This is a genomic window from Dactylosporangium sp. NBC_01737, assembly GCF_035963215.1.
Classification (GTDB): Bacteria; Actinomycetota; Actinomycetes; order Mycobacteriales; family Micromonosporaceae; genus Dactylosporangium.
The window spans coordinates 4,796,236-5,257,608 of record NZ_CP109153.1; the positions used below are offsets into that span (position 1 = coordinate 4,796,236).

The window sequence follows — 461,373 nt, forward strand, 5'->3', positions numbered from 1 at the left end:
GGTGCCCCCATGGGCGCGCGTCCAGCCCCCCGCTCCCGCCGAGGAGCCCGCCACCGACGCCGCCACCGACGCCGACGACCAGGAACCGGACACCGAGACGCCTGTCGCTGAGGCGCTGGATGCTGAGACGCCGGTCGCTGAGACGTCGGACGCCGAGACGCCGGACCCCGGGTCGGCCACCGACGAGCCCGCTCTCATCGTGGAGTCCGAGCCCGACGCCGAGGCCGTGCTGATCGTCGAAGCCGAGCCCGGGTCCTTCGCCGTGGCCGAGGTCGAAGCCGAAGCCGAGGCCCCTGCCGCGGATGACGTCGAAGTCGAACCCGAACCCGCGCCGGTCGTCGAGCCCGAGCCCGCGGCTGAGGCCGAGGCTGAGGTCGAGCCCGAACCCGATGCCGAGCCCGCGGCTGACGCCGAGCCCGAAGCGGAGTCCGAGCCTACGGCTCAAGCCGAGCCCGAAGCGGAGTCCGGGCCCGCGGCTGACGCCGAGCCCGAGCCCGGACCTGAAGCCAAGCCCGAAGCGGAGTCCGGGCCCGCGGCTGACGCCGAGCCCGAGCCCGGACCTGAAGCCGAGCCCGAAGCCGGGTCCGAGCCCGCGGCTGACGCCGAGCCCGAGCCCGAGCCCGGAGCTGAAGCCGAGCCCGAAGCCGGGTCCGAGCCCGCGGCTGACGCCGAGCCCGAGCCCGGAGCTGAAGCCGCGCCCGAAGCCGGGTCCGAGCCCGCGGCTGAAGTCGAGCCCGAGGCCGAGCCCGAGCCCGAGCAGGTCGTCGCGGACGACGCCGCGCCGGTCGCCGACGTGGATGCCGGGACCGGCGGCAGCGCGCTGTTCGACCTGCCCGCGGAGGCTCCCGCGGCGGCCGTCGAGGCGGCACCCGCCGAGCCGGCCGCGGTGGAGATGTCGGACGCCGAGCTGCGCGGTGCCGTGGAGGCGATCCTGCTCATCGTCGACGAGCCGGCGACGGAGATCACCCTCGCGCAGGTCCTCGACCAGCCCGTCGACCGGATCCGCGGGGTCCTGGAGGACATCGCGAGCCAGTACACCTCGCTCGGGCTCGGGTTCGACCTGCGGCGGGTCGCCGGGGGATGGCGGCTGTACACGAGGGCGGAGTTCGCGCCGTACGTGGAGAAGTTCGTGCTCGACGGGCAGCAGATCCGGCTGACCCAGGCGGCACTGGAAACACTCGCCGTGGTCGCTTACAAGCAGCCGGTCACCAGATCGCGCATCTCGGCCATCCGCGGTGTCAACTGTGACGGGGTTGTCCGTACGCTGGTGACGCGGGGTCTGATCGAAGAGACCGGCAGTGAGCCCGAAAGCGGGGCGTTCCTGTACCGGACGACGTCGCTGTTCCTGGAGAAACTCGGCCTGGACAGCGTGGACCAGCTGCCGCCGCTCGCCCCGTTCCTTCCCGACGACATTGATGAGATCGCCGATGCCCAGCGTTGACCCGTCCACCAGTCCAGCTACTTTCGAGGGATCCGCGTTCGACGCGCCGCCGGACGCGGAGCCGCCGCGCAACGAGGAGCGGTTGCAGAAGATCCTGGCCGCCGCGGGCCTCGGGTCCCGGCGCAACTGTGAGCGGATGATCGACGAGGGGAAGGTCACCGTCAACGGCAAGGAGGCCACCCTCGGCGACAAGGCCGACGCGGTCCGGGACGTCATTCACGTCAACGGGTCGCGGCTGGTCACCGACACCCGGATGGTCTACCTGGCGCTGAACAAGCCCGCCGGGGTGGTGTCCACGATGGACGACGACAAGGGCCGCGAGGCGCTCGCCGACTACGTGCCGAACATCAGCACCCGGGTCTTCCACGTCGGCCGGCTCGACCTGGAGAGCGAGGGCCTGTTGCTGCTCATGAACGACGGCGGGCTCGCGCACAAGCTGATGCACCCCTCGTACGAGGTGGCGAAGACCTACCAGGTCGAGATCAGCGGGCCGGTGCCGCGCTCGATGGGCCGCGAGCTCAAGGCCGGCATCACGCTGGAGGACGGGCCGGCGAAGGTCGACTCGTTCAAGGTCGTCACCGCGTACGGGAAGGTCGCGCTGGTCGAGGTCGTCCTGCACGAGGGGCGCAACCACATCGTGCGGCGGATGTTCGACGCGGTCGGGTTCCCGGTGCAGCGACTGATCCGCACGCAGATCGGCCCGATCCGGCTCGGCGATCTCCGCCCGGGCAGGACGCGACACCTGTCCCAGGCGGAGATCGGCGCATTGTTCAAAGCGGTGGGCGAGTAGCCCGTCAGGTGCTGCGGCGCATCGCCCGGATGCCGACGACCAGCCCGACGGCTGCCGTCGCCACCGCGGCGATCGCGCCCCAGAGCACGGCGCGGTCGCTGAGCGTACCGGCGAAGAGGAGACGCTCCGCGGTCACCATGTGTGCGAGCGGGTTGAAGTGGGCCACGGCCCGCATCCAGCCCGGCCCCGTTTCCAGCGGCAGCAGCATGCCGGACAGGATCATCAGCGGGAACAGCAGCGTCTGGTGCACGACCCAGAACATCCAGTCGTTGCGGCGCACGGCGACGGCGAGGGCGTAGCTCAGTGAGCCGAGGCCGACGCCGAAGACGGTCAGCAGCACCAGCCCGAGCAGCGCGCCGGCGGGGTGCAGTTCGAAGCCGAACGGCAGCATGACCAGCACGATGACCAGGGCCTGCCCGGCGAGGGGCACCATTTCCTTGAGGGCCCGCCCGACGAGCAGCGCGTGCCGGGCCAGGGGTGTGACGAGCATCCGCTCGTGAGCGCCGGTGACGAACTCCGACAGCAGGTTCGCCCCGACGGTCGACGTGCCGAACAGGGTGGTCATGACGAGGATCGCCGGCACGAACCACTGCCACACGTCGCTGCCGAGCCCGCCCTCCTGGCCCCGTAGCGAGCCGACGAGCAGCGGTCCGAACAGCGCCAGGAACACCAGGGGCTGGATCATCCCGAAGATCAGCGAGAACGGCGAGCGCAGCAGCGGGCGCAGTTCCCGGGTCGCGACGATGCCGACGTCGCGCAGGGCGAAAGTGCTCATGAGTTCTCCCGGAGGTTGCGGCCGGTCAGGGACAGGAAGACGTCGTCGAGGGTGGGTCGCTGCACCTCGGCGGTGCGCACGGCACCCGGTACCGCGGCGATCAGCTCCGGCAGCGCGGCCGGGCCGTCATTGACGCGGAGCTGCACAGCGTCCGACATTTCGGAAACATCGCGTGCGCCGGGCAGCTGCGCCGCGGCCTTGGCGATCAACGGCAGGTCGCCGGTCAGGATCAGCTTGTCGCCGGCGAGCTTCGCCTTCAGCGCGGAGGCGGTGTCGTCGGCGATCACCTCGCCGTTGTCGACGACCACGACCCGTTCGGCCATGGTGTCGGCCTCGTCGAGGTAGTGCGTGGTGAGCACGATCGTCATCCGGTGCTCCTCGCGCATGCGCAGGATGTGCTGCCACAGGTTCGCGCGGTTCTGCGGGTCGAGCCCGGTCGACGGCTCGTCCAGGAAGAGCAGCCGCGGCGCGTGGACCAGGCCGATCGCGACGTCGAGGCGGCGCCGCTGGCCGCCGGACAGGTCGGACACCTTGCGGTCGCGCAGCTCGGTGAGGTCGAGCGCCTCGAGCAGCTCGTCCGTGCGCCGCGCGGCCGCCTTGCGGTCCAGGCCGTAGATGCGGCCCTGGGTGCGCAGCTCGTCGCCGACGCGGTGGATGTGACCGGCACCGTTGCCCTGCCCCACGTAGCCGATCTGCCGGCGTACCGCTGCCGCCTGCGTCGCCACGTCGTGCCCGGCGACCACGGCCGAGCCGCTGGTCGGCGCGATGAGCGTGGTGAGCATCCGCAGTGTGGTGGTCTTGCCGGCGCCGTTGGGGCCGAGCACCGCGACGAGCTCGCCCGGGGCGATGTCCAGGCTGATGCCGCGCACGGCGTGCACCGTGGTCCTGCGGTTGACGACGAAGTCCTTCGTCAGTGCTCTCGTCTGAATCATGTCCATCACGTTGCCAGCAGATGCGGACAGCCTCTGTCCTGAACTGCGGGCGATACTGGATGCATGTTGGAGACCTCGGCCCGCCTTCTGGCACTGCTGTCCCTGTTGCAGGCCCGCCGCGACTGGCCGGGCCAGACCCTCGCCGACCGCCTCGAGGTCAGCCCGCGCACGGTGCGGCGCGACGTGGACCGGCTGCGGGACCTCGGCTACCCGGTGCAGGCAACCCGCGGCCCCGACGGCGGGTACCGGCTCGACGCCGGCTCGGAGCTGCCGCCGCTGCTGTTCGACGACGACCAGGCGGTCGCGGTGGCGGTGGCGCTGCAGACGGCGACGATGTCGGTCGAGGGGGTGGAGGAAGCGGCCCTGCGGGCCCTCGCCACGGTGCGGCAGGTGATGCCGGCCCGGCTGCGCCAGCGGGTCGACGCGCTGCAGGTGACCAGGGTGGCGAAGGCCGGGTGGCAGCCGTCCCGGGTCGACACCGGGGTGCTCCTGGCGATGGGCCAGGCGGTGCGGTCGCGGGAGGTGCTGCGCTTCGACTATGCGGGCGTGCGGGAGATCGCGGCCGGGCTCACCGGTGACCGGCGCCGGGTCGAGCCGCACCATGTCGTGACGTGGGGCGGCCGGTGGTACCTCATCGGCTTCGACCTGGACCGGGTGGACTGGCGCACGTACCGGGTGGACCGGATGACGCTGCGGACGCCGAACGGTCCCCGCTTCACGCCCCGGCCGCTGCCGGCGGCGGACGTGGCGGCGTTCGTGGCGGAGCGGTTCGAGGGCCACGATCCGCTGCCGTGCCGCGGGGAGGCGATCCTGCACGCACCGGCGGCGGCGATCACGGAGTGGACCAGGGGGCAGGCGCTCGTCGAGGTCGTGGGCCCGGACCGGTGCCGGGTGAGTGCCGGGTCGTGGTCGTGGACCGGCCTCGCCGCGTGGTTCGGGATGTTCGACGTGGAGGTGGAGCTGATCGGGCCGCCGCAGCTGCGGGAGGCGACCGCGGCGCTGGCCGGCCGGATGGCTCGGGCGGCGGCGGTCTGACGGGCCGCCTGCGACCGGCCCCGGCGCGCCTGCCGGGGCCGGTCACGTCCGGCGGTTACGCCTTGCGAACCGTCTCGAGGGCCTTCGTCCAGCTGACCGTCTGGTCGAGCACCGTGGTGAGGGTGCCCTCGTGCTGCGGGCCCGGCTTGAACGACGAGAAGTTCTCGAAGTCGGTGAACAGCGACAGCGCCACCTGCGCGCGCACGTCCGCCACCTGGAGCTCGCCCATGATCAGCCGCAGGTGCTCGACGGCGCGGGTGCCGCCCGCGGCGCCGTAGCTGACGAAGCCGGCGGCCTTGTTGTTCCACTCGCCGTAGACGAAGTCGATCGCGTTCTTCAGCGCGCCGCTGGTGGAGTGGTTGTACTCCGGCGTCACGAACACGAAGCCGTCCAGCTCGGCGATCTTCGCGGCCCACTGCTTGGTGTGCTCGTTGGCGTACTGCCCCATGGACGGCGGGACCGCCTCGTCCAGGTGCGGCAGGTTGTAGTCGAGCAGGTCGACCAGCTCGAACTCCGCGTCGGTGCGGCGGCTCGCGAGGTCGTAGACCCACTTGGCCACGGCCTCGCCGTTCCGGCCGGGACGGGTGCTGCCGAGGATGATTCCGATCTTGGTCATTGCACAACCTTCTCGTCGTCATGGGTGACGTGTCACCGACACCGTAGCTCACGACCACGGTGATGTGTCACCCATGCCGGTAGACTTCCGGGTGTGACGGATCCGGCCTGGCTCGACGACCGCGAGCAGCGCGCATGGCGCGGCTTCCTTGCGGTCAACGCCGCCGTCCGGGGGCGCATCGCCCGCCAGCTCCAGCAGGAGACGGGCCTGTCCAGCGCGGACTACGCCGTGCTGGTCAGCCTCTCAGAGGCGCCCGGCGGCCGGTTGCGCGTCTTCCAGCTGCGCGTCGCCGCCGACTGGGAGAAGACCCGGCTGACCCACCAGATCACCCGCATGACCAGCCGCGGCCTCGTCGCCCGCGAGCCGTGCGCGGACGACCCGCGCGGCGCGTTCGTCGTGCTCACCGAGGCCGGCTGGGAGGCGATCACCGCCGCCGCCCCGCGGCACGTCGGGCACGTGCGGCACTGGTTCTTCGACGCGCTGCGCCCCGAGCAGGTCGAGGCGCTGCTCGACATCAACGACACCGTCCTGGGTCACCTGCGCGAGGCCGACCGCACCATGGGTGTGCCATGTTCGCCGTGCGACGTGCCACCCTGTGACGACGTCCTCCCGTGAGGTAGGGCCATTGGCGGGTCAAGTACTGTCGAACAGCAGTGGTCATCGGGGTGAAGGAGCCGGCGTGTCAGGGACTAGCGGCCAGTTGGTGGTTGCCGTCGACGGGCCGTCCGGCTCGGGCAAGTCCACGATCTCCCGCCGGGTGGCACAGGCCCTCGACGCCCGCTACCTGGACACCGGCGCCATGTACCGGGCGGTGACCTGGGCCGTCCTGCGCGACAACGTCGACCTCGGCGACGCGGAGAAGATCCACGCCGTCGCGGCCGCCGCCACCCTCGCGATCGGCACCGACCCGGCCGCGCCGCACATCAGCGTCGACGGCGTCGGCGTCGACACCGAGATCCGCGGTGCCGAGGTCACCCAGGCGGTGTCCGCGGTGTCCGCGGTCCCCGCCGTCCGGGCGCTGCTGGTCGCCCTCCAGCGCGACATCATCGCCGGCGCGGCGCGCATCGTGGTCGAGGGCCGCGACATCGGCACCGTCGTCGCCCCCGACGCCGACCTGAAGGTCTATCTCACCGCCTCCGCGGACGAGCGGGCCCGGCGCCGGAGCACCGAGAATGCCGCCAACCAGGCCGCGACCGCAGCCGACCTGGCCCGGCGTGACAGACTTGACTCGACGCGCGCCGCCGATCCGCTTCGCCAAGCCGACGACGCCGTTGTGCTCGACACCACCGCGCTCGGCATCGACGAGGTGGTCGAGCGCCTCCAGCGGATGCTGGACAAGGTCACCGCATAGGCGAGCGCCGGCCCCCCGGCAGTTGAACAAAGGATCCCCGTGAGCGCTGAGGCATCCACAGGTGCCGAGGTCGACGTCGACGTTGTCGATGACGTCGAGCTGAGTGTGCCGATCGTCGCCGTCGTCGGCCGACCCAACGTCGGCAAGTCGACCCTCGTCAACCGGATCCTGGGCCGCCGTCAGGCGGTCGTCGAGGACGTCGCGGGCGTCACCCGCGACCGGGTCGCCTATGACGCCGAGTGGACCGGGCGGCACTTCACCGTCGTGGACACCGGCGGCTGGCTGCCCGACGCCAAGGAACGCGCCAAGGCCATCGCCACCCAGGCCGAGATCGCGACCCAGACGGCGGACGTCGTGCTGTTCGTGGTCGACGCCACGATCCCGCCGACCGCCGACGACGAGGCCGCCGTCCGGATGCTGCGCCGCAGCGGCCGGCCCGTGATCCTCGTCGCCAACAAGGTCGACAACACCCGCATCGAGGGCGAGATCTCCAGCCTCTGGGGCCTCGGCCTCGGCGAGCCGTTCCCGGTGTCGGCCCTGCACGGCCGCGGCTCCGGCGACCTGCTCGACAAGATCCTCGCCGCGCTGCCCGCCGCGAAGCCCGCCGTCCCGCGCGAGGCCGGCCCGCGCCGCATCGCGCTCGTCGGCCGGCCCAACGTCGGCAAGTCCAGCCTGCTCAACAAGCTGGCCAAGGAGGAGCGCGCGGTCGTCGACTCCGTCGCCGGCACCACCGTCGACCCCGTCGACAGTTACGTCGACTTCGGTGGCGAGACCTGGCACCTCGTGGACACCGCCGGCCTGCGCAAGCGCGTGGCGCACGCCAGCGGCACCGAGTACTACGCCTCCCTGCGGACCAACGCGGCGATCGAGGCGGCAGAGGTCGCGATCGTGCTCCTCGACGCGAGCGAGGTCATCTCCGAGCAGGACCAGCGCATCATCACCATGGTCATCGAGTCCGGCCGGGCCCTGGTCGTCGCGTTCAACAAGTGGGACCTCGTCGACGAGGACCGGCGGCACCTGCTCGGCAAGGAGATCGAGCGCGAGCTGCGCCGCATCCCGTGGGCGATCAAGGTCAACGTCTCCGCGCTGACGGGCCGGGCGGTCGACAAGCTCGCCCCGGCACTGAACACGGCACTGGAGAACTGGGAGCGTCGCGTACCGACGGGACAGCTCAACCAGTGGCTCACCGCGCTCGTGCAGCAGACCCCGCACCCGATCCGCGGCGGGCGGGCCCCACGCGTGCTGTTCTCCACGCAGGCCGGCGTGTCACCGCCGAAGTTCGTCCTCTTCACCACGGGCGTGCTCGACCCCGGCTACGTCCGGTTCGTCGAGCGCAAGCTCCGCGAGGAGTTCGACTTCCTCGGCACCCCGATCCACATCACCGTGAAGCCCCGCAAGAAGAACAGCCCTCGCGGGAAGAAGTAACCCTGGCCGCCGCCCGGCGCGGCAGCAACGCTTCCGTGGCGACGGCCACGACGACCAGCACGGCGAACACGGTCAGTCCCATGCCGGCGAGTTCGGCCGGTGCGCGCCCCAGTTGAGGCGCGCACCGGTGCCGCACCTAGGCTGCTGCCGTCTCCTCCGTCGTGCCCGCCTCGATCTGGTCCTTGGCCGCCGACGCGCTGCCCAGGATGTCGATCTCGAGGCCCTTCGCCAGCCACGACGCACCGAAGCACAGCACCGCCGCCGTCTCGCCGATGATCAGGGTGTACGCGTCGGGCCAGCCGAACGCCTCGGTCAGCGCGATGTACGCCACGGCCGCGGCGATCCCGGCCGCGCACGCGTAGTGGAACGACCGCCAGAACCCGGGGGAGAACCGCGCCCGGTGCCCGTCGCGGCGCTGCGACCTGGCCCCCTCACGGCGGCCGAAGAAGTAGCTGATCACCCCCAGGCAGAGGATGAACGTCGCGGCGCAGACGTAGTGCACCTGCTGGACGAGGGCCTCGCCGAGCTTGTCCTGCAACGGCGACGTCGGGACCATCCCGCCGCCGGGCCGCCCCGTCGCGAACAGCGCCACCCCCACCGCCGCGACGCCGGCGACGGCGCTCAGCGTGTTCTCCAGGTTCCGCTCGAAGAACTTGTAGAAGATCAGGAAGAACGCGGTGACGCACAGGCAGCTGACGAAGATGTCCCGCATGCCGGAGTAGTAGTACGCGCTGAGCGACCCCCGGGGCCTGCCGCCCTCGAACAGGAAGCCGTCGCCGAGCAGCAGCGTCACCGGCAACAGGATGCCCATGACGCCGATCAGGGTGCGCATCAGCAGGAACGAGCGCAGGTAGAGGATCCGGGACTTCAGGTTCTCGTCGGCCTGGTCCTGGGTGGAGTCGGGACGCTGCGGAGCGTCCACCGGTGGGGTGAGGTAGCCCATGGTGCCCTCCAAGTGATGTCACTGGAAAGAGCACGCTGTGACGCATCTGATACGTCCCGTCAGAGCCGCTTTGCGGACACGACCGAGACGCCGCCCTGGGACTCGCCGAACTCCCACCCGGCGATCAGGTCGTACCCCTCGTCCAGGGCAACCGCGCCCGGCGGCCAGTATCCGGCGGCGACGTAGCACGCCCCGGTGCTGCGCGCGTAGTCGTCGTCCAGGGCGTGCAGCCGCAGGTGGTCGCGCAGCCGCTCGTCGCCGACCCCGGCGAGCACCTCCTCCCACCGCGCCGCGGCCCGCTCCCCGCCCGCCGTGAGCAGCCCCTCCGGCCCGTGCGCGGTGAACGTCGCCTGCCGCATCGCGTCGAACAGCGTTCCGTCCGTGGCGATGCGCAGCGACGCGTACACCTGATGCCGCAGCGACTTCGCCTGCCTGCCGGCGAGGTCGACGCCGAGTGCGGTGAGCTGCGCCCCGCTCACGCCGGTCGGGGCGAAGCACGCCTCCGGCAGCCGGTCGCGCAGCTCGTCGTCGAACGCGAACCGCGAACCGGCCAGGTCATACCGCCAGGCGAGCGGTTCGTGCTCCTCGTCGGCCCACGTCGCGTCGACGTCCGGCACGCGCACCGGCGCGCTGCTGGCAAGGGCCTGCGGAGTCAGCCACCGCGCCGGCAGCAGGAACTCGTCCAGGGTGTCACCGCCGTAGTAGACCTCGGCGGGCTCGCCGGCCCCGATGCGCCGGCCGAGCAGCAGCTCGAACGCCGCCCGCAGCGTCGCGTCCCAGTCCCCGCTCACGCGCCCTCCCTCGGTTCCGCTCACGTGCCCTCCCTCGGTTCCGCTCACGCGCCCCCCTCGGCTCCGCGCATCGCCAGCACGACCACGCCCGTCTGGCCCTCCCCGATCTCGAACCCGGCGAGCAGCGTCGCGCCGCGGTACGGCACCGGCGGCCCGACCGGCCAGTGCCTGCCCAGGTACTGCGCCCCGTACGCCCGAACGCCCTGCGCCGTCAGGCAATGCATCCGTAGATGATCGCGCAGCACGCCGTCGCCGACCGTCTCCTCGTACACTCCCTGCGGCAGCGGATGATTCAGGTCCAGCGCCGCGTGCATCGCGCCGGCGAGCGTCCCGTCGCTCGGCAACCGCAGCGCTGCCGTCACCGTGAACTCCAGCGCCTCGCGGGTGCCCGGCGAGCGCAGGTCCACGCCGTGCCGCTCGAGCACCACCGCCAGGTCCCGCCCGTGGACCATCAGCTCCGCGTCGAGGTCCTCGCCGACGGCGCGCAGGTCCCGCACGAACGCCTCGCCGTACACGTCCCTGAGCACATCGGCCTCGAACCCGAACCGCGACGCGTCCAGCACCACCGTGCGCGTCATTTCCGCGATCTGTACGGGTTCCGCCCGCCGCAACGCCTCCGGCGTCAGCCACGCCGCGTCGAGCAGCACCTCGTCGGGCCACGGACCGCCGACGTACGCGGCGTAGACCACCCCTGGATCGAAGCTGTCCAGGGGCCTGCCCAGCAGGATCTCGAACCCGCTCGTCATCACGCGCAGCATGCTGCCACGCCACCCCGCGCCGGGCCGCCCTCGTTGGACACCGTTGGTCACGCCCGCCGGGCGGCTACCTGCGCGGTCTCGGGCTCGGCCTGTGCGCTTCCAAGGCCACGTGGTTGCCGTCCGGTTGTGTGGCCCCAGTCACAGCTTCTGTCTACTATGCCGGTCCCAGCAGGTCCCACCGGTTGCCTGCGATGTCGAGGAAGACGGCCACCTGGCCGTACACCTCGGAGCGCGGCGGCCGCACGAACTCGACGCCGGCCGCCTCCATCCGCGCGAACGTCGCCGCGAAGTCGTCGACCTGCAGGAAGAAGCCGACCCTGCCCTTCACCTGCTCGCCGACCGCCTCCCGCTGCCGCTCACCGTCAGCCCTGGCCAGCAGCAACCCGGTGCCCCCACCGGGCGGCCGCACCACGACCCACCGCTTCGGCTGCCCGTCGGTCGTGGTCGCGGGGGAGTCCTCGACCAGCTCGAACCCCAGCACCTCGGTGAAGAACACGATCGCCGGCCCGTACTCCTCCACCACGATCGTCACGAGATCAAGTCGCATCCAGGCACCCTAGCCCGGGACGGGGATACTCCCGCGCAACGTGACTCGGGCATGCGCTAGTCTGTAGCGGCTGCTCCGGACGGCGTCCGGGTGCACGGGACGTAGCGCAGCTTGGTAGCGCACTTGACTGGGGGTCAAGGGGTCGTGGGTTCGAATCCCGCCGTCCCGACGCAGGTCAGAGGGCAAAGTCCATTGATGGACATGCCCTCTTTTGCGTCCTGAGTAACCAACTGAGTGTCTATCCCTCCTCGGTGCGGTCCGTCTCAGCGGCGAAGATCCGATCCATGGCCACCGCGCCGTGCAGCAGCACCGGCCTCAGTTGGTGGCGGTAGACCGTGCTCGTCACGGTCGTGCCCGAGTGGCCGCACAGGTCGGCGATGTCCTCCAGCCGCACTCCCTCGTCGGACAGCAGCGACACGAAGCTGTGCCGCAGCTCCCGGGGCGCCCACTCGTCGGCATCCAGCCCGGCGAGCTTGGCGACACGCCGGAACGCCCGCCGCACGTTCGCCGCATCGAGCGCCCGGCCCGTGGTCGAGGTGAAGACGAGCCCGGTCTGCTCCCACTTCTTCCCCGCAGCCTCGCGGTCCTCGTTCTGCTGCTGGCGCTGGACACTGAGCGCGTCCACGCACCGTCTCGGTAGGGCAAGAGTCCGCCGTGACTTGACCGTCTTCGTGTCGCCGCCCGCCCTCACCGAGTGCCATACCTCGATCGAGGGGGGCAGCGGCGGGTTCACCTCGGCGCGGCCCTTCAGGTCCACGTGCTCCCATCGCAGCTCGCGCAACTCCTCCGTACGGGCACCCGTCAACAGCGACACCACGAGGTAGGCGTACAGGCGACTTTCCTCACCTGCCGCCAACACCGCCCAGGCCTGATCCAGGGTCAGAGACTTCGACGGCCGGCCGTCCACGCCAGCGGGCACCTCGCAGAGCATGACGACGTTGCGCTTCACCTTGTCCCGAGCCATCGCCCGCACGGCCGCCCGCTCCAACAACGAGTGCAGCAGTCGCAGTGTGCGCGTGCTGAGGTGCTTCGCCTTTGCCGCCAGCCACCGATCGACATCGGATGCGCTGAGATCACGGAGCTTGCGAGCACCGAGGGCACTCACGATGTGGTTCTGCGCAAGGTTTGTGTAGTTGGCCCGCGTCTCGGCCGACCGTCCACTTAGGCCGTACGTGAGCCAGTCAGTCATCGCGTCGGCGACGGTGAACCCTTGCGGCGCTATGGCGAGCCCGTCCTCATGGTCGCGCAAGACCTCCTTCAGCTTCGCGTTGGCCTCAGTCTTGGTCTTGCCGCTTCCGCGTCGCACGATGCGCTTACCCGCCGGGGTGTACCCGATGGTCACGGATGCGATCCAACGCTGCCGCCGCTCGTCCCAGTACAGACCGCCGTCGCCACGACCTCGACGCTTGGTCATCAGGCTGCCCTCCCGGTGCTTTCTCGCTCAAGAAGCGCCACGTAGTCCGCAATGGCCGACGCGGGCACGAGGCGTGCGCGGCCCTGGTGAACCGTCCGCAGGCGGCCAGCGCGGATCTGCTCATAGATCACAGTTCGGCTCATGCTGAGCAGCTCCATCGCCTCTGGTACCCGGTACAACACCCTGCGCATGCCGCCCGTGGCGGGCGCCTCGACTGATCTGTCCACCACCACACCCCGTTCAGGCCGCACGGCCGGTCCCTTCCTCTGACGCAGTTGCCGAAAGTTTTGAGCGCGCCCGGTTGATGCGCTGCCGCCAGCGATCCCGGGCGGTAATCGCAGCCAGGAGCCGGTGCTGGTACGGGCGGACGTCGGGGTCGTCGGGTCGTGCCAGCTCGTAGAGGTACCGGCCGTCCGAGCCGCCCGCAGGCGCGGCGCCGGGGTCGGGTTCGGGCGCGTCGGCCTGGTCGTCGGCCTCGGGGTCGATGGCGAGGACGGCGCGGACCCACGCGGCGTTGTCGGCCCGGATATCCGCGACGGTGCGGGCCGACCACTGGCGGGAGACCAGGACGCGGCGGCCGGTGAAGCCGAGCGAGGCGGGTTGGTGAACGCGGCCTTTGCAGCGGCCGGGGACGAGGCCGGGTTTGGCGTTCTTCGGCTGGACGCCGTAGAGCAGCCAGTTGGCGCAGGTCGGTGCGCACGGCAGTGTCGACAGCTCTTCGCGGAGGCGTTCGAAGTGCGCCTGTTGTGGGTCGGAGGTCGCGCGGGCGGTGCCGGCGACGTCCTTGGTGATGTACTTCGTGACGTAGCGGATCGAGCGTTCCGCGTCCTTGTCGCCGTGGTTGATGCCGCGCGGGTCGATCCGGCCCAGGCGGACCGTGTGCGCCGGGGTCGCGTCCGGGTCCTCGCCGATGGCGTCAAGGCTGCTGTCCCAGTCGGGCAACGGTTCCCGCGTCTTGGGGTCCACGTAGGACGATCGTTCGGCTTCCCAGTCCGGGGTGCGGTCGAGGCGGTACACAGGCTTGTCGAAGTGCGGCCACCACACCTGGTGGTAGGTCGCTTCGGCGACCTGACGCCACAGCTTGCGCGGCAGCGTCCCGCGCACGGCGAAGTGGGCGTGCGGGGCGAGGCGCCGTTGCAGCTCGACGGCCCCGGCGTACTGGACGCGCCACCCGGCGGCGCGGCGCAGGTTCTGCCACCACCGGTCCAGCAGCCCGGCGAAGTGGATCGCATCCAGTGCGGCGCGGCGGTAGTCGTAGCCGTCCGGGTCCAGCGGGGTGCCGAGGACGGGGTCACGTTCGCCGTGGCGGTTCCCGCACTCGCACGGCACGAGGTAGGCGCCGCGCCGCACCGCCGTGTGCACGCTGCCGTAGCCGGGCAGGGTCACGGTCAGCAGCGTGGAGGGGCGCCGGGTCTGCCCGTCGGCGTCGAGGTAGACGCGGCCGACGGTGCGGGCCGCGACCGGCAGCCGGGGCAGGTCCGCGCTGTCCTGCCGCCTGCGGGTCGAGCGGCGCCGGCGGGGCTTGACCCGACGCTCAGCCGGGGCGAGCGTGCCCCGGATCGGTGCGTCGGCGAGCGCGGCGTCCGTCTCGCCGATCTGTTCATCGAGGGCAGCGACCTGCTCCAGCTCGGCGAGCATCAGCGCGCGTTGCCGCTCGAACTCCAGATCGGCGCGTCGGTGGACGAGGTCCACGACGTCGGTGCCGGGTGGTTCGACGGGTGGGACCGGTTCGGTGTCGAGGTGCCAGCCCTCGCGGATCTGCTGGATGCGCAGCCGCCGGTTGCGTTCCGCGCATGGCTTGCACTTCGCGGCCAGCCTCGCGCCGCACGGCACCTCGATGATTTCGGTGCGGCCGGTGTCCTGATCGGTGCGGCGTAGCAGCACCGGGCGGATACACACGCCGTGGTGCTCCGCAGCGGCCCGCAGGACGTCCCGCGCGGCCGGTCGGCGCATCCGGTCAGCCCGGGAACCGGGGCGGGGATCGGTGTCAAGCTCGCCTTGACGCTCGACCGTCGACACAGGCGGAGGGCCTACCAGGGGCGGGGCACCGGGTGGCGGTGCTGTGGGCGGTCGTACAGCGATGGCGGTCACTGCCGCCTGCCCGTTGTCGTGCTGGTGTTGAAGACCTCGGCGAGCAGGCCCGCGTACTCGGCCGGTACCGGCTCGCGGTGGTTCTCCCACAGGAACACCAGCCGCAGCAGTAGCCAGACCTGCGGGAGGTTGACGCCGTTGCGGTCGGCGAGGATCTTCATCCGGCCGACCATCTGCACCGGCTCCCAGCCGCGCGCGAGCCGCATCCGGCGGAACGTCGGCGCCGTCGACTGGTTCACCGGCCCGCCCCCTGCGCGGCGAGCCCGGCAGCGAGCAGGACGTCACCCGGCGGCACCGCGATGCGCTCCCACGCGTCGACCGTGTGCGGCGACGGCGCCCAACCCAGCAGCGGCGCCAGGGTGGCGGCGAACTCTTCGCAGGTCTGCCCGAGCGTCGCACGCGCCGCCGCGACCTGACCGCGAGCCGTGACCGCGAGATCCGGCCGGTCCGCCATGCGCGGCAGGCCCACGCCGGTGCCCGTTCGGGCATGCAGGCGGCTGTTCCCAAGCCGCGCGCCCGACGACGGCCCGCGCGTCGGGTCCTGAACCAGCGTCAGCACCGTCACGCCGCCACCGCCGTTCCCCGCGCCGCCGACGGGACCGGCTCGCCGTTGGCGATTTCGGCCAGCGTCTGAGTCGCCAACGTCGGGGTGAACCCCACGCCGTCGCACCACTCGCACTCGCCGCCGGTAGCGAGGACCCGAAGTCCCGCACACTCAGGGCACGGCTCCCAGAACACGTCGATCGGCTTGCACCGCAGGTGCCGCACCGCGGTTCGCTGCCCACAGCCCAGGCACCGCGCCAGTAGCGTCATGCCGCCACCTCCGCGTGCCACGCGGACCGCGCGGCCGTAGCGCCCTGTTGGCGCCGCATCTTGTTGCGGAAGAGCGTGGCCCATCCCCGGGCCGCGTCCTGCCCATCTATGGAGGGCATCAGGCCCTGCCACGTCGCCCAGTCACAGGCAGCACCGGCCTCCTCGAACTGCCGAGCCACCTCACGCACCAACTCGATCCCGAGCCGGTTCACCTGCTCCACCACGATCGGGACCAGCCGCTCCAGGCACTGGTAGTCGCCCATGCCGATCCACGGCAGTCGAGCGGCGTAGAACACCACCTGCAGCTCAGTGACTGACAGAGTCGACAGGTCAACCGGTGTCGGCGCTCCCGCAGGACGGACCGGCAGGTCCGTCACCGACGCCCAGGCCGTCACCGGCCGACCTCGACCACACCGGACGTGCACACGCACGGCCAGCCGTTGGCCCAGCCGGCGCCGTCGCACACGTCGCAGACCGCCCAGAGGCACACCGCGTGGTAGTCGACGCAGGCCTGCGTCTGGCAGTCCCGCTCGCCGCACACCACACACCGGCCCGCGCAGTTCACCCGAGGCGGACCCGCCACCAGCTCTGCACCCGGGCCAGCCACCAACCCTGCGGGGGACTGGCCTCGGTCGCGGGGCGACCCGTGATACACCGGGCCGTCCGCAGGCGCGAAGGCGAGCCAGCTACCCGAGCCTTCTTCCATGCCGGTCGCGAACAAGGGCCGGGAGTACGTGATTTGCGTGGACGTAACGGGGATACGCTGATCCAGCATCGCGAAGTCCTTCCTAGGGAGCCGATGCACCGGCCTCGACGGGTTGCCGCCCGTCGGGGCCATCTTTTGCTTCAACTGGTGCGCACCAGTTGACTCCATTCTGTGACTGGTGCGCACCAGTGTCAACCTTTGAGCCATGCGCGACGTTCGATCTAAGGATCGTCACCCAAGGAAAGCGTGCGGCTACGCTAGGCGGGAGGGTTGCGCGTTGCCTAAGGGCCACCGGGCAACCAGGCAACGCAGATGATGGAGGCATGGCGCTGTTCGGAGAGATGCTGCGGCACCTTCGGCTCCAGCGAGGGATGTCACTCGCTGAGTTGGGCCGAGCCGTGCACTACAACAAGGGGTACCTGTCCCGTATCGAGACCAGTCAGCGAGTGGTCTCTGAACCCCTTGCTCGGCTCTGCGACGAGGTCTTGGGCGCGCGAGGAGACCTCATCGCGGCCGCCAACCTCGACATCACGGCCGCGCAGGACACTAAGCCGTCGCACACTAGCGAGCTGCTGCGCCGGATTCAGGCGAGTGACATCACCGGCGCCTCGCTTACATCGCTTCATGCCATGGTCTACGAGTTGTGCTGCCAGTACCCGTACCGCAATGCGACCGACCTCCGCGACGAAGCTCACGACTGGCTGCGCGAGGTGGCCAGAACGCTGAGGCAGCCCGTTGGCCTCAGTCAGCACCGAGAGTTGCTCGTAGCCGCCGGCTGGCTGGCACTCCTCGTCGGCTGCCTTGAGTATGACCTTGGCTTGCGTGCCAGCGCCGAAGCAACCCGGGTCGCCGCCCTCCAGCTCGGAAACGAGGCGGGAGCGACAGAGATCGTCGGATGGACCTACGAGATGGCCGCGTGGTTCGCGCTTACGCAAGGCCGGTATCAAAACGCGATCGACGCTGTAGCCGCCGGGCAGTTGGCGGACAAAGGGCACAGCGTCACAGCGCAACTTGCCGGGCAAGAGGCCAAGTCGCTTGCTCGTGTGGGCAGGGTGCACGAGATGCACCAGGCGTTGGACCGTGGCCGCGCCATCCTGGACGGTTTGCCGTACCCGCAGCGAACCGAGCACCACTTCGTCGTGGACCCCGAGAAGTGGGACTTCTACGCGATGGACGCGTGCCGTATGGCTGGTGACGACCAGGCCGCCGCCGAGTACGCACGCGCGGTCCTCAGTAGAGGCACCGGCGTCGACGGCGTCGACCGTTGGCCGATGCGTATGGCCGAGGCGCGGTTGACTCTGGCGGTCGTTGCTGCTCGATCAGGAAACCTCGAACAGGCGCGGGACCTCGGAGTAGCCGCCCTGGGCGGAGACCGGCAGTCTCTGCCATCTCTGCTGATGGTGGCTGGCGAGCTTGACGGTGAGCTAGAGCGCCGTTACCCGAACGAGGGCGCTACCGAGGAGTTTCGAGCGGCTATCAGGGCTTTGCGTTAGCCGGCGCCTGGGGCGGCGCCAGCGGCTCGTCGCGCAGGCAGACGAAGTAAGCCCGCCCATGTTCCGCCCGGACCAACCCCTCGGCGGCCAGCTTTACGAGCACCAGTCGAATTGTCGTACGCCCCGCGCCTAGTTCGGTCGCCAGCGTTCGCTCAGAGGGTAGCCGCTCGCCGGGACGCAGCGATTCTGTGACCATCGAACGGAGTGCGTTCTCCACTCGCGTGGTTACCTCTCCCACCCTCGACCCCCTTTGGGCTACTAATTTACAGTCACTGGTGCGCACCAGGGTAGCCCCACCCGCGAGGTCGAACGACTGCCGATTTGGTCTCTACTTAGATCAAGGCGCCGCTGGCGCGGCGCAGGGTCGGGTGGCATCAGCGTTGCGTCGGGGTGCTCTTGCTGCTTTGAGCTACCGCGATCTCCGTCATGGCTTGGACCGTTGCTCCCGCAGCCTTGTTCTTCGTGGATAGTCGCGCTCTTTGCCTCCGGCGGGACGCTCTGACACCGGGGAGGTCGCTCCGCTCCCGTATGCCATCGACCAGGCCGAGCCCAGCAGACCGGCACCGGGCTGGCCAGACCGAGCCGCTACGCGGTCGCCTCCGGCGAGCCTGGCCAGCCCGGCACCGATCCGCTTCCCCAAGGGGTGTCCGACGGCATACGGGGAGACTCCGCTCAGGTGGGGGAGGGGCGCACTTGGCGGTTCGAGGGCATGGGAAGCCCTCTCGCAGGAACGCGGCCCCGGCGCATAGCGCCGGGGCCGTAAGCCGCGCGAGCGGCACGCCGTGCCCGTAGCGATGACGGCCCAGCCCGATCCGCCGGCATCGGCCCCGACTGTGGGCTGTCCACGCTTACCGTGGGGCGGGTTGCACGCCCGCTCGGGGCACGCCGCGCCTTGCCGCTTCGCTCCCGGCGCGGCGACCCCGGCAGCGTGCTGGCTCCAGCGGTAGCTCATCCGTACGGCCGAAACGGCACCGTCGGGCAGACGAACCTACGCAGTGCGGGCGACCGCGAGAGCCCTGTCAAGGCGAGCTTGACGCCTTACCGCGCAGCCGAGGTGACGCCCTCACCGGGCGGCAACCGGCGACCAACTGGTTTTGTTCGCGAGTATGGGCACCAGATCTCGCTGAGTTTCGGCCCCAGCGAGATCTCACCGATCTCGATGTTCGCGAGTTTAGGCGCCACCGTCGGCGGCAAAGGCTGGGCCTGTCGCCGAATCGGCGTTCCGCTCACGCACCGTGATGAGTGCCGGGCCTCGACGCGCGCTGTCTGCGGATGAGGACTCCCGAGCCAGTGCGATGCGTGGCGGGTGTGGGCGGACTCCGTGGTTGTCAGGTCTCGAACAGCCTTCCCTGGGCGTTGGAGACGCCGAGCGGCTGGAGTCCGTCCGCGAGTCGACTGGCGATGTCTAGATCGGGGAGGGAACGGCCTGCTAACCGGCCTTCGCGTACTTCGACGGTTCCGCGGAACCCACCGCCTCGGAACGTCTCGCGCAGATACTCGACGAAGTGTTCACCGAAGGGGCTCTGGTCGGACATGACCATTCCGTAGATGCGAAAGTCAGCGCTGTCGTCCGGCAGCAGAACTTCGTAGTGATCGCCGCCGCTGTAGTTGGCCTTATGACATTCGTCGGGTGCCAGAAACCATGACCGCTTTCCGAAGTCGGCCTGCCACGCCGCGCGCTTGCAGTTCAACGGCTCCACCATCAGCGGGTCGTACTCGCCCAGGTACTCGATGGGCTCGGTTGGCACCGCGCGCCGCTTGCGCTCATTCCAGCCGACCAACTGCTCCCACGACTGCCGAAAGTCGACCGTACCGACAACCTCGTAGAACGCACGCAACGACAGCGGCAGCGGGCCGTGACGCTGCTCGAAGTTGTCCAGCTGGTCACCCGCATCCGCCGGTGGCGGAACGTGTACCCGGTCGGGTTCCTTGAATCGGTAGCCAGCGTCGTCCAGACGCCGGCGTACTGCCTCAACATTGGAGCGCACCCGGCGCATTGTCTCCACGGCAACACCGTGGGCGTCTTCGAATACCTCTTCACCACGCACCGATGGGCCCAACTCGCGAAGGTCGGCCCAGACCTGCTCATGCTCGCCGCGAAGATAGCGCTGGAGAAAGCTCACCGAGCGATCTTCACGGTCACCTCCGCACAAAGCAAGGTCCAGGCCCGCATCACACAAGAACGTCCGCTCATCGGCAGAAGTGCGCGCGGGAGCCATGGTTCGTCATGACGGACGGCATCTACGGAGAGTAGCTTGGCGTCCGAGCGCCGGCTCGGCCTGTGCCTCAATGGTCAACAAGTGGCGCTCGTTCTCACGGACACTGGCACCGCACGAGCCGGCGAGGTGGAGCCGGAACGGACGAACATGTGGCTCCCGTTCTCGCGAACGAAGTCAACCAGCAGTGCTTCAGCGACCGCTGAGTGTCCAACTGAGTGTCAATCGCGGCACACACCAGCGGACACTCACACACACCGACGGACGCGGATTCCTTACGCCGCAAGGCATCTGGCCAGCTACATAGACCATGATCGTTGCCTGGGGGTCAAGGGGTCGTGGGTTCGAATCCCGCCGTCCCGACCATGGCTGACCAGGCAAGATTCAAGATCTTGCCTGGTTTCCGCTAACGGTTCCGCTAACGGAGATCGCGCACAGTCGGTCGAGTTCTCACCCCGTTAGCGGAGGGGATCGACCCGTGTCTATCTTTAGCTATCAGCTGTCCCGTGGCCAGACGCGCTGGCAGTTCACCATCGACTTGCCCCCGGCGAGCGACGGCAAGCGCCGTCAGATGAACCGGAAGGGCTTCCTCCGTCAGGAGGACGCCCAGGCGGCGGAGACCGAAGCCCGCAAGACCTACGCCCGCGCCGACTTGGCCGCCGACGGCAGCTTCGCCGCGGAGTTGGAGCAGTGGCTCGGCGAGCGGGAGCTGGACGTCCAGGAAACGACCCTCGGCAACTACCGCGACATCGTGCGGTGCTACATCTCGCCCCACCTGGGCAGCCGGCAGGTGTACACCCTCGACAAGCGCGCCATCCACGACCTCTACAAGACGCTGCTGGCACGGGGTAGCAAGCGCGGCGGGCCGCTGTCGCGCACGACGGTAGGCAACGTGCACCGGGTGCTGATGAAGGCACTGTCGGATCTGCACATCGAGATCGAGGGCGTTCGCAAGCCGCGTCGGGAACAGCGGGAGACCGCCGGTCGTAAGGGCGTGTGGACTGCCGAGCAGGCGGGCCGGTTCCTGGCCCACCATGCCGAGCACCGGTTGTATGCGGCGTGGGTGCTCGCCATTGTGGGTGGACTGCGCCGAGGCGAGCTCCTCGGGCTCAAGTGGGACCGCGTCGACCTCGAGGGCGGCGTACTGCAGGTGTACTGGCAACGCACCACCACCTCACGCGATGGCGCCATCGAGAAGGCACCCAAGGGCAAGAGCAAGCGCTCAGTCGCGATCGGACCCGCCGCGGTGGCCGTGCTGCGGGCCCACCTTGTGCGCCAAGATGCGGAGAAGGAAGCCGCTGACGATCTGTACGAGGACGGCCGTTACCTGTTCTGCCGCGAGGACGGTCAGCCGTACTACCCGCGGTACCTGACTCAGCAGTGGGAGCGGGCTTGTCTTGCCGCCGGTGTGCCGGTGATCGCCCTGCACGACGCTCGGCACACCTCGGCTACGGCTGGCGCCGATGCCGGTGTGCCACAGCACATCATGCAGGGTCGACTCGGCCACGCCAGCGGGCGCACAACCGATGAGGTCTACACGCACGTCCTCGACCTCAGTGCGCGCAAGGCCGCGGAACTGATGGAGACGGCCATTTTCGGCCCCGCCCAGCCGCCGGTTGAGAACCGCCAAGCTGGCACGACCCCGCATCCCACCCGGAGCCTGGCTGCCGCCCGCCGCCGTATTCGCCGCGCAGCGTAGGGAAGGAAGGACCGTGGCCGCCGCCTGGTCCGCGGCGGCCACGTCTGACCCGGACCACGCATCACGCACCATCGAGATAGAAGCCGCAGCGGCCTCTCGATCCGTCGGCGTCTGGCGTACGCAAGCGCATGTGCCCTAGCCATCATGGCCGCGCCGGAACGTTGAGCTCCACATCGCCGAACGGCACCCAACGCGTCAGGCTGGCTACTAAATGTGCCGGCCGCGTTGCGCGTTCCGGTGGAGTCCGCAAATGCCCGTTCACCTATTCCGTGTCTACGAGCGGCAGCGAGATGGTCAGTGTCGGCGGTTCGCTATTGACATCGACGGCGAGGTCGATCGCCAGCCCGGTGTCGAGAATCGCGGACACATCAGCGTGATCCTGAGAAGCGATCGTGGCGAGGTGAGTTTGTCCGGCATAAACGGCAAGCGGAGCCGGCTCCGCTGCGTTGCGCGCCGGCTGCAGCCGCAGTCGGCGCCTTGGCCGGGTGATCGTGGCCTCTGGAAGGTCGACGCTAACCGTGCCGTCCTCCAGCAGGGTTCTAAGCAAGCTACGCCGCCGCAGCCGCGTGAAGCCGAGCAGGTCAAGGATTTCCGAAGCGGTGGCGTCGTACCGGTCCCGCCATTCGGCGATCCCCATGCCGGCCAGCCAATGCCGCAGGTTGTTCTGACTGGTCTCGAAGTCGTCGGGGAGGTCGGCTGCGATCGCGTGTACTAGACGGCGGGAGCGGATGCCGCCGGTCATCAGGATCAGCGTGTCGGCGTTGTCGACACCGAAGCGGATGTAGCCGCCGAGATCTGGGCAAAGTCGGTCTGCGAAATCGACGTCGGCTAGACGCATGTTGATCAGCTCGACAAGTGCGCCGACGGTCCACGATAGGTAGTGCTCAAAGTGGCTGGTGACTGCGTCGACCATTTGCTCAATCCGCCAGGACGGCACCGGCACCTGCGCCAGATGCGTCTCTGCCAGCTGCGCCAGCGACGCGCCGCTGAGCCAGTCACGCAGAACGCGGGCGGCCCGCACCTCGATGTCGGCTCCCTGTTTGCTGACCCGAAATCGCCACGTCGGCGCTTCTGGCAGACCCAACAGGGTTCGTAGGACTCCTGGGAACCGGAACAGGAAGCCAGGGGCGGTGATGTCGCCGAGGTCTCCGTCCCGGCTCCGTGTGACGATCGTGCGGGCAAGCCGCTGTGCGAGGTCGTCGATGGATTGTGCCGAGCCGATGCTGGTACCCGTGCGGGGCCACCGGCGGCGCGCTGATTGGTCCGCGGAGATGTATCGAGCCTGCACTGCTCGAGCGACCCGTAGACAGATGGCGCGGACTGGCCCCGACAGCGTTGCGGCCAACGTCGAGTCCACGATGTCGGCGACGTCGATGTCTTCGGGCTCGGTGCCGGAATCCTCCTCGATTGCCAGCATCAACCATACGAAGCCGATAAAATCTGTCGCGGCTCGTCCCTCTGCCGTAAAGATGGCATCCTGATCGTCGCGCAGAGCGGTCTCCAGCGCGGCGAAGGACTCCAACGCCTGCTCGGTGAGCAGTGATGAAGTGACCGCTAGCGCATCGGGATCAGGGTCGAGGTCGGCGAAGTCGTTGCTGGTGGGCTGCGCCGCACGGGTCAGCACGATCCAGCCCTCGGTTTCCTTGCCTGCTCGGCCTGCACGACCCATTGCATTCACGAGCCGCGCACCGCGCATCAGAGTGTCTTCAGGCTGGCCGGCATAGGTCTGGTCGTAGATCACGACAGTTCGTACGGGCAGATTGACGCCGTCGGTCAGGGTAGAGGTGCAGGTTAGGTACCGCAGCTCGTCGTTGCGGACCGCTTGCTCCAGTGCCTCCTGCACCTCGGTCGGCAGGCCCGCATGGTGGAAGCCCACACCGCGACGCAACGGCTCGACCAGCGGATGGGCGTCTCCGAGCTGACCGCGGACAAAGTCGACCAGCGTCGCGAGCGCCGGATTCTCCTCCCCAGACTCGGCCAGACTTCGTGCGATCAGCTGGGCCTGTGAGCGGGTACCGGTGACCACCAGGACAGATCCAGCGTGGCTAAGCATCTCCATCATGTCGCTGGCAATCTTGTACTGGCGGGTGGATTTGCCGCTGTCGGTCTCGATCTTGGGTGGGAACTTGTCGGCAGTGGTCGCGTTACGGATCAAGCGCCAGCCGGTGTCGCCTTGAGTGGTCAGACGGGTGGTCTCGCCATCTGCCAGCCGAAGCCGGACCAACCCACCGATCGGGGTGATGTGGCGGAAGAACCACTTGGTGCGCTTCGTGACCTTGATCGGCTCGATCTCGGTGGCCGCGAAGTCCGCCTGTGTCGTGAATACGGCGTGCAACCGGCGGGGGCCACGCCAGGCCGATTCGTGTAGCAGCGTCTCACCGTCGGGGTTGAGCCATTGCGCGATCGCGCCGGCGTTACCCATCGCCGCGGAGATCAGCACGATCCGGTGGTCGGTGTCATGGGTCAGGTAGTCGAGGATGGCAATCGTCGACTCGAACACGAAGCCCCGGCCGGCCTCCTTGATGTGCTGGGCCTCGTCAAAAATGAACATGCCGAAGCGGTCTAGGACCGCCTGCGCATCGTGGCGGAACATGTGGGCCAGCCGCTCCTGTGTCATGACTTCGACGTCAGGCGGGGGTCCGGCATCAATGACGCCGGGCTGGGCGAACAGTGACCACGGCGAGGTCGGGAAGTCAGGTTGGTCGGTTCCGGTCTCCTTCTGCAGGATCCGGACCCGCTCACTCATTGCCTGGCGGACCTCACGGCACAGGCTCCGGGTCGGAGCGACGTAGCAGACCGCCTGACCGGTACGGTCGAGCTGCTCCACGGCAAGCAGTTGCGCGAGCAACGTCTTGCCACCGCTTGTCGGCACTGCGAGGACCATGCGTCGGACCTGCGGATCAAACGGCGACCGGGGACCCGTGAGCAGGTCCCGCTGCGGCTCCCAGAGGGTCAACACTGCCGGTGCGCCAACGGTAAACGCCTGCCGGACGAGTCGCGGCACAGTCGGCGGTATGACCCCAGGGTTCCACAACGAGCCTGCCTGCGCCTCGCCCGAGAGCGCTAGAAGGTGCGCGGCGACCCACCGTGCATCAACGTCGTCCGGACCTGCCTCGCCGTTGATGACCTGCAGAAGCCGGGTCTGGCCCCGTTCGAGGCGACCGACTGTCCCGGCAGTGAAGTAGGCGAGGAGGTCGTCGGCGCCCAGGACGACCATGTGCGCCGGGCCGAAAATGGTGCTGGTTAGATCAGCCAATCCAGATGCACCCGCCAGCGTTGCCAGCTGCCGGCGCCACGCATTGAACCAGGCGAACAGCGACCGGGTTTGGAACCCGAGAAACGCCAGGCCGGCTTCCAATGCCAGGGTGTCGGCATGGTCGGCCACGGGTTGGTCGACGATGATGAGCTCTCGCAGCTGGTTCATGATTGCCGTGGCGTTCGGCTCCCGCCCACCGCGGCGGTAGCCGATCGCCGCCGCGAACCCTAAGGACAGTTGCTCCGCTGGCGGCCAACCGTCCTGCTGTAACGCAAGGTCGAAGATGTGGGCGCTGACGACGAACGCCTGCCGTTGACGCTGCGGGGTATACCGCTCCCGGGCTTGGTCAACGGAAGCGACGCCGTGCAGGTACCACGCCGCGTCGAGCAACTGTGGGTCGAACTCCGGGCGATGGAGGAAAAGTTGCACCTCCATTTGCCCCATAAGCTGCTGCAACTCCTCAGGCGACGGGATGCCGCTCCGGCCGCCCAGCGCCGCAGTGAGCGTCGTGAGGTCTAGAGCCCGGTCCACACGATCTCCCTGACCCGAACGGCGAAGCCCGGAAAGTCCGGCACCGCGACGATCACGCTCTCGGTCTGCTCAACGGACGTGAAACTCGGAAATGCAGTCCGGATCGATCCAAACGCCCGCGGCGTGCTGGGTGCGTGAGCGTCCGAAGTCCCGACCGACACGCCCACGCCGGCACGGTCACTGCTGTCCAGCCACAATTCGACGACTTCGGCGTAGAAATCGCCGATCGGACCGCGCTGCTGGACCGTGTCCGGACCAGCGAGCTTGGCCAGGTATTCGTTGCCGCGGCGGGCCAGCTGCTTGCTGGCCCGCCCGATTGTGGCCGAGATCGGTTTGGTGGCCTCGTGTTTCTTGATCTCCCACAAGCGGAACACGTAGGCGCCGTTCACTTCGTAGACCACCAGACCATCGCCGCCGGGTTCGAGCGGATCGGGTTTCACCGAATGCGCCTTGACGAGATGACGACCGCCACTACAGTTTTTCCGCTCTTGGATCAGGCGGTTCCACAGCAGCTCAGCAACTAGCCCTTGCAGGTGATCGGCGTTGGCAGGGCTCGTGGGTAGACCGAAGCCGAGCTTGGCGTACGTGGCCACAGTAGCCGCACTCACTACGTCGCCTGGGTCGCGGCCGTCGCGGACGGAACGCCACCGATCGAGCGTCGGCGACTTCCCACACCGCAGTTGCATCGCGTCGTCAGCGAGGAACTGGGCTGCGGTCTCACGGTCGGCGGCGCTCAGGGCCTGCCCGCCGATCACGTACTCGACCTTCGATGAGGTCGGTCCGGCGGTCAGTGCCAACAGCGATGTCAGCGTCCTCCTCTTCGATGGCACCTGCTCTGGACCTCCATCGCGCCGTCGTCACCTCCATGTGGTGCGCTCATTATCGCGTGCTTGACCGCCGTCGGTTGACGATCATTACGAGCGTGGTCCGGGGTTCTCGGCCACTGGGCTCGGCGGTTGACCGATGGCCCGGCGCACGACACCCGGCCGGGCCTTCTCGCAGACTTCTGTCGGCGGCGTTCCGGCGTGCGCGGCGTGACCTACGAGATCACGCTGCGCCGGTGCCGATTCACACGACCCGTCGCCAGGCCGCCGAAACAACCACAACAGGTTCCTGGGCAGTGTGAAGGCGGTTCGGGTTCTGCCACATCGGGTCCCACACCAGCAGCCGAAAGCGGCAGCCCTCATCGCGCTAGAGCTCGATCACCCGTCCGCTCTGCAGGAACTCCTGGACAACGAGCGAGGGACTCTTCAGATCCTTGAACGGGCTCGTCTTGGCGAGGTCCGTGATCGCGCCGAGGAGGTCCGACACCTGGGCGGCCGCGTCGACTCGATCTGAGGTCAGAGCTGTATCCAGATCGTCGAAGAGCCTCCGGAAGTTCTCACGGCGCTCGTCGAAGGTCTTGTCCAGAGCGGTCAGGAGGAAGTCCCTCTGGACCTGGATGATTTCGAGCTGGGTCTTCTCCCACGCTCGGATCTCCTCGCGCCGAGACGCTTCCTGCGCCACGACCGTGTACCACTCATTGGCCGAGGCCACGACTAGCCTAAAGGTATCGACGACCATGGCCGGGCTCGGCTTGGGGATCAACGCTGCGACTCTGCTGGATGTGCTCATGCGTACTTCCTCAGGATCTCGATCGACGCCTCAGTGAGTTCCCCCGACTTAGGGTCGAGGACCGGGGTGTTCAGGACCTCCCTAACTGCGGTAACCAACTGGAGCGCGCGCAAGAACTCGCGCGCATGGAGTTCTGGATCGAACTCCAATGCTTCGAGCACATCGAGAGCGTGAGTCGCTCGCTGGGTCAGGCGACCGAGCAGAACTCGAAGCTCCTCGATACGTCGGTCGGCGGCGCCGAGCATGTCGTGAGCGAGGCCGATTCGCTCGATTTCGACTTCCACCGTCGCAACGAAGTCACGAGCCTTGGTCTTCGTACGAGCGCCTACAACGCCTATGGTCATGCCGCTAATGAGCAGGGCGGGAACGATCGTTACGAGGCCAAGGACGGCCTCTCCAACTGCCACCCCGCCACCGCCCGCTGCCACCGGGCCGCCTCCGAGCCAGGCCAGCGTCGCACGCTGAGCTGCGGCGCCGCTCAGTGATGAGATCGCCGTGCCGGTGCTTGCAGACGCAAGCGTCGAAACGCCCCACAGAGCTGCCGCCTGTGCTGAGACGCCAGCACCGACCGCGCTTGCCAACCCGGTGACTCCCGTGGTGACGTTCTCAACGCTGGCAACGTACTTCGGAATGCTCGGAACCTGGATACGCACGCCGTCGACCGTCTTGAAGTCGAGGCGTTTGACGAGGTACTCGTTCCGTTCGAGCCAGTCCGCTAACCGGCCGACTGCCTCTTGGTGAACACGTATCTGGAAATAGCCGTACTCGTTGACCGCTCGTTCTGTACTTACCCGAGCGGCCTCGCATTCGGCGACCGCCCCCTCGAAACGCTTCTGGGCCTCTTTCCGCATGGTGCGTCCCTTTGCGGTGTCCACACCGCCCTTCACACCAACCCCGACAGCAGCAGCGGCGCCCACGCCGAGTGGAACCAGGAGTTTCCACCCTGCCTTCCCGATCATGGGGATGGCTCTCAACGCAGTCTGGATGACCACCTGTGCACTGACCTCCTCGGCGCGCCTCTGAGGCCGCCCTCACTTCTCCCGCGAGGCCCGAGCTGTGGCCGTCACCATGGCTCTCACGCCGGGTCCGAACCACAGACGTACCGTATCAACCCTGCTCGCGAACACGACGCTACGCCGCCTGAACCTCCGCGTAACTCCGTTGGATCGCGTTGGGACGGGAGCGCTACCGTACGTCGATGAGTTCTTTGCCGGCCCTCCGCGGCTACCTTCTGGAGGAGGCGCTCGCCTGGCTGGTTCGGGCGAGTGGATACCGGCTGCTGACGAACGTTGCCGACGATCCGGATGGTGCGTTGACCTCGGCCGGTAACGGGTTGCTCGTCAAGGGCCGGGGAGCGAACCATCAGGCGGACACGCTCGGCGAGTTCGTGTACGTTCCGCCGTTTTCGCTGCCGATCCGGTTGTTCGTGGAAGCCAAGTTCCGAGATGGCACGACCGGGATCGAGGCGGTGCGCAACGCGTTTGGCGTTGTGAGCGACGTCAACGAGAACTACATCCAGACGGAGCCCGGTCGGCGGCCTCGGCGGCGTTACCGGTACGTCTATACCCTATTTTCGACCTCGGGGTTCTCTGCACCGGCGCAGGAGTACGCGATCGCGCACCAGATCTCGCTGGTGGACCTGTCCGGAGATGCTTTCGACTGGCTGAGGTCTACGGTGCGTCAGGCCGCGGCAGAGGTGTTCGCGCTGGAGCAGTCCGCGAAGGCTCAGGACCCGAAGGCGTCGATCCCTCAGGCTAAAATTCGCGAGGCGATCAGGAGGCAGCTGGAGACCACCGGGCCAGCCCTGACGTCGATCATTGTCCCGAACTGGTGGTCGGAGCGCATCGAGCACAGCTTGACGGAGATCGCGACGGCCATGCACATGGGGCTCCAAGCGGCTGACGGTCAGGAGCTGCTACTCGGCTTTCCACCTGCGCCATTCGTGCTGACGTTGGCGGCACAGCCTCCGTACACGATGAAGCACTTCCTCACCTTTGCCCGGCATCGGCAGCGTCATGCGGTGGGGCTTCGCCGGCAGCGGGTGGACGCTCACGTGACGCAGTGGGAGGTGTTCGCGAGGGAAAGCCCGGATGCGTACCGGTTGTCGTTCACGGTGCCCGATCGGGTCGAGGAGTGGATCGGGCAGAGTGAGAGCATGCGCAAGCGGGTTCTGGTTATCAAGGAGAGCCTGCTGGCGACGATCGTCATGTACCGCGTACGCAACGGCCACGTCACGGTCTACCAACTGGAGTACCAGCCAGCCGAGCTGAGCACCCCCGAACGGCCTACAGCGACGTGACCCACCGGAACGGTGAGGCAAGCACGGTCTGTGCTGCAGGCCCGTCGGCTGCCCGTTCGGCGAGTGTTGTGGTGGCGAGGTCGGCCGGGAGTACTTCGCCGAACTTGAGCCCGGTGACTGCTTCGTCGTCGATCTCCGGTGCCGGCAGCCGGTGGGTGTCGACGGTGTCGATGAGCTGCCGAAGCGCGGGTGCGGTGAGGTCGCCTCGGAGCCGGATCATGTGATCGTCGAGGCGGCCGCCGTCGACCGCGGCTTTCGGTAGCGAGGCGGCGAGAGTGGCGTTGGCGCGTCGCCCGGCCCAGGTCCACCAGCGATGCTCGTCGTCGAGGATCTGGACGACCGTCCCGCCGTCCCAGACTTGGGATGCGCGGTCCTCACGCAACGTCGCGAGGGTCTGCTCGGCGCGGTGGGAGTGGTTGACATCGGGCTGTGTGCCGAGCAGGACGCGACGTTGAGCCTGGGCCAGCTCGTAGGACTGGGGTGGCAGGAAGCCGTGCCACAGGCTCCGGCCTGGCAGGTCGGTGCCTTCGACGTAGCAGCGTTGGCGGTTCCAGTCGACATGGGTGACTTTCCAGGTCCGGCCGCCGAGGACGATGACGCGAGGTCCGTCGACCTTGATGGTGAGGGCGAGCGCGTCGGTGCTGCCGATCTGTTGTCGGCCGTGCAGGACGGTGAACTCGGGCGGGGCTGCGAAGACGGTGAGCAGTTCCATGAAGTGGCGGCGGCCGTAGCGGCGTTCGGTCTCGGGTCCGATGGCGAGCATGCCGGTGTCGAGGTCGAGGTGGCCGGTTGCGACGAGCCAGTCCACGATGCGGGGAGTGGTGTCGTCGAAAAGGGAGAGGTCGCCGTACCAGGCGGGCCAGATGTCGGCGCCGACGCGGCCCTCCTGCAGGCATAGCGCCAGGAGTTGCTGCGCGACGATGTGCCGTGGCGTCGGGGGTGGCGTGACCGGCTCGACGTATCCGTCACGCCACAGTGTCAGCAGGCCAGCTGCTTTCAGGAGCGTGTCCTGTTTGGTGGTGAGGAACAGGGTGTTGCGTGCGGTGCCGGGCCGGCGGCCGGTCCGGCCGAGACGTTGCAGGAACGACGCCACGGTGCGGGGAGCGTCGAGCTGGATCACGCGGTCGAGGTCGCCGACGTCGACGCCGAGTTCGAGGGTCGAGGTGGCGACGATGACGCAGTCGCGGGCCTCGGCGAACGCTTCCTCGGCCTGCCGGCGTTCGTCGGCGGCGAGGGAGGAGTGCGAGACGAACGTCTGGACGCCTCTGCCGCGTAGCGCGAACGCGAGCTGTTCGACCTGGCTGCGGCTGTCGCAGAACGCGAGGCGTTTCTCCCCGTGGTGTAGGGCGGCGATGATGGTCGCGGCGTTGTCCACGCTGCCGACGTAGTCGAGGGTCACGTCCACCCGCGGTGCGGGGCCGGTCGGTGTGTCGGGTGCGACGACGGTACCGGTGCGGTGTCCGACGTTGGCGCCTTGCAGCCAGTGCAGGAGTTGGTCGGGGTTGCCGACGGTGGCGGAGAGCCCGATGCGCTGGAGACGTCGGCCAGCGAGCCGTGAGAGGCGTTCCAGGACGGCGAGAAGGTGCCAACCGCGGTCGTCGCTGGCGAAGGCGTGGACCTCGTCGACGATGACCAGACGCAGGTCGGCGAAGAGTTGCCGTGGGTCGGTGAGGGTCGACACGAGCATCGCTTCGAGGGACTCGGGCGTGGTGAGCAGAAGGTCCGGCCGGGCGATGCGGAGGCGTCGGCGTTGGGTGGCACCTGTGTCGCCGTGCCAGAGTCCGGCGGTGCGGCCGATCCAGCTCGCGTAGCCGGCGATGCGAGGGTGCAGGTTGTTCAGCAGCGCCCGGAGCGGGCACAGGTACAGCACGGAGATGCCGGACCAGTCCCGGTCCGCCATCGCGCTGAGGGTGGGGAAGACGGCGGCTTCGGTCTTGCCGCCGGCGGTGGGCGCCAGGAGCAGCGCGTCGTGTCCGCCGAGGATCGGTTCGATGGCTGCGGACTGCAGCGGCCGTAGGTCAGGCCAGCCGAGGGTGTTGACGATGTGATGGACCAGGCCGGGGTGGAGGTGGTCGACGCCGGTCATGACGGCAGGTGCAGGTCGATGTCGTCGACGCTTTCGATGGCCAGGCCGGCGGCGTTGCGTTCGACGTCGGTGAGTTCGGCGGCGGTGAGGGTGACCGGGTAGTGGCGGCGGGGGTCGAAGTCGGGGAACTGTTCGACGCGGTCGAGGACGTCGGCGACCAGTTTCTTCAGGTACACCCGTGGTGCCACCCCGACCTTGCCGCCGAGTTGGCCGGTGACGGTGTCGGCGAGCAACGCGACGTAGGCGTCGTCGACCGTGGCTGCGACCCGGTCGCGGTCGGGTAGGCCGCTCACGAACAGGTTCCGGACGCGTCCGCCGAGGTCGCGCAGCCCGTCGGTGGTGAACCCGGGCAGTCGCAGTTGGATCGCCCGCGGGTTGTCGAACCGGACGTCCGCGGTGAAGTCGGTGGCCAGCCGCTGCGCCAGCGGGGGTAGCCGCTGCGCGCCCTGCACACCGTCGAAGAACGCCGGGGTGCCGGTGATGACGAGGTAGAGGCCGGGGAACCGGCCGCCGTCGACCTCGTCGATGAGTTGCCGCAACGCGTTGAGCGCTTTGTCCCGGACGTCGGAGCGCATCCGTTGCAGGGTCTCCACCTCGTCGAGGACGATCAGCAGGCCGGGGTGCCCGCAGCCGCGCAGGACGGTGAGCAGCCCTTGCAGGAACGCCAGCGCGCCGAAGTGGTCCAGTTCGCCCTTCAGTCCGGCGGCGCGGCGCACGACCGATGCGACGTTGGGCTGCCCTCCGAGCCAGGCTGCCAGCCCTTCAGCGGTTGCCTGGTCCCCGGCGCCGGTGGCCGTACGGTAGCCGCGCAGCGCGGATGCGAAGGCGGGTGCGTTGCGGGCGATGTCACCGAGCCGCCGGTCGAGCAGTTGGTCGACACCGGCGCTGAGCGCGTCGGTGTCGGTCTCGGCGATGTCGCTGGTGGCGAGGACGTCCTCTTCGAGGGCGTAGATCCAGGCGTCGAGTACCGGGCGCAGCGCCGACGGGGGGAACTCGGCGGTGGCGAGGTTGTCGCAGACGCGGCGGTAGACAGTTTCCAGCCGGTGCAGCGGCGTCTCGGTCTCCGAGATCTGCACCTCCGCGACGGCCAGACCGCGGTGCTTGGCCCGCTCGGCCAGCCAACGGGTGAAGAACGTCTTGCCGGCGCCGTACTCGCCACGTACCGCCTTGAAGACGGCTCCTCCGTTGGCGGCGACCTCGAGTTCGGCGTCGATCGCCGCCTCGAACCGGCCGAGCCCGACCGCCAGCAGATCCAGGCCGTTGCGGGGAACCGTGCCGCGGCGCAACGCGTCGATGACCTCGCGGCGTCGCCGCTCGCTGACGTCCACGCTCACGCCGACGTCCCGAGCTCGAACTGGTCCCGCAGCATTTTCTCGTCGAGCGTGACGATCTGGCCGTCGACCTCCACCGCCTGGTAGCCCTCGACGGCCAGGACGCGCCGCAGGATGGTCACCACGTTTGCGATGCGTTGCGCGGGTACGTCCGCGCGTGCGGCGAGGGTCTCCAGCGGCAACCGGCCCCCGGCCTCGTGCAGCGCGGTCAGCAACGCGGACACCCGCTCGTCGGGCAGCACCGGACGACCGGCCAACCGCAAGGCGCGGTTGCGTTTGTACCGGGTACTGGCCAACAGCGCTGCGACGAACGTGGGCGCGGTACCGATCGTCTCCGCGTGCGGTGCTGCGGGTGCGATGTCGAACAGGGTTGCTTCCTCGATCGGTGTCACGATGCTCGACACGCTGACCGGTCCTCGCCACCACGCCGGGGACGCGACGGGAGCCGCGGACCATCCGGCTGGCGCCGGTTCGCCGGCGGCGGTCAGGATCGTCAGTGGGATCACCACTTCGGCGGCGCTGGCGCCGCCGTGGTAGCAGGCCTTGCGGGCGCTGTAGCGCACCGTCTCCCGCCACGGCAGGATCACGTCGCCGTCGGCGAGGACGACTCGCCGACCCGCGACGCGGATCTCGCCGTCTCCGGCCGGCGGCCCGGCGGCGGTGGGCCGCCACCGGGCGGACAGCACACCGGTACCTCCGCGCAGTTCACCGTCCGGGCCCCGGTCTACCACGTGCCCGTGGTCGGAGAGCATGACGACGACCCGTCCTCTGGCGGCGTCGAGCAGGTGCCGCACCATGCGTACGGCGTCGAGGGTCCACGCGGTGGCCGCCGGGTCGCTGCGGTCCAACGCGTCGTCGATGGTGTTCACCACAGCGGCGACCGTCCGGATCGATGGGTCCCGCAACGCGGCGACGACCGGCGAGGCGAGGCTCTGCCCCGCACCGGAGAGCAGATCAGCCTTGTGAAACAGCACCGCTTCCGACCCCAGTTGCTGCCGCAGCCCGGCCCGCTCCTCGACCTGTCCTCCCCGGCGCAGCTCACCGGCGAACAGACTGGTGCGGCTAACCTCGGTCACCGTCGGCAGCGCCGCGACTACACCGGCCCGGCGACCGCCGGCCGCGGTGAGTTCCCACCAGTCGGCGACCACGGCGGACTCGACAAGTTCGGTGCTGGCTGCGGCCCCCATCCCGTCCACGACGAGCAGGAACACCGGCCGGTCCGCGTCGACGAGGGGTTTCACCACCCGGCGTACCACGTCTTCGACGAAGTACATGCCACCGGCTGGGCTGTCTGCTCTGGTGGTCGCTGCGAGCAGGGCCGCGAACTGCTCGTCGTGGTGGGTGCGGCGAGCGTCCACAGCAGCGTGCAGCTCACGGTAGACGGCGGCGAGCGCCGGGTCACTGACCCCGACCCAGAGCCGCAGCCTGGCCCGGTCGAGCCAACCGTCGGTGGTGACCTGCCGGTCCACCGCGTCGGCGAGAGTCGCCGGTGGCTCGTCGGGCATGGCCAGCCACCGCAGCGCCCGCATCGCCATCAACGCGGTCAGGTGCTGGTCACCAACGGGGGCAAGCCGGTGCTGGGCAACCATCCGCAGCGCGGCCTCGGCCGCTTCCAGCGTCGGCGTACTCATCCGGCGTAGCGCTGCCCGCACTTCCTCGGCGAAGGTCTTGAGCCGGGCGTCGAGGCCGCCGGGCAGCAGGTCGGAGCGGCCGACGAGGCTCGCTGCCTGCAGCTGGCGAACTAGGTCCTCGGCCCGGCCGAGGATGCGTTGGACCTCGTGCTTGTCCTCACCGCCGAGGGCGCGCACGACCCAGGCGAGCACGGTCCGGTTCCACTCCGCCGCCTCGTGCTCGCGTGGTGTGGCGCCGCCGAGGAACTGCTCGAACCGCACCCGCGCGGCGGCCACCGCCGCGGTTGGAGCCCGGCCGTCCCACAGCAGCCCGGCGATCAGACCGAGCGGGATCGCGTCGGTGCCGTGCCCTGCGTCGACCGCGGCGAGCGTCCACCGCGCGGTCGGCCCCGCGGTCTCCGCCAACCAGCCAGCCACGATCGCGCGTAGCCGCGCGTCGACCGCCGTGTATCGCACCACATCGCTGCCCCGTAGTGTCCACTGCACCACACCGGTGGCGTCAAGGTCGTCCGGGCCGATCCCGAGCAGGCGTGCCGACAGCAGCCGCATGGCACCGTCGCGGGTGACCACCCCACCGCGCACCGGCGGCCAGCCACCGGCCGGCGCGTACTCCAACAGTGCTTCGGCCAGGTGTCGGCGCTGCCGCACCAACGCCGGGTCGAGAGCGGCGGCCTCGAAATGGGCCCGCACGATCTCCCACGGGTCGATGTTGAGGACCGTCTGGTTGGAGCAATGGGCGAGCACCCCGGCCCCGAGGTCGTCATCGTCCCGGTCGGTGAGCACTACCAGCCGTTCGCCGGGTGTCAGCTCCACCAGCGCTGCGCGGACCGCCAGCGACGAGCGGGCCGGCTTGATCCGCACCACGGTGTCACCGATCCGCAGTACCGGCTCACCGGTCCACTGTGGACGAGCGAACAGCGCGAGGACCGGTTCGCGCCGCCCGCTGCGCAGCCAGTCGACCACCATGGCCCGCACCTGGGCCTCGGTGGCCACCGGCGCGGCGATCGCAGCCGCGGCGCTGGTCACTCGACCGACCATTCCAGCCGGATCCGCCGACCCGGATGCTCGTCACGGAACCGTCGCAGCGAGGCGACCGCCTTGTCGAAGGACGCGTCGTCGGAGACGTCGGCCTCGCCGCCGGTACGCACCAGCGGCGGCACCACCGGCGGATCTACCACCGGCGGATCTACCGCTGGAGGTGTGACGACAGGCGGTGTCACGACCGGCGGAAGCGGCGGGGGCGGTGGGAGCGCCCGTGCCAGCAGATCGGTCGCCTCCCGCACCGCGGTCCGCAGCGCGTCCGCAAGGTCGGCATGCAGCTGCTCCCGCCTGGCCGAGTCGGCCAGCTTGTCCAGCAGGACCCGTGCCTCCTCCGCCCGAGCGTCCTGCAGGCCTGCCACCGTGCTCAGCAGATGCCACGACGTGCGGACCAATTCCTCGGTCTGCGTCTTCCCCTCAACCAGGTACTTGCTGGCCGTGACCGCATCGACGTCGCCCAGGTCCGGATCGGCCAGTACCTCGACGAGCACCACATCGTCGTGTTCGTTGACAATCTCGTCGAGCAGCGCGGCGACCCGCTTCGCGGTGGCCAGCCGGCTGACCGGGGCGGCCGGGTCGATGCCCAGCTGATCAGCGTGCGACTCCAGACCCTTGACCAGCTCCCGAACATCGGGTGCCGCCTGGCGGGCGTACTCGCGGACCGTGGCGCCGAACCGGGCGAGGTTCGCCGCGGAGAGCCGGCTCGCGGGCCGCAGCGGCGTCAACCCGTTGACGGTCGCCAGGGCGGCCTTCCACTTCGCGCCGTCGGGGCGGCGGTCGATCCGCAGTTCCATGTCGTCGGTGATGTTGTCCAGCCCCGGCGACTGGATTTTCGTCTCGTCCCGGTACCAGGACAGATCCTGGTCGAGTGCGAACACCGCGATCAGCAGGTGCTGCACCACCCGGTCCAAACCGCGTGGCTGCGGCAAGTCGGTCAGCCGACGCAGCAGCGTCACCGGGAACCGGTCACTGGCCCCCTCGGCGGCCTTGGCCTCCTTCAGAAAATGGGCGCTCCACCACAGGTACGTCGGGTTCACCGTGTAGATGCCCTCGTCGGTGCATTCCCCGAGTCGCAGCGGGTTGACGACCCTGCGCACGTTGCGCCGATCGGCCTGCTCGATCGTGACCCGGCGGGCCGGGTCGGCGACCGCCCGCTGCACGTACTCCAAAATCTTGCGCAGCAGCACGACGGGGACGAGCGCCTCGTCCTCGGGCAGGTTCGGGGTTCCCGGGTACACCCAGGCGAGCATCTGCCCGGTCAGGTGGTCGAACGCTGCTCGCAGCGTCCCGCCGATCGGCTTCGCCGGGGTGAAGCCCCGCGCGATGGTCTGCAACACCGGATCCGGGTCGTCGACCACATCCGCCGGCTGTGCCCGGACCACACCGTAAGCCTGCTTGAGACAGTCCACGACGCGGACCCGGGTCGCGCGCAACTGCTGTTCCAGCATCGCCTTCGCCTGCGCCCGCTCCGCCGGGGAAAAGTCCGACGCGAGCGTGTACAGCCGGTCGTCGCCACCGCCAGCGAGCAGGTAGTTCAGCTTCACCAGCGTGCCGACCAGACCCAACCGGTCGTCGGTCAGAAAATACGGCAACCAGAACAATGTCTGACTGTCGAGGTGACCGCCGATCGACCGGATCCGGGCCGTGTCGCTGCGCCGGGTGTGGATCTCGTCGTCGAACGGATAGTCCACCACGATCCGCCATCGACCGCCGACCGCTGTGGCCTCAGCCTCGGGTAGTTCGTTGGCGTCGCGGATGTTGGCGAACACCACGTCGACGTGATGACGCCGGCCACGCCACTCCCGCGGCTGCTGCTGCGCGGCGAACATCCCGTCCGGTGCGGTGATCCCCAACTCGGCGCAGACCAGCTCCCTGATCAGTCGCCGCCGCGCACCCGGCGTGTCCTCCGTCGTCGGGACCCGCTCGATCAGGACCGTGTAGTCCACTTCGGACAACTCAAGGCGGATCACCGGATCGGTGCCCTCACCGATCTGGATCTCCGGAATGTGCACGGCCAGCTCACGCAACCGCTGCAGCACCATCGGCGGCTCCGACCCGATGATCGGGCTGACCATGCTGCCGTAGTTGAGCGCGTTGAGCCGCGCCGCCGTCAAGTTCGTCAACGCCGGCACGTCCGGCACCAACGCCGCTAGCAGCAGCGTCTTCACGAGTTTGTCATCGGCATGGACCTGATGACTGGCCGGCAGCGCACCCACCGTCGCCTCGGTCTGCTTGCTGTACGTCAGCACCAGCGGACGCAACCGCCGGTACAACGTCCGGGCCGTCTCGAAGTGCTTCTTCAACTGCGGGTTGTCCGGCAGCTCACCCTTCGCGACCAACTCGTCGAACAGCTCCGCGACCCCGATGACGTCGTTGACCCGCAACCGGTCCCGCCCCGCGACCAGCAGCCGCGCCATCACCTTCAACGCGGTCCGTTCCCGCTGCAACGCCTGCGACAACGACACCAACGTCGCCACCAACGCCGGGCTGAACGGGTACAGCCGCCGGAACACCGCCGCGTCCGACCCAACCCCCGCGTCGCCGTACTGGTTGCCGGCCACGAGGGTGTCCCACACGTCCCGACGCCGCTGCACCGCCGCGAACGCCTCGTCGATGATCCGCTTGCCGTCCCCGATCGGGCGCAGCAAACGCCGCTCGGCGATCAGCGGCAGGTTCCGGTCCGGCAGCACGATCTCCGCGAACCGTCCCCGCCCGTGCCGGAACACATCGGAGAACGCCTGCCGCTCCGCACCCGGCACGTGCGGGCCGAGGAACTCAACCAGATCCCGCTGCCGCGCCACGAACGACACGATCGGCACCGCGCGGTGCTTGTCCGCCGACTCCACGAACTTCGCGAGCTTGCCGCCCTCCTGGTTGACGAACTCCAGGTTCGACAGGTGTTGCGACAACCAGAGGATCAACTCGTCCAGGAACAGCACGATCACGTCGTAGCCGAGCGACTTCGCGTGCTGCGTGACAACGGCGAGGCCCTCGTCGATGTCCAGGTACTCACCGCTATGGACGGCACCGGTGAACACCGTCGCGGTCAGATCCGAGACCAGCCGGTCACGATCCGGCGTGCCTGGCGGCTGCACCGCCGCCGCCGCGTAGCGGGCAGCGTCCCAACCACCGCGGTAGTTGCCCCACCCGGCCGACCCGCCACCGGACGCGCCGTTCAGCCGCGCGAAGAACCGCTCATCACCCACATCGGCCCGATACTCAGTCGCGTTCACCAGCAGCGTGTCCGAGCGGTGCACCGCCGGCGGCGGTGCACTGGGCTCGAGCTCGACAATCTGCCGACGGTATCCACTGAACACCGCCTCCTCCAGCGACCGCGCGCCGAGCAGATGGAACGTCAGAGGCAGCACCTTGCGGCCCTTGAGCCACCGATCCGCGTCCGCGACCGGACCCGCCAGCTCCGCGATCGCGCGGGCATCCGGGTTACCCCGCAGCAACTCGTGCAGCACCACCATGAAATGGCTCTTGCCCGCACCGAACGACCCGTGCAGGAACGCCGCCTGCGACCGTCCGGTCTCGACCGCCTGACCAACCAGCCCCAACGCACTGACGAAGTCGTCGCGCAGGTTGTCGGTGACCACATATTCCCGCAGCGTCTCCTCGGCGCGGCTCACCCCCTCGGACAGCCGCATCACAAAGTCGGAGTCGGTCACCCGCTCCGGGATCTTGATAACGTCACGCAACAGCGTCACACCAACACCCCCAACGCGATCTCAGCCCGGTCGGCCTCCCAGGACGCCAACTCCGCGTCGACGAACGCTGTGTAGAACTCCGCCGGGCTCCCCGGATAGCCCAGCACCGGCCCAGCGTGCCATTGGTGCAACCAGGGCTCCAGTTCCGCCACACCGGCCAGCAACGGCAGCAACTGCTGCTTCGTCCACCCGTCGTACTGCTTGCGCTCCATGTAGAGGTTCGCCAGCGCCTGTGCCTGCTCCAGATGATCCCAACCGGCCCAACCCAGGATCGGCAACGCGTCCCGGCCGGCGTTCGGGTACACCACGAACCGCTCCTTCGGCACGTCCAGCTTTCCCCGGTTACGCCAGTAGGACGTCCGCGCGAAGTCCGCCTGGGCGTACTTCGGCGGCACCGGGATCGGCGACGACAGGCGCTCGCCGCTGTCCTCCTGGCGCTGCAGGTCCCAGACGTCTTCCCACTGCTTCCGCTTGGCCAGACCCGACGGCTTGTAGCGGTACGCGGCCAGGAACGGCACCGTCTCGTCCGCCACCAGCTTCGTCAGCTCAGCGGCCAGGTCGTAGTCGTCCCGGCCGCAGAACAGCGCCAACACCGACCGGAAATCCGGGTCGACCCCGATCCGGTCGGCGAGGACACCCACCGGCAATGCCCGGCCCGCATCCGGACCCCGCCACAGCACCTCGGCCTCAAGCCGGTCCAGCAGCCAATCGCGCAGCGCCTGGTGCTCCTGCACATCCCAGGGCGTCGACGACCACCGGCGCTTGCACTCCGGACGCTCGATCAACGCAAGATCCGTACGAGACTCGATCACCGCGATCCGCTTCAAAACCATTTCCTTGTACTCCTGCGGCCAGCCCTCCGGCACCAAGGGCGTTGGCTGCGATCGGTGTCGGACGAACCACTCAGGGATCGGCTCGCCCTCACCGATCTCGCGGGCCATGAGAATCTCGAACGCCCGCTGCCCCAACCGAAGTTCCGGCAGCATAGCCTCCGGCACGGTCAGATCCTCATTGAGAAGGCCGTAGACCTGGTAGGCCTCCCAGTCCAGCTCCTCCTGCAACGCGACCATCCGCCCATGGATATGGTCATACTCCACGTGTGCGGCATCAAGCGTCTGACGATTCGGGATAGGGTCGGCGCAAACAGCGGATGGCCGAACCCTGGCAAGCTCGTGTGCTAGCCGATCGAGCAAACCTGCCCGCTCAGATGATGTGATAGCTGGCACTGGGAAGTTTTCAAGCTTGGTCGCGTTAAACTGATATCGCTCCATCCATGGCTCGGGTTGTATGCCGCGCCCAACTCCGCTGCCACCCTTACGATGGCTAACCTGCTTGAGCCAGAAGCACGCAGTCGATGAGTTGAGCAGACCAAGCAATGCAAGGTGCGCATCCTCTGTAGCGGGCGTCGGCAGTTTGATCATCGGCGCAGTCTGCTTAAGTACCTTTCCATCCCGATCTAAGCCGAAGTGGTTGTGCGTCGCCACCTCGCCCCACGTGATCGAAAGTTTAACGCCTGATTTGTCGGCGGTGAGCTGATGCCATTCGTACCACGGCCGACCTTCCTGGAAGTATGTGAGCTTGGCGAATGTCGCTCTGTTGCCCAGAGTAGTTCTAGCTCCCCAAAGGCGCCTCATGATTCGAGGAAAGCTGTCCACCGGTTCGAGGGTTAATGAGTCGCTGTAAGGAAAGAAGACCCGAGAGTGGTTGAGAAATGAGAAGTCACGGATCTCGTCGCCCGATACGGCGATCGCAAATCCCCTGTTTTCCAGCGAATATCGACGTATGACCGCGGACGAGGTGTTCATGATGTCATCAGCATTTGTCATTCCAAAAACGCCGATTCTTGATGCGGCATAGCCCAACGGTTCAGTGGACTCCTCAATTGCCGCACGCATCTCCGATGCGCCTCCGCCGCCAAGGCTCCAAGGATGCTGAGCAAAGCCAGCGGCCGAAACATCTGCAACTGTGACGTATGGGTTGGCCTCACCCGGTTGATCGATGTTTCCTTCAATTGCCGACCAAACCAATCCCCTGGATGGGTCTTCCGGCTCGCCGGGCTCGCCTTGGATGCCGAGCACTGCCCGCAGCGTCGGCCGCTTAGGACGACGCCGCACCCCTATCAGGATAATCGTAGGGGTGCCATGCCCCGGGATGTATGCGCCTGAGGTGTCAATGACGTGACTCAGTTCCACCTTCTTAGCGAAGAAGTCGGTGATGAGCTTCTTGCCGAATTCCCGCTTCATGAAGGAGTTAGACGTGATCTGGCCGACAATCCCAGCACGTCCCGAGGCGTCGCTTCCTCGTACAAGTTCGAAGAAGCGCTCCGCGAATGGCACCGAAAGTGCGTACTTTCCGGAACAGGAGTCGTACATGTCTCGGTACAGGTCGTTGAGGTACTTGTCCTTGACGGTGATGTAGGGCGGATTGCCGACTGCGACGGTGTACTGCGCCGGTTTCAGGAGTTTCTTGAGGGTCGGAGCGTCTTCGGTGTAGTAGGCGTACGCCTCGCCGGTTTCCAGCAGGTGCAGCATGTCGCCCTGGTGGGAGGAGTCCTCGTCCCCCCAACGCAGCAGGGAGTCGCCCACGGCAAGCCGCATCGAGAAGCCCGGCGATTCGGCAAGACTCTTCTCGTCGCAGTACCGCAGGGCCTCGACGAGGAGTCGGAAGCGGGCGATCGCGACGGCGAACGGGTTGATGTCCACGCCGGCGATCTGGTCCAGGACCTTCTGCGCTCGTTCCCGCCGGTTGAGGTCTGGGTGGCGGTGTTCCCACAGTGGCAGCAGGCGGTGGAACGCGCCGAGCAGGAAGTGACCGGAGCCGCAGGTCGGGTCGATGAGCGAGGTTTCCTCGAGGCCGTAGTCCTTGATGGACTCGTCCAGCGTGAGCTTGAGAATGAACTCCTCGACGAACTCCGGCGTCTGCAGCAGCGCATAGCGTTTGCGGGCGTCCAGCGACAGCTTCTCGTAGAGGTCACCGAGAAATCGGGTGCTCAGGTCCGAGTCGGTGTAGTCGTGCACCCCGGCGCCGCGTCGCCAGAAGTCCAGTAGGTCGGTGGCGGCGTCGGCGGAGAGGTCCCAGCGCCAGATCGGGTTGTGTTCGTCGAAGAGTGCCGTGGTGGCACGCAGCGAGGCGAGGTGCGTGAACGCCTGCCGGATCCAGTGCCGGTCGTTGTCGGTGGGGTGCTCCAGGAAGTACTCGGTGGCAGCCTCGACGGCCTCGTCGGTGCGTTGGCCGGGTCCGGCGATGTAGGGCCGGTCGATGAGGTCGTTGTCCTCGCAGAAGCGGACGAACACGGTGCCGAGCACCCAGGCGACCGCGGCCTGGTCGAGCTGTTCCTCGCGCCATGCCTCGTAGGTGGCGCCGGTACGCCTGCCGTACGCCTCCTTGTATTGGGCCTCCAGCCAGCTCTTGAGTGCCGGCACCGCCTCGGACTGATCGCGCAGGTCGGCCGAGACGGTCTTGAGCTGGCGTTGCAAGGCGGCGAGCTGGGTCACGCGTTGGCCTTTCCGGTTGCCGGAACGGGTCGCCACCAGACGTCCGGGAGCCAGGTGAGCTGGCTGCCGGAGGTGACAGGGATGGGCTGGTCGTCGAGAAGTTGTTTGCTGCCGGGCGCTGGCACGAGCAGCAACCGGGCCGCGGGCCGGGGCACGCCGTTGTCCGCCAGCGTGGCGATGAGGTCCATGCAGCCGTACCGGGCCAGCGGCGCCGCCTCGGTCAGTAGCACCGCGTGGCCGGTCGCGAGCGACGACTGAAGACGCGGTACCACCTCGGCTCGGACGGCGCTCTCAAGGTTGCGGCGGTCCGGGTGGGCTGGCTCCCGCGCGTCGGATTCGAGAATGAGCTCCCACGGGACGCCCAGTGACCGCAGCGTCTCGACCAGGACCGCAGTGACGTTCAACTCGGTGAGCCCGAACCGCTCCAGCAGCGCCCGGCGCGCACCGTCGAGGGCGGACGGTTTCACGAGCACGGCCAGGAAGCCGTCCCGGTCGAGGACGGCGGCGAGTCGGGCGTCGGCCTCGGCGGCGGCGTCTGGGCCGGCGGGCAGCAGCGGGCCGGTGGTGGCGCGGGTCCTGCTGGCGAACAGGTCGCTGCCCGGACTGGTCGGTGTGGTGTACCGGTCGTGGCGCCATTCCAGGGCGACACCGTTGGCGGCGAGCAGCCGGTCGAGGGCTGGCCGGCCGGGAAGCTCGGCGGCGCGCGGGAATCGGGCTCGGACCCGTTTGCGGACCTCGTCGATGGACAGCGACCGGCCGGGCGGGACCGCGAGGCTTCCCGCGGCCAGCCGCAGCGCGGTCTCGGCCGCGAGACCAATCGGGTAGAGCTGTTCCTGGGCGTTGACCGCCACCGCCCCCGCCGCAGCGGCGAGGGACAGCAACCGGCTGTCGGACATCTGCGGCAGGCCCACCGGTGGAGGGAGCTCGCGGAGCCGTTCCAGAACCCGGGTGCGGGTGGGTAGCGACGGAGTGGCCGCCAGCCGCTGTGCGATCTTGCCGAGCCGCGAGGCGTACTGCAGGAACTCTTCGGCGGTGTGCTCAGAGTCCGGATCGTCGGGCTCGCGTCCGATGAGGACGGTCGCGCCGATGCGGAGCTGGTCCAGCCGTGCGTCGCCGCCGCGGGCCAACTCCGTCTCCACCGCGGCCCGGACCAGCCCTATCGCCTGTGTGGTGCGTTTCGGTTCGGGGCTGAACGAGCCGTGCGCGGCAATCAGTTCGTCGCCCAGTTCGTCGACGGACATCACGCCACCATTGCCGTCGAGCAGGGCGACGATCTCGTTACGGACCTGGTCGAGCGCGGTGACGTCCAACCAGCGGTCGGTCAGCCGTTCCATGATCTGGCTGACACGCTGCGAGGTGACTCCGCAGTGGCGGGCCAGATCGACCTGGGACGGCCAGCGCAGCGGCTCATGGCCACCGGGCGGCACCGCCGTGCCGAGCAGCAGCGGGACGACCGTCGTGTCGGCCGACCGGCGCCGCGACGACGGCGGCGTCGCCAGCAGTTCGATCAGCGTCTCGACACCCGCCACCGGCAACAGACCAGGGTCGCCGGTCGGCTCGCTGGTTTCGGTCTGCGACACCGAGAACACCGCGCGGAGTTCCTTGGCGCGGCGACGGATCTCGGTCTTCGTCGCCTGGGAGACGCCGGCCAGCCGAGACAATGCCATCTGGTCCTGGTGGACCAGATCGGCGACGGTGTGCACACCGATGCGTTCCAGTGCCGACCGGGCCTTGGGGGTGAGCCCCACCCGTTCCAGCGGCGTGTCCAGCCCGAGTGCCGCCGGGCCGCCGTCGATGACGGTGCCATGATCGGTACCCGGGGCGGGCAGCGCGACGAAGACCCGGCGCCAGGCGTCGGCCATGTCCTCGAAGGTGTCGAACCGCCGGCGAGCATCCCGCGCGAGTGCCTTGGCGAAGAAGGCGACCATGCCTTCGGCAATTGACGGGTCGAACAGCTCCGGCGGGAGGGAGACCTCGTCGGTCAGGTGCGCCGGATAAGTCACGCCATCACCCCAGCGGGGGAGGGTGCCGGTGGCCATCTCGTACAGCGTGACACCGATCGCGAAGCGCTCCGCGGCTGCGTCGTAGCGTGCGCGGCGGGGCGGCCCGAGGAATGGGTCGAGATAGGGCGGGGTCCCGGCGGTCAGCTGGTCGGCGGGTGCGGCGGCGAGAGAGAAGTCGAAGACGCAGAGGTGCAGTTCGCCGTCCTTGGACCTGGGTCGCGCCGCCAGGTTGGCCGGTTTGATGTCCCGGTGGGTGATTCCTTCGGCGTCCAGCGCCCGGATCACGTCGAGGAGGTCCTTGCCATAGCGTTCTAGCTGTTCAAGGTTGAGCCGTCCGCCCGAGGCGAGCTGGTCGGCGAGAGTCTTCGGGCCGGCGTAGTCCAATAGCAGCCCGATCTGGCCACCGACCTCGATCGGTCCCTTGATCAGGCGGATGATCTGCCAGTGCGGCACGCGGTCGAGGACGGCCGCCTCGTCGAGCAGACGCTGGTTCTTCTCCGGGTCGCGAGCGACCTTCAACACGATTTCGGTGCCGTGTTCGTCGCGGACCAGGAACGCGATCGACGTCGCGCCGGCACCGAGCCGGTCGACGACGGTCAGCCCACCTTCGAGGACGTCGCCGCTGCGGGCCTGGAGCGGGTTGATCTGTGGTACCGGGTCCGGGGCGGTGAGGTCCTCCTCGACCTGGTCGAGACCTGCCAGGAACAGCGCAACCGTCTTGGTGCGGCTCGGCACGACGGCGCAGGTGGCGTCGAACACGAGGTTCACCAGGCTGCTCGGCGCGGCATCGAACGATGCGGTGATGTCCAGCCCGCCGAGGAGATCCAACACCGCCTTGCGCTCCGCGACACTCGTGGCCGGCGGACGGCCCGTCAGGATGTGGTACGAGACCGCACCGAGCGCAAAGACATCCAGCAGCACGCCAGGTGCCTCGGGGTTGGTGACCTCCGGGGCCTGGTAGACACGTGACTGCTCATCGACGAGCTGCTCGACGTGTTGCGTGCCCACGATCGCGCCCTGTGACGTCGTGGTGGTGCCGGGGATACGGCCGCCGGTTTGCCAGTCGATGATCACCAGGCCCGGTCGCGACGATGCCGGCTTGCGCACGAAGATCGATCGCGGGTTGAGGTTGCGGTGGACCAGATGGCGGGAGTGGGCGTACCGCATCGTGTCAGCCAGCTCGCGAACCAGGTCCAGGCGTTTGTCGATGGTCAGCTCGGCGTCGTGCTCGGCGAGCCACTGATCGAGGCGTACCCATTCCTCGCCGTGATCGAAGATCACAGCTGGCCCGTGAGCATGCTCGACAAGATCATGGGCCTGCACGATGCCGTCGTGACGGATGCCCTGCAGCAGCCGGAACTCCCGCTCCGCCGCGCGCCGGATCATGTCCTGGTCGGCGTCGGCACGCCCGGTCAGGTAGAACCGCACCCGGCGCACTAGGTCGGTCTGCTGGTGTCCGGCGAGGAAGTCCTGCCAGCCGACACCCTCCGCGAACGGGCGCGGCGCCAGCAGCAACTGGCCCACCATCCGTTTGGACACCGACGGACGCAGCCCACACGCTTCGATCAACGCCACGATGTCCCGCGCCGTCGTGCGGTCGATCCCGCCGCTGGCCGGCCGGTGTATCAACAGCCGCTCCACGTCCTCCAGGCCGGCGGCAGCCGACCCGTGGGGACCATAGACTCGCTGCCGGCCGATCGGATCCAGCGTCGACCGCACGTTCGCGGCATGCAGGAACACGGCTGCGTCGACGTACGGCACTCGAGCACGCCGACCCGGGGTCCGGGTGGCGTACTGCTCCAGCAGCGAGCGCAGCCTGCGCGCCTTGCGGTTCGCCAGGATCACCGGGTTGTCGACGATGCGGACGCGACCATTCGGCATGGTCCGCCGCCACTGGAAGCCGTCCCCACCGATCTCGCCCTGCCAGTGCTTGAGCTCCAGCACGTAGAGCCCCTGCGGCAACAGGATCAGCAGGTCAACCTCGTTGACCGAACCGTCCGTGCCCTGGAACTCGACATTGGCCCACGCGTGGTAAGGATCGCCGTCCGGCAGCAGCGACTGAATCTGCTGCAGGCCCTCACGCTCGTGCGGCCAGTCGCTGGCGTTGATCTCCCGCCAACGTGGTGAATCCGGCCGGATCGTGATCACCCCTCAGTGCCGCACCGTAGTCAAAATCGTCGCAAACAGCGATCTTCACAGTACAGACTGCCGAATGAACGCCCGGGGCGGACTACTCCGCTCGTACGGTGATCGCGCTCGATCAGGTGAACAACCCAACCAGATGTACTGCCCTGCGACGTTCGCCTGCTTGGGCGACTCCGACACTTCCGGCTGCGCGGCCAACTCGGGAGCGTCAGCCTCCGAGTGTGATCGTGGCGTACGGCTCCCAGACATACATGCCTTCGTCCCTGTTCAGGACGATGAGTTGGCACGAGGCAACAAGTGCGTCGGCCGTGATCTGCGGCGCGTCGTCAAGCATCTGCACGAGCGGCGCCCCCGGCCCAGGCGCGTTGATGTACGCCAGACTCATGTGCGGGTTGTACGGCTCGGCCGCTTCCGGTACCCGGTCGTCGCCCCAGACATCCGCGATCGCGGCACGAATCGCTGACCGCAGCTGCCGGACCGGCTCCGCCGGCTGGACGGCGATCTGGATGGACTCCGAGTCGACATGCGGCATCCCGATACTGAGCTTCATCGGGCTGAGGGCCGCGCATCGAACACGTGCGGCTTCGACGATCGCGTCGACCTCCGGCTGTGGGACCTGGTCGACGAACCCGATGCCCTGCATGGTCAGGTGCAGCCACTCGATCGGGATGATGTCGAGGGAGGACTGCGGGGAGAGGACGTCACGGTATTCGTCGGCGAGCAACGCGACCGAAGGCTGGTCGCTGAAGGTGATGTGCCACGTGTAGAACCGGGAGCCGACTCCCCATCCTGGGCGCCAGTACCAGTGGTCGCGAACTTCGGCTGCGTGTGCGGTGGACATCGGGTTTTCTCCAGTTCCTATGCGGGCAACTGGCGGCTGACGCTGCCAGTGCAGAAGTCTCGGATAGCCGCCTGCAGGGTGCGGGCCTCCGGGCTGGTGCGAACCGTCGGTCTGGAGCCGATCAGTCGGTCCACTTCCCGAAGGCGACGGGCGACCGTGTCGAGGCGCTGTTCGGTCGGCAACGCGAGCACGGGGCTCAGCACCTCAATGGCGCCGTCGATGCTGTCGGCTGCGATGTGCGCTGATGCCGCCCAGATGCGTATCTGCGAGAGCGTGCCGTACGCGACGGTCGAGTCTCCCGCGGCGGTGGTCAGGGCCTGCTCCGCGTGCCGGATGGCTGCGACCGGCTGGCCGATGCGCAGTAGGACGGCGCCGGCGTAGTTGTGGTGGCGGATTTCGCCGCAGGCGAGCAAGCCACCGACCGCGTCGGAGCCCGCTCGTTGACGGGCGTCCTCGGCTCGATCGAGTGCTTCGCGGGCTGGATCGACTGCACCGATCTCGGCCCACGCGTCCGCCTCCTGGCAGGCGAGCATGACGCCCGCAGTGCCGTTCGGTGCTTGAGCGAGTCCCCTCGCCGCCACCGCCGCAGCGTCTTCGTACCGCTGATCCCACAGATGGACCTTGCTCATCGTCGACAGGACCCACGCGCGCAACGTGTCGTCGCCGACCATCTCCGCGCACATCCAGCTCGTGCGGGCCTGAGACTCCGCCGCCGCATGATGACCCAGATCTCCTGCCATCCAGGCCAGCAATGTGCACAGGTAACCGGCCCAGGTGTACAGCTCGCGGGTCTGATCGGGGTGCTGGTGGCCGGTCTGCAGCAGGCGGAAGACACGGTCTACCAGCAGACCTGCCCGGGCGTAGATGGGCACCGGCGACTGCGTCAGATAGTCAACGGCGATCCTGCGCGTCGAGGCGGCGACGTCGTCAAGCGTCAGGGGCCCGACGTTCGATGACTCGGCCCAGGCTCCGAACTCCGAAGTCCGTTCCGTCACGGCGATGATCAGCTCCGTCTCGTCGAGTAGGTCTCCAACATTCCACCGCACAGCGCGGCCCTGATTGCCCGAGATGCCCAAAGACGGGGCGGTCCAGGGCTCGACAGCAGCGGTGTTTGGTGCAGCGTTGTGCAGGAGCAGTGAACGCTCCGCTTCTGGCATCGCCGCGAGGTCGTCGAGGTCAACGAGCGCCGTCGGTGTGGTGCCGTACGCCGTCGCGAGGGCGATCAGGGCATGCAGAGTCGGCCGCCGGCCTCCGACCGGCCAGCGTTCGTAGTCGCTGATGCGGGCACCTGTGTAGGCGGCGGATCCGGTGCTGGCGGCGTTGAGCTGGGCCGCTACGGCGTCTTGTGTCCAGCCGTGCGCCTGTCGGTACGCCTCTCGCGGGCGCAGGCCGAATCGGCGCTGCAACTCCGCTGCCACCGCGGCCGGCGTGGCACCGAATCTCGCCAGAGTATGGCGGACCTCGTCGCGCTCAACCTTCGTCCCGGTTGTCCGAGGCATCGCTACGCACCTCCTGACGGCTGCTGTCTGGACGTTATCGCCGTCAGCAGCGTTGCCGATACATGCGGTGGTAGCTCGGGGTGTCTCGCCGTGGGTACCTGGCGCCGTTTTGATCTTCGAATGGCCAGATCAGCGACTTGCGGCTGTGGGGGAAATTCTCACCAATCCTGGTAATCCGCGCAGGTCTATCTATGGGCCAAGCTACCTCCACACCGCACTGAACGTGATGTGTGGATCTACGGAGGGCCAACGCAGTGTGGTCCGCGAGACGAGGAGCCTGCAATGGGCGGTGCAACGCCGGCACGGGTTGGCGTACCACCCGAGCATGCGGCGGCAGCGCGCCGGCTCCGGTCGAGGGCAGGAGACCGCTTCGAGCTCTGCAGGCTCCTCACGTGTGACAACTGCGACCAGCTCTTGCAGCCGTCGTGGGGACCAAATGGCGAACGACAGTACGTGTTCCTCTGCGGCTGCCGTCGAGACAGTATCGACGCCGACCTGGTTGAACGACTCGTCCGCCATCGGGTGGAGGCCGAGTCGGTGCTCCTGGTCGCGGATGTTGCCGACGATGCGCTCGGTCAGGTCGTGCAACGGCTGTTCGTTGCCGTCCGGGTCGCGGCCGCAGCCGACGATCTGGCGTTTGTCTGGCGGTTCTGAAGCTTCTGGTCGCCGTCGCTGCGCTGGCTGACGGCGGCGACCAGATCCCAGCGTTCCAATTTCAACGAACAGAAGCACCGGCGCGTCAGGCGGTGACGCGCGGATGCGCCATGCCCACCGGCGGCCGGTCGGGGGTTCACGAAGTCGATTGGGAGGACGAGCAACGTGAGTACGACACAGCGGCTACCGGTCCCGGCGGGCGGAGGACCAGCGCAGGCGGGCGGTTACCGGCCTGAACTGCGGCGGACCCTCGGGTTCCGGGACCTGGTGGTGTACGGGCTGGTGTTCATGGTGCCGATCGCGCCCTTCGGCATCTTCGGCTCGGTGTACACGGCCTCCGGTGGCATGGTCGCTCTTGCCTACGTCATCGGCATGGTCGCGATGCTGTTCACCGCCGCGTCCTACGCGCAGATGGTGAACGCGTTTCCCCTGGCCGGATCGGTGTACAACTACGCCGGCCGTGGGATCGGCGCCCCGGTCGGGTTCCTGGCCGGTTGGGCGATCCTCCTCGATTATCTGCTCGTCCCGAGCTTGTTGTATCTGATCGCGTCGGTGGCGATGCATGCCACCGTCCCGGCGGTCCCGGTGTGGTTGTGGTTGATCGGGTTCGTGCTGTTCAACACGGTCGTCAACGTGTTCGGTATCCGGATGACCGCCCGGATCACGCTGGTCATGCTGGCCGGTGAGGCGATCGTGTTGGTCGTCTTCCTCGTCGCTGCCGGGCTCGCGTTGCTGGAGGGCAAGGGTCATGGTTCGGTGTGGTCGCCGGTGTTCAACTCGGCGACGTTCACCTCGTCGGTGGTGTTCGGGGCGGTGTCGGTGGCGGTGCTGTCGTTCCTCGGTTTCGACGGCATCTCCATGCTGGCTGAGGAGAACCGTGGCGGCGCCGGGCAGATCGGCAAGGCGATGCTTGCCGCGCTGGGCCTGGCCGGGCTGTTGTTCATCGCGCAGACGTGGGTGGCGGCGTTGCTGGTCCCTGACCCGGCTGGGCTGCTGGCGAACGGCGACCCGGACGGGGTGGCGTTCTACGACGCGGCCAGAGTCGCGGGTGGCTCCTGGCTGGCGACGCTGACCGCGGTCGCGACGGCGATCGCGTGGGGTGTCGCGAACTCGATGGTGGCGCAGGTGGCCACGTCGCGGCTGCTGTTCGCGATGGCCAGGGACCGGCAGTTGCCCAGGTTCCTGCGCAAGGTGTCGATCAAGCATGGTGTGCCGGCGAACGCGATCGTCCTGACTGCCGTGCTGTCGGTGGCGATCGGTCTGTACATGGCGTGGCGGTCGGACGGCATCGCGCTGCTGTCCAGCCTGATCAACTTCGGGGCGCTGTCCGCGTTCCTGGTCCTGCACGTCGCGGTCGTCTGGCACTACGTGATCCGCAACAAGTCCCGGAACCTGTGGTCGCATCTGCTACTCCCGGCGGCCGGGTTCACGATCCTCATGTACGTCGTGATCAACGCCAACGTCGCCGCGCAGCGCCTCGCGCTGATCTGGCTCGGCATCGGCGTCGTCGTCCTGATCGGCCTCTACGCCGCCGGTCGCCGCCCAACCCTGTCCGGGATGACCACCCCGACGGCCAAGGACGCCGCATGACCATCGGAGTGAGTGGCCTGCCGAAGGTCGTCGAGCACACGATGACCGAGTCCGACCTGACGTACCAGTTCGGCGGCCGGTACCCGATCGCGGACGTGTTGCCCGGTCAGGTGCTGCACACGAGCACCGAGGACTGCTTCGGCGGCGCGGTCCTCACCGTCGATGACCTGCCCTCGAAGGTGTGCCAGCGGTTCAACCCGGTCACCGGACCGTTCCGGGTCCCCGGCGCTGAACCCGGCGACACCCTCGCCCTGCACTTCATCGAGATCCGCCCAGCCCGGGACTGGGGGATGTCCGCGACGTTCCCGCACTTCGGCGCGCTGACCGGCACGCACACCACGGCGATGCTGGGGCTGCCGTTGCCGGAAGTCGTGTGGCAGTACGACATCGACACGACCGCCGGGGTGGTCCGCTACCGGGCACGGCGCTCCGATTACATGACCGAGCTCCCGCTGGATCCGATGCTCGGCACGGTCGGTGTCGCGCCGGCGAATGACGAGGTCCGCTCCAGCATCGTCCCGGACGTGCACGGCGGGAACCTCGACACCCCGGAACTGCGAGCCGGCACGACCCTGTACCTGGGGGTGAACGTGCCAGGGGCGATGTTCTCCCTCGGTGACGGCCACGCCCGGCAGGGCCAAGGCGAGGTGTGCGGGGTCGGGGTCGAGTGCGCGATGCACGTCACCGTCGCCGTCGATCTGATCAAAGGCGTCCGGACGGTGTGGCCGCGGATCGAAACCGACCACCAGCTCATCAGCGTCGGCGCGGCCCGGCCCCTAGAAGACGCGTTCCGGATCAGCCAGCACGACCTCACCACCTGGACGAGCCGGCTGACCGGCCTCGACGACCTGGACGCCTACCAGCTCGTCTCCCAGGCGGGCAAGGCCGCGCCGGGCAACGTGTGCGATCCGAACTACACGATGCACGCCGCGATCGACACCGCCGTCCTGCGCGGGGCGACCGGGTACGACGGGGTTCATCAGCGGCTGCGGGTGCTGGCGCGTGGTCTGCCGGCCGAGCTGCTCGGGTCGGCGCGGTGAGCGGCGATGAGTCACGCCTTCGGAGAACCACCCACGACGATCCGGCAGCCGCTACGGGTGGAGCTGTACTTCCTGGCCCACAACGAGGCCGGCGAACCTCTCGCCCACCAGCGGGCGCTGTCCGTGGCGCTCGCCGGGACGATCCTGGCCGATCTGCTCGCCCCGGTGGAACACATCAGCGTCGCCGACGGTCTCGTCTTCGTCCGCAGCCGGGAGCTGACCGGCGACCCGGTCGCGGACTGGGCGCTGCGGCTGCTGCAAGCGCACCGGCAACGCCGCGCCGCCCGCAACTCAGACGGGCTGCCGACGCTTGCGGCGCTGCCTATGCGGGAGGCGCTGCGGCAGCTCGCCGTGGCCGCGCACGAGCGGACCACCGCCGGGCTCGTCGCCGGGGACCTGGTCCGTGAGGTGTCCCGCCGGCGGCTCATCGGCACGAAGGCGGTCACCTTTCCGCCGACGGACGAGATGGTCATTCCCCGGGTGCGGGGGCGGCTGCGCAGCGTGCTGACCGGGTTCACGCAACCGGACTGGCAGACCGACGCGCTCGGCGGGATGGTCCGGGCCCTGGACCTGGTCTCCGAGCTGTACCTCGACGAGGCCGGCCTGGACATCTGGGGCCTGCTCGCGGAGACGGTGCGCCGGATCGGTGAGACCTACCCGGCGGTGCGGGAGGTCATCGACACCACCGAAGCGCTCATCGCCGAGACCGCAGTGTCGGTCTACGGATAGGTGCAACACGCCTGCGCACGGACCAGCACCGAGCCACCGTCAGGCCACGATCCGCGGCGAAGCAGTCGGTCCGACCGCGGCGGCCACCGCGGCGCGGATCGGTTCTATAGGCGCCCGGCCGACCCGCCTACCGGCGGCGGCCGGGCACCGGACGGGCGGCGGTGCACCTCCACCGCCGAGGGTTCGCCCGCCGTCCACGCGGGGTGGTTCGGCCTCGGACCTCCCAGGGTGCCGGACCACCCCGCACCCACCGTCGTACCCGACAACCAGACGGCAACCCCAACTGGGCGCCGGAGTCGACGCAAGACACCACCCCGGTGAGCCGGAGCACCTTTGCCGGACCACCGTCCACACCGATCCACCCCTTTACCTGACAAGGATTTGATGAAGCTCCGCAGACTCTCTGCCCTCGTCGCGGTCGTCCTCGCCGGTCTCACCGGCATCGCCGTGACGGCTGTCGGTGTCGCCATCCCGGCCGCCGCGATCGTCGGCGGGCAGCAGGCCACCCAGCTCTACCGCGCCGTGACCGCAGTGCAGATCCTCTTCCCAGAAGTGGGCACCGCCCTGTGCGGCGGCACCCTGCTCGCCCCGACCTGGGTCCTCACCGCCGCGCACTGCGTCAGCGACGACGCGGCAGCACCCGCCCCGGTCGCAGTCCCCGGCAGCAATGTCACGGTCCGGGTCGACAGCGCCAACCGGACCACCGGCGGCACCGTCGTCACCGGCACCAAGGTCTACCTGTCACCGGCTGGAACTGGGCTGCCAACATCCCGGCCCCGGTTGACGACTACGCCCTCGTCGAACTCGCCCAACCGGTCCCGGTGCCGGGCATGGCGCTCAGCACGTTGCAGGTCCGCGACGGCGACCCCGTCCGGCTGGTCGGGTGGGGCCTCACCGCCTACCCGCCCACCTCCGGAGCCCCGGCGATGCTGCAACAGCTCGACACCCGCCGCCTGCCGAACACGGCCTGCGCGGGCGGGTTCGCCGGTGACGGCGACATCTGCATGGGACCCGGCGCCTGCTACGGCGACTCCGGCAGCCCGGCCCTGCACCAGGCCGGCTCCACCACCGACGGCAACTGGCCGGCATGGGCGGTCGTGGGGATCGGCAGCCGCGAGACCAGCGCCGACACTCCGTGCGGTGCGCCCACCGTCTACACCGACGTCACCACGATGCGGACCCGGATCTGGATCTGGACCACCATCCGCACCCGCCAGCAGCAGCCATGCACGTGCCCACCGGCACACACCCTCGACGCCACCACCCAGGACCGCATCCAGAAACTGCGACCCCACCGCACCCGATGACCGCGACACCGCAGCAGCCGTAAGGACTCCGGCCCGTCTTTCCGGATCGCGGGAAGACGGGCCGGGCCCGCAACCACCACGCCGACCACAGAAGACGCCGGAGGACGCCATGGCCGAACACAGCGGACGCCAGCACAACCGGGCCAGCCGGTGGAGCAGTCCGAAGGTCCGCGACGACATGGTCCGCCGTTACGTCGAGGACCGGCAGTCGCTGCGCCAGATCGCCGCCGCACCAGGTGCAGCTACGGCACGGCGCACCTGGTGCTCACCACAGCCGGAGTGAAGTTGCGCCCCCGCGGCGGTTCACCTCGCCGCACCACCGAACCAGTCACTCCATCTCCAGAACCTCCAACTGTGACCAAGGCCGTCACGGCGCACGACACAACCGTGTCCCACCGTTCTTGGAGCCGATCGTGACCAGCACGATGACCAGCACCCCGTTCGCGGCGGCGGCAACCTCGACGACCGCCCTGGAGCTTCCCGCGCACGACAACGGCCCGGCCGGCAGCGCCTACCGGAATTTCCTGGCCGCCCTTGTCGTGCCGGCACGTCAGGAAGCGGCCCAGACATGAGCTCGCGGATGGACATGTCCCGCCTGTCGCGCCGCGCGACCGTGAAACGCGCCGTGACGCTGCTCGATGAGGGCCGCGACGATGAGGCAGAAGCGCTGCTGGCCCGGACCCTGCGCCACCGTGACCCGGCGACCGCGAAGCCGAACGGGCCCCTGTTCGACGCCGCCGTGGTCTACGTCAGAGCTGTCGACGGGGATCCCGCCGCCAGCCCGCCGGCCCTCGACTGGGCCCGCTACGCGCACCGGGCCGCGCAGCAGCTGCACGGCGGCGACCTGGAAATCCTCCAGGACGGCGCCGAAGTCCTCGCCAAAGCCCTGGAACAACACCAAGCGCCAGCGGACGAGACCGCCGCCGCCTGCCGGGAGGTCGTGCACTACGCCCGCGAACGCGGCGACCTGGCCACGGCCGCGGGCTGGCAGAACGGCCTGGCTACCCTCCTGCACACGGATGGCCAGTGCGCGGCGGCAGCGGCCGACGCCGTCGCCAGCGTGCACGCGTGCCCGCAGCACCCGGCGACGGACGCCTTCATCGTAGTGGCGCAGGCGTTCCTGCTCCTGGACGTCTGCCACCGCCACGAGGAAGCGTCCGCGGTCGCTGCCCAGCTGCGCGTCACCGACTTGCCCGCCGAGGTGCCGCTCACCGACTACCTGGACGTCATTGAACGGCACAGCCCAGCGCTGCACTCGCATACCGCGCAGTTCCACAGCGGCGAACCCTGCGAGCTCACCGGTTGCGGAGCACCGGCGGACGATGGCACCGACGCTGATGCTGTGCCCGTTGCGGTGCCCCGGACCAGCGCAGTGGGCGTCGCCGACAGCGGGGCCGGCGAGGGCGGCGAGGCGGCTGGAACCCGCTCTCCGTCGATCGCGTGCCGGCTGTACGAGGGCCTTCTGACCGGTTTCGACCCGGCACACGTGCCACCACATGGTCCGCTCGCCGAGATCGCCGAGCGGTACGCGAAGTTCGCCGGTCCGCAGGCAGGAGCTACAGCGCTGGCGTGGGCCCGGTATGCGCACCGTACCTGGCTGGCCATGCTCGACCAGGACGCCGTCGTGGCCGTGACGGACACCCACGCGGAGGCCCTGCGCCGGCACGGCCACCCCGACGCGGCGGTGACCGCGTGGCGTGCCGCCGTCCAGCACGCCGCCGACCGCGACGACCAGGACGCCGTCGACATCCGCCGGGCCAAACTCGCCGAGGTCCTCTACACCGACGGCCGGTGCGCTGAGGGCCTCGACGAGATCCACGCCGTGTTCAGCACGTGGCAGCGGCGGCACCCGGAGCCGAGCACCGTCAGCATCGGGTTGGCGGTGCAGGCCGCGTACATGCACGGCGGCTGCCACCGCCATGACGAGGTCGCCCGGTATGGCGGTCAGATCCGCATCGACGGACTCCCGGACCGCCCGGAGCAGGTGCAGGTGCTCGGGCTGGTCGGCTACTTCGCCGACCAAGCGCAGCAGCACACCCGCGCCTACCACGCCGACGACTCGTGCGATGACCCGACGTGCCTGACCGCGCTGGCTGCTGCGGAAGCTGATGCGGCTGCCGGCGCGGCGGGACCACTGGCCGGTGTCCGGGAGGCCGGGGAGGCGGCGCTCGCGTTGCTCGCCGAACAGCGGTTCGCTGACGCGTCGCAGCCGCTCGCCGTGTGCGTCGCCGGCTTCGACCCGGCGGCCGTGACGCCGGACGGTGATCTGGTCGCTGTCGCGGCCATGTATGCCTTCACCACGATCTCGGAGCCTGGCGTTGCACCGTCACAGCTGGCCTGGGCGCGCTATGCCTACCGCGCCGGCCGCGAGCTGTGGCCCGATCAGCCGGAGAAGTGGGTCAGCGCGGGGAGGACTGCTGCCTGCCGGGCAGACGAGGACGGCGAACACGACGAAGCGATCCAGATCGTCACCGAACTGCTCAGCCACGCCTTGGACCACGGCACCCCGACAGAGCAGGCCAGTATCCGGCTCGACCTCGCCGACTACCTGCTCAACGTTGGCCGCTGCGCCGCCGGCATCTCCCACGCCCGCATCGCGTGGACGACGATCCAGCATGGGGAGCCCCCGAGCGGGGACCGGGAACGCTTCGACCGGCTCCTCATCGGCATGCGTGCCACCCTGCTGCTTGGTGGCTGCCACCAGCATGAGGACGCTGTGTCGATCATGTTCGACGCGCTCGAACGCTACACCGGCCCGGACCCAGCCGACCCGGATCCCCTCGATCCGGCAATCCGCGAGCAACGGTGGCAGACCGCTCTGGCCATCTACGGCGAGCGACGGCAAGCGCATCGCGCCGCGCACCGCCACAGCCCCTGCGACGACGAACACCACGGCGAAAACGGGGCCGGCTCCGATGAACACCTCGACCAGATCCTCGCCCTGATCAACGCCCGCCACCACCGCGAGGAGCGACCATGACCGTCACTTCCACCCAAACCCGTCCTGGGTCCGTCGCAGCGACGCTCACACTCGCCGGGTTGCTCGTGCCGCTGGCCGTGCTCACCAGCCCCCTAACCGTCGACGAAGAACAGCGGTCCGGCCACGCCGACCTCAGCGACCGTGCCGCTGTGTCGTTCGTGACAGCCCCACCTGCCGTGGCCTCCGCGCAGAGCCTGCTCCTCGCCATCGCCCAACGGGCGCGACCCAACGCCAGCGATCAGCAACCCGGCACTGGCAGCTGCCTGCACCTGACGCGCCGGGATCGCAACCCCGGCCGACGCTCCATCGAGACGACGTCGATCCGGCAGATCAACGCAGACGGATCGGGGCTGCTGTGGCAGCAGCGCACATCCCACGGGGACCCTGTCCCGCCGCTGACGCTGTATGGGCCCGGTGAACTGCGCAGCCCCATCAGCGAGCCGATACCGACCGACCCGGCCCGCCTCGCCGACGCCGTCACCGCGGTCACGCCGCCCGGCAGCGGCTCGACCGCCGTCGTCGCCGTCCTGCTCGACCTGATCAGCGTCCGCATCCTCGGCCTTGCGCAACGTGCCGCCGCCGTGCGGCTCCTGGCGATGCTGCCCGGCGTCGAACTGGTCGGGTGGTACGAGTTCCGGTTCTCCGACGGCAGCAGTGACCCGATCGACGTGTACCTCGACCCGGACACCGCCGAGATCCTCGGCTACCGGCTTGGCGGATTCACCGACCTGCAACCGAGCACGACCACGCGGATCCTGCGCCGAACCCGCTGCGAATGCCCGCCACCGCCGAGGACCACCTTCGTCGGAGCGGCGCTGCGAACCAACCTCCCACGGTCGGCGAGCTGCACCATCCCGCCCGGTGGCCCCGCTTTCTACCCTGCCGACACATCACAAGGACCACGCCGATGACAACGCCACCGCCTGCTCTCCAGCCGCCTGTCGGCGGCGCCGCCGCCGCGAGGATGCCGATCGACACCAGCGTCGCGCACCCGGCCCGCCGCTACGACTACCTCCTCGGCGGCAAGGACAACTTCGCGTCCGACCGTGACTCTGCCGAACGGCTCATCACGGTGTTCCCGCCCGTGCAGACAGCTGCGGTCGAGAACCGGCGATTCCTCAGACGCCTCGTGCGGTACCTCGCAGCTGAGGCCGGGGTAACGCAGTTCCTCGACATCGGCACCGGCATCCCCACCTCGCCAAACGTCCACGAAATCGCTCAAGGCGTCACCCCGGACGCCCGCGTGGTCTACGTCGACAACGACCCCATCGTCATGACCCACGCCCGTGCCCTCCTCACCAGCTATATACCCGGCACCACTGCCTACATCGAAGCCGACCTCCGCGACCCCGGCGCCATCCTCGGCAGCCCGGACCTTCGCCGGACCCTCGACTTCACGCAGCCGATCGCGTTGCTGTTCGTCGCCGTCCTGCATTTCCTGCCCGACGATGACCATCCATACGAGGCCGTCTCCGAACTGGCCGACGCGATGCCGCCCGGCAGTTTCCTCACGGTCTCCCACGCCACGTTCGACCCGCTGCCCGACGACGTCCGTCAACGGTTGACCGCCATGGCCGACCCAGCCGCCGGGCACGGCCCGTTCCGCCCCCGCTCCCACCCCGAGGTGGCCCGATTCTTCGACGGTGCCGACCTCCTCGAACCGGGCCTCGTGTCGATCGTGGAATGGCACCCCGACGAACACCCCCGGCCAGAAGCCACCGCTGCCGAGGCCATCGGCTACGCAGCGGTCGCCCGACTGCCGTAACCCCGCTTTACCCCGGCCGGCAAGACAGCGTTCGTACAGCGAGACGAGGTCTACCTATCTGGCCACTTCGTCCGTCCGCCACAGCAGCCAAGGACAGCCGTGACCACTGAAACCCGTGCACCCCGCTCGCAGCCCTGGCTCGTCGCCGGTGCTGCGGCGGCCACCCTGCTCGCCCCCACTGGTGTGCCGGTCCTCGCAGCCTGCCAGCCGGCGACCCCTGCCAGTGGTCCAGCCGCGGCGCAGTGAGGCCGCATGCAGTGCCACGCGCTCAGCCATCGCGATGACCGCCCTAACGCAGCGGTCCCGAACCGTGTGCACAGCACGCCCCGGATGTGAACCCACGTTGGACTCCGTACGCGCGACAGCGCACGGACCTTCACGAAGGAGCACCGCAATGACCGCAACCCAGACACGAGCGCCAGCACCGCCTACCGCAGGCGGCGTGGACATCGCCGCTGCCGTGCAGGCCGCGGCAGTGATGCTGGCCGCGTTGGGCGTCGACACCAGCGGAGCGCACGCGCGGCGCACCGCCGAGCGCATGGTCGACTCCTACACCGAGCTGCTGACGCCGGCAGCGGCGCCGTTTGAGGCCACCGACTTCGACAACGCCGGCAAACACCACGGGTTCGTCATCGTGCGGGACGTGCCGTTCGGAGCGGTCTGCGCCCATCATCTGCTGCCGTTCGTCGGCACGGCCACGGTCGGGTATCTGCCTGGTGCGCGGCTGCTGGGGTTGTCGAAGCTGGCGCGGCTGGTCGAGCGCACCGCCCGGGGGTTGCAGGTCCAGGAGGACGTGACGCAGCAGGTCGCCGACACCCTCGGCCAAGTGGTGCCGGACCATGGCGGCATCGGCGTGATCATCGACGCCGAACACCTGTGTATGACGCTGCGCGGGGTCAAGGCGCGCGGCGCCGCAACCGTGACCACGGCATGGCGGGGCGGCCTGGAGCACGACGCTACGCTCCGCGCCGAGTTCCTCGGCCTGACCGGCCGGCGGTGACCGCCGTGACCAAGACTCTCGCACTGCATCCGATCTCGGTCGTGCCGGCGCATGCCGTCGTCATCATCTCGGGCGGCATGGACAGTACCGTCCTGGCTTACGCGCTGCACCGCGCCGGGGCGCGCCTGACGCTGCTGTCGTGTGACTACGGGCAGCGGCACCGCCGCGAGCTCGACTTCGCCGCCCGCACCGCCGATGCGCTGCAGGTGCCCCATGTCGTGGTGGACCTGACCGGCCTGACCGGCGTGCTGACCGGCTCGGCGCTCACCGACGCTCGGGTCGATGTCCCGGACGGGCACTACACGGACGCGTCGATGCGGGCCACGGTGGTCCCGAACCGCAACGCCATCATGCTCGACGTTGCTGTGGCGCGGGCCGTGTCGGTCGGTGCGGACGCGGTGGCGTTCGGCGCGCACGCCGGTGACCACCCGATCTACCCCGACTGCCGCCCTGCGTTCCTCACCGCCTACGAGCAGACCGTCCGGTTGGGCAACGAGGGGTTCATCGATCCCGGCTTCCGGGTGTTAGCGCCGTTCATCGACTTGACGAAGGCGGACATCGCCCAGCTCGGCGACCTGGCGGCGGTGCCGTTCACCGACACGTGGTCGTGTTACAAGGGCGGCGAGGTGCACTGCGGGACCTGCGGCACGTGCGTCGAGCGGCGGGAGGCGTTCACGCTCGCCGGCCTGACCGACCCGACCGAGTACGCCGCCGCGCCGGGGGTGGCCTGAATGTTCCGCATCGCCAAGACGTTCAAATTCGAGGCGGCGCACTCGCTGCCCGGCCTGCCGGAAGGACATCAGTGCGCCCGGGTGCACGGGCACAGCTACACCGTCAAAGTCATCCTCATGTCGCCGGTGCTGACCGGCCCAGGGTTCGTGGTCGACTTCGCCGAACTCCACCCGCTCGGCGCGTACATCGACAACCACTTCGACCACCGCGACCTGACCACCGTGCTGGACGTGCCAGCGACGAGCGAGCACCTCGCGACCCACTTCTACCACTGGTGCAGCAAACATCTGCAGCTGCCAGCAGCGGCGCGGGTGGTCAAGGTGCGAGTGTGCGAGACGACGTCGACCTACGCCGAGTACGAGCCGGAACTGCCATGAGCGCAGTGACCGGGCGAGCCCGCGCGGCCGTGCAGCCGTTGCTGGTCGCGGAGACATTCGGGCCGACGTTCCAAGGTGAAGGCCCGAGCAGCGGGCAGCGCGCGGTGTTCGTGCGGCTGTCCCGGTGCAACCTGTCCTGCCCACGCTGCGACACCCCGTACACGTGGGACACCTCCCGGTTCGACCTCCGCGCGCACACCACCCGGCGGACCGCGGACGACATCGTCGCGTGGGTGCTGCAACAACCGGCAGCGTTGCTCGTCATCACCGGCGGCGAGCCACTGTTGCAGCAGGACCGGCTACTGCCGATGGTGGAGGCGGTCCTCGCGGCGGGGCGTCGGGTCGAAGTGGAGACCAACGGCACGGTCGTACCCGTAGAGGGCCTACTGACGTCCGGGGTGACGTTCAATGTGTCGCCGAAGCTAGCCGGGTTCGCCGGCGCCCGGGACCAGCTGCGGCGGATCAACCCGCAAGCCCTATCCGTGCTGCGGGCCTCCGGCCGCGCCGTGTTCAAGTTCGTTGCCGGCAGCGTCGCCGATCTGGACGAGATCGAGCAGCTGCAGCACCGGTTCGGGCTGGACCCGGTCTGGGTCATGCCCGAAGGCACATCCAGCGGCGAGGTGATGACCCGAGCGCAACTGCTCGCGGATGAGGTGCTGGAGCGGGGCTGGCACCTCAGTAGCCGGCTGCACGTCCTGCTTTGGGGAGATGCCCGTGGACGCTGAACGGCAACCACAACGGGAGGCGAGGGCGTCCGGGCTTGGACGGGGCCGTCGTTCCCGCCGACACGGGCCGCGCGTGTGGAGTAGCGGCCCTGCGATCGTCAGCGGCGGGATCGTTCCTGCCGTCCAAGCGACTCCAACCGTACCCGAGGCGGCCCTTCCGGCGCACTCCCTCATGCCCTATCTGCTCGACATGCCGCACCTGGTGACCGCGGCGCGGCTCTGCATGCGCCGTGCTGGCGCCCCGGGCGCGGACGGGCTCACCTGGGCCGGCTACCGGCAGGGGCTACGCGACCGGCTCACCGACCTGGCACAACGGCTGCGCAACGGAGTGTGGCAGCCCGGCCCGCTGCGCATCGTGGAGATCACCTCATACGCGGGCAAGGTGTTCGAGGCGGCGATTCCGACGGTCGAGGACCGCATCGTGCACCGGGCGATGCGCCGCGCGGTCGAGCCGATCCTCGAGAACCGGGTGTTGGCGGACTGGGTGTCGGCGTATCGGCCGCGCCGCAACCGGATCACCGCGTTGCGGCAAGCCGACGCATACCTGACCAGCGGGCTCCAGTGGGTCGCCGACGTTGACGTGGCAGGCGCCTCCACGGGCGGCGCCACGGAGCAGTTCGTGGACTGGCTCGCCGTGCACGTGGCGGACGGGACGTTTCTGCGGCTGTTCGGCCGTGCCGTCGCGGTGCTGCCGACGCCGCTGATCCCCGGCAGTGGCCTGTGGCCGACGCTGTTCCACCTGCGGCTGTCCCAGGTCGACGCCCTGCTCAACGGCTGGCCGATCGTCCGGTTCGCCGACAACTACCTGATCTTCACCGCGGATCAGTCCACGGCGGTTGCCGCGTTCGACGCCATCACCGCGGCCCTGGCCACGGTGCAGCTGCGACCGCACCCGCGCAAGAGCCGGGTCAGGCCGCCGCATCAGGCCAACACCGAAGACCTGTTCCTCATCGACGGATGAAAGACGCACCCATGACCACCACAGACACCCTGTCCCCGCGCCTCGGCGCCGTCCGTTGGCTGCTGGTCCCTGGCGGCACCTGCCTGTACGGCGACGCCCGCAAACCGCGTACCGTCCCGGATCTGCTCGTCGCGGCGACCCCGCTCACCCTCAGCCAATGCGGCGCGGGCGACGTGGACCTGCCGGTGACCGGCATCAGCTACGACGACGCGGTCCGGCTCGCCGCCGAAGCCGGCGGCCGGCTGCCGTCGTCGGTGGAATGGGAGTGGATCGCCGCCGGGCCGGACCGGCGCGACTACCCCTGGGGCGGCGAACCGTGGACGCCGGACCGGGCATTGCTCACCGGTCCCGGGCGTGCGCCGCGTGGTCCACAGCCGGTCGGGCAGCACCCGGCCGGTGCCACCCCGCACGGGGTACTGGACCTGGCCGGCAACGTCTGGGAATGGACGAGCAGTAGTTCCATGGGCTGCGGAAAGATCATCCGCGGCGGGTCGTACGTGTCACCGCCGCTGTACGCGCGGACCACGTTCCTCAATGCCGCCCCTGCCGAGCGGCGCAGCTGCGGCATCTCCGTCCGGCCGGTCCGCACGCCATGACCACCCGACACCTGGAACTCGTGCACGCCGACCCGCCGCCGCCCGAACTGGTGATCGTCGGCTGCTCAGCGGAGAAGACCGCCACGCGGATCCCGCTGCCCGCGCTCGACCTCTACGACGGCGGCTGTGTCCCGCCGCTGCGCGCCAGGATCGGGCACTCGCCGCAGCACCGCAGCCGGGTCCGGTTCCTGTCCGCCGAACACGGCCTCATCACCGCTGACACCCGCCTGCACCCATACGACCGGCCGCTGGACCCGGACCGCGCCGGCGAACTGCGACCGCAGGTGTGGGCGCAGCTGCAACCCGACCTGCGCCACGACGGCGGACCCGACGACATCCTGATCCTCGCCGAGCCGCTGTACCTGGTCCTGCTCGCCGACCTGCTCGCCATCCCGGGACGCCCGCGGCTGCACTGGATCCCCGATCATGCCCACGGCTGGCCCGACGCCGCGGTCCTGCTCGACGCGTGGGGGTGGTGACCGTGCCCGTCACCCTCGCCGAGGCCCTCACCGCCAACAGCAACGACCACCGGCGCATCACCGCGGCGTTCACCGCCCGCACCGGCCTGGCCTGGCACACCGTCACCCCGGCCGAATACGGACGCGGCACCCGGCTCAGCGTCGTCATCCCTGCCCGCAATACCGCCTACAGCCTCCCCGCGGTGCTCGAAGCGCTCACCAGGCAGCACACCGCCGCGACCATCGAGGTGATCGCGGTCGACGACGCATCCACCGACGCCACCCCGGACCTGCTCACCACCCACCCGCGTATCGACCAGGCGGTGCGACTGGAAACGCCGTGCGGCGCGGCGGCGGCCCGCAACGTCGGCGTCCACCTCGCCACCGGGGACACGATCGTGTTCCTCGACGCCGACATGGTCCTGCCCCCGCACGTCCTGGCCGACATCGCCGCCCGCGCCCGGCACAACACCATCCTGACCGGGTTCCGGCACAACGTCCCGTACCAGGCCGGTCCGGATGGCCACCCGGTGGTGCCAGCCGGTGAGCCGGCCCTGGAGGCGGACCACCGAGTCCGGTGGACGCCACCAGCCGGAGTACCGATGTTCTACACCGGCCAGGTCTACCCGCAGCCGTTCGTCGGCCGGCCCCTGCACGACACACAGGACTTCTTGCACCTCGGCCACGGCCGGATGTATCACGACTGGGACCTGCCCCGCATGGTCGTCACCGCGCTCGTCGCCGTGCCCCGCCGAGTCTTCCTGGATATCGGCGGGTTCGACGACTCCTTCGGCGCGGGCTGGGGGGCCGAGGACACCCACCTCGGCGCCGCGTTGATCGCCCACGGCTGCAACGTCATCCCGCTGCGGCAGGCCCGCGGCTGGCACCTCGACCCCCCGAACGCCGACGCCGTCTGGAAGGTCAAACTCGCCGGCGCCGTCTCCCGCGTCGCGCTCTACCGGCAACTGTGCGAACAGCCCGCCCCGACCGGCCGCGCCGCCGACCTGGCCGAACGCGCCGAATCCCTGCTCCGGAAGGCAGCGACCCTGCGATGATCCGTATCTTCGCCGCACACGGCGACCTTGTCCACGACCCCGCATCCGGGCTGACCCACCGGGCACCCACACCCATCGGCACCGGCCGGGTCACGCTCGCAGGCGGCATGGTGACCGGCTGGCCGGTCGTCGCACCCAGCGACCTCGGCCGCAGCACCCCGAGCAGCGTCTGCTGGTCTCCGATCGTGCGGTGCAACCTGCACTGCCCGCAGTGCCTCGACGACACCACCGTCCCCGAAGCCGACACCGCCGAACGCCACCGAATCGCCCACCTCCTGGCCGGAGCCGACGTCCTCGGCGTCGACGTCTCCGGCGGTGAACCCCTGCTCCTGCGCGACCTGCCCGACGTCCTGGACATCCTGCGCGCCGGCGGGCGCAGCGCCATCTCCGTCACCACCAACGGATGGCACCTGGCCCGCCGCGCAGCCGAGCTGGTGCAGCGCACCGACGCGATCCGGATCAGCCTCGACGGGCCCGACGCCGCCCGCCACGACGCCATCCGCGGCCCGCTCAGCTTCGCCCGCGCCGTCGACGGCATCCAGACCGCCGTCGAACTGCGCATCCCCGTGCAGATCCAGACCGTCGTGATGCGACGCACCGCCGGATACCTGCAGGACATGGTCGACCTCGCCGCCGGACTCGGCGCCTGCGGCCTCAGCGCCCTGCAGATGCTCCCGATCGGCGCCGGCTCCACCCTGCCCGACGAACTGCTCACCGACGAGGAAGCCACCACCGTGTTCGCCGCGCTCACCATCCCGCGCCGGCTGCGGGTCCGGCTCCGCACCCGTGACGTCGCTGGGAACTTCACCGTCATCCGCGCGGACGGCCGGGTCTGGCGCAACAGCGACACCGCGCTGCAGATCGGGGGCCTGCACCCACTGCGGGGTGCCGCAGACCTCATCCTCACCACCCGGGACGGCGCCGCATGAGCACCCACCCCACCACCCACCCGGCCGGCGAACCCGTACGCCCGGCAGTGCCCGCGGCACGGCTGTTCGCCCATCGGCGCATCCTGCGCGTCCAGCTGGACGCGTACGAGCGCGCCATCGAGCTGCTCACCGACGCGGCACGCCGACGATACGGACCGGTCACCGCCACCATCGGCATCGCCAACGGCGGCCTCGCCCCCGCCCGCGGCATCAGCCAGCTGCTGCGCACCCCGACCTACCAGGTCACGGCCAAACACAACCCCACCGACGCCATCTACACCGAAGCGACCGGGACCGTCAGCTACGACCTCGGCCCCCTCACCAGCGCCGTCGACGGCCAGCAGCTCGCCGGCACCGTGCTGTTGGTCGATGACATCTGCGGCACCGGCGCGACCCTCACCGCTCTGCGACCCGACCTCACCACCTACCTCGGCCCCACCGTGACCGTGCGCACAGTGGCGCTGTGCCGCAACGCCGGCAGCACCCTCGACCCAGACCTATGGGCATGGACTGTCGACGACTGGGTTTCCTTCCCCTGGGAACCGGTACCACCCGACGGCACGGCAACCGAGGACCTACCCATCCCGAACCAGGTGCACCCAGCATGACCGTCGCGTTCGTCCTCGCCTCCTGGCGACCCGACGTCCCAGCCGGGATGGAACGCGCCGTCATCGCCCACGCCGTCGGCCTCCGCGAGATGTCCCACGGTTCCCTCATCGTCACGGCAGACCCGACCGCACCGTCCAGCTACCGCAACATCCCCGTACATCGCCTCCGCAGCCTCAACGTCCGGTTCCCGTGCGACGACGCCACCCTCCGCGATGCCATCGACGGGTCGGCTGCCGCGATCGGAGAAGAACTGGGCCGGCTGTCCCTGCTGCACAACGTCTACGCCGTCGTCTACATCGACGCCCTGTGGGGGCTCGGCCGGGTCATGCCCACCCGCTCAGGTGTCCGCAACGTCCTCGCCGCGCACGTCGTCGGCCACGACGGAGACCTGCGCGTGGCACTGTCCCATAACCCGTCCGCGGTTATCGCACCGTCGGCGGCAGTCCTGACCGAAGCCGCAGCCCGCGGCTACGACAGCAGCACCTGGACCGTGGTGCCGAACACGCTGCTCACCGTGCCCGACCCGCAAACCCGCACCGTCCGCGAACACCTCCGCACAACGGCGCCGGCCCGGATCCTCGCGCGGCTCGGGCCGGAGAAAGGCGTCGCCGATCTCCTCGAACCGTTCGCGGTACTCGGCCGACCCGTTGAGATCGCGCTCGCCGACGCACCGTTCGAGCTCACCGACGGCAGCCAAGGCGAGGTACGTCGCCGATGCCAAGCCCTCGCCGACCAGACACCCCACGTGCACCTCCGGCCCGGCCTGGCGTGGCACGAGGTGTCGGACTGGCTCGGCGGAGCGAGCGTCGTCATCGTGCCGTCCCACGCCGAAACGTTCGGCCTGGTCGCCCTGGAAGCCATGGCCACCGGCACACCCGTCGTCGCCTACGACATCGGCAACCTGCCACACCTGATCGGCGACGGCGGCGTCATCGTGCCGTACAGCTCCGGCGCCCGGGGACTGTGGCGCGCCGCCTGTCAGGTGCTTCAAGACCCGGTAAGCTACGCCGCAACATCACGGGCCGCGTACTACCGTTCGCGGGACTATTGGCCCGCCCTTGTCGCTAACCAACTCTTGAAGGTGGTGAGCTGATGGGCGGCTCCGTCCTGCCATCCGCACCCGTAGAAGTCTTCGACGCCTGCCCGCTCCTGCTCGTCGACGGGCACAACCTGCTTTGGGGCGCCACGTTCGGCTTTCCTGCCGAAATCCGCTCCCGCGACAAAACCCGCCTCCTCACCGGCGTGTTCGCGTTCTTTGCCCTCCTGCGCGTCGCCATCCGAGAAGACCTCACCACACCACCCGAGGTCATCGTCGTCTTCGACGGCCAGTACGGCGGCAGCGACCGCAAAGAGATCGACCCCGCCTACAAAGCTCAGCGGCCCACCGACGAAGCCGCGCTCGCCCCGATCCAGTTCCTGCCCGATGTCAAACGCGGCCTCGACCAGCACCGCATCATCTGGACCGAACTCGATCATGCCGAAGCCGACGACGTCATCGCCGCACTCGTCCACATCACCCCGGCACCCCGTGAGGTGGTGGTCATGTCCCGCGACCGTGACTTCTACCAGCTCGTCACCGATCGCGTGCGGGTCCTCAACACCAAAATGCACCCCGGCAAACGCTACATCGGTCCTGCCGAAGTCTTCGCCCGCCACCAGGTCACACCAGTTCAGTGGGCCGACTACCGCGCCCTCACCGGCGACCCCGCAGACAACCTCCCCGGCATCCACGGCGTCGGCGCCAAGACCGCCGCCACTCTCCTTGCCGACGGTCTCACCCTCGATGACCTACTCGCCTCAGGGCGCCTCGACACCGGCCGAGGCCGCATCGTCCGGGACCAACTCGACCTCGCCCGAAAATGGCGCGACATGATCCGGCTCAACCACGAACTTGAGATCCCGGTGACGCCCACCGGTCAACCAAGCCAACTCCTGCCGACCCCGGCGGACGTGATCGAGGCGCTGGGCCTGTGGTGACATCTGCGTCCACCCTCCTCACCGTGATGGCACACCCAGACGACGCTGAACTCTGGGCCGGCGGCACCATTGCCCGGCACGTCCACGACGGCGGAACCGCGGTCATCGCCGTCGCCCGACACGACGCCGTCCGCGACGCCGAAGCAGCAGCCGGCGCCCGAATCCTCGGCGCCGACCTCTACCTTGTCGACCGACTCTCAGCCCACGCCATCACCACAGCCCTCACCGAGATCCGACCCGACATCCTCATCACCCACCCCACCAACGACATCCACCCGCACCACCGACACTGCGCCAACGAGGTCCTCACCGCGCTCCCCGACGTCGTCATCGCCACCGGCCACCCCAAACGCGCCTACCACAGCGACGGCTACAACAACCTCGACCAACACGGCCGACCACTCGAACTGCCCAACATCATCGACGTCAGCGAGCACTGGCAGACTAAGCTCACCGCGCTAGGAGGCCACGCATCCCAGCCGATCACCGACCACTTCGGCCCCATGGCCGACGCCCTCGGAACTCTGCACGGCCAACGGATCGGGACAACCCGCGCTGAAGCATTCCGAGCCATACCTATCCTGGGCCGACTGCCAGCCACAGCCCGGCTCTAGCAACCCATAACGGACGCTACCGATCACTCCTCCAGCGACCGACCTCTGCACGTGCGGCGCGTACCGCAGGCAGCCTATGCATGGTCAAGTGGCGCAGCGCCTCGACTGCCTCCGCCAACGATGCGGCTGGCTCCCGACCACTTAACCAATATGGATTGATGATCGGTTCGGCCAGCGCTGCGAGCTGCTCTGTGGTTGCGGCAGGACCGGCCAGCACAAGCTCAAGGCGCAAAGCCCCGAGCAGTTCGACGCGAGGGCGGTCATAGCGTTCAACTTCACGCGGCAGCGTCGCGAACCACGCATCGCCGCAGAAAGCGACGGCGACGAGCGCGTCGCGAAGCTCCGCAATGAGCTGAACGTCGCTCGTCGCCGCCAGCGCCTGTGTAGCTTCGCTGGGGCCCTGAACGCCGGACGGGTCTGGCACGATTCGAGGTTAGCTGGACCTGCTTGGCGGCGGGTCAAGATGAAACGCTACGCGGACAAGGATCCCGGAAGCGCTCAGCGCCAATTCGGAGCGAGTCGACCATCGATAGCTACCTAGATGCGCCCCAGTCGACGCTCGCAGACGATCTTCGTCACGATGCAACGATGTCGAGCCTTCCGAGCTGCGCCAGAGCCCCCTGACCCGGCCGGTCTCCAGGGCAGGACGAGTCTGTCGGCGGGCGGCGGCGTTCAACGGAGGGTGTGGTGCACCGTGACGATGCAACGGATCTTGTACGGCGCCTTCAGTCGCTGGGACGAACATTGAGGTGACGACATCTGTCCCGACAACGCGGACACCCTGGCCGAACGGCGGCTCACGCAGCGTATTCGGCCCTGTCTAAACTGTGCCCTGGCGCTGGCCGACGCATCAAGGAGTCCGACGTGACCGAGGTGTTTGAGGTGCACTGCCCGGAGCGGGCAGCGTTGGACGTGGTGTTCCTGCACGGCCTTGACGGCGACGCCCGCAAGTCGTGGACATCTGGTAGCGACGATTTATTCTGGCCGCAGTGGCTGGCGGAGGAAGTCCCGGACACCGCAGTGTGGACCGTCGGCTACGACGCCTGGTCAAGCGGGTGGCGCGGCCAGTCGATGAGCCTCCCGGACCGGGCGATCAACCTCCTCGCCCTCCTGCAGAACCATGCAATCGGTGAACGGCCGCTTTGCTTCATTACTCACAGCATGGGTGGCCTGCTGGTCAAGGAGATGCTGCTGCACGCCTCGGAGGGACGCGATGACTACGCCGTCTTCGCCGAAGCCATCGAAGGCGTCGCCTTCCTCGCGACACCGCACACCGGTTCAGGTGTTACCAAAGCCGTCGACAGCCTCGGCCACCTCTACCGCGGTACCGCCGCCGTCGAGGACCTCAAGCGCAACGGTCCACACCTGCGGCAGCTGAACGACCGCTACAGGGACTGGGTCAACGAAGTCAAGATTCGCAACCTGGTGTTCTTCGAGACCCGTTTGACGAACGGAGTCCGGGTCGTCGACGAAGCCTCGGCCAACCCCGGAATCGCCGGTGTGCGGCCGATCCCGGTCGACGCCGACCACGTCACCATCTGCAAACCCTCAACCCGTAGAGATCTGGTGTACGGCCAGGTCAAACGCTTCATCGCCAATGTCAATTCGGCTGAGGCTCCCGGTGTCGAAGTGGCGGCGCGGGAAGCGGGGGAGCATCTGCAGGCGGGAGGGGTGAGCATCGTGGCGGCCGGGGAGCGGTCCGTGGCCGTGGGCACCAATGCCGGGATCATCTCGGCCGGCGACGACGCGACCAACAACCTGTGAGCGAGCCGGCTGCTGCAGGGCCGCGCGCCGTGGGCGAAGGGTCGAGCGCGGCGGGCTCCAACTACGGGATCATGTCGACCGGGGCGCACACGAACAACACTCTCGTGCAGTTGTCCGAGGTGCCCGAACCTTCTGAGGTGCAGGTGTTGCCGGGGACGCACAATCTGCCGGCACCGGCGGCGGGGATGTTTGTTGGCCGCGACGACGCTCTGATTGACCTCCGTGACAAGTTGACGGCCGGTAGTGGGGTGATCGGGCAGGCGTTGCACGGTCTGGGTGGGGTGGGCAAGACCGAGTTGGCGTTGCGGTACGCCCACCGGTACCTGTCGCAGTATCAGCTGGTGTGGTGGGTCACCGCCGAGACCAGCCACCAGCTGACGGACGGCGTGGCGGCCCTGGCGCGGCGGCTGACGTCGGTTCCCGCCCTGGTTGACGGGTACCACTGGGCGGTGGGCTGGTTGCAGTGCCACGACGGGTGGCTGCTGGTGCTGGACAACGTGGAGGACCCGGCGATCCTGCGGGATCTGTTCGGCGTGGTCCAGGGCCACGGCCGGGTGCTGGTGACCACCCGCCGGGATTTGGCCGCGCCGGTGTGGGGGCGGCTGGGGCTGGCGCCGCTGCGGCTTGGGGTGTTGGACCGGCCCGCGAGCGTTGAGCTGCTGGTGGGGCTGACCGGCCTGGTCGACGAGGGGGCCGAGGCAGGGCTACTGGCCGAGGAGTTGGGGGATCTGCCGCTGGCGTTGGAGCAGGCGGGCGCGTTCATCGCTCAGGAAGGCTGGACCATCGCGGCCTACCGGCGGGAGTTGGCGGGCCGGCCGGGGCGGACGTATGCGGCGACGGCGGTGGGGTTCGACACGCAACGGGCCGTCGACCGGGTATGGGCACTGACGATGGAGCGCGCTGCGGCGCGGGCGCCGCAGGCCAGATGGGTGATGGCGATGCTGGCGTGCCTGGCCCCCAAACCGCTGCCGACCATGGTGCTGACCGCAGTTGTCGAGGCGTCGGAGGCGGTCGAGGACGCGATCCGGGTGCTGGCGTCGTACAGCATGCTTACCCGCAACCGCGGGATGATCGAGGTGCACCGGCTCGTGCAGGCCGTCGCCCGCGCCAACGACATATACCAGGCACAGCACGAGCAGGAAGCGGTTCTGGTGCTCAATCGTGCAGCGCCAACCGACCCGCTGGGCAACGTGTCCGGATGGCCACTGTGGGCCATGCTGGTGCCGCACATCGACGCCATCAACTGCGCGATTCCTGCCGATCAACGCTCACAAGCAATGCTCTACGTCCTTAACCAGGCCGCGACCTACCTGCAGGGACAGGGCCAGGTCGATCGCGCGATCGGCCTGTTCGAACAGGTGCTTGACGACCGGTTGCGGACGCTGGGGGACGACCACCCGCAAACGCTCGTCGCACGTAACAACCTGGCCTACGCCTACAAATTGGTGGGGCGGCTGGACGAGTCGGTCGGCCTGCTCGAGCAACTGGTGGTCGATTCACGGCGGGTGCGGGGAGCAGACGACCCGGGCACGCTGAACTCACTCATCAACCTGGCGGGCGCCTACGAGTCGGCGGGGCGGCTGGATGAGGCGATCGACCTGCTCAAGCAACTGGTCGCCGACACACCGCGGGTGCTGGGCGCCGATCACCCGGACACGCTGACCGCACACCACAACCTGGCCAACGTCTACGGGTTGGCGGGGCGGCTGGACGAGGCGATCGACCTGTACAAGCAGGTGGTCGCCGACTCGCTGCGGGTGCTGGGCGCCGATCATCCGGACACGCTGACCTCGCGCCACAACCTGGCCGGCTTCTACGGGTCGGCGGGGCGGCTGGACGAGGCGATCGATCTGAACGAGCAGGTGGTCGCCGATCGGCTGCGGGTGCTGGGGGCCGATCATCCGGACACGCTGACCTCGCGCCAGATCCTTGCCAGCATGTACCGAGCAGCGGGGCGGCTGGACGAGGCGACCGACCTGTTTGAGCAGGTGGTCGCCGATCGGCTGCGGGTGCTGGGGGCCGACGACCCGGACACGCTGACCTCGCGCCACAGCCTGGCAGGCGTCTACCGGGCGGCGGGGCGGCTGGACGAGGCGACCGACCTGTTTGAGCAGGTGGTCGCCGATCGGCTGCGGGTGCTGGGGGCCGACGACCCGGACACGCTGACCTCGCGCCACAGCCTGGCAGGCGTCTACCGGGCGGCGGGGCGGCTGGACGAGGCGACCGACCTGTTTGAGCAGGTGGTCGCCGATCGGCTGCGGGTGCTGGGGGCCGATCATCCGGACACGCTGACCTCGCGCCAGATCCTTGCCAGCATGTACCGAGCAGCGGGGCGGCTGGACGAGGCGACCGACCTGTTTGAGCAGGTGGTCGCCGATCGGCTGCGGGTGCTGGGCGCCGATCATCCGGACACGCTGACCTCGCGCCACAGCCTGGCAGGCGTCTACCGGGCGGCGGGGCGGCTGGACGAGGCGACCGACCTGTTTGAGCAGGTGGTCGCCGATCGGCTGCGGGTCCTTGGTGCCGACGACCGGGGCACGCTGCGCTCACGCCGGAACCTGGTGGACGCCTACCAGGCGGCGGGGCGGCTGCGCGAGGCGATTGACCTGTTTGAGCAGTTGGTTGTCGACTCGCTACGGGCGCTGGGGGCGGACGACCGAGACACGCTGAATTCACGCCACCTCCTGGCCAACGTTTACAAATCGGCGGGGCGGCTGGATGAGGCGATCGACCTGTTCGAGCAGGTGGTCGCCGACCGGCTGCGGGTGCTGGGAGCCGACGACCCGGACACACTGGACTCACGCCACAACCTGGCCATCGCCTACGAGTCAGCGGGGCGGCTGGCCGAGGCGATCGACCTGTTCGAGCGGGTGGCCGCCGACCGGCTGCAGGTGCTGGGGGCCGATCACCGGGCCACGCTGACGGCACGCCACAACCTGGCCTATGTCTACCGAGAGGCGGGGCGGCTGGATGAGGCGATCGACCTGTTCGAGCAGGTGTCCGCCGACCGGCCGCAGGTGCTGGGAGCCGACCACCCGGACACACTGACCTCACGCCACTGCCTGGCCGTCGCCTACAAATCGGCGGGGCGGCTGGATGAGGCGATCGACCTGCTCGAGCATGTGTCCGCCGACCGGCTGCGTGCGCTGGGCGCCGACCACCCGGACACGCTGCTTGCACGTCAAAGCCTGGCCAGCGCCTACCGAGCGGTGGGGCGGCTGGCCGAGACGATCGAACTGCTCGAGCAGGTGTCCGCCGACTCGCTGCGGGTGCTAGGGGCTGAGGACTCGGACACGCTGACCGCGCGCCTCAACCTGGCCGACGCCTACAAATTGGCGGGGCGAGTGGATGAGGCGATCGACCTGCTCGAGCAGGTGGTCGCCGACCAAATGCGTGTGCTGGGAGCTGACGACCCGGCGACGCTGAACGCGCGCCTCAACCTGGCCGACGCCTACAAATTGGCGGGGCGGCTGGATGAGGCGATCGACCTGTTCGAGCAAGTGGTTGTCGAGTCGCTGCGGGTGCATGGGCCCGATCACCCGGACACGCTGACCGCGCGCAACAACCTGGCCAGCGCCTACGAATCAGCGGGGCGGCTGACCGAGGCGATCGACCTGTTTGAGCAATTGGTCGCCGACCAAATGCGGGTGCGGGGGGCCGACGACCCGGACACGCTGAACGTGCGCCACAACCTGGCCTGCGTCTACCGGGCGGCAGCGCGACTGGATGAGGCAGTCGACTTGTTTGAGCAAGTGGTTGTCGACTCACTGCGGATGCGGGGGGCCGATCACCCGGGCACGTTGACCGCGCGCAACAACTTGGCCTACGCCTACCGGGTGGCGGGGCGGCTGGCCGACGCAATCGACTTGTTTGAGCAAGTGGCCGCCGACTCGCTGCGGATACTGGGAGCTGACCACCCGGACACGCTGACCGCGCGCGACCACCTGGCCGAGGCCTACCAGCTGGTAGGGCGGCTGGAGGTGGCGATCGAACTGCTCGAGCAGGTGGTCGCCGACCAGCTGCGGGTGCTGGGGGCCGACCATCCGGACACGCTCTCCTCACGCCACGACCTGGCCGCCTACTACGGATTGGCGGGGCGGCTGGGCGAGGCGATCGACCAGTTCGAGCAGGTGATCGCCGACCAAACGCGGGCGCTGGGCGCCGATGACCCGCACACGCTGCTCTCACGGCACAACCTGGCCTACGTCTACCGGTCGGCGGGGCGGCTGGACGAGGCGATCGACCTGTACGAGCAGGTGGTCGCCGACCGGCTGCGCGTACGGGGGGCCGATCACCCGGACACCCTGGCCTCCTGCCGCGACCTAGCCAAGGCCTACCAATTGGCGGGTCGGCTGGGCGAGGCGATCGAACTGTACGAGCAGGTGGTCGCCGACCGGCTCCGGGTGCGGGGGACCGACCATCCACACACGCTCAGCGCACGCCAGACCCTGGCGGACGCCTACAGGGAGGCGGGGCGGCTAGGCGAGGCGATCGAACTGTACGAGCAGGTGGCGACCGACCGGCTGCGCGTGCTGGGCACCGATCACCCGGACACGCTGAGATCACGCCACATCCTGGCCTACGCCTACCGGGCGGCGGGTCGGCTGGGCGAGGCGATTGACCTGCTCAAGCAGGTGGCCGCCGACCGGCTGCGCGTACGGGGGGCCGATCATCCGGTCACCCTGGCCGCACGCCACGACCTAGCGGACGCCTACCGAGCGGCGGGACAGTTGGACGAGGCGATCGACCTGCTCAAGCAGGTGGCTGCTGACTTCCTACGGGTGCTGGGCGCTGACCACCCGGACACGCTGGCCGCACACAGCAATCTGGCCTACGCCTACCAGGCGGCGGGGCGGCTGGGCGAGGCGGTCGACCTGTTCGAGCAGGTGGCCGCCGACTCGCTGCGGGTGCTGGGGGCCCACCATCAGCACACGCTGCGCTCACACAAGAATCTGGCGGACGCCTACCATGCGGCGGGGCAGCCGGATAAGGCGATCGACGTGCTGATCGACCTGCTCAAGCAGGTGGCTACCGACTCGCTGCGGGTGCTGGGCGCTGACCACCCGGACACGCTGGCCGCACACAACAACCTGGCCATCGCCTACGAGTCAGCGGGGCGGCTGGCCGAGGCGATCGACCTGCTCAAGCAGGTGGCTGCTGACTTTCTGCGGGTGCTGGGCGCTGACCACCCGGACACGCTGGCCGCACACAGCAATCTGGCCTACGCCTACCAGGCGGCGGGGCGGCAGAGCGAAGTGGTCGACCTGTTCGAGCAGGTGGCCGCCGACTCGCTGCGGATGCTGGGGGCCGACCACCCGGACACGCTGCGCTCACGCAACAACCTGGCCGGCGCCTTCCTGTCGGCGGGGCGGCTGGATGAGGCGATCGACCTGTTCGAGCAGGTGGCCGCCGACCGGCTGCGGGTGCTGGGGCCTGATCACCCGGAGACACTGACCGTACGCCACAACCTGGCCAGCGCCTACGGGAGGGCGGGGCGGCGTGTCGAGGCGGTCGACCTGTTCGAGCAGGTGGTCGCCGATTCGCTGCGGGTGCTGGGGGCTGATCACCCGGACACGCTAAGTTCACGCCGCGCCCTGGCGGACGCCTACCGGGCGGTGGAGCGGCCCGACTGAGCTTCCCCCGCGTTGATGCAGCGGCGGTTGTCCGGCCGCCGGTGGGCGTTGGAGTGACGATAGTTGGTTCGGGTGGGTCGGTGTGCTAAGCCGATTCGTAATCGTCCGGGGCTGTGGTAGCCGAGTCCTTCTGGATACGGCGGGCGTTGGGACTGCCGTGATAGGCAATGACCGCATTCGCGGCTTCGTCACAGGCCTGGCCTGAATTTCGGTAGGCGAGTTCGGATCTTCACATGAAGGATAGATCGACGCCTACCCCGGACGGCATACTTTGTCCATGACCAAGAACTGGGCCCAATGGCACGAGGACTACGACAACCCCAACTCATGGTTGGCGCAGCGATTGGAGATTGTCCAACGCGACCTGCGTCGAGCCTTGGTTCATGCCCCTTGTGACCCTGATGGCACGCGTCGCCTGATCAGCATCTGCGCTGGCGAAGGACGGGACGTGTTGCCTGTGTTGGCCGATGACGACCACGGCTACGCCGTCCGAGCGCTGCTGGTTGAACTCGACCAGAACCTGTCGCAGCGGGCCCGCACAACGGCCGCCACCCTGGGCCTGTCCAATGTCGAAGTGGCAACGGCCGACGCCGGCGAGGTCGAGGTGTACCGCAGCGTCACGCCAGCGCACGTGATCATGGCGTGCGGTGTCTTCGGTAACATCTCATCCGACGACATCCAGCGGACAATCGCGACCTTGCCGGTACTCCTGACCGTAGGCGGCATCGTGATCTGGACGCGCGGCCTGCTCGACAACGGCTACGACCCAAGCCTCGAGGTCCGGAGGTGCCTGGAGAAACACGGCTTTGCGGAATTGTCCTTTAGCAGCCCAGCCGGCTCGAGGAACAGGGTCGGCATGCATCAACTATCTGCTCATCCAGCGTACGCAGCTCCAGTTCACTCTTGCACCCGCATTTTCGATTTCCTCTGAACCGGCAGCCGATCTGAGCTTAGATCACCCTTTGCATGAGGCGGTGGGGTACGACGGCGATACAGCGGCACGTGTCCTTTAACGACGGCCGTCGGACCGACTGTCCCGAAGAGACGATGCGTGCCTGCCAATCGTAGAAGGCAAACGATCCGCACTCGATGTATGGGCAGCAGACCAGACTGCATACCGCGTTATGGGCCGTACCAGCCAGGCCGTCGAGGAATCCTTTCAGCGCAACAGGACGGCCGCCGACCGGAGCCCGGGAGGCGGCCGGTTCGGGTTACCGGAAGACGTCGGTGAAGCTGTACGCCAGCGCCTCGGCCAGCGGGCTGCCGAACACAGCCACGAGGCGACACCGTAGCCGGTGGGTACGACAGAAATGTGTCGGGCGAGGACTTGCGTCACCCCTGCGGTGGGCGAGCGACCCTGGCGACCACGATCACTCGTCATTTGGCTCATGCCAGTTCAGCCGCCGCGTCGTCGAGATAGTACGCAACGCGGGACCATAGCAGCCTCCGGTGCATGGAATCGACCGTCCCGGCGGCTGCCGTCGCGTAGAGCTCGGCGAGACGTTTGACAAGCTCGGTGGCCGCGACACGAAGTTCGGGACCGTCAGGTCCGGCCGGAGCGGTGCTGCGCGCGAGAGCCCCAATGTCGCCGAGGTCAGTTTGCAGTGCTTGGACCGCATGCTGAATGGCCTCGGCGTAGCACGCCCAGTCTTCGGCGGCTGAACCGCTGGCAGCAGCTGTCGCTGCGCGGACAGCCAGCACCAGCGCCTGAAGTACCGACGGGTCGTCCGGGCTGGCTGTCGAGGGCAAGTTGTCCGCCATGCTCTTGAGCAGATCGCAGAGGGTGGTGCTCGCGTTAGGCACTTCTGGTGACCTTCCAGGTGACGTTGACATCCGTGGGCTTCCGCAGATTCGAGGCGGGAGGCTGTGTTGCCGGGGGTGCTAGCTCTAGTCCCACCAGTCCGTTGGTGCGGAGGAGACATCGGGGACGGCGAGCGGCTCGTGCTTGCCGGCCCTGCTGCCTTCGGGCTGGCGGCAGTTGCGAAACGGGCCGTCGATGGCAAGCAGGATCTGCAGGTGGTGGTCGAAGTCGAGCCACCAGCCGGCCTTGGCTTCGGGTTGCCAGCGAGCCGCTTCCCAGCCGGTCCACAGGAGGGTGAGCCGGGCGATGGCTTCGGCGTGGTCCCACCACTCGGCGCACCAGCGCAGTCGGGGGTTGCCGGGGATGCGGTGCAGGAACATCGGGGTGAAGTAGCCGATCACCCAGGCTTCGAGGCTGGGGTACAGCGGCGGGTGCTGCTCCTGCTCGCTCGCGTCGACGCTGGCCGGGGCGGTCATCGGCCCAACCCCGCTGTGCGGCCCGCGGTGTTCGCGGGGGCAGTGGTGGCCGGCGTGCGGCGGGCGACGTCGCGAGGCATGCCATGGGGATGGTTCAACCCATCGGGGTACCACTCGCCAGCGAGCTGCGCCGCGCTGCGCTGCGCGGTGGCGGTGTCGCGGTTGGCGGCGCCGATGTGGGTCGCGTTGTCGGGCATGCCGTCGACGGTGTGTTCGTCGACGCCCTTCGTGGCCGGGTTGTCGGGTGTCGCTGCGTCGGCGAGTCCGTGCGCGGTCTCTCGGCCGGCGCGCTCGAGGAGCGCGGCCCGGAGTGCTTCTGCGGCGGCGTCGCCGCCTGGCCCGAGTCGGCGCAGTTCGGCGAGGTAGTCGGCCGGGTCGATGCCGGTGGCGAGGTGGATCTGTTCGTCGGCGACTGCGGTATCAAACGCCGCCCGACCGACAACGGGTTCGTCTGCGGGGCCGAGGGCGCCGGCTCGGGTTCCCGGGCCGTACGGCCGCATGACGGGGGTATGGGCCATCTCCTCGGCGGCGGCGCGCATCGCGTCGCCGTGTGGCGTGCCGTTGCGGACGGCCTCGTCGTACAGGTGCATCGGCCGCGGGTACATGTCCCGGAGCCGGTCTTCGACCGTTTCCGCGGCGGCGCGCGCTTCGGGGAACTGCTCTTCGCGGAGCCGGGCGGTCCGCCACACGGTGGCAAGGTCATATAGGTCGGCGGTGGCGACCCAGTTCGGGTCGAGCGTCTGATTGATGAGGCGCCGGTCATGCGTCGCGCGTTGCCGGGAGGCGTACTCGGCGAGCCGGTCGCTGTGCTCGCGGAGCTTCCCGGCCTGTTCCTGCCGGCGGCGTTGCGCTTGCGCCTGGGCTTCCTCCCGGCCCTGCTTGCGGCGGCGTTGTTCGGCGGCGAGTCGGGCCGTGGCCTCCCCGAGGGTTCCGAGGACTGCCAGGGCCTGGCCGGCGCGTTGGGTGAGCTCCGCAGCGATGTCTGGATGCTGTTCCTGTCCGAAGTCCATCGGCCTTTCTCCTATCTGCCGTGTCCGACGCCCGGCCCGGGTTGACGCCGAGCGTCGTTGGGGCGCGTTGGCGGCATGGTTGATGGCCGCGTTGACGGCGGCGCTGCGGTCACGTCCGGGATGTGACCGCCGGGCATGCTGTTGCGAGTTCCGGCTGAGCGCAGGAGCCGCGCGGCGGTACGGGCGGCGCGTGCCTGGTGCAGGCGACGTTGGGCGTCGCGTAGCTCGGCGAGGGAGTCGGCGAGCATCGACATCGTGCGGATCAGCCGGAGCATGGCGACCACCGCGTTGCCGTCGGTGAGTTGGCCGGCTAGCCGCATGCGTCGTGACATCGATCGCAGCTCTCCCCGGCGGCTGGTTGGCGGCAGCGGTCGCCGGTACGGCTCCCGGGCGGCCCGGTCGAGGGCCTCGGCCGCGCGGTGCAGCGGACCGCGTCGATCGCCCTCCAGCAGGCGGGCAGCGACGGTGAGCGTGTCGGCTGCGGCGTAGGCGGCGGCGCTCGCCGTGGCCGGGTCCCCGCCTGCCTGTCCGATCTGCTCGGCAGCGGCGCGAACCTCGCTGGCGGCGTGGTCGTACAGGTCGGCCTGAACCAGCCGTGGAGGCGGCGCGTCCGAGGTGGTGGGCTGGCCCCAGCGGCGGTGCAGCTGCGGCAGCGTGAGGTCGGGTGCGAGCCGGCCGCCGCCGTACCAGACTGGTTGGCCCGCAGCTGTGGTGTGGCTCGCCAACGCAACGGCGTACCCGGTGACCCGCCCGGGGTGCACTGAACTTGTTCGGGTCCGAACGAGTAGCCCGGCGTCTCGCAGCAGAGCGAAGAACTGCTCCTGGCTGTCGGCGACGGCGGCAGCGTGGCGGACCTGGCGGCGCAGCTGGTCGCGGGGGCGTTCGCGCCGACCGGTGCGGGCGGCCTTGTGCACCTCGCGGGTGGTCGGACGGGTGTGTGCGGTGCGGTCGGCCGGGCCGACCCGGTGCAGCCCGTAGCGTTCTTCAAGGTCTCGACATGCCGCCTGGGCGAGCCATCTGTCGTTGCGCGCCCACGCGGTGCGCCGGTCCTGCCGCACGAGGGTCGCGACGATGTGGATGTGGTCTGGGGCGTGCCGCACCGCGACCCACCGAACCGCGCGGGAGTCGTCGTGCGGTGCGAGTCCGACCTTGGCCATGACCTCGGCGCCGATCCGGGCCCACTGCTCGTCGGTGAGCCACCGGTCTTCCGGGTGGGTGCGGATCGAGCAGTGCCAGACCGGCTGGCGCGGCGGGTTGATCCCACGCCGCACCGGCTGCTCCAGCAGGTCGACGAGCTTGCGTAGGTCCGGTTTGCCGTCCGGGCCGATCAGCGGCTCCAGGCTCGACAGCGACCCGGCGCCGTCCCACGCGGCGACCAGGTGCGGATCGACGTGCTCCTCGCGTCGCCCCGGCCCGTACAGGTAGCGCAGCAGCCCGTACACCCGACGACCGCGGCCGATCTTGGGGATCATCGCAGGGCCCGGTCGATCCGGGCGATGACATCATCGACGCGCCGCATCCGCTGCTCGCACAGCGCCGCAGCCCGCACCAGCCAGGCCGGTACGTCGCCGGTGGCGTTCAACGCCGCGATGCCCTGATTGAGGTTGGTGCCGATCCGCCCGACCGCGACCCGGGCGTCGAACAACTCGACCTGAAGCTGCGCGAGGGTCTCACGGCTCAACGTTGTCGGCTGTTCACCGCGGGCGGCGGCCAGGCCGGCTTCGCCGACGAACCCCGTAGGGGTCAGCCCAGCGGCGGTGGCTGCCGCCGCGATGGCGGCGATCTCCTGCTCGGTGTACCGCGGAGCGATCCGTGCGGGACGCCCGGGGTACAGGTGGCGGCGGTCGCGGCCCCGACTGGAACGCGGCGACGCGTCGGCATTCTTCGGCGAGTGCTGCTCGATCACCAGGCCACGGTCGCCGACCGCCATTGCCGACACCGTTAGCGCCCACGACCGGCCCCACCCAGCGACGACGCATCGTCGCTGCTCAACGGCTGACCGCGCCCGGTCGGCCGTCGCTCCGGTAACCGGAGCCTATAACTTGCTCCCGCAACCGAGCGGGAGTCCATCCACTGCTGTTCGAGGGCGCTTTTGTCCTGTATCGCCGAAGGTTGCGAATGTCAGACTTAGGTTGCGAGTGATCTTGCGGAGGTCAGAATTACTCTGCGAGTCGCTGGCGGAGTTTGTGTCCGGTCTCCGTGAGGTTGGCGGATTCTCGGACAGCTGGCGGGTTTCCCGACGGATTCTCGTGCATGGTGGCGACAGTGCCAGATATATACACGTATGCCGGGAAGGCGTCTCAGGCAATCTGACGGGTCTCAATGGATCAGTGTTGTCCGGACGGGCTTGACGTTTCCTGCGGGCGCCGCCCGAGGCTGCCGGGGAATGCCTCCCGCGTCCTTGGTAACGCTGCGTAGCGTCGATCGTGGCGGTTCGCTGGTGCCGCGCTTCGCACCGGTAGGTCGCTGGCGAGGTTTCCGTTGTTCGCGGTTCCTTTTCCAGCGACCCCCGGCCCGAACCCGCCGTGCCGGTTGTCCCGGCAACGGGCTCTCCAGTGACTGCTACGTGAGCGTGTTGGCAGGTTGCCGGTGGTGGATGCTGTTGTGGCAGGGTGGGCAGACGATCAGTGTCTTGCGCCGCATCCTGGCCATCTGTTGCGCCCATACCGGTTGTGTTCGTCCCGGGGTCGCGAGTTGGGCGAGTTTGGCGACCTGGTGGACTTGCACCTGGGCGCGTTGCTCGCATAGTTCGCACCAGCCTCGGCGCAGGCGGGCGAGTAGTTCGCTGCCGTTGCGTCGGCCGGCCAGTGGGGCGGGTTGACGGTCGTCGAGGACCGCTTTCCTCTGCCGTTTGAGGGGGATACCGCCGAACCGTGTGGCCCGCGGTTTCCTGTCGGCGCGTTCGACCGTGGCTTGGAAGCACACCCGTCGCCCTGCGGGGGTGTCGATGGTGGCCTGGTACTTGTCGGCCATCTTCGACACGGTCGAGCGGTGCTTGCCGGCCAGGGTCTTGAGCATGGAGGTCAACATGACCCATTGCAGCCGGTTGAGCCTCCACACATCCTGCGCGGGCAGGTAGTACTGCAGATAGCCGCGCCACTGTGCCCCGTACCTGCCGATGATCTCGTGATCGGGGTGGTTCAGCAGTTCGGGGCGCAACTCGGGTTTGCCGAGTTTCATGAACGCGGCGCTCTTGGCAGTGATCACGTCCCGGGGGACGCGCAAGGCGACCTTCCCGTTGGCCGACCGGTGACCACGGGTGGTCTTGTGGTCGGCGTGTTGGACGGTGATCTCGTAGCCGAGGAACCTCGCCGCGCCGGTACGCCCATGAGTGATGAGCGTCTTGTCCTGGTTGAGTTCCAGCTTGAGGTCATCGCGCAGGAACTGCGCCAGCCGGGCCTTGATGTACTCGGCTTCCTGTCGTGGTCCGGTAAATCCCAGCAGGTGATCGTCGGCGTATCTGGTGTACCGGAGCCGCCGGAAGTCGGGATCGCGGGGGTTGCCCCGCGGCAGGGTCCGCAGCTGCTGCCGCAGCTGGCGGACTGCTTCGACGTCGCGGCGACGCCGGGCGCGCTCGATCGCGGCTCTCACCCGCCCGTAGGCCGGGTTGTGTGCCCGGCTCACGCCTCGGGTGTACTCGGGGATGAGCTGTGTTTCGACAAACTGGTCCAGTCGGTCAAGATAGATGTTACTCAATACCGGCGAAGCCACCCCGCCCTGCGGAACACCGGAGAGGGTGGCGTTGAACTCCCAGTCCTCAAGGTACCCGGCGTGCAGCATGTTACGCAGCAGCCGCAGGAACCGGTTGTCGTGGATGTGCTCGGCCAGGATCGACAGCATGACCTCGTGGTCGAAGCTGCCGAAACAGTCGGCGAGATCACCCTCGATGAACCAGGTTGTCCCGGACCAGCAGGTCGCCACCTCGGTCAACGCCGTGTGACACCCCCGACCGGGACGGAAACCGTGTGACCGGGCGGAGAACCTCGGTTCGTAGTACGCCTCCAACAGCAGCCGCACCACCTCACCGACGAGCTTGTCCGCCCATGATGGCAGACCCAACGGCCGCAACTTCTTCCCGTCCTTCTTGGGAATGTAGACACGGCGCGCGGGCATGAACCGGTAACGTTCGTGGCGCAACGCATCGATGATGCGCCCGATCCGGCCCAGGGTCATGCCATCGGCGGTCTCCCCGTCGACCCCGGGCGTCATCGCGCCGTGGTTGGCGTAGATGCGCCCGTAGGCCATCAGGTACAGGTCCGGGTTGAACAGTTGTCGATACAGCTCGGTACACGGCAGGCCACGCCTACCGCGCTCACGCAGGACATCCAGTACCGTTTCGGCGTTCTGCATTACGCATACCTCCCGGAATCGTGGTGTCCGATCACCTGGCCCCCTTCGCCCTGTGTCCGGCTCTCCCGGACCCCCTGGCAGGTCGTGACTCCTGGTAGGGTGGGCTGCCCGACGAGGTCCCAGCGAATCTGGGCCTTTTCCGGGCAGCCTCCCTCCGAACCCGGCGTGCCCGCTTTCCAGGCACCGGGCTCTCCAGCGATTACGCCGCGTTCGCGACCGGGTTTGCGTGGATCCAGCCATGGCAGGGTGCGCAGACGATGAGCGTCTTGCGTCGCATCCTGGCCATGACGGTGGCCCACGCGGGCTGGTCCGGTCCTGGTTTCCCGAGCTGTCGCAGAGCGGCGATCTGGTGGACAACCACCGTGGCGCCGGTCTCACACAGCTCACACACCCGCTGGTGGAGCCGAGCGAGTAGTTCCTTACGAGGAACACGGACCGGGACCGGGGCAGGGTCGTTGATGACCGCCCGCCGGTCTTGCCGCAGGATGATCCCGCCGAATCGTGCAACCAGGTCCGGCTTGCCCAGCCGTTTCCGTCTGGCCTCGAAGCAGGTCCGCAGCCCGTCGCTGGTGGTGGCCTTCGCCCGGAAACGGGCGGCCATCTTCGTGACGGTGGACTTGTGCTTGGCAGCCAGGGTTTTCAGCATGGACGTCTCGGCGTGCCAGCGCAGCGTGCCGAGCCGCCAGACGTCCTGGGCGAGTAGGTAGTAGTTGACGACGCCACGGTATTCGGCTGCGTAGACCCGGACGATGTCGTAGTCGTCCTGGTTTTGCAGCCGGGTCCGGCGCGACGGTTTGCCGTGCTGCCGGTAGCGGGCGCACTGGGCCTTGACCACGTCCGGCGGCACCCGCAGCGCGATCCTGCCATTGACCGATCTCCGGTTTCTGGTGATCTTCGTGCTGGAGTGCTGGACGATGATGTCGTAGCCGAGGAACCGCGCCGGCTGGGTGCGGGCGTGGCTGATCAGGGTCTTGCTGTCGTTGAGTTCGAGTCCGAGGGTCTCCCGGAGGAACTCCGCCAGCCTGGCCTTGATCTGCTCGGCTTCGGCCCTCGGCCCGGTGAACCCCAGCAGATGATCATCCGCGTACCTCGCATAGCGCAGGCGGCGGTAGCCCGGGTCCATCGGGTCGGTGGAGGGGAGCATGCGCATCTGCTTCATCAGGTGCCGGGCCTGTGCCCGGTCCCCGCGTCGCCGTGCCCTCCTGAGCAGAGCGTCTATCTGCCGGTAGGCGGGATTGGCGGCCCGAAGCGCTCCCCGCGTGTACTGCGGGATCAGTTTCTGCTCAACAAATGTGTCGAACTTGTCCAGGTAAACGTTCGAAAGGATTGGTGAAACCACGCCGCCCTGCGGGCATCCGCTGAGCGTGTCGTGGTATTCCCAGTCTTGCAGGTACCCGGCTTTGAGCATGTTTCGAATAAGCCGCAGGAACCGTTGGTCCTGGATCTTCTCCGCCAGTATTCCGAGAAGAATATCATGATCAAAGCTCCCGAAACAGTCGGAGATGTCACCCTCGATGAACCACGTTATCCCGCTCCAGGTGTTGTTTATCTCCCGCAGTGCGGTATGACACCCTCGCCCTTTCCGGAACCCGTGGGACCGGTCGGAGAACCGTGGCTCGTACATCGCCTCAAGGAGCAGGCGAACCACTTCACCAACCAGCTTGTCGGACCATGACGGCATGCCCAGAGGCCGTAGCTTCCCATTCTTTTTCGGGATATAGACGCGGCGGGCCGGGGAGAACCGGTACCGTTCGTGCCGCATCGCCTCGACGATCTGGTCGATCTTGTCCTCGGACATGCCATCAGCGGTTTCCGCGCTGGCCCCGGGTGTCATCGCCCCCTGGTTGGAGTAGATGTTCCCGTACGCCAACAGGTACAACTCCTTGTTGAACATCTGCCGGTACAGTTGCGTGAACGGCAGGCCCTTCCTGCCGCGCTCGCGGAGAACGTCAAGTACCACTACGGCTTCCTGCATTACGCATCCCTCATGGTTGCTTCCCGTTCATCGCCTGTGCCCCTTCGCCCTGTGGACCGTCATTAGCGGTCTCCAGATTGGGCGGACGTTACCCCGCCGACTACTGTGGGCACTCCGTCGCCATAGGACTCGCGTCCCGTAGGCGATCCCATGTTCATCACTGCTGTACGTGTCGAGCGCGATTTAGGCGTCCCGTCCGTCTCCTTGAATGCCCTGACAGGGCATCGCTCCAGCACCCCAAGAGGATTGCAGCGAGTTAGTCGCCAACTCGCCGCAGGGGCCGGTACCGGTTTCAGGCGTCTTTCCGGTAGGTTCCGTATTGCACCTTCTGGAGACTAGGCTTCAGGCAGTATGGCTTTCACCATGTCGCGCGGATCCCCCGGCACGCCACCCCATACGCCTGGGCATGAACTGCCGGTTTCCTGGCATGCTGTTGTCCCCGACTACCCTTTCAGGGCCGGGTCAGCCATCAGATCCAGAGACATCTCCTCCCGTCTCTGCCCGCTGCACGGGCGATACACCAGTGCACCTCATGGCGCACCGACTACTACGAGGCCTCCGTCGCCATAGGACTCGCGTCCCGTAGGCGATCCCGCGTTCGTCCCTGGTGTACGTGACAGCGGAACGTAGGCGGCCCACTCATCTCCTTGAATGCCCTCACTGGGCATCGCCCTGTGCCCCGAAGGTTGCGCCGGCGAATCCGGAACACCAGCGCAGGGCACGGCACCGGCTTCGGGCGTCTTGCCGGTGGATGTCGGCTTGCATCGTCTGGAGATTGGGCTTCGGGCAATCCAGCTCTCGCCATATTCCGCGGGTCCCGCAGCGCACCGCCCCTGACGCCTGGGCGCGACCACTGCTTTCCTGGCATGCTCTTGTCCCCTTCACCTTTCGGATCCAGGTCAGCCATCAGACCCAGGAACCTCCCTCCGAGTTCCTCCCAGCTGCGCTGGGGATACAACAGGACGCCTCGCGGCGCAGCGGATTTGCCGATGAATGCGCACCCGATCTTGTTGTTGAGTCGGTCCTCGGCTGTCGCGAATGTGTTGGTGTCGGACGTGGTGGGTGTTGTGGGTTGCTGTGGTCCGTCAGGATGTGGTTGTTCGGATGCTGTCCGTTGCTGGAGGTGGTGGTCCGGTGGTGATTGAGGCTGGGTTGGTGGCTGGGTATGTGATTGCGTGGGCGGTGCGGAAGGCGCGGCGTGCTGCTGGTCGGCTAGATGCCGAGACGGACGCGGTGATTGATTCGAGTTTGGATCGGTTGCATGCGGTGGTGGTGGACAAGTTGGGTGGTCATCCGGTCTTGGAGGACCTGGCTGACGAGGCCTCGGCCGATGAGGGGCAGGTCAGTGAGTTGACCCGCCAGCAGGTGGAGTTGGCGATCACGGCTGGTGCGCGTAGGGACGACGCGTTCGGGCAGGCGGTCACTGACCTGGTCGCGCAGTTGCGGGTGGCGGAGCAGGCTGCTGGGGTGTCGGTGGTATTCCATGGCGACGCCTACACGCAGGCGACGGGGAACGGGATCGCGTTTGGGCAGGTTGCCGGGGATGTAACCGTGGGGCGTGAGGGACGAGAGCCGCCGGACCCTCGGTAGCCGGACCGGTCCAGTCGCCGACCGCGTCCGGCATTCCCAGCCTTCCCGTATCTGCGGACGCCCGAACCCGCATCGCAGTCGCAGTCACCGATGGGGTTCGGTCGGTGGCGCACGCCGAGGCTGGCGGCACAGCGATTCACCGGGCCGAACACGTCTCGATTCACCACGCGCTGGGCGGCGTGCTGCCGCCGGTTCGGTTGGTTCGGTCGGCGTATCTGGAGCAGGTCCGGCGGATCGCTCCGCCGCAGTTGCTCGGGCGGGATGCGGAGTTGGCGGAGTTGACCGGATTCTGCACGGACGGGCAGCGTGGTCCGTATGTGTGGTGGCGGGCCGGGCCGTGGGCGGGGAAGTCCGCGTTGTTGTCGACGTTCGTGTTGCATCCCCCGGCCGGGCTGTTGGGGCGGGTTCGGGTCGTGTCGTTCTTCATCACCGCCCGGCTCGCCGGGCAGGACACTCGGGACGCGTTCACGACGGTGCTGCTGGAGCAGTTGTGTGAGCTGATCGGCCAGGAACTGCCGGCGGCCGGGAGTGAGGCGGCCCGGGAGGCGTGCCTGCTGGACCTGCTAGCCCAGGCCGCCGCCACCTGCACGGCAGCCGGCGAACGGTTGGTGCTGCTCGTCGACGGTTTGGACGAGGACCGGGGTGAAATCCTCGGCCCGTACGCGCACAGCATCGCCGGGCTCCTGCCCGCGGACCCGCCAGCGGGAATGCGGGTCATCGTGGCAGGCCGGCCGAACCCACCGATCCCCGACGACGTCCCAGACTGGCATCCCTTGCGTGACCCCGGGATCATCCGTCTCCTGAGCGGCTCGACCCACGCCCTCGATTTGCAACGCCTCGGCGGCGCCGAACTGAGGCGGCTACTCAAGGGCAGCACGATCGAGCAAGATCTTCTGGGGTTGCTGACCGCCGCTCGTGGTGGACTGTCCGGTCCGGACCTCCACGAACTGACCGGCGCCGACCTGGTCCACATCGAGGACGTCCTGCACACTGTCACCGGGCGCACGTTCACCCGCCGCGCCGAGACCTGGAGCCCTGATCCCGGGCCAGAGATGTATCTCCTCGGCCACGAGGAACTCCACAACGCCGCCGAACGGTACCTCGGCCGCACCCGGCTGGATGTGTACCGGGAGCGGCTGCACACCTGGGCAAACGGCTACCGGCACTGCGGCTGGCCGACCGGCACTCCGGCGTACCTGCTGCGCGGCTATCCCCGCATGCTCGCCGGCCTCGGAGATGCCGACCGGCTCGTCAACCTAGCCAGTGATGCGACCCGTCACCACCGGTTGTTGAACAGCACCGGCGGCGACGCCGCTGCTCTCGCTGAGATCGCCGCCGCGCATGTCCTCATTGTCGCGCAGCCATCTCAGGATCTGCTTGCCGCGCTGCGCCTGGCATGGTATAGAGACCAACTCGCTGACCGCAATACCCATATCCCCGCCCAACTCCCCGCCGTTTGGGCCAGCCTCGGACAGCCCATCCGCGCCGAAGCACTCGCCCGGTCTATTGCCTACCCTGCCGTGCAGGCGCAAGCGTTGGCCGGCATGGTCGGGCCGTTTACGGCGGCCGGCGACCACGACCACGCCGCGACGTTGACCACCGACGCCGAGCAGATCGCCCGGTCCATCACTAACCCGTACCTTCAGGCAGAGGCGCTGGCTAGTCTGGTTGGGCCGTTGGCGGCGGCCGGTGACCACGACCATGCCGAGCAGATCGCTCGGTCTATCACCGACCCGTCCTTGCAGGCGCGAGGGCTGGCTGACCTGGTCGGGGCAGTGGCGAGGGCCGGTGACCATGACCACGCCGAGCAGATCGCCCGGTCCATCCTCGACCCGTACTGGCAGGCGCAGGCGCTGGTCGGTTTGATTGAGGCGTTAGCGGCGGCTGGCAACCATCTCCACGCGGCGACATTGGCCAGCAGTGCCGAGCAGATCGCCCGATCCATCACCGATCCGGACTCGCGGGGGCGGACGTTGGCTGACCTGGTCGGGGCGATGGCGGCGGCTGGTGGCCACGAGCGCGCCGAACAGATCGCCGAGTCCATCACCGCCCCATGCTGGCTGGCGTTGGTCGGTCTGGTTAGGGCGTTGTCGGCGGTCGGTGATCATGACCGCGCCGAGCAGACCGCCCGGTCCATTGCCGCCCCGTACTGGCGGGCGCAGGCGCTGGTCGGTCTGGTTGGGGCGTTGGCGGCGGTCGGTGATCATGACCGCGCCGAGCAGACCGCCCGGTCCATTGCCGCCCCGTACTGGCAGGCGCAGGCGCTGGCTAGTCTGGTTGGGGCGTTGGCGGCGGTCGGTGATCATGACCGCGCCGAGCAAACCGCCGAGTCCATCACCGCCCCGTACTGGCAGGCGCAGGCCCTGGCGAGCCTGGCAGGGGCGCTGGCGGCTGGTGATCAGGACCGCGCCGCGAAGTTGGCCGGTAGCGCCGAGCGAATCGCCCGGTCCATCACCGACCCGGACTCGCGGGCACGAGGGCTGGCTGACCTGGTCGGGGCGTTGGCGGCAGCCGGTGACCACGACCGCGCCGAACAGATCGCACGGTCCATCACCAACTCGGGCTCGCAGGCACAGGCACTAGCCAGCCTGGTCGAGGCGTTGGCGGCGGCCGGTGATCATGACCGCGCCGAGCAGATCGCCCGGTCAATCACCGCGCCGTACTCGCGGGCGCGGGCGTTGGCTGACCTGGTCAGGGCGTTGGCGGCGGCCGGCAACCATGACCACGCCGCAACGGTGGCCGATTGCGCCGAGCAAGCTGCCCGATCCATCAGCAACCCGTACCCGCAGAACCAGGCGCAGGCGCAGGCGCGGGCGTTGGCCTACCTGGTCGGGGCGTTGGCGGCTGGTGATCAGGACCGCGCCGCGAAGTTGGCCGGTAGCGCTGAGCAGATCGCCCGGTCCATCACTGAGCCGGACTCGGGGGGGTGGGCGTTGGCTGACCTGGTCCGGGCGTTGGCGGCAGCCAGCGACCATGACCGCGCTGAGCAAATCGCCTGGTCAATCACCAACCCGCATTGGCGGGCGCAGGCATTGGCCCGATTGGTTGGGGCGTTGGCGGCTGGTGATCAGGACCGCGCCGCGACGGTGGCCGATAGCGCTGAGCAGATCGCCCGGTCCATCACCAACCCGGACTCGCGGGCGCGAGCGTTGGCTGGGCTGGTCGGGCCGTTGGCGGTAGCCGGTGACCACGACCGCGCCGAGCAGGTCGCGCGGTCGATCACCAACCCGTCCTGGCAGGCGCAGGCGTTGGCGGACCTGGTCGGGCCGTTGGCGGCAGCCGGTGACGACGACCGCGCCGAGCGGATCGCCCGGTCCATCACCGCCCCGGAGTCGCAGGCGCAAGCGCTGAGCAGGATAGCCAGTTTCGTTGAACCGGCAAAAGCCCAATCATTGATCGCTGACGCACTGGCTATCGGCTATTGGACGACTCCACTTCGGGCGCTTGCCCGTAGTGACTCAGCCTCAATGTGTACTTTCGTCATCGAATGCCAACCACACCGAACACAACAATGACATACACCCAGACCGAACATGCGTGTGGATCCGGTGGCGCCTTCTCTCCCGCTGGACTCGCCCGGCTCGCCGGCATTCCGGCCGGTGCCTATATCGCCGCTCTGGACACCTCGGCCGCCCGTCCGCCTCGCCGCGGTGTTTACCGCAGCGTTCGGCACCACTGCCCCGGCCCCCGGCTGCGGCGCTTGTCCACCCTGCGCTCGGCGTGTCGCGGCCATTGACATTCCCTGTCGCCGACCCCTCACATTCAGCGGATCTGGCCCATTTTCCGGGGAGTGGCAACGGAGGGTGAGGTTCGGGGTCAGTTCGGCAGGAGGATGCGGTGACGAAGGAGATCTAGATTCGCTCGGCCGAACATCGACCTCTTCAACGCCTTCACCCTGTTCACTCCGCCCTCGCAGGTCCCCGAACTCCACGTCCGGGTGAGACCGTTAGGGGGTGTCTCAGTTGGTGAGGTTGCGGCCTCAGGCATCATCTTCTGTTTATGGCGGATGTTGTCGAGGACATGATCCAGACCTGGGCGCCGGACGACCTGTGGACGGTGGCGCAACCGTTGATTCCTGTTGCTGCGAAACGACCTCAGGGCGGTGGGAAGCGTCGAGCGGACGACCGGGCTGTCCTGGCGGCGATCGTGTACATGGTGCAGGCGGGGTGTTCGTGGCGGAAACTGCCCGCGGTGTTCTTCGGGGTGTCCCGGCCGACGGTGCACCGCAGGTTCACCGAGTGGACCGAGTACGGGCTGTGGGAACAGATCCACCACGAGTTGCTGCACCGGCTGCAGGTGGCCGGTGGGATCGACTGGTCGCGGGCGATCGTCGACTCGATCAGTGTCCGGGCCTTGAAAAGGGGGACCTGACCGGGCCAAACCCGGTCGACCGCGGCAAACCGGGCTCGAAGATCCACGTCCTGTGCGACCGGCGCGGGATCCCGTTGCAGGTGCTGATCTCCGCCGCGAACACCCCCGATGCGCAACTGCTGTTCCCGCTGCTGGACGCGTTCACCCCTGTGCGTGGGCGGCGTGGCCGCCCCCGCCACCGTCCGGAGAAGCTGCACGCGGACAAGGCCTACGACCACAAGGCGATCCGGGCCGAGGTGCAGCGCCGCGGCATCCGGGTCCGCATCGCCCGCAAGGGCGTGGAGTCCTCCGAGCGGCTGGGCCGGCACCGGTGGATTGTCGAGTCATGCCTGTCCTGGTTCACCAACAACCGCAGACTCGCCCGCCGCTACGAACGCAAAGCCGAGCATTTCCAAGCCTTCGCCGACCTCGCAGCCATCCTCATCTGCCACCGGCGACTCACCAAAATCACCAACTGAGACACCCCCTTAGTGACAGCGTCAAGATCGCGGTTCAGTCACGCAGATCGCATCGGAGTATCCGCTTCTGGCGTACAGCGTGTTTTCATGCCGGTCTTGGATGTCGGCGGATTGACGCGCGGTTGCTAAAAGGCCTTGTGGAGCGTGTCAGGCGGGCTCAGGTCGATCGGGTTGGGGCCGGTCAGCACGCCGCCCTCTACGGGCAGGGTGTGCCCGGTGATCCAGGCGGCGTCGTCGGAGCCGAGGAACGCGACCGCTGCCGCGATGTCCTCCGGCTCGCCGACGCGGCCGAGTGGGTACATCGCCGTGAGCCTCTCGAGCGCGTCCGGCTGGGAGTCCCAGTTCGGCGTCCGGACGGTGCCGGGGGCGACCACGTTGAAGCGCACGCCGAGCGGACCGTACCGGGCGGCGTAGTTCTGCGACATCGCGATCTGGCCGGCTTTCGCCGCGGCGTACTCGATGTTGCCGAAGGCCGCGATGCCGTTCACCGAGCTGATCGTGACGACGTTGCCGCGGGTCTTCACCAGGTGCGGGATGGCCGCCTGGATGCAGCGTGCGGCGCCGACCAGGGTGAGGTCGAGCTGGCGGTGCCAGTCCTCGGCTGAGGTGTCCTCGGGCATCGAGGTGACGATGCAGCCGCCCGCGTTGTTCACCAGCAGGTCGAGCCGGCCGAACCGCTCGACTGTCGCGGCGACCGCGGCGTCGACGTCGGCGCGTGAGGTGACATCGACCTTGACCCCGAGCGCGTGCTCCGCACCGAGCTCCGCGGCCGCGGCCACGGCCGCGTCCTCCCGCAGGTCCGTGACGACCACCGCACCGCCCTCAGCGGCGACCCGCCGGACAACAGCCTGCCCGATGCCCTGTGCCGCCGCCGTGACAATCGCAACCTTGCCATCGAATCGCCGCATCACCACTCCTCCAGAATCTTTGTCGCCATCCTCCGCCGCGATCCAGCCCCGGCTTGGCGGCACAAGACCGCGGCAGAGCACGATCAAACCACCGCCCGCGATCGCCCCGTCCACCGCACCCAGACCAGCCGGCCACACCCGGACCGACCTTCGTGAGCAGCCGATCGGTGAACACCATCGCCTCGGCATCGCACCGGTAGGCCGCTGGCGAGGTTCCTGTGGTGCAGGTCCTTTTCCAGCGGCCCCCGGTCCGAACCCGCCGTGCCAGTTTCCCGGTTATGCCGAGTTCGGCATAACCGGGACTATGCCGAGTCGCGGATTATGCCGAGTTCGTGGGGTCAGGGTGGGTGTTGTGCCTGGCCAGGGTTGCTGCGCATGATCGGCTGCTCGGCATTATTTAGAGGGCTTCGAGGAACGCGAGCAGTTTGTCGGGCGGGCGGTAGCGGCCGGGGGTGGTTCCCGGTGGTGTGGTGCGGGCCAGCGCCCGTTCTTTGAGCGCGAGGTCGGCGTGTAGGTAGATCTGTGTGGTCTGAACGCTTTCGTGGCCCAGCCAGAGCGCGATCACTGAGGTGTCCACGCCGGCTTGGAGCAACCGCATCGCGGCGGTGTGACGCAGGACGTGGGGAGTTACGTTCTTGCTGGCGAGGGTTGGGCAGTGTGGGGTTGCGGTGGTGACGTGTTTGGCCAGCAGCCAGGCGACCGCGTCGGTGGTCAGCGGTCGACCGCGCCGGCCGGGGAAGAGCGGATCGGCTGGGTCACCGGCTCGTTCGCGGAGCCAGACCTTCATCACCGCCACGGTCTGGCGGGTCAGTGGAGTGACGCGCTGCTTTCTGCCCTTGCCCACGCAGTGGACGCAGGCGCCGGTGCCCAGGTGCAGGTCGTTGCTGGTGAGGCTGGTCAGCTCGGACACCCGCAGTCCTGTTTGGACGGTCAGGGCGAGCAGCGCATGGTCTCGGCGGCCGTGCCAGCTGGCGCGGTCGGGCGCGGCGAGTAGCGCGTCGACCTCCTGCGGGGTGAGGAAACAGACCATGGCCTGTTCGTGCCGTTTGGACGGGATGGCGAGCACTCGCTGGATCAGTCCGGCGTGTTCGGGATGACGCAGGGCTGCGTAGCGAAACAGCGACCGGATGGCGGTCAGTCTGGCGTTGCGGGTGGTCACACTGTTACCGCGCTCGGTCTCCAGGCAGGTGAGGAACGTGGTGATCAGCCTGGCGTCCAGGTCGGCGAGGTCCAGTTGGGAGGGCGCCTTTGCGGTGTGGTCCTGCGCGAAGAGCAGCAGCAGCCGCCAGGTGTCGCGGTAGGCGCCGATCGTGTGGGCGCTGGCGTCTCGCTCGGTTGCCAGCCGCTGGGTGAAGAACGCTTCGAGGGTGGGTGCCAGCGTACTCATGCCGGACCCCCACCGCTGGAAGATTCGAGCCGCTCGGCGGCCGGGGTCAGCAGTTCAGGGACGGCCTGCAGGTACCAGTAGGTCGATGATGGGCGGGCGTGTCCGAGGTAGGCCGACAGCAGCGGCAGCCGGGCCTGCACGTCGCCGCCGTCGCGGTACCAGTCCAGCAGGGTACGAACCGCGAAAGCATGCCTGAGGTCGTGCACCCTTGGCCGGCGTGACCCGTTGCGGGGGCCGAGCCCGGCTTGGTCGACCAGCCTGGTGAAGACCGCTCGAAGCCGCCGTCCGGTCAGTCTGCGGCCCTGCACGGAGATGAAGAAGCTGGACGTGGCCGGTCTGGGGCAGAGCCGATCTCGCTGCGCGGCGTAGTCGCGCAGGACCGCGACGGTGGAGGCATGCAGCGGCAGCCGTCTGGACTTGTTGAACTTGCTGTCGCGGATGCTCAGCCCTCCGGTCGCGAGGTCGACATCGTCGCGGTTGAGGCCGATCGCTTCACCTTCCCGCATCCCGGTCACGGCCAGCAGCCCGAACACGGTGCGGTGGGTCGCCACGCGCAGCGGATGCCTGAGCACCGCGGCGACCGCCGCCAGCAGCACGTCGATGTCGGCCTCGGAGAACAGGAACGGGACCGGACGTGTCCGGCGGTAGGCCAGCAGATCGGCGGGCGGTACCTGTGTGGCAGGGTCGATCGCCTGCAGCCAGCGGGCGAACCCGCGCACCACCGACAGCCGCTGCCTCCAGCGGAACCGGTCCACCCCCTGCGGCCCGGTGGCCCAGTCCAACGCGGCCTCGACGGTCGGCGTCGCAGCACCGCGCTGGTCCAGATAGGTCACGAACTGCGGCAGCAGCCGGCTGTGGTCTTCCAGTTTGAACCCCAACGACCGGCGGATCGACAGATACTGCTCGACCCGCTCGTGCAGCGTGTTCATGCCGCACCTCCCGGCCAGGGCCGGGCGACCGCATGCAGCGCCGCCTGGTCGTCTCGGGCGTAGTGCGCCGTGACCGACACATCCCGATGCCGCAGCGCCTGCCCGATCTCCAGCAGCGGCGCACCGGCGGCCCGCATAGCGCAGGCGGCGCTATGACGTAGCCGATGGGCGCCGACGCGCGAAAGTCCTGCACGTTCACACGCCCGGGCGACCACCTGGTTGACCCCGGTGTGTGACAGCCCGACATAGGGCGCGTGGGCGTGCAGGAACAGGCTGCGGCACGCGCCACGGCGCCGGCCCCGCCGGCAGTACTCGGCGATGGCCCGCCCCACATCGACCGGCAGCGGCAGCCGCTCCCGCCGGTTGCCCTTACCGCGCACCTCGATCTCACCGGCGCGCCAGTCCAGGTCATCCACGTTCAGCGCGGCAACCTCACCGGCCCGCAGACCCAGCCGCGCCAGCACGGTCAGCATGGCAAGATCCCGGCGGCCGACGTTGGTACGCCGGTCACAGCTTGCCAGCAACCGACCGATCTGATCGGCGGCCACCGCCCGCGGCAGCCCATCATCCCGCCAGCCCGGAGCAGCCGGCACCGCGCCGACCAGCGACATCGGCGTGTGACCCTCCACATGCAGCCACCGCAGCAGCGCCCGTAGCCCGGTCGTCACGTTGTTCAACGACCCGGCACTGCATCGGGCCGCCTCCGCCAGCACGAACGCGCTCACCTGCTCCGCGCACAGCCCGGCGATCCCGTCCAGCCAGTCGCTCCCGGTAACCAGGAACCGGGCAGCGACGCTGCGGTAGTTGCCGATAGTGGAGTCGGCCAACCCGCGCTCGGCCGCCAGATAGGCAACGAACGCGTCCAGCAACTGCTCCCGCGGAGTCAAGGCAACCACGGGCACCGGCCGCGGCACGACGCCCAGCCCTCGCAGATACTCCAGCAGCGGAGTCATTGCCCGCGCCGTCAGCTGACGATCGTCCCGACTGACCACACGACGATGGGACACGAACTGTTCCAGGTCCACATCGGACAGTTCCCCGGCCTCTCGGCCACGCTCGGCCAGCCACCGGCTCAGACGCGCCATCAACAGCAGCAGCCCAGTCGCCCGACTTCGCGAGTAACCCCGCCCGGCCAACTCCCGCCGGAACCCGACGGCAAACGCCGCCAGCGGCCCGGCCACCTCCACACGCGACGGCTTGTGCATGATCGCCTCCTCCCACCCGAAGCACGACGCTCCGAGTAGAGGAAGCCTCACTCAACCAGCACGATTATGCCGAGCAGCCGATCATGCGCAGCAACCCTGGCCAGGAACAACACCCACCCTGACCCCCCGAACTCGGCATAATCCGCGACTCGGCATAGTCCCGGCAACGGGCTCTCCAGCGACCATTACGTAAGACGCATCAACGACCGCGTCCACGCAGGGCATCGCGTTCCGTTTCGGCGCTCGGCATTCCGCCTACCTCCCGGCTTGCGATGCCCGGTCACCTGGCCCCCTTCGCCCTGATTCCGGCTCTCCCGGACCCCTTGGCAGGTCGCTACTCCTGGTAGGGTGGGCTGCCCGACGAGGTCCCAGCGAATCTGGGCCTTTTCCGGGCAGCCTCCCTCCGAACCCGGCGTGCCCGCTTTCCAGGCACCGGGCTCTCCAGCGATTACGCCGCGTTCGCGACCGGGTTTGCGTGGATCCAGCCATGGCAGGGTGCGCAGACGATGAGCGTCTTGCGTCGCATCCTGGCCATGACGGTGGCCCACGCGGGCTGGTCCGGTCCTGGTTTCCCGAGCTGTCGCAGAGCGGCGATCTGGTGGACAACCACCGTGGCGCCGGTCTCACACAGCTCACACACCCGCTGGTGGAGCCGAGCGAGTAGTTCCTTACGAGGAACACGGACCGGGACCGGGGCAGGGTCGTTGATGACCGCCCGCCGGTCTTGCCGCAGGATGATCCCGCCGAATCGTGCAACCAGGTCCGGCTTGCCCAGCCGTTTCCGTCTGGCCTCGAAGCAGGTCCGCAGCCCGTCGCTGGTGGTGGCCTTCGCCCGGAAACGGGCGGCCATCTTCGTGACGGTGGACTTGTGCTTGGCAGCCAGGGTTTTCAGCATGGACGTCTCGGCGTGCCAGCGCAGCGTGCCGAGCCGCCAGACGTCCTGGGCGAGTAGGTAGTAGTTGACGACGCCACGGTATTCGGCTGCGTAGACCCGGACGATGTCGTAGTCGTCCTGGTTTTGCAGCCGGGTCCGGCGCGACGGTTTGCCGTGCTGCCGGTAGCGGGCGCACTGGGCCTTGACCACGTCCGGCGGCACCCGCAGCGCGATCCTGCCATTGACCGATCTCCGGTTTCTGGTGATCTTCGTGCTGGAGTGCTGGACGATGATGTCGTAGCCGAGGAACCGCGCCGGCTGGGTGCGGGCGTGGCTGATCAGGGTCTTGCTGTCGTTGAGTTCGAGTCCGAGGGTCTCCCGGAGGAACTCCGCCAGCCTGGCCTTGATCTGCTCGGCTTCGGCCCTCGGCCCGGTGAACCCCAGCAGATGATCATCCGCGTACCTCGCATAGCGCAGGCGGCGGTAGCCCGGGTCCATCGGGTCGGTGGAGGGGAGCATGCGCATCTGCTTCATCAGGTGCCGGGCCTGTGCCCGGTCCCCGCGTCGCCGTGCCCTCCTGAGCAGAGCGTCTATCTGCCGGTAGGCGGGATTGGCGGCCCGAAGCGCTCCCCGCGTGTACTGCGGGATCAGTTTCTGCTCAACAAATGTGTCGAACTTGTCCAGGTAAACGTTCGAAAGGATTGGTGAAACCACGCCGCCCTGCGGGCATCCGCTGAGCGTGTCGTGGTATTCCCAGTCTTGCAGGTACCCGGCTTTGAGCATGTTTCGAATAAGCCGCAGGAACCGTTGGTCCTGGATCTTCTCCGCCAGTATTCCGAGAAGAATATCATGATCAAAGCTCCCGAAACAGTCGGAGATGTCACCCTCGATGAACCACGTTATCCCGCTCCAGGTGTTGTTTATCTCCCGCAGTGCGGTATGACACCCTCGCCCTTTCCGGAACCCGTGGGACCGGTCGGAGAACCGTGGCTCGTACATCGCCTCAAGGAGCAGGCGAACCACTTCACCAACCAGCTTGTCGGACCATGACGGCATGCCCAGAGGCCGTAGCTTCCCATTCTTTTTCGGGATATAGACGCGGCGGGCCGGGGAGAACCGGTACCGTTCGTGCCGCATCGCCTCGACGATCTGGTCGATCTTGTCCTCGGACATGCCATCAGCGGTTTCCGCGCTGGCCCCGGGTGTCATCGCCCCCTGGTTGGAGTAGATGTTCCCGTACGCCAACAGGTACAACTCCTTGTTGAACATCTGCCGGTACAGTTGCGTGAACGGCAGGCCCTTCCTGCCGCGCTCGCGGAGAACGTCAAGTACCACTACGGCTTCCTGCATTACGCATCCCTCATGGTTGCTTCCCGTTCATCGCCTGTGCCCCTTCGCCCTGTGGACCGTCATTAGCGGTCTCCAGATTGGGCGGACGTTACCCCGCCGACTACTGTGGGCACTCCGTCGCCATAGGACTCGCGTCCCGTAGGCGATCCCATGTTCATCACTGCTGTACGTGTCGAGCGCGATTTAGGCGTCCCGTCCGTCTCCTTGAATGCCCTGACAGGGCATCGCTCCAGCACCCCAAGAGGATTGCAGCGAGTTAGTCGCCAACTCGCCGCAGGGGCCGGTACCGGTTTCAGGCGTCTTTCCGGTAGGTTCCGTATTGCACCTTCTGGAGACTAGGCTTCAGGCAGTATGGCTTTCACCATGTCGCGCGGATCCCCCGGCACGCCACCCCATACGCCTGGGCATGAACTGCCGGTTTCCTGGCATGCTGTTGTCCCCGACTACCCTTTCAGGGCCGGGTCAGCCATCAGATCCAGAGACATCTCCTCCCGTCTCTGCCCGCTGCACGGGCGATACACCAGTGCACCTCATGGCGCACCGACTACTACGAGGCCTCCGTCGCCATAGGACTCGCGTCCCGTAGGCGATCCCGCGTTCGTCCCTGTTGTACGTATCGAGCGGAACGTAGGTGGCCCACTCATCTCCTTGAATACCCTCACTGGGCATCGCTCCGCGCTCCGGAGGTTGCGTCGGCTGAGCGGAACACCGACGCAGGGCACGGCACCGGTTCAGACGTCTTTCCGGTGGATGGCGGCTTGCATCCGCTGGAGATTGGGCTTCAGGCAATTCAGCTTTCACCATATTCCGCGGGTCCCGCGGCACCCCGCACCCGTACGCCTGGGCACGGCCACCGCTTTCCTGGCATGCTCTGGTCCCCTTCACCTTTCGGATCCAGGTAAGCCATCAGACCCAGGAACCTCCCTCCGAGTTCCTCCCGGCTGCGCCGGGGATACAACAAGGCGCCTCGCGGCGCAACGCTCATGCCGCTGACCAGGCGCGTGTGGGTCGGCGACATCCATCACTCCGGATGCCTCTTCCAGGCCGGAACGGTGCGCAGGGTGTGGTGGGTTACTCGGCATGGTCGATCTGAGGCTGCTTGAGGTTTGTTTCCCCAGTTGGCGTTGGTGCGGGTGGATGAGGTCGCCCGCGATGGTGATCGGGTTTGTGTCCGGGCCCGGGTGAGGCAGGCGACGGGGCGGTGTCCGGCATGCGGGATCCCGGCCAGTCGGGTCCATGACCGCTACGAACGGCAGATCGCGGATACCGCCGTGGCCGGTCAGCGGGTGTTGATCCGATTGCAGGTCCGCCGGTTCATCTGTGACGTCGCCGCCTGCACGCGGCGAACGTTCGTCGAGCAGGCGGACGGGTTGACGTTCCGGTACGGGCGCGTCACCAGGCATCTGCACGAAACGTTGCAGGTGATCGCGGCCGCTCTGGCGGGTCGCCCGGGTGCGCGGCTGGCGGCTAGGACGGCGATCGCCACAAGCAGGTCCACGCTGCTGCGTGTCCTGCGGGCGATACCGCTGCCAACACTGACCGCGGGCCCGCGGGTGCTGGGAGTCGACGAGTTCGCCATCCGCCGCGGCGCGACATACGCGACGCTGCTATTGGATATGGAAACCCACCGGCCGATCGACGTCTTCGACGGCCGGACCGCTGACAGCTTCGCCGCGTGGCTGCGCGCGCATCCCGGAGTGGAGACAATCTGCCGGGACCGGGGCGGGAACTATGCCGAGGGCGCCCGGTCAGGTGCACCCGGCGCGGTACAGGTCGCCGACCGGTTCCACCTTTGGGCCAACCTCGGCGAGGCCGTGGAGAAGACCGTGATCGCCCACCGATCCTGCCTGCCCGAACCCGTCCCCACCGATGAGGAGACCCAGACCGCACCCGCGTTGGTGATGCCCGATCAGGGACGAGATGGCGACGGTGACGAGCGTCGGCTGACCGTGCGCAAACGTGAACGGTACGCCGCTGTTCAAGCGCTGATGATCGCCGGGAACTCACTCAACTCGATCAGCAGACAGACGGGCTTGTGCTTCCGGACGGTCCAGTGCTACGCCCAGGCCGACAGCTTGGACGAACTGCTGGCCACCGCCGAGCGGTCCAGCACACTCGACCGGTTCAAGCAGTACCTCCTCACCCGGTGGAACGACGGCTGCACCGACGTCGGCCGGCTGCATCATGAACTGCAGGGCATGGGATGGCGCGGTAGTGCGAGAACGGTGCAGCGCTACGCTCACCAACTTCGCGGGTTGACCAGTGCGCCGGCACCGGGACCGGTCACGCCCAAGCCGCGCAAGGTCGCCAAATGGCTCATGACCAACCCGGCCAACCTGACAGCCGGCGACCAGGTCCGCCTGAAAGCAGTGATCGCCCGCTGCCCGGAGCTGGAGGCCACCCGCCGGCACGTCGCTGAGTTCGCCTTCATGATGCGCGAGCTGCGCGGCGACCAACTCCCCAACTGGATGGCCGCGGTTGCAGCGGATGAACTCCCGGCGCTGCACTCCTTCGTCAAAGGACTGAACCGAGATCTTGACGCTGTCAAGAACGGTCTCACCCTGACGTGGAGTTCGGGCGCCTGCGAGGGCGCAGTCAACAGAGTGAAGGCGTTGAAGAGGTCGATGTTCGGCCGAGCGAATCTAGATCTCCTTCGTCACCGCATCCTCCTGCCGAACTGACCTCGAACCTCACCCTCCGTTGCCACTCCCCGGAAAGTGGGCCAGATCCCGAAAAGGTCAGTGGTCGGCGACAGGGAATGTCAGTGGCCGCGACAACGCCGAGCGCAGGGTGGACATGTGCCGCAGCCAGGTGGCCGGGGCGGTGGTGCCGAACGCTGCGGTAAACACCTCAGCGAGGCTGGCGGGGCGGCCGGGGTGTCCAGCGCGGCGATGTCGGCACCGGCCGGAATGCCGGCGAGCCGGGCGGCGAGCGCGGTCAGGGTCTGCCGGTACTTGGTGGCGATGCCGGTGGACCAGGCGCTGGTGAGGGTGTACCCCAACACAACACACGGGGATTCAGCCGGTCGCATGAGGGCATGCCCGCGAACCGGAGTCGGTTGATGGCAGGTACATCGCGCGTTCGTCGGGGGTGAGGTTACGGTCGACATTGCCGCAGATGCGGTCGATCGCCTCGGCCGGTGTCGAGCTGGTGTCCGGCCATACCCGTACCGTCTGGTCCGAGCTGGCGCTGGCGAGGTGGTGGCCGTCCGGGCTGTACGCCACCGCGTACACCTTGTCGGTGTGGCCGGTGAGGGTGCGGGATTGGCTGGTGTCCAGGTCCCACACCCGTACCGCCTGGTCGTCGCCGGCGCTGGCAAGGTGGTGCCCGTCCGGGCTGTACGCCACCGCGAGCACCGCGCCGGTGTGGCCGGTGAGGGTGCGGGATTGGCTGGTGTCCAGGTCCCACACTCGCACCGTCCGGTCGTTGCTGGCGCTGGCGAGGTGGCGGCCGTCCGGGCTGTACGCCACCGCGAGCACCGGGCCGGTGTGGCCGGTGAGGGTGCGGTACTGGCCGGTGTCCAGGTCCCACACCCGCACCGTCCCGTCCGAGCTGGCGCTGGCGAGGTGGTGACCGTCCGGGCTGTACCCCGCCGCGGACACCGGGCCGGTGTGGCCGGTGAGGGTGCGGTACTGGCCGGTGTCCAGGTCCCACACCCGCACCGTCCCGTCCAAGCTGGCGCTGGCGAGGTGGTGACCGTCCGGGCTGTACCCCACCGCGAGCACCCCGCCGGTGTGGCCGGTGAGGGTGCGGGACTGGCCGGTGTCCAGGTCCCACACCCGCACCGTCCCGTCCGAGCCGGCGCTGGCGAGGTGGTGCCCGTCCGGGCCGTACACCACCGCGAACACCGTGCCGGTGAGGGTGCGGTACTGGCCGGTGCCCAGGTCCCACACTCGCACCGTCCGGTCGTTGCTGGCGCTGGCGAGGTGGCGGCCGTCCGGGCTGTACGCCACCGCGAGCACCGCGCCGGTGTGGCCGGTGAGGGTGCGGGACTGGCCGGTGTCCAGGTCCCACACTCGCACCGTCCGGTCGTTGCTGGCGCTGGCGAGGTGGCGGCCGTCCGGGCTGTACCCCACCGCGGACACCCCGTCGGTGTGGCCGGTGAGGGTGCGGGACTGGCCGGTGTCCAGGTCCCACACCCGCACCGTCCCGTCCGAGCTGGCGCTGGCGAGGTGGCGGCCGTCCGGGCTGTACCCCGCCGCGGACACCCCGTCGGTGTGGCCGGTGAGGGTGCGGGACTGGCCGGTGTCCAGGTCCCACACTCGCACCGTCCGGTCGTTGCTGGCGCTGGCGAGGTGGCGGCCGTCCGGGCTGTACCCCGCCGCGGACACCCCGTCGGTGTGGCCGGTGAGGGTGCGGGACTGGCCGGTGTCCAGGTCCCACACTCGCACCGTCCCGTCGTAGCTGGCGCTGGCGAGGTGGTGACCGTCCGGGCTGTACCCCGCCGCGAGCACCCCGTCGGTGTGGCCGGTGAGGGTGCGGGACTGGCCGGTGTCCAGGTCCCACACTCGCACCGTCCGGTCGTTGCTGGCGCTGGCGAGGTGGCGGCCGTCCGGGCTGTACCCCGCCGCGGACACCCCGTCGGTGTGGCCGGTGAGGGTGCGGTACTGGCCGGTGTCCAGGTCCCACACCCGCACCGTCCCGTCCAAGCTGGCGCTGGCGAGGTGGTGACCGTCCGGGCTGTACCCCACCGCGGACACCGGGCCGGTGTGGCCGGTGAGGGTGCGGTACTGGCCGGTGTCCAGGTCCCACACCCGCACCGTCCCGTCCGAGCTGGCGCTGGCGAGGTGGCGGCCGTCCGGGCTGTACCCCACCGCGAGCACCCCGTCGGTGTGGCCGGTGAGGTGGCGTGCTGCAGGTTGAGCAGCGGCGGGGTACAGGCTGGCGACGGCTTCGTCGGTCGGGCTGACGCGGTAGGCGTGCACGGCGAGCAGCCCGGCCAGGTCGGGGTCACTGGACAGCAGGGCGGTCGACTGTGCGGCGAGCTGCCGGGACAGCGCTACCTGTTGGGCGGTGACCGCGGTACGCCATTGCCACACCGCGACCGCGGCGGCGACAGCGACGACAGCGAGCAGGCCGGCCAGGACAGTGTTCAGTCGTCGAGCACGTCGGGTGCGGGCCTGCTGGTGGTGCTGGCTGGCCGTCAGGAACGCGGTGATATCGCGGGGGAGCGGCCGGTGGGTGGCCCAGTCGAGGCCTTCGGCCAGGTCGGTGCCGTGGAGCAGGTCGTCGGCGGTGGGATGCCGTGCCCAGTGGCGGCGGCGTTCGTCGGTGCGGCGTAGCCAGTCCTGGAAGCGGTGATCGTTGTCGACCCATCCGCGGAGGAGCGCCCAGTCGCGGATGACCGCGTCGTGGACCAGTTCCGCTACCGGCACCCTGCCCTCATCCGGGCCGGCTGGATCCGATGTGGCGGTGTCGGCCTGGGGCAGCGTTCGGGTGGTGACGATGCGATGCCGGGTCAGAGTGGCCAGGACCCGGTCGACCAGCAGCCCGCCAGCTGCATCAGCGGGAGCGGCGCCGCCGGGCACGGTGGTGGGGTCGATCAGTTCGCGGAGGGTGTCGACCCGAACCTGCTGCCGGACGGCGGGCACGTTACGGTCAGCATCCGCCGGGCGCACCAGCGCGGTCAACACCCGTTCGGCGCAGGACTTCTCGGCGGGGGTGAGCTGGTCGATGGCGGCGGTGCACCAGGCTGTCAACGCGCCGCGGACCCCGCCGACGCTCTGGTAGGCGGTACGGGTCAGCCGGGTACCGGTGCGTCGATCCCACACCTGGTACAACGTCAACTCCAGCAGCGGTAACACGGTGACCGGCACACGCCGGGTCGCGTCCGTGTCGTTGTCGGCCAGCAGATCCGTCACGATCTGCTCTGGCAGTCCCGGGTCCCAGGTCAACCCGGCCGTGGTCGCGGGTTCGGTGATGATGTCCCGCAACTGCTCGACATCGAGGGTGGCGGGCAGGTTCACCTGCGGGACCCGGCCGAGCAGGTCCGGGGCCTGGGCTGCCAGCTGCGGGTAGAAGTCGTCGCGCATGACCAGCAGGAGCGTCACCCCGGTCGTGCCGACCACGGCGCTCAGCTGTCCGAGGATCTGCCGGCGTACCCGCTCGAGCTCAGGATCGGTCAGCGGGGTGAGCAACTCTTCGAACTGATCGATGACCAGCAGCAGGCGGCGCCCTGTCGGTTGCCCGGCCAGCTGCTGTGCCACCGCCGCCGGCAGCGAGACACCGGCACCGGGCAGGCCGGCCCGGCCCAGCTCGGCTGGCAGGTCTTGCCTCGGCCGGGCGGACACCCGAAGCCACCGGTCACTGCCCGGCAGCCTACCGGCACCCACTGCGGGTAACACTCCGGCGTGTACCAGTGACGACTTACCCGCCCCGGACGGGCCCAACAGCAACACCGCCGCCCGAGGGTTGTTCAATGCGGCCAGTACCTGTTCGACCGCGCTGTGCCGGCCGTGAAACCAGACCGCGTCCTGTTCGGTGAACGCCTCCAACCCCCGGTACGGATCCCCCGCGGCCGCCGGCAATGACCCCTGCTTGGCGATCGCGGCCAGCATCCGGGTATGCCGGTCACGCCACTGCTGTAGGTCCGGGTCCCGGTCGGTGCCGGCATTCTGGATGCACGCCTGGACGAACGTCTCCACGAACGGCCAGTCCGGGACCGTCTTGCCGGTCACCTTCTGCTGAATCGTGCTGTATGCCTCCGGCCGTTTGAGCTCGCGGAAAAGCCGCTCCAGTGTCCGGAACGGCGGGTTGCCGCAGTCGACTCGGAACTGCTGCAACAGCGTTTTGAAATCCGCGACCGGGTCAGAGTCCTCACCCGGCTCGGCGATCGGGGGTTCCGCCACGCAGGCACCCTACTCGGCGTCACCGTCTCCAGCGCTGTCCGTAATCCGTCCGGACACCTCGACGGACACCCAATAGACAGCTGACATCAGGCTCTACCAGCCACAACACCACCTGGGGAGCCCGCCATGACCAACCAGCTGACCACCCTGATCAACCACGGCGGCCTCATCCTCGCCGCCAGCGGCCTGCTCTACACCGTCAGCACCACCGCCGCCGCCCTCACCGCGCTGGTCGCCCCTACCCCCACACGCCGCCGCGACGCCCGCAAAGTCCTCGCCCTCCTGCTGCGCCGCACGACCATCGACGACAAACCCGGCACGTCGGCCAACGATCGGTGAGGAGATGTAGGTTGTGAGTGATCTTGCGGAGTTCGGACCTGCCTTGCGGATGAACGGCGTGTCTCTGCCGACACGTCGAGCGCTCGGCTGGTCAACTCGATACCCGTAGCCGGCCGCGGCAAGAATCCGCAAGGTAAGTTTGACCAGATCCCTGCCGCGCCGGTCGGAACTACCTTGCGAGCTGCTGGTCAGGGCATCGGGATTCGCAAGGCTCGACTGGAACAGACAGCTACTTGTCCTTTCCGCGCTTAGATTGCGGAGTTCGGACTTAGATTGCGGATGATCTTTCCGTGCTGCTACCGGGTTCGATGAGGTCGACGTCGGCGTGAGCCGGACTGAGCTGGCGCAGGTGCAGCGCGATCTGTTCGCTACGCGGACGCCCGTGGCCGCGGCGGCGGTTGCGCTGGGCGGCGCTACCAGGGCGGGCGCCCAATGCTCGACGCCGAACGCCGACTCACCGGAAGCAAGAAGGCCGCAGCAATAGCCCAGCTCGCTGTCAGCGGTGCTGACAGGTCACGAGGGCCACCTCATCTACGTACTCTCTGACAACCCATCCTGCGGTCTTTGAGTCATCCGTCAAGCACGACGCAGGCACCCATGCATAAGCGTCGCGCCGGCTCGGTGACTTTGCCGTCGCAGTGACGACGGTGTCCGGGCCGTTGCCCTGTTTGGCGGCCTCCAGCGCAAACCATCCGCCGACACCGGTCGATGCAACCAGGCACGAGCCGCCAATACACGCTGCGAGGACAGCCGCGACGGCCGTCAGTTCAGCCGCCTTGCGAGTGGCGTCGCCAGCAACGCGAGCTGCTGTGACTACACCGCTCCTTTCGATCTTGGCCGCACGCACAGCGCCGCGACTTTCGATCCCTGCGGCACGTTCCTCGGGGCTCGGGTTACCTTGCGTCATGTGGCACAAGGTACGACACCGACTCGACTGGGAAGCGGGGCTTCCACGCCTGCCTGCGGCAACTCGGGCCGGATAACCGCAAGGTAGGTCCGGACACTTCTAGTCGCCAGCGTCCGGGCCTACCTTGCGAATTGCTGGTAAACGTCTTGATCATCCGCAACCTTCAGCCGGACGCGGCAACGGCTGTCTGCCCTGTATCGCCGAAGGTTGCGAGTGTCAGACTTACCTTGCAAGTGGTCTTGCGAAGGTCAGAACTAGTCTGCGAGTCGCTCTCGGGGTTCGGGTGGTCGATGTCAAAAATGCTTGTGTGGTGGCGATGTTGAGCGCAGTGGACGAGACGGCTGACGTGGAGCTGGACGGGTTCCGAGCCATGTGCGGGCCATCATGGGCGAAGCTCCCGCACGAGTTTCGCGATAGCGCGCAGGATGTCGGCGCGGTCCTGCGAAGCGGTGTCCCTCAGCGCCGTGCCGGTGATGATCACGGTGGTGATCGCGATGATCATGAGTCCGGCCAGGAGCACCGCTGCCTCCCAGATGTTCATGTGTCTGTCCTTCCGCCAAGCGGCCTCAACCGCCCCGGAGGAGGCGGCCACGAGCACCTTGGCCAGGCTCCCCGCTCGTCGCCTATGGATGCCGGATCGCCGGATTTCTGGCGGCATGCCCCCTGGTCAGGCTGTCGTTCGGCCTTGGGTCGCCGGATCGCGCCGAATTCGATCAGCTCCCGGATGGAAGGTGGGACGTGAGCGGGGCGGAAGAGCCCGTCTCGGGACGTGCCGCTCTGGCGGCGCAGCTCGGGTTGCTTCAGGCCGGGCTGCGCCAGCGGGGGAAGACGCAGAAGGCCGCGGTCGAAGAGGTCAACCGGCGCCGGCGCAGAGCCGCAGGCCGTCCGGAAGACCTGGCCTGGCCGCGTAAGGACGGCGGCGTGGACCTGTCCCTCCAAGCGGTCAATGATTGGTTCCCCAAGCAGAAGGGCTCGAAGGAGCCCAGCGTGCCAGCGGACTTCGAGGATCTGTGGTCCCTAGTTGCCGTGATGCTGGAATGGACCACGCAGCTCACCGACAAACGATCCGTGGGCAGCCTCCGGTACGACTGGAACAAGCTCTACGAGGATGCCCAGCGCGGAACCGGCCTGGATGAGAAGGTGCGCACCTACCTCCAAGCCGTCCGCAAGGTCGCCGAGCAGCACCCGCATCCGGGGATCCCCAGCTGGGCGGCTCCTCCTCTGGCCGAGGTATACGTACGCCAGCGCACCACTCTGCTGGCCCGGGACGGGCGTGACGCATCCCGCGGCGACGACGATTCTGCTGCCGCGGGTAGCGGACCCCGCGTTAACGTTGAGGTCGAGCCTGCGGAGGCGGTCTTCCGGAAGGCCGACCGCGTGTGCGTACTCATCGCCGGCCCGGGATGCGGCAAGTCCACGCTGCTGCGCACCCGGCTGGGCGAGGCGGCCGGTGAGTGGCTCGACGGCGCCGGGAGTGCCGGAAAATCCGGTGCGGCAGTCCCGGTCTGGGTGAGCGCACGCTCCCTCGTCGGGGAGGAGACACAGGTACCGGATGCGCTCGCCGCCGCCACCCGAAACCTCAGCCGGTACGGGCGCCACCCGGAATTGGACGCAGCCCGCTTCCTTGAGCGGCCGTGCACCGGGGCGCACTGGCAGCTGCTCGTCGACGGCCTCGACGAACTCCCCAACGCCTCCGATCGTCGAGCCGTACTGGAGAAGCTGGCTAACGCCGTCGCGGAAGACCCGCCGCTGTACCGGTGCGTGGTGGCAACCCGTCCCCTGGCCGGGAACGAGCTCAACGTGCTCGACTGCGTCCTCGGCCGTCAAGCGCCGCACTACGACCTGCAGCCCTTCACCCCGGGCGACCTTCGCACCTACACCGAAAAGTACTTTGGCACCCGGTGGCAGCAGGAGGAGGCCACCCGCCGCGCCCAGCAGTTCACCGCCGCCCTGCTCAGCGCGTCCCTGGCCGAGTTGGCCCGCACCCCGCTTATGTCCTTCATGCTGTGCCAGCTCTACCTCACCGACCCCGAACGCCCCCCGCCCAATGGCCGCACCGCGGTCTACGAGGCATTCACCGACCTGATCTACGAGGGTAACGAGAGCAAGCGCGTTGCCGACAGCCACGAAAAAGCGATCAAGAACTTCGTGGAAGGCCTCCAGACCGTGAGGGCGCGCCGGGAGGCTGACAAGGCCGCGCGAGAAGTCCACGAACAGCTGCCCGAGCTGATCGACTACCTCGCCCACCAATGGCGGCGCCGCCCCGGTCATCGGGGTTCAGCAGTTGCGACGCTGGCCTCACACAAGACCCTCCGCCGGCCCGGCAAGGTACACCCGCAGCTCTGGGACGCGTTCTTGGAGGACCTCCTGCGGCACACCGGCTTGCTGGTTCACCACGAGGACGGCCTCAGCTTTCCCCACCAGACCCTCCTCGAATACCACGCCGCCCGCCACGCCGCCCGCCACCTGCACGCCCGCCGCCACACCCTCAACTACCTCTTCCTGTCGTTGTGGAGGAATAAGGATCCGTCGTACCTTGGGTTCCTCCTCGACCAACTCCTTACCCCCCGCGACGACCAAATCAGCGAGGAAACCAAAGCCCGCTTGGAAGACCCCACCACCAGCGGAGAACGAAGGTTCGATTTCCTCGTGCAGCAGGTACGGCTCAGAACTAACCTCCCCGCCGAATCAACCGCCCAACAACTCGCCCAATACGCCGCCGACTCCACCATCGCGCCCTACCGTCGCAGCGCAGCGGCCGAAACGCTGGTCATAGTGGACGTGGAGCGGGGCGCGGCGCTGCTCGAAACCCTCGCCGCCGACACCGATTTCTACTATGCCGGCCGCGTGTCAGCGGCCCGGGCGCTGACCGGGGTGGACTTGGAGCGGGGCGTGCGGCTCCTCGAAAAGATCGCCACCAACCCAAACCCCTACCTCCCCTACCTCCACGTCGAGTTACGAATACCGGCGGCTGAGGCGCTGGCCGAGGTGGACTTGGAGCGGGGCGCGGCGCTGCTCGAAACCCTCGCCACCGACACCGACTTCTATGCCGGTCGGTTGTCGACGGCCCGGGCGCTGGCCAGGGTGGACGCAGACCGGGGCGTGGCGCTGCTCGAAACCCTCGCCACCGACCCCACCTTCCATATCGAAGACCGGATATCGGTGGCCACCGAGGTGGCCAGAGTGGACCTGGAGCGGGGTGTGCGGCTATTCGAAACCCTCGCCACCGACCCCACTCAGATCCTCCACTACCAGATGGCGGCGGTCCGGGCGCTGGCCGGGTTGGACCTGGAGCGGGGTGTGCGGCTATTCGAAACTCTTGCCACTGACACCACCGACGACTTTATTCGCTGGGTGGTGACCAAAAACAAGATGAAAGTGAAGCGGGCCGCGCGGGTGCCCGAAACCCGCACCACCGAACCCATCCTCAACGACCCCACCCTCAACCCTTTGGATCGTGTGACGGCGGGCGAAGCGCTGGCCAAGGTGGACGCAGAGCGGGCGGTGCGGATACTCGAAACCCTCGCCACCGACCCCACCCTGGACATCACGATCCGCATGGACGCAGCCAAGGCGCTGGCCAGGGTGGACTTCGTGCAGGGAGACCCCCTGATCAGTGACATCACGCTCGAAATGGCGGGCGGCCACTACTGAGGTGAAGGGGTTACCGCCGGTGGATCATTCGGGCCGGCCCGCTCATCGAATCCGAGGAGTTCGTGACCGAGAACGATACCGGCCACCACCTGTTCTGGCCCGTCGTCCTCGCTGATGCCCGACGCTGCGGCAAGCCATGATCAACCGAATCCGCAAGGTAAGTCTGACCCCATCCCAGCCCACCTCGGTCAGATTCACCTTGCGACCCACAGGCCAGCGCACTGGCCGCTCGCAACTTGAAACTGGATCGGACAGCTTTGTCCCGTCCGCGCCAACGTTGCACCGTTCGGTCCTAGATTGCACATGATCTTGCATGGTCCGGACTTACTTTGCGCATTGTCCGCCGGTCGAGCAGCGCGGCGGCGAAGCGGCGGAGGGCCGTCGTAGCCCGCTCCTCTGCGGCTGTGTCATCCGTCGCCGGCCGGCATGACGACGATGAAGCGGCCCTCCCGGATCGTGCGGTCGACATCGACCGTCAGGTACTCGGGTGGGGCGTACCAACTGGCCGGCTCATTGAAGAACGACTCGAAGTGCGCCTGGTCGATCCCCGGAGCGGGCACACCGTACTCGCGGAAGGCATCGAAGGCCGGGTCTTCGCGGGGTGGCACGCCGCGGTAGACAGTGCCGAGCCCGGCTCGACGGGCCAGCTCGACCAGGTTGTGCCTGGCCACGGGAAGGCCGCCGGTCTCGGCCGGCGTCGTGTAGACGGTGACCTTGACGGTTGGCTGGCCGAAGCGGCGGGCCACGATGACCTCGTTGCAGCCAGCTAGGGCCGGACATACACAGTAGTCGCCACGTCGTCCTTGGAACGGGATAGGGCAGTGGGCCGGGTAGAACGAGCACACACCCCGGTCGAGGTCCACTTGGGCGGGCCGCCCGACCCGGGCCTGCACGCAAAACGGGTGCACGACCGCCCCCCACAGGTGGCTCACCCGGAACGTGTCGCCCTGCTCGATCACCGTTGCGCAGATCGGGCACGGTGGTCGGCCCGCCTCCTCCCAGGCCCGTACGATCGCCCGCCGCGCGCGGCGCTCGTCGGCCGTCTGTCCCATGGGTTCCACCTCTGCCCGGTGTCGACCGGCGCTGGGTGCGGTGAGGTTGCCTGGCTGCGCTCCAACACTCAGTCGCCGCTCCGCTGCTACCGCCACGATAGGCGCCGACCAGGGACAGCAGTACGGCATGCCGTGCCCCACGCGCCTTCGATCCATGATCCGCGGAATGTGCAGGGTAAAGCTGAACAGGTCCCCACGCCACCATCCCGACCTACCTTGCAGCATCCACGTCAGCGCGCATCGCCGCTGCAATCTCTACTCGGACAGGACAGGCGCTACGGGTCGGCTGTGCCGGCGCCAGTGGGCAACGGCGCCGCCTAGCTACGCCTCGTCGGCGCGCTCTTGGTCGAAGCGAGTGAGTACGTACTGGGCGCTGCTCTTCGTCCATTGCCCGCGTCCGGATGGCGTCGCGATCTGTTCGGCGTTGAGGGCGGCGGCGATCTGTGCCAGCGAGTTGCCGGCGGCGCGGAGTTCGGCCGCTCGCGGTGCGCCTTCGGGCAGTGCCGCGGGTGGTCGTCCGAGACGCACACCGCGGTCCCGGGCGGCAGCCATTCCTTCAGCGACCTCGGGTCGGGACGGGCGCGGCTCGTTCTTCGACATCCCCGCAGCGTACAGAAAAAGGTCTAAGAAAAGACACCCGGCTCTATGTTTTTCTATACCTTTTATTATACGCTTGTGGTGAGGCGCCCGGCGGGTGCGGGAACACCAGCCGGGCTGCGGAAACAACCTCTGTGAAAGGCGTTTCCAATGACCAACCCTACGTCCTCCGACTCCGGTCGGGACCGTCAGACGGCGCCGCCGATCGAAGACCTGATTCGCCTGGCGGCGTGCTACTCCAACCGCGACCAGGTGAAGGCCGCCGGATTCACCTTCGGCGCCGACCTCAAGATCGGCGACGTCGCGGCGATCGACTCGCGTGGACGTTGGCGCGTCGGTGTCATCGTGCGGATCGGTCGGCTCAACGCCGCAGTGGAGTACACGACCGAAGGTGCCATCCGCGACGCGGCTGACCCGCGCACCTCCTGGACGGAGCCGTTCCGGTCGATGAAGACCGCCCGCTTCGCGGACATCGCGGTCCGTCCCGACGCGGAGTACGCCCCGTCCGACACGGCCGACCATGAGATCGAGCGGGCCAACGGGCGGACCACCACACCCGTTGCCGAGTACGACCACAACGGCAACTGCGTCGGCTGCGGCACGCACCGCAACGCCCCGTGCCGCCCGGCATGCCCGTTCCAGACCGGTGTCTTCGACGAGTCCACCATCCTGCGGGCGACGGTACGACGCCTGCCAGACCACCGAGTCACCGGCGGCCAGGCCCGAGCTCTCGTCCTGCGTGAGCTGGGCTGCGCCGACTGGACCGTCCGCCGCGGCCAGCGTCACGGTGGTTACCATCTTCGATCCGCCATGGTCGCCACCGCGGTCGAACTCGTCGGCGAAACACACGCCACGTCGCTGGTCGAGCGGGCACGCGAGTTCTTCACCGACTTCCTCGTCGTGGAATGGGGCGCTGCACCCCAGCCGATGCGGGTCCTGGTCGTCTACCTGCACGGGATGACCACCGACCTGCAGGACATCGGCCTCTCGCTGTACGCCGCTGCCGCACGCCTCGACCGTGCCGACTTCAACGCCGAGGACTTCGGCGAAATCGACGGCTGAGCCCCGCCGAATCCACCAACTCTTCGTCACCCGAGCCGAACCCGCCAACCACTGACTGATGGGTCCTCCCATGACCCCGTCAGCGGCCGGTACCACGACGGATTCGTGAAGGCTCGGGCCCACTCTGCCACCACAGTGAAGGAGCTCAAGATGACCAGCACTGACGTATATGGGCTACGGCCCGGGGACCGCATCACGGTATCCCCCGGCGCGGCCATGAGCGGCCACACGTACCGCACCCTCGCCGCCGGCTTCGCCCTCGACGTCACCTCGGTCCGGACCGATCACCGCGGCGACATCGAGGTCAGCGGCATCGAGTTGACCACCCGCGGTGCGTGGCGCCGCGGCGTCCCGAGCCGCTCCGTGATCCTCCCGCGTGGCGCGTACAGCATCCCCGTCCGCGTCGGCGACAGCGTGGCCGCATCGGGCATCAGCACCGCTGCGGCGGTGACCGCGCTCCACGTGCGCGCTGACGGAACCGCGGTCGCGGACCTGCTGCTCCCCGAGGGCGAAACGAGGTGTGGGTACAACCTCGTCGACTTGCAGCACCGCGCTCGGGCCGCGCAGGAGCCCGTGCGTCAACCGTGCCTGCGCACGCACGCTGCCGAGGCACGGTGCCAGCGCTGCCTGGAGGCAGACGAACCGGCCACGATGCCGTGTGACGCGGAGCGATGCTCGGTCACGGCCGTCAACGTCTTGCTCACCCGCCGCGGACACACGCTCGGTGCCTGCGGCTCGCACACCGAGCAGGTCCGCCACATCCTGCAAGACGGCGCTGCCGCGACGATCGTGCTGCGTGCGGGCACGCGTGAGTGCTACGCCGATGGAACCCAGGTGGCCATCTGCCGGCACTGCGGGCACCAGATCTACGCCTACCCGGCCCTGGCCGGCGCCCGGCGCCCGTGGCGTGGCAACCAGTGGGACGAGACCGGGCGGTGCGGTGCGGCGGAAGACCGGACCCGGATTCGCACCCTGCACGCGCCGGCCGAGACCTGCGCCGAGCTGGACCTGGCGATCGCCGGTGCCGTCTGCGGCCCGACTGCCGATCGGCACAACGAGCTGGACTGCCCCGCCCGGAACCTCCGGTAACCGTCCCGCTGTCGGCCGGCCCCGCTGCCGGGGCCGGCCCCGGAGATCTGGAGCGCCAACCGTGACCAGCAATCACCTCGAGTCTGCCGAGCCCGCAGTCCTGGCCGAGGAGCGGCTCGCCCACCCGAACCCGTACGCGTGCGCGGCATGCTCGAACCGGGCGACGCTGCGGCTCCACCTGGCCGGCGAGCTGCAGGTCACCGTGTGCCGGCCACACGCCGCCGCCTACCGCAACGGCACCGTCAACCGTCACGCCACCGTCACGCCCAGCTGGCAGCCCAGGACCCCGCTCGCGATGCCGACCGAGACGTGCACGGAGGTGCCGCTGCCGACCGGGCCGGGCACGGTCGCGCCCGGCCAACGGGTCCGCTGCATGCCCGGCTCGCTCCCGGCGCGGGACGGTGGTCAAGGCGGCGGCATCCTCCGCTCGATCGGGCCCAAGACCTCCCTGGTCGACGTCGACGGCGGCGGACCGCGGCGGATCCGCAACGAACTGCTGCATCCCTCGGCCGGACCGGCGGTCGCGGCCTGGCGACACGGCCAGGGATACCGCACCACCTTCCCCGACGGCCGCACCTGGCTGCCGAGCTGGGCATGGCTGGGCTGGACCGTCGCCGAGCACCAGCAATACGCCGCCGGCCAGCGGCATCTCCCGGAACCCGCTACCGCGCCGCAACGCTTGATCATCGTCGTCTGCGGTGCCCGCAAAGCGGACCGCATCGAAGCACCCGCCGGTGAGCTGTACGTCGGCAGCTACCACCGGGCGGCTCGCCGCGCCGCCGAGGCGATCCGCACGCCGGGCACCAGGGTGATGATCCTGTCCGCCTGGTACGGCCTGGTGGACCTGTCCGACCTGCTGCTGCGGTACGACGCGCGGCTCGGCCAGCGGTACACCATCAGCCGTGACGGGCTGCGCGAACAGGCCGAACAGCTCGGCCTGCTGGATGTCACCGACGTCGTCGTCCTCGCTCCGGCGCCGTACGCACGCCTCGCCCGGTTCGTCTGGCCGCACGCGACCTGCCCGCTGGACGGCACCCGCGGCATGGGCGAACAGCTGCGCCGCTTCGTGGCCCTCGCCTCCGCAGCGGCCACGATCGCGCCCGCTCCCCAAGCCAAAGCCCGGCCCACCCGGTGGGACCGCAGCGTGGCGGGCGAGCGGCACGTCATCGGCGCCCAGGGCGGCGACATCCACCTCGACCTCGCCCGCCTCGCGCCTCCGCGCACGCCGATCCCGGCCTGCCGGGCTCGGCGGCGGCAGACCGGCTGGGTGACGACCCAGGAGCCGTTGAACTGCCCGCGGTGCGCGGTGATCCAGGCCCGTCGCCGGGAACTGCGCCGTTGGTGCGTGATGGTCGAACGGCTTGCCCGCCGCAGCACACCAGGCTCCGCCTGCCGCGGCGCCAGCGCCTCCAGCGCCGATCGACCCCGACCAAGCCGGGGCGTAACGACCGGACCAGGCACGCGACGGAGGGGAGGGCAGCCGCCGCAGTCCTGCGGGCCGGGCCGCTCGCGCAGCCGTGTCGTTCTGGTTCCAGGCGGCGATCCGGTCGCGGCGAGGCGGTCCGGGTCGGCGTACCCGCGGCCACCTGTTGGACGAGCTCCACCTGTCAGCCGAGCCGAAGACCGCCACCGCCAGCGGCGCCCGGACCGCGGCAGCACGTGGCCGGACGCGACGACCTCGGCCACCACCAGGGCAAATGCCCTGACCCGTAACGGGTCCGCTAACGGTTCGCCGACACGATCACTGTGCACCACCAGGTCCGTAGCGCAGCCAACGTTGACGGAAGCGCTACGGCCAGCCGAACCAGAACCTCGGCACCTCCGCAGCACCCCAGAGCACCGCAGCCCGGACACAGCGCCGAACCGGAAGGACCACGCCGTGACCACCCTGACCAGCAACCCCGCCGATGCCGAGCCGAGCGACGCGCTCCAGGCCGCGAGGACGGTGCGAGCGGAGGTCACCGACGCGCGGACGATACGCCAGATCAGCCGAGCGGAACAGGACCGCCTCAACGCCGACGCCGAGGTCGAGCGGCGCGCTCGCGCGGCCAAGCTGGACCTGGAACTCCAGGACGCCCGCCGGGCAGCGGCCCGCCGGGAGCGCGACGCCGCCGAGCGCGAGAAGCGCGAGCGCCGCAAACGCCGGCAAGTCCGCCGAGCCGCCCGCTGGGCGAGGCTGACCACCGTGGCACCCCAGGTGGCGGAGTGGGCGTTGTTCACCCTGCCGATCATGTTTCCGATGGCCGTCGCCTGGGTCGGGCAGATCCGCTTCGCGATGGAGGTCATGCATTGGCCGCTCCCGGCTGCGGTTGTCTTCGCCGCCGGGTTCGAGCTGTCCACCGCCTACGTGGCCCGACTGGACTGGCGCGCCCGCGCGGCCGGCGACTCGTCGCTGCTGTTCCGCGCTGCCACCTGGGGCTTCGCCGCGGGGGCCGCAGTCATGAACTACTGGCACGCAGCCGGCCCGAACTTCGCCCCCACCGGCGAGGCCGTCTCCTACGGGCTGATGTCGCTGACCGGCGTCATCCTCTGGGAGCTCCTGTCGACCTACCGGCACCGCACCCGGCTACGCGCCGAAGGCAAGCTCCCGGCCGCCCGGCCCCGATTCGGGTTGGCCCGATGGCTGTACATGCGCCCGATCACCCGCATCGCCTGGCTCTTGACGGTCCGCGACGGCTACACCACCACCGACCTTGCCTGGCGCGACGCTGTCGACGCGATCGAGCAGTACGGCTCAGCCAAGCTGGCCCGCCAAGCGATCCGCCGTGGACGTCCGGCGTCGCGCCCAGTTGCGGCCGGCCTCGACGGCCCGGAGCAGGCTGCCGACGACCATCCCACGCGCGACACCCGCTCCACGGGTCGGGCCTCGCACGACGACGCCTCGCGAACCGTCGCACCGCCGCGAGACAGCACAGGCGAGCCGACCGAGACGACCGCGAGCCGCGAGACGGAGCCGGAAGACGAGACGACCGTCAGTAGCGAGACGGGTCAGGAAGACGAGACGACCGTCGACGACGAGACGGAGCCGGAAGACGAAGTGCCTGTCGGCCCCGAGACGGAGGGAGACGGAACGCCTGCTGGCCGCAAGACGAACGGCCGAGACGGGAGCGGCAAGCTCAGCAGCGCTACCGCCCGTCGCGGGACTCGTAGCCGCAGCAACGGTCAGCGCGGTAGTGCTGCTGTTAAAGGCAATGCCGCTGGTCTAAAGGGTCGGCGGGGTGGGTCAGGTGCGTCCCTGCGGGCCCAGATGCTCGCCTACGCCCAGGTCCGGATCGCGCAGGGTATGCCCGTTACCGGCAAGGAGCTCGACGTCGCGTTCAGCACCAACAACTACGGCGCCCGAATCTTGCGAGAACTTGCTCGCACGCGAGTCGACGGCACCTGAACGCGTCGCCCGTCGGCGGCAAGACCACGCAACAGAGTCAAGGGCTCACCGGGTCGCCACGCACGAGAGCGAGACATCCGTGGGTATGATCTTCTATCCGGCCGGCTTCGAGCTGTACGTCGACAACCCTGGCCACGGCGAACTGTTCGTCGTCGCTGCGACCGCACCGTGGAGCGGTGAGCCCTTGGTCCATGAGGACTGGCAGCTCGATCTCTATGGGCCGCAACTGGGCGAGTTCCTGGCCCGAGTCACCAACCGGGCACTCGATACCGACCAAGCCCGGACAGGCCGGGTTCGGCTGCCGGCATTCATCACCAGTGCGGTAGCCGCCACGCTGCTGCCCGCGCTACACCGGGCGATCATGTTGGCGATTGGTGGCTCCGACCGGTACGAGCGGACCTTCCCCGAAACCGACGAGGCACCCGCCGGGCCGCTGTGCGTCCGGTGCAACCTTGGCACTCCCTACTCGCCGGGGTGCGCTTCCCTCGACCTGGTGCGAGCAGCACGGCCACCGCGCGTACGGCGTCCGGACCGGCCGGTGGGACCTTGCCCAGGAGCTCCACGGTCACGACCTCGCGATGTGGAAACGGGAACAAGCCCGCGAGCATGAGGGATGGGCCTTGGAATCGCGGGGTTGACGGAGACGCTACCCGTCACGACCTCAGCGTTACGCGGCACCGCTGCATCAACGCTCGCCGAGCACGCTCGGAGCGACATCGAGCGGTGCCGGCCGACAGCCGGCGGCAGGAGGAGCGACCACCATGACCGTCACGACGACGCAGGACCTCGCCGGGGTATGGACGATCGATGCTGTCCGCAAGCTGCCCGCCACGGTGGACATCGAGACCGCCGGTGCTGTGCTTGGCATCGGCCGTTCCAAGTCCTACGAGCTGGCCAAGGCCGGAGAGTTCCCGGTCCGGGTGCTGCGCATCGGCCGACGCTATCTCGTGCCCACGAACCTGCTCCTCAAGCTGCTCGGCGTCGACGATGACACCGAGAGCGGCCGGCAGCCAGCGACGGCGTGAAGGCGGTAGCAGAACCCGAGCGAGATCGAACGCCACGGATGACCACTGCGCCCGGATGGTTCGCCCATCCGGGCGCAGCGCGCTACGAGGTCGCAGCCGGTGACAGCTTGCCGCGTTGCCGCGTGTCGGCCACTGCGCACGCGCCTACCGTGCGGCATCAGGTCAGCGACTCATGGCGTGCTCGCCGGTCTCCGCGGCAGTGTCAGACGCGCACCGGCTTGACGAGATTCGGGTAGCGCGCAGCAATCTGGTTGCCGCATGGCCGAGAATTGATCTGTGCAGGACGACGGCCGATTCGGCCCAGACTTCGTTGCAGCGCACCTCGCGGCGCACGGCAAACGCATGCCGGAGCAGCGGCAGCTGACCTATGACATCGCGGTTGAGCCTGCCTTCGCTCACTGGCGGCGCTGGTACGGCGAACAGCTGGCGTTGCTGCCGCAGGCCCAGGGCGACGCGCTCGCTGGACGTCTGTGGCTGGACGAGCACTTCTGGCCGGTCACCTTCGAACTCGCGGCCGGCGCCGTGATCCGCTCCGCCGGATACACCGCACTCTACGAACACGACCACGACGGTCTCACTCCCGACTGGACCGCCCTCACTTCCAGCGGCGAACTGGCGTTCCTCCTTGAGGTCCATACCGATCAGCCGACGAAGGAGACGTTCGGTCAGATCCGCGGGTGGAAGGGACTCGAGCGCCGCATCGCGCAGATCCCGGTCGGGGTCGTCCTGAAGCTGCAAGGCCCCCGGCACGTGGCATTGCGCCCTCCGGACGGCGGGACCGCCAAGAAGGTCGCCCGAGAACTCCGCAGCCGGCTGCTCGGCTCACCTCACACCACGCGCATCCACACGCACGGCTATACCTTCGTCGTGCTCGCCAACATGTTCGGGCCGCTGAAGTCGGCGAATGGGCTCTTCGCGCAGTTCGCTGCACCCAGCGGCGTGGCCGGCCCGGTCAACGCCAGTCGACTCGTCCTTGCCGTAGACGAGAAGGTCAGCAAGTACGCCGCCCGGGCCAACGGGAACCACGTGCCGCTTGTCGTGGCCGTCGGGTCGCACCGCTTCACCAGTGTCGACCTTGACGATCTCGACGCGCTCCTCGACGGTTCCCCCACGATGAACTTCCACTTCAACGTCGGCGACAGCTTCATCGGTACCAAGTCGGTCAACCCGGCGAGCCCGGCACGGTGGACGATGCCGACCAACCTCGCCGGCCTGCTCTGGCTGCACAACCAGCCGCCGTTCGGCGCCACCGCCCGCCCCAACTCAAACGGGCACCAGCTCATGCCCCCGCCCCTCGCCCAGATGACCCAAACCCCGCCACCCGCCCGCAGCGTGGCCTGAGCACCCCGTATCCCCGCATCGAGTAGGCGACTGGCGCGCACGGATCCGCGGCGTCACCGCTGTACGCGTACGGCCAGCTGATGTCCCCCACCGCTGTGCGGTGGGCCAGACTCGCCGGCAGCGACTGGTCCGTCTATCTCGCCGCACCCTCGAATGCCGGAGACCAATGATCTCCAGCGGTACTGGCGAGGTGCACGCGACGGCTGTCGGGCATGGCGGTGACAGTCCATGATGGTTCGGTGACCAGTAGGTGGAGAACTGCGGCCTGGGCTGTCGTGCTAGCTGCCGGGATCGTGCTGATCGGGGTCGGTGTGTTGCTGGGCATGACCCGCCTGGATGACGCGGACAAGTGGGGCAGCGTGATCGGCGGGATCGTCGCCCTGGTGGGCCTGCCGATGACGGCGTACGGGCTAGTGCTGGCCCGCCGCCAGAGGACATCCGCTGGCGGGCAGTCGGTCACCGACTCAGCCATCGGGGGCGGTGTGGCGCAGGTGCGTGGGGTGCGTGGCAATGTGCGGATCGGGGGCTCTGCCGCGCCGGGGGCCGGTGCGCCCGGCCAGCCGTCGGCAGCCCGCCGGCGCCCGTCGTCTGCTAGCCCGTCCGGTCCGGACGGTCAGTCGGTGGCTGGGTCGTGGACGGCCGGGCCGGTGCGGCAGATCGACGATGTCGGCGGCGACGCGGATATCGACCGGTGATCTGGCGGCCCCCGGCCAGCGCCGGGCAAACGGTCACGGACAGTGTTGTCTTGGGCCCGGTAATCCAGATTCGCGGTGTCGACGGTGACGTCACCATCGTGGCCGACCGACCCCGCTACCAGGTCAGCGACCTGTTGCCGGGTGCGGTGCCGTTGCCAGTGCGCACGGCGCAGCAGCAGCCGAGCCGGCTGCTGCTGGCCCGGCACCAGGTGGTGCCGTTTACCGGCCGGGACGCTGAGCTCGAGGCGGTCGGCTCGTGGATGGGCGACGACGGCTCGGTGTCGGTGCGGCTGATACACGCCGCCGGCGGTCAGGGCAAGACCCGCCTGGCCCGACACGTCGCAACCCAGGCCCACGGGGCGGGCTGGTCGACGTGGCGGGTGGTGCACAGTCCGGAACAGCACTCCAGTCCTCAGCTGAACGTCCCCGCCGGCGGCGGAGCGCTGGTCGTAGTCGACTACGCCGATCGGTGGCCCGCCTCCGACCTGCGCACGTTGATCACCGATCTGCACACCGTGTCGCTGCGCACCGGCCTGGTGCTGCGGGTGCTGCTGCTGGCCCGCTCAGCTGGCTTCTGGTGGTCCGCCCTGCGTGACCGGCTCGACAGCGATCACGCCATCGCCGCCGACGCCCATCAGCTGCTTCCGCTCGACGAGCGCACGGATCGTACGGCGCTGTTCGACCAGGCACGGGAACGGTTCAGCGCCGCCCTTGACATCGCCGGCACGGAGACTCTGGATGTGCCGGATCTAACTGGCCCGGGGTTCCGGCAGATCCTGGCCGTGCACATGGCCGCGCTCGTCGCCGTCGACGCGCACGGCCGCGGGCACGCACCGCCGACCCAGCCTCATGCGCTGTCGGCCTATCTGCTCGGACGGGAACGGGCCCACTGGTATCAGCTGCACGCCCGCACTGAGGACCGTCGTGCGACCAGCCCCGAGGTTATGGCCCGCGCTGTCTATCTGGCCAGCCTCACCGGGCCGGTCACCCGTGACGACGCCGCGGGAATCCTGAACGCGACGGGGCTCACCGAGCCCGGCGCCGGCACGATCATCGACGACCACCGGTTCTGCTATCCGCCGGACGACCCCGCCACCGTCCTGCAAGCCCTACGACCGGACCGCCTCGGCGAAGATCTCATCGCGCTGTCCATCCCAGGACACCCCTACACCAGCGGCGACGACTGGACACCCGACGACTGGGCAGCCGCCGCCGTGCCCGACCTGCTCGGTACCGCAGAACCTGGCGCGTGGACCGCCGCAGTGGTCACCGTCCTGGTCGAGACCGCCCGTCGCTGGCCTCACGTCGCCACGAATGTGCTCTATCCCGTCGTCCGGCAGCACCCGAACCTAGTCCTTGCGGCTGGCGGCGCTACGCTCACCCGCCTCGCCGAGTTGCCCGACGCTGATCCCGCCGCGCTGGAAGCTATCGAAGCGCATCTGCCTCAAGACCGGCACGTCGATCTCGACACCGCCGCGGCTGCCATCATCACCGCCCTCACCACCCACCGCCTCGCCACCACCTCGGACTCCGCGTATCGCGCCCAACTCCACACCACCCACTCACGGCGCCTATTTAACGCTGGCCGCCGGGATGAGGCCCTCACCCCGGCCGAGGAAGCCGTTGCGATCCATCGTCAGCTGGCCAAGACAAACCCAGCCGCTTACTTGCCCGACCTGGCCATGTCGTTGAGTAACCTTGGTGGCCACCTGTCCGGACTGGGACGGCACGACGAGGCATTGGCGCCGGCTGCGGAAGCGGAAGCAATGTACCGTCGGCTGGCAGAGAGCAATCCCGTTGCCTCCCTGCCCGGGCTGGCAAGGTCGTTGAGCAACCTGGGAGTACTGCTGTCGGAACTAGGACAGCATGACGAGGCCTTGCCTCCCGCGGCCGACGCCGTCGCGAAATATCGGCAGCTAGCGGAGATAAACCCGACCGCCTACCAGCCCGACCTCGCCATGTCGTTGAGTAATCTCAGCACGTTGCTGTCCCGGCTAGGGCGGCGGAACGAGGCGTTGGTCGCGGCCGGGGAAGCCGTCGCGACGTATCGTCGGCTGGCCGAGACCGACCCGGGTGCCTACCTGCCCCAACTCGCCATGTCATTAAACAATCTGGGCACATCATTGTCGGCACTGGGCAAACGCGACTATGCCCTTGCCGCGTCCGAGGAAGCCGTCACGATCCGTCGTTGGCTGGCCGAGATCAACCCTGCCGCCTACCTGCCCGACCTCGCCACTTCCTTGACCAACCTCGGCAATCGTCTGTCCGGGCTCGGCCGCCGTGACGAGGCCCTCGCCCCAGCGGAGGAAGCCGTTGCGATCCGTCGTCGGCTGGCCGAGATCAACCCCGCCGCCTACCTGCCCGACCTCGCCACTTCAGTCCACAACCTCGGCACGTTTTTGTTCGACTTGGGGTACCGGAACGATGGCTTGGCCTCGACTGAGGAGGCGGCCACCATCCGTCGTCGGCTGGCCAAAGCCAATCCGGCCGCGTACCTGCCCGACTTGGCGATGTCGTTAAGCAACGTCGGTGGCCAGATGTCGGGACTCGGGCGGCGCGACGAGGCCTTGGCGCCGGCAGCGGAAGCGGTGGCAACCTACCGTCGGCTGGCAGAGAGCAATCCCGCCGCCTTCCTGGCCGACTTGGCGATGTCGTTGGCCAACCTCGGAGCTGCGCTGTCAGGACTAGGACGGCGTGTCGAGGCCTTCGCATTGACCGAGGAAGCCGTCGTGATCCGTCGTCGGCTGGTTGAGATCAACCCGGCCGCTAACCTGCCCGATCTTGCTACAGCGGTAAACAACCTCACGGCGCTTCTATGCGAATTGGGGCGACTGGAGGACGCGCTGGTTCCAGCTGAGGAAGCCGTCACGCTTTACCGCCAGCTCACCAAGGCCAACCCAACCGCATACCTGCCCGACCTCGCCATGGCGTTGGCCAACCGCGGCATCACCCTGGGTGCCCTGGGCCAGCGCGACGAGGCCTTGGCCTCGACCGAGGAAGCCGTTGTCATCCGTCGTCGGCTGGCCGAAATCAACCCCGCCGCCTACCTACCCGACCTCGCCACCTCCTTGAACAACCTCGGCGCCGAACTCTCGGAGCAGGGGAGGTGGACCGAAGCGCTGGTCCCGGCCGAGGAAGCCGCTACGCTCCACCGCCGACTGGCTGAAACTAACCCGACCGCCTACCTGGCTGACCACGCTGCGTCGGCAAACAACCTCGGCACGTTGCTGTTAAAATCGGGACGGAGAGACGAGGCATTCGTTCGGAATCACGAGGCCGCTCGCATTTACCGCCAGCTGGCCGGGGTCAACCCGACCGCTTACCTACCTGATTTCGCTATGTCGTTAGTCAACCTCGGCACTTCCCTGGCCGTGCTGGGCCGGCGGGACGATGCCTTGGCGTCGGCCGAGGAGTCCATCGAGATCCGTCGCCGCCTAGTCGAAACCGACCCGACCGCCTACCTACCCGATCTCGCCATGTCGTTGGTGGCCTATGCCTGGATTTGCGTAAAGCTGCGAGCCGATCTGGCCGCAGCGCTAGCCGCAATTACCGAGGCGATTGAGCTCTACAAACCGTTGACCGAGCGGCTTCCGCACGTGTTCACCGAGCAGCTGTCGTCGGCGTACCGGACCCTTGACGACGTGCTATCCGGCCTTGGACGTCTGACCGAGGTAAGGGATCTCCGCCGACAAACCGGTAGTCGTTCCCGCGAGTCTCTGGAGTGAAGATCGCGCTCGTTCTAAAGACCTTTCGGTATTTGGGTGATGCTCAGACGTAGGCCGGTGTGGTCGAGGAAGTTGAAGCAGAGTTGGTAGCTGCTGCCGATGCGGTGCAGGCCGGTGTGGGCGGCGGTGTTGTCGGCGTCGTCGAGGATGTCGGGGCAGAGGTTGGCCAGTTCGGTGTTCTTGAGGTTGCCCAGACCAGTTCGGTCGGGTTGTCACAGTGCGGGGATTGTTGGACAACCGGGTGTGAGCGCGCCGATTATCGGTAGTGAGGGCCTGCTTCGGCTGGCCAGGTTGGTCGAGCGGCTGCGGTTGCGCGACCTGGACGAAGGCGGCGTGTCATGGACCGCGCACGCACGGACGATTTCTCTCTCTCCGGCTGTCCCCGCTGACGGGGAGCCCGACGGCGGGGCTGTGGGCGTCGTTGCCGGAGACGAGACGGCAGGAGGCTGTCAGGACGCTGAGTATGCTGCTGGAGCGGTCGGTGACTGCGCCCGGGCCGGTGACGGTGGTCGGCGGGAGCGGCGGTGAGCACGATGTTGCTGGCTGAGCGCGGCGGGGAGAAGATCGAGGGCCGGCACCGTGATCGTCGGTCGCGTGGGTCAGCGGGCGGCTGGTTTGGGTGATGGTCCTGCCGGGAGTGCCAAGCGGGGGTTGTCGGGGCGGGTCCCAGTGCGCGGCGAGGGACGGGTGACGTTGGGAACGGCCTGGCCTTGTCGAGCGAGCCGGGCCGCGGTCATGACGTCGTTGAGCTGCGCTGGGTCTGGCCGGATCGCCATGGCTACGGCCTGCGGTCCAGCGAGCTGGCGGAGTCCGGCCACGGTGACCTCTGGACGGCGCGGTTGGATCGCGGTGCGCAGTTGCTCGATGCCGATCGCGGCAACGCGCCGTCCGGCAAGCAGGATGGTGGTGGGCGGCAAATCGAGCCGATTGACGCCGATCGTGCCGCCGCGGACCGAGGCGGTGAGCAACTGGTCGCCCACATGTGGGCTCCGACCACCGGCCTGAGGGACGGGGGTAGAGCTCGAACCCGTTGCTGACCGCTGCGCGGTTGAGGCGTAGGTGTGCCGAGCGCCGACGGTGTGGTCGACGGTCACGGCAGCGAACCAGCTGCGGATCTTGGCGGCGTCGGTGACCACCTGGGCGTGTAGCGGGCTGGCGGTGGCGTAGGCGCGGGCGTTGCCGGCCCAGGCCACGGTGAACTGTCCGGTGCCCTGCTGTGGCCGGTCTCCGTCGAACGAGCAGAGCACGACGATGCTGGCGTTGCCCTGCCGGCTGCCGGGTTCGGCGAATGCGGCGTTGACGGCGACCCGGGCGATCTCGACGGCCTTGTGGGCGCCGACGAGGATCGCTGCGCGTCCAGCGACTTCCGCAGCAAGGCGGGCGGCGTCGCGGTCGGCGGGGTCTGCGCCGGTGCCTTCGCTGAGGACCCAGGCCGTGTGACCGGTCTGTGGGTCGTGCTGGACCCAGGTGGCGGCTGGAGCATCGGGAGGGCAGGTTCGTGCGTAGCCGTGCCCGACGATGCTGGGGTCTGGGAACCCGCGAGTGCCCAATGCGACGGCGGCCCTGCGCGGTAGGTCAGGCACGCCGACCGGGACGCCGCCGCCCTCCTCCTGCGGCGGGTAGATGGTCTCCAGCACCGTCAACGGTTCGACCTGCAGTCGCACGGCCAGGTCGACCGATAGCCGAGCCGCGAGGTCGGGATTGTCCTGGGCAACCTCGCCGATGAACGGCGCTACTGCACGGACGGCGTTGAGGCGGATCAGCAGCGACTCCGACGACGGGTCGCGACCGATCCGCGCAAGCTCCTCCAGCCGGGTGTCGAGCCGGGCCAGGTGCGGCCTCAGGCGGTGATCAAGGACTACGTCGACCAGCGGCCGGCGCAGGTGGGCGAAGGTTCCGACCGCGGTGGCAGGCCCGGCCGCTACCAGCGACGCAGGGTCGGCGCGACCCTGAAGCACGATCGCGTCGACTGGTCCCGGCCAGGCCCGCAGCAGCTGGTAGGACTTGTCAATGGCGGCTTGTCCGGCGTCGTCGGCGTCGAAGGCAGCCACGATCGGTGTTCCCGGGCGCACGGCGGCGGCCAGGAGCGCGACCTGTTCGGCGGTTAGGGCGGTGCCGCAAGGAGCGACGGCGTAGTACGGGTCCGGGTAGAGGGTGTCGGGCAGCGTGTGGCGCAGCCGAGCCACGGCCACGACGTCGGCCGGGCCTTCCACGAGCATCACCGCCGCGGGCTGGGTGGTGCCGTCGAGCTGCTCGGCGAGCCCGTAGAGCAGTTCGCTCTTGTGGTAGATGGCGGTGGTGGTGGTGTTGCGGTATTTGGGTGTGCCGTCGCGGCCGGACAGGTCCCGTCCGGTGAACGCCACGATGTTTCCGTCGGCGTTGCGGATCGGGAACATCACCCGGTCGCGGAATACGTCGATGCGGTTGCCGTTGCGGGCGGTGGTGATCAGACCGGCGTGGAGGAGTTCGTCGTCGGTGAAGCCGTTGGCGCGGAGGTGATCGCGGAGGATGGTCCAGCCGTGGGGTGCGTAGCCGATGGTCCACGGCGGGTTTGATGCGTTCGCTGCGATGATGCTGCGGCTGCGCAGGTACGCCAGGGCGCGGGGCTCGTCGAGCAGGTGGCTGCGGTAGAACTCGTTGGCGACCTGGTGCGCGGCGATGAGCCGGCCTGCGTCAGGCGGGCGGGCGGCGGTCACGGTTGCCTCGTCGGACCGCGGAACTGCGGTACGGCCGGCTTCACGGTGCGCCGAGCCGCCCCCGGGCCGCCCTCATCCTCGTCGGACCCTTGAACGCGCGCGAACCCTGGTCCTGTACCGGGGCGCTGGGGTGCCGGGGGCATCGTTGCGTTCGGTGCACCCAGCACCGGCACGGCCGGCAGCTGCACCCCGTCCTGCGCGAGATCGGCGATCAACCGTTCGCGTTCTGCGGCGTCGCTGATCTGCGTGATCGCCTTCGCGGTCGCCAACTCCAGGGCTGGCGCACCAGGCTGGCGGAACCACGGGTCGAGGCGCAGCAGCGCTGGCCGGGCACCGGAGGCGAGCAGGATGGCGGTGCCGCGCTTGAGGGCGCGGACGTCCTCGGGTCCCATGATCCGCTGCCGGCGGACGCTGACCTGCCGGGACACGGTGCCGGTGCCGTCGCGAGTGAGCGACATGGTGGCCACGTCGTGTTCGCCGATGAGCGAGGACACGTCGGCGGCGAACCGGGGATCGTCACCACCGGCGCCAATGAGCTTCACCGTGGCGGCACCCCACAGCGTGCCCATGCCCTTGTCGCCCCAGACGGTGCTGCCCTGCTGGTAGGTCTGCAAGATCGTGACGAGCACGATGGAGCGACTGCCGTAGTGGCTGTAGAGCAGCGGCAGATCCGCCAGCGGGCAGATGTTGGCGGCCTCGTCGAGCATGGCCAGCATCGGTGGGTCGAGCCGGCCGCCGCGGGCCTCGGCCCGGCGTACGCCGTGGCGCATGACCTGGTCGGTCAACGCCGCGACCAGCGGCCCGGACGAGCCGGCGCCGTCCTTGGAGAGCAGATACAGCGTGTCGCTGCTGACCGGGAACGCGTCCGGGTCGAACCGCTCGAGTTCGGTGTCGGCGGGTTCGTTGACCCAGGCCATGATGCGGGGATCCTGCAGACACCTCGCTGCGGTACGGGCGGTCTCGTAGATACCGTCGCGGGTCTCTGGCGCCCCGTTCTGTCGCCCACGCAGGGCCCGCGCAACCTCGGGGTAGCCGTGCGCGAAGAGGATCCCGACGGGCTGGTCTTCGCTCGCGTCGGCCAGCCATGCCTGCACGTCGCTCATCGCGCCGTGGCTGACCGCGGCGGCCAGGAAGAACGAGGTGAGGAGGTCTTCGGCGGCGAGCAGCCAGAAGTCCTCGCCGCGGTCGCGGCGCAACGGCTGCACGAAGTGGCTGGCCACCCGGACGGCGTCCTCGACAGAGCTCACCGCGGTCAGCGGGTCCCACCACCAGCGCTGCCCGACGCGGGTGATGCCCTGCGGATCGAACGCCCACACCCGCCCGACCCGGGCTCGGGCGGCGCTGGTGGTGGCCCACAGGTCCGCTTTGTTCGAGGTGGCGACGACGGGGCCGGGCGCGTCGAGGATGAGCGGGACCGCGATGGCGGTGGTCTTCTGGGCGCGGGGGCCCATGATGGCGACGATGCCGTCTTCCCATGAGGCGCGCAGCTGTGGACCGAACCGGCGGTGCGGTCGCTGCATAGTTCCCAGCGCCAGCCCGGTCTGCGCGGCGGGCAGTTCGTTGGCCGGGGTGCCGGCCAGGCTCGGCCGCAGTTGCAACGCCCGTTTGGTGACACCGGCGGGGGTGAGGTCGGCGACCTCGTGTGGGCGCGCCAGTGACGGCAGCGGGTCGTCGGCCTCGGTGCGGCGCCGTTCCCACCACACCCACCCGGCGATCACCGGCGCGACAGCCACGACCAGGAACAGCCCGAACACCACGCCGACCACCGGGTGGTTGACGTCCGGGTACAGCAGGCGCCATCGGCCGTGCAACATCCCGGTGACGAACTCCGAGCCGTAGCCAGGTCCGGGGTGTCCGCCGGTCACCACGGCGGTCAGTGCTCCGGCGGCCCAGGCCAGCCACGTCAGCGCGATGGCGCCCCACGCGGCACCGAGCACCACGAACGGCGTCAACGGCATGGTGCCCGCGCTGGCGCGGGGCTGCACCGGCTGCTGGGACATACTCATCGCACACCACCCCGTGCAAACAGTCGACGGTGCCGGCCGAGCGGACGGCGGTGCACGACGGCGAGGGCAATCAGCGCTACGGCAGCGCCGCCGTCAACGGGTGACGGCGGTGCCGAGACGAGACCGCATCCCACGGCGACCGCCAACGTCCCGGCGGCGACACGCACCGTGAGCCGCCGCAGCACCTGCCGGGCCGCCCGCCCGGCCCGGTCAACGCGCCCACGAACCGTGAGCCGCGTCATGTGAAACACGCCCCGTTGTCGCAGGACCCGTCGTCGCCCTCGGACTCGAAGCCGAGCAGCGGGTCCTGCGCCGCGTCGAGGGTCCGCAACGGTCGGTTCCGGGCGGTCAACCAGACCGGATCCCTACCGAGTCGGGCGCGCCGTTCATTGAGCAGTTCCTCCAGCTGGCAGGACCGCTCGAACATGTCGGGCCGGTCCCGGCGCAGCTCGGACCAGTACATTCGCCGATGCAGCGGGCAGAACCAGCAGGCGCTCTTGCCCGGCACCGGCAGTCCGGCTGCGGCAGTGATCCGTTCGCAGTCGAGGCGCCGTAGCGGTGGCTGATGATCCAGCAGTGGATACACCGGCCGCTCGTACGGCAGGGCACGGCGGTTGGCGACATATGGCGTGGCCTTGACCGCCTCCGGTAGAAACAGGCGATGAGCTGGCCGGTGTTGGTCCCCCTGATGCTCGGAAGCGGCTTGGCTGGAGCCGTGATCCAGCGGGTCCTCGATCACTTTCTCAGCGAGCGTGCCCGCCGGCGTTCCGAACGGAGCGGGTTGGGAACTGCGGCCGCCAAGACGGTCGGGGAGGTCCTTGAGTCGATCGTGCTGCTGGCACGGGAGTACACATCGCGCACTGGTAGCGCGGACTTCGACTCTGAGACCTGGGCCAAATTGATCGGCGACCTCGGCAACAAGCTGGTCCGGCATGTCCAGTTGATCCCCGATGCGGGTGTCAGGGAGGAGCTCCGAATAGCCGACATCTGCATCGGTAGCGCGCGGATCATCGCTGCCGGATTGCCGGATGCCTCGACACGCGGCGGCTATCTTCGCCACGACGCCAACGTCTGCGTGACGGCGGCTCTCGAAGGGCTGACGGTGGTTGGGGCCTTCTTGCGTGGAGAGCGGGTCAAGCCTTCCGAGCAGCTCCAAATTCTTTGGGCAGCGGTAGTTGCCGACTGGGAACAGTGATCTGTCCGCGTCAAGGCTTTGGGTGCGGGTGGGGACCAGCCAGGCGACATGGACGAGTCTTGACGACGCCTGGCTGCATCCATGGGGTGTTGTCAGGAGGGGTGGTTCCAGCATCAGTCGCCGTCTCCCCTCGCCCGGGGAACGCCGAGTTGGATGAGTGGACGGCTGTTGAGGCGTTCGGTTTATTCGCGCTTGGCGCGCAGGTATATGAGGGTCAAGTCGATTCCGTTCCTCCGAGTCGGCGCCGACGTTGGCGAACAGGAACACTGGGTAGTCGATGTGACCGGTCGCGGCCAGCACCAACAGGGCGGTGGACTGGACGCCGCCGTACGCGATCACGCTCAGCGGGCTCGTCGGCGTGTTCATGCGGCCATGCCCCGGACGGCCCGGTCGGTGTCGTACAGCCGCGCCTCGTCGCCAACAAGGCGCATCGCGACCGGCAGGCCGGGCCGCTCGCCCGTCTTGATCAGATACTTGCCGCGTCCGGGGTGGACGCTGCCGGGGAACAGCGCTTCGGGTGCGGCCCACGAGCTGACCAGGTCGCGTTCCGGGCCGGAGAGCCGGGTGATGCGACTGATGCGATCCAGCTCCCGGCCCGGCAGCGCACCGAGGATCTTGATGGCGGCCCGCTCGAAGAAGCCTCGCGCCTTGGCGCGGTCCTCCTCGGTGGGCAAGGCCTCCAGGTCGTCGAGACTGTGGGTGATCATGAGGCTGGCCATGCCGCGTTGCCGGTTGAGGCGGGTCAGCGCGTCGGCGTGATCGACCAGGCCGGGGGCGCCCCGCAACGCCCGCCACAGCTCGTCCATCACGCCGATGAACTGCCGTGGCGGCGCCAACCCCTGTTCGGCGAGGACGGCGGCGGCGTCGACCGTGCCGAAGGCGTAGCTCCAGGTGCACAGCATCGCGGCGGCGACGAGCTGGTCGCCGGCTGCCGACACGTGGGAGATGTCCACCGACACGGCGGGCGCGTCGAGGTCGATCGGTGTGGTGGTCGCCTGGTCGAACACGCCACGCAGCGACCCTTCGCACAGCAGGGCCAGGGTGGGGACCAGTTCGTCGACGCGGCGGCGGTAGTCGGCGTCGGTGCCGGCGCGAGCCGCTGTACGGACTTCGTCCGGGCCTTCCTCCAGCAGGGCGAGGACGTCCGGGACGGTGGGTTCGCGGTCGAGCCGGTCGGTGAGGATGTCGACGGCCCGGCCGAGGATGACTTCTTCGGGGTTGGTGACTCGCCCGGCCCGGACCAGCGTGCACAGGGCCAGCAGCAGCGACAGTCGGCGCCCGCGGATCTCCAGCCGGAGCCGCAACGCGTCCGGGCCGCTCATCCGGGCCAGCGCGGAGCCCAGCGGTCCGGCGTCCAGTGGGTTGATCCGGTCCATGCCGCGTCCGACGGTGATGACCTGCCCGCCGAGCTCGCGGACCAGGGGCGTGTAGTCCGGTTTGGTGTCGCCGAGCACCAGGCCGTGTACGCCGTAGCCGACCATCCCGGTGAGCAGCCGTTTGGCCAGGCTGGACTTGCCGATCCCGGGCTGCCCCAGCTGGAACATGCCCGGGTTGGTGACCAGGCCGCTGGTCAGCCATTGCAGGGGGTCGAGGCAGACGACCTCGCCCCACAGCATGTGCCGGCCGATCGGCACCCCGAGCATCGGGGAGCCGGACCCGGCGACGAACGGGTACAGGCCGCAGAACTGCACGGTCGTGGCTTGGTACTCCGTGCCTGGCGCGAGGTGACTGACCCGGCCGGCACCAGGGTCACGCCATCCCCACGACGGAGCGACCGGTCCGGTACTCAACCGCGGATCACGATCCTGTATGGACTGTCGTTTCACGAGAGGCTCCTGTCCGCGCATCGTTAGCGGGGCCACTGGATGGCCAGTTGGGGAGGGCAGATGCCGCACGGCAGCGTGACGGCGAACCCTGCGGCCTGGCTGGCGCGCAGCCGCCGGAGCCGGATTTTCGCCACCTCGGCGCGGCTTTCCGCGTCGGCGACGGCGCGGCCGAGGTCGTCCTCGTCGGTCACGGTGACCGTGACGAACATCGACATCAGGCCGACGCCCGCGCCTGCGGCTTCTTCGCGGGCGGCGCGCAGTGCTCGTTCCTTGTCGGCGCGGTCCCGGGCGTTCTCGTCGCGTTTCTGCGCCGCCCGCAGTGCGTCGCGGAAGCTGGCCGCGTTGACCTCGCGCTCGACGATGCGGGAGGCGTCGGCGGCCGAGGCCGGGCGGTAGAGCAGCGTGACGCGCTTGGGGTGGCCGCCCGGTGCCAGGAGTCGGCTCAGGACGTCGGCGTGGACGTTCGCCCTTGGCGCCTCGTGCCAGGCCCAGGACACCGACCAGCCGGAGTCGTGCTGGTAGCGGTCGTAGAACTCGGTCGCGGCGATCGGCCCGGCGGTGTCCCAGTCCAGGAAGCGACGCAGCCCGTTGCCGTTGTCGAGCGCGTTGGCGACGTCGCCGCGGGCGGCCGGGTCGTAGGCGGCACGGACGACGGCCAGCAGGTCCGACGCGGTGGCGCGGCCGAGGACGGTCAGCCCGCAGGAGCCCAACGCGTCGGCCAGTCCGGGCAGCGCGCGGCTCACTTCGGCCAGCGACTCGTCGAGGTTCCGCGGGCGGGTGGGGGACAGTGCCGGGTCGAAGGTGATACTGACCCGGGTTTCCACGTCCGCTGCGGCGGCGGGGGAGACTTCGACGAGCTGTGCCAGGACGCGGCGGGCTGCGGCTGGGGCGTGCGGCGCGACCCGCCCGGCCACGTAGTGCGCGAGCCGCGAGCCGGATGCCGGGGCGGTGTCGACGGTGACCGCGACCCACCGCACCGTCGGCAGGTAGCCGAGGCCGGCCAGCCAGGAGCCCCAGTTCGCCACCCATCGCTCGGCCTGGCCGGGGTCGACGAGCCAGGTGGAAGTGGCGGCCACGCGCAGGGTGACGGTCATGGTGCCGAGCCGGCGGTGCCACACGACGCCGTAGTCGCCAGCCGGGTCCGCCACCGACAGCAACGTGGTCGGTGCCAGCACGCCCGGCAGCTGCCAGCCGTGCGGGTGTGCCGCGGTCACCCCGGACCGGTACGCGGTATAGCCGCGGGCGGATCCCCAGCCCCACCGGATGCGTTGCAGGAGCCCGTGCAGCAACGGCACACCGTCCCAGCGCAGCACGGTCCCGCCGATGAGGAGCAGTGCGGGTCCGGCGACGATCATGCCGATCGTCCGGTCGACGGACACCGAGATGATCAGGACCGTCAACGCGATCACGACCATGAGCGTCTGCGCCGACCCCAGGCCCATCAGCCCGATGCCGCGACTTCGGCGCCATCCGCCGTACGTTCGTACCTGGCCTTCGGATGCGGTCATGACGGTCACGCCTCCTTCGTCGGGTCGTCGAGGGCGTTAGCGGCAGCGTTAGCAGCAGCGCTGGCGGTCTCGGTGACCGCGCCGACCACTTCTCCGGCGCCGACGACTGCCAGCCCGGCCGGTCCCGCTGCGGAGGCGGCACCCGTCGCTGCCGTGGGGGCAGTGGCGGTGCTGGAGGCAGCAGCGCCCGCCGGGTCCCCGGCCGAGGTGATGTTGGCGACCTTGCCTGGGCCTGCTTCGCCGACGAACGTCGGCGGCTTGAGCCCTCCGCCGGGGCCTGGTGCGCCGCCCGAGCCGGGGCCTTGCCCGGGTGTCGGGCCGCTGCCGGGTTTGGGTGGGTCGCGGTCGTCCGGACCGGAGCCAGGACCGGACGGTCCGGGACCGGGGTCGGCGCCGCCGGGCCGGTTCGCCGGGCCGGCCCGGTCGAACGTGTCGGCGAGGTAGCGGGCGTGCATGCCAGCGTCGAAACCGCCCAGCATCGACGATGCCGCGTGCATGCCGGCGGCTCCAGCCGTGGCGAACATGCCGAGACCGCCGTTGCCGGACTGGAGCGAGCCGATGGTCCAGTTGAAGAACTTCATCAGCACGGGTAGCGCGACCAGGGCGATCGCCATCATGGCGAGGCCCACAAACAGGATCCGTGGATCCTTCGAGGTGTTCTCGCCGGTGACCCAGATCGCGGTGGCGTACACCATGGCCGCTATCGGCTTGTAGAAGATCAACGCGAGCTGCCAGGCGAGCAGCTTCTTCATCCAGCCGTTGGTGGCGTTGGTGAAGCTGCCCGCTGCGGCCAGCGGCGTGAGCGCGGCGAGGACGACGACGGAGCCGTCGCGGAACAGCATCAGGAACGCCTGGGTCAGCGACGCGATCATGGCGAGGGTGGCGGCCAGGATCACGACGATCTGCGGGAAGCCGCCGCCCGAGGCTGGCACGGCGAGGGCACCCAGCCGTTTGCCGAGGCTGGGGTCGCCGACCGACTGCAACGCGGCGTTCAAGACTGCGGTGCTGAACTGGTCGCAGCCGGTCAGCAGCAGTTGGGTGCCGAAGGTCCCGACGGCCGCCCACAGCGACGTGTTCCACAGTCCCCGGAGCACGTTCACCAGTGGGGCGGGCTTGCGGGTCAGCACCATCAGGATGGCCTGCCAGAGGATGCCTCCGACGGCGACCGCCGCGGTGATCGGCATGATGAGGGAGCGCAGGTGCGTGACGGCGTCGATCGGTGTTGACGATGCGGTGATCTGCTGCGGGTCGGGGTACAGGCTGAGTGACGGCACCGCCACCCACCAGGTGGCGCAAATGTCGATCGTCCACAACGCCGCAGCGATCATCATCTGTTCGAGCTGACCGAAGAAACTGTTGGCGACCGCCGTCGAGACGGCCTCGGCCACACACTTTGTGTCCCACGGGGCGCACACGACGATCAGCCCCCCACCGGGAAGCCGGTGTAGCCGGCGGTGGTCGAGACGAGGACCACTGCGGTGTTCCAATCCCCGCCGTGCGGCGCCTGCAGCGCCCAGTCGTCATCGACCCACCGCATCTGGGCGGACAGGGCCACCCGGGCTGGGCCGGACTGCCCCGGCCCTTCGATGAGCAGGCCAACCTCGATGGCGTCCGGCGAGGTGGACCCGATCCGGTAGCCGGTGACAGTCGAGTACAGCTGGCCGACCGGACCGCCCGGCGCGACGCCGAACTGCGCCCGAAGCTCCTGGTACTCCTCCTCCAGGGCCGCGAGCAGCCGGTTGGCGTCAGGGCCGACGACCTGCTCGCGCAGGGTGGGCTCGAACACAGCCGGACCGGCCTGCGGCGACAGCCGCACGCTGATGTGCGCGGCGGCGAAGACCGCCCCCATCGGCGTGTGCGCGAATCCGCGGGCACGGCCGGCACTCGTGTCGCGTGGCCCGTCCGCGCCCGCGGGCAGGTGCGCCCCGACGACGGTGACCCAATGCAGGGCGACCGGTGGGGTCGGCCCAGGTTGCTGTGCTGACTGAGCGGCGGTCGCGGTGATGGCCGATGGCGGCGCGGGCGCCGGGTTGCCCCGGCGCCCTACCGTCGCGACGAGTACGCCGACGACGGCAACCACGATCAGTACAACGGCCGCCACCATGGCCACCAGGGCGCGGGTGCGCCGTCTGGCCGCCAGGGCGATGTCGTCCGTCATGGCCTACAGCACCGCCCCGACGACCGTGGCCGCGACCGCGCCGAGCGTCAGACCGCCCAGCACCCAGGGAATGCCGGTGGCGCCGTCGACCGCGGTGGAACTGCGGTTACGACGACCCATGATCATCATGCCGGCGCAGATGAACATGCCGAGAACGCCGGCCACGAGCAGCGCCCACTTCGCCCAGCCGAGCAACTGGGTGACCAGGAACCCGAGGCCGGGGATCTCGATGGCGCCCGGGTCCAGGTCCGCCGGCGTCGCGCCCGGCGTCGGCGGGGCGGCCAGCACGTTCAATGCGACGTCTGCCAGATGTGTGAGCACGGATGCGCTCCTTCGTCCAGGTGACCCACCCGAGTGGTGGGCCGTGACCTGGACGATCAGCCGGCGGTGTGGACGAAAGCGTTGACGCACAAAGTGATGCGGGCGCTACGGGCGCTACGGGTAGCGCCACCACCCACCGTTGACGGGTTCGGTGGAGCGGTCACCGATGCCGAGGAGCGGCCATGTCTGTCACATCACCATCGTCCGCCGAAAGGCTGGGCACCTCCACAGTGGACCGTGCCCGGGTCGGCGTCGGCGCCTCCCTCCGGCATCCCGATGCGGACCGTCGGCCCGTCGCGGACGCCAGCGCAGGCCGGCGCGGCGAGGGCCATGACCGCGCGCTCGGCGGCGGCCGGGGTGTTTCGCGGTGAGCGGCCAGGACCAGACGGGAGGGGCCGGGACGCGATGGGTTGTCATCGCTGGCCTGATCGTGGCGTTGGTCGTCGGTGGCTGTTGCTGCGGCGGGTTCGTGCTGGCGGCCTCGGCAGGGTCGGTCGGGTCGATCCAGGCCGCCCAGGCAGGTGGCGGTGGCGGCAACCAGCTTCGCCCCGATGCGCCGGTACCCGCGCAGTACCTCCCCTACGTTCGGGCGGCCGGCGCGTTGTGCCCGTCGATCGGGCCGGCTGACATCGCCGCCCAGCTCGACCTGGAGTCGAGCTGGAACCCCAACGCCTACACCGACATCGGCGAGGTACCGGCGAAGGGCATCGCGCAGTTCACCGACGCCACCTGGCAGAGCTGGGGGTACGACTACGACCGCAACGGCGTCAGCTCGCCGTACGACGCCGGTGACGCGATCCTCGCCCAAGGGCACCTCATGTGTGACCTGGTCGCCTGGGCCGAGACCAACCTCGCCAACGGTCGCCTCGTCGGCAACCCGCTCGACCTGGCGTGGGCGGCGTACTTCGCCGGCCGCGGCGGCGTCCTCGCCGCGGGCGGGGTGCCGGCCTCCGGTCTCGCGCACGACTATCCGCAGCAGATTCGTAGCCGGCTGCCCAAGTACGCCGTCGACACCGGCGGTGACGGTTTGCCCGACGGCGGTGGCGGCATTCCACCCGGCTACACCCTGCCGACCGACGCGCAGCAGGCCGCCGCCGTGTCCTTCGCCCTCGCCCAGCTCGGCAAACCCTACGTGTTCGGGGCGGAAGGCCCGGACAGCTACGACTGCTCGGGCCTGATGATGCAGGCGTGGGCGCATGCCGGGGTGCGCATCCCACGCGTCACCGGCGATCAGGTCCACACCGGCGTCGCGGTGGCGGGGCTTGACGCGATGCAGCCCGGCGACCTGATCCTCATCCCCGGGTCCAACGGCTCGATGAAGCGCCCGGGTCATGTGGGCATGTACATCGGCCGCGGCGGTGACGGGCGGCAGTACCTCGTCCAGGCGCCGCACACCGGCAGCTACGTCAAGATCACGCCCGTCGTGAACTTCAAGCCGGTCGCGGCGATCCGCCGCCCGCTCACCCGATGACTGCATCATCCGTCGCGCCTTCTCCCGACCGCGCGGCGAATGAGCCAGGAAGGACGAAGCCATGACCCCGCACCAGCCGGACGCGCGCCCGTCCCTCGCCGCGCTGTCGGTCCCGGAGACCGTCCTCGAGGACGGGTATCGGCAGTGGCACACGCCCGGGGACACGGTGAACGACGCCGTTCGAGCCGACCGCGTCGTCCTCGCGACGTGGGAGCACGGCTACCCCCACTTCTACCGCGACGCCTACGTCGACGCGGCGACCCGGATCGGCGATGCGGCCGGGCGAGCCGACGCTGAGCCGGCCGCGTGGGTGCTCATCTACCCGCTCGCCATCGTGGCGAGCGAGCTCATCGGCCGCTCCGCGCAGCTGCCGACCGCTGTGCCCAGCCTGAGCGAGGCCGGTTCGCAGGAAGCCCGGCAAGCTGCGGCGGGATCCCGGGAGCCGTGGCGTGCCGTGGCGCAGACGGTCTGGCGCAGGGCCCTGGTCGAGGCGACAGTCGCCGGCGCGTACGCCGCAGGCGCAGACCTCACCGCCGCCCGCACTGTGCGCAGTGGCCGGGGCGTCGCCCAGGCACGTGGCTTCCTGATCGACGGGCAACCGGCCGACGCCTGGTTCAAGGCCACGCTGCTCGCCGTCAACCGGGCCATCATCGTGCCCGGCGGCGTGCCGATCACCGCGGCCCAACTCGCGCACCAGGATCACGCGCCCGGCGCACCTGCCGCGTCCGGAATCCAGACCGACCGGAGCCGACCGGAGGGCGTACCTCCCGCCGCGTCCCGCGAGCCGCGCCGATGAACGCCCCGATGCCTGCGGCACCCCACCGCACCCAGCGTGCGTGCGTCACCGCCGGCCGCTGCGGTGGCTCGTACCACTGCGTGACGAAAGCAGGACAGCGAGGTCCCCACCAGCGCAGGACCACGGCCGGGGCACGGCCGTAGCAGAATAGGAGGACAGCAGATGGCCCGGCGGCGCCGCGAAGAAAACGCAGACCAACTCTCGTTCGACTTCCTGTTCGGCGCGCCCGGCACGCATGCGCCAGAACAGGAGCAGACGCTCGCACCCGAGGGAGACGACCGTGAACCGGTACGGCCAGCAGGCGATGGAGCACTGGCAGACCACGATGCCGCAGCGGGTTCGGGACCTGCCGGACCCGGTGCAGTTCTTCACCCAGCTGGGGGAGGAACTGGAGACGGCGGTCGAGGAGCTGTCCAGGACGCTGGCGGGTCAAGCACCGAGCGGGGAGGGGTACCTGCAGCGGGTGCAGCGGTTGACGACCGCCCGGTTCGAGGCGGAAGGCCAGGTGCTGCGCGAGATGCTGTTGACGGTGCGCTAGCCGATCCTGCGACGGGAGCGACGGCACCCCCCTCCGCCCCGTCTAACCCGGCTGCCCCGGCTGCATCCGGTTCGTCGGCGGCATCAGTCGGTGAGTTGGTCGGTCCGCCGACTGGCGAGGCAGAGCGGATCCGGGCCAACTTGGCGGCGGTGCGGGCCGCTCTGCGCCCCGACCCCCAGCCGGCAACCGCCGACGAGCGTGACCTCTACGCCCGCTGGTCCGGCTGGGGTGCCACACCCGCACTGTTCGACGAACGAGCCCGATTCGCGGCCCGGTTCGCCGGCGAACGGGCCGAACTCCAACAGCTGCTCGGCGAGGACGGCTACCGCGCCGCCCGCGCCACCACCCTCAACGCGCATTACACCGATCCCCAGTTCGTCACCGCGATCTGGGCGGCGGTTACTCAGCTCGGCTTTGCCGGCGGCACGGTCTTGGAGCCCGGCTGCGGCAGCGGAAACCTCTTCGTCGGGGCACCCGTCGGTAGCACCCTGGTCGGCGTCGAGATCGACCCGACCACCGCGCGGATCGCGCAGGCCCGGTTCCCGCACGCCGAGATCCGCGCCGAGTCCTTCGCCGACACCTCACTGCCCGACACCGGGTTCGACCTGGTGATCGGTAACGTGCCGTTCGGCAGCCACAAACTGCACGACCCCCGCCATAACCCGGGCCGACAGCACTCGATCCACAACCACTTCATCCTCAAGGCGCTGCACGCGACGCGCCCCGACGGGCTGGTTGCGGTGATCACCTCCCGGTACACCATGGACGGACGCGACGACGCCCACCACGCCGCCCGCACCCAGATGGCCGCCCTCGCCGACCTCGTCGGTGCAGTCCGCCTGCCCAGCGAGGCGCACGCCGCCGCCGCGGGCACCGACGTCGTCACCGACCTGCTCATCCTGCGGCGCCGCGCCGACGGTCAGCCCCCGGCCGACACCGCGTGGATGCAGACGCAGGCGGTGCAGCTGCCCGCCGCCGAAGCCACGGGGCCCACTGACACGTTCGACGTGAACGAATACTTCCTGGACCGCCCGGCGATGGTGCTCGGCCAGCAGCTGACGCACAGCGGCCGGCACCGGCCCGTCCTCGTCGTGCAGGCGGACACGGACACGGTGGGTGCCGCGTTGACCGCCGCCCTGGACCGCATCGTCGCTGCCGCGACCGAGCCGCCGGAGCCGCCCGCGCCGCCGCGGGCACCGACCCCGGACCAGGAAGGTCTGTTCATCGACGCCGGCGACGGCCGGTTCTTCCAGGTCCGTGACGGCCGCCGGGCACGGCACGAGCCGGCCAGCACCCAGGTCGCGGAACTGCGGGCGCTGATCGGCCTGCGGGAGACGATCCTCGCGCTGCTCGACGAGGAGGCCACCCACCGCACCGACACCCCGCAGACCCGGCAGCTGCGCGCCGACCTGAACCGCCGCTACGACGCCTACGTCGCCGCGCACGGTGCGATCAACCGGTTCCAGCGCGCCACCGGCACCCGCGTGGACAAGAAGACCGGCGACGTCGTGGAGAGCGAACGCCGAACGTACCCGCGGATGGGCGGTTTCCGCGACGACCCGTTCTTCCCGTACGTCTCGGCGCTGGAACGCTTCGACGACGACAGTGGCACCGCCGACAGGGCCGAGGTGTTCACGCAGCGGGTCATCACCGTCCCGAGCCCGGTCGACCACGTCGACACCGCAGACGACGCGCTCGTCGTCTGCTGGGACCGGCACAACGAGGTCCGGTTGGACGTCATTGCGGCACTGCTCGGGTTGGACACCGAGGCGCAGGCCCGCGACGCGCTGGCGGGTCTCGTGTTCGAGGAGCCCGGAACCGGGCGGCTGATCCGCAAGGCCGAGTATCTGTCCGGCAACGTGCGCCGCAAACTCGACGCCGCCCAGCACGCCGCCGCTACCGACGCGCAGTTCCAGGCGAACGTCACCGCGTTGCAGGAGGTGATTCCGCGGGACCTGACGGCCGGCGAGATCAGCGCCCGGCTCGGCGCGCCATGGATCTCCGCCGGTTACGTACAGCAGTTCCTCCAGGAGATCCTCGAAGACCCGGGCGTGCGGGTCGCGAACATCGGCGCGAGTTGGTCGGTGACCGGCGGGGCCAAGAGTGGGGTGCTGGCCACCACCGTGTGGGGTACCAGGAACCGGCCCGCCACAGACCTGGCCGCGAGCCTGCTCAACAGCCAAACCATTGAGATCACCAAGACCGTCGGTACCGGCAAGGAAGCCCGGACCGTCCGCGACAGTGAAGCGACCGCGTTCGCGCAGGCCAAGTCGCAGCAGCTCGACGACCGGTTCCGGGCCTGGCTGTGGGAGGACCCCGAGCGGGCCGCTGCGTTGGGCCGCACGTACAACGACCGGTTCAACGCCCGGGTCGTGCGCAGCTACGACGGCGAGCACATCACGGCACCGGGCATGTCCGCAGCGTTCACCCTGCGTCCGCACCAGATGGCGGCGGTGGCCCGCATCCGCAACACCCGGGGGACCGGCCTGTTCCACGGCACCGGCGCCGGCAAGACCCTGGAGATGATCGTCGGCGGGATGGAACTGGTCCGGCTCGGGCTGGTGTCCAAACCCGCCTACGTCGTACCGAAGGGGGTGCTGGGCCAGTTCCGCCGCGAGTTCCTCCAGGCGTACCCGCGGGCCAAGGTTCTGGCCGCGGACTCCGAAGACCTCGAAGGCGACAAGCGGCGCCAGTTCGTCGCCCGCTGCTCCACCGGCACCTGGGACGCGATCATCATCAGCCACAACGCGTTCAAGAAGATCCCGGTCAGCCGCGAGGTGAAGGTCGCCTACCTCAACAAGCAACTCGACCGGCTCAAGAAGCACCTGGAGAACACCGAAGGCGCCGACCGGTACACCGTCAAGGACGTCGAAAAGCAGGTCGCGACCCTGCAGGAGCAGATCAAAGAGCAACTGGCCACACCGTCCGATCCGGGGGTCGAGTTCGAGCGGACCGGTATCGGCTACCTGTTCATCGACGAGGCGCACGTCTACAAGAACCTGCGGGTGATCTCGGCGATCCCGGAGCTCGCGCACCCCGGCAACCAGATCACCGCCGACCTGGAGATGAAGCTGGAGTACCTGCGCCGCACCAGCGCGCGGGTCGTCACCCTTGCTACCGCCACCCCGATCGACAACTCGCCGTCAGAAATCCTGACGATGACCAAGTACGCCGCGCCAGAGCTCCTCGCGGAGATGGGCATCGAGGAGGACGACCAGTACCACGCGGCGTTCATCCAGCCCCGCCGGCGCATCGAGATGCGCGCGGACGGCTCCGGGTTCGTGTCGAAGACCCGGCACAGCCGATTCGTCAACCTGCCCGAGCAGAAGCAGCTGATGTACTCCTGGGCCGACGTCAAGCTCAAGGAGCACCTAGACCTGGGCGAGCCCGCGATCATCGGCGGTCAACCCGAGATCCTGTCGGTGCCCGCGTCGTCGGAACTGCGCCAGCACCTGGTCAGCCTCGCGGCCCGCGCCAGGGCGGTCACCTCGGGCAGCCCCGAACCACGGCTGACGACCAAAGGTGTGCTCCGCGACGACAACATCCTGTGGATCTCCACCGATGGCCGGACCGCATCGCTGGACCTGCGCCTGATGGGCGCAGCCACCACCGAGCCGCAGAAACTCGACGTCGCCGCCGACTGGCTCGCCGCGTCGTGGAACGAGCACAAGGACGACCTCTACTACCGGCCGGACGGCACCCCCGACCCGGAGCGCGGCAGCCTCCACCTGGTCTTCTGCGACCTTGGTGTGCCACGCGACGACCGCTGGAACATCTACGACGGACTGCGCGACGCGCTCGTCGCCCGGGGGATGCCCGCCGAGAAGATCCGCTTCGCGCAGGACGCCACCAACCGCAGGCAGAAAGACCAGCTCGACCAGGACGCCCGCGACGGCAAGATCGCCGTGCTGATCGGCAGCCGCGCCGGACTCGGCACCGGCCGCAACATCCAACGCCGAGTCATCAGCATCATGCAGTTGGACCCCACCTGGAAACTCAGCCCAGTCGTGCAGAGCCTGGGCCGCGGACAACGCCAAGGCAACGCCAACCCGGCCATCCACCACGTGTTCGTGGTCACCGAGAACTCCTACGACCCGTTCCTGTGGCAGAAGGTCGACGACAAAGCCCGCTTCACCAAGCAGATGCTCGACCCGAACGACACCACCCGCATCATCGACGCCCAAGAAGACGACACCGACGGCCAGATCGACCCGGCGGTCATGTTCGCCGTCGCCGCCGGCCGCCCAGAACTCCTCGAACTGCACCGCATCGAGGAGACCGTCGGCGCGCTGCGGCTCGAACAGCGCATCTGGGGTGACGAGCAGGTCACCCTCAAGGCCACCGTCGAGCAGAACCGCCGCACCACCGCCAGCCTGCACCGCACGATCGGCGAACTGGACGAGGTCCTCGCCCGCCGCGTCGACACCCGCGGCGACGCCTTCCGGATGACCCTGGACGGCGCCACCTTCGACACCCGTGCCGCCGCCGGCGCCGCGCTGATCAGCCGGCTCCACCCGGCAGTGCACACCGCCTACGGCCGGACCCAGCTGCACCTCGGTCAGCTGGGCGGCATCGCGCTGCACGCCACCATCGAACCCGACCTGCTCGGCCACCGGGCACTGCTGGACCTGGACGGCATCTCCGACAGCACCATCGCGCTGACCCAACGGGAACTGGACACCCTCGCCGCCGACGACGGTCAGGAACGCGTCGGACTGATCCGCAAACTCGAGAACCGGCTCACCGGAGCCGACGACCTACGGACCCGCCAACTGGAAGCCATCGACCGGCTCCAGGCCAACATCGACCGCGCCACCGACCGCATCGGGCTGCCCTTCCCGCGCCGTGCCGAACTCGACGAACACACCGCCAAGCTGGCCACACTGCACAAGCAGCTCCGCATCATCGACGTCGCTGTCTCCGATGCCACCGCCACGCCGGACACCGTGACACCCGACCCCGCCGGCCCGGACGGCGCGCCAACTCCGTACGCGGCCGAGGATCAACTCCCGCCTCGGCGGACGGACGCCAACGATGTCGCTGCGGTCGACGAGCCCGCCCGCGCCGTAGCGGCCACAACGACACGGCCCAATGACAGCGATGCCGCGTCGGCAGGAAGCCGCGGCCCGGTCGCCGTTGCATCGGACACCCGAAACGGCGGGGCAGAGACTCAGTCCCGCCACGACACGCCACCGAGTCAGCAACTGCCAGCCGCTGCCGGTCTTCCCGAACTGCACCGGCGTCGCCGCGGACACCCGTTCTACCCGCCTGCCGACATCACCGCCACCGTGCCGGAACTGTATGCCACCGACGCGCAACCGGCCGAGGACAAGCTCCTGCATCTGCACTACTTCGGCGGCTCCTTCGACGCGTGGCTCGCCGAGTACGACCCAGCGACCGGCACCGGATACGGGTTCGTCAATCACGGTGATCCCAGCGACGCCGAATGGGGCTACGTCGACTTGCCGGAGGTGGAAGCCATCAACCGCGGGTTGCTCATCATCGAACGAGACCTGTACTGGACGCCGGTGCGGGCCGGCGACGCGAATCTTCCCGGCCCACGTGCACCGCGTCCGACTGCCTCACCGACCGCCGAGCCGGCGCCGGCCACTACCCCCGCCGACTCGACCGCCACCGATCCTGACCAGCGCTCCACCGCAGTAGCCGGCCCCGACATAGCCCAGGCGACGACCACGCCCAGCCGCCCAGTGACGGCCCCGTCGGCACTGCCTCCAGCGATGACGCCGAGCCAACGGGCGGCGATCGACGAACTCGGCAACGATCGGGGCGAGCCGTGGACGATCCGGCGGGAGTGGCGGATGCGCACTTTCGCTGAGGTGTCCGCCGACGACCTGGCTGGGCTGACTGCCGATGACCGTCGGGCACTGACCGCCGACGTCCAGGAAAGCCTCACCTCACCCGCATGGCGCGAACGCGCCACCGCCCGGCGACTGCTCGACCGCTGGTCGGGCCACCCCACAACCCACACCGAAGCCCAAGCCGCGGCCATTGACGTGCTGTGCCTGCCAGCCAGCAGCTATGACATCCCCGACGCCGGCCGACTGAGCCACTACGGCCGGCTGACCGTCGAGGAATACCTCACCCTCGATCCCGCATACCAGGACGACATCAAGGCCGACCTGAAGGCCATCGCCGCCAGCGGCGCCACCAAGACCATCCCGCGCAACCGCACCAGCACTGGGACGACCATCCGCGGCGTCCCAGCCGACCACGTGGTCGCAGCTGACAACCTGCTGCGTCGGATGGCGTCTGGCCTTGAGATCGCGCCGTACCACAGCAACGACGGCAACGTTGGGCGCACCGTGGTTGGCCTGCGACTCAACCCCGGCGATCAGGTGCAGCTGCGAAGCGGCACCGTCACCGTCGACCGAGTCGGGATCAACCTGACGGTCTACCTCGTCGGAGGCAGCACACTCCCGGACAGCACTCGCCGCTACCGCCTGGTAGCGGTAGGCCCCGCCCCGGTCATCGGCGACGCCGTCGCCGACCGCGGAGCTCCACCCACGGTCACCCAGGACCCGTCGCCGGTCGCCGCGCCGCCAGCACCCGAAAGCTCGCGCCCTGCAGCACCGTCGGACCCAACTACTACCACGGCGCCAGCCCTGCACGACGGGCAGCGCAGCGGGGGGCGGACGGCAGCAGCAGCCGACACCGACCAGCCAACACCAGCCACAGTGCAACCGGTGCAGACGTCGCCCGCGCCGCGGCCGGCCTGGCTGAACGGGGTGGCGATCAGCGAGGAAACGCCGACCGCAGACGGGCAGCACCACGTGTGGCGACGGACCAACCGCCACGGCACAGCGGTGTACGTTGACGCGCGCCACCCGCAGGTCGGGATGCTGCCACGCGGCCGGATCACCGTGGCGCCGGATCACGTCCACGACGACGGTCCGGTGACCACCTGGCAGCTCGTCGACCACGACGGCACCGAGATCGGCGAGCACACCGGCCCGTACTCGGAGGCAGAGGCGAGATTGCTGGCCGCCACCGCCGAGCTCGACGAACCCCTCGGCGACCAGGACCTGGCCGAACTTGCCGAGGAAGCCGACGCCCAGCAACCGGAACAGGACAGCGAGCCCGGCGAGGCCCATCACGCCGACAGCACCGCAGCGGCAGCGCCGGCAGCCACAGTCGAGGCCGCAGCCGACCCTCCGACGGAGCCACCAGCCCTGACCGGTGTCGCCTCGGCACCGCCGCTTCCCGCGCCCAACATCGGCACGACCGCCGCGGGGAACGACAGCCTGCCCGAGACGCCAACGTCCTGGAGTAGCCGGATCCAGGTGATCGACGGCACGGCCCTGATCGTTCGCGGCACCGACGGCTCCCGCCGTGAGGACGGTCTCCGCGGACTGCTCAAACAGCACCGCTTCCGCTGGCAAGGAAGCAACCGCGAATGGCGCTACACCGGCCGGCCAACCGACCGGCCCGCCGCGCTCGGCGACATCCAGCGCTGGCTGGCCGCGCAAGACCGCGCCGACGCCAACCGCGCCCACCAGCCCGCCCCCGCAATGGCACCGACCGGCCAGCAGCAACACATCATCGACGCCTACCAAGCCGGTCGGACGATCGCGGTGCAGGCTCTCGCCGGCACGGGCAAGACCTCCACACTGCTCATGCTGGCCAACGCCCGGCCGCAGGCACGCATCGCCTACATCGCGTTCAACGCCGCCATCGCCGCCGAGGCCGCCCGCAAGTTCCCCCGACACGTGCGGGCAGGCACCGCGCACTCCTTCGCGCGGGAAGCGCTCGGCAACAGCCCACTACGGGACAAGGTCGGTCGCGTGCGCACGGGCGCTCGATGGCCCGACGAGTGGGCCGCTCACCTCAACATTGAGGGTCACGTCGGTCCCGACGTCGTGGAGCCCGAACGGGTGGCCCGCATGGTGATGGCCACCATCCGCGTGTTCCGCGAGAGCGCCGCGGACACGATCGGACCTCGGCATCTGCCGACCGGCATGGCGGAGGAGACACCCGAGCTTGCCCGAGTCGTGCTCGACCACGCTCGCACCGCCTGGGCCGACATCATCCACCCGGACGGCAAGCTGTTCTTCGACCACGACGACTACCTCAAGGCGTGGGCGCTGACCCACCCCGCCATGCCGTACGACACCATCTTTTTCGACGAGGCGCAGGACATCAACGACGTCCTGCGTCAGGTCATCCAGGAACAGCCGGCGCAGACCATCGTCGTGGGCGACTCCAACCAGTCCATCTACGGGTTCCGGGGCGCGATCGACGCGCTCAAACGTTGGCCGGCCGACACCACGCTGCCGTTGACGCAAAGCTGGCGGTTCGGTCCCGCCGTTGCCGACGTCGGCAATCAATTCCTGTCGCTGCTCGACTCGCGCTGGCGACTGACCGGCAACCCCTCCTTGGACAGCAGCATCGGCGTCGTCGAGGAGCCGGACGCGGTCCTGGCCCGGACCAACGCTGGCGCCGTCGCGGCGGTCGTCGACGCCGTCGACGCCGGCCGTCGCGTCGCCCTGCTCGGCGGCGGCAAGATGATCGAGGACATTGCCAAGGCTGCCCAAGACCTCCAAGCCGGACGAGCCACGAAACATCCCGACCTGAACCGGTTCGCCACCTGGGACGAGGTCCGCACCTACGTCGAGGACGGCGAGGCAGACGCCCAGTCGCTGCGCGCGTTCGTCAACCTCGTCGACCGCCGAGGCGCCGACGCACTCCTGCAGATGGTCCGAGAACTGGTCAACGACAGCGAGACCACACCAGACGGCGAACCGGCGTACGACGTCATCGTCTCCACCGTCCACAAGTCGAAGGGACGCGAGTGGGACCGCGTGCGCATCGCCAGCGACTTTCCCCAGCCGCAAACCAACCAGCAGACCGGACAGACCCTACTGCCCAACGACGAGCAGCTACGCCTGGCCTACGTGGCGGTCACCCGGGCCAAGCAGCGTCTGGAACTGGGCTCCCTCGCCTGGATCGACGACGTAGCTGGGCAGCAGCCGACCGCTGCGGCAACAGCGCTCGCCGCCACCCGGGTGACGCAGCCACAGTCGGCGACCGTCGCCACGGCGCCAGACCCGGCTGATGCCGCCCAGACAGGGGAACCGCTCGCTGATCCGCCTGCGACGCTGACAAGCGCCGCACAGCGGCCCGCGCCAAGCCGCGACGCCACCATGACTCCGGACACCGCCGGTGCCGAACCGGATCGGAGTGACCCGCCGGTCGCGTCGCACCGCACTGCCCCCTCCGAGGGTCGAGACGACACGGAGCTCGACGATCCGATGCGACGGTTCACCTCGCTCGAACAGGCAGACATCCGTACTGCGGTCGCCGACCACGCCGGGTTCTACTTCCTTGGACCGCTCAACCCCGGACGCGAGTCAGCTGCGCGGTACGTCAGCGAGGGGCATCTGCGTGACCTGGCCGACCGCTACGGGCTCGCGGCCGTCTGGGACGCCGTCACAGCCGTCATCGACGCCGATCCGAGCGTCCTGGAGCTCACCGAGACTCAGCGAGCTGACCTACGCGCGCACCGGCAGGACCGAGCCGAGCAAATCGCCGCCGCCGCGCTCGCGGCGTTCAAGGCCGGCGACTACCACCTGGCCCAGGAACTGGTGACCCGGGGCGAGCTGTTGGACCCGCAGTATCGACCTGGGCGTACAGAGCACAGGCCGTACGGTATTGGCTGGCACCAGATGACCGAAGCCATCACCCACCGCCGCAACGACGCAGCACCGGCCGAGCCGTCGCAACAAGGTGACCACGATGGTTTAGACCAGCCGCGGCACCGCACCGCAGCGCAACTCGCGCGGCTCGACACCGCGGTCGCGCTCGGTACGGCGGCGAGCAGGCACAGCGATCCTCGCGCCGCACACGCCCGCACGGAGACAGCGAACGGCAACCGCGCCGCAGCAGGACTATGACGGGAATCGACAGGGCTTCGACCCGGCAGCGCGGACGCCGGGCTGGGGTTTGGCACGGTGCGCTGCGTGGAGTTCAATGGCGGCATCGTCGGAAGGCGGGTTCAGCGAGTGACCGGGTGCGGGTATCGCGGTTCACCGGAACCCTTAGCCCTGATCCACCGATAAGGTTTTCGACGTTCGGCTGGTCCGAGTTCATGATCTTGGGTGTTGGTCGGGGCGTGCTGGGGTGACCGGCCGAGTTGCCGGTGTGCTCAATGGCTCGATGGGGTCTGGCGTTGTGGGTGGCCGGCGTCGGCTGCGTGTGACTGTCCTGTGTGGATGGTCAGGCGGGTGGGGCGTGCGTGGTGGTGAACAGGCGTAGCCAGTTGTGTTGCCAGAGCCAGTGTTGCGGCAGGTGGATGGTGACGGTGCGGGCGTGTCGACTGATCCGCCCGGCAACGTTGATCAGGTGCCGGCGGATGGTGGCGGCGCGGGCTGTGGCGTGGGGTCGTCCGGCCAGGGTGGCGGCGGTGCGGGTGAGGTTGTGCGCGATGGCGATGCAGGCCAGCCAGGCGTTGTTGGCGTTGAACCGGCCGGAGGGCAGATGGGCGAGGGGCCCGTCGATGAGTTCAGCGAAGACCTGTTCGATGATGGCGTGGCCGCGGTGCTGGGCTTCGGCCTGGACGAGAACGTACGGGCTGTCGGTGAACGCGGCGTGGTAACGCCACACGGTGAACAGCACACCCTGTTCGTCCACTGTGGATTTGTTCAGGTCGGGGACGCGGCGCGCGATGAGCCGGGCGGTGACTTCGTGGCGGGTGTCTTCGAACGCGGTGTAGGTGGTCTCGGCGATCTGCGCGCGGGAGATGAACCGCTGCTGGTCTTCGTCCCAGACCGGTTGCGGGTAGCGGATTTCGGTCCAGGCGTCCTCGCCGATCGCGTCGATCGCCCTACGGACCTTGGCGTCGATGCGGACGGTGACCGAGAACCGTACCCTGGCCCGCCGGCAGGCGGTGATCACCGCGCGGGAGTAGAACGCCGAGTCCGCACGGACCATGATCTCAGCCGCCACGGTGGCGGCTGTCGTCGTTGCAGTGGTGGCGGGTTGGGCTGCGAGGACCGCTCTGGTGGTGGCGACGGCTTCGGCGACCAGTGCCGCCGCGCCGCGGGCTGAACCGGCGTTGCCGGCGCGGAGCTGGGTCGCGGCGATCACCGGCGCCGCGTCCGGGGTGCTGATCGTGGCGACGAGGGGGTTCAGGCCGCGCAGCAGGACCTGGTAGCCGCCGACCTTGGCGTGACCGAACCCTGCGCCTTGTTTCTGCTTGCCGTAGACCCGCCGCAGCAGCGAGTCGACGTCGACGAACGTGACCGCGCCGGCGCTGGGCAGCAACGGCACCTGTCCGGCCAGCCGGACCAGGAACTGCCGTCCGGCGGCCTGCAACTGCCGGACATGGCCGTGGGCGAACGCCCGCAGGAACGAGCCCAGCGTCGAGGGCGCATACACGCTGCTGAACAGGATCGGCATCCCACCGTGACGCAGCACGTCCAGGTCGTCGATCGAGTCGGCACCGGTCAGCATGCCCGCCACGATCGCGGCGACCTTCCCCGACGCGTTGGACCCCTTGTCTGTTGGCAGATGCAGCCGAGCAGCCACGATGCCGTGCAGGTCACACCGTTGGGCGAGGGCCATGACCGGCTCCAGTCCGGCACACGACACCAGACTCGGATCATCAAACGATGCGCGCACCCGCGTCGCGCCGTGCGATATTCTCACCCCGACGGTGCCCTCTCGAACCGGACGATAGAAGCCTCAAGAACCTCTATCTTTCCAGCTCGCGGGGGCATCGTCGCGTCCGGCCTGCCACAGCCACATCAATTTCATCGGTGGATCAGGGCTTAGGGCGCGTTCTGACTCCGGTCCTGGCCATAGCGTCGGCCTCTGGCGCTGCGGCGGCTTCCTTCCCGCACACGGCGATTCGCGCCGCGCTGTCGCTGCTCATCCTCCTTCACGTGGCGCTTGATGTCGTCCCTCATGTCGGCATGCTGGCCGACTTCCCTAAACGCGTCATCGAGGCTCACATGACCGAGGTCGGCCCTCGATCAGACAGACCCAGCGCGCGAGATACCCGAAGCAGGTGGGCGACACGACCATCCTGGTGGAGCGAACTCCGTTAGGGCAGCTTGGCTCGCGCGTGCTCTTCCAGGACCACCAAGACGGCGCGCCGCATGACTCGCTCGGCATCGTCGAGCATCTTGGGCAACGAGTCGGTCGCAGCGCCGGAGAGCAGGTAGAGAGGCGCGTACGGCTGGTCGTCGCCATGTACTTCGGCATTGCGGGCCTCATACATCGTCTTCATCAGGATCCGGAGTTCATCGGCTCCTACCTGGAGCTGCGGATCTCCCGCCAGCAGAGTGGCCGCCCCCGCCATGATCTTTACCTTCTTCGCCATGTCCCGGGCAAGGTTCGATCGCTTGATGAACAGGGCCTCAGCCGAGATCATGAGATCGACCAGCCGGTCGCTGTCCTCGCTGCGTGATCCGGCAAGAACCAGCCGACGGATGGCGACCTGAAGTGACCGGTCCGCCTGGACCTCCGGCAAGCCGAGCGCGCTGTATGTGGCCAGGAAGACGCCGAGCGCATCCGGCATGAGGTAGGTCGGACGGTCGTTGTCCGCGCTGTTGAACGCGGTCAACATCGCAGAAGAACTGGGGAGAAACGGGAACTCGCTCTCATCCTGGGCGAGCATGCTGCGGGTGGACACCACGGAACCGCCGCAGACGATGCGTAGCGCGGTTACCAACGTTGCCGCCGGGCCGTAGAGCGTCGGAAACACTGGCGCTCGGGGAACGACGTCGCTGTAGCCGGCCTCGACACGGTATGCGCGCGTCGTGGTCAGCGCCCACTGGTCGAATCGCGAAATGCGTGCGCCGTTCACGCCGCCGCCGGACATGCGCGGTACGGCGAGGTGGTTGATGGCGTGGCTCACCTGGAGGTCACCCATGTGCTTGAGGACGAGCCCATCGGGAAGGGTGACAACCTCTTCCGTCGATGCGAAGCCGTTGAGCGGAACGAACTCGACCATGTGAATCTCTTCGGCACCGAAGCCGCGCTCGAACGCGCTGTAGACCCGGTCGAAGACAGACTCGTCGAGGTTGTAGGTGCGGGTGGCCAGAACGATCGGCTCGATCACGTGCTGTGCCAAGATCCAGTAGAAATTCGTTCCTTGTCGGCCGCCTTCGATGCCCAGAAGTGCGTCGACTCGGGCGCCGAGTACCGGGTCCGCGTCGTACGCCTCGCGTACGGCGGCCATCTCGGGAAACTTGTCCAACCAGCCGTACATCGGCAGGTCGTCTGGCATGTTCCATGCCTCGCGCCGGAGACCTACAAACTCTTCCTGGCCGTGACGCCACCACCGCTGGTTGTCGATCATCCGACCGATGCGCGGCCGACTTTCCAGCTCCGCGAAACCCTCGAACACTGCTCGGACCAGTGCCAGGACAGCTACCCGCCGTCGTTCGAACTGCACGTCCATGCACGCCTCGATTCAAGCCTCTGTTCAGGGCATGGCGCGGTGCCAGCCCTACAGAATTCCAGACCCCAGGCGGCGACGCGAACGAGTTTCGACCGACACGCCGGGCAGACAGAACCGCAGTGACGCCTCCGCTAGGCCGATCCCTGCCAGCGCTCGCACGCGTTCGCCTCGCTGGCGGTGTGCACGTCCGGTGCTGAGGCGGCACGCATGTTCCGCGCCGCCGTCCTTGCTGCACGTGCCCGCCACCACCACCCGGACCACACCGCACACCGCATCGAAAACTGCCCTCGATGTGATCGCCGCCGCCCGCGTACCGCTCGCCGACCGCCTTCCGCTGAACGCCGACCTCCAGATGCCACCACCGAGCACGGGGACGACTGGGACCGGCCGGAACGGCAGGCCGCGTGCCTGGCGGCATACTGTGAGCGACAGCGACCCCTGCCAGTGCTGGGGCACCACCGCGCGCAGGCCCGTCCTCAGCCTGCCGCCGCGAAACGGCGCGTCGGCGGCGACGATCCGCGAGGCCGCGCCGCCAGCGCCCGGCGGCCTCATCATCGAGGCGATCGGTGGGCTTTCACTTGTGGCAGTCGCGGCACGGATCGGCGTCCTCCAGCAACAGGCCCGGCCTGACGCCCCGGCTCAGCACCCACCCGGGCTGCTCCTGTGCCATGTCCCGGACCGCCAGCACGTGGTCGCCGGCCGGCAGGCTGAGCTTGCTGGCGGAGACGTCCACGACTGCCAACAGATGCGCGTAGCCGGCCAGCACCGCAGCGCCGAGGTCGGCAGGAACAGCTGGCCGCCGCCCTGCGTCGGCACCGTGGTCACGGACGGCAGGCCCCCGCGGCGGATGCCGCCGTATGTGCTGGATCCGCTCCATGAGGTCCGGGCAGTAGACCGACGGGTTGTCGAAGCCGCGGTCCGCGCTGTACCGGTGGGCGAACAGCCCGCCCCCGCACTGGGACACGTCCGGGCACGCGCGACACGTCTCGGAGAGGTCGGCGAGTCCGCCCTGCCGGCGGACGACGCCGGGCGCGCCGGCGACTGGGTCTGGGAGGGGGTCTACTGATGGCCGGCCACGATGCGGACATACGTGGCTTGAGCTGCTACAACAACAAAGGCACGAAGCACTCGCCGGCAGCCCGAAACCCCGTCCGGCAGCCCGGAATATGTCACTGAATCATGGGAACCTACACCCCTTGTAGGGTCTCGCGGAGGATGTCACCTGGTCGACTGTGACCTGCAGTAATCCGCCTCGTCTCACCGGTGTCATCCCGCGCCGGAGTCTCACGATCGTGGCATTTTCCCGTGCTGGACGTCAGCAACGCAGGAGGAGGGCGACGCATGCAGCGGCACGCGTCCCACGCATCCTCTTCTGGCCGACGAGAGCGCTTTTGATCTTGCTTTGTTGGGATCGGATGGATCGTGGTTTGGGTGGTCGGTTGCCTGTCCAGACCGTCTGGTTGTGTGCGGTCGCTGCTGGCGATGGCAGGCACCGGTGGTGCCCTGGAGCCGTCACCGGGCTGCAGGGTAGTGTCACCGTTCCTGCCTGCTAATGCTTTCCGTCACTGGCTCGCCGGCTCTCCCTATCGGGCCATGTGTTCGCCACAGACTGGGGTGTCCTTGCCGGTGTGAATTGAGTGTCTTACCGACGTTGTTATGGGCAGACCTCGATGAACGGTTCACCTGAAGCGTAGGTGGCCCACTCATTGCGGGTGATGCCACCAGCTTGGGCGCACAGGGTCCGAACTGGGTCAGCGTAGAACGCCGGTTCCCACAGCCGCACCATGCCGTCGATGGTGTCGGCGGGGCCGCCACCGCCGCCGCCGTCGACGGTGGCCAGCAGCCGACCGTCCGGGCTGAACGCCACCGCGTACACCGGGCCGGTGTGGCCGGTCAGCGGCGCGCCGACCGGCTTGCCGGTGGCCGGTTCCCACAGTCGCACCGTGCCGTCGCGGCCGAAGTCGCCGTCGCCGGTGGCCAGCAGCCGACCGTCTGGGCTGAACGCCACCGCCCACACCGAGCGGGTGTGGCCGGTCAGTGGCGCGCCGACCGGCTTGCCGGTGGCCGGATCCCACAGTCGCACCGTCTTGTCGTCGGCGCCGGTGGCCAGCAGCCGACCGTCTGGGCTGAACGCCACCGCCCGCACCGAGCGGGTGTGGCCGGTCAGTGGCGTGCCGACTGGTTTGCCGGTGGCCGGTTCCCACAGTCGCACCGTGCCGTCGACGCTGTCGCGGCCGAAGCCGCCGTCGCCGGTGGCCAGCAGCCGACCGTCCGGGCTGAACGCCACCGCCCACACCGGGCCGGTGTGGCCGGTCAGTGGCGCGCCGACCGGCTTGCCGGTGGCCGGATCCCACAGTCGCACCGTCTTGTCGTCGGCGCCGGTGGCCAGCAGCCGACCGTCTGGGCTGAACGCCACCGCCCGCACCGAGCGGGTGTGGCCGGTCAGTGGCGTGCCGACTGGTTTGCCGGTGGCCGGATCCCACAGTCGCACCGTGCCGTCGACGCTGTCGCCGCCGAAGTCGGTGCCGCCGAAGCCGCCGTCGCCGGTGGCCAGCAGCCGACCGTCCGGGCTGAACGCCACCGCGTACACCGGGCCGGTGTGGCCGGTCAGCGGCGCGCCGACCGGCTTGCCGGTGGCCGGATCCCACAGTCGCACCGTGCCGTCGACGCGGTCGACGTCGAAGCCGTCGCCGCCGTCGCCGGTGGCCAGCAGCCGACCGTCCGGGCTGAACGCCACCGCCCACACCGAGCCGGTGTGGCCGGTCACCGGCGGGCCGACCGGCTTGCCGGTCGCCCGATCCCACAGTCGCACCGTGCCGTCGCCGTCGCCGGTGGCCAGCAGCCGACCGTCTGGGCTGAACGCCACCGCGAGTACCGAGCCGGTGTGGCTGGTCACCGGCGCGCCGACCGGTTTGCCGGTCGCCGGATCCCACAGCCGCACCATGCCGCCGTCGTCGCCGTCGCCGGTGGCCAGCAGCCGACCGTCTGGGCTGAACGCCACCGCGAGTACCGAGCGGGTGTGGTCGGTCACCGGCGCGCCGACTGGCTTGCCGGTGGCCGGATCCCACAGCCGCACCGTGCCGTCGACGCGGTCGACGTCGAAGCCGTCACCGCCGTCGCCGCCGTCGCCGGTGGCCAGCAGCCGACCGTCTGGGCTGAACGCCACCGCCCGCACCGAGCCGGTGTGGCCGGTCAGTGGCGTGCCGACTGGTTTGCCGGTGGCCGGATCCCACAGTCGCACCGTGCCGTCGACGCCGATGTCGCCGCCGTCGCCGGTGGCCAGCAGCCGACCGTCCGGGCTGAACGCCACCGCCCGCACCGAGCCGGTGTGGCCGGTCAGTGGCGCGCCGACTGGCTTGCCGGTGGCCGGATCCCACAGCCGCACCGTCTTGTCGTCGGCGCCGGTGGCCAGCAGCCGACCGTCTGGGCTGAACGCCACCGCGTACACCGAGCCGGTGTGGCCGGTCAGTGGCGCGCCGACTGGCTTGCCGGTGGCCGGATCCCACAGCCGCACCGTGCCGTCGACGCCGATGTCGCCGCCGTCGCCGGTGGCCAGCAGCCGACCGTCCGGGCTGAACGCCACCGCGAGTACCGAGCCGGTGTGGCCGGTCAGGGGCGCGCCGACCGGCTTGCCGGTCGCCGGATCCCACAGCCGCACCGTGCCGTCGCCGTCGCCGGTGGCCAGCAGCCGACCGTCCGGGCTGAACGCCACCGCCCGCACCGGACCGGTGTGGCCGATAATGTTGCGGTAGTTGGCGAGGAGGGCGCTTGCCGCGTCAACTGCTTCGCGTGTCGGCGCGAGGTGGAGGGCTGCTGCTGCCAGCCGCTGAGATGTTGGCCAGTTCGTGGTACGTGTGGCAAGGCTCTGTGCGGCGAGTTGGCGGGACAGGGCGAGGGCGTGCTGCTCGTCGGCACGGGCCGCGTTCTTTTCGGCGGCGACCCTGTTGGTGTTGGCGATGACCGCAGCGCCGGCTGTGAGGAGCAGCAGCACGGTCATGACGGTCGCGATGGCCTGGGAGATGCGTCGGCGGCGTCGGTCCCGGTGTTGGCTGGTGGTGAGGAACTCGGCGGCGACCTGGTCGACGGTGAGGTGTCCGGCCGGGTCGGTGGCCCAGCGGTGGGCGGCGTGCTGGACGGCGAGGAGTTGCCCGCCCCGGTACAGGTAGGACTGTTCCCGCTGGTGGTCCAGCCAGGCATGGACGTCGTCGACGAGCGCGCGGTGCAACGCCTGGTCGGTGAGGCTGGGTTGGAGCCAGTCACGCAGTCTGGTCCAGCAGTGCAGCAACTCCTCGTGGCCGATGGTCACGAGGTCGTTGTCGGTGCGGGTGACCAGCCGTTGGGCGGTGAACGCCTCCAGCACGGCGTCGAGGTCGGCGGTGTCGCAGGCCGCGGCGACGCGCAGCGCCGCGTGGGTGGCGGGGCGGCGGGTGAGTCTGCCGTCGGCGGCGGCGGTGAGGTGCACGAAGATGCGGCGGGCGAGGTCCCGCTGGTGTTCGGTCAGCGCGTGGTAGACGGCTTCGGCGCTGGTGTGCACGATGTCGGCAACCCCGCCGGTGCGCCGGTAGCCCGCCACGGTCAGGCCGTCGGGCCGCTCGGGTTGCCACATGACGAACATGACCTGCGACAGCAGCGGCAGGGCGCCGCTGTCGAAGCCGATCGGCAGGCTGCGGTCACGCAGGTCGTCGAGGATCACCGTGGTGAGATCGTCGGGTACCTGCCGGCCGGCTTCGGTTGCCGGGCCGGTGATCGCCTCCCGTAGTTCGGCCTCGCTCATCGCACCGACCGTGAACGGGCCGGCCTCGACCGCCTCCCGCAGCGGGGCGAAGACCGTGGCGTGATCGAGGAAGTCGCCGCGGAGCCCGGCGACCACCAGCGCGGCGGGTTGACCGTTCGGCAGGGCCGGGATGGTGGCCATGGCATGCAGAGCGGTCAGGAACGTCGCCTGCTGGGCATGGTCGACGTCGAGGGTGAACAACTCTTCCAGCTGGTCGATCACCAGGACCAGCCTGGGCGGCTCGCCGGCACGGTCGGCTACCGGCCACGTCGGGAGGGTCGACAGGGCCTGGTAGGCGAGCAGGTGGGCTTGATCGGGATGCTCGGTCAGGCTGTGATGGGTGGCGATGGCGTCGGTGCCGGTGAGGTCGGCCAGATGGGTGGCCAACTGCCGCACCGGGTCGGCGGTCGGGGTGGTGACCCGCCGAGGCCAGGCCCGACACCCAGGAACCAGACGATCATCGGCGAGGGCCGCGAGGAGACCCGCCCGCAGCAGCGAGGACTTCCCCGCCCCCGACGGGCCGAGGACCAGCATCACCCCCGCACCCGCCACAGGCCCGGCCAGGTGTTCGGCCAGGCGTGCCAGCAGCCGAGAGGTCATCGCCCGACGGCCGTAGAAGACGGCGGCGTGGCGCTCCTCGAACGGCAACAGGCCACGGTACGGGCAGCCGTCCCAGGACGGGCGGTCTGGCGGGCCGGTGGCACCTGTCGAGGAGGTGGGGCGGGCCTGCAGGTCGCGGACGGCGTCGAGGATCCGGCCGATGTCGGCCTCGGCGCGGCGAGCACGTTCCCGGTCGGCGCTTTGCCGCGCCACCTCCCGGCGCACGTCCTGATGCAGGCTCTCCAGGCTCAGCCTCGCGGTCACCAGCACGAACGCGAACTCGCCGAACAGCGCGGTCAGCTCGCTGAACGCGTGAAGCATGGACGGCACCAGATGCTGCTCGTCGACTGTCGCTGCGGTCTGCAACGCCGTTCCGGCGATGTCGACGGCCTGGAACAGGTCGATGACCTCGGCACGCAGGTCCCGGTCCGCCGGGTCGGTGGATCGAAACGCCGCCTCGATCCGGTCGGCGACCGCCTGACGAACCTGCGGCAAGGACGGCTCGGCGCCGCCGCCGCGCAGCCGTGCGACGGCGTCGCTTACAACCTCGGTGAGGATACCGGCCCCGACCGAGCCCAGCACACCCGCACCGGCCGCGAGCAGTACCCCCGCACCCCCGGCCACTGCGATCACCGGAGCCAACGCCGACGCGGACAACAACCCCACCAGCGCCGGGGCAGACACCACCCGCAACCGCGCCGCCCCGTTCGTGACCGCCTCGGCGACCGCCGCCCGCATCCTGACAGCCAGGACATCGTCGCGGTCGTTGCTGCTCACCACTTACGGCCCGCCCACCGGGGCATACGTCATCCTCCAACCGCCCGACAAGGCCAGCCCGCACACCGAACAGGATCCAGATCCCGTCACGTGTCCGCGCGTGGACACGGCGGCTACTACCAGTACGGCACAGACCCACACGCGGAAGCACTCCCTCAAACGGACAACCGACCGGTCAGATTGCTGACGGCCTCGCGATCTCAGGCGGGCAGGGTCCCCCTCGACCAATCCTGGTCCGGCTACGGGGCCGTGCCTACAGGCTTTGTAGCCTCGCGACGCGGCGTGCCAGCAGGCGAACGCGCCGCGCGTTCTCACATCAACGGCATTTGTGCCACTCAGATGCCATTGAGGCCGGGAATATGTCATTGATCATGGGAACCTACACCCCTATCAATGCGACGGCTACCAGCGCAGCGGCATACCAGAACGGTCCTTGCGGCAGGTGGGTTTTGATGGTGGCCCGCCGCGCCGCGACGAGTCCGAGACCTACCACTGCCGCCGCGAGCGTGGCCAGCACGGCCGTGGTGTACAACGCCAGCCAGCCGGCCCACGCTGTAGCCCCGCCGATGGCCAACGCAAACCGCACATCGCCCCACCGCACAGTCGCAGGAACCGCCAGAGCGCAAGCAGCAACGACTGCTGCGGAACCGAGCGCGCCGAGTACCAGCCGGAGCCAAGGCTCCCACACGTGCGTGGCTATGGCGTGGCCAACCAGCAGTAGCCCCAGGCCGCCCACTGCTAGGTAGCAAAGCCTGGTCGGCAGCCGCTGTGCGGCTACGTCCACAAACATCAGCACTGTTCCGATCGCGGCCCACCAACCGAACGCCACCAACGCCACGTCTCGCACTCCCGCCACGACGAGCAGCGCCATCGCAGCGGCGAAAACGACTTCAACGGCCCACGGCGGCGGTCCAAGTCGTTGGCCGCAGCTGCCGCATCGTGCGCGCGGTGTGAGCGATACCACGTCCCCCACTGGACCAAGGCAGATCGAGCACCGAGGGCATGTTCGTCGCCACGACCGTCGAGCTGACACCGAATGGCTGACGATCGCCCACCGCAGGAGCGGCGTCACGAGGACGGCGCAGCACACGGCGCGCGCCACCACACCCACACGACCGCGGCTGCCCACGGCCGAAGCTGAGGATCCGTGCAGCCGAACCGTGTTCGTCGGGACTTGTAGCTGGCCGTCAACCTTCGGATCGCGCGGGCGTTGGGTTGTCGATGCATCGAATCTGTTCCCCCGTGCAGACACCCGCACCTCCAGTCAAACAAACGGAGCGACACGACAGCTTTGTCGTACCTCGCGAAGCGCCTGCCTCGCTACGGTCCGTGGCGGACGTACCCCCAGATGCGTACCACGCGATGCGGATCTGTCGACCCGTGTAGACCTGTCCGGCGACATCGACGTTGGGCCAACGAGTAACTCCTCAACGTCCTCGGGGGCTCAAATCGCCGTAGAAAGACCTCGTAGGGCTGTTGGAGATCAGGAACGTCCTCCTGGTGTGGTTGACAGGATCATGAAAGATCTGGGCCGGAGGAAGGCGAGTGCCTCCCGCGTACCCAACTGTTCGAACGCTGTGGATGGTTGAGGTCGAACCCGGGCTGTCGTACTAGGCTCCACAGACCCCTGTCTGGTACGCGGCGACGGTGCAGTAGCGGCTGCCGCCGAATTCGAGCACGCCGGGCTGATTGCTCATCCGGACAGTGAACTTCTGGCCTTGCTGGTACCAGCCGGTGGGCCAGGGGCCGTTCGGGTCGCTGTTCGGGTTGGCGGCTGCCGTGACCGTCGCCGTGATGCCGCTGGGCGTGACGGTGAGCGTGAAGCTGGCCCGTTCGCGGTAGTCCGGGGGTCCTGGGGTGCCGTTGGAGCTGTCGAAGTTGATGCCGACGACGTTGGCGGTCAGGTTCTTGGCGATAGTCAGGGTGTAGCCGTGCTGGCCCCAGGTACCGACGTACGGGGCCAACGCGGCAGCGGCGTCGAAGGGGACGACTATCCGGATGTCGTATTGTGGATCGCTCTTGCCGCCGAAGCTGGCGATGTCGTCCCAGATTTCCCGTACCCCGGTGACGAGTAGATTCACTGCGGTAAGGATCGCGCCGACGGCGGTGCCGACCATGCTGATCAGCACTCCGGCGGCGAATACCTGGACGTCCTGGAGCTGAGACTTCATGATGGCCGGTACGCAGTCCCAGGCGAATTTCAGCACGTCCTTGGCGTTGGTCTCGTTCGTCTCGGTAAGGTCGGCGGCCGCCTTGGTGCAGTCCTTAAGCGCTTCCAACGGCTTCGCCCCGGCCGTCGCGCCGAGCAGGAGCGCGAACCGGTCTGTGGCGCTCTTGGCGGCGGTGGCCAGAGCGTTGCCGGCAGCCTTCGTCACCAGTCCGTACACGGTGAATCCGAAGAAGATGGCCGACACGGCCCAGGCGATGATGGACATCTCCGCTGTCACCTGGCCTGACGCACCGGAGGGCACAGCCAGCGTCAGCGTGTCCCCACCGTCAACGATCCGCGATGCCGTCCCCTTTGGGGTAACGGCGGTCATACCGAGCACTCGAGCGACGGTGTCGGTACTGAAGCTCAGCGACTGGCCGTCAACGACCTGCCAGCTGGCCGGGTAGGAAATCTGTACGTACGTGCGCAGGTTGTTAGCGACCCGCAAGACCCTTCGGCCACCATCCACGCCGAAGCACCATTTGACGTAGTCACCGCCGTCGCTGGTGATCTGCACCCCACCGGCCCGCGCCGCGGCCTCATCCCCACAACGCGGCTGGGCGATGCCCTGCCGCCCGGAGATGTAGTTCGTGAAGCTGGTCAACTGATCCTTGGCCCATTTCTTCACGTCGATGCCGCCGAGGAAGCCCAGGGAGAAATGGTCAACAGCCGCGCTGACGGTGGCGTCACCAGTGTTGTACGTGGTCGGGACCCACCGCCAAGCCCCGGAGGCGTCTTTCCACACCACCACCGGGATCAGCGTCCCATCCTTCACGCCGGCGGGGGTCTGGAACGTGACTGTTGCCGGCTTGGCCAAGCCGCCCGGCAGGTCCACCGCCGCCACCGGCCCGGCAACCTGAACACCGTCCGGCGGCGCCAGGTCGTTGCCGGCGCCAGTGACAGTCAGCGCCGCAGTGATGCCATCAGCCGCGGCGCCCGCTGGCAGCACGACCGTGACCTGAGCTGCGGTCAGCGTGGTCGCCGATCCGGCCCGTACCAGTGCGGTGGCCTGCCCTAGCGCCGACGCCGGCGCGTGATGCCGCGTACACCCGGCAACCAGGCCGGTCACGACCGCCATACCAATGAACCCAGCCAGTAAGCGCCTCATGACCCGAAAATACGGCGCCGTCGATCCCACGCGGACCACACAACTGCGTGAAGGAGTCGACCGGGTCGGCGGCTTCGCATGTCCTCCCGGCTCGCGCGACGGTCCTTCCGGCCTGGCAGGAGTCCCACTTCGTCGTCCGAAGCCCTCTAGATGTGGGCCTCGTAGGCGTCGGCCCGATGCCCATGTGCAGCAGTCGCGCCTCTGAACTGACTTTGAAACCTGTGGGCTCCCGGCAGTGGAAGCGGCACAGCATCAGCAGGTAGCGCAGTTCACTGTCTTCAAGGATGTGAATCCAACCGCTGGTGAACAGTCCGCCCGGGACCGGGAAGTGCGGCTCCGACTTGAGCGGCCCCTCGTAGAGGTCATTGGGCCCGCTGGTGCGCTTACCGATCTCGTTCTGGAGGAGGATGCCCGCGTATTTGTTGCGGGCTTCTTGCTGTTAGCTATAGCTAAGCGGGTCGTCCACGCCGGCCTCTGGGGGAGACATGGGTGGCTGGCGACGGTTCTCGTAGATTGCGCTGATCTGGGCGAGGACGCTGACGATAGCGCGGCCTTCTGTGGTGAGGTCGTGTGCTCGACGGGACTTGCCGAACGCGACCTTGTGCACCATTCTGTCGTCGGTCAAGCGTCGTAGGGTCTTGCTCAGGACGCCCTCGGTGAGTTCGGGATAATCCTTACGGATGGCTTGCGCAAGTTGCGTATATCGCATGGGTCCGTCGGTCAGATGTGTCAGAATGACCAGGTCCCACTTGCGAGCAAGGATCTCTGTCACGTTCCGCAGGTGCGATGCCTCCACGCAGCTCCCCCCAGCCCCCCGCCGCTCATCGCCGCGCAACTATGCGCGGCGTGAGATTAGGTAATGCGCAACCTTCAAGGTCACAAGGCGCGGCGGTGCTGTCAAGGAAAATATTCTGTGACAAGTGCTACGTCAGGCGATATGTACGCTTTGCGATGTCATTGCAACTGTAGTCATAGTCGGCGAATCTGCACGAAACGGTCGTTAAGCCATCACACGGGTGAGTAGTTGCCCGTCGCGGTGCAGGTAATTGCCGCTGCCAGGTTCCCAAGCAGGTTCGTCAGTGCCTGTCCATCGGCTGTCAGCGTGTGACGACCTAGCGGAGATCCGTCGGTTGAGTCAACCATCCGCAGGGCTCGAAGCGCCTTTAGTTCGTCGATGAATAACCCGGCATCCACACCACTTGGCACTGCGTCTCGCAGTGTCCTGCCGTCAGCCACGGCCGCGAGCGCCTCCAGCATCAACGGTCGTCCGATCAGGTCGAGCGCTGATCCCAGATCCGCAGCAGTGATGGGCTCGGCCACGGAGCGCCCCCTAATTGATATCGGACTGTCCATGCGCGGCGGTGAATCCCTGCGGTGCCGCGTTTGGCCAGTGTGAACCCCCCTAGCGCGGATGGGCAAGACCCGAAAAGGTGAGTGAATCCGCAGGTTGCGCACCGATGAGTACGCGCCTGTGGGTGCGTATTTGGCGGTACGGCGATTGCGGACCGTGGCGGATTGATTGCGCTGCGAGGTATGACCGTTGTGGTCGATGTTGCAACTTACAGCTGGAGGTGGATGGATGCTCGCGCGGGGGGAGCCGTCCGGCCGGGTAGGGATGTACAGGCATTGGCGAATCGGAATGAGGGGTCCGGCTCCGGCTGGGTGCTATCCCGGACGCATCGAACGGGCACGATGGCGGAGTGGCTCGACATCGCGACGTACAACTGCGGTCCGCGCACAGAGCTGGCCGCGAGCGCAGGAGCGCTGCGTTCACCGTCTTGTCTGGGAGGTTCCCATGGTTCGCCGCCGACGCCGTCTGTCCAAGTTGGTCGCAGTCACGATGGTGGGGTGCACCTTGGCTGCGTGCACCAGCAAGAGTCCGTCCTCGACGGCTACGCCAAGTGCCGCGTCCAGCGCACCATCGCCAACGCCGACGGTCGACCCGAGCGTCGCGCTGGCAGTGCAGTCGGCGATCGGGGCGTACAACGGCTACATCCAACACTGGGCAATCGCGTCGCAGGCTGCGGATCCGAACAACGCCGATCTGGCGCGCTACGTCGCTGACCCGCTGCTGAGCCTGACCCGTCACAACATTCAGCGGTTGCGCGACAACGGCGAGGTCCAACTCGGCGCCCAGACGGCAACGATCCTGACCACGCAGACCGACCTCGCCGCCGCCCAGCCGTCCGTGACCATCCATGCGTGCCTCGACTACAGCGCCTTGAAGCTGGTTTACAAGTCGAACAGCAGCCCCGTGCCCAACACCGCCATCAAGGACCCGAAGGTCTCCACCATCGCCACGGTGTGGCGCTATCAGACCGGTCAGTGGCTGGTCAACAAGGTCGAAAGTGGGACGGATCCATGCTAGCGGCCGGCGTTCGTTCGGTCGTGGGTGTCGTTGTTGGTGCGGCTCTCGCCGGCGCGCTGCTCGTTGGTGGAGCTGCAAGCGCCGCGGCAGCATCAGGGCGGGTCGTCCTGGAGGGTCCAACCGGCGGCGGAGGCTGCGATAAGAGCACCGATCCGTGGTGCTGGTCCGACGGTGAGAGGCCACCCAAGGGCGGCGACGGTGGTGACGGAGGTGGCGGGTCGGGGTGTAGCTGGAACGGGCAGAGTATCCCGTGCACCGACCCGCAATTCGGCACCTACACCGGGGGCGGCTGCTACTGGAAGGCGATGCTGCCGCCGCCGCTGGCGCCGCCGCCCGGTGGCCAGGACCCCGCGACCGGCGCCTGGGGCACCAAGACCTGCTACCAGTCTCCCGGCAGTGACTACGTCACGCAGGTCTACTACTGGAATCCCAACCCGCCGGACGCCGGGCCGACACCCGCGCAACTGGCGCAACAAGCGCTGGCGAAGCTGCGCCTGCGGGGGGCGCAGATCGGCATCGCTCCCCAACCCGGTGGCAGCGGTGCCGTGGGCCTGCCGGTGTGGATGTGGACGGCTGTCACGCCGGAGACCTGGGGTCCGCAGTCGGCCAGCGCGAGCGGCGGGGCGATCACCGTCACCATCACCGCGAAGGCGTCGCGCATCGTCTGGAACATGGGGGACGGGAGCACGCCAACGACCTGCACGAACCCGGGTACGCCCTACGCCGCGCGCTACGGCTACGCCGACTCGCCCACGTGTGGATACCGCTATGCGGTGCCGTCGAGCACGACGACACATCCAGATGCGAGATACCAGATCACCGCCACGACGTACTGGACGGTCACGTGGGCCGGCGGTGGGCAGACCGGAGTGCTCAATCCGACAAGCCAGGCGCAAAGCAGCGTCAGAATCGGCGAGATTGTGGCGGTACGCGAATGACAATCATCAACCGCAGCGCCGTCGACGCGGCGAGCGCACCCCCGGCCGCTGCGGCGGCTTCGCTGGCACGTTTGCCCCGACGACGCAGCCTGGGCATGTGGGCGCTCGGCGTCATCCTGGTCGTGCTTGGCTCCGTCGGGGCGTACGTCCTCGTGGTCCAAGGCGGCATGACGCATCCGTACCTGGCCGTGAGTCATAAGGTCCCGTACGGCGCGGCCATCCAGGACAACGACCTCACCATGATCAACGTCAACGCGGCCGTCGGTCTGGACCCGATACCTGCGACGCAGCGTAGCCAGGTGATTGGGCAGCATGCGGCGGCCGATCTCTACCCGGGCACGCTGCTGACCCGTGACCAGCTGACGAGGACGGCGATTCCGGCGCCCGGTCAACAGCTGATCGGCATCGAGCTGAAGCCGGGGCAGCTGCCGGCCCGGAGCCTGAAGCCGGGCGACACGGTGGTGCTGGTTGTGGTCCCGCCGACCGGCCTGGCCGGCATCCAAGAGCCGCAGGGCTCTGCAGCGGCGCAACCGTCCAGCATCCTCGCCATCGTTGCTGGGACGACGGCGCCGGCCACCAACGGCAACGTCCGAGTGGACGTAGCGGTGTCAACGACTGATGGAACCGTGGTGGCGGCGATGGCTGCGGCCGGCCGCATCGTGCTCGTCGTGACCGCGAGGGGCTGACGATGGCCTTGATTGCGGTGTGTTCAGCGAAAGGGTCGCCCGGTGCGACCACGACGGCGCTCGCGTTGGCGTTGACCTGGCGACGACGTGTCCTGCTGGCTGAGTGCGATCCGGCCGGAGGTGACCTTGCGGCGGGGTTCCTGCGTGAGGTGGCGCTGGACGGTCGAGGGCTGGATCGGCTGACCTCGACGCTGGCCAGGCAGCCGTTGACCGACGGCATGCTGTGGAACGAGCTGGTCGACCTGGCACCCGCCGGGGACTCGGCCATGACCAAGCTGCTGCTGCCCGGATTGGCCGACCCGGCACAGGCCGCGACCTGGGGAGAGCCGCAACGGCGTGGCCAAGCGGCCGGCTGGGACCAGCTCGCGGCACGGTTGCCGCTGATCCGCCACGGCGCCGAGGAGTACGACGTTATCGCTGACTGCGGTCGACTCGCTGCGGCCCACCCGGCGACCCCGCTCGTCGCGAGGGCCGATCTCGTCCTGCTGGTGCTGCGCCCCACGCTCATCAGCGCTCGCGCCGCCTCCACGGCGCTGCAGTATCTGCTCCAGCCGGGCCGTCCACCGGTCGGCCTGATCACGGTTGGCGACGGCAGCTACGGCACCAAGGAACTGGCATTGGAGCTGCGCACCCCGGTCGCTGCGGCGTTGCCGGAAGATTCCAGGAGTGCCGACACCCTGAACCAGGGCAGAGCACCCCGCCATGGCCGGTTGCTCCGTGCGGCCAGCCGGGCCGAGTCCGCAGTCCGACGGATGTACGACGAGGACAGCACACGAGCCGTAAAACCAGCGGTGCTGGGCCGTCGTCGCGTCAGCGAGGAGGCCGGCGTTGTCCACTAACGCACGCTCCGACAACAGCAACGGCCACCGCCCAGACCCGTCCGTGCTGGGCGCTGCCGTCCGCGCGCAGATCGACCGCCGTTACACCGCACCGCCACCGCCACCGCCGGCCGAGCGACTCGAGGAACGTGCGCTGTCACCCCGGTCCGTGGCGCCGCTCGACGACGCGGTCGTTCGCGCTCTGCACGAGCAGGCCGCGCTGCTGCTGGCGGCGGAGTTCCGCAGCAACACCGAGCAGAGCCCGGAGGATCGGCGCGCGATCGGCGAGGACATCTCAGCGCAGGTCGTACGCGCCTACGTCGACGCTCGACGGCAGACCGGCGAGCGGATCAGTGACGAGCACGAGCAGCGGCTCCTCGATACCGTCCTGGCCTACCTGTTCGGCCTGGGTCGTCTGCAGGCAGCCACCGACGATCCCGATGTCGAGAACGTCATGGTGCTCGGCCACGACCGGGTCCGGATCGAGTACGCCGACGGGCGGGTCGAGACCGGTCCGCCTGCGGCCACCAGCGACCACGAGCTGCTGCAGATGATTCAGCGCATCGCGTCGGTTGGCCAGCGCAACGAGCGAGCCCTGACAGCCGCGAAACCCACCCTGCACATGCGCCTGCCGAACGGCAACCGGCTCGCGGCAATGCACGTGGTCACCACGGCACCGGTCATCGTGACCCGCCGGCACCGAACGAAAAAGGTCAATCTCGACGACATGGTCGACCTGGTGGCCATCGACCCGGTGCTGCGGCAGTTCATGGCCGCGATCGTCCGCGCCAACCTCAACGTCATCATCGCCGGCCCGCCCGGTTCGGGAAAGACGACCTTGATGCGGGCCATGGCCACACAGATCCCGCGCACCGAGTGGTTCGCCACGATGGAGTCCGAGCTCGAACTGGGCTTGCACGAGACCGGTGAATTCGACTGGGTGGTGGCGGTCGAAGCCCGCGAAGGTCACGGCGACCTCGGCCCGGACGGGCGCCCGGCCGGTGAGGTATCGCTGGCGCGGCTCTTCCCGGACATGCTGCGACTGTCGATGCGGCGGGTCCTGGTCGGTGAAGTCCGCGCGGACGAGATCGTGCCGATGTTCGACGCGATGAACACCATGCGGGGCTCCATGTGCACGCTGCACGTCCGTAACGCCGACGGCGTACTCCTGCGCTTGGCTGAACTGCTGATGCGCTACGGCGCCGCAGACTCTCTGACCGGCGCCTGGCTCACGGTGGTCAACGCATTGGACTACATCATTTACTGCGAAGTCATCGACGAGCGACCCCAAGGCGGTCAGCAGCACCGATTCGTCAGCCACGTCATCGAGGTCGTGGGGTTGGGCGACGGTGCGAAACCCACCACGCAGGCGATCTTTGCTCCGGGAGCCGACGGGCGGGCTCGACCCAGGGTGCACCCGCAGCGCACCCGCGCCGAACTGCTCCGCACCGGGTTCGACCTCGCCTGGCTCAACCAGACCGGTGGCATGTGGACCCAACCGCTGCGCACGATCACCGGCGGTGGCATATGAGCCCCGCAGCGCTGGCAGCGTTGTCGGCCGCATGCCTGCTGACTGGTGTAGTCGTGATCGTCGTCGCGGCGGTGGGTACTCACCGACCTGCCCGGCCACCGTCGGCAACCGTACGAAGATGCAAGGCCATGCTCGGGGTAGGGCTCTCGGCCCGGCAACGGAACTCCCGGCAAGCGCTGCTCGCGCTGGCAATCGGCGCGACCGTCGCAGTGTGGGTCTACACGGGGTGGCCGGTCGGTGGGTTGACGGCCGGCGCCGCCGTCCTGAGTACGCCGCTGCTGTTCACCGTCGGTGCCCGGGAACGGGAGGTGATCGACGCACTGGAAGGGTTGGAAACCTGGACGCGCAGACTGAAGAACCTTGTCCACACCGGACACGGGCTGATCTCGGGGATCATCAACAGCGCCCGGACCGCACCAGCATCGATCGCCACGCAGGTCGCCGACCTTGCCGCCGATCTGCAAGCCGGCGCTGACCCGCGACACGCGTTGGAGAGATTCGCTGACAGCCTGAACGACTTCCGGGCCGACGAAGTGATCGCTTCGCTGATGTTGCACGTCAGCGACCGCGGTCAGCGTTTGTCCGACGTACTCGACTCGGTCGCCACCACCGCCGCCAACGAGGTCGCGATGCGTCGAGACATCGCCGCAGATCGGGCAGAACCTCGGTTCGTCGCGAGGTTCATGACCACGCTGACGTTCATCGTTCTGGTCGTCCTGTTCCTCAACTCCGCCTACGCGCAGCCGTACGGGATGCTCGTCGGGCAACTGGTGCTGGCCGCCACCATGCTGGTCCTCGCCGGGCTACTCGCCTGGGTGCGGCTGCTGACCCGGCCGCCGCGACAAGGTCGGTTCCTCGCCCCGGCAGCACAACGTTCTAACTCAGGGGGTCCCGACACGTCCGCTGCGTCAGGACGGCGGGAACGGGCGGCAGTGCGATGAACGCCCGCATCGTCGTCGTGCTGTTGACCGGCGCACTGGTCGGTCTCGGCATCCTGGTCATCGTGCGGGCGATCCGACCCGCGACACCCGCCCTCGGGCCGGCCCTGCGTCAGCTGCGCGCACCCACCGCTGACAGTCGGCGAACCGTGGTCCACGTTCGCGGGCCACTTGCTGTGCTGGCCAACCGGCTCCGCATCCCAACGGCCGAGCTCGCCTTGGTCGGGTACACCCCCGAACGGTACCTGACCGAGAAGTTGGTGTTCCCGCTCGTCGGGTTGCTGTTCCCTCCGTTGTTCTCGCTGATCCTTGCACTGTCTGGAGTGCACCTGGGCCTCGTCATCCCCGCCGCGGTTGGCCTGCTGTTCGCCGTAGCGTTCTTCTTCCTGGTTGACGTCTCCGTTCGTCAGAAGGCGGCCGAGGCCCGACAGGAGTTCAGCCGGCACGTCGCGGTCTACCTCAACCTTGTCGCCCTGCAAATGGCCGCCTCCCGCGGGCCGACGGAAGCCCTCGAAGCCGCAGCAGCCCACGGCGGCTGGGTCTGTGAGCGCATCCGCGAGTCGCTGCGAGTTTCGCGACTCCGGCTCGAACCGCCGTGGGAAGGGCTCAAGGACGTCGCCGACGAGATCGGTGTACCCGACCTGGGCGATGTCGGCGACATCATGACCCTCGCCGGCGATGAGGGTGCCCAGGTCTACGACACGCTGCGCAGCCGAGCGACGTCCCTCAACTCTGCCCTCCTGGCGATGGACAAGGCCCGAGCCAAGACGGCGACCACCGTGCTGTACATGCCGACCAGCCTGATGGTCCTCGTCTTGTTCGTCGCGGGCGCATACCCATTCCTGTACCGGCTCGTCACCACCTGAGGTGCTCTCCTGCCATGCGACGGGGGAGGAAGGAGAAACGATGATGTGGATCGCACCAACGACCCGAATGCTGCGTCGCCGGTGGCGCGCCGCGCGCACCGACGACCGCGGCGCCACCGCGATCGAGTGGGCCATGTTCGCGCTGCTCGCGTTGGCCGTCGGCGGTCTCGTGGTCGGGGCCATCATGCTGGCAGTCAACAACCGGATCCCCGGAATCAAGTAGTGGAAGCTGCAAGCCCAGCAGCAGCTGTCACTGCGCGAGTACCCCGCCGGGGGAACCTCCGTCCCCGGCGGGGCCGCCGCGACGACCGCGGCTCAGGCTCCATCGAGTTCGTGATCACCGCCACCGCCGTGCTCGCCATCATCTTCCTGGCCATCCAGGCCGCCAACTACTTCTACGCGCGGTCGATCGCGTTGGCTGCCGCCCAAGAAGCCGTGAACGCGCAACGTGCCTACAACGCCGCGCCCGGCGCCGGACAGGCCCAAGCATCAGCGTTCATCGCCTCGACCGGTGACAGCTTGTCGGAAGTGACGATCACGGTCACCAGCGACGGCCGCAACGTCCAGGCGACGGTCGATGGGCGTTGCCTGTCGATCCTGCCCGGGTTCTGCGCCATGGTCGGTGTCCACGCGACCGTCCACGGCACCGTCGAGCGGGTGACCAGTCCATGACCGCACAACCCACAACGGTACGCCGCGCCGACGACCGGGGCTCGGCATCAATCGAGGCGGCGATCCTGGCACCGGTCCTCCTGGTGCTGGTCGGTCTGGCCATCGCAGGCGGGCGCATCCAAGTCGCCGGCGGTGCCATCGAGTCCGCGGCGCACGACGCTGCGCGCGCCGCGTCGATCGCCCGAACCGAAGGTCAGGCTCGCGCCGACGCATACAGCGCAGCCAGCGCCACCCTCGATCAGCAGGGACTGCACTGCTCGCAGCTCACGGTCGTCGTCGACACCAGCGGCTTCGCCATACCGGTCGGCCAGCCGGCCGCCGTCGCCGCTTCCATCACCTGCGTCGTCGACCTCAGCGACATCGTCGTCAACGGAATCCCCGGTTCGAAAACGATCAACGCAACATTCGTCAGTGTCCTCGACACATTCAGGACACGCACATGATCACGCACCTGCGGTCAGGCCGCAGCCGGCGGAACGACGACGGCCGCATCGCGCTACTGGCACTCGTGCTGGCCTTCGCCGTCCTCGTGATGATCGGGCTCTCCGTCGACGGCGGCGGCAAGATCCGGGCGATGCAGCGGGCCGACAACATCGCCAGCGAAGCGGCTCGCGCCGCCGGGCAGGCGATCCTTGCACCGCAAGCCATCGAAGGCGGCGAGAAGGTCGTCGACCCCACCGCAGCAGTGACCGCCGCGCAGAGCTACCTCGCCGCCGCCGGAGTCACCGGCGTCGTCGATATCGGTCCGGACCGCAAACACGTCGCCGTCACCGTCACCATCACCTACACCACCCTGTTCCTCGGCCTGATCGGCATCGACACGCTCACCGCGACCGGGCACGCCACGACCGTCCTGGTCGCCACCTAGCCGCACCCGAGACAACGCCGAGCCCAGGAGAGGAGCAGACCGTGCCACACAACATCACCCGGAAGCGACGGCGGGGGCACCACGTCCGTCGCATCCTGGCCGGCCTTGCGGCACTGGCAGCCATCGCCGCCTTCATCGTCGTCGTACCACTGGTGCTACTGGCCGCCTGGCGCTTCCTCGGGCCGCCATTGCCATCCGTCCACGACCTGACCGGCCCGGACGACGGCACCGTGTTCGTCCGCACGCTGTGCCTCGTCGGCTGGCTGGCCTGGGCCCTGTTCACCTGGTCGGTGTTCGCCGAAGTCATGGCCCAATGGCGCGGCTGGCAAATCCCCGTCTGGGGTTGGCAACGACGGACCGCCGCCAGCCTCGTCACCGCCGTCACGATGATGTTCAGCTCCCCGGCCGTAGCCGCGACCGCCGCCCCCGTTGCCACCCCGCCCGCGATCGTCTCAGCCCTCCCGGCCGCCGTGGACAACGGTGTCGTAGACAGCACAACCATCGCCGGCAACCTGGAAACGGCGAGTCGGTACGTCGACCACGTGGTCCAGCCAGGTGAGCAGATGCCGACCCTCGCCGAGCGGTATCTCGGCGACCGTTACCGGTGGCGGAGCATCGCCGAGGCGACCTACGGCCTCCCGCAACCCGGCGGACAGGTCCTCAAGCCGGGTGACACCCGCGTCTACCCGGGCTGGACCGTCCGAATCCCCACCAGCACTGCAGCTCCGATCGCGATGGTGCCGGTCGCATCGAGCATATCGACGACGCCAAGGGCCCTGCCAGTGTACGACGTGCGCCAAGGCGACTGGCTCTGGTACATCGCTGAGCGCTTCCTGGGTGACCCGGAACGCAACACCGAGATCGCGGCGCTCAATCCCGACCTCATCACCGAATCCTCCGGTGCCCGGGGACCGGACCACATCGAGGGCGGCTGGCGACTCACCCTCCCGGCAGACGCCCGCGACCGTGGTCCCATCGCCCACGCCACCGGCACCCTGACAGTTCCACCGCCAGCCCCTCAACCCGGCGATCCGGGCACCGCCTCGGGCGGCTCCGGGTCCGATCCGTCGACCACGACCTCGCCGCCCGTCACCGCTCCCAGCACTACGGCGAGCCCATCGGCCAGCGCCACAGTTGCACCGAGCGCCTCGGCGAGCGCGAGTCCAGCGACGAGTGCAAGGCCGAGCACCGCCACTACGACCGCGGAACCAGGCTCGGCCCCGGCGAGCACCGGCCAACCCGTCGTATCCGCACCAACCGCCGACGCCGCGGAGCCGGAATACACCGACGATGCCGGACTGTTCGACACCGTCCTGCGCATCGGTGCGCCACTCATCGGAGCCGCCCTCCTCGCCACCCTCACGTTGCGCGCGCTCGGCCGCCGCCGTCACCGCCAGCAACAACACCGTCCCGTCGGACGCCGCCTACCCGAACCGGCCAGCCCCACAACGGAGACACACATGCGCGTCGTAGCCGAGCCGGCCGCAGTAGACCGCCTGGACCACGCGCTGCGCGCCCTGGCAGCGCAGCTCGCCAATCGCACCACCGACCAGATGCCCGACATCGTCGGCGCCTGGCTCCACGGCACCACCGTGAACCTCCTCCTCACCAGCCCGAACGCAGACGCGCCCCACCCATGGATCAGCGACGGCCTGTCCTGGTCGTTGTCTGGGGACGCGCCCCTGCCGGACTGCGACGGCCAGCTCGCACCGCTGCCCGTGCTCGTCGCGGTCGGGTCCCGTCCCGGCATGCACCTGCTGCTGGACCTCGAACGCCTCGGGCTAGTGACCATCACCGGTGACCCTGCCGCCAGCGGCAACCTGCTGCGCTACCTCGCCGCCGAACTCGCCCTCAACAGCTGGAGCGACCACGTCGACGTCCACATCGCCGGGTTCGACGGCGACGAAACCGGCGAACTGCTGGCACTGAGCAGCGACCGGCTCACGGCCGCGCCCAGCATCTCAGCCGCCATCGAGCGTATCCGGCGCCGGGCCGGGCAAGTCGTACAGTCACTCGACCACCTCGACGCCGGCGACCCGATGGCCGGTCGCATCGCCGACGTTGCCGCTGACGCGTGGATGCCGCAAGTCCTCCTGATCAGCCAGCCGAAGCCAGACGACGTCACCGCGCTGGAGGCGCTCGACAGCGATCTTGCTGCCATCGGTCGGTGCGCTGTTGCCGTAGCCGTGGCCAGCAGCGGCCCTATCGGACGCTGGCCGGTCGCCGTCGATGCCGGCGGCGCGCTGAGCCTTGCGTTCCTCGGTATGGACGGCGAGGACGGCGTGAGCGCCGCCCAACTGCCGCGCGCCGAACTGAGTCCGCTGGCCGACCTACTCACCACGGCCCGTCGGGGTGTCCCCGCAACCGGCCAAAGCGACCTCGATGGTGAGGCTGCCGAGGAGTGGGCGTCGGTACCGCCCGCACCCGAGACCGACCCCTGGGCACACGGCACCGACGCCGCTGGAGCACTCATCGACCCGGACAGTGGCACGGCACCCGAGCACGACGACGAAGTAGATCCCGCCGACGACGACGCTCCAGAACCCGACGACCCGGCGTCGTCGCAGTCCTCCGACGAGGAGCGTCGAGCTCAATCGCCCGCATCCGATGCCGACACGACCACCTCGGCCGCCGAGACGAGCGTCTTCGAACCCAGCAGCGTCGCGGGCCGACCAGCGGTGGTCGCGTTGGTCGGGCCGCCGCCGGCCCGTAAACGAGTCACTGCAGCCGTGCGAGCACACCGTCACCACGACCCCGTCCTCGACGCCGACCTCCGCGCCTGGACCGACGCCGATCCGACTCGGCCGCGCATCGCCATCCTCGGCCCGGTCACCGTCGAAGCGCCCGGGCATCTGCCAGACGAACGCCTGCGGTTCTACGCCGAGATCATCACCTACCTTGCGGTCCGAGGCCAGCACGGCGTCACCACCGACCAGTTCGACGATGCGATCTGGCCCGAACAACAGGTCAAGGCCAACACCCGTCGCGTCGCTGTCGCGCGAGCACGTCGCTGGCTCGGCGAAACCCCCGACGGCGACCCCTGGCTGCCCGACGCTACCGCCGACCGGCGATACCGACTCCGCGACGGCTATCTCCTCGACTGGACGCTCTTCCGGCGGCTTCGAAGCCGTGGCGAGAGTCGCGGACCGGCAGGCATTGGCGACCTACGCAACGCTCTCGCCCTCGTCCGCGGTGCACCCCTCGCCGGAGCGGATATCGCATACTCCTCCGTCGCCCGCAATCCTTTCGTGTGGCTGCCGACCTCCGAGATCCAGCCCCATCACCTTGCCGCCGCCATCGTGGACACCTCGCACCGCCTCGTCGAACTGAGTCTCGACGGCGGCGACATCCCCGGCGCTCGATGGGCAGTCGAACAAGCCTGGCTCGCAGACCCCGAGCGAGCCAATGACATCGCGTGGCGGGACCTCCTCCGCGTCGCCGCAGCAGAAGGCAACTTTGCGGAACTCGACCACCTTCTTGAGGAGCTCATGACTGCCCGCGATGCCGAGATCCCCGAAGACCTCGACAAGGAGACATACCGCCTGCTGTGTGACGTCATGCCCGAACGCATGCGCGCAGGCGTGCGATAAGGGAGTACGTCGCGCTCAGATGCTGCCAGATCGCGCCACGGTCGAGGCGGCCCGTCGCTGTCGGTGACGATGAGCGCCAGCGGACCCGGGCGCAGGCCTGATCGGTGACAACGGGGAGCCGATCGTCGGCGAGGTCGTCGTGCACGGCGAGGTGCGCCTCGGCCAGCTGCACCGCCAGCGGCAGCACGACCAGGTGGACCTAGTCGCCTTCGCCCGGATCCACAGGACACGGTGGCCGCGATTGCGGCACGCCAGATCGGCGCGGACTGCCAGCTACTCGCCGACGCGCTCCCGCACGACGGCATCGACGCGGAAGGCGACGCCCACGGGCCGAAGTCGGTGTCGCCTTCACTTACGGCGGCAGCTTGTATCTGTTGGAGGCGAAGTGGGAAGCCGAACCGATCAACGCTGATTGGCTTCGTCGGTGACTTCGGGGTTCTGGCGCAACATCGTGATTGACCTTGGAGCGCTGCCGGATCGTCCGGCTGTCGCCGCTGCCTAGCGTCTCCGAACACCGGATGGCAGCATGGTCGAAGGTCGACATCACGATTTCTGCGCCAGAACCCGAATCTCGCGACCGTCGCCACGTCGTGGAGGTCCATGACCAGGTTGCGGGCCAGTTGTGTGGTCCAGGCTGCGGTGGGGTGGGCGGTGGCGCCGAGGACGCGAACGCGGCGGGTGGCGTGTTCGATGACGGCGAAGACATACAGCCGTGCGCCGGTCATGGTCCTGTTCGTGAGAGTCGAGCAGGGCCGGCACAGGCAACGGCTATCCCAACTCTGAGCCTGAGAAGACTGTCAAGGTGCGCACCGTCGGCGGCAACACCTGGTCCGGCGACACCTCGTTGAGGAGTGCTCCAAGATAGCGGGGTACGCGTTGCTGGGTCAGACTCTGGGTCACAAGCCGTTCTAGGCGGGCGGCCTGCCCTTCGACTGACTCTCCACCGTAGGCAGTTTGGATCAGGATTCTGTAGAAGCTCGTCGCTACCCATACGGCGAGATCTTCGTGTGGCTCAGTGTCGTATATGGAGGGTGGCCACCATGGCCGACGTCGCCACCGGTCACCGTTGCAACCTGTTGTTGGGTCGCAGCTGACCAGGCATGACCACGGCCGCGACTTAGCGGCCACCGTTGACATGTCTACAGTTCTAGCATTGACGAGATCGCGTGCGACGCGCGCCGGAAGCAGGCTGACGCCGAAGAAGACCGGGCTGGCGGGTAGATGTCCGCATCCCCACGAAAATTTACCGATGTCGAGATCCGGCCCGTTGTAGAGAGCGTATGCAGCGCGGATGCCGTCGCTGCGCGCCTGGTTGATTAAGATGTCAACCTGCCGCTTTGGGCCCGTGAAGTACCCAAGATCATAGCCCAAGATGCCGTTCCTGAGTCTCTTGAGACGCTTGGCCTGAATGCGCAATCCAAACCACTGGCGCCCGCGAAACCACCACTCCCATTGCCAGTCTGCCCCGTTGCGGGACTCCTCCTTCTTCGTGAACGTTCGCGCTGTCATCGAGGGGAGTGCTTGAGCGATGTCCAGCAGAAGGTCCTGTGTGACGGTCTCCTCATGAAGTTCCACGCCGTGGGTTCGGCCGGCATGCAATCGAGCTGAGGCCCATGCAGCTCGATCAAGTAGCACGTCGGCCAACGCCTCGCGCACCATGCCTTGGCGGGCCTTCTCGGACGCGACCTCGTTCATGCGGCTCAGGATCTCACGTCGGCCCGATGCGCTAGGTCATCGCGCTGACCAGCAGAGCGCCAGTCAACTGCATTCGAAGCGAGGTATGTCAACCGCGTGGCGCTGCGACGGGAGCGACCGCAACTTGCTGTCGCCAATTTTTGAAATTTGCCCCCTTTTCGGTTGGCGAATCCACCGAGGGTCAGTTCGAACCCGTCGCTGACGCACGCACGGCCTGGCTTCGGCGGTGACGGGCAGCTTGCAATGCTGACGGCCTTCGCCGTCCTCGCGGTTGCCCGGCGGTGTCACTCTGATGCTGTCCGAGAGGTGGCCGCCACAAGCGAGAGCCACCGCCTACGGTCTGGTTGCCGATGCCTGTTCCGGATTCGCCGCCGTTCTGGTCGACGCGGTCACGGCTGCCTGGCATGCGCAGGGCCGGGCCGCCTTCAACCGACCGGACGGTGCTGCTCGCCGTGCTCGTGCTGCCCTCCGCCGGCGCGGCGGGGATGGTCCTGGTCCAGGTCGCGTTCCAGTTCGACGCGCCGAGCTCAAGCTATCCGGACGACCTCACCGCTAACCCGATCACCGCGGTCGTCCTCGGTGCTCTGCGGCCGCTGGAGAATATCCCCGACGGTGCCCGCGACCTGCTGATCTTCATCACCTGGCGGCCGTCGTCTATGCGCTGCACCACACGGTGAGTGGCGCGTTGATGGTCGTCTTGAGGTATGCCTGGGTCGATGCGAGCAGGTCCAGTTGCTGGGTCGATGCCTTGGCGGCGGACAGACCTGGTTGAGCGATGACGATCTCGACTTTCCGGCGAAGGACCATGCCCTTCTCTTGCAGCATATGCAGCGTCCTGAAGTCGCCGATCTCGAACGGGCTGACTCCCTCCCGCTGGAACTTCTTGCGGGCTCGATCAGCGAGTGTCCTGAAGAACGGCAGGAGATCACTGCGCCGCCACATGATGGACTTCTGAGCCTGGCCGCACACCTCGTACAGGTCGGCGACACGGGCGCCGGGGGTGTCCTCATGCGAGTACTTGCAGTGAATCAGGCGCACGAGCAGGACGTCGCTTTCGAGGCGCATCGCGACGATGTCGGCGATCTCGCCGGCGCCGTCGTCGTCGATCAACACATCCCAGCTTTCCTGCTTGAGCTCGGCGATGGCCCGGTACTGGATCGAGTCGACGAGCTTGTCCTTGGTCTGCGACTCGACCTTCAAGTTGGTGCCTGCCCAGCGAAGCGGGGTGAGCTGGCTCCGGTCGTAGGGCGGCTTGTCCCAGGTGGGCTTGTAGATCAGATCGTTCTCGATAATGCGGTCGCCGTCCAGGACGAACAGCAGGCCGTTGGCGTTGAGCCAGTCGCTCAGAAGCAGCTCGGAGCGCGGACGGATGACCTTGATCTCGCGATCGGCAGTGCTGCGGTAGCGCAGTACCCCGCCCTCGACAGTGGCCTCGTACTCGACCGCCCAGGCACCTGACTTGACCGTGAACCGGAAGGGGCCGGCCGTGTTCTCAGTGTCGGGAATGAGGTCGGTGTGCACGGCCTCGTAGGCCTTGTCACCGAACTCGAGACGGAGGCTCTCGGCCTGCATCGTATGCACGGTCCATGGCCATTCGACGGCGAGGAGTACGCCGTCGGGCCGGCCTTTCAAGGGTTCAGGGAGAATGAACTGGCCGATGACCTTGTCGATGCTGATCGTGTCGTCGAGCAGGAGTTCACCGATGCCGTTGCACCAGTCCCGCCATTGCTTGATGCTCTGCGCTGTCGCGGCCGACCAGATACGGCCCTTCAGCGAGGCGCTGATGTTGACGTGCTCGCCGTCCCGGTAGCCACCGCCGGAGATGTTGGTCTGCGACTTCGTGCCGGCCTCGGCCTGCGAGAAGCTGGCGGTGACGTCGGAGCCGACGTGCATCGAGAACCGGCGGAACTGATCGTGTGCGTCGATGACGCCGACGTTGGTCGGCACGAGGCGGTCGATGTCCGCCATGACGCGGTAGACCGTTGACCCGGTGAATCGTTTGGCGCCTACTCCGACGACGGCATCGGCGAGGTCTTCGAACACGCCGTCGTTGGCCGAGTTGTTGATGTAGAGCAGCCGTCGGGTCGCGTCGAAGTACAGCAGGAACAGCTCATAGGTGACGTCTTCGAGGGACTTGACGTCACCCCAGCTGACCTCGGTGTGCCGTTCGACGACGCACCACGCGACGCCGGCCTGGTGGTTGATCCCGATGGGTTGGGTGTACAGCTGTTCCTCACCGAAGTACTCGGCGAGGTTGAGCGGTTCCCACCCGCTGGTAGGGGTGCGGTAGACGACCGTACTCATCTTCGGCAACAGGTTCCGGAGCGTGACCTCCTTGGGCATGCTCGTGAAGCCGCTCTCGAACTCGCTGATCGCACGTTGCTCCTCGACCGCGGCCTCGGTGAGGTTGCGCAGGATGACATTCCAGTCGGAGTCCTCGGCGTACAGTTCGCGCAGCCGGTGGTCGGCGCCGATCTCGGAGCGGGCCACGAACATCGACGCGGCGCCGAAGTTACCGTGTGCGGAGGTTCGGGCAAACCGGCCGATGAACTGCAGCGTCACAGCCAGGCTTTTCTGGGGGTCGTGGACGGCGGCGACTTTCAACGCGGGAAGGTCGAATCCTTCGCCCAGCATGTTGACGCAGATGATGATTCGCGAGGTCCGGTCGCGCAGGGCCGTCAACGCGTCGTGCTGCTGACCCTTCGGCATCTGACTGTTGATGATGACGGGGTTCAGGTCAGCGGCGATGGCGTCGTAGTACATTTTGACCTGTTTGGCCCGCGGGATGCCGTTGACCCGAGCCATCAACACGTGGTCGTAGCCCTCGTCGCGGTCGCGCCGTAGGCGGGCGACGCTCAATTTGGCGACTTGCTCGTCGACGTCGTAGAAGTCGATCACTGACTGGTAGTCGATACTGGCGAACAGCCTCTGGGCCTGCGCCTCACGTAGGGGGAACGAATAGATCGTGCTGCCATGCAGGTGCTTCCCGTCCTCGCGGAAAGGGGTGGCAGTGAACTGCACGACGTTCTTGCCAGCGAACGCGTCGCGGATCGCTGACCACGTGCGCGCCGTGACGTGATGGGCTTCGTCGACAAACAAGTGCGAGCACTGCTCCAGCAGGGCGTGCATCGCTTCCTCGCTGCTGGCGTTCAGTGACTGCGGGGTTGCCACGATGACATTGCAGGCCTCGGCGAATGCCGTCGCGGTCCCGGGGTCCTCAAACCGGTGCTGCACCCGTCCGACGACGGGCCGAATCGCTTGGCTGTCGACGATGCCCAGTTGCTGCAAGATGCCCAGCGTCTGGAACTTGGCGGCGATCTGCTCCCGAAGCGCGTCGGACGGCACGATAACCAACACTCGCGGCAGTCGTGCTGCGACCAGTAAGGCGAGCATTGTTTCGGTCTTGCCAGTGCCGGTCGGCATCACTACCGTGGCCGGCGTTGTCCGTTTAGTTGTCCAGTATCCGAGTACGGCGTGGACCGCGCCGAGTTGTGGTGATCGCAGGCCAGGTTGTTCTTCGGTGCCTTCATTGAACGTGAGGGCGTTTCGGTAGCTTTCGAGTACCGTCGGCGGCGCATCGCGCTGCAAGGGATCCTGAAGAACCCACGATGCCTGATGCAGCTGGTCTCCGACTCTTGTGCCCACGGGCAACTTGATCCACAAGCGATCATCACGAGGTTGACGGTCCGCGGTCGCCGCTGCCCAGCTGCCGTAGTTGTTCCCGACCTGCAACTCCGTGCTCGTGCCGGACACCGTATGCAGCACGCTGGAAGGCGCGATCAGCTGTTTTACGGGATTCGACCCGAAATGCTGCGGCATTGCCCATACGTTGGGGCATAGCCAGCCAGCTCGCCTGGGACTCATGAGTCGACCCATCTTTTTTGGCGGCGACGTACTATTTCCGCAAGCGTATAAACGCTGCTTGTGAGTCGCCAGACTGATTCGCTGTACCGGTCGCCGATGTGGGCGGTGGCACGATGGATGGATCGTACTGACGACAGTGCCCGATCGGTATCGCGCGGAAGACGGGGGCTCACGACAAACGTCCACACCTCCGGGCTTACTCGTCCAGCGGTACCGCCAACTGGGCTGGCCTGCAAGCAGTCGATCACTCAATCGGGTGATCGGTGCGCTGAGCAACCGGCTCGAACGGCTGTAGGCCGTCTCGTCCGTCGCTGTCGGATGAATGCTGCGACGATCTTGAGGCGCCAGCCGGGTCCAGCGGCGGCTGGTGGTGTGGTCAAGGGGATCACTCGATTTGGGTTCCTCCGGTGGTGTGGAGTGCTGTTGTGGTTCGTGCTGGGTCGCGGTCGGATGAGGTGGAGGGACCGTCCCGGACCGTGAGGCAGCGGAGGTTGTCATGTCCGATGTTGATGTGGTTGTTCGGGATCCGGTGATTGGGTTGTTCGGGTTCCGGCTGGAGCTTGGTCGTGATCTTGTGGGGTCGCGGATGCAGGCCCGGCGGGGCGGGTTCGTCACGGAGCAGGCGGCGCTGGCTGAGTATCGACGGTTGTGTCGGCAGCGTGACGCGCGACGGCCTCGGTTGCGGCCGTCCGCTCCCTCGACGTCGAACTCGGCGTCGCCAACGCCAACTGGAGGGCACTGGGGCTGCCAGTGCTGCACAACAAGGAGGGTCACGCCCGTCAGGTTGCGGCGTACTTGCAGGTGCACCGTCCACAGCTGCGCGACCGGGTCCGCGATGCCTTCTCGCCCGTCTTCCGGACAGGCCAGTCGCTGCAGGACTATCTCCGGCTTCAGCACCTGCCCGGCCTCGTCGCAGATGACACCTGGCTCGATCGCTACTGGGAGGTGCCGGAGGACATCCTCAACCGGCATTGTGCTTGCCGAAAACCTCATCCGGGCAGTTCAAGCGGCATGTTCGTACTCGTGGAGGATGCCGCCAAGTCGATCGTGTCGTCGGACGCGGAGCCTGGCTATCTGGTCCGGATCAGCGATCGGTGTGGGCAGTGGGCGCAGCGGTCGGGCGTTGGCGAGGCCCTGATGCGGACGATGTTCGTTGTAGAAGTGTTCGAATTCGCGCAGCGCGTGCAGGAGATGTCGCTGGTTCCAGATCAGCGTCCGGTCCAGCAGTTCGTGGCGGCAGGTCCGCACCCAGCGTTCCATGATCGAGTTCATGCGGGGTGTCTGGATGCCGCTGAGCACGACCTTGATACCCGCGTCGGCGAGCACGGCGTCGAACAGTTCGGGGAACTTGCCGTCCCGGTCGCGGATCAAATGTCTGGCGTTGGATCCGGCGTCCTCGAGGTCCATAACGAGGTTTCGCGCGACCTGGGCCACCCAGGAGGCGGTCGGATGCGCGGTGGCGCCGAGGACCCGGATCTGGCGGCTGGCGTGCTCGATCACGGCGAGGACGTACATTCGTGTCCCGCTCAACGTGATCGTTTCGAGGAAGTCGCATGCCAGCAGGGCGTCGGCCTGTGAGCGCAGGAAGTCCGCCCAGGTGCTGGCGGATCGTTCGGGTGCCGGATCGATCCCGGCCTGGTGGAGGATCTCCCAGACTGTGGACGCGGCGACCTTGACTCCCAGTACGAGCAGTTCACCGTGTAGACGTCGGTAGCCCCAACTGGGGTTTTCCCTTGCCAGGCGGAGCACCAGGATGCGGATTGACGTAGCGTGCGCGGCCGGCCGGGGCGCTTGGGTCGGGAGGCGGCCGCGTGGCGACGGGCGACGAGATCGCGGTGCCAGCGCAGGACAGTGTCGGGACGGACGAGTAACCGCAGCCTGTGGAGCACATCCAGTGGCAGTCGGTGCAGCAACGCTGCCAGGAACGCTCGATCGGTAGGGTCGAACCGCACCTTCTCGTTGCCCAGTTGGCGTTCCAGCACCATGAGCTGGTGGCGTAGGGCGAGGATTTCGGCGTCCTTGTCCCGGTCGCTCATCGGCAGCAATCGCAGGATCGTGAGGGCGTTCGTCACACCGAGGTACGCCAGTCGTAGCCACACGACGGGCCATCATCCCGCAGTTATCGTCGGCCATGCGTGCGGACGGCCGCACCGCACGGGTCAAGATCCCTAATGGCCCGGTATTGGCTCTGACCAGGGTGGATGACGTTTTCGGCAAGCACAGGGCCGCGAACACCGGGCGGCGTTGACCAGCCTATGACCAGCACGGATGATTTCCCGGCACCCGCAGTGTCCGGTCCGAGGGGGGAACTCCACCCAAAACCACATCGCGAGAGCGAAGTTTGTCACGCAGCTATTTGCGCGATCGCCTGTACGCCGCCTGCCGCAGGCCCTCGTCGGGATCGGTGGTGGCCCGGTCACGCAGCAACGGCAGGGTGCCCTCGTCCTGCGCCCAGCCGGCCGCGATCGCCTGCACCGCCGCCTGCCGCACGGCCTCGTCGGGATCGGTGGTGGCCCGGTCGCACAGCCACGGCAGGGTGCCCGGGTCGTCGGCCCAGCCGGCCGCGATCGCCTCCACCGCCGCCTGCCGCACGGCCCTGTGGTCGTCGGTGGTGGCCCGGTCACGCAGCCATGGCAGGGTGCCCGGGTCGTCGGCCCAGCCGGCCGCGATCGCCTGCACCGCCGCCCACCGCACGGCCCCATGGTCGTCGGTGATGGCCCGGTCACGCAGCCATGGCAGGGTGCCTTCGTCCTGCGCCCAGCCGGCCGCGATCGCCTGCACCGCCGCCTGCCGCACGGCCCAGTGGTCGTCGGTGGTGGCCCGGTCACGCAGCCATGGCAGGGTGCCCGGGTCGTCGGCCCAGCCGGCCGCGATCGCCTGCACCGCCGCCCGCCGCACGGCCCAGTGGTCGTCGGTGGTGGCCCGGTCACGCAGCCATGGCAGGGTGCCCGGGTCGTCGGCCCAGCCGGCCGCGATCGCCTGCACCGCCGCCTGCCGCACGGCCTCGTCGGGATCGGTGGTGGCCCGGTCGCACAGCCATGGCAGGGTGCCCGGGTCGTCGGCCCAGCCGGCCGCGATCGCCCGCACCGCCGCCTGCCGCACGGCCTCGTCGGGATCGGTGGTGGCCCGGTCGCACAGCCATGGCAGGGTGCCCGGGTCGTCGGCCCAGCCGGCCGCGATCGCCCGCACCGCCGCCTGCCGCACGGCCTCGTCGGGATCGGTGGTGGCCCGGTCACGCAGCCATGGCAGGGTGCCTTCGTCCTGCGCCCAGCCGGCCGCGATCGCCTGCACCGCCGCCTGCCGCACGGCCTCGTCGGGATCGGTGGTGGCCCGGTCACGCAGCCATGGCAGGGTGCCTTCGTCCTGCGCCCAGCCGGCCGCGATCGCCTGCACCGCCGCCTGCCGCACGGCCTCGCCGGGATCGGTGGTGGCCCGGTCACGCAGCCATGGCAGGGTGCCCGGGACGTCGGCCCAGCCGGCCGCGATCGCCCGCACCGCCGCCTGCCGCACGGCCCTGTGGTCGTCGGTGGTGGCCCGGGCACCCTGCCATGGCAGGGTGCCCGGGTCGTCGGCCCAGCCGGCCGCGATCGCCCGCACCGCCGCCCACCGCACGGCCTCGCCGGGATCGGTGGTGGCCCGGTCACGCAGCCATGGCAGGGTGCCCTCGTCCTGCGCCCAGCCGGCCGCGATCGCCCGCACCGCCGCCTGCCGCACGGCCTCGCCGGGACCGGTGGTGGCCCGGTCACGCAGCCACGGCAGGGTGCCCTCGTCCTGCGCCCAGCCGGCCGCGATCGCCTCCACCGCCGCCCGCCGCACGGCCCAGTGGTCGTCGGTGGTGGCCCGGTCGCACAGCCACGGCAGGGTGCCCGGGTCGTCGGCCCAGCCGGCCGCGATCGCCTCCACCGCCGCCTGCCGCACGGCCTCGCCGGGATCGGTGGTGGCCCGGTCACGTAGCCATGGCAGGGTGCCCTCGTCCTGCGCCCAGCCGGCCGCGATCGCCTCCACCGCTGCCTGCCGCACGGCCTCGCCGGGATCGGTGGTGGCCCGGTCACGCAGCCACGGCAGGGTGCCCGGGTCGTCGGCCCAGCCGGCCGCGATCGCCTCCACCGCCGCCTGCCGCACGGCCCAGTGGTCGTCGGTGGTGGCCCGGTCACGCAGCCACGGCAGGGTGCCCGGGTCGTCGGCCCAGCCGGCCGCGATCGCCTCCACCGCCGCCTGCCGCACGGCCCAGTGGTCGTCGGTGGTGGCCCGGTCGCACAGCCACGGCAGGGTGCCCGGGTCGTCGGCCCAGCCGGCCGCGATCGCCTCCACCGCCGTCCGCCGCACGGCCTCGCCGGGATCGGTGGTGGCCCGGTCACGCAGCCACGGCAGGGTGCCCGGGTCGTCGGCCCAGCCCGCCGCGATCGCCCGCACCGCCGCCTCTCGGGTAGCCCAGTTGGGGTCTGTGGCGTTGCGGCGAAGGGTACCGAGGTCATCGCTGGTGAGCGTCGTGTGGATGGTTGCGGCGGTCCTGGCTGTGGTGTACGGAGGGATGCTGGCAAGCCGTTGGCTGGAGCGGTGGTACCAGTTCTGGTAGAGGACGGCGGCGGGCCAGGTCGGGCTGAAGACCCCGGCCAGGTGCGGGGTCAGCCGGTCGACCGCATCGGACAGCTCCTGGTCGTGGCGTTGCTCACGGGTGGCGGTTTCCTCCAACAGGGTCGTCAAGGCTCGGGTCAGGGCGTGCGCGTGGGGTGCCAGGGTCGCGGTCTTTCGGATCTCGGTGCTGGCCTGCAAGGCGAGCAGCAGGTGCCGAGGGACGTAGGGCCGTAGCCGCCAGTAGGGGTCCGCGGCCAGCAGTCGGGTGATGGCCTGTACGGCGAGTCGGTCAGGGATCATGCCGGTGAGCAGGAGCAGCACCTCGGCCCAGGCCGGGTCGTGCCAGTGCTGCTCGTAGACGGCCAACACCTGATCGGGGGTGAGGTCGAAGTCGGTCAGGCGGCGGGTCAGGTCACCGGCGGCCAGGTACTCCAGGAATGCCCGGTGGACGAACCCGTACACCTCGGAGCCGAACCGGGCCAGAATGAAGTTGCGTTCCCGGAACTGGGCAAGCATCGCCCGGGCCGCAGGGATGGACCTTTCCGCCGGCAGGCCGAAGCGTTGTTCCAGGTAGCCGCGGAACCAGTCGACCAGGTTCGGTCCGGGAACATGGTTACCGGCCAGCCCTTTCGGGGCGTCCTGCATGTGCCGGGCCACCAACTGCAACAGCTCAAGCTTGTCCTGCGCGTCGAGCAGATCGACGTTGATCCGCTCATCCCGCAGGTGCCGGTTGACGTCCCAGCGTTCGACCAGCACGTTGACCGCGTGCTCGTACACGCTGCGCCGGTCCCGGGGCAGCTCCTGACGCCGACCGATGATCGCCAGAATCGTCAGCAGCATCGGGTTACCGGCCAACTCGCCCACCGCGGCCGAGGCGCCGACCGCCGCCAGCAGCCGGTCCCGTAGCCGCCCCGCCTGGACCGGGTCATCCGGGCAGGACCTGTCGTACCAGCCGGTGGTGAAGGCGCGGATCTGGTCGTCGTCGAGGTCCTGCAGCATCCAATGCCCGAACCCAGCACCGTCCAGCATCTGCCGCCGGTAGCCGATCACCCGGGAGGTGACCACGACCCGGACCCGCGGATAGCGGGCGGCGAACCCTTCGATCTGGGCGGTCACCTCTGCCCGGACCCGAGGATCGAACACCTCGTCCAGCCCGTCGAAGATCACCACGGCCGCGCCGCCGTCGTCCAGGAACGGCTCCAACACCGACCGAGGCAACCCAACGTCCTCGGTGCCGTGCAGATGATCGATCAAATCCAGGAACGTCACCTCACGCCCGGCACGCCACCGCGACTCGGCATACGTGCGCAATTCCACCAGCAGCGGCAGACACCCGCGTAACCCCACCGGCACCCGCCCACCCGGACCCGGCCCACCGAACGAGTCCACCGGATCTCCCGTACCGTCCACCGGCGCGTGCGCACCCGCCAGAGCCAGCAGCAGGTACCGGGCCAAGGTCGACTTTCCCGCCCCCGGATCCCCCAGCAGCACCAGCTTGCGACCAGCAGGCTCCGCGATCACCTCCAACACCGGCCGGCAGGGCCGGTCACGGTACGCGCGCAGCACCGCCTCCAGCTTCTCCCGATCAACCTGCTCAGGAAGATGAGCGTCGTCGCCCAGCCCGACATCCACCAGCCGCTGCCACACCTCCCGCGGCACCTCCACCGGCGGCGGATCCGCGCGCACCCGCTGCGCCACGAACACCTGCTCCAACAGCATCACCGGATGCTCGCCCTGATCGGTCAACGGCGTCAGGATCTCCAGATCCACCCGCTGGTACCGCTCCCGCAACCGCGACAGATACCGGTCCCGGACCGCCACGAACTGCGCCGACGGCCCCCCACCCGTCTCCCGATCGAACAACACCCGCAACGGCCCTGCCTGGTCGAGATCGAACCGACCCGCCTCGGCCATCCGCTGATGCGCCGCACGGCCACCATGCATCCGGTGGTACGACTCGCAGGCCCGCACCACCGCCGCGATCGTCGCCCACTTCGGCTTCCGCGGCCCAGCGACCGGGCCGGTCAGCAACTCATGCACCGTCGTCCGGCTGACATCCTTCTTCCCGTGCTCGTCAGCGGGCACGTGCGCCGTCAGGGCGTCTAGGCCCGGGTCGCCGACATCGACGACCAGCCGGTTGACAGCGCCGCGCGTCAGCGGAATCGGATCACGAGCCACACCCATCACACTCCACCCACCGTCACCACAGGCAACCGAAGCGTACCCATGCACGGACCGGACCGGACCGGACCGGACCGGACCGGACCGGACCAGTCTGGTCCGGACCGGACCGGACCGGACCAGGCATCCGGTATCCGGTCCCGTCGCCCGAACCGAACCGGACCCCACCCACCAAACGCTGGTCGTATGAACCTCTTCCACCGCACCCCGCCCCCGACGACGACCCCCGACACTCCGCCGAGCCAGCACCACAACCCCACCCCGGAACCCCGCCGGCTCGCCCGCCGCGCCCTGCAGGTCATCACCTACGGCCTCCTCACCGGCGCGGCCACCACCGCAGGCAAGGCCGCCATGGACACAATGATCTGGCTGATCCACCACCACTGACCCTCGGTCACATCGCGCGGCGACTCTCGAGTCCGGATCCCGGATAGTGCTCCGACCTCCTGGTCATCACGCCGGAGATCACCAGCAACGACAAGGGCCACGTCCGATTCGGGCGTGGCCCTCACGCCGTTCTGTCGACCCCGTCGAGCTGCAGACCGGGACCAGCGACCTGGCCAGCGCGCCCCCGCGCCGCCCGGGTCGCCGAGCTGAAGCTGAATTCTGACACGCTCGACGGCTTCCAGCCCACGCAGGACGACGCCCGCCAACTCCTCCGCTCAGTGCCGGGCAACCCTCGCGGTGCTCGACGACCGGCACTTGCTCTCGTCGGACAGCGGTACGCGGTGCAGCTGCTCGACGTAGCGGGCGTGCACCGCCTCCAACTCGGCCGGCAGCGTCGCCGGCGCACGGCCACGCCGCGGCGCAGCGAGCTCCTGCGCAACGACGTCGCTGACACCCTCCACGTTCTCAGAAGTAGTTCCGGGGCCCTAGAGAGCGTCAATCACCGCATTCTCGGAAGCAACCTCAGCATCGGGCTTCCGAGAATGGATGTTCTCGGAAGTACGGGGATCGAGTTCCACAACCGGCTAACGCGGACGCCGCCCGGCCTGAAGCTGCCGCAGACCCGCGCGGACGCCCCGAAAGTTGTGATGACTCGGCGCCCATGGAAGCCGGCGGCCGGGTGCGAGTACGTGCGGCAGCTGAAGATCTGGGCCGGCGACCCGCCGGTGCGCGAGCTGGCCAAGCGGCTCGGCGTCGCGCCGAGCACGTTGAGCGACCTGCTCCGCAAGACCGACAAGCTGCCCAACTTCGAGTCGCTCTGCGACTTCCTGACCGGCTGCGGCGTCACCGACGCCAACGTTGTGCGGGAGTGGCTGTTCGCCTGGCGCAGGATCAAGCTCAACGACTACCGGGCACCGCGACAGTTGCGGCAGCGGCGCAGGTCCGTCTGAGCATCTCCACGGAGGTGGCCCCATCAGATTCCTGGCGGGCCACCTCGATCTCACCGATACTGCAGTTCACACGGCATGTGGTGCGGCTCAACCTTCGGCTTGTTCGAGTTGCGGGTCCCCGGCCGGGCGCCGCGAGGGTACGGCTGCCGCCGGCCTCGGACCGGCGGTGCCAGGCCGGCGGCCGCGCCGCGGGCCCGGCGTCCGGGCCGGGGCGTCGGACCGGGTCCGCGCGGCCGTGATGATCGCAACGGTGTTCTCGGTGCGGTCCCGGTTGGCGATCACCCAGCAGCCCACAGCTGCCAGGGACAAGCAGCGCGATGCCGAGCAGGACCAGGGCCGGCACGCCGGCGGCCGCCGCGGCGGCGAGGACACCGCCGAGGCCGCCCGCGGCGAGGTCGGACCAGGGACACGAACCCCACGCACGTACAAGCGGCGCGCTCTCTCCAGGGTGGGCGTGGGCGACCTGCGCGTGGAGCGCGTCGGCGACGAACACCACGTTGTCGAGGCTGCCCAGCCGGGCGGCGACCTGTTCCAGCAGCGGTGTGAACGCCGGGATTTCGTTGGACTTCGCCGGGATCTGGACCTGGGCCAGGACCACGCCGTCGGTGGTGTCGTAGGCGGACAGTTGGTGGACCTGCCGGCCGTCGGGCAGCCGGGCGCCGCGTTGGACCTTGCCGTCGATGGCGACGACCCGCATGAGGGATCGCTGTGATGGCTGGGTCGGGCTGGAGTGCCAGCAGGCGGGAGCGCAGCCAGTCGGTCAGCACAGCCTGCAACGTCTGGGCGTCGACGCGGACCAGCAGCCGCCAGAGTGTGCTCAGCACCGGGACCCGGTCGGTGAACCCGAGCCGGCGGCCGGCAGCCGGGTCGAGGTCGTCGGCCCAGTCGGTGATCGCGGCGAACGTGACCGCACCGGCCAGGACCGCGCACACGGCCACCGCGAGCAGGCTGGCCAGGGAGTAGCGGATACCGCGCCGATCGCGGGGATCCGGCACTCGCGCCAAGGCTGCCAGCAGGCCGCACGGCCCGTCGGCGCGAGGCGCCGTCATGAGGCTGGTGGAGGTGGGTGCGTGCTGGCGGATCACGTCGATCAGCAATGATGGCATCAGCGGGTGCGGTCCTTCGTCGGTGTCATGTTGTCTCAGCAACTCCATGATCACCGATGGATCGCACCCGTCTCGCATCACCCCGACCCCAGCCACGGACGCCGACATCCGCCCAGGTCAAACGCTCGTCAATCGACTACGCAAAGACCCTGCCCCGACGGTGCCCTCTCGAACCGGACGATAGAAGCCTCAAGAACCTCTATCTTTCCAGCTCGCGGGGGCATCGTCGCGTCCGGCCTGCCACAGCCACATCAATTTCATCGGTGGATCAGGGCTTAGTGATCCTTCTTGTAAGGCCGCCTTCCGGTTAGCAGAAAGCAAACATCCGCATGCCTGGGGCAGCTGGGGGTATTTCCGCTGGATGGATGGAGAGTTGATGCATGCCTACCCTGTTCCTCGACCCGGCAGGGCTAGTGAAGGACAGTTCCGCGAAGCCGTGTTCGTCGAAGTATGTCCGCACCTCGAGGCTTGGGTCGTCGCCGTTTTCGAGGAGGCCGCGGTTCCAGATTACGATGCCGCCCGGAGCTAGGAGTGCCGGCAGAGTCGCGATGGTTCGCTGAATGTCTTCGGATGAGATGTTGCCAAAGACGCCGCATGCGATGATCACATGGGCCGGTCCAGCACCAAGGTACACGTCGATTTTCCCCGCGTCGGCAGTCGCTACCTCGACTCCCTGCAGTCCGAGGTCGGCGGCCGTTGCGCGGGCGCGCTGCGACAGAGTCGGGTCGAGTTCGACTAGCAACGCCCGTACACTACGGCCGCTGTCGTGTTTGGCTAGCACGGGCAGCACATCGCGCCCCTCTCCGGAGCAGATACTGATCAAGCGGCGGGTGCCGTCGGGGCCGTAAGGGGCGTCGTCCAAAGCTCGACATAGGTTGTGTTGGACAATTTCCAGCCTCTTCGCCAACCACGAGTTCGGGTTGTCGTAGTCCTGGTGCCACTGGACCCAGTCTTTGGTCATGGATGCCCTTTCAGGGAGTTGTGGGTTCTCACGCCGGAGCGCCCGCCCTTCTGGGTAACGGACTCCGGGGCCGTGCCGTGGTGTGGCCGGCGCATCGAGGGTCGCAACGGCGACGGGTCCTGACCAGGTCTTGGGTCATCATCCGGACGGATCCGTACAGGGTCCTGTATCGGACGTACTTGGCCGTACTGCGCCGGACGCCGCTAGAAATAGGTCATGACCGATGTACGTCCGGGGATGATCACGTCGCGCGCGGACTTCGCCCGGGAGTTGTCGTCGCTGCGCGATGCTGCCGGGCTGACCGTGCGGCAGCTGGCCGCCAGGGTCGCGGTGGTCGGCGGGCATAGCACGATCGGCGATTGGTTCGCCGGCCGGGCCATGCCGTCGACGTCGTCCCGGCTGATGTTCGTCGACGTCTTGCGGGCGTGCGGGGTCACCGACGACGAGGAGATCGAACGCTGGATGGCCGCGTGGCGGTCGGTGCGGCGGCCTTCCGGTCGCCGTGCCGCCGGTCCCGAGCCCTACCGCGGTCTGTCGTCGTTCCAGCCCAGCGATGCCGAGTGGTTTTTCGGACGCGACGAGCAGGTCGCCGCCCTCGTCGAAAGCATGGCGGCACTCGACCGGGCGGGCGGCGGCCTGCAGTTGGTGGTGGGAGCGTCCGGCTCCGGCAAGTCGTCGTTGCTGCGAGCCGGCCTGATTCCGGCCCTAGGTGGTCGGCCGGTAGCGCTGACCGTCCCAGGCGAGGCGCCGGTGGCCGGCCTGCGCAGCCAGGTCGGCCCGGACGCCAAGGTCATCATTGTCGACCAGATGGAGCAGGTCTTCGCCGCCGTGCCGGACGAGCAACGCACCTTCGTCGACGAGCTTTGCGCCCGGGCAACCGGCGGCGCCTTGGTCGTGCTCGGGGTTCGGGCAGATTTCTACCCGCAGCTCTTGGCTCACCCCCAGCTGCTCGCGGCGACGGGCGACCGTCAGCTGACCGTCGGCCCGATGACCGAGGCGCAGCTGCGCGAGGTGATCACCGCCCCCGCTCGCAGGGCCGGCGTGGAGCTCGATGACGGCCTGGTGGAGCTGCTGATGCGCGACATCGCCCCGGGCCAGGCCGAGGCGGCCGGGCCTTCCGGCGGCAACGTGCTGCCGCTGCTGTCACACGCCCTGTACCAGACGTGGGAGAACTCGCCGAACGGCCGGATGACGATCGAGGCCTATCGGAACGCAGGCGGTGTCGGCGGCGGCGTCGCGGCGAGCGCCGACCGGGCCTACGGCGGCCTGACCGGACACCGGCGCGAGGTCGCGCGTCGGCTGTTCCTACGGCTGGTGCACGTCGGCACGGATGCCGCAGACACGCGCCGCCGCATCGGCGGCGAAGAACTGCTCGCGTCGTTTCCGGCCAGGGACCGCGCCGATCTGCAGCAGGTACTGGACGCCTTTGTCGACCAGCGGCTGATCACCGTCGACCTCGTGGCCGTCGAAATCACGCACGACGCGCTCCTGTACGCATGGCCGATGCTGCGGTCGTGGATCGACGAGGACCGCGCTGGCCTGGTCGTCGGCCAGCAACTGGCCGTGGCCGCCGGCCAATGGCGCGACGACGACCGGGACCGGGCCGCCCTCTACCAGGGCGGGCGGCTCGCCACGGCCCAGGAGTGGCACCGAGCGCACGCCGCTGAGGCGTCACCGCTGGTCACCGAGTTCCTGACGGCCAGCACCGGCCATGCGCACCGGCGCACCCGTCGCCTCTACGGCGTCGGCGCCGCGCTGGTGGCCTTGCTGGTCACGGCCGTCGCGGCCGCCGGATACGGGTTCAGCCAGCGGCAGTCGGCCATCGCCGAACGCGACCGGGCGATCTCCCGGCTCGTCGCCGGGCAGGCGCAGCGGCTGCGCGACTCCGACCCGGCGCTGGCCAAGCAGCTCAGTCTCGCCGCGTACCGGATCTCGCCGACAGTGGAGGCCCGCTCCAGCCTGCTCGACGCCCCGGTCGAGCCCACGGTGACCAGGTTGCTCGGCTCCCTGCGCGCCCTGCAGGCCGCCCAGTACAGCCCGGACCGCACGCTGCTGGCCGCCACCGGGCTGGACGGCGTGATCCGGCTCTGGAACGCCGCCGACCCGAGCCGCGCGCCCGTTGCCCGGGCGACGGTGCCCGCGTCCGCGCAGCCGCTGTTCGCGCTGGCGTTCAGCCCCGACGGCCGCATCCTCGCCGCAGCCGGCGCCGACGCCACGATCACACTGTGGGACCTGCTCGACCCCCACCGGCCGGTCCGGATCGGTGCCCCGCTGACCGGGCCAGCGTCGACCGTGTACGCGCTCGCCTTCGACCCGGCGGGCGAACATCTCGTCGCGGGCAGCCACGACACCCGCATCTGGCGCTGGGAGATCAAGGACCCGCACCGCCCGCGACCTCTGCCCCCGCTGACGCCTAGCGTGGGCGAGGTGCACGCCCTGGCCTACGACTCCGGCGGCAGCGTGCTCGCCGCCGGAGGCAACGCCGGCGGCGTCATGCTGTACCGCGCCGACGCGCAAACACCGGCCGGGCCGGCCGTCCACGCCGCCGACGGAACGGTGTTCGCTTTGGCGTTCGCCGCCGACGGGGCCACCCTGGCCAGCGGCGGCAGCGACGCCCGCGTCCGGCTATGGGACGTGCGCGATCCCGCCCTGCCCAGCCCGCAGGGCAACCCGCTGACCGGCCCGAACTCGTGGATCAACAGCGTCGCCTTCAGCCCGGACGGCACCAGCGTCGCCGCCGGCAGCTCCGACAAGACCGTCACAGTGTGGGACACCGCCACCGCGGCCACCGCCCTGACCCTGCCCCACCCGACTCCCGTCACCGCGGTCAGCTACCGCGACCAGGACACGCTGCTCACCGCCGGCACCGACGGCATCCTGCGGCTGTGGGCGGTGCCCGGTCCCGTCGCCAGCGGCACCGATCCGATCTTCAATACCGGGTTCAGCGACGACGGCCGCACCCTCGTCACCGCCGGCCGCGGCGGCACCCTGCAGCTGTGGAACCTCACAGCGCCGCGAGGCCCCCGGCGTGCGGGGTCCCCGATCCGTGCCCCAGCAGGTACACCCGCCTACTCGGCCGTCGTGGCGATCGACCGCCTGGGCAGCACCCTCGCCGTCGGCACCCGCAGCGGCTCGGTACACCTGTGGAACGTCGCCGAACCAGCCCGGCCGGTGGCCGGACGGCTCCTGCGCGGGCCGACGGCGCTCGTCGAGTCCGTCGCCTTCAGCCCGGACGGGCAACTGCTCGCAGCGGGCGGCGACGACGGCAAGGTGTACCTATGGGACCGCGCAGCCTCGACGGACGCCCCCATCGCCGTACTGAACGCCTCGGGCCAGGTTATGGCCATCGCGTTCAGCCGCGCCGGCCATCTCCTGGCCTCTGCCGATACTGACGGCAATGCCCGCGTGTGGAACCTCACCGACGCCCGCCACCCGATCGAATTCGGTCCGGCCCTCGGCGGGTTCGACGGCTACGTCTACAGCGTCGCCTTCACCCCGGATGGGCGGACCCTCGCGGTCGGCAGCGCCGACACTACGATCCGTTTCTGGGACCTGTCCGTCGACGGCCACCCTCGGCCGGTGGGAGGAGTGCTCCGTGGCCCGACCAGCTACGTGTACTGGCTGACTTACAGCCCGGACGGCCGGCATCTCGCCGCCGCAGTGGGCGACGGCACGCTGTGGCTGTGGCAGACCGGGCCGCACGGCGACCCGACGCCCTACGCCGCGCTCACCCGCCCGCGGGCCGGGCTGTATACGGTCGCCTACGCTCCCGATGGCCGCGTGCTGGCGGCGGCGGGCGCGGACGGGGTCGTGCGCCTGTGGGACCCCGATCCGGACCGGGTGGCCTCCTGGATCTGTGCCACTGCGGGTACCCCGATCACCCCGGTGGAGTGGGCCCGCTACATCCCAGGCGCCGCGTATCGATCGCTGTGCCCGTAAGGCCAACCCTGTCGGGCATTTCCTGGCCTCCAACCCTTCTGGACGCAGGGGCGGCGCACGGTGGTACGCCTCGACGGTCAAGGTGGTTGCCGAGTTGCAGGAAGCTGGTGCAGAAGCGGACCAGGTGCAGTTCCTCAACGAACGGTTCCCGGAGATGTTCACTAGCCCGATCGCCCACCCGCACCCGGCCTGCCGGTGAACCGCAGCAGGCGTGTCACGCTTTGGAAACGCCGAGTCGCCTCGCTGGTCGAGGGGAAATACTGCACCAGGCCGACCTGCTCCCAGCGCGAGTTTTCGACCGGAGTGTCGCGACGGTGCTTGGCCGCACTGATGATGGCCTTGGCTTCGTGCTGCTTGAGCCAACAGGTTGACTTGGCGCCGCTCGCACTGGCCCGTTCAACGACCACGTTGGCGTGGTTATGACGCGCGTCGGGCGAGTCGCTCTGGTAGTACCGTACCCAGCCGGTGACCTTGCCTTCGAACCGGACCGGGACGTCTTTGCATTGCGCATAGGCGTCGAGCGCGGCGAGTGCCTCGTATGGCCGCACCCAGGCGACGGAGCGAAACCCGGTCGGAACGGGGACCCACTGATCGTCTGCGCCCGCGTTTGCGTCGGGAGCAGCTCTTATGGCTGGCGAGGGCACAGTAGCGGGATCTGGTCGAGCAATACGCGGTGTTGCAGTGGCCGGGCGCGCGGGCGGTTTAGCAACACGCGGTGTTGCGGTCACCTGCCGTGCAGGCGCAGGAAGAAACGTAGGCGATAGCGGCGCTGCCGGTTCAGGGGCACGAGGCTTGGTCTCGACAGGCTCTGTAACGGCGGGTGTCGCGATCGCATGACCGGCAATCACTGGCGGAGATTCCTGGCTTGAGACAGCTGGCAGCGGGTCCGGGTCGACGATGCCCGGCCAGGCGCTGCTCTGGCGCTCGTGGTCGACCGTTGCCGCGTCATCGGCTACGAGGTCCGGGGGCGTGGCGGAGAACCGTTCGCCTTCCTCTGACGACTCGCCGTCGGCGAGGTCCTCGGGGATCCACCCTGACGGGTGGATCTCTAGCTCGCGCATGGTGCTCCAGAGCTCGTCCAGCGCGGCGGCCTGGTCCACGTAGAAGGCCGACTCCCGGATGCGGAAGAACCGCCAGCCACATCGTTCGAGGTCGCGTTGGCGGGCCAGGTCCCCCTCGTACGCCTCGGGTCCGTGCCAGGTGTCGCCGTCACATTCGATGGCGAGGCGGGTCCTGGCGCCGATGACGACGAGATCGATCTTGTACGGCTCGACGGGGTACTGCGGGATGATTGTGTAGCCGCGGTCGTACAGGCGGTTGTAGACGCGTTGCTCAAACAGGGAGTCGAACGGCTTGACCCGTCGGTCGTCAGGCACGGCAGCTCCAAGACCGCCCTCCGTGCTGCTGCCGGCCCGATTGATCACGCCGTAGCAGTAGTCGAGAAGCTGGAAGCGCATGTCGTCGGGGTTGGCGACGTCGGACAGCGCGATTGAATGGAACAGCCACATTTGGTCCTTGGCGCGCGACGCCGCGACGTTGTACCGCTGTACGTACTGGTCGCGGGTCAACGCACCGAGGCGCTTGCCGGGTTCGACTGCGGCGACCATGGATAGGAACATGATGTCCCGCTCCGAGCCCTGGAAGTTCGCCGAGTCGCCGCAGCGCAGCTGTCGGCTCGCCCATTCGGCCGGTGGGATCCGTTCGAGCAGTTTCTTCTCGATGGCGGTGGCTTGGGCGGTGCCGAGCAGGGAGATGACGCCGAAGGTCAGGCCGTCGTAGCGCGGGTCGGCAAGGCACTTCTCGATCTGGTCGACGATCGCGTCGACCTCCGCAGGATTGACCTTGTACGTGGTACCGCGGGTGTAGCCGTCGGGGACGAAGACCGCTTTGATGGGCTCGAGGCGGTCGGCGCCGTACTGGCGCACCGGGATGAGCCGGATACCGTCGGGTTCGTAGGCGATGCGGTTTGAGAACCCGATGATCTCCGGCACGCACCGGCGGTGTTCGGTGAGCGTCAGCAGGCCGCTGAAGCGCATTTTGGCCTCGTCGAAGAGGCTGCGTTGCGGGTCCTGCCAGGATGCGCGGTAGGGGTCGTCGTGGAGATACTGGCCGGCGAGATCCCTCAGCTGCTGCTGGTCGACGCCGACCGCGGTGGGTGAGACCTGCTTGTCGTCACCGATGACGACGATTTTGGGGGCAAGGTACTGCAAAAATGTTGCCTCCAGGCCTGCCTGTGAGGCTTCGTCGACGATGACGACGTCGAACATGTTCGGCTGGATCTGCAGCTGCTCGGCGATCCGGTAGATGGGCATGATCCACACGGGCACCGCCGGCCGGCACCGGTCCATCGCCTGACGGATTTCGGCTCGTTGCTGGACGGCGTACTTGCCCGTTCCCTTGCCGAGACGGCGTACCAGGTAGGCGTACTGCTCGAGGTTCGCGCGTGCCTGCCCGGTGAGCCGCTGCGGGGACACTGCGTGGCTCCATGCGCGCGTCGCGGCCAGCGTCTCGACCTGGTGGCGGATTTGCTCTTCCGTCAGTGCAATTTCGGCTTGGAGGACGTTGACGTCCGCCGCGTCGCGTTCCCTGAGCCAGGTGCCAGCGGCCGCCCATTCCCAGGCCTGGGCGAAGCCGGCCAACCGTTCACGCCACTGGCTGTCGGCGGCGGTCTCCGCGACTGCCTGCCGTAATGCGGGGGCGGCGCTGGTCAGGCGTGCTGCGAGTGCGTCGCGGCGCTGGGTGGTGCGGCGTACGTCGTGGAGACGTCCAAGACGCTTGTGCGCCTCCGCGTATTCGTTGTGGTCGCGTTGGCACGTCGCCAGCAGCATCCGATGGACACACGGGGCCGCGTCGGCCCGTTGCGCGGCCTTGACGAGGGTTTCCTCGATCCGCTGCAGGGGCAGCGTGGCCGCGGTCAACGCGTCCACGGCCCCCGCCGCGTCTACCAGAGCGGCGTAGGCCCGTACCGCGGTCACGTCGGTCCAGTTCGGTTGTGGTAGCTCCAACTCGGCGAGGGTTCGCTCCTCGGCTGCCAGGGCATCCGCGAGGCCGAGCACCCGGTCCAGTTGCTCAAGTTCGGTGATGTGCCACTGGAACCGCTCGTGCAGTGTGTCTTCCTTGGGGATGCCCACTGCCTCCGGCCAGGCCCTGTCGAGCGCCGCGAGAATTTTGGTAGCGTCGGCCCAGGTGATGAAGGCGTTGAGATGGTCGGGTGTGGTCGGCGGCAGGCCGTCGACGCGGACCCGCCGAAACAGGGGCTCCGCCTGTTTGAAGGCCTTGGCCGTAAAGGCGCCGAGTCTGGGCGTGCCATCCGAGGCGGTCTTGAGTTTGCCGCCGCCGGCGAGATGCTCGAGAACCCCCTTGGCCCAGCCGACGAGCGGAGCGAGGTCGCCCTCGGCGGCGACCTCGGTCAGCTGATCCAGGTGCTCAACGAGCGGTGCGGCACGGCCGATGAGATCGGCGATGTTGCGGGCACGGGCCTGCCAGACCCGCGCGCGGCCGGAGCGGACGTCGGACAGCGCGTCGCTCATCCACGCCTCGCGACGTCGTGTGAGGTCCTCTGTGATCTTGGCTAGCCCGTGCAGGCGATGCTGCAGGTCGCGGCGCACGGGGGCGTCGAGGCGGTGCACGGCGTCGAACGCCGGGTGCCTTCGGTGCGGTGAGTGCCGGTCGCGGTTGGCGAGAGCGAGCCGTTCCGCGGCGACCAGTTTCGCGAAGTCGGCCGGGTCGGCAACGGTTGCCAGGTCGAGCAGGCGCTGGTTGGACTCGGGCTCGTCCGCGGCGAGGCCGGTGTCGAGCAAATAGCCGCGCCACTCGATGATTTCGCCGTTGTGCAGCGGGATCGACGCATCCGAGGGGACCTGGGCGTACTGCTCGAGCCAGCCGAACTGGTCAGCTTCGGTCCGGTGCTGCTGGGCGACGGCGGCCAGCGTCCCGCGGTAGCCCGCGTGCTCGTAGGTGTTGACCTCGTCTTCGCGGACGCGGATCAGCTGCCGGTAGCGGTCTGCCCGGTGGCGGCGAAGCTCGTCGATAGTTCCCAGGCACGTGCGGATCGTTTCAAGCGACTGGCGGGGATCATGGTCGGCCGCGGACGCTGCGATGCGCTCGACCGCAACCTTGAGATCAGACATATCCTCGCGCGAGGTTCCGACGACGGCTACCGACAGCGGCTTGATCGCGGCAGGCAGCTTGTCACGGACCTCTTTGAGCGCGCGGTCGGTATGTGCGGTGACCAGGACCCGCTTGCCCTGAGCCAACAGGTGGGACAGCAGCGCGGCCGCGGTGTGAGTCTTACCGGTGCCTGGCGGCCCCTGCACGAGGGTCTGGGAATTGGTGTCGACCTGGCGGATGATCCGCAGCTGGGTGTCGTTGACAGGCAGCGGCAGGAAGGGATCGTCGTCGACGATGGTGAGCGCGCCGTTGACGGGTTCAGCGCCGGCCACCGTTGGGCGGTGGTCGGGATCGATGAGCGGCAGCACGCCGTCAGGGACGTGGCCGGCCTCGGTCAGCTGACGCACGATCGTCTGGAAGATCTCCACGAGTCCCTGCTGCGAGCGCTTCCGCAGGATGAGGGCGGGGGCGAAGGCGGCCACGGCGTGTGCGCCGTGGCCGGGAGCGTCGTCTCGGTCCTGGTATTCGCCTTCGGCGTCCAAGGTGTGGACGAGGCGGCGCACGAGGGAGCCAACCTCTTCGTGGTGCAGCGGGTGCGCCTCGAGGACCCGGGCCTTGTCGCGGATGTCATTAATATGGTGGGAACCAGTGAGGCCAGGATCGAGCATGTCCAGTTCAACACTGGCCGCATCGATCGACGGAACCCGTTCGACGGTGAGCCGGCCGGTGTCCTCGTGGAATGCGATGGCGACCGGCGCGGTGATGAGGTGACGTTTGACCGGCGGATGTCCGGGAGGCGTCCACGCGAGGCAGCCGATGCCGACGACGAGTTCAAGCTGCTCAGGGTTGCCGGTCGCGGTGACGTAGGTGGAGAACAGCTGGCCGTAGAGCGTGCGGATCGGCCGATCGAGCAGTTCTTGGTCGGCCCACCCCTGCCAGCGAATGCGCCACTGCTCGTACTCATCGTGGATGTCCGGCCGGTCATCGATGGAGACCTGCCGTGACGACGTGCCCCGGTCGGGATCGGTTGTGTCGGCGGTCCGCTCGACCTCGTCAACCATGGTGATGGTGTCGCGCAGCTCGGGCGCGCGGTCGGGGTCGTCCAGCGGTCCGGTCAGCCACTCACGGAGTGGTTCGTGAGGAGGCGGGGGGTCGAGCCGCGGAACCCGGTCAATGCTGAGCAGCGCGTCGTCGGGCGCTGGATCGCCGCCGCGGTGCGCCACAATGACGGCCCGGTGGTGGGGAAGGTCTCCGAGCCACAGCACCGATTGGTAGGTCTCGACAGTCCGCGGCGGCTGGTTCTTGAGTTGTTGCGCACGGCTGAGGAATTCGAACAACCGCACGGCGCGATCGACCAGTGGGCCCCGGGCGGTAATGTTCTGTGCCGGGCCTGTACCACCCACAGCATGCGCTCCCTATATGTCCGCCCCGCCGTCGCGCTCACGCCTGCGACTGGCGGGGTTGTTCCCATGGTGAACAGCTCGGCCCACCGGGCCGGTAGCTCGCCCAGCCAAGACCGCCAGGCGCCTCCGTCCGGGCTGTCCCTCCATGATCCAGCCTGCAGCAGGCCGAATGATCCACCTGATTGGACAGCATCGCCAGTCACACGCATCGAATTCGGCGACGAAGGCCTTCGCGTCGGCCAGGACTCGGACATCGAACCGTCTAGCGCCTGTTTCAGGCGGAGTGACCTCCCCGGCAGCGGACGGGCCGATGGCACTGATCAGCGTCCGGCTGCCGGTCGCGATGGTGGACGAGCTGGACAGCCTCGCGGACGTGCAGCACGCGCGACGCTCGGACGTCATCCGGGAGGCGCTGGCGTCCTACATCAGGGAGCGGACGGCGCCGGTAGGGCCCGACGACGCGCAACAAGCGCTCGAGGTACTACGGAAGGTCGTTGCCGGCCAGTTCGGCAACGACGCCGAGGCGGCGTAGTTCTGCGGCGAGGCTCTTCCGAACGCCGCGCCGCCCACGGAAGCAGTCGCCCGACCTGGCATTGACACAGGCTCCATGGGCGGTCGACGTCCGGCCGAGGCGGCGGCACCACGACCCATTCGACCGACTCGCAGGATCGGTGGTGGGTCAATAATCGGTTTATCTTCCCGGCCGAACGCTGCCCCGGCGCATGGGTTCCGCGTCCGCGACACGCGGGTACCCTGTCGCGCGGGCACTGACAGGAGCGTCATGCGCAGACTGGCAACGGTGGTTGTGGCTCTCGCACTTCTTGCGGTGCAGGCGGTCGGTGGCCCCGCGCCCCGCGCCTGGGCCAACACCGGCGTCAGCGTTACCAGCACGACGACGGTCAGCGTCACGCCGGCCGGCGAGCCGGCCGACGCCGAGAGCGTCCAGGCAGTCATGACGCCCGACGCGCGGTACGTCGCGTTCACCTCCTCCGCAACGAACCTCCGGCCCGACCTGGCGCTGCCCACTGACCCTGGCAATGCGAACGCCACCTACGCGCAGGTCTACCTCTACGGCCGCCAGCAACACACGGTTGACGTCGTGAGCCGCGCCAGCGACGGCACGCCCGCCAACCGGGGCGGTGTCCTGCTCGGCATGTCGGCGGACGCCCGCTTCGTGCTGTTCGTGTCGGACTCGACTAACCTCGCCCCGGGCAGGCCGGTCGTCGTCAGCACCTGCTTCTGCGGCTTCCGCGACATCTTCCTGCGCGATCGGCAGACCGGCACGACGACGCTGATCACCCTGCCGAGCCTGTACAGCGCGACGGCCTACCTCCGGGCCAGCATCAGCGACGACGGTACGGTCATCGCCTACAGCGGCCTGGTAAGCCTCCCTTCGCAGGGCGCCTACCCGACGCAGACCTCGTACGTCCACAACCGCACGACCGGCCGGACCATGCAGCTGTCGCCGCCGGCGTCGTCCTACGTGAGCTTCCCGGCCGTCAGCCGGGACGGTCACTACGTCATCTACAACTCCAGCACCGGGCTGTACCGCTATGACACCGGCGCCGACCGCTCGGACCGTCTGCTGCCCGAGCCGATGAGCATGGCCGGGGTTCTCAGCCCGGACAACACCAAGCTGGCCTACTACGCGAGCGGGACCGAACTCGACGTGCTGAACCTGATGACCGGCGAGCGCACCGTCGTCGCCGACGGCCCTCAGGTGCAGTTCGACCTGAGCAGCCTGTCGTTCGACGCGAGCGGTCGGTACCTCACGTACTTCACCCGTACGCCCGGTGTCTTCCATGGCGGCGCGGCCTGGATCGCCGACCTGTCCGCCGGCGAGACCACGCAACTGGTTGCCCTGACGCAGCAGGGCGAGGGCCTCCAACTCAGCGCGGACGCCAGTGTGCTGCTGTACACCTCGTACCGGGGCAGCGGTACGAGCCAGATCCACCTGGCCGACCTGAGCCTCCCGGTGCGCGACACGACGCCGCCCGTCGTCACGGGGGCACCCGACCGGGAGCCCGGCGCCGGCGGCTGGTACACCGGCGACGTCACGGTCACCTGGACCGCGACGGACAACGGCGGCAGCGCGACGCAGCCGGCGCTTACCATCGCGTCGACCGAGGGCGCGGCGGTCGCCTATACCAGCGAGCCGAGCTGTGACCCGTCAGGCAACTGCGCCGTCGGCAGCGTACCCATCAGCATTGATCGGACCGCACCCACGACCGGGGCCGCGACGTGGTCCGCCAACCCGCAGGCCGTCGGGAGCAGCGCCACCCTCACCGTCGCGGCTGGCGACGCGCTGTCGGGCGTGGCGGGCGGCGAGTACTTCGTCGGCACCGATCCCGGGCCGGGCTACGGCACGCCGGTGGCGTACGGCGATGGCAGCCTGTCGGCCGTGATCGGGGCCGGTCTCGACGTCGGGGTCCACACCGTGGGCGTGCGCGCGCGGGACGCGGCGGGAAACTGGAGCGCCGCGGCGACGACCATGCTCGTCCTGCACGACACGACGTCGCCCCTGGCTGCCACCGGCAAGAACAAGAAAGACCTCGTGCCGAGCCTCGCCAACGGCGACGTGGTGCCCGGGCTGACCAGCGCCGGCCAGGCCGACGCCGCCGACTACGGGTTCACCGTCGAGCACAAGGGCGGCGTGCTGGACGTCCGCAACGACTTCGTCTTCACCTATCGCACCGGCACCCGCTGCGGCACCCCAAGTGAGCAGGGATGCCACGCGTTCAGCCTGAACGCCGAGAGCTTCACGTGGCTCGTCGTCGACGGGCCCGGCAACTCCCGCGCCAGGTTCGGCGGCACCGCCGTAGTGACCGTCGACGGGGCGACGACCGTTCACCCGTTCACCGTGGAGGCGATCGACGGCGACCGGCTTACCCAGGGCGCCAACGACGCCCTCGTTCTCACGGTGTACCCAACCGGGTCCGACCCATTGATGGCCGCACCGTTGTACCGAGCGTCAGGGTTGATGGCCAAGGGAAGCAGCGTCAGAATCCGGTGACGGCGCCCGCTGGCGGGTCAGCGGTCCTGGCGTACAGACGGCGCTCGATCTCCTCGCACGACCACGCGAACGTGTTGCGAGGCGACCTCTACGGCTGGTTATCGTCGACCTGGTCGCACCCGAGGAAGCCGTCCAGTTCCTCGACGCTGCGGGCGACCTCCTGTCGGCCGGCACCGCCACGGTCGATGCCGAGCACCGGTCGCCGTCAGGACAATACGGTCGGCGTCGCGGGCGGCCGGGTTGAGAGCCGGTATGGACACAGCAGCACGAACGGCACTTGATTGGAGTGCGCTCACAACGCGCTCACAATGGAGATCAACTCCAGGTGGACACGGAAGCATGACGCAACACCGGCCAACACGCAGCCGTGTTAATATGGGCAGGTCACTTGGATGTGAGAACACAGGCCGACGCGAGCCGACACTCCACAGTGGAACCGGTCCGATGCCCTGGGGGTCAAGGGGTCGTGGGTTCGAATCCCGCCGTCCCGACTTTACTAAAGGCCAGCTCAGCTGGCCTTTTTTGTTGACCGCGGTCAATGTATCGGTCGCGTCATGACACTAGATTTTGCACGTACGCGCGTACTGTTTCGGCAAAATTGCTGCTGGGCGGCCTGTTGATCTCGCTCGGACCCGTTAGCGCACGGGTCTGCGCCGTCCAGTTCAGGTGCCGTGATGATCGGATGAAATTCAGTCTGAGCAGGACTTTTGTGGTGCGCACCTATCGACGCTCGTCTGGGGAGCGGCCCCTTAACCGTTGCGGGCCGTCCAAAGTCCACTGTGGATGGTCATGACACATCTGTGACACGTACGCCCGTACGGTGATCTCCCGCGAACGAGCGTGACGTTCGTACTGGGTTAGCCCGCGAGGTCTGTGTCACTCGTGTCGGTGGTCGTCGGTGGCGTGTAGTCGAAGTTGCGTGGTGTGAGGGTGCCGTTGTCTGGGTTCCACTCGAGTATGCGGAAGTTTCCGGCGGCTGGGTCGACTTCGCCGTCCGGCAGGAAGGTGACGTCGGACAGGATGCCGAGGATGCAGTCGCCGGGGTGTTCTCGGGCCCATTGCACCTCTCCGTGGGTGACGATGACGGCTGTGCCGTTGGTTTCGGTGCCTTTCGCTTCGAGCCAGAGGGTGCGGCCATCTTTGGTGGCTGTGGCGTCGTAGGGGTTGCCGTGTCGGACGTCTTTGACGTCCCAGCCGAGATCGCGGTAGTAGGTCATCAGCCGGTCCTGGGCGGCGTCTTCGACCTTGCGGCGGCGGACGGGGTCCATCTGCCAGCCTTGGCGTGATGCGCCGCGCTGGGGGAGTGGTTGCGGCTGGCCGAGGTGCTGCGCCCAGAGCGTCTCGAGTTTGGTCGCGGCAGCCGGCGGCAGTATCCAACCGCTGGCCTGGGGCGCCCAACCACCACCTTCCGGTATCGCCGCGATCAGATGCGGGTGGGGTAGCCCTTCGTCTGGCAGCAGGAGCGTGTCCCAGTCGATCAGGACGTAGTTGGCGTCGTTGCCGGCGCGTTCGTCGTCCCACTGCTCGTCTGGGAAGATCCGGCTGGCGGCGGTGCCGCTGCCGACGATGCCGCGTGGCTCCATGCCCTGGCGGAGGAAGAAGATCCGGTCGCCCGGTTCGATGTCGGACTTCCGGTTGCCGGTGGACCATCGGCCGCGCAGCACCCGGCCGGCGCCGACGGTTTCGACGTTGCTGGGGTATACCTCCTCGGCCCAGTTGTCGGGGTTCCACTTCTTGGGGTTCCACGTCGCGATCATCGTGGCTGGGTTCCGTGGCTGGAGAACGGCTCGCTGTGCTGCCGGCATCGAGTCGAGCGTTGCGGTGTCGAAGTAGCCCACCGGGTTGCGGTGCCGGGGCGCGGGCGTGCCTTTCAGCGCGTCGTGGACTGGGTCACCCGGGCGTAGTACATGTCCGGTCAGTGCCCATTTCGTCACGCCGCCAACGTCGTGGCGGGTGCGGCCGTCGATCTCCGCAACGACCTGCACCCGGCCGTCGTACGACAGCGTGGCGAATCGTTCGCGATCAACCTTGTCCCCGAGCTTCCACACACCGCGATTGATCTCCCACATCTCATCGTCGGTGGCAGTCGCATCCCACCCCACCCACCTCCGACCGAGCGGGTCACCTGCCGACACATCACGCGCCTCGGTCAACACAAAGTTCACAGCCACCCGAGCATCCTGTCGCTCTCGCCGACTGGTTGCCATCGACCCTTCCGTCGGCTGGTGTGTCGACAAGGACGGCTATTGGCGCTCGATGGGCATGCTCGATCGCGGCAGGAGTTGCGCAGTGTGGCAAGTGCGTACGGTCAGCGGCCTGTCGGGATCGGGCCACCAAATTCACGGCTTGCCGCCACGTTTGGTTGAGCAATCGTGCGGATGCTGTGGCGGGCGTCGGTTACAAGGATCTCGATGAGTTCTTGTAAACCGGCGGGGTTCTGGGCGTGGGCTCGTGCGGCTGCTTCGGCGAGGACCCGTCGGACTCGCGGCTCACGGTCTTTGGTGAGGCCGAGGGCGGTTTCTCGGTGGCGTTCTGGTTGTCGAACGCACATGTGTGCGCTGAGCTGCCGTACGTTCACGTGTCGGTGCGCGGCGAGGAGGTTTGCGTTGAGTTCGGAGGTGACGGTTTCCATCGCCGCCAGGGCTAGGGCGGCATGTTGCACAAGGAAGTCGTCGTCGCTGCGGAGCGCAACCACTGCTTGGTCGCGGACCCATCGGCGGTCGTTGTCATCGCTTGCTGCGCAGCCGGCGAGTCGCAGGCCTTGTCCGCGCAGGGTTGCTGTCCCGAGCGAGGTCCGGATGAAGCTCAGGGGATGGGCCGGTCCGGTCACTTCGTCGTCGTAGGCGCTGCCGTCCTGGGCTCCGGTGACGAACTGCTTGCTGCGTTGGAAGGCGTTTGCTCTTGCCTCTGGCTCTGCGGTGATGACGAGGTTGGCCGCTGCGTCCAAGGCGTTCTGCCTGTTCATTGCCGCCTCGCGGATGTCCTCGGCGATATTGAGGAGTTTCGCCAGGCATGCTGTTCGATCTGGCTGCTCAAGGAGCCCGGCGAGGTAGGCGTCGGTAATGATCATCGAGCCGAATGTGGTGTGCCCAGGGTTAGGGTCTGGGCGCGTCAGGATGCGGTCACGTGCCAGGCGTGCTGCTTGCTGGGCGGCGGGGCAGTCGGGCGCCAGTTCGTGGCGAAGTATATGAACGATCGGCAGCTGGCCTTCGGCGAGTTGTAGCGCAGCAGTTCTGAGCACGCCGCGCTGCTGACTGGTGAGGATCGGGAGAATCGGGCCGCTGGAACCGGCGCTGCCCTTGATCAGATTCAGGGTCCGGTCGTCAATGGTGAGGTTGATGGCCTTCCTGACGCCGTGGCCAGCGAGGTCAAAGAGCCGCGTCAGCGCCGGAACTGCCAGACTCGGATGGGCGACAGCGATCTCAACGCAGGCGGCGGCGTGCGCGTCGTCGCTGTTCTTGAATCGGTTCGGTTCGCGTGGCACGTCTTGTGCGAGCAGTTCGAGCACGGCCGCCGCGTCCGCGGCGGTCGAGCGGTGGGCGATGGCGCAGGCGCCGTTCGTGGCCCGCTGGGTCAGCCCGTCACCGCCGTATCGGTCGATGAGTTCGCCGTCACGTCCGCGGACCGCGAGGTCAGTGAGTTCTGCGAGGAGTGCCGCAGCGGCATCGTCGGGCAGGAGGTCTGCTTGAGCGATGGCGAGCGCGATCCGCGCATGCGTGGTCCACCATGGCTCGTCTCGGTCGAGTCTGACCGGGATAAGACGGTCGCCGGCCTGTTCGGCAAGTGCTTCCAGATTCGTGGTGCTGCCGGACCTGGCGAGGAGTTCAGCGGCGAGCTCGATTTCGGTGTTGTCCCGGTAGAGGTCACCGAGGAAGCGCTCGGCCTCCAGTTCGTTGGCCCAGCTGCCGGTGATGAACGCATCGGTGAGCCATTGCCGTGCGTGCAGCACCGCCACGTTGGGATGCTTCTCTAGGACCGCGGCGCGTGCTTGCTCGCTGGGGTGCCGAGCGCGGTCGAGGAGGCGGTCCGAAGCCGTGTGCCGTAACGCTTGCGCGAGGTGGTGCTCATCTTCGGCTCCGCCGATGGGCAGTCCGAGTAAGGACTTAAGGGTCCGAACGGCGTACAGCCAATCCGCAGCGTCTTCGGCCAGGCCGTCGTGGATGCCGTAGTACACGGCGTCGCGCCAATGCACGACCGCGTCGTCAAGCTGGCTTTCCTGCGCGCAACGACGGGCCTCACGCGCGCTGATCAGCGCCGTCAGGCGTCCGGAAACTTCATGTCTGCGAGCGACTCCTCGCAGGATGCGCCGCTCGTCCTGGTCGTATTCCGCGACGACGAGGCGCAGCCGAACACCGAACTCGCTCAGATTGTCGGCGCCAAGCCGCTGCACGGCGGAACGCAGCAATCCGTCAAGGTCGTGGAGTCGCTGAGGAAGGCAGGCCGCGACTCCTTCGGCAAGTATGAGCACCAGCTCTGCGTGGTACGGCACCGTCTCTGCGTCCGGGTCGGATAGTGCGTCGAGGAGATGATCGGGTCGGCCGAGCGGATCGCCGACGTACTCCACGGCCGTCGACACGAGTGCCGCGTGCCGATGCGGCTCAACGGATTCAGAGTCAGTGTCGCTGGCTGTTTCGGCGACGATCTTGGTCAGCACATGATGCAAACGCCTGGCCTCATCGCGCTCGCCCCGGTGGATCGCGTCAACAGCCAAGCGGGCAGTCACCGCAGCAGCTTCCACCGGCCGGCCGGCATCCCGAAGCGCACCGGTCTGCCGGCCGCGCAGCACCGCTGCGTGCCCTCGATGCCGCGCAGCTTCCAACTGCTCCGCCAGTTCGCGGTAGAGCTCGGCGGACTCATCAGGTGCGGTATCTCGCTTACGGTCAGCTGTCTGCAATTTGAGCAGGACGTCTGGCGTCTTCAGAGGGCCGACGAGGATGCGGTCGGCCTGCAACTGGCGGTCCGGTGGGGGAGCGGGCACACCGGGCAGCGGCGCGGTGCAGAAGGTGGCTGCGGTCTCCCGGGTCCAGAAGCGGACGACCACGTCAGCATTGCGTCGCAGATGATCGTTGATCTGCTCGGCGCCCCATAGGTCGAGCGCCAGTTCGGGATGACTGCCCTGCAACGTAGACAATTCGTCGAATACCTGCGTCGCCTCGGTGTTTGCCGACGTCGCCACAATCAGGTGGGTCGCGTCGAACGGGCGGCGGCCGGACGTGAAGGCAGCGACGGCCCTCTGCAGGTCGGCCTTCGTGAAGGACTTGTAGTCCTTGCACTGCACCACCACGTAGGCGCCATCAGGATCTCTGCCGGCCAGATCGATGCCGTGCTGCTTCTGGCCAAGCCGCCCGTAGCGGCGGAACCGGACACCGCGCAGCCCAAGCACCCGCTGGACGAGGTCCAGCATGAGCTTCTCGAAACGATCCCAGCCGACATGCAGATCGAGGTCACCACCTGGCGGGCAGTTTCCCGGACCGCCAGGTGTCGGAGGCGTCCGCAAGTTTGCGTCCGTCGCACAGAATGCCCACGGATCGATACCCGCTCGTGTCGCCATCGGACCAGTATGCTCAGCGGGTCCTACGCACCACGGCAGGCACGCGCCAACGCGCGAGTCGCGGCAGATGAGCATGTGTTCAGAGGTGTCAGAGGCGCTCCACGCGGTCGGCCTGCGGGCCCCGGTCGCTCTGACGCACCGTGTACCGGACCTGGTCGCCCTGCTGCAGCGGTTCCGACCCGGCGACCCCGGATACGTGGACGAACAGGTCGTCGCCTCCGGCGTCCGGGGTGATGAAACCGAACCCGCGGTCGCCGTCGTACCGTGCGACGACGCCGTGGCCCGCGCGTGCGGGCACGCCCCGTGACGGCGGCTTACTCCTGGCGGGTGGCGGCCCGGCCGGTGCCGGGCGTCGCGGTGGCGGCGCGGGCTCGGCCCCTCGGACCAGCTGCACGTCGCGGGCCTGCGGGCCCTTGTCGCTGCTGACCACCTCGTACGCCACGCGGTCGCCCTCTGTCAGCCAGGTGAGGCCCTCGGCCAGGGACCGGGCGTGGACGAAGACGTCCCCGGCGCCGGAGTCGGGGGCGATGAAGCCGAAGCCCTTGTCCTCGTCGTACCAGGAGACGGTTCCGTCCGCCCCGTCGGCACCGCCTGCCGTGGCGGACAGGCCGGCCCCAGGACCGAGCGGGATCACGTGCGCGGCCTGCGGGCCGCGCTCGCCGTCGACGACGACGAAGGCCACCCGCTGCCCGTCGCTGACCACGCCGCCGGTCACGATGGCCGAGCTGTGCACGAAGATGTCGGGGCCGCCGCCGTCTGGCGATGCGAACCCGTACCCCTTGGTCGGCTCGTACCAGTTGACCGTGCCGAGCAGGCCCACGGCACCGCCAGCGGCCTGCTCGGCGGTGCCGCGCACGCGCAGCGCCTGGGGACCGCGGTCGTTTTTGCCGGCCTCAAACTCGACGGCCTGGCCCTCACGGAGCACCTTCGAGCCGCCGTCCCCGACGATCTCGGAGGCGTGCACGAACACGTCTGGTGATCCGTCGTCAGGCGCGAGGAAGCCGAACCCCCGTTCGGCGTCGAACCAGCGGACGATCCCGTGCGGCATAGGAAAGCTCCAGGTCGTTAGAGCGGCATTGCTCCCAGTCTCGCTGACGTCGTCGTGCCCGGGACCACCGGGACCGGCCACGGTCAGTCGGTTGCAGGAGGTCGTAGGCGGCCAGGACGCGGGTGGCGGTCGCGAACGACTCCGACCGGCTCGTCGCGCCGGCCCGCCCGCCGCGCGGCCGCTCGACGTGGCCGACGATGAGTTCGACTCCGTGGCCGAGCGCGTCGTTGCCTGGTGGGCCCGCTCAGCGCCGACGGTGACCGGTCCAGACGCGCCGACACCGTGCCCGGCGTGCGGCGCTGACCCGGACCAGTCCACCGACCCCCAGCACACGCTGCTCAGCATCTGCTACTGCGGTCATCCCCGCTCCGACGACTACAAGCACCAGGACGAGACGTGCCCCTGCCCCATCGGCGCAACGTGACCAGCCCTCGATAACCAACGGCGCATTGATAGCGGCAGATGTGCGCGCCCGATCTTGCGGCATCGGTGGCTCGCGCTATGTTGTGGCCATGGCTGTAGGCACCTGCCTGCCGAGCTGTTCATTGCGGAGACTGGTTGTAGATGTTGACAGGCGCGGTCGAGGTGTACGCGAACCATGCTGTCCTCATCGTGGGGTCGACCGGCTGGCCAGAGTTGGACTGGGGCGACGGCCCTGCCGACACCGACGGGCGGCACGTGGCGGTCAAGACACGTGGCCAGGTTGGTCATACCCGGGTGTCATTCTGGTCGGGTTCGATGCCGATGCTCGGGGCGCTCGTCTTCGACGGCGACCTGACACTCGAGGATTACCGGATCTGCGTCGGTGATATCGAAGGGCTCCGGCGATGGACGCAGCGGATCTCGCACACAGGTCCACAGCGGGTGATCGTTCGGGTCGATGACCCTGGATACGCGTCTCACGTCTACGTCGGGCTGGACATCGCCGCTGACGCGCAGGTGAGGCCACTGCCCAATACCGGGCCAGTACTCTTCGACGTCCTCACGTCGGACCGAGATGGGATGCACCTGGCCAACCAACGGGGTCTGGCGTTGGACGGCCACGACTCACCACATAAGCGACTTGCGGCCGCGATCATCCTGCTGTCGGACCGCAGTTTGATCGAGACACGGCAGAACGGATATGAGGCAGACCTCATCGCGGAATGGCTCCGATGGCTCAGCACGGACCTCGGCCACGCCGGCGCGATGGCGCTGGGGGAACAGTTGCGGCAGCTGGTCATCGCCGCACGGACCGCCAACCCTGCTGGCGACAGAACTGTCCCGCTTGCCGATGCCGCGCGCATCGCCGGAACGATACTTAAGGCCGTGATCCGGGAGGCCTGATCGTTCATGTGACGAGCCGACGGACGACCCGTACAGCCGATGCGCTTGTGCCACGGATCGCATGCTGGACATAAGCATGTGGCAAGCCGTGGCGGAGCGCCCGACCGGCGGCAGATGAGGATGCTCAGTCCTCCGTGTAGCCGCCGAGAGGGTCGATGGTCGTCTTGTGCTCAGGATCGGGCGATAGCCAACCCCTCGACCGGTCGCCGGGCAGCAACGTCGACCAGTCGGTGTCGGAGTTACTGCGCAGTCGGCGGTCGGCAAAGCTGCGGAACTCAGCGCAGAGGCGGAACCAGCCGTACCCAGTAGTCGACTTCCTGCATCAGCGTCCTCCATCGCTACGATCAGTCCGGTGGGTGACCCGGTGAAAGACGAGCACGTCGAGTCGGCCGTTCCCGAAGTATGGCGACCGACGCTGCGGGCGATCGTTGACTCGCTCAGGCGCCGCGACATCGTTCTGGCCGCCGGCCTGCCTGGGGTGGACCCTGTGTCCAACGCCGACACGCAGCGATACCTGCAGGCCGTCGATGACTACGGTCATGCAACGCTGACCCGCTTGCCGGACGAGGCGTGGCGCACTTCGGTCGCCCGGTGGTACGGCGACCGTTGGAAATGCCTGGTCGACCTATGGACCGAGCAGGACGGACGAAGCGATCTCGTGCTCGACGTCGATGTCTTCGACAACGCACCCGACTACCAGTTTCGCGTGCATCTCGTCTACGTGCCTTGACGAAGCACCCAACCCGCGGCAGATGCGTGCACCTGCGGACGGTCGGTCACTCCTGCCGAAACGCATTACGAAGGCGTACGGCGACGTCATGCACGTCACGAAACCGCCAACGGCCGTCATCGGTGGGATCGATCAAGGGGTCCGAACCCAGGTGCTCCATGGCGGCGGCAACGACGGACCGCGACCCGTCTTGCCGACCGGAATTCAGAATGAAGCTGAGGTAATCCGTCATCGCCGCCACGGCATCGCCTCCGACCACAAGGTGGAGAAGATGCTGACGGCCGTCTCTGCTTGCCTTCGACGATGACGACGCGGACTGCGGTCACCCGCCAGACGCGCGTGTCACCTGGACCGGGTATTGGCGTGCGTCGCGGCTTTGCGTACTATCACGGGCGGGCCGAGTACGCTGGCCCCTCCCCGAGCCGATCCGGACACCCACGCTGTCCGCTGGCGCCCGAGGGCAAGGTTCTCGGAATCGCGTGCGCAACGACCTGTCAACGGCTAACCCGGGCGGGCGTGGGTCTCCCGTGTTTGGAGTCGTCATGGTCAAAGATCGTCGCCGGAAGCAGAACGTGCGTGACCACACCGCACTGACCGGCAAGTACACCAAATCGGCGGCGCAGTTCGCCCCGGCACCACAGCTCTATCTTCCCCGGCCGCCGGCCACCTTCCGGGGGCAACGGTGCGGTCTCTGCCGCGGCAGCGGCGTCCAGTTCGGCGACCTGCACCCGGTACGCACCGATGCTGGCATCGAGATCCTCTGCGAGATGCTGTGCGTCGACTGCGGAGGGTGCGGGCTCGAGAACCACACCGGATGCCAGCCCAGCGAGCACGACGACCCGGAGGGTCGGGGGTGCGACCCATCCGAGGTGGTGGCGGAGATCGCCGATCGCGCCGAGCAGGCCGGTCAGCCGCTGTGTCCGCTCTGCTGGGGACGGACGTGGAACCCGGTGCCGGCGTATACCCCCGGTTACGAGCCGCAGACGTACCTGCGAATGCCCTGCGAGTGCGCCGAATCGCTGCTCGTGCCGCTGGCGGGATGGCAGCCCGAGTGGTGACGACGGGGTGATCTTGGGCTGCCGCGCGCATCAGGAAGGGGCGCGGCAGCCCACAGCGCAGAGGGGCCCGACCAGACGGTCGGGCACCTCCGCGCTGTGAGTGTTGTTCAGAGCTGGGTCGGCGGGTTGGTGTACCAGTCCCTCGAAGCAAGACGAGCCTTCCTGGCCGCGTCAACACGCTGTGCGGTCTGTGCGCCGCCACCGCGACCTGGGAGCCACTGCCCGCCGCCACCCAAAAGACGATCGACGACGCCGTCCGCTGCGGCAACATACGGGCCTGCTGGCGATGCGGGCGACCGATCCGCCCATCAACCTGCCCCCACTCGATGGACATACTCGAGTACCGCCACCGAGCCGGCATCCGCCACGGCGACGCCTCAAGCTGACCGCGTTCGTTGCGAACGAGATCGCGACACCAGAGCGGCGCCACTGGCCGCGAGCGCCCAGGACGTTCGCCAACGAGCGCGCAGCGGCAGATCAGTACATCGGCACAATGGGCTGAGGGGGATCTGAGGCGCGGCCATCTGGCGGGGACAAATTCCGACCAGGAGTGACGCTTCAATTCCCCTCCCCGGCAAGAAAGTTCGCCAACGTAAGCAGCAGCGCAACGGTCCCGCCGAAGGCGCCGCCGCCAGTGACGATCGCCAAGGGAACTGGCAACCCGCCGGCGAAGGAGAGCAGACCGCCTGCAGCGCCGACGATCACCGCCGCGAGAAGGATGATCGCACTCCAAAGCGCACGTGGCGGGTCGGGTTGCTGGGACGGCGGGCGAGCTTTGGTCTCCGCCTGCGGAGGTGAGACAGCTGAGACTTTTGGGGCCATGGCTAGCGACGTCCTTCCATCGAGATGCCCCCTAGATTCACCCCGCTGCAGAACCAGAGCAACGTGACTGGGGACGTTTGCTCCCAGATCTCGTCGGAACGCTTGACCAGCCAAAACATCAACTTTGGCTGTCAGGAAAAACCTGACAAAGTTTGTGGCATGGCGCGGACATACCGAAACACGTTGAAGGCTCATGCACATGCTCTGTCGAGTCTCGGTGCTGCGCTGAACGACGTAGCCCACGAGCATCGCGTCGCCGCGAGCGCGACCGAACGGCGCCCGGGCGAGGAGGAGCACTTGCAGCCTCAGTTCGCCAGCTGGATCGCGGCTGTCGCGGAAATCTCGACGGCTGCAGAGCGGCTACTGGAGTTGGAAGTTGAGCTTGCCCGCTCTTACCGGATGACCTGGGAACAGGTCGCCGAGGTGCTCGGCGTCAGCCGGCAGGCAGCCTGGGAACGGTTCCACTCACATGCTCGGTGGAATCGCACTCATAGGATTTCGCGGCTACGGCGCATACGTCGTGCTGCGATTTTCATCAGGATGGCGACCGGGCAGGATGAAGAATTCGTCGCCAAGCTGCGGCAGAGGATGCAGGTGGAGCGCGGGCGATGAGGCGCCAGTGAATCCAGCGCGACCAGGTGCTCAAGCCGTACACCGAACCGGAGTGGCTGACGGCGGCCTGAGTTCGCACCTTCGGTCTGTTACTGGACGCGGCATGCGCTGCTGGCGGCGCTCGACGGCGGCGAAGCGTACCGGATCGAGATCTGGCGAGTCTGTGCCTGGGAGGTGCCGCTGCATTCGGACGGCTGCGAGCCGGCCAGTTGGTCTGCTCAGCGACGTCGACCCAAACTGGGCAACCCGCCTCGCACGGTCCGCAGTGGCAGCGGCTCCAGGACCCGATCAGTTGCGATCGGCGGTCGCCGCCGGTTGTCGTCCTGGCGATCGCGTTCTCGTATCTCCGTCAGCGCGGCAGCACGCATAGCTTGACAGTCGTGACAGGTTCGCCTACTGCCGATGCGTCGTCGCAGTACTGGGGTTTTGGCAGGCAGCCGTAGCTCGCACATTACCTGGTTGATCCGTTCTGGATGCGGCTGGTGCCAGACCGAACGATCATCGAGGCGTACCCAGCCGATTGGCAGCTGCCAGCTCCCAGCTACTCCAGTCGGCCCGTCCCCGAGTACACGACCGGCTGCGAGCCTGCGCTGTACGCGGGCTGATACCAGCGGACGAAAGGTTCGATCGGCCGCTGAATCCACGCCGCGCTTTTGACGACGGACTCGCTCGGCACGTTCGTCGAGACGGTGCTGACACAGCGGGCATGCTGGCCAGGGCTGTGGTCGGGCGAGGTGGATAGTTCGCTTGCCCGTCATCGCTGGGCCGCACATCACCCTATTGGGATTGTCCGGATCAGGACGATGTAGAACATTCGGGGGTTTGCTCAGTTGTACCCAGCCCATAGGCTGCTTGCTGGTCACGTGAACCTGCGAGGTCGGCAGGTTGGAAGGTACAGGGCGGTCGGTCCTTGGAACTGGAAGCTTCGCCTCGACCGTTTGGCATCTGGAGCACACCTTGAATCCTCGTCGAGCGTGCTGCGCTCCTGTGGTGCCCCGGGGAAGCCCCAAGCCGCACAGCGTTCGACCCGGGCTGGTTCGGTCGGTTCGGTGCATCCGACGACCGTCGCCCGGCAGAAAGATCCACCCCACAACGTTTCCGTTCACCAAGTTGAGCGTAAATCAACACCCTCGTTCCAGGGTGGCTCGAAGGCCCATGAAGCAATGGCGTGCCGGCTGATGTTCATTGACCGAAGGTGCCTGCCGGATAGGCGGCGAAGATTCGCTGCGCTCCGCGATCGGCGGCCGAACCTGCATACCGGATCAATAGCCCTGACCCGACAAGATCGCGTGCTCGCTCATCGGCATGAGCGGACGCCAAGATCGCAATTCCAGGGTCGAGGAGAGTCTTGCTGATCTTCGGCGCGTCGACGCGACGGTGCGGGTTGGTTTGGGCTGGTGCGATGCCATGGAGGCAGTCAGCCATAGGCCTTCAATCGCATGTGACGCAGCTGCTCGATACGCACAGGAGCGGGAAGATCTGCTGTCCCGCTCGACGAGCCGATGAGGCGCCGTGGCATACCTACGCGTCGTCGGTGATACGCCAGGTATTTGGCGGTCCGGTCGGGGGACCCGCGACGACTTTCACGATCCTGGCCGCGCCTGACGCGCGAATGGCGCAGCCTCGGTGCTGACCGTTGGTGAAGTCGTCACCCGACCACGTCAAGCCCTCGCTGCCGAGCAGCGACCACAGGCCCCACTTCTCGTCTTCCGGCCGGCTCTTTCCGTTGATCTCCCTCTCGATCGTGCCTTCATCGGGTTGGTCGCCCAGGTTGTCGACGATCCGTACCGCCTCGTCGACGATCCGTCGCCAGTTCGCCGTGTGGTAGCGGCACGCGGCATAGTCGTTCGGGGTCAGTGTTGTGTAGAAGTGCTCGCGTACTTCGCGCGGCGCTTCTCGGTCGTGGTCGTATCTGTGCTCGCGCATGAAGGTCCAGAACCGCTCGTGGTGAACGCACTGGAACGGGTTTCGTGGTGGTGGCAGGTCGGAGACCGGCACGACGACGAACCGCACTGTCGACGATTGCTCCTGCAACTGCCCGCCGACGGCGAGCACCTGATCAAGAACCTCCTCATGGGGTGGCAGAAGGTCCAGAGATGCGCCGATTGCCTGCTCGATCCGGTTCCGTGGAATATCGCGGCCCTCTTTGGGCCACCGAACTTCCCCGGTCGACGTGATCACGACCTCGGAGTACTCGGTCGGTTCAGTGCCGAACACGCCGCCGGGGTAGCAGAGGAACCACCGTATGTGCTGGGGGGCCGAGGGAAGGTATGTGGAGATGACCGCGGCGGCGATGCGTTCGATCGCGTTGGTCACCGAAGTGCCCGGATTGCCGGGCACCTCCGTCACGATCACGACGGTGGCGGTTGTGGCGCGGTAGATCCGGATCCAGCAGACAATGTCGACCTTGCCGGCGCGGTCGAGGGGCATCGGTTCACTCGCCACCAACTTCACGGTGCCAATCGTAGATCCCGCCCCGGCGGTCCTACCGCCTGCCGCAACGCTGGCCGATCGGAGACCTGCGGCCGTGCTGCTTGCCCGGGCGCGGGTTGAAAGCATTCCTCCTGCCCCGCTCCTGGAGGGGTGCCAGACGGGGCGGCATCGCTGCTGTTCAGCGTGGATTGATCCCGGCTGGATAGATGGGTTCTGGTGCGATGGCCTCGCTGGGGATGTGGGCGCCGACTGGTCGGCCGAGCCACTTCGGTGATTTCCCTGCACGGGTAGCGATGCGGTCGTCCATCGCTGTCCATATGACGATGTCGAGTAGTCGCAGGTCTGGGATGAGCGGTGGCTGCTGCGGTCCGGGTGCTGCGGCAAGCTCGGGCACCGTCGGCGACACCAGCGCCCGCAGCTGCGCCATCGTCTCGTGATGGTCGTGGAGGTACGTGGCCAGCGCGCGGACGATCGCGGCGATGCGCTGTTGACGGTTCAGGCCGAAGCGTTGCACCGTGATGCTAAGGTCGTCGCGCTGGTAGCCGAACGCCATCCCGACGTAGCCGTCGAGCACCGGGATCGCGGCGGGCCTGTACAGGGCACCCAGCTTGGTGATTCTCGGCGCCCAAGCGCCATTGAATTTGAACTGGCAGGCGCGGATCACCGTCTCGACCTCCTCTTCGGTCATGGAGTGCAGATCCTGGTCGGCTGGGACGGAGCCGATCCGATCGGCGAACTCCCGCCGAAGCGCCCGGTTGAATTCGGCGAGCTGTGTGATCTCCACCCGGCCATTGAGCGCGTTGGCGAACAACAGCGACCACGCCGAGACCTCTGTGAAGAGGCCCGCTGCCCGTGCGCTGATACCGGCCAGGTCGTAGACGGCCCAGCCGCTGTACCGCGACGTGCAGTACACCCGGATCCGGTTCGCCGCCTCGTCGATCGGGACCGGCCCCAGCGCCTCACCGGCGAAACCCGCCGTTACGTCGATAGCCGCCGTTGGTGTCATGCACGGGACCGTACCGGCCGACCACGATCGCGCGTGCGCTCCTCGGTCATGAGTGAGCGCCCGTCGTGCTGTTTGCGCCGATCAGCCAAGGCGGTTCACTCGTTTTGGGGTTCCTCCGATCGTGTGGAGTGTTGTTGTGGTTGGTGCTGGGTCGCGGTCGGATGGGTTGGAGGGACCGTTCCAGACAACGAGACGGCGGAGGTTGTCATGGCCGATGTTGAGGTGGTTGTTCGGGATCCGGGGACGGGGTTGTTCGGGTTCCGGGTGGAGCTTGGCCGGGATCGTGCTGGTTCGCGGATGCAGGCCCGCAGGAGCGGGTTCGTGACGGAGCGGGCGGCTCTCGCCGAGTATCGACGGTTGTGTCGGCAGCGTGACGCGCAGCGGCCGAGGCTGCGGCTGTCCGATTCGGTGCAGACGTTGTGTGAGGATTGGCTGGTCGGTCGGGTGCAGCAGTTGCAGCCGAACACGGTGTACAACTACCACTGCCTGCTGAGCCTGATCTATCCATACCTGGGTCGGATCAGGGCGTCGCGGCTGAGCGGCCGGATGGTCGAGCGCGCCTACCAGCAGCTGGAGGTGGCTGGCTACTCCCGCACCACGCTGCGGACGTTGCATCTGGTGCTGGGCAAGGCGTTCGGCGAACAGACTGGCCGGAGTCTCGGTGCGGGTAAGCCGCGGGAGTCCGACGAACTGCGGCCGGTGTGGACCGTGGATGAGGCTCGGGTGTTCCATGAGCACGTTGCTGGTGATCGGTTGTATCCGTTGTGGCGGTTGCTGCTGACGACGGGTCTGCGTCGTGGCGAGCTGTGTGGTTTGCGCTGGCGTGATCTGGAACCGGACTTGGCCACCTTGACGGTGCGTCGGCAGCGGGTGGTTGAGGATCCGACGAGTCGGGTGCGGGAGAAGCCGCCCAAGTCGCACAACGGCACCCGCAGTCTGGTCCTCGACCCGGCAACGCTCGCGGTGTTGACCGATGCCCGGCGCCGGTCAGGGAAGATGCTGCCGTCTGGTTTCATGTTTACTGGCCGGCAGGGGCAGCCGTTGCGGCCGGACAACGTCACGCATCGGTTCAACCAGCTCGCGGTCGCCGCGGGGGTGCGCCCGCTCGGCCCGCATCAGATCCGGCATGTGGTGGCCTCGAATCTGCTGGATCTCGGGTACGGCATTGCTGAAGTAGCTGAGCGTCTCGGTCATGACCCAGCGACGTTGATGCGCTACTACTCGCGGGTCAATGCCGGCCGTCGTCGCCAGGCCGCGGACGACATCGCTGGGTTCATCACGCCCGACCTTGACGCGGTCGCCGGGGTGCTGAATGCAGCATGACACGACCGACCCGTGTGCCCACTCGGCAACCGTGAATGCAGCGCGGACGCAGCGACACGAACGGCACTTGACCGGGAGGCGCTCACAACGGGCTCACAGCGGAGATCAACTCCTCGCGGACACGGAAGCATGACGCGACACCGGCCGACACGGGGGAGGAGTAGTATGAAGAGGTCAGAAAGACGTGAGGGCATAGACCGGCATCGGGCAACACTCAGTAGCAGAGTCGTTACGAGCCTGGGGGTCAAGGGGTCGTGGGTTCGAATCCCGCCGTCCCGACAGTGTGAGCTGGGAATATTCAAGCTCATGATGTACACATTGGACAGTTCCTGTTAGCGCGCGCTAACGGATGCGCTAACAGCAATTCGGTTAAAACCGGGCAGAGCGCCCTCGTGAACGCTGGATTGGTCCCTTTTGGGCACGTCGCACTTGACGCAAAATCAAGTGCTGTCTGTGTCGCGGGGTGCCATCCGTTGGCGTTCCGTTCGCGGTAGATGTTCACCGGTCGCCCCGGCCAACACTGTGGTCGGACAACGTCACCGGCCGGCTCGCCGCCAGCGCTGGAGTGCGCCCGATCGAACCGCACCAGATCGGCCATCGCGTCCATGACGGCCCGCCGGTTGTTGGCCGACAAAGTTTGACGTCTGATCTCAGATGCAGACGGTGGAGCCGCCCCATTCGGGTATCTCTTCGGCCACCTCGGCCGGGTCGACGTTTACGTCCTGCAAATCGCAAGCAGAGATCTGGCCGTCCGTGGCGGTACCGCTCGCCAACTCCTGCCAAGTACCCGCTCGGGCAACCCAGAGAATGCTCTGCGAGCCTAGTGCCCCGACGTCTTCGCCCTGCAGTACGCCGTAGGCCAGCACGCCGTGGCAGGCGAGCGTCGATACGTTTGCTTTCCGCTGTCCGATCGGCAGGGCATCCCGTTTGCAGGGCGGGATGCCAAGGTTCGGCCGCTTGCGCGACGGTCTGCCGGGGATCGCGTGGTAAGCCGGCGCGGCGAAGGCGGCAGCGTGATCGTCCACCTGGGAGGCACGGTTGCCTGTGCGCAACGTCAGCGTGCCGCCGACCGGGTCTTCCTGGTGGTCGGCGTCGTCACGGAGGTGCAGTGAGCTGCTGGGGCCGAGCTGTCGCATGACCTGGCCGTCGTTGTCGGCGACAGGGCTCCAGGTGGTTCCCTCGAGGTGCCAAAGACTTGGTGGTACGACGGTGGTGAAGTCGATGTCGTTGCTGTCCGGAAGTTGCCGGCAGACGTAGGTGCGGACGGTCGCGTAGAGATCGCCATCTGACGTCCACCACACGTCGTCGATGAACCTTCCGTCGTACTGCCGGAAGCGGCGCGTTCCGAGGGCTGTGAATTCGGTCGATGTCCGGATGCCGGTCGCCGTGTCGATGAGCGAGACGGACTGCTCCGCGGCGCAGATATTGTCGGTCCAGTCGGCGACGACGGCAATCCGGTCGGCTTTTACGCTGGTTGCGCTGCGGACGGCCCAGACGGAGGTGCCTGCGTCCTTTATGGCGCCGTCGGCGCCGATGAGCGTGTGGTGTTCGACGTGGTCGAGGTCGGCGTCGCGGGCTTGCTTGTGGGCAATGAGGACGAATCCGGCTCCGCCGGTCAGCAGGGACGGATCCGTGTACTGGTTCTTGCCCTCCACGGGCGCCGGTTCTCGGGTCGCTTCACCGTTGCCGACGTTGACGACGTGTCTGAGGTTGTGCTCGTCGAGCCACGCGACATCGGAGCCACCGACTGGGACGACAGTTGAGCACTGGCAGGGAATTGTCTTGGCCGTTCCGTCTGACACGGCGATGCTGACGACAAAGGCGTCTGTCTCGCGCTGCGCGACGGCGAACGCAAACCGGTTGTCCGTTGTGAACTGCACACTCATGACACGTTCCGCGGATTCGGCGGGAAATGCGAAGTCGGCATCATAGGCGCCGAGTTGTTGTGTTCCGTGCATGAGTCGCAGCCGGGTGTTAGTGATGTAGGCGAACAACGGTCCCTGCTCATGCCCTGGATCATCGTCGCTGCGCCAAGCCACCCATACGATGCCTGCCGCCGCCAGGGCTGCGCCGACAATCGTTCCCGCGGCGACCTTTACGAGTGTCGTGCGGCGTATCCGGTACACTGTGGACTCCTGCACATCGACCTCGCTTGAATACGGCGAACTTACCAGTGGACATCGTCGCGTCCCCGCAACTGGGTTCCACTGCATCGGTGAACCTCAGTGACCGACCGGGCAGTGGACGGCGCCGGACGTCGAGGCTGTCTGTCGATCTCACGGCAGCATCCGCATGAAGATGTGATAGGTGTCGGTCATTGGCTCTGCCAGGATCAGGCGGTTATGCGGGCACGGTACGGATCTGGAGGCTGTGTGCAGCGCAGAGAGACCCTACTCGTCGCGATACTGATCATGGTTTTGGCCGGAAGCGGCTGCACCTCCGGAAAAACGGGCACCGCGGCCAGTCCGGAACCCGCACGCAACACGCCGTCGGTCAGTTCGTCGCCGTCGCCGATTGCGCCCTCTGTTGCGCCCGTCGACCTGTGGTTTGCCATCGTCCGGCCCGGGGCCTTCTCAGTGGTGCACGACACGAAGATCACCAAGAGCGTGAAGGGGCATTTCGATGTCCGCGGGACCTATTGGACACAAGACGGGCGCTTTGCGCTGGCCACCCCTTCCCTGGACTCGGGTGAGCAGTGGCTGACCGTGATCGAGGCTGCGACCGGTAAAGTTCGCAAGATCGACTGCGAGGGATGCAATGCGATTGCCGCGGTGGGCAACGCCAAGATTCTCATAGCCACATACAGCGGCAAGCTGCTCCGTCTGGACCTTGACGTCCAGCAGAATCCGGTAGCGCTCAAGACCGGCCTGCCGCAGACAGAGGGCCGACTCGAGCTCATCGGCGAGGTTCCCAACCAGGCGGTCGTGTACCTGCATGCTGTGGCCGCGCCTGATTCGAAAAAGCAGCTGCTCTACTACATCAGTTGGGACGGCGCGACCCAGAACTCTGCATATCCCAGCGCTAAGGTGCCGGGGCCGGCGATCTATGCCCGCCGGACGGCCTATCAAGGCCCCCGGCTCGCCTTTGCTGTAACTCCATGGGACGTGCCCTGCCAGAGAACCGACGACGTGTGGCTGGTCGACCCGGCAACCGGCCAAGCGACGGTCACCGACGCCTCCGCCGCCGGGCCTCCGCTGGCCAGCGGAAGCGGGGCGGCCGGCGGTCTCGGTGTGCAGGGACTGTGGTGGGCAGCTGATGGATCACTCCACGCGATGATGCAGTCGTGGCGCTGTGACAAGAGCAAGTCACCGCCGGAGCAGCCGGTCGACAAACGTGGTGACTGGCGGCTCGACGGGAACCGTTGGACTCGCGTGGGCGACATCCGGTCGTACGTGGTGTTGTCGGCGGCGGATGGGACGCTGGTGTCGATCGACGAGAAGAATGCCGTGAACGTCGTGCGGGGCGGACGATCCACTAAGGTCGACGCGAGCTCCGACGGTGCCAGCGTATCGATCGCTCCGGACGTTTCGTGAAATCCCACCATCCTGCGCGGGTGCAGTTGCCCGATGTACCGAACCCGCTGCACATGGCGGTTGTCGTGGGCATCAACCGCTACCCAGGGTTGACGGACCTGCGGTCTGCCCGGCAGGACGCCCAGCGGTTCGCTGAGTGGCTCGTTGCCGTCGACGGTGGTGGCTTGCACCCGGACAACGTCCGGAAGGTGGAGGCGACGGGCGACGAGGCGCCGCTGGACGACCCGTTCAACGCCCGCCCTATGAAGGTCCACATCGACCATGCAATCCAGGAACTGGAACAACGTGCCGCAATCGTGGTACGGCAGCGTCCGGACCTTTGGAAACAAACCCGGATCTATGTCTATCTCGCCGGGCATGGCTTTCTGCCGTTCGGTGGCCGCGGAGCGTTGCTGACAGCGGAGGCGACAGCCAACCTGCCAGGCGCGAACATCGAGGTCGAGCGGTATGTCGAGCGGCTGCGTGCGGCCACCGAATTCCACGAGATCGTCGTGTTCATGGACTGTTGCCGCGACTTTGCCATCACCGTGCCTGCCGGAGAACCGACATGGCACCTGAAGCAAGGCGTGCGAAAACCGGTGAAGACCCTGGTCGGATTTGCGGCTACGGCCGGCGACCCGGCGTTCGCCGTCGTCCGGCGGAAAGACTCGGGTGAAAGTCGTGGTTGGTTCACTGCGTCGCTGCTCAGGGCGCTTCGTGGTGACGCGGCCGACCCGGAGACCGGACTGATCAGCGCCGTGCAACTGGCCCCGTTTCTGGAATGCGACCTCGTCGCCAGGAGCCGACCGGGCATGCGGCAGATCCCGGAGATGATTGGCACGATGACCGACCCGATCGTGTTCGGCCGCCGTTCGCGAAGCGAATTCCCAGTGCGGTTCCATCGCGCCGACGTCGGTGTGGAACTGCTCATCCTGGACGGCAATCTCGAGACGGCTGGCCGGGTTAAGGGCCCGGACCCGACCGTTGAACTACACCTACCGCAAGCTCGCTATCAACTTGTGGCACAAGACGGTCGATCCGGCTCGGTGTTCACCGTCAACGGAGCGACCGATGTTTCCTGCTGAACCAGAGCCGGCACCGCACGGCCGTGTCGATGTTGACGCGAAGACAGCCACGGTGCGCCTGCGGCTTTCGGATGCGTGGTTCCGCACCGTCGCGGAGTCATTTGGTGGGCTGCATACCGTGGTGCGCCCGGGGATCTACCACCTTGCCGCCGACGCGGGCAGTACTGCTTGGCAGGACACATTCGTCGTGCGCGCCGACGAGTCGTACACGCAGCATGCGCTCGATCTGCGGCCAGCCTCGGTGGCTCCGCTCGATGATACGAGCAACAGCAGTGCGGCACATGCCGATGTGGCCACCAGACTATCCACCACAGTAGCAGGTACCAGTGGCGCCGTGCTTGTGTTGGTCCGAGACTGGATGTCCGAAGATGCAGGTCGGGACTGCATGGCGCCCACCCTCGCGGCCCATGGTGAGGAACTGCGCCCCGTCGCAACGGTGGAAGGCGATGGATGCAACGGCTCGGCGTACGAAGCCGTAACCGGCGCGGCAACGGTGCGGTTCGATACTGGCCGCGCCGCGCCGCTCGAGGTACCGATCTGGTGCCCAACGGAGTGGCAGACGTTGATCTTTGCCGGCATTCGGGACGGCCGCGTTGATCCCCTAACTACCTCTGTCTACTACCACCCGGCCGGCAGTCCGTGGCAGCCGAACCGGCACGCCGACCTCGCACTCGAGGTGGTGAACTCGGCGCTGCGTACCGGCACTCAGCTGCAGCGCACTGTGCTCGCCGCGGTCGCCTCCCTTACCGACGACAATCCGATGCTCCTACTCGCAGCCTGCTATGCCGCGCTTGCGGATTTGACCGACGAGCAGGTCGACGATGTCGTCGACCGCCTGCGGCGACTACTGCCGGACCATCCTGACGTCGTGGTCCTCAGCCGGCTGCGGGGGATAGGTCCGGTGCCGCTGCGGATGCCGAGCGTGCCACCGATGTACGCCCTGGGGTACCGCGCTCTCGTGTCGGCAGCGGCGCACAACCGTCGGCTCCTGCCACGCCACTCACTTGCAGAGACCGCGATCGTCAGTGCGGTCAGCTGCGGTCCGTGGACTGCGTGGGAGCAGCTCGACGACCCGCTGGGTGTCGTTCGCGACCGTATCGCACGCAGCGAACGGAACGGTGCCGGACCGATGGACGACACCGGACTTGCGCGCTCGTTGGCGTTGCCCCTGGCCATGGTCCGCCGTGTCCGCGGCCATTATCATACGTCTGAACCCTCAATCAGCCGTACCTCGTTGCCGCATGATGTACAAGCCGTCGTGTGGCTCGATGTCGCGTCCATCGCGCTCAGCGCGGCACCCGTTGACGGCCAGCGCTTCTCACACACGTGGGTGCTGTCGGAGTACCGCATGACCATCACGGTGGACGAGTGGACCGCCGCCGGCATCGTCGCCCTCACCATTGAAACAGAAGATCTCGGCTGGCTGGCGAATGCCCTACACTTGTCCGTCGGCAGTGGGGTCGAGACGACCGAATACCTGCTGCTGTTCAACGAGGACCGGACCGGCGGGGCCATCTCTGAGCTATATGTCCCGATGCGCGGGGACGACATTAGACTCGGCATGATCGGCGTTGTCGACCACAGCGAGCTGGACGACCTCGACACGGACCTAGTCACCCGGTCGGTCCACGCCACCACCTTCGATGGAGACAACCCCACGACGGAGCGATGGCAGGAAGTGACCCAAACCCGACCGGCCGATGACCCCATCCGGACTGCTGTTGCGGACGCGTTGCAGGAATGACAACGATTCCTCCCATCGGCCAGCGGGATCTTGGAACCCTTCGGCTTCGGCTGACGACCAGTCCGCAGGGATGGGTCGCCGAGTGTGCCGAGGCGCTGCACCAGCACCCGGAGAGGCTGCCGGAGATGCTTGCGCCCGACAGTCACGCCGCGCAGGCGCTGACGCGACAACGAGGCGACGGAGACGACGACCGTCTCGCGGTCGCCGCGGCGGTGTTGCACATCGCGGAGGCGGTGAGCCGCCCGGCGGGCAGCGACGACCTGCTCAGATCGGCCGCCGACGCGCTCGGACGCTACGCACCGCTGCCCAAACTAGAAACAGTCATGATCACGGCCACGATGGGGTTCGACGCACCAGAGGCAGTTGCCTCGGCGCTCGGTTCGGTTCTGCAGCGCCTCCACGACCTCAACCTGGGTGCGGCAGGCGGATACGCCGCCCTCCTCGCCATCCACCTCAGTGGCGCGGCCAGGACCGGTCACCGCGGTCGCGTCGAGCTGCCAGTGGTGTTCAAACAGGGCACGGAAGGCGTCCACGCAATACTGCGACTCGATGTGGTACCGGGTGGTCCCGTCGGTCTGTACCCCCATCCTCTACGGTCAGTGTTCCTACTCGACGACGCGTTCGCCGCGGCGCTCGACGCTCCGTGGAAGACCAGCACTGCGAGCAGGCGCAAGATGTGCGTGCTCTGGTCGATTATCGTCAACGACCGAGCGCAGACTGAGATCAAAGGCCCGTCCTTGAGCGCCGCGTTCGGGCTAGGACTCCATGAGGTCGACACCAGCACCCGCTGGTGGGGCGCGGCCCGGCTGCGCAGACTCGACACCGGCTACACGGTGACAGGTTCTCTGGATCACGACCGTCGCTTGGGGGACGTCGGTGGCTACACACAGAAGGTGACGGCCGCTGTCCGCAACAACCTCAAACTCGTGGTACCGCAGGACGCGGAGTTCCTCGGGGAGAAACTCGACCAGGTGCTTCGTGCACGAAACCTCGACGAGGTCATTGCCAGGACCCGCAGAAGCAACCCCTACTTCTACCTCACCCTGCTCACGGTTCTCGGTGTTCTGGTCGGCGGCGGCGGTACGGCGGCGTTTCTTGCGAACCGTCCGCCGGTCGTCGACCTGAACAGTGCCTCGGAGCGGCTCGCGAACCGCGCCATTGCGGCGAGCACGTCCGACCCGCAGACCGCCGCATTGCAGGCGATCGCGGCCTACACCGTCGCACAGACGCCCCGGTCCCGGGAGGCCATGCTCAAGGTGTCCATCGACAACTCGCTTGTCGGCCGCAGATTCCCCGCGCACCGCGGCCGGATCACGGCGATGGCCGCCGACACGGACGGAAGACGGTTGTTCACCGCGGGCGACGACCGAACGATTCGAGTCTGGGACCCCGCCAGCGCTACGCAGATCACCTCTACGAAAGCTACGAATATTCAAGCGCTGGCTAGGCAGCCCGGTGGCCCGCTCCTGGCCGGTGTTGACGCCGTAGGCACCGTCTACCAGTGGAGGTTTGACGAGTCGAGCGGCACCATGACCCCACCGGACCAGGTCGGGCAGGGCGACGGGCAGCAAGGACTGGAGATCGCCGGCCTCGGCTATGCCAACTCGGGCAGGCTGCTCTACGAGGTGACCAGTCTTGGCCAGGTCCGTGCTTGGGACGTGACCGGCGCCAATCCGACCGGACTGCGTGAGCAGTCACTCACCGAGATGCTGCCGGCAGCCGCACGGCGAGCGGGGAACGTCCGTGTCCGCGCCGCCAGCGCCGTGAGCGGAGCGGAACGAGACGTGGTCGTCGCCACTGACACCGGTGAGATCTACACGGTCGATCTGTTGAGCTGGACCGCACGCCTGATGTTCACCTCCGCAGTGCGGGTCACTGCGGTAGCAACCAGGACATTACGGGGGGCCACGACCGTTGCGGTCGGCACCGAGTCCGGCGTGCTCGTACTCAGTGTGGACGCCACCGGCAACGTCCGCAGCAGCCAGCTTGTCGGCCTGCAGAACGAGGTTGTTGGTATCTCGTTCGACGAGGCCGGCGACGCACTGGTGGTCGCCACCGTCGGCGGAGTGGCATTCACAACGCTGACGGACACCGGCAGCCCACACATTGCCGCCGACGACATCCAGCCGCGGGGAGGACCCGTCAGCCAGTTCGCGGTCCTGCAATCGTCCCACCTCACGACCGCAGCCGCCCACGACGACGGTTCGATCTCGATCCTCGATCCAGCAACCCGGCGGCTCAACCTCCCACCCGTGCAGGCAGCGGCGGCTTTCGCGTTCGACCGGCGGGGAATGCTCCTCGTCACCGATCCGCCGGACGAAGCTGGCAGGGTAGGGCACCTACGACTGCTCGATCCAGCCGTGACCGGCATGCCGCAGCGCGGCGTATTCCTGCCCAACCCGCAGTGGCCCGAGTCTCGCCGTGGCTTCACTGTGCAGGACATCGCCGTCGACGACCGGTTCGTGGTCGCGGCCGGCCGCGGCGTGGACGGCGGCATCCTCCTAGTCTGGGACGCACGGACCAGAGAACCGCTCGCGCGACTGCAGTTTGGCTCCGAAGCCAACGCCCGGGTCGACAGGATCCGACTGGCCGCCCAGTCCAACCTGCTCGTTGCGCGGAACAATCAGAACCAGACCGCAATCTGGAAGACCTCCGGCTGGACGCTCAAGGACAGGTTCCCCGCCGTCGACAACCGCAACCTCGACTTTGCGCTCGACGGGCCACTGGATGTGGACCAGTCGGGGGAAATCGCACTCCTTGCATCGACGCGGACTGCCGACGCCACGAAGGGGAGCAGGTTCACCGTGGTCGACCTCGAAACGAACGCGCACCCGCCGCTCGACGCGGTAAGCACAGTGACGGACCTTGCCTTCACCTCAGGGAACGAGTTCGTGACGGCGTCCACCGACAACATCGTCCGAGTCTGGTCCCGGTATCCCTTTACGGAGCGGACGGACAAGAAGGTGGACGTCGGGCAGGCACCGACAGGGCTCGCCGGTGGTGGCCCGGACGGCCTGGTGGCAGTTACCCTTGCCGACGGGCAGGTCGTCGTGATCGACCCTGCGGCAGCGCGGTCCGACGCCATGCGTTTCATCGACCGGGACGGTGTCCCTAACGTCAAACCGGCATGGGATCCCAGTGGACGACTGCTCGCCGCCGCGTCCGACCGCGTGGCCGAGAAACGGCCCCGTCCCGCGCAGATTAATCTGTGGCTGGTGCAGCCCGACGCATGGCGCGACCAGCTGTGCACCCTCGCTGGCCGTGACGTCACAGTGGGCGAATGGTCGCAGTGGGTGGGGGACCCTCGGATCGCCCACCGGAGTCTCTGCGGGTAGTAGCGAAGCTGAATGTCACCCGGCCCCGGCGGAGGGAGGCTGCACGACCTGCGCCTGCCCGCCGGCCTCAAGCGCGAGACCGACTGCGGCCTCGACCCCTTTCTCAACGGCTGCCTGCGCCAACGCGTTGAGGTCCAACAGCTCACCGGGCTCCAAGACCTCGACGGCGGTGCTGTCGTCGGCGATGATGATCGTTCGTCCTGACCGCTCCCGGCTGTCCCGCCGGGTAACCACCTTGCCGCCGCGTACGTCGATGATGAGCAGGGATCGTGTCTGCCGCCTTAGCCAGCTCAGCATCGCAGCGACGATCGCCGACCCGCCGAGCACTCCGGTGACGATCAGCGTCGCCGTGTCCAGATCGAACGATCGGCGCTCGAAGGTGTCCACGTCGGACGCCCCGTGCTCGGTCATCCATGCGGCGACCTGCTCCGCGTCGTCAGGGTCAAGCGCGACCTGTACGTGGACCTGCTGTTCACCGTCGAGCAACTTCGGTTCCCTCCGCCGCATTCCGAGGACGCTGCACGTGTCGTCCCGGTATGTGCGGACACCGAGCGTCAGCGAGCAGGTGCAGTTTAGACTATTCATAGGGCTGGCCGGCATGGCGATAGACATCGGTGATGGACTACCTCGCGGCCGCAGAGCCGGCCCAAGAGCTTGATCCGATCATCACCGTACGGCCGCGTCGGGAATCCATTGGAACCGCCCGGGGGACACCCAATCTTGCTGAGATCACGTCACTGGTCGTGTTGGTCAGCCGCTGCGGCCGGATAATGTGACCGGCCGGTTCAACCGGCTCGCTGTGGAGGCTGGGGTTCGTGCGATCGGCCCGCACCAGGTCCGGCACCTCCTCGCCACCCATCTGCTCGACTCTGGGGTACGGCATCCCCAAGATGGCGGAGCGGCTCGGTCACGATCCTGGAACGTTGATACGCTACTACGCCCGGGTCAGCCCGGCGCGCCGCCGGCAGGCCGCTGACCAAATCGTCGGCCTGGTCGCACCCGACGAAGCCAATTAAAGATCTTTCGGTATTTGGGTGATGGTCACAGACGCAGGCCGGTGTGGTCGAGGAAGTTGAAGCACAGTTGGTAGCTGCTGCCGATGCGGTGCAGGCCGGTGTGGGCGGCGGTGGCGGCGTCGTCGAGGATGTCGGGGCACAGGTTGGCCAGTTCGGTGTTTTTGAGGTTGCCCCAGACCAGTTCCATGGGGTTGAGGTCGTGGGCGTAGCCGGGCAGTGCCTCGACGGTCAGCCAGTGCTGCTGGCTGGCGAGCCAGGCTTTCATGGCTTTGGATCGGTGTGCGGACAGCCCGTCCCAGATCAGCACGATGGGTTTGCCGCGTAGGTGCCGGCGCAGCTGGGCGAGGAACTCGATCAGGCTGTCGGTGTTGTAACTGCCGGCCTTCGTTTGGAAGATCAGTTTGGCGCGGGAGCGGTCGGGCCGGTAGGCCAGCACGCCGGCCATCGACATACGGGTCCAGGAAAACCGGTGCCGCAGCACGGGTGTCTGACCGCGCGGCGCCCAGGTGCCGCGGACTACGGGCAGGAGGGAGAATCCGCTTTCGTCCTGGAAGCAGATCCAGGCGCCGCGCCGTCGTGCCCCCTTTTGATCCTCGGCCAGTCCTGTTTGACCCATGCCTCGATCGCTGCGTCGTCACGCTCGACGGCGCGTCGGGCCGGCCGCTGCCGGGTCCAGCCGAGGCGTTGCCGCAGGATCTGCCAGGTCTGCGTCGGCGAGTACCGCACACCGGCCACCCGCTCGATCACGTCGGCGACCCGGGCCAGGGTCCACATGTCGGTGGTAAAGCCGTGGGCTTTCGGCCCGGCCAGCAACGCCGACTCCACCTGCCCGATCTGCTCGTCGGACAGCCGCGACCTGCGTCCCAGCCGCGCCGCACCGACCAACGCCTCCCGGCCACCTGCCCGCCAACGGTGGTACCACCGCGACGCGGCCTGCGCCGTGACACCCAGCTCGTTGGCCACATCGACCTGCCGGCAGCCGGCTTCGAACATGTCCACCGCTCGCATCCGCTGCTCCCGCAACGCATCCGCGTCACGAACGACACCACGGCGCGGACCGGACGACCGGGTTGCGGCAGACATGCCCCTGATTGTCTTACCCACCAACCCGATCGACCGGCAACGACTCACCCAAAACCCGAAAGATCTTTAGTCAGCTCCTCGACTCAGCGGCCGGCCTTCTGACGGCGGGCACCGACACGCTCGATGCTGAGCATCTGCTGCCGTCAGGACGATACGGTCGGCGTTGGGGGCGGCTGGGTTAAAGGTCGGTGGACGCAGCATCAGGAACGGCACTTGATTGGAGCGCGCTAACAATGCGCTCACAGCGGAGATCAACTCCAGGCGGACACGGAAACATGACGCAGCACGGGCCAACACGCAGCAGTGCTAATATGGGGAGGTCACTTGGATGTGGGAACACCGGCCGACATGAGCCGATACTCCACAGTGGAGCCTTTGCAAGCCTGGGGGTCAAGGGGTCGTGGGTTCGAATCCCGCCGTCCCGACTTTGTTAAAGGCCAGCTCAGCTGGCCTTTTTGTTTGACCAGGTTCGATGTTCTGATCCTGTCATGACACGCGATTTTGCCCGTATGACCGTACGGTTTGTGTCGTAAGTGCCTGCACGGAGTGCTCGATGATCCTCCTGTCGTCGCGTCGGACAGAGTCAAGGGGTCCGAGGTAGCCTGTCGACGATCGACCTGGAACTGCGATTGAGCGGGCATTATGCGAACGTCAGCTGTCGTGGCGCCACGCGATCGACACCTTGACTCGGGCGGTTGCATCCGGCTCAACCCAGATGTCCACTGTGGATGATCACGACACATCTTTGACACGAACGTCCGTACGGTGATCTTTCCTGGGAGTGCGTCCTTGACTCAGGCGTAGGCGGGCCAGTCTGACGCGCGTCCTTGTTACCGAGGGCAGGGAGCGCCGACGCTCGGAAGGGCTGGTCGACGATCTGCGGTCGCCGGATGCGCGCGCCGGGGATCGGCCCTGCTGGGTTTCGCCGACCGCTCGGTTGCGTGTCAAGGAGTCGGATAGGGTCGCGTCCACGGAGGTGGTGTACGACTCGCCAGCGCAGGAATCCGTCGATCAGGTCGGGTCGGTACTGGATGCTGCCGGCCGCCGCCCGGCCGGACGGTGCAGAGGGTCCCGAACCCCTTGCCCTGTCGGCTACTTTCGGTTGCCTCGTATGTGGGCGGCCGACATACGATTCGTGGCAGATCGGGATGGGCGTCTCACAGGAGGGCCTCGCCGTTACGGCGTGCTGACCGGACTATCTCCGCGATTGCTGCCGGTAGCGGCCGGGGGCCAGGCCGTGCTCTCGTTTGAATGCTTTGGCGAAGGCGAATTCGGAGGTGTAGCCGGTGCGTTGCCCGACGGCTTGTACTGGTTTGTCGGTGTCGCGGAGTAGTTGCGCCGCGAGGGTCATTCGCCACCAGGTCAGGTAGCCCAGCGGTGGTGTGCCGACCAGTGCGGTGAACCGGCGGGAGAACGCAGCCCGTGACAGTCCGGCTGTCGCGCCGAGCGTTTCGACTGTCCACTGCCCGGCGGGGTCCTGGTGGATATGTCGCAGCGCTGCTGTGATCGCCGGGTCGCGCAGCGTGGCGGCCCACCCGGTGGCCGGGCCGTCCTCGGTCTGCTCGTCGAGCCAGGCTCGCAGGATGTAGAGCAGCATGATGTCCAGCAGGGCCGACACGACCGCTTCGGTGCCGTGGTCGGGGTTGGCGATCTCGTCGCCGAGCAGGTTGACGGCGGCATGCAGCGGCGTGCGGTGGCCGAGCCGTGCCGGTAGGTGGATGACCTCGGGCAGTTCCTCGAACAGTGGATGTGGCCGGGTCTGGTCGAGTGTGTACGCGCCGCACAGCAGGATCGTTGTGGCCCGCTCGCCGTCGTCGTCGCTTGGTGTCAGGTTCAGCAGCGAGGCTGAGGGTGCGTCGGCCAGGGGCGTCGCCGGGCTGTCGACCAGAGCGTGCCCGCAGCCGTGCGGCAGGCACACCACATCACCCACGCTCATGGCGATCGCGGCGCCCTCCGGCGGGATCAGCCAGCATGTCCCCTCCAGGACAACGTGGAAGCCGGCTCCGGAGAACGGCTCGGCCCGCACTGCCCATGGAGCGTGCTTGCGGATCTCGGTGGAATGCGGGCGCCCGAGGCGCATGACACCGATCGCATCGCTGAGAACGTCCATCGCCAGATCGTATCGCTCGACGGGCGTGCAGCAAGACGATCGGATATGAAGCGGAGACGGAGAGCCATGGGTAGCGGCTGCTGATCTTCGTAGGCTGAGTGAGTCAACCAGATCACTGATCGGTCTATCAGAAGGACACGATATGAGCCTCTACACCGCGACGGCGACCGCGACCGGCCGCGACGGCCGCGCCTTCAGTTCCGACGGCAAGTTGAACGTTGACCTGGCCCTGCAGAAGGAGCTGGGCGGGACCGGCGACGGCACCAACCCCGAGCAGCTCTTCGCGGCGGGCTACGCGGCCTGCTTCGCCACCTCCATGCAGCTGGTGGCGCAACAGCAGCAGATCGACGTCTCGGGCATGTCGGTCACCGCCGAGGTCGGCCTCGTCCCCAACGGCCAGGGCGGCTTCAAGCTCGAAGTGGCCTTGCGGACGAAGCTGCCGCAGAGCCTGCCCCGGGAAGCGGGTCGTGAGCTCATCGAGGCCACCCATCAGGTCTGTCCGTATTCCAACGCCACGCGCGGCAACATCCCGGTCGAGTTGCTCGCCGAGTAACCATCGCCCGCAGACCGCCCCCTGGATCGCGAACACCGCTCACCGCGCTGAACGCGGTCCCCGGCGGCCGGAGTTCGCGACCAGGTGGCGGCGTATTCCCGGTTGTCCTACACATCTGGGCGAACAACCCGAGTCGGAGCATGAGCATGACAGAGACCTTCACGTCGTCCGCCTCCACGCTGGATCCCGGCGGGACCGGCGTTGACGCCGCCATGGGCGGACGCGCCAGAAAGGCCGCGCTGCTGCTGTTCGTCGTGTGCGCGGCGCAGTTCCTCGACGCGATGGACATCGCGACCATGGGTCCCGCCCTACCGCAGATCCAGCGGGAACTGGGCATGACGCCGGACGCCCTGCAATGGGTGGTGAGTGCCTACACGCTCGGCTTCGGCAGCACCCTGCTGCTGGGTGGTCGGCTGGCGGACCTCTTCGACCGTAGAAAGCTGCTGATCGGCTGGCTGTTCGTGTTCGCGATCGCCAGTCTCGCCGGCGGCCTGGCCGACGGGACAGACGTTCTCGTGGTCGCGCGGCTTGTCAAAGGCGTCAGCGCGGGATTCACCGCCCCGGTGGCGATGGCCATCCTCCTTGACGCCTTCCGTGACGAGAAGGCACGCAACCGCGCCCTCGGCACGTTCCTTGCCGTCACCACGGTCGGTTACTCGCTCGGTCTGGTCCTCGGCGGCATCCTCGCCGGCGTCACCTGGCGGCTTGTGCTGTTCCTCCCTGCGGCGGCCGCCGTCATCGTCGTCGCCCTGGCCATCGTTGCGGTGCCGGGCGGCTCCGCCCGGCAGCAGAACCGGCAGCGGATCGACGTCGTCGGCGCGGTCCTGGTGACGGGCGGCGCCATCGCGCTCGTCTACGGGATCAGCCGTGCCGCGGCCGTCGGTTGGGCCGATATCACGGTCATCGGCCCATTGGTGGCCGCGGCCGCGCTGCTGGCGGTGTTCGTCCTGGTCGAACGGGCACACCCGAACCCGTTGATCCCGCTCGCCATCTTCACCCGCCCCCAACTCGTGCGGGCCAACCTCTGCATCCTGATGTTCGGCGCCTACGTCGGCTTCCAGTTCGTCCTCACGCTCTACTACCAGGACCAGCTGGACTGGTCGCCCCTGCAGGCCGGACTGGCGTTCCTGCTCGGCGCTGTGCTCACCGGGGCGACGGCGCGATACGCCGCCGTCGCCGTCACGAGATATGGCCCCTGGCCGGTGGCGACGCTCGGCCTGCTCACGCTCGGCGTGGGCTACCTCACCTGGGCACTGCTCATCGGCCACACCAGCACGATGCTGATCCTTCTCGTGCAGCAGGTCCTCGGCGGCATCGGCTTCGCCGCCGCCTACACGGCGCTCAACATCGCTGCAGTCGGAGGTGCCCGCCAAGATGAGCAGGGCCTGGCTGCCGGCCTGTTCAACGCCGCCAGCCAGGTCGGGGCCGGGATCGTCCTCGCAGCGATCACCACCGCCTTCACCACGAACGCCGACGGCGGGCTGGGCAGCTATCGCGCCGGCCTGTGGACGATCACCGCAGTCTCCACCGCGATCACACTGCTCGCCGCTACGGGAATCCTCGCCAATCGCACGAAAGACCCGACTTCTTGACCTCCCAAATCAGTACTCAAGCTGCCGATCGCGGACCGATCCGTATCGCACATCTTCTACACCGCCCTCGGGTTCTCGGCATACGGTGACTTGGCTGGCGATGCTCCGAAGCGGGACCGTGTGCGGACAGGCTGCCTGCCCGGCGCCATACCGGAAGGACTGAACATGGCGGTAGTCGACGACGTTCGAATGCTGGGCACAGAGTTGGAGCGCTCCTACCATGCGTACGTGCGTGGGCGGTTGAAGTTCCGCGTCGGTCAGATTGTCTACGCGGCGTTCTCCCTCGACGAGAGCGTGATGGGTTTCGCCTTCCCGAAGGAGGAGCGGGCAGCGCTCGTCGGGGGGGATCCACACAAATTCCAGCTGCCCTCGGCGTCGGAGCTGCGCTTCAACTGGATCCACGCAGATCTTGCGTCGCTGGAACCCACCGAGGCCCGCGAGTTCGTCGTCGACGCTTGGCGCATGGTCGTACCCAAAAAGCTCTCGCGCGCCTACGATCTCGCGCATCCCAACGGCCCGGTCTGACGGACCCTGCCTGTGAACGACTCGCGGCTCGCTCAGCTGAGCATTTCCTGTGATCGCCGGAAGCCCGCACGGTCGTTCTGCAATATCCGGGGGCGCGGTGTCGGATCGGGGCGGTGGTGTTCGTTGCAGGGATGACGCCGCCCCACAGAAGGGGCGGCGCCGAGGCAAAACAATGTTGCGCTCGGCCCTGACCACCGAACCACGCCGTCTTGGCACCACAGGAGATGATCTTCAGATGCAGTACCTGGTTTCCGTGATCGATGACAAGAGCAATCCCGGCAGCACGGACAGGCAGCCTGCCATCAGCGCGTTCAACGAACGACTGATCGCCGAGGGCTACTGGGTTTTCGCGGGCGGACTCGCGGACACCGACGCGGCCACCGTCATCGACAACCGGGGCGAGCAGGCGGTGTTCAGCGACGGGCCTTTCGTGGAGTCGAAGGAGTACCTCGCCGGTGTCTGGGTGTGGGAGGCCCCCGATCTGGATGTGGCGCTCAAGCTCGCCACCGAGGCGTCGAAGATCTGCGACCGGAAGATCGAGGTGCGGCCGTTCCAGTGAGCGACGTCGAGGAGGCGGTCACCCGAGCCCACCACGAGGAGGGGGCCGCGGTGGTCGCCGCCCTGAACAGGCGCTTCGGTGACCTCGACATCGCCGAGGAAGCGGCGGCCGAGGCGTTCGCGACCGCCGTGGAGCGGTGGCCGGCCGACGGCGTGCCGCCCAATCCCGGCGCCTGGCTGACCACCACCGCCGTTCGCAGGGCCATCGACCGGATCCGGCGCGAGAACAAGCGCGACGACAAGCAGCGGGAGGCTCAGATGGTCTACGACGACGACCCGCCCGAGCCTCCGGCGCCATCGACGACGACCGGCTCCGGCCGATCTTCACCTGCTGCCACCCGGCGCTGGCGATGCAGACCCGCGTGGCGCTGACGCTGCGCATGGTCGGCGGCCTGACCGTGCCCGAGATCGCTCGCGCCTTCCTGGTGCAGGGGACCACCATGGAGCAGCGGATCACCCGCGCGAAGGCCAAGATCAAGGCGGCCCGGATCCCGTATCGGCTGCCGTCCGCGAACGATCTGCCGGCTCGTGTCTCCGGCGGACCCGCCGTCCTGTTCCTCGTCTTCAACGAGGGCTACCTGGCCAGCGGCCCCGATACCGACCCGGTGCGGCACGACCTGACCACCGAGGCGATCCGGCTCACCCGCCTGATCCGTGCCCTCCTGCCGGACGACGGTGAGGTGGCCGGCCTGCTGGCGCTGATGCTGCTCATCGAGGCCCGCCGCACCGCCCGGGTCTCGGCCGGCGGCGAACTGGTCGCCCTCGACGAGCAGGACCGTGGGGCCCGGGACACGGACCTGATCGCCGAGGGCCACCGACTGGTGCACGAGCGCCTCGCCGCTGCCGCCGCCGGGGTGGCCCGGGTCGCTACCAGATCCTCGCCGCATCAACGCCGTGCACACCTCCGCCCGCGACATACGCGACACCGACTGGTCACAGGTCCTCGCCCTCTACGACCAACTCGTCCGCCTCGACCCGTCACCGGTCATCGCCCTCAACCGGGCCATCGCCCTCGCCGAACTCGACGGCCCGGAGGTGGCACTGGCAGCCGTCAACCGGCTTGAGAACAGGCTGGCCGCCTACCACGCCACCCGCGCCGACCTGCTGCGCCGGCTCGGCCGCAGTCAGCAGTCGCGCGCGGCCTACGACAAAGCCATCGAGCTGGCGGGCAACACCGCCGAGACCGCCTACCTGACCCGCCGCCGCGACCAACTGCGGTAGCGCCCACGGATCCCGATCGAAACCCCGCGCAGCGGCGACCGGCCCCCGGGGCGCCCCGCCGCTGCATCCCGCAACCGGCGAGGGGCGCGCCCGACGTTCTGGAAAAGATCTTGAAGGCGGTGTCGGATCGGGCCCGGGGTGTTCGTAGTGGAGGTGAGGCCGCCCAGGAGGGCGCCCGGGGGTAAGGAAAGGACGTTCCTCATGACCACCTTGACGGAGCCGAGCTCAGTCACCACACGCCGCTCCAGTCGCCGGATGTGGGCGATCCTGGGGCTGGTGCTGCTTGCCGACGCCCTCGACGTGATCGATGGGACCATCACGAACATCGCGGCCCCCACCATCGCCCGCGAGCTCAACGGCGGTGAGAGTCTGATCAAGTGGTTGGGACCGGCGTACATGCTGGCCATGGGTGTCCTGCTCCTGATCGGCGGACGGCTGGGCGACAAGTTCGGCCAACGCAGGCTCTTCCTGATCGGCATGGGCGGATTCACGCTGGCCTCAGCGGTCGCCGGGTTCTCACCTGACCCGGCCCTGCTCATCGCCGCCCGGGTTACTCAGGGAGCGTTCGGGGCTCTGCTCATCCCGCAAGGCATGGCGATCATGACCAAAGCGTTCAGCCGCGACATGCTCGCCAAGGCGTTCGGGCTGTTCGGCCCGGTTCTCGGAATCTCCAGCGTCGGCGGCCCGGTCCTGGCCGGATTCATCATCGACGCCGACCTGTTCGGCCTGTCCTGGCGCCCGATCTTCCTCGCGAACATCGTCCTTGGCGCTGTCGGGCTGGTCATAGCCGTCAAGATCCTGCCGCGTGACGACGACGGCGACCGGTCCACCGTCGTCGACGGTTGGGGCTCCGGCCTGCTCGCGGTCACCATGCTCGGTCTGCTGTACGGCCTGATCGAAGGCTCGACCAACGGCTGGAGCGCCGTCGCTGTCGCCTCGATCGCCGTCGGCGTCCTGTTCTTCGCCGCCTTCGCCTACCGTCAGCGCACCGCAACCCACCCGCTCATCAAGCCCTCGCTGTTGAAGAACCGAGGCTTCACCTCCGCAATGATCGTGGGCCTGGCCGTCTTCGCCGCCGGCACCGGCCTGTTCTTCGTGCTGTCGCTGTTCCTGCAGGAGGGACTGCACGCCAGCCCGCGGGACGCCTCGCTCGGCCTGGTGCCGCTCACCCTGGGCCTCATCGCCGCCAGTTTCGCCGCCATGGGCGGCCTGGTCGCCAAGCTCGGTCGCAGGCTCGTCTTCATCGGCCTGGTCGTCACCCTCGTCGGTTGTGGTTGGGTCCTGGCCCTCGTCGATCACTCCGGGACGAACGTCAGCCTCTGGGCCCTCGCACCGGCGTTCGTCGTCATCGGCCTCGGTACCGGCCTCTGCTTCGCCACGATCCCCACCATTGCCCTCGGCGACGCGCAGCCAGACGAAGCCGGCAGCGCCAGTGGCTCGCTCGGCTCGATCCAGCAACTCGCTTCAGCGATCGGCTCGGCCGCGGTCACATCGGTCTTCTTCCAGGCCGCTACCTCAGGACTGGCCCATGCGATGAACGTTGCCCTCATCGTCGTTCTGGCCGTCACCGCCCTCAGCCTGCCGATCGTCGCCCTGATGCCCCGCAAGGCGCCGCAGGAACCCGGCCATTGAGTGATTCCGGTCGCGCGTTCGTTCGGCCGGTGGGTTTCGATCAGGCCGATGAGTTTCCGGGAGCTGATACGTACCAACAGATGCATCGGAAGGAGCTGAACATGCAGATCAAGGTCAACGGTGTCGAGCTGTGCGTGGAAACCTTCGGGGACCCGGCGGATCCGCCGGTACTGCTGGTCGGCATCACCGTGCTGAGCTGGCCGCAGGAGCTGTGCACGGCGCTGGCCGGGCGGTACGTGGTGCGCTACGACCTGCGCGACGCGGGCCTGTCGACGTTTGTCGACCCGGACGCGCCCACCTACGACCTGCGCGATCTGGTGACCGACGCGTCCGAACTGGTGGTGGCGCTGGATCTGGGGCGCACGCACGTGGTCGGGATAGGGGTCGGCGGTATGATCGCGCAGCTGCTCGCGCTCGATCACCCCGACCGGCTCGCGTCGCTGACGCTGATCTCCACCCGTCCGGTCGCGCCCGGGCCGGTCGATCCTGACCTGCCCGACCACGCGCCAGAGGTGATGGCGCAGGTGTTCGGGCGCACGAGGCCGGACTGGACCGATCGCGACAGCGTGATCGGGTACATGACCGGCTCCGCACGGCTGATGTCCGGGTCGCGGGGATTCGACGAGCAGGACGTACAGGCGGCGGTCGGCTCGGTCTTCGACCGAGCGCGACGCACGGCGAAAGCCCAGCGTGCGAGCCACCTTGGCAGCATGTTCGCGGCCATCGACTGCCGACCGCGGTGGCGCGAACGGCTCGACGAGATCACCGCACCGACCCTGGTGGTGCACGGGGACGAGGACCCGTTCTTCCCGCACGGCAACGGGGTCGCGCTGGCCGCGGAGATCCCGGGCGCCACGCTGCTCACTCTGCCCGGCATCGGTCAGGGCGTGCCGCGCGTGACGTGGCCGGCCGTCGTGGACGCCCTGTTGCGCCACACCTCCCGACGGCCGCTGTGACCTTCGGCCTGGTCCTGGTGATCGGGTTCGGGTAGATGTGCTTCGAGACGTCGTGGGAGTTCCGCCCTGCCGCGCATGATGGGGCCGCGGCGCGCTGCTCGCCGCGCACAGCCGCCTGGAAAGCACTCGTTCGGCCACCTCGATCGCTGGGCCCGGCATATGAACCTCGATCGTTCAGCGGGGCCAGGGACGACGTCCAATCCGACAGGTCGTATCCGACAGCGGCACTTGCCTAGTGAACGGACGGGGTGTCCCACTGCGCGGACGCGTATCCGCCCTGCCGCAACCCGACCAGCAGGTCCGGGCCGCGGGTGTAGAGCAGCAGCAGATCCACCGGCACCGTGTACGGCGTGTCCACGCCGGCTGAGATGTGGTGGCGTCGGCTATCGGCCGGCATCAGCGGCTTTCGCAGCGGTCGTGGCCCGCAGCCGGCCGAGTTTGGTGAGGAACCGGCCCAACTGCGGGTCGGTGCGTTCGGCCGGCCAGGCGATGACCTCGGCGCGTGGGTACCAGCCCCACCCGGTGAACTCGCCCCGATCTGGTGTGATCGGCTGCTCGAGGTCCAAAGCCACTGGAAACCACAGGGTGACATCCGTGTGGACGTTGTAGCTGCCGAGAATCTCATCCGGGCAGGTCAGGCGGCATGATCGTACTCGTGGGGGATGCCGCCGAGGCGGTCACGTCGATGGATGTTCAGGTGGGCGAGCCGGTGCGGGTCGGTGATCGGTTCGGGTAGCGGCGTGAGTGGCCGGGCGTTGGCGATGCCCTGATGCGGCGGGTGCCGGTTGTAGAAGACCTCGTACTCGCGTAGCGAGTGCAGCAGGTGTCGCTGGTTGAGGATTGACGTCCGGTCGAGCAGTTCACGCCGGCAGGTCCGCACTCAGCGTTCTATCACCGCGTTCATCCGGGCATCCGGACGCCGGTGAGTACAACGTTGATGCCGGCGTCGGCGAGGATCGTGTCGAACTGGGCCGGGTAGTTGCCGTCCCGGTCGCGGATCAGGTACTTCACCGAGCATCCCACGTCTTCGAGGTCCATCATGAGGTTGCGGGCGGTCTGCGTCACCCACGCCGCGCTTGGGTGCGCGGTCACACCGAGGATCCGGACGCGGCGGCTGGCATGTTCGATGACTGCCAGGACGTACATCTTGGTGCCGGTGAGCGTGACCGTCTCGAGGAAGTCCACGGCCAGCAACGCCTCGGCCTGCGAACGCAGGAACTGCGCCCACGTGGTGGTCGCGCGGGCCGGGGCTGGATCGATCCCCGCCGCGCGCAGGATCTCCCAGACTGTCGACGCGGCGACCTTGCACACGCGATCAGCCGGCTCGAACCGGACTCGCTGCCCGCCGAGATCGAGGTGGTTCACTCGATTGGGGGTTCATCCTGTGGTGGGAACATCGTTTGTGGTTCGTGCCGGGTAGCGGTCCTATGGAAGGGAGGGCTCGTTCCAGGGCCGAGGACAGTGGCCGGCGGAGGTTGTCGTGGCCGATGTCGATGTGATCGTGCAGGATCCAGCGACCGGGTTGTTCGGGTTCCGGTTGGAGTTGGGACGTGATCGGACTGGGGCGCGGAGGCAGGCCCGGCGGTCCGGGTTCGTCACGGAACGGGCGGCGCTGGACGAGTATCGGCGGTTGAGCCGGCTGCATGACGCGCAACGGCCCCGGCTGCGGTTGTCGGACGCGGTCCAGGCGGTGTGCGAGGACTGGTTGGACGCTCGGGTGCAGGAGTTGCAGCCCAACACCGTCTACAACTATGGCTGGCTGCTGGGCCTGGTCTACCCGTATGTGGGCCGGGTGCGGGTGTCCCGGTTGAGCGCGCGGATGGTGGAGGATGCTTATCGGCAGTTGGAGGCAGCGGGCTATTCGCGGACGACGTTGCGGACGTTGGATCTGGTGTTGGCGAAGGCGTTCGTGGAGCAGACCGGCCGGACCTTGGGTGTCCGTAGGCCGCGGGAGAGCGACGAACTGCGGCCGGTATGGACGCTGGGTGAGGCCCGGTGCTTCCTCGAACATGTTGCGGGGGATCGGTTGTATCCGTTGTGGCGGCTGCTGTTGATGACCGGTCTGCGCCGTGGTGAGTTGTGCGGGCTGCGGTGGTGTGACCTGGAACCGGACCTGGCGACCTTGACGGTCCGCCGGCAACGGGTGGTCGAAGATCCCGCCAGTCGGGTGCGGGAGAAGCCGCCGAAGTCGCACAATGGCATCCACAGTCTGCTGCTGGACTCAGCGACCGTCGAGACTCTGACCGGCAGCAGGCCGAGGGTGAGGGCGGCGCGGGTGTCGGGGTACATGTTCACCGGCCGTTGTGGTCGGCCGTTGCGGCCGGACAATGTCAGTGGCCGGTTCAACCGGCTCGCCGCCGCGGCCGGGGTCCGGCCGATCGGCCCGCATCAGGTCCGGCATCTGCTCGCCTCCAGCCTGTTGGATGCCGGGTACGGCATCTGCGAGGTGGCCGAGCGGCTCGGTCACGACCCGGCGACGTTGATGCGCTATTACGCCCGGGTCAGCGCGGTGCGCCGCCGTCAAGCCGCCGAGCACATCGTGGAACTGGTCGCACCGGGCGATGCTGTACCGCACGGGAATGCGGTATGCGAGCCGCTGATGCTGACATGAGGATCGGCGGGTCCGACGGCGTGCCGCCGATCGGGAAAGGGCGGGTCGGGCCTCATCAAGTGCCTGCGCGATGTCCGGCCCACGCGGTGCTGCCATGTCGCCGGACCCGGCGCTTGGTGAGGATCTGGCTGACGACGTGGACCTGTCGCCGATCGTCCACTATGGACGTGACGCAGTCCGGACCGGCTGGATCGCGGACCCCTTTACTCGGCCAGTTATACTTTGTGGTGACCTGGGAGAACGTGCTTGAGCACGTCGCTGGGGCCTCCGACGACTGGGGGTCAAGGGGTCGTGGGTTCGAATCCCGCCGTCCCGACAGTGTGAGCTGGGAATATTCAAGCTCATGATGTACACGTTGGACGGTTCTCGTTAGCGCGCGCTAACGGTGGCGCTAACAATAGTTCGGGCAAAACCGGGCAGAATGCCCTAGTCAACGCCAGGTTGGTCCCTTTTTGGGCACATCGCACTTGACGCAAAATCAAGTGCTGTCAGTGTCGCGGGGTGCCATCCGTTAGCGTTCCGTTCGCGGTAGATGTTCACCGGTCGCACCGGCCAACCACTGCGGCCGGACAACGTCACCAGCTGGCTCGCCGCCGACGTCGGGGTGCGCCCGATCGGACCGCACCAGATCCGACACCTAATCCTGGGTTCCGCAGCTACGTGTCGATCTAGTCGACGGAAACAGTTCATGAACTGGGAAAACAGGCCCCGACCAAGTGACAGGCCGTGTCACTAGGACACGCCATTTTCCCTGGTCGGAGCATTGTCAGGAAACTCGATGAGGATCGGGTCGAGAGCCCGCAGGTTCCGTCGAAGGCATCGTAGGCTCCGTGCTACCAAGCCATTCCCCACGGCCGCCTGGTCGTAGCCAGTTGTGTTGCCAGAGCCAGTGTTGCGGCAGGTGGATGGTGACGGTACGGGCGTGTCGGCTGATCCGCCCGGCGACGTTGATCAGGTGCCGGCGGATGGTGGCGGCGCGGGCGGTGGCGTGAGGTCGTCCGGCCAGGGTGGCGGCGGCGCGGGTGAGGTTGTGCGCGATGGCGATGCAGGCCAGCCAGGCGTTGTTGGCGTTGAACCGGCCGGAGGGCAGATGGGCGAGGGGCCCGTCGATGAGTTCGGCGAAGACCTGTTCGATGATGGCGTGCCCGCGGTGCTGGGCCTCGGCCTGGACGAGGACGTACGGGCTGTCGGTGAACGCGGCGTGGTAACGCCACACGGTGAACAGCGCACCCTGTTCGTCCACTGTGGATTTGTTCAGGTCGGGGACGCGGCGCGCGATGAGCCGGGCGGTGACCTCGTGGCGGGTGCCTTCGAACGCGGTGTAGGTGGTCTCGGCGATCTGCGCGCGGGAGATGAACCGCTGCTGGTCTTCGTCCCAGACCGGTTGTGGGTAGCGGATTTCGGTCCAGGCGTCCTCGCCGATCGCGGCGATCGCCTTGCGGACCTTGGCGTCGATGCGGACGGTGACCGAGAACCGTACCCTGGCCCGGCGGCAGGCGGTGATGACCGCGCGGGAGTAGAACGCCGAGTCCGCGCGGACCATGATCTCAGCCGCCGTTGCGGCTGTCGTTGCAGCTGTGGCGGGTTGGGCTGCGAGGACCGCTTTGGTGGTGGCGACGGCCTCGGCGACCAGTGCCGCCGCGCCCCGGGCTGAACCGGCGTTGCCCGCGCGGAGCTGGGTCGCGGCGATCACCGGCGCCGCGTCCGGGGTGCTGATCGTGGCGACGAGGGGGTTCAGGCCGCGCAGCAGGACCTGGTAGCCGCCGACCTTGGCGTGACCGAACCCTGCGCCCTGTTTCTGCTTGCCGTAGACCCGCCGCAGCAGCGAGTCGACGTCGACGAATGTGACCGCGCCGGCGCTGGGCAGCAACAGCGCCTGTCCGGCCAGCCGGACCAGGAACTGCCGTCCGGCTGCCTGCAACTGCCGGACGTGGCCGTGGGTGAACGCCCGCAGGAACGAGCCCAGCGTCGAGGGCGCATAAACGCTGCTGAACAGGATCGGCATCCCACCGTGACGCAGCACGTCCAGGTCCTCGATCGAGTCGGCGCCGGTCAGCATGCCCGCCACGATCGCAGCGACCTTCCCCGACGCGTTGGACCCCTTGTCCGTTGGCAGACGCAGCCGAGCAGCCACGATGCCGTGCAGGTCACACCGCTGGGCGAGGGCCATCACCGGCTCCAGCCCGGCACACGACACCAGACTCGGATCATCAAACGATGCGCGCACCCGCGTCGCGCCGTGCGATATTCTCACCCCGACGGTGCCCTCTCGAACCGGACGATAGAAGCCTCAAGAACCTCTATCTTTCCAGCTCGCGGGGGCATCGTCGCGCCCGGCCTGCCACAGCCACATCAATTTCATCGGTGGATCAGGGCTAAGGAAGACCTCCGATTGATTCGGTGGCCGGATTGCGGGGTTGCGCGCTGACCCGTTCGAGCAGGACCAGCGCGAGCACCCCGGCGGCCGCCAGCGCGACCGCGCCGATCCGCAGCGACAGCGCGTAGCCCTCGCTGGCCGCGACCAACGGTTCGACGCCGGCCCCGACCTGGTCGCCGGTGTACCGGAACGCGAGGGTCACCAGACCGGCCAGGCCGAGGGCGCCGCCGACCTGTTGCATGGCGTTCTGTACACCGGAGGCGAGGCTGGAATCCTGGCCGGTGACCTGATGCAGTGCGGCGTTGACCACCGCCGGGAAGATCAACCCGGACGAGACGCCGAGCACGATCATTCCCGGCAGGATCCCACCGACGTACGTCGTCGTGACCTTCATCCCGCTGGTCAGGAGCAGGCCGGTGGCGGCCCCGAAGAACCCCATGGCCAGCAACGGCCGGACCCCGAGGCGCGGCATCAGCCCGGTCCCGATCGCGATGCCGGCGCCGATGCCGAACCCGAGCGGCAGGTAGGACAGTCCGCCCTGCAGCGGCGAGTACCGCAGCACCTGCTGTTCGAACAGAGTCAGCAGGAACACGTAGGTGAAGAAGGCGGCCGTGTTGAGCAGCGCCAGGATGTTGGCCACGACGCGGGTGCGGTTGCGGAAGAAGCGCAGCGGGATCAGCGGATGCGCCGACCGGGCCTCGATCACGACCATGGCGACCAGCAGACCGACTCCGCCGATCAGTGGCAGCAGGACCGCCGCCGATCCCCAGGGCTGGGTGACCGCCCGCAGCAGGCCGTAGACGATCGCGGTCAGGCCGCCGGTGGCGGTGACCGCACCGGACACGTCCAGCCGCTGCCGGTCGCGGACCATCCGGCTCTCCGATACCAGCCGTGGCACCACGAACAGCACGAACACGGCCACCGGTACGTTGATGAAGAAGATCCACCGCCAGGAGGCGAGGTCGGTCAGGGCTCCGGAGATCACTGTGCCGGACACGCCGCCCAGCCCGGTCAGCCCGCCCCAGATCCCCAACGCCTTGATCCGTTCCTTGTCGTCGGGGAACAGCAGCGCGATGAGGCCCAGGGCCGCCGGCGCGGCCAGGGCCTCGCCCACGCCTTGCAACATCCGGCTCGACACCATCATGGCCGGTCCGTTCGCCAGGCCGCACAAGGCCGACGCCAGCGCGAATACGCCGACGCCGGCCAGGAACACCCGCCGGCGGCCGTACATGTCTGCCAGGCGTCCGCCCAGCAAGAGCAGGCCGCCGGCCATGAGGACGTAGCCGTTGACGACCCAGGCCAGGCCGGAGCCGTCGAACCCCAGATCGTGCTGGATCCGCGGTAGGGCAACGTTGACCACGGTCATGTCCAGTACGAGCATGAACTGGACAAGGCCGAGCACGCCGAGAGTCCGCCAGCGTCGGGGGTCCGGCTGGTTCGAGGCGGTGCTCGCCTCATAATGGCTCGATGCGCTGCCTGCGTTCACGTGCTGTCCTCCCGGTTCGGCACCCCCCATGGGTGCCGGTCGTGAGGGACGTAGAAGCTGAGGAGCCGGCTTCGACACGACGGCGCGCACTTCTTTCAGATGGGTGGAGGCTTCGGTGAAGTACCTGATCCTGCTCTACAACCGCCCGGAGATCTGGGATCAGCTCTCCCACGATCAGAAGTTGGAGCACGGACGGGCCCACCTCGTCATCACAGCCGACCTCGCGGCGACCGGGGAGTTGGTCGCATCGGAGGCGCTGACCGATCCGGCGCAGACCACCTTCGTCGAGGTACGCGACGGCCGGACCTTTACCAGCGACGGACCGTTCGCCGAGGTGAAGGAGCATCTGGCCGGGTTCTACCTGATCGACTGCGAGAGTGCCGAACGCGCGGCCGGGTATGCCGCCCGGATGCCCGAGGCGGCTCAGGGCGGAGTCGAGGTCCGGCCGATCCTGGACCTCCGCTCGGTCGGGGTCGGAGTCGATCTGTGAGACCGCCGGACCTCGAGAATCTGCTGCGGGAACTCACGCCGCATGTTCTCGGCGCGCTCGTCCGGCACCATGGCGATCTCGACGCCTGTGAAGACGCGGTCCAGGAGGCCCTCCTCGCGGCCTCCGTCCAATGGCCGGTCGAGGGCGTGCCCGACAACCCGAAGGGTTGGCTGATCACGACCGCGTCCCGGCGCCGGATCGAGGGATGGCGCAGCGACGCCGCCCGCCGCCGCCGGGAGGAGATCGCGGCCGCGCGGCAGACCGTTGATCCTGGGCCGGTCTCCACGGTTGACGACACCCTCACCGTATTGCTGCTCTGCTGTCACCCGTCGCTGACTCTGGCCGCTCAGGTCACCCTGACGCTGCGGGCAGTCGGTGGCCTGACCACCGCCGAGATCGCCCGCGCGTTGCTGGTCCCGGAGGCGACCGTCGGCCAGCGCATCAGCCGGGCCAAGCAACGGATCAAGGCCGCCGGGGGCACATTCCCGCCCGCCGCCGATCGCCTCGAAGCCGCCCTCCACGTGCTGTACCTGATCTTCAACGAGGGCTACACCGCCAGTTCGGGTCCCGACCTGCAGCGGGTCGAGCTGACCGCCGAGGCCATCCGCCTGACCCGACAACTGCGCCGGCTCAGGCCGGACGACGGCGAGGTGGCCGGGCTGCTCGCCCTGATGCTGCTGACCGACGCCCGGCGGCCCGCCCGGACCCGGTCGGATGGCGCCCTCGTGCCGCTGGTCGAACAGGATCGCGGCCAATGGGACGCTGAGGCCATCGCCGAAGGCGGTCGTATCCTGTCCGAGACTCTGGGCCGGCATCCGGCCGGGCCCTACCAGTTACAGGCCGCGATCGCCGCCGTGCACAACGAGGCTGCCCGCTACGACGACACCGACTGGCGGCAGATCCTCGGCCTGTACGACGTCCTCCACGCGGTGGCGCCCGGACCGATGGTCAGCCTCAGCCGTATCGTCGCGGTCGCCATGGTCCATGGTCCGCGGGCCGGTCTGCAACAGTTGGACCGGGCCGAGACCGATCCCGCGCTGGCCAGCCACCACCGGACCCACGCGGTGCGCGCGCATCTGCTCGACCTGGCCGGTGACCGGGTGACCGCCCGCGACCACTACGAGTTGGCGGCCCGGCGGACGCTCAGCGGCCCCGAACGCGGCTACCTCGAAGCCCGGGCCGGTCGGTGATGGCTGGCGCAAGCTGGCGGCACCTGGCCCGAACGCGGCGCTCAACCGCTCAGTAGCATGAGCGACGCCTCGGAAGCGAGGTGATGGAGAGGTGGCGTCCGCGCTGGACCGGTGGGAACTACCCGAGGCTGAAAGGTCGGGGTGATTACGGTGGTTGGGGTTGCAGGGCGAGCCCCGTTTCGGCGATGAATGCGGCGAGGAGGTCGGGTCGGTACTGCATGCTCGTGAGCCGGGTCCGCACGATCGCGGCTAGCGACCCTGAGTCTTGGCCGACGTGATGGCGCACAAAGGGCCCGTGATGGTGGCGCGCAAGTTCTCCAGCGTGGACGCAACATCACGAACGGCACTTGATTGGAGGGCGCTAACCTCAGCCCTTCGTTATGGGCTGCCCACATGGTGGGTCAATAGAGAACAGGTGCCGTCTGAGCTGGGAAGATAGGACTTGTCTAGGGTCATATCCATCCCGCCCGGAGGGCACCTGCATGGTGAAGCGTACCGGAGCGCGCCCGAAGATCGTGGTGAGTGGTGACGGGCGTGGCGTGGTCAGCCATGCCGGTGCCCGGCTCCTCGCCGATGTCGCCGCAGTGACCGGCCTTGCCGACGTCAGATCGCGCTCGTCGAGTCTCCCATCGTGTCGAGGTCGCGGACGGCGAAGCTGTGGTGTGCCCACTCCTCGTTGAAGATGACCCGCAGGCACGCGGAGGCGGCACGAGGGGCCGGCGAAGGCCAGCCGGACGGCACCTCCGGCTCGCGGACCCGGTCCAGGTCCTCCTGGGTGGCGGTGGCGAGAAACTCCCGCACCTCGGCCACACGGTCGGCCCGGACCGCCGCTACCTCGGCGAGGCTCGGCTCGGCAGCCAGGTCCATGCCGAGGTCCGCGCCGTTGGTGATGAACGCCGCCGGCAGCCCGAGCGGATGGTACGGCCGGTCCCGCCCCAGCACCGCCTGGCCGAACCACAGGTCGGTGACCATCACCAGATGCCGCAGCGTCTGCACGAACGACCACTCCCCGTCCACCGACCGGTGAACGTCCTGCTCCGGCATCGATCCCGCCCGCGCCATCGTCGGCGCCCAGAACGCCTCGACCGTCTCCCATGCGATCCGCATACCGTCCGGTGTGGACGGACGCAGTCGCGTGCGCTCCGGGTGCAGACGGTCCAGCTCGGCCTCGACCAGCGGTGCAACCTCGACGCCGTTGACCCGCAGCCCGTCGATCACCCCGTCGAGGTCGGCGCCGTTGAGCAGGGCACCGCGGATCCGGACACCGCTAAGATCCACCTCGCGAAACACGCTGCCCGCAAAGTTTGTCTCGATGAACTCGGTGCCGCTCAGGTCATCCGGTCCGCTATAGGTTGCCATCGCCGGATCCTAGCCTCAGCCCTTCGTTATGGGCTGCCCACATGGTGGGTCAATAGAGAACAGGTGCCGTCTGAGCTGGGAAGATAGGACTTGTCTAGGGTCATATCCATCCCGCCCGGAGGGCATTTGCATGGTGAAGCGTACCGGAGCGCGCCCGAAGATCGTGGTGAGTGGTGACGGGCGTGGCGTGGTCAGCCATGCCGGTGCCCGGCTCCTCGCCGATGTCGCCGCAGTGACTGGCCTGACCGCGGCGTGCAGCGATGCGCTCGCCGGTGTGCGGCAGCGTCGCGGTGGTCACGATCCTGGTCGGGTCGCGGTCGATCTGGCCGTCATGCTGGCCGACGGTGGTGAGGCGATCGCGGACCTGGCCGTGCTGCGGGACCAGGCGCAGTTGTTCGGGCCGGTCGCGTCCGACCCGACCGCGTGGCGGCTGCTGTCCATGATGGACAGTGACATGCTGCGCCGGCTCGCCACCGCGCGGGCGCAGGCGCGGGAAACCGCTTGGGCGCAACGGATCGACGTCCGTAGTGGGCTGCCGGAAACGACCGCGGCCGGGCTACCCGTTCCCGGCCTGGTCCTCGATCTGGACGCCTCCATCGTCATCTGCCATTCCGAGAAGGAGGCGGCCACACCGACCTGGAAACGCTCGTTCGGCTACCACCCGCTGTTCTGCTTCCTGGACAACACCCGCGAAGCGCTGTCCGGGATGCTGCGTGAAGGGCGGGCCGGGTCGAACACCACCGCCGACCACATCACCGTCCTGGACGACGCGCTCACCCAGATCCCGGACCAGTTCCGGCACGGGACCCCGATCCTGATCCGCGCCGACTCGGCCGGCTGCACCCAGGGTCTGCTCGCCCACATCCGTGGCCTGCGCGGTGACGGTGTCGACGCCAGATTCTCCGTCGGAGTCGCGATCACCGAACCGATCCGGCAGGCGATCCTGACCGCCAAAACGTACAGTCGGTGGGTGCCGGCCCTCGACAGTGACGGGGAACCCCGTGACGGCGCCGACGTGTGCGAACTGACCGGTCTCGTCCCGGACGACGGCTTCCCGCCCGGGACCCGGTTCATCGCCCGCCGCGAAGTGCCGCACCCGGGTGCCCAACTGTCGCTGTTCGACACCGTCGAAGGCTTACGCCATCAGGTCATGGCGACCGACACCCCAGCCGGTGGCGGGTCGGTGCAGTTCCTCGAGGCCCGCCACCGCGGCCACGCCCGCGTCGAAGACCGCATCCGCACCGGGAAAGACACCGGCTTCGGCCGGTTCCCCTCCCGCGTCTTCGCCATCAACGCCGCCTGGCTGCAACTCGCGTTGACCGGCATCGACCTGCTCTCCTGGACCCAGATGCTGCTCCTGCACGGCGACCTCGCCGTCGCCGAACCGAAGAAGCTGCGCTACCGACTGCTGCACATCGCCGCACGCCTCACCACCTCGGCCCGCCGCATCCGCCTTCGCATCGCCGAACATTGGCCCTGGGCAACAGATCTCGTCGCTGCGTACAGTCGTCTCGCCGCACTGCCCCGACCGGTCGGCTGAACCAACCCAACCGACCCTGCGATCAGCCCTGGAGGAACCCGGCCACGCGCCGGACCACCGTCACGCCCAAACGCCGAACCCCGGACCAAGAAAGATCAACTCTCAGAACACCTCCCTTGATCAACACTTAGCGAAAGACCGAGGCTAACAACGCGCTCACAGCGGAGATCAATTCCAGGCGGACACGGAAGCATGACGCAACACCGGCCAACACGCAGCCGTGTTAATATGGGCAGGTCACTTGGATGTGAGAACACAGGCCGACACGAGCCGATACTCCACAGTGGAGCCGTTGCAAGCCTGGGGGTCAAGGGGTCGTGGGTTCGAATCCCGCCGTCCCGACGCAGGTCAGAGGGCTGATCCATTTTTGGGTTGGCCCATTTTGGCTTTGTGGGGACCAGATCGGTCAAGTGCTGCTCGCATAGCGCACCTTGACCACTGGTCAAGACAGAACCACGGCTGTCAGTGGTCACCCCTGAAAGATCTTCCACCGGATGTCGAGGTGGCGGAGCGGCTCAAGGTGTGCGCGGTGTCGAGCGCTGGTGAACGTGTACCAGGTGGCGCCTTCGGCCGGGGTGAGTTGCACGATGAGGCCGTTACCGACATGGAATTCGGTGTCCGTCGATGGCCACCATCGATTTCGCAGCGGTACACGTCGGAGTTCTTGGGTGAGTTGCTGCGCCTGCTCGGTCGTGAGGTTCGCGGAAGCGAGGTAGGGGCCGGTGAACGACGCCTCGTACAGCGCGAAGAGTAGTAGGAATGTGCTCAGGGGATGGGGGTCGACGATCGGTTCGTCCGTCCAGTACCGGTACAACACCGTTGGATCGGGCGTCGCCGGATCGAAGGCGAGGACGAAGCCGCCCTGGTTCTCGGCGCCGAACTCCAGCCAGCCGTCCTCGCCTGGATGCAACATATGAGGCGGGAACAGGTGATCCTGCCGGCCGAGTACCTCGTCGCGTCCGGCCGCCGCGGTATGGAACGAAGCGAGCGCAGCGGGAACCGATCGCGGCACCACGACGTCTCTGCGCGGCGGCACGTCGGCATACCAGCCGGTGATGAACTCGCGGGTCGCTGCCACTGGGTCGTCCGGCACGAGGTCCAGCCATGTCGTGGACGGAGGCGGCGGTGGGTGCAGCGGCGGCCGTGCCCGGTCCAGCGCCTCAAATGGCAGCGCGTGTCTCAGACGGAGCCGGTACTCGACAAGCCTTTCCTCACAAGGGTCATAGACACCGCCACCCCCGAGGGCAATGGGACCAAGCGGCATACAGCCGCCTTCGACGCGCACGAATCCGAGCAGCGCAGTCTCCGTTGCCGGGCTGCGCGGTCCTTGGTGAATGAGGTCCTGGAGGAGAAACGTGTTGACTTCATCCGGGAGTGGCCCCGTGAGCTTGAGTAGCTGGCGATCCTGCACGGCGGTACCGTCCGGCCGGTCACCGGGTTCGACAACTACGATGAACGCATCGGGGCCCAGCACGTAGGTCGCGTACGGCGTCCGATAGACCCGTGCTCCAGCGCCGGACAGCGTGACGACATCCGGCTCGGAGACCACATCGAACCCGCCCGGCCACGGTCGGCTCCCTGACTCGCTCGTCAACATCGCCGCGAAGTTAGCAGATTCCGCATGGTGTGAGGGCGCGCATTGCCGGGGCTACCGCGACTCGGGGACCTGACGGGGACCGCACGTCGTGCGTGATGGTGGACGGCGCACCTCGGACCGCACGCGCTGACCGTATGCATACCGTGTTTGACGTGCGGAAACGTTGACCCCAATGGTCTGGGGGTCAAGGGGTCGTGGGTTCGAATCCCGCCGTCCCGACCATGGCTGACCAGGCAAGATTCAAGATCTTGCCTGGTTTCCGCTAACGGTTCCGCTAACGGAGATCGCGCACAGTCGGTCGAGTTCTCACCCCGTTAGCGGAGGAGATCGACCCATGGCTATCTTTAGCTACCAGCTGTCCCGTGGCCAGACGCGCTGGCAGTTCACCATCGACCTACCCCCGGCGGCCGACGGTCGGCGTCGGCAGATGAACCGGAAGGGCTTCCTCCGTCAGGAGGACGCTCAAGCGGCGGAGACCGAAGCCCGCAAGACCTACGCCCGTGCCGACCTGGCCGCCGACGGCAGCTTCGCCGCCGAGCTGGAGCAGTGGCTCGGCGAGCGGGAGCTGGACGTGCAGGAAACGACCCTCGGCAACTACCGCGACATCGTGTGGTGCTACATCTCACCTCACCTGGGCAGCCGGCAGGTGTACACCCTCGACAAGCGAGCCATCCACGACCTGTACAAGACGTTGCTGACGCGGGGCAGTAAGCGCGGTGGGCCGCTGTCGCGCACGACGGTGGGCAACGTGCACCGGGTGCTGATGAAGGCCCTGGCGGATCTGCATATCGAGATCGAGGGCGTCCGCAAGCCGCGGCGGGAGCAGAAGGAGACCGCCGGTCGGAAGGGCGTCTGGACGGCTGAGCAGGCCGGCCGGTTCCTAGCCTGCCACGCCGAGCACCGGTTGTATGCGGCGTGGGTGCTCGCCATCGTCGGTGGACTGCGCCGCGGCGAGCTGCTCGGGCTCAAGTGGGACCGCGTCGACCTCGATGGCGGTGTACTGCAGGTGTACTGGCAACGCACCACCACCTCGCGCGATGGCGCCATCGAGAAGGCACCCAAGAGCAAGAGCAAGCGGTCGGTCGCGATCGGACCCGGCGAACGCCGACTTCGGCGGCAGCCACGGGCCAGGACGGATCGATGACTTCACCGCTCAAGTCTGCCTCGATCTTGCCAACACTCAACGCAACGGAGCCCCCGCGCCGGCTCCTGTCCGGGGAACCGCGGCCCGGCCCGAACCGCGGCATCCCGCCGACGGCGCCGCCGGATTCCACCACCGCGGCCGCCCACCGAAGGGTGACGGGCGACTACCCGCTGGCAGGTAGAAGCGATACCCGGTTGGCGGGCCCGGACGACGGATGGTAGCGGCGATGATCACGGCCTCCCGGAATCGAACACTTGGGGTGCACGGTCCTGATCTCGGCTTGTTGTGGAGGCCTCTTCATCGTGGGTGCGCAGACCGCGGCATCGGAAGCATCGGACTCGGCGTCGTCCGCCTGGGCGCCGTTGCGTTCTCGTGCGTTCCGTGCGGTGTGGCTGGTGACCCTTGCCGTCAACATCGGCAACTGGATGCAGGCGGTTGGTGCGCAGTGGCTCATTGTCGGCGCACCGCAGGCCGATGTGCTGATCGCCCTGCAGCAGGCCGCCGGCATGCTGCCGATGTTGCTGGTGGCCGTGCCGGCCGGCGTCATGGCGGACATCCTCGACCGCCGCCGGCTGATCATCGGCGTGCAATTGTGCACGGTGGCGATCTGCGCGGGGCTCACGATGGTGACCATCGATGGCACCGTGCATCCCGGGGTGCTGCTGGCAATGCAGTTCGCCCTGGGCGTCAGCGTGGCGTTGAGCGTGCCCGCACTCGGCGCGCTCACCCCGGACCTGGTCCCGGGCTCGCAGCTGACGCAGGCGTCGGCGCTCGGTTCCATCAGCATGAACCTGTCACGAGCGGTCGGCCCCGCCATTGCAGGGTTGCTCATCCCACGGATGGGTCCGGCCTCGGTCTTCGCGGCCGACGGCCTTGCCGTCGTGATGTTCGTCGCGGTCATGCTCCGGCTCCGCCTCGCCCACCGGCCCGCCACGCGCCGCCCTGAGCGTTTCGCTGCCGGTCTGCGCGCTGGCGCCCGGTACATACGACACGCGCCGGTCGTGCAGCGGATCATGCTGCATGCGCTGCTCTTCCTGCTGCCGGCGTCAGCCCTGTGGGCGCTGCTGCCGATGTTCGCGAGCCGGCACCTGCACCTGAGCGTGGTCGGGTACGGCATCCTGCTCGCAGCACTGGGCGTCGGGGCCGTCCTCGGCGCGCTGTTCCAGCCGCGGCTGCGTGCCGCGCTGTGCGGCAGGCGCATCGCTCTGGCGGCCGGCGCTACGTATGCGTGCGCGGTCCTCGTGCTCGCGTGCGTGCAGCAGCCGATCGTGGTCGCGGCCGCGCTGGTCCCGGCCGGCATCGCGTGGGTGGTCGCGCTCGCCCACGTCAACGCCGAGGTCCAGAACGTGTTGCCGGCTTGGGTACGGGCCCGAGGACTCGCTGTATACCAGGTCGTCATCTTCGGTGGCCAGGGCATCGGCGCTCTCGCCTGGGGCTTCTGCAGCAGCCAGATCGGTACCCGGTGGACGTTCGTGGCGGCTGCTGGCTGCCTCGCCGCCGCGGTCTGGGCAGCGTGGCGCCAGCCGCTGCACGACACGACACGTATGAGCCACCACCCGGCGGCGATGTGGCCGGAGCACCCCGCGGTGGAGGTCGAGCCCCACCCGCACGCCGGTCCGGTCCTCGTGGTGTGCAGGTACCACGTGGCGACGACGGATGAGGATGCGTTCGTAGCCGCGATGCGCGACGTGGGTCGCTCCAGGCAACGTACCGGAGCGAACGACTGGCGCCTGTCGCGTCCACTGGGCACGACGGGGGAGTTCGTAGAGACCTACGCGCTGCTATCCTGGGACGAGCACCAACGCCACATCCACGACCGCAACACCGCCTGGGAGAAGTCACTGCAAGACCGTGCGGCGTCCCTCGCGGCCGGCCCGCCCCGCGTCGAGCGGTTCGTCGCTCCGGGCATCCACGTGTACCGCTCCGGGTCGGGCACCGCCGAATCGGCGGACGACATGCGCGCGCTCGACCTGGTCAGTGCCGCCGGCTGACCGCAGTGATGGCGCGGCGTCGGTGACGCCGCATCCCGAGGGCGCGAGAGGATCATCAGGCAATCGTGTAGGTGCCGATTAATCGTCCTGTGGGGCTCGTAAGTCGGGTTTCGGCTACGCGGCCTGCGTGTATTCGTTGATCAGCCCGCCCAGGATCGGGCGTCGTTGGACCCGGGCGGCGGCGAGGTCGACGACGTGCGGTGGCGGGTTCGATGGTCGTTGGCCGAGTGATCGGTGTGGTCGGTGGCTGGCTGAAGGCCGGGGTGGTCGAGGCCGGGGTAGGGTTCACGCCCACCATCGAAGGCGTGCCGCAGGGTGGTGTGGTCAGTCCGCTGATCTTGAACATTGCCTTGCATGGGTTGGAGGAGGCCGCCGGGGTTCGCTATCGAGGCGGTATCCACGCCGACGATGTCGTACCCGGCAGCCCGGCGGTGACCAGGTACGCCGACGACCTGGTCGCCTGCTGCACATCCAGGCAGCAGGCCGAGCAGGTCAAGGCGAGGCTGGCCGCGTGGCTGGCGCCGAGGGGCCTTGCGTTCAATGAGGCCAAGACCCGGATCGTGCACCTCACCGAGGGTTCGCGTTCCTGGGTTTCGACCTGCGGCGCTACCGCAACGGCAAGCTGCTGATCAAGCCGAGCGAGACGGCCATCAAGGGGGCCTGGACGGACATCGCGCGACACACCCTGGTCAAGGGGAAGGCGTCAACCGACGACCCGACCTGACCCGGTACTGGGCGCGACGCCGACGCAGAGTCAAACCTCCACTGGATTCCTACACCGTTCGCCTGCTGTCCAAACAGGACGGACGGTGCACCCTGTGCAGGGACGACCTGCTGACCTTCGCGGATCCGCCCCAGACCCCGCAGGGCTGGGAATGGTGGTACCTCTGGGTCACCAAGAAGGCGATCGCGGCGGACTACCTCGTCCACCACGACCAACCCGGTACGTCACGCGATCAACGAACACACCTGGTACACGCCCACTGCTCCCGGAGAAAGCATCCTGTCCGGGCAGCAACGGTCACCGCGCAGTAGCAGCAGAAGCCCGAACCGCCCTCGTGGCTTGCTTGGGCCGTATGCGTGGGAACGCGCTCGTACGGTCCTGAAGGGGCCCCGGCACAGCAATGCGTCGGGGCTACCTGGCTAGAACTGTTCGAACTCGTGCAGGGCGTGGAGCAGGTGCTACTGGTTCCGGATCAGGGGTCCGGTCCAGCAGTTCGCAGGCGGCAGGTCTGGACCCACCGTTCCATGATCGAGTTCATGCTCGGCATGCGGATGCCGCTGAGCATGACGTCGATGCCGCGTCGGCGAGGACGGTGTCGAACATTTCGGGGAACTTGCCGTCCCGGTCGCGGATCGTGTACCGCGCTCGGGAACCGGTGTCTTCGAGGTCCATGACAAGGTGCTTCGCGGCCTGTGCCACCCATGCGGTGGTTGGGTGCGGGGTGGCGCCCAGGATGTGGATTCGGCGGCTGGTGTGCTCGATCACCGCGAATACGTACATCCGTGCTCCGGTAAGGGTGACTGTCTCCAGGAAGTCGCAGGCCAGCAGGGCGTCGGCCTGGGAGTGTAGGAAGTCGGCCCAGGTACTGGCCGCCCGCTCGGGCGCTGGGTCGTTCCCGGCGTCTTGCAGGATCTCCCAGACGGTGGATGCGGCCACCTTGATCCCCAGTACGAGCAGTTCGCCGTGCAGTTGCCGGTAGCCCCAGCTGGGATTCTCCCGTGCCAGGCGCAGCACCAGGGTCCGGACGGAGTGCACGGTGCGCGGCCGGCCCGGGCGCTTGGGTCGGGAGACGGCCGCGTGACGGCGGGTGAGCAGGTCACGATGCCAGCGCAGCACCGTGTCGGGGCGCACCAGCAGCCGCACCCGGCGCAGCACGTCGCGCGGCAGCCTGTGGAGTAGGGCCGCCAGGAACGCCCGATCGCTCGCGTCGAACCGCACCTTGTCCTTGCCCAGTTGGCGTTCCAGCACCGTGATCTGATGGCGCAGGGCAAGGATTTCCACATCCTTGTCCCGATTGCTCGTCGGCAGCAGCCGCAGCACCGTGAACGCGTTTGTCACAGCCAGGTACGCCAGTCGCAGCAGCACGGCAGCCCATCATGCCGCATCGATCACCAGCTACGCCCAGGCCCAGCAACCGGATCAATATCTCCGACACCCCACACCGGCCCTCACCAGGGCGGATGGGGTTTTCGGCAAGCGCACCGCCGGCATCATGCGGCCCGCCGGGCGGTGCCGGTTTCCGCGTCGCGGTCCGAGGTACCGTGCGTGCGGTGAATGACGCTGCCGCGCGGCCGGTGCGGATCTGCACGGTCGGCTACGGTGCCCGGCCGATCGAGGCGTTCCTGGCGATCCTGACCGACGCCGGGGTCGACACCCTGGTCGATGTGCGCCGGTTCCCCGGATCGCGCCGGCATCCGCAGTACGGCCGGGACGCCCTCGCCGCCGCCGTGCAGCAGGCCGGGCCACGGTACACCTGGCAGGGCGAGACGCTCGGCGGACGCCGGCAGGGGCGCCCGGGCTCCCGGCACACCGCGCTGCGCAACGCCGCGTTCGCCGCCTACGCCGACCACATGGACACCGCGGAGTTCCGCACCGCCGCAGACGATCTGATCGCCCGGGCCGCGACCGGACTGCCGGTCGTGATGTGCGCCGAGACGCTGTGGTGGCACTGTCGCCGCATGCTCGTCGCGGACGCGCTCGTGCTGCGCGGCGCGGTGGTCGAGCACCTGCTGGAGGCCAGCGCCGGCCAGCCGCACCGCCTCACCCCGGGGGTCCGCCGCGGCCCGGACGGCTGGCCGGTCTACGACGTCCAGCAGCCGCTGCCCGGCCTGTGACCACACACCGGCGAACTCCACACGCTGCGCGGCCCGCACGTGGCCTTCGGACCGGGGTCAGCCGTCCTGTGGCGGGACGTCGCCGTCGTCGTGGTCCGCCTCGGCCTTCGTGTGGTGCACGGTGCCCGGACGGTGGTCCGGCGGGCCGTACACGGTGGCGATCCGCAGTGGGCCGTCGCCGTCGTTGACGAAGTTGTGCCTGGTGCCCTCCGGCACGACCACGACGTCGCCGGCGGTGAACGGCTGCTTGCGGCCGTCGAGGATCGACGTGCCCCGGCCGTCGACGGCGATCAGGACCTGGTCGATGCCTTCGTGGACCTCCTCGCCGATCTCCCCGCCGGCTGGGATCGTCATGATCACCAGCTGGGTGTGCCGGGTCGTGTGCAGCACGTGGCGGAAGTCCTCGTTCGACCGGACATCCTCGAACAGGTCGCCCTGGTACGGCTCGTACTCGGCCATGATGCCCCCTTCTCGTCCTGGACATCCCACCTGCCCGGCCCGCACGGGAACGAAACGGGCCGGAACCGGGTGGCGTGTATGCGCCATATCCGTTTCGTGTACGGCAGGCGTTTAGTCTCATTGATCATTCCCAATTGATGAGGGAGGACCGATGTCCCGGTTCGTCTGCACGGTGAAGCACACCAGGTACGTCATCGGCGCCATGGCCGGCGTCTTCTTCGCGACCTGTAGCTCCTCCTGACCCGAAGCCGGCCCGGGGCGGCGTCGTGCCGCCCCGGGCCGGTGCCCGTCGACCGGTGGAGGCCGGATGTTCACGACCGCGGTCCGGCAGATGCGGGTGGCGTTCTCCACCGTGCTCGGCCGTCCCTTCTCCGTCCCGGTGGTGCAAGGACTGGTCCGGGACGCCCTGGCGACGCTGGAGGAGTTCGGCACACCCGGCGACGACGTCGGCCAACTGGTCGACGGACCCTACGCCGACCCCACGATGCGCCGCGAGCTGCAGACCAGGGCGCTGCAACGCACTGCGCGGCACCTCACCGCCGGCGCACCGTACTACCGGGACCGGTTCGCCGCCGCGGGCGTCGACCCGGCCGGGCTCACCCCCGAGACGCTGCTCCGGCTGCCGGTGATGACCCGGGCCGAGCTGGTGTCCAGGCAGCGGGACCTGCTGTGCGGTCGCCCCTACCTGTCGACTCGCAGCACCGGCAGCACCGGCACCCCGGTCGAGGTGTGGCTGTCCCGGCAGGAGATCACGCTCTGGCCGGCGCTCATCGCGCTGTCGCTCGTGCTGCGCGGGGAGCTCACCCCCGACGACCACGTCCAGCTCAGCATCAGCTCCCGGGCGACCGCGGCGATCCAGGAGGACGTCGAGCTGTGCGGCCTGGTGGGCGCCGGCTGCAGCGTCGTGGGGCTGGTGCCGCCGGACGAGGCCCTGGACCGGCTGTGCGAATCCGCGACGGTGCTCAACACGTACCCGAGCTACCTCGGCGCGCTCGTCACCGCCGCCCGCAGGCGTGGCCTGGGCCCGGACGACTTCGCGTTGCACACCGTCAACGCCGGCGGCGAGGTGCTGTCGGCGGCGCTCGTCGCGGCGGCCGAGGCCACGTTCGGCGCGCGGATCAATGACGCGTACGGCGCCACCGAGGTCCTGCCGGTCGGTGGGCGGTTCTGCACGCACCGGCACCTGCATCCCGACCCGAACATGGGGTACGCCGAGACGATCGACCTCGCGACCGGTGCCCCGGCCGAACCGGGCCGGCTCGGCACCCTCGTGGTCACTCCGTACCACCCGTACCGCGAATGCATGCCGGTGCTGCGCTACGACACCCGCGACCTGGTGCGCGCCCCCGCCGCCGACGAGCCGCCGTGCGAACTGGCGGCCATCCCCGGGATGTCGCACATCCTCGGCAAGGCCCGCGACCTGCTGACCACCGCATCCGGGCCGGTCACCCCCCGCGACGTGGTGGAGGTGATGGACGCGCTCCCGGGGGCCCGCTGGCCGGTGCGGTTCGCCGCCGAGGAGACGGGCGGGCGGGTGCGGGTCACCGTGCCGGACGACCACACGGGCGGCCTGTCGACCGGCGAGATCGCCGGACGTTTCGCCGGCCGCGGCATCGACGTGGAGGTCGTGGTGGTCCCGATGGGGCAGGACGACGCCCGGCGGCTGCGGCCGCTGCGCTGCGACCTGCTGGAGCAGACCTTCACCAGGCCCGTCCCGACCCTCGTGGGGGAGCCCGTATGAGCCGGACGGCGTTTCTGGTCCTGGTCACGTTCTGCTTCGCGCTGGCCGCGCCGCTGGCCGCCGCCGCCTACTTCCGGTGGGTCCGGGCGGCCAGGCCGGCCGTCGGGGTCTTCGGAACCGGCGACGTGTTCGTGATGATGGGGTTCGTCGTGGTACTGCCGTTCGCGTACCTCGCGTTGCCCGGCTGGGGCCTGCCGACGGTGCTCGGGCTGGTCTTCGCCGGTGGGCTGTCGGTCGGGTACGAACGGGTCGTGACACACCGCTGGCTGCGGCGGGGCCTGATCCTCGGCCTGCTGGGCGCGGACCTCGCGGCGTGGGCGGCGTGGCGGGCCGGCGCGGCACCGCTCTGGTTCACCGCCGTGAACAGCGTGGTCGTGCTGCTGATCGCGGTCTCCGCGGCCAACCTCTCCGCGCAGGGCGGCCTGCGGCTGCGGCACGCGGCATGGTTCACGCTCGGCCTCGCCGTCTACGACCTGACCTTCGCGACCGCGATCCCCATCACCCAGAAGCTCGCGGCGGCGATCCAGGGCTACCCGTTCGCGCCGTCGGCCGGGCTGCGCGTCGGCGACCTCGGCGCGGTGATCGGGATGGGTGACCTGCTGGCGTACGCGCTGTTCGGCGTCACCGCGTACAAGGCGTACGGCCGGACCGGCCTGCGGGTGGCGCTCGTCGTCGTCGCCGCCTTCGGCGCGCTGGCGCCGGCGCTGTCCCCGCTGGTCATCGAGGCGGTCGCCGGGCACCGGCCGTCGCTCATCCCGGCACAGGTGTTCTTCGGACCGGGAGCGTTCCTCGGGTACCTGCTGCTGCGGCGCCTCGGCCCGGAACGCCGCATGGCGGAGATCCTCGGCAACCCCGTCAACCGGCCGGCTGACCGCCGGGCCCGCTGGCTCGGGCCACCGGCTCCGTCCGTTGCACCGGCTCCGTCCGTTGCACCGGCTCCGTCCGTTGCACCGGCTCCGGCCGTTGCACCGGCTCCGGCCGTTGCGCCGGCGCGGCCCGCCGAGGTTCGCGGGCCGGTGCGCCTGTCCTGACCGGCGGCCAGTCGTCGTCCGGCGCGACCGGACCGGCCGGCCGCGGTGCCCGGTCCAGCACGACCGCCGCCCGGCGCCGGCACGCCTCGGCCCGCTGGTCCTGGCCGCAGTCGTGCCACACCGACGCCAGCAGGCGCAGCACGTACGCCTCACCGACCCGCAGGCCGGCGTCGCGGCAGACGGCGAGCGCCGCGGTCAGGTCCGCGACGGCCGCGTCCAGCCGGTCCAGCCGTCGGTAGGCCTCGGCCCGCCACAGCAGCGCCTGCCACGCGCTGTCCTGGGCGCCGGTCTCCTGGCAGCGTCGCAGCCCCAGGGTGAGCAGGCGGGCACCCTGGGCGGGGCGGCCCAGTCGCACGTAGGCCTTGCCGAGCCCGGTCAGGGTGATGCCCTCGCCGACCAGGTCCCGTTCCGCGCGGCGGATCTGTAGGCTCTCCAGCAGGTATCCGAGCGCCCGCTTGTAGTCGCCGAGCTGGAGCAGGACCTCCCCGGCCTCATACCGGGTGATCCCGACCGCGGGCCGCCGCCCGGCCGAGCCGTACCGCGCCGCGCTCTCCTCGAAGCATCGCAGCGCCGCGGCCGGGTCACCCCGCCGGGCGTGGGTGAGGCCGAGGTGCGAGAGAGTGGCGGCGGTCCCTCGCTCGTCCTGCGCGGCCCGCCGGGCGGCGAGGACCTCGTGCAGGTGGTCGAGGGCTGCGGCGTACTCGCCCCGTTCGCGGCACACGATGGCCAGCATGGTCCGCGCCGTGGACTCGGCCCGCCAGTCGCCGAGCGCCGCCGCGACCCGCCGGCTCAGCGTGCCGAGGGTGGCGATGTCGTCCCAGCGTCCGCGCATCGGCAGGTACTGGATGGTCGCCGTGGACAGTCCGAGCACGAACCGCGCGTGTTCGGGCTCGCCGTCGGCGACGTGCCGGGCCACCGCGAGCAGGCAGGGCCACTCGCTGTCCAGCCAGTGCAGGGCTTCCGCCGGGGTGGTGACGGCCACCCTCGCCGGCGCGCCCACGAGCTGCGGGACCTCCTCCCGCCGTTGGTTGGGGCGCAGTACGTCGACGGCCTGCTGCACGGTGCCGAGGTAGAACGACAGGGCACGCGTCACCGCAGCCTGACGGTCCACTGTGGACTCCATGGCGTCGGCGAGCTCGGCGGCGAAGCACCGCAGCAGGTCGTGCATGGCGAACCGGTCCCCGCCGGTGCGGCTCAGCAGGTGCGCCTCGGCCAGCCGGTCCAGGGCCGGCTCTGCCTCGGCGGTGCACACGTCCAGCAGCGCCGCCGCGACGGCCGGCTCGAACGTCGGGGTCCGGACCAGGGCGAGCAGCCGGAACAGCCGCGCCGCGGTCGGATCGCCGAGCCCCTGGTAGCTGACCTGGAAGCAGGTGCGGACCGCGAGCTCGCCGGCACGCAGCCCGTTGAGTCGGTGCCGCTCCTCGCGCAGCTCGTCGGCGAGCGCCGCCAGGGCCGGTCGGGGCGGCCGGCCAGCCGGGCGGCGGCGATGCGCACCGCGAGGGGCAGGTGCTCGCACTGCCGGACCAGCTCGACGGCGCGCACCGGCCGCGGCCACCCGCTCGGCGCCGCACAGCCGGCCGAGCAGCGCCAGCGCGCCCTGCGTGGACAGCGCACCGAGCGCCATGCTGTGCGAGGACTCCAGGGTGACCAGCATGCGCCGGCTGGTCACGATCGCGGCGCACCGGGGCCGGCCGGCAGCAACGGCCGCGCCTGGGCCTCGTCGGCGGCGTTGTCGAGCACGACCAGCAGCCGCCGGGCCGCCGTCAGGGACCGGAACCGGCCGGCCGCCTCCTCCGGGTCCGACGGCACCTGCACCTCCGGCACGCCGAGCGCGCGCAGGAACCGGCCCAGCACCGCGGCGGGTTCGGCGGGCGGCATCGCGGCGGCGCCGTGCAGGTCCGCGTAGAGCTGCCCGTCCGGGAACCGGGCCGAGACCTGATGTGCCGCCCGCACCGCGAACGTGGACTTGCCGATCCCGCCGGGTCCGTGCACGACCACCACGGCAGGCCCGCCGGGCGTCTGCAGCGTCGTGCGCATCGCGTCGAGTTCGGCGGTACGCTCGACGAACGCCGGATTGTCCAGCGGCAGCTCACGGGGTGGCACGAGCACCGGACCCGTCGCGGTCGGCGTCGCGGCCAGCAGCGTCTCGTCCCGGTTGAGGATTGCGCCGTGCAGCCGGGTCAGCTCGGCGGCTGGTTCGATGCCGATCCGTTCGGCAAGGACCGCCCGGGCCCGCTGAAACGTCGACAGTGCACCGGCGGCGTCGCCGCTGCGGTACTGCGCGATCATCAGCAGCTCCCACAGCCGCTCCCGCAGCGGGTGGGTCACGACCTCCCGCCGCAGCTCGGCGACGACCTCGGCGTGGCGTCCCTGTGCCAGGCGGGCCGCGGCGAGCGCCTCGACCGCGTCGCCCCGCTGCTCGTCGAGGGTGTCGAGCAGGCCGCTAAGGGCGGCGTCGCGCCGTACACCCGCAGCCGCCGGACCTCGCCAGTGCGCGAGCGCCGCGCTGAGCCGCCCGGCCGCGGCGTCGACCGCCCCCTGCTGCTGCAACATCCGGCCGGCACCGAACTCCCGGTCGAACCTGTGCAGGTCGAGCTCCCCGTCGTGGACCTCGACGAGGAACCCCGGGCGGCGGGTGACGAGCCGGGTCCCGCCGGCATGGTCCGGATCGGCGAGGACCCGCCGCAGCCGCACACAGTAGGTGCGGACGTTGGCCTGCGCGGACAGCGGCGGGTCTTCCTGCCACAGCAGGTCGGTGATCCGGTCCAGCGACAGCACCTGGTTGGCGTGCAGCAGCAGCACCAGCAGCAGCATGCGCTGCTTCGGCGGGCCGAGCGCCACCGTCGCCCCGTCGCGCCGGATCTCGACGGGCCCGAGGATCCGGAACTGGAAGTGACTCACGCACCGACCTCTGCCGCGGTAGAAAGGCCTATCTACGGCCATCATGCCGGAAACTCGACACCACCGTCGGGGCAAGGCCCGCGCGCAGCGCACCGACGCCAACCCGGACCCCTGAGGCGACGGCGCTGGCGTTCTTCGCGATGGTCGGCTTCGAGGACTCGGTCAACATGGTTGAGGAGACCAAGGATCCGGTCCGCATCTTCCCGAAGGTCATGCTCGCCGGGCTGTGCGTCACCGGGCTGATCTACGTGCTGGTGTCGATCTCGTCGGTCGCGCTGGTGTCGCTGGCTGACCTCAGCGAAGGCGACGCCCCGCTGCTCAAAGTCGTGGCGGCTGGCGCGCCGGCGTTCCCGATCACCATCTTTGCATTCATCGCGATGTTCGCGGTCGCGAACTCGGCGCTCATCAATATGCTCATGGCCAGCCGGCTGTTGTACGGGATGGCGAACGAGCGGGTGCTGCCCCACTTCCTGGGCCTGGTGCATCGGGCGCGGCGGACCCCGTGGGCGGGGATCCTGTTCACCACGCTCATCGCGTTCGGGCTGATCTGGTTCGCCGATCTCACCGCGCTCGGCGGCACCACCGCCCTGCTGCTGCTGTGCGTGTTCACCGTCGTGAACGTGGCGGTCCTGGTGCTGCGCCGCGACCGGGTCGAGCACCGGCACTTCCGGGCGCCCACGGTGATCCCGGTCATCGGCGCGATCGCCTGCGCCTACCTGGCCAGCCCGCTGTCCGGCCGCTCGGGCGAGAACTACAAGCTCGCCGGAGTACTGCTGGTGATCGGCGTGGTGCTGTGGACGATCACGTACGCGGTGAACCGGTTCATCCTGCACCAGGACACCAGGCTCAACCCGAGCGCCTGGCCGACGACCCGGACGAGCAGTAAGCCGGGCCGATGGAGGCCGGGCGGCGCTCAGCCGGACAGGGTTCGGCGCTGGTGTTCCCGACGGCGCCTGCCCGGCGGGATTGCGGCCGTGGCCGATGCTTCGGTGTGGGTCATTTGGCGAGGTCGGTGGTGCAGTGCGGGCACCGGATCGCGTCAACGGCCAAGTCGTCGAGCTTGCAGCTCGGGCAGGTCTTGGTCGGTGGCGGATCACCGAAGACGGTCTTGCCGCGCTTGCGCATGTAGGCCCGGTAGGGCACCACGATCAAAAAGTAGATCACGGCCATGAAGATGACGAAGTAGACGAGCGCGCCGATGAACGCGCCGAGGTCAATCCGCTGGCCGTTCACCGTCCAACCGATTCCCTTCCCGGCCGTTCCCCCGCCCGCTATCGCGTTGATCAGGGGTGTGATGACGCTGTCGGTGAAGGACTTGATCAAGGTGCTGAAGGCTAAGGCGACGACCAGGCCCACTGCGACAACGATCAGGTCGCCTTGCATGAAGAAGTTCTTGAAGCCTTTGAGCATCCGCATTCCAAGTGTCGACGTATGACGAAATCCCGCAGGGGCTCCTGCATCGTTGGTGTCCAGCGCCACATCGCAGGCACGCACCAAGCGCGGACCCGCCCGTCGCTGCACCTTCTCTACCAAGTCGCCGCTGACATAAACCGGCCCGGCCCGCCGGGCCGCAGCCGGCCCGCGGAGCTTCCGCCAGCTGGCAGCTCCGAGGTGGCGGAAGCTCCGCGGCAAAGATCTTCAGCGGCCTCGACGACAGCGACCGCTACGCCGACACCCTCCGCCTGCTGGGACCCTGTAGCTGCCGAGAATCTCATCCGGGCAGGTCAGGCGGCACGATCGTACTCGTGGGGGATGCCGCCGAGGCGGTCACGTCGATGGATGTTCAGGTGGGCGAGCCGGTGCGGGTCGGTGATCGGTTCGGGTAGCGGCGTGAGTGGCCGGGCGTTGGCGATGCCCTGATGCGGCGGGTGCCGGTTGTAGAAGACCTCGTACTCGCGTAGCGAGTGCAGCAGGTGTCGCTGGTTGAGGATTGACGTCCGGTCGAGCAGTTCACGCCGGCAGGTCCGCACTCAGCGTTCTATCACCGCGTTCATCCGGGCATCCGGACGCCGGTGAGTACAACGTTGATGCCGGCGTCGGCGAGGATCGTGTCGAACAGGGCCGGGTAGTTGCCGTCCCGGTCGCGGATCAGGTACTTCACCGAGCATCCCACGTCTTCGAGGTCCATCATGAGGTTGCGGGCGATCTGCGTCACCCACGCCGCGCTTGGGTGCGCGGTCACACCGAGGATCCGGACGCGGCGGCTGGCATGTTCGATGACTGCCAGGACGTACATCTTGGTGCCGGTGAGCGTGACCGTCTCGAGGAAGTCCACGGCCAGCAACGCCTCGGCCTGCGAACGCAGGAACTGCGCCCACGTGGTGGTCGCGCGGGCCGGGGCTGGATCGATCCCCGCCGCGCGCAGGATCTCCCAGACTGTCGACGCGGCGACCTTGACCCGGAGGGTGAGCAGTTCCCAGTGCACCCGCCGGTATCCCCCGACGGGTTCTCCGCCACCAGGCGCAGCACCAGCGCGCGGATCGAGCGGATGGTGCGTGGCCGGCCCTGTCGGCGGGGCCGCGACGCCGCCGCGTGACGGCGGGCATGCAGGTCACGATGCCAGCGCAGCACAGTGTCGGGCCGCACCAACGGCCGTAGGTCGAGCAACGCCGGCCGGGGGAGCCTGTTGAGCAGCGCGGCCAGCCACGCCCGATCAGCTGGCTCGAACCGGACTCGCTGCCCGTCGAGTTGGCGGTGCAGCACCGCGAGCTGGTGCCGCAGGGCGAGGATCTCCGCGTCCTTGCCCCGATCGCTGGCCGGCAGCAGCCGCAGCAACGCGAGCGCGTTGGTGATAGCCAGGTACGCCAATCGCAACAGCATGAGACAGCATCATCGCGTAGTCACCGACGACGAGGGTCCTCAGGACACCGAGACCCGACGAGACACGATCGTCCTCACTTGCCAGAATGCCCTCTGACCAGCACGGACGTATTTGTCGGCAGGTACAGGGCCGACACCACCGCCGGTATCGAGCGGCACGGGCTGTGGTTCAAACCTGAAGACCGGGTGGTGCTGGCGGCGTTGTCCCGGCTGCTGCCGCGAGCCCGATGGTCGGTCTTCTCCGTCACGCCAGCCACGCTGCTGCGGTGGCACCAGCAGCTGATCGCCCGGCACTGGACCATCCATACCGCGACCGGGCCGGCCGGCGCATTACCGCCAGATCCGTGACCTGGTGTTGCGTCTGGCGGCGGAAACCTGACCTGGGGTCATCGCCGTATCCAAGGAGAACTGACCGACCCGGGATACCGGATCGCGGCGCGAGCAGCACTGCGGCGCACACCGCGATCAGACCGGCGACGAACAGCATCACCGACCTGATCGGTCAGTGGGCCGGGAACCTTCCTCAAAGCTGGACGACGCTGTGACGGGTGTTGCGCCCGCACCCGGAGCAGGACGCCAGGGTCCACGACCTGCTGCCGTTTTTCAGCGGATGCCGCCGCGGTTCCACAGCGACTCGGCGTGCCCGCACGTGTCGCAGGGCATGCTCCACTTGAGGGTGTCGGCCTCCATATCGGCAGCCCACTTCGCGGGCAGGACCGCCTTGAAGAACCGCTGCACCGACGTCATCGGTGCAGGATAGACGACCCTCACCACTGCAACGTCTGGACCTCGGTGTACTCCAGGACCCCTTCGGGGCCGAACTCGCGGCCGATGCCGGAACGGCCGAACCCGCCGAACGGCAGCCGGACGTCGGCGGCGGCACCGTCGTTGACGCTGATCCGCCCCGCGCGGAGCCGTTCGGCGACCGCGACGGCCGCGACGCGGTCGGCGGACACGACCGCGCCGGCGAGGCCGTACGGAGAGTCGTTGGCGAGGGTGACCGCCTCGTCGTCAGAGCCGAACGGGATGACCACGGCGACCGGGCCGAAGATCTCGTGCCGGGCGACCGGGTCGTCGTTGCCGAGACCGGTCAGAACGACCGGTTCGTGGAAGAACCCTTTGCCGTCGACCGTGGCGGGGCCGCCGTCGACGGCTGCCTTCGCGCCTCGGCGTCGCGCGTCCCGCACCAGGGAAGCCACCCGGTCCCGGTGGGCCGCCGAGATGAGCGGGCCCAGGGTCGTGCGCGCGTCGGCCGGGTCGCCGGGCACGGCGGCGGCGAGACGGTCCGTGAGCGCCGCCACGTAGTCAGCGAACACGTCGCGGTGCACCAGGTGGCGGGTCAGCAGCGCACAGCCCTGCCCCGCGAGGGTCGTCGTGTTCACGGCGCCGATCCGGCTGGCCAGGGCGAGGTCGGCGTCGGCGCGCACGACAAGGGCCGACTTGCCGCCGAGTTCCAGCACGACGCGGGTGATGTTCCCCGCCGCCTGCGCCATCACCTTCGCCCCGACGGTGTCGGATCCCGTGAACGTGACCAGGCCGACCCTGGGGTCGCCGACGAGTGCCGCACCGACGTCGGCGCCGCCGGTGACGACGTTCAGGACCCCGGGCGGGATGCCCGCCTCGTCGGCGGCCTCGGCGAGGGCGAGGATCTCCAGGGGCGTGTACGGCGACGGTTTCACCACGACGGTGTTGCCCATCGCGAGGGCCGCCGCGACCTTCGGCAGGGTCAGCAGCAGCGGCGCGTTGAACGGTGTGACGGCCACGACGACCCCGGCCGGGACCCGCCGGACCAGGCTCGCACTCACCCTCGGTGGCGCGCCGGCGGCGCGGGGCGGCGAAGGGAGCATCCGGTCGTGGTCGGCGGTCGCGGCGCCGATCGCGTATTCCAGGTGCGCCAGCCCGGACGCGACGAACGCCGCCGACTGCCCGCGCGGCGCACCCGACTCCGCGATCGACAGGGCGACGTGGTCCTCCACCCGGTCGGACAGGGTGCGGTGCAGGCGGCGCAGGGCGGCGGCGCGCTCGGCCGGGGTGAGTCCGGACCAACGCCCGTCGTGGAACGCCCGATGCGCCGCGGCAACCGCGTCGGTCGCGTCGGCGGCGGTACCGTCGGCGGCGCTGCCGATCACCGCCTCCGTCGCCGGGTTCACCACGTCGGCCGACGCGCCACCGGCGGCGGCCCGCCATTGCCCGTCCACGTACAGTCCGCGTTCCATCAGCCGAGGATAGGTGTGGCGAAGCGGACGCGGCGATGGCGCGGCGATTGGCTGTGCCTATCGACAGATGCGCGGTTCGTCTTTGTGCACACCACCCCCGACCGGCTGAAATTGCGGTATGGAGCACACCGCGGTGATTGTCGACGCCGTCCGAACCCCGATCGGCAAGCGCAACGGCGCCCTCGCCGCCTGGCATCCGGTGGACCTGGCCGCCGAGGTGCTCAAGACCCTTGTCGCGCGGACCGGGATCGACCCGGCCGACGTCGACGACGTTATGTTCGGCTGCGTCAACCAGCTCGGTGACCAGTCCACCAACGTCGGCCGGATGGCGGCCCTCGCGGCCGGCTGGCCGGAGACGGTGCCGGGTGTGACGATCGACCGGGCCTGCGGGTCCAGTCAGCAGGCGCTGCACTTCGCGGTCGCGAGCGTCCTGTCCGGCATGGCCGACCTGGTCGTCGCCGGCGGGGTCGAGATGATGTCGCGGGTGCCGCTCGGCGCCGCCCGCGCGACCGGCATGCCGTACGGGCCGAAAGTCCGCGCCCGGTACGCCCGCGACGCGTTCAGCCAGGGCGAGGGTGCGGAGACCCTGGCCGACCGGTACAAGCTGTCTAGGACGGCGCTGGACGAGTTCTCGGTCCGTTCGCACACCCTCGCCGCTGCCGCGACCGACGCCGGAGCGTTCGCCGGTCAGCTCGTCACGCTGCCGGACACGCCGCTGGCCGCCGACGAGGGCATCCGTCGATCGTCCACAGTGGAGACGCTGGCGAATCTGAAACCGGCGTTCCGTGAGGACGGCGTCATCCACGCCGGCAACGCCTCCCAAATCTCCGACGGTGCCGCCGCGCTGCTCGTGACGACCGGGGACCGGGCCTGCGCGCTCGGCCTGACCCCCCTCGCCGTGTTCCGTGCCGGCACGGTCGTCGGCGATGACCCGGTCGTCATGCTCAGCGCCCCCTGGCCGGCGACGCACAAGGTCCTCGCCCGCGCTGGTCTCGGCATCGACGACATCGGCGCGTTCGAGATCAACGAGGCGTTCGCGTCCGTGCCGCTCGGCTGGCTCGCCGAGACCGGGGCGAAACCGGAACGGCTGAACCCGCTCGGCGGAGCGATCGCGGTCGGTCATCCCCTGGGAGCGTCCGGCGCGATCCTCATGACCCGGCTGCTGCACCACATGCGCGACAACGACATCCGGTACGGGTTGCAGTCGATGTGCGAGGCGGGTGGCATGGCCAACGCCACGATCGTCGAGCTGGCCGGATGACCCTCCTGGACGGCCGCCGGATCCTGGTGACCGGCGGCTCGCGGGGGATCGGCCGGGCGATCGTCGAGGGCGCCACGGCGGCCGGGGCCCGCTGTGCCGTCATCTGTCGCGACCCGGCCGGCGCTGCCGAGCTGCTGCGGGCGTGCGCTGATGCCGGATCGCCGGTCCCGTCCGTCCACGCCGGAGACATCACCGACGCCGATGGCTGCGAACAGGCCGTCATCGCCGCCGCGGAGACGCTCGGTGGGGTCGACGTCGTCGTCAACAACGCCGCCAGGGTGTCCGGCGGTGTCCCGGACGGGCTGTTCACGACGACGGACGCGCTGCTGCGGGCCGACTTCGACGAGAAGGTCGTCGGCTATCTGCGGGTCGTGCGGGCCGCCGTGCCATACCTGCGAAACAGCGTCCAAGGCAGGGTGGTGAACATCGGCGGGGAGGCGGCGCGGATCGCCCGGCACAACGTCAGCTCCGGGGTGCGCAACGCCGCCCTCGTGCACCTGACCCATTCGATGGCCCGCGAGCTCGGCCCGGACGGGATCACCGCGAACGTCGTCCAGCCCGGGCTCGTGCTCACCGCGGGCGTGCGGGCGATGCTCGTCGCCGGTGCACCGGATCCGGACGCACACCTGCGCAAACTGGCCGCCAGGCAGTCGCTGCGGAGGTTCGTCGAACCGGCCGAGGTCGCCGCCGTCGTGGTGTTCCTCGCGTCGGTGGCGTCGTCGGGGCTGACCGGGCAGGTGCTGACGGTGTCTGGCGGCACGTCAACGGCGGTGCACTACTGAGATCCGCTTCGCGGCGAACACCAGGCCGCCGTGCGCGGTGCGGGTGACGTGGTCGCGGTAGCGGCCCCAGGTCTGCACGACCTGCCCGTCGGCGGCTTGTGACACCGCGTGGAACAGTGCCCGGACCTCGATCGGATCCCCGTCGCCGGTGATCTCCACATTGGACACCAGATGCAGGCCGGGTGCGGTGGTGCGCGCCCAGTACCGGTGGAACAGCCCGACGAACTCGGCTGCTCCTTCGCGTGGCACGCCGTCGGCGCCGAGGGTCTCCACGTCATCGGCGACGATCGATCGCAGCAGGTCCGGGTCGCGGTCGTCGACGGCGCGGCAGTACGCCGCCTGCAACGCCGACACTTCGAGGAGCAGGTCGGTCATCGTGCGGCCCTCCAAGGTCCGGGGACGAGGTAGCCGTCCCGGTCGGTGAATGTGCCCCGCGACGCGAGCGCGGGATGGTGCGGTGCCTCGTCGGGGGTGAGAACGGGGGTGACGCAGGCATCGACGTCTGCAAACACCCGCTCCCAGTCCGCACGGGTCCTGCCGGCGAAGATCCGGGCCAGTTCGTCCCGCTGGGCAGGCCACCGGTCGCGGTCGTGCTGCGGCCAGTCCGCCGGGTCGATCCCCAGGGCGGCCAGGAGTGCCGCGTGGAACGCCGGTTCGATCGCGCCGACGGCCATGAACCCGCCGTCGGCAGTGCGGTAGGTGCGGTAGAACGGGGCGCCGCCGTCGAAGATGTTCGACTCCCGTCCGTGCGTCCACAGCCCCGCGGCGCGCATGTCGTGCAGCAGCGTCGTCAGCGAGGCGACGGCGTCGGTCATCGCCACGTCCAGGACGGTGCCACGGCCGGTGCGGATGCGTTCCAGCAGCGCCGCCAGGACCCCCATGACGAGGTATGTGCCGCCGGCGCCGAAGTCGGCGAGGAGGTTCAGCGGCGGCAGCGGCGGCCGGTCTGCCGGGCCGGTCGGATACAGCGCTCCGGCGACGGCGAGGTAGTTGATGTCGTGCCCGGCACGCTGCGCCCAGGCGCCGTCGTGACCCCAGCCGGTCATGTGGACGTAGACGAGCGGCGGGTGTTCGGCGCACAGGACCGCCGGGCCGAGCCCGAACCGTTCCACGACGCCCGGCCGGTACGGGTCGATGAACACGTCGGCGGTGGTTGCCAACCGGCGGACCGTGTCGCGACCCTCATCCGTCTTCAGGTCGGCGACGACGCTGCGCACGCCCCGGGACCGGGAGTCCAGGTGCGACGGCAGCCCGGACACCCCGACGCCGCTGCCCGGCCGGTCGACCCGGACGATCTCGGCGCCCAGGTCGCGCAGCAGCATTCCGGCGAACGGGGCCGGGCCGGCACCGGCGAGCAGGACGACCCGGACCCCGGTCAGCGGGGTCACGGCAGGCGCAGCGACAACAGCGGCACGAATTGGGCCGCGCTGTCCAGGTCGGTGTCGTCGGGCCCGCCGGCGACGGTGCGGCGGGGCATCGTCACCTTGATGGCGTTCGCCGCGGGGTAGTCGATGATCTGCACGGTCGCCGGGTCGACGTGCAGCAGGGCGGCGACGGCCTCGGCGGTGATGACGCCGGAGTCGCGCCACCGCAGGTATGCCTCCTCGGTCGTGAACACCATGTCGGCGGAGACGAGGAACGCACCCGCGTTGCGGGTCCGGAAGGTGCTGCACTCGGATCGGATGTCATTCATGAGCGAACCATCTCTTGCCGTGCGGCGCCGCTGTCGGTGACTTCAAGGGTGAATGGCTCCATCGGATGGTCGAGGGCGGCGGCGTGCCAGACGCTCCAGTTGAATACCGGCCCGACGTCGAGGACCGACGGGGCGTAGGCGAGCGCGCCGTTGGCGGAGTTCGCCACGCCGGGGACGCGGACACCGTGCATGAAGAACGGCATCGCCCCGGACACGATCTCGTGCGCGATCTCCTGGTCGGCGGCGACGGCCTCGGCAACGAGGCCGATCTCGTAGCAGCCGGCGTAGCCGTTCGCGGCGTTGGGTTCGGCGTCGCCGAGGACGGCGTCGTAGCCGTAGCGACGGAACCCGAACGTGTACTCGGAGCCGTCCAGGCCATAGCGGTCCTGGGCGGTGCGGTGCACGAGGTCGGTGATCGCGGCCGTGTAGTCGCCGACATTGCGCACCACGGCAGGGTCACGGACCCCGAACAGGCACATGCTGCGGTGGCCGATCTGCTCGACCCCTTCGAGGCGGACGCTGTACGGCTCCGGGGTGAACGCCGCCCCGACCACGCGGACGGTCTGCTCGTCCACCTGGATGTACCGCGCCGCCGACGTGTCCAGGGTTCCGGGTGGTTCGCGCAGCAGGTACGGGGTGGCGTTCTCGTACAGCATCTGCGCGGCGACGGAACGTACCGTGCACCGGGATCGGCCACCAACGGGCCTCACGGTGAACCCCTCGTCGTCGACCTCCCCGACGATGCACTCACCGGCGCCGATCGGCTCCTCGATCGCGTACCCGCACTCGACGGTCTTGCCCATATGCCATGCCGGGCCGGGGGCGATGCCGTGCATCAGCGGCACAGCGGCGTAGATCGCGGCGTCGGAGGACCGGCCGGCGAGGACGATCTGGGCACCTGCGTCGAGGGCCTCGGCGTAGGGTTCCGGACCCATCATCGCGACGATCCGGGCGGCCTTGTCGACGTCGGCCTCGGTCAGGTCCGGGCGGCCGTCGAGGCCCCACGTCTGTCCACTGCGGACCTTGCCGAGGACCCAGTCCTTCGGTTGTTCGGTGCGGATCGTGGCGATGCGGGCGGTCCGGCCGTGCGCGGCGAGGATGTCCTCGACGACGCCCTGGAACCAGGTGAGCCCGGCGTCGCTGCCGGTGAACCCGGCCGAGCCGATCAGCAGCGGAACCCCGATGTCGAGGGCGCCGACGACCATGCGTTCCAGGTCGCGGCGGGTCTGTCGGTAGCCGGCCCACGTGGTCGCGGCACCGAGGTAGTAGGGACCCCAGTCGGTGCTGCCGGCGTCGCAGGCGATGAAGTCCGGCTTCGTCTGCAGTGCGGCCCGGAACGACTTCGTGGAGAAGCCGCCGCCCATGACCGCGGCCGGGGCGATGAACCGTACCCTGGACCGGTTCTCAGTGCTCATCGTTCACCTTTCGTCGAGCAGCGCGAACAATGCGCGCCGGTGCTGGTCCGGGGTCCCGGCGAGCACCGCGGCGGCGTGCGCGCGACGGAGCAGGACATGGGCCGGGTATTCCCAGGTGAAGCCGATCCCGCCGTGCAACTGGACGGCTTCGGTCGTGATCGTCACGGCGGCCTCGGACGCCTTGACGGCAAGGGTGTGCGCGCTGCGTTCGTCGCCGCCGCACCGCACGACGTATTCGGCGGCGGACCGGGCCACCTCCAGGGTCACGGTCAGGTCGGCGAGTTTGTGCTGTACCGCCTGGAACGCGCCGATCGGCCGGCCGAACTGGCGGCGGGTCTTCGCGTGCTCGACGGTCAGTTCGAGGGCGTGCCCGGCGACGCCGACGCATTCGGCGCCCAGCGCGATCCAGGTGGCGACCTCGGCCCGCCGGATCGCCTGGGCCGCCCGGTCGCCGTCGGCGAGAACCGTCGCGGGGGTGCCGTCGAACGTGACCCGCCAAGCGGGTCGGCTGATGTCGAGGGACGGCAGTTCGGTCAGCTCGGCGCCGCCCGCGACGAGGGCGAGCACCGGGGTTCCGTCCATGTCCGCGGCGACCAGCAGCGGCGCCGGCGGCGGGGCGGCGAGAACCGGCCCGACCGAGCCGGTCAGCGTCACCGAGTCGTCTACTGTGGACTGCGCGGTCACCCGGCGGGCGGCGGCGAGGGGCATGTGCACGAACGTGGGGGGCAGTGTCCCGCCGGCGATGCGGGCCAAGAGCTCGCCGGCTGCCGCACCGTCCAGGGTGGACAGTGCGGTGGCGGCCGCGACGGTGCCCGGGACGAACGGGCCGCCGACGACGGCCCGGCCCAGCTCCGCGGCGACCGCGACCAGTTCCGCCGGGCCGAACCCGAGACCGCCGTGCGATTCGGGGACGAGCAGACCGGCCAGGCCGAGTTCGCCGCAGAGCCGTGACCAGACCTGCCCGCCTTCCTCGGCCGGAACGACCGGCTTGGCGTAGGCGCCGAGGAAGTCCCGCAGCGCCGATGCCAGCTCCGCGGCCACCCCCGGCGGTGCGGTCACGACTCGGCTCCCTCGACGCCGCAGATCTTGCGGGCCAGGTCCTTCGCGTGGGTCATGTCGTAGTGCTTCTCGACGATGAGCCGCTGGGCGTGCAGGCCGCCGCCGCCCTGCAGGATCGTCACGCTCTGCCAGCCGCCGAACGTGTCGGCGGTGAAGTCGCGGATGCCGTGGAACAGCCGCATCCGGTATTCGGCGTCGACCCCGTCCATCGTGCGCATGTACTTCGCGACGAACTCGCCGGTCTCCGGGTTGCGCAGGTCGTCGAGCATCGGCGCGGTCAGCACGCTGCCGCCGGCGATGTCGTGTAGGTTGCGGACCATCTCGGCGTAGTTCGCCGCAGCGAAGTACTTGGCGGCGTTGGTCATCAGCTCATCCGGCGACGCCCACCCCTCGGCGGTGAACTGGGCGTTGTTGACGGCGGCCTCGAGACCGGCCCGGATCATCGTCGCGTAGTTGATCAGCTCGGCGATCTTCTGCCGGATGTGCGGGATGCGCTGCAGCCCGTTGGCCTCGGCGATGAGCTGGGCCATCCCGACGATCGTGTCGGCCATCTCGACGTAGTGCGCGACGCTGCCGATACGTTCCCACAGCCCGAGCGAGTGGGCGAACGTGGCGGAGTGCTCGACCTCGCCGTCGAGGAAGACCCGCTCGTTCGGCACGTACACGTCGTCGAAGATGACGAACCCCTCGGCCATGTTGCGCCGGCCGCTGTATGGGAAGTAGTCGCTCGGCAGGTCCGGCCGCGGCGCGTACGTCGTCGCGACGATCTTCACCCCGGGCGCGCCGACCGGCACTGCGCAGGCGATCGACCAGTCCTCCTCACCGGGCTTCATCCGCTTCGTCGGCATCACGATGAGGTCGTGGTCGATCGGGGCGCCGGTGATGTGCAGCTTCGCGCCGCGGATCACCACTCCGCCGGAGTCGCGGCTGACCACCCGCACGTACAGGTCGGGGTCGTCCTGCTTCATCGGCGACAGCGCCCGGTTGCCCTTGGCGTCGGTGATGGTCTGCACGCAGCGCAGGTCGGCCCGTTTGGCGTGCTCGAAGTAGTCCATCACCCGGTCGGCGTAGACCGGCAGCTGTGAGCGGATCCGGCTGGCGGCGGTCATCAGCATGAGCAGGCTCACCGACGTCGTACGGGTCGGGTTCGCCCATTTCAGCTGCTCCACCTCCTGATACTTCAGGTCCTCGACGCTGCGCGGGATGAAGAACAGCGGCCCGAACGTGTCGTCGCCGGGCCGGTAGAACTCGTCGTAGTTCGCCGCGGTCATCGCGATGCTCTGCTGCAGCAGCGGTTCCTCGGTGACGTCCTCGATCCGCCGCCCGGCGATGTAGACCTGGCGGCCGTCGCGGAGGCTGTGCCGGTACTGTTCCCCGGTCATCATGGGTGCTGCGGTCCTCTCATATCAGGTGCGCCAGTCGCGCGGCAGGCCGAGCACTCGCTCGGCGACGATGCCGCGCTGGATCTGATCGGTTCCCCCGGCGATGCGCTGCGCCGGGGAGCTGAGCAGGAAGTCAGACCAGAACGCGCCGGGGGTGCCGGCGCCGGCGACGAGGTCCGGGCCGAGCAGGTGGGCGGCGGTGCGGCCGTAGAAGAGCAGGTCGTCGACGAGGGCGAGCTTGCCGACGGACGGTGACAGCCCGGCGGTCGCCACCCGGTCCGCGGTCACCCCGCCGAGCCGTTCCCGCATCCACGCCTCTGCGAGGAGTCGCTGGTCGGCATCGCCGACGTCACCGGCGGTCAGGGCACGCAGCCGCCGGTACGGGTGGCTGAGATACGTCTTGTCCCGGCTGCCCATCGCGGTGCGTTCACTGGTGAGCGTGGACATCGCGACCGTCCAGCCGTCGTTGACGGCACCGAGCCTGGCGCTGTCGGGGATTCGGACGTCGTCGAAGAACACCTCGTTGAAGTGGCTGCCGCCGTTGATCTGGCGGATCGGCCGGACCGTGATTCCGGGCAGGTTCATCTCGACGAGGAAGGCGGTGATGCTGCGGTGCCGGTCGGCCGGGGCCCCGGTGCGGGCGAGGAGTTCGCCGACATCGCTGAGGTGCGCCCACGACGACCAGACCTTCTGCCCGTTGACGACCCACGCGTCGCCGTCGCGGACGGCGGTGCAGCGCAGGGCGGCGAGGTCGGAGCCGGCTTCCGGTTCGGAGAACAACTGGCAGGCCAGGACGTCGGCCCGCCACAGCGCCCTGATCCAGCGGGTCTGCTGCTGCGGGGTGCCGTGTGCCAGGATCGTCGGGGCGACGATGCGGCGGCTGACGGTGAAGTAGGTCTGGTCGGGCAGCACGTATTCGTGCAGGACGTCGCGCAGGGCGGTGGCGGTGGCTGGGTCGAGGCCGTGACCGCCGTGCTCGACCGGCCCGTCGAACCATGCGAGGCCGGCGTCGAACAGCCTCCGCTGGAACGCCACGGACCGGGCCAGCCCTCCGCCGCCGCTGCCCGGTTCGTCGGTGACGGCGTCCGGATCGCGGCGGGAGAGTCCTTCGGCGGTGGCGAACGCGTGGATGCTCGCCGCGAGGGCCTCGAAGCCGGTCATCGTCCCGCCCAGAGGGGGACGCGCCGCTCGGCGAACGCACGGGAGCCTTCGGCGGCGTCGGCGGAGGCGAACACCGGGTCGAACCACTCGTCCTGCCGTGTGAACGCCTCGTCGTCCGCCCAGTCGGCGCTGCGCCGCAGCACCTGGACGCTGGCGGTGACCGCGAGGGGAGCGTTCGCGGCGACCGTCTGCGCCAGCTGGACCGCGGCCTCCAGGGCCCCACCCGGTGGGGTGAGCCGGTTGACGAGGCCGCACCCGGCGGCCCGGCCCGCGTCGATGGGCTCGCCGGTGAGGATGAGTTCCGTCGCGAGGGCGTACGGCAGACGGCGTGGCAACCGGAACGCGCCACCGCCCCTCGCGGCCAGCCCGCGGGTGACCTCCGGCAGCCCGAATCGGGCGTCGTTGGCGGCCACGACGAGATCGCACGCGAGGACCATTTCGAAGCCACCACCGAGGGCCCAGCCTTCGACGGCGGCGACGACCGGGACCCGCGGCGGGGCCTGCACGAAGCCGGCGAACCCACGGCCGGGGACGCTCGGGCGGCCTTGCACGGGGAAGTCCCGCAGGTCCATGCCGGCGCTGAAGGTCCCGCCGGCGCCGGTGAAGACGATTGCCCGGACGCTCATGTCGGCGTCGAGGGCGGTGAATGTTTCGGCGAGTGCGTCCGCGGTGGTCCGGTTGATCGCGTTGCGCCGGTGCGGCCGGTTGACCGTGACGATCGCGACGTGACCGCGCCGTTCCAGCAGAACAGCGGGTGCGTGCTGGAGGCCGGTCATCAGCGCGGCGCCATCCGGATCGCCCCGTCGAGGCGGATCGTCTCGCCGTTGAGGTAGCCGTTGGACAGCATGTGCACGGCCAGGGCGGCGTACTCGTCCGGCGTGCCGAGGCGCTTCGGGTTCGGCACGCTCGCGGCGAGCCCGGCGCGCAGGTCGTCGCGGAGCCGCCCGAGCATCGGGGTGTCGAACACTCCCGGCGCGATCGTGTTGACCCGGATCTGCCGGCTCGCCAGGTCCCGGGCGGTGACGAGGGTGATCGCGTGCACACCGGCCTTGGCGGCGGTGTAGGACGCCTGGCCGATCTGCCCCTCGAACGCGGCGACCGACGCCGTGAGCACGCAGGCGCCCCGTTCGCCGTCGACCGGTGGCGCCTCGGCGATCGCGGCGGCGACGAGGCGCAGCACGTTGTAGGTCCCGACGAGGTTGACCCGCACGACCTCGGCGAACCCTTCGATCGGCGCGGGGGCGCCCTCCCTGTCGAGGATGCGCAGGCGATCGCTGCCCCGCCCGGCGCAGTGCACCAGCCCGCGGACCGTGCCCCGGTCCCGGGCGACGTCGACGGCCACGGTCATCTCCTCGGTGGAGGTGATGTCGGCGGCGACGAACGTCGCGGCCGGGCCGAGCCCTTTTGCCTCGGCGGTGCCGGCTTCGGTCGCGGCGGGCAGGTCGACCATCACCACGGTCGCGCCCTCGGCGACGAGCCGGCGTGCGGTGGCCAGGCCGAGCCCGGAAGCCCCGCCGGTCACCACGACGGTGGCCTTGTCCAGTTTCACGTTGAGTTCTCCTGCCGCCATTGCGCCATCGACCCCACCGACGATTGCCGCAATCGGCCGGAAAGTCCAATACACCTGTGCGCCGAATTGATAGGGGACGCCTATCGGACGGTGCCGCGCTTTTGTCTTGACACCGGATGGGTGCTGACTACCGTCGGATTCAGATATTCTTTTTCCAGGAATGCGGCGGGAGTGTGGCAGTGAGTTTGTTGTCCTCGGTCGGACCGGGCGACTGGCCTACGATGGGCGCGCACGCCTACCCGGACATGCCCGCGCTGCGGACGCCGGACGGGGTCGCGCTGACCTATGCCGGCCTCGAGGAGCGGGCGTCGCGGCTGGCGGTCGCTCTGCGTGCTGCAGGAGTCGCCAAGGGTGAGCGTATCGCGTTGCTCGGCACCGACAGCGTCGGCTATGCGGTGACGCTGTTCGCCTCGCTGAAGCTCGGCACGATCGCGGCACCGCTGAACTTCCGGCTCGCCGGGCCGGAGCTCGCCGCGCTGACGTCCCTCGCCGACCCGGCGGTGCTGGTCCTGGAGGGGCGCTACGCCGATCTGCTGCCCGCGCTGCGGGCCGCGGCGCCGGGGCTGCGGCTGGTGCTGACCTTCGACAACCCGCTGCCCGGGGTTGCCTCCATCGAGGAGTTCACCGCCCGGGACGGCCCGGTCACCATGCCGGCGGCAGCCGGTGACGACGACGTGCTGCTGTGGATGCTGACCAGCGGGACGACCGGCACCCCGCGGGTTGTCGCGCAGACCCAGCGGATGCTCAAGGCCAACACCGCCAAGGGTGTCCTCGAGCAGGGCTTCCAGCCGGGGGAATGCCTGTATGCGGGCACCCCGCTGTTCCACGTCTCGGGGATGGGCTGGCTCTACTACGCGATCTCCCGGGGCGCGGCGCTGATGCTGTTGCCGCAGTTCGACGCCGACGCCGTCCTGGGCTGCCTGCGCAGCGGCGCCGTCACGCGCTGCCTGCTGGTGCCGAGCATGATCGTGGCGTTGCTCGGCCGGCCCGGGGTCGGCCCGGTGCCGCAGCTGCGCAGCATCGCCTACGGTGGTGCGGCGATGCCGCCCGAGCTGATCCATCGGCTGCATGCGACGTTCGGCTGCGACCTGTTCAACACCTTCGGTGCCGGCACCGAAGGCGGCGGGCAGACGATCCTGCGCCCCGCCGACCACCGGGCCGCGTTCGACGGCCGCCCGCACCTGCTCGGCTCGATCGGACGGCCGATGTTCGGCGTCGACCTGCGGTTGTGCGACGCCGACGGCACCGAGGTCGGCGTCGGCACGGTCGGGGAGATCCGCACCCGCAGCGACACGATCATGGACGGGTACGTCGGCCGCCCCGACCTCACCGCCACCAAGGTGACCGATGGCTGGTTCTGCAGCGGCGACATGGCGTGGCGGGACGCCGACGGCTACCTCTACCTGGCCGGGCGCAAGGACGACATGATCCTGCGCGGCGGTGAGAACATCTACCCCGCCGAGATCGAGAGCGTCCTGGTCGAGCACCCGCTGGTCGACGAGGCGGCGGTGGTCGGGCTGCTGGACGAGCGGTGGGGGCAGGTCGTCGTCGCGGCCGTCGTCGCCGTGCCGGGCACCGTCCCGGATCCGGACGAGCTGCGGACGTTCTGCCGCTCGCGGCTGGCCGGGTACAAGACGCCGTCACGGGTTGTCGTCGTCGGCACCCTGCCGAAGAACGCCTCCGGTAAGACCCTGCGGAACCAGCTTGCCGCGTCCCTGGCGGTGACGGCGTGAGCGCGGTGCTGGTGACCCGCGACGGGCCGGTGCTCACGGTGACGATCGACCGCCCGGAGCGGCGCAACGCGATGACGTACGGTGCCTGGGACGAGCTCGGCGCCGCGTTCCAGGAGGCGGCGGCGCGCGACGCCCGAGTCGTGGTCGTGACCGGCACCGGCGGGGCGTTCTGCAGCGGCGGCGACCTCGACGGCGGGGACCGGGCCGCGCACCCGCACGCCCAGCTCGCCGCTGTCGCCCGGACCTGCCAGGCCCTGGTCGCGCTGCCGCAGCCGACGATCGCGCAGGTCAACGGCCTCGCCGCCGGCGCCGGGTTCGGGCTGGCCCTCGCCTGCGACTTCGTCGTCGCCAGCACCAGGGCCCGGTTCGGAACGATGTTCCTGGCTCGCGGGCTGTCACCGGACTTCGCGACGTCGTGGCTGCTGCCCCGGCTGGTCGGCCTGCGGATGGCGACCCGGCTGTGCCTGCTGCCGGAGATCTTCGACGCGGCGCGGGCCCGTGAGCTCGGGCTGCTGGAGGACGTCGTCGCGCCGGAGGAGCTGCCCGGGGCGGTGGCGACGCTCGCCGCGTTACTGGCGGCGGGCCCGCCGATCGCGACCCGGCTGACGAAGCAGCTGCTGCGGGACTCGTTCGCGCGCGGGGTGGCCGAGTCTCTCGCGGCGGAGACCACGGCCCAGGCGGTCAACCGGCTGTCGGCGGACGCGCAGGAGGGCATCGCGGCGTTCCTGGAGCGCCGGCCTGCCCGATTCGAGGGACGATGACGGACATGACGGACACGACGGGCACAACGGAGTGGACGGCGGGCGTTTTGGTGGCCACGATGTCCGACGTGAAGGTGAAGGCCTCGGGGGTGAAGGTCGCGGCGCCGCGGGTGGTGGCGGCCCCTGCGCAGCCGCGCACGCCGGCCCAGCACGACCGGCGCAGCCGGGTGCTGAGCAGTGCCTCGGCAATGCTGGCCGCCGGCGGGGAGGACTCGCTGCAGATGAAGCGGGTCGCCGAGGACGCCCAGGTGTCGCTGGCGACGGTGTACCGCTACTTTCCGTCGAAGGACCACCTGCTGCTGGAGATGGCGCGAGCCCGGTTCGAGCGGGCCCTCGCCCGGGTGCAGCAGGCCGACGTCGACCTGGCCGGCTCGACGCCGGGTGCCCGGGTCAGTGCCTACCTGCTGCGCGAGTTCGCCGCGCAGCAGCGCCAGCCGCACGTCACCTCGGCGCTGGCGCGGGTCCTGATCGGCACGAACCCGGACTACCGCGGGACCCACGACGAGGTCCAGCAGATGCACCTGCGATTGCTCTCGGTGATCGCGCACGGTCACGACAGCACTCCCGGCTACGAGGCGTGGATGGTGCTGCGGGTGGTCGCCGGGTGCTTCGGGTCGGCGACCCGCAACTGGATCGCGGGCCTGCTCTCGGCCGACGAGGCACGGTTCGAGATCGCCCTCGCCTGCCGGCTGCTGGACCTGCCGGCGGACCCACAAGCTAACAGAACCGATTCTGCCTCTCTGTAATCTCGATCGTCATCACTGGGTCTGAGCTGGCACGATGTCCGAAACATCGCCGTAACACAACTGTTGAAAACCAGACTCGGTTCTGGAACACTCGCCGCATCCATACCCGGCAGCGACGCGGGAGTGCGGGATGAACAGCATCGAGGTCCGTCAGCTCGAATACTTCCTGGCCGTCCATGACCACGGCGGGGTCACTCGCGCGGCCAAGGCGCTGCACCTGTCCCAGCCGTCGCTGTCCCAGGCGATCCGGAGTCTCGAACGGCAGCTGCGCACCGAGCTGTTCCTGAGGGTCGGCCGCGGCCTGGTGCTGTCACCGGCCGGGCAGGCCCTCGTCGGCCCCGCCCGCCAGGTCATCCGCTCTGTCGAACGGGCCCAGACGGCCGTGCTGCGGGTCCGCGAGCTGCACGCCGGGCAGATCTCCGTCGCCGCCGGCGCCGGGCTCGTCGCCGACCCCCTCGCACCGTGGCTGGGCTGCTTCCGCCGCAAATATCCCGACACGGTCGTGCGGGTCGAGGAGAGCGAGAGCGACGATGGTGTCGCCGAACTGGTCCGCTCCGGCGACTGCGACCTCGGCCTGACCGCAGGCTCGATCGTCTGCGAAGAACTGGAGCAGCTGCTGGTCAGTGAGCAGCACGTCGTGCTCGTGTCCCCGCCCGGCACGCCCCGCTCGGTCGGTCCGGTCCCGCTGGAACGCCTCGCCGGGGTGCCGATGGTCGCCGGTGATCGCCGCGGTCAGGCATGGACGGACGTCGAGCGGGCGATGGCTGCCCGCGGGGTCGGTGCCACGGTCGTCGTCGAGGTCGCGCGGACCTCGTCCACCATCCCGCTCGTCCTGGCCGGGGTCGGTTCGACGTTCCTGACGCTGCGCCTGGCGATCGAGGCCCAGGCCCGCGGCGCGGTCGTCCAGGAGATCACGCCCGCGCAGGTGCGCCGGCTGCGGCTGCTGCGCCGCCCGGGGGACCGGTCGATCGGCGTCTCCGCCTTCACCAACGTGATCCACGCCGACGCGAAACGCTGGGTGACCGCCCTGCAGCAGCAGCAGGACCTCGGGCTCGGCCTGGTCGCCGCCGGCGCCGTCGTCGACGCCCGGATCCGCGACGCGCGGACCGCCGCCACAAGCCGTCAGGCCCGCCTCGCGAGCTGACGCATCGCCCCGCTGAATGCGACCGATACTTCCGCGCTATGGGTGCAGTCGAACTAGGTATGCGGTTCGCCGAAACGATCGTTGACCACCGTTCCCCGGCCCGTGACGATGATTACGCGCATATTTCTGCGGCCCCATCATCTGCATTCCCGGAAACGTTTCAGGCTTTGGAGGAAACCGGTGGTTTCGACGATGAAAAGGCGCACCGTGCTGGCGGCCGTAGCCGCACTCGCGCTGTTGCCCGTCACTGCGTGCGGCGACGACAGTCCAGCCGCACCCGGCCCCGGCGGCGAGATGACCCTGCGGCTCGGGTTCGCCGGTGCCGTGCTGTCACCCGGCGCCGCCATGTACACCTCGCTGCCGGACGTGCTCGGCTTCTGGAGCGAGGACAAGCTCAAGGTCGAGATCACCCGCATCGAGGGCACCGCCGTGGCGCTGTCGTCGATGGTCGGCAACCAGATCGACGTCGCGGTCGTCTCGGGCGAGGCGGTCGTCCCGCCGATCTCCGAGGGACAGCCGTTCGTGATCCCGTACTCGCTGAGCCAGCGCGGCATCGTCACCACCGCCGTCCCGTCGACCAGCGCGATCAACGGCCTCGGCGACCTGAAGGGCAAGACCGTCGGTGTGCCCAACCTCGCCAGCGGCGCGGTCACGTTCACGAAGGCCGGCGCGGCCGAGGCGGGCGTCGACCCGAACAGCATCAAGTTCGTCGCGATCGGCACCGGCGCCCAGGCAGCCAACGCCATCAAGTCCGGCCAGGTCGACGCGGTCAGTGACACCGACACCTCGGTCGTGAGCTTCCAGCAGGCCGGGGTCCAGCTGAAGGTCCTCGAAAGCGCCATCAACGACAAGCTCGTCATCGGGGTCGTCGCCGCCACGACGAAGTCGAACATGACCGGCAAGAAGGCCGCGCTGGAGGCGTGGGCCCGGGGTGTCGCCAAGGCCACCGAATGGATGCAGGCCAACCCGGAGGAGGCGGTCCGGCTGCACTACAAGAAGTTCCCGGACACCAAACCCGCCGGTGACGACGCCACGGTGATCGCCTCCGGTGTCGCACAGGTCAAGGCCCGGCTGAACGCGATCAAGGCGGCCGACAACGGCGAGTACGGCTCGATCCGCACCGACCAGCTGGACTACATCATCAAGTACCTCACCGACAACGGCCAGCTGAAGAGGCCCGTCCAGGTGAGCGCGATCTACGACGGGTCGCTGATCGCCGGGGTCAACAAGTTCGACAAGGCGGCCGTCCGGGCCGTGAAGGCGCCCAGCTGATGGAGGCCCGTGTGACGGCGCAAGTGACAGGTGGACCGGGCATCGGTGCGGTGCCCGGGGTCCTGCCCGGGGTGCAGGTCGCCGGGGTGTCCAAGACGTTCCGCACCAACGCCGGCGACGTCGAGGCGCTCGCCGCGGTCGACCTGGACGTGCCACAGGGCTCGTTCGTGTCACTGGTCGGCCCGAGCGGCTGCGGCAAGTCGACCCTGTTGCGGATCGTGGCCGGACTCGAGACCAGCTCCGGCGGTTCCGTCCGCGTCGCCGGGACCCCGGTCGACGGACCGCGGAAGGACTTCGGCATGGTGTTCCAGCAGCCGGTCCTGCTGCCCTGGCTGACCATCTTCCGCAACGTCATGCTGCCGGCCCAGGTGGCCCGCGACCGGTCGCCGGAGGCGCGGCAGCGGGCGACCGACCTGCTGGAGCTCGTGGGGCTCGACGGATTCCAGCACCGCTACCCCCGCGAGCTGTCCGGCGGCATGCAGCAGCGCGCCGCGCTCGTCCGGGCGCTGATGAGCCGCCCCAGCCTGCTGCTGATGGACGAACCGTTCGGCGCCCTCGACGCGCTCACCCGCGAGACCATGAACGCCGAACTGCTGCGGATCTGGTCGGAGACCGGCGCCACCACGCTGTTCGTGACCCACTCGATCAGCGAGGCGGTGTTCCTCAGCGACGTGGTCGTCGTCCTCTCCGGCCGCCCCGGCAGGATTCTTGACCAGGTCCAGGTCGACCTGCCCCGGCCACGCACGTTCGACGTCATGGAGTTGCCGGAGGCGGCCCGGCTGACCAGCCGCATCCGCGGACATCTGCACGCACGAGGAGCGGTGGGATGACGATGACCAGGAGCGAACCGGTCCTGAACGACGCGGTCCGCCCCACGCCGAAGCGCCCCTCCCAGTTGCTGCTGCGTCGGTACCCGACGCTGATCGTCAGCCCGCTGATCGCGTTGGTCGCACTCGGCGCCTGGGTCGCCGCGATCGAGGTGTTCGGGGTCGAACCGCTGATCCTGCCCGCGCCGCTGGACGTGTTGGACGAACTGTGGCTGATGCTCACCGGACCCGAGCTGTACCGGAACCTGTTCGTGACGGTGTCGGAGTTCGGCGTCGGGTTCGCGCTCGGTTCCGTCGCAGCGGTCGTCGTGGCGGCCGTGCTGGTCCGCCTGCCGGTGCTGGAAAAGGGGTTCTCGCCGTACATCATCGCGTTCCAGAACTTCCCGAAGATCGCTGTCGCGCCGATGCTCGTGACCTGGTTCGGGTTCGGCCCCGCCCCGAAGATCGCCCTCGCCACCGTCCTGGCGTTCTTCCCCGTGTTCGTCAACGTCATCGTCGGGCTGAAGTCCTCGACCCGTGAGCAGCGCGACCTCATGCGGGTGCTGCAGGCCTCGGAATGGCAGACGTTCTGGATACTGCGCGTCAAGGTGGCGTTGCCGTACATCTTCGCCGGCCTGCGGGTCGCGGCCGTGTTCAGCCTCCTCGGCGCGATCACCGGCGAGTTCATCAGCTCCTCGGAAGGGCTGGGCTACATGTTGCTGCAACGCAACGCCCAGCTGCATGTCGACGGCGTGTTCGCCCTGCTGCTGGTGATGGCGACGATCGGCCTGGCCGTGCACTGGCTCCTCAGCCTGCTCAACCGGAAGGTCATCTTCTGGGAGGACCACGACCAGGCGAAGCGGCCGGCCCAGGAAGAGAGCGTCTGACCCGATGCGGCGCAGACTGTATGAGCCGGAGCACGAGGAGTTCCGGCACCTGGTCCGGAAGATCATCGAACATGAGGTGACACCGTTCTACGAGCAGTGGCGGGCCGACGGGATCGTCCCCCGCGACCTGTTCCGCACCCTCGGCGCCGTGGGCGTCATGGGGTTCTCCGTTCCGGAGGAGTTCGGCGGCGGCGGCACCGGCGACTACCGGTACAACGTCGTCGTCCAGGAGGAGGCCGCGCGGGCCGTCGTCACCCTCGGCGGTCTGCGCACCCACCTCGACATCGTCCTGCCCTACCTGCTCGCCCTCGCCGACACCGACCAGCGTGCCCGCTGGTTCCCCGGCCTGGCCACCGGCGACCTGTACACCGCGATCGCGATGAGCGAACCGGGGGTCGGCTCCGACCTCGCCGGGATCAGCACCACCGCCCGCCGCGACGGCGAGCACTACGTCGTCGACGGGGCGAAGACGTTCATCACCGGCGGGGAACTCGCCGACCTCGTGATCGTCGTCGTCCGCACCGGCCGTGACCCCGCCGACCGCCGCGCCGGGCTGTCGCTGCTCGTCGTGGAGAAGGGCACCCCAGGGTTCTCCGTCGGCCGCCGACTGCACAAACTCGGACTGGCCACACAGGACACCGTGGAGCTGGCCTTCGACGACGTCCGGGTCCCGGTCGCCAACCTGCTCGGCGAGGAAGGTTCCGGGTTCGCCGCCCTCACCCGCAACCTCGCCCAGGAACGCCTCGCCATCGCCGTCGGCTCGGTCGCGCAGGCCGTGACCGCGCACGAGCAGACCGTCCGGTATGTCCGTGACCGCACCGTCTTCGGCCGCCCCCTCGGGCAGTTCCAGAACACCAAGTTCGAGCTGGCGGCGATGGCGGCCGAACTGGAAGCCGGGCAGGCCCTCCTCGACGCGGCCGTCCTGGCCCACCTCGACGGCGAGCTGACCCCGGCCGACGCGGCGAAGACGAAACTGTTCTGCACCGAGATGCAGGGCCGGGTCGTCGACCGGTGCCTGCAGCTGCACGGCGGATACGGCTACGTCACCGAGTACCCGATCGCCCGGATGTACGCCGACGCCCGGGTCACCCGCATCTACGGCGGCACCAGCGAGGTCCTGAAAACCATCATCAGCAAGTCGCTGGGGCTGTGACCCGGTGCCCATCTACGCCCTCGGCGACCTGGTCCCCGACATCGACCCGGCCGCCTACGTCCACCCCGACGCCGTCGTCATCGGCCGGGTCGTCATCGGCCCGGACGCGTCGATCTGGCCCGGCGTCGTCCTGCGCGGCGACGGCAACGACATCGTCGTCGGCGCCGGCACCAACATCCAGGACGGCACGGTCGTCCACGTCGGCGACCGGCTCCCTACCCTCATCGGTGCCGGCTGCACCGTCGGGCACCTGGCCCACCTCGAGAGCTGCGTCGTGCAGGACGGGGCGCTGGTCGGCTCGCACGCCGTCGTGCTCCCCGGCGCGGTCATCGGGGCCGGGGCCCTCGTGGGGGCGTCGGCGCTGGTGCCGCGCGGCTTCACCGTCCCGCCCCGCACCGTCGCCGTCGGCGTTCCCGTCCGGATCCGCGACATCCCACCCGACGCCGACTACCTGCGTGTCAACGCCGAACGCTATGTCGAGTCGGCCCGCAGGTACGGCAGCAGCCTGCGTCGGATCGATTGAAAGGCAGTACACATGCAGCAGCAGAAGCCGGCGCTGGACGGGGTCCGCGTCGTTGAACTCGGCCAGCTCATCGCCGGGCCGTTCTGCGGCCAGCTGCTGGCCGACTTCGGCGCCGACGTCGTCAAGGTCGAACAGCCCGGCGACGGCGACCCGATGCGCCGCTGGGGCCACAGCAAGGACGGCCGGTCGCTGTCGTGGAGCGTCATCGCCCGCGGGAAACGCAGCGTCACCGCCGATCTGAAGTCCGCCGAGGGCAGAGCGTTCGTGCTCGAGCTCGCCGCGCAGGCCGACGTCGTCGTCGAGAACTTCCGGCCGGGCACCCTGGAACGCTACGGCCTCGGCTGGGAGGAGCTGTCCGCCGTGAACCCGGGCCTGATCCTCGTGCGGGTCAGCGGGTTCGGGCAGACGGGCCCGTACGCGTCGCGCGCAGGGTACGGCTCGATCGGTGAGGCGATGGGCGGCCTGCGGCACCTCGTCGGCGACCCGGACCGCCCGCCGAGCCGTACCGGACTGTCCATCGGGGACATGCTCGCCGGGATGCACGCCGCCTTCGGTGCGGTCCTCGCCCTGCATGCCCGGCAGCGCACCGGCGCCGGGCAGGTCGTCGACGTGTCCATCTACGAGTCCGTCCTGGCCATGACGGAGGCCCTGGTCGCCGACTACGCGATCGCCGGCGTCACCCGCGAACGGTCCGGGGCGGTCCTGCCGGGGGTCGCACCGTCCAATGTGTACCCGACCGCAGACGGCGACTTCGTCCTCGTCGCGGCGAACCAGGACACCGTCTTCCGCCGTCTCACCGCCGCGATGGGCCGGCCCGACCTGGCCACGTCGGCGGAGTACGCCACCCACGTCGCCCGCGGCGCGCACCAGCACGACCTCGACGACCTGATCGCGAAGTGGACCGCCGGGCAAACCGCCGACGACCTCCTCGACGTGCTGGAGGAGCATGCCGTACCAGCCGGGCGGGTGTACACAGCCCGGGACATGCTCGCCGACCCGCAGTTCCAGGCCCGGGAGAGCATCGTGCAGGTCGTCGACGCCACCCTCGGCCCGGTCCCGATGCAGAACGTGACGCCGCGGTTGTCGGCGACCCCGGGCGCCATCCGGTGGACCGGCCCGGAGCTGGGCGCCCACGACGAGGAGGTCAGGGCGGCCCTGTGATCTCGTGGCGGGCCGACAGGATGTGGGCCCGCATCGCGGCCTCGGCCCAGGCGGAGTCCTGCCCGGCGATCGCCGCCAGGATCTCCCAGTGCTGCGCCAGGCTGACCCGCAGCCGGACGGGGGAGTAGTTCAGGAACGTCCGGACGACGACCGGCACCTGGACGAGACCGCGGATCAGGCCCGGCAGCAGCGAGTTCGCCGACGCCTCGTGGATGAGGGCGTGGAAGCGGTCGTTGAGGTCCACCACAGTGGACAGGTCGGTCTCGGCCGCGTCCATCGCGTCGCAGAGCACCTCGAGGGCGGCCCGCTGCTCGTCGGTGGCGTGTCGGGCGGCGAGCGCCGCGGCGCGTCCTTCGAGGAGGGCACGGACGGAGAACAGTTCGTCGAGCTGGGTTCTGGTCCACGTCCGCACGTATGCGCCCCGGTTCGGGAACACGTCGATGAGGCCTTCGGAGTGCAATCGACGGATCGCCTCGCGGACCGGGGTGCGGCTCACCGGCGGGGGCGAGCGCGACACCGGCCGTCACGGCCGCCACGGCGGCCACGGCCATGCCGATGCGGGCCGCACGCTGCGCACCGGTCCGCGTCGCCAGGTACGGACCCATGAGCCGGTCGCGCCGCCGCAGCACCGACCACAGGATGACCAGCGCGCGCCGGTCGCGCCGCCCGCGCCGGCGCGTTGGGGCTGTCCAGAGTGGACGGCCTGACCGTCTCCGAGCTGGAGAAGCGGATTCTCAAGCAGGCGATCGGCGCCCGAAACAAGTTTGCCGTGCTGCGGAGGCGATGACGGTGCACACAATGCCGGCGCGAAACGGCACCGACGACAACGTCCGCACCATGCACCTGCTCGGCGGGCGGCGCGTCACCGTTGCGGACCTCCTCGCGGCGAACCTGATCGAGGCTGGCGCCGAGCTGCGCTTCGTCCGGGCACGGATCGGCGTCACGTACCACGCCAAGGTCACGGAGGACGGTCGCATCCGGCTGCAGCCCGACGGCAGGGAGTATCGTTCACCGTCGCGAGCCGCGATGGTCGCCGCCGGCATGCGGGCCGTGGACGGATGGCGGGCCTGGCAAGTGGTATGTCGACGAGACCTACGTGAAGGTCAACGGTGTCTGGCGGTACGTGTACCGGGCCGTCGACCAGGACGGCCAGGTCATCGACGTACTCGTCTCCGCCCGCCGCGATGCCGCCACGGCACGCCGGTTCTTCCGCCGGGCGATGGCCACCCTGAAGGTGCGGCCCGCCGAGGTTGTCACTGACGCGGCGCCGGTGTACCCGGCGGTGCTCGATGAGCTGGTTCCCGCGCGGACTGCGGACCGACCGGACCGCACAGACGATCATCGCCGGACACGCGTTCGTGCAGAACCTGCGCCGTGGACACTACGAACTCGGAGTCGATGCCCCGCGTGGGCTCCGCGTCGCTGTGGCGTTCGCCGAGCTCGCCGCCGCCATCTGAAGACTCGCCGCACTCACGCAAAACGCGCCCTCCGACCAGCGAACACAACAGCGCCGCTTCGGGACCGAGCACGCCGCCAGCCAGGGCCACGACCACGCCGACGGCGGCGAGCAGGGCCCGGCTGCGCTGCATGCCGCTGATGGTGTCCATCGCCGCGACCGGCGAAACCTTGCGGCGGCGCCAACCTCGGCGGCCGGTCGCGCGTCATGGATGGATGAGCGTGCGAAGGTTCTGGGCGGCCGTGCTGTTGCTGGCCGCGTCGATCGGCGTGTTGCGGTTCGCCGCCACGCAGTCCGAGTTGGAGCGGTGCTCGGCCGGGGGCGTGGGCCCGCTGCCATGGCTGGCCGTGGCCGGGATGGTGGCGGCCTGCGTGACGGCGTTCTCGGCCGCGCGGGAGGCCTATGGGTGGTGGGCGGCCCCCGCCGGGCTGCTCTTCGGGGCGGCGGCGATCGGGCTGCTGTGCTCGGGCTGGCTCGTGACGTTCGGTCAGGGCGCGTTCTCCTCCGGCTGTGTCTGATCACCGCCCGATCACAACACGAGCGGCGTGCCGGGCTCGGCCTCGGTGATGGTGGGCAGCTGGCCCGGCTCTGGCGGTGCAGGCCGGCCGCCCTGTAGCTGCCGAAAATGCCGTCCGCACAGGTCAGGCGGCATGTTGGTACTCGTGGAGGATGCCGCCGAGGCGGTCGCGTCTTCGGATGTCGAGGCGGGTGATCTGTTCTGGATCGGTGATCGGGTGCGGGTAGTGAGCGGAGTGGTCGGGCGTTCGCGATGCCCTGGTGTGGGCGGTGGCCGTTGTAGAACTGTTCGAACTCGTGCAGGACGTGGAGCAGGTGCCGCTGGTTCCAGATCAGGGTCCGGTCCAGCAGTTCGCGGCGGCAGGTCTGGACCCACCGTTCCATAATCGAGTTCATGCCCGGCATCTGGATGCCACTGAGGACGACGTCGATGCCCGCGGCGGCGAGGATGGCGTCGAACAGTTCGGGGTGCTTGCCGTCTCGGTCGCGGAGCATGTACCGCGCCCGGGAACCGTTGTATTCGAGGTCCATGACGAGGTTCTTCACGGTCTGTGCCACCCACGCGGTGGTGGGGTGCCCGGTGGCGCCGAGGATGCGGATTCGGCGGCGGACCGGAACGCGGCGCTGCACCACCCCGTAGACGTCGAGCCAGGCCCGCCGCTGCTCGTGCTCACCGGCCAAGGCGCAGCGGCCGGTGACGCCGACGTGGAAGCGACCGTGTCGCGTACGTCGGTTGCGGTACGCGATGTGGCGACTGTTGCTGACGACTGGTCTGCGCCGTGGCGGATTGTGCGGGTTGATGTGGCAAGATCTGGAGCCGGACCTGACCACGCTGACAGTGCGTCGGCAGCGGGTGGTGGAACACCCGACCGGTCGGGTGCGAGAGAAGCCGCCCAACTCGCACAACGGCACTTGCAGGCTGCTGCTCGATGCGGGAACGCTTCAGGCGCTGACCGATACCGGGCGACGTGCGAAGGCGGCGCTCGTGCCGGGGTACATGTTCACCGATCGTGGTGGTCAGCCGCTACTTCCGGACAATGTGACCAGCCGGTTCAACTGGCTCGCTGTGGTGCCGTTGCGTTATCCGATCGGAGGCGCGTTGAGCCGGCGGGTCGGCCGACCGTCAGGTGGCGGTGGCAAGTTCGGTGAACGCTGCGGCGATGCGGTGTTCGTGTGGGGCGTCGAGTCCGAGTTCGTAGTGTCCGCGGCGCAGGTTCTGCATGAAGGCGTGCCCGGCGATGATCGTCTGTGCGGTCCGGTCGGCGCGTTGCCCGCGCATCGGTCTGAGCCGGTGCTTGAGCTGGCCATGGTCGGCCTCGATCGGGTTTGTTGGCGTACTGCTCGACGTGATGCCACGCCGACGGCACCAGCTCATGGAGGACCGCCGGGTACACCTGCGCGGCGTCGGTGACGACCTCGGTCGGTGTCACCTTCAACATGGCCAACGCCCGCCGGAAGAACCGGCGTGCCGCAGCGCATCCCGACGGACCGAGACGAGCACGTCGATGACCTGCCCGTGCTGGTCGATCGCCCGGTACACGTACCGCCAGACACCGGCGACCTTGATATAGGTCTCGTCGACGAACCACCGGTCGCCTGGTGCGTGCCGGCAGAACCTGGCCGCGTCAGCCAGCAACGGTGCGAAGCGCTGCACCCACCGGTAGATCGTCACGTGGTCGACTGTCGGCGCTCACGTAATTCGGCTCTGGCACTCATTCGGTGATCGACTGATCTTGATGGTTTGATCGTTCCCTTGTGGAGCTTGTTGGCGCGTTGTTCCCGCATCTGCATGGCGTGGTGGTGGACCGGGTCGTGCTGGCGGAGTCCAGCGTTCATGTGGAGGCGCGTTGCGTCGCGTCGGCGGCACCGTGTCCGAGCTGCCGCGGGTCATCCGTGAGGGTGCATAGCCGGTATCGGCGTCGGTTGGCCGATCTGGCGATCGCCGGGCGGCGGGTGCTGATCCAGCTGATGGTGCGCAGGTTCTTCTGCACCGATGCCAGCTGTGACCGGAAGATCTTCGCCGAGCAGATCGGCCTGGCCTCCCGGTATGCGCGCCGAACCGACCTCGCTGGCGGCGTTCTGGAGACCGTCGCGTTGGCGCTGGGCGGACGGCCGGGCGCGCGGATGACTGATGCGCTCGAAGTCCCGGTCAACCGGATGACGTTACTGCGTGTCATCCGCCGCATCCCAGACCGCCCCGTCCAGGCGCCGGAAGTGCTTGGCGTCGACGACTTCGCGATCAAGAAAGGCCAGAACTACGCGACGATCCTGCTCGATATGGCCACGCACCGGCCGATCGACGTCCTGCCCGACCGCACCGCGGACACCTTCGCCGCATGGCTGCGCCAGCATCCGGGCGTTCGCGTCATCTGCCGCGACCGCGGCGGCAACTATGCCATCGGCGCCCGAGCCGGCGCCCCGAACGCGATCCAGGTCGCCGACCGCTACCACCTGTGGGCCAACCTCGGCGAGGCCGTCGAGAAGACGGTACTGGCACACCGGGCCTGCCTGCACCCGCCCGAACCCACCACCGGCAGCCAGCTCGAACCGGCACCCGTCCAGACCGCACCGCCGCCTGACGGAGTCCGTGACGTTCACGGCCGCGACCGACCGCTGGTCACCCGAACCCAGGAACGCTACGCCGCGGTGCAGACTCTGCTGGCCCAGGGCAAGTCCCTGAGCACGATCTGCCGGGAGCTCAACCTGGAACGGGGAACGGTCAGACGGTTCGCCCGCGCCGAAAGCCTCGACGAGCTGCTGTTCAAGGCAACGCACCGGGTGACCAAACTCGACCCGTTCAAGGCCTACCTGATCGAACGCTGGAACCACGGCCAGACCGACGCCGCGGCCCTGTTCCGGGACCTGCTCGAGCAGGGCTACCAGGGCGGCAAGCTGACCGTCCGCCGCTTCCTGCACCAGTTCCGCGGCCACCAACACGTCCCGCGACCCGGGCCGCGTCCGATCAAGCCTCGCCACGCCACTCGATGGATCATGACCAGACCCGACCGGCTCACGGATGCCGACCAAGCCTGTCTCCGTCAGATCCGCGACTGCTGCCCCGAACTCGACCGCACCGCCGATTACGTGCGCGCCTTCGCCGTCATGATGACCGGACGGCAAGGCGGCAACCTCGAGCACTGGTTCACCACGATCGAGGGCGACGACCTTCCCGCGCTGCGGTCCCTCGCTATCGGCATGCGCCGCGACCAGGAGGCCATCACCAACGGCCTCACCCTGCGCCACAGCTCAGGAGCAGTCGAAGGCGCAGTCACCAGAGCCAAAGCCATCAAACGCGCCATGTACGGCCGCGCCAACCTCGACCTGCTCCGCAAACGCATCCTCGCCCAGCACTGACATCCCCATCCGTCGATCACCGAATGAGTGCCAGAGCCGAATTACGTGAGCGCTGACAACAAAGAACGCCGACCATTGTGGTCGGGGCAGCAGCCGGGACAACGCGGCCAGGGCCACTCTATCCTCGGGCCGTAGATCGGGGCGGTGTACCTGCCGGCGAAGTACCGCCACCTGATGGCGCAACACGAGCAGTCCGACGTCTTTCGCGCCGCCGTCGCGGGCGAGCTGCGTCAGCATCTGCAAGATCTGGCGCAGGAGCAGGTACACCAGCGAAGCGGTCATGACCCCATCATGGCCGCTACCGGCGGGGGACCTCACACATAGGCGCACGTCAGAGACCCGCACCGAATTTACGAGCCCGACAGGATCAGCGGAAGCTGGACCGCATCGACAACAACGTGGTCCGGACGGGCAACGTCCGCCGCCCCGGTTACCCACAGACTGACATCGATCGCCGTGATCACTGGTGACGGGCGACCCCGGTTGCCTGCACATTCATGTCCGTATGTGGCTGACGGGAGTTACGTTGCCGACACGTTGGCGTTCGCATGATTTCGTTGCGGTGAGCTGGTTGCGGGCGTCGCGTCCGGTGACCCTCGCTCTGTCCGCGCTGCTGGTGCTGGGCGGGATGGTCAGCGTCGACCAGCAGGCCGCCCAGGCGGCGCCCGCCAGTCCATCAGGGGTCGTAAATCCTCAAGGGCAGTCGGCTGCCGTGTCCGGTGTGCCGGGCCGTGCCCGGCCCGGGGTCGAGTCCGACAAGGCGGCGCTGGGGAAGGTGCCGGCGCCGGTGTGGCCGGTGGCCGGGTCGGCGGTGGTGCCGGTGAGCGGGACGGCACAGGCGAAGCAGCAGGGGACCATGATGGCGCCGGGCGGGTTGCCGGTGATGGTCCGGGCCGGTGGCCCGGTGTCCGAGCCGCGTTCCGCCGGGGAGCAGGCCGCGCAGAGCGCCGCCGCGGCGGTGTCGCAGGTTCGGGTTTCGGTGCTCGGCCAGGATGTGGCCGCGTCGTTGGGGGTCAAGGGTGTGGTGCTGACCGTGAACCGGGCGGACGGTGCCGCGCGGTCCGGTTCGGTGGGCCTGGACGTGGACTACGCGGCGTTCGCGACAGGCTACGGCGGTGACTACGGCGGCCGACTGCGGCTGGTGTCGCTGCCCTCATGCGCGACGAGCACGCCGTCACTGCCGCAGTGTCAGGTGCAGACGCCGTTGAGGTCGGTGAACAACCCGGTGTCGAAGCGGGTGTCGTTCGATGCGGTGTCGGTGCCGGGTGATCCGGCTGTGGTGGCGGGTGGGTCGAAGTCTGCCAGTTCGGGGTCTGCTGGTGTGGTGTTGGCGTTGACGTCGGGTACGGCGTCGCAGGCAGGTGACTGGTCGAAGACGTCGTTGTCGCCGTCGGCGTCGTGGTCGCAGGGCGGTTCGTCGGGTGACTTCACCTACTCGGTGCCGTTGAAGGTGCCGCCGTCGTTGGGTGGTCCCACCCCGAATCTGCAGTTGCAGTACAGCTCGGGCGGTCTGGACGGCAAGACGGTGGCCACCAATGCGCAGGCGTCGTGGGTCGGTGACGGCTGGGACCTCGATCTGGGCTATATCGAGCGGTCGTACCGTGGTTGTTCCGATGACGGCAATGCCACTGGTGACTTGTGTTGGACGTCGGCGAACGGTGACAACGAGCCGATCTCGATCGTGCTGGACGGCGTGTCGGGGCAGTTGGTGCGGGACAGCGCCACTGGTGAGTACAAGTCGGCGATCCACACGGGTTGGAGTTTCAAGAAGTACACCGGTGCGGTCAACTATGACAACGACGGTGAGTTCTGGCAGGTGATGTCGCCGGACGGGACGCAGTACTTCTTCGGTCACGGCGGGGCCTACAGCGCGACGGCGGCGCAGACGTATTCCACGGGGATCGTGCCGGTGTACGGCAACAACAGTGGGGAGCCGTGTTACAAGACGTCGGCGCAGGGTGGGTATGCGGCGTCGTCGTGTCCGCAGGCGTACCGGTGGAACCTGGACTATGTCGTGGACCCGCGCGGCAACAGCGAGACGATCTTCTATCAGAAGACGACCGCGAACTACGGGCACAACAACGGCAACGGTGTCGCCGCGTACGACATCAATGTGTTTCCGGTGCGGATCGAGTACGGCACGCGGCAGGGCAGTGAGGGCGCGGCGGGGAAACCGGCTCCGATGGTGGTCGACTTCGTGGTGAACCCGGCCGGCCGGTGCAACGACGTGGGGTCCTGCGGGATCGACGTGCCGTGGGATCAGTACTGTGTGCAGACGTCGTGCCCGAACCTGACCAGCCCGGCGTATTTCATGCAGTGGGCGCTGGCGTCGGTGACGACGAAGGTGCTGACGAACCCGGCCACGGCCACGTATCAGAACGTCGACCAGTGGACCCTCGATCATGACTTCCTGAATCCGGGTGATGCCAGTCCGGCGGCGTTGTGGCTGGAGGGGTTGCAGCACACCGGGTTCAAGGGCGGCACGGCGTTGTCGGAGCCGCCGATGGCGTTCGGTGGTGGGGCGTTGGACAACCGGGTCGACTACAACATCGCTGCTGGTGTGCTCAAGCTGCGCCGGTTCCGGCTGAGCAGTATCGAGAACGGCACCGGTGGTCTGGTGACGGTGTACTACGCGGGAACGGACTGCAGCCCGACGAGCATCCCCGAGGGCAGCGCGAACAACAACATCTACCGGTGTTTCCCGCAGTACTGGTCGCCGGAGGGTGGTACGGCCGGGTTCGGCTGGTTCCACAAGTATGTCGTGACCGCGGTGCAGCAGACGGACCTGGCGGATTCAACGGCGCCGCCGGTGTTGACCAGTTACAGCTACAGCCTGACGCATTCCTCGACGAACGTGTTGTGGGGTCACGATGCGTCCGAGACGTCGCCGCTGTCGCGGCGGTCGTGGTCGGACTGGCGCGGTTACACCGATGTCACCACCACGACCGGGCCGGTCGGCGGCACGCAGACGGTGTCCTCGGCGCTGTACTACCGCGGTCTGCACGGTGACCGGGCCAGCGACACCGGCGGCACCCGTACATCCACCATCACCGACTCCCAAGGCACCACGACCGACTTCTACATGCTGCGCGGGAAGCTGCGGGAGGACACGTCGTTCCGGCCGGGTGGTCTGGCGTACTCCTCGACACTGCACACCTACGGCTACGGCACGGTCGCGACCCGGGCTCTCGCATACGGGATGGGGAACCTGGTCGCGAACAACTTCGCCGAGGTCGAGACCCGCACCCGCACCCACATCACCACCCCGGCGGGGGTTGAGGGATGGCGGTGGACCAAGACCACCACCGTCACCGACAGCTACACGCTGCCCACCCTGATCCGCGACTGGGGCGACGAGGCCGACCCGAACGACGACCGCTGCACCGAGATCACCTACGCCGACCGCAGCGTCGACCCGGCCAACGGCCGCTACCACGTCAACTACCAGCGCACGAACATCCAGACCGCCTGCACGGTCGTCGACGGCAACGACCTTCTCGCCGGGACGTTCTTCTACTACGACGGCAACACCACCGGCACCGGCCCGGTCAGTCAAGGCCTTGTCACCAGGGTCGACGCGATGAGCGGAGCGACGGGTGCGTCTCCGCTGTGGCAGAACACCACGAACGCCGGCTACGACGCATACGGCCGGGTGGTCTGGACCCGCGACCCGATGAACGACAACGCGCACAAGACCACCATGCAGTACACCCCGGCTGCGGACGCCCCGGTCACAACGACCGTGACCACGAACCCGCTCGGCCACGTCATGACTGTCACGACGGACGGCGTACGCGGCGTCCCGGTCACGGTGAAGGACGCCAACAACAAGACCACCACCGCCGTCCACGACCCGCTGGGCCGGCTCACCGACGTGTGGCTCAACCGTACCGCCACCGGTACTGCGGACCTCCACTACGTCTATGCGCTCTACACGGGCTCAGGGACGATCAACTCGATCACCACGACCAAACTCGGCCCGAACGGCAACGGGATCACCAGCTACGACCTGTACGACGGCAACCTGCGGCAACGGCAGCAGCAACGGCCCGCCCCGCAGGCCAACGGCGGGCGGATCGTCACCGACACCCAGTACGACGGGCGCGGCCTCAGCGCCAAGACGACCACCTTCTGGAACTCCAGCGCCCCGGCCGCCACGCTCGTCGGGTTCTCCGACACCGACCCGGGTGTCAAGAACCAGCACCGGTACACGTACGACAGCCTGGAGCGGCCGACGGTTGACGCGCTGTACTCCATCAACACGCTGAAGTGGCAGACCACCACCGCCTTTGACGGCAACTCCATCACCGTCACACCTCCAGCCGGCGGCACCCCCACCACCACGTACGTGAACGGCCGTGGCAAGACCACCGAGCTGCGCCAGTACCTCAGCGGCGCACCCACGGGCAGCCACCACGTCACCACGTATTCCTACGATCGCCTCGACCGGCTGCGGACTGTTTCCGACCAGTCCGGAAACACCTGGACCACCAGCTACAACCGGCTCGGCCAGGTCATCTCGGCCACCGACCCCGACAAGGGCACGACCAGCACCAGTTACGACCTGGGCGGCCGACCGTCGACGGTCACCGACGCGCGCCCCGGTTCCAGCACGACCCTCACCTACGACGCGCTCGGGCGCAGGACCGGCCTGTACGACGGGGTCGGCACGACCGGGTTCAAACGGGCGTCCTGGACGTACGACACGCTCGCCAAGGGACAGTTGACCTCATCCACCCGGTACGTCGGCACCGACGCGTTCACCACCACGGTCACCGGCTACGACGACGGCTACCGGCCACTCGGTGTCACCACGGTGATCCCGTCGAGCCTGAGCATGCCGTGGCTGCCGAACGGCACCTACACCACGTCGAAGACGTACAACGTCGACGGGTCGACCGCCACCGTGTCATACCCGGCGGCAGGCGGCCTGCCCGCCGAGACACTGACCACCGCCTACGACACCACCGGCAGAGCGCTCACCCTGAGCGGTCTGGAACCGTACGTCGCCGGAACGAGCTACCAGACTTTCGGCGCGATCTACCAGCAGATCCTCGGCTCCGGTGCGAAGCGGGTCAGGCAGACCACCGCCATCGACGAGACAACCGGCCGGCTCACCAGCAGCAAGACCGAGACCGAGAACGCCGCGAGCCCCAACACGTGGGCCGAGCGGCTCACCGAAGGCTACGGCTACGACCAGGCCGGCAACGTCAAGACCATCACCGAAACGCTCGGCGGATCGGTCGTGTCCAACCAGTGCTTCGGCTACGACGCACTGCGCGAACTGACCGAGGCGTGGACCACGACCGCCGCCACCTGCCAGGCCAACCCGTCCGCCGCCGTGATCGGCGGACCCGACCCGTACTGGACCAGCTACCGGTACGCCACCGGCACCGGCAGCTACAACAGCGGCAACCGCACCCAGGAGATCCGCCACGCCATCGGCGGCGGCACCGACACCACCCGCACCTACACCTACCCCGGCACCGGCAAACGGCACACCCTTACCAGCGTGACCGCCGCCGGCGGCAGCAGCGGCACCGACAGCTACACCTACGACAACGCCGGCAACATGCTCACCCGAAACGTCACCGGCAAACCCGGTCAGACCCTGACCTGGGACGTCGAGGGTCACCTCGCCACCGTCACGGACAGCACCGGCACCAGCAGCTACATCTACGGCGCCGACGGCACCCGCCTCGTCGCCAAGGACCCGGCCGGGGCGACCGTGTACCTGGACGGCTACGAACTGCGCAAGGTCGGCAGCACCGTAACCTGCACCCGCTTCTACGGCGTCGCCAGCCGCACCCCGGCCGGCCTCACCTGGATCACCGCGGACCATCACGGCACCGGACAACTCGCGGTCGACGCGGCCACCCAGGCCGTCACACGACGCAGGACCGACCCGTTCGGCAACCCCCGCGGCACCGACCCAACCTGGCCCAACACCAAGGGGTTCGTCGGTGGCACCCGCGACACCACCACACTCACCCACCTCGGCGCCCGCGAATACGAACCCACCACCGGCCGGTTCATCTCCGACGACCCGATCACCGACGGCAACGACCCGCAGCAGCTCAACGGATACACCTACGCCAGCAGCAACCCGACCACCGGCTCCGACCCGAGTGGATTGCGCAACTGCTCCGACCCCGTCGACTGCGCCGGGGATCCCACCCAGAAAGGCAACCCCGGATACGGCAACGGCGCCAACCCGGGAAGCTCCGCGAAGAACTGCCCAGGTGTCGGCAACTGCCACAAGCCGCGACCGGACGTATCCCCGCCGTGCGTTAAGGACCCGAACTGCAAGCCTTACGTGGACGAGGAGGCCGAACGTCAACGCCTCCTCGCGGAGATGATTTCGATCGCGCGTGGAGCCAACGTCGACCATATCCAACACCTGATCGACCGATGTCGCGCGGAGGATTGGGGAGCGATCTGCGACGAGATGAGCAACCAGGTCGGACCGGCGCAGAAGGCGATGTGCGCGGTGCTCGCCGAACAGTGCATCCAGGCGTTCTTCGCCCAGATGTGGGCCGAGAATTTCGCCTCGGAGGTGCTCAAGGGCAAGACGGTGACCGCCGGCGAGGCGAACGCCATCCAGCACGGACTGTGGATGGCGTACATGATGGTGATGGGCATTTCGGAGCACAATGCCCTGCTGCTGGGCACGGCGCACGAGATGGACGTCCACGTGACGAAAAGCGGCGTCAAACATGACTGGGGCAGTGAGGCGTCGCAGATCGACCTTCACAACAACAAGGTCGGCGTCTACTACGGAAAGCAGATGGCGCCGCACATCAAGTTGGACATCTGGGACTCGAAGGAAACGGCGCGCGTGATAGCGGGGATCATCGAAGGCACTGTGACTTCGGGAAGCTGTACCGCCATCTGCTACTACAACTACGGCACGTTCTAACCTTCGCATCCACGAGAATGATTGAGTGAAGGGGTGTCCGCAATGCGTTCGGTGCGGTCGTGGGTCGTGGCGGTGGTCAGCGTCCTGCTGCTGACGGCGTGCCACGGGCCGCGGCTGCCCGACGCGGCGGCTCCGGCCTCGCGGCAGGTTCCCGACCTGCGGCGAGGCTTCGTCGGCGCGGCTTCCTGGATGCCCGGCGACTGGGTCTACTTCACGTACTCGGCGTCCGGCACGCCGAGCCAGCTGTGGCGCCGGCCGCTGGACGGATCGGCGGCAGCGCAGCGGGTGTCGTTCACCCCACCGGCCGGCAGCTGCAACCTCGGCGCGATCACAGCGCTGCAACCCCTGGCCGATGGCGTCCTGGCGGTCGCGGCGAGCTGCGACATCAGCGACGGCTACCGCGGGTTCGTCGCGTTGCTCGACGTCCATACCGAAAACGCCCGGCTGCTGGTGTCGTTCCCGTCGTTCGCCGGCAACGCGGTCGCGGTCCTGCCCGACCACACCGGCGCGTTCGTCACCGCCGAAGCACCCGACGGGCTGTGCCAGGCGCTGGCGTTCTTCCACACCCGGCAGGGACTGCGGCCGTTCACCCACCTGGTGACGGTAGGATCGAGCACCTTCTGGCCCGATGGGCTGTTCCGCGCACCAGCCGACCGCCCGACGTGCGGGTCCACCGGCGACGCCGGGTGGCCGGCCGTGACCAGCGACGGCTCGACCCTGTACTTCCTCGCCCGCGCGGCACCGTCGGACCGCAGCGACCGGATGACCACAGCGGACGGAGCGATTTTCCGGACGCCGACAGCCGGCGAGGCCCCACCCGTCCAAGTATGGGCAGGTGTCCGCGCACCGACCGGCCTCGCCACGCTCTCGATGAACGGCCGCACCCTGATCGCGGTGGCAGGACTGATCGAGCACCGGTCTGTGGTCCAGGCCATCCGCCCAGACGACGGCACCATCGTACGGACATGGGTCGGCCAGTACCGCAGCCTGTCCACCTCACCGGACGGCCACCACCTACTGGCGGTCAAGACAGGCGACGCCGGCACCGAGTTCGAGACCCTGGACATCGCGTGACCTGAGATCTCGTTGGCGTCACCGGCGAGTCCTTCAATCGCCACGAGTCGACGTGTTGGCATTGCAGCCGGCGTTGCCTTCCGGACCCCCACGGCTCTTGCCCTGCTTGCGCTCCGGCGCTTCCGCTGGGAGCGAATCTGCGGTGGGGTGGGGGTATGACAACCGTGCCGGCCGAACTGCCCGAGATCCCGCTGTCCCGGCTGCGCCTGCGACGGTTTCTGGTGCCCCTGCCGTACGTCCTGCTCGGTGTGTCGGCGGTACTGGCCCTGCTGAGCCCGGGCCTGAGCGCACGCGAGCGGCTGGTCACCGCGATCGCGGTCGCGGCCGCAGCCGCCTGGGCGCTGGGCATGTACACGCTGCGCCCGCCGTCGTGGACCCGACGGACCGGTCCGATGCTGCTGTACGTCGGCGTCCAGCTGGCCCTGTCGGCGGTACTGACGTCCTGGCAGCCGGTCTTTTTCGTCTTCGCAACCGTCGGCTTCGTGCAGGCCTATGAGGTGCTGCCGGCACGGTGGGCGTTCCTGAGCGTCTTCCTGACCTCCTGCCTGGTCAACGTGCTACCGAGCGGCCTACCCAACACCCCGCAGTGGGCCGTGATGCTGGTGTTGATCGTGGCCCTGCAGACGTTTCTCATCGGCTGGTTCGGTTATCTGGGGTACCGCTTCACCGATGAGACCGAACAGCGTCACCAGGCGGTGGCGCAGTTGCGGGCCGCGCTCGCCGAGAACGCTGACCTGCACGGACAGCTGCTCGAGCAGGCTCGCGAGGCCGGCGTCCACCACGAGCGGCAGCGGATGGCTCGCGAGATCCACGACACCCTGGCTCAGGGACTGACCGGCATCATCACGCAGCTGCAGGCCGCCGAGCGGGTCCGTGACGATCCGCGGCTGTGGCGGCACCACGTCGACCAGGTCCACGCGCTGGCCCGGGCAAACTTGGCCGCAGCTCGCCGCTCGGTCGCCGCGCTCGGCCCGCAGGAACTGGAGGACCTTCGGCTGCACGAGGCCCTGTCCGACCTTGCCGCGCGGTGGTCGCGGACCTCCGACGTGCCGGTGCAGATGGACATCACGGGGGAGGTCCGCACGCTGCACACCGAGATCGAGGTCACGCTGTTCCGGGCCGCGCAGGAGGCGCTGGCCAACGTGGCCAAGCACGCCGACGCTGGCCGGGTCGCCGTCACGCTGTCCTACCTTGACGATGTCGTGTTGCTCGACGTGCGCGACGACGGCGCCGGCTTCGACCCGGCGGCGGTGCCGTCCGGCGGCGCCGGCGGCTTCGGTCTGTACGGTGTACGCCAGCGAGCGGAACGCGTGCAGGGCACCCTCACCATCGAGACTGAACCCGGTAACGGCACCACCCTCAACGTCACCGTGCCGGCCCTGACCCCGGAAACGAGGTCGACGTGACCCAGCCCATCCGCCTGCTCATCGTTGACGACCATCCGATCGTGCGCGACGGGCTGCGGGGCGCGTTCGCCGGCACCGCCGAGTTCGAGGTCGTCGGCGACGCCGATGACGGCGCCACGGCGGTCGAGCGGGCCGTCGAGCTGCGGCCGGACGTCGTACTCATGGACCTGCGCATGCCGGCGGTCGACGGCACCGAGGCGATCCGGCGGCTGCGGCAACAGGCGCCGGAGGTGCGGGTACTGGTACTGACCACGTTCGACACCGACCAGGACGTGCTGCCCGCCATCGAGGCCGGCGCCACCGGATACCTGTTGAAGGACGCTGCCGTCGAGGACCTGCTCCGCGCGGTGCGCTCCGCCGCGCGGGGCGAATCGGTGCTGGCGCCCGCCGTCGCCGCACGGCTCATGGGCCGGATCCGCCGCCCGGTGTCGGGCACGCTGAGCCAGCGCGAACTGCAGGTGCTCAAGCTCATCGCCGACGGCGCCGGCAACCGCGAGGCGGCCGCCGGTCTGCTCATCAGCGAGGCGAGCGTCAAGACCCACCTTCTACGCATCTACGAAAAACTCGGGGTCCGCGACCGGGCCGCCGCGGTCGCCGAGGCGTTCCGCCGAGGCCTGGTCTCGTAGCCACCCGCCAGCCTGGCGGCGGTGATCACGTCGGTGGCGTCCGTGCGGACCTCGGCCGCATCGGAAGGTTGAACGTATCCACCGATCGGTTGACAGCGGGGCTCCCCGATTGTTGTGTCGCACGGTCGATCCGCCACGACGCGCGATCACGCAGACTGAACCGCCGAGGAACTCTCCAGCAGTACATGGGGGATGATGGATGATGCTGGCAACGCACACGGTGGACCTGTCCCCGCTCGCGCCGGCCGAGCGATTCGACTACTGGGCCGATCTCGTGGCCAAGGAGGTCGCGCCCAACCAGATCAGCAGCACGCACACGCATGATTTCGACGCCTGGATGCGCATGAGCAGTCTCGGGGCGCTCACCCTCACGACGCTCCGATTTCCGTCACTGACCACCCGGCGGACGGAGAAACTGATCCGCCGCAGTGATCCTGCGCAGTACCATTTGACGCTGCTGACATCGGGTGCCGGCACGGTCGAGCAGAACCGGTGTGTGTCGGCCATCTACCCGAGGCATTTCACGCTGCTCACCTCCTCCCACCCCTACGAGGCGTCCCACGGCATCCGGTCGGCTACGCCGGAGCCAGCGGGTTTCGTCGTCGTGGCCATCCCACACGCACAGCTGCCGCTGCCGCACGACAAGGTCAGCCGACTGTTCGGCGTGCCCCTGCCGGCAGCCGGGGGGATCGGCATGCTGCTGGCGCAGCACCTGCAGCAGATCAGCGCCCATCCCGAGCAGTACCGCGCATCGGACGCCACGCTCCTGGCGGGCATTGCCCTCAACCTGATCACCGCACTGCTCGCGCAGCACCTCGACGGCGCAGATTTGCTGTCGAGAAACGTCCAGCAGGTGGCGCTGCGCACCCGCATCGACATGTTCATCGACGCGAACCTCGGCCGACCGGACCTCGGTCCGCAGATGATCGCCGCAGCGCACAACGTCTCGATGACGACGCTGAAGCGTCTCTTCCGGACCGGGGAAACGCCGGTGGCCGAGGTGGTCCGAACACGACGGCTGGAGCGCTGCCGGACGGACCTGGCCGACCCCGGACTGCGCGACCGTCCCGTACACGCCATCGCCCGCCGCTGGGGATTCTGCTCCACCGCCCACTTCAGTCGCCTCTTTCGGCAGCAGTACGGGATGCCCCCCAACGAGTACCGGATGAGGAACTGACCACCGCCGCCGCGCGGCGCAGATGCGGCAGAGGTGGTCCCTGGGCGACGCCGTCCGGCCGGATGAAGAACCGATGCTCCCCGCGCACGCGGGGGTGGTCCCGCGCAGGAAGAGCTCGGCTGACCGCGCGAACCTACCATCCATTGTGGACGTGACGCGGCCGCGCAACGGTTCTACCGCTCCCGCGGCGGCGTCCAGGTGGAGACGGCGCTGTCCGGGCGGACTAGACGATCTATTCGTGCGCCCAGCAGAACTGGAGGTGAAGCCGTGAGCGGCTGATCCTTGTGGTTCGTCAGCTCGTCGTCGCCTGCCGGTGGAAGTCCGGTCCGGGTAGCTGCCAGGAGGCCCGGTAGCAGGCTGGCGGCTCGGTCTGGAAACGGATCGGGTCGAAGCCCAGCGTCAAAAGCCCCTTTGGGGGAGCAACGATGCGGTCCGTAGCGTGAAGCGAAACCTGCGGCGTCGTTACGTCACCTGCCTGTGAGGGTGGGCCAAGGGAGAGCCGAGCCCGCGAATACGGGGCGAAGGCCATGGACGCGGTGTAGATCCTGGATTGCAGCCGTCAAGAACTCCCCGGCGTAGGGGGCACGGAACGTATCGAGGGTGGCGACGGGAACTGGGAGGCCCTCCCCGGCCCGGTGACCTGCGGAATGTGTCGCCGGAGCGTGGTGTCCTATAACTGGTTCACGCCGGGAAGTGGATCACTGGCCGGGTGGGCGTCGGAGGCGGCCGTAGTACTGCTGGAGCCGAGCGGACAACAGAACCGCCGGTGAGGGAAGGGCCGCTACTTCGTCGATGCGTCTGCTGTCTGGAGATGCCCGGTGAGTGCCGTTTCGGCTAGTCCCACCGCTCAACCTGCCGCGCGGGCTCGAGGTAGCCAGCGCCGCGCTTGCGCCACTCTGTTCGACGCCATGGTCGCGCTGCTGAATGCCGACCCGGTCGGCAGTGCGCGGCTCGACGTGGGGTGCCGGGACACCGCGCGGCTGTTCGCGCCGGCCAAATTCCATGTACCGGTTTGTGGCGCGCCGGGGTGGGTAGCGGCGCCCGGTGGGATCGCAGCCGGAGACGACGGTCCCGGCAGTGCCGGTCCCGATCACGGGTATTCCATTCGGTCCGCTCCTGCGAGTCCGCTGCATCAGGTCACCGACCAACCGCCGGTAGGCGCGGTTCACGGAAGGAATGCCGACGTCCAGCATGGCGCCGCCATCAGCGGATGAAGACGAGCGGGGACAGCGGCCGCATCTGCTCGGCCGCGGGATGCTATTGCTCTTCATTGCTCTGATCGGCTGTTTCACCGCTTGGGGCATAGCGCAGGACCTGACCACGCCGATGGTGGCGGGCTTCAAGCGCATCTTCGCGATGAGCACCTTCCAAGCGTCGCTCGTCCAGTTGGCCTACTTCGGCGCGTATTTCCTGCTTGCGCTCCCGGCGGCCTTTATCAACCAGCGCTTCGGCTACAAGACGGGAATCCTGACCGGACTGGGGCTGGCGGCGCTGGGCGCCTTCCTCTTCTATCCGGCCAGCAAGATCATGACGTACGAGGCGTTCCTGCTGGCCCTGTTTGCGATGGCCGCCGGCTGCTCGGTCCTGGAGACCTCCGCGAACCCGTACGTCATGTCACTCGGCCCGGAAGAGACGGCGACCCGGCGACTGAACTTCGCCCAGGCATTCAATCCGGTGGGGACGAACATCGGTGTGCTGCTGGCTTCGACGCTCATCCTGCCCAAACTCGCTGAACCGGTGGACATCTCGTCGCTGAGCCAGGACCAGCTGCACGCCATCCGCGCGAGCGAGCTCGGCGCCGTGATGGTCCCTTACCTCGGGCTGGCCGTCCTCCTGGTACTCATCGCCGTCGCCATCGCGAGTCAGAAGGCGCCGCCGATCGTTGAGGAGTTCCCCGGCGATGGCCAGCACACCGGCGGCACCGGCCACTTGTTCGGCGTGTTGTGGCGCAGCAAGCAGTACCGCTTCGGGGTGATCGCGCAGTTTGCGAACATCGCGGCTCAGGTGTGCACCTGGACGTTCCTGATCCAGTATGTGCAGCAGGCGCTGGGCGGCAGCCTGCAGAAGGGCGGCGCCTATCTTCAGGTCAGCTTGCTCCTCTTCCTTGGATCACGCTTCCTGATGACGTGGGTGATCGGTCGCGTACGTGCCACCAAGGTGCTCGCCGTGCTGGCCTTCCTGGCGGTGGTGCTCTGCTTGTTCGCGATATCGGTTCCCAATCTCGCCGGAGTACTCGCCGTGGTGGCCCTGTCGTTCTGTCTGTCGCTCATGTTCCCGACGATCTACGGCGTTGCCCTCAAAGGGCTCGGGCCGGCGACCAAGTTCGGCGCCGCCGGCCTCGTGATGGCCATCGTGGGCGGCGCGATCATGCCGCTGCTACAGGGCAAGCTCCTGGACCAGACGAGCGCGGCGATCTCCTTCGTTGTCCCAGCCGTCTGCTTCGCCGTCGTCGGGCTCTACGCCCTCTACGACCTCAGGGCCGCGCCCGGGTCCGTCCGCGGGAGTACCGAGCCGGGCCGGCCCGGCGATGCCGGGCCGAGCACCGTCACCGGGGGAGCGGCATGAGCCGCCGGCGCCGCGCGGTCGCGGCAGTCGCAGTCATGGCGCTCACCGTGGCCGGCTGCGGCGCGCAGAAGCCGACGAGCGCCACGACAGATACCAGGCAGCTCGAGATCGTGTCATGGTGGACCTCCGGGTCGGAGGCCGCCGCGCTGAGCGTCCTCTTCTCCGCCATGCACCAGACAAATCCGAATGTCGATACCGTCAATGCCGCGGTAGCAGGCGGCGCCGGGTCAGAGGCGGTCGTGGCACTGGCCAGGCGGCTGCAGCACGGCAACCCACCCGACGTCTGGCAGACCTTCGCGGGCAAGTCCGTGCAGGGCTACGCCGACCGCGGCGTCATCCGCGATGTCGCGTCAGTCTTCGCCGACGGTGACCTCCGTGCGACGATGCAGCCGGCCATTCTGCGTTCGCTCATGCACGACGGCAACCCGTACGGGGTGCCGACGGGTGCCCATCGCAGCAACGTGCTGTGGTTCAACATCGAGCTCCTCAACCGAGCGGGCGTCACGCCGCCCTCCAGCGACTACACCCTCGCCGCCTTCCTGGACGGCCTGCAAAAGGTCAAGGCGTCCGGAGCCACCCCCCTATGTCTCGGCGGCAAGGACCCGTTCACCACCATCGAGCTGTTCGAGAACGTGCTACTTGGCGCAATCGGGGTGAAGGGTTGGCAGGACATGGCCGGCGACCGCCTCAACTGGCGCAGCGCGCAGGTGCGGACGGCGCTGCGGACCTTCGGCGACATCCTCGCCTACGCCGATCCCGGGGCCGGCACGTTGACCTGGGACACGGCGACAAAGAAGCTCGCCACAGGTGGTTGCGCCTTCGAGTCCATGAACGACTCGGCGTATGGCGAGCTGGTCGCCGACGGCGCACAGGAGGGCAAAGACTTCGGAGCTGTGGCGTTTCCCGGCACCGGCGATAGTTTCCTCGCGGTCGTCGACGTCTTCGTGGCCGCGACCAGGGCCAAGAACGCCAAGAACGCCCTTGCCTTCCTCAGCGACATCAGCAAGCCGACGACCCAAATTCCGTTCAGCAAGGCGAAGGGGTCGGTACCGGTGCTCCGGAACATTGATACTTCGTCCCTGTCCGCATACCAGCGCAATGCCTCGAAGAGCCTCTGGGGCTCGCCGGTGCTGCTGTCGGTCGCCCACGGCGAGGCCATGAGCCCGGAGTTCCAGGAGGGCTTCTACGACGCCGTGTCGACCTACGTGCGTACCCGCGATCCGGACGCTTTCGCCCGGGATCTCGAAAACGCGGTCACCAAGGACAAGATCCCGCCACGCTGACGCGTGGCTCGGGCGTTGTCGCTCACGGCGCGGAGCACGATCCTGCTGCGTACGACGAGGAGGCGTCGGATGCGCGTGGCGGTCTACAACCACCAGTGCGCGATGTCCTGCAGGAAGTGCCGGATCTCGTCGCGCCCGCTGCCGCGTCGTCCTTGACACCGCTGTCGTCGACGCGCCACCGGCGGTCGAACGTTTTACGGCGGCCGGCACCTACAACGCCTGGCCGACACCTGCTGGCCGACGCCGCCGGCGTCTACGACCTGCGGGATTTCAATGACCGGCTGGTGCTGGGGATCAAGAACACGATCAGCGAGTCTGAGCTGCACCTGATGGCCGGCCGGATGTACGCCGCTCGGGTCAACGCCGCACGCCGCGAAACACGTGCTGCGAGTCCTCGACCGTACCGGGCGACCCAAGCCCCGCTGGGCAGAGTCGTTCGGCGGGGTCGACCTTGTCGATGCGGACCATCGCAATGTCGGGGCGGACCTTGGCGATCGAGTCGAAGTCGGCATCAACGTGTGCCACGGTGAGACCGTGAGCCTGCGCAGTGAGCGCGATGATGATGTCCATCGGAGAGGGCCCGCGATGGTGCCCGACCTGGATCAGGTCACGCTGCACTGCAAGCACGTGCCTCCATGGGTCGTCGAGGGCGGCGACCCAGCCGAACGTACGGCGGAGCACCGCGGCGAATGGGCCGTAGTGTCGCGCCGCCTCCACGCCGACCATCAGTTCGGACTCGACGGGTGGACAGATCGAGACCACCCCTTGATCGACCAGGCCGGGCCACGGGCCGGCGATCTGCCGCAGCAGCCGCCACACCGCTGAGGTGTCGGCGAGGTACCCGGTCACCGGCCGGACTGCTCGTAGTCAGCGAGTGCGTCGAAGTTCAGATACGTCGAGGCGTGCTCCTGGAGCCACCTCAGCCCGCCTGCCCGGTCTGCCGGCTCGGCGGCGAGCAGCGCCTGCAAGCGAGGGTCGGCGTGCGACTCGGCGGCCTCTTGCCACTTGGCGATCAACAATCGGACCGCTGCACGAGTCCCGCCATCGCCGGTGGTCGCAGCGTCGAATTCGCGCATGGCGTCGTCGAGCATGTCCGCTGGCAGCGTCACCACCCAGGGCCAGATCGCCGCGACATCGCCGTTGCGGGCATGCCGGGCCAGTGCCAGGCGGGCGGTAGCCACAGCTGCGGCCTCCTCGGCGTGGTCGGCGATCTCCAGCACCGGCCGGGTGATCGCCTCACGTACGGACGCATCCCCGAGGCGGGCCGCCGACTCGACAATGGAGTCCGCTGCCTCCCGGGCCTCCTGCGCCGCGGTGCGCGCCATGCTCACCGCCTGCTCGCGGGCCAGCAGCACCATGTCCGGTGGCGTGATCTCCGCGACCCGCTCGCCGTGACGCAGGACGAAGACCTCGGTGTCTGGCGGTGCCGGGACAAGCCGGGCTGCTTCGGGTCTTTCTACGCGGCTTCGGCCTTGGTGGCCTGGTGGACCGCTGGCCGAAGCGGCGAACCATGGTGGTCACGGACCTCGGGCGGGCTCTGGTCGCGGGCTCCATCCCGGCCGCCTGGTTCCTGGGCAGCCTGACCGTCGTCCAGCTGTGTGTGACGGCGCTGCTCAGCAGCATTTTTCGATCTTCTTCAATGTGGCGTCGCAGAGCTACCTGTCAGAGCTCGTCGGCAAGGATGAGCTCGTCGCGGGCAACGCGCGGCTCGAGGTGCTGCGCAACGTCAACTACGCCGGCGGACTCGGCGTCGCCGGTTGGATCATCCAAGGAGTGGGCGCGGCACGTCCGGGCCGACGAGGTCGATCTGGCGCATGGTGGCGCTCACGTCGTGCACGGACGTGATCCGGGCCGGCAGGTCCGGCCGGGCGCCCTCCGCGGATACGTTACGCCGGCGAGCCTCACCCGGTCAGGATCGCCGGCTTGATGTGAAGCCACATGGCCATATCATGGTTCCGAGAGTTGACAGTACGGCGGTGCGCCGACCATCGTCGATGGGTTCGCGGCGTGACCGAGCGTGGGGGAAGGGGTCCGATGACGCGGCCGGAGTGGGCGCCTGAGGAGATCGACATCAGCGTGCCGAACGCTGCCCGGATGTACGATTACTCGCTGGGCGGGTTCCACAACTTCGCGGTCGACCGGGAGATGGTCGAGCGGGTCGTGGCCATGGCACCGAACGCGCGGCAGATCGGGCTGGCCAACCGGGCGTTCCTCGGCCGGGCGGTGCGGCGGCTGGTGGCGGACGGGGTGCGGCAGTTCCTCGACGTCGGCTCCGGGATCCCGACCCTGGCCAGCGTGCACGAGGTGGCCCAGCAGATCGACCCGGCAGCCCGGGTGATGTATGTCGACATCGACCCGGTCGCCGTGGCCCATGGCCGCGCGATCCTGGCCGGCCACCCGAACGCCGACGTGATGCTCGGCGACGTGCGCAAGCCCGACGACATCGTGCGCCACCCCGAGGTCAGCGGACTGATCGACTTCACCGAGCCCGTCGCCGTGCTGCTGATCGCCGTCCTGCACTTCGTCCCGGACGCCGACGACCCGGGGGGGATCGTGCGCCGGTTCCGCGCGGCGGTCAAGCCCGGCAGCTACATCGCGCTCTCGCACGGCTCCCCGCCGCCGCAGCGCGAGGAGGACGCCGACGCCGTCAGCAGCGTCTACCAGCGCACGTCGACGCCGCTGCACCTGCGCAGCGCGGCCGAGATCGGCGGGCTGCTCGACGGCCTCGAGATCGTCGAGCCCGGCGTCGTGCCGGTCACCGACTGGCACCCCGAGCCCGAGGACGCCGGCACCGAGCCCCGGCCTGAGGTGCTCGCCGTCGTCGGCCGCAAGCCGTAGACACGCCGATCGTCCATAGATGATCCTCTGGCTCCAACTGGGACAGGTACCGCATAATCAACGGCGATGAAGCCAGAGTCCCGGGCGTCCGGCATCGAGGCGTTCACCCGGGACTGGACCCGTGTGGTCACCGGTCAGGCGGTGCTGCGCCACAGCCGCGACGAGGTGTACACCCTGCTGGAGCGCCTCGCGCGGCGGCTCGCCGGGGCACTCGCGGCCGAGCCGTTCACCGCCGCGGCCGGGCAGCGCATCGGCGCCGACCTCGTGGCGGCCGGCATCGCCACGCCGGAACTGCTCGGCCGGACGGTGACGCTCACCGGCCACCGGTTCCTCGCCGACCTCGGGCTGGACGATCCCGGTGCCCGGGCCCGCCTGGACGAGCTGCTGGGCGTCCTGGTGGCCGGCTTCTCCGGTGCTCTGGTCGAGCGGACCGTCGCGGCCCAGGAGGCGCTGCGGCGGGCCGAGCTCGCGGACCGGCGCCGGATCAAAGAGTATCTCGCGCTGCCGGGCCGCAAGGCACTGCTGCAGCGCCTCGCCGCGGCCCGCGACGGGCGGCTGGGGCTGTGCCTGATCAACCTCGACCGGTTCGCGACCGTCAACGACAGCCTCGGCTACCAGGCCGGCGACCAGGCGCTGAGCACGGTCGCGCACCGGCTCGACCGCCTGGCCACCGCGTCCGGGTTCTTCCTGGCGCACCTGCACGCCGACACCTTCGTCCTGCTGCTGGCCGGCACCACCGGCCCCGACGAGGTGACCAAGGCCGCCGACGCGGCACTCGCCGCGATCGCGCGCACGTTTCCGATCAACAACGGCTATAACCTGCCGATCCGGGCCAGCGTCGGCGTGGTCGAGCAACCCGTCGCCGGCACCGACCCGGCCGCCCTGCTCGGCGCCGCCGAACGGGCGCTCGCCTGGGCCAAGGCTGAGCGCCGCGGGAGCTTCGTGGTGTACGACCCGCAACGCGCCGCCGCCGAGACCGCCCGGCACCGGCTCAGCGTCGAGATGCCGGACGCCCTGACCCGCGGCGAGTTCGTCGTGCACTACCAGCCGCTGGTCGAGCTGACCACCGGCCGCCTCGCCGGCGTCGAGGCCCTGGTGCGCTGGGAGCATCCGGTGCACGGCCGGCTCGGCCCGGCCCGGTTCATCGAGCTGGCCGAGCACACCGGCCTGATCGTGCCGCTCGGCGAGCAGGTCCTGCGCCGGGCCTGCGCCCAGGCAGCGGCCTGGCAGCCGCTCGCACCCGTCTTCGTCAGCGTGAACATCGCCGCCACCCAGCTGCGCCGCCCCGGCTTACCCGCCGTGATCAGCGCGATCCTCGACGAGACCGGGCTGCCGGCCCGCCGCCTGCAGCTCGAGGTCACCGAGAACGTGCTGATCGACCCCGAGATGCGCGGCACCCTCGACGAGCTCGCCCGGCTCGGGGTGAGCATCGCCCTCGACGACTTCGGCACCGGCACCTGCAGGCTGTCGGAGATCAGCAACCTGCCGGTGCACACCCTGAAGATCGCGGCCTGCTTCATCGAATTCCTGCGCGAACGGCCCGCCGCCACCGGTCCCGACCACACGGTCCTCACCGCCATGATCGATCTCGGCCGCGCCCTGAACCTCGCCGTCACCGCCGAGGGCATCGAGACCCCGGCCCAGGCCGGCCGGCTGCTCGAGCTCGGCTGCGACACCGGCCAGGGCTTCCACCTCGGCCGCCCCGCATCCGCCGACCTGATCACCGCAAGGCTCGCGAGCCGTCCGTGAGGCGAGCCGTCCGTGAGGCGGGTCAGGCCTCGGCGTCGGTGGCTGCCTGGGAGGACCTGGCGTACACAACTCCCACACCCGCCGCGGCAAGGTCCCGTCCGAACGCGGTCACGGCATGCACGAACCGGTCCGGCGCCTGCAGGGAATTCATGCGGGGAACGCGGACGCCGCTGCGCACGACCGTAATCCCGGCGTCGGCGAAGACGGCATCGAACAGAGCCGGGTACTTGCCATCCCGATCCCGGATCAGGTACTCCACCTGGCATCCCACGTCCTCGAGGTCCATCACGAGGTTGCGGGCGGTCTGGGTCACCCACGCGGCGGTCGGGTGCGCGGTCGCACCGAGGATCCGGACACGGCGGCTGGCATGCTCGATGACCGCGAGGACGTACATCCTCATCCCCGTCAGCGTGACCGCCTCGATGAAGTCCGCCGCCAGCAGTGCGTCGGCCTGTGAGCGCAGGAAGTCCGTCCAGGTGGTGGCCGCCCGGTCAGGGGAGGGGTCGATCCCGGCCTCGCGCAGGATTTCCCAGACCGTCGACGCGGCGACCCTGATCCCGAGGGTGAGCAGTTCCCCGTGCACCCGCCGATAGCCCCACGACGGGTTCTCCTGCACCAGGCGCAGCACCAGCACGCGGATCGAGCGGATGGTGCGTGGCCGGTCCCGTCGGCGAGGCCGCGACACCGCCGCGTGGCGGCGAGCCTGCAGGTCGCGGCGCCAGCGCAGGATCGTGTCGGGCCGCACCAGCAGCCGCAGGCTATGCAGGGGGTGGATTTCGGGAGGCGGTGCAGCAGTGCGGCCAGCCAGGCGCGGTCGGCTGGGTCGAACCGGACCCGCTGCCCGCCGAGCTGGCGTTGCAGTACCGCGAGCTGGTGGCGCAGGGCGAGGATCTCCGCGTCCTTGTCCTGGTCGCTTCCCGGCAGCAGCCGCAGCAACGCGGACGCGTTGGTGATGCCCAGGTACGCCAGTCGCAACAGCATGAGGCGGCATCATCGCGCAGTCACCAACGACGATGAGTCCGAGGACACGGGAGGAGCTACTCAAGAACGGAACTTGAAGATCGAATACCCGCTGACCAGCACGGACGGATTTCTCGACAGGAACAACGGCACGGCACGGGACCGGATGGGACCTGAGCAGGCGGTACGCATCTATAGCGGGAGCACCGCGGTTGGACCGCATGCCACCGCACGGCGTAGGCGAGAGGCTGCCCTGAACTGGTGGAGCAAGGTGGGCCTTCACAGGTGGCCGCGACGTTCGCGCCGGAAACTCGCGCCGGTCGCGGGCGGGTAGGCCGGCGGGCGGTTAGGCCGTGGTCGTCGGCGGATAACACTCAGTTGGACGGCGGAAACATGCCGCCGGAAGGCGGCCGCAGACCGGTGAACGGCGGGAACGTGCCGGTCACGGGCGGGAACGAGCCGCCGGGCGGGAGCACGCCGGCGGTCCCCGGGATCGGGCCGGTGGACGACGGGAACCCGCCGCTGGAGGGTGCCGGCGCCGGCCGCGGGGTGTCGCCCGGGTTGCGGGCCGGCATCGGCAGGACGATCGACGGGTCCACGGACCGGTCGATGCGAGCGGTGGTGTCCGCGGGCGCGGCGAAAAGTGCCGGCTCGACCAGCACCGCGATGCCGTCCAGGCCGATCAGCTGCCGCGCGCCGTCCGGCCACGCGTGCACCACCGCGCAGGAGCGGTAGCGGACCGTGGCCCGGCACTCGCCGTCCACGACGCTGACTCCGTCGGCGCCGAGGACGAGCGCCGCGCCGGAGCCGTCGACCGCCCGGTACGTGTGCCCGGGTATCGCGTCCGTTGACGTCGTCGGCGCCGCCACGAACCCGGCCCAGTCGGCGCGGCTGCCCGACGGCACCTGCAGCAGCCCCGAGCCGAGGACCTGCAGGGCGGCGGCGTGCACGTCGGCGAGGGTGACGGCGTGCAGCGAGGCGCGCAGCTCGTCCAGGCTGCGCAGCCGCGCCCCGGTGAGCAGGTCGGTGGCAAGTCCCGGCAGCCGGTCCGCGGCGGCGTCGCGGTGGCGCAGCGCCTCGTCGCGTTTCGCGCGGACCGCGTCGAGCTCGGTCTGGAGGATCCGGCCGACCCGGAACCCGGCGAGGACGTCGACGAAACCGCCGACAACCGCGCCCTGCTTCTCCGGCAGCGCGTCGGCGAACGCGGTGACGACCGCGAAGCCGTCGCCGCGCGGGTCGTAGGCAGCGCTCGCCGCATACGACAGACCGCTTTCCTGCCGCAGCGACCGGAACAGCTCCCGCTCCAGCATCAGGGCGAACACCGAACCGGCCGGATGCCGCCGCGTGATGCCGTCGAAGACGACACCGCCGGCGGCGCCGGTGAAGTACGCCGGGGTCGCCGGCAGTATCGTCGAGGCGACCGGCACCGGGCGCAGCGTCCCGGCTGGCAGGCGAAGTCGCAGGCCCGGCGGAATCCGGTCGCCGGAGACCCACAGCACGGCGTTCGCCCGGGTGAACCAGGCGCTTGCCCAGGCCTGCACGTCGTCGGGGCCGAGCCGGTCGATGCCCCACTCGGGGTAGCTGACCAGGCCGTAGTGCTGTGCGCCGTACCGCCACATCGGCAGCATCCGGTTAACGCCGCCGCCCCGACCGGCGGCCTCGGTGCGCAGGATTGCCTTCTCGGTCTCCAGCCGCTGCACTGGCAGGTTCGCGAGGGAGTCGCAGAGCATCTCCAGGTACGTGACGATGTCGCTCTCGCTGCCCTGCATGTGGAAGTGCGTGACGACGCTTCCGGTGGCGCCGTTGTAGTGGTAGTCGGCGACGCCGTGCCGGTGCAGGGCGAGGTGCTCGACGAGGTGCGTGATGCCGATCCGGGCGGCACCCTCATCGGCCAGGCCGACCCGGAAGGTCAGCCCGGCGGTCATCGGGCCGGAGCCCGGCGCGAGCAGGGTCGCAACGCCGTCGACGTCGGTGCGGTGCAGCATGGGATCAGCCTCTCGCCAGCGCGCGGTCACGGAGGTTGGCGTAGGCGGTCCCCGCGTTGTCGAAGTACTCCGCCCAGAGCGGGGTGCGCCGCCCAGCGAGAGCCCGGAAGTGCGGTGCCGCGGCGGCGCGGTCGCCGATGAGCGAGAACAGCATCGCGAACCAGTCGTGCGCGGTGTAGTACCGGTAGCCGGGTTGGAACGCGGGGTACCTGACGGTCAGGTCGGCGACAGCGTGGATCTGCGCGACGACCGCGGGGTCCCGCAGCAGCGCCGTGCCCGCGGCGTCGTTGTCGGCGGCGCCGAAGCGCTCCATGTGCCCGGCGACGACCGCCAGCAGCCCGACCGACCCCGGCGGCGCGGTGCGCACCAGCTCGGCGGAGAACTCGGCCACCTTCTCCCACGACCCGCCCCACTTCGGCTGGAGCTGCTGGATGAGGTGGTAGCCGGCGATGTACGCGTGCGGGTGGTGCACGCCGAGCCGGTCGTAGCGCCGCCGGGCCTCGTCGTGACCGAGCGAGATGCCCCGGCAGATGATCATCCGCTCCAGCCAGGCGTAGCCCTGCTCCGGCTGGCGCGCGGTGACCTCGATGAGGATCTGCTCGGCCCGGTTGAGATGCTCGTGGAAGCCGGCCCACTGCTGCCGGGTCACGTTGCGGGCCCAGCCGCTGCCCCGGATGCTCCAACCCTGCAGCACGGTGCGGACGCCCAGCAGCGTCTGCGCGAGCAACCACGACGGGTCGGTGGGCCGCACCCGCTCCAGCAGCTGATCGGTCAGGCGGCCCTCCACCTGACGGCACGCCACCGACAGGTCGTCGAGGGTGCGCAGGCCGCCGAGGAACACCGCGACGGCGGGCCAGTCACCCCGGTCGGCGTCGTTGGCCAGCCGGCGCAGCTCGGTGAAGAGGTCGACCGGCTCGCTCTCCGGCACCGGCATGTGAAACGGCACGGCGGGCAGCATATGCGACCCGCCGCGCCCGGGATGCCCATGACAGGGCGGCTCTACCGCAGCCAGACGGCAGTGTCGGCGGGCAGGTGGCCGCCGGTGAGGTCGCCGCTGACGAGCAGGACCTCGCCGGCCGGTACGGGACCGCCGCGCCGGACAGGTTGGCCACGCAGCGCCACGGCGCGGCGAGCGCTTGCGCGATGTCCGGCCCAGGCGGGCTGCCATGTCGCCGAACCCGACGCTTGGTAAGGACCCGGGTGACCGCACGGACCTCTCGCCGATCATCAATTGTGGACGTGACGCGGTCCGCTCGGATGAGGTCGCAGACCCCTACTCGGCCGGTTTATGCTGACGGTGACCTGGGAGAACGTGCTTGAGCACGTCGCTGGGCCTCCGACGACTGGGGGTCAAGGGGTCGTGGGTTCGAATCCCGCCGTCCCGACTTTGCAAAAGGCCAGCTGAGCTGGCCTTTTTGTTGACCACGATCAGTGTGCTGATCGTGGTCGTGACACACGATTTGCCCGTACAATTGTACGGTTTGTGTCTTGGCTGGCTGCTTGGAGTGCTTGATGATCTCCTCGCCGTCGCGTCAGGTGGAGTCAAGGGGTCTGTCGTGGCCTGCCTGTGTCCGACGCGAATGACGGTTGAGCAGGCGTTATGCCGGCGCTGGCGGTTGTGGCAGGACGCGATCGGCACCTTGACTCGGACGGGTTGCATCCGTCGATTTCGAGTGTCCACTGTGGATGATCACGACACATCTGGGACACGTACGCCCGTACGGTGATCTCTGATGCGGCAACGTGGGCTGGCCGGGAATCTCGCCGGCGTCGAAGTGCTGCGCCGGTACGCCACCGCTGGGTGATGTCAACGCGGCTGGCTCCGAGAGCGGGTTGTGATCTGCCGGTGCCGAGGGCCAGGCGACGATGGCGCAGACCAAGGGTCGGCGCGGATCGCGGCATTGAGCGGATGTTCGTCGAAACCCCGCCGCAACCGCGGACCAGCCGTCAGGGCGGGCAGGGACGCCGGCGTCCGGCATCCCCGCTGCGACGTGGCACGGCCTGCGCGGCCCCGGCCGCATTCGGTGATGTCGCCGTCGAGGGGCCCGCCACCGATGCGGTAGACCTGGGGGCATGAGCCGGTGGCGGAAGCTGCACCCACACCAGGTCGACCTGCTGCGCCGCATCGCCGACGGTGCAGCCCCGGTCACGGCCGCCGAACCTGCCCTGTGGCGTAGGGCAAGAATTTCCACGTCCACGTCCTTGTCCCAATTGCTCATCGGCAGCAGCCGCAGCATCGCGAACGCGTTCGTCACAGCCAGGTACGCCAGTCGCAGCAGCACCGCAGACCATCATGCCGCATTGATCGCAGACAACGCCGAACCCCAGCGCCCAGCAACCGGGTCAACGTCTCCGGCCCCTGCCCAACCAGGGCAGATGGGGGTTTCGGCAAGGAGTAACGTCCGCAAGTGGCTCGGATACGTCTGGGTCTGCCTGGCGTCGGACCCGCCGTCCTTTGAGGACACCGTCGTGCACGCCGTGACCGAGCGCCTGGGCGATCCGGCGGCGATCGAGCGGCACCACATCGAAAGCCTGCGCATCGGCCGGCGGATCTCCTACGACGTGCGGGCGTGGACCGGCTGCCGGACATCTCCGACGACCAGGACCGCCGCTACTACGCCATCACACGGTCAAGCCGCAGGTCTTCATCAACCTGGTCCCCGACCACGTCATCGTGCACCGGATGTTTCCGGTGGCCGCGGATCGGACCCTGGTCGAGTGCGCGACTGGCTGTAGCTGCCGTCGGTGCTGTCCGCATCCCACGACTTCGACCGGTCGGTGGAGCTGTTCGACCGGGTGAACCGCCAGGACTTCGACGCCTTGAACGCTGCCAGCCCGGCATGAGCTCCAGGGCCTACGCCCGGGGCGGCGTGCTGGTCCCGAGCGAGCATCACATCCGCGCCTTCCACGACTTGGTCCAGAGCCAGCTGATGCCCTGAGATCCGGGAGGGATGGACCCGCACCACCCACCTTGAGGCAGTGCGGGTCCACGGAAATCTAGCAACGGCGGCCGCTGTTGATGCACTGCACGGCAAAGTTCATCAGCTGCGCCGACATGACATTGGCGAAGTCGCCGTGGTCGGTGATCGGGGCGTGCAACTGCTCCGGGAACGAGTCCAGCGCGAAGCCGGTGCCGTTCTGCCGCTCGTACGACAGGACCATCCGCAGCTGCGGCACCGCGACCGTGCCGCGGGGGCAGCGCCCGGACGAGTTCGGAAACACGATGTGCGAGCGGTGGTTGGCGCTGTCGGTGTTCTTGCCGTCCCAGCAGCTCGGGAACTCCAGGATCCGCTGGATCTGGCTGCCCTGCGGGCACAGTGGATACTTCGTGGTCGTCCGGTTCGTCAACCCGCTGCATGTCCACTTGGCGCGGGCGTTGGCGGGCCCGTTGGTGAGCGCCTTCGCGTCGCCGGTGATGATCCGCAGGAACTGCGGCATCGCGCGGACCTTCGCCTGGCTGTTGCCGCCGAACTCCAGCCGCACCGACGCGGGCTTCAGGATGATCCCGACGTTGCCGTCCTTGCCGCCTCCGTCGGCGTTCTGATCCGAGCCCTGCTTGCCGGTGCGGCGCAGCACCGGCCAGTAGTACGTGGACCGGTCGTCTTTCACGCAGGTGGTACCGGCGGCTGCCAGACTCTCGTTTGTGGAGTTGCCGTCGGCGGAGACGTTGCCGACGTAGTCGTGCGTGTGATGGGCACCGTTCGTCACGCCGGGCGCCACGATGAAGTTGTCCGAGTTGTGGTGCCCCTCGGCGTTGGTGCCGCAGACCGAGACGAACGTGCCGGTGGACGCCTGGCGACCGGCCTGGCTCCTGCGGCCGGCCGGGCGGACCTGGCGGATGTCGATGAAGTCGCCGTTCGCCGGCCCACCCATGTCGGCATGGCACTTGTCGGGGACGTTGTGCACGTGCCCCCCTGTCGACCCGGCGCACTCCGGCGCGGGCCCCTGGTCGTTGGGGATCCTTGCGGCCAGGGCGAGCGCGTCCGGTTCTTCCTCCGCGGTGGCCGCGTGGGTGACCGACAGCATCGCGCCGATCACCACGATGGCGGCGGCGAGCGCGGTCCACCACCGGATCCGGCGTCTCCTTCGCTGCTGCAATGTGCTCACGTCCTCTCGTCAGAAGGTGCGCCGCGCACGGAATGCACGGAGTGCGCGGAACGCGGCGGTGCCCCCGCCGGCCAGGACCAGTGCGCCGACGACCCAGAGGGCCTCGCGGTAGCTCGCCTCGCCGGGGGTTGTGTTGCTGCCGGTCGCCGCGGCGGCCGGCGTGGGGAGGTCCTCGAAGTCGACGTTGCCGATGCTCTCCAGCAGGGTCATGTGCTTCATCACGACGTTGACGGCGGTCTGCGCGAAGGACCGGACCAGTTCGTTGCGGGTGCCCGAGCGGACCGACCCGACGAGGGCGAAGACCTTGCCGTGCGCGGCGCGCAGCCGGTTGGCGAACGTGCGGTCGAACTCGCCGCCCCGCTTGCCGTCCAGTTCCCGGACCCAGCCCTGCTGCTCGGCGCTGGCCTCGTCGGGCAGGGGCACGCCGAGCTGGGCGGCGACCTGCCGCACCAGCGTGTCGAGGCCATGATGATCGGTGGCCAGCTGCGCGCCGACCTCCTTGACCCGTTTGTCGGCGGCGTGGTCGCGGGCCAGCTGCCCGGCCGGGCCCTCCCAGAGGCCGGCCTGGCGAACCTTCACCAGGAACTCCCGGTCGGCAGGGCCGATCGATCCGAAACTGGTCATGGTCCAGCCGTCGGGCAGCTCAGTGGCAACGGGTCCGGTGCCGGTGACCGCGGCCGGTACGACATCGTGGTGGTGTTCGGGCGCACCTGTTGCGGCGGTGTCGCGAGCGCGCAGCGACGGGACGAGCAGCACCGCACCGACGATCGCGGCGAGCAGCGCCCACCACGGCCAGCGCCGGCCACGCGCCGGCCAGTTCGTGCCGGCGGCACTGCGATGCAGCGAACTCATCAGTACCCGTATCCGTTGCCGGTGCTGGTCGGCTCCGGCTGGCCCGCGGCTTGCGAGGCGGCAGGTGGCGTGACCGCGGCGGGTGCGGGCGTCGGCAGGCAGGTGAGGTTCTTCTTGCCGGTCGGGGCGACGACGAACCAGATGCCGCCGACGTTCTGACCCTTCCAGGCGCCCGGCTTGGGGTCGCCGATGTATCGGTAGACGGGCCAGCCGGCCAGGGTGATCTGCCGCGAGCCGTCCCCCCGGGTGACGGTGCCGACGATCGCGGGGTCGACACCGGCGAGCTCGGGGTTGCCGTCGGTGATGGCCGGCGGCCACACCTGGGCACACTTGCCTTCGCACGTCGACTTCGAGGGGCTGGCGGTGTCCTTGTCGAAGCGGTACAGCACCCAGCCCTTCTGGTCGACGACGACCTTGCCCATCTTCGGGATGGTGACCGCCTTGAGGGACTCGGTGAGCGGCTGCGGCGGCGCCGTCGACGCGGGCGGCGCCGAACTCGGCGTTGCCTCGGCGTTGACCAGCGCCGGCGCCTGCTGTTGTCCCGCGTCGTAGCCGCCCTTCGGCGCGCATCCGGTCAGTGCTGCCAGGCCTGTCAGGGCCGCCGCCACAGCACAGCCGGCCGGAGTAACGATGAACTTCCGTGCTGCCACGTCGTCCTCCTCGGTTCCGTCGCTCGCGTTCGTGTTGCTCGTTCCGCTGAGGGGTACGCGACGGGAAGGGGAAGGGACTGAACGGATCCACAGTGGACAAATTCACAGCGATTTCTGGCGCAGCGTTGAACTAGTGCCGGGTTTCGCCCGTACCACCAAGGTCATCGAGTGCGACCCGCAGTGCGCGCAGGGCGTAGTACACCCGTGACTTGGCCGTGCCGATCGGCAGCCCGAGCAGTTCGGCGACCTCGTTCACGGTGCGGTCGCGCAGGTAGGTCTCGACCAGGATCTCCCGGTGCGCGGGACTGAGGCTGCGCATGGCGTCCGTGACGACGAGACTGGCGAGCACGCGGTCGGTTTCGTCGTTGAGCCACAGCCCTTCCACGTCCTGGTCGTAGGCTTCGGGGGCGCGCGCGCTCGCGCTGCGGTATTCGTCGATGGCGATCCGGCGCGCCACGGTGAACAGCCACGGCCGCAGCGAGACCGCGGCGTGCGGATCGAGCTTGTCCGCGTTGCGCCACGCGCGCAGCAGGGTCTCCTGCACGACGTCCTCGGCGCGTTGCCGGTCGCCGCCGGTGATGCGCACGACGAAGCGCAGCAACGCCTCCGCGTGCTCCTGGTACAGCACGCGGAGCAGTTCGTCCTCGGGGTCGCGCCCGGCATGCCGGGACCGGCCCCGGTCGTGGACGCCGACCTGGCCTGCGATGTGAGCTCCGCGGTACGTCTGATGCATCAGCCACTACCGCCTCGGTGCCGCCATGCGCAGCGCGAGCGCCGGGCACATCGCCACCGCCTGCGCCACTACCGGTTCCAGTCGCGTCGGCACCGCAGTGTCGAGGAACGCCGGGAATCCGTTGCCGTCCAGGTGGATCAGGTCCGGCGCGATCTCGGCGCAGAGCCCGTGACCCTCGCACCGCGACCAGTCCACGGCCAGGCGCAGTGCGCCGTCCTCGTCGCGGTCCGGCACCGGCAGGGTCCCGGCGACGGGGCGCCCGCAGTCGCCGGCGCGGGCGTGCCGGGCCAGGTCGTCGGCGAAGACCTCCAGCGCGGAGGAGGCGAAACCGGCGGTGCCGTCGGGGTGTCCGCACGCGCCACGACCTTCACCGCCGTGGCGGCGGCCCGGACCAGGCCCGGATCGCCGGCGCCGGACGCCACCCCGTCGACCGTGCCGGCAGGCCCAGCCGGCACGGTCCGCACTGCCCGGCGGACTCCGCCGCGAGGTAGTGCACGACTCGGGCGACCTCGCCGATCGGGCAGGTGCCCGCGCCGATCGGGAGCACGATCCCGGCGCCGAGCGCCCCGCCGACGGCGGTGAGCCCGTGCCGGGAGACCACCGCGCGGTATGCGGTCGTCATGTCGATCCAGCGACCGTGGAAGCCGCCGGTCAGCACGGCCGGACCGGCGGGCACCTGGCACACGTCGAGCACCTGGGCGAGCGGGGTGCCGGTCGGGCACTCCACCACTGCCGGCGACGCGGCGCTGCCGGTCACGCTCAGCAGGACCGTCCCGGGCTCGTCGGTGCCGGCCTCGCGGTACCGTCGAGGGCCCATCCTGGCGGCGATCGCCAGCTGTGCAAAGGTTTCCGCGTTGGACAGCAGCGTCGGATGTCCGCCGACACCTCCGTCGCTCGCGCGGCGCTTGATCCCCGGCGGGATGTATGGCAGGCCGTTGATGCCCTGGATGAGCGCGCCGCCCTCGCCGGAGATGAACCGGTGCGGCACCCGGATCAACCGTGCCGGCGCCGGAAGCTCGCGCTCGGCCAGCGCGGCGAGCATCGACTGCTCACCGACACCGTCGTCGGCGACGCAGACGACGATCTCCTCCGCCCGCAACGCCCACGCGACCAGCGCGGCACCGTCGAGGATGAGATGCGGTGCGCGGGTCAGCAGGACCTTGTCCTTCCAGGCCGCGGGCTCACCTTCGGTCGCGTTGACCACCACGACCGGGGCGAGGGTGCGCCGGTCGACCGCGTCGGCGACGGCCCGCAGCTTCCGCGCGAACGGGAAGCCCGCGCCGCCGCGGCCGGTCAGCCGGATGTCCTCGGCGAGCGCGATCAGGGCGCGCTGGGACAGCGGGCCGAGCGGCCCGTGGACCTGCAGATGCGCGTGGAGCCCCAGCCGTTCGGCGCGCTCGAGGCCGGCAGTGAGCCGGGCCGGTCCGATCGAGCGCACGGCCGGCAGCGGGTTGCTCACCTGGCCTCACCCCGGAGCCGCGCGAAGTACTTGATGTCGTCGTCGTCCAGGTCGTGCGACTTGCGCGACCGGCGCCGCATCGCGCGGCGGGTGTCGAGGTTGACGAGGGTCGGCGTGTCGTCGTCGGGGTAGCGGTCCTCGGGTTCCGCCTGCTCCACCTTCGCGCGGCGCGCCGCGAACCGGTCGCGCAGGGTCAGGCCGGGGGACTCGTTCGCTGTCGTGTGCCGGCCGGTCTGGCTCGTGGGCGAGTACGGGGCGGCCGTGCCCCGGTACGTGGCCGTGGCGGGCTCATCGCGGTGGGGCATCTGCCGATCGTGCAGGTCCCGTTCCTGCCATAGCTGCTCCGCGGGTGGTGCGTCCCACCGGAACCGGGTCGCCGCCCGTCCCGGCCGTGCGGCCCGCCGCGCGGCCGGAGCGGGCACCGGCCGTCCCACCGGCGCGATCGTCGTCGTGGTCCGGTCCGCGGCCAGTTGCTGGCGGCGCCGGTTGTGCTCCGCCGACAGCCGCAGGCCGAGCGCGACGGTCGTGAGGAACAGCAGGATGAGGTAACTGGCGGTGACCCAGACCGCAGGCGGGCGCCCGGCGTTGAGCCCGTGCGTCAGCGCCACCGGCCAGGACAGGTAGGCCACGGCGTGCAGCGGCCGCCACAGCCCTGGCCGTCCGCTCTGCGCGAAGCGGGCCCGCACGATGCCGCTCCACATCACGGTCAGCATGAGATACGCCGCGACGCTGCCCAGCCCGATCTCGAACGGCGCCGAGGTGAACGGCACCAGCGCGCCGAACACGCCGACCCGGCCGGCGGCGAGCTCGGTGCCGATGTGCAGCGCCAGGCACGACACCGCCACGATGCCGAGGGTGCGGTGCACGGACTGGACCCACAGCCGGTGCCGGGCCAGCAGCAGGATGCGGTCGGTGGCGACGAGTCCGGCAATCACGGTGAGGGTCAGCGCGACGAGCGTGAACACGCCGACGTAGAAGCGCAGGAAGCCCACCAGTCCGGTGAGCACCGGCCGCCCGCCCTCGGTCATGACGCCCAGCAGGACCAGGCCGGCGAGCACCAGCAGGCTGACGTTGATGGCGGATGGTTGCCCGCCCCGAGCTGGAGGATACCGTCGAACCATCGTTTATCCTCAATCTGCGTAACGCTGCCGATGCATTGTGTGACGATTTCACCCCGATCGACGAGTTCAACCTAGGCAGCCCGGTGGGACCGGTCAATTTAAGTTTTATCGAATAACTTCGGCTGATCAGTGACGACGGTTGAGGGTTCGTTAATGAACTTCCTTGATCCGGTTTGGCCAGATCAGGCCGATCGTGCGGTCATTTTCGCGCGTCTAGGATGCACATGCAGGGTGTCAGGCCAAGGTTAACATTGATGTTCATCGATGTGAGTGGAGGTCCAATTTCAAAGGTTTGCTTAAGCTGGCGTTAGGGCCGCTTTCGGTGATCGTCTGTGGTTTCGTGCGCAAGTGTTCGGGACGCTACACCGGGTGATCGCCGGCCGTGCTCGGGCCGGCCTGGCGTTTTTGTGCGGTCGCCCCTGGGTAGCGATGATCGGGGGAGGCAGCGGGTCGATCTGCTCCTGCGGTGATGATCCGGAGTTCGCACCTTCGCGTAAGCGATGCCTGGCCCCGATGGACCGGCTGTTCCCGCCGCCGATTGATCCACAACTGCCGCTTGCAGCGAGAGTAGTCGCTGACGTCGTGACGGAATGCGGTTACGCGGAGATACGCGGCGTGCCAGGTGATCAACAGAGCGAACTACGTCGACAGGTAGGTCACTGATTCGGCGCGAGACCGGACACCCGCGCCGGACGCTGGTTCACGAGAGCACGGTGTACGTCGTGTACGAGCCGATTGCCGACCGTCACCGGCTCGAGGACCAGGCGAGCGTGGCGAGCGCGATCGGCGCACTCCTTTTCGGCGAGGAGCCCGTCCATCAGCCTGATCCGCAGTGGCGTCTGTTCTGGTCGACCTGGGCGGCGGGTGAGAGGCCGTACTGATCCGGTACAAGGCGGGTATGAACGCAGCATCAGGAACGGCATTTGATTGGAGCGCGCTAACCTCAGCCCTTCGTTATGGGCTGCCCACATGGTGGGTCAATAGAGAACAGGTGCCGTCTGAGCTGGGAAGATAGGACTTGTCTAGGGTCATATCCATCCCGCCCGGAGGGCATTTGCATGGTGAAGCGTACCGGAGCGCGCCCGAAGATCGTGGTGAGTGGTGACGGGCGTGGCGTGGTCAGCCATGCCGGTGCCCGGCTCCTCGCCGATGTCGCCGCAGTGACTGGCCTGACCGCGGCGTGCAGCGATGCGCTCGCCGGTGTGCGGCAGCGTCGCGGTGGTCACGATCCTGGTCGGGTCGCGGTCGATCTGGCCGTCATGCTGGCCGACGGTGGTGAGGCGATCGCGGACCTGGCCGTGCTGCGGGACCAGGCGCAGTTGTTCGGGCCGGTCGCGTCCGACCCGACCGCGTGGCGGCTGCTGTCCATGATGGACAGTGACATGCTGCGCCGGCTCGCCACCGCGCGGGCGCAGGCGCGGGAAACCGCTTGGGCGCAACGGATCGACGTCCGTAGTGGGCTGCCGGAAACGACCGCGGCCGGGCTACCCGTTCCCGGCCTGGTCCTCGATCTGGACGCCTCCATCGTCATCTGCCATTCCGAGAAGGAGGCGGCCACACCGACCTGGAAACGCTCGTTCGGCTACCACCCGCTGTTCTGCTTCCTGGACAACACCCGCGAAGCGCTGTCCGGGATGCTGCGTGAAGGGCGGGCCGGGTCGAACACCACCGCCGACCACATCACCGTCCTGGACGACGCGCTCACCCAGATCCCGGACCAGTTCCGGCACGGGACCCCGATCCTGATCCGCGCCGACTCGGCCGGCTGCACCCAGGGTCTGCTCGCCCACATCCGTGGCCTGCGCGGTGACGGTGTCGACGCCAGATTCTCCGTCGGAGTCGCGATCACCGAACCGATCCGGCAGGCGATCCTGACCGCCAAAACGTACAGTCGGTGGGTGCCGGCCCTCGACAGTGACGGGGAACCCCGTGACGGCGCCGACGTGTGCGAACTGACCGGTCTCGTCCCGGACGACGGCTTCCCGCCCGGGACCCGGTTCATCGCCCGCCGCGAAGTGCCGCACCCGGGTGCCCAACTGTCGCTGTTCGACACCGTCGAAGGCTTACGCCATCAGGTCATGGCGACCGACACCCCAGCCGGTGGCGGGTCGGTGCAGTTCCTCGAGGCCCGCCACCGCGGCCACGCCCGCGTCGAAGACCGCATCCGCACCGGGAAAGACACCGGCTTCGGCCGGTTCCCCTCCCGCGTCTTCGCCATCAACGCCGCCTGGCTGCAACTCGCGTTGACCGGCATCGACCTGCTCTCCTGGACCCAGATGCTGCTCCTGCACGGCGACCTCGCCGTCGCCGAACCGAAGAAGCTGCGCTACCGACTGCTGCACATCGCCGCACGCCTCACCACCTCGGCCCGCCGCATCCGCCTTCGCATCGCCGAACATTGGCCCTGGGCAACAGATCTCGTCGCTGCGTACAGTCGTCTCGCCGCACTGCCCCGACCGGTCGGCTGAACCAACCCAACCGACCCTGCGATCAGCCCTGGAGGAACCCGGCCACGCGCCGGACCACCGTCACGCCCAAACGCCGAACCCCGGACCAAGAAAGATCAACTCTCAGAACACCTCCCTTGATCAACACTTAGCGAAAGACCGAGGCTAACAATGCACGCCGGCCGACACGAGCCGACACTCCACAGTGGAGCCTTTGCAAGCTCAAGCGGGACCGCGTCGACTTGGACGGTGGTGTCCTGCAGGTGTACTGGCAGCACACCCGGCCGACGCCATCGCGCCGGCCGCCGGTCGGTCCCGAACCGGCGCGCACCCGGACCCTGTCCCGCGTGCCGAGCCTCCAATGCGCCGCTTCCGCGCACTGGAGCGTGGCGGATCGACCGGGCACCCCATGTCGCTGACCGGCCACCGTGGGGTACCGATCGGTGCTACCAGCGCAGCCAGGCGAGGAAGCGGCGGCCCGGGCGCAGGCCGGCCCGGGTCGAGCGGCGGATCTCGTCCGCTGCCGTCCAGGCCGCGTCGGCCGTCGCCGCCGGCGGCTCCTCCGGGGCGTACGCCGCCCGGTCGACCAGCCCGGCCAGCGCGACCAGCGGCGGCAGCGGGCCCGCCGCCCGCACCACGTCGCCGGTGGTACGGGCCGGTCCGGTCCGCACGCCGGCGTCGCGGAGCCGGTCGACGGTCTCCCACCAGGCGCCGAGGACGGCGCGGCGCGGGGAGGGCGACTGCCGGCGGCGGGTCCGCCGGATGATCCTGGCGACCGGGCCGGCGCAGGTGAGCGCGGCCAGCACGACGAAGCCGATCAGCGAGTACCGCAGTAGCGACCGGCCGGCACCGGAGGGCGATCCGGCACCCGGTTCGTCGCCGGTGTCGGTGCGTGGGTCGGCGGCCGCGCCGGCGCTGTCGGGTTCGGCCAGGGGGTTGTCCGGGCGGGTGCCCTGGGCGCCGGCCTTGACGGCGTCGGCGCGGGTGCCGATCGGGTTGGTGCGTGGGCTGGGGTCGATCGTCACCCAGCCCAACTGGTCGAAGCGGACCTCGACCCACGCGTCGACGTCGCGGCCGGTGACGGTGAACGACTCGCCCTGGTACTCGGGGCGGAAACCCATCACCACGCGGGCGTCGAAGCCGAGACTCCACGCCATGACCGCGTAGGCGCTCGCGTACTGCTCGCTCGTGCCGCGGTGGGTCTGCAGGAGCCGTTGGATCTGGTAGTAGCCGTGGCCGCCGTCGACGTCCTGGGCCTGGTCGTAGGAGAACTCGCGGGATTCGGCGATGCGGCGGTACAGCACGAGCAGCTGGTCGGATCCGGGCGGCGTCTCGCCGAGGGTGGCCGCGACGAACGTCGCGATCGCCGGCGGGAGGGCGGGTACGAGCGGATGAGGCGCGGGCGCGGGCGTGGCGGCCAGGACTCGGTCGATGGCGGCGTCCGGCAGGTGCGAGACGGCCGAGTACCCACGCGGCGGCTGCTCGCCGGCCGGCACCGCGAGGTCGCCGGTCGCCTCGTCGACGCCGAGGCCGGGCACGTCGATGCGGGCGGGGCGGCCGGCGGACGGAAGCCAGTCGAGTTCGCCGGCGGCGACGTCGACATGCAGCGTCACGGGTGCGCCGCCGGTGGGGCCCGCGGGCAGTACGGTGCCGGCCCGGCGGAAGCCGCCGTGCATGCTCCAGTACGTGCCGTCGAACACGGTGAGCGTCGCCATCCGCAGGGCGGCGCCGGGCCGGGACGCGGTGCCGGTCAGGCGCAGGACGCGGGTGCCGTCGCGCAGCGCGAGGAACTGTTGCAGTGGGCTGACGCCGCTGCGGGGCTGGACGGGTGCGGCGACGAGCGCGCGCAGGTCGGCGGGTTCGCGGCTGCCGGCGCCCGGGGCGAGCGGCGCGACGGTCACGGTGGCGAGGACGGCCAGGCCGGCGGCGGCACCCGCGCCGAGGACCCGCAAGGGTCTGCCGAGCCCGCCGAGTTTGACGGCGATCCCTTGCGTCCTGGGCCTTCCGGCGATGAGCAGGCCGCCGATGAGCAGGGTGGCGCAGGGTGCGTACCAGCCGTGTGGCGAGCCGGCAGACGCGCCGAGGCCGAGCGCCGCGGTCAGGCACAGCAGCGGCGGCAGCAGCGGCAGCAGCGGGTTGCGGCCGGCGGCGGCGAGCAGCCCGGCGCCCAGGGTGCTCCAGCCGGCGACGATGGCTGCGGCGGCGAGGCCCGGGCCGGCCGGTTCCGCCGGGACAGCACCGGACAGCAGCCGCCACGGTCCACTGAGGACGTCGGGCCCGGCGCCGGCGGTGACGCACGCGGCCACGACGACGGCGGCGGCGCCGGCCAGGGCGATGCCGCCGGGCCGCGGCAGCCGCAGCGCGAGCAGTGCGCAGGCCGCGGCGACCGCGACGGTGACGGTGACGGCGGGGGGCAGCGGCCCGCCGAAGACGGGGCCGAACGCGGCGGCGGCCAGGCCGCCGAAGGCGACGGCGAGCGCGGCCCTGAGGATCGTCACGCTTCGCCGGCCTCTCCGCGGATCAGCTGGTGCCAGACGGCGACGAGTTCGGTGGCGGTGCCGCCGGTGAGCAGGGCGAGGCCGGGACGGCGGCGCAGGTGGGGACCGGCCTGCGCGTCGGGCACGACGGAGGCGACGACGACGGGGGAGAACCGGCGCCGCTGGTCGGCGAGGCGCCCCAGCGTGCCGGGTTCCACCGGTCCGGTGACGACGACGAGCGCTCCGCCGGGTCGGGCCCGGTTGATGGTGTTGAGCAGTTGGGCCGGGTCGGTCCGGGTGCCGGAGGCGGTCGCGAGGGCGAGACGGTCCATGGTGGACACTGCGTCCGTCGGTTCCTGGGCCGCGGTGCCGCTGAGCCGCAGTGCGACAGGCCGGCCGAGGTCCTCGACGGCGCGGGCGACGGAGGCGGCCACCTCGACGGCGTGTTCGAACAGTGCCGGGTCGGTGCTGCCGGTGTCCAGGACCACGGTGGTGGTCGGTTCGGTGGTGTCGACGTGTTCCTTGACGATCAGCGTCCCGACGCGTGCGGTGGACTTCCAGTGGATGCGGCGCGGGTCGTCGCCGGGGACGTAGTCGCGCAGCGACGTGAACGTGACCGTGCCGAGGCGTGGGGTGTCGGTGCTGCGGCCCTCGTAGTCCAGGACCGTGCCGACGGGCAGTGCGGGCAGCGGGTGCACCCGTGGATGCACCCACAGCGTGCCGTCGGCGGCCTGGCGTTCGGCCCAGACGAACAGCCCGAACGGGTCGCGGCGCAGCACGGTGAGCGGGCCGAGGCGCAGCCGGCCGCGCCGGTGGGCGGGCACCGGGCAGGTCAGTTCGCGTTCGGCGCCGGCGGCCAGTGGCGGGACGGGGATCGTGAGGTCGCGTTCGCCGACCCGGTCGACGGCGGTGAACGGCAGGGCGGGCAGCCGGGAACGGTTGGTGACGGTGATCCGCGCGGTCGCCTCCTCGCCGACGCTGAGGCGTTGCGGGGAGATCCGGCGGGAGAGGGTGACGGCCGGGCGGACCGCGACGGTGAGGAGCCCCGCGGCGAGCATGGCGAGGGTCCCGACGGCGATACCGACGAACGTTGGGTAGCCGAGGAGGACCCCCGCGGCGTAGAGGGCCGCCGCCCCGGCCGTGGCCGTGATCCCGGTCGGGGTGACGGTGAACCGGCGGTGCCCGCTCATGCGGTCGCGGCGGACAGTGCGGGGACCCGGACCGAGTCGAGGACCTCGGCGAGGACGTCCTCGGCGCGGATGCCGCGGACCTCGACCTGGGCGGACAGGATGAGCCGGTGGGTGAGGACGGCACCGGCGGTGGCCTTGACGTCGTCGGGCACCACGTAGTGGCGTCCGGCGCAGGCGGCGTACGCCTGCGCGGCGCGCATCAGGGCGAGGCTGCCGCGGGTGCTGATGCCCAGCCGCAGCGCCTCGTGCTGGCGGGTGGCGTAGGCGATGAGGGCGACGTAACGGGCCATCTCGGCCGCGACGTGGACCTCGGCCACCGCCCGCTGCGCGTGGAGGATCTCCTCGGGGGTGGTGACGGCGGCGAGCCGCGGCGGCGCGGAGCGGGCCCGGCCGGCGAGGATCTCCTCCTCGACGGCGACGTCGGGGTGGCCGAGGGAGATCCGCATGAGGAACCGGTCGAGCTGTGCTTCGGGCAGCCGGTAGGTGCCTTCCAGGTCGATCGGGTTCTGGGTGGCCACGACGAGGAACGGGGACGGCACCGGGTGCGCCGCGCCGTCGACGGTGACCTGGGCCTCCTCCATGACCTCCAGCAGCGCGGACTGGGTCTTCGGCGACGCCCGGTTGATCTCGTCGGCCACCACGACGTGCGCGAAGACCGGTCCGGGGCGGAACTCGAACGCGCTGCGCCGCTGGTCCCACACGGAGACGCCGGTGATGTCGGTCGGCAGGAGGTCGGGCGTGAACTGGATGCGGTGCGTGATGCCGCCGAAGCTGGCGGCGAGGCCCTTCGCCAGGGACGTCTTGCCGGTGCCGGGGACGTCCTCGATGAGCAGGTGACCGCCGGCCAGCAGGCAGGTAAGGGCCAGCCGGACGGCGTCGGTCTTGCCGCGCAGCACCTGCGCCACGTTGGCGGTGACGGCCTCGGCGAGGGCCGCGGGTCCGGCGGCGGTCCGCGACGATTCGTAGGGGTAGCCGGGTGCGGTCATGGTTCGGGTCCTCACGATCGGGGGGACGGCGTGGTCACGCACGCGGGTGGGGGTGGCGTGGCGGACGTCGGGTCGCTGACCCCGACCGCCAGCACGAGGAAGCAGGCACGCCGGCCGGCACCGGGCAGCGGCGCCGTGTAGGAGGTCACGGTCGGCGGCAGCGTCTCCGAGACGGGCCGGAACCGCTCGTCCAGCACGACGTAGCCGCTCAGTCCCGGCAGGGCGGTGCCGTCGGGCCAGGTCAGGTGGGCGGTCGGGCCGGTGAGCCGGACCGTGGCCGGCATCAGGTGGTAGGACTGCACGGCGCTGCTCTGCCCGGCCCGCGGTCCGGGTCCGGGGGTCGGGTCGTCGCGACTGTAGGCGATCGCGACGCCGCCGGCGACGCCGAGGACGGCGACCGCCGCGGCGGCAACGAGTCCGCGCCGCCGCTTCGGCGGTTCGGGCGCCGGCGGTTCGGGCACCCGCCGCGCGGACAGCGCGGTGTCCGTGCTCGCCGGCGCGAGCTCGGGCAGCGGCCGGCTGCCGGCGGTGCCGGCCAGCCGTGACCAGCGGAACGCGACGTCGGCGATCTTCGGCCGGGCGGCGGGTTCCTTGCGCAGGCACGCCTCGACCAGGTCCCACACGTCGTCGGCGAGGCCCGGCGGGCGGGTGGGTGGCGTGTGCACGTGCGCCTGCAGCAGGGCGTCGAGGCCCGGCCCGCTGAACGGTGGGCGGCCGGCGAGGAGCTCGTAGGCGGTGACGCCGAGCGCGTACACGTCGACGGGCGGTCCGGGTGGGTCGCCGGTGATGAGTTCCGGTGCCACATACGTGGGGGTGGCGATGAGGTCGGTGTGGGCGGCGCCGTCGACGGCGCGGGCGATGCCGAAGTCGGACAGCAGCGCCACGATCCCGCCGTCGCGTTCGGTGACGAGCACGTTCTCCGGCTTCACGTCCCGGTGGACCAGCCCCGCCGCGTGGACCTCCGCCAGCGCGTCGGCGACCTGCGCGATGACGGTCGCCGCGTCGGCGAGGTCGAGGCGGACGCGGCCGGCCCTGGCCCGCAGGTTCTCGCCGTCGACCAGCTCCATCACGATGCCGAGGTCGTCGCCCTCGGCGACCAGGTCGTAGACCCGGACGAGGTTCGGGTGCTGCAGCCGTACCAGCACCGTGCGCTCGCGCAGGAACCGGTTGACCGTGTCGGGGTCGGTGGCCAGGTCGCCGCGCAGGAGTTTGACCGCCACGGGTGCGTTGTCGCGGCGGCGGCGCCCGGCCCAGACGACGCCGGTGGCACCGCGCCCGATGGGGGTGTCGAGCAGGTAGCCGCTGCCCAGCGGGCGTTCGCCGGCCGGCGCGGCGGCCGGCACGAGCGGACCGGTGGTGGCGAGCAGGTGCACGGGCGTGGCGAGGACCGCGCCCAGCGTCGCGGCGAGGGCGTCCGGGTCGGCGGGCCGCTCGGCGGGTCGGCCGCCATCGCCCGGCGCAGCACGTCGCGCCCGGGGCTGTCGGGCGGCACCAGCGGCTGCAGGGCGGCGGCGCAGGCGTACACCTGGGCCGCGGGTGTCCAGGCGCCGCCGGCGAGCACCTCCGGCGGCTCGTGGCCGATGCGGGCGCCGAGCGAGGTCACGAGCGCGGACAGCACCGGCGGCAGCGGCGTGTCGAGGGTGTGGCGGCCGGGGCCGGTGCGGTGCAGCGCGGGCGGTGCGACCACCAGACCCTGGTCGGTGAGCAGCCGCAGGCCGTCGGCCCAGGCGCGGGCGGCGGCCAGCGGATCATCTGGATCGTCGGCGTGCCCGGCGGGGGGATCCGCGACCAGCAGGTACGGGCGGCCGGCGGGGTCCAGGCCGTGGTCGAGCAGCGGCAGCACCACGGCGGGGTCGATCCGGGTCAGCACCGCCTCCAGTTCGGCGCACTCGACGCGGATCTGCCGGCGCAGCGCCGGATCGAGCTCGGCGGTGACGAGCAGCATCCTGGCGGGAAACCCGCCGGGGTCGAGGTAGGCGGGCACGGCGACGAGCGGCCCTCCGGTTGGGACCGGGCCCCGGAACCGGATGCCGTCCGGTCGGGGTTCGGGTTCCGACAGCACCAGTGTGGTCACCTCATCGGCCGGGAGCGTTCCGCGCAGTACCGTACCGTCACTGACGGTGTCGCGCAGCTCCGGAATCGTCCTCATCGGCGGCGGCTCCCGGCGGCCGGCGTGCGCTCGGGCAGCACCACCTGGACGGGTTCGGCGGTCCCGCGGCGGACGAGCAGGCCGCGGCCGGGCGGCCATCCGCCGTTGACCGAGCGGGGCAGCCGCAACCCGAAGACCTCGCCGTCGACGTGGCTGGCCGGGTCGAGCAGCAGCCCGCAGCGGCCCCGGCGGGCGGTGGCGAGCCAGCCGCGGTACGGGCTTGCCTGCAGGTCCTCGGTCGTGGCGGCGGCGATCAGCAGCGAACCGGAGTCGCGGGCGCCGCGGGCGAAGACCTCCAGCAGTTCGGTCAGTTCGAAGTCGGTGAGCAGCTCACCGTCGTCGATGACGAGGGCGAACGGCCCGGACCCGGCGGCGTCGGCGATCTCGGCCGCGATCTCGGTGGCGTCGCCGGTCAGCACGCCGATGACGCCGGGCTCGCCGGCCAGGTCGCGCAGCGGGGACGGGCGGGTCGCGACGACGAGCACCGGCAGGCGGTCGTCGCGGTGCCCGGTCAGGCTCCGCACGACGGCGAGCAGCGCGGTGGACCGGCCCGATCGTTGCGGGCCGGCGACGACGAACGCGCCGCCGAGGTCGGCGAGGTCGACGTCGACGGGGCCGAGCTGGTCGCCGCCGACCGCGGGGGTGCAGACGGCGGCGCCGGCGGGACGGTCGCGCCGGCGCAGCGCCTCGGCGTCCGCCGCGGTCAGCTCGTCCGGCAGCGGGTCGAGGCGGCGCGGCAGCCGATCGGCGCCAGTGCCGTCCCAGCGGGTGGCGAGGGCCACGGCGAGCCGCTCGACGGCGGCGGTCTGGGCGGCGCCGGCCGGGTCGGGGTCCAGCAGTGCGATCTGCACCTGTTCGCCGGTGTCGGCCCAGACGGCGCGGCCGGCCGGCAGGTGCCGGGGCAGCCCGCGCGGGTCGACGCCGAACGCGGCCGCGTCGTCGGTGGTGGCCTGGCGCAGCACCAGCCGGGCCGATATCGCCGAGGAGATCCGGTGCGGAAAGCCGGTGCGGTCGGTGCTGAGCACGGTGGTCACGCCGACCGCCGGCCCGGTGCGCAGCAGCGACTCGAGCCGGTCGACGGCCCGGCCGCCGTCCAGCTCGGCGTACCGGGCGAGGAAGCCTTCCAGCCGGTCGATGAGCAGGACCAGGTACGGCAGCGGCTCACCGGCCTCGCTGCGGAGCGCGGCCCGGTGCTCGGCGAGGGAGGCGTGCCCGGCCACGGACAGCCGCCGCTGCCGGCGGCCGACCTCGTCGTGCAGGAGCGTGAGCAGGCGCTCAGTGCGGGCGGTGTCGTCGCCGGGCACGACCGCGCCGCAGTGCGGCAGTGCCGACAGCGGGGCGAGCGCCTGGTTGCCGCAGTCCAGCGCGTACAGGTGCAGGTCGGCTGGGGAGGTGCCGGCGGCCAGCGCGGCGGCCAAAGTCCGCAGCACGGTCGAACGGCCGGCCCGCACGGTGCCGGCGACGGCGACGCAGCCGGTGCGTTCCAGGTCGAGCACGAAAGGGTCCTGCGCCTGTTCCCCGGGGCGGTCGGCGAGGCCCAGCACCGCGGCGGCCGGTCCGGCCCCGTGCGGCGGGACCGGCAGTGCGGCCAGCGCGACCGCCTCCGGCAGCGGCTCCTGCCAGGGCGGCTCGCCGCCGGCAAGCCGGCCGCGGCGGCCCGGATCGCCGCGACGAGGTCGGTGAGGTCGGTCGGGCCCGACGGGTCCGCCGCGGCGGGCACCGGGCGGGGGCGGCCCAGGTCGTCGACCCGGCGCAACGCGACGCGGACCGGCGGGCCCGCCTCGGCCGTGCCCGGCCGGGGCCCGCCGACGCGGGCGGCCTGGAACTCGGTGAGCTCGCCGTGGCCGGTCCGCAGGAACGCGCGGCCGGGCCGGCGGTGCGGGATGCGGGCGGCGTCGGGTGCGTCGATGACGTCCTGCGAGTCGGCGACGGACGTGACCCGCAGGCTGATGCGCAGGTTGACGTTGGCGCGCAGGTCGGCGGTGACCACGCCGCCGGGCCGCTGGGTTGCGAGGACCACGTGGACGCCGAGGCTGCGGCCGCGCATGCCGATGCCGACCACCCCCGGGACGAACTCCGGCAGCTCCTCCACCAGCGACGCGAACTCGTCGATGATGATCACCAGCCGGGGGAGCCGGGCCGGGGTGCGCGCCCAGTAGTCCTCGATGTCGGTGGCGCCCGCCTCGGCGAAGAGCGTCTCCCGGCGGCGCAGTTCGGCGGCGAGGGAGTCCAGAGCACGCTTGGCGAGGTGCCCGTCGAGGTCGGTGACGAGCCCGACGCAGTGCGGCAGCTCGGCGCAGGCGGCGAAGGCGCTGCCGCCCTTGTAGTCGACCAGCACGAACGTGAGCGCGTCCGGGGTGTTGGCCAGCGCGAGCGACGCGACGAGGGTCTGCAGCAGCTCGGACTTGCCGGCGCCGGAGGTCCCGGCGATCAGGGCGTGCGGGCCGTCCCGGCGCAGGTCGACGGTCACCGGTCCGGCGGTGCCGACGCCGAGCACGGCCGTGGTCGACCGGCCGTCCCGGGAACGGCCCCAACCGGCCTTGACGGCGTCCGCGTCGATCTCGCCGACCATGTCCAGCAACCGCACGCGCTCGGGCAGTGCGGTGTCCGCGCTGTGCTCGCCGAGGGGGCGCAGCGGGGCGAGCGCGCCGCCGAGGCCGCGGCCGGCAGGGTCGCGCAGGCGCCGCCGTCGAGCACGACCAGCATCGCGCGGCCCGGCGGCGGGCCCTGCCGCAGCGCCAGCCGGCGCAGCTCGGCGAGCCGCGCGTCGGCTGTCCAGTGTCGAGGGCGCGCCGCTGGTCGGCCGGTATCGGCGTCGAACCAGCGGCGGCTCCGGCAACGGTTCGTCGGCCGTCGGCTTGTCGGCCCGCAGCAGCAGGCGGGCCGGCCGGTCCTGCAGGCCGAGCCGCAGGTGCAGGGCGTCGGCGTCGGTGCGGCGTCGCTGCCACAGCGTGGCGGCCGGCACCAGCGTCCGGGCCACCACCTCGGTCGGGTCTGGATGGGCGAGGCGGGCCGCGGCCTCCTCCGCCGTGGCGGCCGCCGCCAGCGCCGCCTCGAAGCCGGCCGCCGCGGTCGCGTGGGCGGCCATCGCCCGGCGGTGGTCGCGCCGCCCGTGCCGCCGGTCCTGGACCAGGTTCGCCAGCGCCAGGACCGGCGACATGGCCATCATGAGCAGTAGGTAGACGGCGTACCCGCCGGCCGGTAGCACCAGGTACAGGGCGCCGCAGACGACGGCCGGGGCGAGTGTTGCCAGCCATGGAAACCGGAACCCGGTCGGTGGTTTCGGCGGCGTCGGCACCACCAGTTCCGGCAACGCGTCCGGCGGTGCGATCCGCGGCGGCCGGTTGATCAGGCGCAGACCGCCGGGGCCGGCGGCGGACTCGGCCGGCCCGCGGTCCGGGCGCCGCACGGCGAGGACCGAACCGCCGATGCCGAGCACCGGCCCGGCCTCGCCGACCTCGAGGCAGGCCGGCCCGGTCAGGCGCCACCGGCCGAGCCGGATGCCGTTCGTCGAGCCGGGGTCGGTGACGGTGGCGGCCGCCGCGCTGGGCGTGGACCGCGACGTGCGTGCGGCTCACCTCCGGGTCGGGCAGGCGCAGGACGTTGCCGTCGCCGCGGCCGACCGTCACCGTGCCCGCCGGGTGCAGCACCGCCGACAGGCCGCAGTGCAGGCCGCCGACGACGGCCACCTCCGCGGTGCCGGCCGACGGTGTCCGGGCGGGTCGGACCCGCCGCCGGACACGGTGAGCACCGCGCCCGGTCGCAGGCCGCACGCCGACAGCGGGGCGTCGTCGCTCAGCCGCGCCCGCCCGTCGAGCAGGACAGGCCCGGCGGCCGGTGCGGCGGTGGTGAGGGCGAGGTCGGTCAGGGCGCGGCGGAGGTCGGCGATCGTCGCCGAGGGCTGCGCGGCGACGACGACCGGCACCTGTTCCGCGCCGGTGTCGAGCACCAGGTCGAGGTCCACTGCGGGCTGCGGTCAGTTCGCGGCGTGGTCGATGGCGACCTTGCGGCGGTCGACCTCGTGCGAGGCGTTCGTCAGCTCCCGGGCCAGCGCGTCGAGCGCCGGGCGGAACTGCGACTCCCACGCGTGCCGGAACCGGTCGGAGGCGCCGCCGGTCCACGTCGTGGTGCCGATCAGTGTGGTCAGGGCCCGCTTGAGGTCGTCGACCTCGCCGCTGCAGGTGTGCAGCCGCCGGGACAGGGTTTCCAGCTGGGAGAGCTCGGCCTTGATCATCGGGCGTCCTCCTGGGATCGGTTGCGAACGACCCGAACCTAGGCGCCGCGGCACCGGTCCCGATATCGGAAGCACTCCCCAATCCGGCAGCTACAGGCCGATTACAGACCGATCCGCACGAGGTCCGCCGGGGTGATGATGCGGTTGGTGAGCACGTACTCGGCGAGGCCCTGCAACGCGGTGAAGCCCTGCAGGTTGGGCACGCCGGCCTTGGTGAGCCGGGCCCGTAGGTACTCGATCCGCTTGATCAGCGTCGTGCGCTCCCAGCCCAGTCGCTTGGCGGCGGCGCCGTACGGGCGGGGTACCGGGTCGTAGCGGTCGCCCTCCAGCAGGTAGCCGGCGAACATCGCGACGAGGGCGAGACGGTCCGCGTCGTTGACGATCACACCCGCCCCGGCAACGGTCGGCAGGCCCGTGACCATGCCGTCCTCGCCGGCATCGGCGCCGTCCGGCTCCGGCCCCGCCAGGACCAGCTCGTGGCTGCCGAGGGAACCGTCGACGAGCACCCGGATGCGTCCCTCGACGGGGTTGCGTTCCCCGGGGCCGAGCACGCGGCGCAGCCCGAACCGGTCCACGAGCGCCAGCGGCCGGCTCCCGCTGCGGTTCGTGACGAACCAGACGTCGCCGACCTGCGTGACCTGCCCGGCGATGCGGGAGATCCCGCCGTCCTCGGGGTGCAGGCAGACCGTGCAGCTGGTCGCGCGACCGAACGTCAGCGTGCCCCCCGCGGGCACGCTGTGCGTCACTCCGGCTTTGCTCGTGACCACAAGATCCGCCACGGCGCTCCCTCCGCATTGGGGACGAGTTGCCAATGCACCCGCCTGACGCACTTTGTAACCTGTCGGGGCACGCGGCACCAAGCGGCGAAGGGTTTTCCATGCCTCAATGGCTCCGCATCATCCTCCTGCGCATGCCCCGGCGCATGCCCCGACGCCCGGTGACCCGGGTCGGCAGCGCGCTGCTGACCGTCGCGGTCGGCGCGGGTACGCTCGCCGCCGGGCTCGGCGTCGGGTACACGGTCACGCGGCCCGCGCTCGGCGACGGCTCCGCCTTCCTGGCCCGCGGCCACACCGTGGTCCACGTCAACGGCGAGTCCGGCCGGTCGGACGCGGAGGTCGCCATGCAGCTGGCCACCGGATCGGAGGAACTGCAGACGGTGCGGCTGCCCGACGGCCGGCTCGCCGTGGTGAACAAGAAGACGGGCACGGTGACGTACCTCGACGCGGCCACCCTGACGCCCGGTGGCGCGCCGGTCCCGGTCACGCCGTCCGCTGTCACCACCCCCACCGCCGCTGCCCCCACCGCTACCGCGCCTTCGAAGCCGACCGGCAGTGCGTCCGCCGCGCCGGCCGCGACGAGCCTGCCGCCCGCCGCTGGGCAGGTCGAGCCGATCGCCACCAGCCGCGACGGGTACCTGGTGAACACCGCCGACGGCACCGTCACCGTGATCCCCGGGCCCGGTCAGCCCGCCACGGCGCCCGTCCGCGTCGCCGACGGCATCCTCGCCGTGGTGCCCGCCGGCGAGTCCGCCTGGGTCCTGACCGGCAAGGGCGACGTCATCGAGGTGCTGGCCGGGCAGGCGAAACGGACCGTCCACCTGGGCGAGGCACCGGCCGGGATCACCGTCGCCGACGGCCACCCCGTCGTCGTGACGCAGCCGGGCAGCGCCTACGCCGTCGACGGTGACGCGCCCCGGCTGCTCGGCCCGATCGGCGTCACCGGCAACAATCTGCTCACCGGGTCGTGGCGCGGCGCCGGGCGGTACGCCATCGCCGTCGATCCGCGTTCGGGCAGGCTCGGCGCGCTGGACCCGCGCACCAGACACCTGAGCACCGTGGACCTGCCGCTCACGGCGGGTGCCCAGCTCGGCGCACCCGTCGTCCTCGACACGTGGGCGTACGTCCCCGAGTACACCAGATCGGTCCTGCTGCGGGTCAACCTGAAGACCGGCCGCGCCGACGCCAAGCCGCTGGAGGTGCCGGGCCGCAAGGGCCGCTTCACGCTGGAGGTCACCGGCGGGCGGGTGTGGGCCAACAACCAGTACGACCAGCGTGCGCTGCTCATCGACGCCGACGGCCACGAACACTACGTCGACAAGGGCGCCAGCCCGGACGTGACCGACTCCCAGTCGCAGAACACCGGCGACACCACGACCGGTCAGGGCGCGAACCCGGGCGACACCGGCTCGCAGCCCGCCCCTGGCGGGACGCCGTCCGCGGAGAAGGTCGCCGTGCCGAGCTTCGCCGCGGGCACCAACTACAAGGATGCCTGCGCGCGGCTGGTCGAGCTGAAGCTGCGCTGCGGGCCGGTCGCGGACGGCACCACCGGGGGCGCCACCGGCAGCGTGAAGGGCACGGACCCGCCGGCCGGCACCCAGGTCCCGGTCAATTCCCGGGTCGTCGTGCGATACGTGTCGCCGGTGCGGACACCCACCCTGGCCGGCCTGTCGCGGTCCGACGCCTGCCGTGCCGTGCGGGCGGCCAAGCTGACCTGCGCCGAGCGGCCGGACCGGACCGCGCCGGTCGCCTCGCCCGACCTGCTGGAGCGCGTCACCGCCCAGAACCCGGCGGCGGACCGGCCCGCCGATCGCAACGCCACTGTGACGATCACGTTCCCGGTGACGATCGCCCTGCCGGACCTGACCGGTCAGACGCAGGGCGAGGCATGCCAGCGGGTGCAGCAGTACAAGATGCGATGCGTGGTCGTCGTGGGTGTGCCCGCCACGCGCGCGGGCCAGGTCCCCGGCGCCGTCTACGGGCAGAACCCGCCGGTCGGCACGGTCGCGGCCACCGGCGACACGGTCACCGTCACGGTCTTCGCCGGCGACGCCGCCGTCGGCACGTACACCGGCCTGCCGATCGACGCGGCGTGCGCGGCGGTCGAGGCGGACGGGTTCGCCTGCGTGCGGGCCGTCGGTCGCAGCGCCGCGGGCACCGGCCAGCAGCCCGGCATCGTCTACGCCCAGAGCCCGGCACCGGGCACGGTGCAGGCGGTCCGGCGGCCGGTCACCCTGACCTATTACAGCTCGGACACGACCCTGCCCGACGTGACGAAGATGGCCCCGGACGCGGCCTGCGCCGCCCTGGCCGCGCAGGCGCTGGAATGCGCGCGGGCCGAGGAGCCGAACCCCTCCACGAACGTCGTCTTCGGCCAGGACCCGCAGCCCGGCACCGTGCCGATCGGCACGCGGGTGACCATCCACTACTCACCCTGGGGCCTGGTCAACTACTGGATCTACCAGCACAACTCGTTGAACGTCTGGGTCCTGCGCGCCGAGGGCAACATCCCGGCCGGCTACGGCCGGCAGCAGTTCCAGGTCGGTCTGGCGTACGCGCCGGGCACGGCGCTGCCGGGCGGGTTGGCGATCCACGGCTTCAGCTGCACCACGGGCGGCACGAGCTGCAACGGCATCTCCACGAACCACTTCTACTCCCGGGTCGAGTCATACCCCGGATTCGACCGCTCCGAAGCCGCCGTCTTCTTCGACTGCGCCCGCGGCGGCAGGGCGATCTACCGGACCTGGAACGCCGGTGTGCCACGGTTCTACGGCATCACGAGCCAGGCACCGGCGGACCCGTCACTCGGGGAGCTGCTCGGCTGCGTGTGGTGAACGGGCTCAAGCCCCGCCTCCGGCGACGCCGCAGGCGGGGCTCGTCGTTCACCGCACCACCCGGCGAGTACCCGGCAGTGACCTGCGGTCCAGTACCGGCTGCGGTCCCTGTCATACGGTGCGTTGATCGCCGTGCGCTGCCGTCGGGGGGCTGCGCCGGCGCGTTCAGCTGGCCAGGGCGGCCAGGAGGGCGAAGACCTCGGCCGGGGTGATCGCCACGATGCCGACGCAGCCGCCGGTCGGGTCCGCTTCCGCGGCGTCGGCGGCCAACGGACCGGGCAGCTCGTCCAGGACGCGGAGCAACGGGTACGCGGGCCCGCGGTCGACGACCTCCAAGGTCCCGGCGGCCGAGACGTGCGCCGCCGACCAGTCGCCGTCGGCGGGTTGCGTCGTGTCGCTGCGGCCCACGAGCCAGTCCAGCCGCCAGCGGGCGAAGCCGTCAAGGTCGTCCCGCGAGCCGAGCGCCAGCTCCACCCGCTCCGGAGCCGGGCGGGGCGACAGGCCCACCGCCTCGGCGAGCAGCGCGGGCAACGTCGACGCCGGCAGCGTCGTACCGCATGCTGCGAGGGGGCCGCATCGGCGGGCGGCGAGCACCGCGCCGTCGAGCTCCAGCCAAGCCTCGGCGAGCGGTACGCCGTCCCGGTCCGCAGGCTCGGCGCCCGCACGTGCCCGGCGACCCGCCATCGCCCGCCGGGCGGCCGCGCGGTCGGCGAGGTAACGGTGCATGGGCGAGACCCAGCTGAACACCGCCCCCTCGCGGTCCAGCCGGGTCTCGACCACGATGCCCTCGCCGTCAGGGGCCGTCGCGGCATGTACCAGATGCACAATGCGACCCGAGGTCTCGGCGTGGATCGCTCGCACGGCGGCGAAGCGCGCGGCCAGCCCGGCCGTCGCGTCGGCGACGATGTCTGCCAGCGGCGCGGTGCGTGCCACGCCGGCGGGCAGCGCGACGCGGACGACCGCGGCAGGACCCGGCACGCGCTCCCAGTCCGTCACAGGCCCAGGAGGTCGCCGGCGCCCTCGATCGCGCCCTTGGCCTTCGCGCCGGCGCCCTTGACGACCGACCCGGCCGCATCGCCCACGGCGTCGACCGCGTCGGCTGCCGCGTCGCCGACCTTGTCGGAGATGTGCAGCTTGCTGTCGGCGAAGTCCCACGCCATCACGGCCCCGAAGGCGATGACCGCGCCGGCGGGACCACCGGCGGCGGTGCCGAACATCGCCGCCGCGGCCGCCGAGCCCATCGCGCCCGCCCCACCGGCGACGGCCGCGTCCGCCGCCACCGAAGCCGCGGTCCGGGTGACTTTCTGAGTGCCGGTGAGGTACGGGTTGCGAAGGTTCGAATAGCCCGTCACCGCCGCGTCGACGCCGACGAGGGCCCGTCCCGCGCCCCGGCTGAGCGCGCCGAGTTTCCCCGCCGCGCCGGCGCCCTTGGTCGCCGCCCCGAGCCGCGCGTACTCGGCCCGGAACGCGTCCCAGGTCAGCGGTCCGCCGCCGGCACGCATCTGCCGGAACAGGCCACCGAACGCGGTGCCGGCCGCACCCGCACCCGTGAGCTCCGGGATCGAGAACGACTTGGCGTAGAACGTCAGCAGCGGCAGGCTGAAACCGGCCGCCTGCAGGGCCGGCGACTCGGCGAACTGCGCGGCGGAGACGCGGCGCAGCAGCTCGTCGGGGATGCCGTCGAGGCGCCGCGCGGCGGCGCGCAACTCCCGCTCCGCGGCGGCCACGGTGTGCCGCACCCGCGCACCGATCGCCGGTGGCACGCCGGCGGGCACGTCGATGCCGCCGAGGCCGGCGATCGCGCTGTCGAGGGTGTTGAGCAGCGCCGTGACGGCAGGGATGGCGACCCGCATCGCGGCGGCGTCGACGGTCATGGTTGCGCTCATTGCTCGGCCAGCTCCATTCGCCACTTCGCCAGACGCCACTGCCGTTGATCGGCTTCGAGGGTGTCAGCGGCCCGCTCCAGCGCGTCGGCGCTGCCACGCACCTCACCGGCATGCCGGTGGGCGGCGGCAGCGGCGCCGGTGAGCTGGGCGCGGATACGCGAGGCGGCCGGCGACTGCCACCCGCCGACGCTCGGCTGGGGCACCACCCCGAGCGTTCCCGCCACCCGCCGGAGCGCGGCCGCGGTGGCCCGGATCGCTTCGGCGTCACCGGCCGGATAGGCGCCCAGACCAGGCACGGAGCCGCTGGTCGACACATCGGAGAAGCTCATCTGCCGCACAGTTCGACGCTAGGCGCGCACCGGTGCCGGGGAAATGGGAAGCCCTCGCCATGGTCGCGCTCCAAGAGCCACGTAGTCGGCAATCGCGGTGCCCGGCACGAGCCGCGTGCGTCCCTGGGTGACGGTGCGGAGCCGTCCGGCGCGGATCTGCTCGTAGATGACGCTGCGGCTCATGCTGAGCTGTTCCATCGCTTCGGGAAGCTTCGGCGAGTACATCGCGGAGACGGCCGTGCGGGAGACCGAGGAAGAGTTGGGCGTTGACATCGAGGTTGCCGGCTCGAACGCGGCGCAGGAGTGGCAGCGGCGGCGAACCCCGGAAGCGAGGTCAGCCGGTGACAGTCCATCCGAGGCTGTTGCACCCTGGACGGGCACAGCCGCTGCGCCAGTCAGGCGCTTGTGCCGCCTCCTCGATCAGCCGGTCGATCAGTTCAGGATTCGTCATGTGGACCTCCTAGGACGCAGCATATGAAGCGGCCGCCGAGTTCACCCTCCACCGCCAGTGCCCGGGCCTGGCTGTCGCCTTCGGCGAGCGCTACCTCCTCGACCGCCGTCGGTCGTCGGTCGACGCTCAATGTCACCTCGTGCTCGGGCTCCCCGGCGGTGGCGGAATGCCGTCCGGAGCAGTTCGTAGTGCTTGGCGTATATGCCATCTCAGTGGTCGCACCGGAAACGTGGTGAGGCCGCGTGCCAGGTCGGTCCGCTCCGCCGGGGAGCCGGTTCGAGGGAGGGCTCACCATCTGAGCACTCCCTCATCCAACTAACGTTCGAGGCGGGCGTAGACGTCGCCGGAGCGGCCGAGCGGGCGGAACCGGTGCAGCAGGCGCATCAGGTCGGCGGCGTCCAGCCAGCGGTCGCTGGCGAAGCGCATCGTCTCGATCGGCGAGTAGTTGTAGCGGTACGGGCCGAGCCGCTGCACCAGATCCAGCACGGCGACCGTCGCGTCGTGCGCGAACGGCAGGTATTCGAACGACAGCGCGCGCAACGGCGTGCTCAGGCCGGACAGCACGTCGAGCTCGAAGCCCTCGACGTCGATCTTGCAGAACGCCGGCTCGCCGTGCTTCGCGATCAGGTCGTCGAGCGTCACCACCTCGACCTCGATCGAGCGGTCCCAGCGTACGCGGGCGAAGCTGCGGTCCTCGCCGACCGTTTCCCTCCACGAGGAGGACATCGAGGAGACGGTCGGGGTGGCGCTGGACAGGGCCAGGTGGGCCGTCCCGGGCCGGGCGCCGACCGCGCTCGGCACGATCGTGACGTCATCGGCCCGGCCGAAGAACAGGCGTAATACCTTCAGGCAGTCCGGCTGCGGCTCGATCGCGATCACGTTCGCGCCGAGCTTGCGCCACGCGCGCACCCGGCTGCCCACGTGGGCGCCGATGTCGAAGCCGATGTCGCCCGGCCCGAGGAACTCGCTGTAGAAGCGGACCATCTTCCGGTGCCGGCCCGGTATGCCGTGGTACATGGCCAGGGACCGCCCGATCCCCCAAGCCCGGCTGAACATCACAGACCTCCTCGAGCACCGTAGCGGTCGCTCAGCGCGTACCGCAGCAACACCACTTCCTCGATCTGCTGGACGTCCACGAGCGTGGCGCGGCGCCCGGCGTTCCACGGGAAGTCGCCGTCGCCGACGAAGCGCGGCGCCTTGGAGTTGCCGACAAAGAACGGTGCGACGACCAGCTGCGCCTCGTCGGCCAGCCCGGCGGTGAGGAACTGCGTGTGCATGCTGCTGCCGCCCTCGACCATCAGCCGCCGGATGCCCCGCTCGGCGAGGTCGGTGAGCAGGTCGTACAGGTCGATCAGGTTACCGGCGTCGACGACCGTCGCGACCCGGCCGAGCCGGGCACACACCTGTTCCACGACCGGCGAGGCGCAGTAGACGATCTTGTCGGCGTCTCCGGCGGTGAAGAACGCCGCGACCGGGTCGAGGTCGCCGTGCGCGGTGAGCGTGACCTTCGCCGGTGACGGTGGCAGGCCCCGGGCGGTGCGCGCGGCGCGCCGGTCCGGGGAGCGTACGAGCAACCGCGGGTTGTCCTGGCGGATCGTGTGCGCGCCGACGAGGATCGCGTCGCAGCCGGCCCGTTCGGCGTCGACCCGGTCGAGGTCGGCGTCGTTGGACAGCAGCAGCCGCGTCTCGGTGGCGTCGTGGATGTAGCCGTCGATCGACATCGCGCAGCTCAGCAGCACGTACGGTCGTTCTCTCGCAGATGCCACGCCGGGGAGCATGGCAGGCCCGGTGCTCATCGGCTCAGAGGCCCGAAGGCGGTCAGGAACCGGTCGCGGAACGCGTCCATCTTCCAGACCGGAGCCTGCGGGTCGGGTCTGAGGCCGTCCTGCCAGCCCCAGCCGGAGATCCGCTCCAGCACGGCCGGGTCGCGGGCGACGATCGTGATCGGTACGTCGCGGCTGGCGTTCTCGCCGGTGATGACGGGCGCCGGCTGGTGGTCGCCGAGGAAGACCATCACGAGACCGTCGTCGCCGTACGTCTGCACGTAGGAGATGAGCACGCCGAGCGAGTATTCGATGGTCTGCCGGTAGTCGGCCCGGACCTGGGCGCCGGTGCGGTCCAGGACGCCGTTCTGGCCACCGCCACCGAACGTGGAGCCGTCACCGATGCCACTGTAGTCGACGAGCCGGGGGACGGGCGTCCACGGCGCGTGGCTGGACAGCAGGTCGATCTCGGCGAAGAGCGGCGGGCGGTTCGGCGCGGTCCGTTCGAGGCGCTGGAAGGCCGAGACCGTGTACTGGTCGGGGATCGAGGACATGGCGTACGTCGGGCCGCGGTACCCCATGTCCCGGGAGTCGTAGATCCTGTCGTAGCCGTAGATCCGGCCCTCCGGCCAGGCGCGGGTGTTGGCCGGCGCGAAGCAGACCGTGCGCCAGCCCGCGCGCTTGAACGCGGTGCTCAGCGTGAAACGGGTGCTCGACGTGAGCTGCAGGTAGCGCTGCTGGTTGTCGATCCACAGCCCGGACTGCAGCGTCGAGTGCGCCAGATGGCTGCCGCCACCGGTGGCCGCCGACGTGAGGAACGCGCTGCGCGAGCCGAACCCGGCCGCGTCGAGCTGCCGCGTCCCCGCGTCGAGCACGGCGTTGACCTGCGGCGCGTACTCCGGGTTCTCCACCGCGTCGCGCCCGTAGCTCTCGACGAACGTGAAGACGACGTCCTTGCCCCGCAACGCGGTGAGCAGCTGCGGGCCGAGCGAGTCGCGGAACGCGTCGACCGACGCCTCGGCCGCGAACGCCCTGCGGTCCCCGAAATCCTCCTGTACCAGGCGCAGATGGTCATACGCCGGACCGGCGGCGTTGGTGACGGCCACCGGCAGGCCGGCGACGACCTGCGCACCGAACACCGCGCAGCCGAGCCACGCCACGGTGCGGATGCTCACGGCGCGGTGCCGCACCAGGATGCCGGTGAGGCGGAGGACGGCCAGCGGCACGAGGACGAGCAGTCCGAGGATGAGCACGACGACACCGATGACCGCGCCGATCGCTCCCGGCCGGCCGATCGAGTCGGAGAGCACCTCGACCGCGGGCCCGAACAGCCGCCAGTCGAGCATCGGGTCGAACGGCCGCGCGAACGTCGCGAAGAAGCCCATGTCGAGCAGCTTCAGGATGCTCAGCAGCGCCAGGGCCACGCCGGCGACGACGGCGCCGATCCGCCGCGCGCGTCCGGGCAGCAGGAGTACGACGGCGACGCCGGGCAGCGCCTCCACCGGAATGCGGACGAACGGCCGGCCCAGCTGGTTCGGCGCCGCGAGCGCGACGAGCACCAGCAGCGCGGCGAGCGCCGTCGCCGTCCACGCGAGCACCGCCCTGGCCCGGCCGGTCCCGCGAGGCCGCACCGGGCCTGCCTCGGCGTCGCGGCGCCACGGGATCCGCTGCAGCGTCTTCATCGGTATCTTCATTGCCGTCGTCATCCCCCGAACGGTGACACGGCGAGCCGGGCAGCGGCCCTGGTCGCCTTCGCCGCCAGGTAACCGACGTTCGCCGGCGACCGGTACACGCCCGTCGGCACGCATTCGGTCACCGTCACCCCGAGCCTGCTGAGCTGGTCGGTCTTGTCCGGATTGTTGCTGAGCAACGCGATGCGGTCGGCGCCGAGCGCGCTGAGCATCTGCGCCGCGGCGGTGTAGTCGCGCTCGTCCTCCCGGTGCCCCAGCGCCAGGTTGGCCTCGTAGGTGTCCAGTCCGGTGTCCTGCAACGCGTACGCGTCGAGTTTGGTGTACAGGCCGATGCCGCGCCCCTCCTGCCGCAGGTACAGCAGATAGCCACCTACGTCGGCGATACGCTCGACGGCCTCGCGCAGCTGCGGGCCGCAGTCGCAGCGCTGGCTGCCGAACACGTCACCGGTCAGGCATTCGCTGTGCGGGCGGACGAGCGGCACCCGGCCGTCGGTCAGCCGGCCGAGGCCGAACGCGAGGTGCTCCCGTGCGTCGACGAGACCATGGAACGTGAAGACGCGCGCGGTGGTGACGAACCCGTCGGGAAACCGGAGCGGCAATGTCACCTCGGTGCGGACTGCGGCAGACGGGAAGTCAATCACGGGTCTCCTTAGGACGGTCACGAGCGCGCCGGGCAAGCACCAGCACAGCGGCTCCGGGCAGGGTCGACACGAGTGCCAGCGCGCCGTACACCATCGCGGTCGCGACACCCTGGGTGGCGCTCAGGCCGGCGGCACTGAACGCCCATGCGGCGACGCCCTCGCGCGGACCGAAGCCGCCCACGTTCGCCGGCAGCACCATGGCCAGCAGGGCCAGCAACGTCAGCGGCACCAGCTGGGACAGCGGTGCCGTCGCGCCGGCCGTGCGCGCCGCCACCAGAAACGTCGCGAGGTTGCCGGCGAGGACCACGGCGGTGGCCAGGAGGACACCGACCCACCTGCGCCGGGCGATCAGCCCGTCGCGGATGTCGGTCTTCGCGGTACGAAGCGCACGCAACCAGCGCGCCGGGCCGCGCTCGGGCACGAACCGGGCCAGCAGCACGGCGACGAGCGACGCGAGCACCGCCAGCGCGACCACGATCGGCAGGTACCGGCGGATCGGCGACGGGAACGCCAGCAGCACCACGGTCGCCAGGAGCACCGAGATGACCGTACCGGCGGCGCGCTCCCACACGACCGCGCGGATGCCGCGGCTCACGTCGCCGGAGTCCTTGCCGTGCCGCATCGCGCGGTGGACGTCACCGAGCACACCACCCGGGAGCGTCGCGTTCAGGAACGTGGCGCGGTAGCAGTGGGCGACCGCGGTGTGCAGCGGCAGCCGCACCCCGAGGCCGCCGGCGACCAGGCTCCAGCGCCAGGCGCATGCCCACGTGGTCAGCACGCCGATGCCGAGCGCCGCACCGAGCGCGTGGGCGTCGATCAGGCGCAGCCCGGCGACAAATGGGCCGGTGCCCAGCCGCCACAGCAGGGCGGCGAGGATACCGACCCCGGCGAGCGGGTGTACCCAGGACCGGATCGACCGCGGCACCGGACCTCCTTCACGACAGGGATCTCCTGTCCGAGGTGTACGCACGCTGAAAGCCAGGGGTTCATTCGCCGCCGGCGAGGAGGTCCTCGTGGTGCACCACGACCCCGAGCTGTCCCGCTGCCGCCTCGGCGAGCCGGCGACGACCGTACTGCTCCGCCGGCCCGATCAGGCCCGGTTCCTGTTCGCACGCCGCGCCCAGCCATCCGCGGAACCACTCGGCCGTCAGGGTTGCGTGCTCGGATCCGAGGCGCCAGGGACTGGGCCGGACGAGCACCTCGATGCCGTGCCGGCCGAACGCCTTGACCGTCGCCTCGACCGCGTCCGGCCCGAGCAGCGTCCTGCCGCCGGCGGTGCGGCGCTGGTGCGCGTTGAACGCCTCCATGATCGCCGCGTCCAGCGGGTCCGGCGGGTCCAGCTCGATCCGGCCGATCACCGAGATCGTGAACAGCGTCGGAAACCCGGCGCACGCCGCGACCACCCGCTCGACCTCGTCGGCGGTGAACATGTCCAGGAGCGCCGACGCGGTGATCAGGTGAGCGCCGTCCAGGTCGTCCCTCGTCAGCCTGGTGATGTCGCTTTGCCGGATCTGTACCGTCTCGCGCTGGCCGATCTCCGCCCGCTCCAGCAGGTCTGCGTCGCGGTCGTGGAGCACCCAGTGCTGCGGACCGGGCAGCAGCGGTGCCAGCCAGCGCCCCATGGAGCCGGTGCCGGCGCCGAGGTCGTGGATGACGAGGTCCGGGCTTCCCACGAGGCGGGCCCGGAGCAGTTCGACGAGCTCGACCGACCGCGCTGCGGCGTCGGCCGGCTCCCGCAGCGCCAGCCATTCGGGTGTCACGCGGCTCATGCCGCCACCTCCGCTGCGCTCCGGCGTCGGCCTGAGCTGACACTGCGCTCCTGATTCGCGGCTCCTCCGCTGCGCTCCGGCCCGCTCATGCCGCCTCCTCCGCTGCGCTCCGGCGTCGGCCTGAGCTGACACTGCGCTCCTGATGAGCGGCTCCTCCGCTGCGCTCCGGCCCGCTCATGCCGCCTCCTCCGCTGCGCTCCGGCGTCGGCCTGAGCTGACACTGCGCTCCTGATGAGCGGCTCCTCCGCTGCGCTCCGGCCCGCTCATGCCGCCACCTCCGCTGCGCTCCGGCGTCGGCCTGAGCTGACACTGCGCTCCGGATGAGCGGCTCCTCCGCTGCGCTCCGGCCCGCTCATGCCGCCACCTCCGCTGCGCTCCGGCGTCGGCCTGAGCTGACACTGCGCTCCGGATGAGCGGCTCCTCCGCTGCGCTCCGGCCCGCTCATGCCGCCACCTCCGCTGCGCTCCGGCGTCGGCCTGAGCTGACACTGCGCTCCTGATGAGCGGCTCCTCCGCTGCGCTCCGGCCCGCTCATGACGGTACCTCCATCAACACTCGGGAAACCCGCGCGGACGTGTCCGCCCAGCCGGCGAGCGTGGCTCGGCGCGCAGTCGCGGACCGGCGCAGCGCCTGCCGGAGCTCGGGTTCGCTGAGCCAGCGGCGCAGCGCGTCGGCGAGCCCGCCGGCGTCGACGAGGAGGCCGGGCAGGGAACCGTCCGGCGCGCGCCCGAGTGCTTCGGGCACCCCGCCGACCGCGGTCGCCAGTACCGGTGTCCCGCGCGCGAGCGCCTCGGTGACCACCATGCCGTAGGTCTCACCGTGCGAGGCGAGCAGGAGCAGGTCGGCGCCGGCGTAGGCGGCCGTGAGCTCGGCCCCGGTGCGCGGGCCGGCCAGCACGACCCGATCCTGGATGCCGTCGGCTGCAAGCTGCCGGCGGAGCCGGTCGACGAACGCCGGGTCGCGATCGAGGGAGCCGACGCAGACGCAGTGCCAGGGCAGGTCGGCGACCTTGGCGAGCCCCTCGGCGAGCCGGTCGTGGCCCTTGTGCGGGGTGACGGCTGCCACGCACAGCAGCGCCGTGCCGGCCCCGGAGCCAGGCACGAGCGGCGCCGGACGGGCACCGGGCGGCGCGGCGTGAACCCGGTCACCGGGCAGCGCGTAGGACTCCATGAGGCGCCGCCGTGTCCAACTGCTCGTGGTGACGATCGCGCGCGCAGTGACCAGTGCCTCGCGTTCCCGCTCGTTGTCGAGCGGCATGTGCACCAGCACGACGAGGCGGAGGCGTTGCGCGTGCTCGCGGAGTACCGCCGGAACAACCGAGGCGATCAGACCGTCGAGCAGGACCAGGGCGCCGTCCGGCACGGCTGCGAGGACCCTCGCGAGGCCGGCCCGCGAATCGGCACCCAGCTCGGGCCACGTCCCGGGCACCGCATGCTCCCGCACCGTCCACCCCGCGGCGGCCAGGCCGTCGCACACCTCGCGGTCGTAGGTGTTGCCGCCGCTCGGCGTCGCCGGATCGTCGATGTCGTTGGGCAGCACGACATGAACGAGCTTCACAGGGACCGCTCGTAGGCCGCCGACGCGACATGCGACTCGTGCAGGGTGACCTTGATGGCGGACAGTCCGCGGGCGTTGCCGCCGAAGTTGCCCGCCTCGACGCGATCGGCGAGGCGGTCGGCAACGAACCGGGCGAGCACCTCGGTCGAGGTGTTCTGCCCGGCGAACACCTCGACGTCGTCGAGATTGCGGTAGTTCAGCTCACCGACGACGGCGGCCAGCTCGTCCCGGGCGCACCCGATGTCCACGACCAGGCCGTCCTCGTCGAGATCCTCCCGGCAGAATGTGGCGTCGACGACATAGGTCGCACCGTGGAGGCGCTGCGCGGGGCCGAACACCTCGCCGCGGAAGCTGTGGGCGATCATCATGTGATCACGAACGGTCACACTGAACATGGTCATTCCCCGCCATAGGTGATGAGATGGCACAACGCGGGAAGGTTGCCCGCGGCGAACACGTCAGGTAGGTCATCGAAGCGCGACTCGCCGGCGATCAGCGCGTCGAACGCGGGGTCGCGCAACAGCTCCAGGGCAAGCGCCATCCGCTCGGCGAACGTACGGCGCGGGTGGGCAACGGTGCCGACCTGGCTGCTGCGGATCGTCAACCGGCCGGAGTGGAACGCGCCGCCGAGCCCTATGCCGACCGGCCGGTCACCGTACCAGCTCAGCTCGACCACCGTGCCCTCGGGCGCGAGGAGGTCCAGCGCACACTGGAGTCCCTCGGATGTCGCGCTGGCATGGATCACGAGATCCCGGCGCCGGTCGGCGGTCTCCGGCGTGGCGAACTCGACGCCCAGCGCGCCGGCCACGGTTTCGCGTGCTGTATCCACGTCGACGAGCTGCACGTGCACGCCGGGAAGCCCGGCGACCAGCCTTGCGACGCAGCAGCCGACCGCGCCGGCACCCACGACCGTCACCCGGTCACCAACCCGTGGGGTGGCGTCCCACAATGCGTTCACTGCCGTCTCCACGGTTCCGGCCAGGACGGCACGTGTGGGCGGTACGCCGTCGGGTAGCACGTGCACGGCGCTGACCGGCACCACGTAGGCGCTCTGATGTGGGTACAGGCAGAACACGAACCGACCGTCGTCGAGCTGCCCGACGTTGAGGTAGCCGTACTTCACCGGCCCGGGGAAGTCACCTTCCTGGAACGGCGCGCGCATCACGGCGTACTGGCTCGCCGGCACGCGTCCGGAGAACACGAGCGTTTCGGTGCCCCGGCTGACGCCGGAGAACCGTGTGCGCACGAGCACCTCATCCGGGCCGGGTACAGGCAGCGTCACGGGCCGGATCTCGCCCGCGCCCGGCTCGCGGACCCAGAAGGCACGCGCTGTCGGCATCCACTACCACCAACCCTTGAACCAAATCGTTGTCGTTGACGTATCCCAGAGCAAGGTCGCACATCATGTCACGGAGGCACGGTGCAAACGGTTCGAACCGGTCCGGCAATCGGGTTTCTCGCCCAGTTTGTCCTGCTGGCCGGCCTCGGCGAGACGGCCGGCCTCGGCGGCGCCGGCTGGCTGGTCGGGCTGACCTACGGTGCCGCGCTGTGCGGCCTGCTCACGTGGGGCATGCACCGCTCGGGTGCGCTCCACCTCGGTCCTGCCGACTGGGTGACGCTCACCCGGGCGGTGCTCGTCGGCGGCGTGGCCGCGCTGACCGCGGACTCGTTCGACCAGCCGGTCCCGGTACGGCTGCTGGTCATCCTGACGATCGTTGCTCTTGTGCTGGACGGCGTCGACGGTCAGGTCGCACGGCGGACCGGCACCGTGTCAGCGCTGGGCGCGCGCTTCGACATGGAGGTCGACGCCTCGCTGCTGCTCGTGCTGAGCCTCCACGCCGCGCACCAGGTCGGCGCGTGGGTGCTCGCGATCGGGCTGATGCGCTACGTTTTCGTCGTCGCAACGTGGTTACTGCCGTGGATGCAGGCGACGCTCCCGCCGCGGTACTGGCGAAAGGTCGTTGCCGCGACCCAGGGTGTTGTGCTCGTGTCCGCGAGTGCCGGCGTCATTGCGTTGCCGCTGATGGTGGCCGCGCTGATGATCGCGTTGGCGCTGCTGGTGGAGTCGTTCGGCCGCGATGTCGTGTGGCTGTGGGCGCGCCGCGTCCCCAAGGTCAGGCGGCATGTGGTTGAGGATCAGTGGCCGGTCGAGCAGTTCCCCGCCGGCAGGTCCGCACCCATCGCTCCATAAGGGATTTCATGCGGGGTGCGCGGACGCCGGTGCGCGCGACCGTGATCCCGGCGGCGGCGAGGACTGCGTCGAACGGGGCCGGGTACTTGCCGTCCTGATCCCGGGATCAGGTACTTCACCTGGCATCCCACGTCCTCGAGGTCCATGACGAGGTTGCGGACGGCCTGGGTCACCGACGCGGCGGTCGGGTGCGTGGGCCGATCCCGCCGTCCGCGAGCTCCAGGTAGATCCGCCTCCTCGGCGTGCTCGTAGTACTTCTCCGCGATGTCGTCGAAGAGGAGGACCTCGAACGGCAGCGCGTGTCTCAGGCGGAGCCGGTACTCGACAAGCCTTTCCTCGGCAGGGTCATAGATGACCCGGTCAGCGGCTGACCAGGGCCGCGTGTTCGTGACGACCTGCCTCGGGAGCGTCAGTGTGCTGCACGATGCGATCGTCCGTAGCGGGTATCAACCGTACGAGGTGTTCACCGAGTTGATGAACCCGCAGCAGCAGGCGACCACCGTCCATAAGCAGCCGACGACGGCGATCTGTGCGCACACCCGCTCGTTGGCGGGCATCCACGGCGAGCGGGCAAAGGCGACCACCGCGACGATGACCCCGACAGGGCCCAGGCCGAACGCAAGGGCGAGCGCGACGTAGCCGAGAGCCGGCGAATCCGGTGCGGACGAGGGCGGGCGCGGACCGGGTGGCGGCGGAACGCTCATCCTGTACGGCGGCAGGGGCTGCGTCCGGACGTACCGGTGCGGTCGGGATGCGACGGTCCTGCGGGAGCACCTGATCACTCCCGCCGCGCACGCCGTCAGGGCGCACTACTACGGCGCCGCCGCGCCGGCGCCCTCCCTCCCGCCGGACAGCCGTCCGGTGCTCTACCTCCCGCCGGACGGGCCGGCAACCGCCCCACCGGACGCGGCGTGGGCGCCGGGTGACGAGCGGCGGATCGGCGCGGAAATCTGCTTCCTGCACGACGACGCCCTCGAGACCGCCGGTGCCGGCCGTGCCTGACTGTGGCGGGAGGCCACCGCCGACCGCCTCGACGGCGCAACATCCCGCGTCGCCCAGGTCCGCGTCGCCCAGGTCCGCGTACTGCGCGCGACGCCGGCCGCGGCGGCGGTGCGGGGCGGCCTGGGTGCCCAGGCACGGCTGCTGACCGGGCTCACCGGACGTCACCGGCTGCCGGCCGTCGTCGAGCTGCACGACGAGGAGGACACCTGCACGCTGGTCACCGCCCGGCCGCCCGGCCCGACCTGGCGGGAGGCGTACGGCCCGCGCCCGGGCCGGGCGCTGGACCGGATCACCACCGCGGCGGTCTGCGCGACGGCCGTCACCCTCGCCGAGGCGCTGACGGAGCTGCACCTGACCGGCCACGCCCACCGCGCCGCAGGCCCGGACACGGTCGTGGTGGACCCGCGTCGCCGACTCACGGCGCTGCGCGACGGCGGGTTGACCGCGCTGCCGAGGACCGTCCCCGACGGGCCGGCGGACCACCGGGCGCCGGAGCAGACGGTCGGCGCGGACACCGCCGGCGGGCCGGACACCGCCGTTGACGTGTACCGATTCGCGGCACTGCTGTACGCGACGCTGACCGGATATCCGCCGGACCGGCCGCCGCTGCCGGTGGGGGCCAGCTGCCCGGACGTGCCGCAGGCTCTGGATGACCTGCTGCTGTGCGGGCTGAACGCCGACCCCGCGCTGCGCCCGGCCGGGCTCGAGCCGTTCGCGGCCGAGCTGCGCCGGATGGGCGGCGGCATGCGATGACGGTCGTCGAGGTGCAGCTGCCGGGTCCGCTGGCGCTCGTACCATCGCAGGGGGCGATGCGGCGGCTCGGCCACGACCTACCCGACCCGGTGACCCTCGCTGCGGAGCTGACCCGGCTGTCGCAGCGGGACGGGCTGCCGGCCCGCATCGACGAGAGCCGCGGCCGGCCGTCGCTGGCCGTCTACACCGACTCGTGCGTGCTGTGGCTCGGCCTGACCCAGAACGGTGACGCCTACCGGATCAACGGCGCGGCGCCCAAAGGGCTCAAGGACCACGCGTCGCTGGTCAAGGGCGCGCTGCTCCTGCGGACCGGGGCGGCGTGGTGGGCGCTGCCGGACGTCGCGGACGTGGCGCGGATGCGCCGCGAGCGGGACATGACGTTCGACACGTCGTTCTCGCAACTGCTCGCCGCCTGGCGCACCGGCCTGGCCGTCGCCGCGCCGCCGTCCGTGAACCCGGCCCACACCAGGTTTCTCGACGTGCTGAACGAGGTCGTCGAGGCGGGGCGGGAGATCGAGGCGGCGAAGCTGCGCGACGCGGAACCGCTGCGCTACCGGCAGCGGGCCGCCACCCGCGAGCAGCGTTACTCCGCCCGTGGCGTCTACGACTTCACGCTGCTGCGGCGGCCGGACCTCGTCAGGGGCGCCGTCGTGCGGATCGAGGAGCGACCGGCGCTGCGCGGGCGGGTCGTGCACATCCGGGACCGCACCGTCACCGTCCGGTTCGAGTCCGCCGTGGACTTCCCGGCGATCCCGCCGCAGGGCGGGCTGCGTCCGCTGCCCAGCGACCGGGTCGGCTTCCTCGACGAACTGCGCCGGTTCAACGTCGCCATCAGCCGCGCTCGCCGTCAGCTCGTCCTCGTCGGCGACACCGAGACCCTGGAACGGGCTGGCGACGAGGCGTTCGGCCAGGTCATGCAGGCGATGACGGCGTACCTGCGGCACAGCGGCGACCTGCGCACCTCCGCCGAGATCAAGGCGGTGCTGTAGATGGCGGCCATCTGCCCGGTGGCGCGGGCGGTCGAGCACGCCGCCGGCCTCGCCGGGGGTGCAGCCGCTGCGGGTCTTCGCCGTGCTCTGGCCACTGTGGCAGGTCGAGATCACCGCACGGGTCGAGGACCCGGCGGAGTACGAGCTGCTCGACTCGTTCGTCACCCGGGCCGTCGGCCAGGCGGGCCTCGACACGGCAGCAGCCGTCGCCGGCTTCCTGGGCCTGGGGGAGCGCACCGTGCGCGGTTGCGTGCAGTACCTGATGACCGTCGGGCACCTCACCGCCGACGGCGAGCGCCTCGAGCTGACGCCACGCGGCCGGCGTTCGATGCACGACGGCCGCCGGTACGAGTCGAAGGAAGTCCGCCCGCAGCTGCTCTTCGACCGGTACACCGCCGGGCCATTCCCACGCTCGCACTACACCAACGCGGTCGCCGTGCTGGACCGGCCCGACCCGTCGCTGGACGGTGTGCGCGGCAGCCGTTTCACCGCATTGTTCGCCGGCACCACGTTCCGCCCCGAGATCGTCGACGCCCTCGTCCGCCGGCCGGACCGAACCGGCTACAACGTGCCAGCCGAGATCGACCGGCCACGCGTCGAGGGCCTGCGGGACGCGTGGCTGCCGGCGTATCTCGTGCGGACCGGGCAGGGGCTGCTCGCGTACACGGCCGCCAGCGACGGCCGTGACGCCTTCCTCGAAGGGCTGTGCCGCCAGGCGCCGGAGGTTACCAACGCGCTGCCGGACACGCCGCCCGAGGACGCCGAACGCCACTGGAAGGAGTGGCTGCGCAAGGAGCACGGCGGTGGCATCCTGCGCCGGCAGCCCAACAGCGTCTGGCGCGGCACCCTGCCCGTGTCGGCGTTCGCGGCCAGCACCCGGCGGCTGGCCTCCTACGTGGTCCACGACGAGCAGTTCCTGCAGCTGTGGTGCGACGATCAGGCGCTGCGCCGCACCGCCATGCGCGATCGCGCGTTGCGGATCGCGCAGAGCCGCGACGTCGACAGCCGCGCCGCCCTCGACCGCCGCCTCGGCGACCTCGGCCGCCAGTACGAGGTCGCTCCATCCACTGTGGACGAACTGCGGGCGCACGCCGCACGGACCGGCCAGGAGGACCTGCTCGCCCGCATCGACGCCCTGATCTCCGACCGCTGAACCCCCGTACCACCGCTGCGGCGCGGGCCGTGTCAGCCTGCATGCGCAACGATCGTCACGATGATGAGGGGTGAACGGTTGTCCGGACGATATCTGCTGATCACCGATTTCGATGATGACGTCCTGCCCGCGGCCGGCGACGATCTGTACATCGTGATGGACTCGTTGCCGGACTAGGACAGCCGCACCACCACGATCCGGTCGGTCGACGTCGACGGCCGGTTCGTGCAGGTGGTCGTACGCGGCGGTGGTGGTGCGCTGGCCATCCGCTATCGCAAGCACCGGGCCGATGGGATCGGGCAGGTCGCGGACGTCCACGTTCTCGCCGCGTACCGGGCTCGACAGGTGTCGAATGGGCGCACCACGGCACCGGCTACGCGACGACGGGTCTGTCGATCGTCACGGCGATGCTCGACCTCGCCAAGCGGCGGCGGCGGGTGGGACTGCCGCCGTCAGCGCCGTTGCCGATCAGGTGGGGGCGGTGCGAGGTGATCACGGGTGACACGTTCCGGGAGAGGGCCGGCTGATGCTGCGGGCCACGACCGTGGACCCGCGGCGTCGCCATGGTGTGGCGATCAGGCTGCCGCAGGGCGAGGTGCTCGACGGCGACGAGTGGGCTGCCGACCGAAGTCTGTTTCTGGCCCGATGCGGCCGGTGAGGAGCTTGAGCTGACGTACCGGTCCCCGCAGGGACTGCTGCAGGTCAGCAATGTGCACACCGAGAGCGTCGGCAGCGGCCGGATGCCGGGTCGCTGTCGGCCAGGTCGGGGGTGTCCGGCGCTTCGGGTGGCTTTGCGGGTGATTGGACGGGTCGTACACTCGACGGCATTTGCCGGATTCACAGGGGTCCACCGGGTTCGACGCGGCATCCGGATGGCACCTGCGCGCACCTCCCGGGGTGCGCCACCGCCGGCCATTCCTGCCTGACTCGACGCCGCTGACACGCGTGCTCGGCGCCCGCTGACACGTGTGCTCGGCGCCCGCTGACACGTGTGCTCGGCGCCGCCGGACGCGCGTGCCCGGCGGTGGGGGACACCCGTGTCCGGCCGCGATCCGGACCGAAGCCTAGGGAGATCATGAGAAGGTCAGCCGTTATCGTCGGAGTGGTGTGCGCCGCACTCATCGCGTTCGGGTTCGCCGCCGTGCACCGGACCAGGTCGACGCAGTCCTTGCCGAACCAGGGCGGTCTGCATGTCAGCGGCAGGGACATCGTCGAGGGCGGCGGGGAGGCCTTCGTCATGCGGGGCGTCAGCCACCCGTACGCCTGGTACAAGGACCAGAACCAGTCGTTCGCCGACATCAAGCGGCTGGGCGCCAACACCGTGCGGGTGGTGCTGACGGACGGGGTCGGCGCGGACGAGGTGGCCGGCGTCATCTCGACGTGCAGGCAGCACCGGCTGATCTGCGTCCTGGAGTACCACGGCACCACCGGGTACGGCGAGGACGCCGCCTCCGTCACGCTGGACGCGGCCGCGGACTACTGGCTCGGGCTGCGGCAGGTGCTTGCCGGCCAGGAGGCCTACGTCGTCATCAACGTCGGCAATGAGCCGTACGGCAACCATGACACCGCCGGGTGGACCGGTGCGACGAAGGGTGCGGTCGCGAAGCTGCGCGGTGCCGGGCTGAAGCACCTCGTCATGGTCGACGCGCCGAACTGGGGGCAGGACTGGTCGGGCGTCATGCGCGGCAACGCCTCGGCGGTGTTCGACGCCGACCCGCTGCGCAACACCGTGTTCTCGGTCCACATGTACGGCGTGTACGGCACCGCCGCGAAGGTCACCGGCTACTTCGACGCCTTCCGGGACGCCGGGTTGCCGTTGGTGGTCGGCGAGTTCGGGTGGAAGCACTCCGACGGCGGCGTGGACGCCGACACGATCATGCGCGAGGCGCAGGCCCGCGGGATCGGGTACCTGGGCTGGTCGTGGAGCGGCAACGGCGGCGGCGTCGAGTACCTCGACATGGCCGACGGCTTCGACGCCGGGCGGCCGACGGCATGGGGGCGGCGCATCTTCGACGGCGCCGACGGCATCCGGGCGACCGCAAGGGAAGCGAGGGTCTACGGGGGCGCAGAGGCGGCGGCGGGAAAGGTCAGAGGTCCCGTCCACGGGTAGTCACTCAACGCCCGTCGGGTACGGGCGAGGAGGGAGAGCCGACGTGGAACGATCGACGGCAAGGCAGCCTGACCGGGGCGAGACCGGCATGGAGCAGCCCGGCATGTTCCAGCCGAGGCAGGCGCGGGAGTTGCACCGCAGGACCTCCCGCTGGCGGCCGGCGTACCGGCCGCTGATTCTCGCCTACCTGGTCATCATGGCCAGTGACTTCTGGTTCGCAGGGCCGATCGCCGGGGTGCTCGGCTGGCCGCTGACGGTGATGTGGACCTGGCCGATCTTCACCACGCTCACCGGCATCGTCGGCATACGACGGACCCGCAAGGCACTGCGCACATCGGCGGCCCGGTGGTCCGGCCAGGGCCTGACGGTCAGCGGCAGCTTGCTGATCGTCGTCGTGCCCACCATCGGCCGGCACGACACGTACCCGGCGCTGGAGCGTTCGGTGCTGTCGTACCTGGCCTTCCTGCCGTCCTGCTTCCCGCGGCTCAGGATCGACATCGTCATCGACGAGGGCTGCGAGGCGGCGGACCGGATCGCCGAGCTGGCCGCGGGAAGCCCGCTGATACGCCTGGTCACCGTGCCGCGGCGGTACCGCACGGCCAACGGGACGAGGTTCAAGGCCCGTGCCACGCACTACTCGCACGAGCTGCGCATCTGCGAGCGCGAGCACCGCGACGACGCATGGGTGCTGCACATGGACGACGACACCGGGGTGGGTCCCGACACCGCGCTGGCCGTCGCCCGGTTCATCGAGGAGCAGGCCCAGGCCGGCCGCGACGGCAAGCACCTCGCCCAGGGCATCCTGACGTACCCGCGCGAATATGCCGCGAACAAGCTCACCTGGCTCGCGGACTCGGCCCGGCCGGCCGAGGACGTGGGGCGTTTCTCCGCCTGGACCGGCAGCGGCACGCCACGCGCCGGCGTGCACGGTGAGCTCCTGCTGGTGCGGGCCTCGATCGAGGCGACGATCGGGTGGGACTTCGGACCGCGCAGCATCGTCGAGGACGCCCAGTTCGCGCTGATCTTCAGCGCCCGCTACGAGGGGCGCAGCGGCTGGTTCGGGGGACGGTGCTACGGCGCGTCGCCGGCCAGCCTCCGCGACTTCTTCCGGCAACGCGAACGCTGGTCCTGGGGGCTGGCGGGCCTGGTGTTCAACCCGTCGCTGCAGCTGCGCAACCGGCTGCTGCTCGGGTATTCGGTGATGTCGTGGGTGGTCGGCCCGATCCAGAACGTCGGCGTGGTGATGCTCATCGGGGTGCTGATCGCCGATCCCAACACCTCGCCGGTGACGTTGCTCGTCATTCCGCTGTGGGCGCTGAACATGGCGTACGTGGTCTGGATGTACTGGGAGGGCCTGCGGGTCAACGCCGAGGTGTCCGCCGACGGCCGGCGCAGGTGGTGGGAGTCCCTCGCGGTGATCCTGCTGATCCCGATCTTCGGGCTGATGGAGAGCATCCCGGGGCTGCGCGGGTTCATGAAGTTCGCCCGGCACACCGAGAACAAGTTCCTGGTCATCGCGAAGCCGTCATGACGTCATGCCCCGGGACCCGGCGACGGTCGCAGGTCGTGCGCCGCGCGCAGGACGGCCCGCCGGATCGGTTCGTAGCCGGTACACCGGCAGAGGTTGGAGCCGACCAGACCGTCGACGCGTTCCGGGTGCTCGGCGAGCGTGGGGTCCGATTCCAGTGCGGCGGCGGCGACCATCAGGAAGCCGGGGGTGCAGAAGCCGCACTGCAGCGCGTGTTCGGCGGAGAACGCGCGCTGCAGCGGGTGCTGCCCGCCGCCGGGCCCGGTGAGGCCCTCCACGGTGCGCACCGGCCGGCCGTCGCACTGCACGGCCAGCATGAGGCAGGACCGGACCGCCTCGCCGTCCACCAGGACCGTGCACGCCCCGCAGACGCCGTGTTCGCAGCCCAGATGGGTGCCGGTGAGGCGGCAGTCCTCCCGCAGCACGTCGGCGAGGATGCGGCGGGGCTCCACGTCCAGCGGGTAGTCCTCGCCGTTGACGTTGAGGGTGAGCTTCATCGGGGTCCTTCCGTGCGGTGCCCGGCGCGTGCGCGCTGGTCTGTCGCCGCCTGGCGCAGGGCCCGGCCGACCAGGACCGCGACGACCTGTCGCTTGTATCCGGCGTCGGCGTACGGCTCGGCGACGGGCGAGGCGTCCTGCTCGGCGGCGATGCGCCCGGCGCGGCCGAACAGGTGGTCGTCGGTGATGCGGCCGGACAGGGGCTCGCCGGCCCCGGCGCCGATCAGCGACCGCTCGGCGGCCGAGGCCCGCACCGGCCGGTCCGCGGCGTTGGCCAGGCCGATCCGCGCGTCGCTGATCACGCCGTCCCGCACGGTCAGCGCCGCGGAGACGGCCACCGTGGCGAAGCTGAAATGCGTGCGCCGGTGCTCGATGAAGCCGACCCCGGTGTCGTCGCCGAGCAGCGGGAAGCGCACGGACGTGATCAGCTCCCCGGGGCGGCGGGCGGTCCGGTACGGCCCCAGGAAGTAGTCACGGGCCGCGACCTCCCGCACGCCGTCGCGGTCCTGCAGGGCGACGCCGGCGTCCAGGGCCACGGCGACCGCGCACCACTCCGACGCCGGGTGCGCCCAGGCGAGGCTGCCGGCCAGGGTGCCGCGGGCGCGGATCGGCGGGTGCGCGATGTTGGTGACGGCCTGCCCGAACAGGGCGCCGAGCGGGCCCGGCACGGCGTGCGGCGCCTCGAAGGCCGCGTGCCGGACCAGGGCGCCGACCCGCAGCGCGCCGCCGTCGACGCCGAGGCCGTCGAGCCCGGCTATCCGGTTGATGTCCACGACCAGGTCGGGTGCGCGCCGCGTCAGGTGCATCTCCAGCAGCAGGCTCTGCCCACCGGCGATGACCGCGGCGCTGCGGGACGGGTCGCCGAGCGCGTCGACGGCCTCGGGTATCGACCACGGCGCGACGTAGTCGAAGACGGGTGGCTTCACCGGGCGGCCCGCCACACGCGGTCCGGGGTGAGCGGCAGCTGCAGCACGTCACGGTCGGCGGGCCGCAGCGCGTCGGCCACGGCGTTGAGCACCGCGGCGGGGGTGCCGATGCAGCCGGACTCGCCGGCACCCTTGGCGCCGAGCCGCGTCTCGGGGCTCGGCGTGCAGGTGTCCCGGACCGCGACCGGCGGGATCTCGGCGGCCGTCGGCAGCAGGTAGTCCAGCAGCCCCTCGGCGAGCACGGGGACGCCGTCGTCGTCGAAGCAGAAGCCTTCGTACAGCGCCTGACCGAGGCCCTGCACCGCGGAGCCGAACGACTGCGCGTGGACCACCGCCGGGTCGAGGACCACGCCGCAGTCGTCCACGGTCACCAGCTGCAGCACGCGGACGGTGCCGAGCTCCGGGTCCACCTCGACGACCGCGGCGTGCGTGCCGAACGGGAACGCCATCCCCGACTCGAAGCGGTCCTCGACCCGCAGCGCTCCGGTGGCCCGCACCAGCGCCGCGAGGTCCATCGCCGGCGCGCCGTCCCGGGCGCCGTGCACGGTGCCGCCGGACCATTGCACGGTCTCCGGCGGGACGTCCCACAGTTTCGCGGCCCGGTCCCGGGCCTCGTCGGCCAGCAGCGCGGACAGGTGCTGCAGCAGCGCGCCGGAGACCTGCGCGGTCCGGCTGGCGAAGGAGCCGATCCCGTCGGGCAGTCCGGCGGTGTCGCCCTCGACCAGCCGGACCCTGGCGGCGTCCACGCCGAGGGTCGCGGCGACCAGCGCGGGGAGGACCGTCTCGTGGCTCTGGCCGCTGGAGGCGGCGCCGCACCGGGCGGTGATCGTGCCGTCCTCGCCGGCCTCGAGGCTGCCGAACTCGTGCAGCCCGCCGGGTTCGCCGCCGGAGCGCTCCACGTAGCAGGACAGCCCGATGCCCAGCGGCAGGGCGTCCGGGTCCTCGCGGCGGCGGGTCTGCTCCGCGCGCCACGCGTCGTAGCCGACGGTGTCGAGGGCCAGGTCGAGCGCGGCGGCGTAGTTGCCGCTGTCGTAGCGGCGGCCGGTCGGCGTCTGGTACGGGAACCCGCCGGGCGGGATGAGGTTGCGCCGGCGCAGCTCCGCCGGGTCGATGCCCAGCCGGTCGGCGAGGGTGTCCATCGACCGTTCCAGGGCCATGGTCGCCTCGGCGCGGCCGGGCCCGCGGTACGGGTAGGTGGTCATCGTGTTGGTCAGCACCGACCGCAGCGTCGCGTGCACCTGCGGCGTCGTGTACGGGCCCGTCGCCATCCACGCGGTCTGCATCGGCAGCCCCGCCCCGATGTGCGGGTAGGCGCCCACGTCGGCATCGATGTGCAGCTCGTAGGCGAGCAGCCGGCCGTCGGCGTCGGCGGCGAGCCGGACGTGCTGGTCCTGTCCCCGGCCGCGGGTCGCGACCAGCATCGACTCCAGGCGGTCCTCGATCCAGCGCACCGGCCGCCCGAGCCGCACCGCCAGGAACGCGACCGCGAGGTACTCGGGGAACGACGCGCTCTTCGACCCGAACGCCCCGCCGGTGTCGGGCGCCACGACCCGCACCCGGTCGGCGGGCCGGCCCAGGGCGGCGGCCAGCTCCCGGCGCAGCCGGTGCGGCGCCTGATGCCCGGACCACACCGTCAGCCGGTCGCCCTCGGGGACGGCGAGCAGCGTCCTGCACTCCATCGGCGTCGGCAGCAGCAGCGCCTGGCGGTACCTGCCCTCGACCACGGCCGCCGCGCGCTGCCACACCGAACCGTCGACGGGTTGCCCCGCCGACCCTTCGAGGGCGACGTTGCTCAGCCCGTCGAACAGGCGGACCGTGTCGTCCAGGGCCTCCGCGGGGGTCACCACCGCCGGCAGCGGGTCGATCCGGAACGCGACCCGCGCCGCGCCGTCCTCGGCCCGGTACCGGTCCTCGCCGACGACCACGGCCACGGCCTCACCCGGGTACCGGACGCGGTCCTTCACCAGCACCGGCCATTCCCGGCCGGCGACCGCCTCGTCCGAGGACAGCTTCGCCAGCACCGTGTGCGGCATGGGCGGCAGGTCCGGCAGGTCGGCGACCGCGTGCGCGCACGGCGGCAGGTCGTGCAGGTCGGCGGCCGACCATGCGCCGACGACCCCGGGGACCTGCCGGGCGGCGGTGCAGTCGACGCCGCGCAGCGTGCCGTGCGCGACGCGGCCGCGCACGAACACGGCGTCCAGACAACCCGGGACCTGGATGTCGGCGACGTACCGGCCCCGGCCCGACAGCAGCCGCGCGTCCTCACGCCTGACCCAGGTGCCCACGTCGAGGAGGTTCACGCCGCGGCACTGCCCGGGACGGCCTCGCACAAACTCCCGCCGTTCTACTCGCCGAGCAGCCACTGGTGCGGCGCGGCGAGCGCACGCGCCCGGGCCGGCCCCCACGATCCCGGCGCGTACGTGGCCAGCCGCGGCGGGTTGTCCAGCAGCGGCTGCGCGACCTTCCACACCGCGGACAGCCCGTCCGGCCGGGTGAACAGCGAACGGTCGCCGAGCAGGACGTCGTGGATGAGCCGCACGTACGGCGGCAGGGGCGCGGCGTCCGGCAGCTGCGACAGCGGCAGCCGCGCCGTCGCCGGCTCGACGCGCAGGTCGACGCCGGGTCGCTTGGCGAGCAGGCGCAGGTCGATCTCGCCGGAGCCCGAAAGGGAGAAGGACAACACATTCGCCTGTGAAGGCAGGCAGGTGATCGGGTGCTGCGGGGTGCGCAGCACGAGGCTGACGCGCTGCTCGCTGGCGGCCATCCGCTTGCCGGTCCGCAGCAGGAACGGCACCCCGCGCCATCGCGGGTTGTCGATCCACAGCCGCGCCGCGACGAACGTGTCCGTCTTGGAGCGCAGCGCCACGCCCGGCACGTCCCGGTACCCGCTGAACTGCCCGAGGACCACCTCGGCGGGGTCCAGCGGCCGGAACGAGCGGATCACCTTCTCCCGCGCCGCCTGCAGGTCCGCGGCGCCGAGGGTGGCCGGTGCCTCCATCGCGACCTCGGCGGCGACCTGGAACAGGTGCGTGACCAGCATGTCCAGCACCGCGCCGGTGGCGTCGTAGAACCCCGCGCGGTCGTCGACGCCGAGGGTCTCCGGCACGTCGATCTGCACGGACTCGACGTGCTCGCGGTCCCACATGGCGGCGAAGATCTCGTTGGCGAAGCGCAGCACGTGCAGGTCCTGCGTCGCCTCCTTGCCGAGGAAGTGGTCGATCCGGTACACCTGCGACTCGTCGAGGACCCGCCGCACCGTCCGGTTCAGTGCACGGAACGTCTGCGGTGAGGTGCCGAACGGCTTCTCGTAGACGACCCGCGCGTGCGCCGTGAGCCCGTGCGCGCCGAGCGCCTCGGTGAGCCCGCCGAACGCGACCGGCGGCACGGCCAGGTAGTGCACGAGCTGCGCCGCGTGACCGACCCGCGAGCGGGCCTGCCCGATGACGTCGAGCAGGCTGCCCGGGTCGTCGGTGCCGAACCCGCCACCGGCGAACAGCAGCCGCCGCTCGAAGTCGCGCCACCACCGCCGCTCCGGCCGCGGCCCGAACTCGCTCAGCGCCTTGTGCACGTGCTCGCGGAAGTCCTCGTGCGCGATGTCACCGCGGCCGTTGCCGATCAGTACCCACTCCTTCGGCAGGAGCCCCTCGGCGGCGAGCGTGGCGAACGCCGGCAGCACCATCCGCTTCGCGAGGTCGCCGGTCGCGCCGAACAGCACGAACACGGTGGGCCGTGGAACACGCGCGACGCTGTCACGCCGGGCACGGGTCGTCGTCGACATCATCACAGCGTATGGAGCGCGCGGGGGCAGCGGGTGCGGGTGCGCAGCATGACCCGCACTCTCACCCTCCGGTCAGTCGGTGATGACGACGACGCCCGACGGGGCGTCCAGCAGCTGGACCGTCTGTTCGGCGGCGCGGTCGATCTGGACCCGCGGCTCCGCGGGGACGTCGTGTTCGTGGTAGGTGCCGGGGCCGTAGAACTGGCCGTAGCTCAGCACGACGCCCTCCTCGGCGAGGACGGAGCGCTCCAGCTCCGCCGCGGCCGCCGCGTCCGGCCCATCGGGCAGTTGCCATGCGACGGTCTGCGCCAGGATCCTGGGCGACCCGCTGCCCCGCGCGGCGTCGATCAGGTTCTGGTTGCCCTCGGTGCGGATGCGGGCGTTCACCTCCGTGTGGGCGCCGACGTCCGCGATGTCGTCCGGCAGGTCCGTGAGCTCGTTGATGATCACGTCCGGGGCGAAGTCACGGACGGCCCGGATCAGCGCGTCGCGGTCGAAGACGTCGCACAGGATCGGTTCGGCGCCGAGCCGGCCGATCAGGTCGGTCTTGCCGGGCGAGCGGGTCATGCCGCCGACGGTGTACCCGGCCTCGACCAGCCGGGGGATCAGCCGCCGGCCGATCACGCCGGACGCCCCGGCGAGGAACACACGCTGGTTGCTGGTGGACATCTGCCTACCTGCCTTCCTGTGAGACTGGGCAGCGCGAGGAGCGCGACCGGCGCGGTGTACCCGTAGCCGGTGCGGTCACGCTTTCCAGCGGTACTCGACCTCGGGGCGGCCGGCGTTGCCGTACCGGGCGTGGCGGGAGGCGAGCCCGACCTCGGCGAGGTGCTCCAGGTAGCGCCGCGCCGTCACCCGCGACGCGCCGAGCACCGCGGCGATCTCGGCGGCCGACCGGCCCGCGTCGGCGCCGCGCAGGGACGCGGAGACCGCGTCGAGGGACTCCTGGCTCATGCCCTTGGGCAGGTTGACCGGGTCGGCGCTGCGCAGCGTGGCCAGCAACCGGTCGACCTCGTGCTGATCGGAGACGGAGCCGGCGTCGAGCACCTGCCGGCGGTAGTCCCGGTAGCGCTCGAGCTTGTCCCGCAGGGTCGCGAACACGAACGGCTTGAGCAGGTACTGCACGATGCCCTGCGACACCGCCGCGCGCACCACCGCCAGGTCCCGGGCGGAGGTCACGGCGATCACGTCGGCGCGGTGACCGGCGGCCCGCATCGCGCGCACGACCTCGAGCCCGTGCAGGTCCGGCAGGTGCATGTCCAGCAGCACGAGGTCGACCGGCACCCGGCCGAGCCGGCGCAGCGCGTCGGCGCCGGTGCCGGCGCTGCCGGCGACCTCGAAGCCGGGCACCCGCCCGACGTAGACGACGTGCGCGTCGGCAGCGATCGGCTCGTCCTCGACGACCAGGACCCGGATCACCGCGGTGCCTCGGCCGGCACCGGCAGGCGGATCGTGAACGCGGAGCCGGCGACGTCGATCGTGCCGCCGTTCCTGCTGACCGCCTGGCCGGCCAGCGCCAGCCCGAGCCCCCGGCCGGCGGGCTGCTTGGTCGACCAGCCGCGGCGGAACGCCTGCGTGACGTCGGCCGGCTCCAGGCCCGGTCCGCTGTCACTGATGCCCAGCACCAGCTCGCCGTCGCGGACCGCCGCGCCGATGCGCACCCACCGCGGCGGCGGCGCGGCGACGGCCGCGTCGATCGCGTTGTCCAGCAGGTTACCCACGATGGTCACCAGGTCCCGCGGGGCGACCGCGCCCTCGGGCACGTCGGCGTCCTCGGCGACGAGCAGCTCCACGCCGCGCTCGCTGGCCTGCGTGACCTTGCCGAGCAGGAGCGCGGCGAGGACGGGCTCCCGCACGGCGCCGACGACCTGATCCGTGAGCTGCTGGGCGGCGGCGATCTCCGCGGACGCGAACTGCAGTGCCTGCGGCGCCCGGCCCAGCTCGATGAGCGACACGACCGTGTGCAGCCGGTTGGCCGACTCGTGTGCCTGCGCGCGCAGGGCCTCGGCGAAGCCGCGCACTGAGTCGAGCTCGCCGGTGAGGGCCTGCAGCTCGGTGTGGTCGCGCAGGGTCACGACGGTGCCGAGCTCGGCGTCGTCCCACCGCGCCGGGGCCTGGTTGACGACGAGCACCCGGTCGCCGGTGAGGTGGAGCTCGTCGGTGCGTGCGTGCCCGGCCGCGAGGGCCGCGGCGAGCGGCTCCGGCAGCCCGACGGCGCCGATCGGGCGCCCGACCGGGTCGCCGTCGAGGCCGAGCAGCCGGCGGGCCTCGTCGTTGGCCAGTTGCAGCCGGCCCTGCCGGTCCAGCAGCAGCAGCCCCTCGCGGACGGCGTGGAGCACCGCGTCGTAGAACTCGTACATCCGGGCCAGCTCGGCCGGGCCCAGGTCGTGCGTCTGGCGGCGCATCCACCGCCCGACCAGCCAGGAGCCGGCCCCGGCGAGCAGCAGCGCGATCGCCGCGGCGCCGAGCAGCAGCGGGAACTGCTGCCGCAGCCCGCGGCTGACCGTGTCCAGCAGGATCCCCACGCCGACCCGGCCGCGCACCTCGCCGCCGTCGAGGATCGGCACGACCGCGCGCACCGACCGGCCGAGCGTGCCGGTGAACGTCTCCGTCACCGGCCCGGTGGGTGTGGCGCCCTCGATGTGCCCGATGAACCGGCCGCCGATCTGGGCCGGATCGGGATGGGTGTACCGGATGCCGCTCGGGCTCATCACGACCACGAACGTGGTGCCGGTGTCGGCGCGGATGCGCTCGGCGAGGGGCTGGAGCACGGCGGCCGGGTCGGGCCGGCGCAGCGCGGCGAGCACCGCGGGGTCGTCGGCGACGGTGCGGGCGACCGCGAGGACCGTCTCCCGTGCGGTGGCCAGGCTGTTGCGCCTGGCCTGCAGGTACGCGCCCGCGATGCCGCCGGCCATCAGCACGCTGATGACGACGGTCTGCAGCGCGAGCAGCTGCCGCGCCAGGCTCCAGCGCCGCGGGTGGAACACGTCGCCCGCCTTTCTGCGGTCACATGTACGCAATGAACGAAATAGTGACCTGAGTCACGAGCATCGGCAACCTCGTGACATGTCCACCTCCGCAGGCACCCCCGCCGCCGCCGTCGCGCCGAGGCGCGACCGGACGCACTACCTCTACCTGGCCGTCATCGTGGCGGTCGCCGCCGGCATCGCCGTCGGCCTGCTCGCCCCGAAGGCCGCCGTCGAGCTCAAGCCGCTCGGCACCGGCTTCGTCAACCTCATCAAGATGATGATCGGGCCCGTGATCTTCTGCACGATCGTGCTCGGCGTCGGCTCGGTGCGCCGGGCGGCGCAGGTCGGCCGGATCGGCGGCCTGGCGCTCGGGTACTTCCTGGTGATGTCGACCGTCGCCCTCGCCATCGGTCTGGTCGTCGGCAACCTGCTGCACCCCGGCGCCGGGCTGCACCTGACCGCCGCGACCAAGGCCGCCGGCGCCAAGGCCGCGGCCGGCGGCTCGGGCGGCACCGTCGACTTCCTGCTCGGCGTCATCCCGACCACGCTGCTGTCCGCGCTCACCTCCGGCGCCGTGCTGCAGACGCTGCTCGTCGCGCTGCTCGTCGGCTTCGCGCTGCTGGCGCTCGGCCGGTCCGGCGAGCCGATCCTGCGCGGCGTGGAGCACCTGCAGCGGCTCGTCTTCCGCGTCCTGGCCATGATCATGTGGCTGGCGCCGATCGGCGCGTTCGGCGCGATCGCGGCGGTCGTCGGCGGCAGCGGCTGGAAGGCGCTGACGGCGCTGCTGCAGATCATGTTCGGGTTCTACCTCACCTGCGTGATCTTCGTCGTGCTCGTCCTCGGCGTCCTGCTGCGCGTCATCGCGCGCACGAGCCTCTTCCTGCTGCTGCGGTACCTGGCCCGCGAGTTCCTGCTGATCCTGTCGACGTCGTCGTCGGAGTCGGCGCTGCCGAGGCTGATCGCGAAGATGGAGCACCTCGGCGTGTCACGGACGGTCGTCGGGATCACCGTGCCGACCGGGTACTCGTTCAACCTCGACGGCACGGCGATCTACCTGACGATGGCGTCGCTGTTCGTCGCGGACGCGGTCGGCCGGCCGATGTCGATCAGCCAGCAGATCTCGCTGCTGGTGTTCATGGTGATCGCCTCGAAGGGCGCCGCCGGCGTGACCGGCGCCGGCCTGGCGACGCTCGCCGGCGGCCTGCAGGCCCACCGCCCGGACCTGGTCGACGGCGTCGGGCTCATCGTCGGCATCGACCGGTTCATGTCCGAGGCCCGCGCACTGACCAACTTCGCCGGCAACGCGGTGGCCACGGTGATCGTCGGCTCCTGGACCGGGGAGTTCGACCGGCAGCGCTCGATCGCGGTGCTCGGCGGCGAGCTGCCCTTCGACGAGGCGACCATGCTCGACGCCCAGGAGCCAGCCGCGGCGCAGGCGCCCGCGCCCGTCCCGGCCAAGCTGTCCACAGTGGACGGTTAACGGCCGGCCGGCCTCCGTGCCGCACGGAGGCCGGCCGGCCTGGGCCGGTTCCTGGATGTGGGACCGCGTTGCCGCATCGATGGCCGTTGACGTAAAGTGCGAGGCTTCCTCCAGGCGCGCGGGTGGGTTGTGGTGCTGCGGATCCAGGTGCTCGGCCACGTGGCCGCCTGGCGCGACCGTGAGCGGCTCGACCTCGGATCCGCCGCCCAGCGGGCGGTCCTCGGCCTGGTCGCGGTCGCCGGTGGGCAGGTGGTGCCGCGCGCCGCGATCATGGACATTCTCTGGGCCGGCCGGACCCCACCGGTGTCCGCCGTGAACGTCATCCAGACCCACGTCCTGCGGCTGCGCCGCCGGTTGGAGCCGGACCGGCCGGCGCGGGCCCGGTCGGGCCTGCTGGTGCCGGTCGGGGACGGCTACGCGCTGCGGGCCCCGGCGGCCGCGGTCGACCTGCTGCGCTTCCGGCAGCTGGTCGAGTCCGCGGAGCGCCTGCGGCTCGCCGGTGACCCGCGGCAGGCGGCGGCGCTGCTCGACGAGGCGCTCGGGCTGTGGCACGGCCCGCCCCTCGCCGACATCCCGGCCCTCGCCGGGCACCCCAGCACGATGGCCCTCGCGGGCGAGCAGCGGGTCGCGCTCGCCCGGTACGGCGACCTGATGATCGATCTCGGGTCGGCGGCCGAGGTGCTGCCGAAGCTCGAAGAGGCGGCGGCCGCCAACCCGCTCGACGAGGTCGCGCAGGCACGCCTGATCCGGGCGTACGGCGCGGCCGGCCGCCGGGGGCAGGCGTTCATGCTCTACAGCGAGGTCCGCCGCCGGCTCGCCGAGGAACTGGGCGTGGACCCCGGGGCGGACCTGGTCCGCGCGCACACCGACCTGCTGCACGGCGCCGGGCAGCGCGGCACCGCCGGCGACCACCGCGCCCGGGCGGCCGCACCCGTGCCCGCGCAGCTCCCGGCCGGCGTCCGCGGCTTCACCGGCCGGGCCGCCGAGCTCGCCCGGCTGCACAAGGTGACGGCCGGCGCCACGATCGCGGTGGTGTCCGGCACCGCCGGCGTCGGCAAGACCGCACTGGCCGTGCACTGGGCGCAGCAGGTCGCCGACCGCTTCCCCGACGGGCAGATCTTCCTGGACCTTCGCGGGTTCGACGGCAGCGGGCGGGCGGTGGAGCCGGCCGAGGCCGTGCGGGACCTGCTCGACGCGCTGCAGGTCCCGGAGGATCGCGTCCCGGCCAGCCTCGCCGCTCAGACGGCGCTGTTCCGGAGCCTGGTCGCCACCCGGCGGATGCTGATCGTCCTGGACAACGCCCGCGACACGGCGCAGGTGCGCCCGCTGCTGCCGGGCGGGCCGGGCTGCCTCGTGCTGATCACCAGCCGCAACCAGCTGACCGGTCTGATCGCCACGGACGGCGCCCACCCGATCGGGCTGGATCTGCTCGACGCCGCGGAGTCCCGCGACCTGCTGGCCGCCCGGCTCGGCGAGGACCGCCTGGCGGCCGAGGCGGACGCGGTGGCGGACGTCGTCGCCCGGTGCGCGGGCCTGCCGCTGGCACTGGCGATCGTGGCCGCCCGCGCGGCCACCGGCCCGCACCGCTCGCTGCGGGACCTCGCCGGTGAGCTGCACGACGAGCGGCTCCGGCTGGACGCGCTCGGCACCGACGAACACGGCAGTGCGGTGCGCAGCGTGTTCTCGTGGTCGTACCACGCCCTCGCGCCCGCCGCGGCGACGATGTTCCGGCGGCTCGGCCTGCATCCGGGCCCGTCGATCGGGTTGGCGACGGCGGCGAGCCTGGCGGGGGCGCCGGAGTCCGAGGTCCGGCCGGTCCTGGCCGAGCTGACCCGCGCGCACCTCGTGACGGAGCCCGGCCCCGGCCGGTACGGCTGCCACGACCTGCTGCACGCGTACGCGGCCGAGGTCGCCCGCGCCGCCGAGGGACCCGACGCCGTGCACGCGGCGCGCCGCCGGATGATCGGGCACTACCTGCACACCGCGCGCGCCGCGGACCGGCTGCTGCTGCCGCACCGCGAACCTCCGATCGTCCTGGACCCGGTGCCTCCCGGCGCGACACCGCAGACGCCGCAGGACCGCGACGAGGCGATGCGCTGGTTCGTCACCGAGCACCGGGTGCTGGTCGCGGTCACCCTGGAGGCGGCGGCCACCGGGTTCGAGGCGGACGCCGGGCGACTGGCCTGGACGCTGTGCACCTACTTCCAGTGGCGCGGGCACTGGCACGACCAGGCCGCCACCCAGTGGATCGCCCTGCGGGCCGCCGCGGGCGACGACGCCGGGCGGGCGCACGCGCACCATCACCTCGCCCGCGCACACGCCAAGCTGAGCCGCCCCGGCGACGCGCGGCACCACTACGAGCAGGCGCTGCGCCTGTTCGGCCGGTGCGGCGACCACGCGGGCCAGGGCCAGACCCATCTCGGGCTCGGCGCGGTCTTCGAGCAGCAGGGCGACTCGCGCACGGCGCTGCGCCACGCCCGGCTGGCCCTGGACCTCTTCCGGCTGGCGGGCAACGTGCCCGGCCAGGCCAACGCGATGAACTCGGCCGGGTGGTGCCACGCCCAGCTCGGCGACCACGAACGGGCGATCGTGGCCTGCCACGAGGCGCTCGCGCTCCAGCAGCAGATCGGCGACCGCGACGGCGAGGCCGCCACCTGGGACAGCCTCGGCTACGCCCACCACAGCCTCGACCGGTACGGCGAGGCCATCGCGTGCTACCAGCGGGCCATCGAGCACCGCCGCGCGCTCGGGGACCGCTACTACGAGGCCGCCAGCCTGCACCGGCTCGGCGACACCCAGCTCGCGTCCGGCGACCCCGCGACGGCCGCCCGGTCGTGGCGGGCCGCGCTGGACATCCTCGACGCGCTCGGCCACGCGGAGTCCGCCGAGATCCGCCGGAAGCTGGCGTCCTGCGCGGACCGGGCGTGACCCCGGGCGTCGCCGCGGCGCGGCCGGGTCAGCGGCAGCCCAGGGCGCTCATGAGCAGCGCGGCGACGGTGTCGCGGTGCTCCGGGGTGTCCTGCCACCGCAGCCTGCGCCCGGCCTCGACGACCACGCCGAAGCCGGCGTGGATCAGCACCCGGGCCTGGCGCGAGTCCAGCTCCGGCCGTGCCGAGCGCAGCTGCTGCTCCCACACGGCGATGTGCTCGCGCTGCGCGACGACCAGCGGCCGCTGCAGGTCGGCCGGCAGGCCGGCGAGCTCGGCGTCGGCGACGCTGGTGAGTGCGGTGTGTTCGAAGCTGTACGCCACGAAGGTCGCCGTCAGCGCGACCACCGCGTCGTGCGGGTCGGACGTCCCGCGGAGATTCTGCTCCACCGCCTGGGCCAGCAGCGCCGCCGCCTGCAGGCACGCCGCCGCGAGAATGTCGGCCTTGCCGGGGAAGTAGCGGTAGATCGCGGACGGGACCAGCCCGACGGCCTCGGCGATCCTGCCGTTGGTGACGTTGGCGAACCCGTCGCGCTCGAACAGCGGGACGGCGGCCGCGAGGATCTCCGAGCGCCGGGTCCGCGCCACGGGCTGGGCGGGCAGGTCGACGAGGTGCGCGATGCCGGTGGCCGCCGCGGGGTCGGTCGCGACCACCCGCAGGGCCGCCGCGACCAGCAGCTCCTCGACCCGGCGCTGCGCGATCGAGGTGTGGTGCATCGTGATGGACCCGATCGCGCCGAGCGCGGCCACGGCCCGCAGGTGCTCGCCGGCCCGCGGGTGCTCGCGCCGCACGGCGTCCGTGACCCGGCCGACCACGTGCGCGAACTTCGTCCTGAGCACCCGCCGGTCCTCACGGTCGAGGTAGCGGGCCTCCCACCGGTAGACCCCGCCCGACGCGCGATGGGCCACGGTGACCCGGGCGGCGGCGGCGAAGACCTCGGCGAGGGACGCCCCGGGCGGCACCTCGTCGAGCGCGGCGACGAGCCGGTCGACCATGACGTTCGCGCACTCGGCGAACAGCGCGTACTTGTTGGGGAAGTGCCGGTACAGGGCGGCGGCGGTGATGCCCACCCGCGCCGCGATCTCGTCCATGGACGCCGCGTGGTAGCCGCGCTCGCTGAACATCCGGCCGGCCGACTCGACGATGAGCTGCCTGCGGTTGCGCGGCCGGACCGCCGCGGCCGACCCGGTGGTCACGATCCGCACCTCGGCGAGCACCTCGGCGACGCGGCGACCTCCCATGGCATGCCGCCGATCCTGACACATGACCGGGCGACGGCCACGCAGATTCACGGCCGTGATGCCTTGCCGACCGGCGCACCGCTTCGCTATGTTAACGGAGAATCTCGCATCGACAGTCGTGAGATAGTCGCCGTCCGCCACGGTCGACCCCTGCATGAGCAGCGCCCATGCCTCCAAGGAAGCGGGGTAAGTTAATGAACAATCTCAACCGACGGAGTGTTCTGTCCCTCGGTGTCGCGCTGGGCCTGGTGAGCGCGGTGGGCGCCGTCCCGGCCACGGCAGCGCATGCCGCCGCGGGCGCCGACCCGTGGTGGGCCTGGGACGACGAGGTGGACCGGCTGCTGGCCGGCCTGCTCGACAACGGCCAGGTCCCGGCGGTCAACACCGCGATGCGGACCTGGGTGAACAACCAGGACCCGCTGCCCAGCGGCCTGCCGGCCGAACTGCGCACCTACCTGCAGGGGGTCAACAAGCTGCCCTCCTGGGCCGACCGGACCAAGCTGCGTCTCGCCGCCGACTTCAACCGCCGCAAGGACACCTATCTGTTCATGCTCTACGGCCTCGGCAGCGGCATCATGAGCACGGTGATCCCGCGCGAGGCGAAGTCGGTCTACTGGTCCGCGGGCGGTGCCAACATGCAGGACCGCGCGGCCAAGACGTTCACCTTCGGCTACGACCTGAGCGAGCTGACCGCGTTCGAGCCCAACGGCCAGTTCGTGGTCACCGCCAACAAGACCCGCCTGGTGCACGCCGCGGTGCGCCACCTGCTGCCGCAGTCGCCGCACTGGCGCGCCGTGGCCAACGAGCCGGGCGGGATCCCGATCAGCAACGGCGACATCCTGGTCACCTTCCACAGCCTCGGCACCTTCGTACACAAGAAGCTGCGCGAATGGAAGGTGCCGATGACGACCGCGGAGGAGGAGGCCTTCCTGCACAGCTGGCAGGTCGCCATCCACCTGCTCGGCGTGCGCGACGAGTTCATCCCGCAGACGTGGGCCGCCGCCTACGCGCAGTCGGCGCAGGCCCTCACCCCGATCCTGTCCCCATCGGTGGAGGGCAAGGCCCTCGCGGAGGACCTGCTCGGCCTGACCGCGCAGATCGACCTGGGCGTCACCCGCGGCTTCCTCAACGAGTTCGTCCGCTACGTGCTCAGCAACGAGATCGGCGACTGGCTGCGCCTGCCCCGCGACTACGCGGCGGCCACCCTCATCCGCACCGCGTGGCCCGCCTACATCGCGTTCCGGGAGGGCCTGATCCCGATCGCGCCCGTCAGCTTCTACATCTTCGACCAGTTCATCCGCGCCCTGGCGATGCTGTTCCTGAACAAGGTCGCCTCGCCGACGACCACCCTCATCACGATCCCGACCGGCAACCGGCCCTGAGCCGGGGGAGCCGGGAGGGGCCGCCTCCCGGCTCCGACGTCCCTGTCTGCCACGAATGTCCACTCTGGACGATCGGGGCAGTGGATCGCGGCCCGCCGCCCTACGATCCGACCCGTGCCTTCGCTCACAAGCATCACCGTGTCCGCGACCGGCGGCCAGCCGGGCCGGCCCGGGGTCGCGACCTCGTTCACGTGCTCCGCGGACGGCGACCCGGACGTGGTCGGCTTCCGATGGGGCCTCGACGCGGCGTCCGGTCCCCTCCTGCCGGCGGGCCAGCCCGGCGGCAGCGTCACCGTGCCGTGGACGCCGGCGGCGTCCGGGGTGCACCACGTCGTCGTGGTCGGCGTCGGCCGGGTCGGCAACACCTCGCCCGCGGCCACCTTCGACTACCGGGTCGCGAGCGTCGCGCCGACGATCAAGGACCTCGACCCGGACGGCGCATTCAACCAGAACCGCACCATCGTCTTCCACCCGGGCACCACCGACGTCGTCGACTACGTCTACCGGTTCAAGAACACCGTCGAGCACGTCGTGCCGGCCGGTCCCGACGGCACGGCGAGCGTGGAGCCGCTTCGGCTACACGCCGGCCACGCCGGGGACCCACACGCTCACCATCGGCTTCGGCACCCTCGCCGACGGCAACACGGTCGACGGCGGGCCGTACACCTTCATCGCCGGCTGAGACGGCCGGCTGATGTGTCCAGGGCTGCCCCGGTGCGTGTGCCGGGGCAGCCCTGGACGGTGTTTCAGCAGCGGGTGATCGTCGAGTTGTTCAGGGTCACGTTCGAGATCGTGAGCCGGTCGGTGCAGGGGTTCTCCACGATGCGGTTGTTCGTCAGCGTGAAGTTGCGCAAGGTGATGTCGGTGTTGCCGGGGAACTCGGTGCGTTCGGCGAGGCGGACCTCGCCGCCGCCGCTGATCGTGCCGCCGTTCGTGGCGAGGCTGACGTTGTAGCAGTTCTCGATCAGGACGGCGTTGTTGCCGGTGTTGGCGATGTCGACGCGGTCGATGACGGCGCCGCCGCTCTCCGACACGCAGAAGATGCCGCGGCCGCCGCCGCGGGCGCGGACGGTGCCGACGCGGATGTTGGTGGCGTAGGAGCTGCCGATGCGGCCGTTGCGGTTGGCCATGCGGAACGCCGCGTAGCCGGTGCCCGCGCCGGCGTTCTCCGCGTCGACGGTGCCGACGGTCGCGTTGATCGTCTGGTTGAGCAGCAGGCCGGACTCGCCGACGTTGCGTGCGGTCACGGTGCCGATGGTGATGCCGTCGACGCCGTAGGTCTCCACCGCGTGGGAGCCGGCGCCGGAGACGTAGACGTTGTCGATGCGCACGTTGCGGGTCCACTGGCTGGTGTCGCCGCGGTTGTCGATGCGGACGCCGAGGCCGCCGGACAGCCGCATGTCGATCTGGCCGAGCACGACGTTGGTGACGTTGCGCATGAAGATCCCGTAGAGCGGGGCGCCGGTCAGGGTGAGGTGCTGGACCTCGATGTCGGTGGTGCCGCGGGAGTAGATCGGTGCCTGGTCGCCCGAGCCGGAGCCGGTGACGTTGATGGTGCCGCAGACGTCGATCGTGGTGTAGCTGGGCAGGGAGATGCGGGAGCCGGCGCTGATCGAGCCGGAGCCGCGCACCACGACGCGCTGCTTCGAGGTCCGCCCCGACGACAGGCTGTTGACGGCGGCCTGCACCGCGGCGCGCATGTCGGTGCCCGTGTACGCGGTGGTGCCGCCGTTGCGGGCGGTCCAGGTGCTGCCGCTGAGCACCGCCTCGGCGTTGAACGACCCGCTGCCGCAGCCGCCGGCCGGTGGCGTGGTCGTCGGGGTGCCGCTGCCGACGCGGGCCAGGGTCCACTGCTGGTTGGCGCCGTCGGTGTCGGTGTACTGCGAGATGCGGGCGCCGTCGGCGGTCGACCACTCCCACACGTCCAGGGCCTTGCCGCTGTGCCGGTTGAGCAGCCGCACGTAGCCGCCGGCGGAGTCCTTCAGCGTGAACTGCTGCCGGTTGTTGCCGGCGACGGCGGTCTGCTGGTACAGGTTGGCGCCGTCGCTCGCGTTGGCGATCTCGAGGACCTTGCCGCTGTGCCGCGATCTGATCTGGTAGTAGCCGTTGTCGGTGGGCACGAACTGCCACTGCTGCACGGCGAGGTCGTTGCGGGTGAACTGGTTGACGGGTGCCCCGTCGGCGGTGGACCACTCCCACAGGTCCAACGCCTTGCCGCTGTTGCGGTTGACGATCGCGTACCAGGCGGACGTGTCGACCGTGGCGGCCGAGGCGACGGGCAGGCCGGCGATGACGCCCGCGCCCAGCAGCGTGGTCACCGCCGTCCCGACGAGCAGACTGATGCGCCAGCGACGCTTCATGATGTGGACTCCTCACGGGGAAAGGGCTTTCCCAGGGAATCCGGCGAAGGTATCGGAGCCCTTCGATGAAGTCAATTGCGGCTGTAACTTACAGGGATCCGTTGCGCCGCCGTCAGCTGAGCACGACCCGCCGGCTGGTCAGCGGCGGGTCGTGCACCTCGACCACGAAGCCCGGCTCCGGCAGTGCGAACAGCCGCAGGTACCCGTTGCACAGGTCCTCCCGCTTGACCTGCAGCGCGACCGTCGGCGTGCCGGAGGCGTAGGAGCAGACCGTGTCGCCGTCGCTCGCGGTGGCCGGCTCGGCACTGTTGTGCAGCACCACCGCCAGCACCGGCAGCGGCCGCCCGTCTGCGGTGCTCACGTCGATGTCGACCCGCGACATGAACCGTTTGATGTTCACCGAGTACCGCACCACCGTCGGCACGGCGCGGCGGGCCAGCAGCCTCGCCCCGGCCAGCGCCACCACCGGTGCGCCCCCGCCCGGCGCGGCCGCCGTGGCGTGCACGGCGACGTAGACGGCCCGGCCGTCCTCGGGCACGTCGATGTCGTAGCCCCCGGTGGCCGCCAGCTCGGCGGCGGTGACGTGGGCCGATCCGGTCGCCGGGGTGTCGTGGTCCGGGCCGGTGGGGAAGTCCAGGCGGCTCCACCGGACCAGGGCCGTGGACACGCCGGCCGGCAGGTCGAACCCGAGGCGGAGCCGCCCGCTGCTGTCGCCGATCGTGCGCAGCCCGCCGGGGCGGGGCGCCGCGACGTGGACCAGGTGCGCGCCGAGCGCCACGTCGGGCCCGGACACCGTCACCGCCCGGTAGGTCACCACCGCCCGCCCGGCCTCGTCGACGACGCGCTGCGGGCCCTCGCCGACCAGGCGCGCCGCGGACGCCTCCGCGTCCAGCTCCAGCGCGGTGCGGGCCGCCGAGGCCGCGAACGGCTCCCTGACCCCGGCGAGGGCGTACACGCGGACGGTCCCGGCCGGCGGGGCGTCGTAGGTGATCGTCGTGCGGCCGTCGTCGCCGGTGAGCGCCCGCAGCTGGTCGACCGGCTCCGGCGCGGCGTACACCGTCGCGACGGCCTCCCGGCCGGACGTGCGGGTCGCGTTCCCGGCGCGGTCGCGGTACGTCAGGTACACCCGGTACCGGTAGGTGACGCCGAGCTCCATGGTCTCGTCGAAGAACAACCCCGCCGTCACCGGCCGGAAGCGTGTCGTCGTCCCGCGCCCCTCGCCGGGGTGCTCGACCTCGCGCTCGATCGTCACCTCCGCGCTGCCCAGATGCTCCGTCGGCCACTCGAGGCGTACCGCGCGCCGCCCGACCGCCGAGGCGTTGAGCAGCGCCACGTCGCGGTGGAAGGACCGCGGCGTTCCGGCGCCGACGCTCGCCGACACCCGGGGGCCGTCGACGGCGGTCACCGTGTAGCGCACGACCGTGCCACCGGGGGCGCCGGTGTCCTTGAGCTGCGTCCTGGTCGTGCTGCCCACGGGTGTCACCCCGGCGAGGTCCGGGGGCCATTCCACGTGCCGGTCGACCCGGTAGGACAGCGTCGCCGGCGCCGCCGGGGCGGCCCGCCAGGACACCTCCACGTCCTCGCCGTGCACGACCGCGTCGAGGCCGACCGGTGGCCGCAGCGGGATCCGTGCCAGGGCCGCCTGTGCCTGCGGGCAGTCGGGGTAGCGCTGCAGCAGCCGCTGCAGCTCGTCCTCCCGCACCTCCGGCGGGGACGCCGCGGCCCGGCGCGCCGCGACGACGGCGTCCTGCTGCGCCTGTTCGAGCAGCGGGATGCGCGAGACGGCCGTCGCCGGCGAGGCCGGGTCCGGGGACGGCACGTCCCGCGCCCGCGTGGCCAGCCACTCCGCGGCGCTCGTGGCGGCCCAGACGGCACCCCGTCTCGTCTCGCGCAGCAGCTTCGCCCACTGCTGGTTCGCCTCGGCGTACCGGTCCGCCGCCTCCGCGACGAGACCGGCCAGCTCCGCGGGTGCCGCCGGGTGGCCGACCACGGTGAGCACGCCCAGGGTCAGCCGGTTCGCCTCCGCGACGAACCCGGACGCCAGCGCGTCGCGCAGGGCCGGCACGGTCCGCTCCGCGACGCTGAGCACCCCGCACGGGGCGTTGCAGCGGGGGCAGATGTCGGCGGCCCGGGGGATCGACTCGCCGCAGACGACGCAGCCGCCGAAGAGCTCCGCGGGGCAGTACGCGCACCGCTCGCTGTCGGTGACCGCCTGCGGGCGGCCGCAGCCGGCGCAGACGATCAGCCGCACCGCCGTGTTCACCTCGACCGCGAGGCCGGCCGTGATCGCGGCGCGGCGGACCACCTCGAGGGCCTCGCCGTCGGCGATCCCCCAGGCGAGGCCGACGACGCGGGCCGCCATCGCCGACGTGTCCGGTGCCTGCAGCAGCCCGGTCAGCTGGGCCGTCCAGCGCAGCTCCGTGGCCAGCAGCTCCTCGGCGTCGGCGCGCAGGCTCGCCGAGTACCGCTCGATCCCGTCCTCGGCCAGCAGCCGCACATGCACCTGCGACAGCAGCTGCTCGGTCCGGCTCGTGACGGAGTCCTGCACCACCGCGCGGTTGCGCTCCACGAGCGCGTCGTATGCCCGCCGCACGCTGTCCGGTGACGGGTGCGACCCGACCCCGAGGAAGGTCAGCAGCGTCCGGTACCGCTCGGCGTGCGGGCGGTCCATCTGGGCCAGCTGGTCCAGGTCGTCGCGGATCTGCCGGCGCAACGCGGGGTCCCACGGCTGGGCCGCCAGGGGCTCCTCGGTCACCTCCTGCCGGGCCAGCCACGCCTGGAACGCCTCCCCGCCCATGCCCTCCTCGGCGGCGATGGACTCCAGCACCTTCACCTTCGGCCGGTGGACGGCGCCGTGCGCGCGCCGCAGCCCGGCCGCGAGCCGGTCCAGCACCAGCCCGGCCTGCTGGTCGGACACCTCGCGCATCGCCCGGACCCGGGCCGCCGCCGCGGCCCTGCGCGGTGCCGTCCCCAGCTCCTCGGCGTACGCGTCCCGGTGCGACAGCAGCTCATGGACGACACCCCGGTAGGCGGGCTTGTCCCGTTCCTTGCGCCAGAAGGCGGTGATGCGGTCGAGGCCGTCCGTCACCTGCTGCGTGGTCGCGTCGAGGTCGATCGCGCACACCAGGAACGGGTCCCCGGTCCGCGGGTCGGCGAGGCCGGAGCGTTTCCTCAGGCGGGCGAGCACCCGGGTGCGGTACTCGCCTGGGTCGAACGACATCAGGAGCGTTGCTTCAGCTCGTCGACCTTCGCCTGCTCGGCCGCCCGCACCGCGGCCGAGGCGGTCCCGACCTTGATGGTGAGGACCAGCGGGTCGGCGACGGCCTGGTGCCGCGCGGTCACCGTGATCACCTGGTCGGTGCCCATCTCCAGCTTCACGTCCACCGGCGTGCCCTGGGGATGGCCGACGGGGATGTCCTCGATGAGCCCGTCGATGACCGTGATGCTGTCCGCGGGCCGGCGCGACTCGACCGGGGTGTTCTGCTCCATGACCATGACGTGCACCGAGGTCTGGTTGTCGAACCTGGTGTAGAACCGCTGCTCGACGCTGATCGGCAGCTGATCCTGGGCGTGCGCGAGGAACTCCACGTACAGGTCCTCCTCGCCGGCGCCGGCGTCGTGCGCCTGGATGCCGAACCCGCGGCTGGTCACGTTCGTGATCTGGGTGGCGACGAGGTCGCCGACCTCGGCGGTGCTCATCGCATGGTCGGACGCCGCCTGACGCACCGCCTGGTCCAGCGCCTCCGGCTCGGCGTCGGACAGGTCCTCGTGCTCGGTGAGTGCCCCGGTGCGCCGCAGGCTCTCCAGCACGTAGATCTCCAGCTCCCGCTTCTGCCCGAAGATCGCCGCACCCTTGGCGACGGCCAGGTCCGGGTCGGCGAGTTTCGCCTCGAGCTCGAACAGCTCGGCGATCCGCCGCGCGACGACGGGACTCTTGCTCATCCCGCCGACGAGCAGCACCTGGTCGATGACGGTGACGCCCTTGGCCGCGGCCCTGTCCAGCACGTTGCGGGTGAGGTCCATGGTGCGCTGCAGCAGGCCCGCGGTGAGCTCCTCCAGCTCGTCGCGGGTGATCGTGACCTCCGTGAGGTTGCCCCGGTAGCTCACCACCGCGACATACGACTTGCGCGAGCTCAACGACTGCTTGACCTCCTCGGCCAGGGTCAGCAGGTGCTGCGCGCCCGCGTCGTCGTCCCACGGGTCGCCGGCCTCCGGGTGCTCCCGGACGAACCGGCCGCCGAGGAACGTCGCGATGGTCTCGTCCCAGTCGGCGCCGCCGAGGTGCGGGTTGCCGTCGGTCGCGACGACCTCGATCTTCTTCTCCGCCAGCCGGATGACGGTGACGTCGAACGTCCCGCCGCCCAGGTCGTACACCATCACCGTCTGCGCCTTGCTGCCCTCCTGCAGGAACCCGTAGGAGAAGGCGGCGGCGGTCGGCTCGTTGATGATGTCGACGACGTTGAGGCCGGCGAGCTCGCCGGCGAACTTCGTCGCCTGCCGGAACTCCTGCCCGGTGTAGGCCGGGACGGTGATGACCACGTCGGTCACCACCTCGCCGGTGGCCAGCTCGACGTCGCGGACGAGGCTCTGCAGCACCTGGCTGGACACGGCCGGCGCGGAGTAGTCGGTCCCGTTGGCGCGGAACCGCCAGTCGGGGTCGTCCATGTGCCGCTTCACCAGGGCCGCGACCTCGTCGGTGCGCACCCGCGCGCTGCGCTTGGCCTGGATGCCGACGATCGGCTCGTTGTCGCTGGTGAACTGCACCACGGACGGGGTCGTCGCCTGGTTGTCGGCGTTGTTGTAGACGATCGGCCGCCCGTACCTGTCGATCGAGGCGATGCACGAGTATGTGGTGCCGAGGTCGATGCCGAAGACTTTGGCCACGCTGATCTCCTAAGGTGGTCGGCGCTAGCGGGCGGATGCCGAGCCGGCGGGCTTGCGCAGGCGGTACACCTCGACCAGGGCCGGGCGCACGACCACATCCCCGCGCAGGAAACCGACCCGGGTCATGCGGGCCACCGTGGCGTCGGCGCCGGGGTCCTCGGTGACCGCGGTCCTGGTGCCGTGCTGCCGCTTGCTGTCGAAGGCCTCACCACGCTTCGGCTGGTACAGCTCGACGCCGTTCAGGTCGAGGATCTGCACGACCTGGTCGCGCAGCAGCTTCGTGCTCCGGTCCTCCTCGCGGACGGGCGTCATCAGGTCGTACAGGCTGATCAGCCCGTTGAACAGCGGCGCCATCGCCTTGGTGAGCTGCCCGTTGTGCAGCTCGGTGTTCTCCGTGTGCAGCTGCTCGATGAGCCGGCGGTCCTTGGCCCGCAGCGCGTGGAACTCGTCGATTTCTCGGAGGTTGGCCCGGATCTCCTCGACGGCGACGGCGAGCCCGGCGAGCCCGGCCCGGACGGCCGCGAGCCCGTCCGCCAGCTCGGCCGCCAGCTGGACCGGGAGCCCGTCGGAAGACCCGTCCGCGGTCCTGGCCGCCGGGCCGTCCGCAGGCCCGTCCGCAGGCCTGGCCGCCCGGCCGTCCGCGGACCCGTCCGCCGGAACGTCCGCGACGGACGAAACGTCCGCGACGTCCGCGACGTCCTGTGCGGGCGGCATGGCCAGGACGCGTGTGACGTCCTCGGGGGGCGGGGAGTCCGCGGCCGCCACGGCGTCCGCTTCCGCCGGGTCCTCAGCGGACGCCGATCGGCGGTGCGGACCTTCGGCCCGGTCTTCGGATGTGGTCATGGAACGTGTCGCCTCCTCCGCGCAGGCACGCGGCCGGTCACGAGGACGGCAGGCCACCCTCCTCGACGCCGACCGGAGTCACCGCGTGTCTGACGGACAGCGCGACCGTCGCGGGCCGTGAACACGCCGGTGGGCACCCCGCAGACCCGGGGTGCCCACCGTCGCGAGGGGGTGATCAGGTGCCGCGGACCTCGAACTCCCAGAGGGAGACGCCGTACTGGGTGGCGCGCAGCGGGGCGTACATCTTCACGTAGCGGGCGGTGGTGGCGGCGAAGTTCACCGTGTCGGTGCCGCCGTTGCCGTTGTAGTCGCTGTGCACGGTGGTCCAGGTGGTGCCGTCCGTGGAGGTCTGGATCTGGTACTGCGCGGCGTAGGCCGCCTCCCAGCGCAGCGTGACGCCGGTGACGGAGCGGCCGGCGCCCAGGTCGACGTAGATCCACTGCTGGTCGGCGTAGGCGCTGCTCCACCGGGTGCCGGTGTTGCCGTCCACGGCCCGCGCCGGGGTGTTGGTGGTGTTCTCCTGGCTGGAGGCGAGGACCGGCCGGTTCAGCGCGAGGTTCCCGCCGGGCGGGGTGCTGGTCGGCGGGTTGGTCGGCGGGGTGCCGATGCTGAACTCGCCCCGGTTGAGCACGCGGGGATGGAAGTAGGTCGCCTGCACGCCGGCGTTGGTGTTGTAGGCGGGGTCGGTGAGCCACTCCGCCCAGACCATGAACCAGGTCCACCGCGGCTGGGAGGTGAGGATCGACGGGCTCGGGGTGCGGCCCACCTCGGCCAGGGAGATCGGCTTGCCGCCGGACAGGTTGAGCATCGTCTGGTAGTCCGACGCGCTGGGCTCCAGCTTCACCCACACGTCGAGGCTGGCCACGTCGAAGGTGTTCGCGGCCGGCAGGTACTGGCTCGCCGAGCCCATGTTGAGGTCCTTGACGTTCCAGACCCACACCATGTTGTTCAGGCCCTTGGTGTTGACCAGGTAGTCGTAGGTGATCTCGTACAGGCGGCGGCTGCCGTTCGCGCCGGGCCGCCCGCCCCACCAGGACCAGCCGTCGTTCATCTCGTGGATCGGCCGCCACAGCGGCTCCACGCCGGCGTTCTTGAGCTGCTGCAGGAACGGCACGATCTCGTCGAGGCGGGCCTTCCAGGCGGTGTTGAGCGCGGTGCCGCCGGTGATGAGCTGGCTCCACTGGGCGTCGGTGAGCGAGCCGAGGATGCCGGCCTCGTCCCACCCGCAGGTGCGGCCCACGGTGGGCGGGCACATGTGCCACGTGAGGGCGACCACCGAGCCGGACCGCCACTGGTTGATCGCCTCGTTGACCATCGTCTGGCGGGCGTTGACGTCGGCGGAGGCGAACAGGAAGTCGCCGCCCCACAGGCCCGGGGTCTGGCCGGTGATCTGCTGGGCGACCCGGGTGTACTTCGTCGGGTCGCTGTTCGGTTCGCGGTTGTGCTGGCCGGACAGCGTGTACTGGCCGGAGATCCGGTTCAGGTACGCCAGCAGCGGGCTGCCGGGCTGTGCCGCCTGGGCGGTCGGGAGCACCGCCGCGACGGCGACGGTGGCGATGACGGCGGCCGTGGACACGAGCCACAGCAGCAGGCGGCGCCAGTGGCGGACAGGCATGCCGCACTCCTCTCAGGGTGGGGATCGGGGTGAGATAGACCATCGTGGACTTAACCTGTAAAGTCAACGCCGAGCTGGGCGGCAACCTGTGAAATCTGCTTCACGGCGTCGATTTGCTGAACCGTGACATGGCGGGCGGTGCCGCCGGTCGCGGCGGGCCGGGGGATACGATGTGGCCGGTCGCACCGCCGTGCGGCACGGGATCAGGACTTGCCGAGGCTGGAGGCCATGGACCGCCGACCCACCATGGCGGACATCGCCAGCCGCGCAGGCGTGTCCCGGATGGCGGTGTCGTATGCGCTCAACGGCCGCCCCGGCGTCTCCGAGGAGCTGCGCGAGCGGATCCTGGCCATCGCCGCCGAGCTCGGGTTCAACGCCAGCGCCCCGGCGCGCGAGCTGCGCGGCGCGGTGGTCCAGGCGGCCGGGCTGACCATGCGCCGGCCGTCGGCGACCGCGTTCAACGTCGAGGTGTTCCGGCGGGAGCTGATCAGCGGCATCCAGTCGGTGCTGATGGGGCGCGGGTTCGGCCTCGCGCTGCAGTCCGTCGCCGATGTCGAGGACGAGCTGGCCGTGTACCGGCGCTGGAGCAGCGAACGGCGGGTCGCCGGCATCCTGGTGTGCGACCTGGAGACCGACGACCCGCGGCCGGCGGCCCTGGAGGCGCTGGACCTGCCGGCGGTCATCATCGGCGGTCCGCTGCCATGCTCGCCGCTGCCGAGCATCTGGTCCGACGACGGGCGGGCGGTCACCGAGGCCGTCGCCTACCTGGCCGCGCTCGGGCACCGGCGGATCGTCCACGTCAGCGGGCCGGGGCACCTGCTGCACAGCCAGGTCCGCGCCGCCGCGTACGAGACGGCCTGCGCCGCCGCGGGCGTCGAGCCGGTGGTGCTGGCCGCCGACTACACCGGCGAGGGCGGCGCCCAAGTGACCCGGCGGCTGCTGAGCACGGCCCGGCCGCCGACCGCGATCGTCTACGACAACGACGTCATGGCCGTCGCCGGGCTCGGCGTGGCGATGGAGATGGGCGTCGCCGTCCCCGGCCGGCTGTCGATCGTGGCCGGCGACGACTCGGCGCTGTGCCAGGTGGTGCGCCCGGACCTGACCGTGCTCAAGCGCGACATCGTCGGCTACGGCGCGCACGCGGCCCAGCTGCTGCTGGACGTCATCGACGGCGGGTCGCCGGGCGCGGTGCTCGACCACGCCGCCGAGCTGGTGGTGCGGGGGAGCACCGCACCCGCCCGGCCCTGACGGGCCGCTCAGGCCGGGTGGACGGCCCGCCGGGCCGGCGCCGGGCCGGTGCTGCCCCGCGGGTTGAGGTGGGCCATCTCGTCCTGGACGCTGGCGACCGGCTCGCCGGCGATCGCCGCCAGGAGCAGGCGGGCCGCGTGGGTGCCGTAGGCGGCGATGTCGCGGCTGAGCGCGGTCAGCGGCGGGTGCACCAGGCGGCAGATCGGTGAGTCGTCCCAGGCGATGATCGACAGGTCGGCCGGCACGGCGACGCCCATCTGCTGCGCCACGGACAGTCCCGCGATCGCCATGATGTCGTTGTCGTACAGCAGTGCCGTGGGCCGGGTGGGTGAGCTGAGCAGCCGCCGGGTCGCGCGGGCGCCGCCCTCGCCGGTGTAGTCGGTGGCGATGGTGACCGCGTCGGTGAGCCCGAGCCGGGCGCTGACGGCGGCGAACGCCTCGTTGCGCACCTCGGTGTGGGCGAGGTCGGACAGGCCGCTGACCCGCGCGATGCGGCGATGGCCGAGCGCGGCCAGGTACTCCACCGCCTCCACCAGCGACACGCCGTCGTCGGACCAGATGCAGGCGAGGTCGCCGCTGGCGGTCGGCGGGCCGACGACGACGGCCGGCAGCTGCAGCTCGCGCAGCGCGTCGATGCGCTCGTCGTCGGTGCGCACGTCGCACAGCAGCACTCCGTCCACGCTGCGGTCGCTCCACCAGCGCCGGTAGACGGCGATCTCCTCGGCGTGGCTGGGCACCATCTGCAGCAGCAGGCCGTAGGAGTGGGTGGACAGCTCGGCCTCCAGGCCGCTGATCAGCTCCATGAAGAACGGCTCCACCCCGAGCGTCCTGGGCGGGCGGTGCAGCGTCAGCCCGATCACCTTGGCCGCGCCGCCGGCGAGGGCGCGCGCCGCGGTGTTCGGCCGGTACCCCATGGCGTCGGCGATCGCGACGATCTTCGCGCGGGTGGCCTCGCCGACGCCAGGCTGCCCGTTCAGGGCGTAGGACACCGCGCCCTTGGAGACCCCGGCCTCCCGGGCGATGTCGGCGATGGTCGGTCTCTTCACGGATCGGGTCACCTTCGGCTCGGGGTGCGCTTTCGCGATTCAGTGAGCGTAACGCTACTGGCTTGCTTGTCCAGAGGCGGGCGTTGACAGTCCCGAAACCTGGTCGTAAAGTCTGGGCACTTTCACGGTTCAGTGAATCGGACCTCTCAGCGTCACCGCGCGGACGCGGCCACCACGACGGGTGGCCGCGGCGGATGCGCGTACCCATTTCGAGACGGAGATGATCGATGTGAAGCGACGAACGTTCGCCGGAGTCGTGCTCGCCGGCGCGCTGCTGATGACCGGCTGCACCAGCGGCGGCGGCGCGGGCTCGGGCGCGGACGCCACGAGCCCGACCGACCCGGCGAACCTGTCCGGTGAGATCACGGTCCTGACCAACCGCACCGACCTGGTCACCGACGGGTCGATGGACAGGTACGCCGCCGAGTTCCGCAAGGTGTACCCCAAGGTCACCGTCAAGTTCCAAGGGATCACCGACTACGAGGGCGAAGTCAAGATCCGCATGAACAGCGACGAGTACGGCGACGTCCTGCTCATCCCGCAGGTCGTGGCGAAGGCCGACTACCCGAAGTTCTTCGCCCCCCTCGGCGAGCAGGCGGAGCTGTCCAAGACGTACTCGTTCACCGACTACGGCACCGTGTCCGGCAAGGTCTACGGCATCGCCAGCTTCGGCGCCGCCAACGGGTTCGTCTACAACAAGGATGTCTGGAAGCAGGCCGGCGTCACCACCTGGCCGACGACGCCCGAGCAGTTCCTGGACGCCCTGCGCAAGATCAAGACCGCGGGCGCCACCCCGTACTACACGAACTACAAGGACGGCTGGCCGCTGAGCTCCTGGTCCAACGTGGTCGGCTCGGTCAGCTGCGACGGACGCGCGAACGACAAGCTGGCCGGCACCGAGCCGTGGGCCGCCGGCACCGACCTCACCGTCGGCGACAGCCTGCTGTTCAACATCGTCAAGGAGAAACTGGCCGAGGCCGACCCGACCACCACCAACTGGGAGGACTCGAAGGGCCAGATCGCCACCGGGAAGATCGGCACGATGTGGCTCGGCTCCTGGGCCGTGTCGCAGATGCAGGACGCGGCGAAGAAGGCCGGCAAGGACCCCTCGGTCATCGGCTACATGCCGTTCCCCGCTCAGAGCGGCGGCAAGTACTGCTCGGTCGTCTCACCGGACAAGCTCTACGGGATCAACATCCACTCCAAGAACAAGCCGGCCGCCCGCGCCTGGGTCGACTGGGTCCTGCACAAGTCCGGCTACGCCGAAACCGCGCAGGCCGTCTCCACGGTCAAGGGCGCACCCGCCCCGGCCGCGCTCACCGCGTACACCGAGGCCGGCGTCACCTACGTCGAGCTGTCGCAGACCGACGCGGTGAAGGTGACCGCCATCGACAACGCCTCCGAGATCGGCCTCACCAAGGCCGACTACCGCCAGAAGATGATCGACATCGCGCGCGGCGCGGCGAAGGGCGACCTCCCCGCCTACCTCAGCGACCTGAACAAGAAGTGGACGGCCGCGGCGAAGACCGTCGGCTGACGCACCGGCGTGCGCCGGCCCGCCCCGGGCCGGCGCACCCGGCCAACGCCAACCCCGGCAGACGAGAGGCCAGCATGTCCCGAACCACCACCGGCCGCGCCTCCGGACGCGCCGCGCCGGCACCACCGGCGCCCGCCCGGAAGCGGGCACCGCGCCGCGACGCGTGGACGCCGTGGCTGTACCTGGCCGCACCCCTCGCCCTGCTCGTCGCGTTCACCTACATCCCCGTGGCGAGCATGGTGTCCTACAGCCTCACCGACTGGGACGGCGTCAGCCCCGACTCCACGTTCGTCGGGCTGGACAACTACGCGCAGCTGTTCACCCGGCCGGAGCTGTTCGGCGTCTTCTTCGTCAGCCTGTACTACCTGGCCGCGTCGATCCTGCAGATCGGCCTCGCGCTGTACTTCGCCACCGTCCTGAGCTTCAACGTGCGGCTGCGCAACCTGTTCAAGGGCATCCTGTTCTTCCCGTACCTCATCAACGGCGTCGCGATCGCGTTCGTGTTCCTCTACTTCTTCCAGCAGGGCGGCACCCTCGACACCGTCCTGCGCTTCGCCGGCGTGGACACGCAGTTCCTGTGGCTCGGCGACCCCGACCTCGTCAACGTGTCCCTCGCGGGCGTGTCGGTGTGGCGGTTCATGGGCCTCAACTTCGTGCTGTTCCTCGGCGCGATCCAGTCGATCCAGCCGCACCTGTACGAGGCCGCGGAGCTCGACGGCGCGAACCGGTGGCACGTGTTCCGCCACCTCATCGTCCCCGGCATCAAACCCATCATCAGTCTCAGCGTGATCCTGGCGATCGCCGGCTCCCTGTCGGTCTTCGAGATCCCGTTCGTCATCACCGGCGGCGCCGGGGAGAGCAAGACGTTCGTCATCCAGACCATCAAGCTCGCGTTCCAGTTCAACAAGACCGGCCTCGCCTCAGCCGCCGCCGTCGTCCTGCTCGCCATCGTGCTGCTGGCGACCTGGATCCAGCGCCGCCTCGTCCCGGACGAGAGGAACGACCTCGTATGACCACCATCCCCCTGCGGGGCGTCGCGGCGGCGGCGAAGTACGCGTCGCTGATCCTCGCCTGCCTCGTCGTGCTGCTGCCCGTCACCGCGATCGTGCTCACCTCGCTCAAGACCCCGCAGGAGCTGAGCACCGGCGGCGCCCTGGCGCTGCCGGACAACTGGCTCAACTTCGCCAACTACGGCACCGCGTTCACCAACGGGCGGATGCTGACCGCGTTCGTCAACACGGCCGTCATCCTCGTCTGCTCCCTCACCGGGACGGTCGTCATCGGCGCCATGACGGCCTATGCGATCGACCGGTTCCAGTTCCGGTTCAAGCGCGTCATCCTCGGGCTGTTCCTGGTCGCCACGCTGGTGCCCGGCGTCACCACCCAGGTCGCCACCTACCAGGTCGTCAACGGGCTCGGCCTGTACGACACCCGGTGGGCGCCGATCGTGCTCTACCTGGGCACCGACATCGTGTCCATCTACATCTTCCTGCAGTTCATCCGCAGCATCCCGGTGTCCCTCGACGAGAACGCCCGCATCGACGGGGCCGGCTCCACCCGCATCTTCTGGCGGATCATCTTCCCGCTGCTCAAACCGGCCACCGCCACCGTGGTGATCATCAAGGGCATCACCATCTACAACGACTTCTACATCCCGTTCCTGTACATGCCGTCGCAGGACCTCGGCGTCATCTCCACGTCCCTGTTCCGGTTCAAGGGCCCGTTCGGGGCCCACTGGGAGGTGATGTCGGCCGGCGCGGTGCTCGTCATCGTGCCGACGCTGGTGCTCTTCCTGCTGCTGCAACGGTTCATCTACAACGGCTTCACCTCGGGTGCGGTCAAGTGAAGGAGCACCACGTGAGCACGTACCACCCGCTGCACGACGGTTGGACCCTGACCGCCGGGGCGGGTGACGGCACCCCCGTGCCGGCGACCGTGCCGGGCTCGGTGCACACCGACCTGCTCGCCGCGGGGCTCATCGACGACCCGTACCTCGACGACAACGAGCTGCGCCAGCACTGGATCGGGCGCACCGACTGGGTGTACCGGACCACGTTCGACCGGCCCGCGGACGGGCAGGACCGGGTCGACCTGGTCTGCGCCGGGCTGGACACGGTCGCCACCGTCGTCGTCAACGACGTCGAGGTGCTGCACACGGCGAACATGCACCGTAGCCACCGCGCCGACGTCACCGCGCTGCTGCGGCCCGCCGGCAACACCCTGCAGGTCCGGTTCGCCGCGCCGTACACCTACGCCGAGGCGCACCGCGACGCCCTCGGTGAGCGGCCCGGTCCGTACACCGAACCGTTCCAGTTCATCCGCAAGATGGCGTGCAACTTCGGCTGGGACTGGGGCCCGACGCTCGTCACCGCCGGGATCTGGCAGGGGATCGGCCTGCACGCGTGGACCGGCGCCCGGCTCGCCGAGGTCCGGCCGCTGACCACTGTGGACGGACGCACCGGCCGGGTCGAGGTGCCGGTCCGGGTCGAGCGCACCAGTGACGCGCCGGTGACGGTGACCGCCGAGATCGCCGGGGTGACCGCCGGGCTGCGGCTGGCGCCGGGCGAGACCGATGGGGTCCTGGTCCTCGACGTGCCGGACGTCGAGCTGTGGTGGCCGGCCGGATACGGCGCCCAGCCCCGGTACCCGCTGACGGTGCGGGCCGGCGCCGACACGTGGACGCGGCAGATCGGGTTCCGCACGGTCGAGCTGGACACCGACGCGTTCCGGCTCGCCGTCAACGGCCGCCCCGTGTTCGTCAAGGGCTTCAACTGGATCCCCGACGACTGCTTCCCGGCCAGAGTCACCGCCGGCCGCCTCCGGGAACGGTTCGGGCAGGCCCTCGACGCCGGGGCGAACCTGCTGCGCGTCTGGGGCGGCGGCCTGTACGAGTCGGAGGACTTCTACGACCTCGCCGACGAGCTGGGTGTGCTGGTGTGGCAGGACTTCCCGTTCGCGTGCGCCGCCTACCCGGAGGAGGAGCCGTTCCGCGGCGAGGTGGAGGCCGAGGCCCGCGAGCACGTGACGCGTCTGGTCTGCCACCCGAGCCTGGTGCTGTGGTGCGGCAACAACGAGAACATCTGGGGCCACCAGCACTGGGGGTGGCCCGAGGCCCTGGAAGGGCGCAGCTGGGGCGGCGGCTTCTACTACGAGCTGCTGCCACGGATCGTCGCCGAGCTCGACCCGACCCGCCCGTACTGGCCCGGCACCCCGTACTCCGGCACCCCCGAGCGCGACGTCATGGACGACAGCACCGGCACGATCCACATCTGGGACGTGTGGAACACCGAGGACTACACCCGCTACGACGGCTACACCCCGCGGTTCGTCGCCGAGTTCGGCTTCCAGGGCCCACCCGCGTACGCGACGCTGCGGGCCGCGGTCTCCGACGAGCCGCTCACCGCCGACGCACCCGGCGTCCGGCACCACCAGAAGGCGACCGGCGGCAACGAGAAACTGCTCAGCGGCCTCGGCGGGCACCTGCCGGCGCCGGCGGACTTCGACGACTGGCACTACTACACGTCGCTCAACCAGGCCCGCGCCGTGGCGTACGGCCTGGAGCGGTTCCGGTCGCTGATGCCGTACTGCATGGGTGCGATCGTGTGGCAGCTCAACGACTGCTGGCCCGTCACGTCCTGGGCCGCCGTCGACGGTGCGGGCCGCCGCAAACCCCTCTGGTACGCCGTCCGCCGCGCCTACGCACCCCGGCTCCTCACCGTCGCGGACGGGGTCGTGACAGCCGTCAACGACACCGACGAGCCGTGGACCGGCGACCTGACCGTCACCCGCCGCGCCGTCACCGGGGAGCTCCTCGCGAAGGAGAGCGTGCCGGTCAGCGTCGCCCCGCGCGACGCCGGCCGGGTCGTGCTGCCGGCCGGCCTGCTCGATCCGGTCGACGGGGGCCGGGAGCTGCTCGTCGCGGAGCTGGGTCCGCAGCGGGCGATCCGGATGTTTCTCGAGGACCCGCGGATGGCCTACCCGCCGGCCGCCTACGACGCGACCGTGGAACCGGTCGCCGAGGGCTACCTGGTGCACGTCACCGCCCGCACGCTGGTGCGGGAGCTGGCACTGCATCCCGACCGGCTCGATCCGCACGCCACCGTCGACGACCAGCTCGTCACCCTGCTGCCGGGCGAGACCGTGACGTTCACGGTCACCACCGCCCGGCCGCTCGACCCGGCCCGCCTGACCAGCCACCCGGTGCTGCGGTGCGTCAACGAGGCCAGGCCGTGACCGCCGTGCTCGCCGTCGACATCGGCGGCACGACGTTCGCCGCCGCCGTCGTGCGCGCCGACCGCAGCATCGTGGACCGGGCCGAGGTCCCGGTCGGCGCCGACCCCACCGCCACGCTCGCCGCCCTCGTCGGCCGGTTCGACCTGACCGGCGTCCGTGGCGTCGGCGTCGGCTCGGCCGGCCCGGTCCACCTCGACCTGGGCGCGGTCAGCCCGGTCAACATCCCGGCGTGGCGGCGCTTCCCGATCACCGCGGTCCTCGCGGACCTGACCGGCGGCCGGCCGGTCGCGCTCGCCGGCGACGCCCAGTGCATGGCGCTCGGCGAGCACTGGCACGGCCACGCGCCGTCGCTGCTCGGCGTCGTCGTCTCCACCGGCGTCGGCGGCGGCCTGGTCCTGGACGGCGAGCCGTACCTGGGCCGCACCGGCAACGCCGGGCACATCGGGCACATCGCCGTCGGCGCGCCGCCGGGGCGCGTTCGGGTGCGTGGAGAGCGCCGCCAGCGGCCCCGGCATGGTCCGGTGGGCGCGCGGGCACGGCTGGACCGGCGGCACCGACGCGCGGGCCCTCGCCGCCGACGCCGCCCGCGGTGACCCGGCCGCCCAGCAGGCGTTCACCCGCGGCGCCGACGCGCTCGCCGTCGCGATCGTCAACACCGCGACCCTCTTCGACCTGCACACCGTCGTCGTCGGCGGTGGCGTCGCCGCCGCCGGGCCGGTCCTGTTCGAGCCGCTGCGCGCCGCGGTGGCGCGGCGGGCCGGGATCGCGTTCCTGCACGACCTCACCGTCCTGCCGACCGCACTCGGCCGCGACGCCGGCCTGTACGGCGCCGCCGCGCTCGCCCTTTCCCGAACCTGATCGCATCGCTGCCTGGAGGACACCCCGACATGGACCTCACCCGCCGCTCCGCGCTGGTCCTCGGCGCCGCCGCGGCCGCCGCCGCGTTCACCCCGGCCGCCGCGGCCGCGCACCCGGCCACCGGCGCCGCGTTCGTCACCCGCGACGGCACCCGCCTGCGGCTCGGCGGCCGCCCGTTCCGCTTCGCCGGCACCAACATCTACTGGCTGGGCCTCGACGAGAACGTCGGCGGGGTCGCGTACCCCACCTCCTTCCGCATCCGCGACGCCCTCGACACCGCCAGGGCGATGGGCTTCACCGTCGTCCGGTCGCACATGACGGCCTCGACCGGCAACGCCCTGTCGATCCTGCCGTCGAAGGACACCGGCTTCAACGACGCGGCGTTCGCCACCGTCGACCTCGCGGTCGCGCACGCCGGCTCGATCGGGCTCCGGCTGATCCTGCCGCTGACCGACGAGTGGTCCTATTACCACGGCGGGCACCGCGACTTCACCGCCCCGTACGGGCTGCCGCCCGAGGCGTTCTACACCGACCCGCGGGTCGTCGCGGACTACCAGGCCTACGTGTCGCACGTGATGCACCGGGTCAACCCGCTGACCGGCGTCGCGTACAACCAGGACCCGACGGTCATGGCATGGGAGTTCGGCAATGAGCTGGAGGGCATGACCCTGGACTGGCTCAACGCCAACGCCGCCCGCTTCCGGCAGTGGGCGCCGCGGCAGCTGATCGCGGCCGGGCGCCGCTTCGACCTCGACCCCGACACCCTGGCCGCACCCGGCGTGGACCTCGTCGACGTGCACTACTACCCGCCGACGGCCGCCCGGGTCCGCGCCGACGCGGCCGCCGTCACCGCCGCCGGCAAGGTGTACATCGGCGGCGAGTACGCCTCCACGGCCGCCACCGCCGACCTGCTCACCGCCCTGGCCGCCGACCCCGACGTCACCGGGATGCTGTCGTGGTCGCTGTTCGGCCACCACGACCGCAACGGCTTCGTCGCCCACGACGACGGCTTCACCATGCACTACCCCGGCGACGACGCCCGGATGCGGGCCGCGGTCGACGCCCAGATCGCGTTCGCCGCCGCCATGGCGCCGGCCCCCGCCCGCCGGTTCACCCTCGGAGCACCACTCGTCACCGAGCTCGCCAAACGCGGCGGCCTCAACGTGCTGCGCTGGCGGGGTGCCGCCGGCGCCGCCGGATACCGGGTCGAGCGGGCCCGGCACGAACGGGGCCCGTGGACCGCCGCCCACGAGGGCCTGCTCACCGACCGGGACACCCCATGGACCGACCCGGTCCCGCCCGGCGACGTCTGGTACCGCGTCGTGCCCGTCGACCGGTCCGGCAGGGCGGGCACCCCGTCCTCCGCGGTGCCCGCCGGGGCGTCGGACGTGGTGCTGGTCGACCCCGTCGAGGACCTCACCCTCACCAGCGCCCACACCGCCGTCGCCGCCGGGTCCGGGGCGCTGCGCCCGTCCGGCCCCGGCGCGTCCGTCACGTGGTCCCGGCCCGCCATCCGCGCGGCCCGCTTCGACCTCACCGGCTCCGGCCGCCGCCCGGCCGTCGAGGTCTCCGCCGACGGCGTCACCTGGCGGTCCGCCCGCACGCGGGTGTCACGGGGAACGCTGAGCGTCACCACGGTCGACACCGGCCACGTCCGGCTCGTCTGGCCGCCCGCCGCCACGACGGGGCTCGTCCTGGCGACCCTGTGGTCCGCCGACCCGGCGCCGGTCCACGCCCACCCGCCGCCGCCCGGTTGACCGCCCCGGCGGCCGGCGCGACCGGCGTCATCGGCCCGCCCGAGTTCACCTGGACCGCGGCGGCCGGAGCCGGCCTGTACACCCTCACCGTGTCGCGACGGGCCGACCTCGGCGACCCGGTCCTCACCGTCACCGGCCTCGTCGATGGTGCTCATGCGCTGGCGGCGGGGCTGCCGCCCGCCACCACGTACCACTGGCGGGTCAGCGCCACCAACGCGCACGGCACCACGCACAGCGCCACCGCGACGTTCACGACCCGGGCCCTGCCGACCGCCCCGGTCACCATCGACGACTTCGACGGCTACGCCGACCAGGCCGCCCTCGCCGCCGCGTACCCCCGCAACCCCGGCGGCGACCCGATCACCCCGACCCTGCACACGGCGGCCGGCGGCCGGGCGATGCGGCTCGACTTCACCCTCGCCGCGGCCGGCTACGCCGGCGTGAGCCGCACCTTCCCGGCCCCGCTGGACGCCTGGGGCCAGGCGGGCATCGAATGCCACCTCGACCGCTCCGCCACGACCGCCGCCGTCACCATCCAGTTCGTCACCAGCGGCATCTACTGGGAACACACCCTCCCGGCGGCGACGGGCGCCGGCGTCGTGCGCATCCCGTTCGGCGAGTTCCGGCATCCGAGCTGGGCGCCGAGCGGCCCCCTCGACCTGCTCCACCTCGGCCAGCTGTCCGTCTACGTCGGCGGCAGCGGCGCGGGAACCCTGATCGTCGACAACCTGACCGCCTACCCGCCCGGCCCGTGACGCCCTCCCCGGGCGCGCAGGTCAGGGGGTCAGGTAGCCGCGGGAGAAGGCGGCGGCCACGGCGGCGGCGCGGTCGTTGACGCCGAGTTTCGCGTACACGTACAGGAGATGGGTCTTGACGGTGGCTTCGCTGATGAACAGTTGCCTGGCGGCGTCGCGGTTCGTGGAGCCCTAGGCGATGAGCTCCACGACCTCCAGCTCGCGCCGGGACAGCGGCTCCGACGCGGGCTGGCGGAGCTGGCCCATGAGCCGGGTCGCGACGTCGATCATCCGCCGGCCGCCGAGCTCCGCGGCAGGTTCCCGCATCGACGGGACCAGGCCGAGGACGACGAGCAGGATCGGGGCGAACGCGACGGCGAAGAACACGACGATCGGCTCGCGGAGGAACAATCTGGTCTCGGTGGCGGTGAGCCGGAACAGCACGGACACGGGTCTCTCCTCAGAGGTCGATGCGGTCGATGCGGCGGCCGGTGAGCGCGACGAACGCGTCGTCGAGCGTGCTCCGCTCGACGCGCAGCTCCGCCACGGTGACCTGGTTACGGGCGAGCGCGGCGGTCACGGCGAGCAGGACGTCGCCGGTGCCGGTCACGACGACCTGGCCGCCGGCCCGCTCGACGGACGTGACCTGGGGCAGCGCGTCAGCACGGCGTGGTCCAGCGGCGCGGACGGCCGGAAGCGGATCCGCTGCCGGTCGTCGACCCTGGCGACCAGCCCCGCGGGGGTGTCGAGCGCGACGAGCCGCCCGGCGTCGATCACCGCGAGCCGGTCGCAGAGCCGCTCCGCCTCCTCCATGAAGTGCGTGACGAGCAGGATCGTGACGCCCCTGCCGCGGACGCGGTCGATGAGGTCCCACGCGTCGCGGCGCGCCTGCGGGTCCAGGCCCGTGGTGACCTCGTCGAGGACCGCCACCCGCGGGTTGCCGACCAGCGCGAGCGCGATCGACAGGCGCTGCTTCTGCCCGCCGGACAGCCGCCGGACTGGGCGTCGAGCTTGCCGGTGAGGCCCAGGGTCTCGATCAGCTCACGCCAGTCGGCCGGGTCGCGGTAGAAGGAGCTGTACAGCTCCATCGCCTCGCCGACCCTCAGCTTGTCGGGCAGCTCGCTGCGCTGCAGCTGCGCGCCGAGCACCTGCCGCAGCGCCCGGTCGCCGCGCTGCGGGTCGATGCCGCAGACCCTGATCGACCCGCCGTCGGCCTTCCGGAGCCCCTCGACGCACTCGACGGTGGTCGTCTTGCCCGCCCCGTTGGGCTCCAGGATGCCGAAGATCTCGCCCGCCTCGACCGCGAAGCTGACCCCGTCGACGGCGGTGCGGCCGCCGTACCGCTTGACGAGGCCGTCCACCTCGATGATTGCCATACCGGAAGCCTGCCGCCCACGCCCCGGCACCGGATCGACCACGCGGCCACGCCCGGCGCGGGCCGCGACCGGTCCACCGATCAACCGATCGGTGGACCGCCGGATCAGCCCCGGACGGTCACCGGACCTCCACAGGACCGTTACCGTGCGGGACAGCAGGCGAGGGGGTTCGTGTTTACGATCTTGCGGTGCGCCGACCCCTCCTGCTCGCGGTGCCGCTGGTTGTCCTCATCGCCGGCTGCTCACCCGACCCGTCCCCGACCACCGACCCGAGTCCCAGCGTCACGGCCGCCGCGCCGAGCCCCGCCGGTCCGGACTACACGGCCTGGGCCGCGGGGCGGTCGGCGCCGGTCGCCGATCCGCTGTACCCGGCGTACGGGCACGCCGACGTGGACGTCCTGCACTACGGTCTCGAGCTGGCGTGGGCGCCGGAGACCAGGACGCTGACGGGGCACGCGACCCTGCGGCTGCGGGCGGTGAGCGACCTGACGGCGGTCCGGCTGGACTTCTCGCAGGCGTACACGCTCGACGGGGTCACGCTCAACGGCGCGACCGTCGCCGCGTCGATCGCCGACAACGACCTCACCGCGCCCGGCACCGTCGCCAAGGACGCGTTCGCGACCCTGGTCGTGAAGTACCACGGGACGCCGGCCACGGTGCCGATGCCGTCGCACCGCACGGACTCCGAGCCGCTCGGGCTCACCGTCACCAAGGACGGCGGGCTGTGGACGATGCAGGAGCCGTACGGCGCGTCCACCTGGTACCCGTCGAACGACCAGCCGTCGGACAAGGCCCTCTACGACATCGCCGTCACCGTCCCGGACGGATGGTCGGCGGTGGCGACCGGTGCGGCCAAGCCGCAGGAGGGCACCACGTTCCGGTACGTGGCCGCCGACCCCGTCGCGACCTACCTGACCACGCTCGCCGTCGGCAGGTACCGGAAGGAGACCGCGGAGGGGCCGCACGGCATCCCGCTCACCTACTGGTACCGCAGCGGCACCGACGACAAGCTGCTCCCGGTGATCAAGAAGTCGCCGCAGCTGCTGGGCTGGCTGGAGCAGCGGTTCGGGGCGTACCCGTACGCCAGCGGTGGTGTGGTCATGGTCCCGTCGCGCTCGGCGATGGAGACCGCGCAGATGGTCACCATGGGCACGCCCGACTACGGCACCACGAAGACCGCGGAGATCGCCCGGTACTTCGAGGACGACCTGCTGCACGAGTACGCCCACCACTGGTTCGGCAACACCGTCGGCCCGACGAACTGGAAGGACCTGTGGCTCAACGAGGGCTGGGCCACCTACGTCCAGCACCTCTACTCCAACGAACGCGACAAGATCACCGCGAAGCAGTGGGAGGAGTGGGCCCGCGGCGTCGACGCCCGGCTGCGCGCGAAGCTCGGCCCGCCCGGCAACCCGAAGGCGGAGAACTTCGCGGAGAGCAACGTCTACATGTGCCCCGCCCTGATGCTCCACCAGATCCACAAGCAACTCGGCGACGACGCGTTCTTCGCCCTCGCCCGCGAGTGGGCCCAGCAGCACCGCAACACCGCCCAGGACCGGGCGTCGTTCATCGCCTTCGTCAACAAGCAGACCGGTAAGGACTTCACCGCGCTCATCAACACGTGGCTCGACTCGCCCACCACCCCGAAGTAGCCGGGCGCCCTCATCGTTCGGGGACGTCCCAGATCCTGACGGTGGCGTCGGTCCGGCCGGTGGAGATCAGGGTCCGGTCGTCGACGAACTGGACGGCCTGGACCTGCCCGACATGGCCGCGCAGCGTGGCGGCAAGCGAGCCGTCCAGCACGTTCCAGACCTGGATGGTCTCGCCGTCGGCCAGGACGGTCGTGAACATGCGCCCGTCGGGGCTGAACAACGCCTCGTCCGAGACCCGCGGGGTGGGCTCGGACGTGAGGACGTCCGCCTGGTCGTCGACCATGATCGTGGCGACCGGTCCGTTCTCCTCCTCGGCGGAGGTGTCGTGCGGCCACGTCGCCGGGATCGCGCACACCTGCCCTCCGGTCCGCACGTCGATGATCCGGGTTGCCCCGTCCTGGAACTGCGCCATCCGCAGACCGTCGGCGCTCACCGCAACCAGGCTCGCTTCGCTGACGGGGAACAGTTCCTGGCCGGTGCCCGTGACCCAGGTCCGGACGTCCTCACCGCCGTAGAAGGTGACCGTGTCGCGGTCGGGGGACACCGCCAGGTCCAGGTCCCACGCCTGGCCCGGCAGGGAACTGGACAACGGTACCTGCGACCCGCCGGCGACGGTGACCCGGAGCGTGCCGTCCGCGACGTTACGGATCTGCAGGTCGGCGAATTCGCTGACGCCCTTGGTGACGACCGCGGTGTCGTCGACGAACCGGTACCCGGCCACGGCGGGCATCGGCGGGTACGTCGTGCCGTCGGCGGACCGCCACAGCCGCAGCGTCGTCGGGGTCGCCCGGTCGTCGGCGACGGCGATCGCGGCGACCACCCGGCCGCTGTCGCTGAAACCGGCGCCCGCGAAGCCACCGGTGTTGGTGTCCGTCGCGAGGACACCGGCCGGGTCGGGCCGCACGAGCGCCAGGGTGTCGTCGTCGGTGGGGTCGTCCGGGTCGCCGCCGCCCAGCAGCAGCACGCGTGAGTTGTCGGCGTTGAACTGCGCGGCGGTGACGCCGGACGGCACAGTGGCCGCCCCGAGGTACCGCCCGTCGGCGGACCGCCAGAACCGGACCGAGGCGCCGCTGATCGCGTAGACGAGGCGCCCGTCCGGACTGAGCCCGACGATGTCCTTCGCGGCGTCGATCCCCGCCAGGCCGCTGCGGGCACCGGAACCGAGGTTCACCAGCTGCACCTCGGCCGGCGCGTCGAGCAGCACGACCGACGCGGCGGCGGTGGTGGTCACGATGGTCCGGCCGGTCGCCGGGCTGGGCAGCTCGTACTCGTCGCGGTGCTGGCTGCCGGTCTGGTCGAGCAGGACCTGGCCGGTCACGGCGTCGAACATGGTGACCCGTGCCAGCCCCGGGCGCGTGGGGCCGGACCAGGCGGCGAGGACCCGCCCGCCGGCGAGCCGGTTTACGGAGTAGGCGCGGGCCCGCAGCGCCGGCGGCCGCACGGCGATGTCCCAGACCTCGACGGTGTCGCTGTCGCACATGCTCCAGATCTCGGCGAGCCGGGCGTTCGGGGTGAGCGAGACGCGCTGGACCCCGCACAGGCCCGTGCGCAGGACCGCCACCGGTGCGCCGGTACCCAGCTCGAAGAGCCGCACGTCGGGCTCGGCGTGGCTGTAGACGGCGACCTTGTGCCCACCCGTGCTGACCGTCGCCGAGTACGGACCCCGGCCGTAGGCGCCGGCGAGGGTGGCCCGGGCGCCGTCGTCCGGGATGACGGCGAACACTGTGGCGACGAGCGCCGTCGCGGCGGCGGCGAGCGCGGCCACGCTGCGCCGGCCGAGCCGGTGCGGCCGCACCGGCGGCTGGGCCGGGCCTGACTGTGGCCCGTTGGCCAGCCGCTCCTGCAGCCGCACGTGCCGGAACTGGTAGGCGCCGGCGACCTGGCGCAGCAGGTCACGCCGCCGGGCGTCGGCCAGGAACGCCAGCAGCGCCCACGGCAGCCGCCGCTGCGCGGACAGGGTCAGGCGCAGGATGGTGAACCGCGGCCACGCCCGGGTGAGCAGCGTCAGCAGGGCGAAGAGCAGTCCGGGGAACAGTGCCGCGCCCCCGACCGCCAGCGCGCCGCCGCCCAGGGTCTGCTCCGCCACGTCGAGCCGGCGAGCCGTGAGCAGGGCCGCGGGGTCCGGGTTGCCGGGCCAGCCGGCCCAGGTGCTGAGCGCGTTGTAGCACCAGCTGCCGAGGAACAACCCGGACACGACGGCGCCGAACGTCAAGGCGGCCACCGCCGCTCCGCCGGCGAGCGCACCGACGAGCGCGGAGCGCCGGTCCTGGCGCAGCGCTCCCGACGCGTCGGAGCGTTCGGCCCGTTCCGGCGGCGCGTTGAGCCAGTTCTGCACCGCCGAGCCGGTCGCGACGACCAACGCGCCGGCGGCGGTCCCGGCCACCGCCGCGAAGTAGCCCGAGGTGTTGGCCATGCTCCAGCCGCCGCTGACCGTGATCGTGACGGCGACGGCCGCGAGCGTTGGCACCGCGATGACGGCGGCGACCGCCAGCCCGGTGCCGAACCCGTGCCGCAGCCGGCCCGACCACCCGCGGGTCGCGAACGACAGCCGGCCCGGAATCCGGCCCACCGTCGCGAACCACATGACCGTTGCCAGCACGGCGAACGCGACGCCGGTCGCCGCGCCGACCAGGATGGTCCGGTCCAGCCCGACGAATCCGTGCCGGTCGAACCAGGAGATCCACAGGGACACCGCCGACATGAGCGTGACCCCACCGGCGATGCCGACGCCCGGCGCGACCCACGGCGAGGACAGCCGCTGGCTCATCGTCCACCAGACGAGGTCGCGCTCCCGGTGCCGGTGCAGGTAGACGGCGAGGAAGGTGAGCCAGCGGCGGGCGTCCGCGGCGTCCCAGCGCGCGGCGCGGTCCTGCGCCGGCAGCCCGGCGGGCGGTCGTTCGGGTGCGTAGGCGGCGTCGATGACGAGGTCGGTCAGGTGGTCCTCGACCGCGAGCCGGCTGTCGAACCGGCCGCGGTCAAGCAGCTCACCGGGGGCGCGGACCAGCCGCTGGTACACCTGGCGGGCCAGCGAGACGGCCAGCGGCGTGCTGAACGCCGCGGCGACGGGCGAGTCACCAGCGGCGCGGAGCTCGGCGTGGACCGGTGCCCAGTCGACGCCGTCGGGCCAGTCGACGCGTTCCAGATAGGCGATGACGTCGGCCGGCTCCACCGGGAGCACCTCGACCACCGGTGCGCGCTGCAGGCCCGGGCCGCCGGCGCGGATCAGGTCCTCGTACTCGACGGCGCGGCAGGTCACGACCACCGGCCGGGTGGCGCCGATCGCGGCGTTGACGGCGCGGATCGCGCTGCGGCGGCTGGCTTCGGGGATCTCATCGAGACCGTCGACGACGGGCAGCAGCAGGCCCCTGCGCAGGAGCCGGTCGGGGGTCTCGGTGCGGCCGTTGTAGTAGGCGGTGGCGAGCATCCGCACCACCCACGCGTCCATCGTCTCGACCAGCGGGTCCCAGGACGACGCCGACAGCAGGACGGGCACCGCGCCACCGGCGGCCCGCCCGCGGAAGAGGCCCAGGGTGATCAGCAGTGCCAGCACCGACTTGCCCGAGCCGGGCTGACCGACCACGACGAGACGGCGGCTGGGTATCCGGCGGTAGCCGTCCGCGAGTTTGCGGATCACCTGCTCGAAGCCGCCGCCGAGCCGTCCCGTCAGCGGGACGCCGGTGTCCCCGGCCGGCCGGGCCGTCTGCCGCCACCGCAACGGCAGCACCTCCTGGCTGTCCAGCAGCCGGGCCCGGCTCTCGGCGTGCCACTGCTCCTCGACGACCTGGGCCAGTTCGTCGGCCTGGTCTTCGGCTGGTGGCAGTGGCCGGCCCGGCGTCCGCAGGTAGACGATCAGGTCCAGGGCGAACGTGGCCGCGGCGAGGCCCAGGCCGAGCGTGCCGAGGACGGTGTCGGCGGACGAGCGGCTGAGCCAGAGGCCGAGCCCGATCAGGACCGAGGCGAGGACGAGCAGCGAGGCGAGGTGGAGTCGGCTCCGTCGTAGCCGCATCGGGCGGGCCCTTCAGCCGTGGCCGGCGTGTCAGGAGATGACCGTAGCGAATTGGTTACGCAGCGGGACAGTCCCTGTTCGGCTGGCGGTGTGCGGCTGGCCGGCCCCGCCGGCTGACCGGTTGTTGCGGCCATCGCATCGACCAGGTGGAGCGGTCCCGGCCGCCTGCCCGGTGGTCACCCGCTCCGCCGGGGCTCCGGCGCGCCGAGGACGCCCCGGATGGCCTGGTCGAGGTCGGCGGCGAGGCCGGCGGCGACGAGGACCGGGGCGACCCGCCCCGCTGCCCGCCCGCGACCCGCGTCGTGGGCGGAGCCTTCGGCGTGGCCGGCCCCGTCGGCCACCGCGCGGCACGGCGTGGCGTATCCCGCGCCGGCGCAGGGCAGCCCGCGGACCCGGCGGCAGCGGTGGCTGGTGCCGCTGCTCGCCCTCGCGGTCGATGGCGGTGGGCGCGGTGGGGTTCCGGGCCGCCGCGGCCGGGATGGGCGAGGAGGACCGGTCCGGCCCGGGGCCGGCGCTCTACGACCCGGCCGGCATCGTCAACCCGAACAACCCGAAGTCGGTGACCAAGTTCAGCAACGACGTCGCCACCACCTACGACGACGACATCACCCTGCGGTCGGTGACGGCCGACACGACCGGCAAGGGTGTGTTGCAGGCGCGGCTGACCTTCCGCAGCCGGCAGGACGCCGGCAAGGGCCCGGTCGGGCGGCCGGAGGAGACCTGCACCCGCTGGGACGTCACGTACGTGCTGTCCCGGCCCGCCGGGCGGTACCTCATCAGGGCCGGCAACGGCGCCTCCAGCGCCCCGTGCTGACCCGCCGGTGCCGGCCGTCCGCCGTGCCGGGCGGACGGCCGGCGCCGGGTCACGCGTTGTTGCGGGCGCGCATGGCCTTCACGACGTTGATGATCAGCACCACGGGCACGACGAACACGTACCAGGCGATGATGATCGTGTCGCCGGGGCCGGTGAAGCCGAGGATGTACACGGCGTAGCCGAGGAAGGCGACGCCGAGCACGATGTTGAGCACCCGCTGGCCGGTCGACTTCAGGCCGAGGCCCGTGGCGCCGACGATCAGCAGGATCACGCCGCTCAGCGCGAGCAGGCCGATGTAGGCCAGTTCGGTGCCCGCGTTCATTTCGAGCGCGGCGAGCGGTTGTGCAGCAGTGAACATTGGTGGTCCTCCGGGGTGGAGTGATGAGGGCGGCACAGCTTAGAGCGTTGAGCGCCGTTCTTGCTGCCCCGAGGTGCTGCGATTGCCGTGGTGGCGTGGCCGGGGCAGAATCCGGCGGTGACCTCTCCAGTGCAGCCGGACGACGCGGCGCCGCAGTCTTCGCCGCGACACCGGCGCCGGATCGTCGTCGGGGTGGTCGTGGGTGTCGTCGTCGCGGCGGTCGTGGCCGCGGTGGCGGTCGCCGCGCAGGGCTCCGGCGGCAACGACCGGGCCGCGGGAGCGGCGACGTCCGCGGCGGTGGCGCCCGGGGGTACCGGCGCCGCAGGGCGCACCTCGTCGGGCCCGGCGGCCCCGTCCGTCGGCACCCACCACGTCCGGCACCGCGCCCGGCGCGACCACCGGCGCGACGTCCGTGGCCCCGGCGCGGGCGGCGATGCCGGACCTGATCGGGAAGAACGCGGCCGCGGCGCGCATCGAGCTGGAGGGGCTCGGGTTCCGCGACGTGCGGTTCGGCTCGCAGGACCCCGCGGACCCCGACGTCGTGCTGCCGCAGAACTGGACGGTGACGCGGCAGTCGGCGGCCGCCGGTGCGCAGGTGCCGACGGACGCCGCGATCGTGCTCACCTGCACCCGAAGGGTCTGACGTCAGCGGAGTCCGCCCAGCCGACCGGCTCGCCGGCAACCCGCTGACCGGCGCGTGCCTCGCCGCCGGCACGGACCGCGTCCAGGCCCTGGAGGAGGCGGTGCTGCGGGACTCGCCGCGTACCGGGCGCTGCACCACACGTACCTGCAGCCCACCGGCACCCAGCAGCGCGCCGCGGAGCTGCTGGGCCTGCCGATGAGCACCTACCGCCGGCACCTCGCCGAGGGCGTCGACCGCCGCGCCGCGCTGCTGTGGAGGCGGGAGACGCCGCCGGCGGTCAGGCGGGGGAGGCGGGGAGGCTGCCGCGCTCGGTCAGGAACGCGCGCAGGGCCTCCTGGTCGTCGGCGGACATGAACTGCAGCGGGATGACCGTGTACGGGGTCCGGCCGGTGAACAGCACCCAGAACCCGCGGGACTCCGTCACCCGGGTCACCTCGTCCCAGTCGAGGCTGCCGCTCTCGGTGCCGCTGCGCATCGTCACCGTGTCGTCGTTGATGTCGTAGCCGCCGTCGACGGCCAGGCCGTCGAGGCGCCTGCGGGCGGCGTAGCGCGCCCACACCGGGAACAGCATCGACAGCACGCCGACCACCAGGATCATCGTGAAGATCGGGCCCGCGTCGAAGTCCTTGCCGCCGATCGGCAGCCACAGGCCGAGCAGCCCGACGGCGATCAGCGCGAACCCGATGTACCGGTATTTGCGCAGGTACACGTCGCTGAGCACGGTGGCGACCCGGGCCGCGTACGCGGGGTCCGCCGGGACGTCGAATCGGATGTGCACGCGCGCTCCCTGCCGTCGGTGATGGCGGCCACGATACCGGCCGCCGGATGCCGTCCGTGCCGCCCCGGGCCGGAACCGCACCCGCCGGCCCCAGCGGCCCCACGGGCCCCGCCGGCAACCGGCCGGCAACCTTCCGGGTCCCCGCACCCCGCGGATGTCCCCCGGACGGCTGTCCACTGTGGACGGGTTGAGCGCGGGGCGGACACCCCAACGGCAACCGGCGGCGAACCGGGGGCGCTCCGGGAGCCCCGGAATCTTGGTGAGGTCAGGCCGACGGGGCCTGGCACCACTACTTCCGGGGAGATTCGTTTTGACGTTCGCCGCGCTGAACTCCGACCGTATCCGTCGCGCCGTCCGCCGGCTCCTGCCGTTCGGTGTCCTCGCAGCCGGCGTGCTCGCCGGCGCGGGCACCGGCCAGGCCGCGTTCGCCGCCGAGGGTGCCACGGCCGCGGGCTCGCAGTGCACGGTGAACGCCAAGCTCGTCCCGTCCTGCGGTGTCCTGTGGGGCGCGGCCGCCGGCGGGTTCTCCGACGTGCCCCGCGACGAGGCGCTCAAGACCTTCGAGCGCAAGACCGGCCGGACCGCGGCGATCTACCACACCTACCACAAGGGTAACGAGCTGTTCCCGACCAAGGACGAGGTCGCGATGACCACGGACCCGGCCAGGCCCCGCACCCTGATGCTCAACTGGAAGGTCGCCTACGGCAGCACCTGGGCGAAGGTCGCCGCCGGCGCCCAGGACGCCCGCATCGACCGCGAGGCCGCGTTCCTGAAGGCGAACTTCACCAAGCCGTTCTTCCTGGTGCTGCACCACGAGCCGGAGAACGACGTCAACCCTAAGGCCGGCTCGGGCATGACCGCCAAGGACTTCGCCGCCATGTACCGGCACACGATCCTGCGCCTGCGCGCCGCCGGTGTCACCAATGCCGTGTCGACGATCGCGTACATGAACTACGAGAAGTGGAACAACTCGCCGTGGTGGGCCGACCTGTACCCGGGCGACGACGTCATCGACTGGATCGGCGTGGACTCCTACCTCAACGCGCAGCCCGGCGGCTTCCACAGCGGTGACTTCACCTCGCTGATGAACCGCACCACCGGCAACCAGACCTCCAAGTACCCCGGCTTCTACACGTGGGCCACCACGAAGCACCCGGGCAAGCCCGTCATGGTCGCCGAGTGGGGCGTCTACGACTCGTCCGCCAAGGTCGCCGGCGTCAACAAGGCCAACGTGTTCGACACCGTCCTGGGTGACCTGGCCGCCATGCCCGCCATCAAGGGCCTCGTGTACTTCGAGACCGCCCGTGACCAGTCCGGCCACGACATCCGCGTCGACGACACCCCGCAGGCGCTCACCGCGTTCCAGCGCATCGCCGCCGACCCGCGCTTCGCCGTGACCGTCAAGTAGCCACCCCCCCGGTGCCGAAGGCCGTCCAGGACCCCGTCCTGGGCGGCCTTCGCGGTTGCGGTGCACACTGTCCGCCATGAGCGACGCGCCGCAGGCCCATACCGGGGTTGTCATCCCCACCGTCGACGGGAAACCGAGCACGTCGGCGCTCGGCCGTGCAGTCGTCGCCGACGCGCTGCGGTCCGTGGCGCCGGACTGGGCCCGCGACGCCGACACCACCACGAACTGGCGGAGCGACTACCTGCGCCACTTCCACCGGCTCGTCGAGGCCGGGCTGCCCTCGCGTGAGGCCGCGCTCGCCGTGGCCGCCGACGGGCTCACGTCGTTGCGTTCGCGGATGCGGTACAGGGGGAGCCCTGCCGGCGCCGAGCAACCCCTGGAGGAGGCGTTCGACGCGCCGGCGGGTGACCCGTTGCGGACGGTCACCGTCTCGGGGCAGGGCGAGGTGCGGCGTGACCTGGTCGTGCCGTACCGCGGCGAACGGCTGCACGGCGCGGGCCTCGACCGGCAGCTGGACACGTGGGTCGCCGGCGGCGTCATCGAGGCCTCGTGCGCGGAGGCGGTGCGCACCGTCGCCGCGAACCCGGACTGGCTGGCGCTGGACGGCCGGCCCGTGGTGGTGCTGGGCGCCGGCGCGGAGATGGGGCCGCTGACGGCGCTGCTGCGCTGGGGCGCCGACGTCGTCGCCGTCGACCTGCCCCGGCCCGCGATCTGGCAGCGGCTCCTGGAGACCGCGCACCGCTCCGGCGGCCGGCTGCACGTGCCCGTCGCCTTATCCTCAGCAGAGGGGGAGCTGCACAGGGTGGCCGGCGCCGACCTGCTGCACGACCTGCGGCGGGTCGCGGACTGGCTCGGCGACGTCGGCGGCGCGCCCGTGCTCGGCAACTACGTGTACGCCGACGGCCCGCTCAACGTCCGGGTCGCCGTCGCCGTCGACGCGCTCACCGTGCGGCTGCGCGCCGCCCGGGCGGACCTGGCCCTGGCGTTCCTGGCCACGCCGACCGACGTGTTCGCCGTCCCCGACGACGCCGTCGAGGAGTCCGGGCGCCGGTACGCGACGGCGAAGGGCGTCGGCCGGCTGCGCGGGCCGCTGCGGGTGCTCAGCGGCGGGCGGCTGCTCGCCCCGAACTACCCCGGCGGGCGGCTGCCGGGCGTCAACGACAGCCTCGTGCCGCAGCAGGGCCCCAACTACGCCCTCGCCAAGCGGCTGCAGCGGTGGCGGGCCGCGCACGAGCGGGCCGCCGGCGCCACCGTGTCGCTGACGGTCGCGCCGGCGACCCGCACCCGCAGCGTGCTGAAGAACCGGCTCCTCGCCGCCGCGTACGCGGGCGCGCACCGCTTCGGCATCGAGATCTTCGAGCCGGCGACCAGCAACACGCTCATGGCCGCGCTGCTCGTGCACGACCTGCACGTGCCGCGCCCCGCCGGCACCCACCCGTGGCAGGAGGAGGCGCACGCGGCCGCGCACGGCGGGCTGTGGCGGGGACCGTACGCGCCGCGCAGCGCCCTGGGCATCGCCGTCCTCTTCGGCATCGGCGTCGCCCGCGGCTGAACCTCGCCGTCGGTGAGGTCGTCGAGGTACGGCGACCGGCTGTAGATGTGCGCGCCCCACGGCGCCGCCTCGTCGATCGTCTGCTGCAGCCCCGTGGACGGCAGCTCCGTGGCGAACTCGGACAGGGGCGGCAGCGCCGCGCGCACCGGTGCCATCGCCGCGGCGTGCGCCCGCGCGGAGCCGAACCCGGCGAGCGTGAACGAGATGCCTGGGGTGAACCAGTGCCGTTCGGGCACGAACGGTGCCGGTGGGGCGTGCATGGCCACGATCATCGGGCCGCAGCCGCGGTCCAGCCCGCCGACGGCGTCGCGGAGCACCCGCAGGGCGTCGCCGGCCCGGTCGAGCTCCCAGAACAGCTCCCCGGCGTGGACCAGCTGCGTGGCGTGTGGCCGCGCCGACGTGGCCCGAACGGCGGAACCGCCTTGTAGCCTGGTTGTCCGGGCGGACGGCTGTAGGGGTGAGCGGATGGTGAGCGCGCGTCGGTCGCACGGCGACATGCCGCCGGGCCGCAACCAGGGCCGTGACCAGGACCGGAACCAGGGCCGTGACCAGGACCTGGACCGCATCGCCGCCGCCGCGTCCGCCGACGCCGGTGGGGTCGACCCGGCGCTGCTCGGCGGTTTCCTGCCCGCGGTCGTCGCGGCGACCGCCGGTGGCCGGCGGCTGCGCCGCCGGGAGCTGGAGGCGTGCGCGGCGTCCGGGCGGCGCGCGGCCGTGCGGGCGTGGCGCTGCGCGCCCTGGTGGACCTGTACCTGTCGGCGGCGTGGCGGCTGTGGCGGGACGCGCCCGAAGTGGCCGGCGGGGACGCCGAACGGGTCCGGGGTGCCGCGCTCGCGGTGCTGCGGGCCGCCGACGACGGTGTCGCGGCGCTCGTGGAGGGGTTCCAGCTGGCCCGCGCCGACGTGATCCGGCTCCAGGAGTCGGTCAAGCACGACGTGATGGAGGCCCTGCTCGCCGGTGGCCAGCAGGCGATCGAGGCGACCGGGCCGGCCGCCGACATCGGGCTGACGCTGTCCGGACCGGTCGCGGTCCTCGTCGTGCGCCGGCCGGCCGGGTTCGGCGGGCCCGACACGGCCGCCACGCCGGGGCGCCTGGAGCGCGCCCTGCAGGGCCGCCACGGCGACGCCCAGCCGCTCGTGCTCATCCGGTCGGGTGATCTCATCTGCGTGTTCGCCGCGCCGGACGCCGCCGCCGTCCAGTCGGTGCGCGACATCGTCGTGCGCGAGCTGGACGCCCAGACCCGCGCGGCGCGGGACACCCGGTCGTGGCGCGGCGCGGTCAGCAGCCCCCGGATCGGCGCGGCGGCGGTGCGGACCAGCCACGACGAGGCCCGCTACGCACTGGACCTCGCGGTCCGCCTCGGCCTGGAGCAGCCCGTCGTCGACGCCCGGGACCTCAGCATCTACCGGGTGCTGCTGCAGGACCTGCCCGCGGTGCACGACCTCGTGCGCAGCACCCTGACGCCGCTGACCCGGGCCCGCGGCGGCGCCGGGCCCCTCATCGAGACCCTCGACGCGTACTACGCGACGGGCTGCGTCGCGACCGAGACGGCGGCGCGGCTGAACCTGTCGGTGCGGGCCGTCACGTACCGCCTGGCCCGCGTGGCAGAGTTGATCGGAAGAGACCCTGCCGACCCTGCCGAGCGGCTCACCCTGCACGCCGCGGTGACCGCCGCGAGGCTGCTCGACTGGCCCGCCACGCCCCTCGAGGGCTGAGCATCGCGTTGCCGACGGTCGGCAACATACACCCGGCGGATTGTCCAGTGGCGGACGCGGCGGCACCCCCGGATCACGCGCGACGCTGGAACCCAGACGACTGCTCTGGAGGAGACCTCATGCTCGATGTGCCGATCTGGCTGTGGGCGACGTTCGGCATCAGTGTCGTCGTCATGCTCGCCGTCGACCTGTTCGCCCACCGCAAGGAACACGTCATCGGCTTCCGCGAGGCAGCCCGCTGGAGCGCGGTGTGGGTGGCGCTGTCACTCGCGTTCGCGGGCCTGGTCTGGGCGACCCTCGGCGCGGAGGCCGGCGTCGAGTTCACGACCGCCTGGCTGCTGGAGAAGAGCCTGTCGGTCGACAACCTGTTCGTGTTCGCGCTCATCTTCGGCTACTTCGCCGTGCCCAAGCAGTACCAGCACCGGGCGCTGTTCTACGGCGTCATCGGCGCCCTCATCTTCCGCGCGATCTTCATCGCCGCCGGTGTGGCGATCATCAGCAAGTTCACCGTGGTGCTGTTCGTCTTCGCGGCGATCCTGCTGTGGAGCGCGTACAAGCTGGTGAAGGACAGCGAGGACGACTACGACCCGAGCACCAACGTCGCCGTCCGGCTGGTCCGCAGGATCCTGCCGGTGCAGGACGAATACGTCGGCGCGAAGTTCTTCGTCAAGAAGGCGGCGAAGTGGGTCGCCACCCCGATGCTCGTCGTCGTGGTCGCGATCGAGGCCGCCGACCTGGTCTTCGCCGTCGACAGCGTGCCCGCGGTCCTCGCGGTCAGCGACGACACGTTCATCGTGTACTCGTCCAACGCGTTCGCCATCCTCGGCCTGCGGGCGCTGTACTTCCTCCTGGCGGGGATGCTGGACCGCTTCCGGTACCTGTCGAAGGGCCTGGCGATCATCCTTGCCTTCATCGGCGTGAAGCTGATCCTGCAGGCCGCGCACAAGACGATCAGCACGTCGATCCCGGAGATCCCGTCGCTGGTCAGCCTCACGGTCGTCGTGCTCGTCCTGGCCGCGTCGGTGGTGTTCAGCCTGCGCCACCCACCGGAGGTCGAGTCCGCCGAGCCGCCACCGTCCGGGGCGTCCGAGGCGTCCGAGGCGCCGGAGGCGTTGGAGTCCTCCGGTGACGCGGAACGTTCCTCGCGGTCCGTGCCGTAGCCGGACAGGGGCGGTGGTCCATCCGGGCCGCCGCCCCTCACCGTGCCGGCCGGCCCGCCGTGTCAGCCGGTCTGCCGCGTGTCGGTTGCGAGCAGCGACCAGATCTCCAGGTCGTGGCGGACGCCGCGGTACGGGTGCACCTCCCGCAGCACACCGTCCAGCCGCATGCCGAGGCGGCGGGCGACGTTGCTGCTGGCCGTGTTGTCGGGGCGGCAGTGCCACTCCACGCGGTGGATGCCGCGGGTGTGCACCGCCCAGTCGATGAGGACCCGCGCCGCGCGGGTGATGAGCCCCCGCCCCTGCCCGGCCGGCTCCAGCCAGCAGCCGATCTCGCAGGTGCCCGCCGCGGCGTCGAACGCCACGAACATCGTGCCGCCGACGAGGGTGCCGTCGAGCCAGATGCCGTAGAGCCGGCCGGCGTCGCGGGCGGCGAGGTCCGCGTACCGCTGCAGCGTCGCCGTGGCGGAGTCCAGGTCGGTGCTGACGCCCGCCCACGGGATCCACGGGTCCACGGTCGCCCGGGCCCGGTCCATGTGCGCGAGGAACTCCTCGGCCTGCCACGGCTCGAGCGGCCGGAGCTGCGCCCCATCGGCGAGTGCGACGTTGAACATGATCGTCACGATACAGCGGCGCCGGTTTCTGTCGGGGGGTCTGGTTATGGTGGCGGGGCCGGGTCGGGTGGCGACGGGGGGTCGTGATGGCGGGCAGCGAGGACGTGTTCGAGGTGCCGGCGGCGTGGGGGCGGCACGTCGTCCCGCGGCGGGGCGGTCCCGGGCCCGCCCTGCGGGTGGCGGCCGCCGTCGACGCCGACCTGGCCGAGGATCTCGGCAAGGCGCTGCGGCGGTTGCCGGGCGTCGCCGGGCACGCCGGGACACCCGCCGACATCGCCGCCGCCGTCCGGTTGGTCGCGGCCGGGCCGGCGGAGAGCGGCGGCGCGCCGCCGCTCGGGGTGGCCGCCGTCATGGCCGCGCTGCCACGGCATGCCGGGCGCACCCCGCAGGCGGCGTATGACTCCCTGGTCGACGTGTGGGTGACCGGCTCGGGCGTGCGGCACGTGGCGCGGATCGTGGCCGCGGTGGCCGGCGTGTATGCCGGGGCCGACCGCACCGGCGCGACCAGCTTCGTCGCGCACGCCGAGCCGGCCGGCCCCGTCAGGCGTTCCTGCGCGACGTCTGGATGCGGCTCTCCCTGCGGCTGCGGGCGCACCTCGCCGCCGCCGGCGACGACGAGCACCGCGCCGTCGTCGCCGACCTCGCCGCCCTGCGCGACGACCCGCGCCCGCTGCGGCGGCTGACCGCGTCGCTGCTCGCCCCGACCGAGACCGCGTGGGTCGACGAGGACTGCGCGACGTTCGCCGCCGCCGGCGACGAGACCCTCTGCCGGCTCCTGCTGCCGGCCGCCGGCACCCACGGGCAGCTCGAGGTCCTGCTGCGGGCGGTGGAGCCGCACTGGCTGTTCTGGGACGAGCCGACGATCCTCACCCTCGCCGCGGCGGCCGGCCCGGACCTCGAGCCGCTGCTGCTGCACCTGCTGCGCACGGCGTCGCTGTCCGCCGACGCGGTCACCTGGACGGCGCGGATCCTGGCCGTGTTCCCCACCGACAGCGCCTTCGACGCGTTGACGGAGCGCTCCGGCTGGCGGCAGGTGCAGCCGGCTCTGGCCGCGGCGGTCCGCCGGTTCCCGGAGCGGGCCCTGCGCCGCCTCGCCGAGGGCCCCGCGCACCAGACCGTCGCGGTGCTCCTCGCCGCGCACGTCCGCGCCGACCCGGCCCGCGCGACCCGGCTGCTGCCGGACCTCAGCGAGCCGGCGGCCGCGCGGGTCCGGGCGCTGCTGGACGTCGATGCCGGCCCGGTCGCCGCGGCGGCGGCGCTCCCTGAGGTGCTCGCGAGTCCACCGTGGACGGTCCGCCGGCCTGCCGCCCCCGTCGTCGCCGGGCTCGTCTGCCCCGACCCGCCCGCGTTCCCCGGCCGGGGTGCTGGGTCGTGGGTGGCGGCCGACGCCGAGGCGCTCCTCGACAGGACCGGGCCCGACGTCGCCGCGTGGATGGCCGGCTGGCTCGCCCGCTCCGAGCAGGCCCGGCCGGTCGCCCGCGAGTGGCTGCGCCGCCACCCCGCCGCGGCCGCCACCGCGCTCGTCCCGGCGGCCCTCGCCCGGCCCGGCGCACCCCGCCGCGACGCCGAGCACGCCCTGCGGCACATCGTCCGAAGTGGACACACCGACACGGTGCTCGCCGCCGCCGAGCGGCACGGTCCGGCCGCCCTCGACGGCATCCGGGCCCTGCTGGACACCGACCCGCTGCACGTCCTGCCGGCCCGGATCCCCGCCACCCCCGGCTGGGCCGACGCCGCGCTGCTGCCCCGCGTCCAGCTCCGCGACGGCACCGCGCTGCCCGCCGGCGCCGCCCGTCACCTCGTCACGATCCTGGCCATGTCGACGCTGGAGGAGCCCTATGCCGGGGTCGCCTCCGTCCGAGAGGCGTGCGACCCGGCGAGCCTCGCCGGCTTCGGCTGGGCGCTCTTCGAGAGCTGGCAGGCGGCGGGCCGCCCGTCGGCGCAACGGTGGGCGTTCACCGCGCTCGGCCTCATCGGCGACGACACGACCGCCACGCGCCTCGGCCCGCTCCTGCGCGACTGGCCGGCCGCCGGCGAGCACACCAACGCCCGCCACGGCGCCGACGTCCTCGCCGCGATCGGCACCCCCGCCGCGCTGCGCCACCTGCACCGCCTCGCCGTCCAGGCGACGGGCCGGCTCAAGGACCACGCCGCCCGCCGCGCCGCCGACGCCGCTGCCGCCGCCGCCGCCGGCCTCAGCGCCGAGGAGCTCGCCGACCGCCTGGTCCCCGACCTCGGCCTCGCCGCCGACGCCACCCTCACCCTCGACTACGGCCCGCGCCGCTTCACCGCCGGCTTCGACGAGCACCTCCGGCCCTACGTCCTCGACCACACCGGCCATCGCCGCCGCACCCTGCCGAACCCCACCGCCTCCGACGACCCGGCGCTGGCACCGTCCGCCTCCGCCCACTTCGCCGCGCTGCGCAAGGAGGCACGGACGATCGCCATCGAGCAGACCCGCCGCCTCGAAACCGCGATGACCACCCAGTCCCGCTGGTCCGGCGCCGCCTTCCGCCACGGCGTCCTGCCGCATCCGCTGCTGTGGCAGATCGCCCGCCACCTGGTGTGGGCCACCTTCGACGCCCCGGGCCCGCACGCGACCCTCGTCACCGCGTTCCGCCTCGCAGAGGACCGCACCCTTGCCGGCGTCACCGACGAGCCCGTGACCCTGCCCGACGACGCCGTCGTCGGCGTGGCCCACCCCATCCACCTCGCCGCCACCGTGCCGCTGTGGACCCAGCTGTTCGCCGACTACGAGATCCTCCAGCCGTTCCCCCAACTCGCCCGCGACGTCCACCACCCACCCCGACCCCCCGCCGCCGCCCCACCCGAACCCGACACGGTCACCCCGCCCCGGTCCGGTGCGGCCGGACCCGGCGCGGGCGGGCCGGGTGCGGGCGGGCCGGATGGGCTTGGTGCGGGCGCTGCGGGCGGGATGGGTGCCGGCGTCCCGGTCGGGCTGGCTGCGGGCGGGATGGGTGCGGGCGGGCCGGATGGGCTTGGTGCGGGCGCTGCGGGCGGGATGGGTGCCGGCGTCCCGGTCGGGCCGGGTGCGGGCGTTCTTGGTGCGGGCGCTGTGGGCGGGGTGGGTGCGGGCGGGCCGGGCGCCGGGTCCGCACGTGGGCTTGGTGCGGGCGCTGCGGGCGGGCGCGGTGTCGATGCGGCGGGCGGGCTCGGTGCCGGTGTCGTGGGACGGACGACCGACGGGCGGCGGCTGTTCCTGCTCGACCGCCGCGGTTGGGTGCGGGCCACTCCGGAGGACGGCGGCAGGATCTGCGCGGTCTCCCGTCCCGTGCCGGGCGGCGGCCGGATCGTGGTCGAGCTCGACCCGGGCGTCTTTGCCGGCTGGCCCGACGGCGCCGGAGCGCAGACCGTGACCGCCGTCCGCGTGGAGCCCGACCCCGGCAGGCGCCCACCGCCACCGGCGGCAGTGCACCCGTCCGGTCAGCCGGGACCCGCGCACGCCGCAGTGCACCCGTCCGGTCAGCCGGGACCCGCGCACGCCGCAGTGCACCCGTCCGGTCAGCCGGGACCCGCGCACGCCGCGGCGCGGACGCCTGGTCAGCCGGGACCCGCGCACAGCGCAGCGCCGGCGTCCGGTCGACCTGGTCCCGGGCAGCACGGGCCCGGGACCGTCGTGGTCGACCCTGTCACGTTCTCCGAGACGGTCCGCGACCTGCTCGCTCTGGTGGAGTGACGGACCGGGTAGTACCACGCCCCGGACGGCGATCTTCCGCCCCCGGTCGTGATCGAATTGCGGATCTGGTCGTCGGGGTGGCCGGATCCGTCATTGGATCGAGAGCGGCGCTGGCTTCAGGTGAGGTTCCGCGCCTGCCTGGGTGATTTGTGCGGTTTTGGGGTCGGTGAAGGGGTGGCGCCGGCGCGGTGGCGGAGGGCGGGTTGGTTGGAATCGCGCTGTGCAGCGCAACCGCGGGTGGTGGGGTAGGGGAGACTGCACAGCATGAGCGAGACCTCACTGCGCGTCGGGCTGGTCGGGTACGGCACGGCCGGTTCGGCGTTTCACGCGCCGCTGATCAGCACCACGCCAGGGCTGCGGCTGAGTGCGATCGTCACCGCCAACCCGGAGCGCCGCCGGGCCGCCGCGGCGGCACACCCGGGCGCCGCGCTGCTGGACACGGCCAAGGAGCTGTGGTCGTCGGCGGGGGACCTCGACGTGGTCGTCGTCGCCTCGCCGAACCGGACGCACGCGCCGCTCGCCCGGGCGGCCCTGGACGCGGGGCTGCCGGTCGTCGTCGACAAGCCGCTGACGGCGACCGCCGCCGAAGGTGAGGCGCTGGTGCGGCTGGCGGCGCAGCGGGGGCTGCTGCTCAGCGTGTACCAGAACCGGCGCTGGGACGGCGACTTCCTCACCGTGCGGCGGCTCGTCGGTGAGGGGGCGCTGGGGCGGGTGCTGCGGTTCGAGTCGCGGTTCGAGCGGTGGCGGCCGGTGCCGAAGGGCGGCTGGCGGGAGAGTGACGACCCCGCCGACGCCGGTGGGCTGCTGTACGACCTCGGCAGCCACCTGGTCGACCAGGCGCTGCAGCTGCTGGGGCCGGCCACGGAGGTCTACGCGGAGGTCCACAGCCGCCGCGACGGCATCGAGGTCGACGACGACGTGTTCGTGGCGCTGCGGCACGACGGTGACGCGCGGTCGCACCTGTGGATGAGTGCCCTGGCGGCGGCCGCGGGGCCGCGGCTGCGGGTGCTCGGGGACCGGGGGGCGTACACGAAACACGGCATGGACGTGCAGGAGGACGCGCTGAAGGCGGGGCGGCTGCCCTCCGAGGAGGGGTGGGGCGAGGACGACCCGGCGCGCTACGGCGTGCTGACCGTCGACGGGCACGACGAGGCCGTGCGGACCGAGCCGGGCGCATACCAGCGGTTCTACAGCGAGCTCGTGCTCGCGCTGCGTGACGGCGCGCCGGCGCCGGTCGACCCGGCCGGGTCGGTCGCGACCCTCGCCGTGCTGGAGGCCGCCCGGCGCTCCGCGGACACCCGCCAGGTGGTCACCCTCGACTGAGCGGGAGGGAACCGGAGGGCGGCCGGCGGCGTCGGTACTGACGTGAGAAGACTGCTGACAGTGCTGCTGCTGGTCGCGCTGAGCGGGTGCGCCGGCCCGGGCGGGGCGGGCGCGCCGGACGGGATCGCCGGGGGACCCGCGCCGCTGCGTGGCTTCGGGGTCGAGGTCGACGAGGCGGTGGCGCCGCGGGTGCCACAGGTGCACGTGCGGGTCTGCGGCGACTGGGGCTGCCACGAGCAGGACGTGCCGCTGCACATCTCCGGGCCGGTGAGCGCCATGCCCTGCGAGACCGGGACCGCCGGCGCGGACACCGCGTGCGGCGCCGTGCAGCTGCCCGGCCCGGGCCCCGGGTACGGCTATGCGCCGGTGCCCCAGCTGACCGCGGACCCGGTCACGGTGACGGTCACGACCCCGCCGGGCGCGCCCCTCGCCATCAACGCCGAACTGCTGGTGCGCCCGTCGATCGCGTGCCCCGGCGACAAGGCCTCGCCCACCGCCGCCGCGACGTGCGCGGGTGGTGCGCCGCAGGCGGGGCTGCGCATCGGGGCCGACGGCGGCGTCAGCCAGTCCCGTTGAGCCGGCGGAGTCGGTACATTCGGCGGATGGCCGCGACAAGAGAGGTCCGACGATGACCCGTGAGGCAGTCTCGACCGGCGACGCGCCGCCCGCGATCGGGCCGTACAGTCAGGCGATCGTCGCCGGTGGCTTCGTGTTCTGCTCCGGCACCGCCGGGATCGACCCCGCGACCGGGGTGGCGCCGGACGGGATCGAGGAGCAGACGGAGCAGGCGCTGCGCAACCTCGGCGCGGTCCTGGCGGCCGCCGGGGCGTCGCTGCAGGATCTGGTGAAGACGACCATCTTCTACACGAACGTCGAGGACTTCGCCGCGATCAACGCCGTCTACGCGCGGTTCATGCCGGACCCGCCGCCGGCCCGGTCGGCGCCCGCGAACGTCAAGCTGCCGCGGAACCTGCTGATCTCCATCGAGGGCATCGCCGTCCTGCCCGGGTAGGGCGCGCCAGCCTATCCCTGGCAAGGTGTGGCTGCCTGGCCGGTGGGCTGCCGATACTTGCCCCATGGACGCGAAACGCCGGCTCGGAGAGTTCCTGCAGACCCGCCGCTCACAGCTGCGGCCGCAGGACGCCGGCGTGAGCACGTACGGGGAGCGCCGGCGGGTGCCGGGGCTGCGCCGGGAGGAGCTGGCGCTGCTCGCCGGGGTGAGCGCCTCGTACTACTCGCGGCTGGAGCAGGGGCACTCGACCAACGCCTCGCCTGGGGTGCTGGACGCGATCGCCGGGGCGCTGCGCCTCGACGACGCCGAACGCCGGCACCTGCACGAGCTGGCCGCCGGCACCCGGCAGCGGACCCGGCCGCGCAGGCCCGCGCCGGAGGTGGTCACGGCCGAGGCGCGGCAGCTCATCGCCGCGCTCGGTGACGTGCCCGCGGTGCTGCTCGGCCGGCGCTCCGACGTGCTGGCCTGGAACCGGACCGGGCACGCCCTGTTCGCCGGTCACCTCGACCCGGCGGCGCCGGACCGGCCGCGGGGCAGGCCGAACATGGCCCGGCTGGTGTTCCTCGACGCGCACACCGCGGAGCTGTACGCCGACTGGCCCCGCAAGGCCCGCGCGGTCGTCGCGACGCTGCGGATGGTGTCGGGGCGGCACCCGGACGACCCGTTGCTCGCCGCGCTGATCGGTGAGCTGTCCGTGGCCAGCAAGGACTTCGCGACGATGTGGGCCGACCACCGGGTCAAGGCCGGCGGCGCGGCCGCGTACGAGATGCGCCACCCGCTCGTCGGCGCGCTGAGCGTCACCCAGCAGACCCTGCGCACCGAACAGGACCAGCACCTCGTCGTCGCCACCACCGAGGCGGGCTCACCGTCGCAGGCGGCGCTGACCCTCCTCGCGCACAGCACCGCCACCGGCGCCACCGCGCGGGCAACGGCGTACCAGACGCGCAGGCACGACTAGATCCAGCAGTGCAGGAACGGGGCGCCCGTCATGGGGCGCCGGATGCCGCCTGCCCGAAACCACGGCAAGGAGCGATCGTGAACGAGATCAAACTCGGTGACGTCACCGTCACCCGGGTCGAGGAGATGCACGGCCCGATCATGCCGACCGGCGCGTTCTTCCCGGACCTGCCGGAGCAGGCCTGGCAGGAGCAGCGGGACCTGCTCGTCCCCGACCACCTCGGCGACGACGACATGGTCCACGTCGCCATGCAGACGTGGCTGCTGCGCAGCGACGGCCGGACCATCCTCGTCGACACCGGCGTCGGCAACGACAAGACCCGCCCGGCGGTGCCGGTCTGGGACCACCTGGCGCTGGACTACCTGGACCGGCTCGCCGCCGCCGGGGTGCGCCCCGAGGACGTCGACCTGGTCGTCAACACGCACCTGCACGTCGACCACGTCGGCTGGAACACCCGCCTCGTCGACGGGGCATGGGTGCCGACGTTCCCGAACGCGACGTACCTGATGCCCCGCGCCGACTTCCACTACTGGAACCCGGCGAACAACCCCGGCATCGCCGGCGGCGTCAACGAGCACGTCTTCGAGGACAGCGTCGCGCCGGTGCACGCCGCCGGGCAGGTCCAGCTGTGGGAGGACGGGCACACCATCGACGCCGCGCTGCGCCTGGAGGCCGCGCCCGGGCACACCCCCGGCTCCAGCGTGCTGATCCTGCGCTCCGGTACCGACCGGGCGCTGTTCGCCGGGGACCTCATCCACACGCCGCTGCAGGTGTCGCACCCGGATCACGACAGCTGCTTCTGCGAGCACCCGGGGCAGGCCCGCGCGACCCGCCGCCGGCTGCTCGGCTGGGCCGCGGACACCGGTGCCCTGGTCCTGCCCGCGCACCTGTCCGGGCACAGCGCCTTGGAGGTCGAGCACCGCGGCGGGTCGTTCGGGGTCAAGCAGTGGGGACCGTTCCCCCGGTACTGATGGAGGCGGCCATGATCGTCACGACCACTTCCGGTGCCGTGCGTGGCCGGGCGAGCGGCGGCGGCACCGTGTTCCTCGGGGTGCCGTACGCCGCCGCGCCCACCGGCCGGGACCGCTTCACCGTGCCCCGGCCGCACGCCGGCTGGACCGGCGTCCGCGACGCCACCGCACCCGGGCCGACGGCGCCGCAGCCGGCCCGCGACGTGTTCGGCGCTCTCGACATGGCGCCGTACTTCGGGCCCGGCTGGCGCCGGGGTGCCGACCACCTGACCGTCGACGTGTGGGCGCCCGCCCCAGGACACCGCCCCGGGCACCGGCCGGCGCCGGTGCTGGTCTTCGTCCACGGTGGTGGCTTCACCGCCGGGTCGGGCGGGGCGCCCCTGTACGACGGCGCCGCGTTCGCCCGCGACGGCGTCGTCCTCGTCACCGTCAACTACCGGCTGGGTGTCTCCGGCTTCCTGCACCTGCCCGACGCGCCGGACAACCGGGGGCTGCTCGACGTCCTCGCCGCGCTGCGGTGGGTCGCGGCCAACGCCGCCGCCTTCGGCGGTGACCCCGGCGCCGTCACCCTCGCCGGGCAGTCGGCGGGCGCCACGATCGTCGGCGGGGTCCTCGCCGACCCGCGCTCCGCGGGGCTGGTGCGCCGCGCCGTCATGCAGAGCGGTGCCGGCACGTTCACCCCGGCGCAGGGCGCACTCGTCGCGGCCGCGGCCGGGCGGGCGCTGGGCGTCGCCCCGACCGCCGGCGCCCTGGCGGGGGTCAGCGACGAGGACCTGGTCGCCGTGGTGCCCCGGCTGGCGGGCCTGGACCTGCGGACCCCGGCCGGACCGGACCCGCTCGGCGGCATCACCCCGTTGGGCCTGGTCCTGCCGGAGCCGCCGGCGGTGGCCGTGGCGAAGGGCGCGGCCCGCGGCGTCGACCTGCTCATCGGCGCCAACCTCGACGAGGGTGCCCTGTACCTCGCCCCGCTCGGGCTGCTCACGGCCACCACCGACGCGGACGTGCGGGCCACCGCCGCGCGCTTCCACGACCGCCCCGACGACGTGGTCGCGGCGTACCGGGCGGCGCGACCGGACGCCACCGCGGCGCGGCTGCGGACCGCGATCCTCGGCGACGCCCTCTTTGGCACCCCCACCCGGCGGATGGCCGCCGCGCACGCCGGGGCCGGGGGGACGACGTTCGGCTACCGCTTCGTGTGGCGGTCCGACGCCCTCGACGGGCAGCTCGGTGCCTCCCACGTGATGGAGCTGCCGTTCGTGTTCGGCACGGCCGGCCTGCCGGCGCTGCACGGGCCGGGGGCGCTGCTCGGTACCACCGCCGCACCCGCCGGCCTGGGCGTGCGCACGCACGCCGCGTGGGTGCGGTTCGTCTCGACCGGCGACCCCGGCTGGCCCGCGCAGGCACCCGGCCGGCCCGGCGTGCAGGAGCTCGGCGGCGCCTGGCGGTTCGTGGCCGACCAACCCCTGGAGACCGCCCTCAGGCCGTGACCGGCGCCGTCGACGCGTCCCGCTGGCGTGGCACGCGGCCCGCGCCGGCGTCGTCGCCCGGACCCCAGTGCACGGCGCGGTCCAGGATGCCGCGGGCCATGATGAACAGGCAGGTCGCCCCGTTGATGAACGACGCGACGACGTCGCTCGGGTGGTGCATGCCCCGGTACATCCGGGTCATCGCCACCCCGAGCGGGACCAGCACCAGCAGCGCCCACCAGGCGGCCCGGGTCGACGGCCGGGCGGCGCCACGGGCGAGCAGGAGCGCCAGGCCGCAGTAGAGCGCCACCGCGGCCGACGTGTGCCCCGACGGAAAGCTCGACGTCGGCAGCGAGCCGTCCATGCGCTCCACCTCGGGCCGCTGCCGGTCGATGGCGAGGGTGGTGAACAGGAAGACCGTCGCCTGGGCGCTCACCGCCGCGATCAGGAACAGCGGCTCCCGCCAGCGGCGCAGGACGACGGCGAGGACGATCGCCGCGAGCGCTGTGACCGCAATGATCGCCGGTGTACTGGCGATGGTGCTGAACACGAGCGAAAGGTCGTTGCGCCCGCCGCTGCGGTGCGCCTCCAGGCCGCGGTTCACGCCGTCCTCGACGGTCAGCGGCCACACGTCCGGCAGCACCCGGGTCACCAGGAGCCCGAGGCCGACCAGTGCGCCGTACAGGACCAGCACCGGCAGGACGACACGGACGGCGGCCTGCCGCAGGACGGTGGTGAACGTGGCAAGGTGCATGACGCCCCTGATACCCGGGCGCGCCTTCCGCTATTCGCCGGGGTGCTGCCTGCCGGGGTGCTGTCCGTCCGGGTGGTGTCCGTCCGGGTGGACCGCCTCGTCGAACGCGTGCTCCGCGGACCGCTGCCGCGCCGGCAGGCCACGCCAGGTGGCGAACGCGGCCGTGGTGGCCGCCACGATCGCGATGCCCAGGGTCCAGCCGGCGAGGACGTCGCTGAGCCAGTGCACGCCCAGCGCGATCCGGCTCAGCCCCGTCGCGGCGGTGACGACGACGGCGGCGCCGCACATGGCCCACCGCGCCGCCCGCCGCGTGCGGGCCGGCGCGGCGTCGGCGGCGAACGGCAGGAAGATCAGCAGGAGCACCCCGGCGCCGAGCGCGGCCGTCAGCGAGTGCCCTGAGGGGAACGAGTACCCGGCCGCCTGCGACACCGGGTCCAGGAACTCGGGCCGGTCCCGGCCGAGGAGCAGCTTCAGGCCGGCGCCGAGGAGCCCGCCGGCGGCCATCGTGACCACCGCCCAGATCGCCACCCGGCGGGCGCCCCGCCACCACAGCCACACCGCGACGAGACCGACGAGCACGCGCAGCGGCCCGGGCCCGAACACGTCCGTCCACAGCTGCAACGCCGTGGCGGCGGCGGGGTTCGCCGACGTCCCGGCGTGCAGCGAACCGGCGAGGCGGGCGTCGACGTCCAGCAGCGGCGGCCACGCGGCCGCGACCAGCAGCATCAGCACCGTGAACGGCACCAGCAGCAGCACCGCGGCGGCCGCGGCCAGGGTCAGCCGCAGCCCGAGGGAACGCTCCGGGTCCAGGCGGCGCCGCCACCAGCCGGGTCGTGGTCGTTGCGACATCCGTCCTGCATACCCCATCACGCCGGCGGTGAAGCGTCAGCCGGTCAGTGTCGCGGCCGGCCGCGTGCAAGGCGCGTGCACCGGGCTCAGAACACCGGGTTCCAGCCGTCGCCGCCGGCGAGGTAGCGCTGCGGCGTGTACGTTGCCGCCTGCGCGTCGGTGAGCTGCGGGCGGTCCGCGGTGACCGCCGAGCCGGCGCTTCGGCCGCCTCGGCACGCAGAACAGCGTGGTGTCGTGTGCGCCTGGCGGTGAGGACGTCAACGACCACGGGCGGCTCGACCTCGTCCGCCGGGCGCAGGCGTCGCGGTCGGGATTCGCGTGCACGACCACCGTGGCACTGATCACCGGCGTGCTCCGGGACGGCCCCGCGTACCGGGCGGCGGACGACGTGAAGATCGTCGGCTGCCACTGAGCTGTGGTCGTCGACCGGACCGGGACCGCCCGCTGGTGCGGCGGTCCCGGTCTGCCGTGCGCTCACGTGCCTCTGGTCAGCGGCGCCGGTCGTTGCGTGCCGGTGGGGCGATGCGGACCCGCTCCTGCGCCGGCCGGCGCTCGATGTCGTCCAGCTGCGCGGTGACCGTCGCGCGCAGCTCGTCGTAGTCGCTGAACGTGTAGTCGTGGAACAGCGTGTAACCGGCCCACATGAGGTTGGCGCAGACCTGCGGCGGCACCTTGCCCGTCGCCGCGCCCATGCCGACGAGCGCGACCGACGTGATGCTGCCCGGCTCGGCGGCGTTCTGCAGGTGGATCGCCTGGAACGCGGCGGCGCAGGCGAGGGCCACGTTGAGCGTCTCGCGCACGTTCTGCACCGACTCGGTCATCGTCGGGGTCGAGATGAGGAACCTCGGGTTGGCGGCGCCGGACGGCACGCACACGGCGCTGCCGATCGGCAGCGACCCGGCGAACCCGTCGCGGATCGCCCGCTGCACCCGCAGCTGGATGCCGGCGCCGAGGTGCCGCTTGATGACGGCGTCGACCCCGCCGTCCATGCGGCCGTGGGAGTTGGTCGGGCTGACCCAGGCGTCGACGTGCTGGTCGACGATCGAACCCTTGCCGATCTCGACCTCGGGGGTGTCGGCGAACGCCGACCGCCACGCCTGCACCACCTTGGCGTTGACGTCGCTCAGCACGACCCTGAGCTGCGGCTGCGTTGCACGTTCGGTCATGGCTCACTCCGATGTGGACGAAGGGCGGTTGCGGGCGAGCACGAAGATACCGGGGCCGTTCCAGCCGAAAAATTGTCAGAGGTCGGTGTTAATCTCCGGGCGCCTTCGGGGCCTGCGCGGCCCCCGGCCTTCATCACCGTGCCGACCCGGGAGCCACGATGAGCGACACCAACCCCTCGCCCGACGACCTTCTTGCCCTCGCCGAGCTGTTCAGCGGCGGCGGCGAGCCGTGGCTGCCGCTGCTGAAACCGGTCATCGAGGCGCAGCCGTCCGCCGCCTCGTTCATCGGCCCCGGCCGCAGCCCGCGGGTCGTGCCGGTGCGGGAGCTGACGTTCCAGGCGCTCAAGCCCAACCCGCCGCACAAGTGGAAGGTCGTCGTCTTCGGCCAGAATCCCTATCCGCGGCCGGAGAGCGCCACCGGCATCGCCATGTTCGACAACACCTTCCACGACTGGGACGACAGCCAGTTCGGCAAGGTCATCTCGATCCGCTGCATCATCAAGGCCGCGGCGATGTGGAAGCACGGCATCCCGAAGAAGACGCCGATCGCCGACATCCGCAAGCTGCTCAAGCAGCACGACACGGTGCAGCCGCCGGAGTGGTTCCAGGCGATGCTCACGCAGGGCGTCCTGCTGCTCAACGCCGCGCTCACCGCCAGCAGCGACGGCGCCATGGCCACCGACCAGCACACCGCGTTCTGGCGTCCCGTCGTCGAGCGGCTCGTCGAGGAGATCCTCAAGGCCAAGCAGGAGGCCCCCGACGAGCAGGACCGCAGCGTGGTGTTCGCGTGGTGGGGCGCGCACGCCCGCAGCCTCAAGAGCGTCGTGCAGCGCCTGGAGAAGAAGTATCCCGGCGTGCGGGTCCGGCACATCGACCACGCCAACCCCGCCGCCCAGGGCGACATCTTCTGCGACAACGAGCACTTCGCCGCCGTCAACCAGGCCCTCGACGCGCTCGGCGCCGACGAGATCGACTGGCTGCCCAGCAAGGGCTGGAACACGGTCCCCGCGCAGGACGGCCGCACCGACGCGGAGACCGCCGACCGCATGGCCGCGTTCATCGCGTCCACAATGGAGCTGCACCAGCTCTATCTGGAGCGCCTCGCCAGCGTCAAGGACGAGGGCCTCGCCCTGCCCGCCATCACCGGCGTCTTCGACACGCCGCTCATGGACTTCCGCGAGGCCGTCGCCCCCGCCGCCAAGCTCCTGTCCGGCCTGGACTGGCACGTCGAGCAGTCGCACCAGTTCGGCACCAGCCGCGCCACCGACGCCGGCGCCCTGTCCGCCGACGAGGTGGCCGCACTTTACCTGTATACCTGCGAGTCCGCGTTCTACCGGCAGATCAACGCCAGCCTCCGCAGCCCCGACCGCACCCGCATCGTGCCCTACCTGCCGTATCTGCGGCTGCTGTTCTCCGCCGTGTCCCGGCTTCCCGCCCGCAAGGAGCCCCTGTGGCGCGGCGTGGCGATGGACCTGCGCGCCCAGTATCCCGCCGGCCAGACCGTCACCTGGTGGGGCGTGTCGTCCTGCACGTCGAAGCTCAGTGTCGCCGAGGCCTTCCTCGGCCGCCGCGGCAAGCGCACCCTCTTCGAGGTCCACCCCGTGCGCGCCGTCGGCATCCGCCGCTTCTCCGCGTTCACCGGCGAGGAGGAGTTCATCCTGACCCCCGGCACCCAGCTCGAGGTGACCGACGTGAAGACCGAGCGCGGCGGCCTGTGCACCGTCCGGCTGACCGAGCTCGCCGAGCAGCACCAGGTGACCTGACCCACCCCAGGCGGCTTGGACCGCCCCGGTCCCGCCGCCCCGGCGGTGGCGGGCTCCGGGGGCGCTGGCTGGGCGCTGGCTGGGCGCTGGCTGGGCGCTGGCTGGGCGCTGGCTGGGCGCTGGCTGGGCTCTGGCTGGGCTCTGGCTGGGCGCTGGTGGCTGGGTCGACGCAGGTGCCTGCGGACCGGTGACCGCAAGCCGGTGACGACGGCCGACGCCCACTGGCCGGCAGTTGCCGATCGCGGTTGGCGGGGATGTCGGCCGGAGCGGGTGACTGCGGGTGGTGGCTGCCGACCAGCGCCGGCGACGGTCGGTCGGCAATCGCCGATCGTTGCTGTCGGTGGCTGCCGCCCGGCGTCTGGTCCGGGGTGGCCCCAAGCGGTGACCGCGGGCCTGTGCCGGCGGTCGTCGGCGGGCAATCGCCCGAACGCCACTATCGGGAGACGTCGGGGCTGTCGGCCGGAGGGACGGGGTCAGAAGGTGGTGTAGTTCTCCTTGGCGAGGGCGAGGCTGTGCTTCGTGGTGAGGCTCTCGCAGCGCAGGTTCGCCTGGGTGCTGGTGCACACGATGGGTGCCGACGCGGATTGCGTGGCCGTACGCGACGACCTTGGCGTCCTGGGTGAGGGTGCTGTCGCCGGCGCAGGTCAGGTGGGCGCCGGTCTTCGGGTCGAGGTCGATGTTGCTGCCCCAGGCGAGGTCGCAGTCGGCCGGGCGTGGCGGCGGGGTCCACGTCTTGGTGATGATGCTGCAGCGGACGCTGTCGGGAAGGCGCCGCAGCCGATGTTGCCGGACGGCGTGCGGAACAGCAGGCCGTCCTTGACCTGGCTTGTCTCGGTGACGATGACGGCCGCGGCCGTCGGGGACTGCGCGGCCGGCGACGACGTGGCGGGCGGCGCCCGGGGAGCGGATGCCGCGCCGCCTGTCTTCGGCGATGCGTCGCACGCGGACATCGGAGGAGTGCAGGCAGACGAAGACGGGCGCGGGAGGGCAGGGGCGGGCGGGCGAGGGCGGAAAGTCCGGCTGGTGTTCGTCTCGTGTTCCAGGGGGCGACGGGTGCGGGCCGCAGAGTGAGCCGACACCGGATCCACTCTGGGAGGCTCCATGCTCACTCGACGTCACGTTCTCACCGCGTCGGCGGCGACGGCGGGCGCGATCGTGCTGCCGTTCACCGCCGCAGACCCGGCCGCCGCGCACACCGGTCACCTGCCGGACCACGCGGGTCCGTTCGCGCTGGGGGTTGCCAGCGGCGACCCGCTGCCCGACGCGGTCATCCTGTGGACGCGCCTGCTGCGGGCCGGTGGGCCGCTGCCCGCGCGGCCGGCCCGGGTCGAGTGGCAGGTCGCGCTCGACCAGCGGTTCCACAAGGTCGTGCGGGACGGGCACACCGTCGCCGTGCCGCAGCTCGGGCACTCGGTGCACGTCGACGCCCGGGGGCTGCGGCCTGGGTGCGAGTACTTCTACCGGTTCAGGGCGCTCGGCGAGCTGAGCCCGACCGGGCGGACGAAGACCGCGCCGGCGCCGTCGGCGGACCGGGGGCCGCTGCGGTTCGGGATCGTCAACTGCCAGGACTTCCAGAACGGCTACTGGCCCGCGTACGCCGCGCTCGCCGCCGAGGACCTCGACGTCGTGCTGCACCTCGGCGACTACATCTACGAGTACGACCCGGACAGCGCGTACGCCGACCGGCGGCACACCACGCCCGCCACCCCGGGCGTCGACCAGCTGCAGACGCTCGACGACTACCGGGGCCGGCACGCGCAGTACAAGGGCGATCCGTTGCTGCAGGCCGCGCACGCCGCGTTCCCGTGGATCGTGACGTGGGACGACCATGAGACGGAGAACAACTACGCGTCGCTGACCGACGAGGTCGACGACACCGGCGCGAAGCTGCAGACGGCGGAGCGGTTCGCCCGGCAGCGCGCCGCCGCGTACCAGGCCTACTACGAGCACATGCCGATCCGGGCGGACCTCAAGCCCGGCAGCGCCGACCTGCGGATCTTCCGGCGGTTCGACTTCGGCCGGCTCGCCCGGGTCAACGTGCTGGACACCCGCCAGTACCGGACCGACCAGCCGGGCGGCTTCCCCGGCGACTTCGGGCTGCCGCAGGCGGGCACCGCCAACACGACCGGCACGCTCACCGGCGAGGACCAGGAGCGCTGGCTCGCCAGGGGGCTGGAGCACTCGCCGGCGCGGTGGAACGTCATCGCCCAGCAGGTCATGATGAGCCGCATCAAGTTTCCCAACCCGGCCGGTGGCGTGCCGCCGATCGTGGCGAACCTCGACCAGTGGGACGGGTACGTCCCGCAGCGCGACCGGCTGCTGCGGCACCTCGTCGCGGCGAAGGTCGCCAACCCGGTCGTGCTCGCCGGTGACATCCACTCGACCTGGCTCAGCGAGCTCAAGCTCGACTTCGACCGGCCCGAGCAGCCGTCGGTCGCGGTCGAGCTGACGGCCACGTCGATCAGCTCGGACTTCCCGATCGCGTTCGACGGGCCGCTGAAGGCCGTCAACCCGACGTTCAACCCGCACGTGAAGTACTTCGACGGCTCGAAGCGCGGCTACCTGCGGTGCGAGCTGACCCGGGCCGGCTGGCGCACCGACGCCCGCACCGTCGGCACGATCGCGACCCGCACCGCGCCCGTGAGCACGACCGCGTCGTACGTGATCGAGGCCGGCACCTCGGCCCTGCACCCGGCGTGACCATCGGCACCTGGGCGGGCCGGGCCGGGCCGCCCGCCCAGGTGATCGCGGAGGAGGAACGGTTGTACATCGACTCGTACTGCGAACGGACCGCGCCGGGCCTGTGGAACGAGCCCGCCAACGCGGTGAGCAACCTGGCGTTCCTGATCGCCGCCGCGGCGCTGATCCGGCTGCTGGCCGCCGGGGACCGCCGCGCGCCGGTGAGCGTGTGGCTGCTGCCGGTGCTGCTCGGTGTCGTCGGCGTGTGCAGCCTGTCGTTCCACACGTTCGCCACGACGGCGACCGCCGCGCTGGACACGCTGTCGATCCTCGCGTTCATCCTGACCGCGGTGGTCGTGCTGGTCCACTGGATGTGGCGGTGGCGGTGGGCGTGGCCGGCCGCACCGGCGTACCTCGTGGCGGCGCTGGGCGTGAACGCGGCGCTCCTCACGGCCGGTGGCGAACGTGCCACGGTGGGCGGCCACCTGCCGGCGCTGCTGGGGCTGCTCGGCTTCGGCGCTGCGATCAGGTACACGGCGCGCGACGCCGCCGGTGCCGCTCGCCGGCTGCTGGTGGCCGCCGTGGTCTTCGCGGTCTCGCTCACGCTGCGGACCGTCGACGGTCCCTGGTGCGGCGGATTTCCCCTCGGTACCCATTTCCTCTGGCACGTGCTCAACGCGGCGGTGCTGTTCCTGGTCGGGCTCGCCGTGGTGCGTCGCTGGCAGGAGACGGTCGCCGTTCAGGCGCCGTGATAGAAGGAGCTGCCCAGCCCGACGGTGAAGATGAGCAGCCCGTACGCGGCGTGCTCGACCGAGACCACGAACAGTGAACGGGTCCGCTGGTAGCGGCGGGCGAACAGCCAGCCGCCGGCGAGGGTCAGCACCACGGCGAGGACGTTGCCGAAGATGACGTGCGCGAAGCCGAACGCGGCCGCACCGGCCAGGGCCGCCCAGCGGGGGTCGGGGAACAGCGGCCGGTAGCGGTACAGCTGGAACGCGCGGAACAGCAGCTCCTGCGGATACACCGAGACCAGCGGATAGAACACGACGATCGCGGCCCACAGCAGCGGGCGTTCGCGGGGCAGCTCGAACAGCCGGTCCGGGGTGAGCCACGCGACGAGGCCGGTCATGGCGGCGGCGGTGGCGCACCACAGTGCCAGCGCCGGGCGCCACACGTCGCGCAACGCCTCGGGGCGCCACAGGTCACGCCGGTCGAAGCCGTCCTGCCGGCGCAGGTACACGGCGGCGGCGACCGCGAGGACCACGAGGACCGGGATCGGGCCGCCCGGCGGCGAGGCGACGGCGTACAAGGCGACGAGGACGAAGAACAGCCCGGTGAACTCGGCGGCGAGCCGCACCCGGACCATCAGGTGGTGGCCGGCCGGCGGACGCTCCAGTCGAAGCTGCCCTGGCACACCACGCCGCCCGCGTCGTCGGCGATCTCCGTGGTCGTGGTGATGCGGACCCGGGTCGCCACGCCGATGAACACCTCGGCGAGGGCCTCGCGGGCGTCGGGGTCGAGCCGGCAGGTGGCGACCAAATGGCCGCGGGCCGGTGCCAGGAACCGCAGCGTCGCGGCCGCGCCGAGGGGCACGACACCGTGGAACGCGTCGCCGGTCGGCGCGGCGGAGATGATGGCGGCGAGCCCGGCCGCGTCGACGAGGGTGACGAGGCCGCTGGAGTGCAGCGAACCGATCACGTTCGCGAGGGCCGGCGGCGCCGTGACGGCGACCACGCCGACGCCGTTGACGGCGCGCACGACCTCGAGTCCCACGGTGCGGTGCGCCGGGATCGGGTCCAGCAGCGACCGGGCCAACGCGGTGGCGTCCATCCCACCGAGGCTGCGCCATGAAGGTGGCCGCCGGCCCACAACCTCACCACGCGCCGGTGACCACGGGCTGAGGTCACGGTGCGGCCGGTGCGGGACGGGTCAGCAGTTCGCGTCGCGGCGCACCGCGAAGAAGGACAGCGCGGCCTCCACGGCGGCCGGTCCGGTGCGGCGCACGCGGAACACGACGACCCGGCCGTCGACCGGGCGGGTGGCGCACAGCTCGTCGCCGGCGGCGTCCCCGGCGGGCGCAAGGGTCCAGCCGGCCCCGGTCAGCAGCGTCCCGTACCGGCCGCGGACGTCGGTCCACCCGGCGCCCGGGGTGAGGGCCAGCACGACGGTCACCGACGCGGGCGACTCCTCGCCGGGGTCGCACGGGTTGGCGCGGCGCCGGGCGGTGACCTCGGTGCCGGGCACGTCGGCGGTCAGCGCCGGGTCGCGGGCGAACTCGTCGAGCAGCGACTCCGGCGCCGTCCTGCAGTGCGGGCCGGTCACGCCGTCGAGGGTGTCGCCTGCGTACCAGGCGCCGGCGACGCAGGCGGCGGCGAGCACGGCGACGGCCGCCGCGGCGACGGCGACCGCGAGCGGTCCGCGGAGCCGGGGTGCGCCGCCGGTCCGCGGCGCCGCGGCTACAGGGCCATCCACGGGCTGACGGCGAGCTTGCCGGTGTTACCGGGATCGACCATGAGGACGAGGGTGTGCCGGGGCCGGCCCTCGGCCGGTGCGACGCTGAGGTAGGCGCCCTTCGCGACGGTGGCGGCGTCGGTGGTGAGGTTGCGCCAGACCAGCACGGCGACGGCGGTGGCGCCGGGCTGGACGTCGACGCGCTTCGGCGGGCCGTCGTAGCGTTCGATGCTGGACACGTTGGCGGTGCCGTCGAGGACCTTCACGTCGAGGACCTTGCGGTCGGCGTCGAGGACGTCCACGACGGGGTAGCCGTTGAGGGTGTAGGCGGCGGTGCCGCAGTTGCGCAGGGTCAGGGTCACGGCGCGCAGGCCCATCGCCGCGTCGACCTCCCCGACGGACAGCGCCGCGCCGGGCGCGAGGCATCCCGGAGTCGGCACGACGGCGAGCGTGGGCGACGGCGCTGGGGTCGCCGGGGCGATCGACACGTCGGGGCGGGCCACGCCCGGCTCGGTGGGGTGGGCCGGGGTCGTGCCGCAGCCGGCGACGACGCCCGCCGCGGCGAGCGTCGTCGCGGCGAGGATGAGCCGTCGTGCCTGCACACCGTCGATCATGCCGTATGGGGTCGCGCCCGCTGCCCGCCCGGTGTGGAGCGGGTCACGGCCGGCGCAGGTCGAGGCTGACGACGCGGGTCCGGGTCCGCGGCGGACGGGGCGGCGCCGGGGGAGCCGGTCGTGCGGTGCAGGCGGTGACGGTCAGCGCCGCCGCGAGGGCGACGAACAGCGGTACGGAGCGCGGGCCGGCAGACATGCCGGATCGACGCCCGGGGGTGCCGCCCGGTTGTCACCGGCATCGCGTCGGATCGAGGACAGCACGGGCCAGGCCCGGCGCCTGAGCGCCGCGAGGGCAGTCCTCACCTCGACGTTTGCACCGCCGCGACCCCGCGTCAATGGGGTGGCGTGTGCAGGTTGGTTGCAGGAATACACAGACGTACATCGATTGACACCCCGTCTGGCGGCGGCGTAGCTTCGGGCAAGGAAAGCGCTTTCCTCTCCATCCGCCTTCAGGAGGGAACTGCCGCCCATGGAACCCACCGCACTGCGCCGTGCCCTGTGGCGACCATTCGCCGTGCTCGCCGCCGCCGCGGCCGTGCTGCTCGGCGTCGCCGCCGTCGGCATGTCCGACGCGTACGCCGCAACCCTGTTCTCCGACGACTTCGAGGACGGCAACTCCACCGGCTGGTCCGGCTCCGGCGGCACCTGGTCGGTGGCCACCGACGGCTCCCGGGTGCTGCGCCAGTCCGGCACCAGCTCCGACGCCCGCTCCCGCGCCGGCGCGTCGACATGGACCGACTACACCGTGACCGCCCGGGTCAGGCCGACCGCGTTCAGCGGCAGCAACCGCTTCGTGGCGGTGCTCGCCCGCGCCCAGTCCAACACCAGCTACTACTACCTGGCGCTGCGCTCCAACAACACCGTCGAGCTCAAGAAGCTCGTCGGCGGATCGTCCACCACCCTCGCGTCCGCGGCGCTCACGGTGTCGACCGGCACCTGGTACACCGTGTCGCTGGCCGTGTCCGGCACCAGCCTCACCGGCACCGTCAACGGCGGCACCCGGCTCACCGCCACCGACACGCAGTTCCGCACCGGCGGGATCGGCGTCGCCACGTTCTACGCCGCGGCCTCGTTCGACGACGTCACCGTCACCGACACCCCAGGGCCGGGACCGTCGAGCTCCTCGGCGTCGCCGTCACCGTCGACCTCGACCAGCCCGCCGCCGCCGGGCCCGAACGTCGCCGACGGCTGGGCCGGCGTCGGCGCCTGGGGCCAGAACGGCACGACCGGCGGCGCGGGCGGCCCGACCGTCACCGTCAGCACCGCCGCGGACTTCATCAGCTACGCCCAGCGCAGCGGCCCGTACGTCATCCAGGTCAGCGGCGTGATCACGTTGTCCGCCATGACCGACGTGGCCTCGGACAAGACGATCGTCGGGCTCGGCTCCGGCTCGGGCTTCACCGGGTACGGCCTGAACATCGGCCTGCCGATCGACGACGGCATCACCTCCCCGCCCGCGAACGCCGTGCACAACGTGATCCTGCGCAACCTGCGCATCAGCGGCTCCGCGGACGACGACATCAACGTGCAGATGTTCTCCCACCACATCTGGATCGACCACAACGACCTGTCCACGCCCAACGACGGGGCGCTGGACATCAAGCGCGGGTCGAGCTACGTCACCGTGTCCTGGAACCACACCCACGACTCGAACAAGAACATGCTGCTCGGCCGCGACGACGCCGACAGCGCCCAGGACACCGGCCGGCTCAAGGTGAGCTACCACCACAACTGGTTCGACGCGACCCGCCAGCGCAACCCGCGGGTGCGCTACGGCAACCCGGTCCACGTCTACAACAACTACTACAACGCCAACGGCGACTACGGTGTCGCCGCGACCATCGGCTCGGGCGTCCTCGTCGAGGGCAACTACTTCGAGAACGTCGACGACCCGTACCACCTCGCCGAGGGTGACTCCTCCGGCGGGAGCCTGGTGGCGCGGGACAACTGCCTTGTCGGCACCGAACCGGGGGAGACCGGCGGCAGCGTCGCCGCGATCCCCTACGCCTACACGCTCGACGCGGCCTGCGCGGTCAAGGCGATCGTGTCGGCGGGCTCCGGCACCGGCAAGGTCGGCGCGCCCTGATCCGGGGCCGCTGAAGCGAGGGCCGGGCTCCGCCGGCCCGGCCCTCGTGCCCCGCCCGCGCCGCTGTGCGCGGCTCCGCTGTGCGCGGCGCCGCTGTCCGCGGCGACGGCCACGGCGGCACGGACGAACGCGGCGACCGCGGGGGAGTGGGAGTCCTGCGGCCACGCCACGACCAGGGTGCTCGGCGTCAGGTCGGCGACCGGGCGGTACGCGATCTCGGGCCGCGGGTGCCGCCGGGCGACGGACGCGGGCGGAAACCACACGATGCTGCCCAGCTCGACGAGGTTGAAGATCTGCGCGAGGTCCAGGCGTGGCGTCCCGGCGGGTGCCGGCCCCTGGCGCGCCGGGCGGTCGTCGCCGCGGTCGGCGGGTGCGCCGTCGGGCAGGACCCGGCCGGCGAGGTCGGCCAGGCGCAGCCGGGACCGGGCCGCCAGGGGGTCGGCGGCGGCGAGCGCGACCAGGCGGGGCTCCGTCAGCAGGGGCTCCACGTCGAGGCCGCGGTCGTCGTACGGCGACTGCAGCAGTGCCACGTCCGCCCGGCCCTCGCGCAGCGCCGGCACCTGCTCACCGCGCCCGCCCAGCAGCACCTCCACCGGCAACGCCGCCTCCAGCGGCTGGTACGCGGCGAGGATCCGCGGCAGCATGCCGGCGTCGTAGTCGGCCTTGAGCGCGACCCGCAGCCCCGGCGCGGGCCTGCCGGCGTGCCGGGCCCGGGACTCGGCGGCGGTGACGGCGTCCAGGGCGGTGCGGGCGTCGCGCAGGAACACCTCCCCGGCGCCGGTCAGCGCCACGTGGCGGGTGGTGCGCTCCAGGAGCCGCACGCCGAGGCGGCGCTCCAGGTCCCGGATGGCCCGCGACAGCGGCGGCTGCGCCATGCCGAGGCGTGCGGCGGCCCGCCCGAAGTGCAGCTCCTCGGCGACGGCCACGAAGTACCGCAGCTGCCGCACCTCCAGGTCACTCATATCACCAGGGTATCAATGCGGCCCGGATCGGTCCTTCAGGTCCGCCGCCCCGCCGCGTTGACTCGAACCATGATCGTTGTCACGACACCCACGGGCGGCATCGGCCGCCAGGTCCTCGACCACCTCCTCGCCGGCGACGCCGCGGTCCGCGTGATCGTCCGCGACCCTTCCCGGCTCCCCGCCCCCGTGCGCGAACGGGTCGAGGTGGTGCCCGGCTCGCACGGCGACCCCGGCGTCGTCATGGACGCGTTCGACGGCGCCGACGCGGTGTTCTGGGTCGTGCCGCCGGACCTCACCGCCGTCAGCGCCGACGCCGCCTACCGCGGTTTCACCCGGCCCGCGTGCGACGCCGTCCAACGGCGCGGCGTCACCCACGTCGTCGGGGTCTCCGCCCTCGGCCGCGGGACACCGCAGGCGGGCCGCGCCGGCCTCGTCACCGCGTCCCTCGCCATGGACGACCTGATCGCCGGTACCGGCGTGCACTACCGGGCCCTGGCGCTGCCGTCGTTCATGGACAACCTGCTCCGCCAGGTGACGCCGATCCGCGACCGGGGCGTGTTCAGCGGCCCCGTCTCCGGCGACCTGACCGCGCCGGCGTGCGCGACCCGCGACATCGCCGCCGTCGCCGCCGGGCTGCTGCTGGAACGGTCATGGACGGGTGCCGGCAGCGTCGCGGTACTGGGGCCCGAGGACCTGTCGTCCGATGCGCAGGCGCGGATCATGTCGGAGGTGCTGGGCCGGCCCGTGCGGTTCCGGCGGACCCCGGCGGAGGAGTTCAAGGCGGCGTTCGTGGCGCGCGGCGCGTCGGACGCGATGGCGCAGGCGATGCTCGACATGATGCTGGCCAAGGACGACGGCCTCGACAACGCCGAGCCGCGCACCCCGGCGTCCAGCAGCCCGACGAGCTTCCGGCAGTGGTGCGAGGAGGTGCTCAGGCCCGCGGTCCTGGCCTGATCCGGGCACCGGCGACCAGCGCGGCGGCGACGGCGGCGGCGACCAGCGCGGCCGCGAGGGCCGGCGCCCACAGCGGCGCGACCCGCAGGACGACGGTGCCGGCCGCGGCGCCGCACAGCAGCGCGCCGAGCCGGGCGGCGCCGCCGGTGCCGGTGACGTGGTGCGGCCCGGCGACGGCGTGGCGGACCAGGCCGGTGAGGGTGCCGGTCAGGTAGGTCGTCGACGCGCCGGCGACGCCCGAGCCGAGGGTGACGGTGCTCTGCACGCCCATCGCCGCCGCGGCGGCGCAGAGCAGCAGCAGCGTGCCGGCGTGCCCGGGCCGCGCGCCGGCGGCCTGCCACCCCGCGGCGACACCGGCCAGCAGCACCGCCTCACCGGCGGCGAGGGCCGTGACGCGCCGCCGCCACCCGGTGGCCGGTTGCTGCTGCCCGGCGGCCTGCGGGCCCGGCGCGGCGGCCTGCTGGTCTGCCGCGGCGGTTTGCGGGTGTGGCGCGGCGGCCTGCGGGTCCGGCGCGGCGTTCGGGGGTGTGGCGCGGCCGTCTGCGGGTCCGGCGTGGCGTTCCGGGGGTGTGGTGCGGCCGTCTGCGGGTCCGGCGTGGCGTTCCGGGGGTGTGGCGCGGCGGTTTGCGGGTGTGGCGCGGCGGCCTGCGGGTCCGACGTGGCGTTCCGGGGGTGTGGCGCGGCCGTCTGCGGGTCCGGCGTGGCGTTCTGGGGTGCGGCGCGGCGGCCTGCGGGTCCGGCGTGGCGTTCGGGGGTGCGGTGCGGCGGTCCGCGGGTGTGCACCGGCGGCGGGTCGGTGCGGGTCGGTGGTCCGGTGGCGCAGCGCGGCGGTGCCGGCCGCGACCCCGGCGGCGTACCCGCCGACCGCGGTGACCGCGCCGGCCGCCGCCCAGCCGTCGATGGTGGCGACGGCCCGGCCGAGCTGGACCAGGTTGCCGGTGATGACACTGGCGAACACGCCGCCGAGCCGGCTCACACACACCGCGTCGAGGCAGCCCGCCGCGGCGGCCAGCGCGAGCAGCAGCCACCACACCGTCCGCGCGGACAGCCCGGCGCCGGCCACCGCGCCGCCCGGCGAGGCGCCGCCCACCGTGCCCGGTGCGGTGGCGCCGGTCAACGGATCGTCGCGGGGGCCGGGGCGGTGGCGGCGGCGTTCGCGGGGCGTGGGCGAGGACGGCCGCGGCGGCGACGGTCGCGGCGACCGCCCCGGCCGCCGCGGGGGCCCAGCCGGGGCGCACGGAGTCGCCGAGCAGGGCGACACCGACCACCGACGGCACGAGGACCTCGACGATCCACAGCAGCGCGGTCACCGGGCCCACCTGCCCGTGTTCGAGGGCGTGGGCGTACAGCAGCGTCCCCGTCACGCCGAAGACCGCCAAGGCCCAGGCGAGGGGCTCCCCGGCGACCTGCCACAGCTGCGGGGGGAAGGTGACGGCGCGGGCGCACAGGGCGGCGCCGCCGAACGCCAGACCGGCGAGGGCGCCGTTGACGTTCGGCGGGCACCAGCGGGCGGCGGCCCAGGCGGCGAGCGCGACCGGCGCCGCGGCCGCGGCGAGGCAGAACCGGGTCACGGCGGCGGGCTCCGCCGCGTCCTGCGGCCCGCCGCGGCGGCAAGAAGCGCGAGCGCCGCGACGGTGACGGCGACCGCGGCCACGTCCACCGTCCGCAGCCGGGCCGCGAGGGCGAACCTGGCCACCACGACCGTGACCGCCAGGGAGCCGGCGAGGACCGCCTGCACCTGGTACACCGGCAGGGTCCGCAGCGCGGCGAGGGACGCCAGCCAGGCCAGCAGGTCGAGGGTGACCCCGCCGAGGTACGCGGGTGCGCGCAGCGTGCGCAGCATCCCCTCGCCCTGCTGGGCGCCGGCGGCCTGCAGCACCGACGCGATCCCGTAGCCGACGGCGCCGGCGGTGGCGAGCGCGAGCGCGACGGCCGGCGCCGGGCTCACGGCTGCGGCTCCGCGTACTCCGCCGGCGCGCGCTCCCCGCGACCGAGGAGGCGGCCGATGACGGGCAGCTCCGCGACGCCCTCCGCGTCGGCGACCGCGAGGCCCTGCACCGGCGCGTTGCCCAGGCCGCTGAGCACCAGGTACCGCGGGCGCCACAGCGGGCGGTACTTCTCGTTGTACCGCCACAGCGACTCGATCTGCATCGTGTCGGAGAACCGGTGCAGCAGCCGGCGTTGCAGGTCGCTGAGCCGGCCCCCGTACCGTTCACTGCCGCGTTCACCGGCGAGGACCTGGCGCATGACGGCGAAGTTGAGGCCGAGGCCCCACGCGCCCCACGCCCGCAGCTGCTGGATCGTCTCGACGATGATGAAGTCGGTGAGGCCGTTCGGCAGGTCCTCGGCGGTGCCGCGGCGCATCACGTCCAGGGACCAGCCGGAGATGTCCGCCGCCGGGATCCAGTGGCAGAAGCCGCCGGCGCGCCCGTCCGGCCCGTGCGCCACGGCCAGCAGCAGCCCGGTGTCCCGCGGGTCGAACAGCCGCGACAGCGTCATCGAGAAGCCCCGCTCGACCTCGCCGCGGCGGCTCTGCGTCATCAGCGCCCGCAGCTGCGCGGCGAGCTCGCCCGGCAGCGCCGCCGGGTCGTAGAAGCGGACCGTGTACCCGGCGCGGTGGACCCGGTTCCACGCGCCGCGCAGCCCCTTCATCGCGCGCCCGTCGAGGGTGAACGCGCCGCAGTCGACGATCGCCTCGTCGCCGAGGTACACCGGGCGCAGCCCCGACGCCCGGTAGATCGGCAGCCAGCCGGCGCCGGCGCCGACGACGCTGATGGGCCAGCCGTGCTCATCGGTGAACGCGGTGAACTCCGCCCACGCCGACGCCCACTGCTCCGGCGGGCCGACCGGGTCCGGCGACACCAGGCACACGCCGTCGCGGACCGCGTAGGCCACGACGCAGTCGCCGGTGAAGAACCACGACTTGTCCTCCCGCAGCGCGAAGTACGCCAGGGTGTCCCCGCCGTGCTCCGCGACGATCCGCCGGGCCCGGTCGAGGTCCGCGAGGTGCTCGGCCTCGCTCGGCGCCCGGTGCAACCGGGGCCGCACCAGCAGCCAGCCGACGAGCAGCAGCAGGCTGAGCCCGGCCGCGTACAGCGCCGGCGCCAGCAGCGGCATCGTCGACGGCAGCGGTGTCACCCGGTCCCCGATGAGCCGCCCGGCGACCGCGCGGGCCGTCTGCCCCGCGACCCCGCGCTCGCCGGCGACGAGCACCAGCACCGCCGACACCGCGACGACCAGCAGCCCGCCGCCGAGCAGCGCCACCGTGGCCAGGCGCACCTGCCGGCTGTCGGGCCGGGTCGGGAACGCGGAGCGGTGCCACAGCAGCCAGCCGGCGACGGCGGCGGCCAGCAGCGCCTCCTCCACGTCGATGCCCTTGAGCATGTGCAGGACCGCGGTCGCGGCCAGCAGCAGCACCGTGGCCGTCCACGCGAGCCGGCGCCCCCGGCGCAGCCCCCACGCGAGCAGCAGCAGCGCCGTACTGGCGAAGACGACCGTGGCGGCGGCCGCCTGCGGAACCTCCACGGGCAGCGCCCCCAGCAGCGCCGTGAGGCGCCCGCGCAGCGGCGTCGTCAGCGCCGACAGCAGGCTCAGCACGGCGACGGCGGCGACGGCCCACGCGGCGACGCGGCGGACCCGTTCGTCACGGACCCGCTGCTGCAGACCCGTCTGCTGCAGCGGCCACCCGGCCTCACCCGGCAGGGTCGCGACCACACCCGGGGCGTCCGGCGCGGCGGCGGGCCGGCGCCGGGCGGCGAGCCGCTCCAGGCGGGTCGCCTCACCGGCCGGCGATTCGGCGACGACGAGCTCGGCGCGGACGTCCCGTTCCGCGGCCAGCTCCACCCAGGAGCGGCGCAGCAGCGCGGTGAACACCGGCGGCAGGAACCACCGGGCGGGCCGGGCCTCCACGCACCGGGTGCCGCAGCCGCTGTTGGCGTAGAACCCGCCGGGCACCGCCGCCAGCTCCGGCTGGTGCGTGTGACCGGTGACGAACCCGGCGAGCCCGTCGGCGCACAGCGACGCCGCGACGGCCCGGGGCGCGCCGTTGAGATGCATGCCGCGGGGCCCGAGCCGGCTGGCGGCCATCGCGGTGTACACGGCCCTCGCGATCAGGACCGCGATCGTGACCAGCAGCGCCGCCTCGACGAGCAGCCCGACCCCCGCCAGGGCCGTCCAGTGCGGCAGCCACCGCAGTCTGCCGCTGTCCGACAGCAGGTGCACCAGCTCGGGAATCCGCAGCACGGCCGCGGCGGCCAGCGGCAGCAGCAGCCACCACGCGTGCACGCCGAGGCGGCGGTACACGAGCCGGGACGCGACGAACTGGCCGACCGCGTTCGGGTCGGCGAGGGCCGCGACGTCGGCGAGCATGGGGCTGCGGCGCACCTCCGGCAGCACCTCCTGCACGATGTGCTGCCCCAGCGGCGAGTCGAGGGGGTTGCGCGGGTCCCGCAGCGCGTTCGCCGGGTCGAACGCGTGACCGTGCTCGACCCGCACGACCCGGCGCCCCGCGGCGGTGTCCAGTTCCAGGTCCACCGACAGCGCACAGCGGGCGCCGATGCGCCGTTCGAAGGTACCGGCGGAGACACCGTCCCACGCGACCGGCGCGTCGTGGTTGCCGACGACCACGACGACGTGCCGGCCCGGCACGGCGCCGAACGCCAGCAGCGCGCCGGTCAGGTCCGGGTGGGCGTCGAGGGCGGCCTCGACGGTGCCGCCGGGTTCGCCCCACAGCTCGACGACGTCACCGTTGAGCACGACCGCGCCCTGCCCGTCCCACCGGGCGAGGCGGGCGACCAGGTCGCGTTCGAGGCGCGCGGAGGCCGCGGTGGCGCGGGAGGCGAGGTGCAGGTCCCCGATGACGAGGACACGCGCGCCGGCGGGCACCGGCACGGCGATCCGGTCGGGCACGTCGTGCCCGGCTCCTGGGCCCGCGTCGTCGCTGCCGTCGTCGTCGCCGTCCGCGTCGTCTTCGGTTGCGGTGTCGTCCTCGGTCCCGTCGTCCGCGGTTCCGTCGTCCGCAGCGTCGTCGTCTGCAGCGTCGTCGTCTGCGGTTGCGGTGTCGTCGCCCGCGTTGCCGGTGCCGGCTGCGCTGCCGGGCGCGGCGTTGCCTCCGCCGCGGTCCGCAGCGGTCATGCGGGCAGGGTGAGGCAGGCGACCCGGGCGCCGGCGTCACCGGCGTCGGAGGGTCCGGTCTTCGTCGGCGTCGCGTGGATGACGAGGGACCGCGGCGGCGGGTCGAACGTCCACGGATGGGTGGCGACCGACGACCCCCTGCCGTCCGCGCGGGTGGTGACGTCGAGCCAGATCTCGTTCTGCGGGTTGGCGTACGACGGATTCGCCGGCGGCGGTGCGGCCGATCCCGACGCCGATGCCGACCCCGACGCCTTCGCCGACGCGGGTGCGGCAGGGGCGGGCCCGGGCGGCGACGGCGCGGACGGCGGTACCGGGGCATGCCGGTGCTGGTAGTGCGGCCCCGCGTCCGCGCCGGTCGCGCCGCACGGATTCGTGTGCAGGTGGACGCCGTACCCGCGGTTCGGCAGCAGCCCGGCGACGGTGAACCAGACCCGGCTGTCCGAGGACGTCTGGGTGATGCTCACCGTGGCGACCGCACCCGCCGGGACGAGACCGGGGTCGTAGGTGACCGCGGTCGCGCCGGGCGAGTACGCGGCGAACGTGCCGGTCGCCGATGTCACCCGGGGTGACTTGACGGGCGCGGCGCCGCCGGCGGAACTGGTGCACCCGCCGGCCACGGCGACGGACAAGAGCATCAGGAGCTTGGTGACGCGGTGCATGTGCCCAGCGTGGTCCCGCCCGCCGCCGGCCGGGGCGCGGCCGCGCCCGCATCACCCCATTTTCGGCCCCCGGGCGGTGACGGCACTACGCTGCGACGCATGGACACCGCGTGGACCCCGTCGGACGTGTGGCTGCTGCGGTCGATCTCCGGCCGGGACGCCGCGACGGGTGCGACGCTGCGCGGGGTCATCGCCGTCGCCGACTACCTGGACCATTCGATCCCAAACGAGTCGGAGTTCACCGGCGCCGTCGACCGGCTGAGCGCCGCCGGCCTCGCCGGGTACGACGCGGCCGCGGACCGCTACTGGCTCACCCCGGCGGGCCACGCGTCGCCGGCGCACCGCGGCACGTTCAGCGCCGCGACCGCGGCCCTGCCGCCGCCGTCCCCGCCGGTGCGGGCGCCCCTCACGCTGCGGCCGGGTGCGTACGCCGCCGCGGTGGCCGAATACCAGAGCGGCTGACGCGCCGGGTCAGTCGTCGTCGACGGGGAGCCGGACCTCCACGCGCAACCCGCCGCCCTGCTGCGCGGTCGCGGTGACCGTGCCGGCGTGCGCCTGCGTGATCGACCGGACGATGGCGAGGCCGAGCCCGGCGCCGCCGCTGTGGTCGATCCGGTCGGCGGCGAGCCGCTTGAACGGCTCGAACAGCTCCGCGACCGCGTGCGGCGGCACCTCCTGCCCGGTGTTGACGACGATGAGCCCGATGTCCGCGCCGGTGTCGTCGCCGACGCTCACGTGGACGGTGCCACCGCGGTGGTTGTACTTGATGGCGTTCTGGACCAGGTTCGTGACGAGCCGCTCCAGGAGCACCTCCTCACCGCGGACCGTGCACGGCCGCAGCCGCGACGTGAGCCGCACCCCGGCGGCCACGGCCCGCGCGCCGTGCGCGGCGACCACCCCGGCGGCGATGTCGTCGAGACGCTGCGGCAGCCGCACCGCCAGCCCCTGGTCGGCCTCGCTGAGCACCAGCAGCCCGTCGACGAGCCGCTCGTTGCGTTCGTTGGTCTGCAGCAGCTGCGCGGTCAGCAGCGTGAACTGCTCGTCGGTCAGCGGCTGCCCCATGCCGACCTCGATCAGGGTGCGCTGCACCGCCAGCGGCGTGCGAAGCTCGTGGGAGGCGTTGGCGGCGAAGCGCCGCTGCCCCTCGTAGCCGGCGACGATGCGGTCCATCATGTCGTCGACCGCGATGCACAGCGCCGCGAACTCGTCACGGCGGCTGCCGCCGGCCCGGATGCGGTGCCCGAGGTTCTGCGGTCCCAGCTGCGCGATGACCGGCACCAGGTCCCGCATCGGCCGCAGCACCCACGTCGTCACCCGCGGCGCCACGAACCGCAGCAGCACCAGCGCCGTGAGGGCCGCGAACCCGTACGGCAGCAGCCACCACGCCTGCTCCCGCGCCGCGCCGCACAGCGACAGCTGCGGGTCGCAAAACAGCGCGAGGAACCGGAACGTCGTCGGCGTGAACGAGTACGTGTCCGCGGCGTACCGCGTCGCGTACCCGGCGGCGAGCGCACCGGCGACGAGCAGCAGGATCCGCCGCCGCGGCGTGCGCAGGTTCACTCCGCCCCGATCCGGTAGCCGGCCCGCGGCACCGTCTGGATCACCGGCGGGCCACCGAGCTTGCGGCGCAACGTCATCACCGTCACCTTCACCACGTGCGAGAACGGGTCCGCGTGCTCGTCCCACGCCTGCTCCAGGAGCTCCTCGGTGCTGACCACCTGCCCCTCGGCGCGCAGCAGCACGTGCAGCACCGCGAACTCCTTCGGCGTCAGACCCAGCACCCGCCCGTCGCGGACCGCGGTGTGCCGCCCCACGTCCAGCTCCACGCCGTCGTGCACCAGCACCGGCAGGACCGCCGGGGCGGAGCGCCGCCCGAGCGCGTGGATGCGGGCGACCAGCTCCGCGAACGCGAACGGCTTCGTCAGGTAGTCATCGGCGCCCAGACCCAGCCCCTCGACCCGGTCCCGGATCCCGCCGGCCGCGGTCAGCAGCAGCACCCGCGTGGCGAGCCGCGTGCTCAGCATCCACCGGCACACCTCGTCACCGGTGCGCCCCGGCATGTCCCGGTCCAGCACGGCCACGTCGTACCGGTTGACGCCGAGCCGCTCCACGGCGCCGTCGCCGTCATAGCAGACGTCGACCGCCATCGCCTGGCGGCGCAGCCCGGCCGCGATCGTGTCGGCCATGAGCCGCTCGTCGTCGGCCACGAGCACCCGCATGCCGTCCCCCTCTCCCACCTGACCCCGCACCAGCATGCCAGCCGCCCGGTAAGGGTTCGGTCAAACGATCGCTGACGGTGCCCGTACCGCGGCATCGGCACACTCCGTCGGCATGATCAGTCCCGGGAAGCGCGCCGACCGCACCGTCCTGGCAGGGCTGGTGGCGCTCGCCGTCATCGTCTTCGGCGTCGCCGTGCGGCTGCGGCTGCCCGGCCTGCCCATGGGCGACGAACCGCACTACCTCGCCCTCGCCCAGGCGATGGTCAAATACCACACGTTCGACCCGACCCCGGTCTACGAGCACCGCGACTACTGGTCGTACTACCCGGCCGACATCGACGCCCACGTCGCCGTCGTCGACGGCCGCCCCGTGCCCTTCCACAACCTCGGCGCGCCGATGCTCTTCGCGCTGCCGTTCCTGCTGTGGGGCCGGGCCGGCGCGCACCTGGTCATCCTCGTCGCGGCGGTCCTGACCGTCGTCAACGTCTACCGCCTGCAACGTGAGCACGGCATCCGCACCCCGTACGCCGGCTTCGTCACCGCGCTGCTGGTGCTGGGTTCGCCGATGTACGTGTACGCCTCGATGCTGTTCGTCGAGCCGCTCGGCATGCTGGCGCTGGTGTACGCCGCCCGGGTGCTGCTCGCCCCCGCCCCGCAGGCCTGGCGGCTGGCCCTCGCCTCCGCCGGCGTCGGCTACCTGCCGTGGGTCCACGGCCGGTACGCGATCTTCCCCGTCGTCTTCTTCGGTCTGGCCTGGTTCTGCCTGCGCGGCCACGGCCGCCTTGTGCTCGCTGCGGCGCTCGCGCCGGTGGCGGCCCTCGCGACGGGCCTGGAGGTGTTCAACGCCGTCATGTACCGGTCGCTGAGCCCGGCACCCGGCAGCACCGACGCGCTCGGCGAGGGCCTGCTGCGCCAGTCTCCGCTGCGCGGGCTGCTCTACCTCGCGTTCGACGGCCGCTTCGGCATGCTGTCCAACTTCCCGGTCCTGGTCCTCGCGGGCGCCGGAATCCTGCTGTGCGCGCGTTCCCGCCTCAACGTCGTGCTGCTGGGCCTGACCGTGCCGTACGCGGTGCTCATCGCCACGTACCCGAACTGGCCGGGCGGCTTCTCCCCGCCGGGGCGGCTGCTGTCGGTGACGGTGCCGCTGCTGGCGTACTACATCGCGGTCCTGCTGCAACGCCTGCCGTCGTGGCCGCTGCTGGTGGTCGCGGAGGTCTTCACGGGGTACGCGTACATGATGTCGCTGGTGTCCGACGTGCACCCGCTCGAACGGTTCCACTGGCTCGCGAGCCCTGGCAACACACCCCTCGCTCGCATGGCAGACCTGCTGGGCACGTCGATCGACGACCTGCCGCCGTTGGTGACGGCGGGTAATACGATCGACACTGCGGCGGGGGTACGGTTCACGCTGTGGAGCCTGGCGACGGTCGCTGTTACGGTGCTGCTGTGGCAGGCAGCCCGCCGTGCCGAGCCGGCCGTGGGCAGGGCCCCTGAGCCTTCCGCCGCCGCCCGCGATCCTGACTTCGACGGCGATCATGTCCCGGTCGGTTCGGTGATCGACAGCGCCGGCGGTGTGGTGGTGGCTGGCGCTTCGGCTTCGACCGGTCGCGGCGGCGCGCGCCACCTGTGACGCTGTGCGTCTGGTCGCTTACTTCACCGGAGATCAATTTGTGGTGCTGCGGTAAGGTGCAGAGGAAGCGGCCGGGCACCCCGCCGGACTTGTTCCTCGATCGCATCGCCGCGGAACCCCAGGTCCTGGTCGTGCTTTCCCGCCATTGAACGCAGACGCGCAGGGGTGCAGACGCGCGGCTGTGGCGTGGCGCCCGCGGGCGGGGGCGAGCACGGCGGCGGACGATGCGGGCGTCGGTTTGGCTGTGGTCGCTGGTCGCTGGTCGCTGGGTGCTGGGTGCTGGTCGCCGCGCGGGTGCGGGCGCCTGCTGTCGGGCGCGAGTGCGGGCGCCGGCGCTGGTCGTGCGAGTGCGAGTGCGGGCGCTGGTCGGGCCGACGGGCCGTCGGCGGTCGGCCCGTCGGGTCCGAGCAGCCCGGGCCGGTGCGCGGGCAGGACGGCGGCCGGGTGCGGGCGTCGGGTGCGGGGCGTGAGTGTGGACGCCGGTCGTCGGGTGCGGGCACGGCCGCCGGTGATCAGGCGCCGGTGATCAGGCGCCGGTGGTCGGGCGCGGGTGACGGTGGTGGGGTGCGGGTGACGGTGGTGGGGTGCGGGTCCGCGGTACCGTCACGCTGTGACGGACCTGCTCGAACGCGATCCGCTGCTCGACGATCTCGCCGGTGCCCTTGCCGCGGCGGCGAGGGCGGGGCGGGTCGTGCTCGTGGCGGGTGAGGCGGGCATCGGCAAGTCGGCTCTCGTGCGGCGGTTCAGCGAGCATCACGCCACGCGGGCCCGGTTCCTGTTCGGTGCGTGCGATCCGCTGCTCACTCCGCGGGCGCTCGGGCCGCTGCATGACGTCGGCCGGCGCACCGGCGGTGCCCTCGCGGGGTTGCTTGCCGCCGGCGGTCCGCGTGAGCAGCTGTTCGCGGCGCTGCTCGATGAGCTGGAGCGCAGCGACCGGACGCCGGTCGTCGTAGTCGAGGACGCGCACTGGGCCGACGAGGCGACCCTGGACCTGCTCGTGTTCCTCGGACGGCGGATCGCGCAGACGAAGGCGCTGCTGGTTGTCACGTACCGCGACGACGAACTTCCCGTCGACCATCCACTGAGGACGGTCATCGGGCTGCTGCCGGCGCAGGCGGTGCGGCGGGTTCACGTGGAGGCGTTGTCGGAGCGGGCGGTGGCCGAGCTGGCCCGGCGGGCGGGGCGGCCCGCGGCCGGGTTGCGGGCGCTGACCGGCGGAAACCCTTTGCTGGTCACAGAAGTACTCGCTGCGGACGCCGATGCCGGGGTGCCGTTGACGGTCCGCGACCTGGCTCTCGCGCGCTTCGCGGCGCTGCCGGCGGATGCGCGCGATGTCGTGCGGCTGGTCGCGGTCGTGCCGACGACGGCGGAGTTGTGGCTGCTGGACGGGGCGCCGCCGGCTGCAATCGAGGCGGCGATGGGGGCGGGGCTGCTCGTTGCGGGGGAGGACACGATCGGGTTCCGGCATGAGTTGCTGCGGCGCGCGGTCGAGGGTTCGCTGTCCGCCATGGCTCGCCGGGACCTCAATCGGCGGATCCTGCGGGTCCTCGCCGGCGTTGGATCGGGTTTCGGCCCCGCCTCCGTGCCCGGGTCCGAGCCCGGCGCCGGCAAGCATGGGCGTGGGGTTGATGTTGCTCGGCTGGTCCATCATGCGCGGGAGGCCGGTGACACGGCCGCGGTTCTCCGCTACGCCCCGGAGGCGGCGCGGCAGGCCGCCGCCGTTGCCGCCCACAGGGAAGCCGTCGAGCACTACCGGGCCGTGCTCCCGCTCGCCGGCGGCATCCCGGACCTTGCCGAACTGCTCGAGGGGTACTCCGCCGAATGCTACCTCTCGGGCCTCTCCGCGGAGGCCGTCGCCGCCGGCCGGCAGGCACTTGCGTTGCGGGAGGCCGCAGGCGACCTCGAACAGCTCGGCGAGGGTCTGCGCCGCCTCTCCCGCCTGTACTGGTGGGACGGGAACCGCCCCGAAGCGGAAGCGGCCGCCGCCCGGGCCGTCACCGTCCTGGAATCCGTCAAGGCCGGCAAGGAGCCCGGCAAGGAGTCCGGCAAGGAGTCCGGCAAGGAGTCCGGCAAGGAGTCCGGCAAGGAGTCCGGCAAGGAGTCCGGCAAGCCGGGAAAGCAACTGGCCATGGCGTACAGCAACCAGGCCCAGCTCGACATGCTCGCCAACCGCCTCGACGCCGCCACCCGGTGGGCCGGGCGGGCGATCGACCTTGCCCGGCGGCTCGACGACCGCGAGACGCTCAGCCACGCCCTGACCAACATCGGCTCCGCCCGGATCCTCGGTGGTGATCTCGGTGGCCGGGAGGACCTCGACGAGGCGTTCGACGTCGCTGTCGCCGCGGGTCTTGAGGACGATGCGGCGCGGGCGCTGTGCAACCTCGCCACGATCGGCGCCGAGATGCGCGATCACGAGCACGCCCGTGGTGACCTGGACAGGGCGCTGGTGTTCGTGCAGGCGCACGAGCTCGCCGGGTACGCCCAGCACATCCTCGGGCACAGGGCCAGGATCCGCCTCGAAGAGGGCGACTGGCCCGGTGCGGAGCACGACGCCCGTGCGGCGCTTGCCGAACGGGTCGCCGGTGGGGCCAGGTTCGTTGACGCGCTGGTGCCGCTCGGGCTGTTGCAGGCCCGCCGGGGTGACCCGGCCGCGGAGGCGACGTTGCGGGAGGCGGCGCAGCGCGGGTACGCCACCGTCGAGCTGCAGTGGACCGCGCAGGTCGCCGCCGCCCGCGCCGAGCACGCGTGGCTGCGCGGCGCGGACCAGGAGATCGCCGGTGATGCGGCCGGGCAGTACGAGCTCGCGGTCAAGGCCGCGCACCCGTGGTTCACCGGGGAGCTGGCGTTCTGGTTGTGGCAGGCGGGTGCGCTGGACGGGGTGCCGGCGGTGGTCGCCGAGCCGTACCGGCTGCTGCTGACCGGTGACTGGCGGGCCGCCGCCGGTGCGTGGCGGGCGTTGGGCTGCCCGTACCAGGAAGCCCTCGCGCTCGCATGCGGCGACGGGGACGACGCCTGGCTCGCGGCCCTTGCGCTGCTGGACGGGCTCGGCGCGCGGCAGGCCGCGCAGCGGGTCGCAGGCTGCGGGCCGGGGGCAACCCGCGGATCCCGCGCGGGCCGATCCGCGCCACGGCCGCGAACCCGGCGGGGCTCACCGCCCGACAGGTGGAGGTCCTCGGGCTGCTCGCCGAGGGGCTCACCGACGCCGAGATCGCCGCGCGGCTGTCGCTGTCGGCGAAGACGGTCGGCCATCACGTCTCGGCGGTGCTGGCGAAGCTCGACGCCGGCTCCCGCCACCAGGCCGTCGCCGCCGCCCGCCGGCTCGCGATCGTGCCCGGCGGAAACCCCGGCGGAAACCCCGGCGGAAACCCCGGCGGAAACCCCGGCGGAAACCCCGGCGGAAACCCCGGCGGAAACCTCAGCGGAAACCTCAGCGGAAACACAGACAGAAACGAAGGCAAAGATGGGGATCCCGGCAGCCACAACTAGGGACCGATCCCGATCCGGGCACCCCCACCCACGTCCTACCTTTTCGCTGATCGGAGCCCACCCCAAGGGCCCCGCCAGCGGAAGGAACACCCATGGACACCGCCATCGTCAAGCAACGCCAGCAGGCCGCCTGGGCCTCCGGCGACTACGCGGCCGTCGGTACGCGGCTGCTGCTCACCGCCGAGCTGCTGTGCGAGGCCGCCGACCTGCGCGCCGGTGAGCGCGTCCTCGACGTCGCGTGCGGCAACGGCAACGCGAGTCTCGCCGCGGCCCGCCGGTTCTGTCAGGTCGTCGGCGTCGACTACGTACCGGCGCTGCTGGAACGCGCACGCCGCCGCGCCGGCGCCGAGGGGCTCGAGGTGACCTTCCAGGAGGGTGACGCCGAGGCGCTGCCGTTCCCGGACGCGTCGTTCGACGCGGTCCTGTCCACGTGCGGTGCCATGTTCGCCCCCGACCAGGAGCAGACGGCGGCGGAGCTGCTGCGGGTCTGCCGGCCCGGCGGGCGGATCGGCATGGTCAACTGGACGCCGGACAGTTACGTCGCCGAGCTGTTCCGGGCCATCGGTCGGCAGGTGCCGCCGCCGCCCGGGCTGCGGCCGCCGGCGCAGTGGGGTGACGAGGGGCGGCTGCGGGAGCTGTTCGGGCCGGACGCCGGGATCACCGCGCCGCGCCGGGAGTTCCTGTGGCGGTTCCCGTCCGCCGAGCACCAGGCGGAGTTCTTCGCCACCTTCTACGGGCCGGTCACCAGGACCCTCGCGGCGCTCGACGAGGAGCGCGCGGCCACGCTGAAGGCCGAGATGGTCGAGATCGCCGAGCGGCACAACGTCGCCGGCGACGGCACGCTCGTGCTGCGGATGGACTACCTGGAGGCCGTCATCCGCAAGCCCGCGGACCGGTAGCGGTGACCACGGTGCGGGTCGCCGCCGTGCAGGCCGCCCCGGTGTTCCTGGACCTGGCAGCCAGCCTCGCCAAGGCAGTCACCCTGATCGGGGAGGCTGCGGCGAACGGCGCGCGGCTGGTCGTGTTCCCGGAGGCGTTCCTGCCCGCGTGGCCCGCCTGGGTCGACGAGGTGCTGCCGGGCGAGGACCGCGGGTGGCACCTGCGCCTGCTGGAGCAGTCGGTGGTCGTGCCGGGGCCGGTGACAGAGGCGCTCGGCGCGGCCGCCCGTGACGCCGGCGTCCACGTCGTGATGGGGGTCAACGAACGTGAGGAGCACGGTGGCACCGTGTACAACACGATCGTCTACCTCGACGACGAGGGCCGGCTGCTCGGCCGGCACCGCAAGCTCGTCCCGACCCACGCGGAGCGCCTGGTGTGGGGGATGGGTGACGGCTCCGACCTGCAGGTCCACCCGACGGCGCTCGGCCGGGTCGGCGGGCTGATCTGCTGGGAGAACCTCATGCCGTTGGCACGGTTCGCGGTGTACGCCCAGGGCGTCGACATCTGGGTCGCGCCGACGCTCGCCACGCACGAGCCGTGGGTGGCGAGCCTGCGGCACATCGCCCGGGAGGGCGCCTGTCACGTGATCGGGGTTGCACCGGCGGCGCGGTTCAGCGACGTACCCGATGACGTCCCGGACCGTGACCGGCTGTGGCGGGGCGAGGAACCGCACGGCGACTGGATGCTCGACGGCTACTCCGCGATCGTCGACCCGGCCGGGACCGTCCTCGCGGGCCCGCTGATCCGCGAGGAGGGCATCCTGTACGCCGACCTCGACCTCGACGACGGCCGCGCCCGCCGGCGGCTGTTCGACCCGGCCGGGCACTACAACCGTCCGGATGTGTTCCGGCTCGTCGTCGACGACCGCCCCAAACCGCACCTGGTCTCCCTCAATGCGGAGACCGGCGGGTGACGCAGGTCGCCGGCGGTCAACGGTGTCGTCCTCGCGCAGACGACCGGCTGGCCCGGGTCGAGGGGCGAGGCCGCGCCCTACGCGCCGCTGCGGCCGGGTGCTGCTCGGCGCGGGTGGCTACTGCATGGTGCTCGGCGCCGCCGGGCTGGTGCTGGCGTTTCGCTGACCTACTGCTTCAGGCCGACGGCGCCGTACATGGAGACCTCGGCCGGGGACGCGTGCTCGGCGGTCGCGGGCCGCCATTCGCTGATCGGCACCACGCCGGGCTCGATCAGCTGGAGGCCGTCGAAGAACCGGCCGAACGTGGCGCTGTCGCGCGGCCACGCGTCGACGAGGCCCTTCGCCAGCATCTGCTCGTACATGGCGGCGATCTGCGGCGGGACGAAGTCCTTCGTGGAGTTCGTCGCGACCAGGTAGCTGCCGGCGGGCACGGCGGCGAGGAGGTCCGCCACGACCTTGCGGGCGTGCTCGTCGTCGCGGATGAAGTGCAGCACCGCGTACAGCAGGATCGCCACCGGCTCACGCAGGTCGAGCGTCGTGTCCAGCTCGGCCGCCTCGAGGATCGCGACGGGGTCGTTGAGGTCGGCGTCGATGTAGTTGGTGGCGCCCTCCGGCGAGCCGATCATGAGCGCCCGGGCGTGCGCGAGGACCATCGGGTCGTTGTCGACGTAGACGACCCTGGCCTGCGGCGTGATCGCCTGCGCGACCTCGTGCGTGTTGTCCGGTGCGGGCAGGCCGGTGCCGATGTCCAGGAACTGCCGGATCCCGGCCTCGCGGGCGAGGAAGCGGATCGTGCGGTTGTGGAAGGCGCGGCCCTCCTGCGCGGCGATGCGGATCGCGGGATACGCCCCGGCGATGCGGTCACCGGAGTCGCGGTCGACCTGGAAGTGGTCCTTGCCGCCGAGCCAGTAGTTCCAGCGGCGGGCGGGGGACACGACGTTGGCGTCCAGCCGCGGGTCCTGCTGCGGGTGGTCCTGGTGGTGGCTCAGGTCGCTCGTCGGCACGGGGGGAGCCTCCCGGCAAGTCAAGATCCAGGTGGGGCGGCGCGCTGCCGCGTGTCGACGCAGCGACGCTCATCGTAGCGGCCCCCGTCACCGCGTGTCCCGCCCCGGCGGCGCCGCCTCAGCCGGCGGGATGGTCCCAGACCCGGGCGTGGCGTTCGAACACGGCCGGGTCGCTGTGCACCGGGATGACGCACAGCAGGTGCCCGCCGGGTGCGCGCAGGATCCTGCACTCCAGCCACCGGTCCACCTCGACGGCGCCGAGGGCGAGCAGCCGGGCGGTCTCCGCCGGCACGTCGTCGGTCTCGATGTCGATGTGGTACCGCGGCAGGTCGTGGACGGCCTGCACCGCCAGGACGAGGTCGTGCAGTGCGCCGGGCAGGGACGTGAACTGCGGCTCGTCCGGCGACGGGCGGGCCGGGACGCCGAGCGCCGCCGACCAGAACGCGGCGGCGGCGGGGGCGTCGGGCTCCGGCACGTCGATGAGGACGGTCGACAGGCGGCTGCGATGCATCGCAGCACCGTAACAGCGTCCGGTCGGGCGGGTGCCGGGCCGCGAAAGGAAATCATAAGGCGCCTGTACGGTGCCCTTGAGGTGCGGCGATTGACCTTGAAAGCGCTCTCTCCATAGCGTGGACTCGATCAATCCCGGACCCCCTTGGGAGCACCAGATGAGCACGTCCACCAGGCGGCGCTGGACCAGCCGCCCGCTGCCGGTCATCGCGGCCGCACTCGCGATCGCCGTCGCCGGTCTGGTCGCCACCACCGTCAACAACGCACCCGAGGCGTCTGCCGGCATCGGCAACCTCACGTGGTCCGACGAGTTCGACGGGCCCAGCGGCGCCGGGCCGGACGCGTCGAAGTGGAAGCACGACGTCGGCGGTGGCGGCTTCGGCAACAGCGAGCTGCAGTACTACACCGACGGCGCCGCCAACTCCGCGCTCGACGGCGCCGGTCACCTCGTCATCAGCGCCCGGAAGGAGAACCCGGGCAACTTCAGCTGCTGGTACGGCCGCTGCCAGTACACCTCCTCGCGGCTGCTGACCGCGGGCAAGTTCACGCAGAAGTACGGCCGGTTCGAGGCGCGCCTGAAGATCCCGCGCGGGCAGGGCCTGTGGCCGGCGTTCTGGATGCTCGGCGACGACATCGGCACCAACCCGTGGCCCGCCAGCGGCGAGATCGACATCATGGAGAACGTGGGCAAGGAGCCCGGCACCGTCCACGGCACCCTGCACGGCCCCGGGTACTCCGGCGGCAACCCGCTCACGGGCAGCACGACGCTGTCCGGCGGCCGCGCCCTCGCCGACGACTTCCACACCTTCGCCGTCGACTGGGCACCGGACTCCGTCACGTGGTACCTCGACGGCGCGCAGTACTTCCGCCGGACACCGGCCGACACGCGCGGCAACAAGTGGGTGTACGACCACCCGTTCTTCATGCTGCTCAACGTCGCTGTCGGCGGCAACTGGCCCGGCTCGCCGGACGGCAGCAGCACGTTCCCGCAGCAGATGGTCGTGGACTACGTGCGGGTCTTCGCCTACACCACCGGCACCACGACCCCGCCGCCCGCGACCGGCAACCGGATCACCGGCATCGGCGGCAAGTGCGTCGACGTCCAGTCGTCCAACACCGCAAACGGCACGCAGGTCCAGCTGTGGGACTGCAACGGCACCGGCGCCCAGCGGTGGTCCCGCCCCGGCGACGGCACGATCCGCGCCCTCGGCAAGTGCCTCGACGTCCTGGCCGCCAACCCGGCCAACGGCACGAAGGTGCAGCTGTACGACTGCAACGGCACCGCCGCCCAGAAGTGGACGGCGCAGGCCGACGGCACGGTGCGCGCCCTCGGCAAGTGCCTGGACGCCAAGGACGTCTCCTCGGCCAACGGCACCCCCTTGCAGCTGTGGGACTGCGCCGCCAGCACCAACCAGCGGTGGACCTTCGCCTGACCCCACCCGCCGCCCGCTGCCCGCCGCTCGGCCCTCTTCGGGCCGGGCGGCGGGCGCTGGGTGTGGCTCCGCTCACGGGGCGTCACGGCGCTGGACGCGGTGGTGTGCGGCCTCGAGAATGGAGGGGTAACGCCTACCGGGGGGAGGCGGCACGTGCCACGACCGTATTTCTCTTTGGACGCACCGGATTCCGGGTCTGCCGCGGTGCCTGATTCGATGGACTGGGATGCGCGGCGCGCGGCGGCGCAGGCCTCGTGGTCGCAGCGCCGGTCGGAGCGGCTGCGGGTCAGGGCGGAGTTCGCGGAGGCGCGTGCGCACGGGCTCGCGGCGCGCCATGCGACGAAGCTGACCCGGCTGCGCAACGCCCGGCTGCTAACCGACCTGGACGCTCCATCCCGCACCCCGCCGGCAACGCCGCTCGCGCGGGGCGGTCCGGCGCAGGACGCCGGGGTCTCGCGCGTGGTCGCGGGCCGCCGGCCGCCGCCGTGGTCAGGGGCCGTGCCGTGGTCAGGGGCCGTGCCGTGGTCAGGGGCCGGGCCGGCGCCGGGGTCAGGGGCGGGCCGGTTGCGGGGTCAGGAGGCCGGGCCGGTGGCGGGGTCGAGCGGCCGGTCGGGGGCCGGGGTCGTGTCGGTGAAGGCGGCGAGCGCGGCGGCCGGGTCGTCGGCGAAGCAGCGGACGGTCCGGACCTCGCAGGTGGCGCCGAGGGGGCGGACCGCGACGATCGGGGCGTTCAGTTCCAGGTGGAGGTTCGCCTGGGAGGACACGGCGACCGTGAGCACGTCGGCGGTGACGCGGACCGTGCCCTTCTCGTTGTAGGCGCGCACGCGCCGGACCGTGGCGATCTGGGCGCGGGGGATGCGCAGGTCGAAGAAGGCACCCGAGCGGATGCGGACCTCGGTGGCCGACACGACGTGAGGGCGGGTCACGCAGGACGCGATGATGGCGAGCGCGAGGAGGATCGAGTAGCCGTCGAGCACGATCAGCACGGCGCGGACGGCGGCGGGGGCGCCGACGGAGCGCAGGACGATGTCGATGACGACCAGTTCGACGACCATCGCGCCGAGGAAGACGACCAGTGCGGGCGCCTGCGCGCCGAAGTACGGCACGGGCACGGCGCCGGGCGGCACGCCGTGGCGGCGGCGGGTGAGCCACAGGGCCAGGCTGACCATGCCCTTCGTGTCGAAGCCCATGATCCGGCGGACCTGGACGGGGACGAGGTCCTCGTAGGCGGCGCGGGCCGCCCGGCGACGGTCGAGGCCGCGGCGGCGACCGGCGCGGAACAGGCGCAGCACCGCCACCGCCTCCAGGGCGAGCACCCCGAGCACGAGCGCCTCCACGACCGTCACGAGCAGGCGGGGCAACGGTGTCCCGGACACCAGCAGCACCACGAGCAGCAGCTCGGCGGGGACGGCGGCGAACAGTGCGGCGCGGGCGACTCGCAGCATCATGCACGCTCCCGCAGGGCGGTCAGCAGCAGCCGGAACACCTCGGCCTGCGCGGGGGACATCTCCACGGTCACGGTCTCCATCCAGCGGTCGGTCTCCGGTCCGGCGGCGGACATCGCCGTGGCCATGCCGTCGGGGAGGTGGGCGGCGAGGTCCTCGGCGAGTGCGGCGACCCGGGGGTCGCCGGGCTCGGCGGTGGCGAGGTCGTCGAGCCTGGCGTACAGGGCCTGGCAGCGTGACAGGGCGCCGGGTTCGGTGAGGGGGCGCAGGAGATCCGCGAAACCGGCCCGGGCCTCCTCGTCGGCGCCGGTGCCGATGAGCGTGAGCAGGTCGCGGTCCAGGGCGCCGAACGGGGAGTCGCCGGTCGGCAGGTCCCGCAGCACCGCGGCGAGGTCCGGCGACACGGTCGAGTCCGGGTTGAGGTCGGGGCGGGCCAGCAGCGCCGCGAGGCGGTCGCGCCGGGCAGCGATGGCGGCCTGCTGGCGGGCCAGGTCGGCGTCGAGGTCCAGCAGCACCTCCCGCAGTTCGCGGCCCTGGTCGTCGGCGAGCACGTCGCGGATCTCGTCGAGGGACAGGCCGAGCTCGGCGAGCCGCCGGACACGGGCGAGGACGACGGCGTCGCGCAGCCGGTATTCCCGGTATCCGTTGACGAGCCGGGCGGGCTCGGGCAGCAGGCCCAGGTGGTGGTAGTGGCGCACGGTGCGGGTGGACACCCCGACCAGCGCGGCGAGCTCACCGATCCGCATGGGTCCAGTAGAAACGTTGACGTTACGGCAAGGTCAAGCGACCGGCGGGTGAGTGGCCGGCGAGTGGGTGTCGAGCCAGGTGCGCAGCGCCCACCAGTACCGCAGCGTCTCCAGGACGGTCAGGTGCTGCTCGGCGTCACCGGGCGAGGGCGGCAGCCCGGTGATCTCCTGGAGGCGCCGCAGCCGGTAGCGCACGGTGTTGGGGTGCACGTGCAGCGCC

At 70.3% G+C, this 461,373-nt stretch carries 356 protein-coding genes, 1 tRNA gene and 15 pseudogenes (1 of these 372 only partly in view); 179 read left to right on the forward strand and 193 right to left on the reverse strand.

Annotated features, from left to right (window positions below):
* Positions 1-664: 664 nt before the first annotated feature.
* Both scpB and OHA72_RS21890 read left to right on the forward strand, forming a co-directional pair.
* Positions 665-1,441: pseudogene (gene scpB, locus OHA72_RS64770) on the forward strand (SMC-Scp complex subunit ScpB); the annotation flags it as partial.
* 91 nt (positions 1,442-1,532) lie between these two features.
* Entirely contained in the window at positions 1,533-2,231 is a 699-nt protein-coding gene (locus OHA72_RS21890; RefSeq protein WP_442788737.1) for a pseudouridine synthase, read from the forward strand.
* Positions 2,232-2,235: 4 nt separating this feature from the next.
* Here OHA72_RS21890 and OHA72_RS21895 read toward each other — a convergent pair whose 3' ends face one another.
* Both OHA72_RS21895 and OHA72_RS21900 read right to left on the reverse strand, forming a co-directional pair.
* The gene (locus OHA72_RS21895) at positions 2,236-3,006 is read right to left on the reverse strand and encodes an ABC transporter permease (protein WP_327009641.1); all 771 of its coding nucleotides are present in this window, start codon (positions 3,004-3,006) and stop codon (positions 2,236-2,238) included.
* Positions 3,003-3,938 carry an ATP-binding cassette domain-containing protein gene (locus OHA72_RS21900; RefSeq protein ID WP_327009642.1) on the reverse strand — a complete coding sequence of 312 codons (936 nt, stop codon included), beginning with the start codon at positions 3,936-3,938 and terminating at the stop codon, positions 3,003-3,005. The genes OHA72_RS21895 and OHA72_RS21900 overlap by 4 nt, the downstream gene beginning before the upstream one ends.
* A 63-nt stretch (positions 3,939-4,001) precedes the next feature.
* Between OHA72_RS21900 and OHA72_RS21905 the strand changes: the two genes are divergently transcribed.
* On the forward strand, positions 4,002-4,973 hold the full coding sequence (locus tag OHA72_RS21905) for a helix-turn-helix transcriptional regulator (protein ID WP_327009643.1): 972 nt from the start codon (positions 4,002-4,004) through the stop codon (positions 4,971-4,973).
* Between the two features lie 55 nt (positions 4,974-5,028).
* On the opposite strand, the gene OHA72_RS21910 is transcribed toward OHA72_RS21905, so the two are convergent.
* A complete protein-coding gene (locus OHA72_RS21910; RefSeq protein WP_327009644.1) occupies positions 5,029-5,589 on the reverse strand; it encodes an NADPH-dependent FMN reductase in 561 nt (186 codons plus the stop codon).
* Between the two features lie 93 nt (positions 5,590-5,682).
* Here OHA72_RS21910 and OHA72_RS21915 point away from each other — a divergent pair, with 93 nt between their 5' ends.
* The 3 genes from OHA72_RS21915 (at position 5,683) to der (ending at position 8,365) form a co-directional block, all read left to right on the forward strand.
* Positions 5,683-6,204: a MarR family winged helix-turn-helix transcriptional regulator gene (locus OHA72_RS21915; RefSeq protein ID WP_327009645.1), complete on the forward strand. Its 522-nt coding sequence runs from the start codon at positions 5,683-5,685 to the stop codon at positions 6,202-6,204.
* A 64-nt stretch (positions 6,205-6,268) separates the two neighbouring features.
* Positions 6,269-6,940, forward strand: coding sequence for a (d)CMP kinase (gene cmk / locus OHA72_RS21920; RefSeq protein WP_327009646.1), 672 nt, complete (start codon positions 6,269-6,271; stop codon positions 6,938-6,940).
* Between the two features lie 99 nt (positions 6,941-7,039).
* Positions 7,040-8,365, forward strand: a complete 1,326-nt coding sequence (gene der, locus OHA72_RS21925; RefSeq protein ID WP_327011636.1) for a ribosome biogenesis GTPase Der — start codon at positions 7,040-7,042, stop codon at positions 8,363-8,365.
* Between the two features lie 136 nt (positions 8,366-8,501).
* Here der and OHA72_RS21930 read toward each other — a convergent pair whose 3' ends face one another.
* From OHA72_RS21930 to OHA72_RS21945, 4 genes are all read right to left on the reverse strand, one after another.
* The gene (locus OHA72_RS21930) at positions 8,502-9,308 is read right to left on the reverse strand and encodes a hypothetical protein (protein WP_327009647.1); all 807 of its coding nucleotides are present in this window, start codon (positions 9,306-9,308) and stop codon (positions 8,502-8,504) included.
* 59 nt (positions 9,309-9,367) lie between these two features.
* Positions 9,368-10,099 (reverse strand): hypothetical protein, encoded by a 732-nt coding sequence (locus OHA72_RS21935; RefSeq protein WP_327009648.1) that lies wholly within the window; start codon positions 10,097-10,099, stop codon positions 9,368-9,370.
* A 44-nt stretch (positions 10,100-10,143) separates the two neighbouring features.
* Positions 10,144-10,845, reverse strand: coding sequence for a hypothetical protein (locus OHA72_RS21940; protein ID WP_327009649.1), 702 nt, complete (start codon positions 10,843-10,845; stop codon positions 10,144-10,146).
* Positions 10,846-11,011: 166 nt separating this feature from the next.
* The gene (locus OHA72_RS21945; RefSeq protein ID WP_327009650.1) at positions 11,012-11,404 is read right to left on the reverse strand and encodes a VOC family protein; all 393 of its coding nucleotides are present in this window, start codon (positions 11,402-11,404) and stop codon (positions 11,012-11,014) included.
* Positions 11,405-11,499: 95 nt separating this feature from the next.
* Here OHA72_RS21945 and OHA72_RS21950 point away from each other — a divergent pair.
* A tRNA-Pro gene (locus OHA72_RS21950) sits at positions 11,500-11,573 on the forward strand.
* 69 nt (positions 11,574-11,642) lie between these two features.
* Here the strand turns inward: OHA72_RS21950 and OHA72_RS21955 are convergent.
* The 8 genes from OHA72_RS21955 to OHA72_RS21990 all read right to left on the reverse strand — a co-directional run bounded on the left by OHA72_RS21955 (position 11,643) and on the right by OHA72_RS21990 (position 16,305).
* The gene (locus tag OHA72_RS21955; RefSeq protein WP_327009651.1) at positions 11,643-12,818 is read right to left on the reverse strand and encodes a site-specific integrase; all 1,176 of its coding nucleotides are present in this window, start codon (positions 12,816-12,818) and stop codon (positions 11,643-11,645) included.
* Positions 12,818-13,009 carry a helix-turn-helix domain-containing protein gene (locus tag OHA72_RS21960; RefSeq protein WP_327011637.1) on the reverse strand — a complete coding sequence of 64 codons (192 nt, stop codon included), beginning with the start codon at positions 13,007-13,009 and terminating at the stop codon, positions 12,818-12,820. Before OHA72_RS21960 ends, OHA72_RS21955 begins: the two co-directional genes overlap by 1 nt.
* A gap of 49 nt (positions 13,010-13,058) precedes the next feature.
* Positions 13,059-14,771, reverse strand: coding sequence for a replication initiator (locus OHA72_RS21965; RefSeq protein ID WP_327009652.1), 1,713 nt, complete (start codon positions 14,769-14,771; stop codon positions 13,059-13,061).
* Between the two features lie 134 nt (positions 14,772-14,905).
* A complete protein-coding gene (locus OHA72_RS21970) occupies positions 14,906-15,148 on the reverse strand; it encodes a hypothetical protein (protein ID WP_327009653.1) in 243 nt (80 codons plus the stop codon).
* Positions 15,145-15,474 carry a hypothetical protein gene (locus OHA72_RS21975; RefSeq protein ID WP_327009654.1) on the reverse strand — a complete coding sequence of 110 codons (330 nt, stop codon included), beginning with the start codon at positions 15,472-15,474 and terminating at the stop codon, positions 15,145-15,147. Before OHA72_RS21975 ends, OHA72_RS21970 begins: the two co-directional genes overlap by 4 nt.
* Entirely contained in the window at positions 15,471-15,722 is a 252-nt protein-coding gene (locus tag OHA72_RS21980; protein WP_327009655.1) for a hypothetical protein, read from the reverse strand. The genes OHA72_RS21975 and OHA72_RS21980 overlap by 4 nt, the downstream gene beginning before the upstream one ends.
* A complete protein-coding gene (locus tag OHA72_RS21985; protein WP_327009656.1) occupies positions 15,719-16,117 on the reverse strand; it encodes a hypothetical protein in 399 nt (132 codons plus the stop codon). Before OHA72_RS21985 ends, OHA72_RS21980 begins: the two co-directional genes overlap by 4 nt.
* Complete coding sequence (locus OHA72_RS21990) at positions 16,114-16,305, reverse strand: hypothetical protein (protein ID WP_327009657.1); 192 nt, start codon at positions 16,303-16,305, stop codon at positions 16,114-16,116. Before OHA72_RS21990 ends, OHA72_RS21985 begins: the two co-directional genes overlap by 4 nt.
* Positions 16,306-16,751: 446 nt before the next feature.
* On the opposite strand from OHA72_RS21990, the gene OHA72_RS21995 reads away from it, so the two are divergent.
* Positions 16,752-17,921 carry a helix-turn-helix domain-containing protein gene (locus tag OHA72_RS21995; protein WP_327009658.1) on the forward strand — a complete coding sequence of 390 codons (1,170 nt, stop codon included), beginning with the start codon at positions 16,752-16,754 and terminating at the stop codon, positions 17,919-17,921.
* On the opposite strand, the gene OHA72_RS22000 is transcribed toward OHA72_RS21995, so the two are convergent.
* Together OHA72_RS22000 and OHA72_RS22005 are read right to left on the reverse strand one after the other, a co-directional pair.
* Entirely contained in the window at positions 17,905-18,117 is a 213-nt protein-coding gene (locus tag OHA72_RS22000; RefSeq protein WP_327011638.1) for a winged helix-turn-helix domain-containing protein, read from the reverse strand. The two genes, OHA72_RS21995 and OHA72_RS22000, sit on opposite strands and share 17 nt — an antisense overlap.
* Positions 18,118-19,249: 1,132 nt before the next feature.
* The gene (locus OHA72_RS22005; RefSeq protein WP_327009659.1) at positions 19,250-20,044 is read right to left on the reverse strand and encodes a hypothetical protein; all 795 of its coding nucleotides are present in this window, start codon (positions 20,042-20,044) and stop codon (positions 19,250-19,252) included.
* A gap of 571 nt (positions 20,045-20,615) precedes the next feature.
* On the opposite strand from OHA72_RS22005, the gene OHA72_RS22010 reads away from it, so the two are divergent.
* Positions 20,616-21,836: a site-specific integrase gene (locus tag OHA72_RS22010; RefSeq protein WP_327009660.1), complete on the forward strand. Its 1,221-nt coding sequence runs from the start codon at positions 20,616-20,618 to the stop codon at positions 21,834-21,836.
* A 262-nt stretch (positions 21,837-22,098) separates the two neighbouring features.
* Here the strand turns inward: OHA72_RS22010 and OHA72_RS22015 are convergent, their stop codons facing one another.
* The 4 genes from OHA72_RS22015 to OHA72_RS22030 all read right to left on the reverse strand — a co-directional run bounded on the left by OHA72_RS22015 (position 22,099) and on the right by OHA72_RS22030 (position 28,229).
* Positions 22,099-25,623, reverse strand: a complete 3,525-nt coding sequence (locus tag OHA72_RS22015) for a DEAD/DEAH box helicase (RefSeq protein WP_327009661.1) — start codon at positions 25,621-25,623, stop codon at positions 22,099-22,101.
* Positions 25,608-26,420, reverse strand: coding sequence for a hypothetical protein (locus OHA72_RS22020; RefSeq protein ID WP_327009662.1), 813 nt, complete (start codon positions 26,418-26,420; stop codon positions 25,608-25,610). Before OHA72_RS22020 ends, OHA72_RS22015 begins: the two co-directional genes overlap by 16 nt.
* Before the next feature lie 394 nt (positions 26,421-26,814).
* The gene (locus OHA72_RS22025; RefSeq protein ID WP_327009663.1) at positions 26,815-27,237 is read right to left on the reverse strand and encodes a hypothetical protein; all 423 of its coding nucleotides are present in this window, start codon (positions 27,235-27,237) and stop codon (positions 26,815-26,817) included.
* A complete protein-coding gene (locus tag OHA72_RS22030) occupies positions 27,234-28,229 on the reverse strand; it encodes a hypothetical protein (protein WP_327009664.1) in 996 nt (331 codons plus the stop codon). The genes OHA72_RS22025 and OHA72_RS22030 overlap by 4 nt, the downstream gene beginning before the upstream one ends.
* A gap of 206 nt (positions 28,230-28,435) precedes the next feature.
* On the opposite strand from OHA72_RS22030, the gene OHA72_RS22035 reads away from it, so the two are divergent.
* Positions 28,436-29,536 (forward strand): hypothetical protein, encoded by a 1,101-nt coding sequence (locus tag OHA72_RS22035; protein ID WP_327009665.1) that lies wholly within the window; start codon positions 28,436-28,438, stop codon positions 29,534-29,536.
* Here OHA72_RS22035 and OHA72_RS22040 read toward each other — a convergent pair.
* The 8 genes from OHA72_RS22040 to OHA72_RS22075 form a co-directional block, all read right to left on the reverse strand.
* Entirely contained in the window at positions 29,523-31,622 is a 2,100-nt protein-coding gene (locus tag OHA72_RS22040) for a DEAD/DEAH box helicase (RefSeq protein ID WP_327009666.1), read from the reverse strand. The genes OHA72_RS22035 and OHA72_RS22040 overlap by 14 nt on opposite strands.
* Complete coding sequence (brxD, locus tag OHA72_RS22045; protein ID WP_327009667.1) at positions 31,619-32,956, reverse strand: BREX system ATP-binding protein BrxD; 1,338 nt, start codon at positions 32,954-32,956, stop codon at positions 31,619-31,621. The genes OHA72_RS22040 and brxD overlap by 4 nt, the downstream gene beginning before the upstream one ends.
* On the reverse strand, positions 32,953-35,610 hold the full coding sequence (pglZ, locus tag OHA72_RS22050; RefSeq protein WP_327009668.1) for a BREX-2 system phosphatase PglZ: 2,658 nt from the start codon (positions 35,608-35,610) through the stop codon (positions 32,953-32,955). The genes brxD and pglZ overlap by 4 nt, the downstream gene beginning before the upstream one ends.
* The gene (locus tag OHA72_RS22055) at positions 35,607-39,332 is read right to left on the reverse strand and encodes a DUF6079 family protein (protein WP_327009669.1); all 3,726 of its coding nucleotides are present in this window, start codon (positions 39,330-39,332) and stop codon (positions 35,607-35,609) included. The genes pglZ and OHA72_RS22055 overlap by 4 nt, the downstream gene beginning before the upstream one ends.
* Positions 39,329-42,826 carry a BREX-2 system adenine-specific DNA-methyltransferase PglX gene (pglX, locus tag OHA72_RS22060; protein ID WP_327009670.1) on the reverse strand — a complete coding sequence of 1,166 codons (3,498 nt, stop codon included), beginning with the start codon at positions 42,824-42,826 and terminating at the stop codon, positions 39,329-39,331. Before pglX ends, OHA72_RS22055 begins: the two co-directional genes overlap by 4 nt.
* Positions 42,823-46,977, reverse strand: a complete 4,155-nt coding sequence (gene pglW / locus OHA72_RS22065) for a BREX system serine/threonine kinase PglW (protein WP_327009671.1) — start codon at positions 46,975-46,977, stop codon at positions 42,823-42,825. The genes pglX and pglW overlap by 4 nt, the downstream gene beginning before the upstream one ends.
* A gap of 205 nt (positions 46,978-47,182) precedes the next feature.
* Positions 47,183-47,698: a 2'-5' RNA ligase family protein gene (locus OHA72_RS22070; RefSeq protein WP_327009672.1), complete on the reverse strand. Its 516-nt coding sequence runs from the start codon at positions 47,696-47,698 to the stop codon at positions 47,183-47,185.
* Between the two features lie 134 nt (positions 47,699-47,832).
* The gene (locus OHA72_RS22075; RefSeq protein WP_327009673.1) at positions 47,833-49,233 is read right to left on the reverse strand and encodes a helix-turn-helix domain-containing protein; all 1,401 of its coding nucleotides are present in this window, start codon (positions 49,231-49,233) and stop codon (positions 47,833-47,835) included.
* Positions 49,234-49,767: 534 nt separating this feature from the next.
* Here OHA72_RS22075 and OHA72_RS22080 point away from each other — a divergent pair.
* The 25 genes and pseudogenes from OHA72_RS22080 (at position 49,768) to OHA72_RS22195 (ending at position 69,412) form a co-directional block, all read left to right on the forward strand.
* On the forward strand, positions 49,768-49,968 hold the full coding sequence (locus OHA72_RS22080; RefSeq protein ID WP_327009674.1) for a hypothetical protein: 201 nt from the start codon (positions 49,768-49,770) through the stop codon (positions 49,966-49,968).
* Between the two features lie 165 nt (positions 49,969-50,133).
* A complete protein-coding gene (locus OHA72_RS22085) occupies positions 50,134-51,558 on the forward strand; it encodes an APC family permease (protein ID WP_327009675.1) in 1,425 nt (474 codons plus the stop codon).
* Positions 51,555-52,598: an acetamidase/formamidase family protein gene (locus tag OHA72_RS22090; RefSeq protein WP_327009676.1), complete on the forward strand. Its 1,044-nt coding sequence runs from the start codon at positions 51,555-51,557 to the stop codon at positions 52,596-52,598. The genes OHA72_RS22085 and OHA72_RS22090 overlap by 4 nt, the downstream gene beginning before the upstream one ends.
* Before the next feature lie 6 nt (positions 52,599-52,604).
* The gene (locus OHA72_RS22095; protein WP_327009677.1) at positions 52,605-53,327 is read left to right on the forward strand and encodes a GOLPH3/VPS74 family protein; all 723 of its coding nucleotides are present in this window, start codon (positions 52,605-52,607) and stop codon (positions 53,325-53,327) included.
* A 384-nt stretch (positions 53,328-53,711) separates the two neighbouring features.
* Positions 53,712-53,957: pseudogene (locus OHA72_RS64775) on the forward strand (trypsin-like serine protease); the annotation flags it as partial.
* Positions 53,894-54,634: a trypsin-like serine protease gene (locus OHA72_RS22105; protein ID WP_327009678.1), complete on the forward strand. Its 741-nt coding sequence runs from the start codon at positions 53,894-53,896 to the stop codon at positions 54,632-54,634. The pseudogene OHA72_RS64775 and the gene OHA72_RS22105, both read left to right, overlap by 64 nt.
* A gap of 109 nt (positions 54,635-54,743) precedes the next feature.
* Positions 54,744-54,917, forward strand: a complete 174-nt coding sequence (locus OHA72_RS22110; RefSeq protein WP_327009679.1) for a hypothetical protein — start codon at positions 54,744-54,746, stop codon at positions 54,915-54,917.
* Positions 54,896-55,051, forward strand: a complete 156-nt coding sequence (locus tag OHA72_RS64780; RefSeq protein WP_442788659.1) for a hypothetical protein — start codon at positions 54,896-54,898, stop codon at positions 55,049-55,051. The genes OHA72_RS22110 and OHA72_RS64780 overlap by 22 nt, the downstream gene beginning before the upstream one ends.
* Entirely contained in the window at positions 55,048-55,206 is a 159-nt protein-coding gene (locus tag OHA72_RS22115) for a hypothetical protein (protein WP_327009680.1), read from the forward strand. The genes OHA72_RS64780 and OHA72_RS22115 overlap by 4 nt, the downstream gene beginning before the upstream one ends.
* A complete protein-coding gene (locus tag OHA72_RS22120; RefSeq protein WP_327009681.1) occupies positions 55,203-57,614 on the forward strand; it encodes a hypothetical protein in 2,412 nt (803 codons plus the stop codon). Before OHA72_RS22115 ends, OHA72_RS22120 begins: the two co-directional genes overlap by 4 nt.
* Complete coding sequence (locus OHA72_RS22125; protein ID WP_327009682.1) at positions 57,611-58,525, forward strand: hypothetical protein; 915 nt, start codon at positions 57,611-57,613, stop codon at positions 58,523-58,525. The genes OHA72_RS22120 and OHA72_RS22125 overlap by 4 nt, the downstream gene beginning before the upstream one ends.
* Positions 58,522-59,379, forward strand: coding sequence for an SAM-dependent methyltransferase (locus tag OHA72_RS22130; protein ID WP_327009683.1), 858 nt, complete (start codon positions 58,522-58,524; stop codon positions 59,377-59,379). Before OHA72_RS22125 ends, OHA72_RS22130 begins: the two co-directional genes overlap by 4 nt.
* Before the next feature lie 442 nt (positions 59,380-59,821).
* Complete coding sequence (gene folE, locus OHA72_RS22135; RefSeq protein ID WP_327009684.1) at positions 59,822-60,379, forward strand: GTP cyclohydrolase I; 558 nt, start codon at positions 59,822-59,824, stop codon at positions 60,377-60,379.
* A 5-nt stretch (positions 60,380-60,384) separates the two neighbouring features.
* Complete coding sequence (gene queC, locus OHA72_RS22140) at positions 60,385-61,110, forward strand: 7-cyano-7-deazaguanine synthase QueC (RefSeq protein ID WP_327009685.1); 726 nt, start codon at positions 60,385-60,387, stop codon at positions 61,108-61,110.
* Positions 61,111-61,488: a 6-pyruvoyl trahydropterin synthase family protein gene (locus tag OHA72_RS22145; RefSeq protein WP_327009686.1), complete on the forward strand. Its 378-nt coding sequence runs from the start codon at positions 61,111-61,113 to the stop codon at positions 61,486-61,488.
* Positions 61,485-62,213, forward strand: coding sequence for a 7-carboxy-7-deazaguanine synthase QueE (locus tag OHA72_RS22150; protein WP_327009687.1), 729 nt, complete (start codon positions 61,485-61,487; stop codon positions 62,211-62,213). The genes OHA72_RS22145 and OHA72_RS22150 overlap by 4 nt, the downstream gene beginning before the upstream one ends.
* A 172-nt stretch (positions 62,214-62,385) precedes the next feature.
* On the forward strand, positions 62,386-63,174 hold the full coding sequence (locus OHA72_RS22155; RefSeq protein ID WP_327009688.1) for an RNA-directed DNA polymerase (Reverse transcriptase): 789 nt from the start codon (positions 62,386-62,388) through the stop codon (positions 63,172-63,174).
* An 11-nt stretch (positions 63,175-63,185) separates the two neighbouring features.
* Positions 63,186-63,770 (forward strand): formylglycine-generating enzyme family protein, encoded by a 585-nt coding sequence (locus tag OHA72_RS22160; RefSeq protein WP_327009689.1) that lies wholly within the window; start codon positions 63,186-63,188, stop codon positions 63,768-63,770.
* Positions 63,767-64,249, forward strand: a complete 483-nt coding sequence (locus tag OHA72_RS22165) for a DUF6884 domain-containing protein (RefSeq protein ID WP_327009690.1) — start codon at positions 63,767-63,769, stop codon at positions 64,247-64,249. Before OHA72_RS22160 ends, OHA72_RS22165 begins: the two co-directional genes overlap by 4 nt.
* Entirely contained in the window at positions 64,237-65,283 is a 1,047-nt protein-coding gene (locus OHA72_RS22170) for a glycosyltransferase (RefSeq protein ID WP_327009691.1), read from the forward strand. The genes OHA72_RS22165 and OHA72_RS22170 overlap by 13 nt, the downstream gene beginning before the upstream one ends.
* On the forward strand, positions 65,280-66,212 hold the full coding sequence (locus tag OHA72_RS22175) for a radical SAM protein (RefSeq protein ID WP_327009692.1): 933 nt from the start codon (positions 65,280-65,282) through the stop codon (positions 66,210-66,212). The genes OHA72_RS22170 and OHA72_RS22175 overlap by 4 nt, the downstream gene beginning before the upstream one ends.
* Positions 66,209-66,820 carry a phosphoribosyltransferase gene (locus OHA72_RS22180; RefSeq protein ID WP_327009693.1) on the forward strand — a complete coding sequence of 204 codons (612 nt, stop codon included), beginning with the start codon at positions 66,209-66,211 and terminating at the stop codon, positions 66,818-66,820. Before OHA72_RS22175 ends, OHA72_RS22180 begins: the two co-directional genes overlap by 4 nt.
* Complete coding sequence (locus tag OHA72_RS22185) at positions 66,817-67,914, forward strand: glycosyltransferase family 4 protein (RefSeq protein WP_327009694.1); 1,098 nt, start codon at positions 66,817-66,819, stop codon at positions 67,912-67,914. Before OHA72_RS22180 ends, OHA72_RS22185 begins: the two co-directional genes overlap by 4 nt.
* Positions 67,914-68,798 (forward strand): 5'-3' exonuclease, encoded by an 885-nt coding sequence (locus OHA72_RS22190; protein WP_327009695.1) that lies wholly within the window; start codon positions 67,914-67,916, stop codon positions 68,796-68,798. Before OHA72_RS22185 ends, OHA72_RS22190 begins: the two co-directional genes overlap by 1 nt.
* Before the next feature lie 26 nt (positions 68,799-68,824).
* Positions 68,825-69,412 carry a PIG-L deacetylase family protein gene (locus tag OHA72_RS22195; RefSeq protein ID WP_327011639.1) on the forward strand — a complete coding sequence of 196 codons (588 nt, stop codon included), beginning with the start codon at positions 68,825-68,827 and terminating at the stop codon, positions 69,410-69,412.
* 16 nt (positions 69,413-69,428) lie between these two features.
* Here the strand turns inward: OHA72_RS22195 and OHA72_RS22200 are convergent, their stop codons facing one another.
* Positions 69,429-69,836 carry a hypothetical protein gene (locus tag OHA72_RS22200; protein ID WP_327009696.1) on the reverse strand — a complete coding sequence of 136 codons (408 nt, stop codon included), beginning with the start codon at positions 69,834-69,836 and terminating at the stop codon, positions 69,429-69,431.
* A gap of 440 nt (positions 69,837-70,276) precedes the next feature.
* Between OHA72_RS22200 and OHA72_RS22205 the strand changes: the two genes are divergently transcribed.
* The 3 genes from OHA72_RS22205 (at position 70,277) to OHA72_RS22215 (ending at position 77,740) form a co-directional block, all read left to right on the forward strand.
* Positions 70,277-71,176: an esterase/lipase family protein gene (locus OHA72_RS22205; RefSeq protein ID WP_327009697.1), complete on the forward strand. Its 900-nt coding sequence runs from the start codon at positions 70,277-70,279 to the stop codon at positions 71,174-71,176.
* Positions 71,173-76,809: a tetratricopeptide repeat protein gene (locus OHA72_RS22210; RefSeq protein WP_327009698.1), complete on the forward strand. Its 5,637-nt coding sequence runs from the start codon at positions 71,173-71,175 to the stop codon at positions 76,807-76,809. The genes OHA72_RS22205 and OHA72_RS22210 overlap by 4 nt, the downstream gene beginning before the upstream one ends.
* A gap of 277 nt (positions 76,810-77,086) precedes the next feature.
* The gene (locus OHA72_RS22215) at positions 77,087-77,740 is read left to right on the forward strand and encodes a class I SAM-dependent methyltransferase (RefSeq protein ID WP_327009699.1); all 654 of its coding nucleotides are present in this window, start codon (positions 77,087-77,089) and stop codon (positions 77,738-77,740) included.
* A gap of 455 nt (positions 77,741-78,195) precedes the next feature.
* Here OHA72_RS22215 and OHA72_RS22220 read toward each other — a convergent pair whose 3' ends face one another.
* From OHA72_RS22220 to OHA72_RS22250, 7 genes are all read right to left on the reverse strand, one after another.
* Entirely contained in the window at positions 78,196-78,612 is a 417-nt protein-coding gene (locus OHA72_RS22220; RefSeq protein ID WP_327009700.1) for a hypothetical protein, read from the reverse strand.
* Positions 78,613-78,696: 84 nt separating this feature from the next.
* On the reverse strand, positions 78,697-79,086 hold the full coding sequence (locus OHA72_RS22225; protein WP_327009701.1) for a DUF4913 domain-containing protein: 390 nt from the start codon (positions 79,084-79,086) through the stop codon (positions 78,697-78,699).
* The gene (locus OHA72_RS22230; protein ID WP_327009702.1) at positions 79,083-80,096 is read right to left on the reverse strand and encodes a hypothetical protein; all 1,014 of its coding nucleotides are present in this window, start codon (positions 80,094-80,096) and stop codon (positions 79,083-79,085) included. The genes OHA72_RS22225 and OHA72_RS22230 overlap by 4 nt, the downstream gene beginning before the upstream one ends.
* A gap of 11 nt (positions 80,097-80,107) precedes the next feature.
* Complete coding sequence (locus OHA72_RS22235; protein WP_327009703.1) at positions 80,108-81,568, reverse strand: relaxase/mobilization nuclease domain-containing protein; 1,461 nt, start codon at positions 81,566-81,568, stop codon at positions 80,108-80,110.
* A complete protein-coding gene (locus OHA72_RS22240; protein WP_327009704.1) occupies positions 81,565-82,026 on the reverse strand; it encodes a hypothetical protein in 462 nt (153 codons plus the stop codon). Before OHA72_RS22240 ends, OHA72_RS22235 begins: the two co-directional genes overlap by 4 nt.
* A 632-nt stretch (positions 82,027-82,658) precedes the next feature.
* The gene (locus tag OHA72_RS22245; RefSeq protein ID WP_327003212.1) at positions 82,659-84,446 is read right to left on the reverse strand and encodes a reverse transcriptase/maturase family protein; all 1,788 of its coding nucleotides are present in this window, start codon (positions 84,444-84,446) and stop codon (positions 82,659-82,661) included.
* Positions 84,447-84,645: 199 nt separating this feature from the next.
* On the reverse strand, positions 84,646-86,421 hold the full coding sequence (locus OHA72_RS22250; protein ID WP_327004557.1) for a reverse transcriptase/maturase family protein: 1,776 nt from the start codon (positions 86,419-86,421) through the stop codon (positions 84,646-84,648).
* Between the two features lie 1,134 nt (positions 86,422-87,555).
* Between OHA72_RS22250 and OHA72_RS22255 the strand changes: the two genes are divergently transcribed.
* From OHA72_RS22255 to OHA72_RS22265, 3 genes are all read left to right on the forward strand, one after another.
* Positions 87,556-88,011 (forward strand): chromosome partitioning protein, encoded by a 456-nt coding sequence (locus tag OHA72_RS22255; protein ID WP_327009705.1) that lies wholly within the window; start codon positions 87,556-87,558, stop codon positions 88,009-88,011.
* Between the two features lie 104 nt (positions 88,012-88,115).
* A complete protein-coding gene (locus OHA72_RS22260) occupies positions 88,116-91,526 on the forward strand; it encodes a hypothetical protein (RefSeq protein ID WP_327009706.1) in 3,411 nt (1,136 codons plus the stop codon).
* A 505-nt stretch (positions 91,527-92,031) separates the two neighbouring features.
* Positions 92,032-92,840, forward strand: a protein-coding gene (locus tag OHA72_RS22265) for an IS5 family transposase (protein ID WP_327011640.1) whose coding sequence is annotated in 2 segments (ribosomal slippage) — positions 92,032-92,367 and positions 92,370-92,840 — 807 coding nt in all. Because the reading frame shifts where the segments join, the coding sequence is not laid out codon by codon here.
* 125 nt (positions 92,841-92,965) lie between these two features.
* On the opposite strand, the gene OHA72_RS22270 is transcribed toward OHA72_RS22265, so the two are convergent.
* From OHA72_RS22270 to OHA72_RS22290, 5 genes are all read right to left on the reverse strand, one after another.
* Positions 92,966-93,862: an SDR family NAD(P)-dependent oxidoreductase gene (locus tag OHA72_RS22270; RefSeq protein WP_327009707.1), complete on the reverse strand. Its 897-nt coding sequence runs from the start codon at positions 93,860-93,862 to the stop codon at positions 92,966-92,968.
* Positions 93,863-94,145: 283 nt separating this feature from the next.
* The gene (locus tag OHA72_RS22275) at positions 94,146-95,135 is read right to left on the reverse strand and encodes a site-specific integrase (protein WP_327009708.1); all 990 of its coding nucleotides are present in this window, start codon (positions 95,133-95,135) and stop codon (positions 94,146-94,148) included.
* Positions 95,132-96,064: a tyrosine-type recombinase/integrase gene (locus tag OHA72_RS22280; protein WP_327009709.1), complete on the reverse strand. Its 933-nt coding sequence runs from the start codon at positions 96,062-96,064 to the stop codon at positions 95,132-95,134. Before OHA72_RS22280 ends, OHA72_RS22275 begins: the two co-directional genes overlap by 4 nt.
* On the reverse strand, positions 96,061-97,269 hold the full coding sequence (locus tag OHA72_RS22285) for a tyrosine-type recombinase/integrase (protein ID WP_327009710.1): 1,209 nt from the start codon (positions 97,267-97,269) through the stop codon (positions 96,061-96,063). The genes OHA72_RS22280 and OHA72_RS22285 overlap by 4 nt, the downstream gene beginning before the upstream one ends.
* Positions 97,270-97,717: 448 nt before the next feature.
* A complete protein-coding gene (locus OHA72_RS22290; protein ID WP_327004557.1) occupies positions 97,718-99,493 on the reverse strand; it encodes a reverse transcriptase/maturase family protein in 1,776 nt (591 codons plus the stop codon).
* A gap of 1,181 nt (positions 99,494-100,674) precedes the next feature.
* Between OHA72_RS22290 and OHA72_RS22295 the strand changes: the two genes are divergently transcribed.
* The gene (locus OHA72_RS22295; RefSeq protein ID WP_442788738.1) at positions 100,675-102,174 is read left to right on the forward strand and encodes an ISL3 family transposase; all 1,500 of its coding nucleotides are present in this window, start codon (positions 100,675-100,677) and stop codon (positions 102,172-102,174) included.
* 336 nt (positions 102,175-102,510) lie between these two features.
* On the opposite strand, the gene OHA72_RS22300 is transcribed toward OHA72_RS22295, so the two are convergent.
* Positions 102,511-106,341, reverse strand: coding sequence for an nSTAND1 domain-containing NTPase (locus tag OHA72_RS22300; protein WP_327009712.1), 3,831 nt, complete (start codon positions 106,339-106,341; stop codon positions 102,511-102,513).
* Positions 106,342-106,467: 126 nt separating this feature from the next.
* On the opposite strand from OHA72_RS22300, the gene OHA72_RS22305 reads away from it, so the two are divergent.
* On the forward strand, positions 106,468-106,680 hold the full coding sequence (locus tag OHA72_RS22305; RefSeq protein ID WP_327009713.1) for a hypothetical protein: 213 nt from the start codon (positions 106,468-106,470) through the stop codon (positions 106,678-106,680).
* Positions 106,681-107,176: 496 nt separating this feature from the next.
* On the opposite strand, the gene OHA72_RS22310 is transcribed toward OHA72_RS22305, so the two are convergent.
* Entirely contained in the window at positions 107,177-107,587 is a 411-nt protein-coding gene (locus OHA72_RS22310) for a hypothetical protein (protein WP_327009714.1), read from the reverse strand.
* A gap of 382 nt (positions 107,588-107,969) precedes the next feature.
* Positions 107,970-108,128 carry a hypothetical protein gene (locus tag OHA72_RS22315; protein ID WP_327009715.1) on the reverse strand — a complete coding sequence of 53 codons (159 nt, stop codon included), beginning with the start codon at positions 108,126-108,128 and terminating at the stop codon, positions 107,970-107,972.
* 197 nt (positions 108,129-108,325) lie between these two features.
* On the opposite strand from OHA72_RS22315, the gene OHA72_RS22320 reads away from it, so the two are divergent.
* The gene (locus OHA72_RS22320; protein ID WP_327009716.1) at positions 108,326-111,241 is read left to right on the forward strand and encodes an NACHT domain-containing protein; all 2,916 of its coding nucleotides are present in this window, start codon (positions 108,326-108,328) and stop codon (positions 111,239-111,241) included.
* A 407-nt stretch (positions 111,242-111,648) separates the two neighbouring features.
* Here OHA72_RS22320 and OHA72_RS22325 read toward each other — a convergent pair whose 3' ends face one another.
* Both OHA72_RS22325 and OHA72_RS22330 read right to left on the reverse strand, forming a co-directional pair.
* Positions 111,649-112,293 carry a Rossmann-fold NAD(P)-binding domain-containing protein gene (locus OHA72_RS22325; RefSeq protein WP_327009717.1) on the reverse strand — a complete coding sequence of 215 codons (645 nt, stop codon included), beginning with the start codon at positions 112,291-112,293 and terminating at the stop codon, positions 111,649-111,651.
* 321 nt (positions 112,294-112,614) lie between these two features.
* Positions 112,615-112,893, reverse strand: a complete 279-nt coding sequence (locus OHA72_RS22330; protein ID WP_327009718.1) for a recombinase family protein — start codon at positions 112,891-112,893, stop codon at positions 112,615-112,617.
* A gap of 147 nt (positions 112,894-113,040) precedes the next feature.
* Between OHA72_RS22330 and OHA72_RS22335 the strand changes: the two genes are divergently transcribed.
* From OHA72_RS22335 to OHA72_RS22365, 7 genes are all read left to right on the forward strand, one after another.
* On the forward strand, positions 113,041-113,952 hold the full coding sequence (locus OHA72_RS22335; RefSeq protein WP_327009719.1) for a hypothetical protein: 912 nt from the start codon (positions 113,041-113,043) through the stop codon (positions 113,950-113,952).
* A gap of 150 nt (positions 113,953-114,102) precedes the next feature.
* A complete protein-coding gene (locus OHA72_RS22340; protein WP_327009720.1) occupies positions 114,103-115,041 on the forward strand; it encodes a hypothetical protein in 939 nt (312 codons plus the stop codon).
* A 61-nt stretch (positions 115,042-115,102) separates the two neighbouring features.
* Positions 115,103-118,426, forward strand: a complete 3,324-nt coding sequence (locus OHA72_RS22345; RefSeq protein WP_327009721.1) for a DUF6884 domain-containing protein — start codon at positions 115,103-115,105, stop codon at positions 118,424-118,426.
* 761 nt (positions 118,427-119,187) lie between these two features.
* A complete protein-coding gene (locus OHA72_RS22350) occupies positions 119,188-119,451 on the forward strand; it encodes a DNA-binding protein (RefSeq protein WP_327009722.1) in 264 nt (87 codons plus the stop codon).
* 276 nt (positions 119,452-119,727) lie between these two features.
* Positions 119,728-120,792, forward strand: a complete 1,065-nt coding sequence (locus tag OHA72_RS22355; protein WP_327009723.1) for a hypothetical protein — start codon at positions 119,728-119,730, stop codon at positions 120,790-120,792.
* A gap of 293 nt (positions 120,793-121,085) precedes the next feature.
* Positions 121,086-121,487, forward strand: a complete 402-nt coding sequence (locus OHA72_RS22360) for a hypothetical protein (RefSeq protein WP_327009724.1) — start codon at positions 121,086-121,088, stop codon at positions 121,485-121,487.
* 50 nt (positions 121,488-121,537) lie between these two features.
* Positions 121,538-125,212, forward strand: coding sequence for a tetratricopeptide repeat protein (locus tag OHA72_RS22365; protein ID WP_327009725.1), 3,675 nt, complete (start codon positions 121,538-121,540; stop codon positions 125,210-125,212).
* 599 nt (positions 125,213-125,811) lie between these two features.
* Here the strand turns inward: OHA72_RS22365 and OHA72_RS22370 are convergent.
* The 3 genes from OHA72_RS22370 to OHA72_RS22380 all read right to left on the reverse strand — a co-directional run bounded on the left by OHA72_RS22370 (position 125,812) and on the right by OHA72_RS22380 (position 130,653).
* Positions 125,812-127,908, reverse strand: a complete 2,097-nt coding sequence (locus OHA72_RS22370) for a toprim domain-containing protein (protein ID WP_327009726.1) — start codon at positions 127,906-127,908, stop codon at positions 125,812-125,814.
* Positions 127,905-129,914, reverse strand: coding sequence for a type IV secretory system conjugative DNA transfer family protein (locus OHA72_RS22375; RefSeq protein ID WP_327009727.1), 2,010 nt, complete (start codon positions 129,912-129,914; stop codon positions 127,905-127,907). Before OHA72_RS22375 ends, OHA72_RS22370 begins: the two co-directional genes overlap by 4 nt.
* Positions 129,915-130,152: 238 nt before the next feature.
* Positions 130,153-130,653, reverse strand: a complete 501-nt coding sequence (locus OHA72_RS22380; RefSeq protein WP_327009728.1) for a hypothetical protein — start codon at positions 130,651-130,653, stop codon at positions 130,153-130,155.
* Between OHA72_RS22380 and OHA72_RS22385 the strand changes: the two genes are divergently transcribed.
* Positions 130,630-131,109 carry a hypothetical protein gene (locus OHA72_RS22385; protein WP_327009729.1) on the forward strand — a complete coding sequence of 160 codons (480 nt, stop codon included), beginning with the start codon at positions 130,630-130,632 and terminating at the stop codon, positions 131,107-131,109. The two genes, OHA72_RS22380 and OHA72_RS22385, sit on opposite strands and share 24 nt — an antisense overlap.
* A 362-nt stretch (positions 131,110-131,471) precedes the next feature.
* Here OHA72_RS22385 and OHA72_RS22390 read toward each other — a convergent pair whose 3' ends face one another.
* The 5 genes from OHA72_RS22390 to OHA72_RS22410 all read right to left on the reverse strand — a co-directional run bounded on the left by OHA72_RS22390 (position 131,472) and on the right by OHA72_RS22410 (position 136,922).
* Positions 131,472-132,800: a putative type IV secretion/conjugal transfer ATPase gene (locus tag OHA72_RS22390; protein WP_327009730.1), complete on the reverse strand. Its 1,329-nt coding sequence runs from the start codon at positions 132,798-132,800 to the stop codon at positions 131,472-131,474.
* A gap of 158 nt (positions 132,801-132,958) precedes the next feature.
* Positions 132,959-134,443 carry an SCO6880 family protein gene (locus OHA72_RS22395; RefSeq protein WP_327009731.1) on the reverse strand — a complete coding sequence of 495 codons (1,485 nt, stop codon included), beginning with the start codon at positions 134,441-134,443 and terminating at the stop codon, positions 132,959-132,961.
* Between the two features lie 5 nt (positions 134,444-134,448).
* Complete coding sequence (locus OHA72_RS22400; protein ID WP_327009732.1) at positions 134,449-135,831, reverse strand: hypothetical protein; 1,383 nt, start codon at positions 135,829-135,831, stop codon at positions 134,449-134,451.
* 32 nt (positions 135,832-135,863) lie between these two features.
* A complete protein-coding gene (locus OHA72_RS22405; protein ID WP_327009733.1) occupies positions 135,864-136,601 on the reverse strand; it encodes a DUF8175 domain-containg protein in 738 nt (245 codons plus the stop codon).
* Positions 136,602-136,604: 3 nt separating this feature from the next.
* Positions 136,605-136,922: a hypothetical protein gene (locus tag OHA72_RS22410; RefSeq protein WP_327009734.1), complete on the reverse strand. Its 318-nt coding sequence runs from the start codon at positions 136,920-136,922 to the stop codon at positions 136,605-136,607.
* Between the two features lie 430 nt (positions 136,923-137,352).
* Here OHA72_RS22410 and OHA72_RS22415 point away from each other — a divergent pair, with 430 nt between their 5' ends.
* From OHA72_RS22415 to OHA72_RS22430, 4 genes are all read left to right on the forward strand, one after another.
* Complete coding sequence (locus OHA72_RS22415) at positions 137,353-138,393, forward strand: C40 family peptidase (protein WP_327009735.1); 1,041 nt, start codon at positions 137,353-137,355, stop codon at positions 138,391-138,393.
* A gap of 61 nt (positions 138,394-138,454) precedes the next feature.
* Positions 138,455-139,189, forward strand: a complete 735-nt coding sequence (locus OHA72_RS22420) for a hypothetical protein (protein ID WP_327009736.1) — start codon at positions 138,455-138,457, stop codon at positions 139,187-139,189.
* 280 nt (positions 139,190-139,469) lie between these two features.
* Positions 139,470-139,727, forward strand: coding sequence for a hypothetical protein (locus tag OHA72_RS22425; RefSeq protein WP_327009737.1), 258 nt, complete (start codon positions 139,470-139,472; stop codon positions 139,725-139,727).
* Positions 139,728-139,876: 149 nt separating this feature from the next.
* Positions 139,877-149,638: a helicase-like domain-containing protein gene (locus OHA72_RS22430; protein ID WP_327009738.1), complete on the forward strand. Its 9,762-nt coding sequence runs from the start codon at positions 139,877-139,879 to the stop codon at positions 149,636-149,638.
* A 322-nt stretch (positions 149,639-149,960) separates the two neighbouring features.
* Here the strand turns inward: OHA72_RS22430 and OHA72_RS22435 are convergent, their stop codons facing one another.
* The 8 genes from OHA72_RS22435 to OHA72_RS22470 form a co-directional block, all read right to left on the reverse strand.
* Positions 149,961-151,391, reverse strand: coding sequence for an IS1380 family transposase (locus OHA72_RS22435; protein ID WP_327009739.1), 1,431 nt, complete (start codon positions 151,389-151,391; stop codon positions 149,961-149,963).
* 397 nt (positions 151,392-151,788) lie between these two features.
* Positions 151,789-153,150 carry a hypothetical protein gene (locus tag OHA72_RS22440; RefSeq protein ID WP_327009740.1) on the reverse strand — a complete coding sequence of 454 codons (1,362 nt, stop codon included), beginning with the start codon at positions 153,148-153,150 and terminating at the stop codon, positions 151,789-151,791.
* Positions 153,151-153,724: 574 nt separating this feature from the next.
* Positions 153,725-154,114 carry a hypothetical protein gene (locus OHA72_RS64785; RefSeq protein ID WP_442788667.1) on the reverse strand — a complete coding sequence of 130 codons (390 nt, stop codon included), beginning with the start codon at positions 154,112-154,114 and terminating at the stop codon, positions 153,725-153,727.
* A 690-nt stretch (positions 154,115-154,804) separates the two neighbouring features.
* Entirely contained in the window at positions 154,805-159,301 is a 4,497-nt protein-coding gene (locus tag OHA72_RS22450; protein ID WP_327009741.1) for an nSTAND1 domain-containing NTPase, read from the reverse strand.
* A gap of 379 nt (positions 159,302-159,680) precedes the next feature.
* Positions 159,681-160,172: a hypothetical protein gene (locus tag OHA72_RS22455; RefSeq protein WP_327009742.1), complete on the reverse strand. Its 492-nt coding sequence runs from the start codon at positions 160,170-160,172 to the stop codon at positions 159,681-159,683.
* Positions 160,173-160,911: 739 nt separating this feature from the next.
* Positions 160,912-162,618: a hypothetical protein gene (locus tag OHA72_RS22460; protein WP_327009743.1), complete on the reverse strand. Its 1,707-nt coding sequence runs from the start codon at positions 162,616-162,618 to the stop codon at positions 160,912-160,914.
* 439 nt (positions 162,619-163,057) lie between these two features.
* Positions 163,058-163,414 (reverse strand): winged helix-turn-helix transcriptional regulator, encoded by a 357-nt coding sequence (locus tag OHA72_RS22465; RefSeq protein ID WP_327009744.1) that lies wholly within the window; start codon positions 163,412-163,414, stop codon positions 163,058-163,060.
* 212 nt (positions 163,415-163,626) lie between these two features.
* Positions 163,627-163,938 carry a hypothetical protein gene (locus OHA72_RS22470; RefSeq protein WP_327009745.1) on the reverse strand — a complete coding sequence of 104 codons (312 nt, stop codon included), beginning with the start codon at positions 163,936-163,938 and terminating at the stop codon, positions 163,627-163,629.
* Between the two features lie 640 nt (positions 163,939-164,578).
* On the opposite strand from OHA72_RS22470, the gene OHA72_RS22475 reads away from it, so the two are divergent.
* The 12 genes from OHA72_RS22475 (at position 164,579) to OHA72_RS22530 (ending at position 175,893) form a co-directional block, all read left to right on the forward strand.
* Entirely contained in the window at positions 164,579-164,986 is a 408-nt protein-coding gene (locus tag OHA72_RS22475) for a hypothetical protein (RefSeq protein WP_327009746.1), read from the forward strand.
* A 305-nt stretch (positions 164,987-165,291) separates the two neighbouring features.
* A complete protein-coding gene (locus OHA72_RS22480; protein ID WP_327009747.1) occupies positions 165,292-165,924 on the forward strand; it encodes a hypothetical protein in 633 nt (210 codons plus the stop codon).
* Positions 165,921-166,610 (forward strand): SAF domain-containing protein, encoded by a 690-nt coding sequence (locus OHA72_RS22485; RefSeq protein WP_327009748.1) that lies wholly within the window; start codon positions 165,921-165,923, stop codon positions 166,608-166,610. The genes OHA72_RS22480 and OHA72_RS22485 overlap by 4 nt, the downstream gene beginning before the upstream one ends.
* A 2-nt stretch (positions 166,611-166,612) precedes the next feature.
* Complete coding sequence (locus OHA72_RS22490) at positions 166,613-167,449, forward strand: CpaE/TadZ family protein (RefSeq protein ID WP_327009749.1); 837 nt, start codon at positions 166,613-166,615, stop codon at positions 167,447-167,449.
* Between the two features lie 148 nt (positions 167,450-167,597).
* Positions 167,598-168,959 carry a TadA family conjugal transfer-associated ATPase gene (locus tag OHA72_RS22495; RefSeq protein ID WP_327009750.1) on the forward strand — a complete coding sequence of 454 codons (1,362 nt, stop codon included), beginning with the start codon at positions 167,598-167,600 and terminating at the stop codon, positions 168,957-168,959.
* Positions 168,960-169,087: 128 nt separating this feature from the next.
* Complete coding sequence (locus OHA72_RS22500; RefSeq protein WP_327009751.1) at positions 169,088-169,900, forward strand: type II secretion system F family protein; 813 nt, start codon at positions 169,088-169,090, stop codon at positions 169,898-169,900.
* Positions 169,901-170,073: 173 nt separating this feature from the next.
* The gene (locus OHA72_RS22505) at positions 170,074-170,763 is read left to right on the forward strand and encodes a type II secretion system F family protein (RefSeq protein ID WP_327009752.1); all 690 of its coding nucleotides are present in this window, start codon (positions 170,074-170,076) and stop codon (positions 170,761-170,763) included.
* A 40-nt stretch (positions 170,764-170,803) separates the two neighbouring features.
* On the forward strand, positions 170,804-170,986 hold the full coding sequence (locus tag OHA72_RS22510) for a hypothetical protein (protein ID WP_327009753.1): 183 nt from the start codon (positions 170,804-170,806) through the stop codon (positions 170,984-170,986).
* Between the two features lie 110 nt (positions 170,987-171,096).
* Positions 171,097-171,435, forward strand: coding sequence for a TadE/TadG family type IV pilus assembly protein (locus OHA72_RS22515; protein WP_327009754.1), 339 nt, complete (start codon positions 171,097-171,099; stop codon positions 171,433-171,435).
* Positions 171,432-171,878 carry a TadE/TadG family type IV pilus assembly protein gene (locus OHA72_RS22520; protein ID WP_327009755.1) on the forward strand — a complete coding sequence of 149 codons (447 nt, stop codon included), beginning with the start codon at positions 171,432-171,434 and terminating at the stop codon, positions 171,876-171,878. The genes OHA72_RS22515 and OHA72_RS22520 overlap by 4 nt, the downstream gene beginning before the upstream one ends.
* Positions 171,875-172,303, forward strand: coding sequence for a pilus assembly protein TadG-related protein (locus tag OHA72_RS22525; protein ID WP_327009756.1), 429 nt, complete (start codon positions 171,875-171,877; stop codon positions 172,301-172,303). Before OHA72_RS22520 ends, OHA72_RS22525 begins: the two co-directional genes overlap by 4 nt.
* Before the next feature lie 41 nt (positions 172,304-172,344).
* Positions 172,345-175,893, forward strand: a complete 3,549-nt coding sequence (locus OHA72_RS22530; RefSeq protein ID WP_327009757.1) for an AfsR/SARP family transcriptional regulator — start codon at positions 172,345-172,347, stop codon at positions 175,891-175,893.
* Here OHA72_RS22530 and OHA72_RS22535 read toward each other — a convergent pair.
* Together OHA72_RS22535 and OHA72_RS22540 are read right to left on the reverse strand one after the other, a co-directional pair.
* Positions 175,859-176,080 (reverse strand): hypothetical protein, encoded by a 222-nt coding sequence (locus OHA72_RS22535; protein WP_327009758.1) that lies wholly within the window; start codon positions 176,078-176,080, stop codon positions 175,859-175,861. The two genes, OHA72_RS22530 and OHA72_RS22535, sit on opposite strands and share 35 nt — an antisense overlap.
* 581 nt (positions 176,081-176,661) lie before the next feature.
* Positions 176,662-177,588, reverse strand: a complete 927-nt coding sequence (locus tag OHA72_RS22540) for a DUF6615 family protein (protein WP_327009759.1) — start codon at positions 177,586-177,588, stop codon at positions 176,662-176,664.
* Positions 177,589-178,028: 440 nt separating this feature from the next.
* Between OHA72_RS22540 and OHA72_RS22545 the strand changes: the two genes are divergently transcribed.
* Complete coding sequence (locus OHA72_RS22545) at positions 178,029-178,265, forward strand: hypothetical protein (RefSeq protein ID WP_327009760.1); 237 nt, start codon at positions 178,029-178,031, stop codon at positions 178,263-178,265.
* Here OHA72_RS22545 and OHA72_RS22550 read toward each other — a convergent pair.
* The 3 genes from OHA72_RS22550 to OHA72_RS22560 all read right to left on the reverse strand — a co-directional run bounded on the left by OHA72_RS22550 (position 178,243) and on the right by OHA72_RS22560 (position 188,205).
* Positions 178,243-181,407, reverse strand: coding sequence for a DEAD/DEAH box helicase (locus OHA72_RS22550; RefSeq protein WP_327009761.1), 3,165 nt, complete (start codon positions 181,405-181,407; stop codon positions 178,243-178,245). The genes OHA72_RS22545 and OHA72_RS22550 overlap by 23 nt on opposite strands.
* 1,047 nt (positions 181,408-182,454) lie before the next feature.
* Entirely contained in the window at positions 182,455-183,201 is a 747-nt protein-coding gene (locus tag OHA72_RS22555) for an integrase core domain-containing protein (RefSeq protein ID WP_327009762.1), read from the reverse strand.
* Positions 183,202-183,804: 603 nt separating this feature from the next.
* Positions 183,805-188,205, reverse strand: coding sequence for a HEAT repeat domain-containing protein (locus tag OHA72_RS22560; protein WP_327009763.1), 4,401 nt, complete (start codon positions 188,203-188,205; stop codon positions 183,805-183,807).
* A gap of 189 nt (positions 188,206-188,394) precedes the next feature.
* On the opposite strand from OHA72_RS22560, the gene OHA72_RS22565 reads away from it, so the two are divergent.
* Positions 188,395-188,595, forward strand: a complete 201-nt coding sequence (locus OHA72_RS22565; protein WP_327009764.1) for a hypothetical protein — start codon at positions 188,395-188,397, stop codon at positions 188,593-188,595.
* Between the two features lie 275 nt (positions 188,596-188,870).
* Here the strand turns inward: OHA72_RS22565 and OHA72_RS22570 are convergent, their stop codons facing one another.
* Complete coding sequence (locus OHA72_RS22570; RefSeq protein WP_327009765.1) at positions 188,871-189,056, reverse strand: hypothetical protein; 186 nt, start codon at positions 189,054-189,056, stop codon at positions 188,871-188,873.
* A gap of 228 nt (positions 189,057-189,284) precedes the next feature.
* Between OHA72_RS22570 and OHA72_RS22575 the strand changes: the two genes are divergently transcribed.
* Positions 189,285-189,545, forward strand: a complete 261-nt coding sequence (locus tag OHA72_RS22575; RefSeq protein WP_327009766.1) for a hypothetical protein — start codon at positions 189,285-189,287, stop codon at positions 189,543-189,545.
* Here the strand turns inward: OHA72_RS22575 and OHA72_RS22580 are convergent.
* The 3 genes and pseudogenes from OHA72_RS22580 to OHA72_RS22590 form a co-directional block, all read right to left on the reverse strand.
* Positions 189,493-190,242, reverse strand: coding sequence for a transposase (locus tag OHA72_RS22580; protein ID WP_327009767.1), 750 nt, complete (start codon positions 190,240-190,242; stop codon positions 189,493-189,495). The genes OHA72_RS22575 and OHA72_RS22580 overlap by 53 nt on opposite strands.
* A gap of 112 nt (positions 190,243-190,354) precedes the next feature.
* A pseudogene (locus tag OHA72_RS64790) lies at positions 190,355-190,558 on the reverse strand (transposase family protein); the annotation flags it as partial.
* Between the two features lie 400 nt (positions 190,559-190,958).
* Positions 190,959-191,612: a methyltransferase domain-containing protein gene (locus OHA72_RS22590; protein ID WP_327009768.1), complete on the reverse strand. Its 654-nt coding sequence runs from the start codon at positions 191,610-191,612 to the stop codon at positions 190,959-190,961.
* A gap of 216 nt (positions 191,613-191,828) precedes the next feature.
* On the opposite strand from OHA72_RS22590, the gene OHA72_RS22595 reads away from it, so the two are divergent.
* On the forward strand, positions 191,829-195,551 hold the full coding sequence (locus tag OHA72_RS22595) for an nSTAND1 domain-containing NTPase (RefSeq protein ID WP_327009769.1): 3,723 nt from the start codon (positions 191,829-191,831) through the stop codon (positions 195,549-195,551).
* 161 nt (positions 195,552-195,712) lie between these two features.
* Here OHA72_RS22595 and OHA72_RS22600 read toward each other — a convergent pair whose 3' ends face one another.
* Positions 195,713-201,004: a PDDEXK-like endonuclease domain-containing protein gene (locus OHA72_RS22600; RefSeq protein ID WP_327009770.1), complete on the reverse strand. Its 5,292-nt coding sequence runs from the start codon at positions 201,002-201,004 to the stop codon at positions 195,713-195,715.
* 370 nt (positions 201,005-201,374) lie between these two features.
* Between OHA72_RS22600 and OHA72_RS22605 the strand changes: the two genes are divergently transcribed.
* Both OHA72_RS22605 and OHA72_RS22610 read left to right on the forward strand, forming a co-directional pair.
* On the forward strand, positions 201,375-201,596 hold the full coding sequence (locus tag OHA72_RS22605; RefSeq protein WP_327009771.1) for a ribbon-helix-helix protein, CopG family: 222 nt from the start codon (positions 201,375-201,377) through the stop codon (positions 201,594-201,596).
* Between the two features lie 249 nt (positions 201,597-201,845).
* Entirely contained in the window at positions 201,846-204,077 is a 2,232-nt protein-coding gene (locus OHA72_RS22610; protein WP_327009772.1) for a hypothetical protein, read from the forward strand.
* Positions 204,078-204,934: 857 nt separating this feature from the next.
* Here the strand turns inward: OHA72_RS22610 and OHA72_RS22615 are convergent.
* The 5 genes and pseudogenes from OHA72_RS22615 to OHA72_RS22635 form a co-directional block, all read right to left on the reverse strand.
* The gene (locus OHA72_RS22615) at positions 204,935-206,248 is read right to left on the reverse strand and encodes a protein NO VEIN domain-containing protein (RefSeq protein ID WP_327009773.1); all 1,314 of its coding nucleotides are present in this window, start codon (positions 206,246-206,248) and stop codon (positions 204,935-204,937) included.
* Positions 206,249-206,385: 137 nt separating this feature from the next.
* Positions 206,386-209,481, reverse strand: a complete 3,096-nt coding sequence (locus OHA72_RS22620; protein WP_327009774.1) for a hypothetical protein — start codon at positions 209,479-209,481, stop codon at positions 206,386-206,388.
* Between the two features lie 235 nt (positions 209,482-209,716).
* Positions 209,717-210,262, reverse strand: a complete 546-nt coding sequence (locus tag OHA72_RS22625; RefSeq protein WP_327011641.1) for a cold-shock protein — start codon at positions 210,260-210,262, stop codon at positions 209,717-209,719.
* Positions 210,251-210,442, reverse strand: a pseudogene (locus OHA72_RS22630) (cold-shock protein); the annotation flags it as partial. The pseudogene OHA72_RS22630 and the gene OHA72_RS22625, both read right to left, overlap by 12 nt.
* Before the next feature lie 36 nt (positions 210,443-210,478).
* A pseudogene (locus OHA72_RS22635) lies at positions 210,479-210,676 on the reverse strand (cold-shock protein); the annotation flags it as partial.
* Between the two features lie 91 nt (positions 210,677-210,767).
* Between OHA72_RS22635 and OHA72_RS22640 the strand changes: the two are divergent.
* From OHA72_RS22640 to OHA72_RS22650, 3 genes are all read left to right on the forward strand, one after another.
* Positions 210,768-211,100 carry a hypothetical protein gene (locus tag OHA72_RS22640; protein ID WP_327009775.1) on the forward strand — a complete coding sequence of 111 codons (333 nt, stop codon included), beginning with the start codon at positions 210,768-210,770 and terminating at the stop codon, positions 211,098-211,100.
* Positions 211,101-211,240: 140 nt separating this feature from the next.
* Positions 211,241-212,002, forward strand: coding sequence for a hypothetical protein (locus tag OHA72_RS22645; RefSeq protein ID WP_327009776.1), 762 nt, complete (start codon positions 211,241-211,243; stop codon positions 212,000-212,002).
* A gap of 352 nt (positions 212,003-212,354) precedes the next feature.
* Complete coding sequence (locus OHA72_RS22650; RefSeq protein WP_327009777.1) at positions 212,355-212,732, forward strand: DUF7668 domain-containing protein; 378 nt, start codon at positions 212,355-212,357, stop codon at positions 212,730-212,732.
* A gap of 46 nt (positions 212,733-212,778) precedes the next feature.
* On the opposite strand, the gene OHA72_RS22655 is transcribed toward OHA72_RS22650, so the two are convergent.
* A complete protein-coding gene (locus OHA72_RS22655; protein ID WP_327009778.1) occupies positions 212,779-212,964 on the reverse strand; it encodes a hypothetical protein in 186 nt (61 codons plus the stop codon).
* Between the two features lie 247 nt (positions 212,965-213,211).
* Between OHA72_RS22655 and OHA72_RS22660 the strand changes: the two genes are divergently transcribed.
* Positions 213,212-213,790 carry a hypothetical protein gene (locus OHA72_RS22660; RefSeq protein ID WP_327009779.1) on the forward strand — a complete coding sequence of 193 codons (579 nt, stop codon included), beginning with the start codon at positions 213,212-213,214 and terminating at the stop codon, positions 213,788-213,790.
* Between the two features lie 558 nt (positions 213,791-214,348).
* On the opposite strand, the gene OHA72_RS22665 is transcribed toward OHA72_RS22660, so the two are convergent.
* Positions 214,349-214,495 (reverse strand): hypothetical protein, encoded by a 147-nt coding sequence (locus OHA72_RS22665; protein WP_327009780.1) that lies wholly within the window; start codon positions 214,493-214,495, stop codon positions 214,349-214,351.
* 219 nt (positions 214,496-214,714) lie between these two features.
* Between OHA72_RS22665 and OHA72_RS22670 the strand changes: the two genes are divergently transcribed.
* Positions 214,715-215,224: a hypothetical protein gene (locus OHA72_RS22670; protein WP_327009781.1), complete on the forward strand. Its 510-nt coding sequence runs from the start codon at positions 214,715-214,717 to the stop codon at positions 215,222-215,224.
* Between the two features lie 1,521 nt (positions 215,225-216,745).
* Here OHA72_RS22670 and OHA72_RS22675 read toward each other — a convergent pair.
* Both OHA72_RS22675 and OHA72_RS22680 read right to left on the reverse strand, forming a co-directional pair.
* Positions 216,746-217,678: a hypothetical protein gene (locus OHA72_RS22675; protein WP_327009782.1), complete on the reverse strand. Its 933-nt coding sequence runs from the start codon at positions 217,676-217,678 to the stop codon at positions 216,746-216,748.
* A 157-nt stretch (positions 217,679-217,835) separates the two neighbouring features.
* On the reverse strand, positions 217,836-218,663 hold the full coding sequence (locus OHA72_RS22680; protein WP_327009783.1) for a DUF6308 family protein: 828 nt from the start codon (positions 218,661-218,663) through the stop codon (positions 217,836-217,838).
* 207 nt (positions 218,664-218,870) lie between these two features.
* Between OHA72_RS22680 and OHA72_RS22685 the strand changes: the two genes are divergently transcribed.
* The gene (locus OHA72_RS22685; RefSeq protein ID WP_327009784.1) at positions 218,871-219,986 is read left to right on the forward strand and encodes a tyrosine-type recombinase/integrase; all 1,116 of its coding nucleotides are present in this window, start codon (positions 218,871-218,873) and stop codon (positions 219,984-219,986) included.
* Between the two features lie 650 nt (positions 219,987-220,636).
* Here OHA72_RS22685 and OHA72_RS22690 read toward each other — a convergent pair.
* On the reverse strand, positions 220,637-222,112 hold the full coding sequence (locus OHA72_RS22690; protein WP_327009785.1) for a hypothetical protein: 1,476 nt from the start codon (positions 222,110-222,112) through the stop codon (positions 220,637-220,639).
* A gap of 246 nt (positions 222,113-222,358) precedes the next feature.
* On the opposite strand from OHA72_RS22690, the gene OHA72_RS22695 reads away from it, so the two are divergent.
* Genes OHA72_RS22695 through OHA72_RS22710 form a run of 4 tightly spaced genes read left to right on the forward strand, consistent with a single transcriptional unit; the run spans position 222,359 to position 229,662 of the window.
* Positions 222,359-223,519, forward strand: a complete 1,161-nt coding sequence (locus OHA72_RS22695; RefSeq protein WP_327009786.1) for a hypothetical protein — start codon at positions 222,359-222,361, stop codon at positions 223,517-223,519.
* Between the two features lie 20 nt (positions 223,520-223,539).
* Positions 223,540-224,583, forward strand: coding sequence for a caspase family protein (locus OHA72_RS22700; RefSeq protein ID WP_327009787.1), 1,044 nt, complete (start codon positions 223,540-223,542; stop codon positions 224,581-224,583).
* A complete protein-coding gene (locus OHA72_RS22705) occupies positions 224,570-226,327 on the forward strand; it encodes a hypothetical protein (protein ID WP_327009788.1) in 1,758 nt (585 codons plus the stop codon). The genes OHA72_RS22700 and OHA72_RS22705 overlap by 14 nt, the downstream gene beginning before the upstream one ends.
* Positions 226,324-229,662 (forward strand): WD40 repeat domain-containing protein, encoded by a 3,339-nt coding sequence (locus OHA72_RS22710; protein ID WP_327009789.1) that lies wholly within the window; start codon positions 226,324-226,326, stop codon positions 229,660-229,662. The genes OHA72_RS22705 and OHA72_RS22710 overlap by 4 nt, the downstream gene beginning before the upstream one ends.
* A 15-nt stretch (positions 229,663-229,677) precedes the next feature.
* Here OHA72_RS22710 and OHA72_RS22715 read toward each other — a convergent pair whose 3' ends face one another.
* Positions 229,678-230,148 (reverse strand): hypothetical protein, encoded by a 471-nt coding sequence (locus tag OHA72_RS22715; protein WP_327009790.1) that lies wholly within the window; start codon positions 230,146-230,148, stop codon positions 229,678-229,680.
* 313 nt (positions 230,149-230,461) lie between these two features.
* Here OHA72_RS22715 and OHA72_RS22720 point away from each other — a divergent pair, with 313 nt between their 5' ends.
* A complete protein-coding gene (locus OHA72_RS22720; protein WP_327011642.1) occupies positions 230,462-230,638 on the forward strand; it encodes a hypothetical protein in 177 nt (58 codons plus the stop codon).
* A 65-nt stretch (positions 230,639-230,703) separates the two neighbouring features.
* Here OHA72_RS22720 and OHA72_RS22725 read toward each other — a convergent pair whose 3' ends face one another.
* From OHA72_RS22725 to OHA72_RS22735, 3 genes are all read right to left on the reverse strand, one after another.
* On the reverse strand, positions 230,704-231,294 hold the full coding sequence (locus OHA72_RS22725) for an IS630 family transposase (RefSeq protein WP_327009791.1): 591 nt from the start codon (positions 231,292-231,294) through the stop codon (positions 230,704-230,706).
* The gene (locus OHA72_RS22730; protein ID WP_327009792.1) at positions 231,195-231,686 is read right to left on the reverse strand and encodes a winged helix-turn-helix domain-containing protein; all 492 of its coding nucleotides are present in this window, start codon (positions 231,684-231,686) and stop codon (positions 231,195-231,197) included. The genes OHA72_RS22725 and OHA72_RS22730 overlap by 100 nt, the downstream gene beginning before the upstream one ends.
* A gap of 1,270 nt (positions 231,687-232,956) precedes the next feature.
* A complete protein-coding gene (locus tag OHA72_RS22735; protein ID WP_327009793.1) occupies positions 232,957-233,871 on the reverse strand; it encodes an AraC family transcriptional regulator in 915 nt (304 codons plus the stop codon).
* Positions 233,872-234,013: 142 nt separating this feature from the next.
* On the opposite strand from OHA72_RS22735, the gene OHA72_RS22740 reads away from it, so the two are divergent.
* The 7 genes and pseudogenes from OHA72_RS22740 (at position 234,014) to OHA72_RS22770 (ending at position 240,908) form a co-directional block, all read left to right on the forward strand.
* On the forward strand, positions 234,014-234,424 hold the full coding sequence (locus OHA72_RS22740) for an organic hydroperoxide resistance protein (protein WP_327009794.1): 411 nt from the start codon (positions 234,014-234,016) through the stop codon (positions 234,422-234,424).
* Between the two features lie 146 nt (positions 234,425-234,570).
* Positions 234,571-236,016 (forward strand): MFS transporter, encoded by a 1,446-nt coding sequence (locus OHA72_RS22745; protein ID WP_327009795.1) that lies wholly within the window; start codon positions 234,571-234,573, stop codon positions 236,014-236,016.
* A 165-nt stretch (positions 236,017-236,181) separates the two neighbouring features.
* A complete protein-coding gene (locus OHA72_RS22750) occupies positions 236,182-236,541 on the forward strand; it encodes an MmcQ/YjbR family DNA-binding protein (protein ID WP_327009796.1) in 360 nt (119 codons plus the stop codon).
* A 235-nt stretch (positions 236,542-236,776) separates the two neighbouring features.
* A complete protein-coding gene (locus tag OHA72_RS22755) occupies positions 236,777-237,100 on the forward strand; it encodes a YciI family protein (protein WP_327009797.1) in 324 nt (107 codons plus the stop codon).
* A pseudogene (locus tag OHA72_RS22760) lies at positions 237,097-238,320 on the forward strand (RNA polymerase sigma factor). The gene OHA72_RS22755 and the pseudogene OHA72_RS22760 overlap by 4 nt, the downstream one beginning before the upstream one ends.
* A 201-nt stretch (positions 238,321-238,521) precedes the next feature.
* The gene (locus OHA72_RS22765; protein WP_327009798.1) at positions 238,522-239,952 is read left to right on the forward strand and encodes an MFS transporter; all 1,431 of its coding nucleotides are present in this window, start codon (positions 238,522-238,524) and stop codon (positions 239,950-239,952) included.
* Between the two features lie 101 nt (positions 239,953-240,053).
* Positions 240,054-240,908, forward strand: a complete 855-nt coding sequence (locus OHA72_RS22770) for an alpha/beta fold hydrolase (RefSeq protein WP_327009799.1) — start codon at positions 240,054-240,056, stop codon at positions 240,906-240,908.
* 232 nt (positions 240,909-241,140) lie between these two features.
* Here the strand turns inward: OHA72_RS22770 and OHA72_RS22775 are convergent, their stop codons facing one another.
* The 4 genes from OHA72_RS22775 to OHA72_RS22790 form a co-directional block, all read right to left on the reverse strand.
* On the reverse strand, positions 241,141-241,266 hold the full coding sequence (locus OHA72_RS22775; RefSeq protein ID WP_327009800.1) for a hypothetical protein: 126 nt from the start codon (positions 241,264-241,266) through the stop codon (positions 241,141-241,143).
* A 25-nt stretch (positions 241,267-241,291) separates the two neighbouring features.
* The gene (locus tag OHA72_RS22780) at positions 241,292-241,480 is read right to left on the reverse strand and encodes a hypothetical protein (protein ID WP_327009801.1); all 189 of its coding nucleotides are present in this window, start codon (positions 241,478-241,480) and stop codon (positions 241,292-241,294) included.
* 62 nt (positions 241,481-241,542) lie between these two features.
* Positions 241,543-241,788 (reverse strand): integrase, encoded by a 246-nt coding sequence (locus OHA72_RS22785; protein WP_327009802.1) that lies wholly within the window; start codon positions 241,786-241,788, stop codon positions 241,543-241,545.
* 20 nt (positions 241,789-241,808) lie between these two features.
* Entirely contained in the window at positions 241,809-242,273 is a 465-nt protein-coding gene (locus tag OHA72_RS22790) for a hypothetical protein (RefSeq protein WP_327009803.1), read from the reverse strand.
* Positions 242,274-242,388: 115 nt separating this feature from the next.
* On the opposite strand from OHA72_RS22790, the gene OHA72_RS22795 reads away from it, so the two are divergent.
* The gene (locus OHA72_RS22795) at positions 242,389-243,519 is read left to right on the forward strand and encodes a tyrosine-type recombinase/integrase (protein ID WP_327009804.1); all 1,131 of its coding nucleotides are present in this window, start codon (positions 242,389-242,391) and stop codon (positions 243,517-243,519) included.
* 766 nt (positions 243,520-244,285) lie between these two features.
* Here the strand turns inward: OHA72_RS22795 and OHA72_RS22800 are convergent.
* Positions 244,286-245,773, reverse strand: coding sequence for an IS1380 family transposase (locus OHA72_RS22800; protein ID WP_327009805.1), 1,488 nt, complete (start codon positions 245,771-245,773; stop codon positions 244,286-244,288).
* 121 nt (positions 245,774-245,894) lie between these two features.
* Positions 245,895-247,382, reverse strand: coding sequence for a DHA2 family efflux MFS transporter permease subunit (locus OHA72_RS22805; protein ID WP_327009806.1), 1,488 nt, complete (start codon positions 247,380-247,382; stop codon positions 245,895-245,897).
* Positions 247,383-247,497: 115 nt separating this feature from the next.
* On the opposite strand from OHA72_RS22805, the gene OHA72_RS22810 reads away from it, so the two are divergent.
* Together OHA72_RS22810 and OHA72_RS22815 are read left to right on the forward strand one after the other, a co-directional pair.
* Positions 247,498-247,872, forward strand: coding sequence for a YciI family protein (locus OHA72_RS22810; RefSeq protein ID WP_327009807.1), 375 nt, complete (start codon positions 247,498-247,500; stop codon positions 247,870-247,872).
* On the forward strand, positions 247,869-249,062 hold the full coding sequence (locus OHA72_RS22815) for an RNA polymerase sigma factor (protein ID WP_327009808.1): 1,194 nt from the start codon (positions 247,869-247,871) through the stop codon (positions 249,060-249,062). The genes OHA72_RS22810 and OHA72_RS22815 overlap by 4 nt, the downstream gene beginning before the upstream one ends.
* Positions 249,063-249,665: 603 nt before the next feature.
* On the opposite strand, the gene OHA72_RS22820 is transcribed toward OHA72_RS22815, so the two are convergent.
* A complete protein-coding gene (locus OHA72_RS22820; RefSeq protein WP_327004316.1) occupies positions 249,666-250,421 on the reverse strand; it encodes a DinB family protein in 756 nt (251 codons plus the stop codon).
* 130 nt (positions 250,422-250,551) lie between these two features.
* Between OHA72_RS22820 and OHA72_RS22825 the strand changes: the two genes are divergently transcribed.
* Positions 250,552-251,961, forward strand: coding sequence for an IS1380 family transposase (locus tag OHA72_RS22825; protein ID WP_327009809.1), 1,410 nt, complete (start codon positions 250,552-250,554; stop codon positions 251,959-251,961).
* Positions 251,962-252,430: 469 nt separating this feature from the next.
* On the opposite strand, the gene OHA72_RS22830 is transcribed toward OHA72_RS22825, so the two are convergent.
* The gene (locus tag OHA72_RS22830) at positions 252,431-253,558 is read right to left on the reverse strand and encodes a hypothetical protein (protein ID WP_327009810.1); all 1,128 of its coding nucleotides are present in this window, start codon (positions 253,556-253,558) and stop codon (positions 252,431-252,433) included.
* A gap of 334 nt (positions 253,559-253,892) precedes the next feature.
* On the opposite strand from OHA72_RS22830, the gene OHA72_RS22835 reads away from it, so the two are divergent.
* From OHA72_RS22835 to OHA72_RS22845, 3 genes are all read left to right on the forward strand, one after another.
* Positions 253,893-254,702, forward strand: coding sequence for an Arm DNA-binding domain-containing protein (locus OHA72_RS22835; RefSeq protein ID WP_327009811.1), 810 nt, complete (start codon positions 253,893-253,895; stop codon positions 254,700-254,702).
* Positions 254,703-254,956: 254 nt separating this feature from the next.
* A complete protein-coding gene (locus OHA72_RS22840) occupies positions 254,957-256,693 on the forward strand; it encodes an MFS transporter (protein WP_327009812.1) in 1,737 nt (578 codons plus the stop codon).
* A 227-nt stretch (positions 256,694-256,920) separates the two neighbouring features.
* The gene (locus tag OHA72_RS22845; RefSeq protein WP_327009813.1) at positions 256,921-257,322 is read left to right on the forward strand and encodes a reverse transcriptase domain-containing protein; all 402 of its coding nucleotides are present in this window, start codon (positions 256,921-256,923) and stop codon (positions 257,320-257,322) included.
* Positions 257,323-257,951: 629 nt separating this feature from the next.
* On the opposite strand, the gene OHA72_RS22850 is transcribed toward OHA72_RS22845, so the two are convergent.
* The gene (locus tag OHA72_RS22850) at positions 257,952-258,782 is read right to left on the reverse strand and encodes a helix-turn-helix domain-containing protein (RefSeq protein ID WP_327009814.1); all 831 of its coding nucleotides are present in this window, start codon (positions 258,780-258,782) and stop codon (positions 257,952-257,954) included.
* Positions 258,783-258,967: 185 nt separating this feature from the next.
* Between OHA72_RS22850 and OHA72_RS22855 the strand changes: the two genes are divergently transcribed.
* Entirely contained in the window at positions 258,968-259,531 is a 564-nt protein-coding gene (locus OHA72_RS22855; RefSeq protein ID WP_327009815.1) for a DUF488 domain-containing protein, read from the forward strand.
* Between the two features lie 57 nt (positions 259,532-259,588).
* Here OHA72_RS22855 and OHA72_RS22860 read toward each other — a convergent pair whose 3' ends face one another.
* Positions 259,589-259,990, reverse strand: coding sequence for a cupin domain-containing protein (locus tag OHA72_RS22860; RefSeq protein ID WP_327009816.1), 402 nt, complete (start codon positions 259,988-259,990; stop codon positions 259,589-259,591).
* Between the two features lie 307 nt (positions 259,991-260,297).
* Between OHA72_RS22860 and OHA72_RS22865 the strand changes: the two genes are divergently transcribed.
* Positions 260,298-261,731 (forward strand): phenylacetate--CoA ligase family protein, encoded by a 1,434-nt coding sequence (locus OHA72_RS22865; RefSeq protein WP_327009817.1) that lies wholly within the window; start codon positions 260,298-260,300, stop codon positions 261,729-261,731.
* Positions 261,732-262,586: 855 nt separating this feature from the next.
* Here OHA72_RS22865 and OHA72_RS22870 read toward each other — a convergent pair.
* Positions 262,587-264,431 (reverse strand): tetratricopeptide repeat protein, encoded by a 1,845-nt coding sequence (locus tag OHA72_RS22870; RefSeq protein ID WP_327009818.1) that lies wholly within the window; start codon positions 264,429-264,431, stop codon positions 262,587-262,589.
* Positions 264,428-265,663 carry an AfsR/SARP family transcriptional regulator gene (locus OHA72_RS22875; protein WP_327009819.1) on the reverse strand — a complete coding sequence of 412 codons (1,236 nt, stop codon included), beginning with the start codon at positions 265,661-265,663 and terminating at the stop codon, positions 264,428-264,430. The genes OHA72_RS22870 and OHA72_RS22875 overlap by 4 nt, the downstream gene beginning before the upstream one ends.
* 167 nt (positions 265,664-265,830) lie before the next feature.
* On the opposite strand from OHA72_RS22875, the pseudogene OHA72_RS64795 reads away from it, so the two are divergent.
* Positions 265,831-266,322 (forward strand): annotated as a pseudogene (locus OHA72_RS64795) (APC family permease); the annotation flags it as partial.
* Between the two features lie 337 nt (positions 266,323-266,659).
* Here the strand turns inward: OHA72_RS64795 and OHA72_RS64800 are convergent.
* The 5 genes from OHA72_RS64800 to OHA72_RS22905 form a co-directional block, all read right to left on the reverse strand.
* The gene (locus tag OHA72_RS64800; protein ID WP_442788668.1) at positions 266,660-267,295 is read right to left on the reverse strand and encodes a large conductance mechanosensitive channel protein MscL; all 636 of its coding nucleotides are present in this window, start codon (positions 267,293-267,295) and stop codon (positions 266,660-266,662) included.
* A gap of 92 nt (positions 267,296-267,387) precedes the next feature.
* Positions 267,388-267,633 carry an integrase gene (locus OHA72_RS22890; protein ID WP_327009821.1) on the reverse strand — a complete coding sequence of 82 codons (246 nt, stop codon included), beginning with the start codon at positions 267,631-267,633 and terminating at the stop codon, positions 267,388-267,390.
* Positions 267,634-267,653: 20 nt separating this feature from the next.
* Entirely contained in the window at positions 267,654-268,088 is a 435-nt protein-coding gene (locus tag OHA72_RS22895; RefSeq protein ID WP_327009822.1) for a hypothetical protein, read from the reverse strand.
* Positions 268,089-269,086: 998 nt separating this feature from the next.
* Entirely contained in the window at positions 269,087-269,230 is a 144-nt protein-coding gene (locus OHA72_RS22900) for a hypothetical protein (RefSeq protein WP_327009823.1), read from the reverse strand.
* Positions 269,231-269,250: 20 nt separating this feature from the next.
* Entirely contained in the window at positions 269,251-270,699 is a 1,449-nt protein-coding gene (locus OHA72_RS22905; protein ID WP_327009824.1) for an aldehyde dehydrogenase family protein, read from the reverse strand.
* Between the two features lie 118 nt (positions 270,700-270,817).
* Between OHA72_RS22905 and OHA72_RS22910 the strand changes: the two genes are divergently transcribed.
* The gene (locus tag OHA72_RS22910) at positions 270,818-271,960 is read left to right on the forward strand and encodes a thiolase family protein (RefSeq protein ID WP_327009825.1); all 1,143 of its coding nucleotides are present in this window, start codon (positions 270,818-270,820) and stop codon (positions 271,958-271,960) included.
* Positions 271,957-272,742 carry an SDR family NAD(P)-dependent oxidoreductase gene (locus tag OHA72_RS22915; protein ID WP_327009826.1) on the forward strand — a complete coding sequence of 262 codons (786 nt, stop codon included), beginning with the start codon at positions 271,957-271,959 and terminating at the stop codon, positions 272,740-272,742. The genes OHA72_RS22910 and OHA72_RS22915 overlap by 4 nt, the downstream gene beginning before the upstream one ends.
* On the opposite strand, the gene OHA72_RS22920 is transcribed toward OHA72_RS22915, so the two are convergent.
* From OHA72_RS22920 to OHA72_RS22960, 9 genes are read right to left on the reverse strand one after another with little or no spacing between them, the layout of a single operon-like run.
* A complete protein-coding gene (locus OHA72_RS22920) occupies positions 272,722-273,117 on the reverse strand; it encodes a nuclear transport factor 2 family protein (protein ID WP_327009827.1) in 396 nt (131 codons plus the stop codon). The genes OHA72_RS22915 and OHA72_RS22920 overlap by 21 nt on opposite strands.
* On the reverse strand, positions 273,114-274,130 hold the full coding sequence (locus OHA72_RS22925; protein WP_327009828.1) for a CaiB/BaiF CoA transferase family protein: 1,017 nt from the start codon (positions 274,128-274,130) through the stop codon (positions 273,114-273,116). The genes OHA72_RS22920 and OHA72_RS22925 overlap by 4 nt, the downstream gene beginning before the upstream one ends.
* Complete coding sequence (locus OHA72_RS22930; RefSeq protein ID WP_327009829.1) at positions 274,127-274,435, reverse strand: DUF4387 family protein; 309 nt, start codon at positions 274,433-274,435, stop codon at positions 274,127-274,129. The genes OHA72_RS22925 and OHA72_RS22930 overlap by 4 nt, the downstream gene beginning before the upstream one ends.
* Positions 274,432-275,850, reverse strand: coding sequence for an acyclic terpene utilization AtuA family protein (locus OHA72_RS22935; RefSeq protein ID WP_327009830.1), 1,419 nt, complete (start codon positions 275,848-275,850; stop codon positions 274,432-274,434). Before OHA72_RS22935 ends, OHA72_RS22930 begins: the two co-directional genes overlap by 4 nt.
* Before the next feature lie 3 nt (positions 275,851-275,853).
* Positions 275,854-276,909 carry an acyl-CoA dehydrogenase family protein gene (locus OHA72_RS22940; protein WP_327009831.1) on the reverse strand — a complete coding sequence of 352 codons (1,056 nt, stop codon included), beginning with the start codon at positions 276,907-276,909 and terminating at the stop codon, positions 275,854-275,856.
* Positions 276,906-278,294, reverse strand: a complete 1,389-nt coding sequence (locus OHA72_RS22945) for a 4-hydroxyphenylacetate 3-hydroxylase N-terminal domain-containing protein (RefSeq protein ID WP_327009832.1) — start codon at positions 278,292-278,294, stop codon at positions 276,906-276,908. Before OHA72_RS22945 ends, OHA72_RS22940 begins: the two co-directional genes overlap by 4 nt.
* Positions 278,295-278,315: 21 nt before the next feature.
* Positions 278,316-279,452, reverse strand: a complete 1,137-nt coding sequence (locus tag OHA72_RS22950) for an acyl-CoA dehydrogenase family protein (protein WP_327009833.1) — start codon at positions 279,450-279,452, stop codon at positions 278,316-278,318.
* Entirely contained in the window at positions 279,449-280,228 is a 780-nt protein-coding gene (locus tag OHA72_RS22955; protein WP_327009834.1) for a crotonase/enoyl-CoA hydratase family protein, read from the reverse strand. The genes OHA72_RS22950 and OHA72_RS22955 overlap by 4 nt, the downstream gene beginning before the upstream one ends.
* On the reverse strand, positions 280,228-281,001 hold the full coding sequence (locus OHA72_RS22960; RefSeq protein ID WP_327009835.1) for an SDR family NAD(P)-dependent oxidoreductase: 774 nt from the start codon (positions 280,999-281,001) through the stop codon (positions 280,228-280,230). Before OHA72_RS22960 ends, OHA72_RS22955 begins: the two co-directional genes overlap by 1 nt.
* A gap of 200 nt (positions 281,002-281,201) precedes the next feature.
* On the opposite strand from OHA72_RS22960, the gene OHA72_RS22965 reads away from it, so the two are divergent.
* From OHA72_RS22965 to OHA72_RS23010, 10 genes are all read left to right on the forward strand, one after another.
* Positions 281,202-282,755 (forward strand): class I adenylate-forming enzyme family protein, encoded by a 1,554-nt coding sequence (locus tag OHA72_RS22965; protein ID WP_327009836.1) that lies wholly within the window; start codon positions 281,202-281,204, stop codon positions 282,753-282,755.
* On the forward strand, positions 282,752-283,516 hold the full coding sequence (locus tag OHA72_RS22970) for an enoyl-CoA hydratase/isomerase family protein (protein WP_327009837.1): 765 nt from the start codon (positions 282,752-282,754) through the stop codon (positions 283,514-283,516). Before OHA72_RS22965 ends, OHA72_RS22970 begins: the two co-directional genes overlap by 4 nt.
* Before the next feature lie 5 nt (positions 283,517-283,521).
* On the forward strand, positions 283,522-284,262 hold the full coding sequence (locus OHA72_RS22975; protein ID WP_327009838.1) for a TetR/AcrR family transcriptional regulator: 741 nt from the start codon (positions 283,522-283,524) through the stop codon (positions 284,260-284,262).
* Positions 284,263-284,392: 130 nt separating this feature from the next.
* Positions 284,393-285,406, forward strand: a complete 1,014-nt coding sequence (locus OHA72_RS22980) for a LysR family transcriptional regulator (protein WP_327009839.1) — start codon at positions 284,393-284,395, stop codon at positions 285,404-285,406.
* Between the two features lie 192 nt (positions 285,407-285,598).
* Positions 285,599-286,678 (forward strand): ABC transporter substrate-binding protein, encoded by a 1,080-nt coding sequence (locus OHA72_RS22985; protein ID WP_327009840.1) that lies wholly within the window; start codon positions 285,599-285,601, stop codon positions 286,676-286,678.
* 11 nt (positions 286,679-286,689) lie between these two features.
* Positions 286,690-287,508: an ABC transporter ATP-binding protein gene (locus OHA72_RS22990; protein ID WP_327009841.1), complete on the forward strand. Its 819-nt coding sequence runs from the start codon at positions 286,690-286,692 to the stop codon at positions 287,506-287,508.
* Positions 287,505-288,371, forward strand: a complete 867-nt coding sequence (locus OHA72_RS22995) for an ABC transporter permease (protein WP_327009842.1) — start codon at positions 287,505-287,507, stop codon at positions 288,369-288,371. Before OHA72_RS22990 ends, OHA72_RS22995 begins: the two co-directional genes overlap by 4 nt.
* Before the next feature lie 4 nt (positions 288,372-288,375).
* Entirely contained in the window at positions 288,376-289,524 is a 1,149-nt protein-coding gene (locus OHA72_RS23000; protein WP_327009843.1) for an acyl-CoA dehydrogenase family protein, read from the forward strand.
* Between the two features lie 4 nt (positions 289,525-289,528).
* Positions 289,529-290,047: a gamma carbonic anhydrase family protein gene (locus tag OHA72_RS23005; protein ID WP_327009844.1), complete on the forward strand. Its 519-nt coding sequence runs from the start codon at positions 289,529-289,531 to the stop codon at positions 290,045-290,047.
* A 12-nt stretch (positions 290,048-290,059) separates the two neighbouring features.
* Positions 290,060-291,208, forward strand: a complete 1,149-nt coding sequence (locus OHA72_RS23010) for a CaiB/BaiF CoA transferase family protein (protein ID WP_327009845.1) — start codon at positions 290,060-290,062, stop codon at positions 291,206-291,208.
* Here the strand turns inward: OHA72_RS23010 and OHA72_RS23015 are convergent.
* On the reverse strand, positions 291,192-291,704 hold the full coding sequence (locus OHA72_RS23015) for a GntR family transcriptional regulator (protein ID WP_327009846.1): 513 nt from the start codon (positions 291,702-291,704) through the stop codon (positions 291,192-291,194). The two genes, OHA72_RS23010 and OHA72_RS23015, sit on opposite strands and share 17 nt — an antisense overlap.
* 341 nt (positions 291,705-292,045) lie before the next feature.
* Between OHA72_RS23015 and OHA72_RS64805 the strand changes: the two are divergent.
* The 3 genes and pseudogenes from OHA72_RS64805 to OHA72_RS23025 all read left to right on the forward strand — a co-directional run.
* Positions 292,046-292,225: pseudogene (locus OHA72_RS64805) on the forward strand (hypothetical protein); the annotation flags it as partial.
* A 55-nt stretch (positions 292,226-292,280) separates the two neighbouring features.
* Positions 292,281-292,665 (forward strand): annotated as a pseudogene (locus OHA72_RS23020) (DDE-type integrase/transposase/recombinase); the annotation flags it as partial.
* 214 nt (positions 292,666-292,879) lie between these two features.
* Positions 292,880-293,182 carry a hypothetical protein gene (locus OHA72_RS23025; RefSeq protein WP_327011995.1) on the forward strand — a complete coding sequence of 101 codons (303 nt, stop codon included), beginning with the start codon at positions 292,880-292,882 and terminating at the stop codon, positions 293,180-293,182.
* Between the two features lie 295 nt (positions 293,183-293,477).
* On the opposite strand, the pseudogene OHA72_RS23030 reads toward OHA72_RS23025, so the two are convergent.
* Both OHA72_RS23030 and OHA72_RS23035 read right to left on the reverse strand, forming a co-directional pair.
* Positions 293,478-293,711: pseudogene (locus OHA72_RS23030) on the reverse strand (hypothetical protein); the annotation flags it as partial.
* 592 nt (positions 293,712-294,303) lie between these two features.
* Positions 294,304-294,861, reverse strand: a pseudogene (locus OHA72_RS23035) (IS6 family transposase); the annotation flags it as partial.
* Between the two features lie 212 nt (positions 294,862-295,073).
* On the opposite strand from OHA72_RS23035, the gene OHA72_RS23040 reads away from it, so the two are divergent.
* A complete protein-coding gene (locus tag OHA72_RS23040) occupies positions 295,074-296,534 on the forward strand; it encodes an ISL3 family transposase (protein ID WP_327011643.1) in 1,461 nt (486 codons plus the stop codon).
* Here OHA72_RS23040 and OHA72_RS23045 read toward each other — a convergent pair.
* The gene (locus OHA72_RS23045) at positions 296,427-296,816 is read right to left on the reverse strand and encodes a hypothetical protein (protein ID WP_327009847.1); all 390 of its coding nucleotides are present in this window, start codon (positions 296,814-296,816) and stop codon (positions 296,427-296,429) included. The two genes, OHA72_RS23040 and OHA72_RS23045, sit on opposite strands and share 108 nt — an antisense overlap.
* Positions 296,817-297,096: 280 nt before the next feature.
* On the opposite strand from OHA72_RS23045, the gene OHA72_RS23050 reads away from it, so the two are divergent.
* The 7 genes from OHA72_RS23050 (at position 297,097) to OHA72_RS23080 (ending at position 311,584) form a co-directional block, all read left to right on the forward strand.
* A complete protein-coding gene (locus OHA72_RS23050) occupies positions 297,097-303,453 on the forward strand; it encodes an RHS repeat-associated core domain-containing protein (protein ID WP_327009848.1) in 6,357 nt (2,118 codons plus the stop codon).
* 42 nt (positions 303,454-303,495) lie between these two features.
* Complete coding sequence (locus OHA72_RS23055; protein ID WP_327009849.1) at positions 303,496-304,527, forward strand: TolB-like translocation protein; 1,032 nt, start codon at positions 303,496-303,498, stop codon at positions 304,525-304,527.
* Positions 304,528-304,682: 155 nt separating this feature from the next.
* Entirely contained in the window at positions 304,683-305,933 is a 1,251-nt protein-coding gene (locus OHA72_RS23060; RefSeq protein WP_327009850.1) for a sensor histidine kinase, read from the forward strand.
* Entirely contained in the window at positions 305,930-306,559 is a 630-nt protein-coding gene (locus OHA72_RS23065) for a response regulator (RefSeq protein WP_327009851.1), read from the forward strand. Before OHA72_RS23060 ends, OHA72_RS23065 begins: the two co-directional genes overlap by 4 nt.
* Positions 306,560-306,758: 199 nt before the next feature.
* The gene (locus OHA72_RS23070; protein WP_327009852.1) at positions 306,759-307,736 is read left to right on the forward strand and encodes an AraC-like ligand-binding domain-containing protein; all 978 of its coding nucleotides are present in this window, start codon (positions 306,759-306,761) and stop codon (positions 307,734-307,736) included.
* Positions 307,737-308,927: 1,191 nt separating this feature from the next.
* Positions 308,928-310,301, forward strand: coding sequence for an L-fucose:H+ symporter permease (gene fucP / locus OHA72_RS23075; protein WP_327009853.1), 1,374 nt, complete (start codon positions 308,928-308,930; stop codon positions 310,299-310,301).
* 35 nt (positions 310,302-310,336) lie between these two features.
* Positions 310,337-311,584, forward strand: coding sequence for an ABC transporter substrate-binding protein (locus OHA72_RS23080; protein WP_327009854.1), 1,248 nt, complete (start codon positions 310,337-310,339; stop codon positions 311,582-311,584).
* Positions 311,585-311,941: 357 nt separating this feature from the next.
* Here the strand turns inward: OHA72_RS23080 and OHA72_RS23085 are convergent, their stop codons facing one another.
* Positions 311,942-312,403 (reverse strand): PIN domain-containing protein, encoded by a 462-nt coding sequence (locus OHA72_RS23085; protein ID WP_327009855.1) that lies wholly within the window; start codon positions 312,401-312,403, stop codon positions 311,942-311,944.
* A 26-nt stretch (positions 312,404-312,429) separates the two neighbouring features.
* A complete protein-coding gene (locus OHA72_RS23090; protein WP_327009856.1) occupies positions 312,430-312,942 on the reverse strand; it encodes a hypothetical protein in 513 nt (170 codons plus the stop codon).
* A 238-nt stretch (positions 312,943-313,180) separates the two neighbouring features.
* Here OHA72_RS23090 and OHA72_RS23095 point away from each other — a divergent pair, with 238 nt between their 5' ends.
* The 3 genes from OHA72_RS23095 (at position 313,181) to OHA72_RS23105 (ending at position 316,171) form a co-directional block, all read left to right on the forward strand.
* Positions 313,181-313,429 carry a hypothetical protein gene (locus tag OHA72_RS23095; RefSeq protein WP_327009857.1) on the forward strand — a complete coding sequence of 83 codons (249 nt, stop codon included), beginning with the start codon at positions 313,181-313,183 and terminating at the stop codon, positions 313,427-313,429.
* A gap of 189 nt (positions 313,430-313,618) precedes the next feature.
* The gene (locus tag OHA72_RS23100; RefSeq protein WP_327009858.1) at positions 313,619-314,422 is read left to right on the forward strand and encodes an SAM-dependent methyltransferase; all 804 of its coding nucleotides are present in this window, start codon (positions 313,619-313,621) and stop codon (positions 314,420-314,422) included.
* 66 nt (positions 314,423-314,488) lie between these two features.
* Positions 314,489-316,171: a putative bifunctional diguanylate cyclase/phosphodiesterase gene (locus OHA72_RS23105; RefSeq protein WP_327009859.1), complete on the forward strand. Its 1,683-nt coding sequence runs from the start codon at positions 314,489-314,491 to the stop codon at positions 316,169-316,171.
* A gap of 22 nt (positions 316,172-316,193) precedes the next feature.
* Here the strand turns inward: OHA72_RS23105 and OHA72_RS23110 are convergent, their stop codons facing one another.
* The 11 genes from OHA72_RS23110 to OHA72_RS23160 form a co-directional block, all read right to left on the reverse strand.
* On the reverse strand, positions 316,194-316,916 hold the full coding sequence (locus tag OHA72_RS23110) for a hypothetical protein (RefSeq protein WP_327009860.1): 723 nt from the start codon (positions 316,914-316,916) through the stop codon (positions 316,194-316,196).
* A 589-nt stretch (positions 316,917-317,505) separates the two neighbouring features.
* Entirely contained in the window at positions 317,506-319,116 is a 1,611-nt protein-coding gene (locus OHA72_RS23115) for a M16 family metallopeptidase (protein WP_327009861.1), read from the reverse strand.
* A 4-nt stretch (positions 319,117-319,120) separates the two neighbouring features.
* Positions 319,121-320,062, reverse strand: a complete 942-nt coding sequence (locus OHA72_RS23120) for a hypothetical protein (protein WP_327009862.1) — start codon at positions 320,060-320,062, stop codon at positions 319,121-319,123.
* A gap of 53 nt (positions 320,063-320,115) precedes the next feature.
* A complete protein-coding gene (locus tag OHA72_RS23125) occupies positions 320,116-320,238 on the reverse strand; it encodes a hypothetical protein (protein ID WP_327009863.1) in 123 nt (40 codons plus the stop codon).
* Positions 320,239-322,113: 1,875 nt separating this feature from the next.
* A complete protein-coding gene (locus OHA72_RS23130) occupies positions 322,114-323,223 on the reverse strand; it encodes a DUF1996 domain-containing protein (protein ID WP_327009864.1) in 1,110 nt (369 codons plus the stop codon).
* A gap of 9 nt (positions 323,224-323,232) precedes the next feature.
* Positions 323,233-324,075: a DUF4142 domain-containing protein gene (locus OHA72_RS23135; RefSeq protein ID WP_327009865.1), complete on the reverse strand. Its 843-nt coding sequence runs from the start codon at positions 324,073-324,075 to the stop codon at positions 323,233-323,235.
* Complete coding sequence (locus OHA72_RS23140) at positions 324,075-324,725, reverse strand: hypothetical protein (RefSeq protein WP_327009866.1); 651 nt, start codon at positions 324,723-324,725, stop codon at positions 324,075-324,077. Before OHA72_RS23140 ends, OHA72_RS23135 begins: the two co-directional genes overlap by 1 nt.
* 130 nt (positions 324,726-324,855) lie before the next feature.
* Positions 324,856-325,458, reverse strand: coding sequence for a sigma-70 family RNA polymerase sigma factor (locus OHA72_RS23145; RefSeq protein WP_327009867.1), 603 nt, complete (start codon positions 325,456-325,458; stop codon positions 324,856-324,858).
* Positions 325,459-325,464: 6 nt separating this feature from the next.
* Positions 325,465-325,692: a ferredoxin gene (locus tag OHA72_RS23150; protein ID WP_327009868.1), complete on the reverse strand. Its 228-nt coding sequence runs from the start codon at positions 325,690-325,692 to the stop codon at positions 325,465-325,467.
* A gap of 133 nt (positions 325,693-325,825) precedes the next feature.
* A complete protein-coding gene (locus OHA72_RS23155; RefSeq protein WP_327009869.1) occupies positions 325,826-326,917 on the reverse strand; it encodes an NADH-quinone oxidoreductase subunit I in 1,092 nt (363 codons plus the stop codon).
* On the reverse strand, positions 326,914-328,038 hold the full coding sequence (locus OHA72_RS23160) for a ferric reductase-like transmembrane domain-containing protein (protein WP_327009870.1): 1,125 nt from the start codon (positions 328,036-328,038) through the stop codon (positions 326,914-326,916). The genes OHA72_RS23155 and OHA72_RS23160 overlap by 4 nt, the downstream gene beginning before the upstream one ends.
* Positions 328,039-328,760: 722 nt before the next feature.
* On the opposite strand from OHA72_RS23160, the gene OHA72_RS23165 reads away from it, so the two are divergent.
* On the forward strand, positions 328,761-328,919 hold the full coding sequence (locus tag OHA72_RS23165; RefSeq protein WP_327009871.1) for a hypothetical protein: 159 nt from the start codon (positions 328,761-328,763) through the stop codon (positions 328,917-328,919).
* A 177-nt stretch (positions 328,920-329,096) separates the two neighbouring features.
* Complete coding sequence (locus tag OHA72_RS23170; protein WP_327009809.1) at positions 329,097-330,506, forward strand: IS1380 family transposase; 1,410 nt, start codon at positions 329,097-329,099, stop codon at positions 330,504-330,506.
* A 425-nt stretch (positions 330,507-330,931) separates the two neighbouring features.
* Here OHA72_RS23170 and OHA72_RS23175 read toward each other — a convergent pair whose 3' ends face one another.
* The 9 genes and pseudogenes from OHA72_RS23175 to OHA72_RS23215 form a co-directional block, all read right to left on the reverse strand.
* Positions 330,932-332,983 carry a transglutaminase TgpA family protein gene (locus OHA72_RS23175; protein ID WP_327009872.1) on the reverse strand — a complete coding sequence of 684 codons (2,052 nt, stop codon included), beginning with the start codon at positions 332,981-332,983 and terminating at the stop codon, positions 330,932-330,934.
* Positions 332,980-334,152 (reverse strand): DUF58 domain-containing protein, encoded by a 1,173-nt coding sequence (locus OHA72_RS23180; protein ID WP_327009873.1) that lies wholly within the window; start codon positions 334,150-334,152, stop codon positions 332,980-332,982. The genes OHA72_RS23175 and OHA72_RS23180 overlap by 4 nt, the downstream gene beginning before the upstream one ends.
* Positions 334,149-335,138, reverse strand: a complete 990-nt coding sequence (locus OHA72_RS23185) for an AAA family ATPase (protein ID WP_327009874.1) — start codon at positions 335,136-335,138, stop codon at positions 334,149-334,151. The genes OHA72_RS23180 and OHA72_RS23185 overlap by 4 nt, the downstream gene beginning before the upstream one ends.
* An 11-nt stretch (positions 335,139-335,149) precedes the next feature.
* The gene (locus OHA72_RS23190) at positions 335,150-336,511 is read right to left on the reverse strand and encodes a serine/threonine-protein kinase (RefSeq protein ID WP_327009875.1); all 1,362 of its coding nucleotides are present in this window, start codon (positions 336,509-336,511) and stop codon (positions 335,150-335,152) included.
* Between the two features lie 772 nt (positions 336,512-337,283).
* Positions 337,284-338,831 carry an FtsK/SpoIIIE domain-containing protein gene (locus OHA72_RS23195; RefSeq protein WP_327009876.1) on the reverse strand — a complete coding sequence of 516 codons (1,548 nt, stop codon included), beginning with the start codon at positions 338,829-338,831 and terminating at the stop codon, positions 337,284-337,286.
* 419 nt (positions 338,832-339,250) lie between these two features.
* Positions 339,251-340,456: pseudogene (locus OHA72_RS23200) on the reverse strand (FtsK/SpoIIIE domain-containing protein); the annotation flags it as partial.
* 456 nt (positions 340,457-340,912) lie between these two features.
* A complete protein-coding gene (locus OHA72_RS23205; RefSeq protein ID WP_327009877.1) occupies positions 340,913-341,251 on the reverse strand; it encodes a hypothetical protein in 339 nt (112 codons plus the stop codon).
* A 12-nt stretch (positions 341,252-341,263) separates the two neighbouring features.
* A complete protein-coding gene (locus tag OHA72_RS23210) occupies positions 341,264-341,521 on the reverse strand; it encodes a WXG100 family type VII secretion target (protein ID WP_327009878.1) in 258 nt (85 codons plus the stop codon).
* 101 nt (positions 341,522-341,622) lie between these two features.
* Positions 341,623-342,300: a hypothetical protein gene (locus OHA72_RS23215; RefSeq protein ID WP_327009879.1), complete on the reverse strand. Its 678-nt coding sequence runs from the start codon at positions 342,298-342,300 to the stop codon at positions 341,623-341,625.
* A 98-nt stretch (positions 342,301-342,398) separates the two neighbouring features.
* Between OHA72_RS23215 and OHA72_RS23220 the strand changes: the two genes are divergently transcribed.
* Positions 342,399-345,131, forward strand: a complete 2,733-nt coding sequence (locus tag OHA72_RS23220; RefSeq protein WP_327009880.1) for a PASTA domain-containing protein — start codon at positions 342,399-342,401, stop codon at positions 345,129-345,131.
* A 165-nt stretch (positions 345,132-345,296) separates the two neighbouring features.
* Here the strand turns inward: OHA72_RS23220 and OHA72_RS23225 are convergent, their stop codons facing one another.
* The 13 genes from OHA72_RS23225 to OHA72_RS23285 form a co-directional block, all read right to left on the reverse strand.
* The gene (locus OHA72_RS23225; protein WP_327009881.1) at positions 345,297-346,127 is read right to left on the reverse strand and encodes a hypothetical protein; all 831 of its coding nucleotides are present in this window, start codon (positions 346,125-346,127) and stop codon (positions 345,297-345,299) included.
* On the reverse strand, positions 346,124-347,017 hold the full coding sequence (locus OHA72_RS23230) for a hypothetical protein (RefSeq protein ID WP_327009882.1): 894 nt from the start codon (positions 347,015-347,017) through the stop codon (positions 346,124-346,126). Before OHA72_RS23230 ends, OHA72_RS23225 begins: the two co-directional genes overlap by 4 nt.
* Positions 347,014-347,355, reverse strand: coding sequence for a hypothetical protein (locus tag OHA72_RS23235; protein WP_327009883.1), 342 nt, complete (start codon positions 347,353-347,355; stop codon positions 347,014-347,016). Before OHA72_RS23235 ends, OHA72_RS23230 begins: the two co-directional genes overlap by 4 nt.
* Positions 347,356-347,364: 9 nt before the next feature.
* Positions 347,365-347,571 (reverse strand): helix-turn-helix domain-containing protein, encoded by a 207-nt coding sequence (locus tag OHA72_RS23240; protein WP_327009884.1) that lies wholly within the window; start codon positions 347,569-347,571, stop codon positions 347,365-347,367.
* Positions 347,572-348,112: 541 nt separating this feature from the next.
* Complete coding sequence (locus tag OHA72_RS23245) at positions 348,113-348,853, reverse strand: FkbM family methyltransferase (protein ID WP_327009885.1); 741 nt, start codon at positions 348,851-348,853, stop codon at positions 348,113-348,115.
* Positions 348,853-349,575: a RibD family protein gene (locus OHA72_RS23250; RefSeq protein ID WP_327011644.1), complete on the reverse strand. Its 723-nt coding sequence runs from the start codon at positions 349,573-349,575 to the stop codon at positions 348,853-348,855. Before OHA72_RS23250 ends, OHA72_RS23245 begins: the two co-directional genes overlap by 1 nt.
* Before the next feature lie 14 nt (positions 349,576-349,589).
* Complete coding sequence (locus OHA72_RS23255; RefSeq protein ID WP_327009886.1) at positions 349,590-351,242, reverse strand: sulfatase-like hydrolase/transferase; 1,653 nt, start codon at positions 351,240-351,242, stop codon at positions 349,590-349,592.
* A gap of 20 nt (positions 351,243-351,262) precedes the next feature.
* Entirely contained in the window at positions 351,263-351,889 is a 627-nt protein-coding gene (locus tag OHA72_RS23260; protein WP_327011645.1) for a GTP cyclohydrolase II, read from the reverse strand.
* The gene (locus OHA72_RS23265; RefSeq protein WP_327009887.1) at positions 351,885-352,817 is read right to left on the reverse strand and encodes a lysylphosphatidylglycerol synthase transmembrane domain-containing protein; all 933 of its coding nucleotides are present in this window, start codon (positions 352,815-352,817) and stop codon (positions 351,885-351,887) included. Before OHA72_RS23265 ends, OHA72_RS23260 begins: the two co-directional genes overlap by 5 nt.
* A gap of 61 nt (positions 352,818-352,878) precedes the next feature.
* On the reverse strand, positions 352,879-353,661 hold the full coding sequence (locus OHA72_RS23270) for a class I SAM-dependent methyltransferase (RefSeq protein WP_327009888.1): 783 nt from the start codon (positions 353,659-353,661) through the stop codon (positions 352,879-352,881).
* A 530-nt stretch (positions 353,662-354,191) separates the two neighbouring features.
* Positions 354,192-355,217, reverse strand: a complete 1,026-nt coding sequence (locus tag OHA72_RS23275; RefSeq protein WP_327009889.1) for a glycosyltransferase family 4 protein — start codon at positions 355,215-355,217, stop codon at positions 354,192-354,194.
* A complete protein-coding gene (locus tag OHA72_RS23280) occupies positions 355,214-355,612 on the reverse strand; it encodes a 6-pyruvoyl trahydropterin synthase family protein (protein ID WP_327009890.1) in 399 nt (132 codons plus the stop codon). Before OHA72_RS23280 ends, OHA72_RS23275 begins: the two co-directional genes overlap by 4 nt.
* A 2-nt stretch (positions 355,613-355,614) precedes the next feature.
* Positions 355,615-356,556, reverse strand: a complete 942-nt coding sequence (locus OHA72_RS23285) for a zinc-dependent alcohol dehydrogenase (protein ID WP_327009891.1) — start codon at positions 356,554-356,556, stop codon at positions 355,615-355,617.
* Between the two features lie 81 nt (positions 356,557-356,637).
* On the opposite strand from OHA72_RS23285, the gene OHA72_RS23290 reads away from it, so the two are divergent.
* The 8 genes from OHA72_RS23290 (at position 356,638) to OHA72_RS23325 (ending at position 364,946) form a co-directional block, all read left to right on the forward strand.
* Positions 356,638-357,408: a CDP-alcohol phosphatidyltransferase family protein gene (locus OHA72_RS23290; protein ID WP_327009892.1), complete on the forward strand. Its 771-nt coding sequence runs from the start codon at positions 356,638-356,640 to the stop codon at positions 357,406-357,408.
* A 381-nt stretch (positions 357,409-357,789) separates the two neighbouring features.
* Positions 357,790-358,047 (forward strand): hypothetical protein, encoded by a 258-nt coding sequence (locus OHA72_RS23295; protein ID WP_327009893.1) that lies wholly within the window; start codon positions 357,790-357,792, stop codon positions 358,045-358,047.
* A gap of 222 nt (positions 358,048-358,269) precedes the next feature.
* Positions 358,270-358,410: a hypothetical protein gene (locus OHA72_RS23300; protein ID WP_327009894.1), complete on the forward strand. Its 141-nt coding sequence runs from the start codon at positions 358,270-358,272 to the stop codon at positions 358,408-358,410.
* Between the two features lie 108 nt (positions 358,411-358,518).
* Positions 358,519-359,163, forward strand: coding sequence for a protein kinase family protein (locus OHA72_RS23305; protein ID WP_327009895.1), 645 nt, complete (start codon positions 358,519-358,521; stop codon positions 359,161-359,163).
* Positions 359,160-360,152 carry an AAA domain-containing protein gene (locus OHA72_RS23310; RefSeq protein WP_327009896.1) on the forward strand — a complete coding sequence of 331 codons (993 nt, stop codon included), beginning with the start codon at positions 359,160-359,162 and terminating at the stop codon, positions 360,150-360,152. The genes OHA72_RS23305 and OHA72_RS23310 overlap by 4 nt, the downstream gene beginning before the upstream one ends.
* Before the next feature lie 82 nt (positions 360,153-360,234).
* Positions 360,235-361,305, forward strand: a complete 1,071-nt coding sequence (locus OHA72_RS23315) for a hypothetical protein (RefSeq protein WP_327009897.1) — start codon at positions 360,235-360,237, stop codon at positions 361,303-361,305.
* A gap of 1,105 nt (positions 361,306-362,410) precedes the next feature.
* On the forward strand, positions 362,411-363,415 hold the full coding sequence (locus OHA72_RS23320; RefSeq protein WP_327009898.1) for a cellulase family glycosylhydrolase: 1,005 nt from the start codon (positions 362,411-362,413) through the stop codon (positions 363,413-363,415).
* A 43-nt stretch (positions 363,416-363,458) separates the two neighbouring features.
* Positions 363,459-364,946 carry a glycosyltransferase family 2 protein gene (locus OHA72_RS23325; RefSeq protein ID WP_327009899.1) on the forward strand — a complete coding sequence of 496 codons (1,488 nt, stop codon included), beginning with the start codon at positions 363,459-363,461 and terminating at the stop codon, positions 364,944-364,946.
* Between the two features lie 2 nt (positions 364,947-364,948).
* Here OHA72_RS23325 and OHA72_RS23330 read toward each other — a convergent pair whose 3' ends face one another.
* The 7 genes from OHA72_RS23330 to OHA72_RS23360 form a co-directional block, all read right to left on the reverse strand.
* Entirely contained in the window at positions 364,949-365,440 is a 492-nt protein-coding gene (locus OHA72_RS23330; RefSeq protein ID WP_327009900.1) for a (2Fe-2S)-binding protein, read from the reverse strand.
* Positions 365,437-366,366 (reverse strand): FAD binding domain-containing protein, encoded by a 930-nt coding sequence (locus OHA72_RS23335; protein ID WP_327009901.1) that lies wholly within the window; start codon positions 366,364-366,366, stop codon positions 365,437-365,439. Before OHA72_RS23335 ends, OHA72_RS23330 begins: the two co-directional genes overlap by 4 nt.
* On the reverse strand, positions 366,363-368,666 hold the full coding sequence (locus OHA72_RS23340) for a xanthine dehydrogenase family protein molybdopterin-binding subunit (RefSeq protein ID WP_327009902.1): 2,304 nt from the start codon (positions 368,664-368,666) through the stop codon (positions 366,363-366,365). The genes OHA72_RS23335 and OHA72_RS23340 overlap by 4 nt, the downstream gene beginning before the upstream one ends.
* A 44-nt stretch (positions 368,667-368,710) precedes the next feature.
* Positions 368,711-370,144, reverse strand: a complete 1,434-nt coding sequence (locus tag OHA72_RS23345) for a glucose-6-phosphate dehydrogenase (RefSeq protein WP_327009903.1) — start codon at positions 370,142-370,144, stop codon at positions 368,711-368,713.
* Between the two features lie 72 nt (positions 370,145-370,216).
* On the reverse strand, positions 370,217-370,813 hold the full coding sequence (locus tag OHA72_RS23350) for an SDR family oxidoreductase (RefSeq protein WP_327009904.1): 597 nt from the start codon (positions 370,811-370,813) through the stop codon (positions 370,217-370,219).
* Positions 370,814-370,888: 75 nt separating this feature from the next.
* The gene (locus OHA72_RS23355; protein ID WP_327009905.1) at positions 370,889-371,563 is read right to left on the reverse strand and encodes a response regulator; all 675 of its coding nucleotides are present in this window, start codon (positions 371,561-371,563) and stop codon (positions 370,889-370,891) included.
* On the reverse strand, positions 371,560-373,131 hold the full coding sequence (locus OHA72_RS23360) for a sensor histidine kinase (RefSeq protein WP_327009906.1): 1,572 nt from the start codon (positions 373,129-373,131) through the stop codon (positions 371,560-371,562). Before OHA72_RS23360 ends, OHA72_RS23355 begins: the two co-directional genes overlap by 4 nt.
* Positions 373,132-373,210: 79 nt before the next feature.
* On the opposite strand from OHA72_RS23360, the gene OHA72_RS23365 reads away from it, so the two are divergent.
* The gene (locus OHA72_RS23365) at positions 373,211-374,593 is read left to right on the forward strand and encodes a cation:dicarboxylate symporter family transporter (protein WP_327009907.1); all 1,383 of its coding nucleotides are present in this window, start codon (positions 373,211-373,213) and stop codon (positions 374,591-374,593) included.
* A 132-nt stretch (positions 374,594-374,725) separates the two neighbouring features.
* Positions 374,726-377,521 carry an AfsR/SARP family transcriptional regulator gene (locus tag OHA72_RS23370; RefSeq protein ID WP_327009908.1) on the forward strand — a complete coding sequence of 932 codons (2,796 nt, stop codon included), beginning with the start codon at positions 374,726-374,728 and terminating at the stop codon, positions 377,519-377,521.
* A 28-nt stretch (positions 377,522-377,549) separates the two neighbouring features.
* Here the strand turns inward: OHA72_RS23370 and OHA72_RS23375 are convergent, their stop codons facing one another.
* Complete coding sequence (locus OHA72_RS23375) at positions 377,550-378,761, reverse strand: TetR/AcrR family transcriptional regulator (RefSeq protein ID WP_327009909.1); 1,212 nt, start codon at positions 378,759-378,761, stop codon at positions 377,550-377,552.
* A 248-nt stretch (positions 378,762-379,009) separates the two neighbouring features.
* Between OHA72_RS23375 and OHA72_RS23380 the strand changes: the two genes are divergently transcribed.
* Entirely contained in the window at positions 379,010-380,143 is a 1,134-nt protein-coding gene (locus tag OHA72_RS23380) for an oxygenase MpaB family protein (protein ID WP_327009910.1), read from the forward strand.
* A gap of 746 nt (positions 380,144-380,889) precedes the next feature.
* Here OHA72_RS23380 and OHA72_RS23385 read toward each other — a convergent pair.
* The 5 genes from OHA72_RS23385 to OHA72_RS23405 all read right to left on the reverse strand — a co-directional run bounded on the left by OHA72_RS23385 (position 380,890) and on the right by OHA72_RS23405 (position 389,845).
* Positions 380,890-382,503, reverse strand: a complete 1,614-nt coding sequence (locus OHA72_RS23385; protein WP_327009911.1) for an RICIN domain-containing protein — start codon at positions 382,501-382,503, stop codon at positions 380,890-380,892.
* A gap of 112 nt (positions 382,504-382,615) precedes the next feature.
* Complete coding sequence (locus OHA72_RS23390) at positions 382,616-385,723, reverse strand: fibronectin type III domain-containing protein (protein WP_327009912.1); 3,108 nt, start codon at positions 385,721-385,723, stop codon at positions 382,616-382,618.
* Positions 385,723-387,387, reverse strand: a complete 1,665-nt coding sequence (locus OHA72_RS23395) for an Hsp70 family protein (protein WP_327009913.1) — start codon at positions 387,385-387,387, stop codon at positions 385,723-385,725. The genes OHA72_RS23390 and OHA72_RS23395 overlap by 1 nt, the downstream gene beginning before the upstream one ends.
* A gap of 24 nt (positions 387,388-387,411) precedes the next feature.
* A complete protein-coding gene (gene grpE, locus OHA72_RS23400) occupies positions 387,412-388,230 on the reverse strand; it encodes a nucleotide exchange factor GrpE (protein WP_327009914.1) in 819 nt (272 codons plus the stop codon).
* Between the two features lie 175 nt (positions 388,231-388,405).
* Complete coding sequence (locus OHA72_RS23405; protein WP_327009915.1) at positions 388,406-389,845, reverse strand: glycosyl hydrolase; 1,440 nt, start codon at positions 389,843-389,845, stop codon at positions 388,406-388,408.
* A 228-nt stretch (positions 389,846-390,073) separates the two neighbouring features.
* Between OHA72_RS23405 and OHA72_RS23410 the strand changes: the two genes are divergently transcribed.
* A complete protein-coding gene (locus tag OHA72_RS23410) occupies positions 390,074-391,093 on the forward strand; it encodes a LacI family DNA-binding transcriptional regulator (protein WP_327009916.1) in 1,020 nt (339 codons plus the stop codon).
* Positions 391,094-391,101: 8 nt separating this feature from the next.
* On the opposite strand, the gene OHA72_RS23415 is transcribed toward OHA72_RS23410, so the two are convergent.
* Positions 391,102-392,139, reverse strand: coding sequence for a LacI family DNA-binding transcriptional regulator (locus OHA72_RS23415; RefSeq protein ID WP_327009917.1), 1,038 nt, complete (start codon positions 392,137-392,139; stop codon positions 391,102-391,104).
* A gap of 229 nt (positions 392,140-392,368) precedes the next feature.
* On the opposite strand from OHA72_RS23415, the gene OHA72_RS23420 reads away from it, so the two are divergent.
* The 8 genes from OHA72_RS23420 to OHA72_RS23455 all read left to right on the forward strand — a co-directional run bounded on the left by OHA72_RS23420 (position 392,369) and on the right by OHA72_RS23455 (position 401,279).
* The gene (locus tag OHA72_RS23420) at positions 392,369-393,676 is read left to right on the forward strand and encodes an ABC transporter substrate-binding protein (RefSeq protein ID WP_327009918.1); all 1,308 of its coding nucleotides are present in this window, start codon (positions 392,369-392,371) and stop codon (positions 393,674-393,676) included.
* Positions 393,677-393,750: 74 nt separating this feature from the next.
* Positions 393,751-394,689: a carbohydrate ABC transporter permease gene (locus OHA72_RS23425; protein WP_327009919.1), complete on the forward strand. Its 939-nt coding sequence runs from the start codon at positions 393,751-393,753 to the stop codon at positions 394,687-394,689.
* Positions 394,686-395,522 carry a carbohydrate ABC transporter permease gene (locus OHA72_RS23430; RefSeq protein WP_327009920.1) on the forward strand — a complete coding sequence of 279 codons (837 nt, stop codon included), beginning with the start codon at positions 394,686-394,688 and terminating at the stop codon, positions 395,520-395,522. The genes OHA72_RS23425 and OHA72_RS23430 overlap by 4 nt, the downstream gene beginning before the upstream one ends.
* An 11-nt stretch (positions 395,523-395,533) precedes the next feature.
* Entirely contained in the window at positions 395,534-397,909 is a 2,376-nt protein-coding gene (locus OHA72_RS23435) for a glycoside hydrolase family 2 protein (RefSeq protein ID WP_327009921.1), read from the forward strand.
* A complete protein-coding gene (locus OHA72_RS23440) occupies positions 397,906-398,502 on the forward strand; it encodes an ROK family protein (RefSeq protein ID WP_327009922.1) in 597 nt (198 codons plus the stop codon). Before OHA72_RS23435 ends, OHA72_RS23440 begins: the two co-directional genes overlap by 4 nt.
* On the forward strand, positions 398,423-398,767 hold the full coding sequence (locus OHA72_RS23445) for an ROK family protein (RefSeq protein ID WP_327009923.1): 345 nt from the start codon (positions 398,423-398,425) through the stop codon (positions 398,765-398,767). The genes OHA72_RS23440 and OHA72_RS23445 overlap by 80 nt, the downstream gene beginning before the upstream one ends.
* 29 nt (positions 398,768-398,796) lie before the next feature.
* Positions 398,797-400,524, forward strand: a complete 1,728-nt coding sequence (locus OHA72_RS23450) for a hypothetical protein (RefSeq protein WP_327009924.1) — start codon at positions 398,797-398,799, stop codon at positions 400,522-400,524.
* Positions 400,521-401,279 carry a CIA30 family protein gene (locus tag OHA72_RS23455; protein ID WP_327009925.1) on the forward strand — a complete coding sequence of 253 codons (759 nt, stop codon included), beginning with the start codon at positions 400,521-400,523 and terminating at the stop codon, positions 401,277-401,279. The genes OHA72_RS23450 and OHA72_RS23455 overlap by 4 nt, the downstream gene beginning before the upstream one ends.
* A 21-nt stretch (positions 401,280-401,300) precedes the next feature.
* Here OHA72_RS23455 and OHA72_RS23460 read toward each other — a convergent pair.
* Positions 401,301-401,540: pseudogene (locus OHA72_RS23460) on the reverse strand (LuxR C-terminal-related transcriptional regulator); the annotation flags it as partial.
* Positions 401,541-401,718: 178 nt separating this feature from the next.
* Positions 401,719-402,634 (reverse strand): annotated as a pseudogene (locus OHA72_RS23465) (ABC transporter ATP-binding protein).
* 188 nt (positions 402,635-402,822) lie between these two features.
* Here OHA72_RS23465 and OHA72_RS23470 point away from each other — a divergent pair.
* On the forward strand, positions 402,823-404,286 hold the full coding sequence (locus tag OHA72_RS23470; RefSeq protein ID WP_327009926.1) for a M1 family metallopeptidase: 1,464 nt from the start codon (positions 402,823-402,825) through the stop codon (positions 404,284-404,286).
* 10 nt (positions 404,287-404,296) lie between these two features.
* Here the strand turns inward: OHA72_RS23470 and OHA72_RS23475 are convergent, their stop codons facing one another.
* Positions 404,297-408,292 (reverse strand): hypothetical protein, encoded by a 3,996-nt coding sequence (locus OHA72_RS23475; protein WP_327009927.1) that lies wholly within the window; start codon positions 408,290-408,292, stop codon positions 404,297-404,299.
* A gap of 176 nt (positions 408,293-408,468) precedes the next feature.
* Positions 408,469-408,633: a hypothetical protein gene (locus OHA72_RS23480; protein ID WP_327009928.1), complete on the reverse strand. Its 165-nt coding sequence runs from the start codon at positions 408,631-408,633 to the stop codon at positions 408,469-408,471.
* Positions 408,634-408,743: 110 nt separating this feature from the next.
* Between OHA72_RS23480 and OHA72_RS23485 the strand changes: the two genes are divergently transcribed.
* Positions 408,744-409,106, forward strand: a complete 363-nt coding sequence (locus OHA72_RS23485) for a hypothetical protein (RefSeq protein ID WP_327009929.1) — start codon at positions 408,744-408,746, stop codon at positions 409,104-409,106.
* 49 nt (positions 409,107-409,155) lie between these two features.
* On the opposite strand, the gene OHA72_RS23490 is transcribed toward OHA72_RS23485, so the two are convergent.
* A complete protein-coding gene (locus OHA72_RS23490) occupies positions 409,156-409,464 on the reverse strand; it encodes a hypothetical protein (RefSeq protein ID WP_327009930.1) in 309 nt (102 codons plus the stop codon).
* A gap of 433 nt (positions 409,465-409,897) precedes the next feature.
* On the opposite strand from OHA72_RS23490, the gene OHA72_RS23495 reads away from it, so the two are divergent.
* On the forward strand, positions 409,898-410,107 hold the full coding sequence (locus OHA72_RS23495) for a PASTA domain-containing protein (RefSeq protein WP_327009931.1): 210 nt from the start codon (positions 409,898-409,900) through the stop codon (positions 410,105-410,107).
* A 277-nt stretch (positions 410,108-410,384) separates the two neighbouring features.
* On the opposite strand, the gene OHA72_RS23500 is transcribed toward OHA72_RS23495, so the two are convergent.
* Entirely contained in the window at positions 410,385-410,885 is a 501-nt protein-coding gene (locus tag OHA72_RS23500) for a YcxB family protein (RefSeq protein WP_327009932.1), read from the reverse strand.
* Between the two features lie 310 nt (positions 410,886-411,195).
* Between OHA72_RS23500 and OHA72_RS23505 the strand changes: the two genes are divergently transcribed.
* The 4 genes from OHA72_RS23505 to OHA72_RS23520 all read left to right on the forward strand — a co-directional run bounded on the left by OHA72_RS23505 (position 411,196) and on the right by OHA72_RS23520 (position 416,720).
* Entirely contained in the window at positions 411,196-412,293 is a 1,098-nt protein-coding gene (locus OHA72_RS23505) for a glycoside hydrolase family 26 protein (RefSeq protein WP_327009933.1), read from the forward strand.
* Between the two features lie 76 nt (positions 412,294-412,369).
* Positions 412,370-413,845, forward strand: coding sequence for a hypothetical protein (locus tag OHA72_RS23510; RefSeq protein WP_327009934.1), 1,476 nt, complete (start codon positions 412,370-412,372; stop codon positions 413,843-413,845).
* Between the two features lie 686 nt (positions 413,846-414,531).
* A complete protein-coding gene (locus tag OHA72_RS23515; RefSeq protein ID WP_327009935.1) occupies positions 414,532-415,560 on the forward strand; it encodes a PucR family transcriptional regulator in 1,029 nt (342 codons plus the stop codon).
* 119 nt (positions 415,561-415,679) lie between these two features.
* Positions 415,680-416,720: a TerC family protein gene (locus OHA72_RS23520; RefSeq protein ID WP_327009936.1), complete on the forward strand. Its 1,041-nt coding sequence runs from the start codon at positions 415,680-415,682 to the stop codon at positions 416,718-416,720.
* Between the two features lie 62 nt (positions 416,721-416,782).
* On the opposite strand, the gene OHA72_RS23525 is transcribed toward OHA72_RS23520, so the two are convergent.
* Complete coding sequence (locus OHA72_RS23525; RefSeq protein WP_327009937.1) at positions 416,783-417,331, reverse strand: GNAT family N-acetyltransferase; 549 nt, start codon at positions 417,329-417,331, stop codon at positions 416,783-416,785.
* Positions 417,332-417,417: 86 nt separating this feature from the next.
* Here OHA72_RS23525 and OHA72_RS23530 point away from each other — a divergent pair, with 86 nt between their 5' ends.
* The 8 genes from OHA72_RS23530 to OHA72_RS23565 all read left to right on the forward strand — a co-directional run bounded on the left by OHA72_RS23530 (position 417,418) and on the right by OHA72_RS23565 (position 426,779).
* A complete protein-coding gene (locus OHA72_RS23530; RefSeq protein WP_327009938.1) occupies positions 417,418-418,014 on the forward strand; it encodes a hypothetical protein in 597 nt (198 codons plus the stop codon).
* The gene (locus tag OHA72_RS23535; protein ID WP_327009939.1) at positions 417,897-421,028 is read left to right on the forward strand and encodes a DUF4132 domain-containing protein; all 3,132 of its coding nucleotides are present in this window, start codon (positions 417,897-417,899) and stop codon (positions 421,026-421,028) included. The genes OHA72_RS23530 and OHA72_RS23535 overlap by 118 nt, the downstream gene beginning before the upstream one ends.
* A 264-nt stretch (positions 421,029-421,292) precedes the next feature.
* Positions 421,293-422,351 carry a Gfo/Idh/MocA family oxidoreductase gene (locus tag OHA72_RS23540; protein ID WP_327009940.1) on the forward strand — a complete coding sequence of 353 codons (1,059 nt, stop codon included), beginning with the start codon at positions 421,293-421,295 and terminating at the stop codon, positions 422,349-422,351.
* 42 nt (positions 422,352-422,393) lie between these two features.
* Positions 422,394-422,927 (forward strand): hypothetical protein, encoded by a 534-nt coding sequence (locus tag OHA72_RS23545; RefSeq protein ID WP_327009941.1) that lies wholly within the window; start codon positions 422,394-422,396, stop codon positions 422,925-422,927.
* Between the two features lie 52 nt (positions 422,928-422,979).
* Positions 422,980-423,363 (forward strand): RidA family protein, encoded by a 384-nt coding sequence (locus OHA72_RS23550; RefSeq protein ID WP_327009942.1) that lies wholly within the window; start codon positions 422,980-422,982, stop codon positions 423,361-423,363.
* A gap of 64 nt (positions 423,364-423,427) precedes the next feature.
* A complete protein-coding gene (locus tag OHA72_RS23555; protein ID WP_327009943.1) occupies positions 423,428-424,321 on the forward strand; it encodes a helix-turn-helix domain-containing protein in 894 nt (297 codons plus the stop codon).
* A 77-nt stretch (positions 424,322-424,398) separates the two neighbouring features.
* On the forward strand, positions 424,399-425,292 hold the full coding sequence (locus OHA72_RS23560; RefSeq protein WP_327009944.1) for an MBL fold metallo-hydrolase: 894 nt from the start codon (positions 424,399-424,401) through the stop codon (positions 425,290-425,292).
* An 11-nt stretch (positions 425,293-425,303) separates the two neighbouring features.
* Entirely contained in the window at positions 425,304-426,779 is a 1,476-nt protein-coding gene (locus OHA72_RS23565) for a carboxylesterase/lipase family protein (RefSeq protein ID WP_327009945.1), read from the forward strand.
* Here the strand turns inward: OHA72_RS23565 and OHA72_RS23570 are convergent.
* Both OHA72_RS23570 and OHA72_RS23575 read right to left on the reverse strand, forming a co-directional pair.
* Positions 426,769-427,512 carry a phosphatase PAP2 family protein gene (locus tag OHA72_RS23570; RefSeq protein WP_327009946.1) on the reverse strand — a complete coding sequence of 248 codons (744 nt, stop codon included), beginning with the start codon at positions 427,510-427,512 and terminating at the stop codon, positions 426,769-426,771. The genes OHA72_RS23565 and OHA72_RS23570 overlap by 11 nt on opposite strands.
* A gap of 30 nt (positions 427,513-427,542) precedes the next feature.
* Positions 427,543-428,361 (reverse strand): phosphatase PAP2 family protein, encoded by an 819-nt coding sequence (locus OHA72_RS23575; RefSeq protein WP_327009947.1) that lies wholly within the window; start codon positions 428,359-428,361, stop codon positions 427,543-427,545.
* A gap of 229 nt (positions 428,362-428,590) precedes the next feature.
* Between OHA72_RS23575 and OHA72_RS23580 the strand changes: the two genes are divergently transcribed.
* Positions 428,591-428,773 carry a hypothetical protein gene (locus OHA72_RS23580; protein WP_327009948.1) on the forward strand — a complete coding sequence of 61 codons (183 nt, stop codon included), beginning with the start codon at positions 428,591-428,593 and terminating at the stop codon, positions 428,771-428,773.
* 76 nt (positions 428,774-428,849) lie between these two features.
* Here the strand turns inward: OHA72_RS23580 and OHA72_RS23585 are convergent, their stop codons facing one another.
* Positions 428,850-429,527: a macro domain-containing protein gene (locus OHA72_RS23585; RefSeq protein WP_327009949.1), complete on the reverse strand. Its 678-nt coding sequence runs from the start codon at positions 429,525-429,527 to the stop codon at positions 428,850-428,852.
* Between the two features lie 158 nt (positions 429,528-429,685).
* Between OHA72_RS23585 and OHA72_RS23590 the strand changes: the two genes are divergently transcribed.
* The 3 genes from OHA72_RS23590 to OHA72_RS23600 all read left to right on the forward strand — a co-directional run bounded on the left by OHA72_RS23590 (position 429,686) and on the right by OHA72_RS23600 (position 434,721).
* Entirely contained in the window at positions 429,686-431,290 is a 1,605-nt protein-coding gene (locus OHA72_RS23590; protein ID WP_327009950.1) for an ADP-ribosyltransferase domain-containing protein, read from the forward strand.
* A 1,101-nt stretch (positions 431,291-432,391) separates the two neighbouring features.
* A complete protein-coding gene (locus OHA72_RS23595; RefSeq protein WP_327009951.1) occupies positions 432,392-433,990 on the forward strand; it encodes an alkaline phosphatase D family protein in 1,599 nt (532 codons plus the stop codon).
* Complete coding sequence (locus tag OHA72_RS23600) at positions 433,987-434,721, forward strand: hypothetical protein (protein ID WP_327009952.1); 735 nt, start codon at positions 433,987-433,989, stop codon at positions 434,719-434,721. Before OHA72_RS23595 ends, OHA72_RS23600 begins: the two co-directional genes overlap by 4 nt.
* Here OHA72_RS23600 and OHA72_RS23605 read toward each other — a convergent pair.
* The 5 genes from OHA72_RS23605 to OHA72_RS23625 form a co-directional block, all read right to left on the reverse strand.
* Entirely contained in the window at positions 434,709-435,335 is a 627-nt protein-coding gene (locus OHA72_RS23605; protein ID WP_327009953.1) for a CPBP family glutamic-type intramembrane protease, read from the reverse strand. The two genes, OHA72_RS23600 and OHA72_RS23605, sit on opposite strands and share 13 nt — an antisense overlap.
* Positions 435,335-435,799, reverse strand: a complete 465-nt coding sequence (locus OHA72_RS23610) for a DUF4442 domain-containing protein (protein WP_327009954.1) — start codon at positions 435,797-435,799, stop codon at positions 435,335-435,337. Before OHA72_RS23610 ends, OHA72_RS23605 begins: the two co-directional genes overlap by 1 nt.
* A gap of 99 nt (positions 435,800-435,898) precedes the next feature.
* On the reverse strand, positions 435,899-436,441 hold the full coding sequence (locus tag OHA72_RS23615) for a hypothetical protein (RefSeq protein WP_327009955.1): 543 nt from the start codon (positions 436,439-436,441) through the stop codon (positions 435,899-435,901).
* Positions 436,426-437,034 carry a DUF4232 domain-containing protein gene (locus OHA72_RS23620; protein WP_327009956.1) on the reverse strand — a complete coding sequence of 203 codons (609 nt, stop codon included), beginning with the start codon at positions 437,032-437,034 and terminating at the stop codon, positions 436,426-436,428. Before OHA72_RS23620 ends, OHA72_RS23615 begins: the two co-directional genes overlap by 16 nt.
* Positions 437,035-437,077: 43 nt before the next feature.
* Positions 437,078-437,230 carry a hypothetical protein gene (locus OHA72_RS23625; RefSeq protein ID WP_327009957.1) on the reverse strand — a complete coding sequence of 51 codons (153 nt, stop codon included), beginning with the start codon at positions 437,228-437,230 and terminating at the stop codon, positions 437,078-437,080.
* Positions 437,231-437,503: 273 nt separating this feature from the next.
* Between OHA72_RS23625 and OHA72_RS23630 the strand changes: the two genes are divergently transcribed.
* Entirely contained in the window at positions 437,504-439,120 is a 1,617-nt protein-coding gene (locus tag OHA72_RS23630) for a pectate lyase family protein (protein ID WP_327009958.1), read from the forward strand.
* Here the strand turns inward: OHA72_RS23630 and OHA72_RS23635 are convergent.
* Positions 439,042-440,082, reverse strand: a complete 1,041-nt coding sequence (locus OHA72_RS23635) for a LysR family transcriptional regulator (RefSeq protein WP_327009959.1) — start codon at positions 440,080-440,082, stop codon at positions 439,042-439,044. The two genes, OHA72_RS23630 and OHA72_RS23635, sit on opposite strands and share 79 nt — an antisense overlap.
* A gap of 69 nt (positions 440,083-440,151) precedes the next feature.
* Between OHA72_RS23635 and OHA72_RS23640 the strand changes: the two genes are divergently transcribed.
* Positions 440,152-441,036: an NAD(P)H-binding protein gene (locus tag OHA72_RS23640; RefSeq protein WP_327009960.1), complete on the forward strand. Its 885-nt coding sequence runs from the start codon at positions 440,152-440,154 to the stop codon at positions 441,034-441,036.
* Here OHA72_RS23640 and OHA72_RS23645 read toward each other — a convergent pair.
* The 4 genes from OHA72_RS23645 to OHA72_RS23660 all read right to left on the reverse strand — a co-directional run bounded on the left by OHA72_RS23645 (position 441,014) and on the right by OHA72_RS23660 (position 446,828).
* On the reverse strand, positions 441,014-442,153 hold the full coding sequence (locus OHA72_RS23645) for a DUF1275 family protein (RefSeq protein WP_327009961.1): 1,140 nt from the start codon (positions 442,151-442,153) through the stop codon (positions 441,014-441,016). The genes OHA72_RS23640 and OHA72_RS23645 overlap by 23 nt on opposite strands.
* A gap of 450 nt (positions 442,154-442,603) precedes the next feature.
* A complete protein-coding gene (locus tag OHA72_RS23650; RefSeq protein ID WP_327009962.1) occupies positions 442,604-442,984 on the reverse strand; it encodes a hypothetical protein in 381 nt (126 codons plus the stop codon).
* Positions 442,981-446,169 carry a bifunctional lysylphosphatidylglycerol flippase/synthetase MprF gene (locus tag OHA72_RS23655; protein WP_327009963.1) on the reverse strand — a complete coding sequence of 1,063 codons (3,189 nt, stop codon included), beginning with the start codon at positions 446,167-446,169 and terminating at the stop codon, positions 442,981-442,983. The genes OHA72_RS23650 and OHA72_RS23655 overlap by 4 nt, the downstream gene beginning before the upstream one ends.
* The gene (locus OHA72_RS23660) at positions 446,166-446,828 is read right to left on the reverse strand and encodes a superoxide dismutase (protein ID WP_327009964.1); all 663 of its coding nucleotides are present in this window, start codon (positions 446,826-446,828) and stop codon (positions 446,166-446,168) included. The genes OHA72_RS23655 and OHA72_RS23660 overlap by 4 nt, the downstream gene beginning before the upstream one ends.
* Before the next feature lie 99 nt (positions 446,829-446,927).
* On the opposite strand from OHA72_RS23660, the gene OHA72_RS23665 reads away from it, so the two are divergent.
* On the forward strand, positions 446,928-447,290 hold the full coding sequence (locus OHA72_RS23665; RefSeq protein ID WP_327009965.1) for a hypothetical protein: 363 nt from the start codon (positions 446,928-446,930) through the stop codon (positions 447,288-447,290).
* A 9-nt stretch (positions 447,291-447,299) separates the two neighbouring features.
* On the opposite strand, the gene OHA72_RS23670 is transcribed toward OHA72_RS23665, so the two are convergent.
* Positions 447,300-448,388, reverse strand: coding sequence for a sensor histidine kinase (locus OHA72_RS23670; protein WP_327009966.1), 1,089 nt, complete (start codon positions 448,386-448,388; stop codon positions 447,300-447,302).
* Positions 448,385-449,047, reverse strand: coding sequence for a response regulator transcription factor (locus OHA72_RS23675; protein ID WP_327009967.1), 663 nt, complete (start codon positions 449,045-449,047; stop codon positions 448,385-448,387). The genes OHA72_RS23670 and OHA72_RS23675 overlap by 4 nt, the downstream gene beginning before the upstream one ends.
* Before the next feature lie 112 nt (positions 449,048-449,159).
* Between OHA72_RS23675 and OHA72_RS23680 the strand changes: the two genes are divergently transcribed.
* From OHA72_RS23680 to OHA72_RS23695, 5 genes and pseudogenes are all read left to right on the forward strand, one after another.
* Complete coding sequence (locus OHA72_RS23680) at positions 449,160-450,677, forward strand: glycosyltransferase family protein (RefSeq protein WP_327009968.1); 1,518 nt, start codon at positions 449,160-449,162, stop codon at positions 450,675-450,677.
* Between the two features lie 610 nt (positions 450,678-451,287).
* Positions 451,288-451,662: pseudogene (locus OHA72_RS64810) on the forward strand (ATP-binding protein); the annotation flags it as partial.
* Between the two features lie 2,006 nt (positions 451,663-453,668).
* Positions 453,669-454,163, forward strand: a complete 495-nt coding sequence (locus OHA72_RS64815; RefSeq protein ID WP_442788739.1) for a response regulator transcription factor — start codon at positions 453,669-453,671, stop codon at positions 454,161-454,163.
* Positions 454,164-454,255: 92 nt separating this feature from the next.
* Positions 454,256-455,062, forward strand: coding sequence for a class I SAM-dependent methyltransferase (locus OHA72_RS23690; protein WP_442788669.1), 807 nt, complete (start codon positions 454,256-454,258; stop codon positions 455,060-455,062).
* Between the two features lie 2 nt (positions 455,063-455,064).
* A complete protein-coding gene (locus OHA72_RS23695; RefSeq protein ID WP_327009970.1) occupies positions 455,065-456,015 on the forward strand; it encodes a carbon-nitrogen hydrolase family protein in 951 nt (316 codons plus the stop codon).
* Positions 456,016-456,182: 167 nt separating this feature from the next.
* Here OHA72_RS23695 and OHA72_RS23700 read toward each other — a convergent pair whose 3' ends face one another.
* On the reverse strand, positions 456,183-457,019 hold the full coding sequence (locus OHA72_RS23700) for an SAM-dependent methyltransferase (RefSeq protein WP_327009971.1): 837 nt from the start codon (positions 457,017-457,019) through the stop codon (positions 456,183-456,185).
* Between the two features lie 118 nt (positions 457,020-457,137).
* The gene (locus OHA72_RS23705; RefSeq protein ID WP_327009972.1) at positions 457,138-457,530 is read right to left on the reverse strand and encodes a VOC family protein; all 393 of its coding nucleotides are present in this window, start codon (positions 457,528-457,530) and stop codon (positions 457,138-457,140) included.
* A 157-nt stretch (positions 457,531-457,687) separates the two neighbouring features.
* On the opposite strand from OHA72_RS23705, the gene OHA72_RS23710 reads away from it, so the two are divergent.
* Positions 457,688-458,962, forward strand: coding sequence for a family 16 glycosylhydrolase (locus OHA72_RS23710; protein ID WP_327009973.1), 1,275 nt, complete (start codon positions 457,688-457,690; stop codon positions 458,960-458,962).
* Between the two features lie 572 nt (positions 458,963-459,534).
* Here the strand turns inward: OHA72_RS23710 and OHA72_RS23715 are convergent.
* The 3 genes in view from OHA72_RS23715 to OHA72_RS23725 are tightly spaced (at most 33 nt apart) and all read right to left on the reverse strand, a layout consistent with a single transcriptional unit that may run on beyond the window.
* A complete protein-coding gene (locus OHA72_RS23715; protein ID WP_327009974.1) occupies positions 459,535-460,410 on the reverse strand; it encodes a hypothetical protein in 876 nt (291 codons plus the stop codon).
* Entirely contained in the window at positions 460,407-461,153 is a 747-nt protein-coding gene (locus OHA72_RS23720) for a MerR family transcriptional regulator (RefSeq protein ID WP_327009975.1), read from the reverse strand. Before OHA72_RS23720 ends, OHA72_RS23715 begins: the two co-directional genes overlap by 4 nt.
* A 33-nt stretch (positions 461,154-461,186) precedes the next feature.
* Positions 461,187-461,373 carry the final stretch of a PucR family transcriptional regulator gene (locus tag OHA72_RS23725; RefSeq protein WP_327009976.1) on the reverse strand. It continues 1,064 nt past the right edge of the window, so 187 of the gene's 1,251 nt are visible here — the last part of the coding sequence; its start codon lies beyond the right edge, outside the window; it ends in the stop codon at positions 461,187-461,189.

Excerpts from the sequence above, each read along its gene's own strand:
- OHA72_RS23680 (WP_327009968.1), top strand. The coding sequence starts at position 449,160 with ATGATCAGTCCCGGGAAGCGCGCCGACCGCACCGTCCTGGCAGGGCTG.
- OHA72_RS23105 (WP_327009859.1), top strand. The coding sequence starts at position 314,489 with ATGAAGCCAGAGTCCCGGGCGTCCGGCATCGAGGCGTTCACCCGGGAC.
- OHA72_RS22335 (WP_327009719.1), top strand. The coding sequence starts at position 113,041 with ATGACCAACCCTACGTCCTCCGACTCCGGTCGGGACCGTCAGACGGCG.
- OHA72_RS23070 (WP_327009852.1), top strand. The coding sequence starts at position 306,759 with ATGATGCTGGCAACGCACACGGTGGACCTGTCCCCGCTCGCGCCGGCC.
- OHA72_RS22820 (WP_327004316.1), bottom strand. The coding sequence starts at position 250,421 with ATGGCAACCTATAGCGGACCGGATGACCTGAGCGGCACCGAGTTCATC.
- OHA72_RS23625 (WP_327009957.1), bottom strand. The coding sequence starts at position 437,230 with ATGTCTGCCGGCCCGCGCTCCGTACCGCTGTTCGTCGCCCTCGCGGCG.
- OHA72_RS23590 (WP_327009950.1), top strand. The coding sequence starts at position 429,686 with ATGAGCGACACCAACCCCTCGCCCGACGACCTTCTTGCCCTCGCCGAG.
- OHA72_RS23270 (WP_327009888.1), bottom strand. The coding sequence starts at position 353,661 with ATGAGCCGCGTGACACCCGAATGGCTGGCGCTGCGGGAGCCGGCCGAC.
- OHA72_RS22945 (WP_327009832.1), bottom strand. The coding sequence starts at position 278,294 with ATGATGACCGGGGAACAGTACCGGCACAGCCTCCGCGACGGCCGCCAG.
- OHA72_RS22480 (WP_327009747.1), top strand. The coding sequence starts at position 165,292 with ATGCTGCCGCCGCCGCTGGCGCCGCCGCCCGGTGGCCAGGACCCCGCG.
- OHA72_RS22610 (WP_327009772.1), top strand. The coding sequence starts at position 201,846 with ATGCGCAGACTGGCAACGGTGGTTGTGGCTCTCGCACTTCTTGCGGTG.
- OHA72_RS22510 (WP_327009753.1), top strand. The coding sequence starts at position 170,804 with ATGATGTGGATCGCACCAACGACCCGAATGCTGCGTCGCCGGTGGCGC.
- OHA72_RS22040 (WP_327009666.1), bottom strand. The coding sequence starts at position 31,622 with ATGACCGGCGTCGACCACCTCCACCCCGGCCTGGTCCATCACATCGTC.
- OHA72_RS22235 (WP_327009703.1), bottom strand. The coding sequence starts at position 81,568 with ATGATCCCCAAGATCGGCCGCGGTCGTCGGGTGTACGGGCTGCTGCGC.
- OHA72_RS21940 (WP_327009649.1), bottom strand. The coding sequence starts at position 10,845 with ATGACGAGCGGGTTCGAGATCCTGCTGGGCAGGCCCCTGGACAGCTTC.
- OHA72_RS22110 (WP_327009679.1), top strand. The coding sequence starts at position 54,744 with ATGGCCGAACACAGCGGACGCCAGCACAACCGGGCCAGCCGGTGGAGC.
- OHA72_RS23520 (WP_327009936.1), top strand. The coding sequence starts at position 415,680 with ATGCTCGATGTGCCGATCTGGCTGTGGGCGACGTTCGGCATCAGTGTC.
- OHA72_RS22460 (WP_327009743.1), bottom strand. The coding sequence starts at position 162,618 with ATGAGGCGCTTACTGGCTGGGTTCATTGGTATGGCGGTCGTGACCGGC.
- OHA72_RS23390 (WP_327009912.1), bottom strand. The coding sequence starts at position 385,723 with ATGTCGTTCGACCCAGGCGAGTACCGCACCCGGGTGCTCGCCCGCCTG.
- OHA72_RS22165 (WP_327009690.1), top strand. The coding sequence starts at position 63,767 with ATGACCACCCGACACCTGGAACTCGTGCACGCCGACCCGCCGCCGCCC.
- OHA72_RS22550 (WP_327009761.1), bottom strand. The coding sequence starts at position 181,407 with ATGCCGCAGCATTTCGGGTCGAATCCCGTAAAACAGCTGATCGCGCCT.
- OHA72_RS22155 (WP_327009688.1), top strand. The coding sequence starts at position 62,386 with ATGCCCTATCTGCTCGACATGCCGCACCTGGTGACCGCGGCGCGGCTC.
- OHA72_RS22750 (WP_327009796.1), top strand. The coding sequence starts at position 236,182 with ATGGCGGTAGTCGACGACGTTCGAATGCTGGGCACAGAGTTGGAGCGC.
- OHA72_RS23445 (WP_327009923.1), top strand. The coding sequence starts at position 398,423 with ATGGTCCGGTGGGCGCGCGGGCACGGCTGGACCGGCGGCACCGACGCG.
- OHA72_RS22735 (WP_327009793.1), bottom strand. The coding sequence starts at position 233,871 with ATGGACGTTCTCAGCGATGCGATCGGTGTCATGCGCCTCGGGCGCCCG.
- OHA72_RS22900 (WP_327009823.1), bottom strand. The coding sequence starts at position 269,230 with ATGACGTCGGTGCAGCGGTTCTTCAAGGCGGTCCTGCCCGCGAAGTGG.
- OHA72_RS22185 (WP_327009694.1), top strand. The coding sequence starts at position 66,817 with ATGACCGTCGCGTTCGTCCTCGCCTCCTGGCGACCCGACGTCCCAGCC.
- OHA72_RS22835 (WP_327009811.1), top strand. The coding sequence starts at position 253,893 with ATGGCTATCTTTAGCTACCAGCTGTCCCGTGGCCAGACGCGCTGGCAG.
- fucP (WP_327009853.1), top strand. The coding sequence starts at position 308,928 with ATGGCGCCGCCATCAGCGGATGAAGACGAGCGGGGACAGCGGCCGCAT.
- OHA72_RS23240 (WP_327009884.1), bottom strand. The coding sequence starts at position 347,571 with ATGTACTCGCCGAAGCTTCCCGAAGCGATGGAACAGCTCAGCATGAGC.
- OHA72_RS23000 (WP_327009843.1), top strand. The coding sequence starts at position 288,376 with ATGCGGCGCAGACTGTATGAGCCGGAGCACGAGGAGTTCCGGCACCTG.
- OHA72_RS23145 (WP_327009867.1), bottom strand. The coding sequence starts at position 325,458 with ATGCATCAGACGTACCGCGGAGCTCACATCGCAGGCCAGGTCGGCGTC.
- OHA72_RS23025 (WP_327011995.1), top strand. The coding sequence starts at position 292,880 with ATGAGCGTGCGAAGGTTCTGGGCGGCCGTGCTGTTGCTGGCCGCGTCG.
- OHA72_RS22685 (WP_327009784.1), top strand. The coding sequence starts at position 218,871 with ATGGCCGATGTTGAGGTGGTTGTTCGGGATCCGGGGACGGGGTTGTTC.
- OHA72_RS23100 (WP_327009858.1), top strand. The coding sequence starts at position 313,619 with ATGACGCGGCCGGAGTGGGCGCCTGAGGAGATCGACATCAGCGTGCCG.
- OHA72_RS22120 (WP_327009681.1), top strand. The coding sequence starts at position 55,203 with ATGAGCTCGCGGATGGACATGTCCCGCCTGTCGCGCCGCGCGACCGTG.
- OHA72_RS23660 (WP_327009964.1), bottom strand. The coding sequence starts at position 446,828 with ATGCACCGCGTCACCAAGCTCCTGATGCTCTTGTCCGTCGCCGTGGCC.
- OHA72_RS22740 (WP_327009794.1), top strand. The coding sequence starts at position 234,014 with ATGAGCCTCTACACCGCGACGGCGACCGCGACCGGCCGCGACGGCCGC.
- OHA72_RS22620 (WP_327009774.1), bottom strand. The coding sequence starts at position 209,481 with ATGCTGGACCTCGTCCAGCGGGTGCTTGGGCTGCGCGGTGTCCGGTTC.
- OHA72_RS22405 (WP_327009733.1), bottom strand. The coding sequence starts at position 136,601 with ATGACGGACGACATCGCCCTGGCGGCCAGACGGCGCACCCGCGCCCTG.
- OHA72_RS22325 (WP_327009717.1), bottom strand. The coding sequence starts at position 112,293 with ATGGGACAGACGGCCGACGAGCGCCGCGCGCGGCGGGCGATCGTACGG.
- OHA72_RS23220 (WP_327009880.1), top strand. The coding sequence starts at position 342,399 with ATGCCTCAATGGCTCCGCATCATCCTCCTGCGCATGCCCCGGCGCATG.
- OHA72_RS22035 (WP_327009665.1), top strand. The coding sequence starts at position 28,436 with ATGAGTTCTTTGCCGGCCCTCCGCGGCTACCTTCTGGAGGAGGCGCTC.
- OHA72_RS21995 (WP_327009658.1), top strand. The coding sequence starts at position 16,752 with ATGGCGCTGTTCGGAGAGATGCTGCGGCACCTTCGGCTCCAGCGAGGG.
- OHA72_RS22930 (WP_327009829.1), bottom strand. The coding sequence starts at position 274,435 with ATGAATGACATCCGATCCGAGTGCAGCACCTTCCGGACCCGCAACGCG.
- OHA72_RS22605 (WP_327009771.1), top strand. The coding sequence starts at position 201,375 with ATGGCACTGATCAGCGTCCGGCTGCCGGTCGCGATGGTGGACGAGCTG.
- OHA72_RS22565 (WP_327009764.1), top strand. The coding sequence starts at position 188,395 with ATGAACCTCTTCCACCGCACCCCGCCCCCGACGACGACCCCCGACACT.
- OHA72_RS23565 (WP_327009945.1), top strand. The coding sequence starts at position 425,304 with ATGATCGTCACGACCACTTCCGGTGCCGTGCGTGGCCGGGCGAGCGGC.
- OHA72_RS23495 (WP_327009931.1), top strand. The coding sequence starts at position 409,898 with ATGCCGGACCTGATCGGGAAGAACGCGGCCGCGGCGCGCATCGAGCTG.
- OHA72_RS22520 (WP_327009755.1), top strand. The coding sequence starts at position 171,432 with ATGACCGCACAACCCACAACGGTACGCCGCGCCGACGACCGGGGCTCG.
- OHA72_RS23080 (WP_327009854.1), top strand. The coding sequence starts at position 310,337 with ATGGCGCTCACCGTGGCCGGCTGCGGCGCGCAGAAGCCGACGAGCGCC.
- OHA72_RS22190 (WP_327009695.1), top strand. The coding sequence starts at position 67,914 with ATGGGCGGCTCCGTCCTGCCATCCGCACCCGTAGAAGTCTTCGACGCC.
- OHA72_RS22275 (WP_327009708.1), bottom strand. The coding sequence starts at position 95,135 with ATGAGTACGCTGGCACCCACCCTCGAAGCGTTCTTCACCCAGCGGCTG.
- OHA72_RS22230 (WP_327009702.1), bottom strand. The coding sequence starts at position 80,096 with ATGGACTTCGGACAGGAACAGCATCCAGACATCGCTGCGGAGCTCACC.
- OHA72_RS22705 (WP_327009788.1), top strand. The coding sequence starts at position 224,570 with ATGTTTCCTGCTGAACCAGAGCCGGCACCGCACGGCCGTGTCGATGTT.
- OHA72_RS22420 (WP_327009736.1), top strand. The coding sequence starts at position 138,455 with ATGACCCCGCACCAGCCGGACGCGCGCCCGTCCCTCGCCGCGCTGTCG.
- OHA72_RS22645 (WP_327009776.1), top strand. The coding sequence starts at position 211,241 with ATGTTGACAGGCGCGGTCGAGGTGTACGCGAACCATGCTGTCCTCATC.
- OHA72_RS23630 (WP_327009958.1), top strand. The coding sequence starts at position 437,504 with ATGGAACCCACCGCACTGCGCCGTGCCCTGTGGCGACCATTCGCCGTG.
- OHA72_RS22995 (WP_327009842.1), top strand. The coding sequence starts at position 287,505 with ATGACGATGACCAGGAGCGAACCGGTCCTGAACGACGCGGTCCGCCCC.
- OHA72_RS22285 (WP_327009710.1), bottom strand. The coding sequence starts at position 97,269 with ATGCACAAGCCGTCGCGTGTGGAGGTGGCCGGGCCGCTGGCGGCGTTT.
- OHA72_RS22765 (WP_327009798.1), top strand. The coding sequence starts at position 238,522 with ATGACCACCTTGACGGAGCCGAGCTCAGTCACCACACGCCGCTCCAGT.
- OHA72_RS22310 (WP_327009714.1), bottom strand. The coding sequence starts at position 107,587 with ATGACGCAAGGTAACCCGAGCCCCGAGGAACGTGCCGCAGGGATCGAA.
- OHA72_RS22910 (WP_327009825.1), top strand. The coding sequence starts at position 270,818 with ATGGAGCACACCGCGGTGATTGTCGACGCCGTCCGAACCCCGATCGGC.
- OHA72_RS22025 (WP_327009663.1), bottom strand. The coding sequence starts at position 27,237 with ATGAGCACATCCAGCAGAGTCGCAGCGTTGATCCCCAAGCCGAGCCCG.
- OHA72_RS23310 (WP_327009896.1), top strand. The coding sequence starts at position 359,160 with ATGACGGTCGTCGAGGTGCAGCTGCCGGGTCCGCTGGCGCTCGTACCA.
- OHA72_RS22540 (WP_327009759.1), bottom strand. The coding sequence starts at position 177,588 with ATGAACGAGGTCGCGTCCGAGAAGGCCCGCCAAGGCATGGTGCGCGAG.
- OHA72_RS22175 (WP_327009692.1), top strand. The coding sequence starts at position 65,280 with ATGATCCGTATCTTCGCCGCACACGGCGACCTTGTCCACGACCCCGCA.
- OHA72_RS22145 (WP_327009686.1), top strand. The coding sequence starts at position 61,111 with ATGTTCCGCATCGCCAAGACGTTCAAATTCGAGGCGGCGCACTCGCTG.
- OHA72_RS22225 (WP_327009701.1), bottom strand. The coding sequence starts at position 79,086 with ATGACCGCCCCGGCCAGCGTCGACGCGAGCGAGCAGGAGCAGCACCCG.
- OHA72_RS23710 (WP_327009973.1), top strand. The coding sequence starts at position 457,688 with ATGAGCACGTCCACCAGGCGGCGCTGGACCAGCCGCCCGCTGCCGGTC.
- OHA72_RS21905 (WP_327009643.1), top strand. The coding sequence starts at position 4,002 with ATGTTGGAGACCTCGGCCCGCCTTCTGGCACTGCTGTCCCTGTTGCAG.
- OHA72_RS22975 (WP_327009838.1), top strand. The coding sequence starts at position 283,522 with ATGACGGACACGACGGGCACAACGGAGTGGACGGCGGGCGTTTTGGTG.
- OHA72_RS22725 (WP_327009791.1), bottom strand. The coding sequence starts at position 231,294 with ATGGGTCAAACAGGACTGGCCGAGGATCAAAAGGGGGCACGACGGCGC.
- OHA72_RS22000 (WP_327011638.1), bottom strand. The coding sequence starts at position 18,117 with ATGGTCACAGAATCGCTGCGTCCCGGCGAGCGGCTACCCTCTGAGCGA.
- OHA72_RS22905 (WP_327009824.1), bottom strand. The coding sequence starts at position 270,699 with ATGGAACGCGGACTGTACGTGGACGGGCAATGGCGGGCCGCCGCCGGT.
- OHA72_RS22215 (WP_327009699.1), top strand. The coding sequence starts at position 77,087 with ATGACCAAGAACTGGGCCCAATGGCACGAGGACTACGACAACCCCAAC.
- OHA72_RS23285 (WP_327009891.1), bottom strand. The coding sequence starts at position 356,556 with ATGCCGACAGCGCGTGCCTTCTGGGTCCGCGAGCCGGGCGCGGGCGAG.
- OHA72_RS22350 (WP_327009722.1), top strand. The coding sequence starts at position 119,188 with ATGACCGTCACGACGACGCAGGACCTCGCCGGGGTATGGACGATCGAT.
- OHA72_RS22730 (WP_327009792.1), bottom strand. The coding sequence starts at position 231,686 with ATGCGAGCGGTGGACATGTTCGAAGCCGGCTGCCGGCAGGTCGATGTG.
- OHA72_RS22915 (WP_327009826.1), top strand. The coding sequence starts at position 271,957 with ATGACCCTCCTGGACGGCCGCCGGATCCTGGTGACCGGCGGCTCGCGG.
- OHA72_RS23425 (WP_327009919.1), top strand. The coding sequence starts at position 393,751 with ATGTCCCGAACCACCACCGGCCGCGCCTCCGGACGCGCCGCGCCGGCA.
- OHA72_RS22245 (WP_327003212.1), bottom strand. The coding sequence starts at position 84,446 with ATGCAGAACGCCGAAACGGTACTGGATGTCCTGCGTGAGCGCGGTAGG.
- OHA72_RS23665 (WP_327009965.1), top strand. The coding sequence starts at position 446,928 with ATGGACACCGCGTGGACCCCGTCGGACGTGTGGCTGCTGCGGTCGATC.
- OHA72_RS23690 (WP_442788669.1), top strand. The coding sequence starts at position 454,256 with ATGGACACCGCCATCGTCAAGCAACGCCAGCAGGCCGCCTGGGCCTCC.
- OHA72_RS23135 (WP_327009865.1), bottom strand. The coding sequence starts at position 324,075 with ATGAGTTCGCTGCATCGCAGTGCCGCCGGCACGAACTGGCCGGCGCGT.
- OHA72_RS23555 (WP_327009943.1), top strand. The coding sequence starts at position 423,428 with ATGGACGCGAAACGCCGGCTCGGAGAGTTCCTGCAGACCCGCCGCTCA.
- OHA72_RS23490 (WP_327009930.1), bottom strand. The coding sequence starts at position 409,464 with ATGTTCACTGCTGCACAACCGCTCGCCGCGCTCGAAATGAACGCGGGC.
- OHA72_RS23245 (WP_327009885.1), bottom strand. The coding sequence starts at position 348,853 with ATGTTCAGCCGGGCTTGGGGGATCGGGCGGTCCCTGGCCATGTACCAC.
- OHA72_RS22745 (WP_327009795.1), top strand. The coding sequence starts at position 234,571 with ATGACAGAGACCTTCACGTCGTCCGCCTCCACGCTGGATCCCGGCGGG.
- OHA72_RS22440 (WP_327009740.1), bottom strand. The coding sequence starts at position 153,150 with ATGGACGTGCAGTTCGAACGACGGCGGGTAGCTGTCCTGGCACTGGTC.
- OHA72_RS22485 (WP_327009748.1), top strand. The coding sequence starts at position 165,921 with ATGACAATCATCAACCGCAGCGCCGTCGACGCGGCGAGCGCACCCCCG.
- OHA72_RS23280 (WP_327009890.1), bottom strand. The coding sequence starts at position 355,612 with ATGTTCAGTGTGACCGTTCGTGATCACATGATGATCGCCCACAGCTTC.
- OHA72_RS22955 (WP_327009834.1), bottom strand. The coding sequence starts at position 280,228 with ATGACCGGCCTCCAGCACGCACCCGCTGTTCTGCTGGAACGGCGCGGT.
- OHA72_RS22280 (WP_327009709.1), bottom strand. The coding sequence starts at position 96,064 with ATGAACACGCTGCACGAGCGGGTCGAGCAGTATCTGTCGATCCGCCGG.
- OHA72_RS23115 (WP_327009861.1), bottom strand. The coding sequence starts at position 319,116 with ATGCTGCACCGCACCGACGTCGACGGCGTTGCGACCCTGCTCGCGCCG.
- OHA72_RS23715 (WP_327009974.1), bottom strand. The coding sequence starts at position 460,410 with ATGATGCTGCGAGTCGCCCGCGCCGCACTGTTCGCCGCCGTCCCCGCC.
- OHA72_RS21945 (WP_327009650.1), bottom strand. The coding sequence starts at position 11,404 with ATGCGACTTGATCTCGTGACGATCGTGGTGGAGGAGTACGGGCCGGCG.
- OHA72_RS23210 (WP_327009878.1), bottom strand. The coding sequence starts at position 341,521 with ATGATCAAGGCCGAGCTCTCCCAGCTGGAAACCCTGTCCCGGCGGCTG.
- OHA72_RS23675 (WP_327009967.1), bottom strand. The coding sequence starts at position 449,047 with ATGCGGGTGCTCGTGGCCGACGACGAGCGGCTCATGGCCGACACGATC.
- OHA72_RS22125 (WP_327009682.1), top strand. The coding sequence starts at position 57,611 with ATGACCGTCACTTCCACCCAAACCCGTCCTGGGTCCGTCGCAGCGACG.
- OHA72_RS22395 (WP_327009731.1), bottom strand. The coding sequence starts at position 134,443 with ATGACCGCATCCGAAGGCCAGGTACGAACGTACGGCGGATGGCGCCGA.
- OHA72_RS23535 (WP_327009939.1), top strand. The coding sequence starts at position 417,897 with ATGCGGCTCTCCCTGCGGCTGCGGGCGCACCTCGCCGCCGCCGGCGAC.
- OHA72_RS23180 (WP_327009873.1), bottom strand. The coding sequence starts at position 334,152 with ATGAGCGGGCACCGCCGGTTCACCGTCACCCCGACCGGGATCACGGCC.
- OHA72_RS22290 (WP_327004557.1), bottom strand. The coding sequence starts at position 99,493 with ATGCAGGAAGCCGTAGTGGTACTTGACGTTCTCCGCGAGCGCGGCAGG.
- OHA72_RS23230 (WP_327009882.1), bottom strand. The coding sequence starts at position 347,017 with ATGAGCGCAACCATGACCGTCGACGCCGCCGCGATGCGGGTCGCCATC.
- OHA72_RS23345 (WP_327009903.1), bottom strand. The coding sequence starts at position 370,144 with ATGTCGACGACGACCCGTGCCCGGCGTGACAGCGTCGCGCGTGTTCCA.
- OHA72_RS64815 (WP_442788739.1), top strand. The coding sequence starts at position 453,669 with ATGCGGCGACGGGGACGACGCCTGGCTCGCGGCCCTTGCGCTGCTGGA.
- OHA72_RS23350 (WP_327009904.1), bottom strand. The coding sequence starts at position 370,813 with ATGTCCACCAGCAACCAGCGTGTGTTCCTCGCCGGGGCGTCCGGCGTG.
- OHA72_RS23090 (WP_327009856.1), bottom strand. The coding sequence starts at position 312,942 with ATGGTGCTGCTGGCCCGCGAGCAGGCGGTGAGCATGGCGCGCACCGCG.
- OHA72_RS23475 (WP_327009927.1), bottom strand. The coding sequence starts at position 408,292 with ATGCGGCTACGACGGAGCCGACTCCACCTCGCCTCGCTGCTCGTCCTC.
- OHA72_RS21910 (WP_327009644.1), bottom strand. The coding sequence starts at position 5,589 with ATGACCAAGATCGGAATCATCCTCGGCAGCACCCGTCCCGGCCGGAAC.
- OHA72_RS23405 (WP_327009915.1), bottom strand. The coding sequence starts at position 389,845 with ATGCCTGTCCGCCACTGGCGCCGCCTGCTGCTGTGGCTCGTGTCCACG.
- OHA72_RS23410 (WP_327009916.1), top strand. The coding sequence starts at position 390,074 with ATGGACCGCCGACCCACCATGGCGGACATCGCCAGCCGCGCAGGCGTG.
- OHA72_RS23045 (WP_327009847.1), bottom strand. The coding sequence starts at position 296,816 with ATGACCGCTTCGCTGGTGTACCTGCTCCTGCGCCAGATCTTGCAGATG.
- OHA72_RS22590 (WP_327009768.1), bottom strand. The coding sequence starts at position 191,612 with ATGACCAAAGACTGGGTCCAGTGGCACCAGGACTACGACAACCCGAAC.
- OHA72_RS22315 (WP_327009715.1), bottom strand. The coding sequence starts at position 108,128 with ATGAACATCTGGGAGGCAGCGGTGCTCCTGGCCGGACTCATGATCATC.
- OHA72_RS23595 (WP_327009951.1), top strand. The coding sequence starts at position 432,392 with ATGCTCACTCGACGTCACGTTCTCACCGCGTCGGCGGCGACGGCGGGC.
- OHA72_RS22180 (WP_327009693.1), top strand. The coding sequence starts at position 66,209 with ATGAGCACCCACCCCACCACCCACCCGGCCGGCGAACCCGTACGCCCG.
- OHA72_RS23720 (WP_327009975.1), bottom strand. The coding sequence starts at position 461,153 with ATGCGGATCGGTGAGCTCGCCGCGCTGGTCGGGGTGTCCACCCGCACC.
- OHA72_RS22935 (WP_327009830.1), bottom strand. The coding sequence starts at position 275,850 with ATGAGCACTGAGAACCGGTCCAGGGTACGGTTCATCGCCCCGGCCGCG.
- OHA72_RS22580 (WP_327009767.1), bottom strand. The coding sequence starts at position 190,242 with ATGCGGGTCGTCGCCATCGACGGCAAGGTCCAACGCGGCGCCCGGCTG.
- OHA72_RS22500 (WP_327009751.1), top strand. The coding sequence starts at position 169,088 with ATGCTCGGGGTAGGGCTCTCGGCCCGGCAACGGAACTCCCGGCAAGCG.
- OHA72_RS22490 (WP_327009749.1), top strand. The coding sequence starts at position 166,613 with ATGGCCTTGATTGCGGTGTGTTCAGCGAAAGGGTCGCCCGGTGCGACC.
- OHA72_RS23570 (WP_327009946.1), bottom strand. The coding sequence starts at position 427,512 with ATGCACCTTGCCACGTTCACCACCGTCCTGCGGCAGGCCGCCGTCCGT.
- OHA72_RS23170 (WP_327009809.1), top strand. The coding sequence starts at position 329,097 with ATGGTGAAGCGTACCGGAGCGCGCCCGAAGATCGTGGTGAGTGGTGAC.
- OHA72_RS23010 (WP_327009845.1), top strand. The coding sequence starts at position 290,060 with ATGCAGCAGCAGAAGCCGGCGCTGGACGGGGTCCGCGTCGTTGAACTC.
- OHA72_RS21960 (WP_327011637.1), bottom strand. The coding sequence starts at position 13,009 with ATGCGCAGGGTGTTGTACCGGGTACCAGAGGCGATGGAGCTGCTCAGC.
- OHA72_RS22525 (WP_327009756.1), top strand. The coding sequence starts at position 171,875 with ATGATCACGCACCTGCGGTCAGGCCGCAGCCGGCGGAACGACGACGGC.
- OHA72_RS23255 (WP_327009886.1), bottom strand. The coding sequence starts at position 351,242 with ATGAAGACGCTGCAGCGGATCCCGTGGCGCCGCGACGCCGAGGCAGGC.
- OHA72_RS21900 (WP_327009642.1), bottom strand. The coding sequence starts at position 3,938 with ATGATTCAGACGAGAGCACTGACGAAGGACTTCGTCGTCAACCGCAGG.
- OHA72_RS22950 (WP_327009833.1), bottom strand. The coding sequence starts at position 279,452 with ATGACCGGCTTCGAGGCCCTCGCGGCGAGCATCCACGCGTTCGCCACC.
- OHA72_RS23525 (WP_327009937.1), bottom strand. The coding sequence starts at position 417,331 with ATGTTCAACGTCGCACTCGCCGATGGGGCGCAGCTCCGGCCGCTCGAG.
- OHA72_RS22980 (WP_327009839.1), top strand. The coding sequence starts at position 284,393 with ATGAACAGCATCGAGGTCCGTCAGCTCGAATACTTCCTGGCCGTCCAT.
- OHA72_RS23655 (WP_327009963.1), bottom strand. The coding sequence starts at position 446,169 with ATGACCGCTGCGGACCGCGGCGGAGGCAACGCCGCGCCCGGCAGCGCA.
- OHA72_RS22150 (WP_327009687.1), top strand. The coding sequence starts at position 61,485 with ATGAGCGCAGTGACCGGGCGAGCCCGCGCGGCCGTGCAGCCGTTGCTG.
- OHA72_RS22330 (WP_327009718.1), bottom strand. The coding sequence starts at position 112,893 with ATGTCGAAGAACGAGCCGCGCCCGTCCCGACCCGAGGTCGCTGAAGGA.
- OHA72_RS22340 (WP_327009720.1), top strand. The coding sequence starts at position 114,103 with ATGACCAGCACTGACGTATATGGGCTACGGCCCGGGGACCGCATCACG.
- OHA72_RS22455 (WP_327009742.1), bottom strand. The coding sequence starts at position 160,172 with ATGGCGCTGCTCGTCGTGGCGGGAGTGCGAGACGTGGCGTTGGTGGCG.
- OHA72_RS23330 (WP_327009900.1), bottom strand. The coding sequence starts at position 365,440 with ATGAAGCTCACCCTCAACGTCAACGGCGAGGACTACCCGCTGGACGTG.
- OHA72_RS22710 (WP_327009789.1), top strand. The coding sequence starts at position 226,324 with ATGACAACGATTCCTCCCATCGGCCAGCGGGATCTTGGAACCCTTCGG.
- OHA72_RS22830 (WP_327009810.1), bottom strand. The coding sequence starts at position 253,558 with ATGTTGACGAGCGAGTCAGGGAGCCGACCGTGGCCGGGCGGGTTCGAT.
- OHA72_RS23375 (WP_327009909.1), bottom strand. The coding sequence starts at position 378,761 with ATGGGAGGTCGCCGCGTCGCCGAGGTGCTCGCCGAGGTGCGGATCGTG.
- OHA72_RS23060 (WP_327009850.1), top strand. The coding sequence starts at position 304,683 with ATGACAACCGTGCCGGCCGAACTGCCCGAGATCCCGCTGTCCCGGCTG.
- OHA72_RS21895 (WP_327009641.1), bottom strand. The coding sequence starts at position 3,006 with ATGAGCACTTTCGCCCTGCGCGACGTCGGCATCGTCGCGACCCGGGAA.
- OHA72_RS23055 (WP_327009849.1), top strand. The coding sequence starts at position 303,496 with ATGCGTTCGGTGCGGTCGTGGGTCGTGGCGGTGGTCAGCGTCCTGCTG.
- grpE (WP_327009914.1), bottom strand. The coding sequence starts at position 388,230 with ATGACCACATCCGAAGACCGGGCCGAAGGTCCGCACCGCCGATCGGCG.
- OHA72_RS21965 (WP_327009652.1), bottom strand. The coding sequence starts at position 14,771 with ATGCGCCGACCGGCCGCGCGGGACGTCCTGCGGGCCGCTGCGGAGCAC.
- OHA72_RS21980 (WP_327009655.1), bottom strand. The coding sequence starts at position 15,722 with ATGACGCTACTGGCGCGGTGCCTGGGCTGTGGGCAGCGAACCGCGGTG.
- OHA72_RS23365 (WP_327009907.1), top strand. The coding sequence starts at position 373,211 with ATGTCCACCTCCGCAGGCACCCCCGCCGCCGCCGTCGCGCCGAGGCGC.
- OHA72_RS22825 (WP_327009809.1), top strand. The coding sequence starts at position 250,552 with ATGGTGAAGCGTACCGGAGCGCGCCCGAAGATCGTGGTGAGTGGTGAC.
- OHA72_RS22090 (WP_327009676.1), top strand. The coding sequence starts at position 51,555 with ATGACCATCGGAGTGAGTGGCCTGCCGAAGGTCGTCGAGCACACGATG.
- OHA72_RS23705 (WP_327009972.1), bottom strand. The coding sequence starts at position 457,530 with ATGCATCGCAGCCGCCTGTCGACCGTCCTCATCGACGTGCCGGAGCCC.
- OHA72_RS22920 (WP_327009827.1), bottom strand. The coding sequence starts at position 273,117 with ATGACCGACCTGCTCCTCGAAGTGTCGGCGTTGCAGGCGGCGTACTGC.
- OHA72_RS23585 (WP_327009949.1), bottom strand. The coding sequence starts at position 429,527 with ATGACCGAACGTGCAACGCAGCCGCAGCTCAGGGTCGTGCTGAGCGAC.
- OHA72_RS23530 (WP_327009938.1), top strand. The coding sequence starts at position 417,418 with ATGGCGGGCAGCGAGGACGTGTTCGAGGTGCCGGCGGCGTGGGGGCGG.
- OHA72_RS22250 (WP_327004557.1), bottom strand. The coding sequence starts at position 86,421 with ATGCAGGAAGCCGTAGTGGTACTTGACGTTCTCCGCGAGCGCGGCAGG.
- OHA72_RS23250 (WP_327011644.1), bottom strand. The coding sequence starts at position 349,575 with ATGCTCCCCGGCGTGGCATCTGCGAGAGAACGACCGTACGTGCTGCTG.
- OHA72_RS22195 (WP_327011639.1), top strand. The coding sequence starts at position 68,825 with ATGGCACACCCAGACGACGCTGAACTCTGGGCCGGCGGCACCATTGCC.
- OHA72_RS22865 (WP_327009817.1), top strand. The coding sequence starts at position 260,298 with ATGTTCACGACCGCGGTCCGGCAGATGCGGGTGGCGTTCTCCACCGTG.
- OHA72_RS23550 (WP_327009942.1), top strand. The coding sequence starts at position 422,980 with ATGACCCGTGAGGCAGTCTCGACCGGCGACGCGCCGCCCGCGATCGGG.
- OHA72_RS22375 (WP_327009727.1), bottom strand. The coding sequence starts at position 129,914 with ATGAGTATGTCCCAGCAGCCGGTGCAGCCCCGCGCCAGCGCGGGCACC.
- OHA72_RS23385 (WP_327009911.1), bottom strand. The coding sequence starts at position 382,503 with ATGAAGCGTCGCTGGCGCATCAGTCTGCTCGTCGGGACGGCGGTGACC.
- OHA72_RS23635 (WP_327009959.1), bottom strand. The coding sequence starts at position 440,082 with ATGAGTGACCTGGAGGTGCGGCAGCTGCGGTACTTCGTGGCCGTCGCC.
- OHA72_RS22130 (WP_327009683.1), top strand. The coding sequence starts at position 58,522 with ATGACAACGCCACCGCCTGCTCTCCAGCCGCCTGTCGGCGGCGCCGCC.
- OHA72_RS22755 (WP_327009797.1), top strand. The coding sequence starts at position 236,777 with ATGCAGTACCTGGTTTCCGTGATCGATGACAAGAGCAATCCCGGCAGC.
- OHA72_RS22095 (WP_327009677.1), top strand. The coding sequence starts at position 52,605 with ATGAGTCACGCCTTCGGAGAACCACCCACGACGATCCGGCAGCCGCTA.
- OHA72_RS22680 (WP_327009783.1), bottom strand. The coding sequence starts at position 218,663 with ATGACACCAACGGCGGCTATCGACGTAACGGCGGGTTTCGCCGGTGAG.
- OHA72_RS23605 (WP_327009953.1), bottom strand. The coding sequence starts at position 435,335 with ATGGTCCGGGTGCGGCTCGCCGCCGAGTTCACCGGGCTGTTCTTCGTC.
- OHA72_RS22240 (WP_327009704.1), bottom strand. The coding sequence starts at position 82,026 with ATGGCGGTCGGCGACCGTGGCCTGGTGATCGAGCAGCACTCGCCGAAG.
- OHA72_RS22860 (WP_327009816.1), bottom strand. The coding sequence starts at position 259,990 with ATGGCCGAGTACGAGCCGTACCAGGGCGACCTGTTCGAGGATGTCCGG.
- OHA72_RS22985 (WP_327009840.1), top strand. The coding sequence starts at position 285,599 with ATGAAAAGGCGCACCGTGCTGGCGGCCGTAGCCGCACTCGCGCTGTTG.
- OHA72_RS23575 (WP_327009947.1), bottom strand. The coding sequence starts at position 428,361 with ATGTCGCAACGACCACGACCCGGCTGGTGGCGGCGCCGCCTGGACCCG.
- OHA72_RS22595 (WP_327009769.1), top strand. The coding sequence starts at position 191,829 with ATGACCGATGTACGTCCGGGGATGATCACGTCGCGCGCGGACTTCGCC.
- OHA72_RS23160 (WP_327009870.1), bottom strand. The coding sequence starts at position 328,038 with ATGGTTCGACGGTATCCTCCAGCTCGGGGCGGGCAACCATCCGCCATC.
- OHA72_RS22160 (WP_327009689.1), top strand. The coding sequence starts at position 63,186 with ATGACCACCACAGACACCCTGTCCCCGCGCCTCGGCGCCGTCCGTTGG.
- OHA72_RS23620 (WP_327009956.1), bottom strand. The coding sequence starts at position 437,034 with ATGATCGACGGTGTGCAGGCACGACGGCTCATCCTCGCCGCGACGACG.
- OHA72_RS22770 (WP_327009799.1), top strand. The coding sequence starts at position 240,054 with ATGCAGATCAAGGTCAACGGTGTCGAGCTGTGCGTGGAAACCTTCGGG.
- OHA72_RS23430 (WP_327009920.1), top strand. The coding sequence starts at position 394,686 with ATGACCACCATCCCCCTGCGGGGCGTCGCGGCGGCGGCGAAGTACGCG.
- OHA72_RS23610 (WP_327009954.1), bottom strand. The coding sequence starts at position 435,799 with ATGGACGCCACCGCGTTGGCCCGGTCGCTGCTGGACCCGATCCCGGCG.
- OHA72_RS21930 (WP_327009647.1), bottom strand. The coding sequence starts at position 9,308 with ATGGGCTACCTCACCCCACCGGTGGACGCTCCGCAGCGTCCCGACTCC.
- OHA72_RS22655 (WP_327009778.1), bottom strand. The coding sequence starts at position 212,964 with ATGACGGATTACCTCAGCTTCATTCTGAATTCCGGTCGGCAAGACGGG.
- OHA72_RS23640 (WP_327009960.1), top strand. The coding sequence starts at position 440,152 with ATGATCGTTGTCACGACACCCACGGGCGGCATCGGCCGCCAGGTCCTC.
- OHA72_RS23540 (WP_327009940.1), top strand. The coding sequence starts at position 421,293 with ATGAGCGAGACCTCACTGCGCGTCGGGCTGGTCGGGTACGGCACGGCC.
- OHA72_RS23185 (WP_327009874.1), bottom strand. The coding sequence starts at position 335,138 with ATGACCGCACCCGGCTACCCCTACGAATCGTCGCGGACCGCCGCCGGA.
- OHA72_RS23450 (WP_327009924.1), top strand. The coding sequence starts at position 398,797 with ATGGACCTCACCCGCCGCTCCGCGCTGGTCCTCGGCGCCGCCGCGGCC.
- OHA72_RS22305 (WP_327009713.1), top strand. The coding sequence starts at position 106,468 with ATGACCAACCAGCTGACCACCCTGATCAACCACGGCGGCCTCATCCTC.
- OHA72_RS21955 (WP_327009651.1), bottom strand. The coding sequence starts at position 12,818 with ATGACCAAGCGTCGAGGTCGTGGCGACGGCGGTCTGTACTGGGACGAG.
- OHA72_RS23510 (WP_327009934.1), top strand. The coding sequence starts at position 412,370 with ATGAGCGACGCGCCGCAGGCCCATACCGGGGTTGTCATCCCCACCGTC.